This window comes from Nonomuraea sp. CA-143628 (assembly GCF_050942315.1).
GTDB lineage: Bacteria > Actinomycetota > Actinomycetes > Streptosporangiales > Streptosporangiaceae > Nonomuraea.
Genome location: NZ_CP192072.1, coordinates 3784339 through 4244256 on the forward strand (window position 1 = coordinate 3784339; position 459918 = coordinate 4244256).

402 protein-coding genes, 1 other RNA gene, 1 pseudogene and 1 riboswitch (2 of these 405 cut by a window edge) are annotated in these 459918 nt (G+C 70.0%); of the genes and pseudogenes, 205 read left to right on the plus strand and 199 right to left on the minus strand.

Features of this window, described 5'->3' with window-relative positions; genetic code table 11:
* A protein-coding gene (locus ACQP2T_RS17615; RefSeq protein WP_433517206.1) for a flavin-containing monooxygenase crosses the window boundary here: on the minus strand, positions 1 to 339 show its beginning. It extends 1119 nt beyond the left edge of the window; only the first 339 of its 1458 coding nucleotides appear in the window; its start codon is at positions 337 to 339; its stop codon lies beyond the left edge, outside the window.
* 114 nt (positions 340 to 453) lie between these two features.
* On the opposite strand from ACQP2T_RS17615, the gene ACQP2T_RS17620 reads away from it, so the two are divergent.
* The 5 genes from ACQP2T_RS17620 (at position 454) to ACQP2T_RS17640 (ending at position 4828) form a co-directional block, all read left to right on the plus strand.
* Positions 454 to 1254, plus strand: a complete 801-nt coding sequence (locus ACQP2T_RS17620; protein ID WP_433519785.1) for a Nif3-like dinuclear metal center hexameric protein — start codon at positions 454 to 456, stop codon at positions 1252 to 1254.
* Between the two features lie 2 nt (positions 1255 to 1256).
* The gene (locus ACQP2T_RS17625; RefSeq protein WP_433517207.1) at positions 1257 to 1997 is read left to right on the plus strand and encodes a zinc ribbon domain-containing protein; all 741 of its coding nucleotides are present in this window, start codon (positions 1257 to 1259) and stop codon (positions 1995 to 1997) included.
* Between the two features lie 34 nt (positions 1998 to 2031).
* Positions 2032 to 3405, plus strand: coding sequence for a bifunctional RNase H/acid phosphatase (locus ACQP2T_RS17630; RefSeq protein WP_433517208.1), 1374 nt, complete (start codon positions 2032 to 2034; stop codon positions 3403 to 3405).
* 74 nt (positions 3406 to 3479) lie between these two features.
* An RNA gene (gene rnpB, locus ACQP2T_RS17635) (RNase P RNA component class A) lies at positions 3480 to 3873 on the plus strand.
* A 172-nt stretch (positions 3874 to 4045) separates the two neighbouring features.
* Positions 4046 to 4828, plus strand: coding sequence for a hypothetical protein (locus tag ACQP2T_RS17640; protein WP_433517209.1), 783 nt, complete (start codon positions 4046 to 4048; stop codon positions 4826 to 4828).
* Positions 4829 to 5025: 197 nt separating this feature from the next.
* Here the strand turns inward: ACQP2T_RS17640 and ACQP2T_RS17645 are convergent, their stop codons facing one another.
* The 4 genes from ACQP2T_RS17645 to ACQP2T_RS17660 all read right to left on the minus strand — a co-directional run bounded on the left by ACQP2T_RS17645 (position 5026) and on the right by ACQP2T_RS17660 (position 7877).
* Positions 5026 to 5643: a hypothetical protein gene (locus ACQP2T_RS17645; RefSeq protein ID WP_433517210.1), complete on the minus strand. Its 618-nt coding sequence runs from the start codon at positions 5641 to 5643 to the stop codon at positions 5026 to 5028.
* Between the two features lie 244 nt (positions 5644 to 5887).
* Positions 5888 to 6583: a hypothetical protein gene (locus ACQP2T_RS17650; RefSeq protein WP_433517211.1), complete on the minus strand. Its 696-nt coding sequence runs from the start codon at positions 6581 to 6583 to the stop codon at positions 5888 to 5890.
* 302 nt (positions 6584 to 6885) lie between these two features.
* Positions 6886 to 7020 (minus strand): VOC family protein, encoded by a 135-nt coding sequence (locus ACQP2T_RS17655; RefSeq protein WP_433517212.1) that lies wholly within the window; start codon positions 7018 to 7020, stop codon positions 6886 to 6888.
* A complete protein-coding gene (locus tag ACQP2T_RS17660; RefSeq protein ID WP_433517213.1) occupies positions 7017 to 7877 on the minus strand; it encodes a sigma-70 family RNA polymerase sigma factor in 861 nt (286 codons plus the stop codon). The genes ACQP2T_RS17655 and ACQP2T_RS17660 overlap by 4 nt, the downstream gene beginning before the upstream one ends.
* A gap of 114 nt (positions 7878 to 7991) precedes the next feature.
* On the opposite strand from ACQP2T_RS17660, the gene ACQP2T_RS17665 reads away from it, so the two are divergent.
* Positions 7992 to 8405: a VOC family protein gene (locus tag ACQP2T_RS17665; RefSeq protein WP_433517214.1), complete on the plus strand. Its 414-nt coding sequence runs from the start codon at positions 7992 to 7994 to the stop codon at positions 8403 to 8405.
* Between the two features lie 277 nt (positions 8406 to 8682).
* Positions 8683 to 9159: a YdeI/OmpD-associated family protein gene (locus tag ACQP2T_RS17670; protein ID WP_433519786.1), complete on the plus strand. Its 477-nt coding sequence runs from the start codon at positions 8683 to 8685 to the stop codon at positions 9157 to 9159.
* Positions 9160 to 9177: 18 nt separating this feature from the next.
* Here the strand turns inward: ACQP2T_RS17670 and ACQP2T_RS17675 are convergent, their stop codons facing one another.
* Positions 9178 to 9747 (minus strand): TetR/AcrR family transcriptional regulator, encoded by a 570-nt coding sequence (locus ACQP2T_RS17675; RefSeq protein WP_433517215.1) that lies wholly within the window; start codon positions 9745 to 9747, stop codon positions 9178 to 9180.
* A gap of 69 nt (positions 9748 to 9816) precedes the next feature.
* Between ACQP2T_RS17675 and ACQP2T_RS17680 the strand changes: the two genes are divergently transcribed.
* On the plus strand, positions 9817 to 10986 hold the full coding sequence (locus tag ACQP2T_RS17680; RefSeq protein ID WP_433517216.1) for an FAD-dependent monooxygenase: 1170 nt from the start codon (positions 9817 to 9819) through the stop codon (positions 10984 to 10986).
* 109 nt (positions 10987 to 11095) lie between these two features.
* Here the strand turns inward: ACQP2T_RS17680 and ACQP2T_RS17685 are convergent, their stop codons facing one another.
* Positions 11096 to 11812, minus strand: a complete 717-nt coding sequence (locus ACQP2T_RS17685) for a FadR/GntR family transcriptional regulator (RefSeq protein ID WP_433517217.1) — start codon at positions 11810 to 11812, stop codon at positions 11096 to 11098.
* A gap of 183 nt (positions 11813 to 11995) precedes the next feature.
* Positions 11996 to 13915, minus strand: a complete 1920-nt coding sequence (locus ACQP2T_RS17690; RefSeq protein ID WP_433517218.1) for an exo-alpha-sialidase — start codon at positions 13913 to 13915, stop codon at positions 11996 to 11998.
* Positions 13916 to 14328: 413 nt separating this feature from the next.
* On the opposite strand from ACQP2T_RS17690, the gene ACQP2T_RS17695 reads away from it, so the two are divergent.
* The gene (locus tag ACQP2T_RS17695; RefSeq protein ID WP_433517219.1) at positions 14329 to 14904 is read left to right on the plus strand and encodes a dihydrofolate reductase family protein; all 576 of its coding nucleotides are present in this window, start codon (positions 14329 to 14331) and stop codon (positions 14902 to 14904) included.
* Positions 14905 to 15137: 233 nt separating this feature from the next.
* Here ACQP2T_RS17695 and ACQP2T_RS17700 read toward each other — a convergent pair whose 3' ends face one another.
* The gene (locus tag ACQP2T_RS17700) at positions 15138 to 15608 is read right to left on the minus strand and encodes a hypothetical protein (protein WP_433520030.1); all 471 of its coding nucleotides are present in this window, start codon (positions 15606 to 15608) and stop codon (positions 15138 to 15140) included.
* Positions 15609 to 16011: 403 nt separating this feature from the next.
* The gene (locus ACQP2T_RS17705) at positions 16012 to 16815 is read right to left on the minus strand and encodes a phosphotransferase family protein (protein ID WP_433517220.1); all 804 of its coding nucleotides are present in this window, start codon (positions 16813 to 16815) and stop codon (positions 16012 to 16014) included.
* Between the two features lie 238 nt (positions 16816 to 17053).
* Here ACQP2T_RS17705 and ACQP2T_RS17710 point away from each other — a divergent pair, with 238 nt between their 5' ends.
* Entirely contained in the window at positions 17054 to 17455 is a 402-nt protein-coding gene (locus tag ACQP2T_RS17710; protein ID WP_433517221.1) for an NUDIX hydrolase, read from the plus strand.
* 32 nt (positions 17456 to 17487) lie between these two features.
* Here ACQP2T_RS17710 and ACQP2T_RS17715 read toward each other — a convergent pair whose 3' ends face one another.
* A complete protein-coding gene (locus tag ACQP2T_RS17715) occupies positions 17488 to 18096 on the minus strand; it encodes a dihydrofolate reductase family protein (RefSeq protein ID WP_433517222.1) in 609 nt (202 codons plus the stop codon).
* A gap of 328 nt (positions 18097 to 18424) precedes the next feature.
* Here ACQP2T_RS17715 and ACQP2T_RS17720 point away from each other — a divergent pair, with 328 nt between their 5' ends.
* A complete protein-coding gene (locus tag ACQP2T_RS17720) occupies positions 18425 to 21100 on the plus strand; it encodes an ATP-binding protein (protein WP_433517223.1) in 2676 nt (891 codons plus the stop codon).
* 7 nt (positions 21101 to 21107) lie between these two features.
* Here ACQP2T_RS17720 and ACQP2T_RS17725 read toward each other — a convergent pair whose 3' ends face one another.
* The 3 genes from ACQP2T_RS17725 to ACQP2T_RS17735 all read right to left on the minus strand — a co-directional run bounded on the left by ACQP2T_RS17725 (position 21108) and on the right by ACQP2T_RS17735 (position 23249).
* On the minus strand, positions 21108 to 21584 hold the full coding sequence (locus tag ACQP2T_RS17725; protein WP_433517224.1) for a nitroreductase family deazaflavin-dependent oxidoreductase: 477 nt from the start codon (positions 21582 to 21584) through the stop codon (positions 21108 to 21110).
* The gene (locus tag ACQP2T_RS17730) at positions 21581 to 22624 is read right to left on the minus strand and encodes an alpha/beta hydrolase (protein ID WP_433517225.1); all 1044 of its coding nucleotides are present in this window, start codon (positions 22622 to 22624) and stop codon (positions 21581 to 21583) included. Before ACQP2T_RS17730 ends, ACQP2T_RS17725 begins: the two co-directional genes overlap by 4 nt.
* Positions 22625 to 22718: 94 nt before the next feature.
* Positions 22719 to 23249, minus strand: a complete 531-nt coding sequence (locus ACQP2T_RS17735) for a PadR family transcriptional regulator (RefSeq protein WP_433517226.1) — start codon at positions 23247 to 23249, stop codon at positions 22719 to 22721.
* 323 nt (positions 23250 to 23572) lie between these two features.
* On the opposite strand from ACQP2T_RS17735, the gene ACQP2T_RS17740 reads away from it, so the two are divergent.
* The 3 genes from ACQP2T_RS17740 (at position 23573) to ACQP2T_RS17750 (ending at position 28583) form a co-directional block, all read left to right on the plus strand.
* Positions 23573 to 24781, plus strand: coding sequence for a cytochrome P450 (locus ACQP2T_RS17740; protein WP_433517227.1), 1209 nt, complete (start codon positions 23573 to 23575; stop codon positions 24779 to 24781).
* Between the two features lie 214 nt (positions 24782 to 24995).
* Positions 24996 to 25376, plus strand: coding sequence for a hypothetical protein (locus ACQP2T_RS17745; RefSeq protein ID WP_433517228.1), 381 nt, complete (start codon positions 24996 to 24998; stop codon positions 25374 to 25376).
* 186 nt (positions 25377 to 25562) lie between these two features.
* The gene (locus ACQP2T_RS17750; RefSeq protein WP_433517229.1) at positions 25563 to 28583 is read left to right on the plus strand and encodes a BTAD domain-containing putative transcriptional regulator; all 3021 of its coding nucleotides are present in this window, start codon (positions 25563 to 25565) and stop codon (positions 28581 to 28583) included.
* Positions 28584 to 28625: 42 nt separating this feature from the next.
* Here the strand turns inward: ACQP2T_RS17750 and ACQP2T_RS17755 are convergent, their stop codons facing one another.
* A complete protein-coding gene (locus ACQP2T_RS17755) occupies positions 28626 to 29246 on the minus strand; it encodes a TetR/AcrR family transcriptional regulator (RefSeq protein WP_433517230.1) in 621 nt (206 codons plus the stop codon).
* 79 nt (positions 29247 to 29325) lie between these two features.
* Here ACQP2T_RS17755 and ACQP2T_RS17760 point away from each other — a divergent pair, with 79 nt between their 5' ends.
* The 3 genes from ACQP2T_RS17760 (at position 29326) to ACQP2T_RS17770 (ending at position 32098) form a co-directional block, all read left to right on the plus strand.
* Positions 29326 to 30732: a DHA2 family efflux MFS transporter permease subunit gene (locus ACQP2T_RS17760; protein WP_433517231.1), complete on the plus strand. Its 1407-nt coding sequence runs from the start codon at positions 29326 to 29328 to the stop codon at positions 30730 to 30732.
* Positions 30729 to 31514, plus strand: coding sequence for an SDR family NAD(P)-dependent oxidoreductase (locus tag ACQP2T_RS17765; protein ID WP_433517232.1), 786 nt, complete (start codon positions 30729 to 30731; stop codon positions 31512 to 31514). Before ACQP2T_RS17760 ends, ACQP2T_RS17765 begins: the two co-directional genes overlap by 4 nt.
* Before the next feature lie 134 nt (positions 31515 to 31648).
* Positions 31649 to 32098 carry an NUDIX domain-containing protein gene (locus ACQP2T_RS17770; protein ID WP_433517233.1) on the plus strand — a complete coding sequence of 150 codons (450 nt, stop codon included), beginning with the start codon at positions 31649 to 31651 and terminating at the stop codon, positions 32096 to 32098.
* Between the two features lie 127 nt (positions 32099 to 32225).
* Here ACQP2T_RS17770 and ACQP2T_RS17775 read toward each other — a convergent pair whose 3' ends face one another.
* Together ACQP2T_RS17775 and ACQP2T_RS17780 are read right to left on the minus strand one after the other, a co-directional pair.
* A complete protein-coding gene (locus ACQP2T_RS17775; RefSeq protein ID WP_433517234.1) occupies positions 32226 to 32876 on the minus strand; it encodes a response regulator transcription factor in 651 nt (216 codons plus the stop codon).
* The gene (locus ACQP2T_RS17780) at positions 32873 to 33943 is read right to left on the minus strand and encodes a sensor histidine kinase (protein WP_433517235.1); all 1071 of its coding nucleotides are present in this window, start codon (positions 33941 to 33943) and stop codon (positions 32873 to 32875) included. The genes ACQP2T_RS17775 and ACQP2T_RS17780 overlap by 4 nt, the downstream gene beginning before the upstream one ends.
* A 110-nt stretch (positions 33944 to 34053) precedes the next feature.
* On the opposite strand from ACQP2T_RS17780, the gene ACQP2T_RS17785 reads away from it, so the two are divergent.
* Positions 34054 to 34635 carry a hypothetical protein gene (locus ACQP2T_RS17785; protein ID WP_433517236.1) on the plus strand — a complete coding sequence of 194 codons (582 nt, stop codon included), beginning with the start codon at positions 34054 to 34056 and terminating at the stop codon, positions 34633 to 34635.
* Positions 34636 to 34680: 45 nt separating this feature from the next.
* Entirely contained in the window at positions 34681 to 35748 is a 1068-nt protein-coding gene (locus ACQP2T_RS17790; RefSeq protein ID WP_433519787.1) for a suppressor of fused domain protein, read from the plus strand.
* 140 nt (positions 35749 to 35888) lie between these two features.
* Here ACQP2T_RS17790 and ACQP2T_RS17795 read toward each other — a convergent pair whose 3' ends face one another.
* The 5 genes from ACQP2T_RS17795 to ACQP2T_RS17815 all read right to left on the minus strand — a co-directional run bounded on the left by ACQP2T_RS17795 (position 35889) and on the right by ACQP2T_RS17815 (position 40526).
* Positions 35889 to 37712 carry a protein kinase domain-containing protein gene (locus tag ACQP2T_RS17795; protein ID WP_433517237.1) on the minus strand — a complete coding sequence of 608 codons (1824 nt, stop codon included), beginning with the start codon at positions 37710 to 37712 and terminating at the stop codon, positions 35889 to 35891.
* A 193-nt stretch (positions 37713 to 37905) separates the two neighbouring features.
* Positions 37906 to 39039 carry a winged helix DNA-binding domain-containing protein gene (locus ACQP2T_RS17800; RefSeq protein ID WP_433517238.1) on the minus strand — a complete coding sequence of 378 codons (1134 nt, stop codon included), beginning with the start codon at positions 39037 to 39039 and terminating at the stop codon, positions 37906 to 37908.
* A 75-nt stretch (positions 39040 to 39114) separates the two neighbouring features.
* A complete protein-coding gene (locus ACQP2T_RS17805; RefSeq protein ID WP_433517239.1) occupies positions 39115 to 39246 on the minus strand; it encodes a DUF397 domain-containing protein in 132 nt (43 codons plus the stop codon).
* Positions 39247 to 39510: 264 nt separating this feature from the next.
* A complete protein-coding gene (locus ACQP2T_RS17810) occupies positions 39511 to 39708 on the minus strand; it encodes a DUF397 domain-containing protein (protein ID WP_433517240.1) in 198 nt (65 codons plus the stop codon).
* Positions 39699 to 40526, minus strand: coding sequence for a helix-turn-helix domain-containing protein (locus tag ACQP2T_RS17815; protein WP_433517241.1), 828 nt, complete (start codon positions 40524 to 40526; stop codon positions 39699 to 39701). The genes ACQP2T_RS17810 and ACQP2T_RS17815 overlap by 10 nt, the downstream gene beginning before the upstream one ends.
* Before the next feature lie 214 nt (positions 40527 to 40740).
* Here ACQP2T_RS17815 and ACQP2T_RS17820 point away from each other — a divergent pair, with 214 nt between their 5' ends.
* The 7 genes from ACQP2T_RS17820 (at position 40741) to ACQP2T_RS17850 (ending at position 52724) form a co-directional block, all read left to right on the plus strand.
* Complete coding sequence (locus ACQP2T_RS17820) at positions 40741 to 41028, plus strand: hypothetical protein (RefSeq protein ID WP_433517242.1); 288 nt, start codon at positions 40741 to 40743, stop codon at positions 41026 to 41028.
* Positions 41025 to 41483, plus strand: coding sequence for an ATP-binding protein (locus ACQP2T_RS17825; RefSeq protein WP_433517243.1), 459 nt, complete (start codon positions 41025 to 41027; stop codon positions 41481 to 41483). The genes ACQP2T_RS17820 and ACQP2T_RS17825 overlap by 4 nt, the downstream gene beginning before the upstream one ends.
* A 63-nt stretch (positions 41484 to 41546) precedes the next feature.
* On the plus strand, positions 41547 to 41990 hold the full coding sequence (locus tag ACQP2T_RS17830; protein WP_433517244.1) for a MarR family winged helix-turn-helix transcriptional regulator: 444 nt from the start codon (positions 41547 to 41549) through the stop codon (positions 41988 to 41990).
* 92 nt (positions 41991 to 42082) lie between these two features.
* Positions 42083 to 43396 carry an MFS transporter gene (locus tag ACQP2T_RS17835; protein ID WP_433517245.1) on the plus strand — a complete coding sequence of 438 codons (1314 nt, stop codon included), beginning with the start codon at positions 42083 to 42085 and terminating at the stop codon, positions 43394 to 43396.
* A gap of 103 nt (positions 43397 to 43499) precedes the next feature.
* Complete coding sequence (locus ACQP2T_RS17840; protein WP_433517246.1) at positions 43500 to 44342, plus strand: NAD(P)H-binding protein; 843 nt, start codon at positions 43500 to 43502, stop codon at positions 44340 to 44342.
* 78 nt (positions 44343 to 44420) lie between these two features.
* Positions 44421 to 52124, plus strand: a complete 7704-nt coding sequence (locus ACQP2T_RS17845; protein WP_433517247.1) for an RHS repeat-associated core domain-containing protein — start codon at positions 44421 to 44423, stop codon at positions 52122 to 52124.
* Between the two features lie 3 nt (positions 52125 to 52127).
* Positions 52128 to 52724, plus strand: a complete 597-nt coding sequence (locus ACQP2T_RS17850; protein ID WP_433517248.1) for a hypothetical protein — start codon at positions 52128 to 52130, stop codon at positions 52722 to 52724.
* Here the strand turns inward: ACQP2T_RS17850 and efeB are convergent.
* Complete coding sequence (gene efeB / locus ACQP2T_RS17855; protein WP_433517249.1) at positions 52721 to 53929, minus strand: iron uptake transporter deferrochelatase/peroxidase subunit; 1209 nt, start codon at positions 53927 to 53929, stop codon at positions 52721 to 52723. The genes ACQP2T_RS17850 and efeB overlap by 4 nt on opposite strands.
* Positions 53930 to 54299: 370 nt before the next feature.
* Between efeB and ACQP2T_RS17860 the strand changes: the two genes are divergently transcribed.
* Both ACQP2T_RS17860 and ACQP2T_RS17865 read left to right on the plus strand, forming a co-directional pair.
* Positions 54300 to 55379 (plus strand): TOMM precursor leader peptide-binding protein, encoded by a 1080-nt coding sequence (locus ACQP2T_RS17860; RefSeq protein ID WP_433517250.1) that lies wholly within the window; start codon positions 54300 to 54302, stop codon positions 55377 to 55379.
* Positions 55380 to 55448: 69 nt separating this feature from the next.
* On the plus strand, positions 55449 to 56747 hold the full coding sequence (locus ACQP2T_RS17865) for a M14 family zinc carboxypeptidase (protein WP_433517251.1): 1299 nt from the start codon (positions 55449 to 55451) through the stop codon (positions 56745 to 56747).
* A gap of 354 nt (positions 56748 to 57101) precedes the next feature.
* Here ACQP2T_RS17865 and lanL read toward each other — a convergent pair whose 3' ends face one another.
* Positions 57102 to 59837: a class IV lanthionine synthetase LanL gene (gene lanL, locus ACQP2T_RS17870; protein ID WP_433517252.1), complete on the minus strand. Its 2736-nt coding sequence runs from the start codon at positions 59835 to 59837 to the stop codon at positions 57102 to 57104.
* Positions 59838 to 59980: 143 nt separating this feature from the next.
* The gene (locus ACQP2T_RS17875) at positions 59981 to 60151 is read right to left on the minus strand and encodes an SflA family class IV lanthipeptide (RefSeq protein WP_433517253.1); all 171 of its coding nucleotides are present in this window, start codon (positions 60149 to 60151) and stop codon (positions 59981 to 59983) included.
* Between the two features lie 274 nt (positions 60152 to 60425).
* On the opposite strand from ACQP2T_RS17875, the gene ACQP2T_RS17880 reads away from it, so the two are divergent.
* Both ACQP2T_RS17880 and ACQP2T_RS17885 read left to right on the plus strand, forming a co-directional pair.
* Positions 60426 to 62315 carry an ABC transporter ATP-binding protein gene (locus ACQP2T_RS17880; RefSeq protein ID WP_433517254.1) on the plus strand — a complete coding sequence of 630 codons (1890 nt, stop codon included), beginning with the start codon at positions 60426 to 60428 and terminating at the stop codon, positions 62313 to 62315.
* Entirely contained in the window at positions 62312 to 63193 is an 882-nt protein-coding gene (locus ACQP2T_RS17885; RefSeq protein ID WP_433517255.1) for a TlpA family protein disulfide reductase, read from the plus strand. The genes ACQP2T_RS17880 and ACQP2T_RS17885 overlap by 4 nt, the downstream gene beginning before the upstream one ends.
* A 220-nt stretch (positions 63194 to 63413) precedes the next feature.
* Here ACQP2T_RS17885 and ACQP2T_RS17890 read toward each other — a convergent pair whose 3' ends face one another.
* The 6 genes from ACQP2T_RS17890 to ACQP2T_RS17915 all read right to left on the minus strand — a co-directional run bounded on the left by ACQP2T_RS17890 (position 63414) and on the right by ACQP2T_RS17915 (position 71873).
* On the minus strand, positions 63414 to 64427 hold the full coding sequence (locus tag ACQP2T_RS17890) for an NAD-dependent epimerase/dehydratase family protein (protein WP_433517256.1): 1014 nt from the start codon (positions 64425 to 64427) through the stop codon (positions 63414 to 63416).
* A gap of 33 nt (positions 64428 to 64460) precedes the next feature.
* Positions 64461 to 66677, minus strand: a complete 2217-nt coding sequence (locus ACQP2T_RS17895; RefSeq protein WP_433517257.1) for a SulP family inorganic anion transporter — start codon at positions 66675 to 66677, stop codon at positions 64461 to 64463.
* A gap of 106 nt (positions 66678 to 66783) precedes the next feature.
* Positions 66784 to 68511, minus strand: coding sequence for a hypothetical protein (locus tag ACQP2T_RS17900; RefSeq protein ID WP_433517258.1), 1728 nt, complete (start codon positions 68509 to 68511; stop codon positions 66784 to 66786).
* Positions 68512 to 68694: 183 nt separating this feature from the next.
* A complete protein-coding gene (locus ACQP2T_RS17905) occupies positions 68695 to 69207 on the minus strand; it encodes a YbhB/YbcL family Raf kinase inhibitor-like protein (protein ID WP_433517259.1) in 513 nt (170 codons plus the stop codon).
* 912 nt (positions 69208 to 70119) lie between these two features.
* Positions 70120 to 70917, minus strand: coding sequence for an ABC transporter permease (locus tag ACQP2T_RS17910; RefSeq protein WP_358557094.1), 798 nt, complete (start codon positions 70915 to 70917; stop codon positions 70120 to 70122).
* Positions 70914 to 71873 (minus strand): ATP-binding cassette domain-containing protein, encoded by a 960-nt coding sequence (locus ACQP2T_RS17915; RefSeq protein WP_433517260.1) that lies wholly within the window; start codon positions 71871 to 71873, stop codon positions 70914 to 70916. The genes ACQP2T_RS17910 and ACQP2T_RS17915 overlap by 4 nt, the downstream gene beginning before the upstream one ends.
* Positions 71874 to 72039: 166 nt before the next feature.
* Here ACQP2T_RS17915 and ACQP2T_RS17920 point away from each other — a divergent pair, with 166 nt between their 5' ends.
* A complete protein-coding gene (locus ACQP2T_RS17920; protein ID WP_433517261.1) occupies positions 72040 to 72561 on the plus strand; it encodes a PH domain-containing protein in 522 nt (173 codons plus the stop codon).
* Between the two features lie 308 nt (positions 72562 to 72869).
* Complete coding sequence (locus ACQP2T_RS17925) at positions 72870 to 74432, plus strand: PH domain-containing protein (RefSeq protein WP_433517262.1); 1563 nt, start codon at positions 72870 to 72872, stop codon at positions 74430 to 74432.
* A gap of 387 nt (positions 74433 to 74819) precedes the next feature.
* Here the strand turns inward: ACQP2T_RS17925 and sepH are convergent, their stop codons facing one another.
* On the minus strand, positions 74820 to 77894 hold the full coding sequence (gene sepH, locus ACQP2T_RS17930; RefSeq protein WP_433517263.1) for a septation protein SepH: 3075 nt from the start codon (positions 77892 to 77894) through the stop codon (positions 74820 to 74822).
* A 164-nt stretch (positions 77895 to 78058) separates the two neighbouring features.
* Positions 78059 to 79078: a S8 family serine peptidase gene (locus ACQP2T_RS17935; RefSeq protein WP_433517264.1), complete on the minus strand. Its 1020-nt coding sequence runs from the start codon at positions 79076 to 79078 to the stop codon at positions 78059 to 78061.
* 112 nt (positions 79079 to 79190) lie between these two features.
* On the opposite strand from ACQP2T_RS17935, the gene ACQP2T_RS17940 reads away from it, so the two are divergent.
* Positions 79191 to 80039, plus strand: a complete 849-nt coding sequence (locus ACQP2T_RS17940; RefSeq protein WP_433517265.1) for a hypothetical protein — start codon at positions 79191 to 79193, stop codon at positions 80037 to 80039.
* 4 nt (positions 80040 to 80043) lie between these two features.
* Here ACQP2T_RS17940 and ACQP2T_RS17945 read toward each other — a convergent pair whose 3' ends face one another.
* From ACQP2T_RS17945 to ACQP2T_RS17955, 3 genes are read right to left on the minus strand one after another with little or no spacing between them, the layout of a single operon-like run.
* Positions 80044 to 81321: a D-arabinono-1,4-lactone oxidase gene (locus ACQP2T_RS17945; RefSeq protein WP_433517266.1), complete on the minus strand. Its 1278-nt coding sequence runs from the start codon at positions 81319 to 81321 to the stop codon at positions 80044 to 80046.
* Between the two features lie 47 nt (positions 81322 to 81368).
* Positions 81369 to 82139 carry a polysaccharide deacetylase family protein gene (locus ACQP2T_RS17950; protein WP_433517267.1) on the minus strand — a complete coding sequence of 257 codons (771 nt, stop codon included), beginning with the start codon at positions 82137 to 82139 and terminating at the stop codon, positions 81369 to 81371.
* A gap of 53 nt (positions 82140 to 82192) precedes the next feature.
* A complete protein-coding gene (locus ACQP2T_RS17955) occupies positions 82193 to 83395 on the minus strand; it encodes an MFS transporter (RefSeq protein WP_433517268.1) in 1203 nt (400 codons plus the stop codon).
* Positions 83396 to 83488: 93 nt separating this feature from the next.
* Between ACQP2T_RS17955 and ACQP2T_RS17960 the strand changes: the two genes are divergently transcribed.
* Positions 83489 to 84685: a lytic transglycosylase domain-containing protein gene (locus ACQP2T_RS17960; RefSeq protein WP_363993220.1), complete on the plus strand. Its 1197-nt coding sequence runs from the start codon at positions 83489 to 83491 to the stop codon at positions 84683 to 84685.
* Positions 84686 to 84714: 29 nt separating this feature from the next.
* Here the strand turns inward: ACQP2T_RS17960 and ACQP2T_RS17965 are convergent, their stop codons facing one another.
* Positions 84715 to 85662 (minus strand): ferrochelatase, encoded by a 948-nt coding sequence (locus ACQP2T_RS17965; RefSeq protein WP_433517269.1) that lies wholly within the window; start codon positions 85660 to 85662, stop codon positions 84715 to 84717.
* Between the two features lie 196 nt (positions 85663 to 85858).
* On the opposite strand from ACQP2T_RS17965, the gene ACQP2T_RS17970 reads away from it, so the two are divergent.
* On the plus strand, positions 85859 to 87835 hold the full coding sequence (locus ACQP2T_RS17970; protein WP_433517270.1) for a prolyl oligopeptidase family serine peptidase: 1977 nt from the start codon (positions 85859 to 85861) through the stop codon (positions 87833 to 87835).
* Entirely contained in the window at positions 87835 to 88632 is a 798-nt protein-coding gene (locus ACQP2T_RS17975) for an inositol monophosphatase family protein (protein ID WP_433517271.1), read from the plus strand. The genes ACQP2T_RS17970 and ACQP2T_RS17975 overlap by 1 nt, the downstream gene beginning before the upstream one ends.
* Positions 88633 to 88730: 98 nt before the next feature.
* Here the strand turns inward: ACQP2T_RS17975 and ACQP2T_RS17980 are convergent, their stop codons facing one another.
* Both ACQP2T_RS17980 and ACQP2T_RS17985 read right to left on the minus strand, forming a co-directional pair.
* The gene (locus ACQP2T_RS17980) at positions 88731 to 88895 is read right to left on the minus strand and encodes a hypothetical protein (RefSeq protein ID WP_358549256.1); all 165 of its coding nucleotides are present in this window, start codon (positions 88893 to 88895) and stop codon (positions 88731 to 88733) included.
* Between the two features lie 198 nt (positions 88896 to 89093).
* Positions 89094 to 90248 carry an RNA-guided endonuclease InsQ/TnpB family protein gene (locus ACQP2T_RS17985; protein ID WP_433517272.1) on the minus strand — a complete coding sequence of 385 codons (1155 nt, stop codon included), beginning with the start codon at positions 90246 to 90248 and terminating at the stop codon, positions 89094 to 89096.
* 241 nt (positions 90249 to 90489) lie between these two features.
* Here ACQP2T_RS17985 and ACQP2T_RS17990 point away from each other — a divergent pair, with 241 nt between their 5' ends.
* The 4 genes from ACQP2T_RS17990 (at position 90490) to ACQP2T_RS18005 (ending at position 93852) form a co-directional block, all read left to right on the plus strand.
* On the plus strand, positions 90490 to 91143 hold the full coding sequence (locus ACQP2T_RS17990) for a response regulator transcription factor (RefSeq protein ID WP_225289202.1): 654 nt from the start codon (positions 90490 to 90492) through the stop codon (positions 91141 to 91143).
* A 38-nt stretch (positions 91144 to 91181) separates the two neighbouring features.
* On the plus strand, positions 91182 to 92450 hold the full coding sequence (locus tag ACQP2T_RS17995; protein ID WP_433519788.1) for a sensor histidine kinase: 1269 nt from the start codon (positions 91182 to 91184) through the stop codon (positions 92448 to 92450).
* Between the two features lie 286 nt (positions 92451 to 92736).
* Positions 92737 to 93036 (plus strand): DUF4193 domain-containing protein, encoded by a 300-nt coding sequence (locus tag ACQP2T_RS18000; RefSeq protein ID WP_020542847.1) that lies wholly within the window; start codon positions 92737 to 92739, stop codon positions 93034 to 93036.
* A gap of 18 nt (positions 93037 to 93054) precedes the next feature.
* Entirely contained in the window at positions 93055 to 93852 is a 798-nt protein-coding gene (locus ACQP2T_RS18005) for a hypothetical protein (RefSeq protein ID WP_433517273.1), read from the plus strand.
* 84 nt (positions 93853 to 93936) lie between these two features.
* On the opposite strand, the gene paaK is transcribed toward ACQP2T_RS18005, so the two are convergent.
* Both paaK and paaI read right to left on the minus strand, forming a co-directional pair.
* The gene (gene paaK, locus ACQP2T_RS18010) at positions 93937 to 95244 is read right to left on the minus strand and encodes a phenylacetate--CoA ligase PaaK (RefSeq protein WP_433517274.1); all 1308 of its coding nucleotides are present in this window, start codon (positions 95242 to 95244) and stop codon (positions 93937 to 93939) included.
* Positions 95241 to 95609 (minus strand): hydroxyphenylacetyl-CoA thioesterase PaaI, encoded by a 369-nt coding sequence (paaI, locus tag ACQP2T_RS18015; protein WP_433519789.1) that lies wholly within the window; start codon positions 95607 to 95609, stop codon positions 95241 to 95243. The genes paaK and paaI overlap by 4 nt, the downstream gene beginning before the upstream one ends.
* 499 nt (positions 95610 to 96108) lie before the next feature.
* Here paaI and ACQP2T_RS18020 point away from each other — a divergent pair, with 499 nt between their 5' ends.
* Positions 96109 to 97542 carry an alpha,alpha-trehalose-phosphate synthase (UDP-forming) gene (locus ACQP2T_RS18020; RefSeq protein WP_433517275.1) on the plus strand — a complete coding sequence of 478 codons (1434 nt, stop codon included), beginning with the start codon at positions 96109 to 96111 and terminating at the stop codon, positions 97540 to 97542.
* On the opposite strand, the gene ACQP2T_RS18025 is transcribed toward ACQP2T_RS18020, so the two are convergent.
* Positions 97475 to 97759 carry a DUF4235 domain-containing protein gene (locus ACQP2T_RS18025; RefSeq protein ID WP_357940820.1) on the minus strand — a complete coding sequence of 95 codons (285 nt, stop codon included), beginning with the start codon at positions 97757 to 97759 and terminating at the stop codon, positions 97475 to 97477. The two genes, ACQP2T_RS18020 and ACQP2T_RS18025, sit on opposite strands and share 68 nt — an antisense overlap.
* A gap of 79 nt (positions 97760 to 97838) precedes the next feature.
* Here ACQP2T_RS18025 and valS point away from each other — a divergent pair, with 79 nt between their 5' ends.
* The gene (valS, locus tag ACQP2T_RS18030) at positions 97839 to 100355 is read left to right on the plus strand and encodes a valine--tRNA ligase (protein WP_433517276.1); all 2517 of its coding nucleotides are present in this window, start codon (positions 97839 to 97841) and stop codon (positions 100353 to 100355) included.
* Between the two features lie 3 nt (positions 100356 to 100358).
* Here valS and ACQP2T_RS18035 read toward each other — a convergent pair whose 3' ends face one another.
* Positions 100359 to 102536: a DUF6351 family protein gene (locus tag ACQP2T_RS18035; RefSeq protein WP_433517277.1), complete on the minus strand. Its 2178-nt coding sequence runs from the start codon at positions 102534 to 102536 to the stop codon at positions 100359 to 100361.
* Between the two features lie 91 nt (positions 102537 to 102627).
* Between ACQP2T_RS18035 and ACQP2T_RS18040 the strand changes: the two genes are divergently transcribed.
* The 5 genes from ACQP2T_RS18040 to ACQP2T_RS18060 all read left to right on the plus strand — a co-directional run bounded on the left by ACQP2T_RS18040 (position 102628) and on the right by ACQP2T_RS18060 (position 106160).
* Positions 102628 to 103779, plus strand: coding sequence for an AI-2E family transporter (locus tag ACQP2T_RS18040; RefSeq protein WP_433517278.1), 1152 nt, complete (start codon positions 102628 to 102630; stop codon positions 103777 to 103779).
* A 189-nt stretch (positions 103780 to 103968) separates the two neighbouring features.
* Complete coding sequence (gene dut / locus ACQP2T_RS18045; protein ID WP_358438285.1) at positions 103969 to 104409, plus strand: dUTP diphosphatase; 441 nt, start codon at positions 103969 to 103971, stop codon at positions 104407 to 104409.
* Between the two features lie 9 nt (positions 104410 to 104418).
* Entirely contained in the window at positions 104419 to 105069 is a 651-nt protein-coding gene (locus ACQP2T_RS18050) for a DUF3710 domain-containing protein (RefSeq protein WP_433517279.1), read from the plus strand.
* 28 nt (positions 105070 to 105097) lie between these two features.
* A complete protein-coding gene (locus ACQP2T_RS18055) occupies positions 105098 to 105484 on the plus strand; it encodes an OB-fold nucleic acid binding domain-containing protein (protein WP_214635894.1) in 387 nt (128 codons plus the stop codon).
* A gap of 4 nt (positions 105485 to 105488) precedes the next feature.
* The gene (locus ACQP2T_RS18060; RefSeq protein WP_433517280.1) at positions 105489 to 106160 is read left to right on the plus strand and encodes a DUF3159 domain-containing protein; all 672 of its coding nucleotides are present in this window, start codon (positions 105489 to 105491) and stop codon (positions 106158 to 106160) included.
* Positions 106161 to 106166: 6 nt separating this feature from the next.
* On the opposite strand, the gene ACQP2T_RS18065 is transcribed toward ACQP2T_RS18060, so the two are convergent.
* Together ACQP2T_RS18065 and ACQP2T_RS18070 are read right to left on the minus strand one after the other, a co-directional pair.
* The gene (locus ACQP2T_RS18065) at positions 106167 to 106826 is read right to left on the minus strand and encodes a potassium channel family protein (protein ID WP_357642476.1); all 660 of its coding nucleotides are present in this window, start codon (positions 106824 to 106826) and stop codon (positions 106167 to 106169) included.
* Entirely contained in the window at positions 106826 to 107491 is a 666-nt protein-coding gene (locus ACQP2T_RS18070; RefSeq protein WP_433517281.1) for a potassium channel family protein, read from the minus strand. The genes ACQP2T_RS18065 and ACQP2T_RS18070 overlap by 1 nt, the downstream gene beginning before the upstream one ends.
* A gap of 103 nt (positions 107492 to 107594) precedes the next feature.
* Here ACQP2T_RS18070 and ACQP2T_RS18075 point away from each other — a divergent pair, with 103 nt between their 5' ends.
* The 3 genes from ACQP2T_RS18075 to ACQP2T_RS18085 are packed head-to-tail and all read left to right on the plus strand — an operon-like array spanning position 107595 to position 111989.
* Positions 107595 to 109646, plus strand: a complete 2052-nt coding sequence (locus ACQP2T_RS18075) for an APC family permease (RefSeq protein WP_433517282.1) — start codon at positions 107595 to 107597, stop codon at positions 109644 to 109646.
* A 50-nt stretch (positions 109647 to 109696) separates the two neighbouring features.
* Positions 109697 to 110947, plus strand: a complete 1251-nt coding sequence (locus tag ACQP2T_RS18080) for a class I SAM-dependent RNA methyltransferase (RefSeq protein WP_363993235.1) — start codon at positions 109697 to 109699, stop codon at positions 110945 to 110947.
* Between the two features lie 19 nt (positions 110948 to 110966).
* Positions 110967 to 111989 (plus strand): aminoglycoside phosphotransferase family protein, encoded by a 1023-nt coding sequence (locus ACQP2T_RS18085; RefSeq protein ID WP_433517283.1) that lies wholly within the window; start codon positions 110967 to 110969, stop codon positions 111987 to 111989.
* 70 nt (positions 111990 to 112059) lie between these two features.
* Here ACQP2T_RS18085 and ACQP2T_RS18090 read toward each other — a convergent pair whose 3' ends face one another.
* The 6 genes from ACQP2T_RS18090 to ACQP2T_RS18115 all read right to left on the minus strand — a co-directional run bounded on the left by ACQP2T_RS18090 (position 112060) and on the right by ACQP2T_RS18115 (position 117298).
* Positions 112060 to 112863: a hypothetical protein gene (locus ACQP2T_RS18090; protein ID WP_433517284.1), complete on the minus strand. Its 804-nt coding sequence runs from the start codon at positions 112861 to 112863 to the stop codon at positions 112060 to 112062.
* A 126-nt stretch (positions 112864 to 112989) separates the two neighbouring features.
* Positions 112990 to 114522, minus strand: a complete 1533-nt coding sequence (locus tag ACQP2T_RS18095) for an alpha/beta hydrolase (protein ID WP_433517285.1) — start codon at positions 114520 to 114522, stop codon at positions 112990 to 112992.
* Positions 114523 to 114693: 171 nt separating this feature from the next.
* Positions 114694 to 115215 (minus strand): hypothetical protein, encoded by a 522-nt coding sequence (locus tag ACQP2T_RS18100; RefSeq protein WP_433517286.1) that lies wholly within the window; start codon positions 115213 to 115215, stop codon positions 114694 to 114696.
* A gap of 33 nt (positions 115216 to 115248) precedes the next feature.
* Positions 115249 to 115989 (minus strand): hypothetical protein, encoded by a 741-nt coding sequence (locus ACQP2T_RS18105; protein WP_433517287.1) that lies wholly within the window; start codon positions 115987 to 115989, stop codon positions 115249 to 115251.
* Between the two features lie 241 nt (positions 115990 to 116230).
* Positions 116231 to 116422, minus strand: coding sequence for a DUF397 domain-containing protein (locus tag ACQP2T_RS18110; protein WP_433517288.1), 192 nt, complete (start codon positions 116420 to 116422; stop codon positions 116231 to 116233).
* Positions 116423 to 116431: 9 nt separating this feature from the next.
* The gene (locus ACQP2T_RS18115; protein ID WP_433517289.1) at positions 116432 to 117298 is read right to left on the minus strand and encodes a helix-turn-helix domain-containing protein; all 867 of its coding nucleotides are present in this window, start codon (positions 117296 to 117298) and stop codon (positions 116432 to 116434) included.
* Between the two features lie 346 nt (positions 117299 to 117644).
* On the opposite strand from ACQP2T_RS18115, the gene ACQP2T_RS18120 reads away from it, so the two are divergent.
* Positions 117645 to 117914 carry a hypothetical protein gene (locus tag ACQP2T_RS18120; RefSeq protein WP_433517290.1) on the plus strand — a complete coding sequence of 90 codons (270 nt, stop codon included), beginning with the start codon at positions 117645 to 117647 and terminating at the stop codon, positions 117912 to 117914.
* 20 nt (positions 117915 to 117934) lie between these two features.
* Here ACQP2T_RS18120 and ACQP2T_RS18125 read toward each other — a convergent pair whose 3' ends face one another.
* The 3 genes from ACQP2T_RS18125 to ACQP2T_RS18135 are packed head-to-tail and all read right to left on the minus strand — an operon-like array spanning position 117935 to position 120752.
* On the minus strand, positions 117935 to 118534 hold the full coding sequence (locus ACQP2T_RS18125) for a response regulator (RefSeq protein ID WP_433517291.1): 600 nt from the start codon (positions 118532 to 118534) through the stop codon (positions 117935 to 117937).
* Positions 118531 to 119640 (minus strand): sensor histidine kinase, encoded by a 1110-nt coding sequence (locus ACQP2T_RS18130; protein ID WP_433517292.1) that lies wholly within the window; start codon positions 119638 to 119640, stop codon positions 118531 to 118533. Before ACQP2T_RS18130 ends, ACQP2T_RS18125 begins: the two co-directional genes overlap by 4 nt.
* Positions 119637 to 120752: a sensor histidine kinase gene (locus tag ACQP2T_RS18135; RefSeq protein WP_433517293.1), complete on the minus strand. Its 1116-nt coding sequence runs from the start codon at positions 120750 to 120752 to the stop codon at positions 119637 to 119639. Before ACQP2T_RS18135 ends, ACQP2T_RS18130 begins: the two co-directional genes overlap by 4 nt.
* A 135-nt stretch (positions 120753 to 120887) precedes the next feature.
* Here ACQP2T_RS18135 and ACQP2T_RS18140 point away from each other — a divergent pair, with 135 nt between their 5' ends.
* The 12 genes from ACQP2T_RS18140 to ACQP2T_RS18195 all read left to right on the plus strand — a co-directional run bounded on the left by ACQP2T_RS18140 (position 120888) and on the right by ACQP2T_RS18195 (position 139875).
* Positions 120888 to 121802, plus strand: a complete 915-nt coding sequence (locus ACQP2T_RS18140) for an LLM class F420-dependent oxidoreductase (protein WP_433517294.1) — start codon at positions 120888 to 120890, stop codon at positions 121800 to 121802.
* 45 nt (positions 121803 to 121847) lie between these two features.
* Positions 121848 to 123299: a 3' terminal RNA ribose 2'-O-methyltransferase Hen1 gene (locus tag ACQP2T_RS18145; protein ID WP_433517295.1), complete on the plus strand. Its 1452-nt coding sequence runs from the start codon at positions 121848 to 121850 to the stop codon at positions 123297 to 123299.
* Positions 123296 to 125791, plus strand: a complete 2496-nt coding sequence (locus ACQP2T_RS18150; protein ID WP_433517296.1) for a polynucleotide kinase-phosphatase — start codon at positions 123296 to 123298, stop codon at positions 125789 to 125791. The genes ACQP2T_RS18145 and ACQP2T_RS18150 overlap by 4 nt, the downstream gene beginning before the upstream one ends.
* 68 nt (positions 125792 to 125859) lie before the next feature.
* Complete coding sequence (locus ACQP2T_RS18155; RefSeq protein WP_433517297.1) at positions 125860 to 127248, plus strand: sugar porter family MFS transporter; 1389 nt, start codon at positions 125860 to 125862, stop codon at positions 127246 to 127248.
* A 10-nt stretch (positions 127249 to 127258) separates the two neighbouring features.
* Positions 127259 to 127774 carry a G/U mismatch-specific DNA glycosylase gene (gene mug, locus ACQP2T_RS18160; protein ID WP_433517298.1) on the plus strand — a complete coding sequence of 172 codons (516 nt, stop codon included), beginning with the start codon at positions 127259 to 127261 and terminating at the stop codon, positions 127772 to 127774.
* Between the two features lie 116 nt (positions 127775 to 127890).
* Positions 127891 to 129129, plus strand: a complete 1239-nt coding sequence (locus ACQP2T_RS18165; protein WP_433517299.1) for an NAD(P)/FAD-dependent oxidoreductase — start codon at positions 127891 to 127893, stop codon at positions 129127 to 129129.
* A gap of 8 nt (positions 129130 to 129137) precedes the next feature.
* Positions 129138 to 134957: an SDR family NAD(P)-dependent oxidoreductase gene (locus ACQP2T_RS18170; protein ID WP_433517300.1), complete on the plus strand. Its 5820-nt coding sequence runs from the start codon at positions 129138 to 129140 to the stop codon at positions 134955 to 134957.
* Positions 134954 to 135397 (plus strand): acyl-CoA thioesterase, encoded by a 444-nt coding sequence (locus ACQP2T_RS18175; RefSeq protein ID WP_357940874.1) that lies wholly within the window; start codon positions 134954 to 134956, stop codon positions 135395 to 135397. Before ACQP2T_RS18170 ends, ACQP2T_RS18175 begins: the two co-directional genes overlap by 4 nt.
* 45 nt (positions 135398 to 135442) lie before the next feature.
* The gene (locus ACQP2T_RS18180) at positions 135443 to 136294 is read left to right on the plus strand and encodes a class I SAM-dependent methyltransferase (RefSeq protein ID WP_433517301.1); all 852 of its coding nucleotides are present in this window, start codon (positions 135443 to 135445) and stop codon (positions 136292 to 136294) included.
* A gap of 337 nt (positions 136295 to 136631) precedes the next feature.
* Positions 136632 to 137474, plus strand: a complete 843-nt coding sequence (locus tag ACQP2T_RS18185; RefSeq protein ID WP_433517302.1) for a S1 family peptidase — start codon at positions 136632 to 136634, stop codon at positions 137472 to 137474.
* A gap of 111 nt (positions 137475 to 137585) precedes the next feature.
* Positions 137586 to 138014: a hypothetical protein gene (locus ACQP2T_RS18190; protein ID WP_433517303.1), complete on the plus strand. Its 429-nt coding sequence runs from the start codon at positions 137586 to 137588 to the stop codon at positions 138012 to 138014.
* A 331-nt stretch (positions 138015 to 138345) separates the two neighbouring features.
* Positions 138346 to 139875, plus strand: coding sequence for an ATP-binding protein (locus ACQP2T_RS18195; RefSeq protein ID WP_433517304.1), 1530 nt, complete (start codon positions 138346 to 138348; stop codon positions 139873 to 139875).
* 44 nt (positions 139876 to 139919) lie between these two features.
* Here the strand turns inward: ACQP2T_RS18195 and ACQP2T_RS18200 are convergent, their stop codons facing one another.
* Complete coding sequence (locus ACQP2T_RS18200; protein ID WP_433517305.1) at positions 139920 to 141263, minus strand: helix-turn-helix domain-containing protein; 1344 nt, start codon at positions 141261 to 141263, stop codon at positions 139920 to 139922.
* A 222-nt stretch (positions 141264 to 141485) separates the two neighbouring features.
* Between ACQP2T_RS18200 and ACQP2T_RS18205 the strand changes: the two genes are divergently transcribed.
* Both ACQP2T_RS18205 and ACQP2T_RS18210 read left to right on the plus strand, forming a co-directional pair.
* Positions 141486 to 141920 (plus strand): ATP-binding protein, encoded by a 435-nt coding sequence (locus ACQP2T_RS18205; RefSeq protein WP_433517306.1) that lies wholly within the window; start codon positions 141486 to 141488, stop codon positions 141918 to 141920.
* Positions 141921 to 142335: 415 nt separating this feature from the next.
* Positions 142336 to 143388, plus strand: coding sequence for a LacI family DNA-binding transcriptional regulator (locus ACQP2T_RS18210; protein WP_433517307.1), 1053 nt, complete (start codon positions 142336 to 142338; stop codon positions 143386 to 143388).
* Positions 143389 to 143543: 155 nt separating this feature from the next.
* Here ACQP2T_RS18210 and ACQP2T_RS18215 read toward each other — a convergent pair whose 3' ends face one another.
* Positions 143544 to 144806, minus strand: a complete 1263-nt coding sequence (locus ACQP2T_RS18215; RefSeq protein ID WP_433517308.1) for an MFS transporter — start codon at positions 144804 to 144806, stop codon at positions 143544 to 143546.
* A 128-nt stretch (positions 144807 to 144934) separates the two neighbouring features.
* Between ACQP2T_RS18215 and ACQP2T_RS18220 the strand changes: the two genes are divergently transcribed.
* The 4 genes from ACQP2T_RS18220 to ACQP2T_RS18235 are packed head-to-tail and all read left to right on the plus strand — an operon-like array spanning position 144935 to position 148288.
* Positions 144935 to 145969, plus strand: a complete 1035-nt coding sequence (locus ACQP2T_RS18220; RefSeq protein ID WP_433517309.1) for a Gfo/Idh/MocA family protein — start codon at positions 144935 to 144937, stop codon at positions 145967 to 145969.
* A 17-nt stretch (positions 145970 to 145986) separates the two neighbouring features.
* The gene (locus tag ACQP2T_RS18225) at positions 145987 to 146457 is read left to right on the plus strand and encodes a heme-degrading domain-containing protein (protein ID WP_433517310.1); all 471 of its coding nucleotides are present in this window, start codon (positions 145987 to 145989) and stop codon (positions 146455 to 146457) included.
* On the plus strand, positions 146454 to 147380 hold the full coding sequence (locus tag ACQP2T_RS18230; RefSeq protein ID WP_433517311.1) for a TolB family protein: 927 nt from the start codon (positions 146454 to 146456) through the stop codon (positions 147378 to 147380). Before ACQP2T_RS18225 ends, ACQP2T_RS18230 begins: the two co-directional genes overlap by 4 nt.
* Entirely contained in the window at positions 147377 to 148288 is a 912-nt protein-coding gene (locus ACQP2T_RS18235) for a sugar phosphate isomerase/epimerase family protein (RefSeq protein WP_433517312.1), read from the plus strand. The genes ACQP2T_RS18230 and ACQP2T_RS18235 overlap by 4 nt, the downstream gene beginning before the upstream one ends.
* Before the next feature lie 62 nt (positions 148289 to 148350).
* Here ACQP2T_RS18235 and ACQP2T_RS18240 read toward each other — a convergent pair whose 3' ends face one another.
* Both ACQP2T_RS18240 and ACQP2T_RS18245 read right to left on the minus strand, forming a co-directional pair.
* Positions 148351 to 149481: a hypothetical protein gene (locus tag ACQP2T_RS18240; protein ID WP_433517313.1), complete on the minus strand. Its 1131-nt coding sequence runs from the start codon at positions 149479 to 149481 to the stop codon at positions 148351 to 148353.
* 109 nt (positions 149482 to 149590) lie between these two features.
* Positions 149591 to 150964 (minus strand): alpha/beta fold hydrolase, encoded by a 1374-nt coding sequence (locus ACQP2T_RS18245; RefSeq protein WP_433517314.1) that lies wholly within the window; start codon positions 150962 to 150964, stop codon positions 149591 to 149593.
* 102 nt (positions 150965 to 151066) lie between these two features.
* Here ACQP2T_RS18245 and ACQP2T_RS18250 point away from each other — a divergent pair, with 102 nt between their 5' ends.
* Together ACQP2T_RS18250 and ACQP2T_RS18255 are read left to right on the plus strand one after the other, a co-directional pair.
* Positions 151067 to 152140, plus strand: a complete 1074-nt coding sequence (locus tag ACQP2T_RS18250; protein ID WP_433517315.1) for a sensor histidine kinase — start codon at positions 151067 to 151069, stop codon at positions 152138 to 152140.
* Positions 152137 to 152775, plus strand: a complete 639-nt coding sequence (locus ACQP2T_RS18255) for a response regulator (protein ID WP_433517316.1) — start codon at positions 152137 to 152139, stop codon at positions 152773 to 152775. The genes ACQP2T_RS18250 and ACQP2T_RS18255 overlap by 4 nt, the downstream gene beginning before the upstream one ends.
* Here the strand turns inward: ACQP2T_RS18255 and ACQP2T_RS18260 are convergent.
* From ACQP2T_RS18260 to ACQP2T_RS18275, 4 genes are all read right to left on the minus strand, one after another.
* Complete coding sequence (locus ACQP2T_RS18260) at positions 152770 to 154080, minus strand: MFS transporter (RefSeq protein WP_433517317.1); 1311 nt, start codon at positions 154078 to 154080, stop codon at positions 152770 to 152772. The two genes, ACQP2T_RS18255 and ACQP2T_RS18260, sit on opposite strands and share 6 nt — an antisense overlap.
* The gene (locus tag ACQP2T_RS18265; protein WP_433517318.1) at positions 154077 to 154961 is read right to left on the minus strand and encodes an alpha/beta fold hydrolase; all 885 of its coding nucleotides are present in this window, start codon (positions 154959 to 154961) and stop codon (positions 154077 to 154079) included. Before ACQP2T_RS18265 ends, ACQP2T_RS18260 begins: the two co-directional genes overlap by 4 nt.
* A gap of 81 nt (positions 154962 to 155042) precedes the next feature.
* The gene (locus ACQP2T_RS18270; RefSeq protein ID WP_433517319.1) at positions 155043 to 155576 is read right to left on the minus strand and encodes a DUF1707 domain-containing protein; all 534 of its coding nucleotides are present in this window, start codon (positions 155574 to 155576) and stop codon (positions 155043 to 155045) included.
* A 3-nt stretch (positions 155577 to 155579) separates the two neighbouring features.
* Positions 155580 to 156305, minus strand: coding sequence for a PadR family transcriptional regulator (locus tag ACQP2T_RS18275; protein ID WP_433517320.1), 726 nt, complete (start codon positions 156303 to 156305; stop codon positions 155580 to 155582).
* 353 nt (positions 156306 to 156658) lie between these two features.
* Between ACQP2T_RS18275 and ACQP2T_RS18280 the strand changes: the two genes are divergently transcribed.
* Together ACQP2T_RS18280 and acnA are read left to right on the plus strand one after the other, a co-directional pair.
* Positions 156659 to 157387: a metal-dependent hydrolase gene (locus ACQP2T_RS18280; protein WP_433517321.1), complete on the plus strand. Its 729-nt coding sequence runs from the start codon at positions 156659 to 156661 to the stop codon at positions 157385 to 157387.
* A gap of 146 nt (positions 157388 to 157533) precedes the next feature.
* On the plus strand, positions 157534 to 160281 hold the full coding sequence (gene acnA, locus ACQP2T_RS18285) for an aconitate hydratase AcnA (RefSeq protein WP_433517322.1): 2748 nt from the start codon (positions 157534 to 157536) through the stop codon (positions 160279 to 160281).
* Between the two features lie 554 nt (positions 160282 to 160835).
* On the opposite strand, the gene ACQP2T_RS18290 is transcribed toward acnA, so the two are convergent.
* Complete coding sequence (locus ACQP2T_RS18290) at positions 160836 to 161672, minus strand: ABC transporter permease (protein ID WP_433517323.1); 837 nt, start codon at positions 161670 to 161672, stop codon at positions 160836 to 160838.
* A gap of 162 nt (positions 161673 to 161834) precedes the next feature.
* Positions 161835 to 162758: an ATP-binding cassette domain-containing protein gene (locus tag ACQP2T_RS18295; protein ID WP_433517324.1), complete on the minus strand. Its 924-nt coding sequence runs from the start codon at positions 162756 to 162758 to the stop codon at positions 161835 to 161837.
* A 70-nt stretch (positions 162759 to 162828) separates the two neighbouring features.
* Between ACQP2T_RS18295 and ACQP2T_RS18300 the strand changes: the two genes are divergently transcribed.
* Positions 162829 to 163464 (plus strand): TetR/AcrR family transcriptional regulator C-terminal domain-containing protein, encoded by a 636-nt coding sequence (locus ACQP2T_RS18300; protein WP_433517325.1) that lies wholly within the window; start codon positions 162829 to 162831, stop codon positions 163462 to 163464.
* Positions 163465 to 163550: 86 nt separating this feature from the next.
* Here ACQP2T_RS18300 and ACQP2T_RS18305 read toward each other — a convergent pair whose 3' ends face one another.
* A complete protein-coding gene (locus ACQP2T_RS18305; protein ID WP_433517326.1) occupies positions 163551 to 163880 on the minus strand; it encodes a type II toxin-antitoxin system PemK/MazF family toxin in 330 nt (109 codons plus the stop codon).
* A complete protein-coding gene (locus ACQP2T_RS18310; RefSeq protein ID WP_358549113.1) occupies positions 163846 to 164181 on the minus strand; it encodes a hypothetical protein in 336 nt (111 codons plus the stop codon). Before ACQP2T_RS18310 ends, ACQP2T_RS18305 begins: the two co-directional genes overlap by 35 nt.
* Before the next feature lie 136 nt (positions 164182 to 164317).
* Between ACQP2T_RS18310 and ACQP2T_RS18315 the strand changes: the two genes are divergently transcribed.
* The 7 genes from ACQP2T_RS18315 (at position 164318) to ACQP2T_RS18345 (ending at position 171536) form a co-directional block, all read left to right on the plus strand.
* Positions 164318 to 165007 carry a sulfite exporter TauE/SafE family protein gene (locus ACQP2T_RS18315; protein WP_433517327.1) on the plus strand — a complete coding sequence of 230 codons (690 nt, stop codon included), beginning with the start codon at positions 164318 to 164320 and terminating at the stop codon, positions 165005 to 165007.
* A 206-nt stretch (positions 165008 to 165213) separates the two neighbouring features.
* Positions 165214 to 165732 carry a SigE family RNA polymerase sigma factor gene (locus ACQP2T_RS18320; protein WP_433517328.1) on the plus strand — a complete coding sequence of 173 codons (519 nt, stop codon included), beginning with the start codon at positions 165214 to 165216 and terminating at the stop codon, positions 165730 to 165732.
* Positions 165729 to 166847, plus strand: coding sequence for a hypothetical protein (locus ACQP2T_RS18325; protein WP_433517329.1), 1119 nt, complete (start codon positions 165729 to 165731; stop codon positions 166845 to 166847). The genes ACQP2T_RS18320 and ACQP2T_RS18325 overlap by 4 nt, the downstream gene beginning before the upstream one ends.
* A gap of 247 nt (positions 166848 to 167094) precedes the next feature.
* The gene (locus ACQP2T_RS18330) at positions 167095 to 168210 is read left to right on the plus strand and encodes a sugar ABC transporter substrate-binding protein (RefSeq protein WP_357642521.1); all 1116 of its coding nucleotides are present in this window, start codon (positions 167095 to 167097) and stop codon (positions 168208 to 168210) included.
* Between the two features lie 73 nt (positions 168211 to 168283).
* Positions 168284 to 169036: an ATP-binding cassette domain-containing protein gene (locus ACQP2T_RS18335; RefSeq protein WP_357940942.1), complete on the plus strand. Its 753-nt coding sequence runs from the start codon at positions 168284 to 168286 to the stop codon at positions 169034 to 169036.
* Positions 169033 to 170295, plus strand: coding sequence for a sugar ABC transporter permease (locus ACQP2T_RS18340; RefSeq protein ID WP_433517330.1), 1263 nt, complete (start codon positions 169033 to 169035; stop codon positions 170293 to 170295). The genes ACQP2T_RS18335 and ACQP2T_RS18340 overlap by 4 nt, the downstream gene beginning before the upstream one ends.
* Positions 170296 to 170330: 35 nt before the next feature.
* The gene (locus tag ACQP2T_RS18345; protein ID WP_357940946.1) at positions 170331 to 171536 is read left to right on the plus strand and encodes an ROK family transcriptional regulator; all 1206 of its coding nucleotides are present in this window, start codon (positions 170331 to 170333) and stop codon (positions 171534 to 171536) included.
* Here the strand turns inward: ACQP2T_RS18345 and ACQP2T_RS18350 are convergent.
* Positions 171533 to 172312: a neutral zinc metallopeptidase gene (locus ACQP2T_RS18350; protein WP_433517331.1), complete on the minus strand. Its 780-nt coding sequence runs from the start codon at positions 172310 to 172312 to the stop codon at positions 171533 to 171535. The two genes, ACQP2T_RS18345 and ACQP2T_RS18350, sit on opposite strands and share 4 nt — an antisense overlap.
* Positions 172313 to 172427: 115 nt before the next feature.
* Positions 172428 to 173264 carry a neutral zinc metallopeptidase gene (locus tag ACQP2T_RS18355; RefSeq protein ID WP_433517332.1) on the minus strand — a complete coding sequence of 279 codons (837 nt, stop codon included), beginning with the start codon at positions 173262 to 173264 and terminating at the stop codon, positions 172428 to 172430.
* A gap of 157 nt (positions 173265 to 173421) precedes the next feature.
* Here ACQP2T_RS18355 and dxs point away from each other — a divergent pair, with 157 nt between their 5' ends.
* Entirely contained in the window at positions 173422 to 175302 is a 1881-nt protein-coding gene (gene dxs, locus ACQP2T_RS18360; RefSeq protein WP_433519790.1) for a 1-deoxy-D-xylulose-5-phosphate synthase, read from the plus strand.
* A gap of 58 nt (positions 175303 to 175360) precedes the next feature.
* The gene (locus ACQP2T_RS18365; RefSeq protein WP_433517333.1) at positions 175361 to 176827 is read left to right on the plus strand and encodes an amino acid permease; all 1467 of its coding nucleotides are present in this window, start codon (positions 175361 to 175363) and stop codon (positions 176825 to 176827) included.
* A 9-nt stretch (positions 176828 to 176836) separates the two neighbouring features.
* On the opposite strand, the gene ACQP2T_RS18370 is transcribed toward ACQP2T_RS18365, so the two are convergent.
* From ACQP2T_RS18370 to ACQP2T_RS18385, 4 genes are all read right to left on the minus strand, one after another.
* Positions 176837 to 177229, minus strand: a complete 393-nt coding sequence (locus ACQP2T_RS18370; protein WP_433517334.1) for an SSI family serine proteinase inhibitor — start codon at positions 177227 to 177229, stop codon at positions 176837 to 176839.
* 105 nt (positions 177230 to 177334) lie between these two features.
* Positions 177335 to 179428 (minus strand): 3-hydroxyacyl-CoA dehydrogenase NAD-binding domain-containing protein, encoded by a 2094-nt coding sequence (locus tag ACQP2T_RS18375; protein ID WP_433517335.1) that lies wholly within the window; start codon positions 179426 to 179428, stop codon positions 177335 to 177337.
* On the minus strand, positions 179425 to 180588 hold the full coding sequence (locus tag ACQP2T_RS18380; protein WP_433519791.1) for a thiolase family protein: 1164 nt from the start codon (positions 180586 to 180588) through the stop codon (positions 179425 to 179427). Before ACQP2T_RS18380 ends, ACQP2T_RS18375 begins: the two co-directional genes overlap by 4 nt.
* A gap of 60 nt (positions 180589 to 180648) precedes the next feature.
* On the minus strand, positions 180649 to 180801 hold the full coding sequence (locus ACQP2T_RS18385) for a hypothetical protein (protein WP_433517336.1): 153 nt from the start codon (positions 180799 to 180801) through the stop codon (positions 180649 to 180651).
* A gap of 832 nt (positions 180802 to 181633) precedes the next feature.
* Here ACQP2T_RS18385 and ACQP2T_RS18390 point away from each other — a divergent pair.
* The 5 genes from ACQP2T_RS18390 to ACQP2T_RS18410 all read left to right on the plus strand — a co-directional run bounded on the left by ACQP2T_RS18390 (position 181634) and on the right by ACQP2T_RS18410 (position 188608).
* Positions 181634 to 182812 (plus strand): hypothetical protein, encoded by a 1179-nt coding sequence (locus ACQP2T_RS18390; protein WP_433517337.1) that lies wholly within the window; start codon positions 181634 to 181636, stop codon positions 182810 to 182812.
* A gap of 104 nt (positions 182813 to 182916) precedes the next feature.
* The gene (locus ACQP2T_RS18395) at positions 182917 to 183909 is read left to right on the plus strand and encodes a LacI family DNA-binding transcriptional regulator (protein WP_433517338.1); all 993 of its coding nucleotides are present in this window, start codon (positions 182917 to 182919) and stop codon (positions 183907 to 183909) included.
* A gap of 81 nt (positions 183910 to 183990) precedes the next feature.
* Positions 183991 to 184767: a sugar phosphate isomerase/epimerase family protein gene (locus ACQP2T_RS18400; RefSeq protein WP_433517339.1), complete on the plus strand. Its 777-nt coding sequence runs from the start codon at positions 183991 to 183993 to the stop codon at positions 184765 to 184767.
* 2 nt (positions 184768 to 184769) lie between these two features.
* The gene (locus ACQP2T_RS18405; protein WP_433517340.1) at positions 184770 to 185855 is read left to right on the plus strand and encodes an alkaline phosphatase family protein; all 1086 of its coding nucleotides are present in this window, start codon (positions 184770 to 184772) and stop codon (positions 185853 to 185855) included.
* 86 nt (positions 185856 to 185941) lie between these two features.
* On the plus strand, positions 185942 to 188608 hold the full coding sequence (locus ACQP2T_RS18410) for a PEP/pyruvate-binding domain-containing protein (RefSeq protein ID WP_433517341.1): 2667 nt from the start codon (positions 185942 to 185944) through the stop codon (positions 188606 to 188608).
* Between the two features lie 43 nt (positions 188609 to 188651).
* On the opposite strand, the gene ACQP2T_RS18415 is transcribed toward ACQP2T_RS18410, so the two are convergent.
* The 5 genes from ACQP2T_RS18415 to ACQP2T_RS18435 form a co-directional block, all read right to left on the minus strand.
* Complete coding sequence (locus ACQP2T_RS18415; RefSeq protein WP_433517342.1) at positions 188652 to 189563, minus strand: sugar phosphate isomerase/epimerase family protein; 912 nt, start codon at positions 189561 to 189563, stop codon at positions 188652 to 188654.
* The gene (locus tag ACQP2T_RS18420) at positions 189560 to 190720 is read right to left on the minus strand and encodes a dihydrodipicolinate synthase family protein (RefSeq protein WP_433517343.1); all 1161 of its coding nucleotides are present in this window, start codon (positions 190718 to 190720) and stop codon (positions 189560 to 189562) included. Before ACQP2T_RS18420 ends, ACQP2T_RS18415 begins: the two co-directional genes overlap by 4 nt.
* Positions 190717 to 191862, minus strand: a complete 1146-nt coding sequence (locus tag ACQP2T_RS18425; protein WP_433517344.1) for a Gfo/Idh/MocA family protein — start codon at positions 191860 to 191862, stop codon at positions 190717 to 190719. The genes ACQP2T_RS18420 and ACQP2T_RS18425 overlap by 4 nt, the downstream gene beginning before the upstream one ends.
* 72 nt (positions 191863 to 191934) lie before the next feature.
* Entirely contained in the window at positions 191935 to 193161 is a 1227-nt protein-coding gene (locus ACQP2T_RS18430) for an HRDC domain-containing protein (protein WP_433517345.1), read from the minus strand.
* Positions 193162 to 193206: 45 nt separating this feature from the next.
* Entirely contained in the window at positions 193207 to 193803 is a 597-nt protein-coding gene (locus ACQP2T_RS18435; RefSeq protein WP_225289305.1) for a DUF3000 domain-containing protein, read from the minus strand.
* 580 nt (positions 193804 to 194383) lie between these two features.
* Between ACQP2T_RS18435 and hemE the strand changes: the two genes are divergently transcribed.
* Entirely contained in the window at positions 194384 to 195406 is a 1023-nt protein-coding gene (hemE, locus tag ACQP2T_RS18440) for a uroporphyrinogen decarboxylase (protein WP_433517346.1), read from the plus strand.
* Between the two features lie 30 nt (positions 195407 to 195436).
* On the opposite strand, the gene ACQP2T_RS18445 is transcribed toward hemE, so the two are convergent.
* Entirely contained in the window at positions 195437 to 196375 is a 939-nt protein-coding gene (locus tag ACQP2T_RS18445; protein ID WP_433517347.1) for a DUF4349 domain-containing protein, read from the minus strand.
* A gap of 134 nt (positions 196376 to 196509) precedes the next feature.
* On the opposite strand from ACQP2T_RS18445, the gene hemG reads away from it, so the two are divergent.
* Positions 196510 to 197925 carry a protoporphyrinogen oxidase gene (gene hemG / locus ACQP2T_RS18450; RefSeq protein ID WP_433517348.1) on the plus strand — a complete coding sequence of 472 codons (1416 nt, stop codon included), beginning with the start codon at positions 196510 to 196512 and terminating at the stop codon, positions 197923 to 197925.
* A complete protein-coding gene (gene hemQ, locus ACQP2T_RS18455) occupies positions 197918 to 198619 on the plus strand; it encodes a hydrogen peroxide-dependent heme synthase (RefSeq protein ID WP_433517349.1) in 702 nt (233 codons plus the stop codon). Before hemG ends, hemQ begins: the two co-directional genes overlap by 8 nt.
* 391 nt (positions 198620 to 199010) lie before the next feature.
* Here hemQ and ACQP2T_RS18460 read toward each other — a convergent pair whose 3' ends face one another.
* Positions 199011 to 199151: a hypothetical protein gene (locus tag ACQP2T_RS18460; RefSeq protein WP_433517350.1), complete on the minus strand. Its 141-nt coding sequence runs from the start codon at positions 199149 to 199151 to the stop codon at positions 199011 to 199013.
* Between ACQP2T_RS18460 and ACQP2T_RS18465 the strand changes: the two genes are divergently transcribed.
* Together ACQP2T_RS18465 and ACQP2T_RS18470 are read left to right on the plus strand one after the other, a co-directional pair.
* The gene (locus tag ACQP2T_RS18465) at positions 199135 to 199920 is read left to right on the plus strand and encodes a hypothetical protein (protein ID WP_433517351.1); all 786 of its coding nucleotides are present in this window, start codon (positions 199135 to 199137) and stop codon (positions 199918 to 199920) included. The genes ACQP2T_RS18460 and ACQP2T_RS18465 overlap by 17 nt on opposite strands.
* Positions 199921 to 200323: 403 nt before the next feature.
* The gene (locus ACQP2T_RS18470; RefSeq protein WP_433517352.1) at positions 200324 to 201148 is read left to right on the plus strand and encodes a patatin-like phospholipase family protein; all 825 of its coding nucleotides are present in this window, start codon (positions 200324 to 200326) and stop codon (positions 201146 to 201148) included.
* Positions 201149 to 201341: 193 nt separating this feature from the next.
* Here the strand turns inward: ACQP2T_RS18470 and msrB are convergent, their stop codons facing one another.
* Positions 201342 to 201743, minus strand: a complete 402-nt coding sequence (gene msrB / locus ACQP2T_RS18475; RefSeq protein ID WP_225289313.1) for a peptide-methionine (R)-S-oxide reductase MsrB — start codon at positions 201741 to 201743, stop codon at positions 201342 to 201344.
* A gap of 427 nt (positions 201744 to 202170) precedes the next feature.
* Positions 202171 to 203040 carry a dihydropteroate synthase gene (gene folP, locus ACQP2T_RS18480; RefSeq protein ID WP_433517353.1) on the minus strand — a complete coding sequence of 290 codons (870 nt, stop codon included), beginning with the start codon at positions 203038 to 203040 and terminating at the stop codon, positions 202171 to 202173.
* 575 nt (positions 203041 to 203615) lie between these two features.
* Here folP and ACQP2T_RS18485 point away from each other — a divergent pair.
* The 4 genes from ACQP2T_RS18485 to ligD all read left to right on the plus strand — a co-directional run bounded on the left by ACQP2T_RS18485 (position 203616) and on the right by ligD (position 215794).
* The gene (locus ACQP2T_RS18485) at positions 203616 to 207107 is read left to right on the plus strand and encodes a LamG-like jellyroll fold domain-containing protein (protein ID WP_433517354.1); all 3492 of its coding nucleotides are present in this window, start codon (positions 203616 to 203618) and stop codon (positions 207105 to 207107) included.
* 33 nt (positions 207108 to 207140) lie between these two features.
* The gene (locus ACQP2T_RS18490) at positions 207141 to 214073 is read left to right on the plus strand and encodes a polymorphic toxin-type HINT domain-containing protein (RefSeq protein WP_433517355.1); all 6933 of its coding nucleotides are present in this window, start codon (positions 207141 to 207143) and stop codon (positions 214071 to 214073) included.
* A 1-nt stretch (position 214074) separates the two neighbouring features.
* On the plus strand, positions 214075 to 214434 hold the full coding sequence (locus ACQP2T_RS18495; RefSeq protein WP_433517356.1) for a hypothetical protein: 360 nt from the start codon (positions 214075 to 214077) through the stop codon (positions 214432 to 214434).
* A 352-nt stretch (positions 214435 to 214786) separates the two neighbouring features.
* Complete coding sequence (gene ligD / locus ACQP2T_RS18500; RefSeq protein WP_433517357.1) at positions 214787 to 215794, plus strand: non-homologous end-joining DNA ligase; 1008 nt, start codon at positions 214787 to 214789, stop codon at positions 215792 to 215794.
* Between the two features lie 15 nt (positions 215795 to 215809).
* Here ligD and ACQP2T_RS18505 read toward each other — a convergent pair whose 3' ends face one another.
* On the minus strand, positions 215810 to 216646 hold the full coding sequence (locus ACQP2T_RS18505) for an alpha/beta fold hydrolase (protein ID WP_433517358.1): 837 nt from the start codon (positions 216644 to 216646) through the stop codon (positions 215810 to 215812).
* Positions 216621 to 217109 (minus strand): hypothetical protein, encoded by a 489-nt coding sequence (locus ACQP2T_RS18510; protein ID WP_433517359.1) that lies wholly within the window; start codon positions 217107 to 217109, stop codon positions 216621 to 216623. Before ACQP2T_RS18510 ends, ACQP2T_RS18505 begins: the two co-directional genes overlap by 26 nt.
* A 576-nt stretch (positions 217110 to 217685) precedes the next feature.
* Here ACQP2T_RS18510 and iscB point away from each other — a divergent pair.
* From iscB to ACQP2T_RS18525, 3 genes are all read left to right on the plus strand, one after another.
* Positions 217686 to 219053 (plus strand): RNA-guided endonuclease IscB, encoded by a 1368-nt coding sequence (gene iscB, locus ACQP2T_RS18515; RefSeq protein WP_433517360.1) that lies wholly within the window; start codon positions 217686 to 217688, stop codon positions 219051 to 219053.
* 26 nt (positions 219054 to 219079) lie between these two features.
* On the plus strand, positions 219080 to 219577 hold the full coding sequence (locus ACQP2T_RS18520; RefSeq protein ID WP_433517361.1) for a hypothetical protein: 498 nt from the start codon (positions 219080 to 219082) through the stop codon (positions 219575 to 219577).
* Positions 219578 to 219681: 104 nt separating this feature from the next.
* Positions 219682 to 220356 (plus strand): class F sortase, encoded by a 675-nt coding sequence (locus tag ACQP2T_RS18525; protein WP_433517362.1) that lies wholly within the window; start codon positions 219682 to 219684, stop codon positions 220354 to 220356.
* On the opposite strand, the gene ACQP2T_RS18530 is transcribed toward ACQP2T_RS18525, so the two are convergent.
* The 5 genes from ACQP2T_RS18530 to ACQP2T_RS18550 form a co-directional block, all read right to left on the minus strand.
* On the minus strand, positions 220353 to 222458 hold the full coding sequence (locus tag ACQP2T_RS18530) for an acyl-CoA dehydrogenase (protein WP_433517363.1): 2106 nt from the start codon (positions 222456 to 222458) through the stop codon (positions 220353 to 220355). The genes ACQP2T_RS18525 and ACQP2T_RS18530 overlap by 4 nt on opposite strands.
* Before the next feature lie 905 nt (positions 222459 to 223363).
* Entirely contained in the window at positions 223364 to 224620 is a 1257-nt protein-coding gene (locus ACQP2T_RS18535; RefSeq protein WP_433517364.1) for a helix-turn-helix domain-containing protein, read from the minus strand.
* A 110-nt stretch (positions 224621 to 224730) separates the two neighbouring features.
* On the minus strand, positions 224731 to 225891 hold the full coding sequence (locus tag ACQP2T_RS18540) for a TDT family transporter (protein WP_433517365.1): 1161 nt from the start codon (positions 225889 to 225891) through the stop codon (positions 224731 to 224733).
* 65 nt (positions 225892 to 225956) lie between these two features.
* Positions 225957 to 226397, minus strand: a complete 441-nt coding sequence (locus ACQP2T_RS18545) for a DUF6884 domain-containing protein (protein WP_433517366.1) — start codon at positions 226395 to 226397, stop codon at positions 225957 to 225959.
* A 188-nt stretch (positions 226398 to 226585) separates the two neighbouring features.
* Positions 226586 to 227629, minus strand: coding sequence for a GlxA family transcriptional regulator (locus tag ACQP2T_RS18550; RefSeq protein WP_433517367.1), 1044 nt, complete (start codon positions 227627 to 227629; stop codon positions 226586 to 226588).
* 82 nt (positions 227630 to 227711) lie between these two features.
* On the opposite strand from ACQP2T_RS18550, the gene ACQP2T_RS18555 reads away from it, so the two are divergent.
* Positions 227712 to 228173 (plus strand): winged helix-turn-helix transcriptional regulator, encoded by a 462-nt coding sequence (locus ACQP2T_RS18555; RefSeq protein WP_433517368.1) that lies wholly within the window; start codon positions 227712 to 227714, stop codon positions 228171 to 228173.
* Here the strand turns inward: ACQP2T_RS18555 and ACQP2T_RS18560 are convergent.
* Complete coding sequence (locus ACQP2T_RS18560; RefSeq protein ID WP_433517369.1) at positions 228170 to 228952, minus strand: lysostaphin resistance A-like protein; 783 nt, start codon at positions 228950 to 228952, stop codon at positions 228170 to 228172. The genes ACQP2T_RS18555 and ACQP2T_RS18560 overlap by 4 nt on opposite strands.
* A gap of 126 nt (positions 228953 to 229078) precedes the next feature.
* Between ACQP2T_RS18560 and ACQP2T_RS18565 the strand changes: the two genes are divergently transcribed.
* Both ACQP2T_RS18565 and ACQP2T_RS18570 read left to right on the plus strand, forming a co-directional pair.
* Positions 229079 to 230218, plus strand: a complete 1140-nt coding sequence (locus tag ACQP2T_RS18565; RefSeq protein WP_433519792.1) for a sensor histidine kinase — start codon at positions 229079 to 229081, stop codon at positions 230216 to 230218.
* Positions 230215 to 230847 carry a response regulator gene (locus ACQP2T_RS18570; protein ID WP_433517370.1) on the plus strand — a complete coding sequence of 211 codons (633 nt, stop codon included), beginning with the start codon at positions 230215 to 230217 and terminating at the stop codon, positions 230845 to 230847. The genes ACQP2T_RS18565 and ACQP2T_RS18570 overlap by 4 nt, the downstream gene beginning before the upstream one ends.
* An 8-nt stretch (positions 230848 to 230855) precedes the next feature.
* Here ACQP2T_RS18570 and ACQP2T_RS18575 read toward each other — a convergent pair whose 3' ends face one another.
* From ACQP2T_RS18575 to ACQP2T_RS18585, 3 genes are all read right to left on the minus strand, one after another.
* Complete coding sequence (locus ACQP2T_RS18575) at positions 230856 to 231734, minus strand: tetratricopeptide repeat protein (protein WP_433517371.1); 879 nt, start codon at positions 231732 to 231734, stop codon at positions 230856 to 230858.
* Between the two features lie 17 nt (positions 231735 to 231751).
* Complete coding sequence (locus tag ACQP2T_RS18580) at positions 231752 to 233191, minus strand: aldehyde dehydrogenase family protein (RefSeq protein WP_433517372.1); 1440 nt, start codon at positions 233189 to 233191, stop codon at positions 231752 to 231754.
* Positions 233192 to 233356: 165 nt separating this feature from the next.
* Positions 233357 to 234142 (minus strand): hypothetical protein, encoded by a 786-nt coding sequence (locus ACQP2T_RS18585; protein ID WP_433517373.1) that lies wholly within the window; start codon positions 234140 to 234142, stop codon positions 233357 to 233359.
* Between the two features lie 467 nt (positions 234143 to 234609).
* Here ACQP2T_RS18585 and ACQP2T_RS18590 point away from each other — a divergent pair, with 467 nt between their 5' ends.
* Positions 234610 to 235623 (plus strand): hypothetical protein, encoded by a 1014-nt coding sequence (locus ACQP2T_RS18590; protein ID WP_433517374.1) that lies wholly within the window; start codon positions 234610 to 234612, stop codon positions 235621 to 235623.
* Positions 235624 to 235761: 138 nt separating this feature from the next.
* Here ACQP2T_RS18590 and ACQP2T_RS18595 read toward each other — a convergent pair whose 3' ends face one another.
* From ACQP2T_RS18595 to ACQP2T_RS18610, 4 genes are read right to left on the minus strand one after another with little or no spacing between them, the layout of a single operon-like run.
* Positions 235762 to 236697 carry a hypothetical protein gene (locus ACQP2T_RS18595; protein ID WP_433517375.1) on the minus strand — a complete coding sequence of 312 codons (936 nt, stop codon included), beginning with the start codon at positions 236695 to 236697 and terminating at the stop codon, positions 235762 to 235764.
* Positions 236698 to 236700: 3 nt separating this feature from the next.
* Positions 236701 to 237081, minus strand: a complete 381-nt coding sequence (locus ACQP2T_RS18600) for a MaoC/PaaZ C-terminal domain-containing protein (RefSeq protein ID WP_433517376.1) — start codon at positions 237079 to 237081, stop codon at positions 236701 to 236703.
* 8 nt (positions 237082 to 237089) lie between these two features.
* Positions 237090 to 237497, minus strand: coding sequence for an FAS1-like dehydratase domain-containing protein (locus tag ACQP2T_RS18605; protein ID WP_433517377.1), 408 nt, complete (start codon positions 237495 to 237497; stop codon positions 237090 to 237092).
* Positions 237490 to 238224 carry a GntR family transcriptional regulator gene (locus tag ACQP2T_RS18610; protein ID WP_433517378.1) on the minus strand — a complete coding sequence of 245 codons (735 nt, stop codon included), beginning with the start codon at positions 238222 to 238224 and terminating at the stop codon, positions 237490 to 237492. Before ACQP2T_RS18610 ends, ACQP2T_RS18605 begins: the two co-directional genes overlap by 8 nt.
* Positions 238225 to 238342: 118 nt before the next feature.
* Between ACQP2T_RS18610 and ACQP2T_RS18615 the strand changes: the two genes are divergently transcribed.
* From ACQP2T_RS18615 to pgeF, 7 genes are all read left to right on the plus strand, one after another.
* The gene (locus ACQP2T_RS18615) at positions 238343 to 239557 is read left to right on the plus strand and encodes a CaiB/BaiF CoA transferase family protein (protein ID WP_433517379.1); all 1215 of its coding nucleotides are present in this window, start codon (positions 238343 to 238345) and stop codon (positions 239555 to 239557) included.
* Positions 239554 to 239940: a thioesterase family protein gene (locus tag ACQP2T_RS18620; protein ID WP_393463439.1), complete on the plus strand. Its 387-nt coding sequence runs from the start codon at positions 239554 to 239556 to the stop codon at positions 239938 to 239940. The genes ACQP2T_RS18615 and ACQP2T_RS18620 overlap by 4 nt, the downstream gene beginning before the upstream one ends.
* The gene (locus tag ACQP2T_RS18625; RefSeq protein ID WP_433517380.1) at positions 239937 to 240905 is read left to right on the plus strand and encodes a tripartite tricarboxylate transporter substrate binding protein; all 969 of its coding nucleotides are present in this window, start codon (positions 239937 to 239939) and stop codon (positions 240903 to 240905) included. The genes ACQP2T_RS18620 and ACQP2T_RS18625 overlap by 4 nt, the downstream gene beginning before the upstream one ends.
* Complete coding sequence (locus tag ACQP2T_RS18630) at positions 240902 to 241381, plus strand: tripartite tricarboxylate transporter TctB family protein (RefSeq protein ID WP_433517381.1); 480 nt, start codon at positions 240902 to 240904, stop codon at positions 241379 to 241381. Before ACQP2T_RS18625 ends, ACQP2T_RS18630 begins: the two co-directional genes overlap by 4 nt.
* A 1-nt stretch (position 241382) precedes the next feature.
* On the plus strand, positions 241383 to 242876 hold the full coding sequence (locus tag ACQP2T_RS18635; protein WP_433517382.1) for a tripartite tricarboxylate transporter permease: 1494 nt from the start codon (positions 241383 to 241385) through the stop codon (positions 242874 to 242876).
* Positions 242873 to 243643 carry an enoyl-CoA hydratase/isomerase family protein gene (locus tag ACQP2T_RS18640; protein WP_433517383.1) on the plus strand — a complete coding sequence of 257 codons (771 nt, stop codon included), beginning with the start codon at positions 242873 to 242875 and terminating at the stop codon, positions 243641 to 243643. Before ACQP2T_RS18635 ends, ACQP2T_RS18640 begins: the two co-directional genes overlap by 4 nt.
* Positions 243644 to 243722: 79 nt before the next feature.
* On the plus strand, positions 243723 to 244430 hold the full coding sequence (gene pgeF / locus ACQP2T_RS18645) for a peptidoglycan editing factor PgeF (protein ID WP_433517384.1): 708 nt from the start codon (positions 243723 to 243725) through the stop codon (positions 244428 to 244430).
* Between the two features lie 10 nt (positions 244431 to 244440).
* Here the strand turns inward: pgeF and ACQP2T_RS18650 are convergent, their stop codons facing one another.
* The 3 genes from ACQP2T_RS18650 to ACQP2T_RS18660 form a co-directional block, all read right to left on the minus strand.
* The gene (locus tag ACQP2T_RS18650; RefSeq protein WP_433517385.1) at positions 244441 to 244791 is read right to left on the minus strand and encodes a hypothetical protein; all 351 of its coding nucleotides are present in this window, start codon (positions 244789 to 244791) and stop codon (positions 244441 to 244443) included.
* A gap of 26 nt (positions 244792 to 244817) precedes the next feature.
* Positions 244818 to 245885 carry an ATP-dependent DNA ligase gene (locus ACQP2T_RS18655; protein WP_433519793.1) on the minus strand — a complete coding sequence of 356 codons (1068 nt, stop codon included), beginning with the start codon at positions 245883 to 245885 and terminating at the stop codon, positions 244818 to 244820.
* Positions 245886 to 246070: 185 nt separating this feature from the next.
* Positions 246071 to 246793, minus strand: coding sequence for a pyrimidine reductase family protein (locus tag ACQP2T_RS18660; protein WP_363993334.1), 723 nt, complete (start codon positions 246791 to 246793; stop codon positions 246071 to 246073).
* Positions 246794 to 247001: 208 nt separating this feature from the next.
* Between ACQP2T_RS18660 and ACQP2T_RS18665 the strand changes: the two are divergent.
* The 3 genes and pseudogenes from ACQP2T_RS18665 to ACQP2T_RS18675 all read left to right on the plus strand — a co-directional run.
* Positions 247002 to 247211 (plus strand): annotated as a pseudogene (locus ACQP2T_RS18665) (NAD(P)H-binding protein); the annotation flags it as partial.
* 112 nt (positions 247212 to 247323) lie between these two features.
* The gene (locus ACQP2T_RS18670; protein WP_433517386.1) at positions 247324 to 247932 is read left to right on the plus strand and encodes an NAD-dependent epimerase/dehydratase family protein; all 609 of its coding nucleotides are present in this window, start codon (positions 247324 to 247326) and stop codon (positions 247930 to 247932) included.
* A gap of 134 nt (positions 247933 to 248066) precedes the next feature.
* Positions 248067 to 249266 (plus strand): MFS transporter, encoded by a 1200-nt coding sequence (locus ACQP2T_RS18675; protein WP_433517387.1) that lies wholly within the window; start codon positions 248067 to 248069, stop codon positions 249264 to 249266.
* Positions 249267 to 249287: 21 nt separating this feature from the next.
* Here the strand turns inward: ACQP2T_RS18675 and ACQP2T_RS18680 are convergent, their stop codons facing one another.
* Positions 249288 to 250448 carry a serine hydrolase domain-containing protein gene (locus ACQP2T_RS18680; RefSeq protein ID WP_433517388.1) on the minus strand — a complete coding sequence of 387 codons (1161 nt, stop codon included), beginning with the start codon at positions 250446 to 250448 and terminating at the stop codon, positions 249288 to 249290.
* A gap of 261 nt (positions 250449 to 250709) precedes the next feature.
* Here ACQP2T_RS18680 and ACQP2T_RS18685 point away from each other — a divergent pair, with 261 nt between their 5' ends.
* Positions 250710 to 251114: a hypothetical protein gene (locus ACQP2T_RS18685; protein ID WP_433517389.1), complete on the plus strand. Its 405-nt coding sequence runs from the start codon at positions 250710 to 250712 to the stop codon at positions 251112 to 251114.
* A 151-nt stretch (positions 251115 to 251265) separates the two neighbouring features.
* Here the strand turns inward: ACQP2T_RS18685 and ACQP2T_RS18690 are convergent, their stop codons facing one another.
* The 3 genes from ACQP2T_RS18690 to ACQP2T_RS18700 form a co-directional block, all read right to left on the minus strand.
* Positions 251266 to 252603, minus strand: a complete 1338-nt coding sequence (locus ACQP2T_RS18690) for a phage tail sheath family protein (protein ID WP_433517390.1) — start codon at positions 252601 to 252603, stop codon at positions 251266 to 251268.
* A gap of 435 nt (positions 252604 to 253038) precedes the next feature.
* Positions 253039 to 255144, minus strand: a complete 2106-nt coding sequence (gene glgX / locus ACQP2T_RS18695) for a glycogen debranching protein GlgX (RefSeq protein WP_433517391.1) — start codon at positions 255142 to 255144, stop codon at positions 253039 to 253041.
* Between the two features lie 33 nt (positions 255145 to 255177).
* Positions 255178 to 255603, minus strand: a complete 426-nt coding sequence (locus ACQP2T_RS18700) for an OsmC family protein (RefSeq protein WP_433517392.1) — start codon at positions 255601 to 255603, stop codon at positions 255178 to 255180.
* A gap of 153 nt (positions 255604 to 255756) precedes the next feature.
* Between ACQP2T_RS18700 and ACQP2T_RS18705 the strand changes: the two genes are divergently transcribed.
* Both ACQP2T_RS18705 and ACQP2T_RS18710 read left to right on the plus strand, forming a co-directional pair.
* Positions 255757 to 256314, plus strand: a complete 558-nt coding sequence (locus ACQP2T_RS18705) for a sigma-70 family RNA polymerase sigma factor (RefSeq protein ID WP_358548938.1) — start codon at positions 255757 to 255759, stop codon at positions 256312 to 256314.
* Positions 256314 to 257210, plus strand: a complete 897-nt coding sequence (locus tag ACQP2T_RS18710) for a maleylpyruvate isomerase family mycothiol-dependent enzyme (protein ID WP_433517393.1) — start codon at positions 256314 to 256316, stop codon at positions 257208 to 257210. The genes ACQP2T_RS18705 and ACQP2T_RS18710 overlap by 1 nt, the downstream gene beginning before the upstream one ends.
* A gap of 84 nt (positions 257211 to 257294) precedes the next feature.
* Here the strand turns inward: ACQP2T_RS18710 and ACQP2T_RS18715 are convergent, their stop codons facing one another.
* Positions 257295 to 258641, minus strand: a complete 1347-nt coding sequence (locus ACQP2T_RS18715) for an ankyrin repeat domain-containing protein (RefSeq protein ID WP_433517394.1) — start codon at positions 258639 to 258641, stop codon at positions 257295 to 257297.
* Between the two features lie 128 nt (positions 258642 to 258769).
* Here ACQP2T_RS18715 and ACQP2T_RS18720 point away from each other — a divergent pair, with 128 nt between their 5' ends.
* A complete protein-coding gene (locus ACQP2T_RS18720) occupies positions 258770 to 259474 on the plus strand; it encodes a DUF1707 SHOCT-like domain-containing protein (RefSeq protein WP_433517395.1) in 705 nt (234 codons plus the stop codon).
* 55 nt (positions 259475 to 259529) lie between these two features.
* On the opposite strand, the gene ACQP2T_RS18725 is transcribed toward ACQP2T_RS18720, so the two are convergent.
* The 5 genes from ACQP2T_RS18725 to ACQP2T_RS18745 form a co-directional block, all read right to left on the minus strand.
* A complete protein-coding gene (locus ACQP2T_RS18725) occupies positions 259530 to 260366 on the minus strand; it encodes a sirohydrochlorin chelatase (RefSeq protein ID WP_433519794.1) in 837 nt (278 codons plus the stop codon).
* An 8-nt stretch (positions 260367 to 260374) separates the two neighbouring features.
* Positions 260375 to 261103: a phosphoadenylyl-sulfate reductase gene (locus ACQP2T_RS18730; RefSeq protein WP_357941085.1), complete on the minus strand. Its 729-nt coding sequence runs from the start codon at positions 261101 to 261103 to the stop codon at positions 260375 to 260377.
* The gene (locus ACQP2T_RS18735; protein ID WP_357941086.1) at positions 261100 to 261270 is read right to left on the minus strand and encodes an Insertion element protein; all 171 of its coding nucleotides are present in this window, start codon (positions 261268 to 261270) and stop codon (positions 261100 to 261102) included. The genes ACQP2T_RS18730 and ACQP2T_RS18735 overlap by 4 nt, the downstream gene beginning before the upstream one ends.
* The gene (locus tag ACQP2T_RS18740; RefSeq protein WP_433517396.1) at positions 261267 to 262940 is read right to left on the minus strand and encodes a nitrite/sulfite reductase; all 1674 of its coding nucleotides are present in this window, start codon (positions 262938 to 262940) and stop codon (positions 261267 to 261269) included. Before ACQP2T_RS18740 ends, ACQP2T_RS18735 begins: the two co-directional genes overlap by 4 nt.
* Positions 262941 to 263048: 108 nt before the next feature.
* On the minus strand, positions 263049 to 263132 hold the full coding sequence (locus ACQP2T_RS18745; protein WP_311132608.1) for a putative leader peptide: 84 nt from the start codon (positions 263130 to 263132) through the stop codon (positions 263049 to 263051).
* A gap of 242 nt (positions 263133 to 263374) precedes the next feature.
* Between ACQP2T_RS18745 and ACQP2T_RS18750 the strand changes: the two genes are divergently transcribed.
* The 5 genes from ACQP2T_RS18750 (at position 263375) to glyA (ending at position 268590) form a co-directional block, all read left to right on the plus strand.
* Positions 263375 to 264151, plus strand: a complete 777-nt coding sequence (locus ACQP2T_RS18750) for a TIGR03084 family metal-binding protein (RefSeq protein ID WP_433519795.1) — start codon at positions 263375 to 263377, stop codon at positions 264149 to 264151.
* Between the two features lie 33 nt (positions 264152 to 264184).
* Positions 264185 to 264559: a YccF domain-containing protein gene (locus tag ACQP2T_RS18755; protein WP_433517397.1), complete on the plus strand. Its 375-nt coding sequence runs from the start codon at positions 264185 to 264187 to the stop codon at positions 264557 to 264559.
* 60 nt (positions 264560 to 264619) lie between these two features.
* Positions 264620 to 265555, plus strand: a complete 936-nt coding sequence (locus ACQP2T_RS18760; protein WP_357642581.1) for a YihY/virulence factor BrkB family protein — start codon at positions 264620 to 264622, stop codon at positions 265553 to 265555.
* A gap of 15 nt (positions 265556 to 265570) precedes the next feature.
* Complete coding sequence (locus ACQP2T_RS18765) at positions 265571 to 267184, plus strand: protein kinase domain-containing protein (RefSeq protein ID WP_433517398.1); 1614 nt, start codon at positions 265571 to 265573, stop codon at positions 267182 to 267184.
* Between the two features lie 45 nt (positions 267185 to 267229).
* A riboswitch (ZMP/ZTP riboswitch) is annotated at positions 267230 to 267311 on the plus strand.
* Position 267312: 1 nt separating this feature from the next.
* Positions 267313 to 268590, plus strand: a complete 1278-nt coding sequence (gene glyA, locus ACQP2T_RS18770; protein ID WP_433519796.1) for a serine hydroxymethyltransferase — start codon at positions 267313 to 267315, stop codon at positions 268588 to 268590.
* Positions 268591 to 268763: 173 nt separating this feature from the next.
* On the opposite strand, the gene ACQP2T_RS18775 is transcribed toward glyA, so the two are convergent.
* From ACQP2T_RS18775 to ACQP2T_RS18785, 3 genes are all read right to left on the minus strand, one after another.
* Positions 268764 to 269978: a hypothetical protein gene (locus ACQP2T_RS18775; protein ID WP_433517399.1), complete on the minus strand. Its 1215-nt coding sequence runs from the start codon at positions 269976 to 269978 to the stop codon at positions 268764 to 268766.
* Positions 269979 to 270199: 221 nt separating this feature from the next.
* Positions 270200 to 271204 carry a serine hydrolase domain-containing protein gene (locus tag ACQP2T_RS18780; RefSeq protein ID WP_433517400.1) on the minus strand — a complete coding sequence of 335 codons (1005 nt, stop codon included), beginning with the start codon at positions 271202 to 271204 and terminating at the stop codon, positions 270200 to 270202.
* A complete protein-coding gene (locus tag ACQP2T_RS18785; RefSeq protein WP_433517401.1) occupies positions 271201 to 271482 on the minus strand; it encodes an IclR family transcriptional regulator domain-containing protein in 282 nt (93 codons plus the stop codon). Before ACQP2T_RS18785 ends, ACQP2T_RS18780 begins: the two co-directional genes overlap by 4 nt.
* 90 nt (positions 271483 to 271572) lie before the next feature.
* Here ACQP2T_RS18785 and ACQP2T_RS18790 point away from each other — a divergent pair, with 90 nt between their 5' ends.
* Positions 271573 to 271863 (plus strand): hypothetical protein, encoded by a 291-nt coding sequence (locus ACQP2T_RS18790; protein WP_433517402.1) that lies wholly within the window; start codon positions 271573 to 271575, stop codon positions 271861 to 271863.
* A gap of 286 nt (positions 271864 to 272149) precedes the next feature.
* Here ACQP2T_RS18790 and ACQP2T_RS18795 read toward each other — a convergent pair whose 3' ends face one another.
* From ACQP2T_RS18795 to ACQP2T_RS18805, 3 genes are all read right to left on the minus strand, one after another.
* Positions 272150 to 273454, minus strand: a complete 1305-nt coding sequence (locus ACQP2T_RS18795) for a CHRD domain-containing protein (RefSeq protein ID WP_433517403.1) — start codon at positions 273452 to 273454, stop codon at positions 272150 to 272152.
* A 171-nt stretch (positions 273455 to 273625) separates the two neighbouring features.
* Positions 273626 to 274348, minus strand: a complete 723-nt coding sequence (locus ACQP2T_RS18800) for an anti-sigma factor family protein (RefSeq protein ID WP_433517404.1) — start codon at positions 274346 to 274348, stop codon at positions 273626 to 273628.
* Positions 274345 to 274893 carry a sigma-70 family RNA polymerase sigma factor gene (locus ACQP2T_RS18805; protein ID WP_357941099.1) on the minus strand — a complete coding sequence of 183 codons (549 nt, stop codon included), beginning with the start codon at positions 274891 to 274893 and terminating at the stop codon, positions 274345 to 274347. The genes ACQP2T_RS18800 and ACQP2T_RS18805 overlap by 4 nt, the downstream gene beginning before the upstream one ends.
* 296 nt (positions 274894 to 275189) lie before the next feature.
* Between ACQP2T_RS18805 and rsgA the strand changes: the two genes are divergently transcribed.
* Entirely contained in the window at positions 275190 to 276287 is a 1098-nt protein-coding gene (gene rsgA / locus ACQP2T_RS18810; protein WP_433517405.1) for a ribosome small subunit-dependent GTPase A, read from the plus strand.
* A 17-nt stretch (positions 276288 to 276304) separates the two neighbouring features.
* The gene (locus ACQP2T_RS18815; protein ID WP_433517406.1) at positions 276305 to 276937 is read left to right on the plus strand and encodes a phosphoribosyltransferase; all 633 of its coding nucleotides are present in this window, start codon (positions 276305 to 276307) and stop codon (positions 276935 to 276937) included.
* 200 nt (positions 276938 to 277137) lie between these two features.
* Here the strand turns inward: ACQP2T_RS18815 and ACQP2T_RS18820 are convergent, their stop codons facing one another.
* The gene (locus ACQP2T_RS18820) at positions 277138 to 277614 is read right to left on the minus strand and encodes an ATP-binding protein (protein ID WP_433517407.1); all 477 of its coding nucleotides are present in this window, start codon (positions 277612 to 277614) and stop codon (positions 277138 to 277140) included.
* A gap of 129 nt (positions 277615 to 277743) precedes the next feature.
* Between ACQP2T_RS18820 and ACQP2T_RS18825 the strand changes: the two genes are divergently transcribed.
* Entirely contained in the window at positions 277744 to 278631 is an 888-nt protein-coding gene (locus ACQP2T_RS18825) for a helix-turn-helix domain-containing protein (RefSeq protein ID WP_433517408.1), read from the plus strand.
* 116 nt (positions 278632 to 278747) lie between these two features.
* Positions 278748 to 278981 carry a DUF397 domain-containing protein gene (locus tag ACQP2T_RS18830; protein ID WP_225289364.1) on the plus strand — a complete coding sequence of 78 codons (234 nt, stop codon included), beginning with the start codon at positions 278748 to 278750 and terminating at the stop codon, positions 278979 to 278981.
* Positions 278982 to 279241: 260 nt separating this feature from the next.
* Here the strand turns inward: ACQP2T_RS18830 and ACQP2T_RS18835 are convergent, their stop codons facing one another.
* The 4 genes from ACQP2T_RS18835 to ACQP2T_RS18850 form a co-directional block, all read right to left on the minus strand.
* Complete coding sequence (locus ACQP2T_RS18835) at positions 279242 to 279553, minus strand: WhiB family transcriptional regulator (RefSeq protein WP_080036407.1); 312 nt, start codon at positions 279551 to 279553, stop codon at positions 279242 to 279244.
* Positions 279554 to 279654: 101 nt separating this feature from the next.
* Positions 279655 to 280524 carry a sucrase ferredoxin gene (locus tag ACQP2T_RS18840; protein ID WP_433517409.1) on the minus strand — a complete coding sequence of 290 codons (870 nt, stop codon included), beginning with the start codon at positions 280522 to 280524 and terminating at the stop codon, positions 279655 to 279657.
* A 106-nt stretch (positions 280525 to 280630) separates the two neighbouring features.
* Entirely contained in the window at positions 280631 to 282169 is a 1539-nt protein-coding gene (locus tag ACQP2T_RS18845; RefSeq protein ID WP_433519797.1) for a glycerol-3-phosphate dehydrogenase/oxidase, read from the minus strand.
* A 22-nt stretch (positions 282170 to 282191) separates the two neighbouring features.
* Positions 282192 to 282701, minus strand: coding sequence for a TetR/AcrR family transcriptional regulator (locus ACQP2T_RS18850; RefSeq protein ID WP_357941113.1), 510 nt, complete (start codon positions 282699 to 282701; stop codon positions 282192 to 282194).
* 31 nt (positions 282702 to 282732) lie between these two features.
* Here ACQP2T_RS18850 and ACQP2T_RS18855 point away from each other — a divergent pair, with 31 nt between their 5' ends.
* The gene (locus tag ACQP2T_RS18855) at positions 282733 to 284361 is read left to right on the plus strand and encodes an FAD-binding oxidoreductase (protein ID WP_433519798.1); all 1629 of its coding nucleotides are present in this window, start codon (positions 282733 to 282735) and stop codon (positions 284359 to 284361) included.
* 64 nt (positions 284362 to 284425) lie between these two features.
* Here the strand turns inward: ACQP2T_RS18855 and ACQP2T_RS18860 are convergent, their stop codons facing one another.
* The gene (locus ACQP2T_RS18860; protein ID WP_433517410.1) at positions 284426 to 284836 is read right to left on the minus strand and encodes a hypothetical protein; all 411 of its coding nucleotides are present in this window, start codon (positions 284834 to 284836) and stop codon (positions 284426 to 284428) included.
* A 147-nt stretch (positions 284837 to 284983) separates the two neighbouring features.
* Between ACQP2T_RS18860 and ACQP2T_RS18865 the strand changes: the two genes are divergently transcribed.
* Positions 284984 to 286471, plus strand: coding sequence for a metallophosphoesterase family protein (locus ACQP2T_RS18865; protein WP_433517411.1), 1488 nt, complete (start codon positions 284984 to 284986; stop codon positions 286469 to 286471).
* A gap of 21 nt (positions 286472 to 286492) precedes the next feature.
* Positions 286493 to 288058 carry a bifunctional 3'-5' exonuclease/DNA polymerase gene (locus tag ACQP2T_RS18870; RefSeq protein WP_433517412.1) on the plus strand — a complete coding sequence of 522 codons (1566 nt, stop codon included), beginning with the start codon at positions 286493 to 286495 and terminating at the stop codon, positions 288056 to 288058.
* Between the two features lie 74 nt (positions 288059 to 288132).
* Here ACQP2T_RS18870 and ACQP2T_RS18875 read toward each other — a convergent pair whose 3' ends face one another.
* Together ACQP2T_RS18875 and ACQP2T_RS18880 are read right to left on the minus strand one after the other, a co-directional pair.
* Positions 288133 to 289434, minus strand: a complete 1302-nt coding sequence (locus tag ACQP2T_RS18875; RefSeq protein ID WP_433517413.1) for an MFS transporter — start codon at positions 289432 to 289434, stop codon at positions 288133 to 288135.
* Between the two features lie 203 nt (positions 289435 to 289637).
* On the minus strand, positions 289638 to 290453 hold the full coding sequence (locus ACQP2T_RS18880) for an MOSC domain-containing protein (protein WP_433517414.1): 816 nt from the start codon (positions 290451 to 290453) through the stop codon (positions 289638 to 289640).
* A 121-nt stretch (positions 290454 to 290574) separates the two neighbouring features.
* Between ACQP2T_RS18880 and ACQP2T_RS18885 the strand changes: the two genes are divergently transcribed.
* On the plus strand, positions 290575 to 291357 hold the full coding sequence (locus ACQP2T_RS18885) for an alpha/beta hydrolase family protein (protein ID WP_433517415.1): 783 nt from the start codon (positions 290575 to 290577) through the stop codon (positions 291355 to 291357).
* A 116-nt stretch (positions 291358 to 291473) separates the two neighbouring features.
* On the opposite strand, the gene ACQP2T_RS18890 is transcribed toward ACQP2T_RS18885, so the two are convergent.
* The 4 genes from ACQP2T_RS18890 to ACQP2T_RS18905 all read right to left on the minus strand — a co-directional run bounded on the left by ACQP2T_RS18890 (position 291474) and on the right by ACQP2T_RS18905 (position 297694).
* Positions 291474 to 293840, minus strand: a complete 2367-nt coding sequence (locus ACQP2T_RS18890; protein WP_433517416.1) for a protein kinase domain-containing protein — start codon at positions 293838 to 293840, stop codon at positions 291474 to 291476.
* A gap of 226 nt (positions 293841 to 294066) precedes the next feature.
* Complete coding sequence (locus ACQP2T_RS18895; protein WP_433517417.1) at positions 294067 to 295449, minus strand: DUF1116 domain-containing protein; 1383 nt, start codon at positions 295447 to 295449, stop codon at positions 294067 to 294069.
* On the minus strand, positions 295446 to 296795 hold the full coding sequence (locus tag ACQP2T_RS18900; protein ID WP_433517418.1) for an FdrA family protein: 1350 nt from the start codon (positions 296793 to 296795) through the stop codon (positions 295446 to 295448). Before ACQP2T_RS18900 ends, ACQP2T_RS18895 begins: the two co-directional genes overlap by 4 nt.
* A complete protein-coding gene (locus ACQP2T_RS18905; protein WP_433517419.1) occupies positions 296792 to 297694 on the minus strand; it encodes a DUF2877 domain-containing protein in 903 nt (300 codons plus the stop codon). The genes ACQP2T_RS18900 and ACQP2T_RS18905 overlap by 4 nt, the downstream gene beginning before the upstream one ends.
* 131 nt (positions 297695 to 297825) lie before the next feature.
* Between ACQP2T_RS18905 and ACQP2T_RS18910 the strand changes: the two genes are divergently transcribed.
* From ACQP2T_RS18910 to ACQP2T_RS18955, 10 genes are all read left to right on the plus strand, one after another.
* Positions 297826 to 299466 carry a PucR family transcriptional regulator gene (locus ACQP2T_RS18910; protein ID WP_363993365.1) on the plus strand — a complete coding sequence of 547 codons (1641 nt, stop codon included), beginning with the start codon at positions 297826 to 297828 and terminating at the stop codon, positions 299464 to 299466.
* A gap of 11 nt (positions 299467 to 299477) precedes the next feature.
* Complete coding sequence (locus ACQP2T_RS18915) at positions 299478 to 299681, plus strand: RNA-binding S4 domain-containing protein (protein WP_433517420.1); 204 nt, start codon at positions 299478 to 299480, stop codon at positions 299679 to 299681.
* Positions 299682 to 299922: 241 nt separating this feature from the next.
* Positions 299923 to 300573, plus strand: a complete 651-nt coding sequence (locus ACQP2T_RS18920; RefSeq protein ID WP_433517421.1) for an NYN domain-containing protein — start codon at positions 299923 to 299925, stop codon at positions 300571 to 300573.
* 197 nt (positions 300574 to 300770) lie between these two features.
* A complete protein-coding gene (locus tag ACQP2T_RS18925) occupies positions 300771 to 302135 on the plus strand; it encodes a uracil-xanthine permease family protein (protein ID WP_433517422.1) in 1365 nt (454 codons plus the stop codon).
* Positions 302132 to 303055 carry an FAD binding domain-containing protein gene (locus tag ACQP2T_RS18930; RefSeq protein ID WP_433517423.1) on the plus strand — a complete coding sequence of 308 codons (924 nt, stop codon included), beginning with the start codon at positions 302132 to 302134 and terminating at the stop codon, positions 303053 to 303055. The genes ACQP2T_RS18925 and ACQP2T_RS18930 overlap by 4 nt, the downstream gene beginning before the upstream one ends.
* An 11-nt stretch (positions 303056 to 303066) precedes the next feature.
* A complete protein-coding gene (locus ACQP2T_RS18935) occupies positions 303067 to 303549 on the plus strand; it encodes a (2Fe-2S)-binding protein (protein WP_433517424.1) in 483 nt (160 codons plus the stop codon).
* A 2-nt stretch (positions 303550 to 303551) separates the two neighbouring features.
* The gene (cutA, locus tag ACQP2T_RS18940; protein ID WP_433517425.1) at positions 303552 to 305918 is read left to right on the plus strand and encodes an aerobic carbon-monoxide dehydrogenase large subunit; all 2367 of its coding nucleotides are present in this window, start codon (positions 303552 to 303554) and stop codon (positions 305916 to 305918) included.
* A 36-nt stretch (positions 305919 to 305954) separates the two neighbouring features.
* Positions 305955 to 307007, plus strand: a complete 1053-nt coding sequence (locus ACQP2T_RS18945) for a leucine-rich repeat domain-containing protein (RefSeq protein WP_433517426.1) — start codon at positions 305955 to 305957, stop codon at positions 307005 to 307007.
* 73 nt (positions 307008 to 307080) lie between these two features.
* Positions 307081 to 308034: a serine hydrolase domain-containing protein gene (locus tag ACQP2T_RS18950; RefSeq protein WP_433517427.1), complete on the plus strand. Its 954-nt coding sequence runs from the start codon at positions 307081 to 307083 to the stop codon at positions 308032 to 308034.
* A gap of 85 nt (positions 308035 to 308119) precedes the next feature.
* Complete coding sequence (locus ACQP2T_RS18955; RefSeq protein ID WP_357941147.1) at positions 308120 to 308575, plus strand: hypothetical protein; 456 nt, start codon at positions 308120 to 308122, stop codon at positions 308573 to 308575.
* A gap of 44 nt (positions 308576 to 308619) precedes the next feature.
* On the opposite strand, the gene ACQP2T_RS18960 is transcribed toward ACQP2T_RS18955, so the two are convergent.
* The 6 genes from ACQP2T_RS18960 to ACQP2T_RS18985 all read right to left on the minus strand — a co-directional run bounded on the left by ACQP2T_RS18960 (position 308620) and on the right by ACQP2T_RS18985 (position 314561).
* A complete protein-coding gene (locus ACQP2T_RS18960; RefSeq protein WP_433517428.1) occupies positions 308620 to 309558 on the minus strand; it encodes a LamG-like jellyroll fold domain-containing protein in 939 nt (312 codons plus the stop codon).
* Complete coding sequence (locus tag ACQP2T_RS18965; RefSeq protein WP_433517429.1) at positions 309555 to 311009, minus strand: PQQ-dependent sugar dehydrogenase; 1455 nt, start codon at positions 311007 to 311009, stop codon at positions 309555 to 309557. Before ACQP2T_RS18965 ends, ACQP2T_RS18960 begins: the two co-directional genes overlap by 4 nt.
* 115 nt (positions 311010 to 311124) lie before the next feature.
* On the minus strand, positions 311125 to 311859 hold the full coding sequence (locus tag ACQP2T_RS18970; protein ID WP_433517430.1) for a hypothetical protein: 735 nt from the start codon (positions 311857 to 311859) through the stop codon (positions 311125 to 311127).
* A 39-nt stretch (positions 311860 to 311898) separates the two neighbouring features.
* Positions 311899 to 312687 (minus strand): ABC transporter ATP-binding protein, encoded by a 789-nt coding sequence (locus tag ACQP2T_RS18975; RefSeq protein ID WP_397304350.1) that lies wholly within the window; start codon positions 312685 to 312687, stop codon positions 311899 to 311901.
* Positions 312684 to 313706 carry an ABC transporter substrate-binding protein gene (locus ACQP2T_RS18980; RefSeq protein ID WP_393463513.1) on the minus strand — a complete coding sequence of 341 codons (1023 nt, stop codon included), beginning with the start codon at positions 313704 to 313706 and terminating at the stop codon, positions 312684 to 312686. The genes ACQP2T_RS18975 and ACQP2T_RS18980 overlap by 4 nt, the downstream gene beginning before the upstream one ends.
* Positions 313707 to 313745: 39 nt before the next feature.
* Positions 313746 to 314561, minus strand: coding sequence for an ABC transporter permease (locus ACQP2T_RS18985; RefSeq protein ID WP_357941159.1), 816 nt, complete (start codon positions 314559 to 314561; stop codon positions 313746 to 313748).
* Between the two features lie 199 nt (positions 314562 to 314760).
* Here ACQP2T_RS18985 and ACQP2T_RS18990 point away from each other — a divergent pair, with 199 nt between their 5' ends.
* From ACQP2T_RS18990 to ACQP2T_RS19010, 5 genes are all read left to right on the plus strand, one after another.
* Positions 314761 to 315747, plus strand: coding sequence for a LacI family DNA-binding transcriptional regulator (locus tag ACQP2T_RS18990; RefSeq protein ID WP_433519799.1), 987 nt, complete (start codon positions 314761 to 314763; stop codon positions 315745 to 315747).
* Between the two features lie 1076 nt (positions 315748 to 316823).
* Complete coding sequence (locus ACQP2T_RS18995) at positions 316824 to 318827, plus strand: zinc ribbon domain-containing protein (RefSeq protein ID WP_433517431.1); 2004 nt, start codon at positions 316824 to 316826, stop codon at positions 318825 to 318827.
* A gap of 197 nt (positions 318828 to 319024) precedes the next feature.
* The gene (locus ACQP2T_RS19000) at positions 319025 to 319552 is read left to right on the plus strand and encodes a hypothetical protein (protein ID WP_433517432.1); all 528 of its coding nucleotides are present in this window, start codon (positions 319025 to 319027) and stop codon (positions 319550 to 319552) included.
* A gap of 183 nt (positions 319553 to 319735) precedes the next feature.
* On the plus strand, positions 319736 to 320497 hold the full coding sequence (locus tag ACQP2T_RS19005; protein WP_433517433.1) for a class I SAM-dependent methyltransferase: 762 nt from the start codon (positions 319736 to 319738) through the stop codon (positions 320495 to 320497).
* 55 nt (positions 320498 to 320552) lie between these two features.
* Entirely contained in the window at positions 320553 to 320753 is a 201-nt protein-coding gene (locus ACQP2T_RS19010; RefSeq protein ID WP_433517434.1) for a hypothetical protein, read from the plus strand.
* Positions 320754 to 320757: 4 nt separating this feature from the next.
* On the opposite strand, the gene cydB is transcribed toward ACQP2T_RS19010, so the two are convergent.
* The 3 genes from cydB to ACQP2T_RS19025 form a co-directional block, all read right to left on the minus strand.
* Positions 320758 to 321645: a cytochrome d ubiquinol oxidase subunit II gene (cydB, locus tag ACQP2T_RS19015; RefSeq protein WP_433517435.1), complete on the minus strand. Its 888-nt coding sequence runs from the start codon at positions 321643 to 321645 to the stop codon at positions 320758 to 320760.
* A 1-nt stretch (position 321646) separates the two neighbouring features.
* Positions 321647 to 322990, minus strand: a complete 1344-nt coding sequence (locus ACQP2T_RS19020; protein ID WP_433517436.1) for a cytochrome ubiquinol oxidase subunit I — start codon at positions 322988 to 322990, stop codon at positions 321647 to 321649.
* Positions 322991 to 323280: 290 nt separating this feature from the next.
* Positions 323281 to 324318 (minus strand): polysaccharide deacetylase family protein, encoded by a 1038-nt coding sequence (locus ACQP2T_RS19025; protein WP_433517437.1) that lies wholly within the window; start codon positions 324316 to 324318, stop codon positions 323281 to 323283.
* A gap of 143 nt (positions 324319 to 324461) precedes the next feature.
* Between ACQP2T_RS19025 and ACQP2T_RS19030 the strand changes: the two genes are divergently transcribed.
* From ACQP2T_RS19030 to ACQP2T_RS19040, 3 genes are all read left to right on the plus strand, one after another.
* Entirely contained in the window at positions 324462 to 325181 is a 720-nt protein-coding gene (locus ACQP2T_RS19030) for an SRPBCC family protein (RefSeq protein ID WP_433517438.1), read from the plus strand.
* A 181-nt stretch (positions 325182 to 325362) separates the two neighbouring features.
* The gene (locus ACQP2T_RS19035) at positions 325363 to 326259 is read left to right on the plus strand and encodes a hypothetical protein (RefSeq protein ID WP_433517439.1); all 897 of its coding nucleotides are present in this window, start codon (positions 325363 to 325365) and stop codon (positions 326257 to 326259) included.
* Positions 326260 to 326351: 92 nt separating this feature from the next.
* Positions 326352 to 327023: a DsbA family oxidoreductase gene (locus ACQP2T_RS19040; protein WP_433517440.1), complete on the plus strand. Its 672-nt coding sequence runs from the start codon at positions 326352 to 326354 to the stop codon at positions 327021 to 327023.
* A 42-nt stretch (positions 327024 to 327065) separates the two neighbouring features.
* Here the strand turns inward: ACQP2T_RS19040 and ACQP2T_RS19045 are convergent, their stop codons facing one another.
* A complete protein-coding gene (locus ACQP2T_RS19045) occupies positions 327066 to 327935 on the minus strand; it encodes an LLM class flavin-dependent oxidoreductase (RefSeq protein WP_433517441.1) in 870 nt (289 codons plus the stop codon).
* Between the two features lie 59 nt (positions 327936 to 327994).
* Here ACQP2T_RS19045 and ACQP2T_RS19050 point away from each other — a divergent pair, with 59 nt between their 5' ends.
* Positions 327995 to 328399 (plus strand): MarR family winged helix-turn-helix transcriptional regulator, encoded by a 405-nt coding sequence (locus ACQP2T_RS19050; RefSeq protein ID WP_433517442.1) that lies wholly within the window; start codon positions 327995 to 327997, stop codon positions 328397 to 328399.
* A gap of 232 nt (positions 328400 to 328631) precedes the next feature.
* On the opposite strand, the gene ACQP2T_RS19055 is transcribed toward ACQP2T_RS19050, so the two are convergent.
* The gene (locus tag ACQP2T_RS19055) at positions 328632 to 329267 is read right to left on the minus strand and encodes a thymidine kinase (protein ID WP_433517443.1); all 636 of its coding nucleotides are present in this window, start codon (positions 329265 to 329267) and stop codon (positions 328632 to 328634) included.
* 76 nt (positions 329268 to 329343) lie between these two features.
* On the opposite strand from ACQP2T_RS19055, the gene ACQP2T_RS19060 reads away from it, so the two are divergent.
* The 6 genes from ACQP2T_RS19060 to ACQP2T_RS19085 all read left to right on the plus strand — a co-directional run bounded on the left by ACQP2T_RS19060 (position 329344) and on the right by ACQP2T_RS19085 (position 336750).
* A complete protein-coding gene (locus ACQP2T_RS19060) occupies positions 329344 to 329715 on the plus strand; it encodes a hypothetical protein (RefSeq protein WP_433517444.1) in 372 nt (123 codons plus the stop codon).
* Between the two features lie 6 nt (positions 329716 to 329721).
* Positions 329722 to 331728, plus strand: coding sequence for a hydantoinase/oxoprolinase family protein (locus tag ACQP2T_RS19065; protein ID WP_433517445.1), 2007 nt, complete (start codon positions 329722 to 329724; stop codon positions 331726 to 331728).
* Positions 331721 to 333529, plus strand: a complete 1809-nt coding sequence (locus ACQP2T_RS19070) for a hydantoinase B/oxoprolinase family protein (protein WP_433517446.1) — start codon at positions 331721 to 331723, stop codon at positions 333527 to 333529. The genes ACQP2T_RS19065 and ACQP2T_RS19070 overlap by 8 nt, the downstream gene beginning before the upstream one ends.
* Positions 333530 to 333581: 52 nt before the next feature.
* Positions 333582 to 334469: a Gfo/Idh/MocA family protein gene (locus ACQP2T_RS19075; RefSeq protein ID WP_433517447.1), complete on the plus strand. Its 888-nt coding sequence runs from the start codon at positions 333582 to 333584 to the stop codon at positions 334467 to 334469.
* Positions 334470 to 334577: 108 nt separating this feature from the next.
* Positions 334578 to 335582, plus strand: a complete 1005-nt coding sequence (locus tag ACQP2T_RS19080) for an NAD-dependent epimerase/dehydratase family protein (RefSeq protein WP_433517448.1) — start codon at positions 334578 to 334580, stop codon at positions 335580 to 335582.
* 112 nt (positions 335583 to 335694) lie between these two features.
* A complete protein-coding gene (locus ACQP2T_RS19085; RefSeq protein WP_433517449.1) occupies positions 335695 to 336750 on the plus strand; it encodes a dihydrodipicolinate synthase family protein in 1056 nt (351 codons plus the stop codon).
* 71 nt (positions 336751 to 336821) lie between these two features.
* Here ACQP2T_RS19085 and ACQP2T_RS19090 read toward each other — a convergent pair whose 3' ends face one another.
* Positions 336822 to 338057, minus strand: coding sequence for a hypothetical protein (locus ACQP2T_RS19090; RefSeq protein ID WP_433517450.1), 1236 nt, complete (start codon positions 338055 to 338057; stop codon positions 336822 to 336824).
* A 30-nt stretch (positions 338058 to 338087) separates the two neighbouring features.
* Here ACQP2T_RS19090 and ACQP2T_RS19095 point away from each other — a divergent pair, with 30 nt between their 5' ends.
* The 5 genes from ACQP2T_RS19095 to ACQP2T_RS19115 all read left to right on the plus strand — a co-directional run bounded on the left by ACQP2T_RS19095 (position 338088) and on the right by ACQP2T_RS19115 (position 343159).
* Positions 338088 to 339236: a DegT/DnrJ/EryC1/StrS family aminotransferase gene (locus ACQP2T_RS19095; protein ID WP_433517451.1), complete on the plus strand. Its 1149-nt coding sequence runs from the start codon at positions 338088 to 338090 to the stop codon at positions 339234 to 339236.
* A 102-nt stretch (positions 339237 to 339338) separates the two neighbouring features.
* Complete coding sequence (locus ACQP2T_RS19100; RefSeq protein ID WP_433517452.1) at positions 339339 to 340580, plus strand: ABC transporter substrate-binding protein; 1242 nt, start codon at positions 339339 to 339341, stop codon at positions 340578 to 340580.
* Between the two features lie 2 nt (positions 340581 to 340582).
* A complete protein-coding gene (locus ACQP2T_RS19105; protein WP_433517453.1) occupies positions 340583 to 341449 on the plus strand; it encodes a carbohydrate ABC transporter permease in 867 nt (288 codons plus the stop codon).
* Positions 341446 to 342255 (plus strand): carbohydrate ABC transporter permease, encoded by an 810-nt coding sequence (locus ACQP2T_RS19110; RefSeq protein ID WP_433517454.1) that lies wholly within the window; start codon positions 341446 to 341448, stop codon positions 342253 to 342255. The genes ACQP2T_RS19105 and ACQP2T_RS19110 overlap by 4 nt, the downstream gene beginning before the upstream one ends.
* 10 nt (positions 342256 to 342265) lie before the next feature.
* On the plus strand, positions 342266 to 343159 hold the full coding sequence (locus ACQP2T_RS19115; RefSeq protein WP_433517455.1) for a dihydrodipicolinate synthase family protein: 894 nt from the start codon (positions 342266 to 342268) through the stop codon (positions 343157 to 343159).
* On the opposite strand, the gene ACQP2T_RS19120 is transcribed toward ACQP2T_RS19115, so the two are convergent.
* The gene (locus ACQP2T_RS19120) at positions 343144 to 347118 is read right to left on the minus strand and encodes a S8 family peptidase (RefSeq protein ID WP_433519800.1); all 3975 of its coding nucleotides are present in this window, start codon (positions 347116 to 347118) and stop codon (positions 343144 to 343146) included. The two genes, ACQP2T_RS19115 and ACQP2T_RS19120, sit on opposite strands and share 16 nt — an antisense overlap.
* A 137-nt stretch (positions 347119 to 347255) precedes the next feature.
* Here ACQP2T_RS19120 and ACQP2T_RS19125 point away from each other — a divergent pair, with 137 nt between their 5' ends.
* Positions 347256 to 348224 (plus strand): helix-turn-helix domain-containing protein, encoded by a 969-nt coding sequence (locus ACQP2T_RS19125; RefSeq protein WP_433517456.1) that lies wholly within the window; start codon positions 347256 to 347258, stop codon positions 348222 to 348224.
* A gap of 4 nt (positions 348225 to 348228) precedes the next feature.
* Here ACQP2T_RS19125 and ACQP2T_RS19130 read toward each other — a convergent pair whose 3' ends face one another.
* From ACQP2T_RS19130 to ACQP2T_RS19140, 3 genes are all read right to left on the minus strand, one after another.
* On the minus strand, positions 348229 to 350199 hold the full coding sequence (locus ACQP2T_RS19130) for a PQQ-binding-like beta-propeller repeat protein (protein ID WP_433517457.1): 1971 nt from the start codon (positions 350197 to 350199) through the stop codon (positions 348229 to 348231).
* 104 nt (positions 350200 to 350303) lie between these two features.
* Positions 350304 to 351059, minus strand: coding sequence for an amidohydrolase family protein (locus ACQP2T_RS19135; protein ID WP_433517458.1), 756 nt, complete (start codon positions 351057 to 351059; stop codon positions 350304 to 350306).
* A complete protein-coding gene (locus ACQP2T_RS19140; RefSeq protein WP_433517459.1) occupies positions 351056 to 351889 on the minus strand; it encodes an amidohydrolase family protein in 834 nt (277 codons plus the stop codon). Before ACQP2T_RS19140 ends, ACQP2T_RS19135 begins: the two co-directional genes overlap by 4 nt.
* A gap of 83 nt (positions 351890 to 351972) precedes the next feature.
* On the opposite strand from ACQP2T_RS19140, the gene ACQP2T_RS19145 reads away from it, so the two are divergent.
* The 4 genes from ACQP2T_RS19145 to ACQP2T_RS19160 are packed head-to-tail and all read left to right on the plus strand — an operon-like array spanning position 351973 to position 356843.
* On the plus strand, positions 351973 to 353949 hold the full coding sequence (locus ACQP2T_RS19145) for a PQQ-binding-like beta-propeller repeat protein (protein ID WP_433517460.1): 1977 nt from the start codon (positions 351973 to 351975) through the stop codon (positions 353947 to 353949).
* A 10-nt stretch (positions 353950 to 353959) separates the two neighbouring features.
* The gene (locus tag ACQP2T_RS19150; RefSeq protein WP_433517461.1) at positions 353960 to 354658 is read left to right on the plus strand and encodes an amidohydrolase family protein; all 699 of its coding nucleotides are present in this window, start codon (positions 353960 to 353962) and stop codon (positions 354656 to 354658) included.
* 50 nt (positions 354659 to 354708) lie between these two features.
* On the plus strand, positions 354709 to 355488 hold the full coding sequence (locus ACQP2T_RS19155) for an amidohydrolase family protein (RefSeq protein ID WP_433517462.1): 780 nt from the start codon (positions 354709 to 354711) through the stop codon (positions 355486 to 355488).
* Complete coding sequence (locus ACQP2T_RS19160; RefSeq protein WP_433517463.1) at positions 355485 to 356843, plus strand: DegT/DnrJ/EryC1/StrS family aminotransferase; 1359 nt, start codon at positions 355485 to 355487, stop codon at positions 356841 to 356843. Before ACQP2T_RS19155 ends, ACQP2T_RS19160 begins: the two co-directional genes overlap by 4 nt.
* 51 nt (positions 356844 to 356894) lie before the next feature.
* Here the strand turns inward: ACQP2T_RS19160 and ACQP2T_RS19165 are convergent, their stop codons facing one another.
* From ACQP2T_RS19165 to ACQP2T_RS19180, 4 genes are all read right to left on the minus strand, one after another.
* Positions 356895 to 358748: an acyl-CoA dehydrogenase family protein gene (locus ACQP2T_RS19165; protein ID WP_433517464.1), complete on the minus strand. Its 1854-nt coding sequence runs from the start codon at positions 358746 to 358748 to the stop codon at positions 356895 to 356897.
* A gap of 78 nt (positions 358749 to 358826) precedes the next feature.
* Complete coding sequence (locus ACQP2T_RS19170; protein WP_433517465.1) at positions 358827 to 359372, minus strand: EF-hand domain-containing protein; 546 nt, start codon at positions 359370 to 359372, stop codon at positions 358827 to 358829.
* Positions 359373 to 359936: 564 nt separating this feature from the next.
* Positions 359937 to 361046 carry a CU044_5270 family protein gene (locus tag ACQP2T_RS19175; protein ID WP_433517466.1) on the minus strand — a complete coding sequence of 370 codons (1110 nt, stop codon included), beginning with the start codon at positions 361044 to 361046 and terminating at the stop codon, positions 359937 to 359939.
* A complete protein-coding gene (locus tag ACQP2T_RS19180; RefSeq protein ID WP_433517467.1) occupies positions 361039 to 361563 on the minus strand; it encodes an RNA polymerase sigma factor in 525 nt (174 codons plus the stop codon). The genes ACQP2T_RS19175 and ACQP2T_RS19180 overlap by 8 nt, the downstream gene beginning before the upstream one ends.
* Before the next feature lie 153 nt (positions 361564 to 361716).
* On the opposite strand from ACQP2T_RS19180, the gene ACQP2T_RS19185 reads away from it, so the two are divergent.
* Positions 361717 to 362391 carry a histidine phosphatase family protein gene (locus tag ACQP2T_RS19185; protein WP_433517468.1) on the plus strand — a complete coding sequence of 225 codons (675 nt, stop codon included), beginning with the start codon at positions 361717 to 361719 and terminating at the stop codon, positions 362389 to 362391.
* Here the strand turns inward: ACQP2T_RS19185 and ACQP2T_RS19190 are convergent.
* Positions 362360 to 362758, minus strand: coding sequence for a hypothetical protein (locus tag ACQP2T_RS19190; protein WP_433517469.1), 399 nt, complete (start codon positions 362756 to 362758; stop codon positions 362360 to 362362). The genes ACQP2T_RS19185 and ACQP2T_RS19190 overlap by 32 nt on opposite strands.
* A gap of 193 nt (positions 362759 to 362951) precedes the next feature.
* Here ACQP2T_RS19190 and ACQP2T_RS19195 point away from each other — a divergent pair, with 193 nt between their 5' ends.
* Positions 362952 to 363281: a cellulose binding domain-containing protein gene (locus ACQP2T_RS19195; RefSeq protein ID WP_433517470.1), complete on the plus strand. Its 330-nt coding sequence runs from the start codon at positions 362952 to 362954 to the stop codon at positions 363279 to 363281.
* A 14-nt stretch (positions 363282 to 363295) separates the two neighbouring features.
* On the opposite strand, the gene ACQP2T_RS19200 is transcribed toward ACQP2T_RS19195, so the two are convergent.
* Together ACQP2T_RS19200 and ACQP2T_RS19205 are read right to left on the minus strand one after the other, a co-directional pair.
* Positions 363296 to 363886 carry a hypothetical protein gene (locus ACQP2T_RS19200; RefSeq protein ID WP_433517471.1) on the minus strand — a complete coding sequence of 197 codons (591 nt, stop codon included), beginning with the start codon at positions 363884 to 363886 and terminating at the stop codon, positions 363296 to 363298.
* Positions 363887 to 364186: 300 nt separating this feature from the next.
* Entirely contained in the window at positions 364187 to 364720 is a 534-nt protein-coding gene (locus ACQP2T_RS19205; RefSeq protein WP_433517472.1) for a uridine kinase family protein, read from the minus strand.
* A 78-nt stretch (positions 364721 to 364798) separates the two neighbouring features.
* On the opposite strand from ACQP2T_RS19205, the gene ACQP2T_RS19210 reads away from it, so the two are divergent.
* Together ACQP2T_RS19210 and ACQP2T_RS19215 are read left to right on the plus strand one after the other, a co-directional pair.
* Positions 364799 to 365971, plus strand: a complete 1173-nt coding sequence (locus ACQP2T_RS19210) for a CaiB/BaiF CoA transferase family protein (RefSeq protein ID WP_433517473.1) — start codon at positions 364799 to 364801, stop codon at positions 365969 to 365971.
* Positions 365972 to 366041: 70 nt separating this feature from the next.
* A complete protein-coding gene (locus ACQP2T_RS19215) occupies positions 366042 to 367532 on the plus strand; it encodes a carboxyl transferase domain-containing protein (protein ID WP_433517474.1) in 1491 nt (496 codons plus the stop codon).
* 422 nt (positions 367533 to 367954) lie between these two features.
* On the opposite strand, the gene ACQP2T_RS19220 is transcribed toward ACQP2T_RS19215, so the two are convergent.
* Genes ACQP2T_RS19220 through ACQP2T_RS19250 form a run of 7 tightly spaced genes read right to left on the minus strand, consistent with a single transcriptional unit; the run spans position 367955 to position 374729 of the window.
* Positions 367955 to 369955: a hypothetical protein gene (locus tag ACQP2T_RS19220; protein ID WP_433517475.1), complete on the minus strand. Its 2001-nt coding sequence runs from the start codon at positions 369953 to 369955 to the stop codon at positions 367955 to 367957.
* Positions 369952 to 370449: a SigE family RNA polymerase sigma factor gene (locus ACQP2T_RS19225; protein ID WP_433517476.1), complete on the minus strand. Its 498-nt coding sequence runs from the start codon at positions 370447 to 370449 to the stop codon at positions 369952 to 369954. The genes ACQP2T_RS19220 and ACQP2T_RS19225 overlap by 4 nt, the downstream gene beginning before the upstream one ends.
* 33 nt (positions 370450 to 370482) lie before the next feature.
* Positions 370483 to 370878: a hypothetical protein gene (locus tag ACQP2T_RS19230; protein ID WP_433517477.1), complete on the minus strand. Its 396-nt coding sequence runs from the start codon at positions 370876 to 370878 to the stop codon at positions 370483 to 370485.
* Positions 370875 to 371321, minus strand: a complete 447-nt coding sequence (locus ACQP2T_RS19235; RefSeq protein ID WP_433517478.1) for a hypothetical protein — start codon at positions 371319 to 371321, stop codon at positions 370875 to 370877. The genes ACQP2T_RS19230 and ACQP2T_RS19235 overlap by 4 nt, the downstream gene beginning before the upstream one ends.
* A gap of 9 nt (positions 371322 to 371330) precedes the next feature.
* The gene (locus ACQP2T_RS19240) at positions 371331 to 372122 is read right to left on the minus strand and encodes a carbon-nitrogen hydrolase family protein (RefSeq protein ID WP_433517479.1); all 792 of its coding nucleotides are present in this window, start codon (positions 372120 to 372122) and stop codon (positions 371331 to 371333) included.
* On the minus strand, positions 372082 to 373014 hold the full coding sequence (locus ACQP2T_RS19245; RefSeq protein ID WP_433517480.1) for a DUF418 domain-containing protein: 933 nt from the start codon (positions 373012 to 373014) through the stop codon (positions 372082 to 372084). Before ACQP2T_RS19245 ends, ACQP2T_RS19240 begins: the two co-directional genes overlap by 41 nt.
* Entirely contained in the window at positions 373011 to 374729 is a 1719-nt protein-coding gene (locus ACQP2T_RS19250) for an alpha/beta fold hydrolase (protein ID WP_433517481.1), read from the minus strand. The genes ACQP2T_RS19245 and ACQP2T_RS19250 overlap by 4 nt, the downstream gene beginning before the upstream one ends.
* Before the next feature lie 25 nt (positions 374730 to 374754).
* Here ACQP2T_RS19250 and ACQP2T_RS19255 point away from each other — a divergent pair, with 25 nt between their 5' ends.
* The gene (locus ACQP2T_RS19255; protein WP_433517482.1) at positions 374755 to 375921 is read left to right on the plus strand and encodes a pyridoxal phosphate-dependent aminotransferase; all 1167 of its coding nucleotides are present in this window, start codon (positions 374755 to 374757) and stop codon (positions 375919 to 375921) included.
* Between the two features lie 119 nt (positions 375922 to 376040).
* A complete protein-coding gene (locus ACQP2T_RS19260; protein WP_433517483.1) occupies positions 376041 to 376607 on the plus strand; it encodes a peroxiredoxin in 567 nt (188 codons plus the stop codon).
* Positions 376608 to 376721: 114 nt separating this feature from the next.
* On the opposite strand, the gene ACQP2T_RS19265 is transcribed toward ACQP2T_RS19260, so the two are convergent.
* The 3 genes from ACQP2T_RS19265 to ACQP2T_RS19275 all read right to left on the minus strand — a co-directional run bounded on the left by ACQP2T_RS19265 (position 376722) and on the right by ACQP2T_RS19275 (position 379901).
* Positions 376722 to 377828 (minus strand): FUSC family protein, encoded by a 1107-nt coding sequence (locus ACQP2T_RS19265; RefSeq protein ID WP_433517484.1) that lies wholly within the window; start codon positions 377826 to 377828, stop codon positions 376722 to 376724.
* A 302-nt stretch (positions 377829 to 378130) separates the two neighbouring features.
* Positions 378131 to 379201, minus strand: a complete 1071-nt coding sequence (locus tag ACQP2T_RS19270) for an FUSC family protein (RefSeq protein WP_433517485.1) — start codon at positions 379199 to 379201, stop codon at positions 378131 to 378133.
* Between the two features lie 16 nt (positions 379202 to 379217).
* Entirely contained in the window at positions 379218 to 379901 is a 684-nt protein-coding gene (locus ACQP2T_RS19275; RefSeq protein WP_433517486.1) for an alpha/beta fold hydrolase, read from the minus strand.
* Positions 379902 to 380033: 132 nt separating this feature from the next.
* Here ACQP2T_RS19275 and ACQP2T_RS19280 point away from each other — a divergent pair, with 132 nt between their 5' ends.
* From ACQP2T_RS19280 to ACQP2T_RS19310, 7 genes are all read left to right on the plus strand, one after another.
* Positions 380034 to 381131 (plus strand): ring-opening amidohydrolase, encoded by a 1098-nt coding sequence (locus ACQP2T_RS19280; protein WP_433517487.1) that lies wholly within the window; start codon positions 380034 to 380036, stop codon positions 381129 to 381131.
* A gap of 33 nt (positions 381132 to 381164) precedes the next feature.
* Entirely contained in the window at positions 381165 to 381692 is a 528-nt protein-coding gene (locus ACQP2T_RS19285) for an SseB family protein (RefSeq protein ID WP_433517488.1), read from the plus strand.
* A 10-nt stretch (positions 381693 to 381702) separates the two neighbouring features.
* The gene (locus tag ACQP2T_RS19290; protein ID WP_433517489.1) at positions 381703 to 382338 is read left to right on the plus strand and encodes a prepilin peptidase; all 636 of its coding nucleotides are present in this window, start codon (positions 381703 to 381705) and stop codon (positions 382336 to 382338) included.
* A 43-nt stretch (positions 382339 to 382381) separates the two neighbouring features.
* On the plus strand, positions 382382 to 383563 hold the full coding sequence (gene aroC / locus ACQP2T_RS19295) for a chorismate synthase (RefSeq protein ID WP_433517490.1): 1182 nt from the start codon (positions 382382 to 382384) through the stop codon (positions 383561 to 383563).
* A complete protein-coding gene (locus tag ACQP2T_RS19300; protein WP_433517491.1) occupies positions 383560 to 384060 on the plus strand; it encodes a shikimate kinase in 501 nt (166 codons plus the stop codon). The genes aroC and ACQP2T_RS19300 overlap by 4 nt, the downstream gene beginning before the upstream one ends.
* Entirely contained in the window at positions 384057 to 385133 is a 1077-nt protein-coding gene (gene aroB / locus ACQP2T_RS19305; protein ID WP_433517492.1) for a 3-dehydroquinate synthase, read from the plus strand. The genes ACQP2T_RS19300 and aroB overlap by 4 nt, the downstream gene beginning before the upstream one ends.
* Before the next feature lie 188 nt (positions 385134 to 385321).
* A complete protein-coding gene (locus ACQP2T_RS19310) occupies positions 385322 to 386080 on the plus strand; it encodes an SGNH/GDSL hydrolase family protein (protein WP_433517493.1) in 759 nt (252 codons plus the stop codon).
* Positions 386081 to 386192: 112 nt separating this feature from the next.
* On the opposite strand, the gene ACQP2T_RS19315 is transcribed toward ACQP2T_RS19310, so the two are convergent.
* A complete protein-coding gene (locus ACQP2T_RS19315; RefSeq protein WP_433517494.1) occupies positions 386193 to 388163 on the minus strand; it encodes an ATP-dependent DNA helicase in 1971 nt (656 codons plus the stop codon).
* Between the two features lie 249 nt (positions 388164 to 388412).
* Here ACQP2T_RS19315 and ACQP2T_RS19320 point away from each other — a divergent pair, with 249 nt between their 5' ends.
* On the plus strand, positions 388413 to 389594 hold the full coding sequence (locus ACQP2T_RS19320; RefSeq protein WP_433517495.1) for a hypothetical protein: 1182 nt from the start codon (positions 388413 to 388415) through the stop codon (positions 389592 to 389594).
* A 72-nt stretch (positions 389595 to 389666) separates the two neighbouring features.
* A complete protein-coding gene (locus tag ACQP2T_RS19325; RefSeq protein WP_433517496.1) occupies positions 389667 to 391247 on the plus strand; it encodes a Na+/H+ antiporter in 1581 nt (526 codons plus the stop codon).
* An 8-nt stretch (positions 391248 to 391255) separates the two neighbouring features.
* Here the strand turns inward: ACQP2T_RS19325 and ACQP2T_RS19330 are convergent, their stop codons facing one another.
* Positions 391256 to 391513, minus strand: a complete 258-nt coding sequence (locus ACQP2T_RS19330) for a ubiquitin carboxyl-terminal hydrolase 14 (protein WP_433517497.1) — start codon at positions 391511 to 391513, stop codon at positions 391256 to 391258.
* A 154-nt stretch (positions 391514 to 391667) separates the two neighbouring features.
* On the opposite strand from ACQP2T_RS19330, the gene ACQP2T_RS19335 reads away from it, so the two are divergent.
* Genes ACQP2T_RS19335 through ACQP2T_RS19345 form a run of 3 tightly spaced genes read left to right on the plus strand, consistent with a single transcriptional unit; the run spans position 391668 to position 392766 of the window.
* Positions 391668 to 392057 carry a hypothetical protein gene (locus tag ACQP2T_RS19335; RefSeq protein WP_433517498.1) on the plus strand — a complete coding sequence of 130 codons (390 nt, stop codon included), beginning with the start codon at positions 391668 to 391670 and terminating at the stop codon, positions 392055 to 392057.
* A gap of 45 nt (positions 392058 to 392102) precedes the next feature.
* The gene (locus tag ACQP2T_RS19340; RefSeq protein WP_225289460.1) at positions 392103 to 392429 is read left to right on the plus strand and encodes a YidH family protein; all 327 of its coding nucleotides are present in this window, start codon (positions 392103 to 392105) and stop codon (positions 392427 to 392429) included.
* A 7-nt stretch (positions 392430 to 392436) separates the two neighbouring features.
* Positions 392437 to 392766: a DUF202 domain-containing protein gene (locus ACQP2T_RS19345; protein ID WP_397304365.1), complete on the plus strand. Its 330-nt coding sequence runs from the start codon at positions 392437 to 392439 to the stop codon at positions 392764 to 392766.
* A gap of 106 nt (positions 392767 to 392872) precedes the next feature.
* On the opposite strand, the gene ACQP2T_RS19350 is transcribed toward ACQP2T_RS19345, so the two are convergent.
* Together ACQP2T_RS19350 and ACQP2T_RS19355 are read right to left on the minus strand one after the other, a co-directional pair.
* Positions 392873 to 394732: a PQQ-binding-like beta-propeller repeat protein gene (locus tag ACQP2T_RS19350; protein ID WP_433517499.1), complete on the minus strand. Its 1860-nt coding sequence runs from the start codon at positions 394730 to 394732 to the stop codon at positions 392873 to 392875.
* 157 nt (positions 394733 to 394889) lie between these two features.
* Complete coding sequence (locus ACQP2T_RS19355) at positions 394890 to 396002, minus strand: CapA family protein (RefSeq protein ID WP_433517500.1); 1113 nt, start codon at positions 396000 to 396002, stop codon at positions 394890 to 394892.
* Between the two features lie 82 nt (positions 396003 to 396084).
* On the opposite strand from ACQP2T_RS19355, the gene ACQP2T_RS19360 reads away from it, so the two are divergent.
* Both ACQP2T_RS19360 and ACQP2T_RS19365 read left to right on the plus strand, forming a co-directional pair.
* Positions 396085 to 396393: a hypothetical protein gene (locus ACQP2T_RS19360; protein WP_225289464.1), complete on the plus strand. Its 309-nt coding sequence runs from the start codon at positions 396085 to 396087 to the stop codon at positions 396391 to 396393.
* A gap of 114 nt (positions 396394 to 396507) precedes the next feature.
* Complete coding sequence (locus ACQP2T_RS19365) at positions 396508 to 396942, plus strand: hypothetical protein (protein WP_433517501.1); 435 nt, start codon at positions 396508 to 396510, stop codon at positions 396940 to 396942.
* Positions 396943 to 396984: 42 nt separating this feature from the next.
* Here the strand turns inward: ACQP2T_RS19365 and ACQP2T_RS19370 are convergent, their stop codons facing one another.
* Together ACQP2T_RS19370 and ACQP2T_RS19375 are read right to left on the minus strand one after the other, a co-directional pair.
* A complete protein-coding gene (locus ACQP2T_RS19370) occupies positions 396985 to 398826 on the minus strand; it encodes an ABC transporter ATP-binding protein (protein ID WP_433517502.1) in 1842 nt (613 codons plus the stop codon).
* A complete protein-coding gene (locus ACQP2T_RS19375; RefSeq protein WP_433517503.1) occupies positions 398823 to 400544 on the minus strand; it encodes an ABC transporter ATP-binding protein in 1722 nt (573 codons plus the stop codon). Before ACQP2T_RS19375 ends, ACQP2T_RS19370 begins: the two co-directional genes overlap by 4 nt.
* A gap of 261 nt (positions 400545 to 400805) precedes the next feature.
* Here ACQP2T_RS19375 and ACQP2T_RS19380 point away from each other — a divergent pair, with 261 nt between their 5' ends.
* A complete protein-coding gene (locus ACQP2T_RS19380; RefSeq protein WP_433517504.1) occupies positions 400806 to 401666 on the plus strand; it encodes a GNAT family N-acetyltransferase in 861 nt (286 codons plus the stop codon).
* Positions 401578 to 402441, plus strand: coding sequence for a hypothetical protein (locus ACQP2T_RS19385; protein WP_433517505.1), 864 nt, complete (start codon positions 401578 to 401580; stop codon positions 402439 to 402441). Before ACQP2T_RS19380 ends, ACQP2T_RS19385 begins: the two co-directional genes overlap by 89 nt.
* Positions 402442 to 402500: 59 nt before the next feature.
* Here ACQP2T_RS19385 and ACQP2T_RS19390 read toward each other — a convergent pair whose 3' ends face one another.
* From ACQP2T_RS19390 to ACQP2T_RS19400, 3 genes are read right to left on the minus strand one after another with little or no spacing between them, the layout of a single operon-like run.
* Positions 402501 to 403226: a response regulator gene (locus ACQP2T_RS19390; protein ID WP_433517506.1), complete on the minus strand. Its 726-nt coding sequence runs from the start codon at positions 403224 to 403226 to the stop codon at positions 402501 to 402503.
* Positions 403223 to 404350, minus strand: a complete 1128-nt coding sequence (locus ACQP2T_RS19395) for a sensor histidine kinase (RefSeq protein WP_433517507.1) — start codon at positions 404348 to 404350, stop codon at positions 403223 to 403225. The genes ACQP2T_RS19390 and ACQP2T_RS19395 overlap by 4 nt, the downstream gene beginning before the upstream one ends.
* A gap of 28 nt (positions 404351 to 404378) precedes the next feature.
* On the minus strand, positions 404379 to 404552 hold the full coding sequence (locus ACQP2T_RS19400; protein WP_357941329.1) for a hypothetical protein: 174 nt from the start codon (positions 404550 to 404552) through the stop codon (positions 404379 to 404381).
* 134 nt (positions 404553 to 404686) lie between these two features.
* Here ACQP2T_RS19400 and ACQP2T_RS19405 point away from each other — a divergent pair, with 134 nt between their 5' ends.
* Entirely contained in the window at positions 404687 to 405511 is an 825-nt protein-coding gene (locus ACQP2T_RS19405; protein ID WP_433517508.1) for a DUF1206 domain-containing protein, read from the plus strand.
* 33 nt (positions 405512 to 405544) lie between these two features.
* Here the strand turns inward: ACQP2T_RS19405 and ACQP2T_RS19410 are convergent, their stop codons facing one another.
* Entirely contained in the window at positions 405545 to 407491 is a 1947-nt protein-coding gene (locus ACQP2T_RS19410) for a right-handed parallel beta-helix repeat-containing protein (RefSeq protein ID WP_433517509.1), read from the minus strand.
* 66 nt (positions 407492 to 407557) lie between these two features.
* Here ACQP2T_RS19410 and ACQP2T_RS19415 point away from each other — a divergent pair, with 66 nt between their 5' ends.
* Positions 407558 to 408475: a TetR/AcrR family transcriptional regulator gene (locus tag ACQP2T_RS19415; protein ID WP_433517510.1), complete on the plus strand. Its 918-nt coding sequence runs from the start codon at positions 407558 to 407560 to the stop codon at positions 408473 to 408475.
* A 64-nt stretch (positions 408476 to 408539) separates the two neighbouring features.
* Here the strand turns inward: ACQP2T_RS19415 and ACQP2T_RS19420 are convergent, their stop codons facing one another.
* From ACQP2T_RS19420 to ACQP2T_RS19460, 9 genes are all read right to left on the minus strand, one after another.
* Entirely contained in the window at positions 408540 to 410144 is a 1605-nt protein-coding gene (locus tag ACQP2T_RS19420) for a SpoIIE family protein phosphatase (RefSeq protein WP_433517511.1), read from the minus strand.
* Positions 410137 to 411801, minus strand: coding sequence for an ATP-binding protein (locus ACQP2T_RS19425; protein WP_433517512.1), 1665 nt, complete (start codon positions 411799 to 411801; stop codon positions 410137 to 410139). The genes ACQP2T_RS19420 and ACQP2T_RS19425 overlap by 8 nt, the downstream gene beginning before the upstream one ends.
* Positions 411788 to 412813, minus strand: a complete 1026-nt coding sequence (locus ACQP2T_RS19430; protein ID WP_433517513.1) for an ATP-binding SpoIIE family protein phosphatase — start codon at positions 412811 to 412813, stop codon at positions 411788 to 411790. The genes ACQP2T_RS19425 and ACQP2T_RS19430 overlap by 14 nt, the downstream gene beginning before the upstream one ends.
* A gap of 1 nt (position 412814) precedes the next feature.
* Positions 412815 to 413216, minus strand: a complete 402-nt coding sequence (locus ACQP2T_RS19435; RefSeq protein WP_393463626.1) for an anti-sigma regulatory factor — start codon at positions 413214 to 413216, stop codon at positions 412815 to 412817.
* Entirely contained in the window at positions 413213 to 413578 is a 366-nt protein-coding gene (locus tag ACQP2T_RS19440) for an STAS domain-containing protein (protein WP_433517514.1), read from the minus strand. The genes ACQP2T_RS19435 and ACQP2T_RS19440 overlap by 4 nt, the downstream gene beginning before the upstream one ends.
* Positions 413578 to 414417 (minus strand): STAS domain-containing protein, encoded by an 840-nt coding sequence (locus ACQP2T_RS19445; RefSeq protein WP_433517515.1) that lies wholly within the window; start codon positions 414415 to 414417, stop codon positions 413578 to 413580. The genes ACQP2T_RS19440 and ACQP2T_RS19445 overlap by 1 nt, the downstream gene beginning before the upstream one ends.
* Before the next feature lie 159 nt (positions 414418 to 414576).
* The gene (locus tag ACQP2T_RS19450) at positions 414577 to 415719 is read right to left on the minus strand and encodes a DegT/DnrJ/EryC1/StrS family aminotransferase (protein ID WP_433517516.1); all 1143 of its coding nucleotides are present in this window, start codon (positions 415717 to 415719) and stop codon (positions 414577 to 414579) included.
* A 156-nt stretch (positions 415720 to 415875) separates the two neighbouring features.
* The gene (locus ACQP2T_RS19455; protein WP_433517517.1) at positions 415876 to 417144 is read right to left on the minus strand and encodes an NAD(P)/FAD-dependent oxidoreductase; all 1269 of its coding nucleotides are present in this window, start codon (positions 417142 to 417144) and stop codon (positions 415876 to 415878) included.
* A 39-nt stretch (positions 417145 to 417183) separates the two neighbouring features.
* Entirely contained in the window at positions 417184 to 418296 is a 1113-nt protein-coding gene (locus ACQP2T_RS19460) for a ferritin-like domain-containing protein (protein ID WP_357941351.1), read from the minus strand.
* A gap of 86 nt (positions 418297 to 418382) precedes the next feature.
* Between ACQP2T_RS19460 and ACQP2T_RS19465 the strand changes: the two genes are divergently transcribed.
* Entirely contained in the window at positions 418383 to 419033 is a 651-nt protein-coding gene (locus ACQP2T_RS19465; RefSeq protein ID WP_433517518.1) for a TetR/AcrR family transcriptional regulator, read from the plus strand.
* A 22-nt stretch (positions 419034 to 419055) separates the two neighbouring features.
* Here ACQP2T_RS19465 and ACQP2T_RS19470 read toward each other — a convergent pair whose 3' ends face one another.
* Together ACQP2T_RS19470 and ACQP2T_RS19475 are read right to left on the minus strand one after the other, a co-directional pair.
* A complete protein-coding gene (locus ACQP2T_RS19470) occupies positions 419056 to 419628 on the minus strand; it encodes a lytic transglycosylase domain-containing protein (protein WP_433517519.1) in 573 nt (190 codons plus the stop codon).
* A 341-nt stretch (positions 419629 to 419969) separates the two neighbouring features.
* On the minus strand, positions 419970 to 420380 hold the full coding sequence (locus ACQP2T_RS19475; protein WP_433517520.1) for a transglycosylase SLT domain-containing protein: 411 nt from the start codon (positions 420378 to 420380) through the stop codon (positions 419970 to 419972).
* Positions 420381 to 420567: 187 nt separating this feature from the next.
* On the opposite strand from ACQP2T_RS19475, the gene ACQP2T_RS19480 reads away from it, so the two are divergent.
* On the plus strand, positions 420568 to 421053 hold the full coding sequence (locus tag ACQP2T_RS19480) for a glutathione peroxidase (RefSeq protein WP_433517521.1): 486 nt from the start codon (positions 420568 to 420570) through the stop codon (positions 421051 to 421053).
* A gap of 177 nt (positions 421054 to 421230) precedes the next feature.
* On the opposite strand, the gene ACQP2T_RS19485 is transcribed toward ACQP2T_RS19480, so the two are convergent.
* Positions 421231 to 422307, minus strand: a complete 1077-nt coding sequence (locus tag ACQP2T_RS19485) for a LacI family DNA-binding transcriptional regulator (protein ID WP_433517522.1) — start codon at positions 422305 to 422307, stop codon at positions 421231 to 421233.
* A gap of 171 nt (positions 422308 to 422478) precedes the next feature.
* Here ACQP2T_RS19485 and ACQP2T_RS19490 point away from each other — a divergent pair, with 171 nt between their 5' ends.
* A complete protein-coding gene (locus ACQP2T_RS19490; RefSeq protein WP_433517523.1) occupies positions 422479 to 423696 on the plus strand; it encodes an ABC transporter ATP-binding protein in 1218 nt (405 codons plus the stop codon).
* A gap of 157 nt (positions 423697 to 423853) precedes the next feature.
* On the opposite strand, the gene ACQP2T_RS19495 is transcribed toward ACQP2T_RS19490, so the two are convergent.
* The 6 genes from ACQP2T_RS19495 to ACQP2T_RS19520 all read right to left on the minus strand — a co-directional run bounded on the left by ACQP2T_RS19495 (position 423854) and on the right by ACQP2T_RS19520 (position 427225).
* The gene (locus tag ACQP2T_RS19495; protein ID WP_433517524.1) at positions 423854 to 424603 is read right to left on the minus strand and encodes an SDR family NAD(P)-dependent oxidoreductase; all 750 of its coding nucleotides are present in this window, start codon (positions 424601 to 424603) and stop codon (positions 423854 to 423856) included.
* 56 nt (positions 424604 to 424659) lie between these two features.
* Complete coding sequence (locus tag ACQP2T_RS19500) at positions 424660 to 424995, minus strand: MerR family transcriptional regulator (RefSeq protein WP_433517525.1); 336 nt, start codon at positions 424993 to 424995, stop codon at positions 424660 to 424662.
* A gap of 108 nt (positions 424996 to 425103) precedes the next feature.
* The gene (locus tag ACQP2T_RS19505; protein ID WP_358537836.1) at positions 425104 to 425544 is read right to left on the minus strand and encodes an Hsp20/alpha crystallin family protein; all 441 of its coding nucleotides are present in this window, start codon (positions 425542 to 425544) and stop codon (positions 425104 to 425106) included.
* 152 nt (positions 425545 to 425696) lie between these two features.
* Positions 425697 to 425837, minus strand: coding sequence for a hypothetical protein (locus ACQP2T_RS19510; protein WP_433517526.1), 141 nt, complete (start codon positions 425835 to 425837; stop codon positions 425697 to 425699).
* A 131-nt stretch (positions 425838 to 425968) separates the two neighbouring features.
* A complete protein-coding gene (locus ACQP2T_RS19515; RefSeq protein ID WP_433517527.1) occupies positions 425969 to 426754 on the minus strand; it encodes a neutral zinc metallopeptidase in 786 nt (261 codons plus the stop codon).
* Positions 426755 to 427009: 255 nt separating this feature from the next.
* Positions 427010 to 427225 (minus strand): hypothetical protein, encoded by a 216-nt coding sequence (locus tag ACQP2T_RS19520; RefSeq protein ID WP_433517528.1) that lies wholly within the window; start codon positions 427223 to 427225, stop codon positions 427010 to 427012.
* Here ACQP2T_RS19520 and ACQP2T_RS19525 point away from each other — a divergent pair.
* Positions 427218 to 428153 carry a trypsin-like serine peptidase gene (locus ACQP2T_RS19525; protein WP_433517529.1) on the plus strand — a complete coding sequence of 312 codons (936 nt, stop codon included), beginning with the start codon at positions 427218 to 427220 and terminating at the stop codon, positions 428151 to 428153. The genes ACQP2T_RS19520 and ACQP2T_RS19525 overlap by 8 nt on opposite strands.
* Positions 428154 to 428197: 44 nt before the next feature.
* Here ACQP2T_RS19525 and ACQP2T_RS19530 read toward each other — a convergent pair whose 3' ends face one another.
* Together ACQP2T_RS19530 and ACQP2T_RS19535 are read right to left on the minus strand one after the other, a co-directional pair.
* Entirely contained in the window at positions 428198 to 428383 is a 186-nt protein-coding gene (locus ACQP2T_RS19530; protein WP_433517530.1) for a hypothetical protein, read from the minus strand.
* A gap of 93 nt (positions 428384 to 428476) precedes the next feature.
* The gene (locus ACQP2T_RS19535) at positions 428477 to 428800 is read right to left on the minus strand and encodes a carboxymuconolactone decarboxylase family protein (protein WP_433517531.1); all 324 of its coding nucleotides are present in this window, start codon (positions 428798 to 428800) and stop codon (positions 428477 to 428479) included.
* 227 nt (positions 428801 to 429027) lie between these two features.
* Between ACQP2T_RS19535 and ACQP2T_RS19540 the strand changes: the two genes are divergently transcribed.
* Both ACQP2T_RS19540 and ACQP2T_RS19545 read left to right on the plus strand, forming a co-directional pair.
* Positions 429028 to 429705: an LptM family lipoprotein gene (locus ACQP2T_RS19540; protein WP_433517532.1), complete on the plus strand. Its 678-nt coding sequence runs from the start codon at positions 429028 to 429030 to the stop codon at positions 429703 to 429705.
* 10 nt (positions 429706 to 429715) lie between these two features.
* The gene (locus ACQP2T_RS19545) at positions 429716 to 432736 is read left to right on the plus strand and encodes an AAA family ATPase (RefSeq protein ID WP_433517533.1); all 3021 of its coding nucleotides are present in this window, start codon (positions 429716 to 429718) and stop codon (positions 432734 to 432736) included.
* On the opposite strand, the gene ACQP2T_RS19550 is transcribed toward ACQP2T_RS19545, so the two are convergent.
* The gene (locus ACQP2T_RS19550; protein ID WP_433517534.1) at positions 432733 to 433287 is read right to left on the minus strand and encodes a hemerythrin domain-containing protein; all 555 of its coding nucleotides are present in this window, start codon (positions 433285 to 433287) and stop codon (positions 432733 to 432735) included. The genes ACQP2T_RS19545 and ACQP2T_RS19550 overlap by 4 nt on opposite strands.
* A 193-nt stretch (positions 433288 to 433480) precedes the next feature.
* Between ACQP2T_RS19550 and glnII the strand changes: the two genes are divergently transcribed.
* Positions 433481 to 434500: a glutamine synthetase gene (gene glnII / locus ACQP2T_RS19555; RefSeq protein WP_357941387.1), complete on the plus strand. Its 1020-nt coding sequence runs from the start codon at positions 433481 to 433483 to the stop codon at positions 434498 to 434500.
* Between the two features lie 64 nt (positions 434501 to 434564).
* On the opposite strand, the gene ACQP2T_RS19560 is transcribed toward glnII, so the two are convergent.
* The 3 genes from ACQP2T_RS19560 to ACQP2T_RS19570 all read right to left on the minus strand — a co-directional run bounded on the left by ACQP2T_RS19560 (position 434565) and on the right by ACQP2T_RS19570 (position 438437).
* Positions 434565 to 436007 (minus strand): CehA/McbA family metallohydrolase, encoded by a 1443-nt coding sequence (locus ACQP2T_RS19560; protein WP_433517535.1) that lies wholly within the window; start codon positions 436005 to 436007, stop codon positions 434565 to 434567.
* A gap of 107 nt (positions 436008 to 436114) precedes the next feature.
* Positions 436115 to 437650: an aldehyde dehydrogenase family protein gene (locus ACQP2T_RS19565; protein WP_433517536.1), complete on the minus strand. Its 1536-nt coding sequence runs from the start codon at positions 437648 to 437650 to the stop codon at positions 436115 to 436117.
* Positions 437651 to 438215: 565 nt separating this feature from the next.
* The gene (locus ACQP2T_RS19570; protein WP_433517537.1) at positions 438216 to 438437 is read right to left on the minus strand and encodes a hypothetical protein; all 222 of its coding nucleotides are present in this window, start codon (positions 438435 to 438437) and stop codon (positions 438216 to 438218) included.
* Positions 438438 to 438533: 96 nt separating this feature from the next.
* On the opposite strand from ACQP2T_RS19570, the gene ACQP2T_RS19575 reads away from it, so the two are divergent.
* Positions 438534 to 438800, plus strand: coding sequence for a GntR family transcriptional regulator (locus ACQP2T_RS19575; RefSeq protein WP_433517538.1), 267 nt, complete (start codon positions 438534 to 438536; stop codon positions 438798 to 438800).
* 15 nt (positions 438801 to 438815) lie between these two features.
* Here the strand turns inward: ACQP2T_RS19575 and ACQP2T_RS19580 are convergent, their stop codons facing one another.
* The 5 genes from ACQP2T_RS19580 to ACQP2T_RS19600 all read right to left on the minus strand — a co-directional run bounded on the left by ACQP2T_RS19580 (position 438816) and on the right by ACQP2T_RS19600 (position 444186).
* The gene (locus ACQP2T_RS19580; protein WP_433517539.1) at positions 438816 to 440144 is read right to left on the minus strand and encodes an MFS transporter; all 1329 of its coding nucleotides are present in this window, start codon (positions 440142 to 440144) and stop codon (positions 438816 to 438818) included.
* 51 nt (positions 440145 to 440195) lie between these two features.
* A complete protein-coding gene (locus tag ACQP2T_RS19585; protein WP_433517540.1) occupies positions 440196 to 440675 on the minus strand; it encodes an RrF2 family transcriptional regulator in 480 nt (159 codons plus the stop codon).
* A gap of 42 nt (positions 440676 to 440717) precedes the next feature.
* Entirely contained in the window at positions 440718 to 441929 is a 1212-nt protein-coding gene (locus ACQP2T_RS19590; RefSeq protein WP_433517541.1) for an erythromycin esterase family protein, read from the minus strand.
* Between the two features lie 479 nt (positions 441930 to 442408).
* Positions 442409 to 442633, minus strand: a complete 225-nt coding sequence (locus ACQP2T_RS19595; RefSeq protein WP_433517542.1) for a type II toxin-antitoxin system VapB family antitoxin — start codon at positions 442631 to 442633, stop codon at positions 442409 to 442411.
* A gap of 44 nt (positions 442634 to 442677) precedes the next feature.
* Positions 442678 to 444186: a serine/threonine-protein kinase gene (locus ACQP2T_RS19600; RefSeq protein WP_433517543.1), complete on the minus strand. Its 1509-nt coding sequence runs from the start codon at positions 444184 to 444186 to the stop codon at positions 442678 to 442680.
* Between the two features lie 520 nt (positions 444187 to 444706).
* Between ACQP2T_RS19600 and ACQP2T_RS19605 the strand changes: the two genes are divergently transcribed.
* The 6 genes from ACQP2T_RS19605 to ACQP2T_RS19630 form a co-directional block, all read left to right on the plus strand.
* Positions 444707 to 448726, plus strand: a complete 4020-nt coding sequence (locus ACQP2T_RS19605) for a LamG-like jellyroll fold domain-containing protein (protein ID WP_433517544.1) — start codon at positions 444707 to 444709, stop codon at positions 448724 to 448726.
* A 277-nt stretch (positions 448727 to 449003) separates the two neighbouring features.
* A complete protein-coding gene (locus tag ACQP2T_RS19610) occupies positions 449004 to 450932 on the plus strand; it encodes an erythromycin esterase family protein (RefSeq protein ID WP_433517545.1) in 1929 nt (642 codons plus the stop codon).
* A 15-nt stretch (positions 450933 to 450947) separates the two neighbouring features.
* Positions 450948 to 451595 (plus strand): dienelactone hydrolase family protein, encoded by a 648-nt coding sequence (locus ACQP2T_RS19615; protein ID WP_433517546.1) that lies wholly within the window; start codon positions 450948 to 450950, stop codon positions 451593 to 451595.
* A gap of 106 nt (positions 451596 to 451701) precedes the next feature.
* The gene (locus tag ACQP2T_RS19620) at positions 451702 to 452031 is read left to right on the plus strand and encodes a hypothetical protein (RefSeq protein ID WP_433517547.1); all 330 of its coding nucleotides are present in this window, start codon (positions 451702 to 451704) and stop codon (positions 452029 to 452031) included.
* Positions 452032 to 452070: 39 nt separating this feature from the next.
* Entirely contained in the window at positions 452071 to 459633 is a 7563-nt protein-coding gene (locus ACQP2T_RS19625; RefSeq protein WP_433517548.1) for a zeta toxin family protein, read from the plus strand.
* Between the two features lie 2 nt (positions 459634 to 459635).
* On the plus strand, positions 459636 to 459918 hold the 5' portion of the coding sequence (locus tag ACQP2T_RS19630; RefSeq protein ID WP_433519801.1) for a hypothetical protein. The gene runs 269 nt beyond the window's last position; the window shows 283 of its 552 coding nt (coding positions 1–283); the start codon lies at positions 459636 to 459638; its stop codon lies off the right edge, out of view.

Here is a 459918-nt window from a genome sequence, read left to right on the forward strand (position 1 = left end):
CTGCCAGTGGGAGCCGTCGAAGACGGCGGCTTCGACCTCAGTGCCGAAGCGGATTTTTCGCCTGACGCCGTATTTATCGGCGCAGTGCTCTAGATAGGCGAGAATTTCTGGCTGTTCTGGGTAGCGGCGGGTCCAACTCGCATATTTCTCGAAAGAGTAGGAGTAAAGGTGCGACGGGATGTCGCAGCCCGCGCCCGGATAGCTGTTGTCGCGCCAGGTGCCACCCAGGCCGTCGGCCTTCTCGAAGACCGTGTAGGAGCCGATCCCGGCCCGTTCGAGCTGGATCGCCATGCACAATCCACCGAACCCCGCTCCGATGATCGCGATCCTGGGCGCCATGGCATCCTCCAGATGTCAGTGTCCACTTACGGTACGCCGAGCGTCGCGCGGACGACACCCCTCGCCGATCACGTACCGGGGCCGGGCGGCCGGTAGTCTGCGCTGGTGGCTGGAGTGACGCTGGCGGATGTGATCAAGGAGCTCGAGGCGGCCTACCCGCCCGCCCGAGCCGAGTCCTGGGACGCGGTGGGCCTGGTCTGCGGAGACCCGGCGCGGGAGGTGCGGCGGGTGCTGTTCGCGGTCGACCCGGTCGCGGCCGTCGCCGCCGAGGCCGTCGAGTGGGGCGCCGACCTGATCGTCACCCACCATCCCCTCTACTTGCGCGGCACCACGAGCGTCGCCGCGACCACGCCCAAGGGCCGCCTCCTCCACAAGCTGATAAAGAACGACATCGCCCTCTACACCGCCCACACCAACGCCGACGTGGCCAACCCCGGCGTCTCCGACGCGCTGGCCCGCGCCGTCGGCCTGACCGGCGATCTGGTCCCGTTGCGCCCCTTCCCCGACGATCCCTGGCGCGGGCTCGGCCGCATCGGCGAACTTGAGTCGGCGATGACGCTGGAGGAGTTCGCCGAGCGGGCGGTCGCGGGGCTGCCGGAGACCCCGCAGGGCCTCCGCGTCGCGGGCGAGCTGTCCCGCCGCGTCACGCGCGTGGCCGTCAGCGGGGGAGCGGGCGATTCACTCCTCAGTACGGTGCGCGCCGCGGGAGTGGACGTGTTCCTCACCGCGGACCTGAGACACCACCCCACCAGCGAATTCATCGAGGAGGGCGGCCCCGCGCTGATCGACGCCGGGCACTGGGCCACCGAGTGGCCATGGCTCGACAGCGCCGCGTCCATCCTGGGTTCGAGTGGCGTTACCGTTGAGACGCGTGTCTCCGCCACGGTCACCGATGCTTGGACAAGAGGATATTGATCATGAAAGCAGCCCCCGAGGCCCAGAAACGACTGCTCGACCTGGCTGACGTTGACTCCGTGGTCGACCGGCTGGCACACCGCCGCCGTACGATGCCGGAGCTGGCGGAGATCGACGAGCAGTCGAAGCGCTACGCCAAGCTCGCCACCGACGTGATCGGCGCGGAGACCGAGGCCGGCGACCTGGCCCGCGAGCAGACCAAGGCCGAGAACGACGTCGACGCCGTCCGCAGCCGCGCCGACCGCGACCAGAAGCGGCTCGACTCCGGCGCCGTCAGCTCGCCGAAGGACCTGGCGAGCCTCCAGTCCGAGATCGCCTCCCTGCACAAGCGCCAGGGCGACCTCGAAGAGGTCGTGCTGGAGATCATGGAACGCCGCGAGGCCGCCGACAGCAAGGTCCTCGACCTGATCGCGCAGCGTGACGAGATCGCCGCCGCGCGCACCGCCGCCGAGGACCGCCGCGACGCCCTGCTCGTCGACCTCGACAAGGAGGCGGGCGAGGCCCAGACCAGCCGCGCCGCCGTCGCCGGCGAGATCCCCGCCGACCTGCTCACGCTCTACACCAAGCTCAAGGACCAGTACGGTGTGGGCGCCGCCATGCTCAGGGGCGGCCGGTGCCAGGGCTGCAAGGTGGCCCTGTCGATCGCCGAGATGAACCGCATCAAGGCCGCGCCGCACGACGAGGTGCTGCGTTGCGAGGAGTGCCGCCGCATCCTCGTACGCACTCCAGAGTCAGGGCTATGACCTCCTACACCGTACGTACATCAGAGTCAGGGCTATGACCTCCTACATCATCGAAGCGGACGGCGGCTCGCGCGGTAACCCCGGGCCCGCCGGCTACGGCGCCGTGGTCATGGACGCCACCGACCGCCAGGTGCTGGCGGAGGCGGCGGAGGCGATCGGCGTCACGACCAACAACGTGGCCGAATACCGGGGCCTGATCGCCGGGCTGACGTCGGTGCTCGCGGTGGGGGGCGAGGGCGCCCAGGTCGCGGTACGCATGGACTCCAAACTGGTCATCGAGCAGATGGCCGGCCGCTGGAAGATCAAGAACGAGGGCCTGCGCCCACTCGCCATGGAGGCCGGCAAACTGGCCAGACGGCTGCGGGTGACGGCGTGGACCTGGATCCCGCGCGACCAGAACCGGCACGCGGACCGCCTGGCCAACGAGGCGATGGACGCCGCGGCGAAGGGCTTGGCCTGGAAGGCGGGCGGCGCGGCTCTTACTGACTCGCCACCGCCCCCGTCCACGCCGGCTGACACCGGAACGTCGGCTGACACCGGACCCTCGGCTGACTCCTCCGGAACCCGAGCCGACTCCGGCAACCTGAGCGGTTCCGGGACCCGGGGCGGCGCCTCCGGAACCTCGGCCCGATCCCGGTCGTCATCCACCTCCACCTCCACATCCGCCCAACAGACGGACCTCCTGGACGTGGCGGCGACGGCGGCGGACATTTCCGACTTGTCAGCCCCCACCGCCTCCCTGGCCACCAACCAGCAGCGCAATCGAGGCACCGGCTGGGCCCCACCGACCCGAGTGGCGACCTCCCTGCTCCTGCTCCGCCACGGCGAGACCCCACTGTCCGTCGACCGCCGCTTCTCCGGCCTGGGCGACGCCGAACTCACCCCCAAGGGCCTGGCCCAGGCATCGGCCGCCGCCGAGCGACTGTCCCGCGAGCCGTACCACCTCGACGTGATCGTCAGTTCCCCCCTCAAACGCGCCCGGCAGACCGCGGAGGCGGTCGCCCAGCGCACAGGGCTCACCGTAGAAGTGGACGAAGACCTCAGGGAGGTCGACTTCGGCGCTTGGGAGGGCCACACGTTCACGGAGATCCAGCGCGGCTGGCCGGCCGAACTGGCCGCCTGGCTCGCCGACCCGAGTGTCGCACCCCCGGACGGCGAGAGCTTCGAGGCCGTGGCGGAGCGCGTCAGGCGAGCGGAGGAGCGCCTGGTCGAGCGGTACGAGGGCCGGACGGTCCTGATCGTGTCGCACGTGACGCCCATCAAAACACTGCTGCGCTTCGCCCTGATGGCACCTCCGGCAGCGCTGTACCGCATGCACCTGGACCTGGCCTGCCTGTCGCTGATCGAGCACTACACAGACGGCCAGTCCGTGGTGAAGTCCTTCAACGACACCTCTCACTTGCGCTGACCTCCCACCGGGGGCGTGAGCGGGCCTGCCGACCGACTGAAGATCTACTGAGGTTTGATAAACTTCCAGCTAGACGAGTCGGCCGGGCGGCCGCGTCGGGCCCTTCGCGGGCCCGCCGAGGAAGGTCCGGGCTCCACAGGGCAGGGTGGTCGGTAACGCCGACCCGGGGCGATCCGCGGGACAGTGCCACAGAAAGCAAACCGCCTCCAGATTTCTGGAGGTAAGGGTGAAACGGTGGTGTAAGAGACCACCAGCGCCCACGGTGACGTGGGCGGCTAGGTAAACCCCACCCGGAGCAAGGTCAAGAAGGGACGCTCTCCGGAGCGTCCCGCGCGCGACGTTCGAGGGCTGCCCGCCCGAGCCGCGCGGGTAGACCGCTTGAGGCCGCCGGCAACGACGGCCCTAGATGGATGGTCGCCCCTTCGTTCCGACGAAGGACAGAACCCGGCCTACAGGCCGACTCGTCTCACACCCCGCTGACCAGGGGTTGAGGGCCGATGCTTCCTCCTTGTTCCGGCTCTGTTCCGCCAGGGCCTTCTCGATCTCGGCGTTGATGGCGCCGCTGCCGGTCAGGTCCGCCCACCCCTGGCAACCTGTCCTCACTTTGCGCAATCATTAATGAACGGAAAGTGAGGACACCTTGCTCATCGCCACCCTCGGCCTGCTCGTCGCCGCGACGGGCGCCGCCCTCGCCGGCCTCGCCGCGTACGTCGCCAACCGCGTCATCCCCGCACAGACCCGCCAGGACTACCGCGACAGCAGCGGCGTGATCACCGGCATCGTCGGTACCCTTTTCGCGGTCAGCATCGGCCTGGTCGTCGTCGCCGCGTGGAACCAGGTCAACACCGCCACCGAGACCAGCGCGACCGAGGCCAGCAACCTGACCGACGTCTACTGGTACTCCCGCACGCTCCCCACGCCCCAACGCACCGCCCTGCAGACCCTCGCCACCGGCTACACCACCACGGTCATCCGCGAGGAGTGGCCCCTCATGGCCGGGCAGCACCGTCTGTCGCAGAACGCCTGGAGAGCCTCCGAGCAGCTCCGCGCCTTCTTCCAGACCGTCCAGCCGGACGGCAGCGGCCCGTCCACCCGCTATGGGCAGGCATTGACCCGCATGCAGGCCGTCCTGGACGCTCGCCGCTCCCGCGCCCAGATGGCCGACACCGGCGTGCCCCCGCTGCTGTGGGTGGCACTGGGCGGCTGCGGGCTGGTCGCGCTGCTGCCCGCGATCCTCTGCGGCAGCTCCAACCGCAGGGTGCACATCACCATGGCGGCGGCCGTAGGCGGCATGGTGGGGCTGGTGCTGTTCCTGGTCTACCAGCTCGACTTCCCCTTCAGCGGCGGCATCTCGGTCTCCCCCGCCGCCTTCGAGCAAGCCCTCGACCGCTTCAACAGCATCCGGGCGCTGGGCGCCGGCTAGATCGTTCGCTCGCCGCGCGCCTCGGTCACCCAGGCGCGCGTCAAGCCCTCGCGCCGGATCAGGTTGTCTCGCGGCGCTGTACGGAACACGACGTCAGGTGGGTCGTAGGTCGCGATGTGCTTTGCCAGAGCATCAGCGAGAAACGTCGGACGGCCGTGACGTCGTCCGGTTCCCCGGCCCGTTGCCCCTCCGGGGCATCAAGCATTCCGGTTGCGTGGGACGTTCAGAGCCATCCGTGCTTCCTGCATGAATTGGTCAATCAAGTCGCGCCGTGTCTTCAGTGCGTCTCGGATTTGTACTGTTATTTCTTGCGTGTCTTCGGAGTGGCGAGTCAAGTCGTATAGCGTTAGGTTCACCAGTTCCGCGTCCTTGAGTGTGAGCCTGTTGGTTGCTACTAAGAGCGCGTCGTCCGTCAAATGGTGAAGCTCGATTTCGCGCTTCGCACGCCAGAGGCGGTCAAATGCCTGGAGCAGCTCGGCCCGTTCATCCGCAGCGAATGGCAGGATTTCTTCATCAAGACCTGCTGTTCGACTATCGGCTACTATCTGCCCAGGCGGCGGGTCAGGCGAGTCCCGGATCACACAACGGTACAGTTCATCGTCGGCGTGGACGAGCTTGAGGTACGACTCCCTTCGGTCCTGCTGCCAACGCCTCAGATCGTCGCGCAGCCAATTGCCCTGCTGAAGTAGTGATTGCCGCCAGGCGCCAACAAGCACCCCGACCACAATGCCAACAAGACCGACAACGGCTGGCACTAACTGCAGCCAAATGACAACCACCTCCGGGTCCTTGATGAGGAAGAGGTCGGGGCTCATCCAGCGCACCTGAGCCGTGAAAAGCCCTGCGAAACGTTGACGACCAGCGGAAGCAGCAGCAGGTCAAGGACGCGATCCCAGAAGCCGCCCAGGTCAGCGCCCGCCCGCCCCCTATCCAAAGATTCTCGGCACTCGGACCTCGCTTCATCCCTGACTTCGCGATGCGCACATAGATCGTTACATAGCGCTATCGGTCGACGAGCGCTTTCCTGGCCCTGGCGGAGGCTTGAGGAACGAGGTGACCCTACAGATCCACGGTGGTCGTGATCGTCTCGCTGGGATTTGAGGAGGGGTCTGCTTGGTATTTGAGCATTTCGTAGACGTGGTGGTCAACGGCCTGTACTACGGCCAGGAACTCCTCCTTCGGAATCAATCGGTGCTGAGGGTCGTAGTTGCTTGAGTAATCTACATCGACTAGGTACGTGCCAAATCTCTCGCGAAACTGCCAAAAGGGACATGACTCCTCAAGGTTTGTTCCCTTGCCTGCGCACATCAGGGCTGACGAATCGCCATGGAGCGACGCTGCTGTGAGGGGCATCGGGACGATGGGCCCGTACGGGTTCTCGTCGTCGACGATGGTCCTTCCATAAGGTGCGTCTCTCTGCTCCGCCTCGGCGGCAGACGGGCTGTCCAGCCGATGAATTCGTTGAACCAGCCCATCCCACTTCCTCAGCCGCTCTTCTTCATCTCCGAAGAACAGGGCCGAATTGTCTTGGGGCCGATCGTCAAGGTCGAGAAGATCAGTCTCCGGATTTAGGTCTTCGTGCGATGCCTTCCACGCTCCATTGGTCGATTTCGCTGGAAGTTGTTCGTCCGGAAGTAGAAGGTCGTCCATCGTGATGCGGTGTGTCTTCTTGGGCGGGTTGGCCTCGATGATTGTTCCGCAGCCAACCGTGGTGATGAGTAGTGCCGCAACCGCGATGTTAGCTAGAAGGCGCACGGTGCGATCCTGTCGTACCGATGTGAAGAAGACGGTAGTGCTGTTGTGCAGCTTTGGTGCAGGTCACTGGGTACAGGCCGACTCGTTACCCACCCCTGGTGTCACTTGGCATCAGTCTTCGGGACAATGACCCGCGCCCAAACGGTGAGCTTGTCCACAAGCTTGAGGATGAACTCACGACCGCATGCGAAGAACGGCAGCACCATGAAGGCCGGAGTCATGAGGACAATGATCACGGTCAGCGGCAGGACCAGGGGATTCGAGGACGATCCGCCTGTCCGGCCGCGATGGCGGGCCGACGCTCACCACCGCACCCCCAAAAATCCGTCGTCGTCGCGTACCTCGAAGCCGAGCACGTCACGGTAGAAGCCGAGCGCCTCGTTGAGGTCGTGGACGGCGAGGGTGCAAGCGGAGAGCTTGAGATCCGTACGGATCAACGCCGCTCCTTGTCGCCGGCGCCAAGAACGACGATGTCGAGGTCGCGGAGCCGGTCCAGGTCGGTGTCGATATCGATGCGGGTGATCTTCTCGTCGTCGATGGTGAACGTGAAGACGGCCTTCGGCCGGCCGAGGTGCGACCAGACGGCCGCCGGCACGCCGTCGACCAGAGCGAGCCGGGCGGCCTGAGCTCGTCCGGCGAAGAAGGCCGCCACCGCCTGGTCGCCGCGGACCTCGCCGACCACGGCGTCCGGATCGAGCAGGTCGAGCAGGGCGGCGAAATCCCCGCTCCGGGAGGCGGCGAGGAACGCCTCGACGATGTCCCGCTTCGCCGAGCGCGCGGCGTCGGATGCCCCGGCCGCTCCTTGTACCCGGCGCCGGGCCCGGCTGGCGAGTTGCCGGGCCGCCACGGGGGAGCGGTCGATGATGGGGCCGATCTCCCCGAACGACACGGCGAAGACGTCGTGCAAGACGAACGCGAGCCGCTCGGCGGGAGTCAGCGTGTCCAGCACCACCATCAGCGCGACCCCGACCGAATCGGCCAGCAGCGCCTCGTCCTCGGGGCCGGTCTGGATATCCGCGTGCGGCGCGTCAGGCTCGGGCGGCAGCGCCCCGGCCGAGTCTTCACGCCGGGAGCGGCGTGCCTCGAGCATGTTCAGGCAGACCCGGGCGACGACCGTGGTCAGCCACCCGGCCGGATTCTCCACCTGGCCGGTGTCGGCGCGGCTGACCCGCAGCCACGCCTCCTGCACCGCGTCCTCGGCCTCGCTGGGCGAGCCGAGCATCCGGTACGCCATCGCTTGCAAGCGGTCCTGGTGCTCGGCGAACCGCCGGCTCACCCAGTCCTGTTCAGTCATCGGTCACGTTCCTCCGTCCGGGCCTGTCATACCAATTGACCGGCGAATCCACGCCGATGTGACATCCGGGCCCGGCTCGGATGTTCGGGTAGCACGTACATAAGGGGACAAGGTATGAAAGCGCACGTCAGCTCGATCCTTCTCGGCGTCCGGGACATGGACCGGGCCAAGCAGTTCTACACCGAGGGGCTCGGCTGGAAGATCCAGAACGACTACGGCATCTCGGTGTTCTTCGAATCGGACGGCGCCTCGCCCGTCGGCTTCTACGGCCGTGACGGCTTGGCCGACCAGGTGGGCACGAGCTCGGAAGGCAGCGGCTTCAGCGGACTGGTTCTCACCTACGTCGTTCGTAGTGAGGCGCGGGTCGACGAGATCATGGCGGAGGCCGAGAAGGCCGGCGCCACGGTCCTCAAGCCTGCCGGAGCTCTGCCGTGGGGTGGGTACGGCGGCTCCTTCGCGGATCCGGACGGCTACATCTGGAGTCTTGGCTACAGCGCCCAGGGAAAGGACCAGCCCTACGCCGAGTAGCAATGCCTCTGGGGAGTGTGGGTGACGCGGCCATTGCCGGGCCCGACGGCCGGACCCCTCCGAATGGAGGGTCTTCAGCACGACCGGCGTGACCGGCACTGACGCGTAGGTTCGGCATCGACGCGGGATCGCGTCGACGCCGAACCACCGCGCGTCGCCGGACGAGGCATTCAGTGAGACCGGTTATTCGGGGCAGGGCGGCCTGAATCCACGGCGAGCCGCAAGAGAACGGGAGCAGATCATGAAGTTTCGAGCCTACGTCGAGCCTGTGGAGCCCATGAGAGGGCTGGAAGTTCCCGAAGAAGTCGTGGAGGCGCTCGGTGGGGGCAGGCGGCCGAGGGTGACCATCACGATCAACGGGCATTCGTGGAAGAGCAGGGTCGCCATCATGCGCGGCCGCAACCTGCTCGGCCTGAGCAACGCCAACCGGCAAGCCGCCGGTGTCGTGACCGGCGATGAGGTGGAGATCGAGGTCGAATTCGATGCCGAGCCTCCTGCCGTGGTCGAGCCCGTGGACTTCGCCCGCGCTCTGGACGCCGACCCGGTCGCCCGCGCTGCCTACGACCTCCTGGCCTACAGCCACAAGCGTGAGCACGTGCTCGCCATCGAAAGTGCGAAAAAACCCGAGACGCGCGTACGGCGGATCGAAAAGGCCTTGGCGATCCTGCGGGACCGAGGGCCGACAAGGGTCCCTGCGGCTGTCAACACTCGCGTTCACGGCGCTGTTGATGATTGTCCTGTCCCGCGGTCGTGAACGGTGGGGGTGAGGCTGTCAGGGGGCGGGGCGGAGTCCGTCCAGCAGGACGGTGAGGTAGGCGTCGGCGAGTTCCTGGGTCGGCGGCTGAGCACGGGCGACCGCGAGGGCGGTCTGGCCGATCAGAGTCGTGATGACGGCGGGGTCGATGTCGGTGCGGACCGCGCCGTCGCGGCGTGCCCCGGCGATCATCTCCTCGACGGCGCGGACGAGGTCGGTGCGCAGGGCCGTGGTGGCGGGTAGGTCCAGACCTCCCAACTGGTCGTTGATGGCGTAGTGGGCGGTCTGGAAGGCGATCAGTTCGCGGAGGAAGATCCGCAGGGCCTGCGTGGGCGTGGTCTCGGAGAGCAGGTCGCGGGCGTGCCGCACCACCGGTTCAAGGAGCCGGGACACAGCGGCGTCCAGGAGTGCGTCCTTGCCGCCGAAGGCGCGTACGACAGTCGCCGCCCCCAGGCCCGCCTTCTTGGCGATGGCCTCGACCGTAAGGGACGCGCCCGGCTCGGCCAGTAGCACAGTGGCCGCCTCCAGGGCGAGATGGCGGTTGCGAACGGCGTCGGCCCGGCGCCGGGGTTCAGTGGGCGTTGACAACTGGAATGCTCATTTCACATAATCAACTGGAACGTGCATTTCACTTATCGTAGCGCGAAGGAGCCCCCCATGAACGAGCGGATCCTGATCTCCGGCGCGAGCATCGCCGGCCTGACCCTGGCCCATTGGCTGGCCCGGCACGGCTTCAAGCCCACCGTGGTCGAGCGCGCCCCGGCGCTGCGTTCCGGCGGCAACGGGGTGGACGTGCGCGGCAACGCCGTCGAGGTGATCGAGCGGATGGGACTCCTGCCACGGGTCCGCGAGCTCGCCACCGACGTACATGGCATGAAGTTCGTCGACGCCGCGGACCGGGCAGTCGCCCGGATCGACACCCGGGACCCGGCCTCTGTCGAGATCATGCGCGGCGACCTGGTGGCCCTGCTGCACGAGGTGACCGACGCCGAGTACTTGTTCGGCGACTCCATCCTCGGCCTGGAGCAAGACGATGACGGCGTGACCGTCACCTTCGAGCACGCGCCCGCCCGCCGCTTCGACCTCGTCATCGGGGCCGACGGCATGCACTCCACCACCCGCCATCTCGCTTTCGGTCCGGAGGAGCGGTTCGTCCAGCACAAGGACCACTACTTCGCCTTCGCGAATGCCGACGCCTCGCTCGGCGAGGACCGCTGGGTGACGATGTTCAACACGCCGGGCAAGATGACCGGGATCTACCGGTCCGGCAACCACGCTCAGGCCAAGGCGTACTTCATCTTCCGCTCCGCGCCACTGCACTACGACCACCGCGACGTCGCCGAGCACAAGCGCCTGATCAGTGAGGTGTTCGCGGACGAGGAGCCTCGGCGGACCAGGGAGCTGCTCGACGCGGCCCTGGCCGACCCCGACTTCTACTTCGACGCCCTGGGCCAGGTGCGGATGGACTCGTGGTCCAACGGTCGTGTCGCGCTCGTCGGCGACGCCGCCTGGTGCGCGTCCCCCGCCTCGGGCGCGGGCGCGGAACTGGCTCTGGTCGGTGCCTACCGCCTCGCCGGAGAACTCGCCGCAGCGGGCGGCGACCACCGCATCGCCTTCGCCCGCTACGACCTCGCCCACCGTCCGCTGGTCGACAAGAAACAGCAGATCGGTCCTAACGTCCGACTCATGGTGCCCAAGACCGAAGGCGGCCGGTGCGTCCGCGACGTCGTCGCCCGCCTGCCGTTGATGAAGGCGATCGGCGCGGTGGAGCGCCGGGTGCAGGCCAGGAACGCCCGGCCTCTGCCGGAGTACGCCCCAGCCCGCTAGGCCGGTGAGGCGTTCGATGTCGCCCCTCTCCATCACTCGTCCGCCTTTGAAAACCGTCTTGGCATAGCCGGCGGTTCGGAGCAGGCCGGGGAAGCGCTGGGTGGCCGGGTCAGGCCGGCCGGGCCTCCGCCCGCGCGATGCGCGCCTTGACATCCCGGAAGTGCAGCCGCATCGCCTCCTGGGCGGCCTCGGCGTCCTGAGCGCGAAGCGCCGCCACGATCCGGCGGTGGTTGACGACGATCTCCGCGCTCCGCTCCTCCGGTGGGCCGAGCGTCGGCTCGACCTCGTGGTAGACGTCCCAGAACAGGCCGATCAGCTGCAGCACCAACTCGTTGCCGCACAACTCGTACAGCAGCGCGTGGAACGCCCGATCGGCTTCCGGGTCCCGGTCCATGCCATTGACCAGGGCGTCCAACGCGGCGAGCCGGGTGGCGCTGGTGCTCTGGGCCACCTGGGCGACCAGTCCGGTCTCAAGCAGTTCGCGGACCTCGACCAGATCCTGCAGCGCGCGGATCCCGCCGCCCGGCCCCGAACGCACCCGGAAGGCAAGCGACGGTGTCAGTACGTCGAGCGACGCGTGCCCGACGAACGTCCCATGTCCGTGCCGGATCTCGACGATGCCCAACGCCCGCAGGGCCCGTACGGCCTCGCGGACGCTGTTGCGGCTCGCCCCCAGCAGATCCATCAATTGCACTTCGGTCGGCATCGGTGAGCCTGGGGTCAGTCCGCGCTCGTGGATCAGGGCGACGATGCGCTCCTGAAGCGACGTGCCGTCACGCATGCGCATGCTGCCCCCAGGCTCGTCGAAGTCCTTATGTCCAAACATCCCACCTCTCTATCTCGGAAGGCCAGGCGGGGCAGGAGATTTTACGCCGAGGACACAGACAGGCAACCGGGCAGACGTTGCTCGTTCTCGCTCCTCGCCGCTTCAGCCCAGCCCGGCGCCAAGGCACGGCGATGACGCCCGCGTGACCCCGCGAGCGCCATCGCCAAGCGGTTCGTGTCCCCCTTAGCTGACGTGATCGAACGGCAGCCGCAGCCCGAGCTGACCGCCGATCGGGAGGTTGAACCGTCGGATCATGTCCAGTTCGGTGCTCGCGAGGGCGCGCCGGTAGACGCGTACCTCGTCCAGCGTGCCGCGGAAGCGGTCCACACCGTCCAGCCGCTGTCCGATGTGGATTCCCTCGAGCCCGAACTCCTTGCCGAGGGTCACCGAACCGGCCGGCGCCGCCGCCGACGAGACCGGTACGCCGTCCACCAGGAGCCGGAGCTCGCCGCGTACCCGCTGGAGCACCACGAAGTGCCACTGCCCGTCGTTGTACGCGCTCGGCGACTGTACGGTCACGTTGAACCGGTCGACGGAGAGGACCGCCCGGATGCGGTTGCTGGCCGGTTCGGCCCGCAGCCACAGCGCCGGCGGGTTGGTGCCCCTGTTCACCCGGTGGAACCAGAGGATCGTGTGCGCGCCGGTCTGCTCCGAATACCGGATCCAGGAGCTCAGCGTGAAGTCCTTCGCACCGAGGTCGATGGAGCTGTTGAACGGCACCTCCACCCGGTCGTCCACCCGGTCCAGGGCCAGCCCGTCGCCGAACCGCCCATCGGTGGTCTGCGCACCGCCGCGGACATACGCCTGGTTGCGGTACGGCGACGTGTCCGGCGTCGTCGGGCCGGGCGCCGGGGGACCAGGGATGCCGGGCGGGGTGCCGTTCGGCGTCTCCAGGTACGCCTCGTTGAACCGCGTGAACCGGATCTGCTCGTACGGCGTGATGGTGCCGGCCTCGTACATCAGGGCCGCCTCGTCGCCGTCCAGGCGCACCATGTCCGAGTACGCCGACGGCCCCCAGTAGAAGACCTTGCCCTCGTCCCACGTCTCGAAGCGGCGCCCCTCGTCGTAGGACGACCGGATCCCCATCGCCTCCCGGGCGCCCGGGTGCATCGGCGCGGAGAAGAGGATGCGCCCTTCGTCGAACCGCAGCAGCGACGCCTGGATGTCGGTCGTCGCCAGCGCCGGCATGGTGCGGAACGGCGCGTCCCACGTCTCGCCGCTGTCACTGCTGGTCGCGTACGCCCGGCTGCCCTCGTCGGTGCCGCGCTCGCGGGCCGAGGCGTAGATCCGCCCGTCCGTCAGCTCGACGACGGTGACCTCTTGGGCGATGACCGTGCCGTCATCGCGGGACGTCTCGGCGCCGATGTTCCACGTCACCCCGCTGTCGTCGCTATAGAGCAGGTGCGTGCCGTAGACGTGCTTGCCGACCCGGTCCCAGCTCTCGAAACTCGCCCCGACGACCAGCCGGCCGGCGTGCGGGCCGTTCTTGAGTTGGATGCCGTGCATCGGGCCGGTGGCGTACCAGAAGTTCCACTCCGGACGCTTGCCCTCGGTCATCTCCCTGGCAGCCGACCAGGTCGCCCCGTGGTCGTCACTGAACTGCACCCAGGGGTCGCGGTCACAGCCGTTCGGGCACGGCTCCCCACCGTTGTGGGTGCTCACCAGCACGACCCGCCCGGTACGTTCGTCAACGATCGGCACCGGGTTGCCATGCGTCGTGCCGTTGCCCTCCGAGACCACCTGCAGTGGTCCCCAGGTCCGCCCGCCGTCGGCGGAACGGCGCAACACGAGGTCGATGTCCTCGTCGTCGCCGCAGTCCTTCACCCGCCCCTCGGCGAACGCCAAGACCATGCCGTTCGTGGCCCGCACCACGGCGGGGATGCGGAAGCAGCCGTATCCGAAGTCGCCCTGCTTGTAGAGCACCTGCTCGTCCACGAACGGTGCGGTGTCGCGCGTCGTGCCGGCCTGGAAGGTCTCCGCCGGCGCGGCGGTCGCCGGCGCGCCTAACCCGCTGACGAGTAAGCCGGCGAGCACCACTACGGCGCCCGCCCGGCGGCGCCAGGAGCGCCCGGTACGGATCTTTGGGGGGTGACCATCGTGCATGTCCTTGCCCTTCCTGACAGGAGACAGTCATGGATGGGACATCCTACGTCCAACGTTGGATGTTTAACAGATGGTGAATGTGGGATGTTCACGAGTGAGCGAATGTGTCCGCGAGCTGAGCGTCCGGCCGGCCCGAGAGGACTCCACCTGGGGCATCTGCCGACGCGTCGTCGCCGCCTGCCGCAACCCGGACCGAGCCTGCGCGAAGACCATCACAAACGCCTACGCGGCTCCGGGCTGGGCTTCCGCTCCGCAAGATCACTACTCGAGGCCGGCGGGTTCAGCCTCGGATGAGCCCGGAAAGTTTTGCACCAAATCCGGGAGACGTGTCGGATCGGGGCGGTGGCGTTCGTAGCAAGGGTGAGGCCGCCACAAGGCGGGCGCGGCCAACTTCCCGCAAGGAGACAGACACCATGACTGCCACGTACACCTTCGACATCTTCTCCACCCTCGACGGCTTCGCCAACCACAGCGGCGACTGGGGCGGCTACTGGGGCAAGCAGGGCCCCGAATTCCTCGCCCATCGCGCGGCCGCCTACCGCGACCCGCTGCGCATGGTGCTCGGGGCCAAGACCTACACGTCGAACGCGCCGTTCCTTGACGCGGGCTTCGACCGCAGTCTGTTCGACGGGTGGATCACGCGCATGTTCGACTCCCCGGTCACGGTGCTCTCCAGCCGGCTGACCGAGCCGCTCGACTGGCCGGACACGACCATCGAGTCCGGCGATCCCGTCGAGGTGATCACGCGCCTCAAGGCCGAATCCGATGTGCCGCTGCGCTCCCACGGCAGCCTGACGCTCAACCGGACACTGCTGAACGCGGGCCTGATCGACACCATCGAGGTGACGGTCTTCCCTGTGATCTCCGGGAAGACCGGCGTGGACCGGATCTTCGACGGAGCGGACGACTTCGACCTCGAACTGCTCCAGGCCCGCACCTTCGACGACCACACGCAGGTGCTGACCTACCGGCCGACCCGACACGGTTGATCGGCGACGGGGCATCGTTGAGCCATGCCGGGCACGTTGCTCGCTCAGGTTCGATTGGCGCTGGTGGCCGGTCAGAGGGCGCGACCGCACTGGGGTTCCGCCTGGAACACCTCCGCGGGTCCGCCCTGGGCTTCCGCACCCTCACCCACCACGTCGCCCGGTCACTGCTCGAGACCGGCGACCATGAAGAGCCGTCGAACCGCATGCGCGAGGCGCTGCCGGGCGCGTACCTCCTACGGGGCAGCGGCGGAGACGATCTGGGAGATGCGCTGGTGAGACAGGCGCATGGCACTGCCTGCGTCCCTGGTGGTCCATCCCCGGGCGATGAGGAGGCGGGCGGCGTGGCGAACCGCGTCACGCTCAGTCTGCTCAGCGAGCACACGCGCCTGGCGGGCTTTGATGACGGCCGACAGGGCGGCCGCGGCTTCTGGATCGGCGGGGGCGACATGGACGCCAATCGTGCCGGGTTCGTCCTTGAGCAGGTCGAAGATGAGATCGGCGACGTTGCTCTTCACTTCGGCCCAGCTTGCGCCTTGGGCCTGGACGGTATGTCCGCCGGGCAGGTCGGTGGCTGTGGCGGTCCACTGCTTTCCGGCGCGGGTGGCGGTGGCGTTGTAGGTGGTGGCGAACACGACGTCGGCGTCGTCCTCGGGCGGGGGGAGGAGGTCGGGCTGGTCGAAGATCGCATCGTGGTTCAGGTCCATGGTCGTTAACTCTGAGTCTCCGCTGGCGCATCTGTCTAGCTAGCTAGCCGAACTATGGCTAATGGGATTGCCGCTGGCACGAGCGGTGCGTGCCGGACAGCCTCGACAAGCCGTTGCGGCATGGTCGCGGGCTGGCGATCGTCGCGGCCTACGCGGATCGGTGGGGTGTCGATCCCGTTCCGGAAGGCAAGACCGTCTGGTTCGTCTGCGGGGCCGACGCCGTCGAGCAGATCACCGCGCCGGTCTCCGGCGTCTGGGTCGACGTGTTGTGCAGTCCACTCTGCCCGCCAGGCAGTCACCAGCCGGACCATAGCCGACCGCAATGTCACCGGACGGTCGATCCGGCTGGTCCCGTGCAGAGACCTCATCGACCATCTGTTGCGGGCCGACCTGGCACGCCCCTCTACAGCAACGCCAGCATCCGTTCCGCCTGAGCCGCCTTGGTCTCTCCCCGGGTCCGCAACAGCCAGTACAGCGCGAGAAGGCGGCGGCACTCCGTGAGCCGGGCGGCTTCGTCAGCCGTCAACCCGAACCTCTCCAGCACCGCGGTCATGCCGGCGGCGTCGTTGCGCCACACCGATATGTGCTCGACGACCTCGGCGAGTTCGAAGGCACGATCGCTGCGGCCGGAAAACTCGAAGTCCACAACGCCGACTTTGGTGCCATCCCACAGATAGTTGGCCAGGTTCCCGTCGCCGGTGCCGAACACCGGAGTACCCGGCTGCGCCAACAGCCCCTCCAACGTGGGCTGCTCCATCCAGCTCCCAGCCTCGCGAAACGCGTTCCTGATCACAGGTTCCGCATCAGAAGCCGCCGACCACCATGATCGAACTTGGTCGAGCAGTTCGACTGGATGCCCAGCCCGAGCGGGGACCCGTTCCAACACACGCTGGGGGATCGCCTGCTGGACCCCCGTGACTGCCTCGGCCAGCGCGTCCGCCAGTTGCCCCTTGATCGGTCCCGTCACAGTGGCGCCGCCAAGTCGAGACATCACTACCGTTGGCGGGTCGGCCTCCAGATGGGCGTTAACGGGCGCTGGCGCAAGTCCAGGGGAGTACTCGTTGAGCAGCCCCAATGCTCGCCATTCCCGCTCAGGCTGGCCATGGTCCAACCGTCGGTATTGCTTGATCACGACATCGGACCGCATTTCGATCGTGTGCTTGCTCGCCTGGGTGTCCATGCACTCTCCGATCTTGTTGAAGATCATCACCCTAAACAAGCGGGATAGCACAGCGGAACCTTCGGTCACGGGCCGGGTGAGGGGTACGGCGGGCCCAGGCTCCACACCCGTACCTTGTCGTTGTAGCCGCCGGAGACCACCACGTACGTGCGCGTGGTCGCCCTGCGTACGCGCCGGAACCCCCTCCCGCCGTGGCAGACTCATCGAACGACCGGACGCACCGGGTGCTCGACCGGCCGTTCTCAACCAGCGAGGGGGACGCACGATGGCCATCATCATCGACAAGATCGCCTGGATCCACCTGCGGGACGGCAGAATCCTCAGCACTCGCTCACGCGGCAAGGACGTCTACTACCTGCCTGGCGGCAAACGCGAACCCGGCGAAACCGATCTCGACACCCTCGTCCGCGAGATCGATGAGGAACTGTCTGTCGCCATCATCCCCGCCACAGCCGCCCACGTGGGCACCTACCAGGCGCAGGCACACGGCCACGCCGACGGCGTTACCGTACAGATGACCTGCTACACCGCCGATCACCAGGGAACACCCACTCCCAGCAGCGAGATCGAAGAAGTCATCTGGCTGATGTACGCCGCCCGCGATCGTGTAGCCCCCGTGGACCAGATCATCTTCGACCACCTGCACGAAACCGGCCAGCTTCACTGACTCTGTCGCGGAGGAGGCGGGGGGAACCAAAGTTATGCGCGTAGGTCGTAACTGATATGGGTGACTCTGTCGCCGGCCACGATGCGCGGGTTCTCCATCATGGTGGTGGGGACCTTGTGTGCTCCGAAGAACCGGATCCCGTCGCCGAGCAGGACCGGAGCCACGTACATGTCGACCTGATCCACCAGCCCGGCGCAGACCGCCTGGCCGGCGAGATCGCCTGCGGCGAGGGAGACGGTGCGGTCGCCGGCCGCCCGCCGGGCGCGAGCCACGGCCTCTTCCAGGCCGCCGGTGACGAAATGGAACGGAGCCTCGGGGTAGCGGCTCGGCCAGTCACCGGGGGAACGGTGGGTCAGGACGAAGACGTGATCACCCACGGCGGGCCGGCCGCCCCAGCCGTCGGTGAGGTCGAACAGACGGCGTCCGATGATGGCCGCGCCGATGGCCGGCCAGGTGTCGCGGAGCAGATCGGCGCTGGCGGGAGCCGGCCGGTATCCGCCCTTCGGCCGGTACCGGTGGGGTGCGACGGTCAACTCCTGCGGGCCGTTGAAGTACCAATCGAACAGCGGCCCAACGCCGTCGTTCCGATCGGCGATGAAGCCGTCCGCGGATACGGTCGCGCCGACGATCACTCTGCTCATCTGCTTCTCCTGTCTGGTCGTGCCTGCTCAGTCGTGAGCCGCCAGGACACGTCACCAGCGGCCTGGGCCGGTTACGCTGCCATCGCCGGCCTGTTCCTTCGGTCAGCGAGGGGAGCTGGTTCCGGTGGTCTGCGAGGGGAGGCTGGATGCTGCCTGGTGAGCGGCCGATCGGGTCAATGTGGCCCCGGGCGAGCTTGTCAGTCGTGGATTCGGGTCATGGCTTCGTAACCGCCGCCGGTCACTCTCACCTCCCGACGCGACTCCAGCTTGCGCCCGCGGCGGCCGGCGGACATCCGTACCGGCCACGTGCTCACCACCTGGAGGCCACGTGCCCAGTCACGTGAGCGGGCCCGAGATCTCGGCGCGGGAGGCCGAGGTACTGACGGCGCTCGGCGCCGGACTGTCCAACGCCCAGATCGCCCGCCGCATGCACATCTCCGTCCGTACGGTCGAGGGCCACGTCTCCTCGCTGCTGCGCAAGTACGGCGTACCCGACCGGCAGGCGCTCGCCGCGCGCGCCGCGACCACCGATGAGACGATCACGCCGCCCGGGACCATCGCCGGCCTGCCGCGTCCGCGAACCAGTTTCGTCGGGCGGCGGGACGAGGTCGGAGCCGTGCTGGCGGCCATGGCGGACGGCCGGCTGGTGACGGTGGCTGGGCCCGGCGGGGTGGGCAAGACCCGGCTCGCCGGGGTGGTCGCGGAGGAGGCGGCGTCGCGATATCGCTTCGGCGCGGCGTTCGTCGATCTGGTGCCCGTACGAGACGGCCTGGTCGGGCAGGCGGTCGCCGCCGTGCTGGGCGTGTCCGAGCAGGCCGAGCAGCCGGTGGAGCAGGCCGTCGTGGCCCGGTTACGGCGCGGCCCGTCGCTGCTGGTGCTGGACAACTGCGAGCATGTGCCCGACGCGGTGGCCGAGTTCGCCGAGCGGATCCTGGCCACCTGTCCCACCACGATCCTGGCGACCAGCCGCGAGCGGCTCGGGCTCCCCGGCGAGCGGGTACACCCCCTCGCGCCGCTCGCGCTCGGTTCGGACGCCGAAGAGCTGTTCCGGGACCGCGCCGAGCTGGCACACCCCGGCCACCACCTCGACCCGGCGACGGTGACGGACCTTTGCGCCCGGCTGGACGGTCTGCCGCTGGCGATCGAGCTGGCCGCGGCGCGCAGCGCCTCGCTGGGCGCCGCCGGGATGCTGAGTGGACTGGGCGACTATCTGCGGCTGCTGGCGGGAGGTCGCGGGGCGGTGGAACGGCATCGGTCGCTTCGAGCGGTGATCGGCTGGAGTTACGACCTGCTCGCCGAGGACGAGCGCGCCGTGTTCCGGCGGCTGAGCGTGTTCGTCGGCGACTTCGACCTGCCGGCCGCCATCGCCGTTTCCGGCCTGTCCGCCCCTGACGCCGCCGACCTGCTCGGCAGGCTCGTCGACAAGAGCCTGATCCGGCACCGGCAGGGCAACTGGCACCTGCTGGAGACCATCCGCGCGTTCGCCGCCGAACAACTCGACGACGACCCGGAGCGCGACCTGGTGCGGCGGCGGTACCTGAGCTGGGCCATCGACACCGCGACCGGCCTCGCGGCGCGGCTCGGCGAGAACTGGCAGCCCACCTTCGACAGGGTGACGGGTGACCTGCGCGCCGCGCTGGCGACGGCTCCGGACACCCATGGGCTCATCCGGCTGCTGGCCCGGCTCACCTTCGCGCGTGGGTACCTGCGCGCGTCCACCGACTGGTACGAGCGCGCGGCCGACTGCGCGCCGACGCCGGCGGAGGCGAACGACGATCTCGGCCACGCGGCCGACTGCGCGCAGGTGATCAACGACTCGAGCCGAGCGTACGACCTGTGGCTGGCCGCCGCCGAACGGGCCCGCGCGGCAGGCGACGGCAACGCCCGCGCCGTCGCGCTCGCCCGCGCCGTCGAGATGGCCGGCCGGTTCCCGGTCACCTTCCGCAGTCCGATCCCGTACGAGCGGCGCCGCGAACTCCTGGAGGAGGCGACCGCGGCCGGCGATCACGACGATCCGGTCCTCGCCGCCCGGCTGGCCTGCGCGGCCGCCTGGACCGCCGGACCCGAAGTGCTTCAGCCCGATTTCGACCTGGCCGCGGCCGCCGTCAAGGCGGCACGCGTCACCGGCGATCCGATCCTGACCAGCGCCGCCCTGGACGCGGCGCGTACCGTCGCGACCAACGACGGCCGCGGCCGCGAGGCGCATCAGATCACCAGCGAGCGCCTGGAGTTGCTGGCCGGCCTGGATCCGCACAGCCCCGCGTACGTCGCCGAGATCGATGACGCCCAGGCGCTCGCCTGCCTGGACGCCGTGGCCGCCGGCGACCTGTCGGCCGCCCGTACCATCGCCCGGCTGATCGGCACCGACGACCTGTCCGGCGACAGCGCGTATCTGACCGCCAGCAAGACCATTCCGATGGTCGTCCTCAGCGGCGACCTCGACGAGGCCATCCGGCTCGCGGAGGCCATGTGGGAGGGCTGGCAGCGCGCCGGACGGCCGCGGATGTTCTGGATGCAGGTCACCATGCCGTACGTCATCCTCGCCCACGGCCTGCGCGAAGACCGGGACAACGTGGAACGGTGGCGGGACCGCGCCGCGCAAAGCGCCGCTCCCCACCAGAACGGCTCCTTCCAGTCTCGGCTGGCCCCGCTGACCACCTTCGTCGACGCCAGGATCGCGCTGCATCTCGGTGATCTGGACCGGGCGGCGGAACTGGCCGAGCGCGCCTGGCAGTACCGGATGCGGGCCCGATACCTGCCGTTCGCGCGCGCCGCGGCTGTCGAGCTCGCGGTGGCCGCCGAGCTTCCTCGTGCGGAAGCCGACCTGGCCGCGGCCGTCGCGGACACCGGGGACAACGACTGGGTCGCGGCCACCGTGTCGCGGGCGACCGGCCGGCAGTACGCCGACCTCGACGCGCTGTCCCGCGCGGCCGAGTTGTGGGCCCGGATGGGCGCCCGCTTCGAGCACACCTGCACGTTGAAGCTCTCCGCGCGCTACCCCTAGAGGCCATCTAAAGACCGCGCCCGCCTGGCACGGCCGCCTGCTCGATGACGACCACCGGGATCTCCCTGGGTGCCTTTCGCTGGTAGCCCGTGTAGTGCGGCCATATCGCGGTCATCGTCTCCCACAGGCGGGGCCGCTCGGCCGCGGTCGCCGGGCGGGCCACCGCGTCGAACACCTCGGCGCCCACCTGCACCCTGACCCGCGGCTGGGCGAGCAGGTTGTGGAACCACAGCGGATGGTCGGCCGCACCTCCATTGGAGGCGACCACGAGGTAGCGGTCGCCGTCGCGGCCGTAGATGAGCGCCGTGCGGCGCGCTAGTCCTGAACGGCGGCCGGTGGTGGTGATCAGCAGGGTGGGCGCGCCGTGGAAGAGGTGGCCCCGGGTGCCGCCGGACTCGACGTAGCTGTTGACGTGCCTGGCCACCCACTTGGTCGGGCTGTCGGTCGGCTCCTGGCTCATCGGGCCGCCCTGTTCGTGGCTCATTGAGCCGCTCCGTTTGTTGCTCCTTGGGCCGACACCCCGCCCACGCGGCGGTCGACCCACTCGCGGGCCTGAGCGAACCAGCGGGGCGCGGTGCGGTGCGCGTTCAGTACGTGCCCGGTGCCGGGGACCACGACGGCCTCCAGCCTCGCGCGCGGGCCGTAGAAGGGGGCCTCCTGACTTCTGAGCGCGGCGGAGGAGGAACGGGCTCCGGCCAGCAGGTTGTCGTGTTCGCCGTTGACGATCAGTACGGGCGCCTGGATCCGCTTGTTGATCGAGGGCGGGGTGTAGGAGTCGCCGGGCGGGAAGACGTCGGTGGTCTTGGCGGCCTCGTCGGCGGCGATGACTTCGGGGTCGGCGTTGGGCCGGTGGTAGAACCAGGTGTCCCGAAGGCCCGGCCGGGTGGTGAGGTAGCCGTCGTCGAGCCCGCGGCCGGCGAAGCGCGGATCGTCGGCGGCCCGGTAGATCCCCGCCCCCATCTGCTCGAACGCGGCCTCGTTGGGCACGCTCGACTCGCCGGTCAGGATGACGCCGTCCACCTCCGCCGGATGCGCGGCGGCCAGGGTACGGGCAAGGGTCGAGCCGAGTGAGTGGCCGACCAGGACGACCTTGGCGAAGCGGGGGCCGCCGAGGCGACCCTCGCGCAGTTGCCGGATGAGCTGCCGGATGACGATCTGGTGGGTGTCCTGCTGGAAGCGGGCGCTGGGCGGGTACGAGCTCGCGCCGGTGCCGAGGCGGTCGATGGCCAGGGTGGCGTACCCGGCGGCGGTCATGGTCTCGGTGAACGAGGGCCGCCGCCGGTCCCCGCGCATCTGCCAGTAGGTCTGACCATAGAAGCCGCCGGGGATGAGCAGTTGAACGCTGGTGGCACGGCCGCGCGGCAGGCACAGGGTGCCGGCCACGCGCTGGTCGGCGGCGCCACCGGCGGTCATCGCCACCTTGGCGCTGACCGTCCTGCAGGTGGTGGCGGCGCTCGCCGCCGCCGGGATCGTGGTCACGGGGATCGAGATCAGCGCCAGTAACGCTGCTGCCGCGATGCGCATGGAGCTCCTTTCGGTAGCCAAATTTGGTTAACCAAATTTGGGTATCGAACTATGGCTCATCGGCCTTCCCACCGTCAACTCGAATCCCGGTCGCTCAGGCCGGTTCGTCGCCCCGTTCCAACCTGCTGATCAGGCCACGGGTCCACGCCGCGTCATTCGCCGCCTGCGCCGCGCGCAGGCCGAACAGCTCTCTCAGGTGCGCCGGCCGCTCTTGCTCGTCCACTGCGGCCTCGATCCGCGCATGCTCGACCTCCAGCGCTCGCAACCGCTCCTTCAGCAGTGCGAGCGCCTCCTTCTCAGGCAGCGCGGGCAGCAGCGCGAGGGCTGCGCCGAGCAGCTCTGGGCGTCGGTCCGGTACGCTCAGGGCGCTTCTCAGCAGCCCGAAGAACTCCGCCTCGCCCTTGTCATTGATGGCGTAGTCGATGCGGCCCGGCCACTCGTGCACCTCAGTGGCGTCCAGCAGGCCGTCCTTGGCCAGCTGACGGAGAGCATGGTAGATCGACCCCGACCTGAGCCCTGCCCACTGTGCGACCTCCCATGAATCCAGCTCGGATCCGACCAGGTAGCCGTGTGCCTGACCGTGCAGCCGTACCACGCCGAGGACCAGCAGTCGCGTCGCCGACATCGTCTCCCTCACTCGCCGTGGGCACGTCGTACCCACCGATCGCGCGCCCGCCCCAGGCTAGCCTTCCGTGGCGCGGCCATTGGCCGGCGCGCATCGTTCCGGGTTAAATCAAGCAGTTGACTTAATAGGATGACGAGAGTTTACTGACACTGCGGGGGAGCCGGTTCGGGAGGAGTCCTGGTGAGGCGCGAAGTTCCGACGACGTGCGCGCGATCGTCGCAATATGGACGGCGCCCGTGACACGTGAGTCGAACAACGTGGACCCGACCGGAACCGAAGCCCAGCGCGGCCTCGCTCCAGCTCTGTGCGGAAGGACGTAAGTCATGACCGAGATCTTGAGTCAGCCCGAAGTCCCGGAATTCCCCGGCACGAGGGCGGCGCGCTGCCCCTTCGACCCGCCGCCGAACCTGCACGCCCTGCAGAAGGAGGGCCCGCTGGCCAAGGTCCGGCTGTGGGACGGCAGCACGCCGTGGATGGTGACCACGTACGCCGAGCAGCGGGCGCTGCTGGCCGATCCCAGGGTCAGCGCCGAGTTCTCCCGCCCCGGCTACCCGAGGCAGGGTCCCTTCACCGGCTCGTTCGCCAGTTTCATCATGATGGACGACCCCGAACACCACCGGCTGCGCCGCATGGTGCAGGCTCCGTTCACCGTCAGGCGGGTGGAGGGCATGCGCCCGGCCGTACAGAAGATCGTGGACGATCTGATCGACGACCTGCTGGCCGGGCCGAAGCCGGTGGATCTGGTGGAGGCGTTCGCGCTGCCGGTCCCGTCACTGGTGATCTGCGAGTTGCTCGGCGTTCCGTACGCCGACCATGACTTCTTCCAGGAAAACAGCAAGGTCATGATCAACCGGGGCACCGCCCCCGAGGACCGCGCCGCGGCCAGCGCCCGGCTGCTCGACTACCTCAGCGCCCTGGTGGGTGAGAAACTCGCCAACCCCTCCGGCGACCTGCTGTCCCGGCTGACCGAGCGGGTCAAGACCGGTGAGCTGTCGCAGCAGGAAGCCGCGCAGATGGGAGTGCTCCTGCTCATCGCCGGGCACGAGACCACCGCGAACATGATCGCCCTCGGCACGTGCGCCCTGCTGCAGAACCCCGACCAGCTCGCGCTGCTGCGCGCCGGCGACGACCCGGACCTGGTCGCCGGGGCCGTGGAAGAGCTGCTGCGCTACCTCAACATCACCCACAGCGGACGCCGCCGGGTCGCCCTGGAGGACATCGAGATCTCCGGCCAGACCATCCGGGCGGGCGAAGGGCTGATCCTGCCGAACGACATCGGCAACCGCGACCCCGAGATCTTCCCCAACCCCGACGAGCTGGACATCCGCCGCGACGCCCGCCGCCACGTGGCCTTCGGCTTCGGGGTCCACCAGTGCCTGGGCCAGCCGCTGGCCCGGATGGAGCTGCAGGTCGCCTACAGCACCCTCTACAAGCGCATCCCCACGTTGCGTCTGGCGGCCGACCTGGAGCAGATCCCGTTCAAGCACGATGGGGCGGTGTACGGGGTCTACGAGCTGCCGGTCACCTGGTAGATCCACCGCTCCGCGCCGGTGATCGGTCCGCGCCGTGCGTCCCCACGTCAGAACTACGCGTTCACGTGGGGTACGCCCGCGTCGGCCCCGCCTAGCGTGTCATGCGCGTACCAACGTCATTCCCCAGCGGCGCGGACGTGCGTCTTTCCTCGCGGATGCGGATGCGGATGCGGACGCGGACGCGGACGCCGGTGCCGCATGGTCGGCCAGCGCCATGACACAGATGGGACTGTCGCTCCTGACCGATTTCGCCCTGCCTGCCGGGGATCCGTTCTGGTTCCTCGGCGGACGCACCCGCGTTCTGGTGCCGGGTTCCGCCACCGGCAGCACGATGAGTGTGCTGGAGTTCGACGAGGTTCAGGGGCAGGCGCCGCCGCTGCACATCCACGAGGGCGAGGAAGAGGTGTGGATCGTGTCACCGCGCTTGCGGATGGTCGCGGTGTTCGCGCCCGCGGGAATCGAAGAGTGGTTCCGTAAGAACGGCTCGCCGGTCTCTTCGCCGGAGGAGGCGCCCGCTTCCTTCGACATCGGCGCCATCGTCGCCTCGGCCGAAGCGTTCCAGCTGCGTGTAGCAGGTCCTCCGCCGACGGCGTAGGCGTCACGGGCGACGTCGCGGCTGATGGACCCGTGACTCGGGCGGTGGTTGATTGCCGCCCTTCTGCGGTCCATGAGACCTTTGTACGTTGTGACGACCTCAGGGGTGCGGTTCGCCGTACTCGGGCCGATTCGAGCATGGCGCGAAGGCGCGGAGCTGGATCTCGGTCCGCCTCAGCAACATGCGATGCTCGCGGTGCTCTTGGCCGCCGCGGGGGCGCGGGTCCCCATTGAGGAGATCGTCGACGTCTTGTGGGGTGAGGAGCCGCCGGCCAGCGCCGTGAACATCGTTCAGCGTTATGTCGGCAGGTTGCGACGGGTGCTGGAGCCGGAGCCGGGCACGCGAGCCGGCGGTGGCGGCTTGGTGCGCGAGGCGGGTGGCTACCGGCTGGACGTGACCGCCGAGAATCTCGACCTGCTGGAGTTTCGCGAGCTGGTGGAGCGCGCCGCGGCGGCGGACTCGCCGAAGGCGCGAGCGGAGGCGCTGCTGCGGGGTTTGGCCTTGTGGCACGGTCAGGTCGGCGCGGGTATCGAGGCGGGCGTGCGCCGGCACGCGGTGTTCACGGCTCTGGAACGCGAGCATACGCGTGCCGTGCGCCTCGCGGCGGACGCCGCCTTGGAGGCGGGGCTCGCGTCCACCGCCCTCGCCGTGGTCCAAAGCGCTGCGGAAGCACACGTACTGGATGAGTCGTTGCAGGCCAGGCTCATGCTCCTGCTGGCCGAAACCGGGCAGCAGGCGGCGGCCCTGGCGGTGTTCCACACCGTCAGGCAACGGCTCGCCGACGAACTGGGCGTCGATCCCGGGCACGAGCTGCGCGGCGCCCACGCCGACATCCTGCGCCGGACGACGCCCAAGAGCGACCGGACGACGCCCAAGAGTGACCAGCGGCGTCCGCCGCCTGGCGGCAGCGTCCCGGCGGCAGCGCTCTCACCCGCTCAGCTGCCCGCTGATCTGGCCGCCTTCACCGGCCGGCGCGGGCCGATGGCCGAGCTTCTGGCCGTCACCGGCTCGGGCGAGCAGCCCACAGTGGTGATCAGCGCGATCGGCGGGATGGCCGGCGTCGGCAAGACCACGCTGGCCGTGCATCTGGCGCACCAGCTCGCGCACCGATTCACGGACGGTCAGCTGTACGTCAACCTGCGCGGCTTCGACCGCGGCGGCCGGATGGTCGCGCCGGAGGAGGCGCTGCGCGACTTCCTCACCGCCCTTGGAGTATCACCGGCGAACATGCCGAGCGGCTTGGACGCGCTGGCCGCCCGGTATCGCACCCACCTGGCGGGCCGGCGGATGCTGGTGCTGCTCGACAACGCGCGTGATGTGGAGCAGGTGATGCCGCTCCTACCGGGCGCGGGAGGCAGCCTCGTGATCGTGACGAGCCGGAGCCAGCTCGCCGGTCTGGCCGCCACGCACGGCGCCCATCTGCTGAGCCTGGACGCGATGTCGGTGGCGGAGGCCCGTGACTTTCTGGCGCGCCGCCTGGGCGCCGACCGCGTGAGCGCTGAGCCGGAGGCGGTCACAGCGATCATCGACCGGTGCGCCCGGCTGCCGCTGGCCCTGGCCGTCGTCGCCGCCCGCGCCATGCTGAACAGCACCTTCCCGCTCGCCGACACCGCCGAGCAGTTACGCGAGGCGGCAGGCAGCCTGCAGGCGTTCACCGGTCCCGGCGCGGCCATCGACGTACGCGCGGTGTTCTTCTCCTCCCTGGCCGCCCTCAGCGAAGCGGCGGCACGGACCTTCCGGCTGCTGTCGCTGCACCCCACCGGCAACGCCATCGGCGTCGCGGCCGTCGCCAGCCTCACCTCCGTCTCCCCGGCTCAGGCGAGAACCGCTCTGGCCGAGCTGAGCGCCGCGCACCTGCTCACCCAGCCGACGCCCGCCAGGTACGCCTTCCATGACCTCCTGCGCGCCTACGCCGCGGAACTCGTACGCGACGACGAGCGTGCCGACGCCACGCGCCGCCTGGTCGACCATTACCTCCACAGCTCCCTGGCCACCGTGCGGCTGATCGCGCCGCATCATGACCCCATCCCCTTGGATCCGCCGTGCGCCGGGACCGTCGTGGCCGAATTCGGGAACGCCCAGGAGGCGGTCACCTGGCTGACGGCCGAGCAGTCCGTGTTCGTCCCGGTCATCGAGGCGGCTGCCCGGGAGGGGCTGGACGGCCACGCCTGGCGGCTCGCCTGGGTGCTGAGCGAGTACTTCGAACGGTGGGGGCGCTGGGACGACTGGTTTGTTGCCCAGCACATCGCCCTGGCAGCGGCGCGGCGGCTGGGCGAGGCCGGCGCGCTGGCCCGAAGCCACCTGGGTCTAGGTACCGCGTGCGAGTGGCTGCGCCGCGACGATGAGGCGCGGGAGAACCTGACACGTGCCATCGACCTGTACCGCGACCTGAATGACCCGGGCAATCAGGCCAGGGCCTCGCGGGTGCTGGTCCGCTTTCTCTCCAATCAGGGGCACTTGCCCGAGGCCCAGAAGCTGTGCGAGGGGATAGGCGCCCTGTACGAGCTGACCGGCGACCGCAACGGCCAGGCCAACGTCCTGACCGCCCTCGGCGACATCCACACCAGACGCGGAAACCATGAGGCCGGCCTGTCCTACTGCCGGCAGGCGCTCGTCATCCTCCAGGAACTCGGCGCCACCCGGGCCGTCGCCGCCACCTGGGACACCATCGGTTACGCCCTGCACCATCTCCGCCGGTGGCAGGAGGCCATCTCCGCCTACCGCCAGGCCGCCGACCTGCGTCACGCGTGCGGTGACCTGTACCCGGAGGCCGCCACGCCCGGCGCCTGGCACTTCGGCTTCTTCGCCCTGCGCAACGGCATGCCCGAGCAGCTCATCGACGGCCGCGAAGCGGTGTGGGTGGACCGCTTCACCGACTCACTGGAGGTGAACAAGAAGGGCATCGGCCCCCGCCAGGTCCGCGAGTTCGCCCGCTACCTGCGCGACGACGCCCACCTGCGAGCCAGCCTGGAATGGTTCCGCGCCTTCCCCGCCGACATCGCCGACAACGCCGTCAGCATCACGAGGAAGCTGCCCATGCCCGTCCTGGCCATCGGCGCGAGCGGCAGCCTCGGCGACTTCGTCCCCACCCAGGTCAAGAGGTACGCCAGCGACGTCACCGGCGCCGTCATCCACGCCTCCGGCCACTGGATCTACGAAGAGCGGCCCACCGAGCTGACCCGCCTCCTGCTCGGCTTCCTCGACTGATCACCAACCGCGAGGAGTACATGGCGCCTGGGCCGACACGGCTCAGGGCGTACCCCAGGCCCGGACGAACGTCTCCACTGCGGCGCGGGCCATGGTCCGCAGCTCCGAGTCGGTGATCTGCTCCGTCCCCATCCGGGTGCGGGCCTCCAGGGGGCCGGTCAGCAGGGCCATGAACTGCTCGGCCGCCAGGTCGGGGTCGGGGGTGCGCAGGCGTCCTGAGAGCGCGAGCCTGGCCAGCCGGTCGGCCAGGGCCTGGTTGAGGCGATGCGGGCCGCTGTCCAGGACGAGGTCGAGAGCGTCGGGGAACGTGGTGATCTCCGAGTAGAGCAGCCGTTTCAGCGAGCATGATCGCTGGTCGGTGTGCAGCCGGAGCAGCTCGTACGCGACGCCCTCCAGCGTGGCGGGCAGGTCGTCGCCGGGCGCGGCGAGCGGTTCGAGGGCGGCCAGCCGCTCGCTCAGCACAGTCTGCGCGGCGGCCTCCAGAGCGTGCCGGAAAAGGGTGGCCTTGTCGGTCATGTGGTTGTACACCGTCGGCTTGGCCACGCCCGCCTCGGCGGCGATGTCCTGCACGCCCGCCTGCGCGTAGCCCAGCCGGGCGAACACCGTGAACGCGCCCTCCAGGATCGCCTGCCGCTTGTCGATCCGCCCGCGCGTGGTGCTCATGCCGTCGATTGTACTCACCGGTTCAACTTCATGGACGTACGGGTTGCACTCGAACCCATGAGATCACTACTTTGAACCCATGAGTTCAAATGACCGCCTGAACCCACGACTGCTGGGCACGATCGCCGTGATCCTGCTCGGCGGGCTGCTGGGGATCCTCAACAGCACCATGGCGGCCGTCGCCACGGACACCCTGGCCGCGGCCTTCGACACCTCGCTCAGCACGATCGGCTGGGCGTCCACCGGCTTCCTGCTGGCCGTGACGGCCACCATCCCGTTCACCACCTGGGCCGTGGACCGGTTCGGCGGCAAGCGGCTGTGGGTGGCCGGCCTGCTGATCTTCCTGGCCGGCTCGCTCGCCGCCGGGCTGTCCTGGAACGTCGGCAGCCTGATTGCGTTCCGGGTGCTCCAGGGGTTCGGGGCGGGGCTGCTCGATCCGCTCGTACTGATCCTGCTGGCCCGCGCCGCCGGGCCGCGCCGAGCCGGGCGGGTGATGGGCCTGATGGGCGTGGTGCTGTCCCTTGGGCCCGTGCTCGGGCCGATCGCGGGCGGCGCGATACTCGACGCCTTCGAGTGGCGGTGGATGTTCCTGATCGGCGTGCTCGTCGGCGTGGTCGCCCTCGTACTCGCGCTGCGGGTCATCCCCGCCGACGGGCCCGGCGAGAGCGGCGGGGCGCGACTGGACGTCCTGGGGCTGGCGCTGCTCGGACCCGGCTTCGCGGTGGTGGTGCTGGCTCTGTCGCAGGCGGCCGAGCAGGGCGCGTTCACCGCCTGGCAGGTGCTGCTCCCGCTGGGCGCGGGTGGGGCCGTCCTGATCGGGTACGCCGTGCACGCGCTTCGCACCACGGCGCCGTTGATCGACCTGAGGTTGTTCGCCAACCGGGGCTTCACGGCGAGTGTCACGATCATGGGCCTCGGCGGGATGGCGGTCTTCGCCTCCCTGTTCGCGCTGCCCCTGTACTACCAGCAGGCGCACGGGCACGGCGTGCTGGCCGCCGGGCTGCTGATGGCCCCGGTCGGGCTCGGCGGCTCGATCGCCATGCCGGTGGCCGGACGGCTGTCGGACCGGCTCGGCCCACGCGGGCTGGCCACCGGCGGCGCCCTCTTGGCGGCCCTGAGCGGGCTGGCGCTCACCCGGATCGGCGCGGACACCCGGGAGATCTTGCCGGTGCTGGCCTCACTCGGGATCGGGCTGGGCATGGGCTGCTTCAGCGCGCCGGCGATGGGCTCGCTCTACCGGGCGCTGCCGCCGGAGATGGTGGCGCAGGGCAGCTCCGTGCTCTACATGCTCAACCAGCTCGGCGCGGCACTCGGCGTCGCGCTGGTCACACTCATCTTCCAGACCTCGGGCGACCCGATCGGCGGTGTCCACGGGGTCTACTGGTTCGCCGTGGGCATGATCGTGATCGTCATGCTCCTGATCCCGCTCCTGCCGGGCCGGCCCCGGATGCCGGTCGCACACGACGAGCTCGCGAGGACCTCATGAAGACGCTGGTGATCACCGGAGGCACGGACGGGATGGGGCGGGCGCTCGCCCGTACCTACCTGGACCGGGGCGACACGGTCGTCGTCGTGGGTCGTGACCCGGCGAAGGCGCTGCCAGGAGCCGTCTTCATCCCGGCGGACCTGAGTCTGATCAGCGAGAACAGACGGGTGATCGAGGAGGTCAACGCCAAGTTTCCCACCGTGGACGTGGTCGTGCTGTGCGCGCGGTACTTCCGTACGCACCGGTTCGTGACGGAGGAAGGGCTGGAGGGCACGTTCGCGCTGGACTACCTGAGCCGATTCCTGCTCAGCCACGGGCTCACCGCGCCGGGCGTGATCGTGAACGTGTCGGGCCCCGGCCAGCCGACGGGACGCGTCCACTGGGACGACCTCATGCTGGAGCGCGCGTATGACGGCGTGACGGCCCAGTTCCAGGCCGGGAAGGCGAATGATCTGCTGGGCGTGGCGTTCGCGGCTCGGCACCATGACCGGACCAGGTACGTGCTGATCCACCCGGGCGGCGTGTCGACGAGCGTCGCCGGCGAGTACGACGAAGCGACCGCCGCACACGTCGAGGCGCTCAAGAGGCATGGGATGCCGGTAAAGGAGGGCATCAAGCCGATCATCGCCCGCATCGACGACCCGCCCGCCGAGCCGCTCAGTGCCTTCGTACGGGAACGGCCGATCGGCTTGGAGCACCCGTCCTTCGACCGGCGGGCGGCAGAACGGCTGCACGAGCTGACCCTGGAGCTGATCGGTGCTCATGGCGGGACGCGAAAGTGAGGCTGTCATCAGATCCGCCTTGCCCGAAGACGGCGATATCGGTGCGCCGGCGGCTGTCGTCTTGGCGGGTGTGACCAGCTCAGGCATGCGATGATCCGTTCGACCTCACCCACGCCGAGCCTGGAGACAACGACGTGAACGAGCTGCTGGCCAAGCTGTGGCGCATTGGCAAGCCCTTGCAGTGGCGCTTGCTGTGGCTCGTGAACGCCAAGTTCATGTGTGGGATCACCGCGGTCACCCGCACCGAGGACGGCCGGGTCCTCCTGCTGCGCCACCGGCTGTGGCCTGCCGATCGGCAATGGGGCTTTCCCACCGGCTACGCCAACAAAGGCGAGAAGCACGAGGACACCATCGTTCGAGAGGTACGCGAAGAGACCGGCCTGACCGTCAAGGTCGGTCGCCTTCTCCAGGTGAACAGCGGCTTCAAGCTCCGCATCGAGATCTTCTACGAGGCCACCCTGATCGGCGGACTCGACGACCTCGCCGTGGACGGCAGGGAGGTCATCGACGCCAGACTGTTCGCCGCAGACGCGCTGCCCGATGGGATGTCCGAGGCCCACAAGAGGCTCATCCGAGGAGCTTGACCGCAAGGCGGCCGCCGGATGTACTTCCCGGCCCCAGGCAACGAAGTCCAGGTCAACGAGTCGGGTAAGCCACGCCAGGAGAATTGGGGAGAGATCGAGGTCGACTGCCTGACGACCGGCGGCCCGCTCACATGAGGCGCCCCTCGGCGCCGGCGAAGATGAGGCCGAATTCGTAGGCTAGAACCGCCGCCTGGGTGCGGTCGCGAGCCCCGAGCTTCTCCAGGACGTGGCGGATGTGCGTCTTGACCGTCTCTACGGAGACGTACAGGGTCGCCGCGATCTCCGCGTTGTTCTGCCCGTACGCGATGTGCCGCAGTACGTCCAGCTCGCGCGGGGTCAGCTCGACCGGCACGCGCGGCTTCGACCTACCGGCATGTGGAGAGGCGATGCGGCGCAGCGCGTCGGGGAAGAGCACCGCGTCGCGGGAGTGCACGAGCCGGATGGCATCCACCAGCTCCTCCGCGGGCGCGCGCTTGAGAACGTAACCGGCCGCGCCGGCGCGCAGCGCACCCCAGACCAGCTGGTCGTTCTCGAACGTCGTGACCACGATGACCCGCGTCGCCGGGGAGCGGCGGGTGAGCTCCTGGGTGGCGGCCAGGCCGTCGAGGCGGGGCATGCGGATGTCCATCAGCACGACGTCCGCGCTACTGCCGGCCTCGACGGCCGCACGACCATCGGCCGCCTCGCCGGCGACCTCGATGTCGTCGTGGAAGGAGAGCATTGTCGCCCAACCCGAACGGATCAGCGTCTCGTCGTCGGCCAGGACGACGCGGATCACAGCGGCAGCGTCGCCTGGATGCGCCACGTGTCCTCCATCTTCTTGTGTACGAACGTGCCGCCGGCCAACCGGGCCCGCATGCGCATGCCGGCGAGACCGCGCCCTTCCCTGCTGGGCCGTGGGGAGGTGCCGGCCGTGTTGTTGTCCACGGTGAGGATCAGATTGTCGCCGGTGGCGACGTCGATCACGATCGGGCCCCGCCCGTGACGCAGGGCGTTGGTGAGCGCCTCCCTGGCGATGGCGAAGGCCACGCGCGAGGTGGCGGCCGGAACCCGGTCGAGGCGGCCGACGTTCGCGCGCACGTCGAGGCCGCGGATCAGCTCGCGGAGCGAGTCGAGTGTGGGTGTCTCGGCCGGGTCGCCGTCGTCGAGTACGCGCAGCAGCACGTCGAGGTCCTGCTGGGCGTTTCGGGCGGTGTTCGTCAGATGGCTGAGCGAGTCGCCGACCTCCGGCACGCGCGCTTTTTGCAGCGCCGCTTGAGCGGCCATCGCCTGTACGAGGACGACGCTGAGGGCATGGCCGACCGAGTCGTGCAGTTCCATGGCCAGGCTCTGGCGGCGGCCGAGTTCCTCGATGACGCGGGACGGTTCGGCACCCAGCAGCCGGCGCGCCGCCGACCGCTGGCCGAGCCCGGCCGCGACCATCACGGCCAGTGTGGCCGCCGCGAGGACACACACCCCGGCCAGCTCACCTGGAGCCGCGCGCCACCGCGACACGTCGCCCAGCCGGACCAGCCCAGGAGACAGCAGCAGCACCCCCGCACCAAGGGTGGCGCCGCCGTAAAGGTGCAGGCTTGTCAGGGCCGCCAGATAGAGCCGATCGGTCCGTTCGGGTACGTCGACGCCGAGCAGTTCCGACAGCGCGGCCCTCTCGAGGCGCCGCATCAACGGCACCGCGGCCAGCAGCATCGAGGCAGGCAGGCACGCGGCCCACAACGCGAACACCCGCACCGGGGTCTGCTCCGCCAGGATGACCAGGCCGAGCGCCACGGCCACCGGGGTCAGCAGCGCGGCCCCCAGCAGCTGGTAAATCCCGGCCCGCGCAGCTCGGGCGAAGCGACCTCTCACGGGGACCGACGTTAGTCGACGGCCCGCCGCCCGGCCTCCCTCGTGTGGGGGATGAGCAGGCTCGGGACAGGTGTGATCCTCGAAGGCACCACCCTTTGAGGAGAATCTTCATGACCGCTGACACCCTGTGGAGCAGACTGCATGGCCGGACCTCGGCGGGCGTTCCCCGCTGGGCCGTGCTGGCCGCCTACGCCATCCCGCTGGCCGTGCTGCCCTCCAGCCTGTGGCGCATCGCCGCCTTCATCTTGAATGTGCCGCTGCTGGAGCCCGGCCCCGCGCCTGCCGGGCAGGAACAGCTGAACGGGTGGTGGTACATCCTTCTGCTCAGCGTGGTGAGTGAAGGGGCGGCCCTGCTCGCCGTCGGGCTGGTCAGCGAGTGGGGTGAGGTGTGGCCGCGTTGGGTGCCGGTCCTGCGTGGCCGCCGGGTGCCGGTCATGGCCGCGGTCATCCCCGCTGGTCTTGGCGCGCTCGCGCTGCTGGTCTTCCCCTATGCGATGGTCAGCATCAGTCTCGGGGTGAAGTTCAACGGTGACCCGACCGGATTGGTCACGCACGGCTGGCAGACAGTGGTCTTTCATGCCATGTACTGGCCGCTGGCCGTCTGGAGTCCACTGCTCGCCCTGCTGACGATGCACTACTATCGCCGCCGCACTGTCGTACCCCGCCGCCGCGCCATGGCACCGTCCCAGTAAGTCTGCGTTCGCCGAACAAGACTGTGGTTGGATCCCCGCGTGGAAATGATTCGAGAGTTTTCGCCGGAGCAGTACGCGGGTGCCCTTGACGCGTGGCAGTGGGCCGATATCGGAGACAAGGTCCCGCTCTTCGCGTCCCCGTTCGGGGATGTCTTCCTCCGTTCCGACGACGGCTGCTGGTTCCTCAGCATCGTGCACGGCACGCTGACCCGGTGCTGGGACGGCGTCGAGGTGCTGCGAGCGGAGCTGGACACGCCGGAGGGTCAGGAGCGGTATCTGATGGCCGGGCTGGCCCGGGAAGCCGAACGTGCCGGGATCGTCCCCGATGCCAAACAGGTCTACGACTTCAAGCACCCGCCGGTCGCCGGTGGTCGGGTAGCGGTCGACAACATCAACGCCATCGACTTCGTGGTCACCGTCAACGTCGCCGGTCAGATCCACGGGCAGGTGAAGGACCTACCGGAAGGGACCCAGATCTCCATCTCCACAGATCTGGAGCCGGTCGGCTGGGCGGCGATCGAGACGGCGTTGCACGATCTCTACGGTGACACCGAACCGGTGGGCACCTTCGCGCCCGACGTGCCGTACTCGGCCGGCGGTCCCGATCCGTTGGACGCGATCCGGATCTACGCTCGGGACGAGCCGCGCCCGCACTGGCACCTCGTGAGCTTCGGGATGTCCGAGCTCTACGAGAAGGTGAGCGACGACCCGGAGGAGTCGGGCTGGGGGATCGAGTTCAGTATCCGGGTTGCCCGTGGCCCACAGGACGAAGCGCCGCCGAAGTGGCCGGCCGTGCTGTTGCAGCAGCTGGCCAGGTACGTCTTCGCGGAGCGGCCGTTCGCGCCCGGCCACACGATCCACGTGGCCCGGGGAACGTTCAACGACCGGCCGGACCAGGAGGCGGACAATCCAACCGAACTCGCGGCGCTCGCGTTCGCCGTCGACCCGCAGTTGGCCGTGCTGGACACCCCGCACGGCCGTGTGACGTTCCTGCAGGTCGTTGCGCTGACCGAGGCGGAGTACGCCGCGGCCAAGGGCGGCAACGCGGCCGCTGTGCTGGAGCGGGTCGAGCGGGACGTACCGTTGCACATCGTGGACCGGGACAGGCGCTAACGATCTTTGTGTGGTGTCGTCACGGACAGGGGTCGAGATCCTCACCTGCGACCGACCTGGCTCGGGAGTAAACGGACTTCGGCCCTCGGCAACTGCTTGGTCCACCAATCTTCAAACCCCGCGACCCGGCCCCCGGACCGTCACACCGCCGAGGCGCCGGTGAGCGGTCGCTCGTCGAGTTTGGCCGCCTGCATGACGGTCAGCCGATGGACATAGAGAGCCGCGACGACCACCGCCGGCACAACCAGCACGTGCACTGCCATGCTGAACCAGGTCAGCAGCTGGAAGTCGTACCAGGAGGGCTGGTCCCCGTCGGGATATCTCATCTTGCCCGTCTCCATCCATGGGGTCCAGTAGAGAGGCCAGGTCAAGAAGGTAGCCAGCCAGACGAACCACCAGGCGTGCAGCAGACCAGCGGGGCCCATGCCGCCGCCCCGGCCGGGCGGGCTGGAGGCATGCCAAACGTCGTTGGCGATCTGCTTGGGAAGGAAGAGGTTCCCCACCGGGATGAACCAGCCGACCGCCGCCATGGACTCGCGGTACCGCAGTTGCCCGGGCGCGAGCCGCTCGGCGACGGCGCGTACTCGGACGAACCAGATCAGCCAGCCCACCACCAGCCCGACGCCGAAGAGGACCTGGGCGCCCAACAGGACGTAGGAGATGTCCTCGATTGCTGACCGCGATTCCCACAAGGCGAATAGCCCGTCCTGGTGTACTCCGCCGACGGCGACCCCGAGCTGCTGGACGACTGTGAGTACGGAGACCAAGGCGAAGAGGGCAAGGAGCCAGTAGACCGCGGCTCGGTACCCATCAGCCGGGAGCGTAAGGCCGCGCGCGCGGCGGCGTTCGTCGACCAACCGGAGTTGTGGTGCCTCCGACCGAACAGCCACGGCAGCCTGCTGATGCGGTTGATCGCCGGCGACAGGGGCCTTGGAATCAGCCAAAGTCATGGTGAGCTTGGCAGTGAGCGGTTGCGGTGAGACGGCCGGGGTCACGGTCATCGCTTCGGCGGCTGGGTCCGCGCCGGGTGCGGCGCCCGCGGCGATGATCATCCGGGTGCGGGGATCCTCCTGATCCAGCAGCTGCACCGCTTCCTGGCCCAGCCGGGCCAGCACCTCCGACGGCAACCATGGCTCCAGCGAGCGGTACTGGGTCTCTTCCCGTGCCCGCAGCTCGTTCAGGGTCGGCCGGCCGGCCGGGTCCTTGGCCAGGCAGTCCTTGATCAGCCCCAGCAGCGGCTCTGGCACACCGGTGAGGTCCGGCGGCTCGTGTACCACCCGGTACATCAGAGCGTGTAACTGGCTGTCCTGCGCGTCGAACGGCAGCCGCCCGGTGGCAGCGAAGGCCAGTACCGTACCCAGCGAGAAGATGTCGCTCGCCCCGGTCAGTTTCTCGCCCCGGATCTGTTCCGGTGACATGAAGCCGGGAGAGCCGATCACCGCGCCGGTGGCGGTGAGGCCCCCGGTGGTGGAGGCGTCCAAGGCGCGGACGATGCCGAAGTCGATCACCTTCGGCCCGTTGATGGTCACCATCACGTTCGACGGCTTCAGGTCACGGTGGATGAGCCCGGCGTCGTGGATGTCGCCCAGTGCCTGGCACAACCCGGAGGCCAATCCACGCACCGAGTTTTCTGGCAGCGGCCCGCCCTGCTCCGCCACCACCTGATGCAGAGTCGGCCCGGCAACGTACGCCGTGGCCACCCAGGGCAATGCCGCATCGGGGTCGGCGGCCAGCACGGCGGCCGTCCACTTCCCGCCGACCCGTCGCGCCACGGCGATCTCCTCGGCGAACCGGCGGCGGAAATCCAGGGCCGCCGCCAGTTCAGCGCGGATGATCTTCACCGCCACCATTCGGCCACGCGGCGACCGGGCGAGGTAGACCACGCCCATGCCGCCTTCCCCCAGCCTGCCGATGAGCCGGTAGTCGGCGATCCGGTCGGGGTCCTGTTCTTGCAGAGACTGCACAGCTGGTGGTTCCCTCCCCTTGAGCATCGCGCGGCTGATCAAGCCTAGTGCAGGCCCGCTGAGGTGCTTGATGGCTTCAGTTGATCACTCCGGGTGTTCTTTCGGTTCGGGAGATAGAGGGTGCATGCGCAGTCGAGTGCCTCGATCGGGGTTCCGGTCATCGCTCCGCTGGGCAGGTCGATACTGAGGGGCTTCAGCTTGGGAGCAGGCGGACTTCGGCGCTCGGCAACTGCTTGGTCCACCAGTGACCGTAGCGGCGATAGACGGTGGTCCCGCGGTTCGCCAGGAAGGCCGCCAGCGCCTCGGCCTCTGTCGCGAGCCCCTTCCACGTCTCGTCGTCCAGGTGGTGGAATGCCGTCGCTTCGATGCCGCCCTCGACCGGGCGCCACACGCCGGCGACGAAGCCGTCGACGAGCAGGGTCGGCAGGACGTCGCCGTTGCGCCGGATGACGATCGGCCGGTATTCGGGCGGAATGACGCGGCTGCGATCGGCGTAGGCGAGCAGGACGCTGTCCCACATAGGCAGCAGGCGGGGTGGGGCGGCAGTGTCCTCAGCGGGGAGCGGCCCGCCGGGCACATCGAACAGCGTCACCCCTCCCGGTCCCTCCAACTCCTCGACCTGGCCGGCCAGAGCCTGCACAGCCAGCCGCAGCACCGACCGCTTGAGCAGGGTGAACTGCGCCAAATCCGGCACCGTGGCAGGGCCGAACGCTCGCAGGTAACGCAGAACCAGCCGCTGTACGGACTCGTCCTCAGATTCCGGACCTGATGTGGTACCTGCGGCGAGGAACGACGACCGCGTACCGAACGACCACGGCCCACCGGTCGGCGCGTGGTGCAAAGGCGCGAATGTCCGCAGCGCCCACCACGCACCCCGCTTGGGCTCCCCGTATCTGTCCTTGAGAAAGTCCTCGATCTCGGCACTGGTACGCGGGCTGGCCACGAACTCCGCGAGATGGGGGAGGAGGGCATCGGCGTCGGCGATGGTCAGTCCGCTCGAGGTGAAGCGGGAGTGGCCCAGCCGGGCTGCCCGTACTGTTCGCCACATCGCGGAGTGATAGTCCGGGTAGTCCTCGGCGTGTACCGCGTGCAACGTGATGCGCAGCAGCGTGGCCTTGACCACCTCGCGGTCGGCGAACGCGACGTCCAGCTCTTTCGCCTCGAAGTCGGTGAGCCGGTTCCACAGGGCGACATACGGCGATGGGGCCTCCTGCGCCTGCAGGGCGACGAGCCGGCGGACGGCGTCGGGCACGGTCAGCGATTCGCGCTGTAACAGCAGTTGCCGGGCGAGCGTGGCGCGGTTGAGCTGTCGGGCGGTGAGTCTCATCTCCCCGTTCCTTGTCTTCGACGGCGGGCGGCCATCAGCGCCTGTCGCCATCCAGCGACGGGGAGGGTGGTGAGGTCAGGGTATAAGACCGAAGTCGCCGGACTTGAGGTCGGCGATGAATGCCCTCCACTCGGCGGGGGTGAAGATCAGCTTGGGGCCTTCCGGGTCCTTGCTGTCCCGAACGCCGACCACTCCGGGAAGATTCATGGCTACCTCCACGCACTGGCCGCCGTTGCCTGAAGAGCGCGACGACTTCCGCCACACGGCGCCGCTCAGGTCCATTCGCGTCTCGCTTCCTAGATCATCTTGCGGAATATGCGCTCAGGATAGGCCCATGGCCGTATGGAGGTCAGAGGTGGCTTGTCTCGGTTGAGGAAGCGCTGCTGGCGCAACTGAACCTCGACTCGCTCTCTGCCTCCATGCCGAAGATGTGATGACTGCGGAAGGCCGCTGCTAGCTTGAATTCGTCTGTCAGCCGAACTCGCCGTCCTCAACCCCCCCGATGAATGCCCTCCACTCGGCGGGGGTGAAGATCAGCTTGGGGCCTTCCGGATCCTTGCTGTCGCGAACCGCGACTACGCCGGGAAGATTCGTGGCGACTTCAACGCACTGGCCGCCATTGTCTGAAGAGCGCGACGACTTCCGCCACACGGCGGTGCTCAGGTCCATGCGTGTCTCGCTTCCTCGATCATCTTGAGGGATATGCGCTCAGGATAAGCCCATAGCCGTATCGCCTCATAGCGCTGCCAAACTGAGGTGACAATGTCATGGCCCGTCGTGATGTGCGCCTGTGTCGGTGAGTCCGAGCTGACGACATCGGGCTGGTCATTCGGGAGCTTGGCGATCATAAAGGCTCCTGCCAGGCCCGCAACGCATTCCGGATCGACGACCTGGATGAAGACGGCAGGTCGCCGGGCCAGCTCCAGCAGATGGCCGAGTTGCTCACGCATCACCTCAGGACCGCCGATTCTGCGGTGCAGTACACCCGCATCGACGAGTGTCAGGAGCATGGGCGGCTTCTTCCGGTCAAGGATGTGTTGCCGCCGCATGCGGGCTTCGACGCGTTCATCTACCTCTTCGGGTGTTATCTGCGGTCCCTGGCTGAAGATGTGGCGGGCGTATGCCTCGGTTTGCAGGAGCCCTGGGATGAGCAGGGGATCCCAGGAGCGCAGGACAAGGAGGGTGGGCTCGATCTCCTCGGCCCAATTCTGGAACCAGATCGGGCTGCCGGACTGGGCGGTGATGCTCTGATGGAGCCGGGTGAAGGACACACCCTCGGCCATGCCGAAGAGCTGGTCCAGCCGCTCGGCGTCGGACCGCGATGGTGTGCGGGTCGCCTTCTCCAGCCTGCTCACCTGCGTCTGCGTACACCCGAGCCGGGAGGCCACGGCGGCCTGCGACAGCTCGGCGGCCTCTCGTAGCCGCCGCATCTCGGCGCCGAATCGCACGCGAGGGGACCCCGGGTCGAGAGACGGCACAACGTGCATCACATTTCCTCTCTAATCAGAGAAAAACGGAAACCCTCATTGGGTGGCCACACCATTTAAACCACGCCTGACCAGTGGCTGTCATTATGCGTGCTGTCTTGGCCTGGAGACCTGGTCGCCGACTCGGCGCCAAGAAGGCACGCTAAAGCACAGCCGCTCTTTTCTGCCAGCAGATAAAGAAGGTTGCCCAATACTTTCTACGGCCGGGAGAGAAATGACGGTGCGCGAACACTGCGAGAGATTCGACCGTCTGGCCCGGCTGGCCTGGGAGCTGCATGGTCTGGGAATCCGCGTCTCCCTGGTCGTTCCCGTGACCGGCCGGCCGGTTCTGGAGATGCTTTCGGCGAGCGGCGCCAAGGTCCACATCACCGCCATCCGCCGCCGCTGCGGCTGGGTGTTCACCTGGCGGCCATGGTGGGCCCGGTTGTGGCGGCGGGACAAATGGGTGGTGGCTTGCGCGGCCAATGTCGCCGACATCATCGCGGCGGAGGTGAACGCATGACAGGGCCGCTCCGTCATTACGACGACCCGCCCAAGACGCCATTCACGAACGCGCCGCACGCCACCTGGCGCAGGGAATTCCCGGCTTCGGCGATATCCGTTCCCGAGGCCCGTGATTGGGCGGGCTCCCTGCTGTCCGCCGGTATCCCGCCCTCGTTCCTTGACGATGCGCTCCTGTTGCTGAGCGAGGTCGTCACCAACGCCATCACCCACTCCGACTCCGCCCACGCCCTCGGTGGCCAGGTGGCGGTCCAGATCACCCGCATCGGAACGACCGTGCGGGTGGTGGTGGCCGACGCGGGCTCCGCCACCACCGCGCCCGCCGTACGCGCCCCGACCCTTGACGACGACGGAGGCCGGGGCATGTGGCTGGTGGATCTGCTGGCCGAGGAATGGGGATTCCACCGCGACGAGACCGGCGGGTCGGTCTGGTTCCGGCTGGCCGAGCGCGATTGACCATGTCATCAGAAAGACAGTCAAAACTGTACAGTTCAGACTGAACAACTTAAGGTGGAAGCTATGGGTGACAAGACCGAGGACGCCTCCGCCGTCCGCACCGCGCACGCCATCCGGGTGACCATCGGCCGCCTGCGCCGCCGCATCCTGAATGTGAACGACGCCGCGGACATCACCCTCTCCCAGGCGTCCGTCCTCGCCCGGCTCTCCCAGAACGGGCCCGCCACGGCGAGTGATCTCGCGGCCGTGGAAGGCGTACGCCCCCAGTCCATGGCCACCACGGTCGCGGCGCTGTCCCGCCTCGGGCTCGTCGAGCGCAACCCCGATCCCGATGACGGCCGCAAACGGCTCGTCACCCTCACCGGCCCCGGCCGCGAACGCGCCGAGGGAGACCGCGCGGCCCGCCAAGCCTGGCTGGCCCGCGTCCTGGAGGAGCGGTGCACCGCGAGTGAGCGGCAGACGGTTGTGAAAGCGATGGCCGTCCTGGAGAAGCTGATCGAATCATGAGCGATGACCAGCATCCGGCGACCGCCCACGCGAGGCCGCATGCGAGCGACAGCGCAAGGGGCGGGCGGTTCGACCGTCGCCTGATACCTCCGATGATCATCGGGTCGATCCTCAACCCGATCAACTCGACGATCATCGCCGTCGCGCTCGTCCCCATCGGCGTCGCTTTCGGTGCCCCGCCCTCGGAGACCGCCTGGCTCGTCTCGGCGCTCTATTTCGCCACCGCGCTCGGGCAGCCGGTCGTCGGGCGCCTCATCGACCTCTTCGGGCCGCGCCGGCTCTTCCTGATCGGCGCCGCCCTGGTCGGCGTCGCGGGCGTCGTCGGGATGTACGCCCCCAACCTGGGCGTCCTCATCGCGGCCCGGGTGGTGCTCGGCTTCGGTACCTGCGCCGGATATCCGGCCGCGATGTCGCTACTGCGCCGCGAGGCGGACCGTACCGGGAACGACAACCCCGGCGGGGTGCTCACCACGCTCGCCGTCGCGACCCAGACCGTCGCCGTCATCGGCCCCGCGCTCGGCGGTCTGCTGATCGGCGTCGGCGGCTGGCGGGCCACCTTCGCCCTGAACATCCCGCTCGCGGCGGGCGCGCTGATCCTTGGCGCGCTGCGGCTGCCGAAAACGCCGCCCACCAGTCGTGGCGGCATCGCCGCGCGCCTGGATCTGCCCGGCGCCGGGCTGTTCACGGTCATGCTCATGGCGTTGCTGCTGTTCCTGATGAACCTGAGCGTCGGGTCGCTGTACCTGCTCGTGATCGCCGCCGCGGCGGCCGCCGCGTTCGGGTGGCGTGAGTTGCGCGCCCCCGAGCCGTTCATCGACCTGCGGGTGCTCGGCGGCAACCGCCCCCTGCTCGCCACCTACGCGCGCGCCCTGGTCGCGTACGTCGTCGCCTACGCCTTCCTCTTCGGCTTCACCCAGTGGGTGGAGGAGGGCCGCGGCCTGTCCGCCTCCCAGGCCGGGCTCGTACAGCTGCCGATGTTCCTGCTGGCCATCGTCGTCTCTACGCTCACCGGCCGCCGCAAGGGGGTTTGGGGCAAGCTCGTCGTCGGCGCGGTCGGACAGATCGTCGCGTGCGTGCTGATGCTGTTCCTGTACGCGAGCAGCCCGGTCTGGATGCTGCTCGGCGTCGCCTTGGTGTTCGGGGTGCCGCAGGGGCTCAACAACCTCGCCCTGCAGAACTCGGTGTACCGGCAGGCCGATCCGGAGCGCATGGGCGCCTCGTCCGGGCTGCTCCGTACCTTCTCGTACATGGGGTCGATGGTCGCGTCCGCCGCTTCCGCGTTCGCCTTCGGCCGGCACGCCGACACCGCCGGTATGCACGTGCTGGCCTGGGTCATGATCGGTGCCGCGACCCTGTTCCTGCTGATCACGGTCGTCGATCGCAGCTTGGGCCGACTCGCCATCTGAAGACGATCACGTATGAATACCAGACATTTAAGCATTGGTCATCTCGCCTTCTCCTCCTACGGTTGACCATCAGTACAGCCGCTGATGGATGGGAAGGCGCACGATGCCGCAAAGGATTTTGGTTACCGGCGCGACCGGCACGGTCGGTCGTCAGGTGGTGGCGCAGCTGCTGGAAACCGGAGTCGAGGTGCGCGCGCTGACCCGGGAACCGGCCGATCTGCCACCGGCCGTCGAGGGCATGCGCGGCGACCTGTCGGTCCCTGATTCTCTGCATGCCGCTTTCGACGGGGTTGAGGCGGTGTTCCTGGTCTGGCCGTTCGCCTCGGCCGAGGGGCTGGAGGCGGTGCTCAAGGTGATGGCGAAGAGGGTGGTGTATCTGTCGTCGGCGGCTGTGCGTGACCATGAACGGCAGGCCGAGCGGCTGATCCGACGGTCTGTCCCGCAATGGACGATCCTGCGCCCGCACGCCTTCGCGGCCAACGCCCTGCGCTGGGCCGAGCAGATCCGCAGCGGGGGAGTAGTGCGTGGGCCGTACGGTCAGGCCGCCATGTCCCTCGTGCACGAGCGGGACATCGCCGCGGTCGCGGTGCGGGCGCTGACCCAGGACCGGCATGCCGGCTCCGTGTACGAGCTGACCGGGCCACACTCCCTGACCCAGGCCGAGCAGGTACGCGTCATCAGCGAGGTGATCGGCCACCCCGTGCGCTGGGAGGAGACCTCGCCGGAGGACGCCCGGCGGCAGATGCTGGCCCGCGGCTGGCCGGCGGCGGCCGTGGACGGCATCCTGCGGGCCCAGGCCGAGATGACGCTCGGCCCGGCACCGGTCACCGCCACCGTGGAGGAGGTGACCGCGACCGCGGCGCGCACGTTCCGCTCGTGGGTGGCCGAGCATGCGCACGCTTTCCCCCCGGAGCAGCCTGCTGGGCTGGGGCTTCGTACAACTTGAGCCGAGATCATTGACGGCGGTTTGTAATGATCATTATGGTTTGCCCGAGTTGATCATATTTTGAGCCGGAGTGTACGCATGCGGGTGATCGCGGGTTTAGTCGTTGCTGCCTTAATCGCCGGTCTGGCACCCCCGCCACCCGCCGCACCACCTCGCATCACCACCGTCCCGGTCGCCGCCACGACACGGCTGCAGCCCGCCGCTGAACCGGCCGCCAAGCAGCGGCAGGCGCCCGCGCAGGCCGCCGACGTCTCGTACGCCCACGACGCCAACGGCCGCGTCACCGGTGTGTTCGCCCAGCCGGGCGACGGTTCGAAGATCAGCCATGACCCCGCGGGCAACATCACCCAGGTCAGCGACCTGCCCGCCGGTACGCTGGCCGTCGCCCAGGTCTCCCCGCCCAGCGCCACCTCGGGCACCGGCGTGACGATCTACGGCACCGCGTTCGGCACGGACAAGTCGGCGGTGACGGTCTCCTTCGGGGGCGCCACCGCGACCCCCAGCGCCGTCACCGACCACACCATCGCCGTGACGGTCCCCGGCGGCGCCGCCTCGGGCGACGTCACCGTGACCGTCGGCGGCAAGTCCGCCGTCTGGAAGGGCTTCAAGGTCGCCGGAACGCGGCCCAAGCCCGCGGTCTCCCTGACGGGCATCACCGTCGGCGACGCGGGAGCCGAGGTCACCGTTCCCGGCAGCGGCTTCGACACCGACAAGATCCGCAACATCGCCTCGCTCAACGGTCCGAAGATCCAGGTGACGCAGGCCACCACGGGCGATCTGAAGGTCAAGCTGCCGCCGGGTCCCGCGTTCGGGCACGTGAAGGTCGTCAACCCCGGCGGCAGCGCGGTCTCCACCGGTGACGTGATCGTCCCGCCCGCCCCCTACCTGGCCGCCAACATCGGCACAGGTGGCGCGCTGCGGCTGGCGCAGAACACCCTCACCTCGGTCTCGGTCGGCGCGGCGCAGCAGATCGCGCTGACGCTGTTCGACGTGGCGGCCGGTCAGCGCGCCATGCTCTACATGTCCGGCGAGACGTTCTCCGGCTGCCTGCCCATCACCGTGTACGGCCCCGACGGGACCACGCTGCTCAGCCAGAGCATGTGCTCCAGCACATGGGAGTGGGAGCTGCCGGAAGGTTCGAAGCCCGGGACCTACGCCGTGCTGCTCGACCCGCAGGACGACCAGACCGGCAAGGTGGACGTCCTGGCCTCCGCCGTCGCCGACGCCACGACCGAGCTCGCCCTGGACGGTGCGCAGGGGACCCTCTCTACGACCATCCCCGGCCAGCAGGCCGCCTTCACCTTCACCGGTACGGCCGGCCAGCGGGTCTTCACCAAGCTCGGCATGCCGACCGGCACGAGGGCCTGCGACGTGGGCGCCAGTGTGCGCGCCCCCGACGGCACCGAGTTGGTGAAGGACACCTGCGTGTACCAGGTCGACTCCTTCCTCGACACGGTCACGCTGCCGGTGACCGGTACGTACCGGGTCGCCGTCGATCCCAAGGGCCTGGTCACCGGTGGTCCGTTCAAGGCGGCAGTGAACGCCGTGCCCGCCGACGTGGCCGTGCAGACCTCACCGGACGCGGCCCCCTCCGACGTGGCGATCGTCAAGCCGGGCCAGAACGGGTCGGTGACGTTCACCGGTACGACGGGGCAGCGGATCTTCACCAAGCTCACCGTTCCGGCGGGCGCGCCCGTGTGCGCCCTCGACGTGCGGCTGTTCAAGCCGGACGGCACCGAGATGTTCAGGAGCACCTGCCTCTACCAGGCGGCCGAGTACTTGGACACGGTCACCCTGTCGGCCGATGGCGCCTATCGGTTCACGGTCAATCCGAAGGACGCCTGGACGGGCACCCCGACGTTGCAGGTGCTGAACGTGCCCGCCGACGTGGTCGTGGCGACCTCGCCGGACGCGGCGGCGGCTTCGGTGGCGATCACCAAGCCCGGTCAGGGCGGCGTGGTGACGTTCAACGGCACGGCGGGACAGCGGATCTTCGCCAAGGTGAGCGTCCCGGCGGGCACGCCCACGTGCGGCCTGGACGTGCGCCTGCTCAACCCGGACGGCACCGAGCTGATCAGGGACACCTGCCTCTACCAGGCGGCCGAATACCTCGACACGGTCACCCTGCCGGCCGATGGCGCCTATCGGTTCACGATCAACCCGAAGGACGCCTGGACGGGCACCCCGACGTTGCAGGTGCTGAACGTGCCCGCCGACGTGGTCGTGGCGACCTCGCCGGACGCGGCCCCGGCTTCCGTGGCGATCAACAAGCCCGGCCAGGACGGCGCGGTGACGTTCACCGGCACGACAGGGCAGCGGATCTTCGCCAAGCTCACCATTCCGGCGGGCACCCCCGCCTGCGGGATTGAGGTGCGCCTGCTCAAGCCGGACGGCACGGAGCTGTTCAAGGACACGTGTATCTACCAGGCGGCGGAGTACATCGACACGATCACCCTGCCCGCCGACGGCGCCTACCGGTTCGTGATCAACCCGAAGGACGCCTGGACGGGCACGGTGACGTTCGCCTTGACGGGCGTCCCGGCCGACGCGGTCGTGGCGAGCGCGCCGGACGCCGCCCCGGCCGCGGTGGCGATCACCAAGCCGGGCCAGGGCGGGGCGGTGACGTTCACCGGTACGGCCGCCCGTCGTCTCTTCGTCAAGCTCGCCGTTCCGGCCGGGGCACCCGCCTGTGCCCTGGACGTGCGACTGCTCAAGCCCGACGGCACCGAGCTGACCAAGGACACCTGTATCTACCAGGCGGCCGAGTACATCGACACGCTGGAATTACCCGTCGCCGGGGCGTACAAGCTGACCTTCGACCCGAAGGACGCCTGGACCGGCACGATCACGGTCACCCTGGTCGACGTGCCCGCCGACGTGACGAAGGCGGCGACGGTCGGCGGCGCGGACGTCGTGGTCACCACGACCAAGGCCGGGCAGAACTCGGCGGTCACCTTCACCGCCACCGCCGGGCAGACCGTCAAGATCACCGTGATCGACGAGACGTACGCGACCTGCACCACCACGGAGCTGTGGCCGCCCACCGGCGCGCGCCTGTGGACCACGTGCCTGTCCAAGAACGGCAGCCACACCACCACGCTGACCGCCGCCGGCACGTACACCTTCAAGATCAACCCCAAGGACGCCGAGACGGGCGCGGCCACCATCCGGGTCGCGACCGCCGCCGCTGCCGCTGCCAAGCAGGCCACGGAATCCCAAAAGCTGCCCGACGGGGTGAAGCGTGGTGAGCCCGTGGCGTCGTACACCGCCAAGAAGCACAAGGACGCGAGCCTCACCGGTGTCGTGAAGACCACCGCGGGGCTGCCGCTGTCCGGCGTCACCCTGCGCGCCGACGGCCGCGAGGCCCGCACGGACGCCAAGGGCGCCTTCCAGCTCACCGACCTGCGCCCGGGCGTGCGCCGCCTGCGCATCGACGGCCGCAGCGCCTCGACGAGCAAGCTCAAGTACGGCGTGTTCGACGTGCAGGTGCCGCTCAAGGCGGGCGGCAACGAGCTGTTCTATACGCCGTACTTGCCCGCCCTGGACACCGACTACGAGATAGACATCCCCTCGCCGACCACCAAGGAAGTCGTGCTGTCCAACCCGGGCGTGCCCGGCCTGGAGGTGCGCATCCCGGCGGGCGTGACGATCGAGGACGCCGACGGCAAGCCCGTACGGCGCGTCGGCATCACGCCGATCCCGGTGGACCGTACGCCGATCCCCATGCCGGACGGCGTACGCGTGCCCGTCTACTACACGGTCCAGCCCGCCGGCGGCCGTCTCGTGGGCGGGACCGCCCAGATCACCTACCCGAACTACCTGAAACTGCAGGCGGGGCAGCGGGTCAACTTCTGGCACTACGACAAGAGCGGCGAGGGCTGGGAGATCTTCGGCGCGGGCAAGGTCGATCCGGCCGCCCGGCAGGTCGTCCCCGACGCGGGCACGGCGATCTCCGACTTCGACGGCGCCATGATCAACGTGCCGGGCAACGAGGAGCCGCTGTGGAAGTGGGGGCTGAAGTTCCTGAACTCGGCGGGTGACCCGGTCGACCTCGGCAGCGGACTGTTCACGCTGAGCCAGACCGACCTCATGGTCGACGACGTCCTGCCGCTGGCCGTCAACCGCGGCTACAACCCGGGCGACACCCGCAAGCGCGCGATGGGCATCGGCGGCAACGACCTGTACAACATGTACCTGTCGTCGCGTAAGCAGTACCAGGAAGCCGACCTCAACTTCCCCGACGGGTCCCAAGTGCACTACGTGCGGACCTCGCCGGGCACCGGGTTCTGCGACGCGGTCTTCGAGGCGCGCGACACCTCGCCGGAGTTCACCGGGTCCGGGTTCCACTACGTGGGCGGGTGCAACGCGGGCGGCTGGCACCTCAAGCTGCGCAACGGCATGACCTACGTCTTCGGCGACGAGGCGCCGCTGCAGGAGATCCGTGACCCGCAGGGCAACACCGTCAAGATCCTTCGCAAGTACAAGAACAGCTTCGGCAGCTACCTCGGGCCGATCACCGAGGTCCGCTCGCCGAACGGGTTCTGGCTCAGCTACACGCACGACGCCGCCGACAAGGTCACCAAGGTAGAAGACAATGCGGGCCGCTCGGTTACGTACGGCTACGAGGGCGACCGGCTCAAGACCGTGACCGGCCCCACCGGCCAGGTCACCACCTACGGCTACGACACCGCGGGCCGGATGAACACCATCACCGACGCCCGTAACAACACCTACCTGACCAACGTCTACGACGCCAACGGCCGGGTCTCCACCCAGACGATCCTCGGCCAGGGCACCTACGCCTTCGCCTACACCCTCGACGGCACGCGCGTCGTCGCCGCCCAGGTCACCGAGCCGGACGGCGCCGTACGCAAGACCACCTACGACGACCTCGGATACCTGGCCACCGACACCCAGGCGGCGGGCACCGGCCGTGAGCACACCATCCGGATCACCCGCGACCCGGACAGCGACCTGCCCAGGACGATCGACGACGGCCTCGGCCGCACCACGACGATCACCTACGACTCCGCGGGCAACCCCCTGGAGCTCAAGGGCGCCGCGGGCTCGGCCACCGTGACGGGCCACGCCACGTACCAGGGCACTCCGTACGGCAGGCCGGACACGCTGACCGACCCCACGGGAGCCGTCACCCGTTTCAAGTACGACACACGCGGCAACCCCGAAGAGATCACCGACGCCAACGGCCGTACCTGGAAGACCAGCTACGACGCCCAAGGCCACCCGCGCACCCAGACCACCCCGCAGGGACGCGTCACCACCTACGACTACGTCGACGGCGCCCTGAGCGCGGTGACCGACCCCGAGGGACGCAAGACGCGCTTCGTGCGGGACGCGGCCAACCGGGTGATCGAGACGATCGCCCCCGACGGGACCTCCACCGGGCGGGTCTACGACGCGGCCGACGTGCTCAGGTCCGTCACCGACGCGGGCGGTGACGAGACGATCTTCGGCTACGACGAGAACGGCAACATCACCTCGGTCAAGGACGCCCGCGGCAAGATCACCTCCTACCGGTACGACGACGCCGACCGACTGCTCGAACGCACCGACCCGCTCGGCGCGAAGGACACCTTCACCTACGACGGCATGAACCGCCTGGCCACGGTCACCGACCGGCGCGGCAAGGTCACCGAGTACCGCTACGACGAGCTCGGCCGCGCCACCTTCACCGGCTTCGGCAAGAACGGCCAGAACTACGAGTCGACGCAGAGCGCCCTGTACGACGACAGAGGCCGCATCCGCGAGCTGAGCGACTCCACCACCGGCGCCGGGAAGATCACCTACGGCTACGACGACCTCGACCATCTGACCTCCGAGACCAGCTCGGCGGGGACCGTCGGCTACACCTACGACGCGGCCGGGCGGCTGAAGACCATGACCGCCTCCGGCCAGCCGGCGGTCGGCTACGACTACTTCCCCAACGGCCTGCTCAAGTCGGTCACCCGGGGCGCGGTCAGCACCGTGTACGGCTATGACGACGACGCGCGGATGACCTCCAAGTCCCTGCCCGGCGGCATCACGGCCGCCTACGGCTATGACAAGTCGGGCCTGCTCACCTCGATCGGCTACAAGCGCGGCACCACCGGCGTCGGCGACGTGGCCTACGACTACGACCAGCTCGGGCGCCGGACCCGGATGCGCGGCACGCTCGTACGCGCCCAGCTCCCCGCCCCCGCGACCGGCCTCACCTACGACGACGCCAACCGGCTGACCGGCAACGGCGGCCGGACCCTGGGCTACGACCCGGCCGGCAACCTGACCTCCGACGGCGTCTTCACCTACACCTGGAACGCCCGCGGCGAGCTCGTGACGGTGTCGGACGGCAGCGTCACAACGACCCTCGGCTACGACCCGGCGGGACGCAGGGTCGGCAGCACCACGGGCACCGACACCACCCGCTTCCGCTTCGACGGCGACGCCCTCATCGGCCAGAGCGGGCCCGGCGGGGCGGAGGTCTCCTTCCTCAACGGCTTCGGCCAGGACGAGGCCCTGGCCAGGATCAGCGGCGACGGCCAGGTCCAGGGGCTGCTGCCCGACGCGCTCGGCTCCACGCTGGCCCTGACCGACGGCTCGGGCCAGATCACCACCACCTACGGCTACGACCTGTTCGGCGCCACCACCTCCTCCGCGGCCGACGACCCCAACACCGTGCGCTGGACCGGCCGCGTCTCCGGCGCGCCGATCCCCGGCGGGCTGCAGGACAACAGGTCCCGGCTGTACTCCCCGTCGCTGCGGCGCTTCATCTCCGAGGACACCATCGGCTTCGGCGGCGGATACAACCTCTACGAGTACGCGCTCGGCGACCCGGCCGACTACACCGACCCCGACGGCACCATCCCGCCGCAGGTGGCCGCGGCCGTGGGCGCGTGCCTCGGTAACGGCGTGATCAACACCGTCGCCGGGGCGCTGCTCGGCCGCAAGCACTCCTTCGGCGACTACGCCCGGGGCTTCGGCAAGGGCTGCCTGGAGGGCGCGCTCGGCTCGATCACCTTCGGCGGCACCAAGTTCGCCCGCTTCGGCAAGTACGGCGATGAAGTGGTGGAGAGCGTCGGCAAGACCTGCCGCCTGACCAGCAGCTTCGTGCCGGGCACCAAGGTACGGATGGCCGACGGCAGCGCCAAGCCCATCGAGGACGTCGCGGTCGGCGACAAGGTCCTGGCGACCGACCCCGCCACCGGCAGGACGACCGCACAACCGGTCGTCGCCACCATGACCAGCCAGGGAGCGAAGGACCTGGTCAAGGTGGGCATCGCGGGCGGAGTGCTGGTAGCCACCGACAACCACCCGTTCTGGGTGCCCGCGCTGAAGACCTGGCTGCCCGCCGCCGAGCTGCGGCCGGGCATGTGGCTGCGTACCTCGGCGGGCACCCTCGTCCAGGTGTCGGCGGTGGAGACCGAGCACCGCGACAGCCAGCGCGTGCACAACCTCAGCGTGGACGGGCCGCACACCTATCATGTGGTCCAGGGCGGCACTGACGTCCTCGTCCACAACAGCCCGCGGCCCAAGTACCCCTGCGGCTGGCTGTCACCGACGGAGTGGGCCAACTCCGTCAAGCGGGAGATCCGCGACCGGTACCGGGGCGACACCAGCTTCGAGAGCGGGCGGCACGGCGAGGGCTTCAAGGCCGCCGCCAGGGATCTCGAACGCTTCATCAGGGAGCACCCGGGTATGCTGCCGGAGATCGAGAGGGAGCTGCGCGCCACCGCCAAGCGCTGGATGGCCAACGGCAGATCCACCGGCCACTCCGGAGGATGGTGAGCGGTGCCCGCTGACACCCCGATCGCCGGTTTGATCGAGGCGGCCGAGGACGGGCCGGAGGTTCCCGAGACGTTCGGACGGCTGCTGCGCGAGAGCGAGCGGCTGCTGAAGGAGGCCCCCGGCTCGGCCGACGCCCACTACGTGCGGGGCTACACCCTGTACCTGCTGGGCGCCCATGCCGAGGCGCGGGCCGCCTTCGAGCGGGCGGAGCTGCTGCGGCGCGGGCACCAGTGGGCGCTGTTCCACCTCATCGTGCTCGCCTACCGCGACGGCGACCACGGCGCGGTGCTCGGCGCCTTCTCCCGGCTGGAGCGCGCCTATTTCGAGGGCGAGGACAAGCTCTGGCGCTATCTGGTGGCCTGGGAGTACGAGCTGTGCTCGGCGCTCCGGCTCGGCCTGGACGAGCACGTCGCCGCCCGCCTGCCGGAGCTGATCGCCGAGTACACCGCCCGCCAGGACGACCCCGAGGAGATCCTTGAACGGCCGGGCAGGCTGCTCCAGGTCTACGGCGAGCAGCCCGGCGGGCCGCTGCGCGACCTGCTGCGCGAACAGCTCGCCCTGCTGGTGCCCGGCGGCTGGATCCGCCCCGACGAGCTTTAGACGCTCTCTCCGAGGAGTGTGTCCCCCCAGTGCCCGCCGGGGGACACACCGGGCGGGCAGGCCCACAGGCCCGACCCCACGTGCCGGATGTAGGTCGAGAGCCGGTCGTCGGTGGCCAGCCTGCGCTGCACGGGCACGTACTGGCGGCGCGGGTCGCGCTGGTAGGCGAGGAAGAACAGGCCCGCGTCGATGCGGCCCTGGGTGTCGCTGCCGTCCACGAAGGAGTAGCCGCGCCGCAGCAGCCGTACGCCGCCGTTGGACAACGGATGGGCCAGCCGCACATGGGAGTCGGCGGGCAGCCTGGCCGGGTCGAACTTGTCCCGCTCGCCCTTGCCGCCGAGCGGGGCGCCCTCGGTCTTCGTACGGCCGATCGTGGCCTCCTGGTCCTGCCGGGATGCCTGGTCCCACGACTCCAGATGCATGCGGATCCGCCGCGCGACCAGGTAACTGCCGCCCGTCATCCACCCGGGCCCATCGGCGGCGCCCGCCCAGACGTGCTGGTCGAGCGCGGCGTGGTCGTCGTGCGGGATGTTGTCGGTGCCGTCCTTGAAGCCCATGAGGTTGCGCGGGGTGAGCTGGCCGGGCGTGGTCGAGGAGGTCTTGCCGTAGCCGAGCTGCGACCACCGTACGCTCACCCGGCCCAGCCCGATCCGCGCCAGCGTGCGGATGGCGTGCACCGCGACCTGCGGATCGTCGGCGCACGCCTGGACGGCGATGTCGCCGCCGCCGCGCGCCGGGTCGAGCTTCTCACCGGGGAAGGGCGGTAAGTCGGCCAGCGCGGGCGGCCGCGAGGCGGCCAGACCGAAGCGATCCTCCCCGGCCCGCTCGAACAGCGTGGGACCGAACCCGACCGTCAGCGTCAGGCGGGAGGCGGGCAGGTCGAGGGCCTCACCGGAGTCGTCGTCGGCGGTGAGTCGACCCGCGGTCATCGCCTCGGCGGCCCTGGTCCAGGAGGCCAGGAGCGCGATCAGCTCCTCGCGCGTACTCACGGCCACGTCGAAGGCCGCGAAGTGGAGGCGGTCCTGGACAGGCGTCGCGATGCCCGCCTGGTGCGGCCCATGGAAGCCCACCACCTGTGCCGGGGCCGCGCTGCTCGCCGTCGGCTCCGGCTCGCCCAGCAGGAAGGCGCCCGCCGTCGCCGCCGCGCCGGCCACCACGCCCGCGCCGGAGGCGGTCAGCAGCCCGCGCCTGCTCAGTCTCCCCACCGCACCTCCCGTCGAAGATCTTGACCTTACCCTGCTCCCCGGTGGCGTCTCGACCGGCCTGATAGGGCTTCCCCGTAAAGCCCGTTTCGGAGACGGGGCTACTGAACAAACTGGCTCAAGTGGGTCATTTATCCCCAAAGCGGTGGACACTGGCGGTTGGGGAAACTACCTTCCTCGCTCGAGGACATTTCTTCGCTATAGCCCCAAATGTCCCAGCATCATCAGGAGGGGGGACTGCATGGAGATCACGATTGCCGAGATAGAGGCAGTGGAGCTCACGTGCGGAAACAGCAACAGCTGATACTCATCGCGGGATTGGTGACCACCCGGGTCGCCGATCCCGCGCCTTTTTCTGACGTGGAGCGGATAATTGTCGCGCGTTCTGGTCAACCCGGCGTTTCCCCTGTTCATTGAGGACCGCCGCGAACTAGTCCGGCTGGGCGACCTGCCGGGCACCGGAAAGGTGCTCAAGTCCGCCTCTCCGGCCCTACGCGAGCTGGTACGGCGGTGCGCCTCCACCGCCCTGCCCCGCGAGGAACTGGTCAGCCTCACGGCGGGGATCGGCGGCGTCACGGCGGCCGAGGTGGACCAGGCCATCACCGCTCTGCTCGCGGCCCGGATCCTGGTCGAGGAGCAGGACGTCGAGCTGCTGACGCGCCACGTTCCCACGTCGCGGCAGGCACTGTTCTTCTCCATGTTCCAGCCCGCGTCACGGGCCGCCGAGATGGCCGCGGACCTCGCCGGGCGTACGGTGGCCGTCCTCGGCGTCGGCGGGATCGGCGGCTTCGTCGCCCTGCAACTGGCGACCGCCGGGGTGGGGCGGCTGCGGCTCGTCGACCAGGACGACGTCGACGAGTCCAACCTCCACCGCCAATACCTCTATTCGGCGGAGGACGTCGGAAGCCCGAAGGTGTACACGGCCGCCCGCAGGCTCGCCGAGCACAGCCCGGAGGTCAAGGTGGAGACGCACCACCGCACGCTGACCGGCGCCGGGGACGTCGCGGACCTGGTCGCGGACGCGGACCTGGTCATCGCCACGGCCGACAGCCCGCAGCCGCAGATCCGCCAATGGATGAACGCCGGTTGCGTGGCCGCCGGGGTGCCACTCCTGCCGGGCGGGTTCAGCCAGCACCTGGGCATCGCGGGGCCGCTGGTCGTGCCGGGGAGCTCGGCCTGCCTGGCCTGCCTGGACGAGGAGCTGCGGGTCCGCAACGGTGGGTGGGAGCTGCCCGCCATACTGAACCAGGGGCGGAGCATTCCGGCCTTCGGCCCGCTCTGCGCGATCGTGGCCGGGTTCGTCGCCGCCGAGGCGGTCCGCCACCTCACCGGCGTGGTGCCGCCCGCCCTGGTCGGCCGGGTGGTCCACTTCGACCTCCTGACGATGGCGACGGCGGAGCAGCCTGTCACCCGGCTCGACACCTGCCAGGTCTGCGGGGATCTCCGCCCCTGATGGGCGAGGTTGCGAAACGTCCTGTATCGGCCACGTGACGTGGCGGCGCGCGCTTGAGAGGCTTCCCCCATGCGCGTGATCCCGACCATCGACGACATGGCCGCGTTACTGCGGGAGCTGTGCGACCGGTTCCCCGCGACCTGCCGCAGACGCCTCGTCGGCGCCTCCCGGCGGGGCGAGCCCCTGGAACTGGTCTCGATCGGGGACGGGCCCCAGAACGCCCTGGTGTTCGGCGGCCCCCACGCCAACGAGCCCGCCGGCTTCCTGACCGTGCTCCGCCTGGCCTCCGTGCTGTGCGAGAACGAGGCGGAGAGACGGGGGTTCACCTGGCACTTCATCGCGTGCGTGGATCCCGACGGCGCCCGGCTGAACGAGGGCTGGTACGCGGGCCCGTACACGATCAGCCACTACCACCGCCACTTCTACCGGCCGTCCATGAGCAACCAGCCCGAATGGACCTTTCCCATCCATGCCGGGCGCAAGCAGTTCGACCGGCCGCTGCCGGAGACCCTGGCGTTGATGCGGGTCATAGACGAGCTGCGGCCCGTGTTCATGCTGTCGCTGCACAACGCCGACTTCGGCGGCGCGTACTTCCAGATCACCCGCGACATGCCCGGCCTGGCCGCCGAGCTGGCCTCGATCGCCGCGAGCCAGGGCGTCCCGCTGGACCTGGGGCCCATCGACACCGTCGGCTACCAGGTGGCGGGGCCCGGCGTCACGCTGCTGCCGCCGGCCGAGCACATCGACTTCGTGGAGACGGGCGGCGACGCGCGCACCCCTCGTACGTACGGGGCGTCGAGCTGGCACTACGCCGACCGCTACGGCACGTTCACGCTGATCGCCGAGGTGCCCCTGTGGACCACTCCGGGGTGCGACGACCCCTCGGACGCCGGGCTCTCCTTCGGCCACCTGGTCAAGGCGGCCGCGGTACGGCTGCGCGAGGAGATCGAGCCGCTGGCCCGCGCGCGAACGGACGTCCGGCCGCGGTGCGTCGCGCACACCCCGTTCCACGCGGCGGTGGACGACACGCTCGCCGTCTCCGACCTGCTGGTCTCCTCGCTCGAAGGCGCGGTGGACGGGGAGGACGCCGCCAGGACCGTCACGCGGGCCGAGGCGAGCGGCATCCACGACACGGTGCGCCGCCTGCCGCTGCGGGCTTGCGCCATGTTCCTGCGGCTACTGGCGGCCGAGGCGGCGGCGGGCAACCGCCCGGCCGACCTGACGGCCGTCCGCGCCGCGCTGGAGGAACGCATGGGGCGCCTCTGCGCGGAGGCCGAGGGCCAGCTGGTCCAGCTCGCCGACCCGCTCGGCCGGATCGTCACGATCCAGACGGAGGCCGCCCTGGCCGCCGCCCGCCGCCTGCGCTGAGCCGGTGTGGCGACCACGCCTGTCCACCAGGCGTCCCTCGACGGGGACCTCCGCCATGACGGCCCGGCTTCTTCTTCCTCACCCGTTGAGGGGGTGTTCCTTGACGGGGTCCTCCGCCACAACGGGCCGTCTTCTTCCTCGCCCGCCGAGGAGGTTCCCTTCATGGGGCCTCGCTGACGATGGACCGTTTTGTTCGTCTCCCCTCGTAGGGGATGTCCCTTGACGGGGACCTCCGCCACCTCGGACCGTTTCTTCGTCTCCCCCGAAGGGGGTATTCCTCCACAAGAACCCCAGCCACCACGGACCCGCACACAGACCAAGACGGTCGCGTGACGAACCACCCGGAGGGAGCGCCTAGGGCAGCCGCCAGTTCGCCGTCCACAGGCGGGAGCCGGTGCGGCGGTCGAGGCGGCGGAGGAACGACAGGACGCCGGACGCGCCGGTCGCCCAGGTATAGCCGGGCTTGTCGAGGTCGTTGCCGGTGAAGACCGGTGCCGAGGGCTCGCCGCCGGCGCGCATCAGCATCAGCTCGACGACCTCTTCGGCGCCGCGCCAGTAGGAGTCGTCACCGGTGGCCATCGCCAGGTCGATCAGCGCCTCGCCGATGCCCGCCAGGCCGCAGCACTGGGACACGACCCATGCCTGCGGCGCGATGGCCAGGCTCGCGCGGGCGCCCCGCTCCGCCAGGTCGAGATAGCGGTCCTCGCCGTACGAGCCGGCCGCGTGCGCCAGCGGGCCGAGGATGCCGGAGATGCCCTGGCACCAGGACGCGCCCATGGCCTTGGCGTCCGGCCCGGTGAGCTCGCCGAGCATGATCTCGGTGGCGGTGGCCAGCGACTCGAAGCGTTCCCTGGCCGCCTGCCCGGCGTCGTGGTCGCCGGTGGCCTCGTGGTAGGAGAGCAGGAACTCCGCGCATCCGGCGGCGCCGTGGGCGAAGGCCATCTCCACGTTGACGCCCGAACCGGCCTGGGCCGGTGCCACCGCGTCCTTGGAGTCCGTCACCTCGCCGGAGACCAGCAGTCTGGCGCACTCGGCGGCCACTTCCAGGTGGCGCGGATCCTGTTCCAGCGCGGCCAGCGAGAGGTGCCCCGCGCCGATACCGGCGACGCCGTGCGCCTGGTCCGCGCGTTGCTCGCCCTCCAGAACGATCGGCCCGATGTCCGGCAGTTCGGGTACGGCGGTCAGCCGCGCGGCGGCCAGGAACAGCGCCGTCCCCGTGCGGCCGAAGTACAGCGCCGGGGGGAGCGCGGTCGGCGGCATGACGCGCGCCGTCCAGCGGGCCAGGTCGGCGGCGACGGTCTTGGCCTCGGGGTGGTGCAGCAGCTCCATGCCGACCCCGGCCGACCCGCCGTAGACGTTCGTCACCGGCGGGCTTGACGTCCGGGCGTCCGCCGGGCCGTCCATCAGGCCCTCCGCGAACCGTACGCACACGCGGGTGGTGTGATCCAGGACCTGCGACAGCAGCGCACCGCTGAACCGCACCCCGTCAGACCGCGACGCCGTACGACCCGCCCGCCCGGCCCCGGCGTCGGCGTTGACGTCGGCCCCGGCGTCGGACCTGGCGTCCGCCTCAGCGTCGGCTCCGGCGTCGGACCTGAGGTTCGTCTCGGCGTCGGCCCCGATGTCAGACCTGGCGTCGGCGCTGAAGCAGGCACTCACGTCAGCCCTCATGTCGGCCGCAGCCGCCACCCGCTCCTCTGCGTCGAGGCTGAGCAGGCGTGGCAGCAGCCCGACGACGCCCGTCGTGGCGCCGGGGAACATCCGGGCCAGGCACATCAGTGTCCGCTCGACGTTCTTGGCCGGGTCGGGGTCGATCATGATGGGGTTCATCCCGGTCGCCGAGAAGAACAGGGTCGCCCCGAGCGAGAAGTAGTCATCGGCGGGCTCGGAGGGGCGGTCAGCCTGCTGGCCGGGCACGCTGTAGCCACGGCTCCACCCGGGCAGTTGCAGCCCTTCGTACCTGCTGTTGCCGAAGTCGATCAGCGTGCAGCGGCCGTCGTCGCCGAGCACCACGTTCTTGGGGGAGAAGTCCCTGACGACGACGCCGCGCGCGTGCACGGCGTCCAGCACCTCCAGGAGCCGGCCCGCCAGCGCGGTGAGGTCCCGGTCGCTGCCGTTCTCGGTGAAGCGGCCCCGCTCGCCGACGAACCGGTTGAGGTCCAGGCTGCCGGCGTCGGTCATGACGAGGAACTCGTCCTCGCCGTGCCGGAAGTGGTCGATCGGCGTGGGGATGCCCGGGACGCCGTCCAGGGCCTTGAGGATGCGAAGGTCATTGCGCAGGTACATGCGCAGGTCCCAGCCCTCGGCGTTCTCGCCCACGTAGGCGCGGGCCTCCTTGACCACGACCGGCCGGCCGTCGGCGTCCTCGGCCCGGTAGACGTTGCCGCGCGGGCCACGCGCGACGCCGGATGTGACGCGGTACCGGTTGCCGATGAGCCTGGCGGGCGCCTCACCGGCGTCCGGCCCGGTGGCGCCTTCCCGAGGCGAGTCCCGAAGTGAGTCCCGAGGCGGGTCCTGAGGCGAGTCGGGGACGCCGCTCTGCGGGCGGAACGGGTCGGTCGCCCATGGCGGGCAGGAGAATTCGGGTCCCGCCGCGCCCGGCAGGTGCTCGCCGTCGGGGCTGACGATGATCAACTCGAAGTCGCCGTTCTCGTCCACGCGGTACTGGGGGGCGAAGGGGGCGTACCGGTAATAGACCGGCGCGCCGCGGCGCACCTGGCGATCGCTGACGATGCGCGGCGCGGCCAGCCCCGCCAGCGCCTCGGCCAGCCGGTGACCGAGGGGGACGACCTCGTCCGGCCGCGGGTAGACGGTGATGGCCTTGCCGACCGCTCCCGGGTCGAGGTCTCCGGAGTTGAGCTCCGCGAGCTTCTCGGGTGAGCAGGCGACCTTGAAGTCGCAGGACACGTCGGCCAGGACGGGCAGGACCCGTTCGAGCGTGTCGCCCAGAGTGCCGGGACGGGCGGAGACATGCAGCTTCCAGCCCTGGTTGGGGGTGGTGGCACGCGGGTCGTGGACGCTGACCCAGGTGTCGCCCTCGTAGATTTCCCTAGTGTTCGACTCGGCAAAATGGGTAAGAGAAACAATCACATTTACCGTCAACGAGAAAACCCTTCTGCACCGACCGGCCGGATGCCTGAAGAAAGGCCACCGGAAGTGCACCGATGGCCTTTCCACAGCGGTACGGCGCAAGGAGCGCGCCGCCGCGGAACGCCTAACGCGTTACCGCCCGATTACACGATCGAAGGGCAGCAGGGGAACGTCGAGCAAACGGTACGCTTGCAGGTGTTCACGCAGGCCTGAGGCCCGTGGAGCAGTGCGGCGAGCTCGCCTTCGAAGTCGACGGCGAGGTCCTCGTACTCCAGAACGCCTGCGTCGCGGGGCTCCATCGTAAGAACGGACATAGGGGCTCCTTTCTTGGCCACCGGTAGGCGGCCGATGTGGGGCTTGAGCCTGGGGGCGGCGCCGGATAAGTGCCGTTACCCGTGCCCTGACCGCGAAGGGAATCGCCTGTCGCGGCCAAACGGACGCATTATGTGCATACCTCGCCAAATATGTCCAGGCATCACGGAACGTGATTCCTTGCCCCGACCGCGCCAAGGCGGAATCGTTTACAAAAGGGGTTTACGGCGACACAACGGTCACCTAGATTGGCTGGGTGATCCCCTGGCTTCCCGCATGAAAGCGTTCTGGAAGAAGCGAACCCCGGACGTCGCGGCGGACAGGTCGGGGCTGGCGCTCGCCTACTGGGAGAGCCATGGCGACGAACTCCTGACGGCGAGCATGGCGAAGATCGCGCGTCGCCTGCCGTACCTGGTGATGTCCGCGCTGCGCATGGCATGGGAGGCGCACCGCCGCGACACGATCATCGCGCTGGCCGGGAACCTGGCGGCCGGCATCTTCACCGTCTACGGCCTGGTCGCGACGTCCGACGTGCTCGCCTCGCTGTTCGCCGGCGGTCCGACGCCCGAGCGCGTCCGGGCGGCGCTGCCCGCGCTGGCGCTGGTCGCGGCCGCCGCCGCGCTGCGCGGGGCGCTGCTGACCGCCGCCACCTGGGCCCAGGCGCGGCTCAAGGTGGAGGTCGAACGGCTGGCCGAGACGCGGCTCTTCGAGCTGACCACCCAGGTGGAGCTGACCGCGTTCGACGACGACGAGTTCCACAACGCGATGCGCAGAGCCCGCGACAGCGGCGTGCCCGACGCCGCGGGCGTGGTCGAGGCGACGATCGCCGTGATCGGCGGCGCCGTCGGCGTGCTGGCCTCGGCCGTGGCGCTCGGCCTCATGCACCCGCTCCTGACACCGCTTCTGCTGGTCACGGTCGTGCCCGCGGGCTGGGCCGCGGTACGGGCGGCGCGCCTGCAGTACGAGGGGTACTACCGGCTGTCGGCCGCGCGGCGGCGCAAGTTCATGCTGTCGGACCTCATGGCCGAGCGCCTGCCCGCCGCCGAGGTGCGCGCGTTCGCGCTGCGCGACTTCCTGCTCGGCGAGTACGCGAACGTCGCCGACCTCGAACAGGACGTGCAGCTCGACGTCGCGCGCCGCCGTGCCGTCACCAAGGCCGCCGGCGACGCGCTGACCGGCGTCGCGACCGTCGCCGTCTACGCCGCGCTCGCCGGGCTGCTGGCCGTCGGCGTCATCCCGCTCTCGGTGGCGGGCGCGGCCGTGCTGGCCATCCGCGCCGGCCAGATGTCGCTGGCCGCGCTGGTACAGATGATGAACCGGTTGTACGAGGCGGGCCTCTACTTCGGCGACTACCTGTCCTTCCGCGAGCTGGCCGCCTCACGCGTGCGACAGCCATCCGGTACGGCGACTCCGGAACCGTCCGGGCGGCTGGCCGCCGACCGGGTGACGTTCGCCTACCCGGGGGCGAGTGGCCCCACGCTCAACGGGATCAGTGTCGAAGTGGGGTTCGGCGAGGTCATCGCGCTGGTCGGGGAGAACGGCTCCGGCAAGACCACGCTGGCCAAGCTGCTGGCCGGACTGTACCGGCCGGACTCGGGGACGATCCGCTGGGACGGCGCCGACCTGGCCGGCCTCGACACCCGCGGGCTCATCTCGGTGATCGCCCAGGACCACACTCGCTGGCCGCTGACCCTCCGCGAGAACATCCTCATGGGCCGCCCGCTGGACGAAGACCGATTGGCCGCCGCCGCGGCCGCCGCCGGGGCGGACGACGTGGTGGCCGGACTGTCGCAGGGGTACGACTCGCTGCTCGACCAGCGCTTCCGAGGCGGCCACGACCTGTCGGGCGGGCAGTGGCAGCGGATCGCCGTGGCCCGCGGCTTCTACCGCGACGCCGCCCTGGTGATCTTCGACGAGCCGACCTCCGCGCTGGACGCCCGCGCCGAACACGCCCTGTTCGAGCGCATCCGCAAGTACGCCGACGGCCGCTCCATCGTCCTCATCACGCACCGGCTGGCCAGCGTCCGGTACGCCGACCGCATCTACGTCCTAGACCATGGGCGGGTGGCCCAGCAGGGCACGCATGCCGAGCTGATGGAGGAGGGTGGCCTCTATGCCGACATGTACACCCTCCAGGCCCAGGCGTACCGGGACGCGGCCACATGATCGTTCTGTCGTCGGCCTATGTGGCGCTGATCGCGGTCCTGCTGTACGCGGCCGTGAGCAAGGCTCGTGACCTGGCAGGATTCGCCGCCGACATCGCGGGTTACCGGCTGATCCCGCAGCGGCTCACGGTCGTCGCCGCCGTCGCGGTGGTGGTGGCGGAGCTGGTGGCGGCGGGGTTGCTCACCGCGCCACCCACCCGGCGCTGGGGCGCGCTGCTCGCGGCGGCGCTGTTCGCCGTCTTCCTCGCCGCGATGGCGTCCGTGCTGTGGCGCGGGCTGAGCGCCGGCTGCGGCTGCTTCGGCGACCACGGCCTCGTCGGCGCCGCCACCATGACGCGTACCGGTCTGCTCGCGGTGCTGGCGGTCATGGCCGCTGTCGCGGGACCTTCCCCGTTCACCCTCGTCCACCTGCTGGTGGGAGCGGCGTACCTCGTGCTGACCTTCGTGCCGGCCCGGCTGATCGGAGCCGTGGAGCGCGGCCGCGCCGGTCCCCGCCCCGGCACCCACTGGGACGTGACCCCACCTGCGGTGGCCCTCACCTCTGAACGGCCCGGCGTCCTTTATGCGCTGATCGCGCCGACATGCGGTCTCTGCAGCGCGATGTTGCCCGCCTTCGTCGCGGCGGAGCGGGTGGAGGTCGTCCTAGTGAGCGCCGCGGAGGAGGGACGGGTCCGCGAATATCTGGAGGCCCAGGAGGTCGAGTTGCCGTTGGTCATCGATCCCGGGGTGTTCGATCGTCACGGCATCCCCTGGCCGCCGTACGCCGTGCTGACCGACCGGCAGGGCGTCGTCCTGGCGGCGGGCGGCGCGGCCGAGCCCGCCGCTCTCGACGCCCTGCTGGCCCACGTCCCCTCGGCTGCTGGCCGAACCAGGACTTGAGTACGAGCCGCCGTGCGTGGTGAGGGGCGGAGGTGACCACCCGGCTGTCCCGCTACCACTGACAGCGGATGACCTCCGCCCCTCCGGCCCCTGGGATTGAGGACCGGCCGTCGCACCGGGCCAGGGTGGGGGACCAAGGACTGCCAAGCGCGACACCGTAGACGCTAACCCGCCGCCGCCCAGCGGTCTGTGGACGATTACGCAGAACGTCTGGACTTCCCTAAGAGCGGGCGGCCCAAGCGGCCAGCACCGCCGCCTCCTTCTCGGGCGCGATGCCGTGCTGCGCCTTGGCCCCGTAGGATCGCTCAGCCTCCGGGACGCCACGCAACCACGCCCACGTGTCCCGCACGGTCTCCGCCACCGGCCGTACGCGCAGCCCGGCAGCCTCGGCCTTGGCCGTGGGCACGCTCCAGAAGTTGGCGATCTCCTCTGACGGCGGCCCGCCCCACAGCGGCAGCTCGACGAACGTCCCCACCCCCTGATCGACGAGGAACCGGTCGTCCACCCAGACGAACTCCGCGTCCGACCCGGTCGCCTCCTTGCCCAGCTCCAGCCACTCGCCGTACGTGGTGTTGCCCGCGGGCCCGGTCACCGCGAACCGGTCGGCCGTACCCAGCTCCGCCTGGTCCAGGGTGAAGACGGCGATGTCCCGCGCGTCCACGAGCTGCATCGGCGTGCCCGGATCACCCGGCGCGAGCACCTGGCCGCCCTGGGAGATCCGGTTCAGCCACCACGGCAGCCTGCCGACGTTCTCGTACGGGCCGAGGATCAGGCCCGGCCGCACGATCAGCGCGTTGCCGTCGAACCCCTGCTCCACGGCCCGCTCGCAGCCGCCCTTCAGCACCCCGTAGTCACCGTCGTCGGGACCGGCGTCCGGCGCGCAGGCCCACACCCCCGAGTCCTCGGTGGCGGCCTTGCCGGGGAAGCCGTCGATGGCGGAGACCGACGAGATGAACGCGTATGTCCCCACATGTCCCGACAGCGCCTGCGCCGACGCACCGACGACCTGCGGCACATAGCCGGACGTGTCGACCACGAAGTCCCACGTGTGCCCGTCGGCCAGCCGTTCGAGGTCCGCGGTCACCTCGCGGTCACCCCGGATGGCCTCCACTCCGGGCAGATCCGCCCCGCTCTGCCCCCTGTTGAACGTCGTGACCTGATGCCCCCGAGCCAGCGCCTCCTCGACGATGGCTCGTCCCAGAAATCTCGTCCCGCCGATGACCAGTACTCTCATGCCGACATTCTTCGCGTACGACCAACAAACCGGTCATATCTTCACGGAGAGCGTAGACGGGAGAGGCGGCAGCATGTGCACCCTGGCGGAGCTGATGTCGAAGTACAGGCCCACCAGCTCCAGCTGCCCGGCCCGCACCTGCTCGTCGACCTTGCGGTAGGTCCGCAGGTTCTCCAGCTGCTGCTGCACGTTGACCTTGCACAGCCGGTCCAGCGCCCCGCCGTCGAGCGGCTCGTCCGCGGTCTCGATGAACGTGGCCAGGCTGTGGTAGCCGTGCCGCAGCCAGCGCCGCATCCCCGGCAGGCTGCCCGCCTTCACCCCGCCGCTCAGCAGCCCGCACATCGCCCCGCAGCCCGAATGTCCGCAGACCGTGATCGTGTGCACGCCCAGGACCTGCGTCGCGTACTCGATGGCCGCCACCACCGAGTCGTCGTGCGGCTCGGCGCCCCTGCGCGGCACCAGGTTGCCGATGTTGCGCACGGTGAACAGGTCTCCGGGGCCGCTCGCGGTGATCAGGCTGGGGATGACCCGTGAGTCGGCGCAGGTGATGAACAGGTGCGTGGGCTGCTGCTTGCGGGCCAGCTCGGTGAAGATCGGCCGCACCAGCGGAGCCGTACGCCGGTGATACTCCCGCGCGCCCGCCGTCAGCTGGCACTCCACGCTGGCCGGACGGGGGGTGCCCGGCGCCGACCCGCCGTGCCGGGCGGGGCGGTGGTGGCGGTGCGACCACGGCAGCCACCACCGGTCCGGCGTCCGCGGCGGCGTCTTGGTCCGGGACAGGCGGGTCCCGCTGGCCGCCATCGCGTACCACTCGTCGTGCAGCTCGTCGATGTCGACACTGCCGCCCAGCCGCTCGTGGTTCAGCCGCCAGGAGTGGATGGCCTCGAAGGCGGCGTTGTCCATGAAGTCGATGTTCAGGTCGAGGTCCACGGCCGTGCCGGGCGGGATGGCGCGCAGGTCGTGGGTGAGCCTGGGCACGCCAAGGAAGGTGAGCGAACCGGAGATCGTCGCGTGGACGCGCCCGTCCTGCTCCGGCCGCGTCTTGACGGTGACCCAGGTCAGCCGCCGCAGCGCGAGCAGCGCGGCCAGCGCGAGACCGGCCAGCACCCCCTCGGCCAGCCCGAGGACCAGCACGGCCCCCATCGTCACCAGGTAGACCGGCACCTCGCCGTGGCCGTGCACCTTCCTGACATGGCCCAGATTGACCATCTGCACGCCGATGAAGACGAGCAGCGCCGCCAGCGCCTCCATCGGGATCAGCTTGATCGTCCACCCGAACCCGAGGGCGAACACCACCACCCACACCCCGTGCAGGACCGCCGAGAACCGGCTGCGCCCGCCCGCCTGCACGTTCGCGGTGCTGCGGACGATCACGCCCGCCACCGGCAGCCCGCCCAGCGCGCCCGAGACCATGTTGGCCACGCCTTGCCCGCTCAGCTCCTGGTCGAGGTCGGTGCGGGGGCCGTCGTGCATGCCGTCGACCGCGACCGAGCAGAGCAGCGACTCGACCCCGGCCAGCAGCGCGACGAGCATCACGGCCGCCACGATCCGGTGCCAGTCGCCGGACGGCAGCACGGGGAAGGCCCAGGAGGTGACGGCGTTGGACAGGTCGATGCGGGTGACGTCCCAGTCGAACGCCCACGCGGTCACGCCGGCCACCAGCAGCGCGGCCAGCGGCGCCGGCACCGCCTTGACCCGTTTGGGCAGGCGCGTCCACAGCGCCAGCACGGCGATCGTGAGCAGGCCCACCGCCACCGTGTGGCCGTGCATATCGGCCAGCTGCGCCGGCAGCTCCACGATGTTGGCCAGCGCCGAGCGCTGCGGTCTGCCGCCCAGCACGACATGCAGCTGGGAGAGCGCGATGACCACGCCGACGCCCGCGAGCATGCCGTGGATGACCGCCGGCGAGACCGCCAGCGCCGCCCTGGCCGCCCGGAAGACCCCGAGCACCAGCTGCACCGCCCCCGCGATCAGAGTGATCATGCAGGTGGCCCGCCAGCCGTACGTCTGCACGAGATCCGCGACGACCAGGGACAGGCCCGCCGCGGGCCCGCTCACCTGTACGGCGGAGCCACCGAGCGCGCCCGCCACGATGCCGCCCACCATGGCGGCGATCAACCCGGCGGCCAGGGGGGCACCCGAGGCCATCGAGATGCCCAGCGAGAGGGGCACCGCGATGAGGAAGACCACGAGCGAGGCAGGTACGTCGTACCTGAGCGTGCTCAGCACGCGACTCAGAGTGCCGATCATATGTCGAACCCTATTGCCCCGCGTGCCGGGGGCTTAAGGGGTCATCGGCGGCTTTACAGATTAATGAGTGGCCGCCGTCACTCGTCCGCCGTCCGGCGGTCGCCGATCAGCGGTAGTAGTCGGGGAATTCCTGCTCGGGGGTGGAGCGACGGTGCCCGCCGCTGTTGCCCTGGGCGCCGCCGTTGCGGCCGCTCTGCCGGGCACCTGCCTCGGGCGTGCCGCCGTAGTTGGGCCAGGCGGCGTTGTTCGCCGGCGGCTCGCCCCAGCCCGCCGGCATCTGGCCGGGCGGAATGCTGGTGATGTCGCCGGTCTCGTACGCGAAGGTCTGCGCGATCTGGCCGGGCGGGAGGCTGGTGATGTCACCCGTCTCGTACGCGAAGTGCTGCGGCGCCGGCTGCATGGGCGGGGCCGACAGCACGTCGTCGTAGGCCGAGACCGCCCGCGCGGGCGCCGTGGGGGTGCCGGTGGCGGGGGAGGGGCCGGTCAGCGGGTCGGAGTCATCGGCCACGGCCCAGCCGGCCCGTACCTCATAGGAGGCCGGATAGGAGGAGCGGGGGGCGGCGGCGGGCTGCTGCGGCTCGAAGGCCGGCCAGGAGTCGCTCGACGGGGCGGCGGGAGCCGGATCGTCGAGGATGTCGTGGTGCTGCAGCGCGGGCCACGAGCCCGACGCTGTCGGCACGATCGGCGGGTTGGTCCAGGTGGTTTCCAGCGGGTCGGTGTTGGCGCCGTAGACCGTGAACGGGACGCCGGCCTGCGCGCCGCCGATCGGGGAGACCGGCGCGGCGGGGGCCGGGGTGGCGGGGAAGGAGCCGCTGCCGCCGACGGCGGGGAAGGAACCGCTGGTGGCCGGGGTGGCGGGGAACGAGCCGCTGGTGGTGGCCGGGCTGTTCGTGCTCAGCGAGGTGCCGCTACCGACAGCGGGGAAGGAACCGCTGCCCGCCCCGGGCTGGGGCGGCGTCACCTGCTGCGCGCCCACGCCGAGGATGCTCATCACGTCGGGCGGCGTCGGTGCGGAGAAGGTCACCGTGCGCTGGTCGGCCAGCTCGGCGGCCGTCGGGGCCGGACGCTGCGCCGACTCCACGAGGTCGGCCAGACCGGACGAGCCGGACGAAGCCGCCGCGGCGGCGGGCCGCTGGGAACGCGAACGCTGGGATCGCCCGGGAAGCGGCGCCTGGACGGTGGCCGCGTTGGGGTCGACGGCGGTGACGGGCTCGCGCTTGGCGGGCTCCCGCTTGCCGGACCGCTCCCGCTTGGCGGCGGGGCGCTGCTGCTCGCGCTGGGCGCTGGGCTGCTTCTCGCGCTCCCGCTCCCGCTCGGCGGCGGCTCGTGCGGAGGGGGTACGCGCGGCGGGCCTCTGGGCGGGCTTGTCCCCGGGCCGGTCGGAGGGGCGCTCCGAAGGACGCTCTGGACGACGCTCCGAAGGACGCTCGACGGGGCGCGAGGCGCCCTTGCGCGCCGCGACCGTGCCGCCGGCGCCGAAGCCGCCCTCTTCCGCGTCGCTGCGGATGTTGGCCCAGAACTCCTCGTCGTCGGAGTCGGAGTTGGGGTTGCCCCACTCGTCCACGCCGCGCTTGCCACGCTGGCCGGTGCGTACCGGTTTGGCCTTGACCTCGTCGATAGGACTGAAGTCAGGGCTGAAGTTGTTCATGCGCGGTTCGCTCTTGGAGAACTCATCCGTGGAACGCGTCTGAGTCCTCTCATCCTTCTCGGCCATCTGCTTCAGCCGCTCGGGAGGCAGAGAGCTCTCCCGACGGTTCATCGAACGCATGCCCAGTGCCACGACGACGAGCACGAGGAGCACGACAGCGACCAAGCTGACTACGACCGCGATCATTGCACCACCCTCAAAGCCATGGCCTCCCTGCGGCACCGGTGAGATCGCGCGGCCATCGACGCGACCTTCCCCCTTTGATCACCAGCACCTAGCGATTGGATCTGATTGTGTCGGACCACTATGAGCGTTGTCACACCCTACGTGAAGAATTGGTAACTATTACTACGTTTAGTGAGCGGCGTCTCACTGGATGTTCACCACCGTGAGCCGGCCGCGGGCAATGGTCTTGTCCGCGATCTTTCTCAAGACCTCGGAGAGGGGGGCGCCCTCCTGGACATCGACCTTGCCGTTCAGCGAATAGACGCTGAAGCGGTAGCTGCCCTTCTCCACGCAGGGGGGCTGGTAGCCCGCCTTGCCGCTGGTCACCTTGGCCTGGCTCGCGCCTTCCGGCGGGCTCGCGGCGGCGTTCGGCCCCAGCTCGGTCGTCGTCGCGGGGATGTTGTAGAGCACCCACTGGACGGCGGATTCTGATGGTGAGAGAGAGTCGACCACGATCGCGATCGACTTGGCGTCGGACAGAGGCTCGCTGGACCAACGCAGAGGCGGACTGCCCTGAGCACCCCTGCAGGAGTATTCGCGCGGCAGCGGTTCGCCCGCGCGCAACTCCGGGCTTGAGACGTTGATCTCGGCGATCTCTTTGGCTTGGGACCTTCCCACGAGGAAGTCGCAACCGGACGACGCGAGCACGACAGCCACCGCTGTCACAGAGACAGCGATGTGTCTCACGCGTCCTGCCGTGTTACACAGCCCCATGCCGCATGATGCTACGCGGCTATCCGCCGTGCGCCGACCGTTTCGCGAGGGTCGGTGGTCGGTAAAGGACCGTAAAGCGGGCGCAATGCGGGCAAGATAGGAGTGAACTTCGCCACATCCATGACCTTCGCCGCCCTCGGTCCGCAGGTGGCTCGGCGGGGCCGGGAACCGTGGGGATCGCCGGGAAACCGGGTCCCGGCCTGCTGGTTCTCGTCGCCGTGACGATGGCCGCGCCCGACGGGCCGACGGAGCGGGCGAGGGGGACGGCCTGTCCGGCGGGTGCGGGGGACGCGATGTGCGTCCGGTCCGTTCGGCCGGACATCGCGCTCAGTAAAACCAGGTGCCCAGGTGCGCGGCCCCGGTCAGGTGGGCGGCCCCGGTCAGGTACGCGGCCTTGGCCAGGTGCGCGGCCCCGGCCCCGGCTGGCCACCGGTGGGTGGTGTCCCACTGGGTGGTGGATCCACGATCCCGCCATATGGCCTCTACCAGGGACGAACAGGACCGAGCGGTCGAGAAACCACACCGCTCCGCGGGACGCCGTCCGCAGACGACAGGGACGGACACAGGCGAACAGCCCCGGACCTTGCTGGACATGGACCTGGACGGACCCACGCCCTGGATCTGTCCGGACGGACCTCGACTCGGACCAGGACCGACCCGGAGCCGGATGGATCCAGACCCCGGACCTGTCTGGACGGACCTGGATTCAGTCCAGGACCGACTCGGACCTTGCCGGGCCTGGACTCGAATGGCCGGATGGACCTGGATTCGGACCAGGACCGACTCGGACCTTGCCGGACCTAGACCCGGATGGCCGGACGGACCTGGATGGCCGGACTTGGAGGGGAACCGGTCTCACACGTGGCTGCGGAAGACCCTGATCGCCAGCGGCGCGAACACCACCACGAACCCCGCCGACCACAGCAGCGAGACCATCGTCGGCCAGGCGATCTCGCCGCCGATCAGTAGGCCGCGGATCGCGTCGGCCAGGTAGGTCACCGGGTTGACGTCGGACCAGGCCTTCAGCCAGCCGGGGAACGTGTCGGCCGGCACCAGCGCACTGCTCGTGAACGTCAGCGGCATCATCGTCGAGAAGGAGATCATCTGCACCTTCTCCGGACTCGACGCCTTGAGCCCGATCAAGACCGACATCCACGACATCGCCAGCGCCACGACCACCAGCAGCGCCAGCGCCCCGAGCAGCCCCGCCACGCTGGTCGTCACCCGGAACCCGAGCACCATCCCGAACCCGACCAACAGCGCGAACGCCCACACTTGCTTGAACGTGTCGGCGATGATCCGGCCCGACAGGGGTGCGGTGCGCGCGATCGGCAGGCTGCGCAGCCGGTCGAACACGCCCTTGGTGATGTCGGTGTTGAGCCCGATCGCCGTGGACAGCGTGTAGAACAGGGCATTCTGGACCAGCAGGCCAGGCAGGGCGAACTGCAGGTAGTCGCCGGTCGAGCCGGAGATGGCACCGCCGAACACATAGGTGAACAGCAGCAGGAACATGATCGGCTGGATGCTGAGGTCGAGCAGCTCCCACGGGTTGTGCTTGATCTGCACCAGGCTCCGCCAGGCCAGCGTCATGGTCTGCCTGAGGGTGGCGCCGGGACCGACCCGGCCGGGCAGGGTCGTCGTGATGGCGGTCATGCGGTGGCTTCCTCCGTCTGCTCGTCCTCCGCGCGGTGCCCGGTCAGGGCCAGGAACACCTCGTCGAGGCTGGACTTGCGCAGTGCCAGCTCGGAGGCGACGATGCCGAGGTCGTCGAGGCGGCGGACGATGGCGGGCACCACGGCCGGGTCGCGCACGGCGGCCGTGACCATCGCGCCGGACAGGTCGGGTGCCACGTCGAGGACGTCGGTGACCACCTTGGCGACCAGGTCGAGCTGGTCCTCCCTGAGGGGCCGCACCTCCAGCACCTGCGCGCCGGTGGTGGCCTTGAGCTCGTCGGACGTGCCCGACGCGATGACCTTGCCGTGGTCGAACACCACGATGTCGTCGGCCAGCTGGTCGGCTTCCTCCAGGTATTGAGTGGTCAGCAGCACGGTCACGCCGTCGGCCATCAGACCGCGCACGACGCCCCAAAGCTCGGTGCGGCTACGCGGGTCGAGACCGGTCGTCGGCTCGTCCAGGAAAAGCACCTGCGGCCTGCCCACCAGGCTCGCCGCCAGGTCGAGCCGCCTGCGCATCCCACCCGAATAGGTCTTCGTGGCCCGGCCCCCGGCGTCGGCCAGGTCGAACCGGCCGAGCAACGCCTTCGCCCGCTCCCTCGCCTCACCTCGCGACAGGCCCAGCAGACGGCCGATCATCATCAGGTTTTCGACACCGGTCAGCATCTCGTCGACCGCGGCGTACTGTCCGGTCAGCCCGATCAGCGACCGCACCTGATGCGCTTGCCGGAGCACGTCGAACCCCAGCACCGTGGCCGTGCCCGCGTCGGGCGTGAGCAGCGTCGCCAGAATGCGCACGGCGGTCGTCTTGCCCGCGCCGTTGGGTCCCAGCACGCCGAGCAGCCTGCCGGTCGGCACGGCGAGGTCCACACCGTCGAGTGCCTTGGTCTCGCCATAGTGCTTCACCAGGCCGTCTGCCTGAATCGCGTACTGCATGACCCGCCCCTCCTCCTCGGTGCCTCCACTTTGGACTACGGCACCGACAGTTTCCGGTCGACGTTCCGGCCGGCGTTTCCGGCCGGCGTTTCCGGCTGGCGTTTCCGGTCGGCATCCGGCGCCTCTGGCCGATCACCGACGCGGGCGGGAGCAATAAGCTGGCCTCGTGACGTCTTCTGGCCCGTTGCGTGACCCCCGACACCGTGTGTCGCCCAAGGCCATCCGGCTCTGGCTCGCTGAGGCGTTGTTCGGGTTCGTGCTGCTCGTGGGGTGCTCGATCCTGGTCGCGCGGTGGGTCGGGGGGAGCGGGTGGTCGTGGGTGCCCGGCTGGTTCGCGGACGACCCGTGGCTGCTGCCGGTGGGGGTGGGCGTGCTGGCCACGCCGTTCCTGGTGGCCGAGCCGTTCGTACGCTATGCCGTACATCGCTGGGAGCTGTCGGGCGATGTGGTCTACACCCGGTCGGGGTTCCTGACCCGGGAGTGGGTCTTCGTGCCGGTCAGCCGGATCCAGACGGTCGACAAGGCGCAGGGATGGGTCGAACGGCTGCTCGGGCTGGCGACCCTGGAGATCCGTACGGCCTCCCACGCGGGCTCGTCGACGATCAAGGGCCTGGACTACACGGTGGCGGCGGGGCTGGCGGAGGAGCTGGCGCACCGCGCGGAGCAGCTCAGGGACGATGCCACGTGACCGATCCCCGCCCCGGCCCTCCCGCGCACCCATCGGCGCCCGAACCTCACCCCGGGCCTCCCGCGCACCCGCCATCTCCCGAACCTCGCCCTGGGCCGTCCGCGCACCCGTCGGCGCCCGAAGCCGATCCCGAGCCGTCCGTGCACCCGTCGGCGCCGGAGGCCGATCCCGAGGCGCACTCGTCCGCGTCTGAACCGCGCCCCGGCCCTCCCGTGCACCCGTCCGCGCCCGAAGCCGATCCCGGGCCTCCCATGCACCAGCCGGCGCCCGAACCAGCTGATCCTGCTCGTGAGGGCTCGTTCCCGCCGGTGACCGTTCCCGCCGGGCCTGTGGAGCTCGCTCGGGTGCCGATGCGGCTGAGCCCCAAGGTGCTGCTCATCCACCCGGTACGGATGATCCCGTCGCTGATCGTGCCCCTTGTCGGGCTGCTGTTCGTGGGTGGGTTCTCCGGCATGTCGTACACCTGGGCGGCGGTCGGGGTCGGCGTCACGCTGGCCTTCGCCGTCGTCCGGTGGGCGATATTCAGCTACGAGATCGTGGGCGACCGTCTGGAGATCAAGCGTTCACTGATCAGCCGGTCGGTCCGTACCATCCCCTTGGAGCGGATCCGCGGCGTGGACGTCTCCACCCCGCCCATGCACCGGCTGCTCGGACTGGCCGTACTCAAGATCGACACTGGGGCGAGCGGCGACGAGGAGGAGGGCAAGCTCGACGGCGTCACCCTCAAGGAGGCCGAACGCCTGAAGTCGGTCCTGCTCCGCCGCACCCGCGCCACCCGCCCCGCCCGAGCCGCGACGCCCGATGAGACCTCCGCTGCCGCCTCCGCCACGGATCCCGCCGCGGTCACGGTGTCCGCCGCGGTTCGTGGGGAGACGGTGGAGGCCGAGCGGGAGATCATCCGGGTGCCGTGGACCTGGCTGCTGTACGGCCCGCTGTCCGGCGCGTACCTGCTGACGCCGTTCGCCCTGGCGGGCGGTGCCGTGGGGCTGGCGTTCCAGTGGGGCGACGACCTCGGCTACGGCCGGGACGCCGCGCTCACCGTCGGGGAGTGGCTCTGGGAGCACCCCTACCTGCTGCTCGCCGTGGTGCTGCTGCTCGTGGTGGCGATGCCCTTCGTGGGCGGTGTGATGTACGCGGTGTTCAACTGGAACTTCCGCCTCATCAGCCGCGACGGCTACCTGGTGGCCGAACGCGGGCTGATCAACCGGCGCAGCGTGTCCCTGGAGGCGGGGCGCGTACGAGGCTACGAGATCATCGAGGGACTCCCCGAGCGCTGGGCGGGCGTCGCCCGGGTCTGGGCCATCGTGACGGGCCTCGGCGACTCACAGACCCGTGGGCAACTCCTGCCGGACGTCCCGCGCGCGGTCGCCTTCCGGGTCACCGGGGAGGCCATCGGCACCTACCAGGCCGAACTCCGCCCTCACCCGCCCATCGCCCGCAACCGCCGCCTCTTCCGCGCCGTCGCCCCGTGGCTCGCGCCGGCCCTCGCCACCGCCCTGACGGCCCTGCTGACCGTCCAGCCGGTCTGGTGGATCGGGACCGTGGTCGCTCTCCTCCTGGCGGGCTTGGGGATCCCCCTCGGCATCGACAGGTACAGGTCTCTGGGGCACGGGTACGACGGCGTACGCTTGGCGGTCCGCTCAGGCTCCCTCCGCCGCTCGCAAGCGGTGGTGGAACGCCGCGCGGTGGTGGGCTGGCACCTCAGGCAGACATGGTTCCAGCGGCGAGCCAGGGTGTACACACTCACCGCAGGGGTGGGAGCGGGCAAGGGCGGCTACTCGGCGATCGACGTCTCACAGTCCCAGGCGATCGGGTTCCCGGCCGAGGTGACACCGGAGTGGCTGGCTCCGTTCTTGTCCGAGGAGCAGTAGGGCAGGCACCTTCCGCTGCTCGCCGACGGGACGCCTCCGGACGCGCTGTTCTACGGTGTTGGTGCGGTCAGCCGGTGCCCTTCCGTCTGAGTCCTCGTCCCCGCTCGCGCTCGCGTGCTCACGACTGAGTCTCGCGCGCTCGCTTGGGTCCCGGGCGCCCTTCCATCTGGGCTCTCGCCCTCGCTCCCGTCCTCGCGCCTTCAGCCTGCGCCCCGGGGCGCTCAAGGGCCCCAGAGGCCCGGGAGGTCCTGCGGGGAGATCACCGACGAACCGCCGGGCACTGCGCGGGCGGTGTGCGCGGGTGGTGCTCAGACGGCGGTGTGCGGACGGCGCTTGCGGAGTGTGTGCGGGCGGTGCTTGAGCGGTGTGTGCGGGCGGGTGCTCGGCTCAGTCCTGTCGGCGGGCGCCGAACATGATCTCGTCCCAGGTCGGCACCGATGCGCGACGCCCCCTGGAGCCCTTGCGCGGCTGACGGGCCGCAGGGGCGGGCGGGGGAGAGGGCACCGGGACCGGGGGCTCCTCCTTGGCCGCCGGCTGCTCGGGCTTCGCGGTGTCGTCCTTGCTCGACCTCGCGGCTGGTACGGCAGGCTCAGGCGCTGTCGGCTCAGCCTTGGCCGCCGCCGGCTCAGCCTTGGGCTCGGTTTTGGGCTCGGCCGTTGCGGGCTTGGCCTTGGGCGTGGGTGCCGTGGTCGGCGTGGGTGCCGAGGACCCGGCCTTGGGCTCCGGCTTCGAGGGCTGCGGCTTGGGCTTGGGTACGGGCGCGGTCGGTACCGGCTCGGCGGCGGTCGCCGCTGTGTCGGCCTTCGCGGTCGCCTCGGCCTTCGGGGCTGCGTCAGCCGTCGGGGTGGTGTCGGCCTTCGGGGTGGTGCCCGCCTCAGGTACGCCTGCGGCGGCCTGGGGCTCGGGAGCTGTGGGGCTGGGCTTGGGGGCCGCTGTCGTGGGCTCGGGGTCGGTGGTCAGGTCGGCAGTCGGCTCGGCTGCCGACCGCGCCGCCGTCTCGGGCGTGGTCTTGGAGGCGTCCTGGTCGGTTGCCGTTGCGGGAGGAGTGGCGTCCTTTGTCGCAGGCGCGGCCTCGATGACGGGTGGTGTGACGATGGTGTCCCCAGCGGCGGGCGCGCCGACTACTGCGGCGGCCTTCTGGCCAGCACTTCCCTGGCCAGAAGCCTCCTGAGCAGAAGCCTCCTGGCCAGAAGCCTCCTGAGCAGCGGCTTCCTGGCCAGCGGCCTTATGCGCCGGGCCTTCAGCCTGGGCTTCCGTGGCGGGGGACGTCTGCGGCGCGGTGGTGCTCTCCACAGTGGCGTCCCCCACCGCGGTGGCGCTCCGCACAGTGGTGTCCCCCACAGTGGCGGTGCTCTCCACAGCGGTGCTGCCCTCTGCGGCGCTTCCCACAGCGGTGCTCTCTGCGGCGCTGCTCGCCGTTGCGGCGCCAGCGGGCTCCTCGATGACGGTGTCATTGGGCTGCGGCCCAGTGACAGTCCCAGCGGGTTGTACGGACTCCGCGGCCGGAGCGTCGGTGCCTGCCACGGCGGACGGCGACTCCGCAGCTGAAGGCGAATCCGTGATGGGCGCCGACGCCGCAGAGGTCTGCGCGGTGGACGCGGGTGCCGAGCCCGCGGCGACGATGTCTGCCGCCTCGCCGTCCGCGACGGCGCTGCCAGTGACGGCGGCGTTCGCTGGGGTCGAGTCCGTGGCGGCCGAGGCCGCTGCGGACTCGACCTCGGGCGCGGCGGCAGACGCCACAGCGGCATCGACGTCGGGCGCGGTGGCCGGGGTCACAGGAGCGGGCGGCTCGTTGCGCTCCACCGGCCCTGCGGTGCGGTCGCCCGCCGCCGGGGCGCTTGAAGCCGGGCCGTCGATGGCGGGCGCATCGGTAGCTGGGCCCTGTGGGGTGGTCGTGTTGGCGACGACCGGGCTCTGCGCAGTGGGCGCGTCGGCGGCCGAGTTTTGAACGGCGGGCGCACCGGTCGCTGGGTGGTCTGCGACCGGAACGCCGGCCACCGGACCCTGTGCGGTGGGCACGCCGACGGTCTGGCCCTCCGTCGCGGGCGCGTTGGCGGCGGGCGCGCCGATAGCCGGTCCATCCGCGGCGCGTGTGCCGGGGGTCGCGTCCGGTGCCGGGGGCAGCGTGACAGCGTCTTCGGGCGAGAACGCAGTGGTACGGGTGCCCGGAGGCGTGCTCTCGCGGCTCGCCGCGGCGTAGATGGCCTCGCCGTCCCGGCCGGTCGGGCGGTCGGTCTGGCGGTCAGGCGGGCGGGGAGTGCCGTAGTCGGGCAGCCAGGACGAAGGGTCGCCGTGACGTGCCGAAGGGTCGCTGGGGCGGGTGTAGCCGGTGTCCTGCGCCGACGACGACGAAGACGCCGTAGGTGCTGACGACGCCGACGGATGGGTACGGTGGCCGGGCTCCTGGGCGCCGTAGCCCGTCTCCGGTGCTGACGGCTCGGCCAGGTAGCCGGTCTCCTGCGCGGGAGCACGGTAGCCGGGCACGGGTGGCTCCGAGCGGTAGTCCCTCCCTGGCGGGTCCGAGCGGTAGCCGGGCTCCGCCGTGCGGCCGGAGGGGTCGGTTGCGGGGGCGCGGTCGAAAGGGGCCTCTCGCGCCGGAGTGAAGGGCGTCTCGCGGTACGGGGTCTCGCGGGACGGCGCGCCGTGAGACGGGGTCTCGCGGGACGGCATGTCACGGGACGGGACATCACGGGACGGCGGGCGGCCGTAGGGCGACTCCGTGCCTCTCGGCTGGTAGCCGACCGCCGGCTCCTGCGGCTCCGGCTCGTGGCGGATCACCGACGGGAACGGCAGTGGGTCCGACGCCAGCGGCGGCACCGGCTGCAGCTTGGCCACTCGCGGTGTGAACGGCGTGACCGTGGTGTCCTCCACCACGGGGCTGGGGTCGAAGTCGGCGGCCGAGAGCCGCATCGACTCGTCGTCGTGCGGCGTGACGTGCCGCCTGCGCGGGTCGAAGAGCCACTCGGCGTGCCTGGTGTGACCGTTCCAAACGTAGCCGAGCTTGACGCGCCAGAGGCCGTCGTCGCGCTTGGCGGAGTCCCAGTCGATCTCGTCGGTGGGCACGCCGCGCCTGGTGAGCCGCTCGGCGACGAGATCGCCGAGCGTCGGGCCGGCTGAGGACTCTCCGGGCATGCGTACGGACACGCGCTGCGCCTGCTGGGCCACGTACTCGCGCTCCTGGAGCACGGGGCCCTCGAACCAGCGGACGCGTTCGACCGGGATGCCCGCTGTGGCGGCGATCTCCTCGGCTGTCTCTCCGGCACGAATGCGGGCCTGGATCTCCTTGGGGCGCAACGGACTCTCCACTTCGATCTCGTACTGGCCGAGACGGGAGAAGTTGCCGCGGACGGCAGCACGGAGCCGGTCGTCCACGGGAAGCGTGAACCGTGTACCCCGCCCTGCTGTCGCCAGCACGAGATAGGTACCGTCCTCACTTACCGCGACGAGTCGGAGCTCCTGCATGCGAGTCCCTTCGTCAGCGTGCTGCTCATTCTTCCCCCGGACCCTTGAGTCTCTCGCGTGTGCCGGTTGCCTGCCAGCACCGTACCCGGCATGTCCGAACATCGCCTTCCTGGGATAGCCCAGGGGCGATGTGACGCCGGTCACATTTGTTGATTCCATCATCTTCAAGGCCTGCCCGTGCGCAAAGCCCTCGACGGATTCTGGCGAATAGTGTCACGCGTCGCCGCGCACTTCAGCCAAGAGGCCAGAACGGATGGGTTGGCGGCTGGATGGAGCTCCAGGTAGCGGGCGGCGGCGCCGGCCAGGCGGGGGGCTCTGGCGGAGTACGTCTCGCCGGTGGGGGAGAGCCGGCATCGGCCGGTGTCGCTGGCAGCGACGACGAAGACGCCGGACCGGGCCAGGCGGGCCATGGCGGTCCGCAGGGCCGGGGAGTCGGCGCCGTCGAGGGAGATATTGGCCACGGCGGGATCCCGGGCGTGCCTGCGTACCCAGTCGAGACCGGCCAGAGCGTCCGACAGGCTGCCGGAGCCGCCGCAGCCCAGCACCCGTACCGCGGCGACGCTCGCCTGGGGCGCCGCGCCGTGCGACCGGCCGGCCACTGCGCGCGCCACCCGGGTGCCATGGCCGTCGCAGTCTTCGCCGGTACGCCCGGTGGCGTCGAAGGCCGACCAGAGCCGATCCCCCAATCCATCCGGCTTACGGAGAGTCTCCGCGCGACCCGACATATGGGGATTCCCCGAGCGGAATGCGCCGGTTCGGCCGTGGGTGGCGCCGCTGTCCACGATGTAGACCGTGACGCCCTTCCCAGTGGCACGAGTGGCACGGCGGGTGCGGCGGGCGGTGGACCTGGTGACCGGCATGGGGCGGATCTCGCGGTCGGGCTCGATCGCCACCACCCTGGGATCCGCGCTGAGCTCGGCCAGTTCGCTCGCGTTCAGCAGCGTGGCGAAGCCGGGCAGTGCGGCGGTGTAGAAGCGGCGTACCCGCCATCGCATCTCGCCGACCAGGTCGCGGGCCCCGGCCCGGTCACGCACGGTAACGATGAACGGGCGCGTAGGCTCGGTTACCGGTGGCCGGGAGGCGAGGCCGGAGGCGGGCGCCATGGCGAGGGGGATCGCGGTGGTCACGGCCGTCGCCGCGGCCGCGGCGAGGTAGAGAGAGGGCAGGCCGATTCGTCGGGGCACGAGCGACGAGGGTGTCTGTCACACACGTCACAGGAACAACAGGACACGCCCTCGCGTCTATTCACGAGAAAGCTCTTTACCGAACGCGGGCGAGAAAGGACTGATCCGGGGGATGAGCGGCGAGCAGCGGAAGTTCGAGCTGAGCCTGCCGCAGATCGCGGGAAGCGCCCTGGCGGCGGTCACGGCGGCGGTCGGAGCCTCCTACCTCGGCGTGGGGGGAACGGTGATCGGCGCGGCGCTGATGAGCGTGGCGAGCACGGTGGCCACCGCGGTCTACACGCACTACCTCAAACGTACGGGCGAGAAGGTCAAGCAGCACACGGTGATCGCCTGGCGTGAGTCCGGCACGGCGGATCCTCCGCCCGAGCGCGACGAGGGCCAGGGCGAGCTGGCGACGGCCGCCCACGCTACGGTGCGTAACCTCGGCGAGGTGCAGGGGCCGGGCGAACCTCTGCGGCCCGGCGAGACCACGCTGGTCATGGCGCCGATCGAGGTGCCGGCGCGAAGGCGCATGCCGTGGGCGAAGACGGGCATGGCCGCCGCGCTGGTGTTCGGGGTGAGCATGGGCGGCATCCTGACGTACCAGACCATCGCTCAGACGACCGTGCACGACCAGCTCACCGGCGGCAAGCCGGTGACCGAGCGTGGCAAGGCGCCCGCCAGGGAGAAGGAAGAGCCCGCGGTCGAGCCCCGGACGACGTTCTACAGCGACCCGGCGACGCCCAGCGCGAAACCGACGCCCTCCCCGACCGCCTCGCCGACCCGCTCGTCCCAGAGCCCCACGCCGACACCCACGGGCACGGACAAGGACACCGGCAAGAACACCGTGGAGCCGTCGACCCCGTCCGCGACCACTTCGGCTCAGGACCCCGACGGCATGACCGAAGCGCCGTCCGCCCCGACCGAGCAGCCGCAGCAGTCACAACCGGCACGGCAGGACGAACCCGCCGAGGCACAGTAAATGCCTACCCCAGCACCGTCTCCAGGTAGGCGTTGCCGAACAGCCGTCCCGGATCCAGCCGATCCCGTAGCGCCACGAAGTCCGCGAACCGCGGGTAGACCGTCGCCAGATAAGCCGCGTCCCGGGTGTGCAGCTTGCCCCAGTGCGGCCGCCCGTCCAGCCGCGTCATGATCTCCTCCACCCCGGCGAAGTACGCGGGGTTGGGCGTGGGCCGATAGATGTGGCAGGCGATGTACGCCGACTGACGGCCGTACGCCGTGGACAGCCACGCCGTGCTCGCCGGTGTCACCCGCACCTCCACCGGGAACGTGATCCGCCACCCCATCCGCTCCACCAGCGCCCGCGTCTTCCGCAGCGCCTGGCCGAGGTGCTCGCGCGGCACCGCGTACTCCATCTCCAGGAAGCGCACGTCCCGCCGCGAGGTGAAGATCTTGTACGACGCGTCCACGGCCTCGGAGTCGCCGAGCGCGGCGGCGCTGACAGCGTTGATCCGCGGGATCAGCCCGGGGAATCGGGCCCCCAGGGCGCAGGCGGCGCCGAACAGGGTGTTCTCCAGGAAGACGTTGTCCAGCCAGTACTTGACCGCGCCGGGCGGCCGGGCCGGGCCGGGGTCGCGGTTGTTGGTCTTGAACAGGCACGCGTCGGTGTGCGGCAGCCAGAAGAAGTCGAGATGCTCGTTGTCGGCGGTCAGGGAGTCGAGCGAGTCGAGGATGCCGCTGAGCGTCATCCGGCGCCGCCGGTTGCGCAGCAGGAAGGCGGGTTCCACCCGGAACGTCACCGAGGTCAGCACCCCGAGCGCGCCCAGCCCCACCCGCGCGGCGTCGAACAGGTCCTCACCGGGGGTGGCCGTCACCACCGAGCCGTCCGCCAGCACCAGCTCCAGCGCCTCGACCTGGTCGGCCAGGCCGCCGCTGTCGCGCCCGGTGCCGTGCGTACCGGTCTGGATGGCTCCCGCGACCGTCTGGTCGGTGATGTCGCCCATGTTGGCCAGCGCCAGCCCGCGCGCGGCGAGCAGGGAGTTCAGCTCCCGCACCGGCGTGCCGGCGCGCACGGTGACGCGGTCGTCGGCGACGGAGGTGAGGCCGGTCAGCGCGGTGGGGCGGAGCATGACGCCGTCGGTGAGGGCCACTCCGGTGAAGGAGTGGCCCGTACCGATCATGCGCAGACGGCGGCCGGCGGCGGCGGCGTCCTTGACGGCGCGTACGACGTCCTCGGTCGAGGCCGGGGTACGCACCTCGGCGGGCGCGGCCGTCTGGTTGCGGGCCCAGTTCGTGAAGACCATGGCCGCCCTTGCGCTAGAGCATTGTTCGGATTAAACGTGAACGATACTCAGTTCTCCCAGCCTTCGGGAAGCGGGAAGGCGTCGCCGGGCTGCAGGTTCTGCGACTTGATGATGTCGGAGACCTTCACCAGCGTGTAGCCCCGGCTCTGCAGCAGCTGCACGAGCGACGGCATCACGTCGACGGTCTGCTTCACCCAGTCGTGCATGAGGATGATGCCGTCGCGCTTGGCCACGGCCAGCGTCTGCTTCTTGATCTCCGCGGAGTTCTTGGTCGCCCAGTCGCGCGAACCGGCGGTCCACAGGATCATCGGCATGCCGAACCCGGCCGCGACCTCCGAGGTCTGGAGGTCCAGCATGCCGTACGGGGGCCGCAGCAGCTTGGGCTCGACGCCCGCGGCCTTCTTGACGGCGTCCTGCGTCTTCTGGATCTCGCTCTTGATGGCGCCCGGCTCGATGGTCGTGAAGTTCTTGTGCGTGTAGCTGTGGTTGCCGAGCTCGTGGCCCTCCTTGGCCATGCGCTTGACGAAGGCGGGGCGGCTCTTCACGTACTGACCTTCGAGGAAGAACGTCGCCTTGGCGTTGTACTTCTTCAGCGTGTCGAGGAGCGTTCCCGCGTACTTGCCCGGCCCGTCGTCGAAGGTCAGGGCGATGCACTTGACCTGCTCGTCAGCGCAGTCCACTGCCTTCGCCTTGGCCTGGGCGACGGTGGCCGACTTGGCCGGGGCGGCGGGCTGGCGGGGGGTGGCGGACGCGGTCGCCGGTGTCAGAGTGACAGCAACAGCCGCGATAGCCAGAAGTGAAGTGATTTGTCGGGACATGCGAAAGCTTTCGTTTGTGAAGGGTGTTGCGAGGGTTGTTCGACCGTAGCGGATCAGTTCCCGGCCGGTGAAGGTGCCTCGGGAAGTCTCAGCAAACCCGAACCTCCGATGCCCACGACAACAGCGACCGCCGCCGCGCCGAGCGTGAAGCCGTACGCGTTGGACGCCCCGAACGCCTCCGTCAGCCGTCCCCCGGCCCACGCCCCGATCGCCACCCCGAACCCGATCGACGTGGAGATCCACGCCAGCCCTTCAGTGAGCACCGAGGGCGGCACGAGCCGCTCGGTGAGGGAGAAGCCGGTGATGAGCGTCGGCGAGATCGCGAGCCCGGCCAGGAAGAGGCCGAAGGCCATGATCCGCGCGTCGCCGATGAACATGATCGGCAGCAGTCCCACCACGAGTACCCCGAGCGCCCGTACGAACCGGTGGCGCAGCGAGACCCGCCAGTGCCGCGACCCGAACCACAGCCCCGACACCATCGACCCGCCCGCGATGGCGGCCAGCAGGAACCCGGAGGCGCCCTTGACCCCGTGCTCCTCGGCGAAGGCCACCGTGATCAGGTCGATCGACCCGAACACCGCCCCCAGCGCCAGGTAGACGCAGGACAGCAGGGCGATCCCCGGAATCAGGATGGCCATCCCGCCGCCGGACTCGCCCGGCCGTACCGGCGGCTGGGTGCGTCGCTGCGCCGCGAGCGCGAGGGATCCGCCGAGCATGCAGACCAGCGCCACCAGCAGTCCCATGTACGGGTTGACCGCCGTGGCCAGCACCGTGACCAGCGCCGGTCCGGCGACGAAGATCATCTCGTCGGCGACGGACTCGAACGCGAAGGCCGTGTGCAGCTTGGCCGAGCCGCCGTGCAGGTGCGACCAGCGCGCGCGGACCATCCCGCCCAGGGACAGGGAGGTCGCGCCGACCGCCAGTCCGGCGGCGTACAACGTCCACTCGGGCAGCCCGTATCCCGCCGACAGCATGAGCGTGGCCAGCGAGAGCGCGTTCACGATCGAGAAGGGCACGATCACCCGCGCCTGCCCGAACCTGTCGACCAGCCGCGCGGTCAAAGGGGCGGCCACCGCGAAGGAGACATTGGTGGTGGCGGCGACGGCGCCGGCGGTCGCGTACGACTCGGTGAGGCCGGAGATCAGCAGCACGATGCCGATGCCGAGCATGGACATCGGCATCCGGCCGACGAAGCCGGCCAGCACGAATCCCTTGATGCCGGGCCCGCTGAACAATCCCCGATAAGGCCCGACCACGTCCGTTCCTCTCCCTTGATGCGCCCCAACATTTACGCGCGCGCTGACCGGACAGCAAGTGATTTTTCCGGCAACTCGGCTAACGTGTGCCGGGTGTCCGGTCTTCCCTCGTTCCGCGCCGTCCTGATCGTGATCGCCTCGGTCATCGCCGTCTCGGTCGTGGCCGTGGGAGTGGCGCTGTCCACGCGGGACGACCTGTTCGCGAGTACGGCCGACCAGCAGCCGGTACGGAGATCGCAGAAACCGGTCCAGAAGACGCAGCCCCAGACCGCCGGTCTCGACAAGATCGTGCCCACGACCGAGCCGGTGAAGGACTTCGGCAAGGGCGGCCCCAGCGTCACCCCGACCCCGCCCCGCGTACTCGCCATCGCCCGCGCCGAGGTGCCCAAGACCACCCGGTTCGAGCTGGCGAAGCTCAAGCACGTGCAGAAGGTCGCCATCGTCGACGCCGGCTCGGTACGGGTGTCGGGCACCGGGCTGAACCTGCTCGCCGTCGACCCGGCCGACTTCCGCTCCTGGACGCCCAAGGCCGTCGCCGACCAGCCGGCCGTGTGGAGCGCGCTGTCCAGGGGCGAACTGGTCGCCGAGACCTCGGCCGTACGCAGGCTCGGCATGATCCTGGGCGCCGAGTACCAGGTGGACGGCGGCCCCCGCCTGCGCGTCGCGGCCTCGGCCACCCTTGGCCTGTCGGGGATCGACGGCCTGGTGGGCGCCGACATGGGCAAGGCGCTCGGCCTGGCGCCGGGCGTCGCGGTCCTGCTGCACGGCAAACCCGGCATCAGCGAGCCGGGCGTACGCAAGCTGCTCGGCAAAGGCGCCCAGGTCGTGACGCTGGGCGCCCGCCCCAAGGCCCAGCCGACGCAACCGGCCCAGCAGACGGCCAAACCGCAGCAGCAGGTCAACGTCGGGCGGCCCAGCAGCTACCTCGACCTCTACAAAGCCTCGGCCACCCACTGCCCCGGCCTGTCATGGACCGTGCTGGCGGCGATCGGGCAGGTGGAGAGCGGGCACGGCCGCAACAACGGCCCGTCGAGCGCGGGCGCGCTCGGGCCGATGCAGTTCATGCCCGCCACCTGGAAGCACTACGGCGTGGACGGCGACGGCGACGGCAAGTCCGACATCTGGAGCCCGTACGACGCGGTGCCCGCGGCGGCCAAGTACCTCTGCGCGAACGGCGCCGGCCAGGGCGGCCAGAAGCTGCGCAAGTCGATCTGGTTCTACAACCACTCGTGGGACTACGTGAACAAGGTGATGGGCATCGCCGAGGCGTACGCCCGCGCCTACACCTGATACCCCCCGCAGACGCCCGCGCGTGCCTCTTACGCCTGACGGCGCCGGGGCGGTGGGCAGCAGGTGAGCCCGCAGGGCTGCGGCTCGGGCTCCTCCATCAGCTCGCGGATCATGCGGACGAAGGCCGGATGGGTGCCCGCCGTCGCCGCCCGCTCCATGGGCAGGCCCAGCTCGGTGGCCACCTGCCTGGCCTCGGTGTCGAGGTCGTAGACGACCTCCATGTGGTCGGAGACGAACCCGATCGGCACCAGCACGACCGACCGGGCGTCGGTCTTGCGCAGATGGTCGCAGACGTCGGGCTCCAGCCACGGCACCTCGGGCGGCCCGCTGCGCGACTGCCACACCAGGTCCCACGGCTCGGTGCGGCCCAGCGCCTCGTTGACCAGCTCCGCGCTCCTGCGCAGCTGCGCCTCGTAGAGGCCGCCGTAGGGCCCGGCGGTGCGCGCCATCGAGACCGGCACGCTGTGCGCGGTGAACACCAGCCGGGCGTCGTCGCGGCCGAGCCGGTCGAGCGCCTGCCCGACGTGGTCGGCCATGGCGGCGACGAACCCCGGATGGTCCCCGAAATGCCGCATCTTGACCAGCTCCGGACCGCCCTTGACGGAGATCCTGGCGATGTCCTCGTAGTACTGGCGGCAGCTGGAATAGCCGGCGAACGCCGAGGTGGCGAACACCGCCGCCTTACGGATCCCGTCGGCCTTCATTTGCTGGACGGTGTCCTCGCCGAACGGCTTCCAGTTGCGGTTGCCCCAGTAGACGGGCACATCGACCACCGGCCGCAGCGCCTCGATGAGCGCGCGGTTCTGGCCGTTGATCGGGCTGACCCCGCCGAAACCCTGGTAGTGCTCGGCCACCTCCAGCAGCCGCTCCTGCGGCACACCCCGGCCACGCACCACGTTCTCCAGAAACGGCAATACGTCCTCAGGCCCCTCGGGCCCACCGAACGACAGCACCAGCAGAGCGTCGTAAGTCCCCACGTACTCAACCCTATTCCCGCAAGGGAGCGCCTTCGCCGCGAGGGAGTGCCGTCGTCTGGAGCCGGCGAGGGAGCGCCGTCGCCTGGAGGAGGAGCGCCGGGAGCGTAGCGACCAGAGCGACGGGGGAAGGCGGCGGCATGAGGCGACCGAGCCCGCCGCACGGAGCGCGGCCCATAAACAGAGTAGGTTCGATGGAGTGAGCGCATTCGACGATATTCGTGATTACGTTGCCATCCCCCGGGTTCTCTCGCTGAAGCTCTCGCCCGACGGCTCCCGGCTGATCTCCGCGGTCCAGTCCCTCAACCCCGACGGCAAGTCGTACGGCACCGCGCTCTGGGCCATTCCGATCGACGGCGAGCCGTACCGGCTGACCCGCTCGGCCAAGGGTGAGAGCGCGGCGGAGTTCACCGAGGCGGGCGACGTGCTGTTCACCTCGGCCCGTCCCGACCCGACCGTCAAGGACGCCACCGACGAGGTGCCCTCGCTGTGGCTGCTGCCCCGCTCGGGCGGCGAGGCCCGGCAGGTGGCCGCCCGTCCCGGCGGCGTCGGCGCCTTCCGTACGGCCGGTGACGTGGTGGTGTTCGCCGCCGACGTGCTCACCGGCGAGGAGGCGGCCGAGGAGGAGCGCCGCAAGACGCGCAAGGACGCCGGCATCAGCGCGATCCTGCACGAGAGCTACCCGGTCCGCTACTGGGACCACGACCTCGGCCCCGGCCACACCCGGCTGTTCGCCGCGAGGCTCGGCGCGGACCGGCTGGAGGACGTACGCGACCTGACGCCCGACCCGGGCGAGGGGCTGCGCGACGTCACCTTCGCGCTCACGCCCGACGGCGCCACCGTGATCTCGACCTGGCGTACCCTCCTGCCGGACGCCGAGCAGCGGGTGGACCTGGTCGCCATCGACGTGGCCACCGGTGAGCGGCGCACGCTGTTCACCCAGGAGGGCCACGACTTCTACGGCCCGATCGCGGTCTCGCCCGACGGCACCCGCGTCGCCTGCGCGCGCGAGCGCCTGGCCGAGCTCGACGTCTCCGTCCGCATCGACCTGTGGATCGGCGACCTGGCCACCGGCGCGGGCCGCACCTATGCGCCCGACCTGTTCCCGGCTGACGTCGAGTGGGCGCCCGACTCGTCGGCCGTCTACCTCGCGGCCGACCAGCGGGGCCGCCGCCCGATCTTCCGCGTGCCGCTGGACGGGGAGGTCACCCGGCTGACCCAGGACGACGCCGCCTACCTCGGGCTCAACGCCTCGGCCGACGGCCGGTTCGTCTACGCGCTGCACAGCGGCGTCGACCGCACCCACGGCCCGGCCAGGATCGACACCGCCACCGGTGAGATCACCGACCTGCCCTCGCCCGCCCCACGCCCCGAGCTGCCCGGCACGCTCACCGAGGTCTCCGCGACGACCGACGACGGCACCACGATCCGCGGCTGGCTCACGCTGCCCAAGGGGGCCTCGGCCGACGACCCGGCGCCGATCCTGCTCTGGATCCACGGCGGTCCCGTCGCGTCGTGGAACGACTGGCAGTGGCGCTGGAACCCCTGGATCATGGTCCAGCACGGCTACGCCGTCCTGCTGCCGGACCCATGCCTGTCCACCGGCTACGGTCAGGAGATGATCGATCGCGGGTGGGGCAACTGGGGTCCGCGTACGCTCGCCGATCTCGACGCGATCGTGGACGTGGTCGTGGCCAGGGACGACATCGACGGCGAGCGGATCGGCGCGATGGGCGGCTCCTACGGCGGCTACATGGCCAACTGGATCGCCGGCCACAGCGACCGCTATAAGGCCATCGTCACCCACGCCGCCCTGTGGAACCTCGACCAGTTCGCCGGCACCACCGACGCGGCCCAGTACTGGCAGCGCGAGATGGGCGAGCCCGGCTCCGAGCGCTACGCCAAGCTCTCCCCGCACCACGGGCTCGACAGCATCACCACCCCGATGCTCGTCATCCACGGCGACAAGGACTACCGGGTGCCGATCGGCGAGGCGCTGCGCCTGTGGTGGGACCTGCAGCGCCGCAACGTCGAGTCGAAGTTCCTGTACTTCCCCGACGAGAACCACTGGATACTCAAGCCCGGCAACGCCGTCGCCTGGTACGAGACCGTTCTGGCCTTCCTCGGCCAGCACGTCCTTGGCCAGGAGTGGAAGCGCCCGGACTCGGTGGCGTGATGACCGATCCGCAGACCCTGCTCGAACTGGCCGAGGAGATCGCGCGCGAGGCGGGCGACATGCTGCTCGCCAAGCGGCCCACGATGTCGGAGGTCGTCGAGACCAAGTCCAGTCCCACCGACGTCGTCACCGCCCTGGACACGGCGTCGGAGCGGCTGATCCGCGCCCGCGTCCTGGAGGCCAGGCCCGGCGACAGCGTCCTGGGGGAGGAGGGCGGCGAGGCCGCCGGCGACTCCGGCGTGCGCTGGATCGTCGACCCCATCGACGGCACGGTCAACTTCCTGTACGGACTGCCCGAGTGGGCGGTGTCGATCGCCGTCGAGGTGGGCGGCGAGATCGTCGCGGGCGTGGTGAACGTGGTGCCGCGCGGCGAGGTGTTCACCGCGGCGCGCGGCCGGGGCGCCTGGCTCGGCGGCGAGCGGCTGCGCTGCAACACCGGGGTGCCGCTGTCGCAGGCGCTGGTCGCGACCGGCTTCGGCTACCTGCGCGAGCGCCGGGCCGTGCAGGCTCAGGTGCTGGCGTCGGTGCTGCCGCGGGTACGCGACATCAGGCGTGGCGGCTCGTGCGCCGTCGACCTCTGCTCAGTGGCCTCGGGACGGGTGGACGCCTACTACGAGCGGGGCACCAACTACTGGGACTTCGCCGCGGCCGGGCTGGTCGCCACGGAGGCGGGGGCCAGGATCGGCGGGCTGAACGGCCGGCCGTACAGCAACGACTTCGTGCTCTGCGCGGCGCCGGGGCTGTTCGACGAGCTGCACGACCTGCTCGTACCGCTGGATCCCCAGCGCGACGCCTGACGGCGCGTGGATCCCCGACACGGCGATCCCGACACGGCGCGAAAACGGCCGGAGCCCTTGTCCAGGGCTCCGGCCGTTTCGTCACACCGGGGTGCCGATCAATGAGGCAACGGGACGCCGTTGTCATCCGCTATGCGGCGCAGGTCCTCGATCTCGGCGGTGAGGGTGTCGGCGAGGTAGTCGTCGCCGGTGCACCGGGCCTCCCGAAGGCCCTTGTAAGCCTGGTCGAGGCGGCTTTCGATCGTGGTCGTGAACTCGCCCATCTCACCTACTCTCTTCAGGGGTTGCGGAGCGAAGAGCGCCCACCGCGCGCGTGTGGAACCCAAATAAGACACACGGCGATGGGTGTCCAGCATCCATACCCCGGCCTACCGCATACCGAAACATCAACTACCGCCGGTTGAATCTGGTGGTTTGCTCTCACGGTCCCGTCTGGGTGAAGGGAGGCCGGTAGCGTGTGGCTAGTTGATAACAGCCCAGCCCGCGACGCCGCGTGCGGCGATGTTGCGGGCCGCGATGTGGTCGGCGTGCCCAGCGAGGCCACACCTTGTACAGACGAACCGGCCCCGCGCCGGCCGGTTCGCCCTGGACACACACCCGCACTCCGGACACGCCTGCGACGTATACGCAGGGTTGACCAGCAGGAAGGCGACCCCGGCTCGGGCGGCCTTGTAGCGGGTGAAGGTGATCTGCTGGGCGAAGGCCCAGTTGTGCAGGGTGCGCCGCTGGAACCGATGAGCCCTTACCCGGTCGCGGATGCCCTGAAGATCCTCCAGGGCGACACCACGGCCGGTGCGTTCGGCTTCACGCACCACATATTTGCTGATTTGGTGGTTTAGGTCGGTCATCATCCGATGCTCACGACCGGACAGACGACGCAGCACACGCCGCGCCGCAGACGTGCCCTTCTTCTGCAGCCGACGGCGCTGGCGATGCCGCCGCTCCCGCAGAGTGCGGACATGGCCGTTACCATCGACTCGGCTGGGCAGAGCTGGGCCGGGCAGCACCGCACCATCGGAGGTGACCGCCAGGTTCGCCACCCCTTGATCCACCCCCACAAAACCGCCGACCGGCTCACGCACCACCGGCTTCGGCAGGGTGAGGGCGACCTGCAACAGCCACACCCCGCGCCGGCAGACCAGGTCGGCCTCGCCCACCGGCAACGTGTCCACGGCTTTGAGGTCTTTTGGCCGACCGGTGTAGGGGACGGCGACGCGGCCGGTGGGGGTCCACAGCGACACGGTCCGGGCGTCACGATTGAAGCTCATCAGCCGGGCGTCGTACGGGATGGCGCCGTGCGGGCGGAAGATGTGGGCGCGTTTCTTGCTGGCGCGCCGGTTGGCGTAGGCGTCGGCGACCCGGGCGATCGCCCGCACGGCCGCTTGCGCACCCAGCCCGGTCACCTGCCCGCGCACCTCGTAGTAGGCCAGCCGGTGCAACTCCACCACGGCGAAGGTGCGGTGCTGCCAGGCCAGCCGGGAGACGACGGTGGCCGCCTGATTACACAACAGCACCGCCGCCGCCAACGCGTCGGCCTGGGCCGGGGTGGGCGTGAGTCGCAATTGCACGATCGTGGGCAGGCCGTGGCGTTTGGTGGCGGAGCGGCGGACCGCCATCGCGCACCTCCTGTCACAGGAACCTCACCCACCGCACATATTACCGAACGTTACCGAGTCTTTCCACACTGTTTTCGAAAGGAGGGGTGGCGCTGCTCCCGGCCTCGAAGGACCGGGTCTCCGTGCCACCATTCAGATGAATGGCTGTGCCTTGCGGCACACATGCTCTGACATGCCTTACCGTGCGCTTATCGCAGGTGTGGGCAGAATGAAGCAGCGGATCCGGAGAGAGGTGCCAGTCGTGCGAGTGCTGGTTGTAGAGGACGAGCGGGTGCTCGCCGATGCGATCGCGACCGGTCTGCGGCGCGAGGCCATGGCGGTGGACGTGGCCTATGACGGGGGCGGCGCCCTGGAGCGCACCTCCTACATCGACTACGACGTGATCGTCCTGGACCGCGACCTGCCGGTCGTGCACGGGGACGAGGTCTGCCGCCGCCTGGTGGAGCAGCGTACGTCCTCGCGCATCCTGATGCTGACCGCGTCCGGCGACGTCGACGACAAGGTGGAGGGGCTCGGCCTGGGGGCCGACGACTACCTGGCCAAGCCGTTCGTCTTCGTCGAGCTGGTCGCCCGGGTGCGCGCGCTCGGCCGCCGGTCGGCGCCGGCCCTGCCGCCCGTCCTGGAGCGGGGCGGGATCCGGCTGGACCCGGGCAAGCGGCTGGTCGAGCGTGAGGGCAAGGAGGTCATCCTCACCAAGAAGGAGTTCGCGGTCCTGGAAGAGCTGATGCGGGCGGAGGGCGCCGTCGTCAGCCAGGAGGACCTGCTGGACAAGGCGTGGGACGAGAACATCGACCCGTTCACCAACGTGGTGCGGGTGACGATGATGACCCTGCGCAAGAAGCTGGGGGATCCGCAGGTGATCGAGACGGTGCCCGGAGTGGGATACAAGTTGTGACTCAACGGCCGGAGCGCGAGGCGATGCCGACGCATCCGATGATCAGCCCGCACTCGGAGCGGGCCGTGGCGCGGGCGGAGCAGGCGCCGCCGCCGAGCGGCCCGCCCGTCTGGGACGGCCCGCCGCCGCCGTCCTACGCCCGGCCGCAGCGGACCACGATAGACGTGGTCAAGGCGCTGCCGGGCAAGCTGAGCATCCGATGGAGGCTCACCATCGCTTACGGCTCGCTGTTCTTCGTGGCCGCGGCGGTGCTCCTCATCTCCATGTACATCATCGTCGGTACAGCGATCAACTACGTGTGGCCGGAGCTCAACACCGACAACATCGACGCCATCGACGCCGCCATCGTCCACGCGCAGTGGTATTCCGCGAAGGACGCGACCGTCGCCAGCGCCCGCGACGCGCTGCTGCGGAGCTCCTTCATGGCGCTGGCGGGCGTCGGCATCCTCGCGGTGATCCTCGGCTACTTCGTCGCCGACCGGGCGATGCGGCCCGTGAGCCAGATGACCACCACGGCCAAGAAGCTCTCCGAGAGCACCCTGGCCCATCAGCGCATCGACCTGGAGGGCCCGGACGACGAGCTGAAGGAGCTGGCCGACACCTTCGACGCCATGCTCACCCGGCTCAACATCGCCTTCGACACCCAGCGAAGGTTCGTCGCCAACGCCTCCCACGAGTTGCGGACTCCGCTCACGATCAACCGGACGGTCCTGGAGATCGCACTGTCCGATCCCGAGGCGTCACAGGACCTCAAGGCGCTCGGCCGTACCCTGCTCGAGGTCAACGCGCGCAACGAGAAGCTCATCGAGGGGCTGCTGCTGCTCGCCAGGAGCGAACGCGAGCTGGCGGTACGCAAGCCGCTGGACGTCAAGGACGTGGCGCAGACGGCCGTCGAGCAGGTGACCCCATTCGCCGAAGATAACGGCGTGACCATCACCACCGAACTGGTCAGCGCGCCTACCATAGGCGATCCGGTGCTCTTGGAGCGGTCCGTCAGCAACCTGCTCGAGAACGCCGTCAAGTACAACATTCCGGAAAACGGAAAAGTATGGATCCGAACGGGAATGGTAGACGGTGCACTGGTTGTTCAGGTGGCCAACACAGGGCAGCATGTCCCTGCGTACGAGGTGAACAGCCTGTTCGAGCCCTTCCGGAGGCTCCACGCGGATCGTGTGGATTCGGCGAAGGGATCTGGTCTTGGGCTGTCCATCGTTCGTGCTGTTGTGCAGGCGCACGGCGGAAATGTGACCGCCGTGCCGCGGGAGGGCGGAGGACTTGTGGTGACCATTCGGCTGCCGAGCCGCTGATCCGGCGTGTTGCACCACGGCGGGCGTCTCGTTCTCGCCGCACATGTGGTTGGATGTGCCGTCGAACACGGTGGGGCATGCCGCCAAGGCTGTGGGTTTCGCCATATTTGGCTAACCATTGCCGACGGCAGCGAGCCCTGACGTGTTGGGAGGTTCATGGTTCCTTCCTGCCGGGTACCGATGCAAAAATTCCCCCGGCAGAACGGGCACAAGATGAGGCTCCTGGACGTTAGAAGACGCGCGATGAGCGCGAAGACGTATAGATGAGGGGGATGGAGCAAGCACGATGGCTACCGATTACGACAGCCCGCGCAAGACGGACGACGACCTGGGGGAAGACAGCCTCCAGGAGCTCCAGGCGCGGCGCACCGACAAGTCGTCGGGCAGTATCGACATCGATGAGACCGATCTGGCCGAGTCGCTCGAACTACCCGGTGCCGACCTGTCGAACGAAGAGCTCAGCCTGCGCGTGATTCCGCGCCAGGCGGACGAGTTCACCTGCTCGCGTTGCTTCCTCGTGCACCACCGCAGCCAGCTGGCCTCCGAGAAGAACGGCCAGCAGGTGTGCCGGGAGTGCGCCGCCTGACGAAGGAGGAGGCTCCGCGTGGCCGCACCTGAGAAGGACAGGCAACCAGGCGACGAGATCGCCGACCCCGATAAAGAGGTCGGCGAGCTCGTAGGTCAGCTCGCCGACTCCGGTGAGCTGGAGCCGGCCGAGCGGCGACGGCTGCTCGGCCGCCTAGCCCGAGCTCTGTCCTCCGGCGCGCGCAAGACGCGTGAGACCGGAGTCGGGCGTGGTCGCTGGTTGGCGGATGTGTTCATGAACATCGCGCCCCGCATCCCCATCAGAGACCTGCACACGCTCTCCGAGCACCACCATGGCCTGACCGGCGAACAGCTCGCCGACGACTTGGTGCGCACCGCCCAGAAGGCGACCATGACGGTCGGCGCCATCGGCGGAGCGCTCGCCGCGGCCGAGTTCGCGGCCCCACCCCTCCTCCTCTCCGCTCCGGCCCAGCTCGTCGCCGAGACCATCGTGGTGGCCGCCATCGAGGTCAAGCTGCTGGCCGAGCTCCACGAGGTCTATGGCGTACGCGTCTCGGGCACCGGCACGCAGCGCGCGGCCGTCTTCGCCGCGGCCTGGGCCAAGCAGCGCGGCGTCGACCCCCTCGCGCCCGCCTCCGTCACCCTCGCGCTCGGCGCGGCCACGAAGACCGCCCTGCGCAACCGCCTCATGCGTACCCTCGGGCGCCACCTGACCACGCTGGGTCCGTTCCTGACCGGCGCGGTCGCCGGCGGCACGCTCAACCGGATGGCGACCAAGAAGCTGGGCGAGGCCATCCGCGACGACCTGCGCGGCAAGCTGCCGCCCGGCAGCCGCTCGCCGGAGATCCGGCCTTAGGACGCCCGCTTTGGGATGTGCGCTTCGGGACACCCGCTTTGGGACGCGCTTTGAGACACCCGCTTCGGGACGACCTCCGCCGGGCTATTGATCCCGATTGTCGATGACTCGCCGGAGTTTGCCCACTGAGCGCTCCAGCGTCTCCGGGTCCACCACCTCGACCTCGACGTGCACGCCGATCGTGTCCTTGACGACCCTGCGCAGCGTCTGCCCTGCCTCTGTGCGGGCCTCTGTGCCGTCCTCCAGGCCCGGTCGCGCCTCGACCCTGACCGTCATCACATCGAGCCGCTCCGGCCGGGTGAGCCGTACCTGGAAGTGCGGCGACAGCCCCGGTACGCGCAGCACGATCTCCTCGATCTGGGTGGGGAAGACGTTCACCCCGCGCAGGATGATCATGTCGTCGGTACGGCCCGTCACCTTCTCCATCCGCCGGAACGCCGGCCGCGCGGTGCCGGGCAGCAGCCTGGTCAGGTCACGGGTCCGGTAGCGGATGATCGGCAGCGCCTCCTTGGTGAGGCTGGTGAAGACCAGCTCGCCCGACTCGGCGGGGGCCCCGGTGAACGGGTCGACGGTCTCGGGGTAGAAGTGGTCCTCCCAGACGTGCAGGCCGTCCTTCGACTCCACGCACTCGTTGGCCACGCCCGGCCCCATCACCTCGGACAGGCCGTAGATGTCGACGGCGTCCAGGTCGAAGCGGTCCTCGATCTCCGCGCGCATCTCCTCGGTCCACGGCTCGGCGCCGAAGACGCCGATGCGCAGCGAGCACGCGCGGGCGTCCAGGCCCTGCCGGTCGAACTCGTCGAGCAGCGCCAGCATGTACGAGGGCGTGACCATGATGACGTCCGGCCGGAAGTCGGTGATCAGCTGTACCTGGCGGGGCGTCATGCCACCGGAGACCGGTATCACCGTGCAGCCCAGCCGCTCGGCGCCGTAGTGGGCGCCCAGGCCGCCGGTGAACAGGCCGTAGCCGTACGAGATGTGCACGATGTCGCCCGGCCGCCCGCCCGAGGCGCGGATCGAGCGGGCCATGACCTCGGCCCAGACGTCGAGGTCGTTCTTGGTGTAGCCGACCACCGTCGGCTGCCCGGTGGTGCCGCTGGAGGCGTGCACCCGCGCCACCCGCTCCCGTGGCACGGCGAACATGCCGAAGGGGTAACAGTCGCGCAGGTCCTGCTTCGTGGTGAAGGGGAACTTCACCAGGTCACCCAGCTCCTTGCAGTCGGTTGGGTGCACGCCATGCTCATCAAACTTTTGCCGATATTTCGGGACATTTTGGTATGCGTGGTGGAGTGTCCGTTGGAGGCGCTCCAGCTGGAGCGCCATGAGCTCGTCGCGCGAAGCCCGCTCGATCGGGTCGAGGTCGCCGGGCTGAGGTGCGGCGCCGAGTCTCATCTCATCTCCTTGCTGCGGCCGCGGAACTCCGCGACCACCTCACCGTCGGCCTTCTTCACCGTGATGTCGTAGATGCCACTGCGGCCGTAGCGGGTACGTTCGGCGGCCTCGGCCGTCAGCACGTCGCCCATCCGGGCCGGGGCGACGAAAGTGATCTCCGCCCCCGCCGCGACCGTCACGGGGCCGTGGCTGTTGCACGCGCAGGCGAAGGCGGTGTCGGCCAGCAGGAAGACGTAGCCGCCGTGGCACAGCGCGTGCCCGTTGATCATCCGCTCGGTGACCTCCATGCGGCACACCGCCCGCCCTGACCCCAGCTCCGTCAGCTCGATCCCCAGGGCCGCGGAGGCGGTGTCGGCGTCCATCATGCGCCGTGCGCTCTCCAAGGCAGGTCTCCTCCGCTCAACTGACCGACTGTTCGGTAAATACTCCACCGCCCAGCCTGATCTCTGTCAAGAGACGCCCGAATCCCCACGGCCCACCGCCTCGGACCGTCCCTTCTCCCGCGCCGAAGGGGGTATCTCTCCAAAGGACCTCAGCCAACCACGGAGCGTCACATGGATGGAAACGGTCGTGTGACGAACCCGCTCAGTGACCGCCGCACTAGGTGATATGTGCGATTCGCGTTTGTTTGTGCAGGTCCTGGGCAAGGTCACTACGGCGCCGCTCGCCGTGCGTGAGTTCGCGGCATTGGACCGCTCCCAAGTCCTGGTAAAGACCCTGGGCGCGGAAGCGGGGCGAAGCCTGGATCGTCAGGCCGGCCGCCCATGTCGCCGCGATCCTCTCCCATGCGAAGCCCGAGCGGGTGGCCGCCGACCATGTGCCGTGTCCCGCGGCACATGGAGGATGGACTCTAGGAGGACCTGGGTGAGTGGCCGTAACTCGTTTATGATCGTCGCCAACCGGTTGCCGGTGGATCGAACGGTCGAGCCGGACGGGACGGCCTCATGGCGCAGGAGCCCGGGCGGGCTCGTCACCGCCATCGCTCCCGTCATGCAGCGTCGGCACGGCGCCTGGCTGGGCTGGCACGGCGCCGCCGACGAGCGCCTGGAGCCCTTCGACCAGGACGGCATGAGCCTGGTCCCGGTGCCGCTCTCGGCGCGCGAGGTGGAGCTCTACTACGAGGGTTTCTCCAACGCCACGCTCTGGCCGCTCTATCACGACGTGGTGGCGCCGCCGGTCTTCGATCGGGGCATGTGGGACGCCTACCGCACCGTCAACCAGCGTTTCGCCGAGGCCGCGGCCGAGGTGGCGGAGGAGGGGGCGGTCGTCTGGGTGCAGGACTACCAACTCCAGCTCGTCCCGGCCATGCTGCGCAGGCTCCGGCCGGACCTGCGCATCGGCTTCTTCCTGCACATCCCGTTCCCGCCGGTCGAGCTGTTCTGGCGGCTGCCGTGGCGCAAGGAGCTGGTCGAAGGGCTGCTCGGGGCCGACCTGGTGGGCTTCCAGCTGCCCGGCGGCGCCGCCAACTTCCGGCGGCTGTGCCGCAGGCTGCTCGGCCTGCCGTACAAGGGGAACGAGATCTTCCTCGACGACCGGATCGTGACCACGCAGGCGTTCCCCATCTCGGTGGACTTCGCCGAGCTCGACACGATGGTGCGCCAAGAGCACATCATGACCCGCGCCAAGGAGATCAGGGCGGAGCTCGGCGATCCTGAGCACGTGCTGCTCGGGGTGGACCGGCTGGACTACACCAAGGGCATCGGGCTGCGGCTGGAGGCGTTCGGCGAGCTGCTGAAGGAGGGGCGGCTGCAGCCCAATGAGGCGGTGTTCGTGCAGATCGCCACGCCGAGCCGGGAGCGGGTCGACGAATACCGGCGGCTGCGCGACGACATCGAGCTGCAGGTCGGCCGGATCAACGGCGAGCACGCGATGCTCGGCCTGCAGCCGATCCAGTATTTCCACCAGTCGTACGGCCGCGAGGAGCTGGCCGCGCTCTATCTGGCCAGCGACGTCATGGTGGTCACACCGCTGCGTGACGGGATGAACCTGGTCGCCAAGGAGTACGTCTCGTGCCACCACGACCTGCGGGGGGCGCTCGTGCTCAGTGAGTTCGCGGGGGCGGCCGACGAGCTGCGGCAGTCGTACCTGGTCAATCCGTACGACGTCGAGGACGTCAAGCGCCAGATGATGACGGCGATGCGGGCCACGCCGCACGAGCTGTCCCGGCGGATGCGTACGATGCGCCGCCGGGTAGCCACCTACGACGTGGACCGCTGGGCAGGAGAGTTCCTCAATGCCCTTGAGACACCTGCTTTACCGTCTTCCACGCCTCATACCGCTTCTTGGCGGTCCGGTTGACCACGATCTGCGCCACGGACATCCCGACGCCCATCACCACGGCGTAGCCGATGGCCTCGCCCATGCTGACCTCGGGTGAGTCGGTGTCGATCGGCGGCTCCTTGCCGGTGGTCTTCACCCAGACGAACCCGAGGATCTTGCGTGCCGCCCACGCGGTGGCCAATCCGACCAGTCCCCCGATGACCCGCCAGGCGAGGTCAGGCTTGTCGTCTGCCATCCGAACGTCTCCTTCCGCTATGTAACGAACCCTAGTCTGCAACGCCTCCTGGGCCGGTGAAGCCCTACCATAAGGAGGCATGAATCAGCAGCGACTACGCCATGCAGCCATGCCGGAGAAACCGACTCTCGACGGCTTGGAGAAGGTATGGGTAGAGCGCTGGGAAGATGACGCCATTTACCGGTTCGACAGGTCCAAGCCGTGGGAGCAGATCTACTCGATCGACACCCCGCCGCCGACCGTCTCCGGTTCCCTTCACGTGGGTCACGTCTTCTCCTACACGCACACCGACACCATCGCCCGTTTCCAGCGGATGCGCGGCCGCGAGGTCTTCTACCCCATGGGTTGGGACGACAACGGCCTGCCCACCGAGCGGCGGGTGCAGAACCACTTCGGCGTCCGCTGTGACCCTTCGGTGCCCTATGACCCGGACTTCACACCTCCGGCCAAGCCCGATCCCAAGCGGCAGGTCTCCGTCTCGCGCGGCAACTTCATCGAGCTGTGCGAGCGGCTGACCCTCGAGGACGAGAAGGCGTTCGAGGAGCTGTGGCGGCGGCTGGGGCTGTCCGTCGACTGGTCGCTGACGTACGCGACCATCGACGGCGGCGCGCGGGCCGCCTCGCAGCGGGCCTTCCTGCGCACCCTGGCGCGTGGCGAGGCCTATCTGGCCGAGGCGCCGACGCTGTGGGACGTCTCCTTCCGTACGGCCGTCGCCCAGGCGGAGCTGGAAGACCGCGAGTGGCCGGGGGCCTTCCACCGGGTCTCCTTCTACGGCGAGAAGGGGCCGGTCTGGATCGAGACGACCCGGCCCGAGCTGCTGCCCGCCTGCGTCGCCCTGGTGGCGCACCCCGACGACGAGCGCTACAAGCCGCTGTTCGGCACCTCGGTGCTGACGCCGCTGTTCGGCGCCGAGGTGCCGGTGCTGGCCCACCACCTGGCCGAGCCCGACAAGGGCTCCGGCATCGCGATGGTCTGTACGTTCGGCGACCTCACCGACGTCACCTGGTGGCGCGAGCTGGCGCTGGAGACCAGGCCGATCATCGGCAAGGACGGCCGCCTGCTGCCCGAGCCGCCCGAGGGCGTCGAGCAGGAGCCGTACAAAGAGCTGGCCGGCAAGACCGTCCACAGCGCCCGCGAGCGCGTCGTGGAGCTGCTGCGCGAGTCCGGCGACCTGGACGGCGACCCGCGCGCCACGAAGCGGATGGTGAAGTTCTACGAGAAGGGCGAGCGCCCGCTGGAGATCGTCACCACCCGCCAGTGGTACATCCGCAACGGCGGGCGCGACGCCCAGCTGCGCGAGCAGCTCCTGGCCAGGGGCGCCGAGCTGCGCTGGCACCCGCCGCACATGCGGGTCCGCTACGACAACTGGGTGCGGGGGCTGGCCGGCGACTGGCTGATCTCCCGGCAGCGCTTCTTCGGCGTGCCGATCCCCGTCTGGTACCCGCTGGACGCCTCGGGCGAGCCCGACTACTCCAGTCCGCTGGTGCCGTCGGAGGACCTGCTGCCGATCGACCCCTCCTCGCAGGTGCCTGACGGCTACACCGAGGACCAGCGGGGCGTGCCGGGCGGCTTCATGGGCGATCCGGACATCATGGACACCTGGGCGACCTCGTCCCTCACGCCGGAGATCGCCGGCGGCTGGGAGCGGGATCCCGACCTGTTCGCCCGGGTCTTCCCGATGGACCTGCGGCCGCAGGCGCACGAGATCATCCGCACCTGGCTGTTCTCCACCGTGGTCAGGGCGCACCAGGAGTTCGGCACGCTGCCGTGGCGTGACGTGGTCATCGCGGGCTGGATCCTCGACCCCGACCGCAAGAAGATGTCCAAGTCCAAGGGCAACGTCACGACGCCGCTCGGGCTGCTGGAGGAGTACGGCTCCGACGCGGTCCGCTACTGGGCGGCCAGCGGGCGGCCGGGCACCGACACGGCGTTCGACACCGGGCAGATCAAGGTCGGCCGGCGGCTGGCCATCAAGATCCTCAACGCGTCGAAGTTCGTGCTCGGTTTCCCGGAGTCCGAGGCGGCGGTCACCGAGCCGCTCGACCTGTCGATGCTCGCCCAGCTCTCAGGGGTGGTCGAGGAGGCCACCCAGGCGTTCGAGGGCTACGACTACACCCGGGCGATGGAGGCCGCCGAGCGCTTCTTCTGGGCCTTCTGCGACGACTATCTGGAGCTGGTCAAGGCCAGGGCCTACGAGAGCGGCCCGGCGGCCGCCTCGGCGCACGCGGCGCTGCGCCAGGCGCTCGACGTGCTGCTGCGGCTCTTCGCGCCGTTCCTGCCGTTCGTCACGGACGAGGTCTGGTCCTGGTGGCGGCCGGGTTCCGTCCACCGCGCGGCCTGGCCGTCGGTCCCGGCGGGCGCGGGTGATCCGGCGGTGCTCGCCGTGGCCTCCGACGTGCTCGGGCGCATCCGCAAGGCCAAGTCGGCCGCCAAGCTGTCGATGCGCGCCGAGGTCTCCCGCCTCACCGTGTCGGGCCCCGAGATCGCCCTGGTACGGCTGGCGCAGGACGACCTGTGCGGCGCGGGCAACGTCGAGGAGTTCGTCCTCGACGACGGTGCCGAATTCGCCGTCGAGGTCACGCTCGAAGAGCAGTAGCCGCTAGTAGTCGCACACCCCCGAGGGGAAGATCGCCTCAAGGCGGGCCCGCTCCTCGGGGGAGGGGCGCCACGAGCCGTACAGACCGCGCGCGATGGCCCTGGACACCGGCTGCAGGCGGCACTTGTAGACGCCGCCCTCCAGCGGACCGCCCGCCACCACGCGGGAGGTGGAGTAGAGCGGGAAGCGCGCGGTGCAGGCACCGGCGGCGCGCTGGTCCAGGATGCCGTCCCACACGTGCGGACCCGCCGCGATCTGCGCCCCGGAACTGGTGAAGCAGCGGTCCACGGCCGCCGCGGGCTTGTTGCCCGCCACCCCGCGCCACGGGCGCGAGCGAATGTTGGCCATCCACTGGTCCATCACCCGCAGCGCCTCGGGCGTCTGGTCGAAGGCCGGCCCGTCGGGGCGGGCGTCGGTGAACCAGATGACCTGGTTGCCGGCGTTGCCGTCGTAGTTCAGCATCCGCTGCCGCGAGGCGAACGACTGGTGCGAGTCGTGCATGTCGAGCTGGTCCTCGAGATAGTGCCGCCAGTCGATGATCGGGATGGCGATGTCGCCCCTGAACACCAGCCCGCTGCGCTCCACGTTCTTGATCGCGATCGGGTCGCCGGTACGCCGGGGAGCCGGGTCGCCGGTGCGCATGTTGCGCGAGCTCCACGGGTCGAACTGGGCGGGGTCCTGGCAGAGCGAGGGGGTGAACGGGCAGCCCTCGCGCACCATGTCCTTCGACTCCTTCCAGGAGCCGGCGCGCGCGTTGACGTCGAGGAACTCCGCGGGCGTGATCACGCCCTTCACCAGCGCGCCCAGGCCGTACTGGACGCCGACGTTGTCCCAGGTGGAGCGGGCGTAGCCGTCGGGGGCCACGCCGTAGATCTCGCGCAGGTCGTCCCAGTGCGTCCACTGGATCGTGTCCTTGACGCCGGGCGGGTCCATCTTGGCCCACTCCGCATCGTTGTTGGAGGTCCACAGGGGGTTCATGGTCAGCGGGGTCAGCCCGCGCCAGCCCTTGACGCACTCGTCGGAGCCCGGCTTGCCCGTGTAGGGGTTGTCGACGGTGTCGCTGGCGTTCATCCCGATCAGCGCGGTCCGCGCGTCCCAGGAGGCCCAGCGCGGATTGTGGTCCATGTAGCGTTCGAGCAGCTCGCAGTCGCCGACGTGGATGGTCTGGGTGACCATGTCGGGATAGGAATACTGCGGGATCGCCGCGTCGATCACCGCGGTGCCGTAGTTCTGGCCGTAGATGTACTGCTGGAGGGCGCCGCCCGAGGCGCCCACGCCGACGGTGTAGAGCGGCACCCCGTACTTCTCGATGAACCGCTCCTTCACCATCAGCGCGGTCTCGCCGCCGAGGATCAGGTTGTAATGGGTGGAGGTACGGGTGCCCGAGGAGTACAGGATCGCGTAACCCTTGCCCAGCCCGTACGCGTCGAGCGCGCTGCCGCCGATCGTGCCCTGGTCATGGCCGATCCCCACGCCGCCGTCGAATCGGTAGATCGCCCGGCCGTTGTAGCCGTCCTCCAGCATCGCGATGGAGTAGAGGAAACGGTTGATCACGCCGCGCTCGCGGCGCACCACGAAGTCCACCGTCCGGCCGTCGAGCGTGGTGGTGGTCGACATGTCCGCGGGGCGCTCGGCGGGCATCGTCTTGAACGCGCCGTCCGTCGCGCGGTAGAGCCGCTCCGTCAGCACCGGCGCGAAGCAGTCCCTGCTCCAGCCGCCCGTGGTGCGCATACCCTGGCCGTCCTGGTTGTCCGCGACGGGCGGGCCGAGCCCGCTCCGCTCCGTCTTGCATAAGAAGGGGTACTGGTGCGGCCCCGAGAAGATCGGTCCCGAGATCGGGTGGTTGCGTAACTTCAGCGTCTCCTTGAACGGCCCCGCCAGCGCCCTGATCGTGTTGTCGCCGTCGATCAACCCGGTCACCAGGCCGCTGAACGACTGGCCGCCGGGATCCGGTTTGAAGGACGCGGTGACGTCCTCGCCGTTGCGCAGCACCTTGAGCCGCATGCCCTGGCTCACCCGTACCCTGACCAACGCGTCCCCGCCACTCACCTGGTCGGCGCGGCTCGACAGCACGTCGAGCGCGGGTTCGCCGCGCGAGGCCAGGGCGGGCACCGGGGCCGCCACGAGACACGCGATCACCGCGGTGATCGCGCTCACCTTAACCAGCGCGACGGTCCTCATGTGCAAAACGGTGACATGTGATCATGCCGTTGCCCAGACCCGATCTTTTATCCACGCGCACATATGTCCTTGACGTGCCAGTCTTGAACACGTGCTGACCGACCGCCCAACCAAGCTCGTGCCACCCGTGCTGGCCAAGATGGCGGCATGGTGCCTGTGCCTGATCCTCGTCGGCGTGGTCGTCTACTTCTTCGTCCAGGGCATCGCGCGGCTCAGCTTCGTGGCCCTGCCGGTGGCCATCGCGCTGCTGCTGACCGCGCTGCTGTTCCCGCTCACCAGGAGCCTGCGCGAAGCGGGCATGCGCCCCATCTACGCCACCTGGATCACCATGCTGGTGGCCCTCGCGGTGCTCGTCGGCACCGGCTGGCTGGTCGGCGCGCGGGCCACCGAGGAGTTCCCCAACCTGGTCCAGCAGGTCCAGTCGACCGCCCGCGACGTACAGAACTGGCTGATCACCGGCCCGCTGCACCTCAAAGAGGCGCAGATCACCAGCTACGTCGACGAGATCGCGACGATGGTCAACGCCCAGCGCACGGCCATCACCAGTACGGTCCTGACCGCCGGCGCCGTCGCCTTCGAGGTGCTGGCCTCCCTCGTGCTGCTGCTGTTCGTCACGTTCTTCCTGCTCAAGGACGGCGACCGGATCTGGTCGTGGTTCCTGCGGGGATTCGGCTCGATGGCGCCGCGCGTCGACCGGGCGGGGCGGGCCGCCTGGTCCACGCTCTCCCACTACGTGCAGGGCACCGTCGCGGTCGCCGCCGTACACGGCGTGATCATGGGCATCGTGCTGGCCGGCATGGGAGTGCCCCTCTGGGCGCCGCTGGCGGTGCTGATCTTCTTCGCCAGCTTCATCCCGATCGTCGGCATCTTCTTCGCCGGTACGATCGCCACCCTGGTCACACTTGGTGCCAAGGGGCCGCTCTACGCGTTGATCTTCGTCGGCATCCTGATCGTCGAGCAGCAGCTGGAGAACCACGTGCTCCAGCCGCTCATCGTCGGCCGGGCGCTCAACTTCCACCCGCTGGCCATCATCCTCGTGCTGTCCGTCGGCGGCATCCTGGCCGGCATCGCGGGCGCGGCGGTGGCCGTGCCCGTGGCGGCGGTGATCTACCGGGCGCTGCCCGAACTGTTCCACAAACCGCCCGCCCTGCCACCCGGGCCCACTCCGGCACCCGCCCCGCAGCCGTCCGCGCCGGCTTCGGGTTCTCCCGCCGAGGACGATAGTCCGCCTGGCAGCGAGTAACCTCATCACCCGTGACCACCTCGCCACGGGATCTCGGAGATCGGCGGCCGTCTCCCCGCTCTCACGAGGGCTCCCGGCGGCACGACACTCCACCCGCCTGCCCGGTGCGACGGGATCGCGGGCGGAAGGGCGTACCTTGAGGCTGAGGGGGCGCATCGCCGCCGAGCACCATGACCATGAGGTGAACCCTTGACCGACGTGCAGGTCCTCATCCAGCGACTCGACGACGGGCTGCCGGTGCCGTCCTACGCCCATCCGGGCGACGCGGGCGCCGATCTCTACGCGGCCGCGGACGTCGAGCTGCTGCCCGGCGAGCGGGCCATGGTCGGGACGGGCGTCGCGATCGCGCTGCCCGACGGCTACGCCGCGTTCGTGCACCCTCGCTCGGGCCTGGCCGCCAGGCACGGCGTCACGCTGGTCAACGCGCCAGGCACGGTCGACGCCGGCTATCGCGGCGAGATCCGGGTGACGGTGATCAACACCGACGCCAAGGAGCCCTTCCGCCTGAGCCGCGGTGACCGGGTGGCCCAGCTGGTCATCAAGCGCGTCGAGCGGGCGGCGTTCACCGAGGTGGAGCAGCTGCCCGGCTCGGCCCGCGGCACCGGCGGTTTCGGATCAACAGGACGTTAACCAGGGAGAGTGAGCACAGTGTTCCGACGACGCCGTCGTGAGCAGCCGGATCAGGCGGCAGAGCAGCAGGCATCCGCCGCCCCAACGCGCGAGTCCGGCCCGTGGGACGCCGACGAGCCCCACCCCGAGGCCGACAGGATCGACCTCGGCGGGCTGCGCCTGCCGCACAACGCGGACTTCGACCTGCGGCTGGCCTCGGTGGGAGACCAGAACGTCGGGGTCGTCGCGCTTTATGAGGAGAGTTCGCTCCAGCTCCAGGCGCTGGCCGCGCCCAAGAGCATGGGGCTCTGGGACGAGGTCAGGGCCAAGATCCGGACCGGCGCCGACAATCTCGCCGAGCAGGAGGGCCCCTTCGGCCCCGAGCTGATCGGCGAGATCAGCGGCGAGGGCAACACCACCCGCAGGGCCCGCTACATCGGCATCGACGGGCCGCGCTGGTTCTTGCTGGCGATGATCAGCGGCCGTGCCGCGCTCGACGAGAACGTGGCGAACGTCTTCCTCGACTTCATCAAGGACGTCGTGGTCGTGCGGGGCACCGAGCCGATGGCCCGGGAAGAACCGATCACGCTGCGCCGGCCCAACGAGCAGAGCGCCGAAACGGTCGACACCCAGGGGCTCAACCCGTTCAAACGAGGTCCCGAGATCAGTGAGATTCGCTGACCGCCCACATCACGTAGGCTGAGTCATCATGAGTACGGCAGAACCCCCCAAACGCGGGGGATTGCGCGGGTTCTTCAGTCGGCTGGCCTCCACCCAGTCCGAAATCGAAGCCCAGGAACTACGGGAAGACGTCGACGAGGTCGGCGCGACCCCGATTGTCTCGTGTGGCGGCCGCCGCCGCTTCTGCGTGGCCGGTACGCTACGTACCGTGACACTGCGACCCAGGGGCGGCGCGCCCGCCCTTGAGGCCGAGCTCTACGACGGGTCCGACGTCATCGACCTGGTGTGGCTCGGCCGTCGCAAGATCGCGGGCATCGAGCCCGGGCGCACCGTCAAGGCCGAAGGTCTGGTCAGCATGCAGGACGGGCGCAAGGTGATGTTCAATCCTCGATACGAGCTGCGCCCAGGGAGTTGATCAGGTGAGTGCTGAGGCGGAAGAGGTCGCCCACGACACCGTGGAAGCGGCGGTGCGAGCCCAGCTCGCCAAGGCGTTCGGGGGAGTGCGCGGGATCATCGAGGCGGCGGTGCCGACCATCGCGTTCACGCTGTCCTGGATCGTCACCGAGCAGCTGAAGACCTCGCTCATCGTCAGCATCTCGCTGGCGGTCGTGCTCCTGCTGGTCAGGCTCGCGCAGCGGTCGACGCCGCAGTTCGTGATCAACAGCCTGATCGGCATCGCCATCGGCGCGTTCTTCGCCAGCCGCAGCGGCGACGCGAAGGACTATTTCCTGCCCGGCATCCTGTGGAACGCCGGCTACTCGGTGGCGATGCTGCTGTCGATCGTCACCCGGTGGCCCGTGGTCGGGTTCCTGATCGGCTCGGTCACCGGCGACCCCACGGCCTGGCACAAGGATCCGGGCATCGTGAAGCTCTGCGTCAAGCTCACCTGGCTGCTGATGCTGCCGTGCGTGGTCAGGGTGGCCGTGCAGCTGCCCGTGTGGCTGCTGGGCGGCGGCGACGAGGCCGTGGCCGCCCTCGGTGTGGCGAAGATCGCGATGGGCTGGCCGCTCCAGGTGGCCGCGCTCGGCGCGATGCTGTGGCTGCTCGGCAAGGGGCGAACGCCGATCAAGCCGCCGGTCGCCCCCGCCTGACGTTTTTCAGTGCTGTGAGAGCAGGTGCGCCAGCTCCTGCTCCACCTCCTGGTTGGCGACGAAGAGGAGTTCGTCGCCCGCCTCGAGCGGATCGTCGTTGGTCGGCACCAGCACCCGGCCCTCGCGCAGGATCGCGACCAGCGCCGAGTCGTTGGGCCACGGCACCGAGCCGGCGCGCTGGCCCACCACGGGCGCGTCCTCGGCCAGGGTGAGCTCGACCAGGTTGGCCTGCCCCTGACGGAAGGTCATCAGGCGCACCAGGTCGCCGACGCTCACCGCCTCCTCGACCAGCGCGCTCAGCAGGCGCGGCGTCGAGACCGCGACGTCCACGCCCCACGACTCGTTGAACAGCCACTCGTTGTTGGGGTGGTTGATCCTGGCCACCACGCGCGGCACGCCGTACTCGGTCTTGGCCAGCAGCGACACCACGAGGTTGACCTTGTCGTCCCCGGAGGAGGCGACGACGACGTGGCAGTTGTTGAGCCCCGCCTCGTCGAGCGAGGCGATCTCGCAGGCGTCGGCCAGCAGCCACTCCGCCCGCGGCACGCTGTCGATCTTGATGGCCCTGGGGTCGATGTCGATCAGCAGGACCTCGTGGCCGTTCTCCAGCAGCTCGGCCGCGATGGACCGGCCCACGGCCCCCGCTCCGGCGATGGCGACGCGCATCAGTGGTCCTCTTCCGGTGCCGCCGCGAGCACCTTGTTGATCCGGTCCATGTCGCTCTCCGCGGCGATGACGTGCAGCACGTCGCCGTCCTGGATCACGGTGTCGTCGGCGATGACCAGGGCCTCGCCCATGCGGTTGAGGTAGGCGACGCGGACCCTGGCCCGCTCCTCCAGCTCGACGGCGCGTGTGCCGATCCAGCCGGTGTGCGTGGCGACCTCGGCCAGGACCACGGTGCCGGTGGGGTCGCGCCAGAGCGGCTCGGCGCCCTCGGGCAGGATGCGGCGCAGGATCTGGTCGGCGGTCCACCGCACGGTCGCCACCGTCGGGATGCCGAGGCGCTGGTAGACCTCGGCCCGGCGCGGGTCGTAGATGCGGGCCACCACATTGTCGACGCCGAACGTCTCGCGCGCCGCCCGCGCCGAGATGATGTTGGAGTTGTCACCGCTGGAGACCGCCACGTACGCGGAAGCGGACTCGATGCCCGCCTCGGTGAGCACGTCGCGGTCGAATCCGACACCGGTCACCCGGCGCCCCCGGAAACCGGCCCGCAGCCGGCGAAACGCCTGCGGATCCCGGTCGATGATCGCGACCGTATGGCCGTTGTCCTCGAGGATGTGAGCCAAGGTCGAACCGACCCGGCCACATCCCATGATCACTATATGCATACTCCCCCGCACTTCGCGGTCGGCCGGTTGCTCGACACCAGTATGGCGCGATAAGGGAGCGCAACGTCGGCGCCCCTACAGCGGGGGGCTAGCATCTCGTAACGTGGCGAAGGTAACGGATCTTGTCAAACGCGTGCTGGTGGGCCGGGCGCTGCGCAGCGGCCAGCTCCACGAGCAGCTGCTGCCCAAACGCATTGCCCTGCCGGTCTTCGCCAGCGACGCCCTGTCCTCCGTGGCGTACGCGCCGCAGGAGATCCTGGTCATCCTGTCGCTGGCCGGAGTGTCGTTCTACGCCTACAGCCCATGGGTCGCGATCGCCGTCGTGGTCGTGATGCTCACGGTCGTGGCGTCGTACCGGCAGAACGTGCACGCCTACCCCAGCGGCGGCGGCGACTACGAGGTGGCCACCACCAACCTGGGCAAGAACGCCGGCCTGACCGTGGCCAGCGCGCTCATGGTCGACTACGTGCTGACCGTGGCGGTGTCGGTCGCCAACGGCGTCGACTACGTCGGCGCCACGATCCCCTTCGTCGGCGAGCACAAGCCGGCCGTCGCCATCGTCATCGTCGTCCTGCTCACCGTGGTCAATCTGCGCGGTCTGCGCGAGTCGGGGGCCGCCTTCGCCGTCCCGACGTACGCGTTCATGATCGCGGTCCTGGGGCTGATCGCCTGGGGCGGCTTCCGGCTGCTGGTGCTCGGCGACGAGCTGCGGGCACCCAGCGCCGGGTTCACCATCGACGCCGAGCAGACCAACCTGACCACCTTCGCCGCCGCCTTCCTCATCCTGCGCGCCTTCTCCTCCGGCTGCGCGGCGCTGACGGGCGTCGAGGCCATCAGCAACGGCGTGCCCGCCTTCCGCAAGCCCAAGAGCAAGAACGCCGCCACCACACTGCTCATGATGGGCCTGGTCGCCATCACCATGTTCGGCGGCATCATCGCGCTGGGCCTGGCCTCGGGCGTGAAGGTGGCCGAGCCGTCCGTGGTGGCCACGGACCTGCACGGGCCCGACGGGCAGCCGGTCGGTGCCGGCTACTACCAGCAGCCGATCATCTCGCAGGTGGCCGACGCGGTCTTCGGCGGCGGCTCGCTGCCGTTCGTGATCATCTCGGCGGTCACCGCGCTCATCCTGTTCCTGGCCGCCAACACCGCATTCAACGGCTTCCCGGTGCTCGGCTCGATCCTGGCCCAGGACCGCTACCTGCCCCGCCAGCTGCACACCCGCGGCGACCGGCTGGCCTTCTCCAACGGCATCGTCATCCTGGCGCTGGGCGCGTGCCTGCTGCTGTGGGGCTTCGACGCCGACGTCAGCCGCCTGCTGAACCTCTATATCGTCGGCGTCTTCGTCTCCTTCACCCTCAGCCAGATCGGCATGGTCATCCACTGGACCCGCCATCTCAAGACGGAGACCGACCCCAAGATCCGGCACCAGATGCACCGCTCGCGGGTGATCAACGCCTTCGGCGGCATCATGACCGGGCTGGTGCTGGTCGTCGTACTGCTGACCAAGTTCCTGGTCGGCGCCTGGATCGTGTGCTTCGCGATGCCGATCCTGTTCCTCATGATGAAGGCGATCAGGCGCCACTACGACAACGTGGCGGCCGAGCTGGAGATCACCGAGGAGTACGACGAGTCGACGCTGCCGGCGCGCAACCACGCGATCGTGCTCGTCTCCAAGATTCACAAGCCGACGATGCGTGCCCTCGCCTACGCCCGCGCCACCCGGCCGTCCACCCTGGAGGCGATCACCGTCGGCGTCGAGGGCGCCGACGCGCGGCACCTTCAGGACGAGTGGGAGCGCCTGGGCATCCCGGTGCCGCTCAAGATGCTCGACTCGCCGTATCGGGAGATCACCCAGCCGATCCTCGACTACGTCAAGACGCTGCGCCGCCGCTCGCCGCGCGACGTGGTCACCGTGTTCATCCCCGAGTACGTGGTCGGGCACTGGTGGGAGCACCTGCTGCACAACCAGAGCGCGCTGCGGCTGAAGGCGCGGCTGCTGTTCAAGCCGGGCGTCATGGTGACGAGCGTGCCGTGGCAGCTTCACTCCTCCGACCGGCTCAAGGGCCGCCCCGAGCCGGCCGCCCCGGGTGCCTCGCGCCGGGCGGGACATCAGGTGGTCAAGAAGCAGGTCAAGGCGGGAGACCACTCCGCGTAACGGGCTAAGTCCGGAAAGTGGCAGTGCCGGTCAGGGCATAGGGTGTCCGTGTGGAACAGGCATCTCTCGAGCTGACGGTAGGTCCGGTCGCCCATGGCGGTTGGTGCGTGGCGCGCCATGACGGGCGCGTGGTGTTCGTACGCCACGCGCTGCCCGGCGAGCGGGTCATCGCCGAGGTCACCGAGGAGACCACCCGCTTCCTCCGGGCCGACGCCGTGCAGGTGCTGGACCCGTCGCCCGACCGCGTGGTCCCGCCGTGCCCCTACGCGGGCCCCGGCCGCTGTGGCGGCTGCGACTGGCAGCACGCCACCCAGGAGGCCCAGCGTGGCCTCAAGGCCGCCGTGGTGGCCGAGCAGCTGAGCAGGCTGGCCGGCATCGAGCGCGAGATCGTGGTCGAGGAGGTGCCGGGCGCCAAGGACGGGCTCGGCTGGCGCACCCGCGTACAGTTCGCCGCCCGGCCGAGCGGCGAGCTCGGCTTCCGCAGGCACCGCTCGCACGACATCGAGGTGGTCGACGCCTGCCTGATCGCGCACCCGGAGGTGGAGGCCGTCGGCGCCGAGCAGCGCGAGTGGCAGGGCGCCTCCGCCGTCGAGGTGATCGCCTCCTCGACCGGCGACCGGGCCGTGGTGGTCAGGCCGCGCCCCAGGCGCAGCGTGACCGTGCCCGACCTCGACGCGCCCGCCTCGATCCTGCTCGACCAGGGCAAGGGCCACACCGTCCCGCGCAAGGGCTCGGGCGTGCTGCGCGAGCAGGTGGGCGACCGCGAGTTCAGGGTGGCGGGCAGCGGCTTCTGGCAGGTGCACCCGGGCGCCGCCGAGACCCTGCTGGACGCCGTCCTGTCCTACGCCGCGCCGGAGCCGGGGGAGTGGGCGCTGGACCTCTACTGCGGCGTCGGCCTGTTCGCCGCCGGCCTGGCGGAGGGCGTGGGGGAGCAGGGCGCGGTGTTCGGCCTGGAGTCGGAGGCGTCGGCCGTCCGCGACGCCCGCGCCAACCTGCGCGACCTGCCGCAGGCCCGGGTGGAACGCGGACGGGTGGAGGAGGCGCTGGACCGGTTCCAGATCGAGCGGGCCGACATCGTCGTCGTCGATCCGCCCCGGTCCGGGCTGGGACGCGACGTGGTCCACCGGATCACCGCGCTGGAGTCCTCGCGGATCGTCTACGTCTCGTGCGACCCGGCGACGCTGGCCCGCGACCTGGCCTGGTTCGGCGACGACGGCTACGGGCTGGTCGACCTGCGGGCCTTCGACGCCTTCCCGATGACCCACCATGTGGAGTGCGTGGCGCTGCTGGCCAGGGGATGACGCCTCTCCCAGCGGCTTCGTGATCGAAACTGACCTCAACCGCAAGTCCTCATGGGCCGACCCCTGGGAGCTGGTCTTGGCAAGCGCTACGGACACCCGCCCGCCCATCGACGCCACATTGGTCAGGCGTCTGGTCGACGCCCAGTTCCCGCAGTGGGCCGAGCTGCCCCTGAAGCTGCTCGAACCGGCCGGCTCAGACCATGTGATCTACCGGCTGGGTGCGGAGCTGTCCGTCCGGCTTCCTCGCCACACCGGGGCCATAGGGCAGGCCAAGAAGGAGTACGAGTGGCTGCCCCGGCTGGCCCCGCACCTGCCGCTGGCCATCCCGGTGCCGGTGGGGGTGGGTGAGCCCGGCTACGGCTATCCCTGGCCGTGGGCAGTGTCGCGCTGGCTGGACGGCGAGGTGGCGACCGTGGAGACCCTGGCCTCCTCGTCCGAGGCCGCCGTCGAACTGGCGGAGTTCCTTACCGCCCTTCAGCGGTTCGCGCCCGGGGACATTCCGGCCGCGAGTGCCCGAGAGGATCTCACCGGCCGGCCACTGGCAGACCGGGACCGCGCCACGCGGGCCGCCATCGCGCAGGTGGGCACCACGTCGGGCGCCGCGCCTGGGGTCGTGTCCGGAGTTGCGTCGGGTGCCACGGTCGACACTGCTTTGGGTGCCGTTTTCGACGCCGAGGCCATGACCGAGCTGTGGGACGCGGCGCTGAGCGTACCCGGATGGGACCGCCCTCCGGTCTGGTTCCACGGCGACTTCCACACCGGCAACCTGCTGACCGCCGACGGCCGCCTCAGCGCGGTCATCGACTTCGGTGAGCTCGGCCTCGGTGACCCGGCCTGCGACCTGACCATCGCCTTCACCCTGATGTCGGCCGAGAGCCGGGCCGCCTTCCGCGCGGCGCTGGGCGTGGACGACGACACCTGGACCCGCGGCCGCGGCTGGGCGCTCGCCACCGGCCTGAACGCGTACACCTCCTACGCTGCCACCAACCCCTGGGTCGCCGCGCAGACCACCCGCCAGATCACCGAGGCCCTCATCGGCTGATCAGCGGTCTCCCCGCGCGCTCCATCGGCGGATGGCCTGGTGTCGCCCGGCGTTCGCGATGGCGCGATGGTCAAAGCGCGGGCGAGAGCGGGCCCGGCTGGGGGCGCGGGTTGGCGAGGTCGTGGGCCGAGCGGGCGAGCCAAACCAGCGTCAGGACGGCAACGGCCGCCAAGGCGTCGTCGTAAACGTTTGTCTCGCTCCAGAGCAGCGCGCCCACCAGCCCCACAGCGAACGGCGATACCAGGGCGGCGATGCCGTACCAGACGGTGTCCCGCTGCCAGCGGCGGTCTCGTCGTTGCGCGCGCAGCAGCAGCACCGTCCAGATCAGAAACGCCACGCCGCAGATCAGCTCCAGCCAGCCGGGCACCGGCCACTCGAGGACGTTGAGGACCTCGACGGCGCCGAAGCCTCCGTACGCCAGCACACCGGCGCCTCGCGCGTGTTCGGCGAACTCCAGGTTGGGCCCCAGCACCGACGCGAACAGCGTCACGACCAGCCACATCACCCCGGCGTCGAGCACCACCGCCCACCAGGGCCAGTACGGCAGGACGGCGCCGAGCAGCCAGGACGTCGCCGCGGCATACAGCGCGATCCGCAGCCGCCGCGTGTCCTGGTCCAGCTCGGGCGATGGCCCCGCCAGCGGCCCGCGCAGGATCTGCCACAGCGCCCAGGCCCACGGCAGTCCGGCCAGGACCAGGACGAGCACATTCGGCCAGGTGACCACGCTTCTGTCCCTCTCCGTGAACACCGTCAACCACCACAGCACACCAAGGTTGCCGGTGGTCAGCGCGATCACGGCGGCGGCGACCAGCGCGACGACGTACACACCCATGATGAGCAGGGCGGGAGTGGCTAAGAGATGACGACGGGGCACGTGATACTTCCTGGGGGGCGAAGGGACTCGAACGCCCCACCATAACGAGGCACCGACGCGAAGTCGATCAAGCGAATGGGGGTCGCTCGTGCACGTGTCCGCGACACGTGCACGAGCGGGTGGCGATCAGAACCGGAAGCTCCAGCCGGGTGTGCCGGGCAGCGGAGCGACGGGCTCGCTGAGCGTACTCACCTCAGCGGGCGGGACCGCCGGGCAACGGGCTCCCTTCGCCGGGAGCGTCCGCGTGAGCAGGTAGGAGTCGATGGCCCCGTTGCCGCACGCTCCACGCCCCAGGACGATATGCCCCCAGCCCTCGTACGTGAGCAGCCGTCCCGAACGCCCCAGCTGGCGGGTCGTGCCGAGCGCCCACGGGTAGACGGTCGCGGGGTCGTGCAGGGAGTTGGCGACCAGCAACGGCGTGTCTGTGCGGACGTTCAGGCGATGCTGCGGGTTGGGGATCGGGCCGGGCGTCCCGAGGCAGCCGACGGTCGTCGCGATCGCGATCGTGCTGTAGCGCATTTCGGGCGCGATCTTGGCCAGGCGGCGCAGGTGCCCGGAGAACTCGCGGTAGTCGCGGATCGGCAGCCGGTAGTCCAGGCAGAAGATCTGCAGCGGATTGGGGCTGACCTCTTCCGCGCTGTTCGCCTGCGTGTCGCTCTTCCGGGCGTCGTACTTCTGGGCGCCGGCGAGTGACATCCGCAACGCGCTTCCGCCCGTCGCCTGGCCGCTGTCGAGATCGGCGAGCAACTGGGAGAGCGGTAGCCAGTTGGCGGGGTCATAGAAGGCGCCCAGCGCCGCGTCGACGATCATCAACGCGGTCACCGGGGTGCCGGGCTCCCCCGGAACGTGCAGTTCACCGCGATCGGCCCGCTCCAGCAGTCCCCGCCAGAACGCCTTGACGTCCTGACCGTGCTGCAGACAGCGGCTGTCCCGGTCGCACCAGGCCGCGAACTCGTCGAAGGCGTCCTGCGCGCCCCACGTCTCGGTGTCCATGAACGCCTGCGTGCCCAGGCTGTGGTCCATGGTGCTGTCCAGGACGAAGGCGCGGACCCGATTCGGGTAGCGCTCGGCGTACAGCTGGCCGAGGAGGGTGCCGTACGAACCGCCCCAGAACGACAGCTGCCGCTCGCCGAGCGCGGCGCGGAAGGCGTCCAGGTCGGCCGCCGTGCTGAGCGAGTCGACGTGGTCGAACAGTGGGCCGGTACGGGCCCGGCAGTCGGCACGCAGGCTCTCGTTGTAGGCCACCCTCCGGTCGAAGTCGGCCTGGCTCTTCATGAGCGGATCCGGCGCCTGCATCATGAGGTCGGTGGAGCAGACGACAGGGTGGCTCCGGTTCGTGCCACGCGGGTCGAGACCGACGATGTCGAAGCGGCGCAGCACGTCGGGGCTGAAGCGCCGCTGGCTCGTGAGGACCAGGTTCACTCCCGAGCCACCTGGGCCACCGGCTCCGAGGGCGAGCACGCCGATCCTGGCCGCCGGATCGGTGGCCTTACGGCGAGCGACCCCGACCTGGAAGGTGCCGCCTTCCGGATGTTTCCAGTCGATGGGGACGGTGATCGTCCCGCAGTCCACCGCGGCATCTTCCGGACAGGGCGTCCAGGAGATCGCGGTACGGGCCGGATCGGTCCGCTCTGCGGCGCGCGTGGCCGGCGTGATCAAGAGGAGCGGGATTGTGAGCCCCGATAACAGGGCAACGAATCTTCGCATGTCCTGATCTTCGACCGGCTCCGGACCAGAAGGGAATCGGGCGGAGGTAGGGACGTCGCATCCTCCGCAAGGATGACGGACCGACGTCTGCTCGGTCGTCTGTTCGGTGACGCAAGGATCGGCTCACTCCTTCGCCGGCAGGTCGCCGAGCCAGCGTTTCGCCGCGCGGGCCGTACGCAGGCGGATCACCGTCACCTCCGGGTAGCGGGTGACGAGATCGGCGGTCTGCGTCCTGCGGTGCCGGTGGTGCGTCCACGCCCACCGGATCGGGTGGTCGGGTTCGAGCCAGGCGCTCCACTCCTCCCGGTTGCCGTTCCACAGCTCGCGACGGGTGATCGCGCGGCCGAGTGAGCGGCGGACGACCCGCCACATCACGGTGCGGCGCGGCAGGTCCAGCCAGACGGCCGTGTCGGCGCGCTGCCACAGGAGGTCGCCCAAGGCGCGGTGATACTGGTCCTCGGTCACCCACCGCTCGCCCCGGCTGAACTCGTCCACGTCGGCTTCGAACTCCGGCCGCTTGGTCCAGCCGGGACCGTGATGCAGGGCGTCGAGCTCGTGATGGGGCAGGCCAAGGCGGGCGGCCAGCCTTTTGGCGAGCGTCGTCTTGCCCGATCCGGAGATGCCGTAGACGATGATCCTGTTCACTGTTCTAGTTTGTCGCCGGCATCGGTGCGGAGCTCAGGCGAAGCGTTCGATCGTGACAGGGATCAGGCCCTGGCCGCGGATCGCCTGCCGGTGGTGGTGGAGCAGCGCCCCGACGGCGGACTCCGGGCCGGTCCCCAGGCGTACGGTCACATCGAGGCACCAGGCGATCCCCGGCCCGATCCGCCGCAGCTCCCAGGTGAAGTCGTGACCCGCGGCGGTCGCCGTCGCGGAGCCGACGACGCGGCCCATCGGGTCGTCGACCGGCTCCAGCCTCAGGGCCGACCGCACGTTTCCCAGGCCGCGCTCGCCGAGTTCGCCGGCGAACAGGACGCGGTAGCGGCGCGCTCCGGTCGCGCCCAGGTCGAGCGGGGCGGCGGCCGGTAACGGCTGGCGTTCGCGGAACAAGGCGCGGATCTCCGCCTCTGGCGGCAACTCACCCCCGCCGCACGCCTGGTAGGCGTCGCCCGCGTCGAGACGGGTCACCGGGATGACCCGCGAACGCAGCAGGGCGTCGGTACGGAGGTCACGGCTCGTCGCGGATGAACCGCTCCAGGCGTCAGTCGCGGACGAACCGCCCCAGACGCCGGTGGCCGACGACCATTCGACACTGTCGATGCCGGCCGCCGTGTAGTCGTCGCAGAGCACGAACTCCTCGACCAGGATCCCCAGGGGCGGCGCCCCACGGCCTCTGTCGTCTGGCGTGGCGAAGATCAGGTAGTAGTCCAGCGCGGCGTCGTCCACGCCGCCGGTCCCCTGCGTACGATCCGACATCATGTGATCCTCCGAGCCAGGTGTTCCGGAACTCTGAAAGCTGTACGCGCCGGCCCAGGCGAGCCGCTACGACCCGGCACGAGCCGGAGGCCCAAGCGTCCAGCTCTGGCTCGTGCTGCCCCGATCGCAGCGTGAGTCGAAGACCTGGCCCTTGTCGTCGCTGTTCAGAGCCACCTCAGGTAAGGGCCGGGGAGGCTCCACACCTCCCCGGGCGCCATTGCGGCTGGGTCTGGCCCGAAGCTGGTTATTTGATCGAGTTGATGAATTCCTCGTAAGCGCTGTCGGAAATGATCAGGGGGTGGACGTGCGGATTCTTGCTGTCGCGTATGGCCACGCGGCCGCCCCGCAGACGGGCGATTTCGACGCAGGCGCCGTTGTTGCTGCTGCATCGGCTCGATCGCTGCCAGGCGGCCGTCAATAGATCATTTTCCATCATGTGTGCCCCTTATTTTGAATGGTTGTCCTGTTGCGCCATCGCAGGTATCCAGCGTTGTTGATCGTGGCGCGCGATCAAGTCGCGAGTGAGTTCGGGCGTCAGGGCGTGATCTGCCAGATTTTCAAAGGTTCGCTGATATTGATATATGTGGGTGTCATCCGTGCTGATCGTCCCGCTGACCACACCGTCGATGTAGACCAGGCGCTGCTCGATTTCTTCGCCGGGGGAGAGTTTGATAAGCGTAAAATTGCCTTCCATGATCTCTCGATCTGCGTCGAGCGGCAATATGCGCAGAGTCACGTTGGGAAGCTCGGATATCTCGATTAATCTGGCCAATTGCGCGTGCATCACCGCGGCGTCACCGATGCGTCGCAACAAGATTGATTCATCGATGATGACATTGAGCTGGAGCGGGTTAGCGGAGGTCACGCGATCCTGGCGACGCATGCGGAGGGCCACCCGTTCGTCGAGTTCGCGGGGCGTCAGAGTGTGCTCGACCTTTTTCCATGCGTTCAACAGGCTTCGCGCATAGCTCTCGACCTGGAATAACCCCGGAACTACTCGTAGCTCCCACTCTTCAATCAAGTCGGCGACGGCTTCGAAATCCAGATACTGACGGAAGTCGTTGGAAGGAGCCGAAGGGGGACGCCACCACGGATGTGCGGGAGAGTCGTCGAGCAGTTTCATCAGTCGTTGACGATCGGCGGCGGTGGCCTGGTACAGGTCCAGCAGAATATCGAGATCTTCGGTCGAAATTCCGATACGCGCGTTCTCGATCCGGCTCACCTTGGAGGTGGACCACCCCAGACGCGCCTTGAGATCTTCGCCGGTCAGAAAGGCGCTTTCGCGCATCCGGCGGAGCTCGGCGGCCAGCATCCGGCGTTGGATCGACGGCGATCTAGGCAAGTTCTTGCTCCGCGGAGTCGCGGAAGCCCAGCGTGTGCCCGGTCATCGTTGACCTTCTCCCAGGCGTAAGGAAAGCATCCCTGCATGCAACCTTGCATGCAGGGTTAGCGTAGCTCACCCTGGGCTTAGGAGGCAGGATGACTCGCGCGGAATCGCGATAGGCCGGGCGTCTCGCCTCCCATCCTCAGGGCGGAATGAGATCAGGCAGGGTCGAATGGCAGCAAATGGTGGCGAAACACCTGCCGTGAACGACTGCCCGGTCCCTCGCAGACCTCGTGGAAGGACGCTTTACAGCACGGTCGGCGGTGGAGCGGCGGTGACCGCTGTCTTCTTCGGCGGTGCCCTGCCGATCGCGCTGCTGGTCGTAGGCGTGGCGCTGATGGTGATTCTGGGAATAGTGGCATGCGCGCTACTCGGCAGGGGAGATGACCGGACCCCGTTCGAGCGGCTGATGTTTTTGCTCGGTCTGTTACTTGGTGATCCCTCGGGCATGCTGCTCGATATGCATAGAACCGGCCACATAACCAGAATTCGGGCGCCTCTTTCGGCGGTTGAAAGCCCGGCCAAAGACGAGGCATCCGGTTGATGGGGAAAAGGGCTCTGCTGTCAGAGCCAACCCATCCGCTGAGCCGTACGGATGGCTTCGAGCCGGTTCTGGGCGTTCAGCTTGGTCATCGCGCTGGACAGGTAGTTGCGTACAGTGCCCTCGGTCAGGTGCAGTTCGGCCGCGATCCGCGCGATCGTGGCCCCGTCGTCGGCCAGGCGCAGGGCGTCCCGTTCCCGTTCGGTGAGAGGGCTGTCGCCCGCGGCCATGGCCGCCGCCGCGAGTTCGGCGTCCAGGTAGCGGCCGCCCGACTGCACCTTGCGGATCGCCATGGCCAGTTCCTCGGCCGAGGCGTCCTTGCCGAGGAAGCCGCTCACCCCCGCCGCCATCGCCCTGCGCAGGTAGCCGGGCCGGCCCAGGCTGGTCAGGATGACGATCTTGCACATGGAGCTGATCTGCTCCGCCGCGCTCAGCCCGTCCATGCCGGGCATCTCGATGTCGAGTACGGCCACGTCGGGGCGGTGTTCGACGACGGCGGCCAGCACCTCGTCGCCCCGGCCGACCTGGGCGATCACCTCGATGCCCGCCTCCAGGTTGAGCAGGGCCGCCAGGGCGCCGCGGATCAGGTGCTCGTCGTCGGCCAGCAGTACGCGCGTCGTCATGCCGGAACCGCCGCCCTGAGCAGGTAGGCGCCGTCGTCCGTAGGCGCCGCCGACAGCGTGCCGCCCGCGGCGCTGAGCCGCTGCGACAGGCCGCCGAGCCCGTCCGGCGCGTGGTCGCTCACCGGCCCGTCGACCCCGTCGTTGGACATCTCCAGCACCCCGTCTTCGATCGTTATCGTGCAATGTCCGGCTTTGCTGTGCTTGAGGATGTTGGTGGCGCCTTCGCGGACCACGGTGGCCAGCAGCGTGCGGGTCTCGGCGGTCAGCGAGCCCGTGTCCGCCCGGACGACGCAGCGTACGTCCGCCGCCTCCAGCACCGCCCGCACGCTGGCCAGGACCTCGTCGAGGTCCACGGCCCGATAGCTCTGCACGGTGGACCGCACCTCGCGCAGCGTCTGCCTGGCCAGGTCGCGTACCTCGAACATCTCGCCCGCCGCCGCCGAGGGATCCTCGCGCAGGGTCAGGGAGGCGGCCCCGGCCCTGGCCGAGATGTCGGCGAGGCTCTGGCCGAGCAGGTCGTTCAGGTCGCGGGCGAAGCGCAGGCGTTCCTCCGACACCGCGAGCCTCGCTCTGGCCTCCTGGCCCTCGTGGGCGTCCCTGGCCACGCGCCACAGCCACAGGTTCACCCGGACGCCGCCGGTGATGAGAGCGGTGAGGATGCTCTGGACGAGGAGGACCTCGATCTGGAACCCGGCGGCGAGCGTGACGTACGCGTTGAGGACCACGACCGACCCAGCGGCCAGCACGATGATGGTGCGCCTGCGGACGAACGGGGCGAGCATTCCCAGCCACACCGGGATCGCCCAGACCAGTGCTAAGACTGCCAGGGGCAGCGTGACGATCCCGGCGACCACCAGGATCGCGGTCGGCCGCGGGCCGCCCCTGACGGCGATCCTGAACGGGCGGGTGGCCAGCCCGAGCAGGACAAGGAGCAGGACGGCCGCCGTTATCGCCAGGGCCGCGGGAACGCCCGCTCTCCACTGGACGTACAGCTGGTAGAGCGCGAGCAGGGCGAGCAGGTTGGCGACATCGGCGGTGCAGACGACCAGCCAGCGCACCTTGTCGAGCCGGCTCGCCCGCCGAAGCCGGCCGCTCACCGCCCTCATGCGGACACCGCCGCCCGCAGCAGGAACTCGCCCGAGGGTGTGGCGGCTGTCGTGAACGAGCCGCCCGCGGCCGACATGCGCTCGGCCAGGCCACGGAGACCGCTCCCGTCCGGGCCGGTGGCGGGGCCGCGCACGCCGTCGTTGCGCATCTCCAGCACGCCACCGTCGATGACGATCGCGCAGCGCGTGGCCGTACTGTGCTTGAGCACGTTGGTGCCCCCCTCGCGCACCGCCCAGGCGAGCAGCGTACGGGCGGCGGGGGACAGGTCGTCGGTCCTGGCCTCGATGACGCACCGCGCGCCCGCCGCCTCCAGCGCGGCGCGGACGCCGGCGAGTTCCTCGTCCAGGTCGAGCACCCGGTAGCCGTCCACGGCCGCCTGCACCTCGGCGAGCGATTCGGCGGCCAGGCGGCGTACGTCGGCCATCTCGGCCGCCGCCTTGCCCGCGTCGATGGTGGCCAGCTTGGCGGCCAATTCGCTCTTCAGCGTCAGGACGGACAGGCTGTGGCCGAGCAGGTCGTGCAGGTCGCGGGCGAAACGCAGCCGCTCGTTCGACACGGCCAGGGTGGCCTTGGCCTCCCGGCTGTCGTACGCCTCCCTGAGCGTCCACCACAGCCAGCGCCAGATCATCATGGTGGCGGGCAGTAGCACGGCGGACAGCGTGAGGGAGAGCAGGAGGGCCGGCCACGGCTGGTCGCTGACCGCCGACACATAGAAGGTGGTCAGCGCGACCAGCGCGGCGCCCACGCAGACCGTCGCCCACAGCGGGACGTAGAGGGCGAGGGCCGAGAGAAAGAAGCACCCGGCCATCTCCCACGACCCGGTGGCGCCGGAGGACGGCACGAGCGCCACCGTGCTCGCGGCGAACAGCCCGCACGCGACCAGCTTCGCGGTGGGACGCGGCCGGTCGTCGTAGGCGTCGCGCAGGATCAGGGGGAGGAACACCAGCGCGGCCAGCGCGCACACCTCGGCGGCCACCGCGCGCGGTACGGTGATCCGCCCCTCGCCGGCCGAGGTGAGGACCAGCATCGAGAGCATGAAGCCCATCACGGCGAACGTGGCGTCCATCCAGTAGAGGAGGATCTTCTTCGCCGTCTCCGGACGGGTCGCCATCTCACCCCTCTCTCGCCGACAAAAGCCACGCTGCTCACAAAATCCTATGGCCGTCGCGGGAGCGGCGGGATGCGGCGGGGGCATTCTCCGGGTGTCGTCCATTGTGTGGTGGTACGTAAGCGGATAATGAGGCTTATGAAGTTGCGGATCTTCACTGAGCCCCAGCAGGGTGCCACCTACGACGACCTGCTCACCGTCGCCCAGGCCACGGAACGGCTGGGTTTCGACGCGTTCTTCCGGTCTGACCATTACATGCGCATCGGGGAAGGGGAGCCGGGGCCCGGGTCGACCGACGCCTGGCTCACGCTGGCCGCGCTGGCCAGGGAGACCTCCACGATCAGGCTCGGCACGCTGGTGAGCCCGGCCACGTTCCGGCTGCCGGGGCCGCTGGCCATCAGCGTCGCGCAGGTGGACCAGATGAGCGGCGGCCGGGTCGAGCTGGGCTTCGGCACCGGCTGGTTCGAGGAGGAACACCGCTCGTACGGCATCCCGTTCCCCCCGGTGGGGGAGCGGTTCGGCCGGTTCGAGGAGCAGCTGGAGATCATCCTGGGGCTGTGGACGGCGGAGAAGACCTACTCCTTCGACGGCAGGTACTACCGGCTCGTCGACTCCCCGGCGCTGCCCAAGCCGGTCCAGCGCCCGCACCCGCCGGTCATCATCGGCGGGGTCGGCGCCAAGCGCACGCCCCGGCTGGTCGCCGCCTTCGCCGACGAGTACAACGTACCGTTCAGGACGCTGTCCGACACGAGCGAGGCTTATGACCGGGTGCGGGCGGCGAGCGCGGAGACCGGCCGTACCGTGCTCCTGTCGGCGGCGCAGACCGTCTGTGTCGGCCGCGACCAGGCCGAGATCGAACGGCGCGCGGCCGCCATCGGGGAGGACCTGGCCGGGTTGCGCGCGGGCGGACTCGCGGGGACTCCGGCCGAGGTGGTCGACAAGATCGGTCAGTTGGGCGAGCTCGGTGCCGAGCGGGTCTACCTCCAGGTCATGGACCTGTCCGACCTGGAGCACCTGGAGCTGATCGCGGCCGAGGTACTGCCACACGTCTGACATAACCGTTAGCGCCCCTTTGATGGACTGCGGCACACTTGGCCCGTGCTGCTGACCATTACGACCACCGCCACACCCGCCACCGACCTGGGCTTTCTCCTGCACAAGCATCCTGATCGGGTGCAGGAGTTCGATCGGTCGTTCGGCACGGCCACGGTCTTCTATCCGGAGTCGGGCGAGGGGCGCTGCACGGCGGCGCTGCTGCTGGAGGTCGACCCGATCGCGCTGGTCCGGTCACGCGGCAAGAACTCGCCCGACTTCAGCCTGTCCCAGTACGTCAACGACCGGCCCTACGCCGCCTCCTCGCTGCTGGCCGTGGCCCTGGGCGATGTCTTCCGCACGGCGCGGGCCGGGCGCTGCAAGGCCAGGCCGGACCTGCCGGGCCGGCCGATGCCGCTGGAGATCCGGCTGCCCGCGCTGCCCTGCCGCGGCGGGCCCGAGCTGGCGGTCCGGCTGTTCGAGCCGCTCGGCTGGACCGTCGAGGCGAAGGCCGTACCCCTGGACGAGGGTTTTCCCGAGTGGGGCGACTCGCGCTACGTCCGGCTGACGCTCAGCGGGACCGTCCGGCTGGCCGACGCGCTCAACCACCTGTACGTGCTGCTGCCCGTGCTCGACGACGGCAAGCACTACTGGATCGCGCCCGACGAGGTCGACAAACTGGTCAGGGCCGGTGAGGGCTGGCTGTACGGGCACCCGGAGCGCGGCCTGATCATGCGCCGCTACCTGGGCCGCCGCTGGGCGCTGGCCCGGACGGCGCTGGCCAGGCTGGCCGAGCTGGGCGACGAGACCGAGGAGCAGCTGGAGCCCGCGGTCGACGAGGACGCGGCGGCGGGGGAGACCGCGGCCGACGAGGCGGCGGCCGCCGAGGCCGCGGCCCAGGGCGACGCGCCGGAGGTCAAGCCGAAGGCGCTGAACGTCCGGCGGCGTGAGGCCGTACTGGAGACTCTGGAGGAGCTCGGCGCGACCAGTGTGCTCGACCTCGGCTGCGGCCAGGGCGAGCTGGTCGGCGCGCTGCTGGCCAGGCCCAGGTTCGCCAGGGTCACCGGGATGGACGTCTCGGCCATGGCGCTCACCATCGCCGCGCGCAAGCTCAAGCTGGACCGGATGCCCGACGGCAAGCGGGCCAGGCTGACGCTGTTCCAGGGCGCGCTCACCTACACCGACAAGCGGCTGGCCGGCTATGACGCCGCCGTGCTCATGGAGGTGGTCGAGCACGTCGACCCGCCGCGCCTGGCGGCGCTCGAACGCGTCGTGTTCGGCCACGCCCGGCCCCAGCACGTGCTGGTCACCACCCCGAACATCGAGTACAACCCCCGCTACGAGTTCCTGATCGGACTGCGCCACCGCGACCACCGTTTCGAGTGGACCCGCGCCGAGTTCGCCGCCTGGGCCGAGCGGGTGGCCGAGCAGTACGGATACCAGGTCACCTACAAGCCTGTCGGCGACGACGACCCCGAGGTCGGGCCGCCCACCCAGATGGGAGTGTTCACCCGATGAGCCCGATCAGCGTTCCCGAGCTGTCCCTCGTGGTGCTCGTCGGTGTGTCGGGCAGCGGGAAGTCGACGTTCGCCGCCAAGCACTTCAAGCCGACGCAGGTCATCTCGTCCGACTTCTGCCGCGGCCTGGTCGCCGACGACGAGAACGACCAGTCGGCCACTCCCGCCGCCTTCGACCTGCTGCACCACATCGTCGGCGTACGCCTGGCCAGGGGGCTGTTCACCGTGGTCGACGCCACGAACGTCCAGTACCCGGCCCGTCGCAGCCTCATCGAGCTGGCCAAGAAGCACGACGTGCTGGCCGAGGCGATCGTGCTGGACACCCCCGAGGAGGTGGCGATCGAGCGCAACGCCGGCCGCCCCGACCGCGACTTCGGGCCCGGCGTGGTGATCCGCCAGCGCAAGGACCTGCGCCGCTCGCTGGGCAAGATCTCCCGCGACGGCTTCAGGAAGGTGCACGTGCTGCGCGGCCTCGAGGCCATCGAGAACGCGGAGCTGTCGTACGAGAAGGCGTGGACCGACAAGACCGAGCTGACCGGCCCGTTCGACGTCATCGGCGACATCCACGGCTGCCGCGCGGAGCTGGAGACGCTGCTGGAAAGCCTGGGCTGGCAGATCGAGCGCGCCGAGGGCAGGGCGGTGACCGCCCAGCACCCGGCCGGTCGTACGGCGGTGTTCGTCGGCGACCTGGTCGACCGCGGCCCCGACACGCCGGGTGTGCTCCGCCTGGTCATGGGCATGGTCGCGGCCGGCACCGCGATCTGCGTCGCGGGCAACCACGAGGCGAAGCTGGTGCGCGCGCTGAACGGCCGCAAGGTCAAGGTCGCGCACGGCCTCCAGGAGTCGCTCGACCAGCTCGCCGCCGAGCCGCCGGAGTTCGTCGAGCGGGCCCGTACCTTCATGGAGGGCCTGATCAGCCACTACCGGCTCGACGGCGGCCGGCTCGTCGTCGCGCACGCCGGGCTCAAGGAGGCCTACCACGGCCGCGCGTCCGGCCGCGTCCGCTCCTTCGCCCTCTATGGCGACACGACGGGCGAGACCGACGAGTACGGCCTGCCGGTCCGCTACCCCTGGGCCGAGGAGTACCGGGGCCGGGCCATGGTCGTCTACGGCCACACGCCCACGATCAGGCCCGAGTGGGTCAACAACACCATCTGCCTGGACACCGGCTGCGTCTTCGGCGGCACGATGACCGCCCTGCGCTACCCGGAACGCGAGCTGGTCTCCGTCCCCGCCGAGAAGGTCTGGTACGAGTCGGTCAAGCCGCTCGGCAACGAGTTCGCCCGCGACCCGGGCATGCTCGACATCGGCGACGTCCAGGGCACCAGGCACATCGAGACCCGGTTCGGCACCCGCGTGAAGGTGATGGAGGAGAACGCGGCCGCCGCGCTGGAGATCATGAGCAGGTTCGCCGTGGACCCGCGCTGGCTGGTCTACCTCCCGCCGACCATGGCCCCGCCCGAGACCTCCGCGCTCGACGGCTACCTGGAGCACCCGCACGAGGCGTTCGAGGAGTTCGCCGCCGCCGGGGTGAGCGAGGTCGTGTGCGAGGAGAAGCACATGGGCTCGCGGGCCGTCGCCGTGCTCGCCAGGACTCCCGAGGTGGCCGCGGCCCGGTTCGGCGTGACCGACGGCTCCGCGGGCGCCGTCTACACGCGTACCGGGCGCCCGTTCTTCGACGACATGGCACCGCTGGTGGACCGGCTGCGCGAGGCGTGCGAGCCGCTCTGGGCCGAGCTCGGCTCCGACTGGGTGGCGCTCGACTGCGAGCTGCTGCCCTGGTCGGCCAAGGCGGGCGAGCTGATCAGGAGCCAGTACGCCTCCGTCGGCGCGGCGGCGCGCGCGGCTCTGCCCGAGGCCGTGTCGGCTCTGGAGGCGGCCGCCGGGCGCGGGCTGGATGTGGGCGGGCTGCTCGCCCGCACTCGACGCCGCACCGACAACGCTGCCCTGTTCCGCGACGCCTATGCGCGTTACTGCTGGCCGGTCGACGGTCTGGAGGGGGTACGGGTGGCGCCGTTCCAGATCCTGGCCTGCGAAGGCCGGGCCACGGCACTGGAGCCGCACGCCTGGCACCTGGAGAAACTCGCCCTGCTGGACTCGCCGCTGATCACCCGCACCAGGCACCTGTTCGTCTCCCTCGACTCGCCTCAGGCGCGGGCCGAGGCGGTCGAGTGGTGGTCGTCGCTCACGGCGGCCGGCGGCGAGGGCATGGTGGTCAAACCCGCTCAGTACGTGGCGGGCCGGGTCCAGCCGGGGGTCAAGGTACGCGGCCGCGAATACCTGCGGATCATCTACGGCCCCGACTACACCGAGTCGCTCGACGTGCTGCGCAGGCGGTTCCTCGGCAAGAAGCGGTCCATGGCGCTGCGCGAGTACGCGCTCGGCCTGGAGGCCCTGTCGCGCCTGGCCGAAGGCGACGCGGGCTGGCGGGTCCACGAGCCGGTTTTCGGGGTACTCGCCCTGGAATCCGAGCCGGTGGACCCTCGGCTCTAGTTTTTGAGTAATCATGGCCGTACGTGGAGTGACTCCGGGTAAATCCCCATTTCGGGGAGGAGGCCCGCATGGCTACCCAGTCCGGCCACCAGGAGAACCTCGGCCACGTCGTCTTCATCACGGCGGCGGCGGCCATCGGCGGGTTCCTGTTCGGCTACGACAGCGCCGTGATCAACGGCGCTGTCGTCGGCATCCAGAAGTACTTCCACGTCGGCCCGGTGGAGATCGGGATCGTGGTGGCCATCGCGCTGCTCGGCTCCGCCATCGGCGCCTGGATCGCGGGCCGGCTGGCCGACTGGTGGGGACGTACCAGGACCATGCAGGTGGCGGCCATCCTCTTCTCCGCCAGTTCGATCGGGCAGATGCTGCCCTTCGCCCTGTGGGACCTGGCCTTCTGGCGGATCCTGGCGGGCATCGCGATCGGGATGGCCTCGGTGCTCGGCCCGACCTACATCGCCGAGGTGTCGCCGCCCGCCTACCGGGGCAGGCTCGGCTCCTTCCAGCAGCTCGCGATCGTGCTGGGCATCGCGTTCTCGCAGCTGGTCAACTACGCCTTCGTCCGGCTGGCGAGGGGTGAGGTCAACAACCCGCTGTGGGGCCTGCAGGCCTGGCAGTGGATGCTGGGCGCGTGCGTCGTGCCCGCCCTGCTCTACCTGCTGTTCGCCTCGACCATCCCTGAGTCGCCCCGGTACCTGATCGCGGTCGGCCGGATCAGGCAGGCCCGCACGGTGCTGTCCGAGGTCGAGGGCGAGCACGTAGATCTGGACGCCCGGGTGGCGGAGATCCACCAGGTCCTCAAGACCGAGGAAAGGCCCACGATCAAGGAGCTGCGCGGACCCGCGTTCGGGCTGCTGCCGATCGTCTGGATCGGCATCGCCCTGTCGGTCTTCCAGCAGTTCGTCGGCATCAACGTGATCTTCTACTACTCGTCGGTGCTCTGGCAGTCGGTGGGCATCACCCAGGCCAACTCGCTGCTGATCAGCTTCTCCAGCTCGGTCATCAACATCATCGGCACGTTCATCGCGATCTCGCTGGTCGACAAGATCGGGCGCAAGCCGCTGCTGCTCATCGGCTCGGCGGGCATGGCCATCGCGCTGGCCACGGCCGCGTGGGCGTTCTCCTACGCCCGCGGACTCAGCCTGCCCTCCCCGCAGGGCCCGATCGCGCTGGTCGCGGCCAACGTGTTCGTGCTGTTCTTCGCGCTGTCGTGGGGTGTCGTGGTGTGGGTGCTCCTGGGGGAGATGTTCCCCAACCGCATCCGGGCCGCCGCCCTGGGCGTGGCCGCCGCGGCGCAGTGGATCGCGAACTGGGCGATCACGGTGACGTTCCCGGCCCTGGGGAAGTGGAACCTGCCGCTGACGTACGCCATGTACTCCTTCTTCGCCGTGCTGTCGTTCCTGTTCGTCGCCAAGTTCGTCAGGGAGACCAAGGGGCGCAAACTCGAGGAGATGGGTTAGCCTCCGGTGCGTGATTGACGACGTGCTCGGTCCCTCGGTCGAGGTGTTGTTCTGCGGGATCAATCCCGGGCTGATGTCGGAGGCCACCGGTCATCACTTCGCCCGCCCCGGCAACCGGTTCTGGCCCGCGCTGCATCTGTCCGGGTTCACGCCCCGGCTGCTCGCCCCGGCCGAGCAGCACCTCCTGCCGTCGTACGGGCTGGGCATCACGAACGTGGTCGCCCGGCCGAGTGCCAAGGCGTCGGAGCTGACCCGTGAGGAGCTGATCGAGGGCGGGGCGCGGCTGGCCGGGCTGGTGGCTTCGGTGCGACCCCGGGCGCTGGCCGTGCTGGGGATCTCGGCGTACCGGACGGCTTTCGCCCGGCCGAAGGCGCGGATCGGACTCCAGTCCGAGCCGGTGGGCGGCGTGCCGGTGTGGGCGCTGCCGAACCCGAGCGGCCTCAACGCCCACTGGAACCTGGCCGGCATCGCCGCCGAATTGCGGCTGTTGCGTGAGCACATCGGGTGGCCTCCGCGCAACTCTTGACGATCTCAGAGCTCGCTCCCTACTATCGGGTAACTCTTTAATGATCAACGCAATCCCCGTTTACGGTTCAACCACTTCCGAGTGGGCTTCGCCGTAGCCTCGTAGGGAAATCCCGCATGACAGATGACTATGACGTCGTCATAGTCGGCGCAAGCATTTCCGGGTGCGCCGGCGCAATACTGTTCGCGAATCTGGGAGCTCGCGTCGCGCTCTTGGAAAAGCATTCCGGCGTGGACGCGTACAAGGTGTTGTGCACCCATACGCTGCAACCGAGTTGCCTGCCGGTCATCAAGACGCTGGGCCTGCTGCCGCTGCTCGAACAGGCCGGGGCACACCGGCACGTCACCCACCTGTGGACCCCCTGGGGCTGGATCGAGCCGCGGCCCGCGCCCGGCGCGGAGCCGCTTCCGCACGGACTCAACATCCGGCGCCAGACCCTGGACCCCTTGCTCAGACGGCTCGCCGCCGAGACGCCGGGAGTCGACCTCCGGCTCGGCCAGAACGTCAACGGGCTCCTGGAGGAGGACGGCCGTTTCGCCGGAGTCCGCGTCACCGCGGGCGGCGTGGAGAACCGGCTGACGGCGCGGCTGGTCGTGGGCGCGGACGGGCGCAACTCGACCGTGGGCGCCCTCAGTGGGCTGCCCGTCAGGCTGAGCGCCAACAACCGGCTGGGCTTCTTCGCCCAGTACCGTGGCCTGCCGGAAGACGCGCCGAGCCGGGTGTGGTTCCTCGACCCGGACACCGCCTTCGCCTTCCCCAACGACGACGGCGTCACCGTGATCGCCTGCTCGCCCAACAAGGAACAGCACAGCTCCGCCTTCCGCGCTGACCTCGAAGGCAGCTTCGAACGGTTCGTCCGCGCCCTTCCTGACGCGCCGCGCATCGACGAGGCCGAACGCGTCTCCAAGATCGTCGGGACGCTCGACCTGCCCAACCTCTACCGCAAGCCGTACGGACCGGGACTCGCCCTGGTCGGCGACGCGGCCCTGGCCACCGACCCGCTGTGGGGAGTGGGGTGCGGCTGGGCGTTCCAGTCCGCGCAGTGGCTGGTCGACGCGGTCGGGGGCGCCGTGGCCGGCCAGGGCGACGTGCTGCCGGGTCTGGCGGAATACGGCAAAGCGCACCGCGCGGCGCTGGACAGCCATCACAAGCTGATGGAGGACTATTCGGCCGTACGGCCGTTCAACGCCTTCGAGCGGCTGCTGCTTTCCGCGGCGGCCCGCGACGCCGGAGCGGCCAGGCATTATTACGACTTCGCCTCCCGGCTCATCGACGTCAAACAGTTCGCGTCACCGGGCTCGCTGCTGCGCGCGGCCCGGGTCAACGCATTCCACCGCCTCCGCAATTCGATTTGAGGATGCCAGTGACTTCTCGTATCGCCGTAGTAGGAATGGCATGCCGTTTTCCCGACGCGGCCACCGCCGGTGAGCTGTGGGACAACGCGCTGGCGGGCCGCAGATCGTTTCGGCGGCTGCCCGCGGAACGCATCCGGCTGTCCGACTACTGGTCCGCGGACCGTACGGCGCCCGACCACTTCTACACGACCGAGGCGGCGCTGTTACGCGACTGGGAGTTCGACCGCCTGCGCTTCAAGGTGGCCGGAACGACCTTCCGCAACACCGACATGGTGCACTGGCTCGCCCTGGAGGTGGCCGCCGAGGCGCTCGCCGACGCCGGGTTCCCCGACGGCAAGGGCGCGCCGCACGAGACCACCGGCGTGGTCATCGGCAACTCCCTCACCGGCGAGGGCCAGCGCGCGGCCGGGATCAGGCTGCGCTGGCCGTACGTACGCCGCATCGTCGCCAACGCCCTGGAGGGCAAGCTGGACACTGAGCAGCTCACCGAGCTGCTCGGCCGGATGGAGCACGACTACAAGGCGCCCTTCCCGGTTCCCGACGGCGACTACCTGGCCGGCGGCCTGTCCAACACCATCGCCGGACGCATCTGCAACCACTTCGACCTCAACGGCGGCGGCTACGCCGTCGACGGAGCCTGCGCCTCGTCGCTGCTGGCGCTCACCACCTCCTGCAACGCGCTGGTCTCCGGCGACCTCGACGTCGCGGTGGCCGGCGGGGTGGACATCAGCATCGACCCGAACGAGCTGATCGGCTTCTCCAGGGCCGGCGCGCTCGCCGTCGACGAGATGCGCGTGTACGACCAGCGGTCCGCCGGTTTCTGGCCCGGTGAGGGCTCCGGCATGGTCGTGCTGATGCGCGAGGAGGACGCCGTCGCCAGGGGGCACCGCATCCACGCCCTCATCGCCGGCTGGGGCGTCTCCTCCGATGGCGCGGGCGGGATCACCCGGCCGGAGTCCGACGGCCAGCGGCTCTGCCTCGACCGCGCCTACGAGCGCGCCGGGTTCGGCATCGAGGAGGTGCCGTACTTCGAAGGACACGGCACCGGCACCGCCGTCGGCGACGCCGCGGAGCTGGAGACGATCTCCGAGGCGCGAAGGGCGGCCGCGCCGGCCGCGCGGCCCGCCGTCATCGGCTCGATCAAGGCGAACATCGGGCACACGAAGGCGGCCGCCGGGATGGCCGGCCTGATCAAGGCGGTCATGGCGGTCAACAGCGCGGTGCTCCCGCCGACCACCGGCTGCGAACGGCCCCACAAGATCCTCTCCGGCGACTCCCCGGCCCTGCGCACCCTCCGCAAGGCCGAAGCATGGCCGCAGGACGCGCCGCTCCGCGCGGGCGTCAGCGCCATGGGCTTCGGCGGCATCAACACGCACGTGGTGATCGAGTCCGCGCGCCGGCGCCGCCCCCGCCTGGACGGGCGGACCCGGACGCTCATGAACTCCCCTCAGGACGTCGAGCTGTTCTGCCTGGACGCCGACTCGCCGGCCGAGCTGCGGCAGGAGGCGGAGCGCCTCGCCGAGGTCGCGGTCGGCCTGTCCCGGTCCGAACTGCCCGACCTCGCCGCGTACCTGGCCAGGAAGATCGGCCGCCGGACCCGCCGCGCCGCGGTGGTCGCCGGTACGCCCGCCGTGCTCGCCGAACGGCTGCGGCAGGTCGCCGAGCTGGCCGGGCAGGGCACGGAACGCCACCTCGACAGCGCGGCCGGGATCTTCCTCGGCACGCTCGGCGAGCTGCCGCGCATCGTGCTGATGTTCCCCGGCCAGGGCTCCGGCACCCGCGCCGACGGGGGCGCGCTGCGCCGCCGCTTCGACTCGGTCGACGAACTGTACGAGACGGCGGCCCTGCCCACCGGCGGCGACCAGGTCGAGACCGCCGTCGCCCAGCCGCGCATCGTGACCGCCTCGGTGGCCGGCCTGCGGGTGCTGTCCGAGCTGGGCGTCGAAGCCGGGACCGCCGTCGGGCACAGCCTCGGCGAACTCGTCGCGCTCCACTGGGCCGGCTCGTTCGACGAGGCCGCGGCGCTGCGGATCGCCGCCGCCCGGGGACGGGCGATGAGCGAGCTGTCGGAGAGCGGCGGCGCGATGGCCAGCGTCACCGCCGACCACGACACCGTGGCCGCGCTGCTCGGCGACGATCCCGTGGTCGTCGCCGGCCTGAACTCCCCGCGCCAGACCGTGGTGTCGGGCCCCGCCGAGGCGGTGACCCGGGTCGTCGAGCGGGCCACCCGCCAGGGCCTGTCCGCGGTCAGGCTCCCCGTCTCGCACGCCTTCCACTCGCGGCTGGTCGCCCCGGCCGCCGACGTCTTCGCGGGCCGGCTGGCCGAAGAGCGGCCGGAGCCCGTCGGCCGGCACGTCATCTCGACCGTGACCGGAGCGCCGGTCGTGGGCGAGCCCCTCGAACTGCTGCGCGAGCAGATCACCGCGCCGGTCCGCTTCATCGAGGCGCTCACCGTGGCGGCCAAGGACGCGGACCTGCTCATCGAGGTGGGACCCGGCCTCGTATTGACCCAGCTGGCCCGCGACATCGTCGACGTTCCCGCCGTCGCCACGCGTACGGACGACGACTCTCTGGCCGGCATCCTGCAGACGCTGGGCGCGGCGTTCGCCGTCGGCGCCGGGGTGAAGGTCGGCGAGCTGTTCGAGGATCGCTTCACCCGCGCCTTCGACCCGGCCGCCACCCCGACCTTCATCACCAACCTGTGCGAGGTCGTCCCGGAGATCGACTCCGCCCTGCTGGTCACCGCCGCCGCGCCCTCCTCCGCGGCGTCTTCGGACTCGGATGAGCCCGCCGGAGGTGATCCGCTCCTCCTGTTGCGCCGGCTGGTCGCCGAGCACGCCGAGTTCCCGCTGGAGTCGGTGCAGGCGGACAGCAAGTTCCTGGACGACCTGCACCTCAGCTCGATCGTGGTGGGCGAACTCGTCGGCGAGGCCATGCGCCGGCTCGGGCTGTCCGAGCCCGCCGCGCCCACCGGGTACGCCACCGCGACCCTGGGCCAGGTCGCCGAGACACTGGAACAGCTGGTCGCGACGGGCGAGGCCCCCGCCGAGGACGCCGAGACGGCGGCGGCCCGCATCGTGCCGCCCGGCATCGCGCCCTGGATGCACAGCTTCGCCGTCGGGAGACGCGAGAGCACCCCGTCAGGCCGTACGGCGCCGCGCGCCCAGGGCACCTGGCAGGTCATCGGTGAGCATCCCGCCGCCGACGCCGTCCGGACCGCGCTCGAAGCGGCGGCCACCGGCACCGGCGTCCTGGTCATCCTCCCCTCGGGCCCGCGTGCCGAACGGCTGGCGGTGCTGCGCGCCGCCGCCGAGGCGGTGTTCGCGGGAAAGGAGGTGACCCGCTGCGCGATCGTCCAGGAGGAGCCCGGTGGGGCCGGCTTCGCCAAGAGCCTGCACCTGGAGGCGCCCTGGGTCGCCACCACCGTCGTGACCCTCCCGCTCGACGCGGCCGAGGCGCCCGCGTGGATCAGCGCGGAGGTCACCGCGACCGACCGCTTCAAGGAGGTCTTCTACGACGCCGACGGCGCCGGTACGGAGCCCGTCCTGACGCCGGTGGAGCTCCACGGCACCGAGCTCCCGCTCGGCCCCGACGACGTGCTGCTCGTCACCGGCGGCGGCAAGGGCATCACGGCCGAATGCGCGCTGAGCCTGGCCAAGGAGACGGGCACCCGGCTGGCCCTGCTCGGCCGATCCGATCCGGAAGAAGACAGCGAACTGGCCGCCAACCTGGAGCGGATGGCGGCCACCGGAGTGACCGCCCGCTACGTGCGCGCCGACGTCACCGACGGGGCGCAGGTGGCCGAAGCGGTCGCCGCCATCGAACGACACCTCGGCAAGGTCACCGGCGTCCTGCACGGAGCCGGTGGCAACGTGCCCAAGCTGCTCGGGGAGCTCACCGACGCCGACTACGCGGCCACGATCGACCCCAAGGTCGCGGGGCTCGAAGCGGTGCTGGCCGCCGTCGGCACCGGCGCGCTGAAGCTGCTGGTCACGTTCGGCAGCATCACCGGGCGGGCCGGGCTGCGGGGTGAGGCCCACTACGCCGTAGCCAACGAGTGGCAGAGCGACCTCGTCGAACGGCTCGCGGGCGACCTGCCGCACTGCCGGTGCCGGGCTGTGGAGTGGTCGCTGTGGTCGGGCGTCGGGATGGGGGAGCGGCTCGGCTCGGTGGAGAACCTCGCCCGCGTGGGCGTCACCACCATCACGCCCGACCAGGGGGTGGCCATGCTGCGGGAACTGATCGCCGACCCCGGCGCGCCCGTCGTCACCGTGGTCACCGGCCGGTTCGGCGAAATGCCGACGGTGACCTTCAGCGCCGGCCCTGACGGGAGTGACGATCTGCCGCTGCTGCGCTTCCTGGAGCAGCCGCGCGTCTACTACCCCGGCATCGAGCTCGTCGCCGACTCCGAGGTCGGCTGGGCCAGCGATCCCTACCTCGCCGAGCACGTCTTCGGCGGTGGGGAAGGGGCGGTCGTGCCGGGCACGGTGGGCATGGAGATCATGGCTCAGGCCGCGGCCGGCCTGCTCGGCACGGACACCGTGCCGGTCCTGGAGGACGTCGAATTCCTCCGGGCCATCGTCGTGACCGAGGACGCTCCGGTGACGGTGCGGGTGGCGGCGCTGCGTACCGGGCCGGGCCGGGTCGTCACGGCGGTTCGTACGAGTACCACCAAATTCCAGATCGACCACTTCCGGGCGGTCTGCGACTACTCCGGCGCCGAGGCGGAAGCGCTCGGGCACACCGGCGTCAAGCCTGAGACCCTCGGGCTTGCCCGGCCCGACGACGTGGCGCTGCCGCCGCTGGCCTTCGACCCCGCGACGGACCTCTACGGGCCGATGCTCTTCCACGGCCCGCGCTTCAAGCTGGTCGAGAGCATCCACCGCACCGGCGCCCAGCACGTCACGGGTCGGCTCCTCGCGGGCACCGGCTCCTCCTGGTTCGGGCGGTATCTCCCCGACCGGCTGCTGCTCGGCGACCCGGCCGCTCGGGACGCGTACATGCAGCCGATGCAGACCTGCGGGCCGACCGTACTGGCCATCCCCGCGGGAGTGGAGCGCATCGTGCCGGGCCCGTCGACCGGCGCGCGGCCGACCGACGTCTATATCCGGCACCGCTTCGACGACAAGTGCTGGGACATCGAGGTCACCGACCGTGACGGCGACGTCATCGAGACCTGGCAGGGCTTCCGGACGCAGCTGGTCAGCAAGTACGAGGTGCCCCGCGAGTGGGTCCCCATGTTGCTGGGTTCGTACCTGGAACACGTGCTCATCGAGCAGAACCTGGCCGGCCGCGTCCTGTTCGACACCGACGGCGATGGACTGGAACGGCGGCAGGCCAGCCGGCTGGCCATCCAGCGGCTGTTCGGTGCCGAGGCGGAGGTCGTCTGGCGCCCGGACGGCAAGCCGGAGGTGGTGAACGGCGACGCTGTGTCTATCGCGCACTCGGCGGGCGTCACCATGGCGACGACCACCCCGGGCTGCGACCTGGAGACCGTCACGCCCCGGAGCAGGCAGACCTGGTCGACGCTGCTCGGCGCCGACCGGCTCACGCTGGCCGAGGCCGTCGCGGACGAGACCGGGGAGGACTTCGACACCGCCGCCACGCGGATCTGGACGGCCGCCGAGTGCCTGGTGAAGGCGGGCCGGCCGGTCGACGCCGCGCTGACGTTCGACTCGGCGCGGGAAGGCGGCTGGGTGGGGCTGGTCGCCGGCGATGACCGGATCCTGACGATGTCCACCAGGCTGCGTGGTGTGGCGGCCCCCGTCGTCCTCGCGATCCTGGCCGCGACCGACCCGAACGCCGGCAAGGCGGGCGAGCTCCGATGACCGGCGACGCGTACGAGTACCGGCACGTCGTGGGCATCGAGGACACCGACCTACTCGGCAACGTCAACTACGTCAACTACATCCGCTGGCAGGGCCGCGCCCGGGAGATGTTCCTGCGGGACTTCGTCCCCGACGTGGTGGCCGGTTTCGCCGACGGAGTGCGCCTGCTGACCGTGAGCTGCCACTGCGACTACCTGCGGGAACTGGCGGTCTTCGACGAGGTGGTCATCAGAATGCGCCAGGGAGAGCTGGGCCAGACCCAGTCGGTGATGACCTACGAGTACTGGCGTCAGCTCCCGGACGGCGGAGAGGAACTGGTCGCCACCGGGGAGCAGCGGATCGCCTGCGTACGTCCCGACGAGAACGGCCACCTGGTCCCGGCCCGGATCCCGGAGCAGATGCGGCGCCTGCTCGAACAGGTACGCAGCCCCCGCCGCTGATCTACCTGGCTCCGCGCCGTTGATCTACCTCCCGAAGGAGTGCCGATGCACGCTGTTTCCGCCACCGCCCGCTGGACGGCCGCCGCCAGGGCGAAGGAGTCGCGACGCGAAGACGCGATCTTCACCGACCACCTGGCCGAGGAACTCGCCGGAGAGGAGGGCGCGACCCTCTTCGCCCGCTACGACAACCCGGGCGTCGGCGAGTTCATCGCCATCCGGACCCGCTATCTGGACGACGTGATCTCCGTACGCTCCGGCTGCGCGCCTGGGCCGAGCAGCCGAACCGGTGAGGCGGATCACCTCGGACAGGTCGTGCTGCTGGCGGCCGGCCTGGACACGCGCTCCGTACGGCTGCCGTGGCCTCCGGAGACCGTGCTGTACGAGATCGACCAGGCCGACCTGCTGGAGGAGAAGGACAAACGGCTCGCCGAACTCGGCGCCCAGCACCGCTGCGTTCGGCGGGTCGTCGGCGCCGACCTGATCGGCGCCTGGCCGCAGGCGCTCAGGGAGGCCGGCTGGGATCCGGCGGCGCCGACTCTGTGGGTGGTCGAAGGGCTGCTGTTCTACATGCCGGAGTCCGACGCTCGCCGGCTGGTGGAGCGGGTCGCGGAGATCACGGCTCCGGGCAGCGTGCTCGCCGGGGATCTGCTCAGCCACCAGTCGATGATCAGCGAGTTCTCGGCGGAAGGGCTGCGCAGGCTGACGGAGGACGGCTGCCCGTGGCTGTTCGGCACGGACGAGCCGGAGGAGTTCCTGTCGGGGTGCGGCTGGCGGGTCACGGAGCTGAAGACCCCTGGGGAGGAAGGCGCCTCGTACGGCCGGTGGCCGTGGGATCCGCCGCTGCCCCGGGACGTCATGGGCTTCCCTCGGAACTTCCTGTTCATCGCGGACCACTGACGTACGCGCTCATCGCGGACCACTGGGGCACGCGCTCATCACTGACGTACGTTGCTCGTCGCGGACCACTGGGGCACGCGCTCATCGCGGACCATGACGAACGTTGGTTGTCGCGGACCGCTGACCAGCAGGGTCGCGCGATGATCGTGGGGTGATCGCGCGATCACGTTCGGTGCCGACCCTTGACACCCGCAGGTAGCCTTGACCCTGTGGCGGTGCCTCTGACCAGCCACGTTGCACCCCTTCCCCCTCAGATCACGGGCCGGTGCGGCTGCCATCACGTTGAGTTCGCAGCGTTCAAAGTGTCTCCTCAGCCGCCCCAACTGATAGGAGACTTGTGTTCAAGGCAATCAGCAGGCGATCGGCGGCGCTGGCCACCCTCATGGCTCTAGGGCTCGCACTGATCACCACCACCACGGCCGCTGCGGGCGTGAACCACGCCGCCATCATCGGAGGTAGGGACGCGACGGAGACCTACTCGTTCATGGCGTCCTTCCGGCTGAGCGAAGTGCCCAACCACCACTGCGGCGGCGCCCTCATCGCCGCCGACTGGGTCGTCACCGCCGCCCACTGCAAGGGCCTCATGAAACCCGGCGAGACGCGCGTACGCATCGGCTCCCTCGACCGGGACAAGGGCGGAGTCGTCGCCCGCGTGAAGCGGATCGTCACCCATCCCGACTGGAGCGGCCGCGACTCGGACGGGGAGCGCAAGGGCGACCTGGAGCTGATCCAGCTGGACCGGCGAGTGAACCTCGCGCCCATCCGCATCGCCGACAGCCCCGGCCGAGTGGGCGACCCGAGCCGGGTCATCGGCTGGGGCATGACCTGCGAGAGCATGGCGAGATGCGAGAACGGTTCCGAGAAGCTGCAGGAACTCGACACCGTACGCGTACCCGACAAACGTTGCGTCGACCTCAACAGCGGCACCGAGCTGTGCACCAGTGACCGCGCCGGGCGCGCGGCCAGCGCCTGCCACGGCGACTCCGGCGGCCCGCAGATCCGCATGATCGCCGGCCGATGGGAGCTGATCGGAGCCACGTCACGCGACGGTGACGACGTCGACGAGCGGATGGGCGGCGGCGCCGGCTGCTCCACCAACCCCGACGGCGGGCCGGGGGTCGGCGTCTGGACGGACGTGACCCACTACCGCTCCTGGATCACTCGCACCATAGAGGCGTGACCCGCTAGGACGGTGATCCCCCCTTTATGGGGGTGATCCCCCTCTTTGGGGGGCGGTCTCCCCCGAGCGGGGGAGTCTGGACGGCTCTCGTGGCTGGCACAGTCGTGGCCCATGCGGATGATGGGTTACGCGGCCATGGGCTGGACCGGGCTTTACGTGGTGTCGAAGGTGTTCTTCGCCTTGGAGGGGCGGCTGGGGGTCACAGGTGGCCCGCACGTCGCCCCCGAGAGCTACCAGGGCTACGGGCCAGGCGAGGTGGGGTCGGCTCAGTGGGCCAACGCCGGGAGCGGGCTGCTGATCATCGTGTTCCTGCTGGCCGCCCAGGTGCGTTTCGACAGTCGCTGGCGGCGCGTCGTCCTGCTACTACTGCTGTGGCTGTGCACCGCCATGGCGGCGGTGGGGGCGGTCGGCATGCTGGGCGGCGCGCTGCTCACCGATCGCGGCGGCGCGGTGTTCGGCGGTTATTGCGCGGTCTGGGCCGTGCTTCTCTTCCTGGCCACACGTGATCTCCAGCGTCGCCCTCTCCGGGTGGCGGCATGAAGCGTGGGGCAGCCCGTCCGGGACCGGGGGTGCTGTCGGCGGCCGGTTTCGTGTTGGGCATGACCGTCCAGGCGGAGGTGACTGACGCCGGCTCATCCACCAGCGCCCCGCAGTACGCGCCGCCCCACTCTCGACGACGACACGGGCCGCGGTCTGGGGATGGTGGACGTGCCGGCCGACGCATGGGGCCCGAAGACGACGAGAACAACGCGTCGGTATGGTTCCGACTGGGCGGACGAGACTGACCGGGTGATGACAGAATGTAACCATGCGGCCACGACGAGCGAGATATTTTAATACCACTGGTCCGTGCGACCCGCGGCTCCACTACATGCTGCCCCCCACGCCGCGGCTCCCGCAGGCGCGCGAGCTCATCGAGATGGACCGCTACTTCGTGCTGCATGCGCCCCGGCAGACCGGGAAGACGACCGTGCTGCATGCCCTGGCGTCCGAGCTGACCGCCAAGGGCGATATCGCCGCGCTGACGTTCTCCTGCGAGACCGCCACTGTAACCGGTGACGACTACGCCGCTGCGGAGGCGCTTCTGCTGGATTCCCTCCGCCGGGCCGCCGAGTGCTCGGGATGGCCGGACGAGTTGCTGCCGCCCGATCCCTGGCCGCAGGCCCCGGCGGGCAGAAGGTTCGGCGCGGCGCTGAGCGAGTGGTGCCGCCGCTGCCCGCGCCCAGTGGTGTTGCTCCTCGACGAGATCGACGCTCTGCAGGGCAACAGCATGGTCAGCACCCTCTGCCAGCTCCGCGACGGCCACAACGCCCGGCATAAGGGTCGCCCCTTCCCCGCGTCCGTGGTGCTGTGCGGGTTGCGCGACGTGCGTGACTACAAGTTCGCCTCAGGCGGCGATCCCGGCCCGTGGAATCCGGCCAGCCACATCATCGCCGATTCGCTGCGCTTGGGTGACTTCACCGCCGACCAGGTCGCCGAACTGTACGACCAGCACACGCAGGCGATCGGCCAGGAGTTCACCAAGGACGCGATGGACCGGGTCTTCGAGCTGACCCAAGGACAGCCGTGGCTGGTCAACGCCCTCGCCAACGAGATCATCCTCCGGATGAAGGTGAGCGGCGCCATCACCACCGCACAGGTAGACGAGGCCCAGGAGCGACTGATCCAAGCGCGTGCCACCCATCTGGACTCCCTCATGGCGCGGCTGCACGAACCACGGGTGGAACGGGTGCTGGAGCCCGTGGTCGCCGGGACCTTCCCCAAGATCGGCCCCACCTTCTCCGACGACCTGTCCTACGTCTACGATCTGGGCCTGGTCAAGCAGAAACCCCCGCTGAAGGTGGCGAACCCGATCTACCGGGAGGTCATCCTGCGGGTCCTGGGCGCTCGCACGGAGCGGTTCGTGATGGCCGATCCACACAGCTTCGTGCTGCCCGACGGCCGATTCGACCTGCCGCGGCTGCTGGAGGAGTTCGTCGTGTTCTGGCGCGAGCACGGCGAGGTCCTCATCCAGCAGGAGGGCTATCACGAAGCCGCCTGCCAGATCATCCTCATGGCCTTCCTGCACCGCCTGGTCAACGGCGGAGGCCAACTCGACCGGGAGTACGCCGCGGGCACCAAACGCCTGGACGTACTGGTCCGCTGGTCCTACACCAGCCCCGACGGCGAACGGCTGACGCAACGGGAGGCCATGGAGCTGAAGGTCTGGCGAGTCGGCGAAAACGACCCGAAACCCGACGGCCTCGCACAACTCGACCGCTACCTGGACCGCCTCACCCTGACCACCGGCGTGCTCGTGATCTTCGACCGGCGCCCCGAAGCCCCACCGTGGAAGGAACGAGGCGGATTCGAGCAGGCGACCACACCGTCCGGCCGCCAGGTCACCCTTCTGCGTGTGTGACGGGTGTCCAGCCTTCCCGAGAGCCAGTCCCGCCGTTCGAATGGTCAAACGCTGAGCACGGTGCGGGCGCGGTCCAAGAAGTTGCGAGCTGGCGGCTCCGTCCTGTGTGGAGCCAGCTGTTCAACGAAGTCGCGGATGTGGTCGGTACTGCGCGTGGAGCTGATGTGCTCCGTCAAGCTCATGGCCTGACCGGCGGAGTCGCAGGCCCGGTCGAGGTCTTTCTGCTGCAGTTGGGCTGTGGCCATCCGGGTGAGGTAGAGAGAGTGGTCGCGTACGTAGCCTGGGCCGTATCCGGCGGCAGCTTCGGAGAATTTCTGCTGTGCTCTGGCAGGGTCGCCCAGGTCGAGCATGCACGAGCCCGTCAGCATGTCCACTTCGGCGCGATCGACCCAGTATGCCCAAGGTGGGTCGTCGTCGCTGGTGCCTTTGTTCAGGCAGTCAACGGCCTGGTTCAGCGCGTGGTAACAGCGGCGGGCATCGCCCGTCTTGGCCAGCGCTCTGGCTTGGCGGGCGTGCAGCATCGCATCGACGGTCGGGGTGCTGCGCCCGCGTACCGCGGCTTGAGCCGTGCGGACCATGCTGTCGGCCTCGTGGGGGTTGCCCACGGAGTACTGCTGGATGGCGGCGAAGGCGAGGATGTTCGCGCCCAGTAGACGGTCACCGCTGGTGTGGGCGGAGCGCAGGGCGGCGTGGAAGTAGCGTTGCGCGGTGGCGTGCTGGCCGGCGTCGAAGCGCATCCAGCCGGCCATTCGTGCCAAGTCGGCTGCTTGGGCGTTGAGGCGGATGCCTTGGGCCTGGGTGTAGGAGCTCTCGCTCAGCAGGCGCGTGACCAGCGACAGGTGGGCCTCGGCTTCGCCGATCAGGTCGCCGCCGCCCAGGGTGTCATCGGCGCGTTGCAGGTCGGCGATGCGTTCGTCAATGCGGCTGATCATCGCGGTGCTGACGCGGCGGCCGGACCCGGTAGCGGCGTGGACAATCTCGGGTTCGGTGATCAGCCAGTCGTGGAGCAGCGTGGTCAAGGTGACGCCGGACAAGATGACGAACCCGCGACGGTCCATACGTCCGCTCCTCAGCGAATCAGCCAGGACCTCCACCGTACCTCTGGGGGTCCAGGGATAGTACAGCTCGGGAACGTCAGGAGCGGGTAGCCACAGCGGCCACGGAGCCAGCAGGTGCTCCCCTTCGGGGAGATCGAACACCTTGACGAGGAGTTCCTGCGTGACGACGTCGGGGACTTGGCCGTGCTCCCAGCGCGAGACCGTCTTCTTGCTGGTCGCCACATTCACGTGCTCGCGAGCGCCTGCGACTAGCACCTGCTCGGCGAGGTCCGTTTGTGACCAGCCGTGTAGCTGCCGAGCCTGCGTCAGGCGGTGATGTGCGACGTTCACAGCGCCTCCTGAGAGACCTGGCCGGGCCCTGAGCCCATGGTAACGCTCGGTTGATCGATGGTCAGCAGATCGTCAACATGGCGGCGACCTTCAGGGAGTGGCAGGGGACCGGAGGGGGCTTGACGCGGCCGTGCGTCCACGCTCAGCGGTCTTCCGCAGCAGGCTGGTCGGGAGTTTCCTATGGGACGTGAACGCGCCCGATCGAATCGTGGAGGTTGCCCAATGGGCGGGCTGTTTCTGGCCGAGATCGTATTGCCGGGGGTGACGCGTTCGGTGTCGGTGGCTCGCCGGTGTGTGGGGGAGGTGCTGAGGGTCTCCGGGCATGAGGACGTGGACGATGTCCAACTGGTGGTGAGTGAGCTGCTGACGAACGCTGTGTCGCACACCGCATCCGGCGAGCCTGGCGGGTTCGTCACGGTGGAGGTCACCTCCCTGGATGCCGCGACGGCCTACATCGAGGTGATCGACGAAGGGGCGGCGGTGACCGTTCCTGAGGTGCGTAACGCCGACGTCGGCGAGTGTGGCGGGCGGGGGTTGTGGCTGGTAGAGGCGGTCGCGGTCGGTTGGGGCGTGCGCGATGGGGGTTACCGACGGCAGGTGGTTTGGGTGGAGATGTCCACCAAGAGCGGCACGTCCGCCGGTGCGGCGAGAACGTGAGGGCGCGAAATGAGGTGCACCGGAGTGTCCTGGACAATTGATCAAGCTTGGTTTCCGCCTCACTGCATCAGCCCGCACACGTCCCCCGCACAGTCGCATGCCGAGCGACTGACGTGGAGCGCGCCGCGTGACCACGGCCGAGACGTGCGTGTCGTCGCGTGGACCTGCGAGTGCGGCAGCCCCTTCTACGAACTGTGCCAGGCGGGCGGCCAGCGATTTATCAGACGCACCCGAAACGAGCCGAACATGCGGATCGTCGACGAAAGCCACCGATGGAATGCCCGGCAGGCGAACGCGCGGTGGAACGCCTTACTCCTCGGCCTTCTCCTCTGAGGAGACGAGTTCCTCTGAGGAGGCGAGGCGGCCGGTTCGCTTGCGACGCGCGTCCCGATTAGCACGTGCGAGACTGGTACGTATGACGACCGGCGTGGATGGTGCGCGGACGCCGCGGAAGTACAAGGGTTCCGGTCGGCTGCCGACGATGCAGGACATCGCTGACCATGTGGGTGTGTCGCGTCAGCTGGTCTCGCTGGTGATGCGGGATGTTCCCGGGCCGAGTGCGGAGTCGAGGGAGCGGATCCTCGCGGCGGCGAGCGAGCTCGGGTATCGGCCGAATGCCTCGGCGCGGCTGCTGCGCCAGAATCGTACGCGCCTGATCGGAGCGGTGTTCGAGATCCGCCATCCGTTTCAGGTGCGCTTCGTGGAGCGGTTGTTCGTGCGGGCGGCCGAGGAGGGCTTCGGGTTGGCGCTGGGCCCGAGGACGGTTGAGCGGTCGACGGATGTCGTCGTCGCTGAGCTGATGGAGCAACGGGTGGAGGCGCTAGTCGCGTTCAATCCGGATCCGGGGTCGAGCGCCCTGGCGGAGGCTTGCGATCTCGTGCCTGTGGTGTGGCTCGGGGAATGGGTGCGGAAGCCGGACGTCGACAACGTTCACGTGGACGAGGTGGAGGGTCTTCGTCTCGCGATCGGGCACCTCGTGGAGCTCGGGCATCGTGACATCGTCTATGTCGGTGGGCTCGGAGGGAATGTAGGCCGGGATCGTGCCGACGCCTACCGCGGTGCGATGGCCGCGTTCGGGCTGGAGGATCGGATCGAGGTGTTCTCCAGCGGCTTCTCCGAGGAGAACGGCGCGAGCGCGGCGCGCGAGATCCTGGGGCGCGACCGGCGGCCGACCGCTCTGGTGTGCTGTGGCGACCAGTGCGCGGTGGGTGTGCTGGCGGTGTTCGCGCAGGCGAATGTGCCGGTGCCTGGCGAGATCTCCGTGGTCGGGTTCGACGACAGCTACCTGGCGTCGCTGTCGTACCACCGGCTGACGTCGGTTCGGCAGGATGTTGAGGCCACCGTCGAGGCGACCTTGGCGTCGGTGATGGAGCGGCTCGAGTGCGGTGACAAGCCGCGCCGGGTGAGCGCGACGCGGACGGAGCTTGTAATTCGCGAGTCGACCGGGCCTGTTCGGGTTAGGTCGTGACGCCCCTCCGGATCGGGTTAGGTCGTGACGCTCGTGCGGACCGGGGCGTGATGTGCGGGTGGACCGGCGTCCGGACCAGGTCGTGACGTACGACCACGATCGGGTCGTGACGTGCGGGTAGCACGTCACGACCTGGCCGCGTTGATGGGCTGGGGTCAGCGGACGCCGCGGATGGGGATGATGAGCGCGGCGCCGATGGCGGTGATGATGCCCGCGCCCCAGAGCAACGCCGGGTAGTTGTCGCCACCCCCGATACCCAGCAGCATGAGCCCGAGCGCGGGGGCGAGGGACTGGGGCAGGGAGTTGGCGATGTTCATGACGCCGAGGTCCTTGCCCGGCTTTTCGGGATCCGGCAGGACATCGATGACCAGAGCCGTGTCGACGGCCGCGTAGATGCCGAAGGCGAGTCCCATGATGACCTCGGCCACGTAGAACACGCTCACGCTGTCGGCGAAGGCGAGGATGACCAGCCCGACGCCGAACACGAGTGAGGAGCCGGCCACGAAGATCTTCCGGCGACGGAGCTTGTCGGACAGCCAGCCGGCGATGGTGGTGCCGATGAACAAGGTGATCGTGTACAAGAGCACGCCGTTGGCGACCACCGCGACCGCGTCGGTCGCGCTGAGGTTCAGGTGGCCCTGCATGTAGAGCAGCCGATAGGTGGTGAACATGAAGGCCCCGAAGATCATGCAGAACCGCGACCACCAGGCCAGGCCGTAGTCGGGGTACTTGATGGGGTTCGTCCAGAAGGTGCCGATGATCCGGACGAGGGAGATCGGGCGGGGTGGCGTGTCCGGGAGACGATCGGGGGTGACGAGGACGTAGACGACGATGCAGGCGACGCCGATGACGCCGGGCAAGATGAACAGCATGGGCAGGTTCTTCACGAGCAGGATGGCGCCGTAGCTGCCGACGAGGCCCGACAGGTTCTGCGCGAGAGCCAGGACGCTGGACGCGCGGCCGCGCTGTGCTTCGGGGACGTTGTCGGCGAAGCTCGCGACCAGCGACGCGGACGCCGCGTTCGACGCGAGCTGGCAGACCAGCCAGGCGATGGTCAGCGTGAGTACGTTCGTGCTCACCGAGACCCAAGCGAGGCCGGCCAGCAGCGCCACGATGCCGCCGAGGAGCCAGGGCCGGCGACGCCCCCACCTCGTCTTCGTCGCATCGCTCAGTGCTCCGAAGAGCGGGTTCCCGATCAGGGCGCCGAGCGCGCCGATGGGCAGCACGGTGCCGATGATGGCCGCGGGGTTGCCCGGGTTCAGCTCCTGCGCCTTGAGCTGCATGCTGACGAATACCGGCGACAGGATCGCCACGAAGATTCCGAACTGCGCTATCCCGAGGGCAGCGAGGTACCAGTTGCGGACTGGCTGGATGGGGAGGGGGGGTGTGTGCGAGCGCGCCGGCAGTTCTGTCGACATCGACGCCTCCTTTAGTTCGAATCCGAACGCCAGAAACTCGGTCAACACAATTTGGCTCGTGCTAACCTGCGCGTAACTTTAGCTCGTGCTAAGTCAGTTTTCTAGAACGTCGATGACATGGAGTGAACATGCTGCCTTCTCATCTCCCCGACCCCGACCTCTACCTGTCAGGCACGGGGGAGCCGTCGCTCCGGTGGGGCATCGTCGGACCGGGATGGATCGCGGGTGAGTTCGCCAAGGCGTTGCGCGCCCACACCGCGCAGCGCGTCGTGGCGGTCTCGTCCCGCTCGGCCGATCGGGCGGCTTCGTTCGCCGCCGAACACGGCATCGAGCTCGCGCTCGACTCCACGGAGCAGCTGGTGACGCATCCGGAGGTGGATGTCGTCTACATCGCGACGCCGCAGAGCGAGCACCTTTCGATCGGGCTGGCGGCCATCGCCGCGGGCAAGCACGTACTGATCGAGAAGCCGATCACGGTGAGCGCGGCCGAGGCGCGGACGCTGGCCGACGCGGCACGCGCCGCGGGGGTGCTGGCGATGGAGGCGATGTGGAGCCGCTACCTGCCCCAGACGTCGGTCATCCGCAAGCTGCTCGCCGACGGCGTGCTCGGGGAGGTTCGTGTCGTACTCGCCGATCACGGGCAGGCGATCACCGCGGATCCGCAGCATCGCCTTTACCGGCCCGAGCTCGGCGGCGGCGCGCTGCTGGATCTGGGCATCTATCCGGTGCAGCTCTCCTCGATGGTGCTCGGCGACCCGACCCGGGTCGTCGCTGTGGGCGGCATGACGAAGACGGGCGTGGACGCCTACTCGACGCTCGTGCTCACCCATGAGGGCGACGCGCAGTCCACCCTGTACTCCTCGATCCTCGCGAGAACCTCGATGACCGCCGTGATCGCCGGATCGGCCGCGACGATCAGCATCGACGGCGGCTTCTACACCCCCACGTCCTTCACGCTCGCGGACACCAACCCGTTCGCCCCCGTGCTCACCTGGAGCGACCCGACGGACCTGAAGCTCTTCGCCGGGCTCTCGTGGGAGGCCACGGCGCTGGCCCGGTTCGTCGGCGAAGGCCGTACCGAATCGCCCGTGCACACGCTGGACGAGACCGTCTCGATCCTCGACACCATCGACCAGGCACGAGCCCAGCTCGCCGCCTCCTGACTCGAAGGAGAGTCGTCATGACCGATCTCGTCACCACGCTGGAACGTCAGGAGCAGGAGCTGGTCTTCGACGCGTTCGACCACGCGGACGCCTGGCGCCTGGGCACCCGGATCACCGCGATCGCGCAGGAAGCCGGCCACAAGGTGGGTATCGACATCCGTCGGCCCGGCCTGATCCTCTTCCGCGCCGCCCTGCCGGGGATCACCCCCGACCAGGACACCTGGATCGCCCGCAAGGCCGCCGTCGTCCTGCGCATGGAGGCCAGCAGCGCGCTGGTGGACGCCCGCCTGTCCGCCATGGGGGTGAATCCGGTCGCGGCCGGATGGCTGGGCGCCGAGTACGCGGTGACCGGCGGATCCTTCCCCATCCGGGTACGAGGAGCCGGGGTCGTCGCGGCGGCGACCGCCTCCGGGCTGTCCTCGCAGGAGGACCATGACCTCATTGTCGAAGGCATTCGCGCCTACCTGGCCGAAGGAGACGTTAAGTGAGTGACCAGCAAGGGAGCGGCCAGCGGAAGGTGCCGCAACGGCGGTTGCGGTCCGGGCAGTGCGCCCGGATCCGCGTCTGGGAGCGCCGCACCGGAGCCGTGCGTACGGTGTCCGAGTCGCGCGATCGGCTCTACGAGGCGCCGAACTGGACGCCCGACGGCAGGCTGCTGATCAACGGCGACGGGAAGCTCTGGCTCCTGCCCGCCGACGGTTCCGAGCCGCCCCGGGAGGTCCCCGCGGAAGGGCTGCCGGACGTCAACAACGACCACGTCCTCGCCCCCGACGGGGAGACCGTGTTCGCCTCGGCGAACGACTGGCACATCTGGCAGGTCCCCCTCGCCGGAGGCACGGCGCGTCGCGTCACCGCCGATGACGGCGGGATGCACTTCCTGCACGGCGTCAGCCCCGACGGGCAACGGCTCGGCTACGTCCGTTTGACCCCGGAAGGGGACAACTGGTGGGCGTCGGCGACCATCCACACCGTCGGCGTCGACGGGCGGGGAGATGTCGCCGTCACGACCGACCCGGGCCCGGCGGATGGATGCGAGTGGACGCCGGACGGGGAGTGGATCGTGTTCAACACCGAGCAGTTCTCCACCACGCCCGGGCACGCCCAACTCGCCCGCGTACGGCCGGACGGGACCGAGTTGGCCCAGCTGACCTTCGACGAGCGCGTGAACTGGTTCCCGCATGTCGCTCCGACCGGCGACGTCGCGGTCTACCTCAGCTACCCGCCGGGCACCACCGGGCACCCCGCCGACCTGCCGGTCGAGCTGCGGCTGGTGTCGGTCGACGCCTGGCAGGAGCCGACCACGCTGGTCGCGCTCGACGGCGGGCAGGGCACGATCAACGTGCCCAGCTGGGCGCCGGACGGATCGGCGTTCGCGTTCGTGGACTACCCCAACGACCTGGAGGACGAGTGAGCGACAAGACCCTGGAACGCCGCACCGCGATCAACCCGCTGCCGTGGATCCTCGGCGAGGGCGGCTACCGGCTCGACCGGGCCGTCCTGAAGGAGGCGATGACCGCGCTGTCGGAGGTGGGGTTCACGCATCTGACGATCGAGCTGCCGCCGGAGATGACCCCGAAGGAGTACGGCGCGCTGCTGGCGGAGCATTCGATGGCGGCCGCGCCCGGGTACTTCTCCGCGCCGTTCCATGACCGGGATCGCCACGGCGAGGCCGTCGAGGCGATCAAGCGGCACGCGCGGGCGCACCTGGAGCTCGGCGTGGACACTGCCTTCATCGCCACCGACCTGCTGATGGACCGCATCGCGCACCCGGCCGTCGGCACCGGACACGACGCGGACCGGACGCTCGTGGTGGCCGACGGGCTCGCGGCGGCTGCCGAAGCGGCCGCCGCCGAAGGAGTGCGGTACGGGCTGCACCCCCACGTCGGCTCCGCCGTGGAGGTCGAGCCGGAGGTACGCGCTGTACTGGACGCCACCGCGGGCAGCGCACTGTGGTTCGGCCCCGACACCGGCCACCTGCGCTGGGCCGGCGCCGTGCCGGAGAAGGTCATCGCCGACTACGCCGACCGGGTGCTCAACGTCCATCTGAAGGACGTCGACGCCGCGGCCGCGGACGCCGCACGGGAACGTGACGAGGACTACATGACGGCCACGGGCGGCTCGAAGGTCTGGATCGAGCCGGGACGCGGGGCGATCGACTTCGACGCCGTCCTCGCCGCTCTCCCAGAGGGGTTCGACGGCTGGTTCGTCATCGAGGTGGACGTGCCCAACCTGCCTACCGCGACGGAGAGCAGCGCCGCGTCGTTGGAGTTCCTGCGGCAGCACCCGTACTTCACCACGCCGGCCGGAGGCGACGCCTGACCGCCGCGGGTGGCGATCACCGGACGGGGATGATCGCCACCCGCACATGTCGTGGGCGACCGCTACTGGACCCGCTCGAAGGGCGCCGGTGCCTTGCCGGTCCAGCGGTGGAGCTGGGCGACGCCGGTCTGCTTGGTCACCCCGTCCTCCACGACCGTGCCCTGCTGGGCGACGTAGTAGCGGCCGTCGTCCAGCGAGGCCAGGCCGTACTGGCCGCCGAATTCCCAGCCCCAGATGCCGCTCGCCTGGTCATGGAGACCCCGCTCGACCAGAGAGAGCGTCTTGCCGCGCTCGGGCTGCGGCTGGCCTTCGATGGGCTTGACCACGGCGGGCTTGGCGCCGTCGATCATGAAGAAGGAGTAGTTCGGGAACTGCGGCTTGATGCCCTTGTAGGCCGCCATGAACCAGTTGCCGGTGTGGCCGTCGTACTCCAGGTTCTGCACGCCGTAGGTGGTGTTGCCGGTGCGGACGAAGTACTTGCCGTCCGAGCGGGATGGTCCCGAGGTGTGCGGGTCGGTCTGGGTGAGCGGGCGTTCGTACTGGCGCCACTGCTTGATGTCGTACTGCAGGATGACCTGGTAGTCGTTGTCCTGGCGGTCGGCGTTGGCATAGATGCCGTACGCGACGGTCAGCTTGTCGCCGCCGCCCCGCTTGCCGAACGCGGGGCCGAAGGCGACGCCGTCGATGCCGCTGCAGCCGTAGCGGTGGTCCGCGGTCTTGGCGGTGTCGCCGTCGAAGACGCCGTCGCCGTTCATGTCGGCGCTGTAGTCGTCCACCACGTCCTTGAGGTAGACGGCCGTGACCACGTCGGAGGTCTCGGCGTTCATGTCGAGGCTGGTGATGCGGTCCACGTCGAAGATGGCGATGTAGAAGGACTTGGCGGCCTTGTACTCCAGGGAGCCGTACACGCGGCCGTCACGGCTGTTGAAGTCGAGGTCGCCCAGGTGACCGGTGAAGCCGGTGACGGAGCCGACCGGCTTGCCGGAGAGGTCGGTCTTGACCAGGAGGTTGGTGAAGGAGAAGTACATGAACCCCTTCTTCTGGTCGATCGCGATCCCCTGGACGTGGCCCGACGGCCAGGCTCCGCCGTTCACCTCCGCCGGTAGTCGTGAGGGCCGGTCGGCCGCGTGGGCTGGGAGGGCGAACAGGACCGACGTCGTCAGCGCCGCGAACAGGATGTGAGCGACCCGCATGCGTTACCTTTCCGGAGGATTGGTGATGATCGACACCATAAAGGGACGCGGCGTGACTTTACAGACCGTTGTTTGACTTTTCGCTAACGCGCAGTTGAATAGCGGAAGGTCAGGAGCACTTCACTTCGCGCGGTGGCAGCTCTCGAGTGATGACGTACCGGCTGACATGATCGATGACGCACGGGTTGGCCATCGCCGCGAAGAGGTTGTGCCCGGGACCGTCGAAGGTGATCATCCGGCTGCCGGGAACCTGGTCCACGACGCGTTTTGTCGCCGCGAAGTCCAGCCAGGTGCCCGCGCCCAGGATCGGCGGCAGCTTCTTGGGCAGTGACTTCGGCGGGTTGGCGACGGGGGCCGGCCAGCCGGCGCAGGTGACCGGCGCGTGCCATGCGAGCGGGAACGCCGCGCCGGTGTTGGGGGCGATCTCGCGCAAGCGCTTGACCGTGCTCGCCACCTGCGCCTGCGTGGTCGGCCTCGGGAAGTCGAGGCATTCCTTGACGCCGCCGCCCTGCAATCCGGGGTACGGATAACGGCTCGAAGTGGCGAACCCGGAGGCGTCACCGCCCTCGGCGGCCTTGATGGCCGCCGCGACCTCGTCCCACTGGTCGAGACCCCTCTTGACCTTCTGGAACATGAGCGCCTGCAACTGCGTCCCGTCATAGCGGGCGTTCACCTGGGGAGCCGGGATCGGCTCTTCGTCCGCCTTGGCGACCAGGGCCTGCCAGCGGCGCTCCATGCCAGGTTCCGCCCAGTCCAGGAACCGCTTCATGAAGTGTTCCTGGTCGCGGGCGATGGCGCCGAGTTCCCGGGCCCAGTCGCGGGCGCTGTGGTTGCCGGTGCCGTCGATGTACATTGTGCGTACCCTGCTCGGGAACAGCCTGGCGTACGCCTGCGCGATCGTGCCTCCGTAGGAGGTGCCGATGAAGTTCATCCGCTTCTCACCGAGTGCCACCCGTACGGCCTCGGCGTCGCGGGCGTCGCTCGCGGAGTCCATGTGGTCGAACAATGAGGGATCGGTGTCACGGCACTTGGCGCCCCTGGCGCGGTTCTCGGCGGTGAGGCGCTCGAAACCGGCCTGGTCGGTGGGGAACGGCGGGGTACGCAGCACGCCCCAGTCGCACTGCAGCACCGGGCTGCTGAGCCCGGGATAGCCGCGCGGGTCCCACGTGACGATGTCCATCGAGGCGCGGAGCTTGGCGAAGATCTCCGGGCGGGAACGCATGAGCGCGATCTGGTCGCCCTGCGGACCGCCGAAGTTGACCAGAACCGACCCCTTCTTGGCAGCGGTGCCGGTGGCGGGCAGGCGGCCCACTTTCAGGATGATCTTCCTGTCGCTCCGCGGCGACACGGCGACGGGAAGGTCCGCGCAGACCATCTCGGAGGTTCCCGCTCCTGGACACGGCTGCCACTGGAGGGTCTGCGGCGGCGCCTGGGCCGGAAGGGACGGAGCCATGACGGCCAGCGCTAGGAGGGTTTGGATCATGTCTCCACGCTAGGGTCGCCGCCCTCGTACGGGCTGTCGGCGAAAGTTGTCGCTTGTGTAGGCGAAGGTCGTCGGAGTTGAGGGATCAGTAGAGTGACGCGCATGTCCAGGTTCGCTGTCGTCGCCCTGGTGGTGATCGCCGATACGGTGCTGTTGTGGCTGGACGGGACGGTCGGCTGGGAGCTCGCCGGGTACGCTGTGCTGACGGCGCTCGTCATGACGCTGGGCGCCCGGCTGCCGTTCGTGGCGTTCGTGGTCGCCGTGCCGATGGCGGTGGTGTCCGGCGCGTCGCTGGTCCTTCTGGCCTGTACGAGCTACCGGGCCGGACGCCGCATGCGGTCACGCGTGGAGGAGGCCCTGACGATCGGGGCGACCGTCGCCTACGTGGGTCTGCTGCTCATGATCGCGCACCGCGCCATGATGCCGCCAGAGCCGTGGCTCGTCCTGGCGCGGGCCGTGGTGCTGGTGGTCCTTCCCGTGCTGGCCGGCCGCTACCTGACCCGGCAGGAGGAGTACCAGCGCCGTGAGCGGGAGCTCGTCGCCGAACAGGAGCGCCTGCGCGAGCGGCTGCGCATCGCGCGGGACATGCACGACTCTCTGGGGCAGGCGCTCAGCCTGATGTCGGTGCAGGCGGCGGCGCTGGAAGTGGCCGCGCTGCCGGCGCACCAGCGGCAGGGGGTACGCGACCTCGCGCGCGCCGCGCGGGCGGCCATGGACGAGTTGCACATGGCGGTGGGCCGCCTGCGTGGCGACGACTCGCCCGGGCCGGAGGGAGATGATTCGCCCGGACTGGAGGGGATTGAGACGTTGGTCGCGGAGTTCAGGCGGGCCGGTGTCGCCGTGCGGCTCGAACGTTCCGGCCAGGCCGCCCCGCTCGGCGGCCTGGGCGCGGGCCACGCCGCCTACCGGGTCGTCCAGGAGGGCCTGACCAACGCCGCCAAGCACGCCCCTGGCTCGCCGGTCACCGTCTCACTCGACTGGCAGCCCGACGCCCTGCTGCTCGGCGTCGACAGCCCGGCTCGTGGCACCGCGCCGACGATCTCCACGGGTGGCACCGGGCTCACCGGGCTGGCCGAACGCGTCGGCTCGGCGGGCGGGCTGCTGCGTGTCCACGACGAGCCGCACACGTTCCGGCTGGTCGCGATGCTCCCTGTCGTGCTGGAGGCCGTCGCGTGATCAGAGTACTGATCGCCGACGACGAGCCGCTCATCACGACGGGTATCCGGACCGTCCTGGAATCGGCCGGTGACATCGAGGTGGTGGCCGGCGCGCGGAACGGGCGCGAGGCCGTGGAACTCGCTCGCCGCCACCGCGTCGACGTGGCCCTGCTCGACATCACCATGCCGGTGCTGGACGGCCTGGCCGCTGCCGCGCAACTGGACGGACCGCGCGTGGTGATGCTCACCGCCTTCGGCGACGCCGAGAACGTACGGCTGGCGCTTCAGCGGGGCGTTTCCGGATTCCTCCTGAAGAACTGCGCGCCGGATGAGCTGATCCGTGCTGTGCGCGCCGTCCACGCGGGGGAGGCGTACCTGTCTCCGGCGGTGACCAGGCAGGTGATCGACATGGTCTCGCCCGGCACGGACGAACGCAGGCGCGAAGCCGTCCGGCGGCTGGCCGTTCTTTCCGCTCGTGAGTCGGACATCCTCGCCCTGGTGGCCGAGGGGTTGTCCAATGCCGAGGTCGGCAGGCGGGTTCACATGAGTGAGGCGACGGTCAAGACCTACGTGAGCCGCATATTCGCCAAGCTGAAGTGCGCCAACCGCGTACAGGCGGCCTTGCTGGTCCGCGACGCGACGCCGCCGTCATAGCCGAGCCTCGGCCGGCGACGTCATCGCGGCGCGGATGCCGCGCTGGAGCAGGGCGGGCAGGCACAGTACGGTGCCCAGCGCGCCGATCCACACCGCGGCGGCGAGCCCGCCCAGAGCTGTCGCCGCGGCGGCGAGCAGACTGCCCAGCGCGATGGCGCCCCATAGGAGGAATCGCTGCACCGAACCGACCCGGCCCAACAGGGAGGCCGGGGTGAGGACCTGACGCATCGTGAGCGACGTGGGGCTGAAGGCGCCCTCGCCGACGCAGTGCACGATGCTCCCCGCGACCAGCCCGATCGCGCCGGGTGTCCCGCCCAGGGAGCCGAGCGCGGGCATGGCGACGATGCCCAGGACGGACACCGACGCGGCCAGTACGAGTGTGCGCGGCGAGCCCAGACGGCGGATCAGCCGGGTCGACAGGAGGTTCCCGATCGGGTAGCCCGCCGCGGCGGCGCCGATCACCACGCCGATCCAGCTTGGGGACAGGCCGAGGATGTTGCGGCAGTAGAGCACCAGGCTCGTCTCGACCATGGACAGTGCCAGGACGTAGGCCGTGCCGCATGCCAGGACGGGCCGGAGTATCGGGTGCCGGAGCGCGAACCGCAGCCCCTCGGCGATGTCGCGCCGCATCCAGCCGGGCTCCCGTCCGGAGCCTGGGGTGGTGGCCGATCCAGGTGCGGTGCCCGGCGTTGCGGCCTCCAACCCAGTCTCGCGGTGGCGGATCAGCGCCAGCGAGGTGAGTGACGCCGCGAAGCTGACCATGTTGGCGGCGATGGCCCCGACCAGGCCGAGCGCCGTGATGACCGGCCCGGCCGCCATCGGGCCCAGCGCCTTGGCCGCCGACTCCGACAGGGCCAGCCGCGTGTTGCCGCGATGCAGCGCCTCCGCCTCGCCGTACAGGCTGGGCAGGTAGGAGGTGTACGCGACCTGGAAGAACACCACGGCGCACCCGCTCACCAGGATCAGCGCGAACAGCACGGGAAACGTCAGCCCGCCCAGAACGGCCAGCACCCAGATCGCGCCGAACGCCAGCACCTGCACGCCGTCGCAGACCAGCATGACGGTACGGCGGGGCAGCCGGTCCACGATGGCCCCGGCCGGCAGACCGAGCGGGAGGAAGGGGACGAACAGCGCGAACGGCAGCAACGCGGCCTGCGCCGGGGAAGCGCCCAGGACGGTCACGGCCAGCAGCGGCAGCGCCAGCGTCATGAACTGGTCTCCGAACAGCGACAACGACTGCCCGGCCCAGAGCAGGCCGAAGTCACGGTCCGCCGTCCTTCCCAGCGGAGCCGTCCCGGCCCTCATACCGACCGCCAGAACCCGCGCAGCAGCCCCAGCACGGTCTCAGGCTCTTCGACGTGGCCGAAGGAGCCGCTGCGCTCCAGCATCTCGAAGCGCGCCCGCGGGGCGAACCGCTGGAAGTCCAGCTGCGACGCCGGATACAACGCCCGGTCGTACCGTCCGGCCAGCACCATCAGCGGGACGGCGAGCTCCTTGAGCCGCGGCCGGAAGTCCGGAATCGCCGCCACCTGACCACCGATCACGAAATCGACGTCGTCACCGCAGAAGAGTGGATAAAGCTCCTCGTTGCGCGCGCCCGGTTCGGTGGCCAGGAGAGCGGCGTTGGCGGGATCGTAGAACCTGACCAGCGGCGCCGCCGCGGCGAACTCCGCGCGCATGGGCGCGGACGTGGACCGCAGGCCGGAGCGCCGCAGCGTCTGGATGCGTTCCCAGGTCTCCGGGAGCTGGGTGGCCAGTTCGCGGTTGATGTTGGCGTGGTTGAGCTGCCACATCTCCGGGCTGTGCAGGGAATTGGCCAGCGTGAGGGTCGTGACGAGGTGCGGGTGGCCCAGGGCGACGGCCTGGGCGATCAGGCCGCCGTAGGAGAAGCCGTACAGGTGCGCGGGGCCGAGTTCGCCGAGCAGGGCCGTGACGTCGGCCACGTCGCTCGCGAAGGTGATCTCGCCCAGGTCGGCCGGGCGGTCGGAGCGGCCGCGGCCGTGGAGGTCGACGTAGATCACCCGATGGTCGGCGGCCAGCGCGTCGAAGTGCGGGTGGAAGACCACGTGCGAACCGGCCGGGCCGAGCCCGGCCAGCAGGACGACCGGGGGGCCCGCGCCGTCCTGCTCCACCCAGAGGCGGTGGCCGCGGATCTCGTGGTGGCGGCCGTTCGGATGTTGGAACATGCCGCGAATTGTGCCGACCGCCGCGCGTCGGGTGACGGCGGCGATCGGACCTATATATGCCTTTAAAAGGGGTTAAGGGGGTCAGCGGCGGTGGGAGTGCCGGTGGATCATCTTGAAGACCATGGCTCCGATGAACACGAAGAACAGCACCTTCGCGATGCCGAACCCCCCGAACACGAACCCCACCATCAGCAACACGAACAAGATCGGCAGGAACGGCCCCGGCCCATGATGCGGTCGTCCCCAGCCATGGCGCATGTCGCGCCGCTCGTGACGCATCGACTGCATCTGGTGCCGGTGCGCCTTCATCGCCGCCCGAAAGGCGTCCTTGTCGAACGCCTGGGGAGGCAGGCCATGCGGGTCGCGGTAGTCGTACTGCCGCCGCTGCCCCGGGAGGTCGGCGGTGATCTGCGCGAGGTCTCGCGCGGTGCGTGCGCCGAGCGTCCGGTCGAGGCGCTGGTCCAGCTCCTCGCGGTCGAGGCGGCCCTGCGCGAAGTGCTCGCGCAGGTCGGCCATCGTCTGTTCGCGCTCGGCGTCGCCGATGCGGAGATCGTTGGGGTCCATGGCTGGTTCCTCGCTCTCCCCGTACCGGCTGTCCAGGGTGGCGCCGGTCATGCGTTACTCCTCACCCGGGTCGCCGTCGGCCAGAATCTGGTAGAGCTTGCGCCGGGTCTCTACAAGAGTCTTACGCGCTTCGCGGATTTGTGCGTCGCTCCCGGTCTGCAAAACCTGCATCATCGCGAATGCCGACTGGCGCGCGATGTCCCACAGGTCCGCGGTGTTGTCGTCGATGTCGGGGCGCATCTCGTCCCACGGGGCGCGGATCTCGTCGGCGTGCGCCTCGATGTAGGCGAGCCCGGTCTCGGTGAGGCGGAAGGTCTTGCGGCCCTCGTTCTCCTCGGCGATGACCAGCCCCTCGTCGGTGAGCTGCTGTAGCGCCGGGTAGACGGCGCCGGGGCTGGGCTTCCAGCCGCCTTCGCTGCGCTCGGCGATCTCCTGGATGATCTGGTAGCCGTTGCGCGGCTCCTCGGACAGGAGCGCCAGGATCGCGGCGCGTACGTCGCCCCGCTTGGCCTTGCGGCCACCCCGGCCTCCCCAGCCGCCCCGGTGCCCGAACGGCCCCGGTCCGCCGGGACCCCATCCCCAGGGGCCGCGCCCGAACTCGGGCGGGAATCCGCGTCGGCCGCGTTGCCGCTCCTCGTGCGGACCGCCGCCGCGGCGGTGGTGATGGTGGTGCCCGCCCTGTTCCCACGCCTCGGCCACGGCCTTGAGCGCTTCACGGGCGGCACGCTTGAACTCGCGGGGCTCGGGCCACGGCCGTCCTGCTGCTTGTGCGGAAGTCATGTCAAACTCTCCTTCTTGGAATGCTTGTGAATGTTCTCGATGCTTCAAAGATATATCGCCAATATGTCGTTCGCAAGCGGATGGGCAGAGTGAGACAGATCACGAAAAAGTTGCGGAATCCGGGAACAGGAGGCGGGAGGGTGTCGTTGTTCAGAGCAGACGAGGTCGTTCCGCGTCGGCAGGGCTGGGGGGTGCTGTCGCCGCGGAGACGACCTCGTCTGCGTTTCCGGACATTTCCCGCGATGGGCCCCGATGGTCTGCGATCGGCAAAGTCCGTAGCGCGGAGGTGAGGGTGATGGCGCCCCAGGCGGGTCTCCGCGCGTAAAGAACGGCTTTGCCGTACAGTTTCGATCATGATGGGGCATTCGCATGCGATGACCGGGGCCATCGCTTGGCTGGGACTCGCACCCGGGCTCGCCGCGCTCCCGATGCTGACCGACTCCTCCAGGTTCATCGAGACCGGGATCATGGCGAACGCCCTCACCCCGGCCGAGTTCATCGCCGGCGCCATCATCTGCGCCGGGGCGGCCATGCTGCCCGACCTCGACCATCCGAGCGCGACGATCGCGCAGACGTTCGGGCCGGTCACCTGGGTGCTGAGCAAGGCCGTCAACTGGCTGAGCGGCGGACACCGGGGGGCGACGCATTCGCTGGTGTTCGCGGTGGTGCTCGGGTTCGCGGCGCACTGGCTGGCCAACACCTATCCGATCGGCCGCGACATCATGGTCGTGCTGCTCATCGGGCTGGCGCTGCGCGCGATCGGCATCGGCATCCCGGGCAACAAGCTCGGCTCGGCGATGATCAACGTCGGCCTGACCGCCGGGCTCTACGCCGTCTTCATGTCACAGGGGGTCGGCTACGCGTGGCTGGGCATGGCCGTGGCCATCGGCTGTCTCGTGCACGTCGTCGGCGACTGCATGACCGAGCGGGGCTGTCCGGTGCTGTGGCCGGTGTCGGTCCGCTTCGTGCTGCCGTGGAAGATCGGGATCAAGACCGGGAAGACGTTCGAGCAGAAGATCCTTGCTCCCGTGCTGTCCATCGCCATCATCGGCCTGCTGTTCTGGCGGCTGGCGCCGGTTTAACTTGATGTCGAGATACTTTTAGAGATATCTTGACGTCAAGACATCCGCCGCGCGTCCCCGCGGGTTAGGGTCACCTAACGTTCTTACTGCTCCCGGGGTGCGGCAGGATTCAACTGAGCAAATGTCTATGGAGGAGGCGAATCATCGTGTCCGCGAACAGCTTCGGCAGCCGTGACACGCTACGCGTAGGCGACGCGTCTTACGAGATTTTCCGGCTGGACGCCGTCGAAGGCGCAGCCCGCCTCCCGTTCAGCCTGAAGATCCTGCTGGAGAACCTCCTCCGCACCGAGGACGGCGCGAACATCACCGCCGACCACATCCGCGCGCTGGGCGGCTGGGATCCCAAGGCGGCGCCGAGCGTGGAGATCCAGTTCACCCCGGCCCGCGTCATCATGCAGGACTTCACCGGCGTGCCGTGCGTGGTCGACCTGGCCACCATGCGTGAGGCCGTACGCGACCTGGGCGGCGACGCGGCCCGGATCAACCCGCTGGCCCCCGCCGAGATGGTCATCGACCACTCGGTCATCGTCGACTACTTCGGGCACCCCGACGCCTTCCAGCGCAACGTCGAGCGCGAATACGAGCGCAACCACGAGCGCTACCAGTTCCTGCGCTGGGGCCAGACGGCGTTCGACGAGTTCAAGGTCGTCCCGCCCGGCACCGGCATCGTCCACCAGGTCAACATCGAGCACCTGGCCCGCGTGGTCATGATCCGCGACGGCAAGGCCTACCCCGACACCTGCGTGGGCACCGACTCGCACACCACGATGGAGAACGGCATCGGCGTTCTCGGCTGGGGCGTCGGCGGCATCGAGGCCGAGGCCGCGATGCTCGGTCAGCCGATCTCCATGCTGATCCCGCGCGTGGTCGGCTTCAAGCTCAACGGCAAGCTGCCCGCCGGTGCCACGGCCACCGACCTGGTGCTGACGGTGACCGAGATCCTGCGCAAGCACGGCGTGGTCGGCAAGTTCGTCGAGTTCTACGGCGACGGCGTCTCGTCCGTGCCGCTGGCCGACCGGGCCACGATCGGCAACATGAGCCCCGAGTTCGGCTCCACCTGCGCGATCTTCCCGATCGACGGCCAGACGGTCGACTACCTGCGCCTGACCGGCCGCTCCGAGGAGCAGATCGCGCTCGTCGAGGCCTACGCCAAGGCCCAGGGCCTCTGGCTCGACCCGTCGGCGCCCGAGCCGGTCTTCTCCGAGTACATCGAGCTCGACCTCGGCACCGTCGTCCCGTCCATTGCCGGCCCGAAGCGCCCGCAGGACCGCATCGCCCTGTCGGCCGCCAAGGACACCTGGCGCCGCGACGTACGCAACTACGTCACCGACTTCGACGGCGACGGCATCGACGAGGCCGTGGAAGAGAGCTTCCCCGCCTCCGACGCGCCCGCCTCCAACGCCCGCGCGAACGGCAGCCGCCCGCACAAGACGGTCGCGGTGACGCTCGAGGACGGCACCTCCTTCGAGATCGACCACGGCATCGTCTCCATCGCCGCGATCACCTCGTGCACCAACACCTCCAACCCGTACGTCATGCTCGGCGCGGCCCTGCTGGCCCGCAACGCCGTGGAGAAGGGCCTGACCCGCAAGCCGTGGGTCAAGACCTCCCTGGCTCCCGGCTCGCAGGTCGTCACCGGCTACTTCGAGCGTTCGGGGCTCCAGCCGTACCTCGACAAGATCGGCTTCAACCTCGTCGGTTACGGCTGCACCACCTGCATCGGCAACTCCGGGCCGCTGCTCCCGGAGATCTCCGACGCGATCCAGGCCAACGACCTCGCCGTCACCGCCGTGCTGTCCGGCAACCGTAACTTCGAGGGCCGGATCAACCCCGACGTCAAGATGAACTACCTGGCCTCGCCGCCGCTCGTGGTGGCATACGCGCTGGCCGGGACCATGGACCTCGACCTCGACACCGAGCCGCTGGGCGTCGGCGCCGACGGTTCGCCGGTCTTCCTGCGCGACATCTGGCCGTCGCCGGAGGAGATCGCGGCCGTGGTCAACTCCTCGATCGGGCGCGACATGTTCGAGCGGGACTACGCCGACGTCTTCAAGGGCGACGAGCACTGGACGTCGCTGCCGATCCCCACGGGCAACACCTTCGAGTGGGACCCTTCCTCCACGTACGTGCGCAAGGCTCCCTACTTCGAGGGCATGCCCTCGACTCCTGACCCCGTTACCGACATTTCCGGCGCCCGCGTGCTGGTGAAGGTCGGCGACTCGGTCACCACCGACCACATCTCGCCGGCCGGCTCCATCAAGGTCGGCACGCCCGCCGCCCAATACCTGGAGTCGCACGAGGTCGCGGTCAAGGACTTCAACTCCTACGGCTCGCGGCGCGGCAACCACGAGGTCATGATCCGCGGCACGTTCGCCAACATCCGCCTGCGCAACCAGATCGCGCCCGGCACCGAGGGCGGCTACACCCGCGACTTCACCCAGGCCGAGGGGCCGGTGTCGTTCATCTACGACGCCTCGGTCAACTACGCCTCGGCCGGGACGCCGCTGGTGGTGCTCGCGGGCAAGGAGTACGGCTCGGGCTCATCGCGCGACTGGGCGGCCAAGGGCACGGCGCTCCTGGGCGTCCGCGCCGTGATCGCGGAGTCGTACGAACGCATCCACCGCTCCAACCTGATCGGGATGGGCGTGCTGCCGCTGCAGTACCCAGAGGGCGTCTCGGCTGCCTCGCTGGGGCTGACCGGCGAGGAGACGTTCGACATCACCGGGGTGGAGGAGCTCAACAAGGGCGGCATCCCGGCGACCGTGCACGTCAAGGCGGGCGAGGTGGAGTTCGACGCGGTGGTCCGCATCGACACGCCCGGCGAGGCCGACTACTACCGGCACGGGGGGATCATGCAGTACGTCCTGCGCTCCCTGCTCGCCAAGTCCTCCTGAGCCGGCGTTGATGCCCGTCCTGATCTGACGCCAGTCGTGAGCTCTCGCGAGGGCTCGAGACCTTAGGGTTCGAGTCCTCCGCGAGGGTGCTGAGACCTCCGGCGCCGCCGCCTCGGCCACCAGCTGAGCGGAGGCCGCCGGGATCCCGCGCCGCACTTCCCGCGGCCGGGCGGGCGCGACCTCACGCGCCCACATCGGGGGTGAACCACCCGACCACGAAGCGCCGCCCGGCACCACACCGCCGGGCGGCGCTTTGTTGCCTTCTCGCAGACATCCGCTTTCGCGCCGGCCGCCGTCCATGGCCGGACCCCGTTCAGGGGCGCGCTCTTCCGTACCTGCTTTCAAGCCACCCGCCGTTCGTGGCAGGGCCCCGTTCAGGGGCGCCCTCCTCCGTACCTGCTTTACGGGCAGTTTCTTTTACGGCAGGCACGGTGAGCCCCAATCGCCGACCATGGCCGGGCCCCGTCCAGGGGCACGCTCCTGCGGTTCACGGGGCTGGGCGCCGTGACGTGCGCGTTCTTGGCCGCCTGCTTCGGCTTACGTCACCCGGTGGATCACCGGGATATGCGGCGGTAGGCGCGGACGGCCAACGGCATGAAGACGACGATGAGCGCCCCGGACCACAGCACGGTCGCCATGATCGGGTGCTGGAGCGGCCAGGCGGTGGAGTGCGACGTCGGGTTGCCGAAGAGCAGGCGGGCGGCGGCGACCACGGCGCTCATCGGGTTCCAGTCGGCGAACGGCTTGATCCAGGCGGGCAGCCCCTCCGTCGGGACGAACGTGTTGGCCAGGAACGTCATCGGGAACAACCAGCCGAACGTCGCCGCGTCCGCCTGAGCACCACTCTTGACGAACAGCCCGATGTACGTGCCCACCCAGATCATCGCGAAGCCGAACAGGGCCAGCAGGCCGAACGCCGCCGCCGTCTGCCCAAAGGTGCCGTGCGCCCGCCACCCCGCCAGCAGCATCGCCGCCACCACCATCGACGCCAGCGACAGCAGGTGCATGGACAGGTCGGCGACGCTGCGGCCGATGAGCACGGCACCGCGGGCGATCGGCTGGGCACGGAACCGGTCGATGATGCCGCGCTCCATGTCCTCGCCGACCGCCGTGGCCGCGGCGGCCGCGGTCATCGCCATGACCTGCATGAAGATGCCGGGCATCAGGTAACTGCGGTAGTCGCCCCCACCGGGGAGGGTGATCGCGCTGCCGAAGACATAGCCAAACAGGATGGTCATGACAACGGGGAACACCAGGTATCCCGCTATTTCCCCTGGCTGCGCCATCAGCCTGAAGTAGGTGCGGCGCGCGATGGTCAGGGAGTCGGAGATCGTCCAGCGGAGGCGCTCGCCGAGCGTCGTTGGTGGAGCGGGTACGTGGACAAGGGTCATGCGAAGTCACCTCGCGGGAATCGGCCGGAACATGCCGGAAGGGCGGGTCGAGCGGCGGTCAGAGTGGTGGCCGGGCGGCCTGGTCGGGTGGCGGTCAGGACGGTAAATGGGCGGCCTGATCGGGTGGTGGGCGGGCGGCGGTCAGTGGCTGTGGGCTGGTGGTCAGGTGGTGGTCAGATGGAGGAAGACCTCGTCCAGGGTGGGGCGGCGGAGGGACAGGTCTTCGACCGGGATCATGGCCGTGTCCAGCGCGCCGGCGATGCGGATGAGCGACTGCGCCCCCTGTTCGACCGCCACCGTCACCCGCCGCTCGTCCACCACCTCCACCTGCCGTTCGTCGGCCGCGCGCCGTACCAGGTCGAGGGCTTGGGGGACGTCGGTGGCCGTGCGCAGGACGACCTGCACCCGGTCGCCGCCGATCTGCCGCTTCAGCTCCGCAGGTGAGCCGGCGGCGGCGACCCGCCCCTGGTCGAGCAGGACGATCTGGTCGGCGAGACGGTCGGCCTCCTCTAGGTATTGAGTGGTGAGCAGCAGCGTGGTCCCTTCGGCGACCAGGTCGCGCAGCAACTCCCACAGCCCGAGCCGGCTGCGCGGGTCGAGGCCGGTCGTGGGCTCGTCCATGAACAGCACGGGCGGCGCGACGATCAGGCTGGCGGCCACGTCGAGGCGGCGGCGCATGCCCCCCGAGTACGTCTTGACCCGCCGGTTCGCGGCGTCGGTCAGGTCGAACCGCTCGAGCAGCTCGTCGGCCCGCCGCCGGGCCGCCGCCTTGGGCAGGTGGTACAGGCTGCCGAACATCTCCAGGTTGCGCCGCCCGGTGAGCAACTCGTCGACCGCCGCGTGCTGCCCGGCGAGCCCGAACATGAAGCGCAGCCGCGCCGCGTCCCGCACCACGTCCAGCCCGGCCACCTCCGCGTGACCGGAGTCGGGGCGGAGGAGCGTGGTGAGGATGCGTACGGCGGTGGTCTTGCCCGCCCCGTTGGGCCCGAGCAGCCCGCAGACCGTGCCCGCCGGCACGGACAGATCGATGCCCACCAGCGCGTCCTTGGACCGGTAACTCTTCCGGAGCCCTTCCGTGTGGATCACGACGATCCTCCTTAACGCCGTTAAATCTAACGCTGTTAAGGATGCATTGAACGTTGTTAAACTGTCAACCGTGGCACTCGAAAAAGGCACCATCGTGGCGACGGGGCTCCGCTTGCTCGACGAGGTGGGCCTCGACGGCCTCACCTTGCGGCGGCTGGCGGCGGAGCTCGGCGTGCAGGCGCCGGCGCTCTACTGGCACTTCAAGAACAAGCAGCAGTTGCTCGACGCGATGGCGGTGGCCATGGAGGCGCCGCATGTGACGCGGCCGGTGTTCACGGACCCGTCGCGGTGGCGGGAGTGGGTGGCCGACTACGCCCGCGGCAGCCGGGCGATACTCAACTCCCACCGCGACGGCGCCAGGCTGGCGGCCGGGACGCGGTCGTCGCCTGAGGTGTTCGCGATGGTGGAGCGGGCGGTGGAGGCGCTGGAGCTGGCGGGCTTCACGGTGGCGGACGCGGCGCGGGGACTGTTCGCGGTGAGCAACTACGTGGCCGGGTTCGTGCTGGAGGAGCAGGCCGACCGGACGCGGCCGGACACGGACGAACTGGGGCCCGACATGGCGGAGTTTCAGGCACGCTACCCGCGGATCATGGCGGCCCTGCTGGCGGAGGGCGACCCGCAGGGTGACAACTCGTTCGAGGCGGGGCTGGCCCTCGTCCTGGACGGCATGCGGCTGCGATTGTCCGGCGGGAGCGGCGCCGATTGAGGCGGGTTGGCGACGGTCGATCGGCGAGTCTGGCACGATGAGGGTGCCACCCGGCGAAATTCCGCTTCGCCGGATGGCACTAATCGTCAGACGATGTCCGCGATCCAGTCGGTCACTTCGCGGACGACCTCGTCGGGAGCGATCCCGACTCTCCTGGTGAATCGCTGGGGAGACACGCTCCGCACGTGCTCAACCATGGCCCAGCTGGGTTTGTCGAGCCCCGTGCCTTCGCGGCTGACCGGGATGTGGTTGTCCCATCCGCGCTCGGTCGTTGTCAGGGGGACAATGATCTTTACTGCGGCCGCGGCATTGAAGTTGTCGTTGCTCACGACGAGCACGGGGCGACGGTAGCCCTGCTCTCGGCCGGTTGGCTCGCCCAGCTCAGCGAGCCAGATTTCGCCTTGGATCACCCTCATCTCTCTCCTCGGGAAACGTGATGAGCCCCTCCCACTCGGGTGCGATGCGGAGGGAGCTTGATGGTGGGCCTTGGACCAGCTCGGACTCGGCGAGATAGTCGGCCCAGGCTCGGGGGTCCTCCTTCCTTGTGCGTTCCATCTGGTCCGCGACATGTTGCCAGCGGTGCTTCTTCTCCAACTCCCGAATGGCCTGGTCGATGATCGCGGTCATGGGTTCACCCGCCTTTCTTGCCAGTGCGGCGATTCTGTCCCGGGTCTTGACGCTGACGCGTATCGTCGTCGCTTTTTGTTTCACGGTCATACTCCGGAGGCTACGTCTGCGTCGGGAAGAAACCTACACCCTCGTTGTAACGGATGCCGCTTGAATGGCAACACAGAGTAATGATGATTGACTCTCCTCCGTGACTCAGATGGCATTAGTGCTGATTGTTGGCGGTTTGGCGGTCTTCGTTGGGGCGGTCGTCCAGGGCAGCGTGGGGTTCGGGCTGGGGTTGGTGGCCGCGCCGGTGCTCACCATGCTCGACCACTCCCTGATGCCCACCGCCATTCAGGTGGTCAACGTCACGTTGCCGCTGTTCACGCTGGCTGCGGAGTGGCGGAAGGTGGACTGGCGCGGGGTGGTTTTCGCGGTGCTGGGGCGGCTGCCGGGTGCGGCCATAGGTGGGGTCGTTCTGGTCTACATATCCGTCTACACGCGAGGCGTCTTCGTGGGGGTCATGGTGCTCATCGCGGTGGGGCTCACTGCGTGGGCGGTCAGCGTGCCGCGCAACGCCGCGACCATCGCGGGGGCCGGGTTCTTCTCGGGCATCACCGGCACCGCGACCGGCGTCGGCGGGCCGCCGATCGCGCTGGTCTACCAGAACGCCAAGGGGCCGCAGATCCGGGCGACGCTGGCGATGGTCTTCTTCCTGGGCGCCGCGCAGTCGCTGGCCATCCTGGGCTTCGTGGGGGAGTTCTCCGGCCGGGCGGCCGCCACCGGGGCCGTGCTGATCGTGCCGATGGTGCTCGGGTTCCTGGTGTCGGGGCCGCTGCGGCGCTACCTGGACGGCGGGAAGGTCCGGACCGCGGTGCTGGTGGTCGCCGCGCTCTCGGCCGCCGCCCTCATCGCCCAGAGTCTGGCTACGTGACCCAGGCCGCCTGCCTCCAAGCTTCCGACTCTCCAAGCTTCCGAGTCCTTGAGCGCCCGAGCCCCCGACCTCCCTGAGCGCCCGAGCGCGTGACCCCCGAGCGCGTGAGCGTCTGAGCCCCTGAGCGTGCTCTTGTGATTGGTGATGCGAGCGATACAACCTTTCGTCACACGAGTCGCGTTGGCAACGGGGGAGAGGAGATCACATTGGACCGTCACGACGGCTTCCGTGAGTTCGTGCTCGCCCGCCAGCAAGCCCTGATGCGGACCGCGTACCTGCTCACGGGAGACCCGCACCTGGCCGAGGACCTGCTGCAGAGCGTCCTGATCAATGTCGTGGGCCACTGGTCCAAGCTGGTCAAGGACGGCAACCCGGAGGCGTACACCCGCAAGGCCCTGGTCAACCAGTACATCTCCTGGAAGCGCAGATTACGTCCCGAGGTGCCGAGCGGTGACCCGCCCGAGCGGGGCATCTACTCCGACGGAGCCGTGCTCGACCGGATCGTGTTGCGTCAGGCGCTGACCAAGCTGGGGCGCAGGCAGCGGGCCGTGATCGTGCTGCGTTTCTGGGAGGACCTGAGCGAGGCGCAGACGGCCGAGGTGCTGGGCTGTGCGGTCGGCACCGTCAAGAGCCAGACCCATCACGCGCTGGCCCGCCTGCGCGAAGTCGCGCCCGAACTGGTGCATCTGCTGGATGACCCCGAGATCCTGGAGGTGGCACGATGACGAGACTGCGTGAGGCGTTGGGGGACATCGCCGAGGAGGCTCCGTTGGTGAGCCTCGCCGACGTGGCCATCGCGGGCCACCGGCACAGGCAGCGGACCGTGCTGACGGCATCCGCCGTGGCGGCGTTGTGCGTGACGGCGGTGGCAGTGGTGGTGGTGGCGGCCGTGCCGTGGCCGCGTACCGCCCAGACGGCCACGCAGCAGGGCCAAGCGGCCGTGCCCGACCTGCCCCCGGGCAACGTGGGGCCGATCAGCCGCGCGTACATGACTTCCTGCAAGCTGGTCGGGCGTGAGTCTGATTGCTCCGCGGTCGAGTGGCGGGTGGTCACCCGCGCCGGCAAGACCTACCGAGTGCCGCAGGCGCTCGTCGAGAGCGCCAAGGGTGAGCGGGTGCCCGTCGCGATCAGCCGGGACGGCCGCATGCTCGCCTACTACAGCCGTGACGCTCAGGCGCACGTGGTGCGCGACCTGGTGGGCGGCTCGGAGACGACATCGCCGGTCGCCATCAAGGAGGAGCGGATCGGCGTGGGTTCCATGCTCGTGCTCTCCGACGACGGCCGGTACATCGCCTTCGACCCGCGCGAGGGCAGCAAGTATCCCGGCATGCTGATCGACGTGCGTACCGGCAGGACGACGCACATCAACGGCAAGTACGAGCCGGTCAGCGTCAAGGGCGGTGTCGCCGAGCTGGTCCGGTACCGCAAGACCGACCTGTGGCTCATGCCCGTTACGGGGGGCGGCAAGCCGGTCCGCTTCAACGGCGTGTTCATCATGTTCAGCGAAGTAGCGCCCGACGGCCGTACGGTGGTCGCCGTCGAGTTCCCGAAGGTCGGCAAGGGCGAGCCTGTGACACTCGAAAAGAACATGCTGACCCTGCTCGACGCCAAGACCGGCAAGACCCTGCGCAAGGTGCCCATCAGCGGTCTGCCGAACGACCGCGGCGGGATCGACGGCGCCACGATCTGGCAGAGCGAATCCGAGGTCACGCTGCTGTACGGGGACAAGGAAGGTGAGCGCTCGTACGCGGTCGACGTCAACACCGGGCGGGCTCGGCTCCTGGACCGGCAGCCAGGCAGTGCCGGGAACGTGAGCTATCCCGGGGCCGCGGCCGGCTGACCGCCGCCCAAGAGGCGCCGCAGAGACGCCCAAGAGACGCCGCATCGGCCGGATCCCCCCGGCCGGTGCGGCGTTTCGCTTGTCCGGCGGCACGCGCACGGTGAACCTCCGATGTCAGCCGCGTTTCTAGATTGTTATCCGCAACAACAAACTCCCCCCTCCATAGGTCTTCCAAAGCAGGCCATCCCGGAATACGTTGCCGCAAACAACATTCATCCGGGCCCTCCGGAAGAAAGGACCCTGCACTATGCGCAAGGGGATCCTCAGCCTGACCGCCGCGGCCGCCGTTCTAGCCCTCGGTCTCACCGCCTGCGGGGGCAACAGCGGTCCGACCTCGTCCACGTCTTCCGCGCAGAGCACGCAGAGCTCGCAGAAGGCCGGCAAGATCGGCGTCATCCTGCCCGACAGCAAGTCCTCGGCCCGCTGGGAGACGGCGGATCGCAAGTACCTGGAAGAGGCGTTCAAGGCCGCCGGGGTGGCCTACGACATCCAGAACGCCCAGAACGACAAGACGGCCTTCCAGACCATCGCCGACCAGATGATCACCAACGGCGCCACCGTGCTGATGATCGTCAACCTCGACAGCGGCACCGGCAAGACGGTCATCGACAAGGCCAAGTCCCAGGGCGTGGCGACCATCGACTACGACCGGCTGACGCTGGGTGGCGGCGCCGCCTACTACGTGAGCTTCGACAACACCAAGGTCGGCACCCTGCAGGGCGAGGGTCTGGTCAAGTGCCTGACCGACAAGAAGGCCAGCAAGCCGATCATCGCCGAGCTCAACGGCTCGCCCACCGACAACAACGCCACCCTCTTCAAGGCGGGGTACGACGGCGTCCTCAAGCCCAAGTACGACTCGGGCGACTACGTCAAGGGCCCCGACCAGTCCGTGCCCGACTGGGACAACGCCCAGGCCGGCACCATCTTCGAGCAGATGCTGACCAGCGCGCCGAAGATCGCCGGCGTGCTGGCCGCCAACGACGGTCTCGGCAACGCCGCCATCACGGTGCTGAAGAAGAACAACCTCAACGGCAAGGTCCCGGTGACCGGCCAGGACGCCACGGTCCAGGGTCTGCAGAACATCCTGGTCGGCGACCAGTGCATGACCGTCTACAAGGCCGTCAAGAAGGAGGCCGACGCGGCGGCCAAGCTCGCGGTCGCGCTGGCCAAGGGTGAGAAGCCCACGGCGAGCGGCAGCGTCAAGGACCCGCAGAGCAACCAGGACGTGCCGTCCGAGCTGCTCGACCCGCAGCCGATCTACCTCGACAACGTCAAGGACGTCGTGGCGGACGGCTACGTGACCAAGGAAGAGCTGTGCACCGGCGACTTCGCCGCCAAGTGCACCTCGGCCGGAATTCAGTAGGAAGAGTAAGAAAGCGGAACCGGGTACGGCCGCGACCTAACAGGGCGGCCGTACCCCTCCCCAAGGGAGCCTCATGACCCCCCTGCTCGAAGTGCGCGGGATAGACAAGAGCTTCGGCCCGGTACAGGTCCTGCATGACGTCACCTTCGCCGCCAACCCCGGCGAGGTGACGGCCCTGGTCGGCGACAACGGCGCGGGCAAGTCGACGCTGGTCAAGTGCATCGGCGGCATCTACCCGATCGACGGGGGCGACATCCTCTTCGACGGCCGCCCCGTCCAGGTGCACGGCCCGCGTGACGCCGGTGAGCTGGGCATCGAGATCGTCTACCAGGATCTCGCACTCTGCGACAACCTCGACATCGTCCAGAACATGTTCCTCGGCAGGGAACGCCGCAGCGGGCTCGTGCTCGACGAGGCGTCGATGGAGGAACTGGCCACACAGACGCTCGACGGACTGTCCGTCCGTACGGTGAAGTCCATCAGGCAGCAGGTGTCCAGCCTGTCCGGCGGTCAGCGCCAGACGGTGGCCATCGCCAAGGCCGTCCTGTGGAACAGCAAGGTCGTCATCCTCGACGAGCCGACGGCCGCCCTCGGCGTCGCCCAGACCGCGCAGGTGCTGGAGCTGGTCCGGCGGCTCGCCGACACCGGCCTGGCCGTCGTCCTCATCTCGCACAACCTGAACGACGTCTTCGCCGTCTCCGACCAGATCGCGGCACTCTACCTCGGCAGGATGGCCGCGCAGGTCAGGACCGCCGACGTGACGCACGCGCAGGTCGTCGAACTGATCACATCCGGCCGGAGCGGAGACCTGGGGATAGCGCAATGAACAAGGTCAAGGAACTCCCCGGCGAGGCGATCGTCACCGCGAAGCAGTCGCCGTCGATCGGGCACAGCGTCACCGCCTACATCGAGCGGGTACGCGGCGGCGACATGGGCGCGCTGCCGGCCGTGCTCGGCCTGCTGGTGCTCTGCACCGTCTTCGCCATCGCACGTCCCGCCTTCCTGACGGCGATCAACGTCGCGAACCTGTTCACCCAGGGCGCCGCGGTCACGGTGATCGCGATGGGCCTGGTGTTCGTGCTGCTGCTCGGCGAGATCGACCTGTCGGCCGGCTTCGCCAGCGGCGTGTGCGCGGCGGTGCTCGCGGTGACGCTCACCAACATGGGCCTGCCCTGGTACGTCTGCGTGGGGGCGGCGATCCTCACCGGCATCGTCATCGGAACCGTGCTCGGCACGCTGGTGGCCAAGGTGGGCATACCGTCCTTCGTGGTGACGCTGGCCGCCTTCCTCGCCTTCCAGGGGCTGGTCCTGGTGCTGGTCGACGAGGGGACGAACATCTCGATCCGGGATCCCGTCATCGTCGCCATCGCCAACAAGAACCTGCCGGTCTGGCTCGGCTGGGCGCTCTTCGCGGCCTGCGTGGCGGGCTACGCCGCCCTCCAGCTCGTCAGGGCGGGTCGGCGGTCGAAGCGCGGTCTGGTGGCCGACCCGATCTCGCTGATCGCGGCCCGCGTGGGCGCGCTGGCGATCATCGGGGGCGTCCTCGTCTACGTGCTCAACCTCGAACGCTCCCGCAACCCGGCCATCAGCTCGCTCATGGGCGTGCCGATCGTGGTCCCCGTGATCCTCGTACTGCTGGTCGCGTGGACGTTCGTGCTCCGCCGTACCGCGTTCGGCCGGCACATCTACGCGGTCGGCGGGAACGCGGAGGCCTCCCGCAGAGCCGGCATCGGCGTCGACCGGATCAGGATCAGCGCGTTCGTGATCTGCTCCGCGATGGCCGCCGTCGGCGGCATCGTCGCCGCCTCCCGGGCCAGCTCGGTCGACCCGAACACCGGCGGCAGCTCCGTGCTGCTGTACGCGGTCGGCGCCGCGGTGATCGGCGGCACCAGTCTGTTCGGCGGGAAGGGGCGGGTCCTCGACGCGATACTCGGCGGCGCCGTGGTCGCGGTGATCGAGAACGGCATGGGCCTGATGGGGTACGGTGCGAGTGTGAAATACCTGGTCACGGGGTTCGTTCTGCTCCTGGCCGCGGGTGTCGACGCTCTGGCGCGCAAGCGGGCGGCAGCCGCTGGTCTAAGGTGATCAGCGACTCTCACCCCTTTAAGGAAGCCCAGACGATGCGTGCCGGTCCCTCCCAGGAGGACATCAGGCGTCACAACCTCGGCGCCCTGTTGCGGCACGTCCATCTGGGCGGGCCGACCTCCCGCGCCGAGCTGACGTCGAAGATGGGCCTCAACCGCAGCACGATCATGGCGCTGACCTCCGACCTCACGGCGGCCGGGCTGGTACGCGAGGAGTTGCCGCGCGAGACCGGCCGCGCGGGCCGCCCCTCGCTCGTGGTGCGTCCGGAGTCGGCGCGGGTCTACGTGTTCGCCTTCGACGTGGGCCCCGACCGGCTGGCCGTCGCGCGCGTCGGGCTGGGCGGGGTGATCCTCGACCGCAGGGAGGCCGTACGACTACGCGGCCCGTTCGAGCTGGAGGAGCTGGCCGGGATCCTGGCCGGCTTCGCCCGGCAGATGCGGCGCAAGACCAGGGCCGACACGGTCTGCGTCGGCGCGGCCGCGGCGGTCGCCGGTGGGGTGCGCAAGGGCGACGGCATGATCAGGTTCGGCCCCAACCTGGGCACCGAGGAGGTGCCGTTCGGTGAGGAGCTGGGCCGCAGGCTGGGCCTGGGCCTGCCCGTGAGCGTGGGCAACGACGCCAACCTGGCCGCGCTGGCCGAGCACAGCCGCGGTGTCGGGGCCGCCGTCAGGGACCTGATCTACCTGCACGGAGACGTCGGCATCGGCGGCGGGATCATCGCGGGCGGTCACCTGCTGGGCGGTCACGACGGCTACGGCGGCGAGGTCGGCCACATGGTCGTCAACCCCGGCGGGCGGGCCTGCGGCTGCGGTTCGCACGGCTGCCTGGAGGCCGAGGTGGGGGAGCGGGCCCTGCTGGAGACCGCCGGCCGGCTGGCCGGCGAGCAGCACGGCAGGGACGCGGTGCGCGCCGTGGTCGACGCCGCGGACCGGGGCGACATCGTGGCCCAGGAGGCGCTGAAGAAGGTCGGCGATTGGCTCGGCCTGGGCGTCGCCAACCTGGTCAACATCTTCAACCCGGAGATGGTCATCTTCGGCGGGATGCTGCGGGAGATCTATCTCGGCGCGGCCGCTCAGGTGCGCACCAGGCTGACGCTGCACGCGATGGCGCCGCAGCGGGAGAAGCTGCGGCTGCGCACCTCGGCCCTGGCCGACGACGCGACGCTCGTGGGCGCGGCCGAGCTGGCCTTCGCCCACGTGCTCGCGGACCCGCTGGAAGTGCTGGCCAGGGCCAACGCTTAGGAGACCCGGCTCCTCGGCGCGGTCCAGGTGTTGCAGTATCGGGCCGATCCGCCGCTGTAGCCGCGGTCCTGCCAGTAGGCGAGGTTGGCCGGCTTGCCGTGGACCTTGCTCTCCCCGGCCCTGCTCACGGCGTCGGTCCACTCATCCCAGGTGATGCCCGGGTCGATGGAGTCGAGCGTGGAGCTGTAGAAGACGCCGGCGAAGCACTCGGCCTGCATCTCCAGGCGGTGGCTGAGTATCGTGCGCGCGCTCCCTCCGGCTCTCCAGTAGAGCCTGTTCTGCTCGTCCAGCATGCCGCTGAGCTGCTGCACGTGGTGGCCCCACTCGTGGGCGACGGAGTGCGCGATGTTCATCCGGAACGGGTCCTGAAGGTCCCGCTTCATGATCCGGATGGCGATCGTCCGCTGCGCGGGGCAGTACTGGGCGCCGTTGCTGGTGATCTTGCCGCAGACCGACCCGCTGCCGGTCGTGATGGCGATCTTCGGAGGGCTGTAACGGAGACCGGCGGCCTTGAACCTGGTGGCCCAGAAGGTGTTGGCGCACCTGGCCATGGCCCGGTGGAAGGTCTTGAGTGAGGCGGCGCTGCCCTTGCGGATCGCGGGGATCGCGCACGACTGCGGCGACGGGGTGCCGGACCGATAGATCTTGTTCTTGGCCAGTACGGCGGGCGGCGCCATCTGCGCGACCTGCGGTGCCGTGGTCTCCGCGTTGGCCGTGCCAGATAGGGCCAAACCCACGACCATGCCGACAGATGCGGCGATAAGGGGTATACGCACGATCGCGGATACTAGACCACTAGGTGGGGCCCTGTTCGCGAGACCTGTGCTTTGTCCGGAAAGCGCAATGCGGCCGCGCCGTAGGGCGCGGCCGCATCAGAGCGGGAGGGGAGGACTAGGCGACGGTACGCGCCGACGCGGCCCAGGTGTTGCAGGAGCCAGGGGAGGCCCCGCCGTAGCCGCGGTTCATCCAGTACGCCTGCGACGGGCCGCGGCCGTGGTCGTTCTGCGGCCAGCCCTTGGCGCCGTTCTTGCGGAACCAGTTGACGGTGTAGTCCCACTCACCCGAGTCGACGGGCAGCGTGCCCTCGACCGTGCGCATGAAGGCCGAGGAGAAGCACTCCGCCTGCAGCTCCGACCGGCGCGAGAGCGCGAGCTGGCCGGACCTGCCGCTGGAGTTCCTGGCGGCCCAGTAGTAGTTCCAGATGCCCGACATGTTCTGCACGTGGTGGCCGTACTCGTGGGCCATCAGCCGGGTGATGCCCAGCGCGAACGGCTGGCGCAGCTGACTCTTGGTGATCAGCATGTACATCGTGCGGTCGGTCGAGCAGTAGATGCCGTCGGCACCCGTGCTCCACGGGCCGCAAGGGGTGCGGACCTTCCTGGTGATGATGCGCAGCCGCGGCTTGCTGAAGGAGAGGCCGGCCTTGCGGAACTGGGAGGCCCAGGAGCGGTTCAGGCAGTTCGTCACAGTCGAGAGGAAGCGCTTGTAAGCCGTCGTGCTGCCCTTGGGCAGGTTGCCGGGCGAACAGTTGGAGCTGGCGAGCCGTCCCGTCCGGTACAGCGGGCTGTTCGTCGCGGCGGCCTTGCCGCGAGGGGGCGCCGCCTGCTGAGCGGCTGGCTGGACGACCTGCTGACCTGCGGAGACGGGCTTTACATCGGCTGTCGCCGTACCCGCGCCGGCCAGCGCGATAACCGCGCCTGTGGCCACAAGGGACGACAGCTTCTTCATGGGGAGAGTGTTCATAGTGAAGGAAAGACTAGGTCAAGATCGGACATATGTGGGTGGATTTGACTCTATGGAGCGCGATGGAGTCAGCAAGGCAGGCACGAACTAGACTCGATCGGGTTAGCGCACAGGAGCAGAGGGGATCGCATCCGTGAGCGGGTTGCTGGGCTCGGTAAAGGGACCACACGACGTCAAACGCCTGGATGCAGAGGAGCTGCCGCAGCTAGCGGCGGAGATCCGTGACCTGCTCGTCGACTGCTGCGCCCGCTTCGGCGGCCACCTGGGCCCCAACCTCGGTGTGGTGGAGCTCACCATCGCCCTGCACCGCGTCTTCGACTCGCCGAGCGACCCGATCGTCTGGGACACCGGGCATCAGTCGTATGTTCATAAACTGCTCACCGGCCGGGTCGAAGGTTTCGGCGCGCTGAAGCAGGAGGGCGGCCTGTCCGGCTACCCGAGCCAGGCCGAGTCCGAGCACGACTTCGTCGAGAACTCCCACGCCTCCACCGCGCTGTCCTACGCCGACGGCCTGGCCAAGGCGTTCAAGCTGCGCGGCGAGCACGACCGCACGGCCATCGCGGTGATCGGCGACGGTGCGCTGACCGGCGGCATGGCCTGGGAGGCGCTCAACAACATCGCGGCGGGCAAGGACCTGCGGCTGGTCATCGTCGTCAACGACAACGGCCGCTCCTACTCGCCGACGATCGGCGGCCTGGCCTCCCACCTGTCCTCGCTGCGGGTCAACCGCCGCTATGAGGACATGCTCGAATACGTCAAAGACAAGATCGGGAACGTTCCCGTGCTCTACGACGCGCTCCACGGCATCAAGAAGGGCGTCAAGGACGTCCTGGCCCCGCAGGTCATGTTCGAGGACCTGGGCCTGAAATACGTCGGGCCGATCGACGGCCACGACGAGCAGGCCATGGAGGCGGCGCTGCGCAAGGCCCGCGACTTCCGCGGCCCGGTCATCGTGCACGCCCTCACCCAGAAGGGCCGCGGCTACTCACCGGCGGAAAACCACGACGAGGACCAGTTCCACTCGCCCGGCGCCTTCGACCGGGCCACCGGCGCGGAGAAGCCCAAGGGCCGCATCTGGACCAACGTGTTCAGTGAGGAGCTGGTCAGGCTCGGCAAGGACCGCGAGGACCTGGTCGCCATCACCGCCGCGATGCTCCACCCGACCGGCCTGGCCGCCTTCGCCGAGGCCTACCCCGAGCGCATCTACGACGTCGGCATCGCCGAGCAGCACGCCCTGACCAGCGCGGCCGGGCTGGCACTCGGCGGCATGCACCCGGTCGTGGCCGTCTACGCGACCTTCCTCAACCGGGCCTTCGACCAGCTGCTCATGGACGTGGCCCTGCACCGGCTGCCCGTCACCGTGGTGCTCGACCGGGCGGGGGTCACCGGCGACGACGGCGCCAGCCACAACGGCATGTGGGACCTGTCGATCCTGCAGGTCGTCCCCGGCCTGAAGATCGCCGTGCCGCGCGACGGCGAGCGGCTGACCGAGCTGCTCGGCGAGGCCGTGGAGGTCTCCGACGGCCCGACCGTGCTGCGCTTCCCCAAGGGCCCGGTCGCCGAGCCGATCGAGGCCGTCGGCAAACTGGGCACGATGGACGTGCTGCGCGCGGGCGAGCCCGACGTGCTGCTGGTGGGCGTCGGCCCGATGGCGCGGATCTGCATGGACGCCGCCCTCCTGCTCGACGCGCAGGGCATCTCGGCGACCGTGGTCGACCCGCGCTGGGTCAAGCCGCTCGACGAGGCGCTCGTGGCCGCCGCGAGCGCCCACAAGCTGGTCGCGGTCGTCGAGGACAACGGCCGCGTGGGCGGCGTCGGCGACGCGGTGTCCCGCCTGCTGCGCGACGCCGACGTGGACGTGCCCGTACGCGGCTACGGCATCCCGCAGCGCTTCCTCGACCATGCCAAGCGGGCCGCGATCCTCGGCCAGATCGGGCTGACCGGCCAGGACCTGGCGCGCGAGATCACCGAGGCGATCGCCAAGCGGAGCAGCCCCATCGAGACCCAGTCCACGCCGCGCTGATCGTCCTGGTCACCCCCCGGATAGGAATGATCACTCGGGGTAGGGGAAGACGCTGGGTGTGGACATCTTTCGCACCAAGAGCGTCGAGCAGTCGATCCTCGACACCGAAGCCCCCGAGCATCGGCTGCGAAAGCGACTGACCGCCGTCGACCTCACGGTCTTCGGCATCGGCGTCATCGTCGGCACCGGCATCTTCGTCCTCACCGGCCGCGTGGCCAAGGAGACGGCCGGTCCGGCGGTGGCGCTCTCCTTCGTCGTGGCCGCCGTCGTCTGCGGTCTGGCGGCGCTGTGCTACGCGGAGTTCGCCTCGTCGATCCCCGTGGCCGGGTCCGCCTACACCTTCTCGCTGGCCACCCTGGGCGAGTTCCCGGCCTGGGTCATCGGCTGGGACCTGATGCTGGAGATGGCGCTGGCCGGGGCGGTGGTTGCGGTCGGCTGGTCGGGCTACTTCGCGTCGCTGATGTCCTCGCTGGGCCTCGAACTGCCCGGCTGGATGGCGGGGGAGCACCCCGTGGTCAACCTGCCCGCGATGGTCATCGTGCTGATCCTCACCTGCGTCCTGACCGCCGGGATCAAGCTGTCGTCGCGGGTCAACCTGGTCATCGTCACCATCAAGGTGGCGGTCATCCTGCTCGTCATCGTGGCCGGGCTGTTCTTCATCAACTCGGCCAACTACTCGCCGTTCATCCCGCCGCCGGTGTCCACACCGAGCGTCGAGGGGCTGAAGGCGCCGCTGATCCAGGTGCTGTTCGGCATCACGCCCGTCGCCTTCGGCGTGATCGGCATCTTCTCGGCCGCCGCGATCGTGTTCTTCGCCTTCATCGGCTTCGACATCGTCGCCACCGCCGCCGAGGAGACCATCAAGCCGCAGCGCGACCTGCCGCGCGGCATCATCGGCTCCTTGGCCATCTGCACCGTCCTGTACGTCGCGGTGTCGCTGGTCGTGGTCGGCATGCAGCGCTACGACAAGCTGAGCGAGAAGGCGCCGCTCGCCGACGCCTTCACCGCGGTCGGGCAGTCCTGGGCGGCCCTGCTGATCAGCATCGGCGCGATCGCCGGCCTGACCACCGTGGTGATGATCCTCATGCTGGGGCAGAGCCGGGTGCTGTTCGCCATGTGCCGCGACGGGCTGCTGCCGGTCGCGCTGGCGAAGGTCCACCCCAGGTTCGGCACGCCAGCCCGGCTGACGATCATCATCGGGCTGGTCACCGCGGCGCTGTCCGGGTTCATCTCGCTCGGCGCGCTGGCCGAGCTGGTGAACATTGGGACGCTCTTCGCGTTCGTGGTGGTCTCGGCAGGTGTGATCGTGCTGCGCCGCACGCAGCCGGACCTGCACCGGGCCTTCCGTACGCCGATGGTGCCGCTGCTGCCGATCCTGTCGGTGCTGGCCTGCCTCTACCTGATGCTCAACCTGCCGGTCGAGACGTGGCTGCGATTCCTGGTGTGGCTGGTCATCGGTGCCGTGCTCTACTTCGCCTACGGCTACCGCCACAGCCGGGTCGAGGTGACCGGCCCGAAGGGGTAGGCGCCCGGGTCAGCCGGATGGCGGCCGAATGGTGAAGACCGCTCCGCCCGCCGCCTTCATCCGGCAGGAGTTGGAGAAGATGTAGGTCCATCGCAGCGAGGTCCCGCGCCACTTGCCCACCACCACGACGGTGTGCGGCTGGTACTCGTCGGTGCACACCGGATTGGGCACCACGTTGAGCTTGCCCGGGTCGCCCTTGACCTTCCGCAGCAGGTCGCAGGCCGCGGCGGGGGTGGGGTGGCTGCCGCCGTCGGGGTCACAGGTGAGGGTGGCCCCCCTCGGCAGGTCGTCCACCACGACAACGATCTTCAGCGTCGACTTGGGGGCCGTTTCGGCGAGTGCGGGGGTCGCCGTCGCCAGCGCGACTCCGCACAACGCGATCGTGCCGACTGCTCTCATCATGGATCTTCTCCGTTCGTAGCGCGGCGAACACACTACGTGACGGCACGCCGGACCTTGGGAGACCCGCCGAATGGGCCTCCCAAGATCCGGTCAAGCCTGCCCGTCTCAGGCGGGCACGGAAGCTGTGCCGGCCGGGAGGAAGCGCGGCCGGGCCAGACCCGACCTGTCCAGGTACGGGGTGATCCCGCCCAGATGGAACGGCCAGCCCGCGCCGAGGATCATGCACAGGTCGATGTCCTGCGCCGCCGCGACCACGCCTTCGTCCAGCATGATCTGGATCTCCTCGGCCAGTGCCCGCAGCACACGCAGCCGTACCTCGGCGGCGGTGGAGGGTGCCGAGCCGCCCGCGAACAGCGCCACCGCCTCGGGGTCGAGCGAGAAGTCGGGCAGATAGACGCCCGGCTTGCCGGCGGCGACCAGCTTGGCCATGTTCGCCGAGACGCCGAAGCGCTCCGGGAAGGCCGCGTGCAGCGTCTCGGCCACGTGCAGGCCGACGGCCGGCCCCACGAGCTGGAGCAGCGCGAACGGCGTCATCGGCAGCCCGAGGTCGTCGAGCGAGTGCTCGGCGACCTCCAATGGCGTGCCCTCGTCGACCGCCGCGATCACCTCGCCCATGAAGCGGGTGAGCAGCCGGTTGACCACGAACGCCGGAGCGTCCTTCACCAGCACCGACGACTTCTTCAGCGACCGGCCCACGGCGAAGGCGGTGGCCAGCGTCGCGTCGTCCGTCGCGGGCGCCTTGACGATCTCCAGCAGCGGCATCACCGCGACCGGGTTGAAGAAGTGGAACCCGACCAGCCGCTCCGGACGCTCCAGCGCGGCGCCCATCTCGGCCAGCGAGAGCGAGGAGGTGTTGGTCGCGAGCACGCAGTCGGCCGAGACCACCGCCTCCACCTCCGCGAACACCTGCCGCTTGACCGCCATCTCCTCGAAGACCGCCTCGATGACGAAGTCGGCGTCGGCGAAGGCATCCTTGGTCAGTGAGCCGGTCACCAGCCCCTTGAGCCGGTTGGCCTGGTCGGCCGAGACGCGGCCCTTGGCGAGCAGCTTGTCGACCTCGGCGTGCACGTGGCCCACGCCCTTGGCGAGCCGGCTCTCGTCCAGGTCGGTCAGCACGACCGGCACCTCCAGGCGGCGGGCGAACAGCAGCGCCATCTGCGAGGCCATCAGCCCCGCGCCCACCACGCCGACCTTGGTCACCTTGCGGGCCAGCGCGGCGTCGGGGGCGCCCGCCGGGCGCTTGGCCCGCCGCTGCACCAGGTCGAAGGCGTAGAGCCCGGCCCGCAGCTCGTCGCCCATCAGCAGGTCGGTCAGCGCCTCGTCCTCGGCGGCGAAGCCCTCGTCGCGCGTGGCCGTACGGGCCAGGGCGACCAGGTCGAGCGCCCGGTAGGGCGCGGGGGAGGAGCCGCGCAGCTTCATGTCGACCAGGAAACGCGCGTCGGCGACCGCCTTGTCCCAGTCGTCATCGGCGTGCGAGCCGCGGGCCACGACGGTGTCGCCGGTGAGCACCCGGGCGGCCCAGCGCAGCGACTCCTCCAGGAAGTCGGCCGGCTCGAACATCACGTCGGCGACGCCCAGCTCGAACGCCTGGGCGCCCTTGAGCATCCGGTTCTGCGACAGTGGGTTCTCGATGATCAGCTTGATCGCGCGGGCCGGGCCGATCAGGTGCGGCAGCAGCTGCGTACCGCCCCAGCCCGGCACCAGCCCGAGGAAGCACTCGGGCAGCGCGATGGCCGGGACACCCGAGGAGATCGTCCGGTAGGTGCAGTGGAGGGCCACCTCCAGGCCGCCGCCCATCGCCGCGCCGTTGACGAACGCAAACGACGGGATCGGCAGCTCGCCCAGGCGGCGGAACACGTGGTGCCCCAGCGCGCCGATGGCCCCCGCCTCCTCGCGCGAGGCCATGGTCGCCGCGCCCTTGAGGTCGGCGCCGACCGCGAAGACGAACGGCTTGCCCGTGACGCCCACGGCGGCCAGGTCGGTGCGGGCGGCGATCTCGGACAGCGCGCCGTTCAGCGCGAACAGCCCGTGCGGGCCGAAGGTGTTGGGCTTGGTGTGGTCGAAGCCGTTGTCGAGGGTGATGAGCGCCATCGTGCCGGCCCCGCCGGGCAGCTCGACGTCGCGGATCAGGGCCTTGGTGACGACTTCGCCGGTGTCGCGCTCGGTCAGCAGCGAGCGCCAGGTCTCGAGGTTGCTCATGCCAGGTTCTCCCAGATCACGGTACCGCCCATGCCCATGCCGACGCACATGGTGGTGATGCCGTAGCGAACGTCGGGGCGCTCGCCGAACTGCCGCGCGAGCTGCGTCATCAGCCGCACGCCCGAGGAGGCCAGCGGGTGGCCGAAGGCGATGGCGCCGCCGTAGGGGTTCACCCTCGGGTCGTCGTCGGCGATGCCGAAGTGCTCCAGGAAGGCCAGCACCTGTACGGCGAAAGCCTCGTTGATCTCGAACAGCCCGATATCGGAAATATCGAGATTTGCCAGGCGGAGCGCCCGCTCGGTGGACGGGATCGGGCCCACGCCCATCACCTCGGGGTCCACTCCGGCGAAGGCGTAGGAGACCAGCCGCATCTTCGGCGCCAGGCCCAGCTCGGCGGCCGTCTCGGCGGCGGCCACGACGCAGCCGGTGGCGCCGTCGTTGATGCCCGAGGAGTTGCCCGCCGTGACGTTGCCGTGGGCGCGGAACGGCGTCTTGAGCGCGCCCAGCCCCTCCAGCGTGGTGCCGGGGCGCGGCGCCTCGTCCTCGACCGCCAGGCCCCAGCCCCGCTCGGCCGTCCTGATCGCCGTGGGGACCAGGTCGGGCTGGATCCGGCCGTCGGCGTACGCCTTGGCCACCTTCTCCTGCGACAGCACCGCGTAGGCGTCGGCGCGGTCCTTGGTGATCGTGGGGAAGCGGTCGTGCAGGTTCTCGGCCGTCATGCCCATGACCAGGGCGCTCGGGTCGACGAGGCGCTCGGACAGGAACCTCGGGTTCGGGTCGACACCCTCGCCCATCGGGTGACGGCCCATGTGCTCGACACCGCCCGCGATGGCCACGTCGTACGCGCCGAACGCGATGCCGCCCGCGACCGTGGTCACCGCGGTCATCGCGCCCGCGCACATGCGGTCGATCGCGTAGCCGGGCACGGTCTTGGGCAGCCCGGCCAGCACCGCCGCCGAGCGGCCGATGGTCAGGCCCTGGTCGCCGATCTGGGTGGTCGCGGCGATCGCGACCTCGTCCACGCGCTCCGGCGGCAGCCCCGGGTTGCGCCGGATCAGCTCGCGGATGACACGGACGACCAGGTCGTCCGCGCGGGTCTCCGCGTACATGCCCTTGGGCCCCGACCGGCCGAAAGGTGTGCGTACGCCGTCGACGAACACGACGTCACGAGAGGAAGGCACGGATTCGCTCCTCGTTGCTCGGCAGTTACCGCGCCTATGCTACTGGTCAGTAACCACGACGCGGACGAGGCCCGTGCCCACCGCCGAACCCGCCGGCGTCGGCGCCTCGGTGGCCCGGCTCATCGTGTCGGTGAAGCCGTACGGACCCGACTCGCGGAACGGGCGTGGCGCCCGTACAGCCGGGCGACTCACGGAGCGGGCGTGGCGCCCGTACGGCCGGGCGGCGGCGTCACCGCCCACCCGCGGTCGCCGGAGAGCCTGCTGAGCGCCCGCTGCGGCGTCCTGGGCGGCTAGGCGTGCAACTCAGCGTTCGCGTCCGCGTACGGCCCGCACACGCGCGTCCCGGGGGCCTGGGTGCGCGCCGGTGCGGGGAGCGCGGCGAGGAAGGAGCGTGAGCGCGAGTACGGCCGGCGGCGGGCTCTGTCCGCGCGCCGGGACCCGATCGGCGAGCGATTGGGAGGAGGCGATCGGCACGAGCGGGCCGGAGGGCGTGGCGACTGGGAGGGGCCGGAGAGCGTGACAGCTGAGAGGAGGCGGTCAGTGCGAGCGAGCCGGGGAGCGTGACGATCGCGGTCCGGTGCGCGCCCGCGCCCAAACCGGTCGGCGGCAGGGCTCGCGCCCGCACCCAAACCGGTCGGCGGCGGGGCGCCGGGAAGGGGTGCGGCCTCGATTGTGCGGGTCATGATGTCGTCACCGCGCGTGACCGCGTTCTGAATTCCGGTCTTTTGGATGGAGCCCTCGATTGGACCGAAATTCCCCTCCTGGCCGAGATCAGCGCCGTCATGCGCGGCCTTTGCTGGCTTTAGGGGGGCCGTGTCCCATTACCGTGCGTATAGGACTGGAGCAGGTGCGTGGTCATGTGCAGGCAACCCTCGGGCATACCCCTCGGGGGGGTCTGCTGAAACGGAAGATCGCAGTTGTGACTCCAGCTTATTTATGTGCATCCTGTGAAATTTCCGGACAAGTGGTGGAGAAGTCTGTTAGGAAGGGTCGCGGTCCAGATTCGTATTAGAGAGGTTCCATCGTGGCGCGCGACGAGAACGACAGGCCATATGAGGATGGGCAGGGCAGGCCGGCGAACCCGGAGCTGACCGGCGACGTTCTGTCTCCGCGCTGGAGCACGGACGACACCGACGAACAGCCGGCCATTGTGGTCTCGGGCAATGAGACCTACATCCTTCCGCCGGACAAGGGCGCGCCCGAGTTGTACACCCCGCCGTCCGAGGGACAGCACCGCGCGACGGGTGCCGAGGGTGAGCTGTACACGGGTGACCCGGCCAGCGGTCCTTTCTATGGGGATTCGCTTTACACGGGTGGCGACCAGTTGTACGCCGGTGACGCGCCGAGCGGGCCGCTCTACAGCGGTGACTCGGCCAGTGGGGCGCTTTACACGGGCGATGCGGAGAGGGAGCCGCTCTACTCCGGCGACACCGGCGAGCCGCTCTACACGGGCGACGCCCAGAGTGGGCCGCTTTACACGGGCGACGCGCCGAGCGGGCCCCTTTACACCGGTGACGAGCCGAGTGACGCCTACCTCCCGCTCGACAAGAGCTACGGGTCCTCCTACGACGATGACGAGTCCGCGGAGCCCAAGCGCGGCTTCCTCGGCTCCGGCTGGACCGACGGCCCCCAGGGGGGCGGTCACCAGGCCGAGGGCGACAAGGAGGTGCGCCGCCGTACCAAGAAGCTGCTCATGGCGGCCGTCGCGGTCGTCGTGCTCGGCGCGGGGGCCGGCTGGATGCTGACCGGTACGTCCTCCGACGACCCGTGCCAGAGCGGGAAGTGCGCCAGCGCCGAGCAGGTGAGCGCGCCGGCCGCCTCTCCCACGGACTCGGAGCCGACCGACACCGAGGAGGAGGCCACCGACCCCACGGAGTCGGACTCCCCGGAGCCGACCGCGTCGGCCACCGCCGCCCCGTCGCCGACCGCCGCCCGGGTGCGCACCACCCGTACCCCCTCGCCGCGGGCCACCCGCACGCGCATCGGCGAGCCGACCGCCAAGCCGAGCACCCGGGCCACCAGGGCGACGCAGAGCACGATCAAGGACACCGACACCGGCACCACCCAGAAGCAGGCGACGCAGGAGCCGGCCAAGCCGGAGACCAGCCAGTCGACGCAGGCGGTTCAGCAGACGCAGGCTCCGGTGCCGGCTCCGACGGAGACCAAGAAGGGCCTGTTCGACATCCTGTTCCCGTGGGGATGAAGTCCTTCGGCGGTGACTTCCTGTCGCGCCGGCCCCGAGACGTGTAAGGATGCGGACCCAGGTGCCGGTCTGGCACACTGGGAAACCGCTTTCCGGGAGGTCTCGTGGTCACGCTGGAAGACGTCGCCAAGCAGGCGGGCGTCTCACTCGCCACCGCCTCGCGGGTGCTCAACGGCAGCACCCGCCAGGTGGGCGCCGACCTGCGGGCCCGCGTCGAGCGAGCCGCGTACGAGCTGGGCTATCGCGCCAACATCGCGGCGCAGACACTGGCCCGCGGGGCGAGCAACGTCATCGGCATCGTGGTCCACGACCTGACCGACCCCTACTTCGCGGCGCTGGCCGACGGCGCGATGCGGGCCGCGGCCGGCGAGGGGCTGCTGGTCATGGTGGGCACCACGCACCGCGACCCCGAGCAGGAGATCGCCTACGTGGCGACGCTCAACGCCCAGCGCGTACGCGCCGTGCTGCTGGTCGGCTCCCGCGTCGCCGAGCCTGAGGTCACCGAACGGCTCCGCGTCGAGCTGGACCGCTACCGGGCCAGCGGCGGGCGGGCCGCGTGCGTGGGCCAGGACCTGCTGGGCGTCGACACGGTCGCGCCCGCCAACCACGAGGGCGCCGCCGCCCTGGCCCGCTCGCTGGCCGGGCTGGGCCACACCCGCTTCGCCGTACTGGCCGGGCCGCCGCGCCTGATGACCGCCCGTGACCGCTGTGCCGGGTTCGTGTCGGCGCTGGCCGAGCTCGGCCTGCCGGAGCCGCGCGTCATCGAGGGCCCCTTCGACCGCGACGGCGGCTACCGGGCGGCCCAGGAGACGGGGGACGCGACGTGCGTGTTCGCCGTCAACGACGTGATGGCCGTGGGGGCGCTCGCCGCCTACCGTGAGCGGGGGATCCGGGTGCCGGACGAGGTGTCGGTGGCCGGCTTCGACGATATCGCGACGCTGCGCGACCAGGTGCCCGCGCTGACCACGGTACGGCTGCCGCTGCAGGACATGGGCGCCCGCGCCCTCGAGCTGGCCCTGGCGGCGGAGGAGGAGCCGACGGTGGAGCAGGTGCCGGGCGAGGTGGTTTTGCGCGAGAGCGTACGGGCGCTGCGCTGAGCTCGCCGTACAGGGCGTGGACAGGGGGCGCTTCCGAAGGGGAGGCGCCCTACAGGCGGGACGGTCGCTCGGGAGGGCGTAATGAAACTGGCGGTCAGCACGCTCGGGATGCCGGGCGATGGGCTCGACAGGGCGATCGAGGTGGCGACCGCGCAGGGTTGCCAGGGCCTGGAGCTGCGGTTGCACCCCGACACCGGCGTACACCGGGGTCTGTCGGCGGATGAGCGGTCGTCGGTGCGGCAGCGGGTCGAAGCCGCAGGTCTGGAAATATCGGCGCTCGCCGGATATGTCGGCGTATGCGAGCCGGGCCCTGACGAGCCCGTCGTCGAGGCGCTCGTCGCGGACCTGACGCTCGCGGCCGACCTCGGCGCCCCGGGCGTCCGGGTGTTCCCGCGTGGCGAGGACCCTGCGATCGGAGCGCGCAGGCTCAAGGCGGTCTCCGCCACGGCCGCCGGACTTGGTCTGCGGGTGCTCGTCGAGACGCACGACCAGATGGCCACCGGCGCGGCCGTCGCGCGACTGCTCGACGAGGCGGCCTGCCCAGAGACCACCGGTGCGCTCTGGGACCTGCTCCACCCGTGGCGGCACGGCGAGTCCCCGGCTGACACATTGGCGCTTCTCGGCCCGCACCTCGCCTACGTCCAGGTCAAGGACGCGGTCTCCGCCCAGGACACCACTCCGGTGCCGATGTGGACCGGCACGGTGCCGCTGGACGAGTGCGGTGAACTGCTGCGCTCGTGGGGCTACTCCGGGTGGGTGTCGCTGGAGTGGGAGCGCACCTGGTATCCCCAGGTCGCACCGGTGGAGGAGATACTGCCTGGGGCCGCCGAGTGGGTGCGGCGTTTCAGAAGGGAGTAGCAGTGACGAGCGACCCGGTGAGGGACCCAGCCAAGGGCTCAGCGAGGGCCAAGGTGCTGGTGGTCGGTATGGACGGCCTGCGCTTCGACCGGTTGGTCGCGCTGGAGCCGCCGGTGCTGAGCGGGCTGATGTCGGCGGGCGCGTACGGGACGAGCCTGCTCCCGTACGGTGAGGCCGCCGCCCCCCGCACCGAGTCCCCCGGCGAGATCGTCCCTGAGGGCACCGCCACTTCGGGCGAGGGCACCGCCGCTTCGGACCAGGTCTCCTCCAGCAGGGCCATCAGGTCGCGGACCGATTCCGGGCCGGGATGGTCGTCCATCGCCACCGGGGTGTGGCCCGACAAGCACGGCGTTGTGGACAACGCCTTCACCCGCCCCCAATTCGCGAAATATCCTGACTTCTTGACGCGCGCCAACACGGCCCGCCCCGACCTGACCACCGCGGCGTTCTTCTCCTGGGCGGCGCTGGCGGACCACGGCGCGTTCGGCCCGGACATCGGCACCCGCCTCGCCCTGGACGGCTACGCGATCACCTGGCCGACCGCCGACAAGCAGGTAACCGAGGCCGCCGAGAACCACCTCGCGAGCACCGGCGCCGACCTCACCTTCGTCTACCTGGGCGAGACGGACGAGGTGGCCCATGACCTCGGCCCGCACTGCCCCGAATACACCGAGGCGCTGCACACCCAGGACGCCTACCTCGGCCGCTTCCTCGACGCGATCCGGGACAGGCCGACGTTCGCCGGCGAGCGCTGGACCGTGCTGGTCACCACCGACCACGGCCATGTCGACGAGGGCGGCCACGGCGGCACCTCCATCGAGGAGCGAACGGTCTTCGTCATCGCCGCCCGCCTGGGCGCGAACCTCAGCGGCCCGGATTTCAGCGGCCCGGAGCTGGGCGGCGCGGAGTTGGGCCGTGCGGAGCTGGGCGGCACAGACCCCAGCGGCGCGAACCCCAGCGGCGCGAACCTGGGTCGTCCCGGCCTCGGCGGTCCGAGGCTGGTGGACGTCGGCCCGACCGCGCTGGCCCTGCTCGGCATCGACCCCGACCCCGCCTGGGGCCTCGACGGTGTGCCGCTGGAGGTGTGAGCGACGCCACTGTTCATCAAGTGTTGAATTCTTTGCCGTAAAGCGTGAAACTCGTAACGAGACGCTGAACGGTGGGAGTACACCCGATGACGACGGCACTGGACTTTTCCGACATCGACGGCGGCATGCTGGCCGAAGTCGGTGGCAAGGCGGCCAACCTCGGTGAGCTGACCCGGGCCGGGCTCCCCGTCCCGCCCGGCTGGGCGCTCACCACCGAGGCGTACCACGAGGTGGCGCAGGCGGCGGGCCTGGACGACGTCATCGCGACCGGCGGCCCGGGCCTCGCGGAGGCCGCCAGGACGCGGCTGCTGGGGGCCCCGATCCCCGAGGCCGTCGCGCGGTCCGTCCGCGAGGCGTACACCACACTGAGCCAGGCCGTGCACCAGGACGCGGCGCCGGTCGCGGTGCGGTCCTCGGCCACGGCGGAGGACCTGCCGTTCGCCAGTTTCGCCGGTCAGCAGGACACCTACCTCAACGTGGTCGGCGCCGACGACGTGCTCGACGCCGTACGCCGCTGCTGGGCCTCGCTCTGGACCGACCGCGCCGTCGCCTACCGTGACTCCAACGGCATCGACCACGCCTCCGTACGGCTGGCGGTGGTCGTCCAGGTCATGGTCGACGCGCGGACGGCCGGCGTACTGTTCACCGCGAACCCGCTCACCGGCCGCAGACACGAGGCCGTCATCGACGCGAACCCCGGGCTCGGCGAGGCCGTGGTCTCCGGCGCCGTCAACCCCGACCGGTTCGTCGTCGACGCGGCGAGCGGCCAGATCCTCGACCGGCACGCGGGCGACAAGCGGCTGACGATCCGCGCTCTGCCCGGCGGCGGCACGGAACGCGTCGAGTCCGCCCACGACGGCTTCTGCCTGACCGACGAGCAGGTACGCGACCTGGCCGCGCTCGGCACCCGCGTCGAGGACCACTACGGCGCGCCGCAGGACACCGAGTGGGCGATCGACGCCGACGGCAAGCTCTGGCTCACCCAGGCCAGGCCGATCACCACGCTCTACCCGCTGCCCGAGACCACCAGGCAGGGCCTGCGGGTGTACTTCTCCATCAACGTCGCCCAGGGCGTCATGGGGCCGCTGACCCCGATGGGGCTGTCCGCGTTCCAGTTGCTCAGCTCGGGTGCCGCTGGGGTCTTCGGCTACGGCCCGGCCAGGGCGCGTGATGGGGCGGCGTTCATGTTCGAGGCCGGCCAGCGCGTCTGGCTGGACCTCACCACGGCCGTGCGCAGCCGGATGGGCCGGGCGATCATGCCGCGCGCCCTGCTGATGGGCGAGGCCAGGGCCGGGGCGGTGCTGACGGACCTGTTCGAGGAGCCCCGGTTCTCGCTGATCCACACCTCGCGCCGCCCGTTCTTCCGCGCGGTGGCGCACTTCGCCCGCCGCGTACACGCCCCGAAGCGGCTGTTCCAGGCGCTGACCCGGCCTGATCGGGCGATCGCCTACACCAGGCGGATGGGCGACGAGCTGGACCGGCGGCTGCGGGTGCCCGGCACCGCCACGCCCGTCCAGCGGCTCGACCACGCGGAGCGGATGCTCAGCACCGCGTTCCCGGTGATCGTCTCGCTCATGCCGATCGCGGTCGCCGGCTATGGGCTGTTCGCGCTGGCCTCGAAGCTCTCCGGCCTGTCCATGAGCGACATGCAGGACGTGCTCCGCAGCGTCCCCAACAACCCGACCACCGAGATGGACCTCGAACTCTGGGCGCTGGCGACGCGCATCGAGCCGGAACCGTTCAGGAACGAGCCGGTGAGCGAGCTCGTACGCCGCTTCAAGGCCGGTGAACTGCCCCCGAAGGCTCAGCAGGGGATAACTGCTTTTCTGGATAAGTACGGGCATCGCGGCATCGCCGAGATCGACCTGGGCGTCGCGCGCTGGTCGGAGGACCCGACGCACATCCTCGGCGTCCTGGCCAACTACCTGCGCATGGAGGGCGGCGCCGACCTCGCGCCCGACGCGCTGTTCGCCAGGGGAGCGGCCGAGGCCGAGGCGGCGGTCGCGCGGATCGTGGCGACCGCTCGCCGCAAGGGCGCGCTCCGTGGGGCCGTCACCCGGTTCGGGCTGCGGCGGACCCGGATGTTCGCCGGGGTGCGCGAGATGCCGAAGTTCTACCTGGTGAAGACCCTGGCCGCGATCCGGCGGAGCCTGCTGGTCGTCGGCGAGCACCTGGTGACCACCGGCGTGCTGGACGCGGCGGACGACGTGTTCTACCTGCGGATCGAGGAGGCGCGGTCGGCGCTGGACGGGGGCGACCTGCGTACGACGGTGACCGAGCGGCGGGCGGCCTACGAGCGGGAGTCACGCCGCAGGCACGTGCCGAGGATCATGCTGTCGGACGGCACCGAGCCCGAGGCCCTGGCGGCCCCCGCCGCGGCGGGCGCGCTGATCGGCAGCGCCGCCTCCGCCGGTACGGTCACCGGCCGGGCCAGGGTGGTGCTCGACCCGGTCGGGGCGCACCTGGAGCCGGGGGAGATCCTGGTCTGCCCGTCGACCGACCCCGGCTGGACGCCGCTGTTCCTCACGGCGGGCGGGCTGGTGATGGAGATGGGCGGCGCCATGTCGCACGGCGCGGTGGTGGCTCGTGAGTACGGCATCCCGGCGGTGGCCGGCGTCCCGGACGCCACCCACCGCATCGTCACCGGCCAGGAGATCACCGTGAACGGAGCCGCGGGCACGGTGACGATCACCGAGGCCGACGAGCCGGACGAAGCCACGGCACGGGACGAACCGGCCGCCAGCCCGGCCTGACCCGGTCGGGGTCAGGAGGGGCGGCACAGGACGCCCGGCCGGGTCAGGCGGACACCACCTGGGCGTAGCGGTGCTTCATGGTGGCCACGATCTCGTTCGGGTCGGCGGCCCAGACGTCGGCGTTGAAGATCTCCACTTCGACGTCCCCGGTGTAACCGGCCGCGGCCACGGCGCGGGTGATCGGCGGGAAGTCGATCACCCCGTCGCCCATCATCCCCCGCCCCAGCAGCACGTCCGCCGGAAGCGGCTGCAGGTAGTCGCACACCTGGTACGACGCGATCCGGCCGCCGGCCCTGGCGATCTCCTCGAACAGCCGCGGGTCCCACCACACGTGGAAGGTGTCGACCACCACTCCCACCTGCTCCTCCGGATACGGCAGGCACAGGTCGACCGCCTGGGCCAGTGTCGACAGGACGGCCCGGTCGGCGCAGTACATCGGATGCAGCGGCTCCAGCGCCAGCTTGACGCCCCGCTCACCGGCGTACGGGGCCAGCACCTCCAGCGCCTCGGCCACCTGCTCGCGGGCCCCGGCCAGATCACGCGAGAACGACCGCCCCGCGCCATCCGAATCGGCGGGCAGCGGCTCACCGGGCCGCACGCCCGGCAGGCCGCCGACGACCATGACCAGGCAGGCCGCGCCCAGCTCGGCGGCCTCGTCGATGGCCCGCCGGTTGTCGTCGAGCGCCGCCCGACGAGCCGTCCCGCCTGATGCCTGGCCGCTCGTGTCGCTCGTGCCGGGCCCTGGGTCGGCGGGGGTGGTCAGGAAGCCGCCACGGCAGAGCGACGACACGCGCAGCCCGGCGTCGCGGACCAGCTTGACGCTCTCGGCCAGCCCCTGCTCCGCCACCTCCTCACGCCACAGCCCCACGGCCTCCAGACCGTGCCGTACGCAGCCCTCGACGGCCTCCGCCACCGACCACCGTTTGGTCGTCCGCTGGTTCAGGGAGAGGCTCACAGCCCGTTCACCTCCAGCAGCGCCTTCATCTTCCGTACGGCCAGCTCCTGGTCGGCCAGCAGCCCGGCCTGGTCGGCCAGGCGGAAGACCTCCGACAGGTGGACCAGCGAGCGGGCCGACTGGGCGCCGTTCACCATGGCGAACGCGTCCTGGTGGCCGTTCAGCCAGGCCAGGAAGACGATGCCGGTCTTGTAGTTGTACGTCGGCGTCTCGAAGATCTTCCGGGACAGTGGCACGGTCGGGGCCAAGATCTCATCGTAAAGTGCGAGATTTCGGGCGGCCTCCGTGCCGGTGCCCTGTTCGGCGGCGTCCAGCGCCCGCAGGGCCGCGGCCGCCGCCGGAGCGATCGCGTCGAAGATGCCCAGCAGCGCGTGCGACCCCGACTTGATCAACGACGGATAGTTGAAGTCGTCTCCGGTGTACAGCCGGACCCCGGCGGGCAGCGCGGCCCGCAGCCCCACCTCGTGCTCCTCGTCGAGCAGCGACACCTTCACGCCGTCCACCTTCGAGGCGTGCGCGTGGATCAGCTCCAGGAACGACTCCGTGGCCGCCGCCACATCGGCGGAGCCCCAGTATCCGGCCAGCTGCGGATCGAACATCTCGCCCAGCCAGTGCAGGATCACCGGCCGGTCGGCCAGCCCGAGCAGCTCCCCGTACACCTGGTGGTAGTCCTTGGGCCCGCTCGCCACTCGCGCGAGCTGCCGCGAGGCCATGATGATCACCCCGGCGCCCGCGGCCTGCACGGTCTCCAGCTGCTCGGTATAGGCGGCGGTGATCGCGCCCAGGTCGGCGGCGCCGGGGGCGTGGTCGGTGCCCGCGCCGCAGGCCACCAGCGCGGCGGGGTCGCCGAACGAGCGGGCCTCGGCGGCGCTGCGCCGGATGAGCTCCTTGGTGGCGGCCCAGTCCAGGCCCATGTTGCGCTGGGCGGTGTCCATGGCGTCGGCGACGCGCAGGCCGTACGACCAGAGGTGCCTGCGGAACCGCAGCGTGGCGTCCCAGTCGACGGCGGCGGGGGAGCCGGGCGTGTTGTCGCCGAGCGGGTCGGCCACCACGTGCGCGGCCGCGTACACGACCCGGCTCGACGCCGGGGCGTCGACGACGGGCCAGGTCACGGGCTCACGCAGCGTGTACGCGCCGCCGGGCAGGTCGATGATCACAGGTGCGGCACCTCGATCCGGCGGCCCTCGGCGTTCGAGCGCAGGCCCAGCTCGGCCAGCTGCACGCCGCGCGCGCCCGAGGCGAAGTCGTTCGGGAACGGCGCGTCCTCGCACACGTGGCGGATGAACCCCTCCCACTGGATCTTGAAGCCGTTGTCGAAGTCGGCGTTGTCCGGCACGTCCTGCCAGCCCTCGCGGAAGCGGGCCGTGGCGGGCAGGTCGGGGTTCCAGACCGGCTTGGGCGTGGCGGCGCGGTGCTGGAAGCGGCAGTTGCGCAGACCCGCGACCGCGCTGCCGTGCGTGCCGTCCACCTGGAACTCCACCAGCTCGTCGCGGTTGACGCGGACGGTCCAGGAGGAGTTGATCTGGGCGATCACGCCGCCGGCCAGCTCGAAGATGCCGTACGCGGCGTCGTCGGCGGTGGCCGCGTAGGTCTTGCCCTGCTCGTCGACCCGCTGGGGAACGTGCGTCACGGCCTTGGCGTAGACGGACTCGACGCGGCCGAACAGGTTCTCCATCACGTAGTGCCAGTGCGGGAACATGTCGAGCACGATGCCGCCGCCGTCCTCGGCCCGGTAGTTCCACGACGGCCGCTGGGCCTCCTGCCAGTCGCCCTCGAACACCCAGTAGCCGAACTCGCCCCGGACCGAGAGGATCTGGCCGAAGAAGCCGCTGTCGATGAGCCGCTTCAGCTTGAGCAGGCCCGGCAGGAACAGCTTGTCCTGCACCACGCCGTTCTTGACGCCCTTGGCCTTGGCCGCCTCCGCCAGCGCGACCGCCTCCTGGACCGACTCGGCCGTGGGCTTCTCGGCGTAGATGTGCTTGCCGGCCTCGATGGCCTTGAGCACCGCCTTCACCCTGGCGCTGGTGACCTGGGCGTCGAAGTAGATGAGGTTGTCGTCGTCGGAGAGGGCCGAGTCGAGGTCCGTGGTGTAGCGGGAGATGTGGTGCTCCGCGGCGATCCGGGAAAGCTTGTCCGCGCTCCTGCCCACCAGGACCGGCCTGAGCTTGACCCGGCTGCCGTCGGAGAGGACGACCCCGCCCTGCTCGTTGATGGCCAGGACCGATCGGACCAGATGCTGGCGGTAACCCATCCGGCCGGTGACGCCGTTCATCACGACGCCAATGGTGCGCACGCTCATGAGGATCCTTTCGCGGAAAGCGCTTTCCCGAACGGTAAGGCCGCCCCCGTGGGGGCGTCAAGTGGGCCGTACCTAGACCTCGCCCTTGCTTTCCAGCCGGGCCAGCGCCTTGGCGAGCGGATGGGCGGTGAGGGAGAGCTGCCATTCGCGGGCGCCGAGCCCGCGCAGCCGGGCTGTCACGGTCTCGTCGGTGATCTCCACCGGCGGCTCCCAGGTGAGTCTGCGGACCGCGTCGGGCTGCAGGAGATTCTCCGTCGGCATCCGATGCTCGTCGGCGAGCGCGGCCACGACGGCGCGCGCCGCGGCCAGGCGCTTGGCCGCCGCCGGATCGCGGTCGGCCCAGCGGTTGGCCGGGGGCGGCCCGTCGCCGGGCGTGCTCGGCTGCGGCAGCTGGGACTCGGGCAGCCCGCGCGCCCTGCTGACCGCGGCCAGCCAGTCGGTCATGTGCCGGCGCGCGCTGCGTCCGGTGAACGCCGAGATCTCGGTCAGCGCCTTCTTGGTGCGCGGCACCTCCAGCGCGGCCGTGACGATCGCCGAGTCGGGCAGCACCCGGCCGGGGGCCAGGTCGCTGTCCTGGGCGATGCGGTCGCGCATGGTCCACAGCTCCCGCACGATCGCCAGCGCCCGCATGTTGCGTACCTTGTGGATGCCCGATGTGCGCCGCCACGGATCGGAGCGGGGGACCGGCGGCGGGGTGTTGAGCACGGCGGAGAACTCCTCGCGCGCCCACTCCAGCTTGCCGCTCTCCACCAGCTCGCCGTGAAGCACGTCACGGAGCTCGACCAGCACCTCGACGTCGAGCGCGGCGTAGCGCAGCCAGTCTTCGGGCAGCGGCCTGGTCGACCAGTCGGCCGCCGAGTGGCCCTTCTCCAGCCGCAGGCCCAGCACGGTCTCGACCATCGTGCCGAGCCCCACGCGCTCGTAGCCGAGCAACCGGCCCGCGAGCTCGGTGTCGAACATGTCACGCGGCCTGAACCCGACCTCCAGCAGGCACGCCAGATCCTGCGACGCGGCGTGCAGCACGATCTCCGCGTCCGAGACGGCCTCGTCCAGCTCCGACAGGTCGGGGCAGGCGATCGGGTCGATCAGCGCGCTGCCCGCGCCCGCCCGGCGCAGCTGCACCAGGTACGCGCGGTTGCCGTAGCGATAGCCGGAGGCCCGCTCGGCGTCGACGGCCACGGGACCGGTGCCCGCCCGGAAGGCCGCGACGACGCGCGCCAAAGAGGCGGCGTCCTCGACGACCGCCGGGATGCCCTCGCGTGGCTCCAGCAGTGGGACGACGGTTCGTTCTTCTGTCATGAGATCACCGTTCTCATGACGCTTGTGCGGTATTGACTGGTGCCCTCACTTCGTACGGTCACTCTCCGGATCTTCACGTCGGCGTGGCATGGCGGCCACGTCGGGAGGGAGCGGCGGGATCCCGGCCGCCAGGCACATGAGGTCGCACCAGGCTGCGACATGGCCGGAAAGGTCCTCATGCGCGGGCGACCAGGACGCCCTCAGCTCTAGCTCGGTGGTGACCGGGTCTTCGGCCTTGTTGCCGAACCCCTCGGACACGGCTCTAGTCACGGTACCGCCAGCGGCGGAGTAGTCGGCCTGATGAGCCTCGAGCGCTTCGGTGAGCCAGCTCCACGCGACGGGGCCGAGCAGGGGGTCGGAGGTGATCTCCGGCTCCATGTCGGCCCTGACATAGGCGACCAGCCGGAACGGGCCCTCCCAGCCGCGCTGGCCGTCGGGGTCGAAGAGCAGGATCAGCCTGCCTACCGCGAGTTCGTCGTCCTCGCGGTAGACCGAGGCGCCGATCGCGGCCGAGAAGGGGGCCAGCCGCTGGGGCGCGGGCAGGTCTTCGAGCTCGATCTCCGGCCTGACCTCGGCCTGGCGCAGGCTGTCGACCGCACGCCTGAAGGAGGCGGGGGCCGGCGGCTGCTCACCGAGGGTCATAGCCGAAGCGTAGGTCGAAGACGGGCGGAAGGGGACCACGGGGGTGCTCATAGTTCGCGATCAAACCGATGCCATAGCTAGCTGACGGACCGGCAGGGTGATCCCGCCTAGGACGATCGCGTGGCCGCAGTCGACACAGGCCCACTCCGGACACTCGCCCGGCTCGTGCCCGTCGAGACACGGAGGCTGCTCGAACAGCCGCACGCCGGCGCAGGGAGCGCAGTGCTCACTGCGGTGTTCTGGGGAACCCCACAACGCGGTCATCGCACCGGAGCCTTTCTTCGGGTCGTCGCTCCGACGTTGGCACGGCACGCTGACAATTCGCCGCAACGCGCTCGGCGTGTCCCGAAAGTGGATGCTGAATCGATGCCGCGCGGTGGCTTGGCCAACTTTTGGTCCAGACGAGACCGGCTTTCTGGTCGCCCATGGGGTGTGTTCGACCCGTGTGGGGCGCCGATGCCGAGCCGACCGGTAAACATCCATCTGGCTATCTGATCATGATTTTGGTCGTTCAATGCATACTTTTCCGACACGTCGCGCCGGTGAACGGACCGGCACGAGGTCATGGGACCCTTGAGGAGTGAATCTCGCCGACTCAGCGTTCCTGCGCGCCTGCCGCCGTCAGCCCGCACCGCACACCCCGGTCTGGTACATGCGGCAGGCCGGGCGGTCGCTGCCCGAATACCTGAAGGTTCGCGAGGGCGTGCCCATGCTGACCGCGTGCGCGACGCCCGACCTCATCGTCGAGATCACCCTGCAACCCGTCCGCCGCTACGGCGTCGACGCGGCCATCTTCTTCAGCGACATCGTCGTGCCGCTCAAGGCCATCGGCGTCGACCTCGACATCAAGCCGGGAGTCGGCCCGGTCGTGGCCGACCCCATCCGCGACGCCGCCGGGATCGACGCGCTGCGCCCGCTGGAGCCCGGCGACGTCCCCTACGTGATCGAGGCGATCGAGGCGCTGACCGGCGAGCTGGGCGCCACGCCGCTGATCGGCTTCGCGGGCGCGCCGTTCACGCTCGGCTCCTACCTCATCGAGGGCGGGCCGTCCAAGAACCACGACCGCACCAAGGCCATGATGTACGGCGAGCCCGCGCTGTGGCACGCGTTGATGGACCGGCTCAGCGCCATCGTCCTTGCGCACCTGCGCATCCAGGTCCAGGCCGGGGCGTCGGCCGTCCAGCTGTTCGACTCGTGGGTGGGGGCGGTGGCCCCCGAGGACTACCGCGAGTTCGTCCTGCCCCACACCCGCCGCATCTTCGACGGCCTGGCCGACCTCGACGTGCCGCGCATCCACTTCGGCGTGGGCACCGGCGAGCTGCTGGGCCTGCTCGGCGAGGCCGGAGCCGACGTGGTGGGCGTCGACTGGCGGGTGCCGCTCGACGAGGCCGCCCGCCGCGTGGGCCCGGGCAAGGCGCTGCAGGGCAACCTCGACCCCGCCATCCTGCTGGCCCCGTGGGAGGTCGTCGAGCGCAAGGCGCGCGAGGTGCTGCGCCGGGGCGAGGCGGCCGAGGGTCACGTGTTCAACCTCGGCCACGGCGTACTTCCCTCGACCGACCCCGACCAGCTCATGCGGCTGACCGACCTGGTTCACGGGGCCTGAGTTCCAGCTCGGGCGGCCGGCCGCTCTTGTTCACGACGCCTGAGTCTCCACCGGGGTCGCCGCTGCCGGGCGGGCCTGGCGGCGGCGCCGTGCCAGGACGACCATCAGAACGATCACCGGCACGACCACGATCATCCAGGGCAGCAGCACCCCGACGACCGTCAGCGCGACCTTCACGGCCCCGACCAGGCCCCTCCAGCCCGACTTCAGCCCGCCGAGGAAGCCGGCGGGCTCCTCGGACGGCTCGTTCACGACCGCGACGGGGCCGACCAGCCGGAGCGTGAGGGTGGCCATGCCGACCTGGGTGGCCAGCTCCTTCTGCTGGGACTGCAGCGACTCCAGGTCCGCCTCGCGGTCGGAGATCTCCCGCTCGACCTGCAGCACCTGGCCGATCGTGTCGGCCTTCTTCAGCAGCGTACGCAGTGAGTCGAGCGCCTGCTGCGCCGACTTCAACCGGCTGTTGACGTCGGCCACCTGCAGCGTGACGTCCTGGGTGCCCTGCTGGACCGACAACTGCTTGCCCAGGTTCTTGCCGAGCGCGGCGAGCACCTCGCCGTAGCGGGCGGGCGGGATCTTGAACTCCAGCAGGGCGGTGGCCTCGCTGCCCTCGGCCGAGTTCGACTCCTCCTTCGACAGGTAGCCGCCGGCCGTGGTGACGATCTGCTTGGCCTGGAGCGCCGCCCCCGTGACCTCCTTGGCCCGTACGGTCATGCTCGCCGTGTAGATGACCTGGCGGTCCTGCTGGGTGACCTTGACCTTCGAGGCGATGTTCTCGGCTGACCGGGGGGCTCGTCGTTGCGGGGTGGAGGCGCTGTCCTGGGCGGCTTTCGACTGTGTCTGGCCGTACGCCGCCGCTTCGGGCGCCGACGCGGACTGCTTGGACATGGCCGACTCGCCGGCTCCGCAGCCGGACAGGACCAGGATCGCGCAGGCGGCTGATAACGCGACGCCGTACCGGAATCTCTCCATGCACCTAAGACGGGTGATGACTCCGGCGGGTTTGACCACGGGCGTCACGGTCAGGTCACATGCCTCCAGCATGATCCCAAAGTGGGCTCCCCCGAGGGGCTGGTCGGACCTCCAAGGCGGTAGCGTCGGGAGGCGTGGCAGGGAAACAAGCGCACGTGGTCGTCATCGGGGGCGGGATCTCCGGTCTGGCCGCGGCGTGGCACCTCAGACAGGGCGCGGGCGAGCGCGTGAAGGTGACCGTGCTGGAAGGCAGCCCGCGCATCGGCGGCAAGCTGCTCGTCTCCGAGGTCGCGGGCATCGACGTCGACGCCGGCGCGGAGTCCATGCTGGCCAGACGGCCCGAGGGCAAGGAGCTGGCCAAGGCCGTCGGGCTCGGCGACGACCTGGTGGACCCCGGCACCACCCGCGCCGCCGTCTACAGCAGGGGCGCGCTGCGGCCGATGCCCAAGGGGCAGGTCATGGGCGTGCCCGCCGACCTGATGGAGCTGGTCAGGTCCGGCATCGTGTCGCCCGGCGGGCTGGCGCGCGTGCCGCTGGACCAGATCCTGCCTCCCACGCTGGTACGTACCGACGTCTCCGTCGCCTCCTACATCAGGGCCAGGATGGGCGGCGAGGTGCTGGAGCGGCTGGTCGAACCGCTGCTCGGCGGCGTCTACGCGGGCCGGGCCGAGCGGCTGTCGCTGGAGGCCACGATGCCGGCCATCGCCGCCGCCGCGCGCTCCGAGCGTTCACTGCTCGCGGCGGCCAGGCAGATCGTGGAGGATGCTCCCCGCGACGCGGGACCCGTCTTCACCTCGCTCAGGACCGGGATCGGCAGCCTGCCGGAAGCGGTCGCCAAGGCGTCGGGCGCCGACATCAGGACCGGCGTCACCGTACGCGAGCTGCACCGGACCGAGCACGGCTGGCGGCTCGTGACCGGCCCCGTGCCGCGCCCCGAGGTCATCGAGGCCGACGCGGTGATCGTCGCCACGCCGGGACCCGCCGCCGCCAGGCTACTGCGCGCCGAGGCGCCCAAGGCGGCGACCGAGCTGGACCGCATCGACTACGCCAGCATGGCCATCGTCACCCTCGCCTACGCCGTCGACGCCTTCCCCGCACCGCCGACGGGCAGCGGCTACCTCGTCCCGCCGGTCGAGCGGCGGCCGGTCAAGGCGGTGACGTTCAGCTCGGTCAAGTGGCCGCACCTGGCCGGCGACCTGGTGGTGGTGCGCTGCTCCATCGGCCGGATCGGCGAGGAACACCTGCTCCAGCGCGACGACTCCGAACTCGTCTCCCTGGCCACGGCCGAGATGGGCGACGTCATGAGCGTACGCGGGTTGCCGGTCGACACCCGGGTCTCGCGCTGGGGCGGGGCGCTGCCGCAGTACGACGTCGGCCACCTCGACCGGGTGGCCCGCATCCGCGCGGCCGTCGCCGTACAGCCCGGCCTGGCGGTGTGCGGGGCGGCCTACGACGGGCTCGGCATCCCCGCGTGCGTCTCCACCGCCCGCACGGCGGCGGCCCGGATTCTGGACCACCTCTCGCCGGAAGGACAATGGACCCATGACTGAGGGCGCACCGCGGCCGAAGGCCCGCGATCTGAACCAGGTGATCCGCTACACGATGTGGTCGGTCTTCAAGGCCACCGACCCCTGCCCCGCCAACCGTGACAGCATGACCGGCGAGGTCACTGAGCTGCTCGAACAGGCGGCGCTGAAAGACGTTGTGACCCGCGGCCTCTATGACGTGGCGGGGTTCCGGGCCGACGCCGACTACATGTTCTGGTGGCACGCGCCGACGGCCGAGGACCTCCAGGACGTCTACTCCCGTTTCCGCCGCACCGCGCTCGGCCGCCACAGCGCGCCGGTCTGGTCGGCGATGGCGTTGCACCGGCCGGCCGAGTTCAACAAGTCCCACATCCCGGCCTTCCTGGCGGAGGAGGAACCGCGCGCGTACGTCAGCGTCTACCCGTTCGTCCGCTCGCTGGAGTGGTACCTCCTCGACGACGCCGAGCGGCGCTCGATGCTGGCCGAGCACGGTCACATGGCGCGTGACTACCCGGACGTCCGGGCCAACACGGTGTCCTGCTTCGCTCTGAACGACTACGAGTGGATGCTGGCCTTCGAGGCCGACGAGCTGCACCGGATCGTCGACCTGATGCGTCACCTGCGGGGCGCCAAGGCCCGCGAGCACACGCGCATCGAGGTCCCCTTCTACACGGGCGTGCGCAAGCCCGTTCAGGAGCTCGTCGCGGCGCTTCCATAACATCAACCTCCCTGCTCACAGGCGCCCCAACTTGGGGATCCAACTGAATTGATCTACCGCTTCTTGTAACAATCGTGGGAATCCCTTGCCTGTGCGGCGCGAGGGTGTCACGTTCCAAGGGGGCGGGCCGGGTGCGGCGGTCGGAAGGGCACACCTCTGGGCGACACGCGGCGGATCGTGATGATCTCCGGATCAAGCCGGGACGGCAGCGGTCGGACGCGCCTCCGCTGGGATGGGGGCGGCCGGACACATCCGCGCCGGGGCGAGCGCGGTTCGACGCGCCTCCGTCGGGACGGGAGCAGCCCGACACACCTCCGCCGGGTCGGGAGTGGTTCGACGCGTCTTCGCCGGGCCGCCCGGAGCGTCGCGGGGAGACCCGGCAGGCGCCCGGTCACGGGTCGCCGGAGGGCTCGTCGCGCAGGTCACGGCATGTCGGGCGGCGGCGTCGTACGAAGGCTCGGCGGCCGTGGGCCTTGGGGTTGTCGGCGGGGGCGTTGGTGCTGGCAGGAGCGGCCTTGGGGCTGCTGGGCACAGACGGCTCGTTGGGGACGGACGGCCCGTTCGCCGGTCCGCTGGCCGGTCCACTCGCCGGTGGGCTGACGGCGCGATCGGACGCGAGCGGAGGCACGGACACCCGCACGGCCACGGACCCGAGCCTGCGTGAGGGTACGAGCGCGGGCGCCCACAGAGGTGCTGGAAAGCATGGCCAGGCCCTCGCGGAGGGCGGAGCGACCCGTATCCCGATGAGCGTCACCCCCACCCCACTGGGCGGAGGTGCCCAGCGCTCAGGCGGTTCGACGCATGACACACCGGCCTCGAAGGCCCCTCCGGCCGGCGCCACGCCGGGCTCCGTGACGGGGAGCGACCCTCAGGCCGAAGCGCCCGCGGACAGCGGCACCGTGGATCCGTCGGCCGTCGATTCGTGGCTCGGAGATTCGTCGACCGGGGATGACGGGTCCGACTACAAGGCGGACGGTCCCTCGATGCACACCGACCAGAAGGCGGCCGAATACTTCCGCACCCACTGGCCCGCGGACGACAAGGCGTCCAAACACCTCAAGGACATCCGCACCATAGGCGGATATCTCCGCCTATACACCGACCTTCCGGAATCGGCCGGCAACTCCAGCCAAGCCATCACCCTGTGCGAACGCGGCCTGCAGTACCTGAGGGAGAGCGGCGAGACGAACCCGATCATCTTCGTCCAGGCCAAGTTCGGCGAGAACGGCAACCCGGTCCTGGCCAACATCCTCGGCCCCAACGACAAGACCTGCCGCGTCACCCACCCCGAACCCGACTGATGCGGCGCCCACGAACGCTCACCGGGTATCCGTTCTTCCGCTCCCCCGGAGGGGCGTGCCCTCCTCGGGGCCCCTGCCGTGACGGGCGTCTGCTCTCTGGGAGGGGTGTTCGCCCTTGGGGACCCCTGCCGTGACAGGCGGGTGCCTGCTCTCTCCCCCCGGAGGGGGCGTCCCTCCCTTGGGACCTCGGCCACGTCGGGCGTCTTCTCTCACCCCCCGGAGGGGGGATGCCCCCCCAGGGACCCCAGCCACGACGGACCGTCACAAGGGATCGAAACGGTCGCGTGACGAAACCCTGCCCAGGAGACCATCGTGGTGGCCCGGCCATCCCCACCGGGAAGGCGAGCGACTCGCGGCCGGTTGGGGATTACATCGTCTTCGGTAGCGAGCGAAGGGCCTTCATGTGAGCGAGATCAAGCGGGCACTGGTGATGGGCGGCGGCGGGGTCGCCGGGATCGCGTGGACCACCGGCGTGCTGGCCGGCCTGGCCGCCGGGGGAGTGGACGTGGCCGCCTCCGCCGACAAGGTCATCGGCACCTCGGCGGGATCCGCCGTCGCCGCGCAGGTCACCAGCGGCCTGTCGCTGCCCGACCTCCTCGAACGCCAGACCAACCCCGCTCTCCAGGCCCCCGAACTCCCGAGCGGCGTCCCCATGGACCAGGTGTGGGCGACCATGCAGGAGGTGTACGAAAGCACGGAGGACCCGGCCGAGCAGCGGCGCAGGTTCGGTGCGCTGGCCCTGGCAGCCGACACCGTCGGTGAGCCCGAACGCCGCCGGGTGATCGAGGGGCGCCTGCCCGTCCACACCTGGCCGGAACGCGACCTCGTCATCGTGGCCGTGGACGCGGTCACGGGCGAGCCCGCCCTGTTCGGGCCCGGCTCGGGCGTGGCGCTGGTCGACGCGGTCGCGGCGAGCTGCGCGATCCCGGTCGTCTGGCCGCCGGTGACGATCGACGGCGTGCGTTACATCGACGGCGGCATGCGTTCGATGACCAACGCCGACCTCGCCTCCGGGTACGACCGGATCCTCATCCTCGCCCCGATGCCCGAGCTCGACTCCGAGCCCGCGGTGACGGGCGGAAAGGTCGAGGTGATCGAGCCCGACGAGGCGTCACAGGCGGCGGTCGGCCCCGACCCTCTCGACCCCGCCGTCCGGGGCGCCAGCGCCGAGGCCGGCTACGCCCAGGGCAGCGCCCTCGTCGCCCGCGTCACCGCGCTGTGGACATGACCGAACTCGTGCTCGTCCCTGGCCGCCGGGAGAGCTAGCGCACGCGTGTGCGGGTCTTGAAGCACACTTCGCACCGCTGGGTCACGACGCGGCCGATGGCCTCGATCGTGTGCCAGCGGTGACGAAGATGAACAAGATTCACAGCGGAGTACTTACCCGCTCCACGCGCTCGATACGCGGTGTCGCCGGTCGTTCACGCGCTGGGTTCGAGCCGCAAGGACACGGAGTTGATGCAATAACGGTCATCCGTGGGCGTGGCGTACCCCTCGCCGTGGAAGACGTGCCCCAGATGAGAGTCGCACCGAGCGCAGCGCACCTCGGTACGCACCATGCCGTGGCTGGCGTCCTCGATCAGTCGCACCGCGTCCGAATCCGACGGCTGGAAGAAGCTCGGCCACCCGCAGTGCGACTCGAACTTCGTGTCCGACCGGAACAACTCGGCGCCGCACGCCCGGCAGGAGTAGACGCCTTCGGTCTTGGTGTCGACGTACTCGCCGGTAAACGGACGCTCGGTGCCCGCCTCCCTGAGGACGTGGAACTCGTCGGGAGAGAGCTGGATGCGCCACTCGGCATCGCTCTTGACCACCTTTTCCATGCTTCCAGCGTACGAGATCCGGCAAAAAGAGATCTCCGTTGGGTGAAGCATCCCTTCTGGGGCCAATCTGCGTCTTTGACGACAAGGGGGTGTCATCACCTCCTGCCCAGAGGTGAGATCACTCGCCGGATCGCCTGCGCGGCACAGCCCACGCCCGTGCTGGCGCCGCCGGCGATCCGAAGACCGGCCGGGTGGCGCGCCAGCGCCCGGAACGGTGGCGAGTGATCTTTTGGTCCGTCCCGTCGAGCGCCGGTCCCGCCACCGCGCCCGCTCCGGGCCGGACCACCTCACAAGCACGGTAAGCCCCAGTCGCCGTAAAAGGGCGGGAGCGTTCGGTACGTCCGCCAAGCCGCCGGCCCGGCTCGCTTGACGCTCGCCCTTCGGGTGCTACGCATCGGGCGGACGGCTTGGCTCCCACCGCACAGATTCACGCCAAACCGAGCAGTGATTCCGCCGCTCTCATCGCAGTGACATTTCCGGCGACATCATGGACTCGCACGACCCGCGCGCCCTGATGAACGCACATCGTGTTCGCCGCGATCGTTCCCGCCTTCAGCGCTTCGCTGTCTCGGGCTACCCCGAGGCTTTCCCGAATGAAATGCTTGTTGCTGCACGCCACGAGTACGGGATATCCGATCGCCGCGATCTCTCCCAGGCGGCGGGTTATCGTGTTCGAGTGCTCGGTGTTCTTGTTCAGGTCGTGTCCCGGATCGATGAAGATCTTCTCGGGTTTGATGCCATGTCCAACCGCGGCGTCCGCCCGTTGGCGAAGGAATTCCGTCACCTCGCTGACGACATCCCCATATTGAGGGCTCGCTACCATCTCCCCCGGCCCGGCGATGCTGTGGGTAATGACAACGCTCATTCCCGTCTCGGCGATAAGGCTCGCCATCCCCGGCGAACGGAGCCCGTTCGTGTCATTGATCACATCGGCACCCGCTTTGTAGGCCGCCTCCGCGACCTCCGGCAGGTGAGTGTCCACGCTGATCACGGCGTCGCTCTTCTCCCGAATGCCCTTGATCACCGGCACCACTCGGTCTATCTCTTCCGCCCCCGACAACGGTGGCTGATCAGAGCGGAACGCCCGGCCCCCTACGTCAAGCCATTCCGCGCCATCCCGTAGCGCCCGCTCCGCCGTAGCGATCGTCTCGCCAAGCTCCATCGACCGATTCGGATCCAGGCCCGAGTTGGGCGTGCGGTTCACAATGCCCATCACGACTATGTGTCGCGCCAGGTCGAATTCTCGCCGCCCCACTCTCCGTATCGGCGCGATGAGTTTGGGATGGTACATCTGCATTACGTTCAACTCCGTCAGAAATGGATGATCCAGCGCAGTGCCGTGAAGAGGCTGATGGATTCCCGTTCAATCAAAACCCTGTCGCCTGCTGCCGCCCTTTCTTCATTGCTCGCCTCAGTCGCTACGTCGCTCACGGCCGTAGTCCGGCGCAGCCGGGTGCCGTGCGTGGATCTCCACCACCATAACTTCAGCATCGACCTTGAGCGACGGCCGGACTCATACACCACTCCCGTGGACGCGGCCTGGGCGCCGCTACAACCCCTGCGGTACACGCGCGGCACCATACCGCAGGGGGTTTACCTCGCTGGCGTGGCCGTACGCGGTGCGTCGCCGGCAGGCCGGGACGACCGGTCTGTCCCGTGTACGGCAAAAGTGGGACATGGGCCGCGCAGCCGTACGGCGAACGTTTAGGCGATCTTCATCCGCCGGGTTGACGCCCTGATTTCCGACTTTTTCTATAAATGGTCCCGGCACTCGCGGGATGTGGCGTGCGGGCATCGGGACGGCACCCGTCCTCTGGCGCGGCGGAACCGACGAGTACTCCGCGCACTTTCGCAGATCCTCTGGAGGGCCTGATGCGCCGTTCCCCCCGCGGGGCAGTTCTCGCCGTGGTCATGTCGCTGCTGGCCGGCACGTTCGGTACCCCGGGAACCGCGAGCGCCGCGGCGGCGGCCAGGGGCGAACCGCCGGCACAGAGCGAGCCGGCACAGAGCGAGCCGGCACAGAGCGAACGGGAGGCCCTGGACCAGGCCCGGAGCCAGAAACAGCACGTCGAGGTGCTGTCGCTGCGTACCGAGAACCGCCAGGTGTTCGCCAACCCCGATGGCTCGTTCACCTCGGAGACCTCGGCGCTGCCCGAGCGGGTACGGCGGGGCGCCGGCTGGGCCGACGTCGACCCGACGCTGGTCTTCGCGGCGGACGGCACCGTGCGGACGGTGGCGACCCCACTGGAGATGACCTTCTCCGGCGGCGGGACGACCCCGCTGGCCGCGCTCGGCGCGGACGGCCGTTCGGTCGCGATGACCTGGGACAAGAGCCTGCCCAAGCCGTCGCTGGACGGGAGCACGGCCACTTACGCGGAGGTGCTGCCGGGGGTGGACCTGAAGGTGACCGCGTCGGTGCTCGGCTTCTCCGAGGTGCTGGTGGTCAAGAACCGGGAAGCCGCCGTCAACCCGGAGCTGGGGACGCTCGGCTTCGGGGTGCGCGCGGAGGGTCTGTCAGTGCGCAAGACCCCAGAGGGCGGGGTGAGCGCCGTGACCGAGACGGGGGCGGAGGTCTTCCACGCGCCCCCACCTCGCATGTGGGACTCCTCAGGCACCGCTTCCGGTCCGTCGCCGCTGGTGGCCGGGCCGAAACGGGAGGGCAGGCAGGCGGTCATGGGCGTGGATGTGACCCGGGACCGTATCGCGATCACGCCGGACAAGAGCCTGCTCACCGGGCCGAGCACGACGTATCCGGTGTACATCGACCCGCAGTGGTCGGGATCCAAGCTGGCCTGGACGTATGTCGACAAGTCCTATCCCGCCCAGGAGTACTGGAACTCCAGCCACATGGCGGAAGCGGGCGACTACGGCGACGGGGTCAAACGGTCGTTCTTCCGGATGGACTCCAACAACGTCAACGGCAAGCACATCCTCAAGGCGACGTTCCGCATCACCCAGATCAAGTCCTGGGGCTGCACCTCCGACCCGCAGGCCGTGCAGCTCTGGCTGACCGGCGGCATCTCCAAGTCGACGAACTGGAGTCACCAGCCGTCCTGGGTCGACTGGCAGGACAGTGTCTCCTCCGACGCCGGTTACAGCTCCTCCTGCCCGGACAAGGGCATCGAGTTCAACGTGACCGGCGCGATCGTCAAGGCCGCCAAGTCGGGCTGGTCCAACACGACATTCGGGCTCAAGGACTACGACGACACCGGCAGCAGTGTGTGGGGGTGGAAGGGCTTCAGCTCCTCGCCGAAGCTGGTCATCGACTACAACACCCCGCCGTCGGCGCCCTCGGGCGTGGGCACCTACCCGGCGACGCCCTGCGTGACGGGAGCCGCCCGGCCGGCGGTCAACGCCGGTGACGGGGAGAACCCCCTCCAGCTGAAGGCCCGGATCTACGACCCGGACAAGGCGAACGACGGCGTACGGGCGGAGTTCGTCATGCACCACTACAACGCGGGCACCGGCGCGTGGGACGACATCACCTCGACCCTGCCCGGCGGCGGGAAGACCGCCTACAAGTACACGACCTCGGCGACCGACCACTCCATCAAGCTGGCCAAGCTCACCACCGGGCAGAGCTATGCCTATCGGGTGAAGGCCTACGACGGCACCGACTCCAGCGGGTGGAGCAAGTGGTGTGAGTTCACGGTCGACACGGTGGACCCGGCCAAGCTGCCGAAAGTGACCTCGGCCGACTATCCGGCCGATACCCCTGACGACTGGCAGGGCGGCGTGGGCTGGGCGGGCGGCTTCACGCTGGCTCCCGGTGACGGCGAGAGCGACGTGACGGCCTTCAGGTACGCGATCGAGGACCCCGCCGAGGCCACCCCGGCGACCCAGGTGTCGATCCCGGCGGGCCAGACCTCCGTCAACGTGCGGGTCGCGCCCCGCCATGACTGGCTGAACGCCCTGTACGTCTATCCGGTCGACCGGGCGGGCAACGTCGGCAAGACCCCGGCCGTCTACAGCTTCTACGTCAAGGCCGGTTTCGACCCGGTGGGGCATTGGCGGATGGACGAGGGCGGCGGATTCACGGCCGGTGACTCCTCGGCGACGCCGCACCCGGTGACGTTCGCCGGCGGCGCGAGCTGGGCCGGTGGCCGCGTGGGCGGCGGGGTGCACTTCGACGGCGCCACCGGCCACGGCAGCACCGACGGGCAGGTGGTGCACACCAACAGGAGCATGAGCGTGGCGGCGTGGGTGCTGCTGGCGGACAAGAGCAAGAACTCCACCGTGGTCAGCCAGTCCGCCACCTACTCCTCGGGTTTCCAGCTCTACTATTCCTCCGGCTACAAGCGGTGGATCTTCAACAAGTACAACGCCGACACCGCCAGCGAGACCATCGTCCGGGCGGTGAGCGACACCGAGCCGGTGACCGGCATCTGGACGCATCTGGTGGGCGTGTGGGACGCGCCGCACCGGCAGCTTCGCCTGTATGTCAACGGGATGCTCCAGTCGGCGCCCGCCGCATTCCCGTACACCCCATGGGACGCCACCGGCGCGCTGCAGGTGGGACGCACCCAGTGGCACAACACCTTCATCGAGAACTTCGCCGGTGACATCGACGAGCTCAAGGTGTGGAACCGGGAGCTGTCCGACGACCCGCGCACGGTCAACGACCCTGCGCTCGGCAACGAGATCGCCGCCATGGCCAAGCAGCCGCCCATCCAGCGTGGCTGGTGGAAGCTGGAGGAGGGCACCGGTACCAGCGCGGCCAACTCCTCCGACGGCCGCTGGCCCGCGACGCTCGGCGGAGCCGCCACATGGTCCGACGACGGCTTCGACGGTGGCGGCGCGCTGAGCCTGGACGGCACCACCGGCTACGCGGCCACGCCGTCCGCGCCGATCCGTACCGACCACAGCTACGCCGTGACGGCGTGGGTGCGTCTGGCCGGGGACGACACCTGCGTGCTGCCCGACCATGCGATGACCGTGCTGGCCCAGGACGGCACCCGGAACAGCGGCTTCTACCTCGGCTACCGGATCTTCACCGAGAACGGCGTCAAGGTGCCCCGCTGGTCGTTCTCCACGACCCCCGCCGACAACGACAGCTCGGGCATGACGCACGCCACCTCGGCCGAACCCGTCGACTGCTCGGTGCTCAACACCTGGACGCATCTGGCCGGGGTGTACGACGAGCCCGCCCAGCAGGTCCGGCTGTACGTCAACGGACAGCTCACCGACCAGCGTCCCGTGACCGGCGCCTGGGCGGCCGGCGCGCTGCAGATCGGCCGGGCCAAGTACCGAGGCGCCGCCGTCGACTACTTCGGTGGCGACGTGGACGACGTACGCGCCTACACCGGCACCCTGACCGACCGCCAGGTCATCAACATCGCCATGAACCTGCCCATCGACGGCTGACCGTCCATGCTCGCGAACCTTCGGAGGAGAGCCGTGCTCGGTTCGAGACGAGGCTTACCCCACCTCGCCGCAATTCTGGCCGTCGTGGTGCCCGCCACGCTGATCAGCCCGATCGCCGCCCAGGCGACCGGCGACCCGGGCTGGCACCAGGCCCAGGAGCAGCATGCCGTGCCCGGCCATGCCGTCAAGGCACGCGGGCCCTTGACGGACCCGGGGGCCAGGTACGACCTGAAGGGGGCGCCGGCCGTGTCCTGGCCGGCGCCGGGCACGGCGGTGGTGAAGCTACCGGACGCCGCACGGCAGGCGACGGCGACCGTGCCGGGCGGTGCCGGGAGGGTGCGGGCCGGGGGGCTGCCGATCTGGCTGGGCCCGGCCACGCCGCTCTCCCAGGAGAACGGCAAGGTAGCGGCCGATGCCGCCCTCCCCGACGTCCATGTACGGACGCTGGACGCGCCAACGGCAGGCAGGTCGCGGATCAACGGGCTCGGCATCCGGCTCACGCCATCCGCCGAGGCTCGCCTGGCCGTCGAGGTGGACTATTCGGCCTTCCGGTACGCCTTCGGCGGCGACTGGGGCTCGCGGTTACGCCTGGTCAAGCTGCCGGCGTGCGCGGCCACCACGCCGGAGCGGCCCGAGTGTCAGACGCGTACGCCCCTCCCCACGCGTAACGACATCAAGACGGGCCGGCTGGCCGCCGACGTCGCCCTCGCGGCGGGCGCGACCACTCTGGCGGCCGAGGCGGCGCCGTCCGGTCCGGCGGGCAGCTACGAGGCGACGTCGTTGTCGCCGTCGGCGACCTGGAGCGTGAGCAACCAGAGCGGCGCGTTCTCCTGGTCCTACCCCCTGCGCCTGCCGCCGACCCCGGGCGGGCCGACGCCCAATGTCGGATTCGCGTACTCCTCGGGGAGCATCGACGGCCGGACGGTCGCCACCAACAACCAGGCGTCCTGGATCGGCGAGGGCTTCGACTACTGGCCCGGTTTCATCGAGCGCCGCTACAAGGCGTGCGCCGACGACGGCGTCACGCCCAAGCGCAACGACCAGTGCTGGGGCAACCACAACGCCACCTTGTCCCTGAACGGCCAGGCGACCGAGCTGATCCTGGACGACGCGACCAACACCTGGCAGCCGAAGGAGGACGACGGCTCCAAGGTGGAGAAGCTGTCGGGCGCCGACAACGGTGACAACGACGGTGAGTACTGGCGGGTCACCACCCCCGACGGCACCCAGTACTACTTCGGCCAGAACCACCTGCCCGGCTGGGCGAGCGGCAAGGCGGAGACGCAGTCGACGTGGACGGTCCCGGTGTTCGGCGACGACGACGGGGAGCCCTGCCACAAGGACTCCTTCTCCGACTCCTGGTGCCGGCAGGCGTGGCGATGGAACCTCGACTACGTCGTGGACCCGCACGGCACGGTCAGCACCTTCTGGTACGGCCAGGAAGGCAACTACTACCGCCGCGACGTCACCACCTTGACCGACGGCGTCCCGAACGGCACCCCCACCGCCTACGACCGGGGCGGCTACCTCAAGCGCATCGACTACGGGCAGCGCTCGGACGCCATCTTCTCCTCCTCGGCCCCGGCCCAGGTCGCCTTCGACGTCAAGGAGCGGTGCATCCCGACGTCGTCCTTCGACTGCGCGGCCGACAAGTTCACCAAGGACAACGCCAAGTACTGGCCGGATGTCCCCTATGACCAGAACTGCGACTCCGGTGAGAAGTGTATCGACAAGTACTCGCCGACCTTCTGGACGCGCAAGCGGCTGGCCGCCGTCACCACGCGGGTGCTGTCGGGCAGCTCGTACAAGGACGTCGACACCTGGACCCTTGACCAGCAGATGCGCGCGCCCGGCGACGGCACGGCGGCGGCGCTGTGGCTGGCCGGGATCCAGCACACCGGCAAGGTCGGCGGGACGGCGTCGCTGCCGGCGGTGAAGTTCGCCGGTGTGCAGCGGCCCAACCGGGTCGACGCCCTGGAGGGGCGCCCGCCGCTGACCAAGTGGCGCGTCTCCGCGATCGACAACGAGACCGGCGGCGCCCTGTCCATCACCTACTCCGACGAGGACTGCAGGGCCGGTGACACCCCCGAGCCGGACGCCAACACCCGCCGCTGCTACCCGCAGTACTGGTCCCCGGAAGGCGCCACCTCACCGAAGATCGACTGGTTCCACAAGTACGTGGTCACCCAGGTCCAGCAGATCGACCGGACCGGCGGGGCGCCCGATGTGCTGGAGACCTACGAATACCTCGGCGGCGGCGCCTGGCACCACGATGACGACGACGGGCTGACCAAGGAGAAGTACAAGACCTGGTCGCAGTGGCGCGGCTACGGCAAGGTGCGGGTGCTGCGCGGCGCCCCGGGGGAGCAGCGGTCCAAGGCCGAGTTCACCTACTTCCGCGGCATGGACGGCGACGAGTTGTCCGGCGGCGGCACCCGCGACGTCAAGGTCACCGACTCCGAGGGCAGCGCCGTCGACGACGCCGAGCCGCTGCAGGGCCAGGTCCGCGAGGAGATCCGCTACGACGGTCCTGCCGGGGCCGCCCAGACGGGCGCGATCAGCGGCTACTGGACCAAGCAGACGGCCAAGCGGGTCCGTTCCTGGGGCACCACCACGGCGACCATGGTGCGGGGAGACAAGGTACGTTCCCGCACCGCGCTGGCCTCCGGCGGGTGGCGGCACACCACGACCGACACCGACTTCAACGCCGACGGCCTGCCCACCCAGGTCAACGACAGCGGCGACGACGCCACCGCCGACGACGACAGCTGCGTCCGTACGACCTACGCGCGTGACGCCGCCCGGTGGATGCTCTCCTACGCCACCCGCGTGGAGACGGTGACCAAGGCGTGCGCCGCCACGCCCGACCGTCCCGACGACGTGGTCTCCGACGTGCGCAAGTACTACGACGGCAAGGCGTACGGCGTGGCCCCGTCCAAGGGCGACGTGACCAAGACCGAGAAGCTCGGCTCGTGGAACGGCGGCCCGCAGTATGTCACCGCCGGATCCACCACCTTCGACGTCTATGGCCGGCCGCTGGTGGTCACCGACCCCAACGGCACCACGACCAAGACCTCCTACACCCCGGCCACCGGGCTGGTCACCGCCAAGCAGGAGACCAACGCGCTCGGCCACGTCACCACGACCGAGATCGACCCGGCCCTGGGCCTGGCCACCGCGACCACCGACGCCAACGGAAGGCGCGCCGAGCTGGCGTACGACCCGCTCGGCCGCCTGACCGGCGTATGGCTGCCCGGCCACGCCAAGGCGACGTACCCCTCGGCCCCGAACATGAAGTTCGGCTACCAGATCCGCACCGACGGGCCGACCACCGTCTCGACCTCGACGCTGCGTGACGACGGCACCAGCTACACCACCGGCTACGCGCTCTACGACGGCCTGCTGCGCGCCCGTCAGACCCAGCAACCGGCCCCCGGCGGCGGCCGGATCGTGGACGACACCCTGTACGACACCCGGGGCCTGGTCTACAAGACCAACCAGGACTACTACACCGAAGGCACACCAGGCAGCACGCTGTGGGTCCCGGCCAGCGACGACGACGTCCCCGGCCAGAACGTCACCGTCTACAACGGCATGGAGTGGCCCACCGCGCAGATCTTCCGCAAGCGCGGCAGCGAGCAGTGGCGCACCACCACGATCTACGGCGGCGACCGCATCAGCGTCGACCCGCCGGTCGGCTCCACCCCCACGACCAAGATCGTCAACGCGCAGGGCGAGACCACGGAGGTCCGCCAGTACAAGGGCGACGGCCCGACCGGCGACTACGACGCCACCAAGTACACCTACACGCGTGCCGGGCAGCCCGCCACCATCACCGACACGGCGGGCAACGCCTGGACCTACCACTACGACCTGCGCGGCCGCATGACCCAGGTCGACGATCCCGACAAGGGCCCGGCGAAGCTGACCTACGACGACAAGAGCGACCTGCTCAAGACGGTCACCGACGCGCGCGGTTCCAGCCTGTTCTTCACCTACGACGCCCTCGGCCGCAAGACCGCCGAGTACGCGGGCACCTCCGCCGCCGGCACCAAGCTCGCCGAGTGGACGTTCGACACGCTGCCCGACGGCACCTCGGTCAAAGGCCAGCCGATCTCCTCCACCCGCTACGTCAAGAACGCCACCACCGGCGCGCTGGACGCCTACACCAGCACGGTGACCGGCTACGACAACGCCTACCGGCCCACCGGCACCCAGACCGTCGTCCCCGCCGCCGAGGGCGGGCTGGCCGGCACGTACAAGACCACGACCGACTACAACGCCGACGGCACCGTCCACCGCGCCGTGCTGCCCGCCGCCGGGGGCCTGCTCGGCGAGACGATGCTGTACGGCTACGACGACCTCGGCAACCCGACCACGATGCGCGGCCTGACCAACTACGTCACCTCGACGACGTACGGCAAGCTCGGCCAGGTCCTCGACATGACGATGAGCACGGGGCTGAAGCGGGTCAAGCAGACCAACTTCTACGAGGAGGGCACCAACCGGCTCACCCGCTCCCTGTACGAGCGGGAGACCGCGCCCATCTCGGTGGCCGACACCAACTACACCTACGATCCGTCGGGCAACATCACCAAGATCGCCGACACGCCGTCCGGACAGACGCCCGACGTGCAGTGCTTCCAGCAGGACTACCTGCAGCGTCTCACCGAGGCATGGACGTCGACCAACGACTGCGCCACCGCCCCCTCCCAGGGCATCGTCGGCGGACCGGCGCCGTACTGGCAGTCCTTCAAGTACGACGTCGTCAGCAACCGCACTCAGGAGGTCGACCACCAGGCGACGGGGGACCTCACCAAGAACTACACCTACGCCGGTGCCGGCAAGCCGCCGCCGCACACGCTGACCTCCGTCGCCTACCAGGGCGGCACACGTGACGGCGAGATCGACACCTATACCTATGACAAGGTCGGCAACACCACCGAACGCGGTTCCGGCCGCCTGCTGGAGTGGGACGTCGAAGGCCACCTCGCCAAGTCGACCGACCCCTCCGGCGTCAGCACGTACCTCTACGACGCCAACGGCGACCGGCTGATCCGCCGCGACCCGACCTCCACCACCCTGTACGTCGCCGGCATGGAGATCCGGCTCGACACCAAGACCGGCGCCAAGACCGCGACCCGCTACTACAGCTACGCCGGTGAGACCATCGCCACCCGGACCAACAAGGGTGTGACCTGGCTCGGCGCGGACCACCACGGCAGCGCGGACGCCTCGGTCGCCGACACCGACACCCAGACGGCGACCCGCCGCCGCTTCACCCCGTTCGGGCAGGAACGCGGCACCCCTCCGTCGTCCTGGCCGGGCCAGCAGGGCTACGTGGGCGGCGTCATCGACGAGGCCACGGCCCTCACCCACCTCGGCGCCCGCGAGTACGACGCCGAGACGGGCCGCTTCATCTCCGTCGACCCGCTGTTCAACGCGGGTGATCCACAGAGCTGGAACGGTTACACCTACTCGGACAACAACCCCGTCAACATCAGCGACCCCACCGGCCTGGACGGGCCGCTGACCGGAGACACCAACTGCTACTACTCCGGAAAGTGCGGCGGCGGGGGCGGCGGAGGAGGGGGCGGAGGCGGCGGTGGTGGCGGGGGTGGCGGTGGCGCCTACCCGCCGCCACCTCCTCCGAGCAACCCGCCCCACTGCGGCCGCTGGAGCTTCGGCTGCAAGGCGAAGAACTTCTGGAACCAGCACAAGGCCACCATCGTCAACGTCACGGTCGCGATCGTCGTCACGGCCGGATGCGAGGTGGCCACGGGAGGCGTCGGCAGCATCGGCTGCGCCGCCGCCGGGGGAGCGGCCGGCAACCTGGCGGGCTACATGGTCTCGACGCCCCGTGACGAGTGGAGCGCCGGCGGCGCGGTCAAGGCCGCCACGGTCGGAGCCGTCACGGGCGCGGTCGGCGGCGCCGTCGGCAAGGGAGTGGGCGCGGCACTCGGCAAGCTCGCCACCACGGCGACGGGCAGGACCGTCGCGGGGGCGGTGGGCAAGGCGGCAGGGAAGGCCAAGGCCGCCCTGGGGCGCGGCGGCGGCGCGGCAGCGGAGGACGCCGGAGCGGCAGGCGGCGCCGCGGGACGCACCGCGGGCAAGGCGGCAGGCCGACCCAAGGCGTCCTCCGGAGGCCGCCCGAGCTGCAACAGCTTCGTCGCCGGCACCATGGTCAAGCTCGCCGACGGCACGTCCAAGGCGATCGAGAAGATCAAGCCCGGTGACAAGGTCCTCGCCACCGACCCGATCACGGGCAAGACCGCACCGAAACCGGTTCTCGCCGCCTTCTCGGGCGTCGGCTACCTCGGCCTCGTCCAGATCACGGTCGACACCGACGGCAAGAAGGGCGACGCCACCGGCGTCATCCTCGCCACCGAACACCACCTGTTCTGGGACACCAAGGACCGCGCCTGGGTGCGCGCGGACCAGCTCACAAAGGCGGACCACCTCCGCACCCTCGAGGGCGCGACCGTACAAGTCATCGCCACCACCGCACACCAGAACAACCCCAGAGTTTATGACCTGACCGTCGCTGATTTCCATACGTTCTACGTCGCAGCAGGTGTCGCTCCCATTCTGGTGCACAACTGCGGGGTGGCTCTCGGTACCAAGAAAGAAGGAGATCTTCGCAATTTCGCTGATTCGCGCGGGTATACGCATTTCCTGGACATGACGAGAGATGACGCGCTGAGCTCGGTGCGAAATGCGGCTTTCTATGAGCCGGACATCAAACTTCATATAGTTATCGACGGCTTCGATCATGCGGACACCCCTGCCAAGGCATTTGCGAAGGCATACGAGAGAGGAGGCGGCGACAATTGGTTCACCACCGAGCGTGAGATGAGAATCGTGGGGGAGTCGGTGCGTAGGGGTTATCGGGACTGGAGTACTATCACCTTCTATCGCGGAGGTGAAGTGGTGGACGTCCCGCCTCCCAGCTTCCTAGGAGGTTGAGATGGCGAGAGTCGTGAGCTGGCAGCGCGAATTCCGGATCTGGCACTTTGCCGTCAGCTACTCACAGCTGCTGCTGAGAAGTCTCGACGTCGAGAGGTATTCCACGCGGATCGATCTACTTTTCAGTAACGTCGAGCGTATGCACGTGAGTTCGGAATACAGCGAGCTGACCGTCGACGTGATCACTTCCCTGCCGGATCCGAAGTTGCCCGACTTCCAGCCACCGCTCCCGAGATGTGGGAAGGTCTTCCTGATCAATGGCGGCCCTGACTATGTGGCTGCTGCCCACTGTCAGTGGCATGAGGATGATGGTGGTGCACATTCGCCATCCAAATTCGGTCCGCTACGTGGCACCGAATAGAGGATGCGAGGCGCGATCGCGACATGTGATATCCCGGACAGCCGCCACCACGAGTGGTCCATGCCGGGCGCTGTGGAGGGGTTTCCGGTTGCCCTGCCCTGCCCTGCCCTGCCCTGCCCTGCCCTTGCCTGTCGGTGGCCGTGTGCGTAGTCGCCCCGGCTCGGCCGTTCCACGCGGGCGGTCGTGCCGTCACGTCACGGCGCCCGGCCGTCTCCACCGGAGGAGCGTTTCCCTGGACAGGCGCCGGCTCCGTGCGGTGGGTGGGGCCCACCATGCCTGCCGTACAAGATCGTCAGGAGAATGAGGTACGGCGCGCAGGCGATCTCCACCGGAGGCGCGTTAGGTTGGGGGCATGGCGTCACCGTTTGTTGAGATTGAGGTGGGGGAGCGGACCGTTAAGGTCACAAATCCCGACAAGGTGTACTTCCCGGAGATCGGGGCGACCAAGCGCGAGCTGGTCGAGTACTACGTGAGCGTCGGCGACGGCGCCTTGCGGTCACTCAAGGATCGGCCGACCAACCTGAAACGCCACCCCGACGGCGTGAACAGCCCGGCGATCTACCAGAAGCGGATGCCGCCCAAGCATCCCGACTGGCTCGAGACCGTGACCGTCACGTTCCCCAGCGGGCGCAAGGCCGACTCCCTGCGTGTCACCGAGGTGGCCGCCATCGCCTACTGCGCCAACCTCGGCACCATCGACTTCCACCCCTGGCAGGTGCGCGCCGCCGACACCGAGCATCCCGACGAGCTGCGCATCGACCTCGATCCGCAGCCCGGCCTGGAGTTCGACGCCGCGCGGAAGGCCGCGTTCCTGACCCGCGAGGTGCTGGACGAGCTGGGGATGACCGGGTTCGTGAAGACCTCGGGCAATCGCGGTGTGCACATCGCCGTGCGGATCGAGCCGCGCTGGGACTTCGTCCAGGTACGGTACGCGGGCATCGCCCTGGCCAGAGCCATCGAGGCGCGGGACCCCGGCCTGGTCACGACCGCCTGGTGGAAGGAGGAACGCGGCGAACGGGTCTTCATCGACTTCAACCAGAACGCCCGCGACCGGACCATAGCCAGCGCCTACTCCGTCAGAGCCAGGCCGGACGCCACCGTCTCCACCCCGCTCACCTGGGACGAGCTGGCGGACGCCGACCCGCGCGACTTCGACATCCGTACGGTCCCGGCCCGCTTCGCCAAGCTGGGCGACGTCCACGCCGCCATCGACGACCAGGCGTACTCGATCGAGGCCCTGCTCGACCGCTACGAAAGCGACGAACGCGGTGACATGCCCTATCCCCCCAACTACCCGAAGATGCCCGGCGAGCCCAAGCGCGTGCAGCCCAGCAAGGCCAGGGACAGCGAGGAAGACTGACCCAGGTTCAGGAGGTCAACACGCTGACGACGCCGAGAGGAAGCCCGTAACGAGCGCGGCGACCATCTTCGGCTGCTCGGCGAGCATATTGTGGCTGGCGTCCAGCTCTTTGACCTGAATATTGGCCGGCACGTCGGCGAGGTCCCGGCGCACCCCCCTCCTGAACGCTTCCATCAATTCCCCGCCCGACATCCCCGGCGGGTCCTGGGTCGGGATCACCACCAGCGCGGCACAGGTGACCTGACGCAGCAGCGGAATCGTGTCGCGGAACTCCGGCGCGTATCGCACCGCTTCGAGGAGCTCCGCGCCGGGCCGGGCGTACGTGTTCCCGTCCTTCTCAATGAGAGCCCTCTTGGGGAACATCGCCTGGAATTCGGCGGGTAGCGGCTGACCCATGTTCGCGGCCTGCGCGTCGAACATGGCTTTGAGTTTCGCCAGCTCCTGGTCCCTCTCAGCCGGATCCATCCCCGGATAGTTGCCCGGGTCGTTCTCAGCTGACCGTAATCCGTCCAGATTGACGATGCCCGGGCATTCGGGATGGCGCCGAGCCCACAGTACGGCGAGCATTCCGCCCAGCGAGTGGCCGACGATCGCCGGGTTGCCGAGGTCGAAATGCCGCACCACGGCCTCGATGTCGTCCAGAACTCTTTCCCACTCCCACGGCCCGTCGCCGGACAGGCCATGGCCCCGCAAGTCCATGGACACGGCCCGGTGGTCTCCAAGTTCGAGCGCGTCCCAGGCTTCCAGGGTGCCACCGAGCCCGTGAAGAAGAAGCACGGGCTCGCCGTCCCCGCCCAAGTCCCGCGCGGCGAGGGGGATTTCGTGGTCAGTAATGGTCACGTCGTGCGGCATAACGCTCCTGAGGTTGGTTCAGTCGTTCGCGTATGGATTCTGTGGTCACCCCGCCGTCGGGATGGCGGTCGAGCTTCGCGCGTTTGACGAGGTCGTGAACGCCCTGCCGGGTGATGCCGAGCATCGCCCCCGCCGTGGCGAACGGCACCGCTGCCTTGCCCGGGTGGCCCACACGTCTGGCCACCGCCCTGCCGAAGGCGGTGCGCCACCACTCGTCGGGTGGATCGAACGGGCTGTCTCCGGGAAAGACCGCCGCTATCAGTCGCGCTGCCGTATGAACCGCGAGCCTGTCGTCGGGGCCCAGCAACTGCGCGGCCCACACCTCGGCTTCGATCCGCAACCGATCCCTGACCGGACCCACCTGTTCGTCCGAGCCGAACAGGATCTCCAACGGATCGACGATCCGCCGGTCGATCAGTCTGACCAGCTCACCGGCCAACGCGACGTGCTCGCTCGTACTCACTTGACAGATGATAGCAAGTACTTGCTCTCCTGCGTCAAGTAGCACTCGCGAAGTAGCAGCCACTCGCGGCGGTCACTGCCTGTAGGTCTTTCCCTCTCATTCCGCAGTTCGCGGGATGGGTGAAAGCGGAAAGTAAGCGGTTGATTTCACTTCGGTCACATTACTTGACTCTTAGTCTAATAATTCGCGAGGCTCTGTCTATCTCGGAGCGTGACAACCGATTCGGAGCCTTGTAGTCAACGACCCCCTCCTAGAGGAGGAGGCTTGAGGTGCGGTAATGCGCCTTGAAGCCCCGCGTTGACCAGCCCAAGTCGATCACCAAGGAGGTGCATTCGATTGACTACGTTTCACGTAAGCGAGCAGACCCACCGGCAGGTGCTTCCTCAGCCTGCCGCTCTGGAATCCGCAGGAGCAGACAACCCCGAGGGTGGGGACGAAACGACTTGCGGACTCCCGGCTTGGCCGGGCACTGGCGTGGAACATGGGCGAGGGGAGATCGCAGCGGACGGCACCCGTCTGCTGCGGCGTCACCCCGACTCGGCTTCGGCTGGGAAGGGGCTGGGCGGTAACGCCTACGTGTTTGTGCTCGACAGGCGGGGACGGCCTTTGCAGCCGTGCTCGCCGCGCCGGGCGAAGGAACTGCTCCGCAAGGGCCGCGCCGTGGTAGCGCGGCACACACCATTCGTTATCCGGCTCAAGAACCGGAACGCATCCGACTCCACCGTGCAGGGCGTCGAGGTGGGCATCGACCCCGGCAGCAAGCACACCGGCATCGCCGTGTTCCGCGCCGACGTTTTCCGCCGTACCGGACTGTACGGTATCCAGCTCGATCATCGAGGCGGCCACATCCGCGACAAGCTCGCCGCGCGGGCCGCTTACCGGCGGGGTCGCCGGTCGCGGAACCTGCGCTACCGAGAGGCCCGCTTCTTTAACCGCGCCAAGCCGCAGGGTTGGCTCGCGCCATCGCTGCGGCACCGCGTCGACACGACCATGTCATGGGTGTCGCGCCTGTCTCGGTGGGCTCCCGTCAGGGCCGTGCACGTGGAGCGGGTCGCGTTCGACACCCACGCCATGTCGGCCGGTAGGCCGCTCGAAGGAGCCGAGTACCAGCAGGGCACCCTGGCCGGTTATGAGGCCCGCGAATACCTTCTGGCCAAGTGGAAGCGGCGGTGCGCCTACTGCGGGGCAACCGGCGTTCCGCTCAACATTGACCACATTCACCCCCGCAGCCGTGGCGGCTCGGACCGGATCGTGAACCTGGCCCTAGCCTGTATTGGCTGTAACCAGGCCAAAAGCAACACCCCAGTCGAGGTGTTCCTGGCCGGGAAAGTGAAACCGCTGGCCCGAGTGCTGGCCCAGGCCAAGGCTCCGTTGCGGGATGCGGCAGTGGTCAACGCGACCAGGTGGTCGCTGTGGCGGGCGTTGGAAGCGACCGGCCTGCTCGTGCACACCGCCTCGGGTGGGCGAACCAAATGGAATCGGTCCCGGACTGGCGCCGCCAAATCCCACACCCTGGATGCCCTGCATGTTGGCGTCCTGGATGCCGTGTCCGGTTGGCCCAGCCGCGTGCTGGTGGTTACCGCGACCGGGCGCGGCACCTACGCACGCACCCGCGCCGACAGGTACGGGTTCCCCCGCCTGGCCCTGCCGCGCACTAAACAGGTCCACGGGTTCGCCACTGGGGATCTGGTCCGCGCCCACGTCCCGACTGGGAAGAAGGCCGGAATCCACATCGGGCGAGTCGCGGTTCGCTCCACCGGCAGTTTCAACATCCGCACCACCAACGGCCTGGTCCAAGGGATTCATCACCGGCATGTCCGGATGCTGCAACGCGGCGACGGCTACGGCTACGGCACGAGCAAGGAGAGCATCGTGGAACCGCAAAGGTCAGGGCACGCTCAGGCCCCAGAGGGCTTTCCTGCTTCCGTTTGCTCTCCGGCGTGAACGCCGAAGTATCCACGGGAGATCTGATGACAAGAGCACGACGTCTCGCAGCCGCCGGAGCCTTGGCGGCCTTCGTGGCCGGTGGCATGTGCATGGCGGCGGGCATCGGAACCGCCTCGGCCTCCACGCGTGACGAGCCGGACGCGGGCGCCACCTGCCTGCTGCCCATCCTGCCGTGCGAGGTCCAGCCGTCGCTCGCGGTGCCCGACCTGCCCATCCCCAACCTGCTCGACAGCCGGTCCAGTGAGCCCGCGGCGGACGACTCGTGGTCGCCGCCGCCCGATGAGCCGGCGCCCTCGAAGGAGCCCGACCGGCCTTGGAAGCCGGCCGACGAGGAAGAGCACCGGATGCCGCAGGGCCATCCCGAGACGGGCGGTGGCGGGCTGGTGCCTGAGCCGCCGGTGTGGCCGTTCGCGGCGGGTGGCGTCGCGCTGCTGGCCGGGGCCGGGCTGACCGGGTTCGCCGTGCGGCGCGGCAAGGGCGGCACAGGCGTGGAGGAGATCGCGCAGGCCGCCCAGCGGTGACGCCGACGTGGATGGCACGGGCGGGTCAAAGCGGGTGCGGAGGTATGGCGCACGCCGCCCAACGCTGAAGCGGCCGATGGCATGGGAAACGGGGCGGTGAGACGGTGGCTGGCTCGAAGCTGATCTGGGCCGGGGCGGGTGTGGTGTCGCTGGCCGGGGTGCTGCTGATCGGGCTCGGAATCAACGGCATGCTCAGTGACGGCGTGTCCGAGCCGGTGGCGGCCGCCGGACCCGAGGTGCCCCATTCGCTCAAGGCCACGAGGCTGCCACTCCTGGACGTGCCGCTCGACAAGGTCGCCAAACCCATGAAGGCCGCAAGGCCGACAGCCGTTTACATCCCCTCGATCGGTGTGTCGGCGCCGCTCATGGAGCTCGGCCTCGACGCCGCCGGGGCCATCCAGAACCCGCCCTTCGACCCGCCGAACCTCGCCGGCTGGTACCGCTACGGCGCCGTCCCCGGCGGGCGCGGCGCCGCCGTGATCACCGGCCATCTCGACACGAAGAGCGGCCCGGCCGTGTTCGCGAGGCTCAAGAACGTCAAGCGCGGCGAGCAGGTGCAGGTGCTGCGGGCCGACCGGTCCGTGGCGGTGTTCGTGGTGGACCGGGTCGAGCACACGCCGAAGAAGAGCTTCCCCACCAAGAAGGTGTACGGAAAGATCGCCTATCCGGGGCTGCGGCTGGTGACCTGCGGGGGGACCTTCGACCGGCAGGCCCACAGCTATCGCGACAACACCATCGTGTTCGCCCACCTGGCGGCGCCGTACCAGCTCAAGAGCTAAGGATCGCGGGGCAGGCCCAAGGCGCGTTCGGCGATGATGTTCAGCTGGACCTCGGCGGTGCCGCCGCCGATGGTGAACGCCCTGGTGGTCAGGATCGTCCGTGACCAGCGGGCGTTCGACGGGTCGAGCGACCAGCAGTACTCGGAGACGGCCTGGGCGTGGCGCATGCCGAGGAGTTTGCGCACGCTGGGGGCCGTACCCGGGTCGGTGCCCGAGAGCTGGGAGAGCGTCACGCGCAGGCCGAGCGCCGAGATGGCCTGGCCCTCCGCCCAGAGGAGGCCCGCCTGTTCGCGCTGGGACTGGCGGAGGTCGGGCAGCTTGCGGACGAGTTCGATCATGTCGGTGTGCTGGGAGCCGGGGCCCCAGGAGTCGCCGAGCGCGACCCGTTCGTGCGAGAGCGTGTCGCGGGCCACGCGCCAGCCGCCGTCGACCTCGCCGACCACCAGGTCATCGGGTACGAACACGTCGTCCAGAAACACCTGGTTGAAGATCTCCTCGCCGTTGATCTCCTTGAGCGGCCGGATGGTGATGCCCGGCGTGGCCATGTCCACCAGGAAGTAGGTGATGCCCTCATGCTTGGGCTTTGAGGGGGAAGTCCTCGCCAGACATATCCCGAAATGTGCGTACTGGGCGAGGGATGTCCAGATCTTCTGGCCCGTCAGGGACCAGCCGCCCTCCACCCGGGTCGCCTTCGTCGACAGGCCGGCCAGGTCGGAGCCCGCGCCCGGCTCGCTGAAGAGCTGGCACCACACGATCTCGCCGGCGAACGTCCCGGGCAGGAAGCGTTCGGCCTGCTCGGGGGTGCCGTACTTGACGATGGACGGCACGGCCCACGCCGCTATGCCGAGGTTCGGGCGGCCGAGGTCGCGGAACTCCTGGTGGATGATCACCTGCTCCAGCGGTGACGCCGCCCTACCCCACGGCTTCGGGAGGTAAGGCATGATCCACCCTTCCCGGGCGAACCTCCCCAGCCTGGCGTCCCGCTCCAACGCCCGCAGAGACGCCGCCTCAGCCCAGATCGTGTCGCGTACCTTCGCCGCCTCCTCGGGCAGATCGGGCTCCATACGCCGCCGCACCCCCGCGGCGGCCAACTCGGCCACCTTCTCGGCCCACACGCCCGGATCGTTGGCCAGCATCCTGTCGGACAAGGCCCGGCGATAGTAGCGATGCGCGTCGTGCTCGTAGGTGTAGCCGATACCGCCGAGGACCTGGATCGCGTCGGCGGTACACCGTACGGCCGCATCGGGCCCCAGCACCGCCGCCACCCCGACCGTCAGCCGCGCCTCATCGCCGACCATCCACGGTCCGGTACGACTCGCGGCCGATCCGCTCGTGACCCGCGTACGGCCGAGGGTCGGTGCGGCGGGAATCGCCTCGTCCAGAGCCCTGGCCGCGTCCCAGACGGCGGCGCGTGCCTGCTCCAGCGCCACCAGCGCCGCCGCCACCCGATGCTTGACCCCCTGGAACTGCCCGATCGGCCGCCCGAACTGCTCGCGCACCTTGGCATACTCGGCGGCCGTCGCCACGGCCCACGCCGCCACCCCGCACGAGTCCGCGCCCAGCAGCACGGCGGCCACCTCGCGCACCGGTACGACGCCGAGTGGCCGCTTCCGTGTCCCGGCGAACCCCATGATCGAGCACACGGCCCGGTCGAGGTCCACACTCTCGAACGGCTCGGCGGTGACGTCCTGCCACTCGAACAGCGACCACTCCCCGTCCCCGATCGGCAGCAGGAAGACGTCGGCCTTGGGGGAGCCCAGGGCGAGCAGCGCGTCGCCGCCGGCCGTACCGTGCAGGGCGACCGCCGCGCTGAGCGACCCGTCGGCGAGGCCGCCGAGCAGGTCCTTCGGCCCCCGGGACCGCGCGAGCACCGCCGAGGCGAGCACGGTCGGCAGGTAAGCACCGGGTACGCGCCGCTCACCGAGCACCTCCAGCGCCACGGCCAGCTCCAGCAGCCCATAGCCCTGACCGCCGTACTCCTCGGGCAGGTGCAGCCCGAGCACCCCCTGCTCGGCCAGCGCCCGGTGACTCGTGTCCCGCTCGGCCTGCCCGCGTACGGAGGCGGCCAGCGCCCGGTGTTCCTCGGTCAGCCCGATCCCCATGCGACCGAATCTAGAAGCCCGGTGGGTGGATCTCCAGAGGTCAGAGGCAACGGATCACGCACAGTCGGCGACGAGTTACCGAGTCGCTGGATGCCGGGGAAATGGTTGGCGGGTTCGCGGCGTCCGGCTGCCGCATCAGCATTCGGTATCGGTCGCGGCTTGGCCCCGCTGTTGTTTCCGCCAAGCGAGCGCAGTCCGGGCACGCTCTGGCCGCCGCAGCGTTGAACGACACGGACCAGTCGCAGACCGGGAGCGGAGACACGGACTCACCGCACACTGCGACGTCCACACCAGGCCGCACGGCATGGTGAACCGCCTCCCTTCCGACACCCGACAGCCCGAGCGCCAAGCGCCGGAAGCACGAGTACGCGCGGGACCGTGCAACAGATCCACGATCTTGGCTCGGCAGCCGATCGCATCCCAAGACTCTCTCATCGAGCGCCGTCGACCGCTGGGCCTCCGGTTCCGGAGGCCACGTCAGCGATCACCTCCGACAGTGGATGATTCGCGCGTAGATCGGCATACCGCAAGGCCACCCGGCGAGCAGCCCGGACGGGCTCGAGAGCGGGATGCCAGGCATAAAGTACACGCCTGCGTTGAGCGTCCCATCCCGTACGCCACCAGTAGCGCTCACCATCACACCAGACGACCAGGCCGACCCACACCGACACGAGAGCCATCCCGTAGCCCTCGTGAACGTCGGCGTGGATACCCAGCGTTTCAAGCTCATCTCTGAGCTGCTCCGCGGCAGCGGGGGCATGGCGTCCAGAGCTGGGGTTCAAGGCTTCAGGGGGAGTGGCGGACATGCCACCAAGCATCACGGAGGGTTACGTTCCACTCCAGGGACGTGATGTGGCACATGGCGGTCCTCCGAGCGGCGCCTGCCACAGGTGGTGGCAGTTCGATCAGGACTCGACGCCCAGGAATGTCGCGATCTCGGCTTGGTCGGCACGAAGTGCCCGCGATCTGTCCTCAATGAGCTGATCCACGATACGCCGGGCGAATGACTGATACTTGAGCCAGTGCGGTACCCGAGTCCGCAGGTCGTGAAGTATCGCCCAGGACTCCGCCGCATTCCGTGCAGAGGCGTTGGCGCTGGCGACGTCGAGCATGTGCCGGTGCTTCGTGCTGCTGGACAGTCGGTTCGACAGGCGTACGGTGTTGTGGATCTCCAACGCCCGTGAATGGTCGCCACGCACCACGGCGTACTCGACGGCCTTGATCTGGATCAGTTCGGGGGAGAAGCCGGCGAAGGTGGCTGCTCCTCGCGCTGCCCACAGCGGTGGAGTTTGGAGCTCTTGTTCCCTGATTCGGTGCGCACCCGCTTGCGCGAGGGTGAGCATGTCATCGGCTTCGTCGCCCTGGTTGTTCCGTACGGCTGCCGCAGAGGCCCACAGCAGTAGCCATCCCCACGTGGCGAATTCGGCCGGATTTCCCGTCGAGAAGCGAGGTTCGATCGCCTGGGCCGTCGACAGCGCAACACGCTGGGAGTCTTCCAAGCGCCCCTCACGGAGGAACAGCCAGCACTCGTTGAAGACGTGCCACGCGGCCAGCAACGCGTCCTCGGCCAGTTCCGCGTTGGCGATGCCTTCGGTGATCGCCTGATAGGCGAGGTCGTACTGCTGAAGTTGAATCAGAGCCTGCGCGGAGAACTGGAAGGTCTGGGACAGCAGCGTTCTGGCTGCCCGCTCCGATGGCGCGTCGTCCGATTCGGCCACCAAGGTCATCGCTTCCAGAATCAGCGAGGGAATGGTCTGCACCACCGCGCGGTAATCGTCCTCGCGATACAGGCCGTTGGCGGCGAGGAAAGACGCCCGAACGGTCTCGTACGTGACCGGCCCGTCGAGGTCAGGCATGTCGATGCCCGTCAGACCGCGTATCGGCTGGAGAGTGCGCCGCAGGGCGAAAAGATCGGCATGCACGCTCTCGTCCAGCGGCGACACCGGTTCCGGCGATGGCTGGAACAGGTCCGAGGTCCGCACGTCCAACGCCTGTGCCAGCTTGCGGAGGGTGGCAACCCGAGCGCTCTTGCGGTCGTTCTGTTCGAGTTTGCGGATCGTGGACACGCTGACGCCCGAACGTTCTTCGAGCTCTTCTTGAGTGAATCCCTTGCTCACCCGGATGCGCGCCAAATTGTCGCCCAGCGCTGATTCGGTCGCCATGTCCAGAACACCTCAAGGAGTTGTGGGGGCCTGCTACGAGGGTAGCCGCAGGAAGAGGGCGCCTCCAGGAAAGAGCGCCTGGAACTGGGTGCTTGGGCTCCTGGACACCGTCAACGGCGCTGACCTGGCCAGTGTGCGGCGGCGTGGCGCAGTGAGCGGCAGGCCACCACGGCCCAGGCTGCGGCGAGCAGCATGTCAAGGACAACGGCGACCCAGACGAACAGGTGCGAGCCGGTCCGGGCAGCGAGAGCGCTGGTGCCGGTGACGAAGGCGCCGAGGGGGAAGATGAAAGACCACCAGGTGGCCGCGAAGGGCAGCCCCGCCCGCAACTCCCGTACGGTCAGCGCCACGGCGAGTGCCAGCCACAGCATGGCGAAGCCCCACACCCCGACTCCGCACAGCAGCGCGACGACTGCCGCGCCGTGCGCGTACGGCGCGGGCAGCGCGCTCGGCGCCGCCGTGGCCAGTGTCCCCAGCCCTGTCACGACCTGGCCCAGCGCCCCCAGGCCGATCCACACCGTGGGCACCATCGCACCCATGGGCGCGTCATGGTGCACCAGGCGGCTGTAGAGCATGGCCAGCACCAGCAGCGCCGCCACCAGGCCGAGCCCGAACATCGCGTAGCAGCCCAGCAGCAGGGCCAGCCGCGGCTGCCCGGCAGGCGTGTGCGAGACGAGCAGCGCGCCCGTCGTGGCCGAGACCAACGGCGGTACCACCGGCATCAGCCAGCCGCCGAACGCCGCGTCCGGTGCGAAGCGGTGCCGGGTGACCATCAGGTACGGCACCGTACAGGCAGTGGCAAGACCGAGTGCGGTACCGAGCGACCACAGCGCCCAGTCCACCTCCAGCGCGGCCCGCGCCCCGATCACCGGCTGACCGAGTTGCAGCGCCCCGGCACCCACCGTGAGCAGCGCGACGGCCGGCGCGCCGAAGAACTGGACATGCATCGGATCTGCGGCGTGCAGCCGCAGCCCCCGCTGCCAGACGTAGCCGACCGTCAGTACGACGAGCAGCAGGGCAGCCCCTGACCAGACCACCGTGGCGGCGACCAGCAGCCCGGGAAAGCTTCGGGGCAGGGTGACCGCCGCGTTGGCGACGATACCGGTGCCCATGACGGCCGCGAACCAGCTGGGGGCGAGCAGCGCACGACCTTTCGCGCTCGCGCTGGGCGGCAGGGGGCGGTCCACGTCGCCCTCGACCGGGATGGCTCGGGCGCTGCTGGGGTGGGGTGTCACGGCGTAGAACGCCTCTTTCTTCGTCTGGGGAATCATCGTCGTGAACCGGCCGACCTGAACGGAGGCGTCGGGGGTTCGCCGTGGTGCGGGGGAGAGGTCTGTCAGCCCGCCGAGCGCGCCATCGCCGCGAGTCGCGCGAACTGCTCGCCCATGCCCCGCGTTCCACTCAGCGGGGTCCGAGCATGTGGCCACACGGCCTTGGCGAGAGCGGTGTGACGGGCACCGCCGAGGACCACGACGGGGTCGAGGGCGGCGATGCCGCGCGTCGCCGCCTGGTCCAGAAGCAGTTGGGCGGTCAGCGTGCCGGCGCTGTGCGGCGTGTCGTAGGGCTCGATCTCGTCGTCGAGGTCGAGCAGACCGTAGCGAGCGGAGAGGATCACGAGCCGGTCCGGTTGGAGTGCCTCGGCGGCCCTTCGGCACGCGCGGTGATAGGAGCCGATGTACATGTCCGCCGCCTGGGCGCGGTGGTCCAGCTTGCGTGCGCCACAGGGGATGACGATCAGTTCCGGGGTGACTCCGTCGGTGTGGTCGTTCGGGGTCATGCGGGTCCCTTTCCTCCGGAGTCGGCTTCATCGGCTGCGAGCCGCGGCCACCGTGTCGAACGCGGCTCGGGGCGGCGACCATGGCCGTACCGGAGGACATCAGGCCCTCACATCCGGACATGCGGCGGGGCAGGGCGGACCCTTCCCGCCCGCGGTCCCCTGCTCCGCGCCATGGGGACCGCCTGAGCTCACGCGCCCTGAGGACCGGTAACGGTGCCGGCCGTATCTGCTCCGGGTGCCTCGGCGTCCGCCACCCCGGTGGTGTGGAAACGCGCCCGGAACACGCCTGGAGTTACCTTGAGATTGCGTACGAATGCTCTGCGTAGTGACTCCGGGGAGCCGAACCCGGTGCGGCGGGCGATCACCGCCATGGGATCGTCGCCGGTCTCCAGCATCGCCTGCGCCGCTTCCAGCCGGATCTGCTCCACGTACCGGGCCGGTGTCGTGCCCATCTCGTCGTAGAAGAGCCGGGTCACGTGGCGGGAGCTGATGCCGGCTCTGCGAGCCATGGTGGACAGCGTGTGGGTGGCACCGGGGTCTTCCACGACGGCGTCGAGCACCCGGCGGAGCATCTCCTGGCGAGTGTGCGGAGCACGGGCGCGCACGCTGAACTGGGACTGCCCGCCGGGCCGTTGCATGAAGACCACCATGTCCCTGGCCACCGCGCGGGCCACTTCGGCTCCACAGTGCTGTTCCACGAGAGCCAGTGAGAGGTCGATGCCCGCGCTCACCCCGGCCGAGGTCATCACCTTCCCGTCCTGAACGAAGATCGCGTCGGACTCGACCTGGACGGCGGGGAACCGCAGGGCGAGATCCCGTGAGTGGCGCCAGTGGGTGGCGGCGCGACGGCCGTCCAGAAGGCCGGCGGCGGCCAGCAGGAAGGCGCCGGTGCAGACGGAGACAGTGCGACGAGAGTTCGCGTCGAGCCTGCGCACCATGTCCAGCAGCGCGTCGTCCTTGATCATCTGGTCCCAGCCCGGACCTCCGGGTATCACCAGGACGTCGCTGGTCTCGTGCGCGTCCTTGACGGCCATGTCGACGCTGAGACGGGTGCCTGCCGAGGTCGTCACCTCGTTGCCGTCGGCCGACACCATGTTCAGCCGGTAGTGGCCGCCGAATTCGTTCGCCGAAGCGAACACCTCGATTGGACCGGTCACGTCCAGCAGCCGGGCTCCAGGAAAGACGAAGATCGTGACGAGGAGCGAGCCGGCTCCGGCGTGTCTGAGGTTCATCGAAGTGCCTCCGGACCTGCGATGCGGTGCCGCCGATGTTAGGCCTAGTGAGTTCGTAAAACAAACCGACTAGGATCGCGGTGTGCCCGATGCCCAGCCACGTGCCTGCCCTATCGCCGGGACGCTCGACCTGGTAGGAGAGCGCTGGTCGCTCCTGGTGTTGCGTGAGGTGTTCATGGGAGTCCGGCGCTACGCCGACATCCGCGCCAACACCGGAGCGCCGCGGGACGTTCTCACCAAGCGGCTGAGGTCCCTGGAGGCCGCGGAGATCCTTGAGCGCCGCCGGTATCAGGACCGCCCTCCCCGCTCCGAGTACCACCTGACGGCTGCCGGGCAGGCCCTGGAGCCAGTGCTGATCGGGCTCCGGGAATGGGGCATCCGGCACCTGCGGAACCCGCCGCCCGCCCCGCGCTTCCTGCACACGTGCGGTGCCGATGTGAAGACGCGGATCGTCTGCGCGGAGTGCGGCGAACCCCTTGAGGGAGGCGGACTGGTGACCGTGCGGCAGGAGACGGACCGTCCCCGTGAAATCGGGCGTCTCTAGGAAAGGGCGTCCGGAACAGCGTGCGCGGGGCCGGACACCCGGTCGCGGCCGCCCGGGAATCTGAGCACCAAGACGGCGGCCAGGACGAGAGCGGCGGTCTGAAGGGTGAGCTGCACCGCGTAGTCGATCTCTTGGGTGGGGAACGCGCCGCTGCTCAGGTAGATCGAGGTATGTACCCCCACAGCCATCCACACCGCTCCCGTTCGCGCCCTGGCCGCCCCGCACAGCAGCCCGAACGCGGTGGCCTGCACGACATAGAGGATCTTCTCCGCGATCCCCGAGGCGGGGCCGTTCGACAGGATGTGGATCGCGCCGAAGGACAGCGTGGTGATCGCCAGAACGGCGCGGGGGCCGAGCCGGTCGGACAGCGTGTCGTACAGATGGCCGCGGAACAGCAGCTCCTCCGGGAACGAGGCCCTCAGCATGATCAGGACGATGGCGAGCGGGAGCATGAGGGGCGAGTCGATCTCCGGCGATTGCCAGGTCGCCGCGCCCGCCAAGACGGAGACGGCGTTGGCCGCGAGCAGAGCGGCCAGGCCCACCGCCATGCCGAGCAGCGCCTGGGGCAGGGCCCACCAGGTCAAGGTCATCCCGAGTCCGGACCACGGGCGGTGGCTCACGAAGCGCCGATAGACGTACAGGAGGAGGAGCACCAGCACCGTGATCAACGGGGCCGGCGTCTGAGAGCCGTCGAACAGGACATTGCTGATTGCGGCGACTCCGAATATGGCCGCGAACAGCATCGCGATCGTGACGAGGGCAGCACCGAGAATTCGCATGGCGGCACGCTAGAACCCGCTCGTCGGCCCGCACATCGAGCATGGGGTAGATCTGGACATGACCGAAGCACCGTGTCGCTGGGGGGATGTCCGGGGGTGGGCGGCCGCGTAGGGTCCCCAGATGTGATGTTTCGCGACCCCGGCCGGCCTGCCCTGCTGTCGGTGGTGTTCTGGTCGGTCTTCGTGACGGTCCTGGTCGGCGGCGTCGGGTCCGCCGTGGAATCCACCACCGGATCCGCCGCCGGATGGTCGCGCCTCGGGCTCTTCGCCGCTCTGATGACGCTGGTGGCGGTGCTCTGGCTGATCATGCCGTGGAGCCCCGCCGTGAGCCCCGTACGCAAGCTGGCCGCTCCGGGGCTCCTGGTGGCGATCTTGTTCATCGGTCAGTTCCTGAGCGGGTGGCACACAGCACTGGTGTTCGTCGCGATGGTGAACCTCGCCTTCGTGTACGACATGCGCCGCGCCATCGTGATCACGGCCATCTACCTCCTCTCCGTGGGCGCGTTCATCCTGCTGCTGTACGGCGCCCCCTGGCGCGAAACGCTCGACCAGGTCATGCCGATGACGCTGCTCGCCGTCTTCTCCCTGGCCATGACCTCCGCCCTGCTCGAGGCCGGGCGGCAGCGCGCGGCGGCGCAGCGGCTGATCGAGCGGATCAGGGAGCTGGCCGTGGCCGAGGAACGCGCCCGGATGGCCAGGGACATGCACGACTCGATCGGGCACCAGCTCACCGTGATCAAGATCAACCTGGAGAACGCCGAACGCTACCGGGAACGACGTCCGGAACTGATCTGGGAAGAGGTACGCCAGGCCAAGGAGATGACCGTGCGGGCGCTGGCCGAGGCGCGGCGCTGGGTACGCGCGCTGCGCCCCCTCGCCCTGGACGGCCAGCTCGGCAGCGCCGCGCTCGGCCAGCTGGCCCGGTCCTTCGAGGGCACCGGCATCGAGGTGAGCTTCACGGTCGACGGGCACGAACGCCGCATCGACCCCGACTCCGAGCTGGTCCTCTACCGCGTACTCCAGGAAGGACTCACCAACGCGCTGCGGCACGCCGAAGCCCGCCGGGTGCGTGCCCGCCTGAACTTCGGCGAGGATCGGGTGGTGCTGACGATCGACGATGACGGCAAGGGCGCGACGCGCGCGGCCGGGTTCGGCCTGTCCTCGCTGGCCGAGCGGGTGCGGGCCGTCGGCGGTGGCTTCCTGGCGGCCAACGCCCGCGACGGCGGGTTCGAGCTGCGGGCCGAGGTGCCGGTGGCCCGGCCATGATCCGCGTACTGCTCGTGGACGACCAGGAGCTCATGCGCCGCGGGCTGCGCAAGCTGCTGGAGATCGAGGACGGGATCGAGGTGGTGGGCGAGGCCGCCGACGGCCGGGAGGCACTGGCCGCCGTGCCGGCCTGCGCGCCCGACGTGGTGCTCGTCGACGCCAGGATGCCGCGGATGGACGGGGTCGAGCTGACCGCCCGGCTCGCCGCGGAGCACCCGGGCGTCGCCGCGCTGGTGCTCAGCACCTTCGAGGAGGACGCGTACATCTTCGGCGCGCTGCGCGCCGGAGCCTGTGGCTACCTGCTGAAGGACTGCTCGCCCGAGGAGCTGATCGACGGGATCCGCAAGGCCTACGAGGGCGAGACCGTGCTCGACGGACCCGTGGCCGCCCGGCTGGTGGCCGAGCTGCGCGGGCAGCCGCGCGAGCCGAGCCGCTTTCACGGCCAGGAGCTCCTGTCGAGCCGGGAACTCGAGGTGGCCGGGATGATCGCGGTGGGTGCGACCAACCGGGAGATCGCCGCCCGGCTGTTCATCACCGAGGGGACGGTGAAGAACCACGTGTCGAGCATGCTGCGTAAACTGGGACTGCGCGACCGCACCCAGCTCGCCCTGCATCTTGCCAGGCCGTAAGGGGCCGTTCAGGAGTCGCCGAACTCCAGGTCCAGCGCCCGGGTGAAGTCGGCCACCGCCTCCTCGTGCCGCTCCATCTCCTGCAGGACCTCACCCCGCACCCGGTAGGCCCAGATGTAGTCCTCGTCCAGCTCGATCGCCCGGTCCAGGTCCTTCACCGCTCCCTCGTTGTCGCCCATCTCGCTGAGCACCGCCCCGCGGCTGCCCAGCGCCCGGTCGTTGTCCGGGTCGAGGTCGATGGCCCGGTTCAGGTCGGCCAGGGCCTCGTCGTAGCGGTCGACCATGCGCAGGGCCTCGCCGCGCCTGCTGAACGCCCGTACGTACTCGGGCTCCACCTCCAGCGCCCGCGTGTAGTCGTCGATGGCCTCGCTGTACAGGTGCATGCGCTGGTAGAGCTCGCCTCTGGCCAGCCACGAGTACGCCAGTTCCTCGTTCAGGGCGATGATCTTCGCGTGCTCCTCCAGCGCCTCGTCCAGGCGGCCGAGGTCGGCGAGGGCGTCCGCCTTCGCCTCCAGGATCCACAGCGATTCGGGCGAGAGGGTGAGCGCGTGCTCGAAGTCGGCCATGGCCTCCTCGAAGCGGCCGAGCGAGGCGTACGCCTGGCCGCGCGAGCCCAGGGCGTACCCGCTGTCCGGCTCCAGCCGCAGCGCCTCGTCGAAGTCGGACAGCGCGGCCTCGTAGCGCTCGATGATCCGGTGGCTCTCGCCCCGCAGCCGCCAGGCTCGGGCATTGTCCGGCACGAGCGCGATCGACTCCGTAAGATCGGCGATGGCGGCGTCGTGTCTCGACAGCGCGATGTACGACTCGGCCCGGCTGCGCAGCACCGAGGCCCGAGACTGTGCGGCAGCCTCGGAAAGCTCCGGCTTTTCGTTGATCCCCTCGCTCATGATGGGAATCTATCTAACTAAATCTGGATGATGGCCGCCTTTTCCCGGGTGTATTCGAGGACCGAGTCGTGCCCGTAGCCGCTGTCCTTCACGCCGCCGAACGGCAGCCCCGGCGGCATCTGCCGGAAGGTGTTCACCCACACCGTCCCGCTCCGCAGATCGCGGACGAACCGGTGGGCGCGGCGCAGGTCACGCGTCCACAGACCGGCCGCCAGCCCGTACGGCGAGTCGTTGGCGATCGTCAGCGCCTCCTCGTCCGTCTCGAACGGGATCGCCACCGCCACGGGCCCGAAGATCTCCTCCTGGCAGATGCGCAGCGCGTTGTCACCGGTCGTGTACAGGGTGGGCGCCACCCAGTAGCCGCCGGGCAGATGCGGCACCACCTCGGCGCCCGCCCGGCCGCCGAACACCAGCTCCGCGCCCTCCTTCTCGGCCACCTCCAGGTAGGAGACGACGCGCTCGTACTGGCCGGCCGACACGATCGGGCCCATGGTGGTCGCCAGGTCGAGCGGGTCGTCCAGGATGAGGCTCTCCGCGATCCGCCGGGTACGCTCCAGCACCTCGTCCCAGACGGACCGGTGGACCAGGATCCGCGAACCGGCCACGCAGACCTGCCCGGCGTTACCGGTGAAGATGGAGTTCACGGTGATGCCCTGGGCGGCCGCGTCCAGATCAGCATCAGGAAAGACGATATTTGGCGACTTGCCGCCTAGCTCGAAGGTCATCGGCTTGAGCGAGTCGGCGGAGGCGCGGGTGATGGCCTGGCCGGTGGCCGTCGAACCGGTGAGGCTGATCTTGCCGACGCCCCGGTGCCGTACGAGGGCGTCGCCCACCTCCTCGCCCAGGCCGCTGACGATGTTCAGCACCCCGGGCGGGAACACCTCCGCCAGCAGTTCGCCCAGCCGCAACACCGACACGCTCGCCTGCTCGGCGGGCTTGACGATGACCGTGTTGCCGGCCGCGAGGGCGAAGGCGGCCTTCGCGGAGAACGTCGAGATGGGGGAGTTCCACGGGATGATGCAGACGGCCACGCCGTACGGCTCGCGCCGCGTCAGACCCAGGGCGTCGGGCCCCAGGATGACGGTGTCGCCCTTGACCGCGTCCAGGCACTGGCCCGCGGCGAGCTGCCACAGGTGCGCCATGCCCGGTAGGTCCTTCTTGAGCGTGTCGCGCAGGATCCTGCCGTTGTCGCGCGTCTCCAGCCTGGCCAGCTCCTCGGCGTGCCGGCCGAAGAGCTCGGAGACCTTGCGCAGGAAGTGCGCCCTGCCCAGCGCCGGCATGGCCGACCAGCGGGGGAACGCCTCCTGGGCCGCCGCCACGGCCGCCTCGGCGTCCTTGGGGCCGCTCGCCGGGATCCTGGTCCACACCTCGCCGGTGGCCGGGTTGACGGAGTCCATGGTCTTGCCGTCGGCGGCCGGGACTAGCTTGCCGCCGATGAGATTGCGATAGTCAGCCACGTTGCCAAGCATATGCTTGCTTGCCTTGTACGGGCTAGGGACTCGTGACCGCGCCGCCCGCGATCCGGCGGGCAGCCAGATCCGCATCCGGAAGCCGCGCCGAGCTGACCGGCGACCGGAGCCCCGGCCTGCGAAGGCGGCAGGCCGGGGCTCCGGCAGGAGCGGTTACGGTCCCGCGTAGGCGGCGATCCTCTGGTGATCTTCCTTGGTGAGCGGCACCATCAGACCCGCGTTCTCGTGTGCGAGTTTCGCCAAGAGCGGCTGCATGTTCTGGACGGACACGGTGATGTCGACGAAGGACACACCTGCGCTCACGTCGACACCGGCCGGAAGCGGAATCGTCATGCTCGTAACTCCGCCATTCGCCGACTCGGGGGGCTCGAGGTTGGACAACTGGCCCTGCGTGCGACCCGCTCCCCTGATGGTGAACAGGACGATACCCGCCAGGGCCAGACCGCCGACGACGGTGACCATGGCCAACCGCTCCGACCCGCTCACCCTCATGCGGATGAAGGCGCCGACCTTGAATTCCACGTTCGCGGGCTGGTTTGAAGCCGACGCCTGGATCGTGTTATTTCCCTCGCCGTTGCCGAGCCCCGCCGAGCCATTGCTCTTGAATGGGGTGACGACGAACTCGTCCACGTCCGCCAGTGAATATGTGTTGAACGCGCCTGAAATGGGGAACCTACTGTGCGCGGCAATCGTATAATTATCTCCCTCGGGGGTGCCGCCCTTGGCGCCTGGGAAGTAGATCCCCACCTGGTCGTCCGATTGATTAACCGCCCAGATATGGTTGTATTCATCCAACCAGAAAATCACCTGGCCGATCTTCGGATTGATGCCGTTGCCGATCGGGCCGATATGAGTCATTGCCCCCGGACTCCCCTGAAGGGCTCCCGCGATCTTGCCGATGGTCGTCCCGACAGAGAGAGCAGCATCCAGCCAGCCCATGGTGAACTCCTTTGGATCATACTTCCGGCCGCACCGCGGCGTGAAGACGTGGCCATGGGCTCTCGGCCATGAAGTCTGGTCTGCGGCAGGGTGGGCCCCGCTGAATCTCCGCGACCTTCGGCCGGCCCATGCGCTGAAACTATCAACGCCGTCCGGGTTGCGGGGAAACCGCCCCGGCCTCATTGTGCACATGTCAGCAAGATCTTCCTTTCACTGGATCGATGGTCGCCATGGTGATGTTTTGACCAATGCCGATACTCGTCGCCGTTAATCACATTCATGGAATTCTTGAACAATGGCCCGCCGGGCCGGGGTTTACGGGCGAGGTGAGGCGGCCGGACGTCCAGGCGGACGTCTTCTGTCTCCGGCCCCCCTGCCCGGGCCGCACGCCGCGGCCCACCCGTCCCGCATCCAGGCGCGTGATTGACTCTCTGTCATCAGTCAACTCCGTTATGTGAGGAGAGGCCATGCTCCTGGATCCCAAACTCGCCAGCATTCACGTCGCGCTCAACGCCGACGGGCGCATGGAGGCGTTCGCCCGAGGCATCGACAGCACCTTGCAGCACGCTTGGCAGGGCGGCCCCAACAGCGACTGGACCGAATGGGACAGCCTCGGCGGCGTGATCGTCGCTGCCCCGACCGTTTTCCGCGACGCCGCAGAATGCCTCAAGGTGTTCGCCCCGGGCATCGACAACGGCATTCACTGCATGCGGCAGAAGAGCCCTGGCGTATGGGGCGAGTGGACCGACCTCGGCGGCGAGTCTTTCGGCAGCGAAGTCGCGGTGTTCCAGGACGCCAACGGAGGGCTGACCGCCTTCATGCGCGCCATCGACAACACCCTTCAATGCGCCTGGCAGACCGCCCCCGACAGCGAATGGACAGGGTGGAAGGACCTCGGCGGCCAACTGCGCAGCGACCCGGCGGTCTTCCAGAATGCCGACGGACGGCTGGAGGTGTTCGTACGGTGGTCCGACAACGCCGTATGGCACCTCGGGCAGACCACCGCCAACGGCGCCTGGGGCGAATGGGCGAGCCTCGGCGGCAGCGTGGACACCGATCCGGCGGTGTTCCAGAACGCTGATGGTTGCCTGGAGGTGTTCACGCACCACCCCGACAACACCCTGTGGCACATCAGGCAGACCAGCGCCAACGGCGCCTGGGGCGAATGGGAGGACCTCGGCGGGAAGGTCGTCGGCGTTCCGGCGATGTTCCTGGACAAACACGATCGCCTCGTCGTCCTCGCCCGAGGATCCGAGGACTCCGTGATCTACGAGATCGCCCAGACCGAGGATGGCTGGGGTTCGTGGACTTCTCTCGGTGGCGAGGCCGCCGGCGATCCGGTTCTGGCCCGCAACGACGACGGCCGGCTGGAGGCCTTCTACCTCGGCTACGACTCCGCTGTGTGGCACAAGTGGCAGTTCGACGACGGCAGTTGGAGATCCGACTGGGCATCCATGGGAGGGGTCATGGCCGACTTCTGACCCAGTCGGTGCTGGAAGAAGCATGACGGCGGGCGCCGGCCTGCGCCCGCCGCGAGGTCCCTATGGGCGGACACCCTTTCCGGGGGAGCAGATGGGGACGGTCCGTCGTGGTTGAGGTCCCAGAGGGGGAGGGGCTCGCTACGGCTGTGGGATGCCGAGGTCCGAGGGGTGCTGGGCTGAGATGAGGGGCTTGGTGAGGTCGGGGTCGAGTTGTTCCAGCAGTCGCTGGACCAGTGCCGCTCGGCGTACTCGCTCCCGCCCCAGCTCGCGGGGCACCGCGCCGAGGTGGGCGCCGGACGGGTAGATGTTCGGCGCGTTCCGCAGGCCCATCTTCAGGTAGACCGGGGCGGTCGCCCGGACGATCTCCACCGCTTCGTAGAAGCGGACGAACCCGCCCTGGTCATCGGGTACCTCCAGATAAAGGTCGATCGGCAGGCCGGTGGCGGCGCGGATCTCGGCCAGGTGCGGGACGGTCAGGTCGGTGCCGACGTTGAGCGTGCTCGCGCCGAGCCGTTCCAGGATCGTGGCGGTGGGGCCGTTGGTGAGCGGCAGGAGAACGGAGGTCTTCAGTATCAGGGAGGACGGGAGCGCGCCGTCGGCCTTCATCGTCGTGAGCACCTCCAGTGTGCCGAGATCGCCGACGAGCAGGCTGCGGATGCCCAGCTCGCAGGCCCGCAGCGCATCGGCCACGCAGGCGGCGACCATCGCGTTGCCCCTGGCCGCGGCGCCGACCGCCTGGGTCACCTTGGCCTGGCCGCCGGTGTCCCAGGCGGCGCGCGGGCCGAGGAACAGGTTGATCTCGATGCCACGTTCGGCGCCGATGCGCGCCATGCGGGTGATCTCCGCGTCCGTCAGCATCATCACGCCGCTGCCCTGCGAGGTCCGGTGCACGGGTACGTTCAGGAGGTCCCCCTCCGCGACGACGGCCTCCAGGACCTCCGGCCCTTCCACGCTGGGAATCTCGAACCGGTACGGAGAGCCGTCCGCGAACCGGGACACGGAGGGCGCGGGAGCGGTCACCACCGGATGTCCCAGGCGGGCCATCAGGGCGTGCAGGTCGGCAAGGGTGGTCATCGGTCACTGCTCCTCATAAATAATCTCGGCGCGACCGAGAGTAGTGCGGCGGCCCTGGTCGTCTTCGCCCCACAGTTCGAGCTCCGCCCGCTCGCCGTCGGTCGAGACCACCCGGCCGCGGCACGTGTGCGGGCGGTCGCGGAAGTCCATGCCCCGGTAGCTGACCTCCAGCACGGTCAGGCGGCCGCGCCCGGCCAGCCATCCCGTGACCAGCCGGCCCAGGTAGGCAGCCTTGAGCAGGCCGTGGACCGCCAGGTCCGGGTGGCCGAGCGCGTGGGCGAAGTCGAGGTCGTAGTGCATGTCGTAGAAGTCGCCCGAGGCTCCGGCGTACTCCACGAGCCTGCGCAGCGTGGTGGTCTCCGTCAGGTGCGGGAGATCGGTCATGAAAGCCCTTATTTCCGGATGCGGGTGCCGACATGTCTGACCACCAGCTCGCCGTCCGGCCGGATGAACTCGGTCTCGAACGTGAGCAGCGCCATCGGCCCCGCCGAGCCGTACTTCTCGACGACGCCGGTGAAGCGCGGCCGGGACCTGATGACGTCGCCCGGCCGGAGCGGTGCGTGGTACTCGAACCGGTCCCCGCCGTTGAGCCACCCGTCGCCGTAGGAGGCGGCGGCGGGCAGCGAGGGCGGCTCGTCGAGGAAACAGGCGGTGAAGGTCGCAGGCACCTCGTCATCGGGTGCCGTGCCGAGACCGATGGCGTGCTGGTACGCCGCCAGGTGGCGATGCTCCACCACGTCCTCCCGCGACGGGCCCGTCCACCCGATCGCGGCCCTGAGCTCAGCTAGACGATCACTCATTACGCTCCTCCCTGAGGCGGTGCAGCCACGCCAGCGACTCGGGCGAGTGCCCGCCGACCCGGTCCTCGATGCCGTCCAGGAACGCCATGTCCCCATGCGCGGCCAGCTCCCGATGGACCTCCTCCGGATCCCCGGCCTCGATGACGCCCAGCAGGCGGCGGTGCCGGTGCCAGTCCTCGACCAGTGACTCGTCCGACGCCCGCGCCTGCCGGTTCATGCCCATGCACAGCAGCATCTGGAACTGGATCGACCGGTACGCCTCCTCCAGCCGCCGATGCCCGGACAGCCCGATCACCGAGCTGTGGAAGTCGACCGCCCGGTCCAGTACGCCCAGCCAGTCGCCCGCCTGCGCGGCCTCGCCGTGCTTGTGCAGCGCGGCGTGGCAGCGTTCGAGCCGGGCGGCGGAGCGGACCGGAACGCCCAGGTCCACGGCCATTCGCTCGAGTTCGCGGCGGAGCGTGACGATCTCGTAGATGTCGTGCAGCGTGAGCTGGGTGACGAAGGCGCCGCGTCGCGGCAGCTGGGTGATCAACCCCTGCTGTTCCAGCACCCGCATGGCCTCGCGCAGCGGCGGCCGGCTGACGCCGAGTTCCTGGGTGAGCTGGTTCTCCACCACCCGGTCTCCGGGGCGGAGCGTGCCGCCGAGGAGCATGCGCATCAACGCCTCGGTGGCGAGCTGGACCATGCTGGGGGGTGCCTCGATGCGCATCGTGGTCTCTCTTGTCATAGGCGATCAGTGTCTGACGCCATAGTGCCGAAGAAGTTCCGGCCGAACCCTTGTCTAGCGGAGTTGTCTTCTGTAGACAATAGTCCATCCCCGGCCGAAGTGAGGTTTTTGTAACACTATGACTGCTCCGCTGTCAGGCATCCGTGTCGTCGAGGTGGGCGCCTTCATGGCCGCCCCGTTCGCCGCCATGCAGCTCGCGGACCTGGGCGCCGACGTCGTCAAGGTCGAAAACCCAGCCGGGGGCGACCAGGTACGGGCGATCGGCCCGTTCGTGGCCGGGCACAGCTCGCCGTTCGCCCGGATCAACAGGAACAAGCGCTCCGTCGCGCTCGACCTGAAGTCGCCGGGCGGCGTGGCGGCGCTGCGTCGCCTGGTGGAGACGGCCGACGTCCTCGTGGAGAACCTCCGGCCCGGTGCCATGCGCAGGCTCGGCCTCGGGTACGACGACCTCAAGAAGGTCAACCCCAAGCTCGTCTACGTCTCCGCCTCCGGCTGGGGACAGGACGGGCCGCTGGCCGGCCTGCCGGGGCTGGACATCATGGCCCAAGCCCGTGGCGGGCTGATGAGCGTGACCGGATCGCCCGGCGGCGAGCCCGTCAAGGTCGGCGTGCCCATCGCCGATCTGGTCTGCGGCCTGTACGGGGCGCTCGGCGCGGTCTCCGCGCTGCACGCCCGCGCGCTGACCGGTGAAGGCCAGCACGTGGACGTGTCGCTGCTGGAGTCGGCCGTGTCGTTCGCGATCTGGGAGGCGGGCAAGTACTTCGCGACCGGCGAGGTCAGCGGCCCGCTCGGCTCCGCGCACCAGAGCACCGCCCCCTACCAGGCCGTCCGTACCTCCGACGGCTGGTGCACGGTCGGCGCCGTCACCCCCAAGACCTGGCACGGCTTCTGCGCCGCGCTCGGACTGACCGACCTGCTCGACGACGACAGGTACGGCGACGCCCACGACCGGCACGGATTACGGCACGAGCTGATCCCCGCCATCGAGGCCGTCACCACCCAGCGGACCACGGCCGAGGTCGTGGCCGCCCTCGACGCGCACGGCGTACCGTGCGCCCCCATTTCCGACTACTCCCAGGTGTTCAACGACGAGCACCTGGACCGGCGGCGGTTCTTCTGGGACGCGGAACATCCCGGTATGGGCCCCGTACGCCAGCTCGGCTCGGCCATGCGCTTCTCGGCCACCCCCACGGAGCGCGGGGCTGCCGGGCCGCTGCTCGGCGCGGACACCGTCGCGGTGCTGCGCGAGTGCGGCCTGCCCGAGCAGGAGATCGACCGGCTGCTCGCCGAAGGCGTCGCGGCTCAATCCCCCACCCCCTTGGAGAGTTCATGAGTGACCAGCCGGCCCCTGGCGCGAGCGCCGTCCTCACCTGGGTCGTCGAGGAACGGCACTGCACCCGCCGCGGCGACTACGACATCTTCTCCACGCCGAACCTGGTCCACCTGCTGGAGGACGCCGCGATCGAGGCGCTGGCCCCGTACCTGAGCGACGGCCAGGGCAGCGTCGGCAGCAAGGTGGACATCGCGCATGTGGCGCCCACGCTCAAGGGCGACTCGGTGACCGCGACGGCCACGGTCACCGAAGTGGACCGGCGGCGCGTCACGTTCGCCGTGACCGCCGAAGACGGCAACGGCACGATCGGCGCGGGCACTCACGAGCGCTTCGTCATCGACGTCGCCAAGTTCACCGCCAAGCTCGCGGAGCTCCGGTCATGAGGGGCGCGCCGATCGCCGCGGTGCTGGCCGTACTGCTGGCGACGACCGCGTGCAACGGCAGCGGCAACGCCGACGCCGGAGGGGCGTGGAAGCCGCGCGGCGATGTACGGATGATCGTGCCCTTCAGCGCCGGAGGCGGCAGCGACCTGGCGGGCCGGGCCATCGCGGGCGCGCTGGAGAAGGCCGAGCCGGGCCTGAAGGTCACCGTGGAGAACCGCGAGGGCGGCTCCGGCGCGGTCGGCTACTCGGCGTTGCTCGGCAAGAAGGGCAACGGCAACTACCTGCTCGCCACCGAGAACGCCATCCTCTCGCTCCCGCTCAGCGGCCAGGTGACCTTCAGCCGCAAGGACTTCACCCCCATCGCCAAGCTGGCCGAGGACGGCGGCATCCTCGTGGTCAAGAAGGACGCGCCCTACAAGACCTGCGCGGACGTGGTCGCCGCGGCCAAGAGCGGGCGCGTCAGTGTGGGCATGTCCGGCGCGTACGGCGTGGACAACGTGATCTTCACGATGATCGAGCAGAAGACCGGCGTGAAGTTCCAGCGGGTGCCGTTCGAGTCGGGCGGCGAGCTCGTACCCGCCGTGCTCGGCGGGCAGATCCAGGTCGCGCTGCTGAACCCGGGCGAGGTGATCGGCCAGCTCAAGTCCGGCGACCTCCGCGGCCTGTGCGTGACCACCGACAAGCGCTACACCTACCCCGAGTTCGCCGAGCTGGGCACCGCCAAGGAGCAGGGGATAGATGTCTCCTACGTTCAGTTCCGCGGCTTCCTGGGGCCCGGCGGGCTGGACGAGCGGGAGTCCGCCTACTGGCAGGAGGCGGCGAAGGGCATCGCCAAGACCGCCGAGTTCCAGAAGTGGCTCAAGGACAACTACCTGCAGCAGGCGGAGCTGTACGGGCCCGCGTTCGGCACCTACCTGGAGCAGCTCGACACCGCGCTCGCCCCGGTGCTGAAGAAGTCGTCATGAGACGCCTGGTCCAGGGGGAGGCGGCCGTGTGGGCGCTGCTGACCTGCCTGGCGCTGGGGATGGCGGCGGCCTCCTTCGGCTTCGGGATCACCAGGGAGGGCGGGCAGGTCGGGCCCGGGTTCCTGCCGCTGGTGAGCGGGGCGCTGCTCGCCGGGCTCTCGGCCGCCACCCTGGTCGGGACGCTGCGCCGGACCGCTGCCGAGCAGCCGGTGGAGGGGGCGGAGCGGCGGCGGGTGCGGACGTTGTGGATCGTGTTCGCGATGCTGTTCGCGGCGCTGCTGCTGGTGCCGGTGACGGGGTTCCTGGTGGCGTTCGGGCTGCTGGTGTTCGCGGTGTCGGCCTTCGTCGAGCGGCGGCGGCCGGTGCCCGCCCTCGTGGTCGCCGTCGTCGCGACGCTGGTCATCTACGCGGTGTTCGTCCTGTTCCTGAACGTGCCCCTGCCCGGCGGCCTGCTCGGGATCGGAGGCGAGGGCTGAAATGCTGGACAACCTGCTCATGGGGTTCGGCGCGGCGCTGACCCCGGCCAACCTGCTCTGGTGCTTCGTCGGCGTCCTCGCGGGCACGATCATCGGGCTGCTGCCCGGACTGGGCTCGACCACGGGCGTGGCCGTACTCCTGCCGCTGACCCTCTCGTTCGAACCGCTGACCGCGCTCATCATGCTCGCGGGCATCTACTACGGCGCGCAGTACGGCGGGACGATCACCTCCGTACTGATCTCCACGCCCGGCGAGGCGGCCAGCGTGGTGACGGCGATCGACGGCTATCAGATGGCCAGGAAGGGCAGAGCGGGCGCGGCGCTGTCGATCGCGGCCATCGGGTCGTTCGTGGCGGCCATCATCTCGCTGATCCTGCTGGTCGCGATGGCGCCGCCGTTCGCGAAGCTGGCTCTGGACTTCGGCCCGCCGGAGAACCTCGCGGTCATGGTGCTCGGCCTGGCGACCATCGTCAGCTTCTCCGGCGGCGCGCGGACGCGCGGGCTGGCCATGGCGGTGCTCGGTGTACTGCTGGCCACCGTGGGCGTCGACGCGGCGACCGGACTGCCCCGCTACACCTTCGGTGACGTGGACCTGCTGTCCGGCCTGCCGTTCGTCCAGGTCATGATCGGGCTGTTCGCCGTGGGGGAGGTGCTCTTCCAGATCAGGCAGGGCGCGGCCGAGCCCATCCGCGCCCGGTTCAGGGATCTGATGATCACCAGGGCGGAGCTGTCGCGGTCCAAGGGCGCCATCCTCCGTGGGAGCGTGATCGGCTACCTGCTCGGCTGCCTGCCCGGCGCGGGCTCCACGCTGGCCTCCTTCCTGGCGTACGGCGTGGAGAAGCGCGTCTCGCGGCACAAGGAGGAGTTCGGGCACGGCGCGATCGAGGGCGTGGCCTCGCCCGAGAGCGCCAACAATGCCGCCGCCAACGCCAACTTCGTGCCCACCCTCGCCCTCGGCATCCCGGGCGGCGCGACCACGGCGGTGCTGCTCGGGGCGTTCACGATGTACGGGATCCAGCCGGGGCCGCTGCTCTTCGAGGAGCAGCCGGAACTGGTGTGGGGGCTGCTGGCGTCGTTCTTCATCGGGAACGTGCTGTTGCTGATCCTGAACCTGCCGCTGGCGCCGCTGTTCGCGCAGATGCTGCGCATTCCGTACGCGTACCTGTATCCGCTGATCCTGGTGACCAGTTTTGTCGGGGCGTACTCGATCGACAACAACATGTTCAGCGTCTGGGTGGTGTTCGCCTTCGGTCTCGTCGGATATTTCATGAAGAAGTTTGATCTGCCGATGGCGCCGCTCGTGCTGGGCCTGGTGATCGGGTCGCTGTTCGAGAAGGCGCTGGTACAGACGTCGGCGATGGGCGACGGCGACCTGACGATCATCTTCACCCGGCCGATCGCGCTCGTGGTGCTGGCACTCGCCGTCCTGCTGGCGGCCGGACCCGCGCTGTCGAGGCTGGTCCGCCGCAAGGTTTCCACTAAGGAGAAGGTATGAGCGAGCTCCTGGTCTCGACCGACGGGCCCGTGCTGCGGGTCGTCTTCAACCGCCCCGACCAGCACAACGCGCTGACCTGGGGGATGTGGGAAGGACTGCACGACGCCTGCGAACAGGCCGACTCCGATCCGGAGATCAGGCTCCTGGTGCTCTCGGGCGCGGGCGGCCGGGCCTTCGTCGCGGGCACCGACATCTCCCAGTTCGCCACCTTCACCAGCGGCGAGGACGGGATCGCGTACGAGCGCAAGGTACAACGCGTCATCGACCGGCTGGAGCGCGTCAAGGTGCCGACCGTGGCCGTGGTGCAGGGCTACTGCGTGGGCGGCGGGCTGGTCGTGGCCGCCGCCTGCGACCTGCGCCTGGCTGTGCAGGGGGCGCGGTTCGGCGCCCCGATCGCCAAGACGCTGGGCAACTGCCTGTCGATGAACACCTACTCGCTGCTGCTCCACCACCTCGGCCCGGCGCGCACGCTCGACATGCTGCTGCGGGCGCGCATGTACACCGCCGAAGAGGCACACGCGGCCGGCTTCACCGCCGAGCTGTGCGCTCCGGAGGACCTTCCGGCACGGCAGGCCGAGGTGGAGGAGCGGCTGCTGGGGCACGCGCCGCTGTCGATGTGGGCCGCCAAGGAGGCGGTGAGGCGGCTGCGCGTGGCGAACCTGCCTGAGGGGGACGACATCGTGGCGACGGTGTTCGGCAGCGACGACTTCCACGCGGCCGTCCCCGCCTTCCTGGCCAAACAGAAACCCCACTGGCAGGGATGCTGACGGGACCACCAGGGGGTAAAGCCTCGGCGCGGGGTCACCAGTGGGTGGGTTACCGGCTGGTTGGGCCTAAGATCGGGGCATGGAGCTGGCCCCCGGAGTGCACGTCGCCATCACCGATCGCCACGGGGGCGTGAGCGCCGCGCCGTACGCGTCGCGAAATCTCGGCGGGCTGGTCGGTGACGACCCCGAGGCGGTGCGCGCCAACCGGGCGGGCGTCGCGGCCGAGCTGGGTGTGCGGGCCGTCGTGTTCATGCGGCAGGTCCACAGCGCCGACGTCGCCTACGTCAGCGAGCCGTTCGGCGACGACCCGCCGCCGCTCGACGGCGTCTTCACCACCGAGCCGCGGCTTGCGCTCGCCTCGCTGGGCGCCGACTGCCCGGCCGTGCTCGTCGCCGACCCGGTCGCGGGCATGGTGGCCGCCGCCCACTCCGGCCGTCCGGGCACCGAGGCGGGCATCGCGACCGCCCTGGTCGAGGCGATGGCGGCCAAGGGCGCGGCACCCGCGCGGATGGTGGCGTTGATCGGGCCCGGCGCCTGCGGCCGCTGCTACGAAGTGCCCGCCGACCTGCGCGAACGGGTCGCGTCCCGGGTGCCGGAAACCTGGTCGACCACCTCGTGGGACACGCCCGCGCTGGACCTACGGGCGGGCATCGAGGCTCAGCTGCGGACGGCGGGCGTCGCCGACGTACGACACGACGCCCGGTGCACGATCGAGTCGCAGGAGCTCTACTCCCACCGGCGCGAGCAGCCGGGCGGCCGCTTCGCCGGCCTCATCTGGCTCGCCTGACTGACTTGGGTCAGCCCTTGCCGTTGCCGGAGAAGATCCCGTTGACGACGATGATCGCGAACCAGATCGGCGCGATCACCCACATCTCCTTCTGGCCCATGATCACGGCCAACGTCAGGAGCGTGCCAAGAGCCATCGAGACGATCGCCAGAGCCAGCCGTTGACCGTCGGCCGGCCGCTGCTGTTGCTGCTTGGCCAGCTTCTTACCCTTGGGGTCCGCGGCGGCGAGCCGTTCGTCGACCCGCCGGTCGACCTCCTGCCCCATCTTGTCGAGGAACGACTCGACTATCGCGTCCTCGAAATCGGGACCGAGGTCCCGTCGGGCGCCCACCGCCGCCCGCAGCTCATCACCGGTACTCATATGTCGAGATATAACGGGATAAAGGGCTATCGGGCAAGGATATCGTCAAGGTTGTACAAGACCGGCCTCTCCAACTGCTCGTACGTACACGATTCCGGCGTGCGGTCCGGCCGCCACCGCCGCCACTGCGCGGTGTGCCGGAACCTGTCGCCTTCCATCTGGTCATAAGCCACCTCGATCACCAGCTCCGGCCGGAGCGGGATGAACGACAGGTCCTTCTTGGCGTTCCAGCGCGACACCGCGCCGGGCACCCGCTGCCCGCCGGTGGCGGGCCCGGCCGCCGGCTGCCCGACGGTGGCCGCCGCCTGCTCGGCCCAGTGGCCCCAGGGATGCTCGCCCAGCTCGGCGATGTACGGCTTGAGCTCCTCGACCAGCTCGGCCCGGCGCGCCATCGGGAACGACGCCGCCACGCCCACGTGATGCAGCCTGCCGTCGTCGCCGTAGAGGCCCAGCAGGATCGAGCCCACGATCGGCCCGGTCTTGTGCTCGCGGTAACCGGCCACCACCACGTCGGCGGTGCGCTCGTGCTTGACCTTGAACATCGTGCGCTTGTCGGGGATGTACGGCTGGTCGCCGGGCTTGACGATGATGCCGTCGAGCCCCGCCCCTTCGAACATCTCGAACCACTCGCCCGCCTGCTCGGTGTTGGTCGTGACCGGGGTCAGCCGGATGGATCTGCCCTTCTCCGGGAAGATCTGCTCCAGCCGCGCCCGCCGCTCACTGAACGGCGCCTCCATCAGCGACTCGTCGCCCAGCGCCAGCAGGTCGAAGGCCACGAACGACGCGGGCGTCCGCTCCGACAGCATCGTGACCCGCGACTTCGCCGGATGGATACGCTGCTGCAGCGCGTCGAAGTCGAGCTGCGACCCCTGCGGCAGCACGATCTCACCGTCGACCACGCACCTGTCCGGCAGCTCCGCCCTGACGGCCTCGACCAGCTCGGGAAAGTAGCGGGTGAACGGCCGCTCGTTGCGGCTGCCCAGATAGACCTCGTCACCGTCGCGGAACACGATGCACCGGAACCCGTCCCACTTCGGCTCGTAGAACAGCGTGCCGTCCTGCTGGGGCATCTTCTTGACCGGCTTGGCCAGCATCGGCGCCACGGGGGGCCGCACCGGCAGATTGGGCACCGGCTCCGGCTCTTCCGCGACCGGTGCCTCGACCGGGGCCTGGATCGGCGGTTGAGTCGGCGGTTGGGCCGACACCTCAACTGGCGCCTCGGCCGCCGCCCCGGCGGACGGTTGGGCCGGCGCCTCGACCGGCGGCTGGGTGGGTTCGGTCATGTCGTCGACTCCCTCGTGTACTTGCAGAAGAGGACCCCCTCCTCCTCCAGCACCTGGCTGAGCCGCAGCTCGACCTGTGCCGCCTCGCCGTTGAGAACGCGCGCCGCCCCGCCCCCGACCAGCAGCGGGCTGATCGACAGGCAGAGCTCGTCGATCAGGTCGGCCGCCGCGAGCTGCCCGTTGAGCCGGGGGCCGCCCTCGCACAGGATCCGTGTCAGGCCGCGCTCGTGCAGCTCGCGTACGGCCACCGACATGTCGACCCGGTCGCCGCCCGCCACCACGACGTCGGCCACCCGGGCGGCCTCGGCGCGGAGCTCGGCGGGCGCGGCCTCGCAGGTGATGACGATCGTCCGGCTCACGGCCTCGGTGAACAGCGGACTGCCCAGATCGAGGTCGAGCCGGCGGGTGACCACCGCGAGGGGCGGAGCCGGCGGTCGGTCCCCTCGCAACTCCTTCCAGGAGTCGCGTGGCTTGACCGCGCCGTATCCCTCGGTGCGTACGGTCGCGGCGCCCGCCATGACCACGTCGGCCAGCCCGCGCAGGATCCGGAAGATCCGCCGGTCACCCTGGCTGGACAGCCCACCTGACAGGCCCTTCAGCCAGGCGGCCCCGTCGGCGCTGGCGACCATGTTGAGGCGCAGCCACGGCCGGTCCGCCGGGTAGGCGTAGGCCTGCTGAATATCTGGATCGTCCTGAATGTCGGGATGGATGCGACGCACTCCTCTACCTTGGCACACGCCTCCGACAACGAGCCGACACAGGCACCTAGGCTGCTCGCCGCGCGTGAGAGCGATAGATGGCCGCTGGGAGGGATAGATAGCCGGCGTGTTGCCGTTCCGGCAACGGAAGTTGAGGCTCCGCCCAGCACCGACGACGATGACTGCCGCTGAACGACCAGCTTGAATCGCACACGAAGGCAGGACTCTGATGCACGTCTTCATCACCGGCGCCGGTGGCTACATCGGCGGCGCCGTCGCCGTCCGCCTCCTTCGCGCAGGTCACACCGTCACCGGCCTGACCCGGAATGCGGCCGGCGCGGGCGGACTCGCCCGGTTGGGCATCCAGCCGGTGGTGGGCAGCCTGGACGATACGGGCACGCTCACCGAGCACGCCGGCCGAGCCGACGCGGTCGTCAACGCGGCCGACAGCGACCATCGCCGAGCAGTGGAAACACTGATCGCCGCACTGGCCGGGTCGGGCAAGCCGCTCATCCATACGAGCGGCTCCAGCATCGTGGGCGTCGGCACCGATGGTGAAGCCCGCCGAGACGATCTTCCAAGAAGACCTCCTCGACCCGGATTCCGCCTGGGAGCCCGACCACCCCATCCGCCGGGCACGCGTCGCCGTCGACCGTCTGGTGCTGGCCGCCGCGGAACAAGGAGTGCGTACCACGGTTCTGTGCCACAGTCTGATCTATGGAAACGCGCGCGGTCTGCCCCGCGACAGCGTCTTGATCGCCGCGCTGGTACGACAGGCGCGGGCCGCCGGGGTGGTCCAGCACGTCGGCGCCGGAGGCAACATCTGGTCCAACGTGCACCTCGACGACGTCGCCGATCTGTATCTCCTCGCCCTGGAGAAGTCGCTTCCCGGCACCTTCTGCTTCGTCGAGAACGGCGAGGAGTCCTTCGCCGCGATCACCAAGGCCATCGCTCGCCGCCTCGGCCTGCCCGGCCCGCGGCCCTGGAATCCCGACTCTGCCGACAGCGTTTGGCACCCGGAGTTCGCCATGCACGCTCTAGGTGCCAACAGCCGTGTCCGCGCCGTTCGCGCCCGCGACCAGCTCGGTTGGCGCCCCCGGCACCACTCGATCATCGACTGGATCGCCGGCGCCACCCTCGACGAGGCGACACGCCGATAACGCCGACGGCGCCGCGAAGGCCAACAACTAATGCCATGAAAAGCCGTCACAGAGCCGGGTTTCGGTACATGATCGAGACCATGGACCTTCCCGTACCTCCTCTCGCCGGTCGGCGTGCCGGCTAGCGCACCGGCATGAGCGCTGCCCACGACCGCACCGTGGGCGTGCTGCTGACGTCGCAGGCGTTTCGGGGTCTCGGGTACGGCGTGGCCGCCGTCCAACTCGGCGCTCTCATGGGCCGCGATGGGCTGTCGGCCACCGAGGTCGGTCTGGTGCTGGCGGCGATTCTGGTCGGCAGCTTTCTGACCAGTCTGGTCCTGGCTCGGTGGGGCGACCGCCTCGGCCGCCGCCGTGCCTACGCGGGCCTGTACGCCGCCCTGCTTCTGTGCGGCTTGGTCATCGCCGCCGGCCTGCCCTGGTGGTTGCTGGCCGTGGCCGCCTTCAGCGGAGCGATGTCGGTCGAGGTCATCGAGACCGGGCCGTTCACCACGCTGGAACAGGTCATGCTGGCCGGCTCCGGCCGCCCCCAGAAGCAGATCGTGCGGGGATTCGGCCTCTACAACGCGATCGCCGCCGTCGCCGGGACACTCGGCGCGCTCCTGGGGAGCCTGCCCGCCGACCGGGGACTGCTCGGCGGCATCCTGGCCGGCACCGCCGCCGCCGGAATGCTCCTCACCCTCCGGCTGCCTACCACCGTCGAAGCTCCAGCTCCGGCACCCGGACTACCGCGATCGCGCATGCTGGCCCGCTCCCGCGGCCCGGTGGCCCGCCTGGCGGGTCTGTTCGCCACCGACAGCCTCGCCGGCGGGTTCGTCATTCAGGCATATGTCGGCTACTGGCTCGCGGTCCGCTTCGGGGCCACCACCCACACGATCGGGATCACCTTCGCGGTGGCGGGGATCCTCCAGACCGCCTCACTGCTGGCCGCGCCGCGGGTGGCCAACCGGATCGGGCTGCTGCCCACGATGGTCTTCACCCACCTGCCCGCCAACGTCATGCTGGCCGCAGTGCCGTTTGCTCCCTCCCTTCCGCTGGTGATCGCCCTCCTGCTCGGGCGTGCCTGCCTGTCGTCGATGGACGTGCCCACCCGGCAGGCGTACGTGATGGCGATGGTCCCGCCCGAGGAACGCACCGCCGCCGCCGCGATCACCAACACCGCCCGCTACCTCACCAGGCCCCTGGGACCGGCGCTGGCGGGCGTACTGCAATCGATCAGCCTGGCCGCGCCGTTCCTGTTCGCCGGGGTCGCGAAGATCGGCTACGACCTCGCCCTGTGGCGGCTCTTCCGCCACACCCGCCTGCCCACCGACCCCCCGCCCCGCCGGGCACACTGAACACCTCTGCGGGAGGGCGTGCTATGAGGTGGTAGCCGGCGTCCCGCTGGGGGAAGACGCAGGGCAGAACACCGACGTGAGGGCTTGGTCGATGCGCTGCGCCACAACGCCGCGCTCGGCGTCATCCATGGCCACCGTCACGGAAACCGCGAACTGCAGCCGCCCGTCCGGAGAGGTGTAGGTCGCGGCGACGAAGCCGGGGGCGCTGCCGCCGCGTGGTTGGAAGGCGGGCTTGCCCGCGCACAGACCGCCCTGCGGCGGCGACGGCTGGCCGGGCACCGGATCGGTGATCACTTTGCGCAGGGAGTCCGGGAGCAGCTTGCCCTGGACGAACGCGCGTTGGAAGGCGCTGACGTCGCGCGCGGTGGAGATCACGCCGCCGGCGCCCAGCATGGTGGTGGCGTTGAGCTTGTCGACGTCGAGTAGCTTGCCCGTCTCATCCTTCATGTAGCCGTGTCCATGCGGGCCCTTGATCCCGGCGTCGGCCTTGACCGGCAGGTAGGTGTCCCGCATGCCCAGCGGGGTGAAGATCCTCTGCTTGAGCTCGCTCGCCAGTGAACGCCCGGTCAGCTTCTCGATGATCATGCCGAGCAGGATGTAGTTGGTGTTGGAGTAGTTGAAGGTCCCGATCTGCGACGGTCGTTGCCGCTTGCGGGAGGCGGCCACCAGATCGACGGGGCGGTACGTGAGCGTGGGGTCGAGCGCGCGGATGTCGGGACCGAGGAAGTCGGGGATGCCCGAGGTGAGCTGGATCAGGTTGCGTACCGTGATCTCGTCGGCCCGTTCCACCAAATCCTTCTCCGTCATCTCGGGGAGCACCTCGCTGAGCGTGTCGTCCAGCTTCAGCTTGCCGCTCCGCACGAGTTGCAGGGCCACGGTGGCGGTCATGTTCTTGGTCTGTGAGCCGATCCGGTAGCGGGCGGTGGAGGGGATGGCGCCGCCCCTGCCGTTGAGCAGCCTGGATCCGGCCGATCCCGTCCCGGCCCGCTTGCCGTTCACGTACACCTCGCCGATGGCGCCCACCACGTGGTCTGTCTCCACCAAGGCCGCCATCGCCTTCTGCACGTCCCCTACCTTGACGGCGTTGCCCGCCGTGGCGATGGCCGGCGCGGACACGCTCAGAGCCAACGCCGCGCATGCCGCCGAGACGACGTGGGCGACTGCCGATTGACGCGAAACCATGAAGCGCTCCTCCTGGAAGATCGAAGTTCCGATGTGGAGCTCTAGTTCTAGGCAGGGAAGCGTTTCCTCAGCGTTTCCTCGTAAGCCGGTATGAGCCAGGCCTGCCGCGCAGGCGTCGCACGAGGTCGTCGGCGGCCTCCGGCCACTGCGGATGGCTGTCGTTCACCGCCGCAGATAGCACTTTGGCGTATCTAGGGACGTACGCAGCGTGACGCGCATAACGTGGCAGCAGGGGAATCCGGGCACTTGAGGGAGGGCCCAGTGGGGTTGGTCACCGCTGTGACATGGCTGTTCACCGCGCTCGTGGGGATCTACCTGCTCTACCTGTGGCTGTCGGGAGGTGGGCTGCGGCAACAGGCGGCGAAGGTCACGCGTTTCCCAGTGACGCTGATCTTCTCCCATCCGCTGCTGGGGGTGTCGGCGCTGGCCTGCTGGGTGGCCTTTCTGCTCACGGGCAACCGCGCGCTGGCATGGACGGCGTTCGGGGTCCTGGCGGCGGCGGCCCTGCTGGGCTTCGTGATGTTCACCCGCTGGCTGGGCGCCGGCCGTCACGCACGGGGTGCGGAACGGCGCTTCCCGCTCCTCGCGGTGCTCCTGCACGGTTTGGCGGGCGTGGCCACGTTCGTCCTGGTCATCCTCACGGCGAGCGTCGCGGGCCTGCTCTGAGGACCGCCATGGCGCGGTCGCCAGGTTCGGTGGAAGGAGACCGACATGGCCTATATCCAGACGGCCGCACGCCTATGAAACACCGAGCGTGGTTCTCAACCGCCGCCATATTCCGGGGTGTACGCGGGATATGGCGGCGGACGCGGCGGCCTCAGCTACTCCCAGCGGACTGGCCGGCGAGCTGGGTGATGGTGAACTGGACGAATTCGGCGGGTCGCACGGGTGCGATGCCGATGTCGCACACCACCTGACCGGTGTCGATCGTCGACGGTGTGTTGTTCGTGCTGTCGCAGATCACGTAGAACGCTTCCTCGGGTGTGCGCCCCACGAGCGCTCCCAGCCGCCACTGGTCGGTCAGGAAGCTGGTGACCGCGTGTCGGAGTGTTGCCCACAGCTGGTCGTCGTTCGGCTCGAACATCGCCCATATGGTGGACTGCTGGATGGAGTCGGAGAGGAACGAGACCAGGCGCCGTACGTTGAGGTAGCGCCAGTCGCGGCTGCTGGAGCGTGTCCGAGCACCCCATACCAGCAGGCCCCGGTCGGGGAAGGCGCGCAGGCAGTTGACGCCTTTGGCGTTGAGGTCCCCGTGCTGCTCATCGGTGAGAGCGGTGGGGAATTCGAGGACGCCGCGCAGGCTCTGGTTGGCCGGTGCCTTGAACACGCCTCTCTCGGCGTCCGTGCGGGCCCAGACCCCGGCCAGGTGGCCCGACGGCGGTACCGTCCGTGACACGCCGTCGACTCCCGCGACCTTGACCCACGGGTAGTAGAGGGCCGTGAAGGCCGCCTCGTCGGTGTCGGGTGAGGCGAGCGTGTCGACGAATTGCTCGAGCGTGTCGACGGACTGGTCGGGCGGCGCGTCGACCAGCGCGACCCTGTTGCGCTGCTTGGTGCAGTGGGCGAGCACCTTGTCGATGAGTTCCTTGCCGGTCGGCAGGTCCGGTTGTGGCGGCGTCGCGCTCTCGGTGGCGTCCACGGTCATGTCCCAGAGGCTAGGCACCGCGACCATGGTCACGTTGGGGATCGTTTCCAGCCCACCCAGCCCCGTACGCTGGTCGGTGTCGCCGGCGAGTGCCTCGTCGGTCACGGCTCGGTCCGGGGTGAGGAACCCGACCACGTAGCAGGACGTGCCGCCATTGGCGAAGAACCCGTAGATCGCCTCAGCCAGCGTGAAGCACCGCTGGAGCACCTGGATCCGCTTGAGTTCCGCGGCAGTCAGGTTTTGGTCGTTGCTCTGCTTCTCCAACAGGGCGGCCAGTTCGTTGCCCGACTCGGTGATGCTGTAGCGGTCGGCGAACTCCTGCCAGCCGTGAATCAGTTGCGGAACGACGCGTTCACTCGCGTCGAACGGGGAGGTCGACCGTTCCTCGGCATCGTTGCGCGGCGCCTCGGTGTATCCGAGGAACGCAGGGGTCGACGTGCCCGCCCCCACGATCATGCGTACGCCGCTGGACCGCTCGGTGACGAAGACACCCGGAGGCCTCGTGTCCATCGGTGCTGCTCCTTCGGTGGGCCAGCGTGTAGGCGATCGTCAGGTGTTTCGTCGCGGCTACTGATCAGTGCTGGCGGCGCGTGGCTGGATGATCGACATTACGTTACCCAATGCAATGACATATTAACACTCTGCTACGAAAGCCATCTTTAGTACCTTGGGGTTGGGCACACCTGGTCTCGCAAATGGTCATTCCGAGAGAAGATCGCCAACTCGGATCAATCGGCTGCCCTTGCTCGCGGTGCCGCCTTTCATCCGCGCGCTGCGGGCGTGCAGGCCACTTCGCGCATCCGTGCAGACGACTTCGGAAACCGACACCCCGGTCTCACCGTCTCGTCACGGCGCCCGGCCATCTCCACCGGAGGAGCGTCCCCCTGGACAGACGCCGGCCCCGTACGGCGGGTGGGGCCCACCGTGCCTGCCGTAAAGGAAATCCTATGAAAGCGGACGCTGGAGCACCTGCATGCTGCGGGCGGTCACCGTCACCTGGGAGGAGGGGGCGTATTCACCGTCACAAACCCCCTTGTCGTCGGTGTCGAGGATCGGCAGCCAGTGGTCGCCGAATTCCCCGCCCGGCAGTGTGAACGTCATGTCCTCATGGTGGGCGTTGATCAGCAACAGGAACGAGTCGTCCACGATCCGCTCACCCCGTGTCCCGGGCTCCGTGATCGCCTCGCCGTTGAGGTAGACCATCAGCGACTTGGCGTAGCCGATGTGCCAGTCTCCGGCCGTCATCTCCGTGCCGCCCGGCGTGAGCCACACCAGGTCGCGGCGGCCGTCGTCCGGGTGGCGGCCGTGGAAGAAGCGGCGGCGCTGGAAGACCGGGTGCTCGCGCCGAAGCCGCGACAGCTTGCGGACGAAGTCCAGCAGGTCGGACTCGGTGTGGATCTGCGACCAGTCGATCCAGGCGAGCTCGTTGTCCTGGCAGTAGGCGTTGTTGTTGCCCCGCTGCGTGCGACCGAGCTCGTCGCCGTGGGAGAGCATCGGCACCCCTTGCGACAGGAACAGCGTCGTCAGGAAGTTGCGGCGCTGGCGGTGGCGGAGGCGGACGATCTCGGGGTCCTCGACAGGCCCCTCGGCGCCGCTGTTCCAGGAGCGGTTGTCGTCGGTGCCGTCGCGGTTGTCCTCGCTGTTGGCCTCGTTGTGCTTGCGGTCGTACGACACCAGGTCCGTGAGGGTGAAGCCGTCGTGGCAGGTCACGAAGTTGATGGAGGCGACAGGTCGGCGGCCCGAGGAGGCGTAGAGGTCGGCGGAGCCGGTCAGGCGGGAGGCGAACTCGGGGAGCGCCGAGTGGGTGCCGCGCCAGAAATCTCGCACTATGTCGCGGTATTTCCCGTTCCACTCCGTCCACAAGGGCGGGAAATTTCCGACCTGGTAGCCGCCGGGGCCGACGTCCCACGGCTCCGCGATCAGCTTGACCTGCGAGATGACCGGATCCTGCTGGATCAGATCGAAGAAGGCGCTCAGCCGGTCGACGTCGTGCAGCTCCCGCGCCAGCGCCGCCGCCAGGTCGAACCGGAACCCGTCGACGTGCATCTCCAGCACCCAGTAACGCAGGGAGTCCATGATGAGCTGGAGCGCGTGCGGCGACCGGACGTTCAGCGAGTTGCCGCAGCCGGTGTAGTCGAGGTAGTAGCGCCGGTCACCGTCGTGCAGCCGGTAGTAGGCCGAGTTGTCGATCCCCCTGAACCCCAGCGTGGGCCCCATGTGGTCGCCCTCGGCCGTGTGGTTGTAGACCACGTCGAGGATGACCTCGATGCCCGCCTCGTGCAGCGCCCGCACCATGGCCTTGAACTCCAGCACCTGCTCGCCCCGCGTGCCCGTGCTGCTGTAGCGGCCGTGGGGGGCCAGGTAGGCCATCGTGTTGTAGCCCCAGTAGTTGGTCAGCCCCCGCGCCACCAGGAAGTGCTCGGGCATGTACTGGTGCACCGGCATCAACTCGATCGCCGTCACCCCGAGCGAGAGCAGATGGTCGATGATCGCCGGGTGCCCCACGCCCGCGTACGTGCCGCGCTGCTCCTCGGGCACCGCCGGGTGGCGCATGGTGAGCCCCCGCACGTGCGCCTCGTAGATCACGGTCTCGTGGTACGGGGTGCGCGGCGGCCGGTCGTTGCCCCATTCGAAGAACGGGTTGATGACCACATTTTTCGGCATGAAGGGCGCGCTGTCGGCCGTGTTGAGCCGCGTCGGATCGGTGAAGTGGTACGGGAACAGCGCTTCGTTCCACGTCAGATCACCGTCGATCGCCTTGGCGTAGGGATCGAGGACGAGCTTCGCCGGGTTGCACCGGTGCCCGTGCGACGGCTCGTACGGGCCGTGCACCCGATAGCCGTAGCGCTGCCCCGGCGCGATGCCCGGCAGGTAACCGTGCCAGACGAATCCATCGACTTCCGGCAGATCTACGCGTTCTTCTGAGCCGTCATCGTGAAAGAGGCATAGCTCGACTCGCTCGGCCACCTCGGAGAACAGTGAGAAGCTGGTGCCCACGCCGTCCCAGGTGCCGCCAAGTGGATAGGGCTCGCCCGGCCAGACCTCGCGCATGTGACCCAATTGTCGCACGCGATCGCGGTCCCGCTAGAGGAGTTCGGCGTTGAGGCTGATCGTCGTGCCCGTCAACGCCTTGCTCACCGGGCAATTCGCCTTCGCGGTTTCCGCCGCCTCCTGGAACTGCTCGGCCGTGATGCCGGGCACCTGCCCCTTCACGGTCAGGACGATCCCGGTGATGCCCTCACCAGGCTGGAACGTCACGTCAGCGCTGGTCTGGAGCGACTCCGGCGGCGTGCCGGCGCCGGCGAGGCCGTGCGAGAGCGCCATCGAGAAGCAGGAGGAGTGAGCGGCCGCGATGAGCTCCTCAGGCGAGGTCTTGCCGCCGGCGTCCTGGGACCTGGACGCCCAGGTGACCTCGAACGTGCCGACACCCGAGGTGTCCAGCGACACCGTGCCCGACCCGTCGAGCAGCGCGCCCTTCCACTCAGTGGTGGCGGTGCGAGTGGTGGCCATAGTGGTAGCTCCCTCTGGTCGTAGGAATTCAGACCCTATCGCGCGCCCGACAAAGTTCTGCGGCTCGGTCATCCGTGTGCGCTTTTCCGGCGAATTAATGACATGCTCGGGTCGCGGCGCACCCGCCGCCTTGGTCCGGATCACGGGAGTGTGGTGCCAGTGGAGGCACCGTACGACGACCGCCTGCTGCATCAGCGGGTGGTCGGCGGCGACGAGGCCGCGCTCGGGGAGGTCTACGATCGGCTCTCCTCGCTGATCTTCGGTCTCGCCCTGCGTGTCACCAGGGACCGGGTGATCGCCGAGGACATCACGCAGGAGGTGTTCCTGGTCTTCTGGGAACGGCCGCTGGCCTACGACCCAGATCGTGGCACCCTGCGCGCGTGGCTCGCCACGATCGCCCATCGCCGCGCGGTCGACCACGTACGGGCCGAGGAGCGCAGGCGCGTCTCCGCGCTGGGCCCCCGCCTGTACGAGCCCGAGCCCGCCAGGCTGGAGGACAACGTGCTCGCGGCCGACGAGGCCAAGCGGGTACGGCAGGCGGTGACGGCGTTACCCGACGGCCTGCGGGAAGCGGTCGAACTGGCCTACTACGGTGGGCGGACATACCGCCAGGTGGGCGAGGAGCTGGGCGTGCCCGAGGGCACGGCCAAGTCGCGGATCCGGCTGGCGCTGCGCCGCCTGGCAGACGCGCTGGCAGAGGAAGAGGTGTGATGGAGCCCGTCGAGCGTCTCTACCTGGACGCGCTGATGGAGGACCCGGCCGTACCGGAACGCTCCCTGCGGCCCCAGCTCCTGGCCGGGGCCAGGGCCCGGCGCCGGCCCGCCGCGCCCACCGCCCCCTGGGCGCAGCCGTACGCCGGGCGTGTCGCCGCCATGGACGCGCTGCTCGCCTCCGCAGTGGAGGACGACTGGTCACGAGTCATCATTGAGGGCTGGACGCTCCAGGAACTCGTCGCCCACCTCGCCGCCAAGGACGGCCTGCTGGCGGCCTCGGTCGGCGCTCCCGTGCTGGGCCCGGCCATCGGCGCGAACGACTCGCTCAGCCGTACCGCCGACGTCCAGAACTACGAGCGGGCCCGCAGCCCCGAACAGACCAGGCGCGACTGGCGCGCCCAGGCCGACGCCCTCTGCCGCCACCTGGCCGACCTCGACCCCGGCACCGCCGCGCACCTCGACGGCCTCGACGCGCCGGTGTCCGACCACATCCTGGCCCGGTGCCTGGAGACGTGGGTGCACGCCGACGACGCCGCCCGCACCGGCGGCCTCCGGCTGCCCGACCCGATCCCCGAGCACATCCACCCGACGGCCGACCTGTGCGCGCGGCTGCTGCCGTGGACGATGCTCCTGTCCGGCCTGGACGGCAGCGGGCGCACGCTCCAGCTCACGCTGACCGGGCCGGGAGGCGGGGAGTGGCACGTTCCGCTGGGCGTTACGGACGCCGCCGGCGGTGGCGGCGTCCCGGACGCGCACATCACGGCGGACGTGGTGGGGTTCTGCTTCCTGCTGGGCGGGCGGGGCGACCCGGGGTCCTTCCCCGCCGACCTCGAAGGCGACCTCGCCCTGGCTCACGACGTCCTCAACACCGCCCCGGCCCTTTCGGGCCCCTGAACGCCCGCTTCTCCGCAGGCGGTCAGGGCCGGGTCGGTGTCACCACGTCTCTAGGATCCGCGGTGTCAAATCCGTGACACGTGCCTACTGTGGCTGGGTCTGTGTGACCAGGTCCCTGGCGTACTCGTCGTCGCTCTCCGCCAGCACGCGCTTGGCGCCCTGCTCGGCCCGCGGGTCGCCCCGCTCGGCGAGCCCGCGCGTGGCCTCCGCCACCGTACGGAAGTCGGCGTCGTCGAGGCGGTCGGCGAGTGCCTCGCGGATCCGCGGCGTGTCGGCCTTGAGCGAGGCCAGCCCGGCGGTGGCCCAGTCGCGGACCTCCGCCTCGTCGTCCCGTGTCATGCCGATCAGCAGCTCCAGCCCCTCCTCGTGGTCCGGCGGCAGCACGTCGGCCAGCGCGATCGCGTCGGTCATGGTGCGCCGGTGATCAGGACGGCCGATGATGTCGAGCACCTGCGGCAGCGCCCGGGGGTCGGCCTGGTGACCGAGCGCGGCCAGCACCGAGCGGAGGACCTGCGCGTTGCCCTCGGTGGTGGCCATCTTCTGCAGCAGCGGCAGCGTCTGCTCAAGGTAGGGCTTGTCGTCGTCGGCGAACCCGAACTGGGCGATCGCGTCGACGCCGAACTCCCGCTCCCTGGCGTCCTCGCTCACGCACAGCCCGGCCAGCACCTCGTACGTCTCGTCGTCGGCCCGCTTGCCCAGCGAATCGGCGACGATCCACCACGTCTCGGCGTCCTCGTCGGTGTCGCGGTGCGCCAGGGCCCGCGCCACGAGCTGGTCGGCCGGGGCGTGGACGCCGGTGACGTCCTCCAGCAGCGTCGCGATGGCGGCGTGGCCGCGCTGCGCCTGCACCTGCTCGGTCTGCTCGCCGTCGGGGGAGCGCCCGGCCACGGTGACGAGCTCGGTGCCGTCCTTGGCGAACTGGCGCGCCACGACGTACTCCCAGTCGTCCTGGCCGATCTGGTCGAGCAGCGCGCTCTCCAGATGCACGCCCACCCAGTCGACGGCGATCTCGTGCGGGGTGTCGCCGTCTCCGTCGTACTTGCCGGCGTCGGCTCCGCTGTCCAGCAGCAGGCGTACGACGCCCAGGGCGCCGCGCCTGGCCGCCAGCGTGAGCGGCGTGTCGCCGACGTCGTTGGCGGCGTCGATCTCGGCCCCCGCCTCGATGAGCAATTCGGCCGTCTCGGCGTGCCCCTTGGCCGCGGCCCAGAGCAGCGCGGTCCAGCCGCCGCTCTCCCGGCCGTTGACGTCGGCCCCGGCGGCCAGCAGCAGGCCCGCGACCTCGGCCCGGTCCCAGGCGGCCGCCGCGCAGAGCGGCAGCCCGTCTTCGTCGCCCGCGCTGGCCTGGTTGGGGTCGGTGCCACCGGCGAGCAGCTCGCTCACCTTCTCCGACTCGCCGTTCAACGCGGCCCGGTAGAGCTGTTCCTCATGCATGACTGGACCCTAGCTTGGATCGGGCTCCGGCCGTGTCAGCCTCTCGGAAGCGTGGTGAGCACTTCGGAGTATGACTGTTCCTTCTCCGGGAGGATCCCGATCGCCGCGAAACGCGATATGTTGCGAGTATGACTGACCCTGGCGAGGTTAGGGCCTCGGACGCCGAACGTGAAGCCGTCGTGGAGCAGCTCCGCGTCGCCTCGGTCGACGGGCGGCTGACGCTCGTCGAGCTGACCGACCGCACGGAGGCCGCCTACACCGCCTCCACGCACGCCGAGCTGGCCATGCTCGTCCAGGACCTGCCCGCCTCGGGCGCCGTGCCCGTGTCACCGGTCCATCAGGAGGGGCCCACGCGCAAGCGGCGCTGGTTCGTCGGCGTCATGGGCGACTCCAAGCGGCGCGGCACCTGGCGGATCGACCAGGAGCTGGGGGCGGTCGCCGTCATGGGCGATGTGGTGCTCGACCTGCGTGAGGCCGAGGTCCGTACGAACATGGTCGACATCATGGCCGTCTCGGTGATGGGCGATGTGAAGATCATCGTCCCCGACGGCGTCAACGTGGACCTCGACGGCATGGCCATCATGGGCGACAAGCGGGTCGACGTCCTGGAGGCGGCGCCCGGCACCAACGCACCGGTCATCCGGGTGCACGCGTACGCGATCATGGGCGACGTCAAGGTGATCGGCGACTCCAAAGCACAGCCGCTGCGGCGCGGCCTGGCGGCATGGCGCGAGCAGTGGCGCCAACTGCACGGCGACGAGTGGCACAGCATGCGCAGACAGCTTCGCGACGCCGACCGCAGCATGCGCCGCGCTCTGCGCCGGGGCTACTGACGCGCTCGATCGACTGCCACCGTAGAACGCCCCTATCGGGGTTGGGCCCGGACGCCTACGAGGCCGCCGCACCGGCCGGGGCGCGGGCCGCGGTGGCGTAGCGCTCCAGGAGGACCTCGGCCAGTTCGGGAGCCGGGCCGAGCACGTCGGCGACCACGTCGGCGCCCGCCTCAAGGGTGCTGCGCCGCACCTTGTCGGCGAAATAGCCGGGCGCCAGCAGGTACGGCGCGACGGCCACCCGGGGCGCGCCCGCCTCGCGGAGGAGTGTCACCGCCTGCGCGGGCGTCGGCTCGGCCGCCGACGCGTACGCCGCCGTCACCGCCCACCACCCTCGCCCTTCCACACCTGAGCCACCGCTGAAGCCCGAGCCGAGGCTGAGGCCCGAGGCCGCCCCTGCGAACGCCGGACGCCCCCAGTCGCGGGCCATCCGCGCGACCACGCCGTTGGCCCGCCGATCGCTGGACCCGGCCGACACCAGCACGACCGCCGTATCCGGATCTCCGATCACCACTCCCGCCTCAGCCAGCCGCCGTTCCAGCGTCATCAGCAGCAGCGGGTGCGGTCCCAGCGTCGCGCCATAGCGCACGCGCAGCCGAGGGTCACGCGCCCTGGCCTCGTTGAGCGCCGAGGGAAGGTCCACCCGGCTGTGGTAGGCCTCGGTGAGCAGCAGCGGCAGCACAACAGCCGCGTCCAGCCCGCTCAGCGCCTGCCCCAGGGACGGGGTCGCGTGGTCGAGGTACGCCGTGCGCACCGGAAGTCCGGGCCGCGCCAGCCGTACCTCGTCGAGCAGGGCTTCCACGGTCGCGGCGGCGCGCGGATCGCGAGACCCGTGCGCCACCGCGACCAGTGGGATGTCCTGGCCCGTCCCGTCTGCCAACGGGACGGGCCACATGCTGGGGGTTACAGGTGAATGCCGCATTCGACCTTCCCCAGCCCCGCCCAGCGGCCGCTGCGCGGGTCCTCGCCCTCCGCGACCTGCCGGGTGCAGGGGGCGCAGCCGATCGAGGGGTAGTTGTCGTAGTGCAACGGGTTGATCAGCACCCCGTTGTCGGCCATGTAGTTGTCGACCTCGTCCTGGGTCCACTTGGCGATCGGGTTGACCTTGACCATCTGCCGCTTGGCGTCCCACTCCACGACCTTGGTCTCGGCGCGGGTGCTCGCCTCGTCGCGGCGGATGCCCGAGATCCACGCCAGGTACGGTTCGAGCGCCCGGTTGAGCGGCTCCACCTTGCGCAGGTAGCAGCACAGGTCGGGATTGCGGCCGAACAGGCGCGGCCCGAGCTCGCGTTCCTGCTCCTCCACCGTGCGCGACGGCTGCACATTGATCACATTGACGTCATAGACCTGCTGGACCGCGTCACGGGTGCCGATCGTCTCGGCGAAATGGAACCCGGTGTCGATGAACAACACGTCCACCCCGGGCTTGACCCGGCTGACCAGGTCGATGAGCAGCGCGTCGCTCATCGAGGAGGTCAGGCACAGCCGGTCGCCGAACGTCGCCGCCGCCCACCGGATGATCTCGCGGGCGGAGGCGTCCTCCAGGAAGACCGCGGCGGACTCGACGATGTCCTGCAGGTCGAGCGCGCCGCGTTGCTCTCTTAAACCGACCTCGATGTCGACGAGTGTCATATCTTCACTCCGATTCCAAGAAACTTCAGCTTGAAGGCGCGGGCGCAGGACCGGCAGTACCAGCCGCCGTGCGCCGCGGAGTCGGGGGCTTCGGGATCGCCCTCGTAGGGCTCGAGGTCCTCGTCGCCGCAGTAGGGGCAGTGGAAGGGGACGGCTCGCGTGGTCATCGCAGGTCCGCCTCGTCCGCTCGCTGCACCCAGTCGGCGAAGGCCTCGCCTTCCTTCTTCTGGGCGTCGTAGTGCGTCACGACCCGCTCGACATAGTCGGGCAGGGCCTCGGCGGTGGTCTTGAGGCCGCGTACCTTCCTGCCGAAGCCGGGGTTGACGCCCATCGAGCCGCCCAGGTGGATCTGGTAGCCCTCGACCTGCTCCCCGTGCTCGTCCACGACGAGCTGGCCCTTGAGACCGATGTCGGCGACCTGGATGCGCGCGCAGGAGTTGGGGCAGCCGTTGACGTTGATGGTGAGCGGCTCGGCGAAGTCGGGCAGGCGCCGCTCCAGCTCGTCGATGAGGTTGGCGGCGGTGGCCTTGGTCTCGACGATGGCCAGCTTGCAGTACTCGATGCCGGTGCAGGCCATCGTCTGGCGGCGGAACGTCGACGGGTTGACCTGGAGGTCGTTCGCCTCCAGCTCGGCGACCAGGGAGTCGACCTGGTCCGGCGCGACGTCGAGGATGACCATCTTCTGCTCGACCGTGGTGCGGACGCGGCCGGAGCCGTGGCGCTCGGCGAGGTCGGCGATCACGTGCAGCTTGTCGCCGTCGAGGCGGCCGACCTTGGGCGCGAAGCCCACGTAGAAGTTGCCGTCCTTCTGCGGGTAGACCCCGACGTGGTCGCGGCGGGAGCCACGGGGCGCCTGGGGCGCGGGCCCGTCGGGCAGCGCCTCCTTGAGGTATTCGGTCTCCAGGACTTCCCGGAACTTCTCCACGCCCCAGTCGTTGACCAGGAACTTGATCCGCGCGCGGTGCCGCAGCCGCCGATATCCGTAATCACGAAATATCCCGATCACTCCGGCCCAGACGTCGGCCACCCGCTCGGGCCGGACGAACACCCCGAGCCGCTTGGCGAACATCGGATTGGTGGACAGTCCGCCGCCGACCCACAGGTCGTAGCCCTTCTCCCCACTGGGCAGCTCGACACCCACGAATGCCACGTCGTTGATCTCGTGCACCGTGCAGTGCGACGGGCACCCGCTCAGCGCCGACTTGAACTTGCGCGGCAGGTTGGAGTAGGCCGGGTCGCCGATGAACCGCTCGTTCAGCACGTGGATCTCGTCGGTCGCGTCCAGCACCTCGTCGGTGTCGATCCCGGCCAGCGGGCAGCCCAGGATGACGCGCGGCGTGTCGCCGCACGCCTCGGTGGTCGACAGCCCGACGGCTTCGAGCCGCGCCCAGATGTCGGGCACCGACTCGATCTCGATCCAGTGCAGCTGGACGTTCTGCCGGTCCGTCAGGTCGGCGGTGCCCCGGCCGTACTCGTTGGAGATCTCGGCGATGACCCGCAACTGCGGGATGCTCAGCTGACCGCCGTCGATGCGCACCCGCAGCATGAAGTAGCGGTCGTCCAGCTCCTCGGGCTCCAGGATCGCGGTCTTGCCGCCGTCGATCCCGGGCTTGCGCTGGGTGTAGAGGCCGTACCAGCGCATCCGGCCGCGCAGGTCGGCCGGGTCGATCGAGTCGAAACCACGCTTGGAGTAGATGTCGATGATGCGCTGGCGGACGTTGAGGCCGTCGTCGTTCTTCTTGTTCTCTTCATTCTTGTTCAGCGGCTCCCGGTAACCGAGAGCCCACTGGCCTTCGCCGCGCGGGCGTTTGTGATGCCGGCTGGCAGGGGTGCTCATTGCGCGTCCTTCGGTTCATGGGCGCGCGCAGGCTTCCTCCCGCCTCATCATTGAGGGCAGGGGTGAAGGAGGAGATTTGCGACGCGCGCAACGGAGAAAACGGGTGGGTTAACGGGCGTCGCAACAGATGGCACTGCGGACACGCTGAAGATCGACGTGTCGTCGACCGACAAGCATGGGGTCCGCTGGCATAGTTCGAAGATACGCTAGGTATCCGGTATGTCCAAGACTGGGTCCAAACTGTGGACGCTCTTCACCCCTGACGGGGCCAGTCCAGGTCCGACTCGGCCGGCTTCTCCGCCTGCTGGTGCTGGCAATCGCACCAGGATCCGCCGCGACACTCCTCGTGGCGCTTCTCCTTGCACTTCTCGCAGATCACCCTTGCATTATTCCTCGTAGAACGTTGTTCGGTTAGGCTGGCGCCCGTGGACCTCATGGGCGAGTTGCTGAGCGACCTGCGTGCGGAGACCGCGTCACTCGACGAGCTGTTACGGCCCCTGGGAGCCGGAGACTGGGAGCTCGGCACACCCGCCGAGGGATGGGCGGTGCGTGACCAGGTGAGCCATCTGGCCTGGTTCGACGAGGCCGCGCGCACCGCCGTGACCGATCCCGACGTCTTCCGTACGGCGGCGGCGCACTTCACCTCCACCGACGACCTGGCCGCGGAGTTCCGCGGGCTCGCCCCCGACGAACTACTCGACTGGTTCCGTACGGCGCGCGCCCGCAGCATCAAGGCGTTCACCGGGCTGTCGGCCCGTGACCGGCTGCCCTGGTACGGCCCCGACATGTCGGCCGCCTCCTTCGTCACCGCCCGGCTGATGGAGACGTGGGCGCACGGCCAGGACGTGGCGGACGCGCTCGGCGTCACCAGGGAGCCCACTCCAAGGCTGCGGCACGTGGCGATGATCGGGTTCAGGGCCATGCCCTACGGTTTCGCCGTACGGAATCTGCCCCTTCCGGCGCGGCCGGTGCGCGTGGAGCTGACCATGCCCGACGGGACGCCATGGGCGGCGGGGCCGGAGGAGACCGCCGACGCGGTCCGCGGGCCGATGCTGGACTTCTGCCTGCTCGTCACCCAGCGCGTCCACCGCGACGACACCGACCTGGAGATCACCGGCGAGACGGCCCGTGCCTGGATGGAGATAGCGCAGGCGTTCGCCGGACCTCCCGGTAAGGGTCGATCAGGGAAAGGCCAGGGGCATTCCCGATGATTTGAGAGGCGGCCCCGGTGACATGCTGTAAGCATGCGGACAATCCTGAACGTCATCTGGCTGATCTTCGCCGGTGTCTGGCTGGCCATCGGCTACGCGATCGCCGGCGTCATCTGCTGCGTCCTGATCGTCACGATCCCGTTCGGCATCGCCTCGTTCAGGATCGCGGCCTACGCGCTCTGGCCGTTCGGCCGGACCGTCGTGCGCGACCCCGACGCGGGGGCGCTCTCCACGATCGGCAACATCATCTGGCTCGTCTTCGCGGGCATCTGGCTGGCGATCGGGCACGTGCTCACCTCGATCCCGTTGTTCATCTCGGTCATCGGCATCCCTCTGGGCATCGCGAACCTCAAGCTCATCCCGGTTTCGCTGCTCCCGCTGGGTGCGCGCATCGTCGACGTCGACTAGGGCAGTGCCCGGGGGACGTAAGCTGTCCCGAAGAGTCACTGCTAATAACCGTTGGGTGCCATGACGTCCACCGATGCGCCTAGCCGGTCGATGAGGAGGCGGCTCGCCTCCAACGCCCGTGCCAGGCTGAACTGGGTGCTCGACACGAATTCGTGGGCGACCGTCCGCGCGACCACCAACGCGGGAGTCACTTACCGCGTCACGGGCCTCGCGGGCGAGGCGGCCTTCTTCGCGCTGCTGTCCCTCCCGCCGTTCGTGCTGGGACTGATCGGGGTACTGGCCAAGCTCGGCACCTGGCTGGGGCCCCAGGTCGTCGTGCAGGTGAAGACCTGGGTGATCGACCAGGCCGGGCTGCTGTTCACCGACGACGCGGTGCACAAGGTGGTCAACCCGCTCATCACCGACGTCCTCAGCGACGACGCCAGCAAGGTGTCGATCATCTCGGTGGGCTTCCTGTTGTCGCTGTGGTCGGGCTCGCGGGCGCTGTACGTCTACGTGGACCTCATCTCCGTCTCCTACGGGCTCGGCGAGGAACGCGGCATCATCAGGACCCGGCTGATGTCGTTCGGGCTCTACGTGATCGGGCTGGTCATCGGGATCATCGTGATGCCGGTGCTGGTCATCGGGCCGACGCTGCTCAAGGACGCGCTGCCGGGGGAGTACGGCGTCCTCGTCGACCTGCTGTACTGGCCGGTGGTGGTCATCGGCTCGGTGCTCTTCCTGACCGTGCTCTACCACGTGAGCGTGCCGGTCCGGACGAAGTGGTACCGGGAGCTGCCGGGGGCGATCCTCGCGCTGTTCCTGTGGATCGTCTGTGCCGCCGTGCTGCGGGCCGTGCTCGCGGCGTGGTTCTCGCCCGTGTCCGTCTACGGCTCGCTGGCCGCGCCCATCGCGCTGCTGCTCTGGCTCTACATCACCGCTCTCGCCGTGCTGATCGGGGCCATCCTGAACGCCGAGGTCGATCGGCTCTGGCCCGGCGCCAGTCGTACCAAATAGGGAATAATCCCCCCGGTGGACGCACAGCGGAGAGTCGGTCCCTACACGCTCGTCAGGAAGCTGGGCGAGGGTGGCATGGGGTTCGTCTACCTCGCGGAGGACCCCACCGGCAGGCGCGTCGCGCTGAAGATGATGCGGCCCGAGCTGGCCGCCCGTGAGGAGTTCAGGCGCAGGTTCGGCAAGGAAGCCGAGGCCGCGAGAAGGGTCGCCAGGTTCTGCACCGCCCCCGTGCTCGACGCGGGGTTCGAGGGCGGGACCGCCTATCTGGTCACCGAATACGTCGAGGGCCCCGACCTGTCCGGCGTGGTCGTCCGGCAGGGGCCGCTGACCGGGTCGAACCTGGAGGCGCTGGCCGTCGGCGTGGCCACCGCGCTGGCCGCCATCCACCAGGCCGGGGTCGTGCACCGCGATCTGAAGCCGTCCAACGTGCTGCTCAGCGCGGTCGGGCCGCGGGTCATCGACTTCGGCATCGCCCAGCTCGCCGACGCCGGGGGAGCGCCCGTCACGATCGCCCAGAGCATGGGGACGCCCGCGTACATGTCGCCCGAGCAGGCCAAGGGCGAGCAGGTGACCTCGGCGAGCGACATCTTCTCGTGGGCTGCTTTGGTGGCGTACGCGGGCATCGGCCGGCCGCCGTTCGGGTCCGGCGGGGTCGCCGAGGTCGTCTACCGGGTGATCAACCACGCGCCGGTGCTCGACGGGCTGGACGAGCGGATCAGGCCGCTGGTCGAGCGGGCGCTGGACAAGGACCCGGTGCGGCGGCCGACCGCGCAGCAGCTCCTGGACCGGCTGCTCGGCCGCACCGAGGTGCCGGTCGCCGCCGCCACCAGACTGGTCTCAGACACCTGGACCCCACTCGCCCCCACCCCACCTATCGCCACTCCGTCGTCAGCCACCCCGTCGTCGGCCACCACGCCCGGCCCCACGCGGCCCGACAGTCGGTTCGAAGGCCCGTCCGCTGGGATGGTGGCGGGTTCGTCCGCCGGGGCGGTCAAAGGGCCGTCCGCTGGAGTCTTTGAAGGCCCGCCCGCTGGAGCGCTGGAAGGCTCGTCCGCTGGGGCTGGTGAAGGGCCGCCCGCCGCGGCGGGCGAAGGACCGCTCGCCGGGAGGCGGGCTTCCGGGCGGAGCCGTTGGCTGGGCCCGGTCGCCGCCGCCGCGCTCGCGGCCGTCTTCGGCGTGGGCGCCACACTCGCCGTTCTGCGCCCGTGGCAGGAGCGCCCCGCCGAGCCGGGCACCCCCGCCGTCACCCGCACGCTCGACGCCCTGGACACCACCTTCCAGGTGCGCATCGACTCCCTCGTGCGCCAGGGCACCACGGCCCGCCTGCAGTGGACGGTCAAGAACGTCGGCAAGAACAACGCGCCCCTGTACGACAGATTCGGCGCGAACACCTTCGACAACACCGTGTCGAGGATCAGCATCGTCCCTCCCGGCGTGGGCAAGCCGTTGTACCCGGCCAGGAAGGACAACGCCTGTCAGTGCGCCGAGGTCCCCACGGCCTCGTTCGGGGGCGGTATGCAGCTTCAGCTCTGGGCGGTCTTCGAGGGTGTGCCCCAGGACGCGGAGCACGTGGACGTCAACCTCGGGCCGCTCGGAACGATCAAGAACGTGGCCCTCTCATCTGCCTGATCACCTGATCCGTGCCCGGTCCCCCCTGCCCGATCCGCTATCGTCTAGAACGTCGCGACTGGCGCGTTAGGTGGGGCGAACCACCAGGGAGCGGAAGGGCAGAAGGCCGTGCGCCTGGGTCTTCGCACATTGTCAACGATGACAGGAGAGTCATGAGTTCTCTCACAAGCGTAGACCCGCAGATCGCCGAGCTCATCAAGGCGGAGGAGCGCCGTCAGGCCGACACGGTCAAGCTCATCGCGTCGGAGAACTACGTGTCCAAGGCCGTTCTGGAGGCCACGGGCACCGTCCTGACCAACAAATACTCCGAGGGCTACCCCGGCAAGCGCTACTACGAGGGCCAGCAGGTCATCGACCAGGTCGAGACCCTGGCCAACGAGCGGGCCAAGGCGCTGTTCGGCGTCAACCACGCCAACGTCCAGCCCTACTCTGGCTCGCCCGCCAACCTGGCCATCTACATGGCCTTCCTGCAGCCGGGCGACACCGTGATGGGCATGGGCCTGCCGTTCGGCGGTCACCTCACGCACGGCTGGTCGGTCTCGGCCACCGGCAAGTGGTTCAACCCGGTCCGCTACGGCGTGCGCCAGGACACCGGCCGCATCGACCTCGACGAGGTCAGGGCGCTGGCGCTGGAGCACCGGCCGAAGCTGATCTTCTGCGGCGGCACGGCCATCCCGCGCACGATCGACTTCGAGGGCTTCGCGTCCATCGCCCGCGAGGTGGGCGCCGTACTCGCCGCCGACATCGCGCACATCGCCGGCCTCGTCGCGGGCGGCGCGCACCCCTCTCCGGTGGGCCACGCCGACGTGATCTCCACGACCACGCACAAGACGCTGCGCGGCCCGCGCGGCGCCATGCTCATGGCCACCACCGACGAGCACGCGACCGCGCTCAACAAGGCCGTCTTCCCCGGCCTGCAGGGCGGCCCGCACAACCACACCACCGCCGCCATCGCCGTGGCCCTGCACGAGGCGTCCACCGACGACTTCAAGGCCTACGCGCACCAGGTGGTGACCAACGCGAAGGCGCTGGCCGAGGAGCTGTCGAGCCGCGGCTTCGACCTGGTCTCGGGCGGCACCGACAACCACCTCATCCTGCTCGACCTCACGCCCAAGGGCATCGGCGGCAAGCCCGCCGCCCAGGCGCTCGACCGCGCGGGCCTGGAGACCAACTACAACACGGTCCCGTTCGACACCCGCAAGCCGTTCGACCCGAGCGGCATCCGCATCGGCACCCCCTCTGTCACCTCCCGGGGGATGGGGCCGGGCGAGATGCGGCAGATCGGCGCGTGGATGGACGAGGTCGTCACCGCCCTGGCCAAGGGCGACGCCGAGCACGTCATCAGCCGGGTGCATCACGAGGTCAGCGAGCTGACCGCGCAGTTCCCGGCGCCGGGTCTCTCCTGAGATTTCTCGTTACGGCACCGGCATACGTGGCTGAGGGCTCGGCTTGTCTTTTCGGGTGAACCGCTTTCATCCGTTACGGCAAGCCGCACCCACCGCTACCCGCCGCACATGGCTGAGGGCCTCCAGGAAAACGGCCGCTGAGCCCGCACAGGGCCGGGCGCCGTTACGTGCGTTCAGTCGGCCGGTGGCGTGGATGCGGTCGGCCGGAGGCGTCCCTCCCGGATGGTGGCCACCGGGAGAACATGCTGAGTGGGCTTGCGGTGGGTTCCGCGAGAATCCACGTAGACCCGCTCCATCTCCCCGGCTGGCCGGAACTCCGTGGCCTCTCCGGTTGACCGGGACGCCGTGGCCTCCTCGGCTGGTCGGGACTTTGTGGTCTCTGCGACCGGCCGGATCGCCCCGGCCTCTCCGTCTGGACGGGACCCCGTGGCCGTCTCGGCCAGCCGGAACACCGTGGCGTGCCGTATCGCGCCGTCGTCCGCCAGCCATTCCGTGTCCGGCGAGTCCATGCGGAGGACGCGGCGTGGTGCGTCCGTCACCGCCGTGATCGCGTTCTCCAGTGGCAGGCCGCAGGCCACGAGCTTGGTGATCGTGGTGGCCAGGTCGTGGACGGGGCCGCCGATGTTGCGTACGTGGATGTCGGTGCTGATCGAGTGCGGTGGGAAACCGGCGGCGATCGCGCGTTCGGCGACCTCGAAGCTAAAGCTGGCCACGCCGTGACCCACGTCCAGCAGTACGCCCCGGTCGAGCGCGCGGGCCAGCGCGGGGGTAGGGGTGCCGTCGGGCCGCCACGGATGGCCGGTCTTGCCGTGGTAGCAGTGGGTGATCACGTCGCCCTCGTCGAGCAGGTCGAGCACGTCCTCGATCAGCGGCGGCACCTCGCCGATGTGCACCAGCAGAGGCAGGCCCGCCTGCCGGGCGACGAGCCGGCCGAGCTGGAGCGGCTGCAGCCCCATCGCGCCCACGACCATGCCGCTGGAGCGGACCTTCACGCCGCACACCAGGCCCCGGTGCCGTTCGATGGCGGCCAGCGTGGCGTCCACGTCGATGAAACTCGGGTCGGCGGTTTCGCGCAGGTGGACGAGGCCGTATGAGCCGATGTTCACCCAGGCGCGTATCTCGGTCTCGGCGGCCGGGACGACATAGCGGGCCAGACCGTCGATCGTGGCCTGGCCCGCGCTGCCCGCGTCGGCGACCACGTGCACGCCCTGGTCCAGGCCGACGCGGTCCGGGGGCACGCTGATCACCGTCATCCCGTCGTAGACGTGGGCGTGCAGGTCCACCCAGCCAGGCCCGATCCAGAGATCCCCGGGCCGTTCCCGGGTCGGCTCCAGCACCAGCCCGCCGTCTCCCGGAACCAGCCGCACAGCCGCCGACGAACCGACCACCCGAAGGGCACCACCGACCCCGGATACGCCTACCCCGGATACGCCTACCCCGGATACGCCTACCCCGGAACCGCCGACCCGGGATACGCCGATCCCGGAACCGCCGATCCCAGAACCGACCGCCCCCGCGATGCCGATCGCTAAACCGTCGTTCCCGGAGTCGCCCACGCCCGCACCGCCGATTCCGAAACCGCTGGTCTCGAAACCGTCCGCGCCGCCGGTCATCCCAGCGCCTCCGCGACGGCCATGTTGTGGAAGGCGCGGCGGATCCGGTTGATCGCGTCCGACCCCCGGCTGGGGTGCACCCGGTTGGTCAGCAGCACCACGAACATGTCCAGTTCCGGATCCACCCACAGGCTCGTTCCCGTGAACCCGGTGTGCCCATACGCCGCCGGGCTCAGCAGATCACCCCCGCTGCAGCCGGGCCGCTGCCACCCCTCCCAGGCCAGCGCCCTGCCTCCGGTCCGCGTCCGGGTCATCACCTCGAGCGTCCGGGCAGCCACAAAGCCGCCGCCCCGGCACAGCGCCCGGCCCAGCCGCGTAAGGTCGTCCAGCGTGCCGAACAGCCCAGCGTGCCCGGCCACCCCGCCCAGCACCTCGGCGTTCTCGTCGTGCACGGTCCCCTGGACGATCCGGCCGCGCCACGGGCAGTCCTCGGTGGCGGCCGCACGCCGAAGGTCGGCCTCGGGCAGCAGGAAGCGGGTCTCGTCCATGCCGACGGGCCCGGTCACCCGCTCCCGTACCAGCTGGTCGAGCGGTGTCCGGGCGGCCCGTTCGGCGATCATGCCGAGGATCATGAACCCCTGGGAGCTGTACTCGACACCCGGCGACGGGCGCAACGGCAGCCGGGCCACCGCGGCGAGCAGTTCGTCGCGGGTCGGGTGGTCGCGGTAGAGCGGCTGCTGCCCGGGGATGCGCGAGGTGTGCGTCAGCAGCTCGAAAACGGTGATGCCGGACTTGTCGGTCGAGGCGTACTCCGGCAGGTGCAGCGCGATGGGATCGTCCAGGGTCAGTTCGCCCGACTCGACCAGCGCCATGACGGCCAGCCCGACGATCGGCTTGGTGAGCGAGGCCAGGTCCCACAGGGTGTCGTCACTGACCGGGTCGCCGTTCCACGCCAGCGTGCCGAGGCGGCCACGCGAAACCGGGCCGCTCGACCTGCCGTAGGCCCAGGCCGCGCCCGAGAATTCCCCGAGGGCGCGGGCCCGCGCGAGCACGTCCGTCATACGTTCCTCCCGATCGCCGCCGGCACACGGGCGGCGGCGGCCACCACCAGCGGTCCCAGCAGCGGTATGTCGTCCTGACTCAGGCTGAGCGTGAGGCCCGCGACGCTCACCGCGCCCACCGCCGTCCCACTCGCGTCGCGGACCACCGCCCCGACGCAGCGCACGTTGGCCTCGTTCTCCTCCTCGTCGATCGCGTAGCCACGCGAGCGTACCGCCTCCAGATCTTCCAGCAGCTCCGGGTCCACGATCGTGGCGGCCGCGCCGCCTCCGGAGGGCACGGTCCGGGCCGACCCGGCCGAAACTAGTGAGGGTCTTCCGGGGAGGGCCGGTATGAGCGTGCTCCTGAGGGTCTTCCAGGGAGAGCCCGTATGAGCGTGCTGGAGATCAATGATCTGCACGCCGAGTTCCGCTTGGACGCGGGCACGATCAAGCCGGTCAACGGGGTGTCGCTGTCGGTCGAGGAGGGGCAGACGCCGGTCGTCGTCGGCGAGTCGGGCAGCGCGCGCCCTCTCCGGCGGATCCGCCGTCGGGGTGCACCCGCTGCCCGGTCGCCCGCGAGGAGCGCGCGGACGACCGGCCGCCGCTGGCCGCCCAGGGCTCCGCTGGACAGGTCGTCGGACCAGCTCCTTCACGGCGAAGCCGCCGCCGACCGGGGCTGAGGTCCGGGGGTGAGGTCCAGGGCTGAAGTCCGGAGGTGAGGTCCAGGGCTGAGGTCCAGGGCTGAGGTCCGGGGCTGAGGTCCGGGCATGAGGTCCGGGCATGAGGACGCCCCGCCGTACGGAGGGTTACGGCGGGGCGTCGGGTGCCTTCGGGGACGGGCCGGAGGTCCCCGGAGGCGGTGGCCGGTGGCGGGTGGCGCCGCTACCGGCCGGGGGCGGTCCTCGCCGGCGGGACCGAATCGCCCGCGCGGACCTGCTCTTCAGTTGGTCTTATTCCCAGGAGTGATCAGCCCAGGAAGAGGTAGTCGGCCTTGTAGTCGACCTGGGTCTGGGCGCCGACCGTGCAGGTGCCCGCGGGGGCCACGCCGCCCTCGGTGTTGAGGCGCAGGATCGTGGTGGCGTGAGCCAGCAGGCCGGTGTTCTTGCCGGACTGGGTGGCGTCCAGGACCAGCTCGGGGATGTTGCCGTCACCGTTGGGGGTCTTGGTGACGACCGCTCCGCGCACCGCGCTGCCGTCTGGGGCGACCCACTGCGGCGGTCCCGCGGCGGGGGTCACGAAGGAGTGGTCGATGCCGCGCCGCAGCTTGGCCGCCACGCCGTACTGGGTGAAGGCCGGAGCTGCGGCGCCGGGCTGCTGGGTGCAGGCGTAGATCTGGGCGCCCTTCAGCACCTCGGCGGTGACCGCGCGGGGGTGGTCGAACGGGTCGCCGGACAGCTGGCCGCGCACCGCGCCGCCGTTGAACTCCGTGGTGTGCAGGTTGGTGTAGTACCGGCCGGGGTTGGCGGCGATGCGCTTGACGACCGGCGCGGCGACCTTGGCCTCACCCGCGACACCCGTCAGGTTCGACGGCAGGCCCGCGGCGTCGGCGAACAGGTCGGCGACCACGTCGCCGTTCTTGCCGCTCGCGCCCTTGTGGATGTGCCCGTTGGTCACCGGGGCGAGCCCGGTCCAGAAGGCGGTGTAGCCGATGACCGAGCCGGTCGGGCGCAGCCACCAGGTGGCCTGGCCGTCCTGGTCACCGCGCTTCTTGCCGTCGTTCGCGGGCACTTCCTTGGTGCCGTCGGCGCGGGCGGAGAGCGTGGCCTGGTTGCTGCCCTGCAGGACGCCGTTGAGGTCGATCGGCTTGTTCAGCCGGTGGAACTGGCCGCGGACCGCGCCCTTGGGGTGAGCGGCGTCGTGCAGGTTGGCGTAGAAGCCGCCCGGGTCGTCGATCAGCGCCTTGACCAGCGCCGGGTCGGCGGTGACCGTGCCGGTCACGCCGAGCACGGACTTGGGCAGCGGCTTGGTGAAGAACTCGAGCTTGACGTCGCCGTTGGCGCCCTTGGCGGCCTGGTGGATGTGCCCGGCGGTAGGTGAGTCGATCTTGTTCCAGCGAGCCGCGAAGGTGACCTCGTTACCGCTGATCTTGATGACGACGGTCGACCGGCCATCGGCGTCACCCTTGACGCCTACCTCGTTGGCGCCGCGCAGGCCGGCGGCGAGATACACGTCGTCACCGGAGGCCGAGACAGTCGCCTGAGCAGCGGTGACCGGAGCGAGAAGGCCGGTGGCGAGCAGCGCCCCGGACAGGGCGAGGGTGCGAATCGACATGATGAAACCTCTTCAAGGATTGTCATTGGGGTTGGTACGGCAAGCAGTACGCGACCCCGGCCCGAAGTGGTTCAACCGTGGAATCCGTAAATTTACACATAGGGAAGTGGGCGCAAAAAAGCCCTCCCACCTGCGGTGGAAGGGCTTCTGGGAGGTGAGTCCGAGGGGGATTCAGGCTCTTACGGTAAGTAAAGTCTTACCGGTCGTGGTGACCACCTCGAAATGATCGATGTCCTGGAGCTTCCACGGGCTGCCGCCGTGCATGTAGAGCGGATCGGGCGACCCGGGCACGCCGTATCCGGCGGGCGGCACCGACCAGCCCGTCATGATCCGCTTCTGGCCCGTCTTGGACACCGAGATCAGCTCGCATTCGAGCGGGCCCTTCACCCCCGAGAGCTTGAGCGCGGCGTGCGTGCCCCAGCCCTTGGACTCCAGCACCAGCCCGCCGGTCACGCCGTCGGCGCCGACGCCCTCAATGGGCGTGCCGTCGGCGTAGAACTGCTCGGCCGGACCCAGATGCTGCGTGGGATGGCCCGCCGCCACGGGCGTCGCCGCGTCGCCGCCCCCGAGCTGGGTGCCGACCGCGAGGCCGCCGGCCACCAGCGTGACCGAGGCCGCCAGCCCGATCACGAATGTGCCCCGCCTCGACCGCCGGTCCTGCGCCTTCTTGCGCCGGAGCAGGTCGATGACATCGGCCTGCCCGTAATCGGGAGGAGGGGGCTCTTCTCGCACCGGCCCGATCCCCGTCAGGACACTGGCCACTCCGGCCAGCTCTGACAGCTCCGCCCGACATGACGGGCAGAGGGAGAGGTGCGCTTCGAAGGCTAATCTGTCGTCCTCGTCCAGCAGGCCGAGGGAGTAGGCGCCCACGTCCGTATGTTCGACTCTGTTCACGCCGTCACCCCTCTCTCCTGCAGTGCGACGCGCAACGCGCGGACCGCGTAGTAAACCCGGGACTTAACTGTGCCAACGGGGATGCCGAGCGCTATCGCGGCATCGTTGACCGACCGGTCTCGCAAGATCGTCTCGTTGAGGATCTCGCGGTGGGCCGGGGATAACGCCATCAGCGCCTCGGATACGACCACCTGGTGCAGCAGGCCCTCCATCTCGTCCGGCACGGGCATGCTCTCCAGCGGGCCGTCGCCTGATTCCGGCGGGCGGGCTTCCTTGCGCCGCCGGTCATCGATCACGATACGGCGTGCGACGGTGGCTAGCCAGGGCATGAGCGAAGCCGAGTCCGGATCGAGCTGCTCGGAACTACGCCAGGCGCGGATCATGGTCTCCTGCACGACGTCCTCGGCCCATTGCCGATCGCCCGCCGTCAGCCGGATCACGAAGGCCAGCAGCGGCCGGTGGTACTCCCGGTAGAGAGTGGAGACGACCACTTCGTCATCCGGACGTACTCGCCTCATCCGGTGGCGTGAGCGTGGTTTGCCCATGGGGGCGGCTCCCTCGGCCGAGGGCGGGGGACACGTGCTGACTCGCATCATTCCCCTTTCAAAGTGCAGTCGGCAGGAAGTACGGACAGATTCCCTGGCGCGGTTCAATAGATCGGGAAGAAAGTCGTTGCGAAGTCCCAGGAGGGATGCGTAGAGTCACTTCCCAGCTGCACCGAGAACTCGAGTGAGGAGGTGGCGAGCATGCGGGTTGTTCTGTTCGGCATGCCGTTTGTCATCCTCCGGGGGCCCGCTTAGAGGTCACCCGGGTCCTTCTCGACCACAAAGGTGTCACTCCGTTGTTCTCCACGCTCTTCCCGCTCGGCTGGACCGAATCCCGCGCCGCCGAGCTACCACTACACACCGTGCCCGCCCGGGTGTCCCGGGTCGATCGCGGCGCGGCCGAAGTGATCGCCGCCGATGGGCAGCATCACGTCAAGTACGGCGCGCGCGTCCGCAGGGCGTCCGCTGACGACCCGGTGGCGCTGCCCTGCGTCGGAGACTGGGTCGGGCTCAAGGAGCTCCCAGAGGGCCGCTACGAGCTCGACGCGGTCCTGCCGAGAAGCAGCGCCTTCGTCAGGGGCGGCGTCAGCCGCGACTCGCGCGGCGGCCTGTCGGGCGACGGCCAGGGCCAGGTGCTCGCGGCCAACATCGACATCGTCTTCGTCGCGGAGCCGTCCATGCACGCCACGGACTTCGCCGACCTGGGCCGCATCGAACGGCTCGTCGCGCTGGCCTGGGAGTCGGGCGGCACGCCGGTCGTGCTCGTCACCAAGTCCGACCTGTTCGAACGCGGCCTCGACGACCTGCTCGCCGACGTGCGCGTCGCCGCGCCGGGCGTCGACGTGCACGCCGTCTCCTCGCTGCTCGGCGCCGGCGTCGAGCTCGTACGCGGCTATCTCGATGGCTCGCGTACGGCCGTCGTGCTCGGCCCGTCGGGCGCCGGCAAGTCCACGCTCGTCAACGCCATGGCGGACGGCGAGGCGATGGAGACCCAGCAGGTGCGCGCCGCCGACGGCCGGGGCCGCCACACCACCGTGCACCGGGAGCTGATCCCGCTGCCCGGCGGCGGCCTCGTCATCGACACGCCGGGCATCCGCCGCGTCGGCCTCTACGAGATGAGCGAGGGCGTCGACCTCGTCTTCTCCGACATCGAGGAGCTGGCGGCCGGCTGCCGGTTCGACGACTGCGGCCACGAGAGCGAGCCCGGCTGCGCGGTGCTCGCCGCTCTGGAGAGCGGCGAGCTGCCCGAGCGGCGGCTGATCAGCTGGCGCAAGCTCCAGCGCGAGGCCGCCTGGATGGCCTCGCGCACCGACGCGCGGCTCCGCAAGGAGCAGACGAACAAGTGGAAGATCATCCACAAGGAAATGCGGCGGACGGGCAGAAACCGGCCCTGACCGGGTAACACCACTGCATGGAGCTGCTGTTCGCTGACCGCGCGGAAGCGGGGGCCATGCTGGCGGGGCGCCTGCTCGACGCGCAGGACCCCGTGGTGCTGGCGCTCCCGCGCGGCGGCGTGGCGGTGGCCGTGCCGATCCACCGCAGCGTCGGTGGCCGGCTCGACGTGCTGGTGACCCGGAAGATCGGCTATCCGCCGACGCCCGAACTGGGCGTCGGCGCGATAGCCGAGGGCGGCGAGCCGGTGTTCGACCTGCTACTGCTGCGCCGGCTCGGGATGACGCCCGAGTCGGTGGCGGACGTGGTCGCGGAGGAGCGGCGCGAGCTGGCCCGCCGGGTCAAGGTCTATCGGGGCGACCGCCCGCTGCCCGATCTCGCCGGACGCGAGGTGATCGTGGTTGACGACGGCCTGGCCACCGGCGCCACCGCGCGGGCGGCGCTCCGGGCGGTCGGCGCGGCCAAGCCGGGCCGGGTGACGCTGGCCGTGCCGGTGGGCGCCCGCGACACGGTCGAGGCCATGCGCGAGGAGGCCGACGAGGTGGTGGTGCTGCGGGTGCCGACGGATTTCCGGGCGGTGGGGCAGTGGTACGAGCACTTCGACCAGCTCAGCGACGCCGACGTGCTGGATCTGCTGGCGGGTGTGCGGTGAGGGGTGTTTCGTCACGCGACCGCGTCGGACTCCGTGACGGTCCGTCGGGGCTGGTGTCCGTTGGGAGGGGTACCCCCTGCGGGGGTGGGGGAGAGGCCGGTCCGTCGGGGCTGAGGTCCTTCGGGAGGGATACCCCCTGCGGGGGTGAGGAAGAGGCCGGCCCGTCGGGGCTGAGGTCCTTCGGGGGCTCGCTGTGGGAGTCAGTTGGAGAGTACGGCCCAGACGAGCTTGCCCTGGGTGCCGGGGGTGAGCCAGCCCCAGGCGGTGGTGAGGGCCTCTACCAGGCGCAGGCCGCGGCCGTATTCGGCGAAGACGTCAGTGGTGGGCGGGGCGGTGGGCGCGTGCCGGCTGTAGTCGCTCACCACGCACGCCACCTCGGGCCGCCGGCTCAGCAGCCGGAGCTGGATGGCGCCGCCGCCGTGCCGCATCGCGTTGGTGACGAGCTCGGAGACCACCAGCTGGGCGTCGAAGACGATGTCGCCGGAGCCCCACGAGGTGAGCGTCCGGTCGACGAACCGCCTGGCGGAGGCCACGCAGACGGGCTCGAACGTGCTCAGCTCATGAAAGCGGAAGACCTCGTCACACGGACCGCGCCGCCCTTCGAGCAGAATGGGCAGCAGCCAGTCGGGTGCCTGGGCACACGTGGCGGCTTGCGGCCGAGCGTCGAAAGTCGTCATCCTGGCCCCCGAAGCGCGGTCTAGGTGATCCAATGCCCATCTTTACGGCGTGTGCTTACCGATGCAAGACTTTTCGTGTTTTACAGATGCAAATAGCATCTGCACGTGCAGATGATCTGGGAGTGACAGGTGAGCGCACTGAGTGCGGAAGGGAATGTGGTCGGCTACTCGCCGGGAAGCCCGACGGTGCTGCGGATCCTGCTGGGTACGCAACTGCGCAGGCTCCGCACGGAGAAGCGTATCTCGCGGGAGGACGCGGGGTACGCGATTCGCGCTTCTCACGCCAAGATCAGCCGCCTGGAGCTCGGGCAGGTCAGCTTCAAGGAACGCGACGTCGCCGATCTGCTCACCCTCTACGGCGTCACCGACGAGGCCGAGCGGGCGCCGTTGCTGGAGCTGGCCCGGCAGGCCAACGCCCCGGGCTGGTGGCACAAGTACAGCGACCTGCTGCCCGGCTGGTTCGAGGTCTACATCGGGCTGGAGGGTGCGGCCTCGGTCATCCGTACGTACGAGAACCAGTTCATCCCCGGCCTGCTCCAGACGCCCGAGTACGCCAGGGCGGTGATCAAGCTGGCGCACGAGACGACCCCCGACGCCGAGGTCGACCGGCGCGTGGCGCTGCGCACCAGGCGGCAGGAGCGCCTGGCCGGTGGCCGGGCGCTCAAGCTGTGGGCGGTCATCGACGAGGCCGTGGTGCGGCGCGCGCTCGGCGGCCGTGAGGTGATGCGCCGGCAGATCGAGCACCTGCTGGAGATGACGAAACGGTCCAACGTCACCGTTCAGGTCATCCCGTTCGAGCGCGGCGGGCACGCGGCCGCCGGCGGGCCGTTCAGTATCCTGCGTTTCCCCGAGCGTGAGCTGCCCGACGTCGTCTACCTGGAGCAGCTCACGAGCGCCCTCTATCTGGACAAGCCGGCTGAGTCCGAGCATTACATGCAGGTCATGGACCGATTGAGCGTCCAGGCCGACTCTCCTGAGCAGACCAAACGCTTCCTGGAGCGCCTGCTGTCAGTGTGATCCACCCCATATCGGGGTTTTGGTCGTCCCCTATATGGTGATCTTGGCGATGCCGTAACGTGATCTCGCAACCACGGCTGCACGTGCATCCGTAAGCGCGCGAGGGAGCTTCCCCAATGCATGAGTTCCGCAACGGAACGCCCGCCGGTCGCCTTCCCGCCGTCTGGCGCAAGAGCAGGCGGAGCAACCCCAACGGCAACTGCGTCGAGGTGGCCGATCTGCCCACGGGGGAGGTGGCGATGCGTAACTCACGCTTCCCTGAGGGGCCCGCCCTGGTCTACACACGGGATGAGATCACCGCGTTCGTGCTCGGCGCGAAGGACGGCGAGTTCGACGATCTGATCGTCTGAGCCAAGAGCCAAGAGCCAAGAGCCAGGCGCGGCGCCGAGTCAGAGCGGTCCAGCCCCGAAGCTCGGCGAGCAGCGATCCGGAAATCACTTCAGCCCGGCGTCACGGATGACGCCGGGCTGAAGCGCGTGCTGGGGGCTGAGGTCTTTCGCCTGATCAAGCAGTTGCCCCGACCGGGTTCGCCGGAGCCTGGACTTGGCTGGCCAGGCCCCGGTTCATCGGGGCAACTGCATGATCACGCGGTGATCGCTGCCGGGTGGAGTCAGGCGGCGGAGATGCCGGCGCTGGCGGCGCGGCGCATGCGACGGCGACGCTCGGAAGCGCGCTCGTCCTCGTTCAGGCCACCCCACGTGCCGTACTTCTCCGGACGGGACAGCGCGTAGTCCAGGCACTCGTTGCGGACAGGGCACTGGGCGCAGATCGCCTTGGCCTTCCGCTCGCGCACGTCACGCTCGGGCTGCCGCTCCCCATCGGGGCCGAAGAAGAGCACGAGGTCCTCACCCCGGCACGCGGCATCATCCTGCCAACCCCAGCTGGGGCGCGGGCGGGCGAGCTGCCGACGTACCTGAGACATGAGAAAACCACCTTCGTGAGAGGTATTTCAGTAATTGAGCCGCATTGGACGTTTTCGGCGTCACTGTTCCAACGCAAAGGTGGGCCGTAGTGTTCCCGTGATCAGGTAAGGGCGGGCGTGGCGTACCGCACAGGCGTGAGCCTGTCCAGCGAAACCAGCCGGTAGGTGGTGATCTTCTCGGCGCAAGCCGTACCACACGGCGCTTGGAACACCGATGGCTCAACCACAACCTCGAACCGGACGTCGCCGCAGCGCACGATGGCTTCGGTGACGTCGCCGTCCGACCTGGAGGATTCCACGGCCACTGCGCCGACAGAACACTCTCCCGTATGGGTTCGGGCGAAGTGCTCGACGGCTTGCAATGGCTCAGGGATGCCTGCGCGTCCCCGGTAACGGTCGAGAATGATCTCGCCCGACCGGTACGCGTTAGCCGCTGCGATCGCAGCAGCCTGAGACATGCTGCCGTAGAAAATTCCGTGTGGCAAGCACACGAGGTTGGCGGCGTAGCGATCGCCGCCAACGTGTGACGTTTCCCATACTCTGTCCGGCCAGCTTTCGGCCAGGCTTCGAGCGATGGGTAGTCCAATGCGGGCGCAACACGCATTGCGCTTGGCGTGCGTGCAGACCAGAAATACCGGCTCGTCTTCAAGTATGCAGGACTCCGGGACCACTCCGGCCACCAGCGCGTCCAGGTCAAGATCCTCGGTACCTGCGATGACTCCGCTGGCCAGCCAGGGGTTGGGGCCCGTGGCGTAGCCCACTAGCACACGCAAGTCCTGCTCCTGTGGGCGGACCCGTCTGCCGGGGCGGCGGATGAGCTGGGGTCTGATGCCACGTTCTTGGGCCCGGCGCACGAGGTTCGAGATTTTTTCAGGAAGCTCGAAGGTTTCCAGATGTGACGGCCACGGCCCGTCGTACTCGACGAGTAGCCACAGCCGGGCCCCCACGGTGGCGCTGGCCAGATTCGGCACCCCGCCCGTGTGGCAGCCATCCGGATGCTCGCAGCCCCTGGTCAACGCCTTGCTCCCCTCTTGCGAATTAGGTAAGACTAACCTAACGGTAAGAGGGATGTACGGGTTATCGAGTGAAAGCCGCCCTGGCGGCCGGCAGCGCCGCCGCCCGGTCCTCGGGGACGAGGCCGATCCTGGTCCTGCGGTCGAGGAGATCGTCCGCGTCGAGCGCGCCCTCGTGGGCGACGGACCACATCAGCTCGCCCATCGTGATGCCGAGGCCGACCTCCTCGGGATGCGCCCGGACGAGTTCGTGCACGGCCGCCGCCTCGACACCGTGACGGGCGACCAGCCGCTCGGGCGGGCGGCCCCGGCCCGCGGCCGCCCCGGTTCGCGGGGTCACGGCGCCGTGATCCCGGACGGCCCCGACGAGCGGGATCAAGGCGGTACGGCTCCGGCCCGCCGGGAGGTTCCCCACCGAGATCGCTCGATCCACCGCGTCGGCCGCCATCCGCCGGTATGTCGTGAGCTTGCCGCCCACGACCGTGACGACCCCTCCGTCCGCCTTCCCGGCATCCGCGTACACGGCGTGCCTGCGTGAGACGTCGGCCGTCCGCCCGTCCGCCGCCAGGAGCGGCCTGAGTCCCGCGTAGGCGCCCGCGACGGCCTCGCGGGCCACCGGTGCCGCCAGAACCGTGTTGAGCACGCTCAGGAGCGTCCTGATGTCCTCCTCGGGGGCCTCGGGCACGTCGGGGACGGGGCCGTCGAGGGGCTCGTCGGTCAGGCCCACGTGCACGCGGCCATCGGCTTGGGGGAGGACGAGCGCGAATCGGTTGCTCTCTCCGGGAATCGGAATGTGCAGTCCGGACAGGAGACCCGGCAGGGTCCCGGGGCGGAGGACGAGGTGTGTGCCGCGTGACGGGCGCAGGCTCACCCGCGGGTCCAGCAGGCCCGCCCACACGCCCGCCGCGTTGATCACCGTCCTGGCCCGGATGCCGAACTCCGCGCCGGTCAGCTCGTCACGCACCTTGGCGCCCGCGCCGGTCAGCTCCAGCGCGCGGCACCGGGTCAGGATCCGGGCCCCGTACGCCGCCGCCGTCCTGGCTATGGCCACCACCAGCCGGGCGTCGTCGTACACGCGGCCGTCCCACGACAGCAGGCCGCCCCGCAGGCCGTCCTCGCTCAGCATGGGCGCGAGCGTGTGCGCCCGGGCGGCCGTCAGCCGGGACGGGCCGGGCAGCAGGCGGCGCGGCGTGCCGGCGGCGGCGCGCAGCCCGTCGCCGAGCCGGTAGCCGGTCATCAACAGCTCCGCCCGGGACCTGGAGACCTCCGGCGTCAGCGGCAGCACGTACGGGTGCGCCTTGACCAGGTGCGGAGCCGTCCGCCGCAGCAGGACGCCGCGCTCGACCGCGCTCTCGCGGGCGATGCCCACCTGCCCCTTGGCGAGGTAGCGGAGGCCGCCGTGGATGAGCTTGGAACTGAACCTCGACGTGCCGAAGGCCAGGTCGTGCGCGTCGATCGCCGCCACGCTGAGACCGCGCGAGACGGCGTCGAGCGCCGCGCCCGCCCCTGTCGCGCCCAGGCCCACGACCAGCACGTCGACCGTTTCCTCCGCGACCACGGCCAGCTCGCGGGTCCGTCGCGCGGCGTTCAGCGAGCTGTCCATGGGGCGCGTGGCGTTCGGCGGGCTATCCAAGGTAGGCCTCCAGCAGAGTGGCGAGTTCGGCGTCGAGTTCGTCTAGCGTCACGGGGTCGAGCATGGTGGGCGCCGACAGCAGGAACGACTGCGCCACGAGCAGCACCGCCCTGGCCTTGCGGCGGTCGCCGACGGCGGCTTCGAGCACGCCGAGCACCGCCTCGTGGGTGGCGCCGCGCCGATCCAGCAGGTACGGCAGCAGCAGCTCCGGGTCCGCTTCCACGATCTTGCGCCAGAGCGGATGGCCCCGCAGCCGCCGTACCCCTTCGACGACGGCGGCTACCGGATCCGACAGGTCGAGCTCGGTGACGGCCAGCACCCACTCCCGCGTCATCAGGTCGGCGACCAGGCTGCGCACGTCGGGCCAGCGGCGATAGAGCGTCATCCGGGACACCCCCGCCCGCCGCGCCACGTCGGTGAGCGTGGTGCGCCGCACTCCGTAGGCGAGCACGCAGTCGCGGGCCGCGTCCAGCACGCCGTCATTGTGACGAATCGACGTCATATGTCACAGTGTAGACGTGCTGAACGAACCGATGCTGTGGTCGGGCTGGGGAGACCCCGCCAAGGCCCGCGAACTGCCCCCGCAGATCCGCGAGCTGCTCCACGACCTGCTGGGCGTACGCGAGCCGGCCGCTCCCGCCGCCTCGTTCGAGTCCGTACGGCTGGCCCCCGTCGCGCTCTCGCCCGCCCACCTGGCCGCTCTGGCCGACGTCGTGGGCCACGAACAGGTGCAGACCTCGCGCGCGGCCCGGATCCGGCACACGCGCGGCAAGTCGACCCCCGACCTGCTGCGGATGCGCGCGGGAGACGGCTCGGCCGCGCCCGACGCCGTGCTGCTGCCCGGCTCGCACGACGAGGTCGCCGCGCTGCTGCGGCTGTGCGCGGCCGAACGGATCGCGGTGGTGCCCTTCGGCGGCGGCACCTCCGTGGTGGGCGGGCTGGCGGCGTCCCGGTCCGGCTTCGCCGGGGTGGTGGCGCTGGACCTGGCCCGGCTCGACCGGCTCGTCTCGGTCGACACCGAGTCGATGGTCGTCACCGCCGAGCCGGGACTGCGGGCGCCCGAGGCCGAACGGCTGCTCGAACGGCACGGGCTGACGCTGGGGCATTTCCCGCAGTCGTACGAGTACGCCACGCTGGGCGGATTCGCGGCGGCCCGGTCCAGCGGGCAGGCTTCGGCCGGTTACGGGCGCTTCGACGACATGGTGGTGGGTCTGACCGTCGCCACTCCCTCCGGCGACCTGGACCTGGGACGCGCGCCCAAGTCGGCGGCGGGGCCCGATCTGCGGCAGCTCCTGCTGGGGTCCGAGGGGGTGTTCGGGGTGATCACGGCGCTGCGGCTGCGGGTGCGGCGGGTGCCCGGGCGGCGGGTGTACGAAGGGTGGCGGTTCGGGTCGTTCAGGGAGGGGACGGTCGCGCTGCGGACGCTGGCGCAGGAGGGGCCGCTGCCTACGGTGCTGCGGCTTTCGGACGAGACGGAGACCATGATCGGGCTGGCCCGGCCGGACGACATCGGGGGCGGCTCCAGCGGCTGCCTGGTGATCGCGGGTTACGAAGGCCCGGCTGACGGTCCGGCCGACGGGCCGACTGACCGGCAGGAGGCGGGTTCCCCGGCGATGTCTTCCCCGGCGACGTCCGTCGAAGGGCGCAGGGCCGGAGCCGGGGCGGTGCTGGCGCGGATGGGCGGAATGCCGCTCGGGACCGAGCCCGGAAAGGCGTGGGAGCACGGCCGGTTCTCGGCGCCGTACCTGCGCGACTCCCTGCTCGCCGCCGGCGCGACGGTGGAGACCATCGAGACGGCCGGGTTCTGGTCCGCGCTGCCTCGCCTGTACGACGCGGTACGGCTGGCCCTGCTCGGGGCGCTGGAGTCGCCGCTGGTCATGTGCCACATCTCGCACGTGTACGAGACCGGGGCCTCGCTGTACTTCACCGTCGTCACCGCGCAGAAGGGCGACCCGGTGGCGCAGTGGGAGCGGGCCAAGGAGGCGGTCAACGCGGCCATCGTGGCGGCGGGCGGCACGATCTCGCACCACCACGGCGTGGGCCGCGACCACCGCGAGGCGTACGCGGCCGAGCTGGGACCCGTGGGCGTGGACATCCTGCGCGCCGTCAAGGCCCGGCTCGACCCCTCGGGCATCCTGAACCCGGGCATCCTGGTCCCCTGAGATCGGCCTGAAGCCGACCGGGGGCTGCGGGCCGGGGTCTGAGGTCCGGGTCTGGGACAGGCGGTCAGCCCGGTGGGTCGACCGACGCGGCCTCCGTCATGGCCGCCACCGCTTCCCCAAAGCGTTGCTGGGCCTCGTACACGTCCGACAGGCAGACCAGCGCGACGACCAGCGGCGCGCCACCCGCCGGACGGCAGAGCCCGACGGCCTCCTCGGCGTGCGGCAGCGCCTCCGCGGCCCGGCCGCGCTTGAGCAGCAGCTTGGCGGCGGCCAGCAGGCAGCGGGCGAGCAGCACCGCGTGCTCGTCGGGGGCCGCGGCGGCCAGTTCCCGGCTGAGCCCGATCGCCTGGTGGACCCTGTCGAGCGCCCCACCACCCCAGCGCGACCGTCTGCCGGCATACGCCAGCAGCCCCTCTACGGCGGCCACCCCCGCGGTGCCCCTCCGGGTGGCGTCGTCCGAACCGTTCCGGGCCATGGCAGCCCCCCATCGCGGCGACGAACCGCTTGCTTGGGGCGTGAGGCTACACCATCGCGAACTGATTGTGTTCCCTACGGCACGCTGCGTTCGGACGCGCTTCGGGAAGTAGGTGCGGCTTCGGAAAGATCGCGTAAAGATGGAGTCATGGTGGAAGTCGCGGCCGAGCGTGGAAAGCAGCTCTCCTCCCGGGTGTCGGAGGAAGGCGCGGGGTGGGCCTGTCAGCGGATCGGCACGTTCAACGACCTGAGACCCGACAACAAGGGCTTCACCTGGTTCAGCCCGCGCACGCTGTGGCACTCGCGCAACCAGATCGTCGCCGGGCTCTTCGGCGACCCGTCCGGGAAGGTGCGCCGCAGGTGGATCGCCGAGCAGGAGGCCCGTGGCGCCGACCCGGACTTCCGCGTCAAGCCGGAGGTGGGGGAGAGCTTCAGCTTCCTGCTGCTCGGCGACACCGGCGAGGGCGACGCCTCCCAGTACGCGGTCGTGCCCGGCCTGCTCAAAGTGGGTGAGGGCACCTCCTTCGCGGTCATCGCCAGCGACGTGCTCTATCCGGCCGGGTCCGGCAACGAGTACGAGAACAAGTTCTTCCGCCCGTACAAGGACTATGACGCGCCGATCTACGCGATCCCCGGCAACCACGACTGGTACGACGGGCTCGGCGGTTTCATGCGCGTGTTCTGCGACGCCCCGGCGCTCCCGCCCAAGCGGGATACCGGGTTACGCGGCCTGCTCTGGCGCCGGTCGGAGACGATCGACGAGCGGCTGCTGGCCGAGGCCCGCGCGTTCAGGGACCGTCCGGCGCAGCGGGCCGCGCAGCCGGGACCGTACTGGGCGATCGAGACCCCGAGCCTGCTCATCGTGGGCGTCGACACCGGCATCCAGGGGGAGATCGACGCCCAGCAGACCGAATGGCTGCGGCGCACCTCCCTGGACCCGCGCCCGAAGATCCTCGTCACCGGCAAGCCGATCTACACGCGCAACGACTACAAGCCGTCCCCGCTGGAGGGCGGCGGCACGATCGATGACATCATCCGCGCCCCTGAACACCGCTACGTGGCCGCCATCGGCGGCGACGTGCACAACTACCAGCGCTATCCCGTCAGGGTGGGCGACCGGGTGATCCAGTACATCGTCTCCGGGGGCGGCGGCGCGTTCATGCACGCCACCCACACCACCCGCCGGGTGGACGTGGCGGGCGTGCACGAGGACGACTTCAAGTGCTACCCCCTGCGCGGCGACTCGCTGTCCTTCTACAGCCAGCTGTACGCCAAGCGGCTCCGGATGAAGTGGATCTACCTCACCCCGGCCGAGGCCGTCTGCATCATGGCGGAGCAGATCAACAACACCCCGGTCCGGCCCGTCGCCGGACCCATCAAGATCACTCGCAGGATGAGGTGGGCGGCCCGGCTGCTCGGGGCCTGGCCGATGCCGTTCCGGCTGCCCGTGGGCACGGTCTTCCACCGCTACCTCTCCGAGCTGTCCGACTGGGACACGCCACCGTTCTTCAAGCAGTTCCTGCATCTGTCGGTCACGCCCGAACTGCTCTCGGTGCGCTGCTTCGCCGCCACCGGCTGCCTGCCGCAGGAGGTGGATCCGCCGATGGAGGACGAGGTGCACATCAGTTTGTCGTAGTCACCTGGCACTCTGGACGGCGTGCACGTAGTGGTGACAGACGGGACGATCCTGCCGGTCGGTGGTCCGGCTCGCCGGGTCGACGACCTGGCGCGGGCCGTGCGCGAGCTCGAAGCCGAGCGGCCGCGCTGGGTCTGGGCGGACGCCCGCGAGATCTATCCGTCCCTGCTGTCCAAGGGCGTGCGGGTGTCGCGCTGCCACGACCTGACGCTCACCGAGGGGCTGCTGCTCGCGTACGAGGGGCGATACGGCCAGCCGCGCTCGGCCAAGGCCGCCCACGCCAGGCTGCACGGCCTGCCGGTGCCCGACGATCAGCCCAGCGTGCCCGACACGCTGTTCGCGCCCGAGCCGCTCGGCGCGGAGGCGGTGGCGGAGGTGCTGGCCGACCAGCTGCGCCGGATCGAGGCGCTGCCCGAGCCGGGCCGGTTCCGGCTGCTGGTGGCGGCCGAGTCGGCGGGCGCGCTGATCGCCGCCGAGATGGGCCACGACGGCATGCCGTGGCGCCGCGACGTGCATGACGCGCTGCTCACCGAGCTGCTCGGCCCGCGCCCGGTGCACGGCATGCGGCCGGCCAAGCTCCAGGCGCTGGCCGACGAGGTGTCGGCGGCGTTCGGGCATCCGGTCAATCCCGACTCGGTGCAGCAGCTGGTCAAGGCGTTCAAGGGGGCGGGCGTCGCGCTCAAGACCACCCGGTCGTGGGAGCTCAAGCAGCTCGACCACCCGGCGGTCGCGCCGCTGCTCGCCTACAAGGAGCTGGCCAGGCTGTACAGCTTCCACGGGTGGGTCTGGGCCGACCAGTGGGTGCGTGACGGGCGCTTCCGTGCCGAATACGTGGTGGCCGGGGTGGTGTCGGGGCGGTGGGCCACCGACGGGGGTGGCGCGCTGCAGATCCCCAAGGTGATGCGCCGCGTGGTGGTCGCCGACGACGGCTGGACGCTGATCGTGGCCGACGCCGCCCAGCTGGAGCCGCGGGTGCTGGCCGCGATGGCCGCCGACGGGGGGCTGGCGCGGGCGGCGGGGGAGATCGACCTGTACTCGGCGCTGGCCAAGTCGTTCGGGGGCGAGCGCGCCAACGCCAAGATCGCGATGCTGTCCGCCATGTACGGCGGCACCAGCGGTGACGCCTCCAAGCTGCTGGCGGTGATGCGGCAGCGCTTCCCCAAGGCCTACCAGTTCGTCGAGGACGCGGCCAAGGCGGGAGAGGAGGGGCGGATAGTGCGCTCCTGGCTCGGCCGCACCAGCCCGCCGCCGTCCGAGGGGTGGAAGTCCCTCGTCTCGGGGCCCGAGGGAAGCCGGGCGATCCGGGATCGGGGACGGTTCACCCGCAACTTCGTCGTGCAGGCCACCGCCGCCGAGTGGGCGCTGGTGCTGATGGCGGTGCTGCGGGGGCGGTTGTCCGGCCCGGCCAGGCTGGTGTTCTTCCAGCACGACGAGATCATGGTGCACTGCCCGCTCGACCAGGCCGAAGAGGTGATGGCCGCGGTGTCCGCGTCGGCCGCCGAGGCCAGCCGCCTGCTGTTCGGGGCGACGCCGGTGCGCTTCCCGATGGAGGCGGTCGCGGTCTCCTGCTACGCCGACGCCAAGTGACCTCGCACACGTCAGGCGGCTGACTGCCCGGACGTCAGCGGCGGCGGATTCCGCGGGCGTCCGGTTGCGGGCCGTCAGGTGGTGGCGGATTCCGCGGGCGTGAGCGGGCCACTGTTCACGTGGCGCCAGGTGATCGCCAGCCAGACTCCGGCCAGGGTCACCATCACCCCCACCACCAGCCCGAGCACCCCGTACGACAGCCCGCCCACGATCGCGCCCGCGACGATCGTGCCGGTGGCGCCGCACACGTTCATCAGCAGGTCGGACAGGCCCTGCACGGCGGGCCGGCTCCCCACCGGGACCGACTCGCTGACCAGCGCCGACCCCGCCACCAGGCCGCACGACCAGCCGAGGCCGAGCAGCACCAGTGCGGTGGTCACCTGCCAGACGCGGTGCCCGGCCGTACCCGCCAGAACGGCGGCACTGAGCAGCAGCGCCATGCCGAGCAGCAGCACCGGCACCTTGCCCGCCTTGTCGGCCAGCCAGCCCACCACCGGCGACATGACGTACATCCCGGCGATGTGCAGGCTGATCACCAGGCCGATGATGTCGAGGTTCGAGCCGTCGTGGTGAAGTTTGACCGGGGTCATCGACATGACCGACACCATCGCGGTGTGGCTGACCGCGATCATGACCAGGGCCTTGCGGGCCATGGGGGTGGTGCGCAGGGTCGTCCAGGCGTTCCTGATCGTCCGGTTCTGGCCGGCGGCGGGGGGTTGCGTGTCGTTCAGCCGGCGGGCCAGTTTGAGCGGGTCCGGGCGCAGGCCGACCAGGATGATGAGCATCGCCAGCGCGAACGCCAGCGCCGCGAACGCGAACGGCCCGGCCTTCTCCACGAGGCCCGCGCTCATGCCGATCTGGTCGGCGGGCTTGGCCAGGTTCGGGCCGGCGACGGAGCCGATGGTGGCCGCCCAGACGACCAGGGACAGGTGCCTGGCGGCGTGCCCAGGCGGTGACAGGTCGGTCGCCGAGTAGCGGGCCGCCAGGTTGCCGGCGCTGCCGCCGCCCACCAGGACCAGGCCGACCAGGAGCAGCGGCCAGTTGCCGAGGCTGATGGCGCCGACGGACAACGCGCAGCCCGCCAGCGCGGCCACGTACGCCAGTGTCAGGCCCGTCCGCCGGCCGCCCCTGCCGGACGCCTTGGCGGTCGGCAGGGCGAGCAGGGCCGCGCCGAGTACGGTCGCGGTGCCCGCGAAGCCGCTGATCACGGTGGATCCGGAGAGCTCGTCGACGACGACTGAGCTCAGTGCCAGGCCGACTGCGACGCCTACGCCGCCTACTATTTGCGCGGCGGACAGGATCACGAGAGTGCGCCGCTGGACGGCCCGGATCCGGTCAGGGGATGAAATATCGGGCTTTATAGGGGCGCTGGTCACTTGTGAAGTCTCGCATAGCCCATGAGATCCCCCCAAAGGCCCAAATCACCCCACGCAGCGTTATTCAACTACTTATGGCTGCTTTCGGGTGTTTGGCAGGGTGGGGCGGGGTTCTTCGCCGCCCGACTCGGAGGTTCGCCGCTCGACTCCAGAGGACCGTCAGCGGCTCGGAGGTTCGCCCGCCTGGCTCCGAGGAACCCGGCTCAGAGGATCGTCACCGGATCCCCCTGCGCGATCCGGCCAGGGGCGTCCGGGATGAGGTTCACACCGAACCAGACCTTGCCGTCCCACCTGCGATGCCTGGCCAGGGTGCGGATGGGCTCCTTGCCCTTGGTGTAGGTGGCGGCGTCCACGGTGGTCAGCACGCATCGGTCACAGCCCTTGACCACCCGGAACTCCGTGCCGCCGACGCGGACGCGCCTCCATCCGTCCTCGGCGAAGGCGTCCGGTACGCCGTCCACGACCACGTTCGGCCGGAACCTGCTCATGGGCAGCGGCGCCGGTAGCTCCTCGCCGCTCTCGACCGCCGTCTCCGCGATCCAGTCGTTGAGCCGGGCCAGCGAAGCCGTGGAGGTGAGCAGCAGCGGATACGCGTCGGCCAGGCTGACCCGGTCGTCCGGCCGGCCGTACTCGGGATCGACGGGACGGCAGGTGGGGTCGTCCTGCCAGGCCAGGCGGACGGGGCGGTCGATCAGCGCGCTCAGCCACGCGGCCGCGTCGTCGCCGCAGTCGGTCAGCTCTATCGACGTCTTCCGCATCTTGATCACCGAACGGCCGGCGGTGGGCGTGACCCGCAGCGGCGCGGCGTGCGGGCCGGTGAGCTTGAGCGTCTCGCCGTCCGACTCCGGCACGCACATCAGCAGCCCGGGGAGCTCGCGGGCGGTCAGCATCTCGCCGTGCTCGTCGACGATGAGGTAGCGCCGGTCACCGGCCAGGCCCCAGGGCTGCACCTCGGCCTCATGTACCTCATGCCCGGTCGTCGATTTGACGGGATAGATGTGGATGCTCGCCAGCTTCATGCGCCGACGGTACATGACGCCCACCTGCGGGGGATTCGGCGACCGGCCGAGGGCTGAGGCGCTGGGGAGCGGTCGTCGGGCGGCTGTTAGCGTACCGATCATTCCGAGCCAGGAGAGCCTTGTGAGAGCTGCCACACCCGCGGTGACCTTCGACAGTGACGGGATCCCGTTGCTGGGAGTGCTGCACCTGCCGGCGGGCGAGGGGCCGCATCCGACGGTGGTGGTGCTGCACGGTTTTCCCGGCAACGAGCGCAACTTCGATCTGGCCCAGGCGCTGCGCCAGGCCGGGTACGCCAGCCTGGTCTTCCACTACCGGGGCTCCTGGGGCGTCGGTGGGAATTGGTCGTGGGGGAATGGCCTGGCGGACGCGGCGCGGGTGGTGGCGGCCGTCCGGGAGAAGCCGTTCGCGGCCGAGCACCGGCTCGACCCGGAGCGGGTCGCCGTGGTCGGACACAGCTTCGGGGGGTTCGTCGCGCTGATGACGGCCGCCGCGGATCCGGGCGTCGCGGCCACGGTGTCGGTGTCCGGCTTCGACTTCGGTACGGTCTCCCGCGGGCTCGACGCCGAAGGGCGGCGGGAGTACGTCGAGGCGTTCGACGGTGAACTGCTCCCGCTCACCGGCACCAGCGGTGAAGCGCTGGTGGCCGAGATGGAGGCCGCGGGGGAGGGGTGGAGCCTGGCCTCGCTGGCACCCGCGTTCGCCGGACGGCCGGTGATGCTGGTCGGGACCGGACGCGACCCCGTGACGCCCGCCGTGGTGCACCACCGGCCGCTGCTGCCCGCGTACGCGGGGGCGGCGCTCGAACACCACGAATGGGCCACCGACCATGCCCTGTCCGACCACCGCGCCGAACTGGCCACGACGGTCCGCGACTTCCTCGACCGCGCTCTCGGCGTGCGGTAACCGTTCAGATCCCGGCCGCGCGATCCACCCGTCCGCGCTCATGGCGCGGTGGTTGAGTGGTCACGTCTGGCTCCACTCAGCCGCGCTCATCGCGCGGTGGGTGGGGTCTCAGGTGGTCACGTCTGGCGGAAGGTGTCGAAGAAGACCTTGCGGGTTTCGGCCTGGTCGTCCCACTTGAGTTCCGGCATGTTGAAGGTGATCTTGTACGCGTTGGTGTCGTCGATCGTGACGAAACGGGTCAGGGCGTGCATGGGGACGCCGTTGGCCAGAGTGTAGGTGTACTCCCAGTCGGCGGCCTTCCAGTCGCGATACCGCGTCGCCTGGAGCTGGACCTGGATGTAGCCGTCGACGCGACCGGCCGCCTCCTCGCGGGTCAGCTCCGACAGGCCCCCGTCCTGCTGCGGGGTCGTCTGCTCGATGCGGATCGTCATGCCGGAGTCCTTGGGCCCGGTGAAGGTGGCGTCGCCGCCTGAGGCGGCCAGCTTCCAGCCGTCGGGGACGGCGGCGGAGAAGCCGGGCGGGGTCTGCTCGCTGAAGCCCTTGGGCACGGTCGCCGTCAGCGGATCGGCGGCGGGTGGCGATGACACCTCAGTAGTGATCGCCACGCTCGGCGCCGGCGCGGGTGCGCTGCCCGTGCGGACGTACAGGACGACGGCCACGATCACGCCGACGGCCGCGATGCCCGTGACGATCAGGCGCGGGGTGGGGCGGCCGTCGCGGAGCCAGCCGCCCTCATCGTCGTCCTCGAGCCTGCGCCTGCTCTTGGTCAGGCGCTCCGAGGTGGCGCTGGGCAGCTTGGTGAGACGGTCGTGGGTCAGGTCGCGCGACAGGTCGATGGCCTGGTCGCGCAGGTGGTCCGGCGAGGCCAGCGGCCAGGGGGCGGCGGCGCGGCTGTCACTGGTCAGGGGCAGGATCGGCTGCGGGCCCGACGGGCTCGGGGCGTCCGCACGCGAGTCCGGGATCCGGCGTGGCCCCGAAGGGCTCCCGAACGCCCCGCTGTCAGAGGCCCGATGGGATCCCGATGGCCCGCCGAACGACGGCGGCGCGCCGAGCGGCCCGCTGGGCGGGAAACCCGGCGACGACGCAGGCCCGCTGGGGAAGCCTGGCGAGGACGGTGGTCCACCTGCTGGGAAGCCCGGAGATGACGGCGGTCCACTAGCTGGAAAGCCCGGCGACGACGGCGGCCCGTCCAACGGGGAGCCCGGCGAGGACGCGGGTCCGGACGGGAAGCTGCCTGACGGGAAGTTGTCTGACGGGAAGTTGTCTGACGGGAAGCTGCCAGACGGGTAGCTGCCCGGCAGAGGGCGCACCAAGGACGGTCCGGCCGGATCGCTCAGCGACGGGTGCGGTCCCGTCGGCGGGCGCTCCCCGGCCTCCGGTATCCGGTGCGACCCCGACTGGCTGGTGAACGCGTCGAACCCGTCCGCCCGAGGCAGCGACGGCAGCGCGTCCGTGCGGTGGCTGCCCGACGGGCTCGACATCCCCTCGTAGGGCATGGAGTAGCCGCCCGACGGGCTGGTCAGCGGGTCGTACGGGACGCGTACCGGCCCCGAGGGCGTCTCTACGATCCGCGACGGCATCGGCCCGGACAGCGAGTCGAACGGCGGCAGCAGCCCGGCGGGCGTCGAGTCCGCCTGCGTGGGCAGGGACCGCGAGGTCTCGGCGGGTCGCGGGCGGGTCGAGCCGTGGGCGTGCAGGATCCGCTCCAGCAGATCGCCGACCTGCTCGGCGGTCAGACGTTCGGCCGGGTTCTTGCGCAGCAGGCCCTCGATCACCGGCGCCAGCGCGCCCGCCCGCTGCGGCGTGACGGGGTCCTGCGTGAGGACCGCGCCCAGCACCGCGATCGGGTCCGGCCCCTCGTACGGCGGGCGTCCCTCCACGGCCGCGTACATCGTCGCCCCGAACGACCACAGGTCGGCCGCCTGGGTGATCGACTGCCCGGACAGCCGCTCCGGCGGGATGTAGGCGGGCGAGCCCATGAGCAGCCCGGTCTGCGTGATCGTGACGTCGCCCTCGATCGCGGCGATGCCGAAGTCGGTCAGCACCACGCGGTCGGAGGTGAGCAGGACGTTGCCCGGTTTGATGTCACGGTGCAGGATGCCGGCCGCGTGCGCGTGCCGGACCGCGTCGAGCACCCGGATGCCGATCTCGGCGGCCTGGATCACCGGGAGGGGTCCGCTCTGCCGGACCGCCTGCTCCAGGGACCACGCCCGGACCAGTTCCATGACGATCCACGGCCGGCCGTCCTCCTCGACGACGTCGTGCACGGTCACGATGCCCGGGTGCGTCAGCCGCGCGGCGGACCTGGCCTCGCGCAGCATGCGCCGGTGGGCCACCTGCTTGCCCGCCTGGTCGAGCCCGTACGGCAGGATCAGCTCCTTGACCGCGACGTCTCGGGCGAGCAGCACGTCATGCGCGTGCCACACCATCCCCATGCCGCCCCGGCCGACCGGTGACATCAACCGGTAGCGCCTGCCGATCAAACGACCCTGGCTCTGTGAAGCGTTTCCCTCCGCACCGGGTCCGCTGAGCAAGCGGTCGGCTGCCATGTTCCCGCCCCAATCTCCAGCCTCATCGGTCACAAGCGTCGCGCCGCCATACGTCAAGATTATGAGCGTTGGCCACGATATAGGCAGGTCATTCCCAAGGGAACCACAACTCGGCTCTTACAAACGCCTTGACGTGTCGCAATATCACCCATCAAATGGATCAATTACGGTCGGCGGCCAGGGCGAGCAATGCGGCGGTAAATGCCTCCACCGGGGGCTTCACCAGGCCCGCGCCGACCTGGCCGGTGCCCGCCACGCGGCCCGCGATACCGGTGTTGACGACGGGCAACACGCCCGTCCTGGCCACCAGTGTGATGTCGATGCCGACCGGCGTGCCGCGGAAGCCGAGCCCCGGAATCTGGTAGGCGGGATGCTCGGCGAGCGTGATCTCGTACATGGACCGGGTCGCCGCCACCGCGTCCGCCACCTCGCCGCCGACGAACCGCACGATGGCCGGGGACGCCGCCATCGCGAACCCGCCCAGGCCCGACGTCTCGGTGATCGTGGAGTCGCCGATGTCCGGGTTGGCGTCCGCCGGGCCGTACGCGCCGAGGTAGAGCCCGTCCGGCACGCCCGCCGGCCCGGTGAACCACCGATCGCCCAGCCCCGAGACCTGTACCCCGAAATCGGTGCCGTTGCGGGCCATGGCGACGACCATCGAGGAGCCGGGTACGTTCCTGGCCGCGTCGGTGCTCACCTTGCCCGCGGCCATGGCGGCGTTCAGGAAGAAGTGGTCGTTGCCGTTGACGAAGCGCAGCACCTCGGCGGCGCTGCCGGCCGCCGCCTCGACCACCCAGGGGGCCAGCTCGCGCAGGAACAGCGAGGTGGCGGCCCGGTTGCGATTGTGCAGCTCGTCGCCCATCTGCAGCGCCTGCGCGATCATCGCGCGCAGGTCGATCGGGCCGCCCAGCTCGATCGCGGCCGACAGGACGGGCCCGAGCACGCGGTCCATCCACTGCAGCCGCTCCAGCACTTCGGGCCCGTACGCGCCGTAACGCAGCACCTTGCCCAGGCCCTCGTTGAGCGAGCAGTACGCCGTGCCGCCGTGCTCGGCGTCGCGTACCTCCAGCATCCACATCGACGGGCTCACCACGCCCGCCATCGGGCCGACCGTGGCGTGCCGGTGGCAGGGCTCCAGGCGCACCCGGCCGGAGGCCAGCAGTTCCTCGGCCGCCGGCACGTCGTGGGCGTACTCCTCGAGCAGCATCGCGCCGATCAGCGCCCCGCGCATCGGGCCCGACGCGCGCTCCCAGTCGATGGGCGGCCCGGCGTGCAGGAACATCCGTTCGGGCAGGTCGAGCACCTCCGAGGCCCGCCGTACCCCGACGAGCTGAGGGCGGGCCGAGGTCAGGCGGCCGACGGCCCGTTCGTTGGCCGCGGGCAGACGTGGGTCGGCGAGCACCTTCGCCAGCGCGTCCGCGGTGCCGGGCAGGGGCGGCCGCCACGCGACGGCGGTCGTGGGCACGGCCTGCGCGTCGAGCGACTCCTGGAGGAGTGCGGCGCCGACGGTGATCACGTGGGGCGGACCGGAGAGCAGAGTCAAAGGAGGTTCCTGGCGTGCCGGGCGGCTTGGGCGTTGGAGGTGAAGACGGTGGCGCCCGCCTCGCGGAACGCCGCGGCCTGCCGGTGCAGGCCCTGAGGGTCGCCCTCGGTGCCGATGAGCGCGACGACGACGGTGGCTCCGTGGTGGGTGGCGTGGGCGACGGCCGAGGCGAGGGAGGCGGCGGGATCGGGGTCGGCGCCGTGGCCGAGCACGACGTCCATGAGGATCACGTCGCCCGGCTCCACCTGCGCGAGGGCCTCCAGGCGGAGCGTCGGGTCGATCATCGGATGGGCGCGGCCCCTGGTGTAGGCGTCGTCGCCGTAGTCGGTGAACTCGCCCGCCCCGGCGATCAGGCTCGCCTCGGCGCACAGCGTGCCGCCGGAGTAGACGCCCTTGAGCTTCGTGTACGCCGACGCGGGCGACCAGCCGGGCCACGACTCCCAGGCGGGAACGGGCCGGCCGAGGGCACGCAGCGCCTCCTCCGTGGCCGCCGTCAGATCGCGCTCCCCGAGCAGCGCCGAGACGACCGGCGTGCCCAGCCTCTCCACCACCTCCTGTACGGCCCGCGCCACCGCCGGGTCGGGCCGCTTGGAGACCAGCACGATCAGCTCGGTGGCCGGGTCGTCGTCCAGCATGCGCAGCGCCCGCATCGCCGACAGCCCGCCCACCTCGGCCGACAGATCCCTGCCGCCCACGCCGAGCACGTGGCTGACCCCGGCGCCCGCCTGGTCGAGCAGGGACGTCACCTGCTGGGCGCCGGTGCCGGAGGCCGCGACGACGCCGACCGGGCCCGGCCTGAGCACGTTGGCGAAGCCCAGCCCTGCCCCGGCGATCACGGCGGTGCCGCAGTCGGGGCCCATGACCAGCACGTCACGCTCCTCGGCCAGCAGCTTGAGGCGCCGCTCCTGGGCGACCGGCACGCCGTCGCTGAAGATCATCACGGGCAGTCCCGCGTGGACCGCGTCGAGCGCCTCGGCGAACGCGTGCTCTCCCGGAACCGACACGAGCACCAGGTCGGCCGGGTTTCTGGCGGCCGAGAGAGTGGTGAGCGGGGGTTGGTCGGCGGCCGCCCGGGTCTGGGAGGCGGACAACCTGGCCAGGGCGTGGTCGAGCTCGCCGGTGGCGGTGTCCACGCTGTCGCCGCGCAGGGCGACGAGCAGGTCGCCCGGGTCGGCGGGGGGCAGGTCGAAGCCCAGGTCGCGGGCCAGGGCCAGGTTCAGCTCCGTGGCCATGGCGACGATGGCCACCCGCATGCCGGGCAGGTCCGACAGCGAGCGGCTGACGCGCATGAGGGTGACGGAGTCGTGGTAGACGCCCTTGCGCAGCAGCACCGCGTCGCGGGTCATCCGGTCACGCTCAGGGCGTGGCCCGGACTCGGGGCCTTGAGGGCATGGCCCGGGGCCTCCGTCATGGCCAGGACGGCGTCGAGGCCGATGGAGATGCCCTGGAGCAGGTCGGACCCGGAGGTGTGGCCGAGCCGCCGCAGCTGCCGCCGCGCCGGTTCGAGCTCCTGCCGCCCGGCGATGCCGCGCAGCACGGCGATCACCTCGGGGCTGGCCTCGCCTCTGGCCGCGCAGTGCAGGAGGGTCGCCGAGATCGGCGTCGTACGGGTGCGGGCGTCGTACGTCACGGTCGCGGCCAGCCAGTCCGCCAGCCACACCGCCCGCTCCGCCCCGGCCGCCGCGCCGAGGTGCCTGAGCGTCACCAGCAGCCCGGCCAGCACGTCGTCCCCGCTCGGCGTCAGACCCGGACCGAGGCCGACCAGGCGCTCGGCCGCCGTCACCGCGCCCAGCAACCGGCCGCTCGCGCAGCTGGCCGCCAGGAGCTCGATGGCGTCGTTGCCCGCCAGTCCCGGCTCGCCGGGGGTCAGACGAGGGGCGGCTTGTCTGAGCCGTACGGGATCGACCCGGCCGAGCGGCGGCGCGGGATCCCACCAGCGGCGCGCCCGTACGCTCAGCCGCCCCAGCTCGATGGCGCCGTCGCCCACGGCGGCCTCGTCACCCACGGTGACGCGCGGCAGGTCGGCGGCCAGCAGCACGGAGTTGGGCAGCCGCGTCGCCGCGCCCGTGATGACGGCCAGCACGGACGGCTCCAGCTCGGTCCTGACCTCCAGGTACACCCCGGCGGGGAAGACGGCCAGCACCCGCGCGGGGCTGCGCGGCGCCTCCAGCACAGGGCGTACCGCCGCGCTGGCCGCTCCTGTCACAGGGGTACGCGGGCGCCTCGCATGAATACCGACGGTCACCGAACCTCCCTACCGGCTCTGGACCTGACCGTAGAACGTGCCGCACAACCGTCCGTACGGAGAAATTTGCCAAGAGTCAGCGTGAAGGTTGGCTCTTCCTGACAGACCGCTTCTGGGGTCACAATCTCCACATGGAGCCCCCAGTCCGTCTCGCGAGCACGGGCACGATCACCCACGGCGTCTCGGTGGGGGAGGTGCTCGGCGTATCGACCCTCGCGGACGCCCGCCTCATCGCGGGAGAGAGCGGGCTGGGCCGCATCGTGCAGCGCCTCAACGTCATGGAGGTGCCCGACATCCTGGCCTGGGTCAAGCCGCACGAGTTGCTGCTGACCACCGGCTACCCGCTGCGCAACACCCCCCAGTCGCTCGGCCGTCTGGTGGCCGACCTCGACGAGCGCAAGCTGGCGGCCCTGGCGATCAAGCTCGGCAGGTACGTGGACAAGCTCCCCGACGAGATGGTCGAGCAGGCCGACCGGCTCGGGTTCCCGCTCATCCTGCTGCCGAACGACGTCGGCTTCGACGACATCCTGAACCAGGTGCTGACCGACATCCTCAACCGCCAGGCCGCCGTGCTCGCCCGCGCCGAGGAGGCACACCGGGCGCTGGTCCAGGTGGTGCTGGCCGGCGGCGGGCTGGACGAGGTGACCGCCGAGGTGGCCGCGCTGCTCGACGTGGCGGTGGCGGCGGTGGACGGCGGCGGGCGGGTGCTCGCCACCGCCGGGCCGCCCGACCACGTGACCCTCCTGTGGGAGTCGATCGCGCACGAGGGGCCGCCGCTCGTCCCCGCCTCGGGCCGCACTCCTTCCGGCAGGCCCGCTTCCGGTACGGCGGGCCGCACCCGCGCGTTCGCCTCCGTCCCCGTCCTCGCGGGCGGCCACCACCACGGCCGCATCGTCGCCTACAGCCCGGCCGGGACGCTCCGCGACAGCGACGTCGGCATATTGGAGCGCGCCGCGACCGTCGCCGCGCTCGTCGTCACCAGGCAGGAGGCGGTCAACGCCGTCGAGAGCAAGTACCGCGCCGACTTCCTGCGCGACGTGCTCACCGGCCGGGCGGGCACGGCCGAGCGCGTCACGGCGCGGGCCAGGGCGTTCGGCTGGGATCTGGAACGGCCCGTCACCGTGCTGGTCGCCGAACTCGACCCGGACGGCGACGAACGCGCCACCCAGGACCGCCTGGTCTCGTGCTGGGTCGCGGCGATGCGCCGCCACGACCCCCAGGGCGCGGTCGCGGGCTTCTCGCACGAGGTGGTGGCCGTACTGGACGCCACGGTGGACGCCGCCAGGGTGGCCAAGGACGCCGCCTCCGCCTTCGCCGACGTGCCGCCCGCCACGTTCTCGACCGGCACCTCCCGCCCGTCGCCCGGCGCCGACCTGCTGCCCGAGGCGTACTCGCAGGCTTTGAAGGCGGCCCGCGTCGGCCGCCAGCTCCACGGCCCCGGCGCGGTGGCCCACTTCGACCAGCTGGGCGTGTACCGGCTGCTGTCGCTGGTGAACGACACGGAGGAACTGCACGCGTTCGTCCGCGAGACGCTGGGCCCGCTGGCCCTCGACGACGACGCGGAGAACTCCGACCTGCGCAGGACCCTGCAGGTGCTCCTGGAGACCAACCTCAACGTGGCGGAGACGGCCAGGCGGCTGCACTTCCACTACAACACGCTGCGCTACCGCATCGGCAAGCTGGAGCGCCTGCTCGGCAACTTCACCGACGACCCCCACCTGCGCCTCAACCTGACCCTGGCCCTGCACGTGCTGCGCATGCGGGGCATCTAGGCTGAGTGGTCGTGGACTTCGAACTGCGCTCCGACTTCATCCCGCTGTGTGACCTGCTGAAGTACTGCGGGGTCACGGAGACGGGCGGCATGGCCAAACACCTGATCGCCGAGGGGATGGTGTCGGTGGACGGGGAGGTGGAGCTCCGGAAGACGTGCAAGATCCGGACGGGGCAGGTGGTGACGGGGGAGGGGTTCTCGATCCAGGTGCACTGAGGCCACCTGAACGAAAAGAAACGGCCCCCTTAGCTGGGGGCCGTAGAGCCCGGGAACGTAGCCCCGGGCGTTGCATGACTCCATTGTACATTCGGATGCCCCGAGGTCGCTCAAAGTCATCACAGCGTTACTCGCTGTTTACTATCCTCGAACATGAGAGTGAAAAATAAACGGCCCCCAAGCGGGGGCCGTAGAGCCCGGGAACGTACCCCCGGGGGTGGTGACTCCATGTTAGGGCGTGATGGCGATGGGCGACAAGTCGAATCCGGAATTCGAGCGTGTCGGTGTGTATGTCGACGGCTTCAACCTCTACTACGGCTTGCGCGAACTCGGGGGGCGGAGACTGTTGTGGCTGGACCTCTGGTCGATGTCGGTTGGTCTCCTTCAACCAGGGCAGAGCCTCGTCTCGGTCCGCTACTTCACCGCCGCCATCCGCGACGACCCGCCCGCGATGGCGCGTCAGGAGGCATATATGGCGGCAGTGGCGAGCCGGGGCGTGGAGGTGATCCTGGGTCGATACCAGGAGCAGGTGGTGCGGTGTCGTAGCTGCGGAGCGAGTCGGCGAACGTATGCCGAGAAGCAGTCCGATGTCGCGCTTGCCACGGCGATGGTGAGCGATGTGGCGACCGGTCAGGTCGATGTGGTGCTGCTGGTGTCAGCCGACTCCGATCTCTGTGCCGCTATCCACGGCATCAAGCAACTCGATGAGAGACGCGGTACCAAGACCAAGGTCGTTGCGGTGTTTCCTCCTGGAAGGCGGTCCAATCACCTGCGGAAGGTGAGCGACGCGTGGTTCCCCCTCGGTGCGGCCGTCGTGCGGCGTTCCCAATTTCCTGATCTGGTGCGCGGCCGCGACGGCGCCGTCTACCACCGTCCGCCGCACTGGAACTGACCGATCTCACCGAACCCCCCGAAGGTAGTGCGCGACCACTCCTCTGGTCAGGAAAGCGAATTTGGCAGATCATGCCCGTGTACGAGCACGCCTGCGGGCCTAATGTGCCCGCAACGGCAGCACGAATCTGGAGCGGGATGCGGAAGGAGCCTGCGGGGCGGCACTGGAAGCGGCAGCCCGGGTGAAGAGGGGCTCACATGGTTTTCGGTTGGACCAAACACGGCGACGGCAAGCATCTGGCTCCCGGAGAGGTCGTCAAGCCCGACGAGCGGCTGACCTGGCCGCGCATGATCGGGTTCGGCGCGCAGCACGTGATCGCGATGTTCGGCGCGACGTTCGTGTTCCCGCTGGTGATGGGGCTGAGCCCCAATGTCGCGATCATGATGTCCGGCGTGGCCACGATCATGTTCCTGCTGATCGTGAAGGGCAAGATCCCCAGCTACCTGGGCACCAGCGCGTCGTTCGTGGGCGGTGTGCTGGCCATCAGGGCGGTGTTCGGCGGTGACACCCCCGGCGCTGATGCCATCGTGACCGGCGCGATCCTCATCGTCGGGTTCGTGCTCGCGCTGGCCGGGCTCGCCGTGCACTTCCTCGGGGTGCAGATCATCCACCGGATCTTCCCGCCGATCGTCACCGGCGCGGTGGTCATGCTGATCGGGTTCGGGCTGGCCTACGTGGTGGCGGACGTCTACTGGCCGCAGGACCAGTGGATGGCGCTGATCACGATGCTGGTGACGTTCGTGATCGTGGTGGCGTTCAAGGGTTTCATCGGGCGCATCGGCATCCTGCTCGGCCTGATCGTCGGCTACGCGCTGTCCTGGGTGGCCGACCAGCTCTTCGGCCAGGTCCCCGCCTATACCGACGGCGCGCTCAAGATCGCCCCGCATCTGCGCGTCGACTTCTCCAAGCTGGAGGCGGCGCCATGGTTCGGCCTGCCGCCGTTTCATCTGCCAGACTTCAAGTTCTCGGCCGTGCTGCTCGTGCTGCCCGCGGTGATCGCGCTGATCGCGGAGAACATCGGTCATGTCAAGGCCGTGGGAGAGATGACGCGCACCGACGTCGATCCGTACATCGGCCGCGCCATCGCCGCCGACGGCCTGGCCACCGTGGTGACCAGCGCCGTCGGCGGCTCGCCCACCACCACCTACGCCGAGAACATCGGCGTCATGGCCGCCACCAAGGTCTACTCCACCGCCGCCTACTACATCGCCGCCCTCATCGCCATCCTGTTCGGGCTCAGCCCGAAGTTCGGCGCGCTGGTCTCCGCGACTCCGGCAGGCGTTCTGGGCGGCGTGACGGTCATCCTGTACGGCATGATCGGCCTGCTCGGCGCCAAGATCTGGATCGAGAACCGGGTGAACTTCGCCGACCCGGTCAACATGGTCCCCATCGGCGCGGGCATCATCCTGGCGATCGGACCGGTGAAGCAATTGATCAGCGGCGACTTCCGGCTGGAGGGCATCGCGTTCGGCACGATCGTCGTGGTGGGCGGCTACCACCTGCTGCGCTTCATCGCCGGGCGGCCCGCCGGCACAGCCACCGCGGGGAGAGAGACCGGGTGAAGCCGCCGCCCTTCGAACACCACGCGCCGCGCGAGCTCGGCGAGGCCCTGAACGTCCTCGCCCAGGTGGGCCCGCGCGGCAAGGTGCTCGCGGGCGGCCAGAGCCTGATCCCCATGCTCAACATGCGGCTGGCGGCGCCCGAGCATCTGGTCGACATCAACCGCGTCGAGTCGCTGGCCACCCTCGACCTCGCCCCCGAAGGCGTCACCGTGGGCGCGCTGGCCAGACACGCCCAGGTGGAACGGCTGGCCGGACATCCGCTGCTGCGGCAGGCGCTCCGGCTGGTCGCCCACCCGGTGATCCGCAACAGGGGCACCGTGGTGGGCAGCCTGGTGCACGCCGACCCGGCCGCCGAGCTGCCCGCCGTGCTGGCCCTGCTCGGCGGGTCGGTACGGCTGTCCCGGCTGGACGCCGCCGAGGGCGTGGTGAGCCGGGAGGTGCCGGCCGCCGACTTCTTCGTCGGGCCGATGGAGTCGGCCGTCCAGCCAGGCGAACTCGCCGTCTCCGCCTATTTCCCGGCACCGCCGGAACGGTCGGGCACGGCGTTCCGCGAGGTGGCCAGGAGACACGGCGACTACGCCCTGGCCGGGGTGTGCGCGATGGTCACGCTGGACGACGACCTGCGCGTCACCGCCGCCCGGGTGGCCTGCGTCAGCGTCGGCCCCGTGCCGGTGGTCGTGGACGTGGGCGGGCTGTGCGAGCTCCGCCCCGCCTCCAGCGTCGACTGGGCGGGCGTGGCGCGGGCCGTACGGGAAGCGACCGAGCCGGACGACGACATCCACGCGAGCGCCGCGTACCGGCTGCATCTGGTCGGCGTCCTCGCCGAGCAGGCGCTGAAGGACGCCGCCCGGGAGGCGGCGCTCAAGGACACGGCTCGTGAGGCGGCGGGACCGTGGGGTAGCAGCCCAGCAGGTACGTGAGGGAGGCCGGATTGGAGCGCGAGCGCGAGATCACACTGGTGGTGAACGGAGCCGCGCGGCGCGTGCGGGTGCCCGGCCGGCGGCTGCTGTCCGACTGCCTGCGCCACGACCTCGGGCTGACCGGCACGCACGTGGGGTGCGAGCACGGCGTGTGCGGCTGCTGCACGGTGCTGCTGGACGGCGAGCCGGTGCGCTCGTGCCTGACGTTCGCGGTGACCGTCGACGGGAGCGAGATCACCACGGTGGAGGGGCTGGCCGGGGCGGACGGGATGTCGGCGGTGCAGCGGGCGTTCGCGGAGTGCCACGGGCTGCAGTGCGGCTTCTGCACACCGGGTTTCCTCTGTACGGTGACCGCGCTGCTGCGCGACAACCCGGCGCCCACCGACGAGGAGGTGGTCGACGGCATTTCCGGCAACCTGTGCCGCTGCACCGGCTACCAGAACATCGTGAAGGCCGTCCACCGGGCGGCGGAGCTGATCGCCGAGGAGACCTAGGGATGACCACCAGGCTGTTCGGGGAGCCGGTCCAGCGCCGGGAGGACCCCAGGCTGCTCACCGGCGGCGGCCGCTACCTCGACGACCTGGGCTCCGGCGCGCTGGCCGCGGCGTTCGTGCGCTCGCCGCACGCCCACGCCCGCGTCCGCGACGTCGACGTGAGCGCCGCGCTCGACGTGGACGGCCTGGTCGCCATCTACACCTGGGAGGACCTGCCCGAGCGCGTGGGCCGCCCCCTGCCCCTGCTGATCCCGCATCCCGCGCTCACCCACGGCCGCACCGCCTACCCCCTGGCCAGGGACGTCGTCCGGCACGTGGGCGAGCCCGTGGTGATGGTCGTGGCCAGGGACCGCTACCTCGCCGAGGACGCCTGCGCGCTGATCGAGGTCGACTACGAGCCGCTCAAGCCGGTCGTGGGCATCGAGGAGGCGGTCCAGGGCGTGCGGCTGGTCCACGAGGACGTGCCGGGCAACGTGGGCGCCCATCTGGTGCAGGAGGTGCCGGACCAGGCGGGCCGGAGCGCCCGCGAGGCCATCGAGGCGTCGCCGCACACGCTGAGCTTCCGGCTCGACATCGAGCGCAGCGCCAGCATGCCGTTGGAGGGGCGCGGCGTGTACGCCCGCTGGGACGGCTCCGACCTGCGCGTCTACACCAGCACCCAGACCTCGACCAGCGTCCGCATGGCCGTCGCCGCGGCCCTGGGCCTGCCCCTGCCGCACGTCGAGGTGATCGCGCCCGACGTGGGCGGCGGCTTCGGAGTGAAGATCGTGCACCCATGGCCGGAGGAGATCCTGGTGCCGTGGGCGGCGATGCGGCTCGGCCAGGAGGTCAAGTGGACCGAGGACCGGCGTGAGCACTTCATCTCCTCCGCCCACGAGCGGGGTCAGGTGCAGCACGTCAGGGTCGGCTTCGACGACGACGGGGTGGTTCAAGGGCTGGACGTGACGATCCTGCACGATCACGGGGCCTACACGCCGTACGGGATCATCGTCCCGATCATCACCTCGACGCAGTTGCTCGGGCCGTACCGGATCGGGGCCTACCGGGTCGAGTTCTCCGCCGTCTACACCAACACTGTGCAGGTGACCCCGTACCGGGGCGCGGGGCGGCCGCAGGCCGTGTTCTGCATGGAGCGGACGATGGACAAGATCGCCCGCCACCTGGGCAAGGACCGCACCGAGGTACGCGCGGCGAACTTCATCCGCCCCGACGAGTTCCCCTACGACCAGGGCCTGATCTTCCAGGACGGACGCCCGCTGATCTACGACAGCGGCGACTACCCCGAGATGCTCCGCATGCTCAAGGAGCTCATCGGCTGGGACGACTTCCAGCCCGGCCGGCACCGGGGCATCGGCATCGGCTGCTACGTCGAGGGCACCGGCGTCGGCCCCTACGAGGGCGGCCACGTCCAGATCACCTCCGACGGCCGCGTACACGTCTCCACCGGCCTCACCTCGCAGGGGCAGGGCCACGAGACCGCGTTCGCCCAGATCGCCGCCAGCGAGCTGGGCGTGCCCATCGAGCGGATCTCGGTCGTCACCGGCGACACGCGCAGGTTCGGGTACGCGGTCGGCACGTTCGCCTCCCGCGCGGCGGTGATGAGCGGCAACGCCATCGCGCTGGCCTGCCGCAAGGTGCGGGAGAAGGCGCTGCGCATCGCCGCCGACGCGCTGGAGGCCGACCCGGCCGACCTGGAGATCGCCGACGGCCTGGTGCACGTCGTGGGCGCCCCGACCGCCTCCATCCCGCTGTCCACGATCGCGGTCCTGGCCAACCCGCTGCGCTACGCCTTCGACGAGGAGGCGGCCAAGGCCACCCAGTTCTCCGGCGTCTCCTCGCCCGACAAACCGCCGGTGGCCGAGGGCGAGGAGCCGGGGCTGGAGGGGCGTGACTACTACTCGCCGATCAGGTCCACGTTCGCGGCCGGGATGCACGCCGCCATCGTCGAGACCGACCCGCTGACCGCCGAGATCAAGGTCCTGCGGTACGCGGTCGTGCACGACTGCGGGCGGCTGATCAACCCGATGATCGTGGAGGGGCAGATCCACGGGGGAGTGGCCCAGGGCATCGGCGGCGCCCTTTACGAGCGGATGGTGTACGACGGGCACGGGCAGCTGCTCAACGCCTCGTTCATGGACTTCCTCATGCCGTACGTCACGGAGATCCCGCACATCGAGACCGCCCACCTGGAGACGCCGTCACCGCTCAACCCGCTCGGCATCAAGGGGGCGGGGGAGGCCGGGGTGATCCCGGTCTCGGCGGTGATCGCGGGGGCGATCGAGGACGCGGAGGGCATCGAGATCGACCGCATGCCGATCTCGCCGTCGGAGCTGTTCGACCTCAGGAACCTCGCCGAGCCGGAAGCCTGAGCGGGCTTGCGGCGGCGGCGTGCGAGGATCGGCGCCGTGACGATCCATGACGAACTGCGCGCACCCGCCGCGGGCCTGACCACGTTCCCCGGCTCGGACCCCGCCGAGCTCAGCCAGGTCCGGCTGATCGACCTGGCCTGGAACGAGCTCACCGAGCTCCCCGCGTGGCTGGGCGGCCTGACGTCGCTGGCCGAGCTCCGGCTCGACGGCAACCGCCTGCGCTCGCTGCCGGACCTGACGGGACTCACCGGGCTGCGGGCGCTGCACCTCGACGGCAACCTGCTGACCGAGGTGCCCGGCTGCCCGCCGTACCTGGAGACGCTGTACCTGTACGGCAACGCCATTGAGACGCTGCCCGAGCGGCTCGGCGGCGGGCTGCGGCACCTGGCGGCGGGCGGCAACCGGCTGACCGGCGTGCCCGACGCGCTGTGGAAGCTGACCCGGCTCGAATCGCTCAACCTGGCCGAGAACGCACTCACCGAGGTACCCGCGGCGATCGGCGGGCTGACCGGGCTGCGCATGCTCGACCTCGGGCACAACGACCTCGCCACGATCCCGCCCGAGATCGGCGACCTGGGCCTGACCGACTACCTCTACCTGAGCGACAACCGGTTCACCGAGGTGCCCGCCGCGATCGGCCGGCTCGACCGGCTCGCCTACCTCAACGTGACCGACAACCGGCTGACCGGCCTGCCCGAGGCGCTCGGCCGCATGGCGTCGCTGGTCGAGCTGCGGCTCTACAACAACCGGCTGGAGAGGCTGCCCGGCTCCATCGGCGGGCTGGGCCGGCTGCGCGAGCTGCATCTGCAGGGCAACCGGCTGACCGCGCTGCCGGACTCGATCGGCGAGCTCGGCGAGCTGCGCGTGCTCGACCTGCGCAACAATCAACTGCGCGCGCTGCCCGGCGCGGTCGCGGGGCTGGCCCGGCTCACACACCTGGATCTGCGCAACAACCGGCTCAGGACGCTGCCGGAGAGCCTTGGCGAGCTGCCCGCCCTGGAGAAGCTCGACCTGCGCTGGAACAAGCTCGACGGCGAGCCTGACGCGCTGCGCCGCCTGGTGGAGCGCGGCTGTGTCGTGCTGCGCTGAACTCCTCCCCGCTGAACTCCTCGCTCTTGGGCGCGAACACGGGCCCGAGCGGAGGGCCCTATAGGTTGGCGGGATGGATCTTGAAGGACTGCTGGGCCCCCAGCACCCTGTGGCGGCCGCCGCGCTGATCTCCCCGGCCGGCGTGACGGTGGCCAGTCGTGGCGCCGACCTGGACGCGGACTTCGAGATCGGGTCGATCTCGAAGGCGGTCACCGGGCTGTTGTACGCCGATGCGCTGGAACGCGGGGAGATCCGGCGCGAGTCGACCCTGGGCGAGCTGCTGCCGCTCGGCGATGTCCCGGCCGCGCGCGTGACGTTGGCCTCGCTCACTCAGCATCGGTCGGGGCTGCCCGGACTGCCCAGGTCGGCGCGCCCGCTGCGGCGCGCCATCGCCCTCTGGCGGCACGGCACCAACCCTTACGGCGACAACCTCGAGCAGCTTCTCACCCAAGCCCGGAAGGTACGGGTGGGCAGGCCGCGAACGCGCTATTCCAACTTCGGGTTCGAGCTGCTCGGTCATGCGCTCGCCGGCGCGGCCGGAAGGTCTTACGGGCGACTTCTTCACGAGCGCGTCATCGATCCGCTGGGGCTCGACCACTTCTACCTGCCCAAGGCGGTTGATCAGCTCGGGCCGAACGCGCTCATCGGCAGGAACCGGCGGGGTGAGCCACGGCAACCGTGGACCGGGGAAGCGATAGGGCCCGCAGGCGGCATCCGATCCTCCGTCCGGGGTGTGGCCCGCCTGGTGGCCGCGCTGCTCGACGGCTCCGCCGCCGGAATCGCCGCCCTCGATCCGGTCGCCCCCTTCGGTAAGGGAGCACGCATCGGCGCGGGCTGGATCACCATCGAGGCCGAAGGGCGTCAGATCACCTGGCACAACGGCGGCACCGGCGGCTTCCGGTCCTGGGCCGGGCTCGACCGCGACGCCGGGACCGGCGCCGTCATCCTGTCCGCCACCTCGGTATCAGTCGATCCTTTCGGACTCTCGCTGCTGACCGAACACACCCGCACAGTACTCAACAGCTGACCTTCCAGAAGGAGCTCCGGCGCTGGATCTCGGTTTAATCTCAAACGAACTGAACCCGGCCCACCAGGGTTGCGTATCTCGGCACATGACGACATTTCCACGTCTGGCCGCTACTGCGCTGCTGGTCGGGCTCGTGGCCGGTTGTACGAACGCCAGCGGTTCCGTAGGAGCCGGCCAGAGCGCCGCGATGGCCGGGGGCGAGCCCATCGTGCAGAAGCCCGCCACGGTCGACAACAACGTCTACACCGTCGAGCAACTGGCCGAGAAGGTCGGGTGCAAGCCGAAGATCCAGGTCAACGCCAAGGACATTCGTACGGGCTTCTGCCAGACGGACGAGGGTCAGTTCTTCGTGTCGACGTTCGCCACCCAGGCCGGCAAGGACGCCTGGATGGACACCGCGCCCGAATACAACCCGCACCTGGTCGGCAACCGCTGGACCGTGCTGTCCAGCCGCAAGGTGCTTGACGCTTTGAAGGAGCGTCTCCACGGTGAGCTCCATCTCAAGGACCACAGGACCAAACAGATGCAGACTAACGGCTGACGGAGGGCTGGGAAGGCGGTGGGAGTCCTCCCAGCCCAAGCCGTTCAGCCTCGGGTCGCCAGCTTGTACTGGGCCCAGATCTCCAGGGGGGCCGCGACCCTGTCGAGGAACATCAGATCGTCCATCCGGCAGTTACAGGGGTTGTTCTCTCTGGTGTTCTGCGGATAGCTACCTCCGATCTTGATGCCTCTGGGGTCGGTGGCCGAGGTGAGATCGGGTTCCGGCGCCCCCTCCACGCCCCACGGGTCGCCCGTGAGCGTGTAGAAGCCGTCGAGCGGGCGGCCGTTCTTGTAGAGCTGCATCGTGGCGTTGTCGTAGTCGAACGTGGCCGCCAGGAAGACCCATTCGCCCTGGGGAAGCACGCTCTGCCACGGCTCGCTCGCGGCGAAGGTCTGGGAACTGCTGCCGTCGACGCGCCTGCCCAGCGCGACCACGCGCAGCTCACCGTTGACCGTGATGAGTTCGAGCAGCGCTCTGACGTCATGGCCCTGGGAGTTGCCGCTGAGCACCCCGGCCAGCCCGATCGCTCCGTAGCGGTCGGCCGGGTCCGCGGTGTTGGAGTTGAGGCTGGGGTTCTCGCCGGTCATCTTGAACCAGCCCATGACGGTGGCGCCCTTGACGGCGTTGAAGGCGTGGAGGGTGGGCACTCCGGTCTCGGAGTAGATCCCGGCCTTCCAGTCGTCGTTGCCCGTCGTGGCGGGGTTCACCTGCTGGAGCTGGATCGAGTGGCGGCTGCCCCGATGCGCGCCGTCGTCGTTGCGCATGGCGGCGCCGCCGTTGATCAGCGTGATGTCCGTGCCCGACTTCCCCTGGTCGCGCTCCTGCGCGGGGTTTCCGGGGACCGGGTGTTCGAAGTCGTAGGCGGCGATGAGGTTGTGGCGCAGCGTGGGCAGTACGCCGGGCCGGTCGTGGGCGGCGGCCGGGGTGGCGAGCGTCGCCGTCAGGACGAGAGCCACCACCGGGGCCAGATAGCGGTGCCTCATGGCGTCGCCGTCATGCAGGCGCCGGTGACCTTCCAGATCTTGCCGTTGGCCTTGGACAGCAGGTAGAGCTCGCCCGCGCCGTCGCGGCTCAGGCGCAGGTCCACCCGGGCGTCCCCGGCCAGATCCTTCATGGTGACCGTGGCGCCGCTGGCGTTCACGAGCTTGGGCTGGTAGATCGTGGCCCGCGGGCCGCCCTGCCGCATCTGGCTCGCGATGGTGAAGAAGACGCGGCCGTCGACGATGTCGCCGAACAGGTACTTGCCGTACAGCAGGGGCAGCCGCGTGCCGCGATAGACGAACCCACCGGCCACCGCGTGACCGCTGTCGGCCGTGCAGGAGTGGCCGGGCGGCGGGTCGTGGTCGTAGGCCGCGACCGGGTAGTTGTAGCCGAACGACGCGTCGTTGTCGGGCAGCGTGTACAGGTGGCAGCGGTCGGCCTTGTTGAACACGAAGGAGCCCTCGCGCTCGCTCCAGCCCAGGTTGTCACCGGCCTTGACCTCGTAGATGGCCTCGATGGCGTGCTCGCCGATGTGGCCGAGGAACAGCCGGTTCCCCTGCGGGTCCCAGCTGAAGCGGTGCGGGTCGCGCATGCCGTAGGCGTAGATCTCGCCGATCGCGCCGGCCTTGGTGACGAACGGGTTCTTGGCCGGGATGCCGTACTTGCCGTTGGCGGCGTTCGTGCCCAGGGGGTCGATGCGCAGCACCTTGCCCTGCGGGATGGCCAGGTTCTGCGGGTCGTCGCTCGACACGCCCCGGCCGCCGTCGCCCGAGGCGACGTAGAGCAGGCCGTAGTCGGCGTCCCGGCGACGCGCGTACGGGTTGAAGTCGATCTGCTGGATGCCGTGGACCTGGCCGTTGAAGCCGAGCCTGAGCACCTCTCGGTGGGTGCCGCTGAAGGTGTCGGCCTTCGGGTTCGTGGCCGTCCACTCGGTGATCACGCCGTGGAACTTGGTCTCGGGCTGAGGCGTCAGGTCCGGCGTCTTGGTGGTGAGGGCCGCGCCCCACTCGGTGTGTACGGTGTAGAACTTGCCGTTACGGGCGAAGTCCGGATGGAAGGCGACGTACCCGAACCCGGATCCCAGACCGCGGCCGGAGAGGAAGTCCGGCGCGAACGTGGCACCGACGTCGAGATACTCCTGCGGCTGGCCGTTCTTCAGCAGGTACAGCTTGCCGTTGAGGTCGTTGACGAACTGGCGCCGCGACCCGTCGGGGATCTCGCCGATGTTGTTGATCCTGGCCCAGCGCATCAGCCGTTGGTCGGTGGGCGTGGGGACCGGCTCGGTCTTGGGGAAGGTGGCGTACTCGGTCAGCGTCAGTGTGAGACCGGACGCGGTGGGGTTCTCCGGAATGGGATCGTCGATCGGGGTCGAGTCCATCGCGGCGGCCGGCGGCGCCCAGAGCGCGGTCGCCAGCAGTGCGGCTAAGAGGTACCGGAGGGGGGATTTCGGCATTCCTGTGCACCACCTGAGGGGTTGTTGGAAAGCGCTTACCGGGGACGGTAAAGGGAGAAGGGGGAGGAGTCAAGAAGGGTGACGTGAGAGGTTGTGCGTTGCTCGACGCAGGTGGTCAGGGCTGGGAGCGGTCGGCGCAGGCCGGTGTGCCGGTGACGGTCAGGTTGCGCACCCGCCCGATGTTGTCGAACGAGCCGAAGCCGACGCGGCCCGAGGGGAACGTCCGGTCCGTGGCCGTGATCAGCGGTGTCGTGGAGCCGTCCATGAAGACCGAGACGCGGCCGGTGTCCGCGCAGTAGCGGACGCGGACCTTGTGCCACGCCTCATCGGTGACCGCGGGCGGCGCGCCGACCTGGCCGTTCCACTGGTCGTCGATGCGCAGGCGATCGGCGTTGTTCACCACGAAGATCCCGTTGTGGGGATAGATGGTGTTGTCCTGCGACAGGTGGGCGTAGTTGAACTCCAGGTCGGAGCGGTACCCGAACACGATGATCACGTCGCGGTTGCTGACGCTGGTCGGCGTGTCGAGCCGTACCTCGGCGTCGATCTGCACCGAGCCGAAGACCGGGCCCTTGGTCAGCACGGCGTACTCGAAGGGGCGGCGCGGGCCGGGGCGCGCTTCCCCGGCTTCGGCGAGGATCACCTGGTCGCCGGGGAACTGCCACTTGGCGGGGGTGACCGGGGCCCAGCTGGTGGCGGCGTTGGTCTTGCGGACGACCGTGCGGCCCAACGTGCAGTCGGGAGCTTTCGCGGCGGCTTCCACCTGGTCGGCGGCGTGGGCGGTGGGCGCGATGAACTGGGCCAGGACCAGCACCAGTGCGAGCGCGCACAAGCGGACGAAAGTGGGCATCGGAATCCTCTCAGTGGGGGAGGGGGTGGATCCGAGCGGTCAATCGTGGTGCGTGGCGGCCCCCAGCAGGTCGCGGATGTGGCTGGTCGCGGCGGCGAAGGCGGGCTGGGACATGGTCGCCGCGTAGTCGCGTACCCGTGGCAGCGCCACGTCGATGACCTCGGCGATCGTGCCGGGCCGCGGCGTCATGACGATCACCCGGTTGCCCAGGTAGACCGCCTCGGCGATGGAGTGCGTGACGAGCAGCACCGTGGTCTCGGTCTCGTGCCAGATGCGGTGCAGCTCGACGTTCATCTGCTCGCGGGTCAGGGCGTCCAGCGCGCCGAACGGCTCGTCCATGAGCAGCACCGGCGGCCGGTGCAGCAGCGCGCGGCACAGCGCCACCCGCTGCTGCATCCCGCCGGACAGCTCATGCGGCAACGCGTCCTCGAAGCCCGTCAGCCCGGTCATCTCGATCAGCTCGTCGGCCCTGGCGGCGGCCTCCTTCTGCGGCATGTCGCGCATCTCGGCCTGCAGCAGGATGTTCTTGCGCGCCGAACGCCACTCCAGCAGGGCGGCGCGCTGGAAGACGTACCCGACGTCGTGGCGCGGGCCGCCGACCGTGCCGCCGAGCAGCCGCACCGCGCCCGCCGACGGCTTGAGCAGCCCGGAGACCAGCTTGAGCAGCGTCGACTTGCCGCATCCCGACGGGCCCACGATGGACACGAACTCGCCGGGTCGGACGTCCATCGACACGTTCTCCAGCGCGACCACGTCGCGCTTCTTCGATCGGAACCGCACCGCCACCTTGTCGATCTCGACGGCGGGTGCCTGTTGCGTCACGGTCATCCCTTCGGCGCCACGCTGGCGTCCCAGTAGGCGCTGGGCGCCTGCGGGTTGGAGACCATCCCGGCCTTGGCGAAGGTGTCGATCGTCTTCTGCCAGTCGGCCTCGGTGTTGACGCCCGGCGCCTGTCCCTGGGTGGCGTCGGTGTGCAGCAGCGTGGTCGTGGTCTTGAACTGGTCGAGCAGCACCTGAGCCGGCGGCAGCTGCTCCGAGGCGCCCTTCATGGCGTCCACCGCGGCCTGCTGGTCCTTCTCCGCCGCCGCCCACGCCTCGCTGGTGGCCGCGACCATCCGCTTGACCAGGTCGGCCTTGCTCTGCAGGAAGGAGGAGGAGGTGAGCAGGCCGTTGCTGTAGTAGTTCAGGCCGAACTCGGAGAAGCGCAGGTACGCGACCGGCTTGCCGGCCTTGTTCTGCATGGTCGGGCCCTGGTCGGAGGCGTAGCCGAGCAGCGCGTCCGTCTGCCCCGACATGACCGCCGCGATCTTGCCGGCCGGGTCGGTGTTCTGCAGCTTGACGTCGGCGTCGCTCATCCCGTTGGCCTTGAGGAACACCGGGAAGGTCTTGGTGAGCGCGTCACCGGCCGTCGAGGCGATCGTCTTGCCCTTCAGGTCCGCCGGCTTGGTGATGTTCTTCTCCTGGAAGAACTGCACCGAGGCCGGGGTCGTCTGCAGGAAGACGCCCAGGCTCTTCACCGGCACGCCCGAGCTCACTCCGCCGAGCAGCGCGGGGGTGTCGGCCCAGCCGAAGTCCGTCTGGCCGGCGCCGGTGGCCTGGACGGTCTTCTGCGAGCCCTGCCCGGCCTGGATCGTCAGGTCGATGCCGTGTTTTTCGAAGATGCCCTTCGTCTTGCCGTAGTAGAAGGGCGCGTGCTCGCCGTACGGATACCAGTTGAGGGTGAGCGTGGCCTTGTCGAGCTGCTTGCCCGACGAGCTGGTGGTCTTCTCGCCGCCGCCGGAGCCGCACGCGGTGGCGAACAGGAGCAGAGCCGGGGCTATGGCGGCGATCAGCGTGCGTGTCTTCATGGCGTCCTCAGGGGGTGAGGTCTTCGGCGGGATCGTTGCTCAGTACGTGACGGTTACGGCGTCGCCGCGGCGGCTGGCGTGCCAGGGCAGCAGCAGCCGCTCGGCGAACTCGACGGCGACGAAGAGCACGACGCCGAGCAGGGACATGACGAGGAGTCCCGCGAAGAGCATGGGCGTGTCGATGTTGCCGTTGGCCTGCAGGATGACCGACCCGAGCCCGTCGTTGCCGCCGACGAACTCGCCCACGACCGCCCCGGTGACGGCGAGCGTCACGGCGACCTTCAACCCGGAGAACAGGAACGGCAGGGAGGCGGGAAACCTGATCTTGGCGAAGGTCTTCGCCGGGCTCGCACCCATGGTCGAAGCCAGCTGGAGCATCTCCGGATCCACCGACTTCAGGCCGGTGACCATGGAGATGACGACGGGGAAGAACGCGATCAGCACGGCGACCACGATCCTGGGCGTCAGCCCGAACCCGAGCCAGACCACGAACAGCGGGGCGATCGCGATCTTCGGTACGACCTGCGCGAACAGCAGCAGCGGGTAAAGGGTCTTCTCGACCTCGGCCGAGGCCACCATGAGCACTGCCGCGGCGACGCCGACGACGACGGCGATCGCGAAGCCGAGCACCGTCTCGTAGCCGGTCACCAAGGTGTGGTGGGCGAGGTAGCCGGCCTTGTCGGCCATCACCTGGAGGGTGACTCCGGGCGAGGGTACGAGGAACCTGGGCACGATCTCGAACTCGGTGATCGCCCACCAGATCGCGTAGCAGGCGGCGAGCAGGGCGAACGGCCGCCAGGACCGGTCCGCCAGTTCCACGACGCGGTCGCGCGAGCTCGGACTCTCGCGCCGCACGATTCCATCAGCGGTCTGTACCACGATCGAAGGTATCCCTCCATCGCGTGCCATCAGGCCAAATGCGAGAAAGCGCTATCTGAAAGCGCTTTCCTGCGGTACGCTAACCCGGCATGGTCCAGGGGTCAATGGTCGTTAACTTCCTGTTACAGGAGGGCGAGTGGCCGATCGCGTTCACGTCACTCTCCGGGATGTGGCCATGGCCGCCGGAGTCTCCCTAGCCACCGCCTCACGCGTCCTCAACGGCACCGCCAGGGTCCGCGAAGACCTGCGCGACCGGGTCGAGGCCGCCGCCTCCGAGCTCGCGTACACACCGAACGCCCACGCCCAGGCCCTCGTCCGGGCCTCCAACGAGACCGTCGGCGTCATCTGCCACGACGTCAGCGACCCCTACTTCTCCGGCATCGCCAGGGGCGTCATGCGCGCCGCCGCGCAGCGCGACCTGCTGGTGATGCTGGCCAGCACGTTCCGCGACAGCACGCGCGAGGTGGCCTACGTCTCCATGCTGCGCGCCCAGCGGGCCCGCGCGATCCTGCTGATCGGCTCCGGCTTCGAGGACCGCGGCTGGGAACGGGCCATGGACGTCGAACTCCGCCCCTACCTGAACGCCGGCGGCCGCGTCGCCGTGGTCAGCCGGCACCGCAGCCTGCGCGTCGACACCGTACTCCCGGAGAACCGCGAGGGCGCCGCCGCCCTGGCCCGCGCCCTGCTCGCCCTCGGACACCGCCGCTTCGCCATCCTGTCGGGCCCGCCCGGCCTCAGCACCGTCGTGGACCGGGTCGGCGGCTTCCGCGACGCCCTGGCGGCGGCCGGGGTCTCGGTCGACCAGATCGTGGAGGGCCCGTTCAGCCGCGAGGGCGGCTACGCCGGAGCCTCCGCCCTCCTGGACCGAGGGCTCGACGCCACCTGCCTGTTCGCCGCCACGGACGTGATGGCGGTGGGAGCGCTGGCCGCCTTGCGGGAACGCGGGCTGCGGGTGCCGGGGGACGTGTCGCTGGCGGGCTTCGACGACATCCCGGTGGTACGGGACCTGACACCACCGCTGACGACGGTGTCGCTGCCGTTGGAGGAGATGGGGGAGCGGGTGATCGCTCTGGCCCTGCGAGACGGGAGCCGGGGACGACGGCGAATCGAACGGGTGCCGGGGACGGTCATCTTGCGCGCCAGCACCATCGGGCCGCCGTAAAGGACCTCCGCTCCGGGCATTCTTTCCTGGCGGCCCGCCCAAAAAGGGCCTTCGCTTCGCTCCGGGCGTTCTTCTCTCCCACCCCTTACCCGATTCGGTGGTTGGCCGTCTGCTGCCCACCCACCCACAAAGGACCTCCGCTTCGCTCCGGACGTCCCCCCAGGCGGGCTCACGCCCGCCCCCCTGGCGGGCCTCGCTTCGCTCCGGACGTCCCCCCAGGCGGGCTCACGCCCGCTCCCCTGGCGGGCCTCGCTTCGCTCGGACTGCCTTTCCAGCGCTTCGCCAGGAGAGTAAAGCGGCATACCAGGGGTCATTCGCAGTCCAGCAAGGCACGATGCCGAGTTCTGCGAGAAGCTTCCATTCCTCTGTGGAGGGAATCCGATCGACCACCTTGCACTCTTGTGCGTGGCCCTTCTTCGCTGTGCATTCCAAACTCGGGCAGTTGGTGATCAGCGCCTTCGCCCGACCGGCCGCAATGGCCTCCTGGCCGTCCAGCGCTCGTCGATGTGCGGTTTCAAGGGTATGAACCGTTCCTCATATTCGCTATGAGAACCCCAGCTTCTGCTATGGGCTCGTAGTCCTGTTGCGCCGGTGGAACGTGGTCAGGGGCACGAAACGGTCTCGTCTTCGGGTGCGGCGGCGCGTGTGGGCATTCCGGGCAAGCCTTGGGTGTGGAAGCGGGGCGGCGTTTGCTTGGACGCCCAGGGGGTGGGCCGTGACCGTCGACTTCCGGTTCGCCGCGCTGTCGGGCTCGGCGGTGCGTGCACGGACTGTACGAGGTTGGCCAGCGGGGTGCGGCGGATCTCGGTGCAGATGGTGGCGCGGTGCCCGTAGGTGGTTCTTTGGCGCGTGGCCTGATCGCGTGTGCCGACATTGTCGCGGTGAGGCGAGGGGTCGGCGTCGGCATCCGGCGGATGGATATCGCTCACACGTTCTATCCAAAGATGCCAACTCTTGGTAGCGTTACGGTCACACGTCGTGCAGATGGGGGGTGGGCGGGATGCGGGGTGGACTGCGAGTTGGGCAGTGCACGCGTCGATGCCGCCTGGGAACCCATGACCTGACGGGGGCGGTGTATGAGTGAGCTCACCGCGACCGCTCCGTGCACCGCCCTCGCCGCCCTGGCGGAGAAAACCGGCGAGGCGGTCCCTCACGCGGTCCTGGCACAGCGGGTGGCCTGGCTGACCGGCCTGACTCGCGATCTGGCCGCCTGCTTGGTGGCGGCCCGGTGGAATGCTGCTGATCTGGACGCCTTGGCGTCGGGGGTGGGGCCGGACGGGCGGGAGTTGCCGTCCAAGGGCTGGATGGCCCTGCGCCGGCTCGGCTGGGGCGTGGGTCCGCCCTCGGGTGTGCATGTGTGTGATCGGGTGCTGCGGTGCGCCCAAGAGCAGGCCGCTCGCCTGTTGCGGCTGGCGTTGCACCGGCGCTGCCTGGTGGCGGCGATCGTGGCGACCTGGCCGCAGGATACGGGTGCGCGCACCGACGCCGAATGGCAGGCGCTACGCACGCTGCTGCCGGACGGGGTGACGGCGGCGGACATCCGGAACCGGACCCGGCAGGTTCGCGCCCACCTCGATGAGCATGACGCGTTCCCGGCCGATCTGACCGAACTGGAGGAGCCGCCGAAGGTGGCGGCGCAGGTGGTTTTGGCGGCGGCCGACCGGCAACTGCTCACCCTGCAACGCACCAGCGACCACAGCGCCCGCCTGCGGGTGCGGCTCCCGCTGGTCGAATCCCCGGCCAGCGGAAGGGACTGGGCGTGGCATGTGCTGCCGATCGCTTTGCCGCCGACGGTGCCGCCAGAAGCGACGTTGTGCGCCCCCACCGTGCGGGTGACCAAGGGACGGGTGCGCATCGATCTACCGTTCAAGATCCCGATCGGTTTCGCGCCCGCTACCGGTCATACGGTCGGGTGCGGCTTCGACTGGGGCCTCAACACGGTGCTGACCGGCACGGTGGGGTGCCTGGCCGATGGGCGGGTGATCAGTGATGGGCGGCCGTTCGCCTACGACGCGAGCGGCGTGTCGGCCAAGCTGCACCGGTTGCGGGCCGAGCGTGAACACCTGGCCGCCAAACACCAGCACCTGGAAAGGCTGCTGGCCGACATCACACCCGCTGATTCCCGCTACGCCGCGTTGCGTACGGCCCGGCAGGCGCTCGGGGTCGAACATGAGCGGCTGTGCGCCCGCATCCGCAACCTGAACAAGGCGCTGGCCTGGTCGGCGGCACGCTGGGCGGTCGACCAGACGATGGCTGCCGGGGCGACGGTCATCTATGTGGAGGATCTGGCGACCCTGGAGGCGCGCGGGCGCCGAGGGAGCGTGAACGCGCGCCTGTCGGGGCAGGTGCGCGGGCGGATTGTCGAGGCGATCCGGCACCTGGCCGCCAAGCACGCCATCGCGGTGGTGACCGTCCCGGCGCGTGGCACCTCCCGATACTGCCCGCGCTGCGGTCAGGGCGCGTCGGTGCTCACGCATGGCCCGGCTCCGGATCGGCTCGGCGAGCGGGGCTGGAGGTGGGCGTACTGCCCGGCCTGTGGCCTGTCGTGTGACCGGGACTGGGCAGCGGCCGAGCGGATCCTCGCACGCGGCCTGCTCGGGCAGAAGGCTACTCGCACCCACCGTTCCACCGGCGTGCGCACCATCCATGCCGTCGTGGAGGGGAACGTGGCCCGCGCCCGGCCGCGACGCAAATTCACCCGGGCGGCCCGGCGCGCCCGCCGCACCCGGACCGACCTGCACCCCCGCCCGGCAGCACGCGACAGAGCCAAGAGGCGCCCCACCCCGAAACGACCCACCCGGACCACCTCGGCCAACTCGCGAAACAATTCACGAGACAACCTGATGACTTTCAGCCGTGTGCCTGACCGGCGCACGGTGCCCGCCCCACCGCCTGCCAGCGGTGGACAGCGTCCGGCGGGCCATGCACCCAAGCCGGGACGGCACCAGCCGTACCGGACAGGGCATGTCAGGAATTCCCACCATCGGACCGGCTTCCACCACGCCAAAGCCACCCCCGTGCTCATGCTCAACGAGCACGGGGGTGGCCCAGGCCAGGCCACGCCTGTCCGAGTTGCCTGAATCCTTCAGGGAACCACAGGGAATTCAAGACGCTTACGGCGAGCAGCACTCCATCCCCGCCCCCAACAATCCGCGCTGGACCGCGATGATCCCGTTCGTGCACGACACGATCCAGGAGGTCGCACTCGGGTCCAAGACCCGCAGCAGGGAGCTGCCGCGATCATGACAGAAGCCAAGAAGAATCTCGGCCCGGCCTGATGAGCACAGCCGAGACGATAAGCCGGACCGGCCGGCTGAACATGAGCGCGACCCGTCGTGGGATCGGGCTCATGCTCCCGGCCGCGGGGCTGATGGCGGTCCTGACCGTCGTCCCGGTCATCGCCGTCCTGGAGCGCGCCCTGACCAGCACGGAGGCGTTCGGCCAGCTGTTCGACGCGCCCAATTTCGGGCGCACGATGCTCAACACCCTCGTGTGGACGCTAGTCTCCGTCGCCGGGGCGCTGCTGATCGGGTACGCGGCGGCGCTGCTGCTGCGCTCACCGTTCCTGCTGCTGCGCGGGGCGTGGCGGGGCCTGTTCATGATCCCATGGATCATCCCGGGCGTCGTCGGCGCGACCGTCTGGAGCTGGAGCGTCTTCGGTTCCCTGTGTTTACCTAAGCTTGACTCTGTCGGGGATCTTGTTCGCTGTCGGGTCAGCTGGCGGCTCGCCAGGAACGCAAGCGCGGGATGCCTTGCGAGGCGATGGCCGAGGCGTTGCAGGTCCTGCCAGGGGCTCCTTTGCTGATCCTGCGCAGCGTGGCGTTCGACGACGCGGGCAATCCGCTGGAGAGGTTCACCGGGTTCCACCGCGGCGACCTCAGCCGATTCCTCGTCAACGTCTACCGCCATCCCCCCGCCGAATGATCGCTACCGCCTGGAGTACGGCTTCCGCTTGGATGCCCAGCGGGTGCGGCGTAGGTTCGGCAGTGTGCTGAGACGAATCAACTACGACGACCGCCAGCACCTGGTCTACGCCCGCGGCCGAGCGCTGCCTCCCGACGTGGTCGCCGCCTGGATGGCGGAATTCGCCCGGCACGCGCCGTCCCGGCGGCCACTGACGGTCCTGGACCTGGGCAGCGGTACCGGCCGGTTCTCCCCGGCCCTCGCCGACACCTTCGGCGGCCCGGTGTACGGCGTCGAGCCCTCCGTCCGGATGCGTCAGGTAGCGGCGAACATCTCCACTCACCCGTCGGTCAGCTATCTCGCGGGCGCCGCCGACGAGATCCCACTGCCCGGCGACGCCTGCGACCTGACCCTGCTCTACCTGGTGATCCATCACATCCAGGACCTACTGGCGGCGGCCGCGGAGATCGCTCGCGTGCTGGCCCCAGACGGCCGGGTGCTCATCCGCAACGCCTTCGCCGATCGGTTGCCCAACCCGCTGTGGCACCGCTGGTTTCCACGCGCCCGGACCATCGAGGAAGAGGTCTTTCCCACCGTCGCCGAAGTGGCGGCGGCCTTCGCCACGGTCAACCTGCGCCTGGTCGCCCTCACCTCGGTTCGGCACCGTCTCGCGGCCAGCCGTACCGACTACGCCGCGCGGCTGCGGCTGCGTGCCAGTTCGATCTTCGACCACATGACGGAGCGGGAAATAACCGAGGGCTTCGCCGCGCTGGACGCCGACCTCGCCACACATCCCGACACCGGCCCCGTCGAGGAAGACTGCGACCTGCTCGTCCTGGCCGGCTGAGAAGGTGGGTCGCGTCGCTTGAGGTTCCAGTGGGTGGAAGGTGCAGAGTCGAGCCATGAGCGATGCGACCGATCTGTACACGATTGGGCAGCTGGTGCTGAGCGGCCGGCAGGACAATCGCCTCGAGTTCGGCCTCAACCTCCGGCCCCTGGTCCTTGAGCACGCGGCCGCCGCCCTGGAGAAGGGGATCCCGCCGGATCCGCCGGCGGTCCCGGCCTTCCAATGGCTGCTCACCGCGCTGCGCACCCACCGCTGATCCTTCAGTGCGTCAGGGCGACCCGCTTGCGGAACACCCAGTAGGTCCAGCCCTGGTAGACCAGGACGAACGGCAGCGTGATCAGCCCGATCCAGCTGAGCATCGTCAGCGTGTACGGGCCTGAGGCCGCGTCCGTCAGTGTGATGCCCGGGAGCGGGGCCCATCGGAGCTCGGCGAAGACCGCCACCGAGGCCAGGGCGATGGCGCCGGCGGTGGCGGTGAAGGCCCAGCCTTCCCTGCGGCGGTACGTCAGCGCCGCCCCGGCGGCCAGCGCCGCCATGGCGATCAGGGCGGGGATCGAGCCCAGGCTGGACAGGGCCGCCACGGCCAGCGGCAGGACCACGGCGCTCGCGGCCAGGGCGACCGCGCGGGCGCGGCGTCGTACGGGGCCGTCGGTCTTGAGGGACAGGAAGACGGCGCCGTGGAGTACGCAGGTCGCCAGGGTGAACAGGCCGCCCACGAGCGCCGCGAGAGCGCTGTCGAAGAGCACGTCGGCGAAGATCGCGCCCCACAGGAACGCCGGGAGGGCGCTGCCCGCCACGATGCCGAGGTCGCACCAGAACGGATTGGTCACCTTGCCGCGCCACTCCAGGCCGACGCCGCGCACGATCAGGCCCACCAGGATGAGCACGACCGGGAGGTAGAAGGAGCTGAACATCCCGGCGTACCAGGCGGGGAAGGCGGCGAACATGGCGCCGACCGCGGTGATCAGCCACACCTCGTTGCCGTCCCAGACTGGGCCGATCGTCTCCAGGCTCTGCCGGTGCTGCTCCGGGCCCCTGCTCACGAACGGTGCCAGCAGGCCCACACCGAAGTCGAAGCCCTCCAGCACGAAGTAGCCGGTCCAGAGGAAGGCGATGATGACGAACCACAGGTTGACCACTGTCTCCACCTCAGTACATCAGCGACGGCTGGAGTCGCTCGGTCGCGGGGACGGGCTCCGTCTGCTCGGGGCCCTTGCGTACGTGCCTGGTCAGGAGTACGGCCTCGGCCACCGCGAGCCCGCCGTACAGGAGCGTGAAGATCGTGAGTGAGGTGGCCACTTCGGCGAGGCTCACGCCGGGGGACACACTCGCGGCCGTGAGCAGCTCACCCGTCACCGTCCACGGCTGGCGGCCTATCTCGCTCAGCAGCCAGCCGGAGATCATCGCGAGGAACGGCAGCGGCAGGGCCAGCACCATGGTCCGGGCCAGCCAGGGGGGCAACTCGCGCCTGCGGCGGGTGAGCCAGAGGCCGAGCACCGACAGCGCCACCGTGGTCAGTCCGAAGACGATCATCACTCGGAACGACCAGAACACCACGGTCTGGTCGGGCCGGTAGTCGCCGGGGCCGAACTGCTGCTCCAGCCTGGCCTGCAGGTCCTCGGTGCCTTGGACGGTGGCGGTGGGGTCGTGGCTGGCGAGGAGGCTGAGGAGGCCGGGGATCTCGACGCCGGGGACGATGGAGAACGGGGCTCCGGCGGTGTCGTGCTGGAGGCCCTCGGCGGCGGCGAGCTTCATCGGCTGCTGCTCGTACAGCAGCCGGGCCGAGGTGTCGCCGGTGCCCGCGACGACGGCGCCGGCCAGTGCGGTCATGACCAGCGCGGCCCGGGCGGCACTGCGCCACATGGGGGCCTTCGTCCTCAGCAGCCAGTAGCCGCAGACCGCCAGCACGAACCCGCCCGCCACGATGAAGGCGGCGCCGACGACGTGCGGCACCTGGGCGATCGCGGTGGGGTTGGTGAGCACCGCCCACAGATCGGTCATCCTGGCCCGGCCGTCGACCACCTCGTAGCCGACGGGGTGCTTCATCCAGGCGTTGGCCGCGAGGATGAAATACGCGGACAAGTTAGAGCCGATGGCGGCGGCCCAGATGCACGCCAGGTGAACCTTCTTCGGCAGCCGCTCCCAGCCGAAGATCCACAGCCCCAGGAACGTGGACTCCATGAAGAAGGCCAGCAGCGCCTCCATGGCCAGGGGCGCCCCGAACACGTCGCCGACGAAGGTCGAGTATTCGCTCCAGTTCATGCCGAACTGGAACTCTTGCACGATGCCGGTGACCACGCCCATGGCGAAGTTGATCAGGAACAGCTTGCCGAAGAACTTCGTCAGCCGGAGGTAGTGCTCCTTCCCCGTCCGGTGCCAGGCGGTCTGGAGCCCGGCCACGAAGATGCCCAGGCCGATCGTCAACGGCACGAACAGAAAGTGGTAGACGGTGGTCACCCCGAACTGCCACCGCGCGAGATCGAGCGCGTCCATCTTCCCCCCACGGGTGCTTAGCTCTACAAGCTGTAGTGCATCTACTTAAAGTAGTACTACAGCATGTAGAGCACGGCTATGCGATCTTCGTCACAAGCCTGCGGATCGGTGGTCCCACGATGGCGTACGGGGGTCGGCGGGCGCGTCAACCGAGGGGCTGATCCCCGCGTACGTCCAAGGGCTGACCCGCGCCTATGCCCAGGGTGACCGGCGTACGTCCGAGGATGGCCCTCGCGTACGTCCGGGGATGGTCCGCGCGTACGCCGAGGGTGACCCGCTGTCGGCAGGGCTCAGCGGGCGGTGGTCGTGGCGTCCAGGTACGCCTGGAGGTTGCCCAGCTCGAAGCCCCGGCGCTTGATCTTGTCGACCAGGACGCGGAAGTCCCTGGCCAGGTTCGGGCGGAAGTGCAGCAGCAGGATGTCGCCGGGGCGCAGGCGCTTGTCGGGCACCTGGTAGGCGATCTTGCCGCCCGGTTGGACCGTGGCCGTCCAGAGCAGTACCGACTTCAGGCCGCAGTCCTTGGCGGCCCTGAGCGTGTCGGTGTTGTAGTTGCCGAACGGTGGCCTGAACAGCGTCGGCCTGGTCCCCAGCTGCCTTCTGATGATGGTGGAGGAGCCGCAGATCTCCCGTCGCTGGGCGTCGTAGCCGAGGAGGCGGAGGTTCGGGTGGGTGAGGGTGTGGTTCTCGATGGGTACGTGGGCGTCACGTAACGACCGGAAATATCCCCATTTCCCGGCTCCGACGAACTGGCCGGGGCCGCCGGCGGGATCGGGCGGACCCTTGGCCTCCACCGCGTCCCGCATGGCGAACGCCGTGATCGGGATCCGCCGGTCGCGTACCTGCTGGACGAAGCCGGGGTCCTGCTCCCACCCGTCGTCGATGGTCAGGAAGACCACCTTGCGCTTGGTGGGGATGGAGCTGATCACCGGAGGTAAGGAGCCCGTGGCCTGGATCTCCTTCACCTCGCCGCGCCGGGGCACCGCGCCGGGCGGGCCGTCGGGCGGCCGCGTGGTCGCGTCGGACCTGGGTGCGGCGGTGGTGGCCGTGCCGCCTGGTGTGGCGCCGGTGGTGTCGCCTCCTGGGCCGTCCGCCGTACCGCCTGACCCGCCGTTGGCTGCGCAGCTGGCCAGCAGGACCGCGGCCGCTGCCACGGTGGCAACACGGACGAGCCGGGCCACGGTGGCAACACGGACGAGCCGGGCCACGGTGGCAACACGGACGAACCGGGCCGCCGTGGCAACGCGGACAGGTCTGGCTATAGGGGCCATATCGCCCGCTCGGGCCGCTCGCGTCAGGGCCGCTCGGGCCACGCCGGCCACGGCCGTCACGTTTTGTCCCCCGACTCGCCCTTTGCACACCGGTCCCATTTTGCCAGCCTTGATCGCCAGGCGAGCGCATCCGATAAGGAGTGATAGTCCGTCTGGCTAGTGTTGCCTTATCGCGAACGTCCCTTCCTCCCTAGAGTGGCGGTGTGAAGGTCGCAGGAAGCGCCATGATCGGCGTCGAGAGGCATCGCGTGTGGGACGCGCTTCAGGATCCGGCGGTGCTGGTACGCACCATCCCCGGCTGTGAGCGCCTGGAGGAGACGGGACCGGACACGTACCGGATGACGGTGACGGCGGGGGTCGCCTCCATCAAGGGCGTCTACCAGGGCGAGGTGTCGCTGTCCGAACCGTCGGCGCCGGAGAGTTTCGTGCTGCGGGCGCGCGGTCAGGGCGCGCCGGGGACGGTGGAGGCCACGGTGCTCGTACGGCTCAGTGAGGTCGACGAGGGGACCCGCGTCGACTACGACGCCGACGCGGTCGTCGGCGGGATGATCGGCGGGGTGGGGCAGCGCATGCTCGGCTCGGTGGCCAAGAGGACGGCGGGGGAGTTCTTCGCGGCCGTCGAGGACCATTTGCGCGTCCCGGAGGGTCCGCCGCTTCCCCCGGACGGTGCGGGGATGGACGAGTTGGCCGCCCGGCGAGCCGCGCTGGGGCGTACGGCCGACGAGGTCGCGGGCGCGGAGGCGCGTCGGGCGCCCGCCGTGTACGAACGGCCGTCCGGCGTGTACGAGCGCCCGCTCAAGAGCCACACCGAGACGCGCCCTTGGGTGATGCTGGCATCGTTCGGCATGGGGGCGGGCATCGCGCTGACCGGCGTCGCCGTGGGCTGGCTGTTCGGCCGGGCAGGCCGCCGTCCACGCCACTGAGCCCGGCCTCCACGGCCGTGCCATCAGGTCGGCTGGTGCCCGGGAGTGGGCTCGGCGATCGACGGCGGTCGTGCCGTCGGACCGCCCGCTGTCCGATGGCGGTCGATGCCGTCAAACGGGCTGCTCGTGAGCGCGGATCTGGGCTCTCGCGGAAAAGGATCTCCAGGCGTAGCGTGGCTGTATGCGGCAGGCACACGCTGAAGACGCACGAACCGAGGCCCGGCGAATCATCCGCAACCTACTGGGAGAGGAGCGCCCGACCGCCGAGGCGCTGATCGGCGACGCGCGCTCCGTGCTCGGTGACGAGCGGCTCGGCCGCTGCCTGAGCCTGGCGCTCGGCGCGTCTCTCACCAGGCGGTCCGCCGAGCTGGCCGCCATCGCCGCGTTGCTGGTCGGGGCGCGGGAGCTGGGTGAGGAGTGGTGGGCGCAGCCCAGGGGCGGCAAGCTGCCCGCGCCCGACGAGGTGCTGCGTACGGCCGTCGCGATCGAGCCGTGGACCGATTTGACCGCCCTGGAGATGCTCGCCGCCTGGATCTCCGACGACGCGGCCGACCAGATGTGGGGCCAGCCTGTCGCCCAGGTGGACCTCAACTCGTGGCAGGCCGAGGACCGCTTCGACCTGCCGGAAGGGGCGAAGCCGGGGCAGCGGCTCGTCGTACACTTCGACGCTGGAGGGCGGCTCGACGCGGTGGTGACCCGGCGGCCCGACGAGGACCTGGGGTCGAACCTCGACTTCCACTCGCTGCGCTACTCCCGTCCCGCCGAGGCCCAGTGGAGCTGGGGAGTGGCGGCCGGGCTCGGACCGCACCGGCTGCCGGACGAGGACCCCGACCCGTACGCCCGTGAGGTGCCCGGCACCGCCGTCGGCATCCTGCGCGCCTGGGCGCTACGGCACGGCGCCACCCGCGAGCAACTGGGCGAGCGGTGGCAGACGGTCGGCGACGTGGTGGCGGCCATCGAGCGGGTCGACTGGATGTGGCGCAGCGGGGAGTGGTTCGGCTGGTGGCGCGGCGCCTCGGCCCTGGTGGACGACTCGGCCTACCTCCCCTACCGGCTGGAGGAACTGGCGGCCGGGTGACCGGTCCAGAGGGCGAGCGGCCCGCAGGGGGAGGACGCACATACGGCCAGGCCAGTGGAATGGAGTCGAGGTCGTAGAGGTTGTGGTCGAGCGTGAAAGTCGAGATATTTTCGGACATCGTCTGCCCCTGGTGCTACATCGGCCACGCCCGCTTCGGCCGGGCGGCCGACCGCTTCCGCGCCAAGGGCGGCACCGTGGACATCACCATGCGCCCGTTCCAGCTGAACCCGGACGCCCCCGCCGAAGGCGAGCCGCTGCTTCCGTCCCTGGAGCGGAAGTTCGGCGGGAACGCCACGCAGATGACCTCCCATGTCACCACCGTCGCCGCGGAAGAGGGGCTGGACCTGCGCTTCTCGCAGGCGATCAGCGCGAACACGTTCGAGGCGCACCGGCTGGTCGAACTCGCCACCCGGCAGGGGCGCGGCCTGGAGGCGGTCGATCGGCTCTTCCACGCGCATTTCACCGACGGGCTCAACGTCGGTGACCAGGACGTGCTCACCAAACTGGCCGCCGAGCTCGGCGTGGATCACCCGCCGGGCGAGGGCGCGCAGGAGGTACGCGAGCAGCTCGACCGGGCGCGGGCGCTGGGGATAACGGGTGTGCCGCTGTTCCTGTTCGAGGGGCAGTTCGCGGTGTCGGGAGCGCAGCCGGCGGAGACGTTCGACGCCGCCCTCGACGAGGTGGCGGCCCGCACCGGCCAGACCCCGGTGACCATCCTCGCGCCCCCGGCCGACGGCTGCGACGATGGCTATTGCGCCGTTTGAGAGGCGATGGCGGCTGCTGCGGCGCCTTGGCGGGGATGGTGGCTACTGCGCCGTGTGAGCGATGATCTCCTCGGCCAGCCATTCGGCCACGTTGGCGGGGCCGGGCAGGCGGACGCCGAGGACGAAGTGCGTCAGACCGGCGTCCGCGAGCTCCCGGATCGCTGACCGGGCGGCGGCGGGGTCTTCGGTGGAGACGACGAGTTGCGTCGAGCGGGTGATCTCCGCCGGATCGCGGCCGATGGCGGCGCACTTCTCGTCGAGCACCTTGTTCCGTTCCCGGATGAACTCGATCGTGTTGTGCGGCGGCCCCGGCACGTTCCAGATGTCGGCATGCGCGGCCACCACCTCGAGCGTCCTGTCGCCCCACCCGCCGATCAGCAGTGGTGGCGGGACGGCCGGTTTCGGCGCGCACACGACGTCGCGCAGCTGGTAGTAGCGGCCGTCGAAGTCGAACCGGTCCTCGGTCCACATCCGCTTGATGATCGCGCACGATTCGGCCAGCCGGGCCACGCCCTCGCCGGGCGAGGCGATACGCAGGCCGTACGCGTTGTACTCCCTGGGCACGAGCGTGTCGCCCGGCTGGTGCGTGCCGCCGACGCCGAGGCCGAGGACCAGCCGGCCGGGCGCGATGGCGTCCACGGTCGCGGCGATCTTGGCGAGTACGGCCGGCGGCCGGGTGAGGTTGCTCGTCACCATGAGCCCCAGCCGGAGCCGGGAGGTGCGCGCGGCCAGAGCGGCGAGCATCGTCCAGCCCTCGTGGATCGGCGCGTCCACCGGCCCGAACAGCGGCAGCATGTGGTCCCAGAGCCACGCGTGCTCGATGGCGGGGACCGCGTCGGCCTGCTGCCAGGTCCGCAGCAGCGTGTCGTACGTGACGCCGACGGGGACGGTCTTCATTCCGAAGCTCAGCATATAACAGCTCCACTGATTGTCAGCTCTACTGACGATTAGGCTAGTGCGAGAATCGGAGGGTGTCGAGACGCCGCCTTGGATACCTGCTGAAGCACGCCAACCTGCGCCTGGCCCAGCACACCGGCCCGGCCCTGGAGCCGTACGGCGTCGACGGCCGTGAGCTCGCGGTGCTCAACGTGCTCGACTCGGCCGACCCGCTGTCCCAGCAGGAGGCCGCGGCGCGGCTGCGGATCGACAGGACGACGATGGTCGCGATGATCGACACGCTGGAGGGCAAGAAGCTGGTCAGTCGCCGGCCGCATCCTGGCGACCGGCGTAAGAACATGGTCGAGCTGACCCCGCGCGGGCGCGACACGCTGCGGGACGGGGGGCAGGCTGTGGACGAGGCGGAGCGCGCGTTCCTGGCGAAGCTGTCGCCTGAGGACGCGGCCCGACTCAGAGAGCTGCTCGACAAGCTGATCTAGGCTCGGGCCGGGGAGTGGTTCCTGGGGGAAGGCTCGTTATACGACCGCATCGATCCCTGTGACGGCCTGTGGTGGCTGGGGTCCTTAGGGTGGGATCCCCCTCCGGGGGAGCGGAAGAGGACGGTCCGTGGTGGCTGGGGCCTCTAGGGTGGGATACCTCCTCCGGGGTACCCCCTCTGAGGGAGCGAGGGTAGACGGTCTGTCGTGGCTGAGGTCCCCTAAACGGTCAGGCTCAGACGGTGCCCTCGCCCAGGAGGCCCGCGCGGTGGTGGCGGCGGCACAGCACCTGGTAGCGGACCGGTGACGCGTCCGTGTCGCCGATCACCACCTGCTCGCCCGTACGCACCAGCTCCCCGCCCACGATCCGCCCGTTGAGCCGGCCGGGGCGCCCGCACCAGCACAGCACCTCCACCTGCAACCGGCACACCTCGTCCGCCAGCTCGAACAGCCGCTGCGCCGCCGGGAACATCACGGATCTGAAGTCCGAGGCCAGCCCGAAGGCGTAGACATCGATGCCGTGCTCGTCCACCAGGTCGGCGAGCTGCTCGATCTGGTCGACGGTGTAGAAGCAGACCTCGTCGCAGATCAGATAGTCGATCCTGTCGTGGCCGGTCACGAGCGTCACCAGGTCGAGGGAGTCCACGACCTCGATGGCGTCCAGGCCGAGCCCTATCCTGCTGGTGACCTGGGGCCCGCCCGAGCGGTCGTGCTTGGTCAGGACCAGCCCGCGCCGGCCCTGGCGGCCGTGGTTGTAGTTCATCTGCAGCGCGAGCGTGGACTTCCCGCAGTCCATGGGACCGAAGTAGAACTTCAGTACGGCATCACGGGCGCCGGACGGTACGGCGGACAGGGCAAACGTGTCGGTCACAGGGGGCCACCTTAGCGGCTTGGCTTGTTACCTGACCTCGTGGGAGATTTCTCCCCTGGAGTTATCAGGAGGAACCGTGGTCACAGAGAAGCCCCCTTCGCTCGACGCGATGATGACGACCGACGACCTCACGGCGGCGCAGGCCGACGCCACGAGGTGGCGGTACGGCTTCCTTGTGGTCGTGGCGGGGATCATCGCGGTGCTGGTGGCCTTCGGGGCCGCCGTGTTCGCCACGAAGGAGTTCGCGGCGTTGTTCGCGGGCGTGGCCGGGGTGGTGGGCACGATCATCGGCGCCTACTTCGGCGTGCAGGCGGGGCAGTCGGGTAAGGCCAGGGTTGAGGCCGAACTTGCCAGGTCACAGGAGCTGGTAGTGCGCTTGGCCGCCTATGTTGGCACTGAGAACGCGCCCCGGGTCATCGATGAAGTGCTCGGCCGGCGCCGAAGCTGAGGAGCCATGCGTAGCGTCCGTATTGGAGTCGACACCGGGGGCACGTTCACCGACGTAGTGGCGGTGGACGACCAGACCGGTGAGATCGTCACCACCAAAACCCCCTCGACCCCCGCGAACCCGGCCGACGGGTTCGTCAGGGGCATCGAGAAGCTGGGGCCGCTCGACGCGAGTTCCGTCGTGCACGGCACCACTGTGGCCACCAATCAACTGCTCGAGGACCGGATCGCGAACCTGGGGTTCATCACGACCGAGGGCTTCGAGTACATCCTGGAGATAGCCCGGCAGAGCGTGCCCGACGGCTATGGCAACTCCTACTTCTGGGTCAAACCGCCGCGGATCGTCCCGATCCACCTGGTCAAGACCGTCGGGGGGCGGCTGGACCACACCGGAGCCGAGGTACGCCCGTTCGCCGAGGAACAGGCCGCCGAGGTGGCCCGCTGGCTCAAGGCCAAGGGCGTCACCGCGATCGGCGTGTGCTTCCTGCACTCGTACGCCAATCCGGACCACGAGCGGCGCATGCGGGACGTGCTGGCCCGTGAGCACCCCGAGGCGGTCGTCTCGCTGTCGAGCGACGTGCTGCGCGAATACCGCGAGTACGAGCGGTCGGTCACCACGCTCGTGGACGCGGCGGTCAAGCCGACGATGCGCCGCTACCTGGCCAACCTGTCGGCCCGGCTCGGCATGCCGTTCTCGGTGATGAAGTCCAACGGCGGCGTGCTGTCGGCCCGCGAGGTCGTCAACCAGCCGATCACCACGGTGCTGTCGGGGCCCGCGGCCGGGGCCCTGGGCGCGGCGCTCATCGCCGCCACGGCGGGGCACCCGTCGGTGATCACCCTGGACGGCGGCGGCACGTCCACCGACGTCTCCGTGGTGATCGACGGCGAGCCGTCCATCACCACCGAGGGCGTCATCGGCCGCTACCCGTGCAAGATCCCGATGATCGACATCGTCACCGTCGGCGCGGGCGGCGGTTCGATCGCCTGGATCTCGCCCGAGGGCACGCTGAAGGTCGGCCCCAAGTCGGCCGGGGCCGATCCCGGACCGCTCTGCTACGGCAGGGGCGGCACCGAGGTGACGGTCACCGACGCGCACGTCTTCCTCGGCCGCATCCCGCCGCACCTGCTGGGCGGGGAGATCCCGCTCGACGTGGCGGCCGCGCGCACCGGCATCCAGGCGCTGGCCGACAAGCTCGGGCTCAGCGCCGAGCGGACCGCGACGGGCATCCTGGAGATCAGCGCGTTCAACCAGAGCAACGCCATCCGTCAGCTCACCGTCAAGCGCGGGCTCGACGTGCGGGACTTCCCGCTGGTGACGTTCGGCGGTTCGGGGCCGCTGCTGGCCTGCCGGCTGATCGACATCCTGGGATTGCCCGCGGTGGTCGTCCCGCCCGATCCGGGCAACGTCTCGGCGTTCGGCCTGCTCACGGTGGACGTCAAGAACGACTACGTCCGTACGCACGTCACCCGCGACCTGTCACCGGCGACGGCCGGGGAGATCTTCCGCGAGCTGGAGGGCGAGGCGGCGCAGGCGCTCGACCGGGAGGGCTTCGACGAGCCGGTCTACGCCCGCAGCGCCGACCTGCGTTACTACGGCCAGGCGTACGAGGTGCGCGTGGCCGCCCCGGCGGGCGAGGTGGACGAGGAGTGGCGCCGGGAGGTGCTGGACCGCTTCCACCAGGCGCACGAGAAGCTGTACGGCTACGGCTACCGCGACGACGAGCGGCACGGCGTCGAATGGGTCAACCTGCGCGTGTCCGGCATCGGTCCCATCACCCGCCCGGCCATCCGCCGCAGGGAGCCCGGCACCGGCGAGCGGCCCGGGGCGGCGACCAGGAGCGTGCACTTCGACTCGGCCGCCGACACGCCGATCCACCAGCGCTCCGACCTGGACCCTGGCACGGTGGTCGAGGGGCCGGCGGTCATCGAGGAGTACGGCTCGACGATCCCCATCCATCCCGGCTTCACCGCCCAGGTGGACGACTACGGCAACGTGGAGGTACGGCGTGGCTGACCCGATCCTCGTCGAGATCGTCGAGGGCACCCTGGCCTCCGTGGAGAAGGAGGTCGAGACCGCGATCGCGCGTACGGCCCGCTCGCCGATGATCCGCGACGCGCACGACTTCCGCGCGGGCATCCACGACGCGCGGCTGCGCAAGCTGACCGGCCGCTCCTACAGCGCGCTGGTCCAGCCGATCGTCCGCGACTTCCCGATCGAGGAGATGAACCCCGGCGACGTCTTCTTCCACAACGACGTCTACCTGTCGGAAGGCGGGATCGGCCACCTGCCCGATCTGTGCGTCACCGTCCCGGTCTTCCACGAGGGCTCTGTGGTGGCCTTCGTGCAGGCGTTCGGCCACCACGACGACATCGGCGGCTCCGTGCCCGGCTCGATGCCCTCGCACGCGCGCAGCGTGTACGAGGAGGGGCTGATGGTCCCGCCGATCAAGCTGTGGGACGCGGGCGTGCCCAACGAGGCCGCGCTGCGCATCATGACCCGCAACTCGCGCATGCCCGACTCCCTCGCGGGCGACCTCGACGCCGAGTGCTCGGCCTGCCTCATGGGGGCGCGCCGCCTGGGCGAGCTGTTCGACAGGTACGGCCGGGCCGAGGTCGAGGAGTGCTTCGACGCGATCATCGGCAAGACGACGGAGACGTTCCGGCGCGAGCTGCTGGCCAAGATCCCCGAGGGCACCTACACCTGGGAGGACTACGCCGAGCACGACGGCGTGGACGAGCCGCGGCTGCACGCCCAGCGGATCACGCTCACCGTCGACCACGCGGCGGACGCCCCGCTGAAGATCGACTTCACCGGCACTTCGCCGCAGGCCAAGGGGCCGATCAACCACGCGGGCGACTACGCCGACGGCGTGTTCCTGAAGAAGTGGCTGGCTCCCATCCTGCGCAACCTCGCCGACACCCCGGAGCGCATGGCCGAGCTGGACGTCAACGAGGGCGTCGTCCCCCTGATCGAGATGGTCTTCCCGGAGAAGGGGACGCTGCTCACCCCGATCTTCCCCGCCCCCACCAACGCGCGGACGTTCGTGATCCTGCGCCTGCTCGGCGTGCTGGCGGGCGTGCTGGCCAAGGCCACCGGCGGCCGCATGCCGGCCGACCAGGAGACGATCCGCTACACCGGCGTCCACGGCGCCGACGCCGACGGCGTCCCGTATCTGATGAGGGAGGTCCTCGGCGGCGGCTCCGGCGGGCGCTGGTACGCCGACGGCGAGGACACCATCCACGTGGTGCCCGACTCGCGCAACATCCCGGTGGAGTTCGCCGAGGCGCGCTGGCCGTTCCGGGTCGAGCGGCTGGCGCTGGCCTGCGACTCGGGCGGGCCGGGCATGTTCAGGGGCGGGCTCGGCTACGACAAGCACATCAGGATGCTCAGGGACGCCTCGTACATGTCGATCGCCGACCGGTCGATCCTGTCGTGCTGGGGCGTCAACGGCGGGCTGGCCGGGCGGCCGTTCCGGGTCGAGATCGCGGGCAAGGAGATGGAGGGCCTGGTGGACGACCACCAGGTGCAGGCGGGCGAGACCATCCGCATCCGCACCACCGGGGGCGGCGGCTGGGGCTCACCGTACGACCGGGACCCGCGCGCCGTGGCGGCGGACGTCCGCGACGGCAAGGTGTCGATCGCCGGCGCCCTGGGCGACTACGGCGTGGTGCTGGACGGCGACCGCATCGACGAGCAGGGCACCGCCGAGCTCCGTGCCAACCTGCGCCCGCCGGCGGGCCGCTTCTTCGACCGCGGCCCCGGCTACCCGAGGCTGTCGGGCGGCCGCTCCCACGCGGAGGTGGACGAGCTCTAGCTGGTGCCATGATGGGCTCCATTTCCTGATATGTCGTGAAATGGAGCCAGCCATGCGTGTCGCCCTAGCCGGTCTCGCCACCAGCCATCCCTTCACCGACGCCCGTACCCTGGCCCGCCACGCGGACCTGCTGGTGTGGGAGGAGGACCCGGAGCGGCTGAGCCGCTTCACCGAAGAGCACCCAGGCGCCAAGGCGCTGCCGAGCCTGGCCGCGCTCCTGGCCGCCGAGCCCGACGGTGTGGTGCTGACCGTGCCGAGCCCGCGCGTGCCCAGGGCGCTGGCGGCCGTGCTCGACACCGGCGCGGCCTGCTTCGTGAACAAGCCCGCCGTCGCCACCCGCGCCCAGCTGCGCGAGCTGGACCGGCTGCCGATCCACGACCGCGTGCTGTCCAGCTCGGTGCTCCGCTTCGCCCCGGCCTTCGCGGGGCTGCGGGTGGACCCCGCCGACGTGCTCGCGGTCCGGGCCACCGTACGGCATGACGTCGGCCTCTGGGCCGATGGCTACAACGCCTGGCAGGACACCCCCGGCGAGGGCGGCGGGACGCTGGTGACCATGGGGATCCACGGCGTGGAGCTGCTGGTCGCGCTGTTCGGCCCGGACGTACGTCTGGCCGGCGCGGCCTCGGCCACCAGGCACTATGCGGGCCTGCGCTCGGAGGACACCGGCGTCATGGCCCTGCGCTGGGACAGCGGCGTCACGGGCACGGTCGAGATCCTCGGCGTCTCGGATGAGGAGTCCTACTCCGTCACCATCCATCGGCGCGGCGGCACCGACACCGTCGTGATCGAGGGCGGCGGCGACCACGTCAAGGGTCTGGGCTACGAGGGGACGATCGAGGCGTTCCTGGCGATGATCGGGGGCGCGCCGAGCCCCGTCCCGTGGGCGCAGACCCGGGCCATCCTGGAGGTACTGGTCGCGGCCCGCGAAACCACCCAATGAGCAGTGCGTGAGGGCGCCCGCCGACCGGTGTCCGTGGGCGCCCATTGACAGCCGAACTCCGCCGCAGTTACGGTCTGGACCGTAAATGACGTAACGGAGGTAGACCGCGTGCGGACGACAGCGGAACTCGAGGAACGGCTGGCGCGGCCGAGCGCCGCCCTCGTCGAGGATCTGAGCAGGCTCGACGGCGACATCCTGATCCTCGGCGCGGGCGGCAAGCTCGGCCCGAGCCTGGTCCGGCTGGCGCTCAACGCCACGCGTGGCGACCGGCGGATCATCGCGGTATCCCGGTTCTCCGAACCCGGGCTGGCCCGGTCGCTCCAGGACGACGGCGCGACCGTGGTGGCCGCCGACGTGGCCGATGAGGGAGCGCTGCGCGAGCTGCCCGACGCGCCGAACGTGGTGTTCCTGGTCGGCGCCAAGTTCGGCACCGAGGGCCGGGAGCACGCCACCTGGTTCACCAACGCGTACCTGCCGGGCAGGGTCGCCGACAGGTTCAGGGACGCCAGGATCGCCGCCCTGTCCACCGGCAACGTCTATCCGCTGGTCCCCGTGGGCGGCGGCAGCACGGAGAGCTCGCCGACCGGGCCCGTCGGCGACTACGCGATGAGCTGCCTCGGCCGGGAGCGGGTGCTGTCGCACTTCGCGGAGACGTACGGCACCCGCATGTCGCTGCTGCGGCTCAACTACGCGGTCGAGTTGCGCTACGGCGTGCTCGTCGACCTGGCCGGGAAGATCCTGGCCGGGGAGCCGATCGATCTGGCCACCGGTCAGGTCAACGTGGTCTGGCAGGGCTACGCCAACGAGGTCGTGCTCCGCTCGCTGCTGCTCGCCGAGTCGCCGCCGTACGTGCTCAACGTGACCGGGCCCGAGCTGCTCTCGGTCCGGCAGGCGGCGCTGGACCTCGGCGCGGCGCTGGGCAAGGAGCCGGTGTTCTGCGGCGAGGAGGCGCCCACGGCGCTGCTGTCGAACGCCGGCAGGTGCCACCGCCTGTTCGGCTACCCCGAACTCACGCCCGCCGAGCTGATCGAGCACACGGCGCGCTGGGTGGCCGACGGCGGCCCGCTGCTCGGCAAGCCCACCAAGTTCGAACGCCGTGACGGCCGCTTCTAACCGCGCGCCCGACGACCGCGCGCCCGACGACCGCGCGCCCGGTGACCGCGCGTCTGATGACCGCGTGCCCGATAGCCACGTGCCCGGCCCATTGACCCAAGGGGGATCCGACGTGCTCAGCACGATTCCAGAGGCGCAGACGTCCGTGCGCGAGCTGTTCAGGCGCGGCCTGGTGATTCCGGCGCACCCGCTGGCGTTGACCGAGGACCGCAAGCTGGACGAGCGCCGGCAGCGTGCGCTGACCCGCTACTACGTCGAGGCGGGCGCGGGCGGGCTGGCGGTGGGCGTGCACACCACGCAGTTCGCCATCCACGGCACCGACCTGCTGCCGCCGGTGCTGGAGCTGGCCGCGCGGACCGCGGGGGAGTACGAGCGCGAGGTGGTCCTGGTCGCGGGCGCGACCGGGAGCACACGGCAGGCCGTGGCGGAGGCCGAGCTGGCCAGGTCGCTCGGCTACCACATGGTGCTGCTGAGCCCGTGCCGGGAGCTGGACGAGGACGGTTTGATCGAGCGGGCGCGGGCGGTGGGCGAGGTGCTGCCGGTCATCGGCTTCTACCTGCAGACCGCGGTCGGTGGACGCCCCTTGTCACGAAATTTCTGGACCAGGTTGGCGGCGATCGAGTCCGTGGTGGGCATCAAGGTCGCCCCCTTCGACCGTTACCGCACGCTCGACGTGCTCCACGGCGTGGTCCGGGCCGGTCGCGCGGCCGAGGTCGCCCTCTACACCGGCAACGACGACCACATCCTGGCCGACCTCGTCACCACCCACCGGGTGGTCGTGGACGGGCACGAGGTGGAGATCGAGTTCGTCGGCGGGCTGCTCGGTCAGTGGGCGGTCTGGGTACGGCGGGCCGTCGAACTGCTGGAGGAGGCCAAGCTGGCCCGCTCGGGCGACGACGCGGCCATGCGGCGGCTGCTCACCCTCGACGGTCACCTCACCGACGCCAACGCCGCCATCTTCGACTCGGCCAACGGCTTCCACGGCTGCATCCCCGGCATCCATGAGGTGCTGCGCCGCCAGGGGCTGCTGGCGGGCCGCTGGTGCCTGGACCCGGCCGAGGAGCTCTCACCGGGGCAGCTCGCCGAGCTCGACCGGATCTGGGCCGCCTACCCGTGGCTACGGGACGACGACTTCGTCAGCGCGGGCCTGTCGCGCTGGCTCGCCTGACCCTCATGCGAGCCAGCGCCACCGCCCCCGAGTCGGCCGCCCTCAAACAGGCCGTCCCCCAGCCCGCCGCCTCAGAGAGTGAGGCGGTACAGGGTCAGGGGGCGGCCGCTGGAGCCGCTGGTGAGGTTGCCCGTGCGCTCGGCCAGCCCGGCCAGCTCCAGCCGGTGCAGCATGCGCCGGGCCGTGCGCTGCTGGACGTCGAGGCGGTCGGCGATCTCCCTGGTGGTGAGCGGCTCGTCGCCCGCCGCCGCCCGCGCCTGCAGCAGCCGCTCGATCGTCGCCACCGACAGCCCCACGCGGCGGGCGATCACCGAGAGGTTGCGCTCCGACTCCGGGACGCCGGAGACCGACTCCAGGACGATGTCCGTGTCGGCGCGCAGCGACAGCACCGCCGCGACCTCGCCGATGCGCCGTGCGCGGGCCAGGGCCCGGCGGGCCAGGCTTTCCGCCTCCGCCGCGCTTCGGCCCAGCCCGAAACCCACGCGTACCACTTGATTCTGCGCCGCCAGGCGACTCAGCATGGGCAGGCCGGTGAAGCCGCCCGTGGCGTCGTGCAGCGGGCCCCGGGTGGTGACCAGGAGATGGGTGCCGCCCCGGAAGGCGGCCAGCGTGCCGCCCAGCGCGGTGGCCTCGCGCAGCAGCCCCTCCTCGTTCTCGACCTCGATCAGCCCGAGCGCGATCTGCGCGTCCTCCTGCGCCTGCCCTTCGGCGGTCAGCAGCAGCTGGCGCAGCGCCACCCGGACCGAGTGGACGGACGGCGCCAGGCGCAGCACGTGCATCTCGCCGCGCAGCGCCTCGTGCACCGAGCTCAGGCAGGTGATCACCGGATGGGCGGGGCCGCGCCGGTGGAAGGCGATCGCCTTCTTGGAGGTCATCTCCGGCCGGTAGGGCAGCGTCCTGAGCGCGTCGGCGGGCAGCCCGGCCTCGGCGAACGTGGCCGCCACGTCGGCCGCGGGCAGCGTGTCGATGGACAGCCCGGTGACGTCCTGGCCCTCGTGCTGCAGGCGTACCAGGGCGCTGAGCAGCGTCGCGCCCGAGTAGTCGACGAACGCGGCGGCCCGGCTCAGCACCTCGGCGTCGCGGGAGAGCATGTACGGGACGATGCCGGTGAAAAGCCAGCCTTCCACTGCGGCGGCGTGCGCCTCGACGATCGCGGGAGCCTGCGACTCGTGGTCGTAGTCGAGGCGCAGCGCGGTGACCCCGGGCTGCTCCTCGCAGGTGGCCGCGACGTCGTCGACCAGATCATGCGGGCCGACGACCCCGATGACGATTCCCACCCACGCCTCCCTCTCGCTGTTTTCGGTCAAGACCGCAATTATATCTTGTGAGGTGCCCCTGTGAAGTTCCCGTCCATGGCCGAGGCCGCCGGCCGTACGCTCGGCGACGAAGAGGTGGCCGCCGCGACGCGGGCGATCCGCTCGGGCATGCTCAGCTCCGTCTGGGGGACCGAGACCAGAGCGCTCGAACGCGAGGTCGCCGCCATGTACGGCGTGCGCCACGCGGTCGCGTGCGGCTCCGGCACCGCGGCCCTCCATCTGTCGGTCGTGGCGGCTGCGCCGGACCCCGGAGACGAGATCATCACGACGCCGATCACCGACTTCGGGACCGTGGCCCCCATCCTGGCGCAGAACGCGGTCCCTGTCTTCGCGGATGTAGATCCCTCGGACGGCAATCTCGACCCCGGCGCGGTGGCCAAGCTGATCGGCCCGCGGACTCGGGCGATCATGGCCGTGCACCTGTTCGGCGCGCCCGCCCGCGTGGCCGAGCTGCGGGCGCTGGCCGACGAGCACGGCCTGGCGCTGATCGAGGACTGCGCCCAGGCGTGGCTCGCCGAGCTGCCGGACGGCCGCCTGGCGGGCACGGTGGGCGACGTCGCGACCCTCAGCCTGCAGCAGTGGAAGCACATCACCTGCGGCGACGGCGGCCTGGCGCTCACCGAGGACGACGGGCTGGCGCGCCGGATGCGGCTGTTCGCCGACAAGGGCTGGGACCGGGCGGCCGGGCGCTCGCACGCCGGTTTCGGCCTGAACTATCGCATGAGCGAGCTGCAGGCCGCCGTGGCGCGGGCCCAGCTCGCCAAGCTGCCCGGCGTCGTCGCGGCCCGCCGCCGCACGGCCGTACGGCTGCTCGACGCCCTTCAGGACCTGCCAGGGGTACGGCTGCCGCGCCCGGAGGGGCACGCCTGGTGGCTGTTCCCCATCGTGCGGCCCGAGGGTGACGCCCGGGAGCTGGCCGCGCACCTGGCCGCGGCCGGGATACCCGCGAGGGCCGGTTACCTGGAGGAGCCGCTGAACCGCGCCCCGCTGTGGGAGCGGCCCATCTACGGCGCCTCGCGCTACCCGCTCGACGGCTATGTCCCGAACCCGTGCCCCGAGGCCGAGCGTCTGGTCGCCGAGACGCTGCTGATCATCGACTGGAACGAGAACTACACGGCCGAGCACGCCGACGCCGTCGCCCGCGAGATCACCCGATTCACCGCGCGTTAACGGTGGAGGCCGTAGTTACGTTCAGGTATCGCCCATTGACCGCACGAGGTCCTCGTTATTAGGTTTCGGTCAGGACCGGTATTACTCGAAAGGAATCCGCCGATGAGGAAGACAGCGGCACTCGGCCTGACGGCCGCCCTGGCCCTCGCCGCCGCCGGGTGCGGATCCAGCGGCTCGGACAAGAGCACCGTGACCCTCTGGATGTACCCCGTCATCGGGGACCAGGCCAAGAGCCAGGCGTTCTGGGCCAAGGTCGAGAAGGACTTCGAGGCCAAGAACGCGACGATCGACATCAAGATCGACCAGCAGCCGTGGGAGGGCCGTCAGGAGAAGGTCACGACGGCGCTGGTCTCGAAGAAGGGCTTCGACCTCGTCGTCCTGGGTCCCGACCAGATCCCGCAGTACGCCCAGCAGGGCACCGTCGAAGCCGTCGACGACGTGGTGGCCAAGGACAAGGCGTCTTACCTGCCCAGCGCGCTCACCGCGCTGACGGTGAACGGCAAGCTGTACGGCGTGCCGATCTACCAGACGATCACCGCGCCCATCTACAACAAGAAGCTGTTCGCCGAGGCGGGCGTCGACAAGGTGCCCGAGACGCTGGCCGAGCTCAAGGCGGCGGCGCCCAAGCTGGCCGCCAAGAAGGTCGCCGTGCTCGACTACCCCGGCAAGCCCGAGGTCAGCCTCAACCAGAGCTTCTACCCCATCCTGTGGGCCAACGGCGGCAGCGTCTTCGCCCCCGACGGCAAGAAGGTGGCCTTCAACGGCCAGCAGGGCGTCGACAGCCTGCAACTGCTGCTCGACCTGAAGGCGGCGGGCGGTCTGCCCGAGGACACCGCCAGCAAGGGCAACGAGATCGAGGGCGGCGCCCTGGCCAAGGGCAAGAGCGCGATGTACCACGCGGCCACCGCCCTGCAGGCCACCCAGCTCGGTGCCGCGATCGGCGCCGAGAACGTCGGCATCGGCCTGCCGCTGGAGGGCGTCAAGCGGGTCGCGTTCGGCATCCCGGGTGCCCTGGTGCTGGCCAAGCACGCCGAGAACAAGGACGCGGCGAAGAAGTTCGCCACCTACCTGTCCTCGCCCGAGGTCGCGGCGAGCCTGGCCGCGGAGTCGGGCTTCTTCCCCGCCCGTACCGATGTGACCGTGCCGGGACAGTCGGCCGCGGCCACGGAGTTCGCCAAGTCGCTGCAGTACGCCTTCCCCGGTGACACCCACCCGAAGGCCCGCCAGGTGATGGGCGTCATCGCCCCGCACATCCAGGCGGCCCTGCTCGGCAAGGAGGACGCGAAGACGGCGCTCGACGCGGCGGCCAAGGAGGCCGACGCGCTGCTGGGCAACGGCGGATAGGGATGCGCCAACGCCTGCGTGACCCGGTCACGGGCCTGCTGTTCGTGCTGCCCGTGCTGGTGCTCTTCCTCATCTTCCGGATCTTCCCCGCCCTCGGCGCGGCGGGGATGAGCCTGACCAACTGGAACATCGGCGGCGAGTGGAGCTTCGTCGGCGCGGACAACTACGCGCGGCTGCTCGACGACACGATCTTCTGGACGAGCCTGCGCGTGACGCTCGTGTACGTGGCCGTCTACGTGCCGCTCACCCTGCTCGTCTCGCTCGGCACGGCGTTGCTGCTGAACCAGGTCGTGTTCCTGCGCGGCCTGTTCCGCGGCATGCTGTTCCTGCCGTACGTGACCAGCTTCGTGCTGGCCGGCGTCATCTGGCGGTGGATCTACGAGTTCGACGGCCTGATCAACGGCATCCTGGGCAAGGCCGGGCTCGGCCCGGTGGCCTTCCTGGAGCAGTCGTCGCTGGTGCTGCCGGCCCTGGCCGTGGTGTCGGCGTGGAAGGGCTTCGGCTACTCGATGCTGATCCTGCTGGCCGGGCTGAAGGCGATCCCCGGCTCCTACCTGGAGGCGGCCCGGGTCGACGGGGCCTCGGCGTGGCAGCGCTTCCGCCGGATCACGCTGCCGCTGCTGAAGCCCGCGCTCTTCTTCGTCCTGGTGATCGAGACGATCAGCGCCTTCCAGACCTTCGACACCGTCTACGTGATGACCGGCGGCGGTCCCGCCAGGGCCACCTACACCCTCATCTACGGCATCTACGACCACGGCTTCAGATCCTTCGACTTCGGCTACGCCGCCACGTGGGGGATGGTCCTGTTCGCCCTGGTGCTCGTCGTGTCGCTGATCCAGCGCCGCTTCCTGGACCGGGGGAACACATGACGCGCACGTGGCGGAGATGGCCGCTCGTCGCGCTGCTCGGCGTGCTGTCGGTGCTGACGGTCAGCCCGTTCGCCGCCATGCTGATCGTCGCGCTGTCGCCCGCGGGCGCCCCGACCCTGCCCGCGCGGTGGCCGGACTCGCTCACGCTCGACAACCTCACACGGGTGCTGTCCGCCTCCGGCTTCGTGGGGTGGACGGTCAACTCGCTGGTGTACGCCGTGGTCTCGGTGGTGATCATCCTGCTCACCGCCTCGATGGCCGGGTACGCCTTCGCCAAGAAGCGCTTCCCCGGCCGCCAGGCGATGTTCTGGACGTTCCTCGCGACCATGATGGTGCCCTTCCAGGCCACCCTGATCCCGACGTTCGTGCTGGTCAACAGCCTGGACGGGGTGGACACGTTCTGGGGGCTGATCGTGCCGACGCTGGCCAACTCGCAGGCGGTGTTCCTGATGCGGCAGTTCATCATGGGGCTGCCCGACGAGCTGTTCGACGCGGCCAAGGTGGACGGCGCCTCCGAGCTGCGGGTCTACTGGACGATCGTGGTGCCGCTGACCCGGCCTGTTCTGGCCACGCTGGGCGTGTTCGTGTTCCTGTGGCACTGGAACGACTTCCTGTGGCCGCTGGTCGTGGGGCAGAGCGACGCCACGCGTACGCTCACCGTCGGCCTGACCACGCTGCGGACCGAGGAGATGCAGCTGTCGGTGCTGATGGCGTCGGCGGCGATCTCCGTGGTGCCGTGCCTGCTGGTCTTCTTCCTGTTGCAGCGGTACCTGGTCAACAGCATCGCGATGACTGGGCTGAAATAAGCTCTCTCGGGTGGATATTTCGGCACAAGTCCTCCGTGATCGTCTTCGCGGCACGCTGCTCGCCGCCGCGGCCACCCCCATGACGGAGTCGGGCGAGGTGGATCTCGGCGTGGTGTCGCGCTACCTCGCCGGGCTGGTCGAGGACGGTGCCGACGGGCTGGCTGTGCTCGCGCACACCGGGCGCGGGCCGTACCTGAGCCCGGACGTACGCGCCGCCGTGATCGAGCGCGCGGTCGCGCTCGGCGTCCCGGTCATCGTCGGCGTCGGCGGCTCGCCTGAGCCGTCCGGCGCGGCGGATGAGGCCCGGATGGCCGCGAGCCTCGGCGCGGATGGCGTTCTGGTCTTCCCGGCCGAGGGTGACCGGCTGGGCGGCCACGAGGCGATCTGGCGGGCGGCCGGGATCCCCATGATCGCCTTCGACCTCTACACCCGGCCCTGCCCGGCCGACACGATGCGGGACCTCCTCCGGCATCCCGGCGTGGCCGGGATCAAGACCGCGCTGCTGTCCGACGCCATGGGCTGCCAGCGCGCCATCACCCTGGCCAGGGAGGCCGGCCGGCTGGCCATCACCGGCGAGGACCGCATGTTCGGCCCTTCGCTTCTGTGGGGCGCCGAGGCCGCCCTGGTGGGCCTCGCGGCCGCGTCGGTCTCCGTCACGGCCGAGGTCATGGCCGCCTACCGAGGTTCGGACCTGCGGGCCTTCGACGCGGCGTCGGGCCGCCTGGACCGCCTGGCCACCGCCACCTTCACCGAGCCCATGGAGGGCTACGTCCAGCGCATGCTGTGGCTCGCGGCGGCCGAGGGCCGGATCCCGGAGTCACACGCCCATGACCCGTACGGCCCGCCCCTGCCGGAGCAGGAACGGGCCGCGGTGGCGAGGGCGGGCGGTTACCTCGCCATGTAGGCGTCGGCGATGGTCTGCGTGACGGCGCTGCCGTCCTTGCCCTTCGCCTCGGCCTTGATCGTGATGCTGCCCGCGGGGTTGAGCGTGAGCACCTTGTACGAGCCGCCCAGCCCCGGAAGGACCGTGGCCGGCGACCAGTGGGCGCCCTTGTCGGCCGAGGTCCAGAGCCGCAGTGTGGACGCGCCCTCCGCCTTGACGGTGAAGGTGAACAGGTGGCCCGCCGCCACGGTGTCGTTCCCCGGCAGGTTGAGCTGGTACCGGAGCTGGATCAGCGGCAGCTTGGCGCAGGGCTGCTTGTCATCGAAGAGCACGGTGTCGATGCAGGTGTAAGGGGTGTTGTCCTTCGTCGGCCGGGCCGAACGGAACGTCCAGGTGGACTCGACGCTGGTGCCGGAGTGCTTGCCGGGGAAGGCGTCCTTCCACACATCGGTCAGCCGGTACGTCCCCGACCCGGCGGGCACGCTGTAGTAGGGCACACCGATCTCGTCGACCTGGGGCTGCACCTCCGTGTCGCCGTTGAACAGATGGGTCTGCTCGTCGCCCAGCGCGCCCACGTAGGTGTGGCTGGGGTCGGAGGCGTCGGAGTACTGGCCGAGGCCGAACGGGGTGAGCGCGCGCAACCGCATCCGGTCGCCCTGGCGGCAGGTGTCGCAGAAGATCGCTGGAGCGGCCCAGTCCGGCCGGTCAGGCCCGTTGGTGATCTGGGTGGGTATCAGGGCCTCGTTCCAGTCCTCCCGCTCCTGGGTGGCGCGGGTGAACGCCCGCTCGGACGTGGCCAGCCGGGCGATGTCCGTGGCGGGGTCGAGGAACTGATAGCCGCGCTGCCACAGTACCTCGCTGCCGGTGGTGTTGTAGTACTCGGTCCGGGTCAGGGGCGCGCCGAACAGGTGCGAGCCGCGCACGCTGAGCGGCTGCACGGGGATGAAGGTGTGGTCGACCTCGTTGAAGTTCGGGTACGGCCCCCACGCCCCCTGCTTCGGGGGGATCTCGGAGTGGTAGGTGGTGTCGATCTCGGTCAGGTCGCGGGCCTTCGGGGCGAAGGTCAGGCGGCCGGCGGTGGTGCCCTTCAGGTAGTAGGCCAGCTTGTACTCGAACGGGCTGGTCGGCTGGACGGTCAGCTTGCCGGCCGGGTACGGCTTGCGGGCCATGGCCTTGCCCAGGGCGTCGGCTTCGGCGCTGTCGATCCACAGGATGGGCAGCCGGTTCTGGGCCTTGTACGCGTCGGCGCTGATGACCCACGCGAAACGGTCGCTGGTGATCACACCCGCGGCGCCGCCCTTGAGCGCCAGTTCCAGGTCGGTCAGGAGGAGTTGCAGCGAGTTCCTGGCCGGGAGGTAGACCAGTTTGCCGCGGACGTCCGCGCCGCTGACGGTCAGGCTCAGGCGCCGGTCGGCGGCGAACTTGGGTACCAGGGCGTCGTGCTCACTGATGTAGTGCGGGTTCAGCCGCAGGCCCGGCACGCTCAGCGAGACCTCCGGGGCCCGGCGGATCTCGTCGAACAGGAACGTGAAGGTGCCCACGGCCGGCTTGGACGTGAGGGGCGTGACCCAGTAGCCGCCCGTGGTGACCGGCTCGTAGCTCAGCAGCGAGGCGCCGGCGTACATCCGCCCGGCGGCGGTGGTCCGCGCGTTCATCGTGTTGAGGAACACCGGCTCCGACTCGCGCGGCGTGCTGATCTTGAGCTGCTCGGCCTTGGTGGCGTCCAGGACGATCGTGGTGTCGCCGTTGAGCTTGGTCTCCGGGGCGACCAGCAGGCTGGACTGGATCTGGCGGGCCGGCATGGTGTACCACCATGACGCGGCGCTCGTGGAGTAGACGCCGCCGTGGGCCAGCTTGATCACGGCCTCCATCGTGCCGGGCACATCGGTGGCCTTCCAGTTCTCGGTGACCAGGGTGAGCGGCTCGCCGTCGAGGAGCGGATCGGTGTCGCTGACCCTGATGAAGGACAGCGGTCCGGGGTTCAGCCTCGTCCACTCGGGCTTGCCGACGAGCTTGACGCGCACCGTGTCCATCTGGGCCTGCTTGCGGAAGGCGATGGGGGTCGTCAGCCGGTCGGTCCCGCCCGTCGCCGTCAGCCGGCCCTCGTACCAGCCGGGGTCGCCGAGCTTGGGCTCGATGGTGAGGTCCGCGGCGGCGGTGCCGCCGGCGGGGACGGTCACCGACGACGGCGTGATCGTGGCCATCCCGGCGGGCGCCTGCGTGCCGTCGCGCGTCAGGGCCAGCGACAGGGCCAGCGTGACGGGGTCCTTGCCGGTGTTGCGGTAGGTCACCTTCTTGGTGAGCGTCTGGCCGGTGTACGGGTCGGTGAACCCGGCCGCGACCGTGGACAGGTCGTCGAAGACCTGCTGGGTGACGGCCCGGCCGATGTCCAGCCGACCGGCGCCCTGGTCGTACGGCGAGGTGGCGTCCAGGGGCTGTGCGGTGCCCACCAGGGCGGTCTTGAGCTGTTCGGCCGTCCAGTCGGGGTGCTGGGCGGCCAGGATGCCCGCCGAGGCGGCCACGTGCGGGGTGGCCATCGAGGTGCCGGACGCCGCCGTGTAGTTGGCGTCGATCGGGCCGCCGCCCGGGACGCTGCTGCCCTGGCCGAGCGAGGTCCCGGCCGCGCGGGCCGCGATGATGTTCACGCCGGGCGCGGTGATCTCCGGCTTGATCGCGAAGTCGTCGCTCAGGCGCGGGCCGCGGCTGGAGAACGACGCGATCTTGTCAGCGGAGTCGACCGCCCCGACCGTCAGGGCCGAGGTCGCCGCGCCGGGCGCGGCCACGGTGAACCGGCCGGGCCCCGAGTTGCCCGCCGCGACCACGAACAGCGTGCCGTACTCGGCGGTCAGGTCGTTGGCCGCCTGGCTCAGCGGGTCGGTGCCGTCGGTCGCGCCGTTGCTGCCCAGGCTCATGTTGACCACCCGGGCGTGCTCAGTGGCCGCCTGCCATTCCATCGCCGCGATGATCTCGGAGTTGTTGCCGCTGCCGGTGTCGTCCAGCGCCTTGGCGATGGTCAGCCGGGCACCGGGCGCGACGCCCTTGTAGCGGCCGTTGGACGCGGCGCCGCTGCCCGCGATGATGCCCGCCACGTGGGTGCCGTGGCCGAACCTGTCGGTGGCGTCGGCCGGGTCGCCACCGCCGGGGCTGCCCGCCGGGACGAAGCTGCGCGCTTCGGCGATCCTGCCCTGAAGGTCGGGATGCCGGGAGTCGATGCCGGTGTCGATGATGCCGACCGTGGCGCCGGTGCCGTCGAACCCGGCGGCCCACGCCTTCGGCGCGCCGATCTGCGGGTTGCTGACGTCGTCGAGCGCCTTGGCCTTCCCGTCGAGCCACACCTTGCGCAGGCCGCTCTCGAGGGCGGGGGCCGCCTTCGCCCTGGCCTCCGACGGGGTCGTCTCCCCGGTGACGGACTGCCAGAACGCTCGGGCCTGCTTCTTGTCGACCTTCAGCGCGGCGCCGTCGATGCTCTTCAGGACCAGCGGCTCCGCGCCGCCCTTCAGCGACCGGGCCTTGCCCGCGACGTCGCCGGACTTCACCTGCGGCTGGTACTGGACGATGAGGGGCAGCCGATCGGCCTTGGCGTCGCCGTACCCGTTGACGGCCAGGTAGTCGACGTTGAACAGCTCCTTGTCCAGCAGGCCGCTGCTGACGTAAGGCCCGGCGTCAGCGGGGATCACGTAGTAGCCGTGCTCGTCCTGCTGGGCCTGGTAGTTCGTCGCCTCCTGGCCGTCGCGGGGGTCCACGACGACCGATGCGCGGCCCTTGGCGTCCTTGGAGTAGGTGACGGTGTCCCCGGTGACCAGGGTGATCTTGACGGGCGCCGTACCCGGTGCCTTGACGGCGGCGGGCGCGTTGGCGGGTGCCTCAGCGGGTGCGGCGGCGGGCGCGGCGGTGGCCGGTTCGGCTACGGCGGCCAGCGGCACCGCCAGCGCGAACGCGAGTAAGGCCCCGAGACCGCGGCGCCGGGGGGTGGACAGCATGCGCACGGCACTCTCCTGTGCGGTGGAGATCGTTTCCTCGCTGACCTAATCTGGGAATCAGTCAGGGCACAAGTACGCCGGAGGGGCCAAAACCCGCCAGGTGGCGGTATCCCGCCATCGGTCAGAAGGGTGCCGCCATGCTCGAAGCGATCGGCCTGTCACCGGCCGAGAGCCGCCTGTACACGATGCTCGTCGAGAATCCGCGGTCATCGGCCGCCGAACTCGCCACGCACTGCGGGGTCTCGACGCCGCTGGCCGCGCGCACGCTCGCCGGATTCGCCAGGCGCGGGCTGGCCAGCCGCCTGCCCGGCCGCCGCGCCCGGTACGTGGCGGTCGCGCCGGACATCGCCATCCGGCCGATGCTCAGCCGCCAGGAGGAGGAGCTGCACCAGGTGCGGACGGCCATCCACGAGCTCACCACGTCGTTCCAGCGGGCCTCGCGCTACGCGGCGCATCCGGCCGAGCAGGTGGAGGTGGTCATGGGCACCGACAACATCATCAGCCGGGCGTACGCGCTCCAGGAGAGCGCCCAGAGCATGTTCCGCAACATCGACAAGCCCCCATACGTCATGCCGGACTTGTCGGGTAATACGGAGCGCGAGCTGCGGATGCTCCAGGCGGGGGTCGACTACCGCAGCGTCTACGACCTGGAGGCGCTGGCGATGCCGGGCCGGCTGGAGCTGATCCAGGCCGCGGCGGCGCGCGGTGAGAAGATACGCGTGGTGGCGGACGCGGCGGTGAAGATCTGGATCGCCGATGACGCGCTCGCGCTGATCCCCATCCGCAGCGGGGCGTACTCGATCGACGCGGCGTTCATCCTGCACCACTCGGCGCTGCTGGACGCGCTGATCGCGCTGTTCGAGCGGGAGTGGCTGCGCGGCTTCCCGTTACGCGCGGTGCCCCGGCCGCCCGCCGACGGTCCGGACGAGCTGGCCAGGGACCTGCTGGCGCTGATGGCCGGGGGACTGACCGACGAGGGCATCGCGCGGGCGCTCGGGCTCGGGCTGCGTACCGTGCAGCGCCGCATCCACGACCTCATGCGGGACCTCAACGCCATCACCCGCTTCCAGGCGGGGATGGCGGCGAGGGAGCGCGGGTGGATCTGAGGGCTCAGCGGCGGCCTGAGATCGCGATGCGGACCAGGTCGCGGCCGCGCACGCCGTACAGGGCCGTGCCGGAGGGGTCCAGGGCCAGCTTGGGCTCGCCGCCGAACCACTGACCGGCCAAGCCCTCGACGATCGTCTTCGCCGTGAACGTGACCAGGTCCAGCTTGTACACCTTGTCGCCGTCGGTGCAGTAGGCGACGCGGCCGGTGACGAACAGCTCGCCGCCCTTGGCGCCCACCTTCAGCGTCCTGGTGACCTTCTTGCGGATCAGGTCGAACTCGAACACCTCACCCGTGCTCGCCATGCCGTACAGGGTGATCGGGCCCAGGGCGAGGGAAGCGATGTACCGCGCGCCCGCGATCGGCTCGACCTGCCACAGCAGCTTCCGCTTGACCAGGTCGAACGCGGCCAGCCGGGCGCTCGTGGTGACAGGCGGCAGCCCGAGGCCCTCCTGGGTGGTGGTGCCGAGGTAGGCGGTGCCGAGGCGGGTGGCGACGGAGTAGACGGTCTGCCGCTCGACGGCGGGACGATAGGTCTCGTACGTGCTGGTGCGCGGTGAGTAGAGCGACAGCGCGCCGTTCATGTGGCCGGGCTCCGGCTGCGTGGGCATCACGACCAGGCCCGTCCGCGCGTCGTAGGCCAGGTCGCGCGGCCGGTCCTGCTGGTTGCCGGTGCGGGCCAGCAGCTTCGGATCCGCGTCGCCCGGCCGGTAGGAGTAGAGCGCGGCCTGCGTGTAGACGCCGAGGTAGGTGGTGCCGCCGACGGTCAGCAGCGTCTTCGGCTCGCCCGAGATGCCCAGCCTGCTCACCTTGCCCGTGGCCAGGTCGTGGACGTCGGCGCCGCCCTTGCCGCCCACGTAGACGCGGCGGCCGTCGGAGTGGACCGACATCGGCTCCTCCGGCGCCGCCTTGAGCCCGCGCTGCACCAGGTTGAGGTAGTCGAGGGTGCCGGTCGCCGGGTCGTACACGAAGACCGCGCTGTCCTGGATGCCGTAGACGCGTCCCTCGTGGGCCAGCAGCCGGTGTGTGAGCGCCTCGAAGTACGGCACGCCGAGCACTTCCAGCTTGCCCGTGGCCAGTTCGTAGCGGTAGAAGGTGCCCGAGGGGCGGCCGGAGAAGTAGACATAGCCGTCGTGGATCAGCACCGCGACGACGTACTTCTCGCCCGGAGCCGTGGCCTTGACCAGCTTGTAGTCGCCCGGCGCGGCCTTGTCGAGGACGACCAGCTCGGCCAGGGAGTTCATGCCGCCGGCGATGTGCGTGTCCGAGATGTTCATGCTCGACACCCAGTCGCGGTCGGCCAGGGCGGCCGGGAGCAGCTCCCGCTTCTCGCCGGTCGCCCGGTCGATCGCGACGAGGTGGGCGTGGGAGCCGACGCCCGCGTAGACGTACTTGTCGTCGGCCTGGATGCTGCGCACATACGCCTCGCCGGGGGCGGGCTGGCCCAGGTCACGGCTGGTGCCCGTGGCCGGGTCGTACTCCCAGACGCGGCCCGGCTCCGACGTGCCCATGTAGACCTTGCCGTCGGGGGAGGAGGCCATGGTCCAGATGTAGTGGTCGGGATATTCGGCGACCTTCGTCACCTGTCCCGCGACGGTGTCGACGCGGTAGAGGTCGGAACGGGCGTGCGTGCCCACGTAGACGTCGGTGCCCACCCGGCACATCGCCCAGATGCCCACGCCGGTGGGGATGTCGAAATGGGTGGTGACCGAATCCTTGGCCAGGTCATAGGCGCCCACCACGTTGGGAGACAGGCCGCGGGAACCCACGTACAGGACGCCGCCGACGAACTCGCCGTTGCCCAGCGGGCTGGCGACGCTCGCGGGCCCGAGGCCGGTGACGGTGCCCTCGGGCTCGCGGCCGCTCCTGGTCTCCGCGCCGGACCGGGCTTCGGCGGTCCGGGCCTGGGTGATCGGTACGGCGGTGAGGGAGGCGGCCGCGGCGGCCGCTCGCAGGAAACGACGACGGGGGATCATGTGCGGCTCCCTTGGTGAAGTTGCGCCGCACGCTATAACGGACCGGGCCGTAATGTCCAGATTGCTTAGAGGTGCTGGGCCGCCGCCGTCGGATCGGATCGCCGCTAGAGGGCCGCCTCCAGGCCGAACAGTTCCGCCGCGTTGCGCCACGCGATCCGCTCGGCCGTCTCGCCCGTGAGGTTCGCCGCGGCGACCGAGCCGAAGGCCGACGACGGGTCGATGAGCGTCGCGTCGGTGCCGAACAGCAATTGCCGCGCGTCCACGTTCGCCGCCACCTCGGCGATGCGGCCCGCCGGGGCGTGGGACCAGCAGGGCTCCAGGTAGAGGCGGTCGCAGGCGCGGGCCGCCTCGATCGCGTACCTGAACCCGTCGGCGCCCATGTGGCCGGCGATCACCCGGAGCCCCGGCGTGTCGAGGCAGACCTGGGCCAGGTCGAGCACCGAGGGGCCCCAGGTGTGGACCAGCGCCGGGCAGCCCGCCGAGGCGACCAGTTCGAGGGCGTCGCGCAACTGGGGCGAGGTGGCGGGCGAGCCCGTGTAGTCGGTGTGGATCTTGACACCGACGAACCGGCCGGTAGGCAGGTACTCGGCCAGGTCCCGGACCGCCTCCTGAAGCCTGCGCGGGTTGACGGTGACATAGCCGTACAACCGACCCCGGCCGCCTCCGCGCCCGCCGTTTTCTTGGTCGTTCAGGGCTGTGGCCAGGGCGCGGTTGCCCGCCGGGGCGTCGTAGATGACCGCCTCGGTCGACGACACGATGGCCCGGTCGATGCCGTAGCGGTCCATGGTGGCGAGGGTCGCCCCGGCCACGTCCATGGTGAAGAACCAGGGGCCCCAATGGGCGTGGACATCGATGATCATCCGAGCAGCCTCCTGGCGTTGCCGCCCGCCACGGCGGCCACCTCGTCGGGTTTCAGGCCGCTGGTCGCCAGCCTGAGCAGCGGGACAATGGGTTCGTAGTGGGGGGTCCGCGAGCCGTACACCAGCCGCTCGGCGCCGAGCTCCGCCACGACCGTCTCCAGCGCGTCGGGGGAGTTGAGCAGGCGGGTGGAGGTGTGGAAGCCGGGCTCGTCGGCGGCGGCCACCAGGAAGTCGCCCAGATGGTAGAAGTGCGTGTCGAGGAAGACCACCCTGGCCTCCAGCCCGGCGAACGGCTGCCAGAACCTGCGTACGTCGCCACCGGTCAGGACCGTCATGTCCAGCCGCGCCGCCTGCCGGGCGACATGCCGGACCGACGGAAAACCGGCCTCCACGCCCTGCTCGTCCGGAAACAGGCGCACCGCCCGGACACCCGCGGCCGAGAGGCGATCCATCTCACGCCCCGCACCTAACGGGTCCCGCAGGTCCACCACACCGACCGGCGCGAACGCCACCGAGGCACCTCCGTCGGACACCGCCAGCGCGCTGGATGCCGCTGGTGCGGCGGGCGCGCCCAGTGCGTCGGGCGCCCTCAGGGCGAGGGTCGCGTCGTTGCCCGAGCGTACGTCGAAGAGCGCCGCCCGTAGGCTCGCCACCGCCCCCGCCCGGATCCGGTGCGCCGCCAGCATCGCCCGTACGGTGGCCGGCGTCCCGGGCGGTCCGTCGCGGTCCGGATAGGCGCCCACGAGCACGTCGACGTCCAGGGCCACCTCCAGTCCACCGATCAGCCCCCAAGCGTCGAACGTGATACCGGCCTTGTCCCTAATTGCCATGCGCCCAATCATGCCATTGACGAAAAGCGCGCATAAGATTACGGTCGGGGCCAAAATTGCTCAGAAATGAACGTGAGGCCCACATGCTCCGCTCGCTCATGGTCGTCGTGGCCGGCCTGTTACCCGCCCTCCTCACGGCCCCCACCGCCGAAGCCGCTGCCGTCGCCGATTGTGAGAGCCCGGCGGTGGAGACGTTCGGGCCGGCGTCGGTCACCGGCGCGATCGTCGGCGCCGTCGTCCACGAAGGACACGCCTACGTCGTCGAACGCGGTCCCAAGCCGCCGGTACTGGCGGAGATCGACCTGGCCACCCGCAAGGTCGTCAGAAGCGTCACGCTGCCGGACGGCCCGGCGGCGGGCGAGGCGGAGGGAGGCTGGGCCACCGCCGTGTCCGGCGGCAAGATCTATGTCGGCACGTACCCGGTCCCCGACCTCTACAGCTTCGACCCGGCGACGGGTGAGGTGAAGCGCCTGTACTCGTTCGGGAAGAACGGCGGTTTCGTCTGGAGCCTGACCGCGGCGCCCGACGGCACCCTCTACGCGGGGACGTACCCGGACGGCAAGGTCTGGGAGTACGTTCCCAGCACCGGCGCGGTCCGGAACTTCGGCGTACTGGCGCCCGGCGAGCGTTACGTCAGGGCCATCGCCGCGGACGCCGACCACGTCTACGCGGGCCTGCTCGACAAGGCCCAGCTCATGTCGATCGACCGGGCCACCGGCACGGTCACGCGGCTCGCCACCGGCCCCACGGGGTTCGGCGCCGTCGCGGAGCACGGCGACCGCGTGCTCGCGGCCAGCGGCGCGACCCTCATCGACGTGCGCAAGGACGGCACCGACCTCCGGCAGCCCGCCCTGGCGGAGGGCAGCCTCGACATGCTCACGGTGGCCGCCGACGGCACGGTCTACGCCACCACCCGACCGGACGGCGCCGTCTACCGCTACCGGACCGGCGACGCCGCGCTCACGAAGATCGCCGATCCGCCGTCCCTCGGCGACGAGACCAGACGGCTGCAACTGCTCGACGACAACACCCTGTTCGGCGTCTCGGGCAGCGGTGGCATGTGGTGGCTCGACCTGCGTACGGGCAAGTCGGAGTTCGTGGACCTGATCGAGGCCGGCATACCCGCCGGTGCCGAGCGGCCGCAGAGCATGCTGCTCGTGCCCAACCGCGCCCTCTACATCGGCAGCCACTTCTCGATGGAGGTCCGCGACCTGCGTACGGGCGCCAAGCGCAGGTTCCGCCTGCCCGGCGAGCCCAAGGACCTGGTGCGGCGCGGCAACAAGATCTACGCGGCCATGTACCCCAGCGGGCAGATCCTCTCCATCGACATCCGCACCGACCAGGTGCGCGGGCTCGGCTACCTGGGCCACGACCAGCAGCGGCCATGGGACATCGAGTACGACCCGCTGACCGACAAGCTCCTGGTGGCCTCCGCGCCGCTCGGCGCCAAGCTGTCGGGCGCCCTGTCCGTGGTCGACCCGGACACCGGCAAGATGGACGTGTACGTGGACGTCATCCCCGGCCAGAGCCTGATGAGCCTGTCGCTGGGCGCCGGTGTCGTCTACCTGGGCGGCGACGTGCTCGGTGGTGGTGGCACTCCGCCGGTCAAGACCTCGGCGTCCGTGGCGGCCTTCGACCTGAGGAAGCGCAAGGTGCTCTGGCAGGTCGATCCCGTCGCCAATTTCCGTACGTTCCAGGACATCAAGGTGCACCGCGGGCTGCTGTACGGGGTGTACAAGCGCGACTCGGGAGCCTGGATCGCGCTGGACCTGGCCACCAGGAAGGTGGTCAGCCAGGGCAAGCTCGCCGGCTACGGGGAACTGACCGTGCATCGGGGCAAGGTGTTCGTGTCCACCTTCTTCGGCGGCGGCAACGCCTACGAACTGGGCACCGACGCCAAGCTGCTGGCCACCGGCCTGGGCGACGAGTGGTACACCAACCCTCAGCTCCACTTCGAGCCCGGCAGTTGGCGGGCCTGGGCCCTGGTGGGCCGGAACCTGGCCCGGATCAGGCTCGACCCCGGCTGCCCGCCCTTGACCATCCCGGCGACCGCTGGCTAGATTTCGGTCTGTGCCGAAATCAGTGATCGATGCCCACCGGCTGATCGGTCCCGTACCGTTCGACGACCTGCCGTCGGACCCCGGGCCCGAGCTGGACCGGCTGGGCATCGACCGGGCCTGTGTGACCCACACGCTCAGCCTCTACTCGGACGCGCAGGCGGGCAACGAGGCCCTCCTGCGGCTGAACGACCCCCGGCTCATCCCGGTGCCCGTCGTGGTGCCGGGCGTGACGGGGGCGTCCGCGCCGGCCGCGGTTCACGAGGTGCTGGGGTGGAACGTCCGCATGGTCAGACTCTGTCCCGAACGTCACCGCTTCGACCTCACCGGGCCGGTCGCCCTGCGCTGGCTGGCCGCCATCGCCCTGCCCATCGCGATCGACCTGGATGAGACGTCGTCCGCCCAGTTGCGCACACTGCTGGAGCGGCTGCCCGAGCAGCGCGTCCTCCTGCTCAACCCCGGCTACCGCCGTCTGCGCGCGGTGGCCGAACTGATGGCGGAGACCCACCGCCTCTGGCTGGAGATCGGCACCGTCAACACCCAGGGCGGCGTCGAATGGCTCGCCCACCGGTTCGGGGCGGATCGGCTGGTCTTCGGTACGGGCGCGCCGATCGCCGACGACTGCGGCCCCCGCTTCCTCCTCGACCACCTCGACCTGGAGCCGTCCGCCGTCGACCTGATCGCCTCCGGCTCCCTGAGCGGGCTGCTGTGAGCCTCCTTCCTGACCGGCCCGACGTGAGAGTCCCTCCTGAGCGGGCTGATGTGACCCTCTTTCCTGACCGGGCCGATGTGGTCCTCGACGCGCACGGCCACGTCGGCGACTGGCCCGACTTCCTCATCCCCGATCCGTCCGCGGAGGGCCTGGTGGCCACGATGGACCGGATCGGCGTCACCGCGATGGGCATCAGCCACCTGCTCGCCGTCGGCCCGGACGCCGTACGCGGCAACCGGCTGGCCGCCGAGATCGCCGAGCGCTTCCCCGGCCGGTTCGGCGTCTGGCAGGTCTACAACCCGCACCACCGCACACCCCTGACCCTGGAGGGCGTGTGGGGCGTGAAGCTGCATCCCGACGTACACCAGTGCCGTCTGGACGACCCGCTCTACGACCCGGTGTGGGAGCTCGGCCTGCCCGTTCTCGCCCACGGCCAGACCGATTCCCCGTGGAGCGACCCCGCCCAGTTCGCCGCGGTCGCCGCCCGCCATCCGTCGGTGCCGCTGCTCATGGGGCACACCGGGCTCTGGGCGTACGGCTTCGCCCGCGCCGCCCGTCTGGCGGCCGACCACCCGAACCTCTACCTGGAGACCTGCGGCTCCAAGATGACCGGCCGCTGGATCGCCCGGCTCGTCGACATGATCGGGGCGCACCGGGTGCTGTTCGGGTCGGACGCCTGCTTCCTCGACCTGCGCACCGGTTTCGGCCGGATCGCCCTCGCCCCGCTCACTGACGCGGACCGCACCCTGGTCCAGGGCGCCAACCTCGCCCGACTTCTCGATCTTCCCCAGCCTTCGCCGACGTCGCATCGAAAGGGACGCTCTCTGTGACACTCGCCCTCCACGGTGGTACGCCGGTCCGCTCGGCGCCCTGGCCCGCGTGGCCGCCGCCGCTCGACCCGGCCCAGCGCGCTCTCGTCACCGAGGTCCTGGAGAGTGGCCAGTGGGGCGCCACCCAGGGCGGTTCCACGGTCGCGGACCTGACCGCCGCGTTCGCCCACAGGTCCGGCGTGCCGTACGGCGTTGCGGTCGGGAACGCGACACTGGGCCTGTTCGCCGCGCTGAGAGGTCTGGGGGTGGGGCGGGGCGACGAGGTGATCGTGCCCGCCTACACCTTCGTCGCCTCGGCCACGGCGGTGCTCCTGGCCGGTGCCACGCCCGTGATCGCCGACGTGAACCCGGTGGACCTGCACCTGTCCCCGGAGGCCGTCGAAGCGGCGCTGACGGACAGAACGGCCGCCATCATGCCCGTCCACCTGGCCGGCAGTCCCGCCGACATGGACCCGCTCAACGCGGTGGCGGCCCGCCACGGCCTGGTCGTGGTCGAGGACACCGCCCAGGCGCACGGCGCGACCTACAAGGACCGCCCGGTCGGCGGCCTGGGCGACGCCGGGGTGTACAGCTTCCAGGCGAGCAAGGCCATGACGGCGGGCGAGGGCGGTCTGATCGTCTGCCGCGACGAGGCCGCGTACGAGGCGATCTGGTCGGTCTGCAACCTCGGCCGCAGACTCGGCGGCCAGTGGTACGGCCACCCATCGGTCGGCTGGAACCTGCGGCTCACCGAGATCCAGGCCGCCCTCCTGCTGCCCTGGCTCGACCGCCTCGACGCCGAGATAGACCGCCGCGAGGCTTTCTGCGCCGCCGCCGAACGCGAACTGGGCGCGGAGTGGTGCGCGGCGCATGGCGACCAGCCGGCTGGTGCGGGTTCGGTGAGTGGCCGTGAATCGGCGGGTATGGGTTCAGCGGGTGGTGGGGGCCCATCTGGGGCACAGCCAGCGGGTGGTGGTGAATCGGCGGGTGCGCAGCCGGCGTGCGTTGGGGGCCCGTCTGGGGCGCGTACGGCGTACGGCCGCGGGTTGCCGGTGAGTGTGGTGCCGCGGCCGCCTGGCACGACCCGGGATTCCCGTCACCTGCTCATGCTCCGCTTTCACGAGCCGGTGGACCGGGAGTTCCTGCTGGCCGCGATGGCCGCCGAAGGGGTGCCGCTCGAAGGCGGGTACCCGCCGCTCGGGACGATGGCGGCGCTCGTCCGGGAGGGTGCGCGGGTGGAGCCGTGCCCGGCGGCCGAGGCGGCGGCTCGGGAGGTGGTCTGGGTCCGGCAGTCGATGCTCATGGACGATCCCGGCCACGCCGCCCACCTGGCTGAGGCCTTGGCCAAGGTGCTGGCCGCCATGCCGCCCATCTGACGACGGCACGGATCTACTTTGTAAAGGCCGTCGGTCGTCCTCCAGGGGCCGTCATCCGTGCCCGCTCAGTTCGATCAGCAGCGCGCCGGGATCGCTCTGGTCGGATTTCTCGGGAAGTCTGGCGATGGGGTAGCGGCGGAGGATCTCCTCCGGGATGGCGAAGGCGTCCACCAGGAGCAGCGCGTACGGCGCGAGCCGCGCGATGGCCTCGTCGAGGACGATAGGGAACTGCTCGACATGCTCGGCCGACAGGTGGCCCGCCGCCATCAGGCTGCCGCTGTGTGGGGAGATCCGCCGCAGGGCGAAGATCCGGTGGAGGAGATGCAGCAGGTCCTGCCCCGTGGCGTCCGGAACGCCGGGCTGCGGCAGGTCCTGTCCCGTGGCGTCCGGAACGTCGGCGGCGGCGTTCAGCAAGGCATCCCCTGCCAGCCGCTGGGCATGGGCGGCGACGAGCTCCAGCGCGGGGTTCGTGGCGGCGTTCCAGCGGTTCAGCGGGTGGGGGTCGGCGCATCGCTCGAACGCGGCGCGGGCCCGCCGGTCCCAGATGTGTTCGAGGCAGACCATCAGGTGGTGCAGGAAGCGCGGGCTGGTCAGGGCGGGGGCCGGCGCGGGCGGAGGCGGTGGCAGCGGGTCCCTCAGCAGCATCTTTCCCGCGGCCTTGAGCCAGATGGGCAGGTTGTCGCCTTCGGCGGTGATGGGCAACTCGCTGCCGGTCAGGAAGTCGGCCAGCCCGTTGACCAGGAACAGCCCCTGGGCGCCACAGCGCTCGCGGCACTCGATCAGCACGTCCCTGCACTGCCAGGTGATCCAACCCTTGGCGATCGCCACCAGGTTCTCCGCCTGGCCGCGGTCGTGCGCGGTATGGGCCGCCCACTGTCGTACCGTGGTCCGGTGCAGGAGCGTGGCGGCGTACACGGTGGCCAGCGCGTCGAGCAGCCGGGCGTGGTGGCTGCGGTAGGCGAACAGGGGCACGCTGCCACCCGCGACCTGGGTGAGCCCGGAGGTGCGCCTGGTGTGCGCGTAGCGGATGGCGATGGCGAGCGCGGCGCGGGTGCCGCCCAGGCTGGTCGCGCTCATACAGAGCTTGCCTTCGGTGACGCGGCCGATCGAGTACAGGAACCGTCGCCGCCGCTCGACCCCGCCGGCGAAGGAGCCGTCCGGAAGGATCCGGCCGCGCTCTGACTCCAGCAGGGCGTGACGGGGCAGTCGTACGTGGTCGAACCCCGTCAGGCAGTGGTCGATCGGACTGCCCATCCGTTCGGGCAGCCATCGGATCTCCACCCCGGGAAGCGGTCCCGATTCGTCGCTCAATGGGGTGAGGAAGAGGAACACGCCCTCGTCCTCGCCGTCGACGATCAGGCGGGCGGCGACCACCGCGGTCTTCGGGCCGCCGATCGCGCTGGTGTTGGGCATGAACTTCCGGGCGCCCGGGTGCGGGGTGTGCAGGTCGAAGCACGCGGTGAGCGGGTCGTAGACGGCGGTCGTCTCCAGGTCGGCGGCGCTGTTGCCGTGGGCGAGCTCGGTGCACAGGAACGTCCCGGTCCGCTGGAGCGGGGCGTAGTCGCGCAGGCTGCGCAGCTCGTGCGGGGTGTGGTCGTGGAGGCTGCCCAGGAACAGGTTGTAGTGGATCCCGGCGAGCATGGTGGTGCCGCAGTCCACGGGGCACGCCCATTCATGCAGGGCGGTGAGCGACTCGACGTCGGACACGAGGTCCTCGACCGACCGGACGCTCTTGTCGACGTACCTGAGCCGTTCGTACGACCGGCGCATGCGGTCGTCCGGAGACAGGTCGGCGTTGTCGCGGAAGGGCTCGGAGGCGAACAGGCGGCGCCACGGTTCGTGGACCTCGCCGAAGCGCGGTCCGAACAGCGCCGCTGTGAGTGCTGATACGTCCGTGACGCCCAAGGTCAGCCCTTTCAGAGTGAAGACGGCGCACCCCCTGCGGGTAGGAGGTGCGCCGTGTCGATCAGAAACCTCAGCCCGTCAGAACCTGCCGAACAGGGCGTTGGCGGCCGCGTCGGGATCGGTGCCGAGGAAGTACTCCGCGGACGCGCGTTGCAGCTCCTCGCGCGTCAGGTGCCCCTTCGCCTCCTCGTCGAGCAGGGCGAACGCCTCGGCGCTCTCGTCCGCCGGGACGCCGAACCCGTGCGTGAGGCTGCGGGCGAACTCCTCGCCGGTGATCCGGCCGTCGCCGTCCGCGTCGGCGATGTCGATCAGCGCGTCGAGCAACGGCCGGACGCGCTCGTAGCCGTCGGACTCGTCGAGGACGCCCTCGGTGAAGCCGTCGACGTATTCGGCGAAGCTGACGTGCCCGTCGCCGTCGGCGTCCATGGGCTTGATGACGTCCTCCCAGAACCGGCGGAACGTCGCGCGGACGGCCTCGTGCTCGGGCGATCCGGGCGCCAGGCCGCATGACGCGCTGACGCCGTCGGCGGCGGCGAGATAGTCGTCCAGCTCCAGGGTGTCGCTGCCGTCCCGGTCCATCAGCCCGAAGAAGTGCCGCAGTTTCCGCTCGAGGAGATCAGTCATGGGGTGCCCCTTGCCTTGACGGTTCCTTTACTGATTGTGATCGGATAATCACTTTAAGTAAAGGCGCGCTCCCCCTGCGGGTGCCTGCTCGTGCGCCATTGACACCCTCGGAGCCGTCGTCACCAACCGCGGCATCAGCCCGCCCACCCGGCAGGTCACGATGGACCTCCCCGCGAACGAGGCCGCCCGGGGCGTATCACCCCAACGTGGCGATCGGCGAGACATGCACGTTCGGCTTCACAACCAACCGGGCGCCTCAGAACGGCCGGTCGGGGGCTTCGGGCGCGGTTCTCTCAGAAAAGAGGGAAAGGCGGGCCTTGTGCGCAGCCGGGTGGGGTGTTGTTGCCGCTGATGTCGAACTCCGCGCAATTAAGGAACAGGGGAGTGCCATCCGCCGATGCCGCCGCGGTGGCCCGGAGAGTGGGGTTGATCTCGGGGAGGCCGCGCTTCCGACTCGAGCTGGGATCGCCGGACGCTCCATCCGAGAAATGACCACGTTTCCGTGAGCCGATGTGATTACCGTGGCCGCCGTGCGTGCGCACCGCGGCCAGGATCACAACTCCGTTATTTCTCCTTCTTGCACCCCTTTGGGGGAGAAGCCGGCGGGCTGGACCAGCCCGACCCCGGGCCGCGAGCGCTGTAGCTCACGACCTCGCCCTTGGTCGCCCCAAGAGCCGTGCGGGCCGCGTAGGAGACGCGGGAGAGTGGCTCCCCCGTCCCTGGGTCGAGGATCAGCCTGTAGTAGACCGGTAGCTCCGGGCGTGATTTGCCGGCGTACAGGAGGGAGCCGCCCGCCTCGCCCAAGTCCACGGATATGCCCTTTCTGCCCAGTGGGTCCGTCACCGGGCCCACGACCTTTGTGGTCGGCAGGCCGGCCAGGACGCGGATGATCGCGGCGCGCTGGGCGGGGTTGAGCGGCATGCTCAGGAGATTCGCGGTGGTGGGCAGGAACTTCTCGAAAGGCTGCGTGAAGCCGCGGCCGTTCCAGATCTCGTGGTAGGAGCGAAGCCGCTTCATGAGTTTGGCCGGATCCGTGGGGATCGCCGCCAGCTTGGCCAGGGTGAACTCGCCGACCGAGCTGTCGGGATACCTTCCCGTGGAGTCCACATTTGAGCTGTAGCTGCAGTCCTGCGGCTCGTCGGCGATCGGAATCGAAGGGCACGACTCGCCGGTTTCGCACGGCCCCTTGACCCGGTCGGGAGATCCCGATATCCGCCAGGCGCCCTCGTCCACAGCCGTGGCCAGGCGGGCGCTCTGCCGCCATGTCCACCTGAGCACCGGATCGGCGGGGTCGCGCGGCTGCCAGTCCTCCCGGCGCCCGCCCAGCATGAGGGTGTACTCGCCGGTGAACAGCAGGCTTCCGTCGATCGTCACCTCACGCCAGTAGGCGCCGCTCCGCGCCGGAAGCTTCTCGATCCTGTCGGCCAGGTCGAACAGTTCCTGGTTGTCCCTCGGCGGCTTGAGCACGGCAGGGGCGGAGGTCAGGTTCGTCACCAGCGCGAAGACCAGGGCCACGATCGCGGCCGTGGCCAGTGGCGCCCACAGGATCCATAGAGGGGCCCGAACTCGAGGGGCCCGGGCGGCGGCGAGGCGGGCGCGGGCGCGCGCCACGACTTCGGGCGACGGCGGCCGCGTGTCGGGCAGGGAGCGAGCGAGCAGGTCCAGCTCATCCATCGGAGTCCTCCTTCAGCGGGTTGACCTCGCCGAGCGCCCGGCGCAGCTGCTTGCGCGCCCGGCTCAGCCGGGACGCGACGGTTCCGAAAGGGATCCCCAGGGCGGTGGCCACCTCGGCGTGGCTCAGCCCGCCCAGCGCGACCAGCAGCACCACGTCCCGGTCGCGCTGCTTCAGCCCGGCCAGCGCCCCCGCCAGCGGCCCGGTGAAGCGGGCGGCGGTCACCCGGTCGAGCACCTCGTCCTCGTGGCTCGCGCCGTCGCGCTCCGCCGCCCTGGCGATCGCCTTCCACCGCCTGATCTCGGTACGGCGGTGCCGGGCGACGAGATTGGTCGCGATGCCGTACAGCCAGGGTCTGGCGGGGCCGAGCGACGGGTCGTATCCCCCATGCAGGGCGATCACGAAGACCTCCGCGGCCAGGTCATCGGCCACGTCCTCGGACAGGCGGCGGGCGATGTACCGGTGGATATCGGCGAAGTGCTCGTCGAAGAGGTTGGGAGGAACCGGTAAGCGTTCCACCCCGTTGCCGGGATTTCGAACTATCACGCCCGTTGTTGCCCTTTCGTGGGGAATGGTTTCACGGGCTCGGGCCGGGCGTCGCCGGCGCGGCAGCGACGCCCATAGGTCTACTTTGTAAAGGCGATCCCGCGCGTCTATGGCAGCATGCACTACATGGGACCGTCGCGAATCCTCGCCGTACGACACGGCGAAAGCGAGGCGAATGCCGCCTACCGGCGAGCGGGCGACACGCCACTCGTCTACGAGCGTGGCGATGACGAGGTGACTCTGACGGCCCTGGGCCGGCGGCAGGCCGGGGCGCTCGGGCAGTTGCTGGGGGCGCTGCCGGCGGAGGAGGCGCCCGAGGTCGTGTGGTGCTCGCCCTATCAGCGTGCGCTCGACACCTGGGCGAGCGCCTCAGAGGTGTGGCGGGCGTTGCCGGTGACGACGGACGAGCGGCTCAGGGACCGGGAGCGGGGGGTGCTCGCTCCGTACAACGATGCGGAGATCGAGCGGCGCCATCCCGAGGAGCTGGCGCGGTGGCGGGCGGCGGGGGACTACGACTATCGGCCGCCGGGCGGTGAGTCGGTGGGTGACGTGGCGGTCCGGGTGCGCGCGGCGGTCGGTGACCTGGGCGCGCGGGCCGACGGGCGGCGGGTGCTGATCGTCGCGCACGACGCGGTGGTGCTGACCCTGCGGCATGTGATCGCCGAGACGCCGGACGCCGAGCTGGCCGCCATGGACGCGTTCGCGCCCGTGCTCAACGCGTCCGTCTCTACGTGGGAGGCGCTGGACGGCCGTCTTGAGCTGCTGTCCTTCAACGACATCGACCACCTGCGGTCCTTATAGCGACCTCAACCACTTTTGATGAGATCGGCCCGGGCCCGCGTGTCGTCGGCGTCGAACCATTCCTGCTCGGCGGCGAACCACACGCGCCACCGAGGTTCGAGCTCCGGCCCGTCGCGCTCGATGACCCGGCGCAGTCGCACGTCTTCGGGGCGTCGTCGTCGGTGTCCATGGGCTGGACCACGTCCTCCCAGAACCGGCGGAACGTCTCGCGTACAGCCTCGTACTCGGGCGATCCGGGCGTCAGCCCGAACGACGCGCTGACGCCGTCGGCGGCAGTGAGATAGTCGGCGAGTTCCAGGGTGGCGCTGCCGTCGCGGTCCATCAGCTCGAAGAAGTGCCGCAGCTTTCGCTCGATGAGATCAGCCATGGGGTGCCCTGTGCCTTGACGATGCCTTTACCCATTGTGATCGTTCGATAACTTTAAGCAAAGGCGCGGCTGCCGGGGCCGGCGCTCTTGACACCCTCGGAGCTCCGCCTCACGATCGCGATTAGCGAGCTCCGCGATCACCGCCCTGCTGCTCCTCACCGCCCCGGCTCGAGCGGCCGCGTCGACACGGCTCATGGCCCCGTGCCTGGTCACCTACACGGTCGACCCGATCTGGGTGAACGGCTTCACGGCGTCGGTCGCCGTCACCAGTCGCGGCATCATCCCGCCCGCCGGGCAGGTCACGATGATCCTCCCCGCGAACCAGGCCGCCCAGATCGCGTGGGACGCGATCCTGACCGTGGGCAACATGCAGCACCCCGTGTTCACCCTCCCGGCGTATCACCCCAACGTGGTGATCGGCGAGACGTACACGTTCGGCTTCAACGGCACCTACACCGGCGTGTACGGCCACGCGTACGCCTTCAGGCTCGCCGGCACGCTCTGCGACGTGGTCTACAACTGACCGGCGCGATCCTCTCAGAGGAGGTGGAAGGGCAGGCCCTGCACGCAGCCGGGCGGAGTGTTGTTGCCGCTGACGTCGAAATCGGCACAGGTGAGGAACAGGTAATTGAATTTGCCGAGCAGGAAGGCCAGGACGCCGACGACGATGATGACAGCGATGGCCCGCAGCCGGTGCAGCGCGGGGAGTCCGGCGTATTCGGGCAGCAGGATTCTCGTCATGAGCCAGGCCAGGGCCGGCGCGCCCGCCAGGGTGAGCACCACCTCGAAATAGTGGAGATAGCGAAACCCGTGCGTTCTCGGCGTCAGGACGGCCAGCGCGATCCAGGTCGAGGGGAGTGCCAGCGCGACCCAGCCTGCCCAAGGTAGGGCGCGTCTGCTGCGTAGCAGCAGGCCCGAGAGCAGCATGGCCGCGGCCACGGCCCAGATCCCCATCACGGCGTCGAAGAAGATGGCGCCGTACGCGCCGAGCGTGAACGCGGGCCACCAGATGGCGAGCGTGCCGCCTGCCGCCGCCGCCGCGGTGGCCCGGAGAGTGGGGTCGATTTCGGGGAGGCCGCGCTTTCTTCCCGGGTTGGAATCGCCGGACGCTCCACCATCCATGTCCACTGTCCGAGAATATAGAGACGCACAGCGCATTCCCGGCTCGGCGCCTCATCGTGCGTGCCGGGAAATGGCCATGTTTCTGCATGGATCTACTTTGTAAAGGCGACCGCGCGAATCAACGCGCCCGGGAGTCCGCGCTGGAGCGAGCGGATCACCTGCGTATCGAGGGCCAGGAGCGGCGGTCCGCTGACCGAACCTCCAGAATTGTCGCCTTCGCGCCCGCGATTGCCGCACCGATCCTGGAGGCGGATTTCGCCGGAAAGGTCTTGCCGATCTTGCGGCGGCCGTGACAGGCAGCGGAGATTAACCGTTGACGTTGACCAGATCCGCCCGGGCCCGGGTGTCGTCGGCGTCGAACCATTCCTGCTCGGTGGCGAACCAGACCCGCCACCGAGGTTCGAGCTCAGGCCCGTCGCGCTCGATGACCCGGCGCAGCCGCACCTCTTCGGGGGCCTCCACCCAGATGGTGAACGCCAGCAGATGGGCCGCCGATCGGCGGGCCGTGCCCACGCCTTCGATGATCAGGGTCGGTGCGGCAGGGACCGTGATCAGGTCCGTGTATTCGCCGCGTACCCAGTCATAACGGCGGAACGCGCCCGGGAGTCCGCGCTGGAGCGGGCGGAGCACCTGCGTGTCGAGGGCGTCGAACCAGCCGCCGGGGCCCTCGTCCCACGGGACCGGGAAGTCGTCGCTGTGCACCACCTGGCAGCCGAGTTCGGCGGCCAGTTCGCCGGCGAACGTGGTCTTGCCCGACCCGGCGGGGCCGTCGACGGCGACCAGCCGGACCGGCCCGCACGACGGATCGAGCGCCTGGATGCGGCGGACGGGCGATTCCACGGCTCCCAGGGTAGGTGAAGGAGACACGAAGCCTGAAAGACTACTCTTTCGCCACGAACGCAATTCTGGAGGCTGACCTTGCCCGGACCCCTTGGTGACATCGTGGTGCTGGATCTGTCCAGGGCCTTGGCCGGCCCGCACGCCGCTCAGATGCTCGGCGATCTCGGCGCCCGGGTGATCAAGGTGGAGCATCCGGACGGAGGAGACGAGTCCCGGGGCTGGGGGCCGCCCTTCGTCGGGCCGGATCACGATATTTCCACGTATTTTCTGGCGGCGAACCGCAACAAGCAGTCCATCGCCATCGACCTGAAGTCCGCCGCCGGCAAACAGCTCGTCGAGCGCCTGGTACGCCAGAGCGACGTGCTCATCGAGAACTTCCGTACCGGAGTGCTCGACCGCCTCGGCTTCTCCGTCGAGCGGCTGCACAAGCTCAACCCGCGCCTGGTCATCCTGTCGATCACCGGCTTCGGCCACGACGGGCCCGAGGGCGGCCGGCCGGGCTACGACCAGATCGCCCAGGGTGAGGCCGGCCTGATGTCGCTGACGGGCCCCTCGCGCGACGAGCCGTACCGCGTGGGCGCGTCCATCGCCGACCTGCTCGCGGGCATCCACGGCGCGTACGGCGTGACCGGAGCCCTGTACGAGCGCGAGCGGACCGGCAGGGGCCGGGTGGTGCGTACGTCCCTGCTGGCCGCCGTCACCGGTGTGCACTCCTACCACGGCACGGCGTGGACCGTGGGCGGCCAGGTGCCCGGCGCGAACGGCAACCACCACGCCTCGATCGCCCCCTACGGCGCCTTCCATTGCGCCGACGGGATGCTGCAGATCGCGGCGGCCAACGACGGTCAGTGGAAGAAGGTGGCCGCCCTACTGGGCATAGACCCAGATGTGGCTAAATATGCGACGAACAGGGAGCGATTCGCGCACCGGGATGAGCTGATCGCCGACATGGAGAAGGCTCTGGCCGCGCACGACCGCGGCCACTGGCTGGCCAGGCTCGGCGAGGCGGGAGTGCCCGCGGGCGCGATCCGCTCGATCGACGAGGTCTACACCTGGGACCAGACCCGCTCGCAGGGCCTGGTGATCGAGGTGGACCATCCCGTACTCGGCCGCATCGAACTGCCGGGCCCCCCGCTGCGCTTCGAAGACGGCCCCGAAGAGGGTGCCGGCGAGGTGACGCACACGGCGCCGCCCGCCCTGGGCCAGGACGGCGACGCTGTGCTCAGCTGGCTGGAAGAGCGCGAGGGGTGATGCGAATCCGATGGCACCGGCGGGCGCTCTGGTGCGTCAACATTCCGACATCGCCGGTTAGTAGGGAGCCATGGTGAGCCGTCCGGACGCGCGCACACTGATCGAAACGGTCCTTGACGCGGGATCGTGGAAGTCGTGGGACGCGCCGCCCGCCGATCCGGTGGCGCCGGGCTCCTCCTACGCCGACGAGCTGGCCGCGGCCCGCGCCAAGTCCGGCTACGACGAGTCCGTCGTCACCGGTGAGGGCCTGCTCGACGGGCGGCGGGTGGCCGTGGTGGTCTCCGAGTTCTCGTTCATGGCCGGGTCGATCGGGGTGGCGGCGGCCGAGCGGGTCGTCGCCGCGGCCGAGCGGGCCACCCGTGAGCGGCTGCCGCTGCTGGCCGCGCCCGCCTCGGGCGGCACCAGGATGCAGGAGGGCGCGCTCGCGTTCGTGCAGATGGTGAAGATCACCGCCGCGGTGCAGGCGCATCGCGGGGCGGGCCTGCCGTTCGTGGTGTATTTGCGGCATCCGACGACCGGTGGGGTGTTCGCGTCGTGGGGTTCGCTCGGGCATGTCACGGCCGCGGAGCCGGGGGCTTTGATCGGGTTCCTGGGGCCGCGGGTGTTCGAGTCGTTGCACGGTTATCCGTTCCCCGAAGGCGTACAGGTGGCGGAGAACCTGCACGAGCACGGGCTGGTCGACGCGGTGGTGTCGGCCGACGACGCGCGGGAGGTGGCGATCAGGGCGCTGTCGGTGCTGTGCGCCGAACGTACCGGGCTGGTCGCCGGCGAGCCGCCCGAGGAGGACCTGCGGCCGGTGGAGGCGTGGGAGGCGATCACCCGCTCGCGCCGCGACGACCGTCCGGGGGCGCGCACGCTGCTCAAACTGGCCGCCACCGATGTGACCCCGCTCACCGGCAACGGCGCGGGGGAGAACGAGCCGGGCCTGCTGCTGGCGCTGGCGCGGTTCGGCGGCGCGCCGGCCGTCGTGCTCGGCCAGGACCGGCGCCGGGCGCGGCCCAGCTCGCCGCTCGGCCCCGGCGGGCTGCGGATGGCCAGGCGCGGCATGCGGCTGGCCGCCGAGCTGGGGCTGCCCCTGGTCACCGTGATCGACACGGCGGGCGCGGCGCTGTCGAAGGCGGCCGAGGAGGGCGGGCTGGCCGCGGAGATCGCCCGCTGCCTGGCCGACCTGGTCATGCTCGACGCGCCGACGGTGTGCCTGCTGCTCGGCGAGGGCGCGGGCGGCGCGGCGCTGGCCCTGCTGCCCGCCGACCGGGTGCTGTGCGCGCAGCACGCGTGGTTGTCGCCGTTGCCGCCGGAGGGCGCCTCGGCGATCCTCTACCGCAGTGTGGACTTCGCGCCGGAGATCGCCCAGCAGCAGCGGGTGCGGGCCACCGACCTGCGGCGTGACGGGATCGTCGACCGGGTGATCCCGGAGGTGCCCGACGCCGCGTACGAGCCGCGCGCGTTCTGCGAGCGGGTGGGACGGGCGCTGGAGTACGAGATCGCCGGGCTGCTGGCCCGGAGCCCGGCGGACCGTCGAGCGGCCCGCCAGGCCCGCTACCGCAACCTGGGCGGCTAGCGTCTTCGGTTCCCTGTGTTTACCTAGGTAAAGCGGACATCGGCGTAGTCTCGTCGCGCCCGACCGAGGTCGGGTCGTGATCTGGTGGAAGCCGAAGCCGCGTCCGTTCGGCAAGCCGGGCGGACCGTGGTTTGAGAACCGCGTTGTCGGGGCCTGACTGCGCACTGCTGGAGGGAGTGTGCCTCTTGGGCCACCGCCCCGCCGGACGCTTTCCCGTTGATGCGGACACCAACGGGGGCGGGGACCGGGCGCTCAGTCAGGCACCCGGCTGTGACAGAAAATTACCGCACGATTACCAACCGTCGCAACCGATCAAGCCAGAGAAATCCAACAACAGTTCTAACGGTAACCACCGGCTCGCATAGCGAATGCCCACGACAGTTCATACCCTGGCGGACCGTCGCCACGGCCCGCCAGGGCCGTTACTCCGGCTCCTTCCCCTGGTACGTCCAGAGCACCCCGCCGTCGGCGTCGTAGCCGGTGAACCGCATGCCCGGCCAGGACAGTCCCTGCTTGGCGACCGCTTCGGGCACCGGTCCGGCGAACAGCAGCACGCCCTGGTCCCAGGGGTCGGGAACGGTGTTCGCGGTGGCGTGCCCGCCGCCCTTGAGCGTGACCTCGACCTTGGCAGTGCCGGGCACGGTGAAGCCGTACCATTCCCGTTTGTCCTGCGCCCACTGCAGGGGGAGCTCAGGGGCGGCGATCATGCCGCTCAGCTTCCCGCCTGGGACGGCCTGGAAGGAGCCCGCCTGCTCCTTGCCGTCCTTCGTCCACTTGACGCACGTGTCGGCGTACATGTGGGCGGTGAGCCCGCTGGGGAAGGCGTAACCGGCGTCGAGGGGTTTCTTGTCCTCCCAGCACCAGCCGCGCTTCGTCAGGTCGACCTGTTCGAGTTGTTTTCCGCGCACCTTGTACGCGAAGGCTCTCACTTTCGCGTCCCTCGGGTATCTGACCCACCACACGGGCGCGGGCAGGTCCTTGCCGCGGGTCAGGGTGGCGGGCAGGCGGCGTCCGTCCTCCAGCACCGCGTCGACGGACAGCCAGTCGTCCTCGGCCGCGCCGAAGGCGACGACGCTGCCCGGCAGCGGCAGGTAGGTCTCCACCCGGCCGCTGGAGAAGCTGACGGACGGCGGTTCGGGCCGCACCCGGGCGCAACCGCCCTGGTCCCCGCCGTTGGCACCGGTTCCACCGGTGGCGCACAGCTCCAGGCCCTCCGAGTAGGGGTACTTGCCGAACGAGAGCCGTACCGGTCCCTTGCTGAAGTCGTCGGTTCCGGGGACGGTGATGGGCTCGCCGGTCTGCTTGAAGTTCGACTTCGGCGACGAGGTGCGGCGTGGCTGGTCTTCGCGCCAGAGCTGCTTGCCCGCGGCGTCGTAGCCCGCCCACCAGCCGCCGAGGGACCAGTCGAGCGGGGGCAGTTCTGCGGCGGTGAACAGGTTGAGGCCGAGGTTCCACGGATCGGGGATGCCCTGCATGGTGATCGGGGCGTCGGAGCCGACCGCCATCTGGATCTTGACGGTGTTCCGCTTCGTAGCGGTGTACATGAGTCCGTCCTGGAAATGGATCATGGGCGCTTTGGCCGTCATCGGATCCTTCAGGTCGAGGTTGACCCAGCCGAGCTCCTTGGTCCCGCGGAACCAGAACACACTGCGGCCCTGGACCTTGTCGTCGTAGGGGCGCACGGTGACCTCGCCGGGCAGCTGCATCGGCTGGCCGATCGGTGTGTGCCTGACGCTCTCGCCGGCCAGGCGCTTGGGTGAGGCGTCGGAGCCTCGCCTGCCGCGCGCGTCGGTGAATTCCACCGTGGACACCTTGTCCCCGGCCGACAGGGCCAGCGTCCAGATGATCATCGGGGCGCCCTCGGAGCGGTGCACGGTCGCCTCGACACGCCGGCCGTCCGCCAGCACGGCGGTGACCTTGGCCACGTCGTTGTCGGCCACGCCGTAGTCCACGTAGGCGGATGGGGTGTCGGCGCGGGTGGAGCCCTCGTACATGCCGCTGCGTTCGAAGATCTCGGCCGTGCGCAGGTCGTGGCATGAGCCGTACGGATCGCCGTCCGCCGGGACGGCGACGAAGCACACTTCGGGGACGCCGAGCGGGTCCCTGGCGAACCACAGGCGCAGCGGCTTGCCCCGCGCCGTGTCGTCCACCACCACCTGCTCGCCGGCCGTCGTCTTGCCCTCCATGAGCTGCTTGTAGACAGTGTCGGGGTCGCTCGCGCTGTTCCGGCCCAGGCCCCCGTTGAGCAGGATGGGGACGAAGATGGCGAGCAGGGCGAGGGGCAGGGCGGCGAGCAGCCACCGTCCGCGCGGCACCGGTGGGGGAGTGCGGCGCTGGACGTTGCGCCAGGCGTTCGGATCGGCCTCGTAGGTCTGGGCGCGGGCTTCGAGTGCCGCCCGCAGGCGTGCTTCCAGGTCGCTCACTGGTCCTCCTCCTTCAGCGCCTTGCCCAGCGCGGCCAGGGCCCTGCTGGCGTGGGTCTTGACCGAACCCGTCGAGACGCCCATGACGTCGGCGATCTCGCGTTCGGACAGGTCGAGCCAGTAACGCAGGACGAGGGCCTCGCGCTGCCTGCGCGGGAGGCGGTCGAGCGCCGCGAGCAGTTCGCGGTGCTCCTCGGCGACGATCACCGCGTGCTCGCTGCTGCGTTCGTGCTCGGGAGGATCGGGGCGGCGCAGCCGGACCAGCCTGAGGTGGCGCAGGCGGTTGCGGGTGAGGTTGCAGACGATCGCGCGCAGGTACGACACCGCCGCACCGTCGTCGCGCAGCCGTCTGATGTGCAGCCGGGAGAACGCCTCCTGGGCGATGTCCTCCGGGTCGTCGGCGCCGAGCAGGCCCGCCAGCCGTACCAGGGGGTGGTAGTGGGCGGCGAACAGCTCGGCGAATGACGGCTGCGCCATGGTGGAGGAGTCGATCACAGTACAGAGACACCCAAGGCGGGCGTCGGTTGACTAGGGGACGGGAATCCGTTCGACGCGGATCGAGAAGACCTCCTCACGGGGCACCACGACCTCGTAGGCGCCGTGGTCGACCATCCAGTAGCCGAGCGCCTCCGCCTTCATGCCGCTGTGGCCGGTGTAGGCGATGTGCAGGCCGTCGTCGTCCTCGTCGAGCACGATGCACGGCTCGCCGCCGAACGCCCCGACCGTGCGGATCAGCACCAGCCAGTCGAGCTCGGCGCGGCCGACCGTGCGCCGCCAGTAGCCGGAGCCCGGCTCGAACCCGTCGAGCTTCTCCTCGCTGAACAGCACCACCTGGTCGCTGTCGGGGCCGAGCGCGGCGGGCAGCGTGCGCTCGGCGAACCGCGCGACGAAGCCGGCGGCCACGGGGGTGATCTCGTCACTCATGCGGCGGGCCGCCAGGTGAGCCCGTCGTAGGTGGCGAACGGCCGCTCCTGTTCGGGGGTGATGTGCACGATCTCCGCGCCCGCGGGGATGGGGATCGGCGTGGTGTGGAACTGCGGGACCACGTGCTCGCGCGAGGTGGTGAACCCGTTTCCGGCGAACGGCGGCGCGTCGCTCCAGTCACCGCCCATATGCGGTCCGTACGGAACGGCGTAGGTGTCGGCGTCGCGGGTGTACCAGCGCATGACATAGAGCTCGGGCACGTCGGCCGTCAGCTCCGATCCCTCGAACGAAAGGTCGAGTCCGTAGTAGAGCTGTCTGGGGGTCGTCAGCCGGACGCAGTCCTGAAGCCGGTAGACGTAGCCGGAGATGACCGTGCGTTTACCCGATAGGTATGGCACGAGCAGACGCGGCGGGACGACCTTCTGCATCTGCGTTCTGCTCACTGTTCTACTTTACGATCGCTTGATACCTAGTACGCGATGTTCGAGGCACGGCAGGGCGGTCCTGGCCGCGGCGGTCACCTCCGGGTCCACCTCCACGACCTGAATGCCCGGATTGGTGCCCAGATCGGCGCGGACTACACCGAGCGGGTCGACCAACATGCTGCGACCCACCCCGAAACCGTCGCTCGACTCGGCCGGATTGGGTGCCTGGCCGACGGCGGCGGTCCATGTCGTGTTCTCCAGGGCCCGCGCCCGGACCAGCGTGGTCCAGTGCTCCTCCTTGAGCGGGCCCGAGCCCCACGCGGCGATGACCGCGAACAGCTCGGCGCCCTGGTCGACCAGCGCTCTGGCCAGCTCGGGGAAGCGGACGTCGTAGCAGGTGATCAGCCCGACGCGGAGCCCCGCCAGCTCCACCACGGTGGGCTCGGCGCCGGGGGCGACCAGCTCGGACTCCTTCGCGCCGAAGGAGTCGAACAGGTGGATCTTCCGGTAGGCGGCCTTGACGGAGCCGTGCGCGTCGATGGCCACGGCGGTGTTGTGCACCCGGCCGGAGCCCGGCTCGAACACGCCGGCGATCACCGCGATGCCGTGCTCGCGGGCCGCCTGCGCCACGCCGGACACGAACGGCCCGTCGAGCGGCTCGGCCAGGTCGGTGATCCGGCTGCCGTAGCGGGTCAGCGTCGCCTCGGGGAAGATCGCCAGATCGGCGCCTTCGGCTTTGGCGAGCGCTTCGCGGACCCTCTTGAGGTTGGCAGACGGGTCAGGAGACACCGGGATCTGGCAGAGGGCGATTGTGGTCACGGCCCGACTCTAACCGGTTGGGCACCCGTCGAAACCAGGTCAGGCACCGCCAGACCCACTCGAGCGGGCCGTACCTGAATCTCGACAGCCACCACGCGCTGAACGGAACCTGTACGGCCAGCGTCGCCACGGTGATCACGATCACCCACCAGCGCGTCGGGTCGGTCTTGAGCAGGTGGCTCGCCAGGGCGATCACCAGCGTGCCGGAGATGTAGTTGGTCAGCGCCATCCGCCCGAGCGGCTCCAGCACCGCCGACAGCGGCGCCGACCACCGGGTCCGCAGGGCCAGCAGCAGGCCGGTGGAGTAGGCGGCGGCCCCGGCGAGCGCGGCCGTGCTGTAGACGGTCCAGTTGTGGTTGGTGGTCCAGGCGGCGGTGAGCAGGGCGGAGGCCAGCGCGCTGACCGCGAAGACCGGCAGCAGCAGCCGCCCGGACGGGCGCGACTCCATCAGCGCCATGCCGAGCAGGAACAGCGCCGGGATGAGATACGGCCCGGCCCCGACCGACACCGTCCACACGACCGCGGCCACCCCGAGGATCACCATGGGCAGGCCGCTAGCCAGGAACGAGGCGGGCAGCAGCACCAGCGCCCCGAACGCCGCGTAGGCCGTCAGCACCTCGCCGCTGTAGAACGTGCGCTGGAGCAGCCCGAAGCACAGCAGCCAGAACAGCCGGCGCACCAGCACCCACCGCCCGGCCCGCTCCAGGACCAGGACGAAGCTGATGCCGAACAGCAGCGAGAAGATCGGGTAGAACCGGCTCTGGAACAGCGCGTCGATGGTCCAGTCGATGCCGTTCTTGGGCTCGTGGACGGCGTGCTGCCAGGTGTTGACCAGCATGATGCCGCCCACCGCGAAGCCGCGGAGCGCGTCGAGCTCTCGGATGCGCCTCACAGGATCCAGGCGAACCACCATACGAGGAACCCGGCCGCTGTGACGGCGGCCACCGCCTGCGGCCATCCCCGCCGCAGCGCGAGCGCACCGAGCGTCAGTACGGCCGAGCCGACCGCCACCCAGGTGTACGGCCAGGCCGAGGCGGGCAGGCCGACGGCCAGCGCGGTCTCGTTCTCCTTGAGCATGCTCCACACCGCCGAGCCGACCAGCCCCGTGAACGCCGTCCCCGCCAGTCCGGCGAAGGCGGCCAGCGCCCGGCCCTTCAGCGCGCCCGCGACCAGCTGGATCAGCGACACCAGCGCGAACAGCGCGAACGGGGTGGCCAGCCAGGGCGACAGCGAGATCTGGTACGGGGCGCCGGTCGCGAGTACGTCGCCCGGGTTCAGCCGGGGGAAGACGGTCGCCTTCTCGGGCGAGCAGGGTGCGGCCGTCCCGCCTGACGGGGTGTCCACGAAGGCCAGGATGTGGCGGCGGGCGCAGGCGTTGGCCAGGAACACCGCGTGGCCGGTGCCCGCGAACTCCACGAAGCGGGCGTTGGGCAGGCTCTTGGCGGCGGGCTCGCTGGTCCTGGTCGGCGTCGTGGGGTCGTACTGGCCGCCCACCACGAGCACCGGGGCCTTCGCGGTGGCGTTGACGGGTGCCGACTTGGGAAGCTTCCAAGCATCACACACCGCTTTGTCACTGTTTACGGTGAAAAGTCGGGATTTTGTGGCGTATGTGTTGAACGGAACCTCGTCCTGGCACTGCACCGCGTGATACAGCCCGAACTCGTGTGAGACCAGTGCGTCGCCCACCGCGTCGGCGAGCGGGCGCAGCAACTCGTCGTGGCCCGTGGCCAGCGCGTCGATCATCGCCGGCGCCACGGCGAGCACGTCGGCCTCGTGCAACGCCTCCGCCATGACCGTGGAGACGTCGTCGCCGGTAAGCCGGGCGGTGAAAGCGGTGCCCAGCAGCGGGTCCGTGGTCGGCACCCGGGCCGGGCGGGCGTTCAGCCGCTTCACCATCGCCTCGAACGGCTCGCGCAGCCCCAGCTTGGCCACGGTGTCGGTTAAGTTGCGGTCGGCGTCGTCGTACCAGCCGACCTTCTCCGGCAGGTACGAGTCGAGCACCACCGAGCGCACCCCCGCCGGGTCGGCGGCGGCCACGTCCATCATGACCCGGGTCGAGTAGCTGACCCCGAACAGGTTCCAGGTGGGGTAGCCGAGCGCCTTGCGCAGCTCGACGACGTCGGCGGCGATCTCCTTGGTGTTGTAGCCGCGCAGGTCCACGCCCTGCTGCGTGAGCCGCTCCCGGCACTTCAGCGCGGCGGCGCCGACGTCGGCCGACGGCTCGCGAAGCCGGTCCAGCATCGCCTCGGCCGTCTCCGGGCAGCCCAGCGTCGGCTGGGAGTATTTGCTGCCGCGCTGCTCGACGGCCACCACGTCACGGTCGGGGAACATCTGGCTCAAGAACCCCGTGAGCTGCATAGACGCCGAGGCCGGGCCGCCGCTCATGTAGACGACCGGATCGGGCTTGCGGTCCTTGGCTTTCGAGGCGTGCACGGCGTAGCCGACCTTTATCGTCTTGCCCGGCGTGTCCCTGCGTTCGGGGACGACTAGGAAACCGCAGGTCGTATCGTCGGGCATGGCGACAGGGCACGCGCTCTTCTCGACACCGCCCGGACCCATGACGGGCGGCGCGGAGAGGGCGAGCGCGAGGAGGACCCGAATGATCACGCAACGAGACTAATAGTCTGGGGCCGTGACGGAACCACTTGTATCCCGGATGCGCGCCTTCGGTACGACGATTTTCGCGGAGATGAGCGCGCTGGCCGTACAGACCAGCTCGATCAACCTCGGGCAGGGATTCCCCGACACCGACGGGCCCGCGGCGATGCTCGACCGGGCGGTGCAGGCCATCGTGTCCGGCGCCAACCAGTACCCACCCGGCCCCGGCGTCCCTGAGCTGCGGCAGGCCGTCTCCGAGCACCGGGCCGACCACTACGGCCTCGACTACGCCGCCGACGGCGAGATCCTGGTGACGGTGGGCGCCACCGAGGCGATCGCGGCCAGCGTGCTGGCGCTGTGCGAGGCGGGCGACGAGGTGATCGCCTTCGAGCCCTACTACGACTCCTACGCCGCCTCCATCGCGCTGGCCGGGGCCCGGCTGGTCGCGGTGACCATGCGGCCCGTCGAGGGACGATTCACCTTCGACCCGGACGAACTACGCGCCGCCGTCACGCCGCGTACCCGGGCGATCCTCGTCAACTCCCCGCACAACCCGACCGGGACCGTGTTCACCCGCGCCGAGCTGACCGTCATCGCCGAGCTCTGCCAGGAGGCCGGGCTGACCGCGATCACCGACGAGGTGTACGAGCACCTGACGTTCGACGGCGTCGAGCACATCCCGCTGGCGACGCTGCCCGGCATGCGCGAACGCACGGTGATGATCTCCTCGGCGGGCAAGACGTTCTCCGTCACCGGTTGGAAGACGGGCTGGATCTGCGCCCCCGCCTCGCTGATCACGGCGGTGCAGACGGTCAAGCAGTTCCTCACCTTCACCGCGAGCGCGCCGTGGCAGCTCGCGGTCGCCTACGGCCTGCGCAACGAGCTGGAGTGGGTCTCGGCGCTGTGCGACGGGCTGGGACACAAGCGGGACCGGCTGATGGACGGGCTGGCGGCGGCCGGGTTCGAGGTGCTCAGGCCGTCGGGGACGTACTTCGTGCAGACCGACATCCGGCCGCTGGGCTTCGCGGACGGGCTGGAGCTGACCCGGCGGCTGCCGGAGCTGGTGGGCGTGGTGGCCATCCCGACGCAGGTCTTCTACGACCACCCGGGCCGGGGCAGGCACTTCGTCCGGTTCGCCTTCTGCAAGAAGGACGAGGTGATCGACGAGGCGGTCACCCGGCTCAAGCGCCTGTCGGCTTAGCGCCTCTCGAAACTGTAGTTGTTCGGCTACAGCGTGGAATGAGCACAGCTGAGCTAGGGTAGGAGCCCTTCCCCGCCAGGGATCACCTCTGGGCCCCGACCCCCGAAGGAGGCGAAATCGTGCTCACCGTCGGTGACCGCTTTCCCGAGTACACGCTCACGGCCTGCGTCGGCCTCGACCCCGAGAGGGCGTTCGCGGAGATCGACCACAAGACCTACGAGGGCAAGTGGCGCGTCGTGTTCTTCTGGCCGAAGGACTTCACCTTCGTCTGCCCGACCGAGATCGCCGAGTTCGGCCGGCTCAACGGCGAGTTCGCCGACCGCGACACGCAGGTTCTCGGCGTCTCCGTCGACTCCGAGTACGCCCACCACGCCTGGCGCAAGCACCACGACGACCTGCGCGACCTGCCGTTCCCGATGCTGAGCGACGTCAAGCGCGAGCTGGGTGGCGCGTGCGGGGTGCTCGGCGACGACGGCACGGCCCAGCGGGCCACGTTCATCGTCGACCCGCACAACGAGATCCAGTTCACGATGGTGACCGCCGGATCCGTGGGCCGCAACGTCAAGGAAGTCCTGCGGGTCCTCGATGCCGTGCAGTCCACCGAGCTCTGCGCCTGCAACTGGAACAAGGGCGAGGCGGGTCTCGACGCGCAGACGTTGCTGGCCCGGGGAGCATCGACGACCTGAAGCGGCGCTGCCCGGCTACGCCAAGGCCGTCAGGATATTGGCGATGAACACAGCCGCCATGATCACCTCCGGGGCGGAGGTGGGTTCTCCGGGTGCCCATCTCCGCCCCGGCTGTCAGCCGCCGGCGTTCTTCGCGTCCGCGCCGTGGGGCGCGTCCAGTGGGGTCAGCGCCGCCGTCGCCTCCTCGTGCTCCATCCCGGTGGCCTGGAGCAGGTCCACGGCGATGGAGCGCAGTTGCGCGATGATGACGTGCGCCGAGAAGCCCAGCCGTTCGGGACGCTCCCGCGCCGCGACGGCGAGCAGCGCCTGCCGGGCCAGCATGGGCTCGCGTCCGGCCGCCAGTTCGAGCTGGAGCAGCAGCGCCGCCTCCGACACCTCGCGCATCGCCTCGGCCAGCGAGGTCGGCGGCGGGCTCGTCTCGCCCAGTGCCGCCAGCGTCCGGCGGGCCAGCACCCTGGCGTTGCGCAGGGCCAGGTCCACCGGCACGGCCACGGTCTCGTACCTGGCCAGCCGGCCACGCCGGTGCCAGTGCAGCGGCGAGATCAGCGTGATCTCCTTGCTGGTCTCCACCGCCCGCTCGAACTCCGCGACCGCCGCCTGGGTGTTGCGCGCCTCCTCCAGGGACTCGGCGGCCAGGTCCACGTCGCGCTTCTCGATCGCCTCCGCGGCCCGTTCGAGCACCGTGGACAGCGCGTCGAGCACGCCCGACAGGTGCTTGGCGGCGATCGTGAAGGGGCTGGCCGGAAGCAGCGCCGCCGCGGCGATGCCGATGACGCCGCCGGTGAGCGCGTCGGCCATCCGGTCCCAGCCCCCGGCGCCGTCCGCGGGCACCAGGGCGGCGACGAGCACCGCTGACGACCCGGCCTGCGCCACGAAGAGCGCCCCGCTGTTCAGCAGCACCGCGGTGGTCATCGCCAGCGCGACGACCAGCATGATCTGCCAGGCGCCGGAGCCGATCCAGGACACCAGCAGGTCGCCGACGCCGACGCCGAGGCTGACCCCGACCACGAGCTCGGCCACCCGGCGCAACCGCTGCCCGAGGCCCACGCCGACGCAGATCAGCACGGAGATCGGCGCGAAGAACGGGCGAGGGTGGTCGAGCAACTGGATGGCGACGGTCCAGGCGAGCGCCGCGCCGACCGCGCACTGCGCGATGGAGGGCGCCATCAGGCCGAACCCGCTCAGCCGTTCCCGTACATGATCGCTGAGCCTCGTTCGCACCCCTCTACCTTGGCGGATCTTTGTGACATTAAGGTCACAATGCCCGTATTCGGGCGTGTCGGCAGGTTCCGCCAACCGGCCGTTCTTCCGCTCCCCCGCAGGGGGATCCCTCGGTTGGGACCCAGCCACGGCGGGCCTCTTCTTCCTCTTCCCCCGAAGGGGTCCTCCAGAAGGACCCCAGCCAGCACGGGTCCTTTTCTTCCCCGCCCCCGGAGGGGGTATCTCTCCAAGGGACACCAGCCGCCACGGACCGTCACAGAGACCGAGACGGTCGTGGGACGAACCCCCAGGGGGTCACCGCACTAGGGGACATCCTCTTCGCCCGTGTCCAGGGGCGGGAGGGCGGCCATCGCCTGCTCGCGGTCGCCGCCACTCGCCTGGAGCAGGTCCACCACGATCGACCGGTACTGCGCGACCATCACCCCGGCCGAGAACCCCCACCGCTCATCCGCCACCTGCCGCGACGCCACCGCCAGGATCGCCTCGCGGGCCCGATCCGGCTCGTGCCCCAGGGCCAGCTCCTCCCGGAGCAGCTGGGTCGCGTCGGCCAGGTCGCGCAGCGCGACCGGCAGCCAGGCAGGCGGCGGGTTCTGCCCCCCGAGGGCCACGACGGCCCGCCTGGCCAGCACCCTGACGTTCCTGACCGCGTGATCGAGTGGTACGGCGGCTGTCTCGTACCCCTCCAGCCGGTGGCGGCTCTGCCAGTGCAGCGGTGAGATGGTGGCGATCTCCCAGCTGGTCCCCAGCGCCTGCCGGAAGGTGTCCACGCTCGTCTGCGTCCCCCGCGCGACCTCCAGCGCCTCGGTCGCCAGAGCGGGGTCGGACTTCTCGATCGCCTCCGCGATCTTCCGGAGCGCGTCGCCCAGCGCCTCGAACATCCCCGACGCCTGCCTGGCCACGAGGGCGAACGGGCTGGCCGGCAGCAGGGCCATCGCGATGATTCCCATGACGCCGCCGACCAGCGCGTCGAGCATCCTGTTCACCCCGCCGACGCCCGACGGGGGCAGCAGGGTGGCGACGAGTACGGCCGAGGATCCGGCCTGAAGCACGATCAGGGAACCGCTGTCCAGGAGCACGCCCATGGCCATCGCCAGTGCCACCACGAGTGCGATCTGCCAGGCGCCCGAGCCGATCCACGACACCAGCACGTCGCCGACGCCCACGCCGAGGCTGACCCCGACGACCATCTCGACCATCCGGCGCCGCCGCTGCCCGAGGCCCACGCCGATGCAGATGATCACCGCGATCGGCGCGAAGAACGGGCGAGGGTGGCCAAGGACGTCCTTGGCCACCAACCAGGCCAGCGCCGCCGCCACGGCACACTGCCCGACCGTCGGCGCCATCAGGACGAGCCTGCTCAGCCGCCGTTTCACCTGCACGAACCCTCGCCTACCCAGCTTGCGGCGCTCCATCGGCCAGGAACTCGTCCACGGCCCGCAGGAACGCCGCCCGCGCGGAGACGTGGATGAGATGCCCGACCTCGATCGTGACCAGCTCGGCCCCCGGAATCCGCTCGGCCACCGCCTCGACGTCGAGATGGCTGGCGCCCGACAGGACCAGGGTCGGCGCGGTGATCGAGGCGAGCCCCTCGGCCCACGCCGGATCGGGCGCGAGGAACTGCCGCTCGGTCTCGTGCACCATCCGCCAGTCGAAGCCGGGGGACTCGCCCTCCTCCACGATCGGCGGGCGGTTCTTCATCGCGAACGGCGGCGCCGGATCCTCCAGAACCAGCCGCTCGACGCGATCAGGCCACGTCATGGCCACGAGATAGCCCACCGCCCCGCCCAGGGAGTGCCCCACCAGCGTCGCCCGCTCGAAGCCCAGCTCGTCCAGCAGCGCGACGACGTCGCGCGCCATGTCGGCCAGCGCGTACGCGCCCGGGTAATCGCTGGCGCCGTGCCCCCGCAGGTCGATGGCGAAGACGTGATAGCGGGCGGCGAAGTGCTGGGTGATGCCGTTCCAGTCGTTGTGGTCGGCGGTCCGCCCGTGGATGAGCACCAGCGGGGGAGCGGCCGGATCGCCCTCCTCCCGATAGACGAGCTTTATCCCGTTTACCTGCGCTTCGCGAATCACACCGGTGACCCTATCCCCCGAGGCAGGCCACGACGTTAGGCAGACATTGCCGGTGAGACCCGTGTGCCGCCGGGGTAGGTCTGGGAGTCGCGCGTGTTAACCGCCGAACCCATCGTCCGAATAGGGGTTGTGATGCCGGATCCGATAGAAGTGCGCAAGATGCCGATCGAGAGCGTGACGGACGCCTCCGGCCTGGCCCGGCTGATCGACGACGGGGTGATCGAGGCGCACCGGGTGCTCGCGGTGATCGGCAAGACCGAGGGCAACGGGGGAGTGAACGACTACACCCGGATCCTGGCCGACCGGGCCTTCCGTGAGGTGCTGGCGGCCAAGGGGCATCCGGCGCCGGAGACCGTACCCCTGGTGTGGTCCGGAGGGACGGACGGCGTGCTCAGCCCGCACGCCACCGTGTTCGCCACCACCGACCCGGCCGGCGCGCCCCGATCGGATGAGCCGCGCGTGTCGGTCGGCGTCGCGATGAGCGACGTGATCCTCCCGGAGGACATCGGCCGGCCGGCGATGGTGGAGAAGGTCGCGGCCGGGGTGCGCGAGGCGATGAAGATCGCGGGCATCGACGACCCGCGCGACGTCCACTACGTGCAGACCAAGACGCCCCTGCTCACGCTGGCCACCATCACCGACGCCAAGAGCCGCGGCCAGGACACCGCCATCGAGGAGACCGGCCCCTCCATGGACCTGTCCAACTCCACGACGGCCCTCGGTATCGCCGTCGCCCTCGGCGAGATCGAACCGCCGCGGGCCGACCAGATCCACAAGGACCTGTCCCTGTACTCCTCGGTGGCCTCGTGCTCGTCCGGGGTCGAGCTGGACCGGGCGCAGATCGTGCTGGTGGGCAACGTACGGGGGATCGGCGGGCGTTACCGGATCGGCCACGGCGTGATGCGGGACGCCCTGGACGCCGACGGCATCTGGGACGCGATCCGCGACTCCGGCCTTCCGCTCCCCGAGCGGCCGCACCACACCGACCTCGGCGACCGCCTGGTGAACGTCTTCATGAAGTGCGAGGCCGACCCGTCCGGCCGGGTCCGGGGGCGGCGCAACATCATGCTCGACGACTCCGACGTGCACTGGCACCGCCAGATCAAGGCCACGGTGGGGGGAGTGGCAGCGGCGGTCACGGGCGATCCGGCGGTGTTCGTCTCGGTCGCCGCCGTCCACCAGGGCCCGTCGGGAGGCGGCCCGGTCGCCGCCATCGCCGACCTGGGATAGCGAACCGCCGGGTCGCGGGTAGTCTCGGGCGTTGTGCCCAGCATTCCCCAGCCACTCGACCCCGGCGACGACGGCACGGCCGCGCCCGCCGTGGCCGCCGCCCTGACCTCCTACGAGCGAGGCGAGGCGGACGCCACCGAGGTGCTCAACGCCCTGACCGCCGCCCGGCTCCTCGTTCCCGTGGTCGCCCTGCTGACCGAGTCGGAGGTGGGCGAGCACGGGCTGCGCCAGGAGAAGGAGAGCGAGATGGCGCTCCCCAAGCTCGTCGGCAAGGACGGCAGGGAGGCGGTGCCAGCGTTCACGGGCGCCGAGTCCCTGGCCAGATGGCGTCCCGACGCCCGGCCGATCCAGGCCACCCTGCTCCAGGTCTGCCGGGCCGCCGCCGGTGAGCGGGTCGCGGCGGTCGTGGTGGACGTGGCGGGGCCGGTGCCGTTCGTGATCGAGGGCGGCGTGCTGGAAGCGCTGGCCGCCGTCGAGTCGGGCACGCTCGACGAGGTCTCCGGCGTGACCGTGGCCCACGTCGAGCCGGTACGCAAGCGCCGATGGTTCTCCAGGAAGTAGGGTTCGGCGAGTGGTGGCACTCGTCGCGCTCCTCGGACTGATCGTCGGCCGCTACGTCAGGACGCTCGCCGGTTGCTTCGTACCGAACCCCCCGGACACCCGCGAGGAGGCCCGCGCAGCCCTGGACGCGGTGCTGCGCACGGTCCCCGTTCCGCGCTGGCCGCCCACCGTCGAGGTGGCCACCGCCGCCGTGGCCGCCCTCGTCGCCTGGCGGGCGGGCCTGCCGTACGTCTACTTCGCCCTGGCAGGTACGGCCCTGGCGCTCATCGACTGGCGGACCACAAGGCTGCCCGACGTGATCACGCTGCCGTCGTACCCGATCCTGGCGCTGTCCCTGCTGCCCACGGGGGAGCTGTCCAGGGCGCTGCTGGGCGCGCTGGCGCTGGCCGCCGCGTACGCCGTGCTCTGGTTCGCCCGCCCGGAGGCGATGGGTCTGGGCGACGTCAAGCTCGCCGGGCTGATCGGCATGGCGGCCGCGGCGATGAGCTGGCAGGCGTGGGTCGTCGCGGCCGTCGCCGGCCAGCTGTCAGGCGCCCTCTACGCCATCGTCCTGCTCCTCACCAGACGCGCCACTCGCGACACACAGTTCCCTTTCGGCCCGTTCATGCTGCTCGGCGCCTTCACGGCACTCTGTCTCGGCCAGTGAACACCGGACATCCCACTAGGCGGCACGTGGAAGACTTGTACGCATGTTGCGCTGGTTGACCGCCGGAGAGTCCCACGGCCCCGAGCTCGTAGCCGTCATGGAAGGCCTGCCGGCCGGGGTCGAGGTGACCACGGCCGCCATAGACGAGGCCCTGCGCCGCCGCCGGCTCGGCTATGGCCGCGGCGCCCGGATGAAGTTCGAGCAGGACCAGGTGACGATCGCCGGCGGCGTCCGGCACGGCCGCACGATGGGCAGCCCGATCGCCGTCCGCATCGGCAACACCGAGTGGCCCAAGTGGGAGAAGGTCATGTCGGCCGACCCGGTCGACCCGGCCGAGCTCGACGGGCTGGCCAGGAACGCCCCCAGGTCGCGCCCCAGGCCGGGCCACGCCGACCTGGCCGGGATGCAGAAATACGGCTTCGACGACGCCCGCCAGGTCCTCGACCGGGCCAGCGCTCGCGAGACCGCGGCCCGAGTCGCGCTCGGCGAGGTCGCCAGGCGCTTCCTCAAGCAGGCGCTCGGCGTTGACATCGTCAGCCACGTCACCTCCATCGGCGGCGCCCAGACGCCCACCGAAAACCTGCCGGGCCCCAACGACCTGGCGCGCATCGACGCCGACCCCGTCAGGTGCGCCGACCCCGAGGGCAGCGCCGCGATGGTCGCCGTCATCGACCAGGCGCACAAGGACGGCGACACGCTCGGCGGCGTCGTCGAGGTGCTCGCCTACGGCCTGCCGCCCGGCCTGGGCAGCTACACCCACTGGGACCGCCGCCTCGACTCCCGGCTGGCCGGAGCGCTCATGGGCATCCAGGCCATCAAGGGCGTGGCGGTCGGAGACGGCTTCGAGACCGCGCGCCGGCCCGGCTCGCGCGCCCACGACGAGATCGAATACACCGCGGCCGACGGCGTCAAGCGCATCACCAACCGCGCGGGCGGCGTCGAGGGCGGCATGACCAACGGCGAGATCCTGCGGGTCAGCGCCGCGATGAAGCCCATCTCCACCGTCCCGCGGGCGCTGGCCACGATCGACGTCAAGACCGGCGAGGCGGCCAAGGCGCACCACGAGCGGTCCGACGTCTGCGCGGTCCCGGCGGCGGGCATCGTCGCCGAGGCCATGGTCGCGCTGGTGCTGGCCGACGCGGCGCTCGAGAAGTTCGGAGGCGACTCCGTCGAGGAGGTCGCCCGCAACCTGTCCGGCTACCTGTCATCGATGGTGATCAAATGATCAAGGCCGTGCTGATCGGCCCCCCGGGGTCCGGCAAGACCACCCTCGGCCGCCTGCTCGCCGGCCTGCTCGGCGTCTCCTTCCGCGACACCGACGCCGACGTCGAGGCCACCGCGGGCAAGCCCGTCTCCGACATCTTCATCGAGGAGGGCGAGGCCCGCTTCCGCGAGCTCGAACTGCAGGCCGTGCGTAAGGCGCTGGCCGAGCACGACGGCGTGCTGGCCCTGGGCGGCGGCGCGGTGCTCAACGAGGAGGCGCAGCGGCTTCTCGCCGGCCAGCCGGTCGTCTACCTCCAGGTCGGCCTGTCCGACGCGGTCCAGCGGGTGGGCCTGGCCTCCGCCCGGCCGCTGCTCGTGCTCAGCCCGCGCAGCCAGCTGAAGAAGCTCATGGAGGAGCGCCGCCCGATCTACGAGCGGCTCGCCGTCCTGACGGTCGTCACCGACAAGCGCGAGCCCGCCGAGCTGGCCGAAGAGATCATGAAGGGGCTCCCGGCATGAGCGCGACCAGGATCGCCGTGCGCGGCGACAGCCCCTACGAGGTGGTGATCGGCACCGGCGTGCTGCCGGAGCTGGCCGGGCTGTTCAAGCCGGGCGTACGCACGGTCGCGGTCATCCACCCGGCGGGCCTGCCCGAGATCTCCCGCCCGGTCTGCGAGGCGCTGTCCGGCGCCGGATACGACGTGGTGGAGCTGCCTGTGCCCGACGGCGAGGCGGCCAAGTCGATCGAAGTGGCCGCCGAGCTCTGGTCGGCCCTGGGCCGCTACGGCGTGACCCGCTCCGACGCCGTCGTGGGCGTCGGCGGGGGAGCCACCACCGACCTGGCCGGGTTCATCGCCGCGACCTGGCTGCGCGGCGTCCAGGTGGTGCTGATGCCGACGACGCTGCTGGCCATGGTCGACGCGGCGGTCGGCGGCAAGAACGGCATCGACACCCCCGAGGGCAAGAACCTCGTCGGCACCTTCCTGCCTCCGGCGGGCGTGCTGTGCGAGCTGAGCACGCTGTCGAGCATGCCGCGCGCCGACTACGCGGCCGGGCTCGCCGAGATCATCAAGGGCGGCTTCATCGCCGACCCCACCATCCTCATGCTGATCGAGGACGACCCCGACGCCGCCGCCACGCCCGAAGGGCCGCACACCCGCGAGCTGATCGAGCGGAAGATCCAGATCAAGGCCGACGTCGTCGGCGCCGACCTGCGCGAGGCCGGGCTGCGCGAGATCCTCAACTACGGTCACACGCTCGGCCACGCGATCGAGCGGGCCGAGCACTACACCATGCGCCACGGCGAGGCCATCTCCATCGGCATGGTGTTCGCCGCCGAGCTGTCCAGGCTCGACGGGCGCATCGGGATCGACCTGGTCGAACGCACCCGGTCCATCCTCACCTCCGTCGGCCTGCCCACGACCTACCGGGCCGATGCGTGGCCGCAACTGCGCGACCACATGCGGCTGGACAAGAAGAACCGGGGCGCCAAGCAGCGCTTCGTCGTGCTCGACGGGCTGGCGAAGCCGGGACGGCTGGAAGGGCCGTCCGAGGAGCTCTTGGAGGCCGCCTACCGGGCGGTCGGCCGATGACAATGCGGCAGCCGGCCGCGTCCCGGGCGGTCGGCCGGTGACGCCTTTCCCCTGATCACCTTTCCTTAAACACCTTCCGCTCTATTGCTTTACCCGCGTGTGGGGGTGGCGGCGGGCGTGGCGGCGGGGTTCGCACTACAGTCAGATGTCCTGACGCACCACGGCACGGCGGAGATGAACAGCAGGTCATGAGGCAATATCGCTCTTTCGTCGCTCTTGGTGACAGCTTTACCGAAGGTCTCAACGACCCCGGCACCAACGGCCACTACCGTGGCTGGGCCGACCGGGTGGCCGAGCGGCTGGCGGCCGACGACCCGTCCTTCCGCTACGCGAACCTGGCCGTACGCGGCAGGCTGCTCGAGCAGATCGTCACCGAGCAGGTGCCGATCGCCGTCGAGATGGCGCCCGACCTCGTCAGCCTGTGCGCGGGCGGCAACGACCTGCTGCGGCCGGGCAGCGACCCCGACGTGATGGCCAAGCGGCTCGCCCGCGCGGTGCGCGATCTGCGGGCCACCGGCGCCGACGTGCTGCTGTTCACCGGCGTCGACCCGCGCGACACACCGGTGATGCGGCGGCTGCGCGGCCGCTTCGCGATCTTCTATCTACACGTACGCTCCATCGCCGACCTCTACGGGTGCCGGCTCGTCGACCAGTGGTCCATGCAGGGGCTGCGCGACTGGCGGGCGTGGAGCGAGGACCGGCTGCACATGAACCAGGACGGGCACCGGCTGGTGGCCGCCCGGGTTCTCGATGTGCTGGGTGTGCCGTTCGACGACTGGCGCAAAGTGTGGCCCGAGCGCACCGTCGACCCGCGCGCCCGGCGCCGCGAGGACGCGCAGTGGATCCGCGAGCACCTGGTGCCGTGGGTGACCCGCCGCCTGCGCGGCGCCTCCTCGGGCGACGGCCTCGACCCGAAGCGCCCCGACCTCGCTCCTTGGGCCCACTGACAAGCCCAGCCTTCTGACCAGCCCAGCCCCCTGACCAGCCCAGCCCCCTGAGCGGCACGGCTCTCTGGCCTGTGTGGCTCTCAAAAACCCCTGCCGGGCAGGCAGGGGCGGGTCAGTCTTCCGTGGACAGGCGCTTGAGGGCGGCCCGTGGGATCGCCGGGTCCGTGGTGCGCCAGAACGGCGGCAGGGAGCCCAGCAGGAAGCCGCTGTAGCGCGCGGTGGCCAGGCGCGGGTCGAGGACGGCGATGACGCCCTTGTCGTGCTGGGCGCGCAGCAGCCGCCCGGTGCCCTGGGCGAGCAGCAGGGCGGCGTGCGTGGCGGCGACCGTCATGAAGCCGTTGCCGCCCTTGGCCGCCACGTGTCGTTGCCGGGCCGAGGTGAGCGGGTCGTCGGGGCGCGGGAACGGAACCCGGTCGATGATGACCAGCCGCAGCGACGGGCCGGGGACGTCGACGCCCTGCCACAGCGACAGCGTGCCGAACAGGCAGGTCGCCTCGTCCTCGGCGAACTGCTTGACCAGCAGCATCGTGGAGTCGTCGCCCTGGCACAGCAGCGGCACGTCGAGCCGGTCGCGCAGCGCCTCGGTGGCGGCCTTGGCGGCCCGCATCGAGGAGAACAGGCCGAGCGTGCGCCCGCCCGCCGCCTCGATCAGCTCGGCGATCTCGTCGAGGTAGGCCTGTGGCAGGCCGTCACGACCCGGCTGTGGCAGGTGCTTGGCCACGTACAGGATGCCCGCCCGTGGATGGTCGAACGGCGAGCCGACGTCGATGCCCTGCCAGCCCTTGTCGCCCAGCCCCCACTGGCGGGCCAGGCCGTCGAAGGTGCCGCCGAGCGCCAGCGTGGCCGAGGTGAGGACCACCGTGCGGTCGCCGAAGAGCCGGTCGCGCAGCATGCCGCCCACGTTGAGCGGGGCCACCCGCAGCACGGGCGGGCGCCGGTCGGTGGCGCCCTCCAGCCACACCACCTCGGCCCGGTCTTCCTCCGAGGCGTGGCCGTAGGCCTCGAGCATGCGCACCGCCGTGTCGTGCACCTCGTCGAGCGCGGTGAAGGCGGCCTTGCGCTGGCCGGCTCGGTCTGGATCGTCCTTGTCGCCGCCGCGCGGGCCGAGCGCCGAGACGCATCGCGCCGAGGCGTCGCGTACCAGCGCCAGCGTGAGCCCGAGCACCTCGGGCAGCTCGTCGACGCGTCCGGGGGGAGCGGCGGCCAGCAGCGCCTTGAGGTCTTCTGCCGCCTCCATGAGCTGGTCGGCGATCGGCTGCTCGATGAGCCGGCCGACCCGGCGCACGGCGAGCGCGACCGAGCTCTCCGACAGCTCGGAGGTCACCACCGAGGTCACTCGGTCGACGAGCTCGTGAGCCTCGTCGACGACCACCATGGCGTGCTCGGGCAGCACCGGGATGTCGCCCATCGCGTCGATCGCCAGCAGCGCGTGGTTGGTGACGACCACGTCGACCTCGCCCGCCCGGCTCCTGGCCAGCTCGGCGAAGCACTCGGCGCCGCTGGGGCAGCGCGTGGCGCCCAGGCACTCCTGGGCGCTGACCGAGAACTGCCGCCACGCCTGCTCGTTGACCCCGGGCACCAGCTCGTCGCGGTCGCCCGTCTCGGTCTCCTCGGCCCACTCCTGGATGCGCTGGACCATCCGGCCCGTCGCGCCGACCTCGCGGGGGTCGAAGAGCTGGTCCTGCTCGTCGTCCTCGGGCCAGCCCGCTGTCGCCTTGTAGCGGCACAGGTAGTTGCGCCGGCCCTTGAGGATCGCGAACGTCGGCTCGTGCGGCAGCTCCTTGCCGAGCGCCTCGGCCAGCCGTGGCAGATCGCGGTCCACGAGCTGCCGCTGGAGCGCGATCGTGGCCGTCGAGATGACCACCGGCTTGTCGGCCTCCATGGCGTGCCTGATCGAGGGCACCAGGTAGGCGAGCGACTTTCCGGTGCCGGTGCCGGCCTGGACCGCCAGATGCTCCTCATCGTCGATGGCCTGTTGCACGGCCTGCACCATCGTGATCTGGCCCCGCCGTTCGCTCCCTCCGAGAGCGCTGACCGCGATGCTGAGCAGTTCTTCGGCTGAGGGAAGATGGGAGTCCGGCACGGCAGTAAACGGTACCTGCAATCGAGGGTCGACGCGCCGAACGCCGTGTGATCGTGTGGACGCATCCCGGCGTTCTGGGACGTCCACAGCGGCTCGCGTGGCACACTGAACGATCGGAACTCCAACTGGCCCAAAAGACCTACCTGGAAGTGGCCAGTGGGGTATGAGGTCAGATGGGGAGAGCCGGTTCAGTAGGGTTTACCGGGGTTGAGTGGACGGATAAAGGCTGGTTAAAGCAGTATGTCTGCCATGTCGGAAGTTGTCCCGTTGCCGTCGTTCGGCGAAGTGTTCTTCGATGCTCGAGGTCAGGAGCGGTGTCTCCGGGTCACGTGGCATGAGGGCACCCTGGTGCTCAGCCTGTGGCGAGGTGAGATGTGCACCGCCAGCTTCCGCATGCCGATGGACGATGTCGGCCGGTTGCTCGACACCCTCGATGACGGGTTCGCCGAGGCCACGGGCGAGCAGCCCGCCGTGCCCGCGCACGACCCGGGCACCGAGGTGATCCCCGGCACCGGCCAATACCAACGGCCGCACCAGAGCTCCCCACCGCCGCCGCCGCACGAAGACCGGCCTACCGCCGCTCTGTCCCCCAACGACGTCCTGGTGGCCAGGGGCGCTCCGCCGCCTCAGGACAAGCTGGTCGCCTCCTACAGCGAGACGACCGCGCCGACGCCGCGCGAGCCCCTCGGCCAGCAGTACGGCCAGCAGGGGTCCTACGGCGCGCAGCAGTACGGCCAGCCGAATCCCCGCGAGCCGTTCACCGGCCCCCAGTACACCGAGCCCGAGGCGCCCGAGCCCTTCACCGGCCCGCAATACGCGGTCCCCGCCGCCCCGGACCCCTACAGCGGCTCCCCCCAGTACGCCGGCGACCCCTTCAGCGGCCCCCAGCAGCCCCAGCAGTACGCGCAGCCGGCGCCGGTCCAGGACCCCGGCGAGCCCGTCTACCAGATGCCCGGCAACCGCCGCAGGCAGGCGCCCAACACCGACCCGCTCGGCTTCCCCTCCCAGTCGGCCCCGCCGAGCCGGCCGCAGCCCGAGCCCTTCGCCCAGCAGCAGCAGCCGCACGACCCCTATGGCCAGCGCGGATACCAGCAGCAACCGCCGCAGCAGCCGGACCCGGCCGGTCTCGGCACCCCGATGCACGGCATTCCGGGCGCGGGTCGGCCCCGGGAGCCCATCACCTACGCCAAGCGCGAGGCGTACCCGCCGACGCAGGTGCCCTACCCCTCCACGGACGGCTTCCCCGCCTACCAGACGCCGCCCAACCCGGTCGACCCGCTGTTCTCGATGGGGAGCAACCAGCAGCAGGGCACGCCGTACCAGGCGGACCTGTCCCGGCCCTACGTGGGCGACCCGATGTTCTCCACCGGTGAGCGGCTCCGTCCCGACCAGGAGTACGACGACGACAGGGACCGCCGCAGGGAGTGGTGAGCCCGAGGCGGGCGGACCATCTCGTGAGCGGTACGCTGCCTTCGCGTGCCCGTGCCGAGGTGGAGGAGCGCCGTGAACCCCACGATGGGCCTGCAACTGCTGCTGGTGGCGGCAGGGGCGGTCGCGGTCGCCGCCGTCGCCCGGCGCAAGGGCTGGCCGGCGCCGCTGCTGCTGGTGGCCGCCGGGCTGCTGGTCTCGCCGCTGGTGCCCGCCGTGCCGCTCGACCCGCAGCTGGTGCTGTTCGTGTTCCTGCCGCCGCTGCTCTACTCGGCCGCGCTCGACAGCTCCTACCTGCGCCTGCGTGACGTCAAGCGGGCCGTGGCGCTGCTGTCGGTCGGGCTGGTGCTGTTCACGACGGCCGTCGTCGGGCTGGTCGTCCACCTGCTGCTGCCCGATCTGCCGCTGGCGGCGGCGTTCGCGCTGGGCGCCATCATCGCGCCGCCCGACGCCGTGGCCGCCGTCGCGGTCGGCCGCCGGCTCGGGCTGCCGCGCCGGGCACTCACGATCCTCATCGGCGAGAGCCTGTTCAACGACGCGACCGCGCTGACCCTCTATCGCGTGGCGATCGGAGCCGCCGTGGGCGGCACGGTGGACCTGCTCGAAGGGGTCGGCGAGTTCCTCTACTCGGCGGCGGCCGGGGTGGCGATCGGGCTGGCGCTGGCGTTCCTGTTCTCCTGGGTCTTCCGGCACACCCGCGACTCACTGGTCGAGAACACGCTGATGCTGCTGATCCCGTTCGCCGCGTATCTCGCGGCCGAGTCGGTGCACGCCTCGGGCGTCATCGCGGTGGTGATCGTCGGGCTCTATCTCGGCAACCAGATGCACCAGCGGGGGTTCGGCACCCGGCTGGTGTCCGACGCGGTGTGGAAGGTGACCGACTTCTTCCTGGAAGCGATCGTCTTCGCGCTGATCGGCCTGCAACTGGTCACGGTGATCAAGGGGATCGGCGGCTATGGCGCCTGGGAGGTGGCGCTGTACGCGGTCGTGGTGTTCCTGGTGACCGTGCTGTCGAGGTTCGTGTGGATGTTCCCCGTCACGTACCTGCTCTGGCTGTTGACCGGGAGACGCAAGGGCGATCCGGCGCCCGCGCCCGCGCCGACCGTGATCATCAGCTGGGCGGGCATGCGCGGGGTCGTCTCGCTGGCCGCCGCCTTCGCCATTCCGGTCGGCATGCCCGACCGCGACATCCTGCTCTTCCTCACCTTCACCACCGTGATAGGCACGCTGCTCGTGCAGGGCACGACGTTCCCCGCGCTGATCAGGCGGCTGCGTGTGTCGAGCGAGCAGGAGCAGTATGAGGACAGGCTGGCCGAGGCGGCGGCGCAGCAGGCCGCGCTCGCCGCGGGCACCGAGGTGCTCGACGGGCTGATCGAGGTCGAAGGCGAGCCCGACGAGATCCAGAAGCAGGTCATCGACCAGCTCAGGGAGAAGTCGTGGCGGCGCTCGCTGACCGCGTGGGAGCGTCTGGGCGGCGGCACCGCTCAAGGAGGCGCCGAGACGCCCAGCACGCTCTATCGCCGGTTGCGCCGGGCGATGCTGCAGGCCGAGCGCGAGACGTTCGTCCGGCTACGCGACGAACGCCGCCTCGACGACGAGGTGTTGCGCGAGGTGATGGCCGAGCTCGACTTCGAGGAGGCCATCCTGGAGCGCTAGGCCCCGCGTCAGGCCATCGCGTTGTCGACGAAGCACCACTTCCAGCTTTCGCCCGGCTCGTACGACTGCATCACCGGGTGCGAGGTGGCGTGGAAGTGCTTGGTGGCGTGCTTGTTGGGTGAGGAGTCGCAGCACCCGATATGACCGCACTCCAGGCAGCGGCGCAGGTGCACCCACCGGCCACCTGCCGCCAGGCACTCCTCGCAGCCGTCGGGCGTGCGCGGGGCCGGGTCCTCCGCTTGGGAAATATGCTCACACGTTGCCATAGGTGAAATCCTAGAGCTTCTGTGGCACGGCAGTTCGCCCGCACCCCTTGCTGGTCGGGTGGTGACCGTGGGCATGGTGACCGTAGGTGGTTTGGGGCTATTTGGGGTGATCCAGTCCCGCCGGGGGCGTGAACACGTTGGGTAGGGTCGCAGTATGCGTCGCCTCAAAAGCCGGTTCGTGCCCCTTGCCGCCTTCACCATGTTCGTCTTCGCCGCGGGCTGCGGTGAGGTCAACAACACCATCGACAAGGCCCAGTCCTGCCTGGAGGCCCCCAAGATCGTCACCGAGCTGGGCGCCAAGCTCACCGAACTGAAGGATGACCCGAAGGCCATGGAGAAGGCCCTCGACGACAGCGCCGCCAAGCTCAACGAGGTGGCCGACAAGGCCGCCAACACCACACTCAAGCAGGCCTCCGACGACCTGGCCAAGACACTGAGCGGCATCAACGTCCAGAACGTCAACGACGCCGTCGACGCGGCCCAGAAGGTCGGCTCCGAGACCGCCGCCTATCTGGAGAAGGTCGCCAAGGCCTGCGGCGGCTAACCCCGGCTTCTCTAGGGGGAATATGTGCCAATTAGCGTCGTTCGTATGGAGCCTGACCCGCGTTTCACGCTCGCGAACGAGCGTACTTTCCTCACATGGCTGAGCACCGCGCTGGCACTCAGCGCCGGGGGCGTCGCCATGGCGGCGCTCCCCGACCACTTGTTCGTCCCCTGGGTGCGCACCGCCCTGGCCGTGGTCCTGGTCTCGCTCTCCGCGCTGGCGGCGGGCATGGCCTATCCGCGCTGGCGCAACATCCAGCGCGCGCTGCGCGAGCGCGCGCCGCTGCCGCCGCCCGCCCTCGCCGCCGTCTTCGGCTACGGCGTGGCGGCGGTGGCGGTGATCGCCCTGGTGGTCATCGTGATGGGCGCCTGATCCGCCGATGTCCGAGGAGATCTGGGATCCCGGGCTGCAGAGCGAACGGACCCGCCTGGCCTGGGTACGCACCGCCGTGGCCCTGTCGTCGGGCGGGCTCGGCGCGATGGGCCTGTCCGCGCGGCACGGGCTGCCCCTCGCCGTCGTCGTCACGTTCGTACCGGCCGCGCTCTGCGGTGCCGCGCTGCTGCTCAGGACCAGGACACGGTTCCGCCGCGTACAGGAGGCCCTGCACGGCGGCCGGCCCGTCGACGCCGGGCTGGACGCGCTGTTCGCCTGGCTCGGCACGCTCAGCGTGGTGGCCGGAGCGCTCGCGTTCGTGCTGGCTCTCGCCTAGCTGGTACGGCAGCGGGCGGTCACATCCTGAGCTGGTACGGCAGCGGGCGGTCGCGTCCTGACCTGGTCATCCGATGCCCGCGCGGCCGGATCCGATCATGGCCGCGTCATCCGATGCCGCGCAGCCGGGTCCCGTCCTTCTCCAGTGAGCCCACGACGAGCAGGCCCGGTCCCGTCATGAGCCGGGCCGTGGTGTTGCGGCCGCAGCTCTCTCCGCATCCTGAGGGGTCATAGGGTTGCCGGGCGCGTATTCGGCCGGTGGCGACGTCGAGCGTGAGCAGCTGCAGAGCGGGTCGGGCCGGGTCGTCCGCCGCGTCCTCCGCCGGGCCCAGCAGCAGGTACGCGATGCCGTCGCGGCTCACCGCGTCGATCGGCGCCCAGCTCGCGAGCTCGGTCATCCGCTGCTTCCAGCGCACCCGGCCCGTGGCCAGGTCCACACCGATGGCCGGCTCGCCCGGATAGACGATCGTGCCGTCCGCGACCAGCGGGAACCGGTAGTGCTCCAGCTGCTCCGAAGGCAGGGGGTGCTCCGCCGTCATCGCGCCGGTGTCCGCGCTGAGCAGCGCCGCGGACCGCGTCGCCGTCTTCTCGTCGGCGGCTGTCCGGGAGTACGCGACCCAGAATCGGTCTCCGGCCGAATGGATCGGCAGTTCCAGTCCCAGAGGCCGCGCGGCCGCGTCTGCCGGGGGCCGCCATGTCCAGCGTTGCCGCCCGTCGGTGGTGGACAGCGCGATCACCATGTCCGCCTCGGGCCTGGCGCGGCAGCTGGCCAGCAGCGCGGCGACAGGACCGGCCACCGCCACAGCCGTGGCGATCTCAGGGCAGTCGTTCTCGAGCTTCGCCGTGCTCCACCGCCACAGGGGCAGCCCGTCACGGCGATTCAGCGCGACGAGCTCGCCGCCCAGGGCGGTGTTGTCGAGCAGCAGCACATCGCCGCCGTCGACCAGGCGGGGCAGCCCAGCGACCGGGCTCATCCGCAGCTCGCGCCGCCAGCGCTCCTGGCCGGTGGCGGTGTCCAGGGCCACCACCAGCGCGCCGGTCAAGAAGTGGTACGACAGGACGGTCATGAGCCCGTCGGTGGTGACCACGACACCCGCGAGGTCCTCGTCCCTGGTGACGTCGTCACGCTCATAGGACCACAGCGGGCGGCCGGTGACGGCGTCCAGCGCACGTACGCCCCCGCCCTCCGGGACGATCACGTGGCGACCCGCGGCGACGGGCTCGACGATCAGCCGGAACGGTTCCGTGGGCGCTTGCCAGCGAAAGCGGCCGAGCTGGGACGGTGGGGCACTGGGTAAGGCAGGCAGCGCCGTGCTGGTGATGTGCCGGACGAAGCGGCCCTCGGTGTACCAGCCGACGGCGGGGACGGCGCCGACCACCACGAGCAGCAGGACCGCCGAAGCCGCGGCGATCGGGATCAGTGCCTGGCGCGGCGGCGTACGGCGCATCGGGAGGAGCGGCGGCGTGCGGCCGGCCGGGAGGAGCGGCGATGTGCGGCGGATCGGGAGGGGCAGCAGCCAGCCGGCGGCAGCGGCAGCGCAGGCGAGCACGGTCAGCGGCCCGCCCGCTCGGATGCCTTCGTCCGGGGTGATGTCCAGCAGGACCACCGTGGCGATGCCACCGGCCAGGAGGGCGGCGCCCGCGGCCGTCAGCTGCGCGCCGACGGATCTGGCCGCCGCCGGGTGGTTGTCGGCTGCCGGGCGGGCCGGTAAGGCCCCGCCGGCGCGCGCGACTTCGAGCCCCGCACGCGACGTCGCCGTCTCGTCATTCCGGCGCATGGCCGACAGCGCCACTCCGGCGCTGGTCACCGGCCCGAGGGCCAGGATCACGACCCACGTCGTCGTGTCCGGGGGATCCTTGGCCAGGCCGGCCCAGGACCACGGAACGAACAACGCCGCCGCGACACCGATCCCGCCGAGCGCGACCAGGCCCGCGCCGGTCAGCCGTACCATCGCCCGCCAGTCCACTGATCCTCCCCTGGGGGCGCCGATCACAAGGCCGATCACAAGGCCCCGCGAGGGTATTCGTCACGTCGGTCCCAATGGATCACCGCCGAGGCGCCAAACCACCGGGCGCCGGCCACGCTCAGGCGGCCATACTCGGGCCGTCACCAACCGGCCATGCTCAGTCCGCCACCAAGGTGAGCATGCCGCCGGGCTCGCTGCGGATCCGTCCCCCGAAACCGCGCCCGGCCCTGTCGAGGGTCACGCGCAGCCACTCGGCGTCGTCGGGCGCGGCGTGGCGGAGCCGTATGTGCCGGACCCGCAGCGGTGCCATGCGCAGGGCGGCAAGCCGTCCGGAGTCCGGATCGAGCGAGACGAGGTAGAGCAATCGCAGGTCGCCGCGGTACTCCTCGTAGCCGCCGATCCCCTCGTAGTCGTCGATCATGTCGCCGCAGCCGTACAGGACCAGGTGGCCGCGGTAGATCTCGATCGGGCGCGGATGGTGCGAGGAGTGCCCGTGCACCACGTCGACGCCGCCTTCGATGAGCGCGTGCGCGAACTCGACCTGCTCCCGGGAGACCCAATACCCCCAGTTGGAGCCCCAGTGGATGGAGGCCACCGCGATATCCCCCGGCCGCTTGGCCCGCCGTACCCGTTCGGTGATGTCGGCCGCGGCGGCCGGCGACGGCTCCGGCACGTAGTCGACACCGGAGCGGTCCGCGGTCGCCGCCCAGTCCGGTGGCACACCGCTGGACGGCATGCCGAACGAGAACACCAGCACGCGCCGCCCTCCTGGCAAAGGCACGGCCACCGGACGGCGCGCCTCGTCCAGGTCCCTGCCCGCCCCGGCGGTCGCGAGCCCGGCGGCGGCCAGCGCGTCGAGCGTCTCGGCGAGCCCGTCGCGTCCGAAGTCCAGCAGGTGGTTGTTCGCCAGCGCGCAGACGTCCGGCCGCGCCACGGCCAGGCAGGGAAGGTTGGCGGGGTTCATCCGGTAGTGGATGGCCTTGCCCGGAGCGTACGCGCCGCTCGTGGTCACCGTCGTCTCCAGGTTGACCACCCGGACGGCCCGCGCGTGCGCGTCGAGGATCGACAGCGCGTCGCCCCAGGGCCAGGAGAAGCCGACGGGGCGCGGAATCGGTCCGTTGGCCGCCTCGGCGAGCTCGACGTAGACGCGCGCGTCGTCGATGTGCGGCTCGCGCAGGGCGGGATCACCGGGATGCGGCAGGACCTGGTCCACCCCTCGGCCGAGCATCACGTCGCCGCAGAGGCACAGGGTCACCAGGTCAGCGCCCATGCCTCCATGGTATGGCGACTGTCATTGGGGGCGGTTGCCAGTTCGCGACAAATAGGACGACACTCGAAGAAGGGGGTGACTCATGGAAGAAGAGCTCAAGATCCTGCCATTCGAGTGCCGCGGGTGCTGGCATGTGTGGGAAGAGGAATACCTCGTCAGGCGCTTCGACGATCGTCACGGCAACGAGCGCGAGATCTGGTTGCGCTCCGGTGTGCCGGTCCCACCGCCTTCGTCGGGCGCCATCTGTCCCAACTGCGGCTGCCAGCAGGCGACCATGTTCCCGGAGGGCTATCTCAGCCGGCATCCAGAGCTGAGGCCGCCGGCCGAGCCGGTTACGCCCGACGCGACACCGCTCCTCAGTCCGGTCCAGAGACGGGTTTACCCTCTCTAACCTGACAGTAGGTGAGCATTTCATAGCCCTGAGTGTCATAGTGCCGCCTTGTCGGGTGACGGGGCGGGGTGGACACTCTAATCGGATGGCGGTACGTGACCGGGGGTGGTCCTGGTGCGGGATGGGTTCAACACCCAGGAGACATGGCCTTTCGAGTGCATGCGCTGTTTACATGTCTGGGAAGAGGAGTACGTCGTCAGGCATCTCATGGACGACTACGGCAACGAGGTGACGATCTGGCTGCGGGCCGGCGTGACCGTGCAACCGCCCTGGTCAGGCATGTCCTGTCCGGGCTGCGGGGCGTACCACGTCACGTCGTTCCCGACGGGATATCTGTCACGTCACCCCGAGCTGGTGCCGGTGCCGGTGCCGGAGCCCATGGTGGAGGCGCCCGCCGTGGCCGCCGGGTCCGCTGCGGCGGCGAGGCGGGTGCCCATGGTACGGGCACCCCTCCCCGGACGGCTCCTGCTGGCGGTCGGGCTGCCCGTGGCGTTGTTCGTCGGCTACGAGCTGTACGAGAACATGACGCGCGTGGTGCACCCGCACTGACGACAAGGACAGCGGGGTGCACGGCACCCCGCTGTCCTGCCGTCAGCTGCTGAGGCTGTCCAGCCAGGCCTGGTGCAGGCCGGCGAAGCGGCCGGATGCGGCGATGAGGCGGTCCGGCGGGCCGTCCTCGACGATCTCGCCACCCTCCATGACCAGCACCCGGTCGGCGATCTCCACGGTCGACAGTCGGTGGGCGATGATCAGCGCCGTGCGGTCGGCGAGGATCGTGCGCAGCGCCCGCTGCACCAGCCGCTCGCTCGGCACGTCGAGGCTGGAGGTCGCCTCGTCGAGGATGAGCACCGCCGGATCGGCCAGGAACGCCCTGGCGAAGGCCACCAGCTGACGCTGACCGGCCGACATGCGCCCGCCCCGCTTGCCCACCTCGGTGTCGTAGCCGCTGGGCAGGGCCGAGATGAACTCGTGCGCGCCGATCGCCTTGGCGGCCTCGCGTATCTCACGGTCGGACGCGCCGGGGCGGCCGAACCTGATGTTGTCGGCGACCGTACCGCTGAACAGGAAGTTCTCCTGCGTGACCATGACCACGGCCTTGCGCAGCGTGGGCTCGTCGAGCGTACGCAGATCGACGCCGTCGAGCAGGACACGGCCCGCGGTCGGGTCGTAGAAGCGGGAGATCAGCTTGGCCAGCGTCGTCTTGCCCGCGCCCGTCGAGCCGACCAGCGCGACGCTCTGCCCCGCCGGAATCGTCAGGTCCAGCCCCGGCAGGATGGGCCGGTCCTCGACGTAGGCGAACCTGACGCCCTCGAACCTGACCTTGCCGCGCGCCTTGGGCAGCGCCGCCGGCTCGCGCGGCTCCGGTACGGCCGGCTCCTCCTCCAGTACGCCCGACAGCTTCTCCAGGGCGGCGCCCGCCGACTGGAGCGTGTTGTAGAACTGGCTGATCTCCTGCATCGGCTCGTAGAACTGGCGCAGGTAGAGCAGGAAGGCCGCCAGCACACCGACCGTGACCTCGCCGTGGAGCGCCAGCCAGCCGCCGTAGACCAGCACGACCGCGACGGTCACGTTGCCGATCAGTTTGATGCCCGGCATGAACACCGCGATGAGGTGCATGCTGCTGGCGTTGGCGCCGCGGTAGTCGTCGTTGAGCTGCTTGAAGATCTCCTGGTTGCGCGGCTCCCGGCGGAAGGCCTGCACGGCGCGGATGCCGGTCATCGACTCCACGAAGTGCACGATGACCAGCGCCACCGTCTCCCTGGTACGCCGGTAGACGATCGCCGACTGGCGCCGGAACCACCGGGTGAACAGCAGCAGCAACGGCAGCGGGATCAGCGCCACCAGGCCCAGGTGGACGTCGAGCACCAGCAGCAGCGCGGCCGTGCCGAACATGGTGAGCACCGCGGTGACCAGGCCGTCGAAGCCGGACTGCAGCAGCTCGGCGATGGCGTCGATGTCGGAGGTGAGACGGGAGATGACGCGGCCGGAGGTGTACTTCTCGTGGAAGCTCAGCGACAGCCGCTGGAAGTGGTCGAAGACCCGCCTGCGCAGCTCCAGCAGGATGTTCTGGCCGATGCGGCCCGCCATCTGCAGGAACACCTGCCGGGTGAGGGCCTGCGTCACCGCCGCCGCCAGGATGACGCCGACGACGGTCAGCAGCGTGCCGGGGCCGGTGCCCTTGAGCATCGGCGGGATGCCCGCGTCGATGCCCACCTTCACCAGGTAGGGGATCGCCAGGCCCGCCAGGTTGGACACGATGATGATCCCGGTGAGCAGCGCGATCGCCTTGCGGTGCGGCGTGAGCAGGTCGCCGAGCAGCCTTCGGGAGCGCTCCCGAAGTAAGACCGTCACCGTCTCGGACAGGTCGTCCTGGTTCTCGGAGGCGACGCCCCGCCAGTCGGCCGCGCTCGACGTCGTCGTGGTGGTCGTCATCGGAGGGCTCCTTCCGAGGGGTCGAAGTCGGCGTCCTGGGCGAGCAGCTCGCGGTATTCGGGCACCTCGTCCAGCAGGTCGTGATGCCGTCCGACGTGCGTGATCGTGCCGTCTCTGAGCAGCGCCACCTTGTCGGCCAGCAGGACCGTGGAGGCTCGGTGGGCGACCACGATGCCGGTCGCCTCGCGCAGCACGTGGCGCAGCGCCTCCTCCACCAGCGCCTCCGTCTCGACGTCGAGCGCGGACAGCGTGTCGTCGAGGACCAGGATCCGTGGCCTGCTCAGCACGGCCCGCGCCAGGGCGAGGCGCTGCCGCTGGCCACCGGACAGGGACATGCCCTGCTCGCCGATCCGGGTGTCGAGGCCCCACGGCAGGTCGTACACGAACATGGCCTGGGCGGTGCGGATGGCCTCGTCGAGCTCCTCCTCGGTGGCGTCCTGGCGGCCGAGCGTGAGGTTCTCGCGCACGCTCATCGAGAACAGTGTCGGCTCCTCGAACGCCGTGGCCACCACCTCGCGCAACGCGGGCAGCGACAGGTCGCGTACGTCGTGGCCGTCGATCGTCACCCGGCCGGCGGTGGGGTCGATGAGCCGGGGTACGAGCGAGGTCATCGTCGTCTTGCCCGAGCCGGTGGCGCCGACGATGGCCACCGTCTCGCCTGGGCGTACCTCTAGCCACACATCACGCAGCACCGGCTGGTCGGAGTCGGGGAAGCGGAACTCCACCCCCTCGAAGCGCAGGTGGCCGCGCGGCCGCTCGATCGACCCGGAACCGCCCTCGATGGCCGGGACCGTGTCCATGACCTCCATGACCCGGTCGGCGGAGGTCATCGCCTCCTGGGCCATCGCCAGGATGTAGCCGAGGCTGGCGACCGGCCAGACCAGCTGCAGCATCAGCGTGGTGAAGGCGACCAGCGTGCCCAGTGTCAGCGAGCCGCCGCCTACGGCCAGCGCGCCGAGCAGCAGGACCAGGGCGAGGGTGAAGTTGGGGATCACCTCGAGGAAGGTGAAGAAGCGGGCCGACAGCCGCACCTTGTCCATCGAGGTGCCGTAGACCTTGCGCGCCGAGTCGTCGAACTGGTCGAACACGTGGTGACGGCGGCCGAACGCCTTGATCGTCCGGATGCCGATCGCCGACTCCTCGACGACCGTGGCGAGGTCGCCCTGCTCGTCCTGCACCTGGCGGGAGATCCTGATGTACTTCTTCTCGAAGCTCAGCGACACCAGGATGATCGGCACCGCCGAGGCGGCCACCAGCAGCCCGAGCGGCCAGTACATGTTCAGCAGCAGCACCGTCACGGTGGTCAGCTGCAGGATGTTCATGACCAGGAAGAGCATGCCGAAGCCGAGGAAGCGGCGGATCGTCGACAGGTCGGTGGTGGCCCGCGACAGCAGCTGGCCCGACTGCCAGTCGCCGTGGAAGCCCATCGGCAGGCGCTGCAGGTGCGCGTAGAGGTCGTCACGGATCTGGGTCTCCAGCCCGAGGACCGGGCCGGTCTGCGTCCAGCGCCTGAAGAAGATCAGGAACGCTTCGAGCACGCCCACGCCCAGGGCGACGAGGCCCAGGGGGAGCAGGGCGCCGGAGTCGCCGCGGAGCACGGGCCCGTCGACGACCTCCTTACCGACGAGAGGCAGGGCGATGCTCGCCCCGATGCCGATGATCGCGGCCAGCCAGATGAAGACCAACCTGGCGACATAGGGGCGGAGATAGGGCTTCATCCGCCACAGGGCATTGGAGGAGAGTGAGGTGAAGATGGGCAGGGGGCGGCGAGGAGAACGCGTATCGGGAGGCATCCCATCCAGGCTAATACGTTGGATCAACCGATTTTCTGGCGCCCACCGCCTGCTCACTGCGGCCAAAGTGGAACAGTTTTGCATCCGCCCAGCCCATTGAGCGCCCTGGCCTGAGACCCGTGGGGTGATATATCCGGATGCGGCGCGAGGCGCCGATGGAGTTGACTGCCCCGCGTGAAAACTTCGGTGAGCGATTATGCGGGCGAGACGGATCTGCGGGCGATGCAGGAGCTGAGCAGCCGCCTGTGGTCGCCGGCCGCCCGCTGGCACGTCGGCGATCTGGCCTGGGGCCGCTTCCAGCACACCGGCAGGGAGCCGGAGTGGCCGACGCGGCTGTGGCGGGCGGGGGAGCGGGTCGTGGCCTGGGGCTGGATCGAGCTGCCCGACCATCTCAACCTGGCGGTCGATCCCGCGTACGACGGGAGCGGTCTCGTTGACGAGGTGCTGGACTGGTTCGCCGCGACGACATCCGGCGTACGGCGGACGGTAACGGTGCTCGAATCCGAGGCCCACCTTTTGCCCGCGCTGGCCAGGCACGGTTACCGGGACTCCGGTGACGGGCCCTTCTTCGTCAACATGACCCACGACCTGCGCGACCTCGCCGATCCCGAGCCGTCGCCCGGCTACCGGCTCAGGACGGTGGGCGAGGCCGACGTGCCCGGCCGCGTCGCCGCGCATCGGGCCGCCTTCCACCCCTCGCGGGTGACGGAGGAGAGCTACCGGGTCGTACGGGGCGCCTGGCCGTACCGGGCGGACCTGGACTGGATCGCCGAGGCACCCGATGGGGAGGTGGCCGCGTACTGCCTGATCTGGCTGGACCCGGCCCGGCAGGCGGCGGAGATAGAACCGGTCGGCACCGTCCCGGACCACCGGCGCCGCGGCCTCGCCCGCGCGGTCTGCCTGGCGGCCCTGCACGCGGCCCGGAGCGCGGGCGCGACGCAGGCCGTGGTGGGGCCTCGTGGAGACGACGCCTACCCGGTCCCGGCGCGGCTGTATCGCGGCCTCGGCTTCCACGAAACCACCAGAAGCCGCCTCCTGCACTCCTGACTATGAAGCGGGTGCGCCCGACGATCCGCGCGCTTCGCGAGGATCTCACGATCCCTCTGCCCCCATCAATGACCCGCTCGACGAGATCGACCATCCTCCCCTCGCCAAGGCGAACGAGCAGTTCGCTGATGAAGGCACCCGGCATGAGCGGATTCGGGCGATCGATGATGAGATCCTCCTCAAGGTCAAAATACAGCGGTGGCGCGGTGCGGTCTGGACCGAGCAGACCCTGCCCTGGTTGATCGCCGCAGGGTTGCGGGAAGAGGGGGCCGGCGACGATTTCTACGTCGCGCTGGAGAAGGACGCCGTGGCTGCTCGCGCCCGCTACAACGCCGCGCACACCAAACCCCTCTCCTCTTCCTCCTACGTCCGGTGGCTGCTGCCAAATAGAGATGACTATGAGCGATACCAGTTGGAGGCGGCCACCCGGCTGCGCCGTCGCCTGAACACGATCGTCTGTGACTTGGTGCGCGATTCACTGCGTGACGGGCATGAGCATGTCGCCGACATGCAGACCTTCGTCTTGGGTATCCAGGTCCGCGCGGAGGACGGATACGCCACCTATGTCGCAGTACGGATCGTCGGGAGCGCCGCCGACGACATCGTCGCGGTGATCCTGGCCCGCGTACCCGGCTGCGACCGCGACTCCTGGGGGTTCGAAGACAGGCTTCCGAATCGTCCCCTTTACGGAGCTGAGCAGGTCTGGTCCACGCTCATGGATCCGTCCGCCGCCGCCAAGATCCTAGAGGAGGGCGACGTCGATCGCCCGACGTGAGGCACCTGCTCGTCTGGCTCGCGGAAGGAGCACGCGGGCGGCTACGGGTGTGTGCCTGCTCAGCCGGTTAACCCGTGGCGGGTCGCGTAGTGGGTGGCCTCGACGCGGTTGCGGACGCCGATCTTGGTGAACGTGTTGTTGATGTGCGTCTTGACCGTGGCCTCGCCGATGAACAACGCCTCGGCGATCTCCGGGTTGCTCAGGCCGTTCGCGATCAGGCCGAGCACCTCTGCCTCGCGGGCGGTCAGGCCGTCGGGCAGTTGCCGGGCTCTGGGGCGCGGCGCGCGGTGCATCGCCTCCACCAGCCGGTCCGACACCTGGGCGGCGAAAGTCGACTGGCCCGCGACGGCCGAGCGCAGCGCCGCCGCGATCTCGGCGCGGCCCGCGTCCTTGGTCAGGTAGCCGCGCGCGCCCGCCCGGAGCGCGCCGGCGATCGACTCGTCGTCGGTGTAGGTGGTGAGCACGATGACGGCTATGCCGGGATGCTCGCCGACGATCCGGCCGGTCGCCTCCACGCCGTCCATCACGGGCATCCTCAGGTCCATCAGTACGACGTCCGCGGGGTGGGCGCCGTCCGTGCCGTTCGCGACGGCCGCGGCGTTGGCGGCCAGCAGGTCGAGGGCCTGGCGGCCGTCGCCGGCCGTACCCAGGACCTCGATGTCCTCGACCAGGCCGAGCAGGGCGGCCAGACCCTCGCGCATGACCTGCTGGTCGTCCACCACGACCACCCTGATCACTTCCGCACCTCCACGATCGGCCGTCCCCGCGTTCACCGCTCTGCTCACTCCGGCACCTCCGCGGTCACCTGCCAGGTCCCTTCTTCGTAGCCGGAGTCGAGTGTGCCGCCGGCCAGTGCGAGTCGTTCGCGCATGCCCGTCAGTCCGAACCCGCCCTCCGACCGGATCTCGGCGGGCAGCGGGTTGCGTACCCGCAATCGCACCACATCGGCGGTGAAGTCGAGCCTCATCGACACGGGCGCGTCCGGCGCGTGCTTGGCCGCGTTCGTCAGCGCCTCCCTCGCGGTCCCGACCAGTGAGACGGTGGCCGCCGACGACAGGCCACGCGGGATCCCGTCCGCGCGGAAGTCCACCGGCGACCGGTGGTCGCGCCGGTGCACCTCGGCCAGCGTGGCGAGCGCGTCGGCCAGCGAGGGGATGTCCTGGCGCAGCGCGGCCACCGCGGCGCGGGCCTCCGCCAGACCGTCCGCGGCCAGGCCGCGCGAGCGCCGCACCGTCGCCAGCGCGGCGGCCACGTCGTTCTTCTCCGCGAGCAGGGCCTCGGCCAGCTCCAGCTGCACGCCCAGCGCGCCCAGCGAGTGCGCGAGCACGTCGTGGATCTCTCGGGCGATCCTGGTGCGCTCGTCCAGCGCGGCGGCTCGCGCCTGCTCCGCCTGCGCGAGCCGGGTCTGCTCCAGGAGCCGTTCGGCCTGCTCCCGCCGTACGGCGTGCTGTCGGTGATTGACGCCGACCAGCGTGATCGCCAGCAGCAGCAGCGCCTGCCCGAACGCGCCGACGGGTGTTTCCCCGGAGATCGGCCAAGTCAGTACGGCCAGCGCCATCGTGCCCGCGCCGACGCCCACGATGGCGGCCACGGACGGGGTGGCGAGCGCGGCGAACCGGCCGAGGATGATCGCCGTGAGGAGCAGCGCCGTACTGTCCTCGGCGGCCCCGAGCGCCACGGCGGGCAGCAGCGTCGCCGCGCCCAGCAGCCCGGCCGTGAGCCGGGGCCGCGACCGGTCGAGCGCCACGAACAGCAGCCAGCACGCGGCGCTGACCCCGTACAGCGCCCAGATCCACAGCGCGCTCTCCCGCGCGGTGACCAGGGTGATGATGACGAACAGCGTGCCGAACACCTGCACCACCAGCCAGCCCGGCGCGATGGTGTCCGGCAGCGACCGCTTCTGTTCCATGCGCTTGATTCCACCAGGTACGGGCTGGTCAGCGCAGGCGGGTGATGAGCTCGATGAGAAGCAGCCGGTAGGCGATGAACCCCACCAGCACCACACCGGCGACCACCGCGATCCCGACCCACGTCTTGCCGTGCATCTTGCCTCCCTTGAGCGATTCCTGCGCTTTGTCGGCCGCGAACCTGAGCAGTTCGTTTCTGTCCATGACCGCGAAACTACGGATCGGGGCGGGTGGAGCGGCACCGTCAGATGGTGGAGATACGGGTGGAGAAGTGGGGTGGAGCGCCTAGACGGCCGCCGTCAGGGCACTTGGCAGGCTCCTGCGTTAAGGAGGAGACGGTGACCGCGACGGAGAAGGCGGGGCGGCAGGCTCGGGCCGCCGCCAGGAAAGCGGCCGCGCATCCGGCGCTGAACCGGCTCGCCAGGATCGGGCTGGCCTGCCGGGGAGTGCTGTACGCGCTGATCGGGGTGCTGGCCGTGCGGATCGCGCTCGGCGGAGGAGGGGGTCGGGAGGCGGACAAGGCGGGTGCGATCTCGACCGTGGCGCGGTTGCCGTTCGGGGAGGTGGTGTTGTGGGTGATGGTGGCGGGGTTCGTCGCGCTGACGCTCTGGCAGTTGTCGGAGGCGCTGTTCGGCGGGCTCGGCGTGGCGGACCGGCTGGAAACGGTCGGCCGGACCGCCGTGTACGCGCTGATCTGCGGCACCTTGCTGAGCGTGCTGCGAGCCGGGAAGGCCACCTCTGACGACGAGAAGTCGCGGGACGCGACGGAGGCGCTGCTCGGCCTGCCGGGCGGGCCGTTCATCGTGGGCGCGATCGGGCTGGGCCTCGTCGCGCTCGGCGTCCGCTGGGGGCACCAGGGCGTCACCAAGAGGTTCCGGGACGAGCTGAACCTCGGCCAGATGTCCCCGCGGGCCCGCTCGGCGATGGACAAGCTCGGGTTCGCCGGGTACGTCGCCCGCGGGGTCATCGCCGGCCTGGCCGGGGTCTTCGTCGTCGAGGCGGCGATCACGTACGACCCGGACAAGGTGGGCGGGCTGGACGCGACGCTCAGAGCCTTCGCCGCGACGCCCGTGGGACCCTGGCTGCTCGTGGTGGTCGCCATGGGGCTGGTGCTGTTCGCGGGCTACTGCTTCGGCGAGTCACGCTGGCGCCGCGTCCGCTGACGCCCGCGTCCAGCGTTCACATGCCTATGGTCATCAGAGGCGGGGGTGGAGCAGGCCGGCCTCCCGTTGGATGGCGGCTGTGGCGGCGGCCAGCTTCTCCTCATCGGGGAGCGTGGTGTTGTCCTCGTACGTGACGCCCGCCGGCACGTCGTCCACCCCGACCGGGTCGGCGTCCCAGAAGTTGCCCCGGTAGACGACATTCTCCAGCGGCGGCGACACCTGCAGGACCGAGGTGTTGTCGGCGCGCGCGACCACGTTCTCCGCCACTGTCACCCAGGCGGCGCCGTAGTCGGTGTAGAGAGCGAAGTTGTACGGCGTGCGCGTGTCCTTGATGACGTTGCCGCGGATCACCGCGCCGTTGTCGTGCGAGTCGCCCTGCGGCCCCGACAGGTAGACGCCGCCGCCGTCGGCCAGTACCCCCATGGTGCCGACGGTGAGGTTACGCAGGATGCGGGTGCCCTCGGCGGGCCCGGCCACGATGCCGCAGTGGGGCACCTCCTCGACCTGGTTGTGGGCGACCGTGCAGCCCTTGGTGCCCAGCACCGCGATGCCAGGGGAGCCGGTGAACTCCAGGCCGGTGTGATGGATCCAGTTGTCCTCGACCAGGGGGTTCACGGCGCCGGTGACGGAGACGGCGCCGGCCGAGAGCGTGTCGAAGTCGCACCCGCGCACGCTGACGTCCGCGCCGCCGGTCAGCTCCAGGCCGGCGGCGCCCATGCGGGTGAAACGGCAGTTCTCGACCGCCACGCGTACACCGTCCTCGATCACCACGCACGCGGGGATCCTGGCCGACTCGCGCGGCACCGTCACCCAGGCCTGCCCCTCGACGAGCTCCACCTTGTCGACGGGGCCGCCCTCGTAGTAGCCGCTGCCGTGGTAGTGCAGGAAGCCCTCCGCACGGCCGGGCCGCAGCCAGGTGGCGTCGGCGAAGACCAGGCCGCGGAAGGACACCCCGCTCGTGCCGGTGGCCCGCAGCAGCGTCTCGAGAACCGGGGCGACCACGCGCGTACGGTCCGGCGCCTCTTCCGGAAGGGGAAGGTAGCGGAGGACGTGGTGACCGGGCCGCGAGCGGTCCAGGACGAAGGTGCCGGGCTCGGTGAGGAAGGTGACGTCGTTCTCGACCCGGGTGGGCAGGCCGGGGCCGCGGTTGATGTGGCCTTCCCACGCGGAGTTGTAGAGGTCGAGGGCCCACCCGAAGCCGGGCTGAGCCATGGTGATCACGCTCGCCCCGCCACCGTCCGTCCCAGTGGTGGCGTCGCTCGTCTCGGTGGTGGCTCCGGCGGTCGCGTCACTGTCCGTCCCAGCAGTGACATCACCGTCTGGCCCGGTGGTGATCGCGGCGACGCCGCAGCGGGCCTCGGTCCATGGGTAGACGCCGCGGTAGACGAACTCGACGTCGGCGGGGTTGTGCCAGGTTCGCGGTGCCGCGCTGTCGCTCTCGTAGCCGGTCTCCGTCATGGTCACGGTGCCCGGCAGACCGTCTATGGCGGCGCGTTCGACCCGGCGGCCGTCCACGTACAGCTGGCGCGTGTCCAGGTCACCCACGTCGGCCAGCCACACGCCGTCCTCGATCCGCCAGCCGGTGATCTCGCGACCGCCGCTGACGACGACCTCCTCCTGGTCGGCGCTTCCGTAGCCGTGGGCCTGGTAGACGATCCGGTGACCGTCACGGCCGGAGTCGGCCTCGGTGAGCTCGAACGGCGCGGTGAGCACGTGGGTGCCGGCCCGCAACTGGACGACGATGTCCCCGGTTACAGCCCCGGCGGGGTCTCGCGCGACGTCTCCGGTCGCGGTCCCGGCGGGGTCACGCGTGACGTCTCCGGTCGTGGTTCGTGCGGGGTCCCCGGTCGCGGTCCCGGCGGGATCCTCCCGTACGAGGTCTCGTACGGCGTCGCGGGCGCGGTGCAGGCTGGCGAACGGGCGCTCCGCGGTGCCGGGCCAGGAGTCGTCGCCCGAGGGATCGACGTGGAACTCGGTCATGATGTACCACCTCTTTGCAGTTTATGGTGTACACGAGGTATTACACCATAAACAAGGGAGGTGTCCATGACGAGAGGTGGCGCGGGAGATCCCGACGACGGGGTCGAACTGCTGTGGCGAGAGGGCGACATCGAGCCGCGACCAGGGCTGAGCCTGGGCCGGATCGTCCGGACGGCGATCGAGCTGGCGGACGCCGAGGGGCTCGAAGGGCTGTCGATGCGCAAGGTCGCGGACCGGCTCGGGTTCACCACGATGTCGCTCTATCGTCACGTGCCTGGCCGCGATCACCTGCTCGATCTCATGCGCGACGCCGTCATGGGCTCACCGGGCGCGGTGTCCACCGAGAGGGGCGGCCGGGAACAGGACGCGGGCGCCGAAGAGGCGGGCGGCCAGGAACGCGGCGAGGGCGCCGAGGAGGCCGGTGGGTGGCGGGCGCGGTTGGAGGCGTGTGCGCGTGAAGGGTGGCGGGTGCGAGAACGGCATCCCTGGCTGGCCGAGGTGCGGGGCACCCGCCGCGTGCCGGGACCCAACGCCGTCGCCCACTACGAGTACATGCTGAGCGCCGTCTCGGGCACCGGTCTCACGCCGGCCGAGATGATCGCCGTCGTCGGGCTCGTCGCCCGGTTCGTCGACTCCGAGGCACTGCGGCTGGCGGAGGTGGCGCGGACCGAGCGGCTCAGCGGGGTGAGCGAGGAGGAGTGGTGGGGCTCCCGCGACACGCTCTACGCGCGTCTTGAGCGCTACCCGACTCTCACGCGCCTGTGGGAGGAGGGCGGCTACGACGAGCCGGAGGACCCGTTCGAGTTCGGCCTGCGCCGGGTGCTGGACGGCATCGAGATGTTGGTCCAAAGGCGTGATGAAACGCGTGATGAAACCTGCCAGATTTGTGGTGCGCCGGTTGAGCGAGCCGCGTCGGGACGTCCGCGCGCGTACTGCTCCCGGGCCTGCCAGCAGCGCGCCTACCGCAAGCGCAAATCCGGCTGACCATCGCTTGTGCCAGCCAAAGGACCAGCCGGGGCATTGGGCAAATAACCAGGCCCTCGCGCCGTCAGGCCCCGCGGCGGATCGCCACGATGGCCACGTCGTCCTCCCGCGCCCCGAACGCGCCCAGCAGCCGGTCGCAGAACTCCTCCAGATCGTCCTCGACCGTCTCGGCCACCTGCCTGGCCTGCTCCAGGCTGTCGTCGAGCAGGATGCCGCGGTCCTCCACCAGCCCGTCGGTGAACAGCAGCATCGTGGCGCCCGCGGGCAGCTCCAGCCGGTTCACCTTGTAGTCCTCGTGTGCCACGCCCAGCAGCAGGTTGCCCAGCCCCAGGTAGTGGGCGCTGGGTCCGGCCAGCATCGGCGGGATGTGCCCGGCGTTGGCCAGCTCGACCTCGCCGGTCTCCGGGTCGATGAGCAGCAGGCAGACGGTGGCCGTCATGCCGGAGTGATAGCGGCGCAGGACCTTGTTGAGCAGGTCCATCGAGGCGCTCAGGTCGACCGAGTCGATCAGCGAGGCACGCAGCGCGTGTCGCAGCTCGGCCATGATGGTCGCCGCGTGCAGCGAGTGGCCGGCCACGTCGCCGATCGCCACCAGCACCCGGTCGCCGACCCGCAGCACCTCGTAGAAGTCGCCGCCGACCTCGATGTTGTCCACGGCCGGCTGGTAGCGGAAGGTCACCTTCAGCCCCGGCACCTCAGGGATGCGCGTCGGCAGGAGGCTGCGCTGCAGGGTCAGGGAGATCGTGTGTTCCTCGGTGTAGACGCGCAGCGCGTCGACGGCCAGCGCCAGCCCTTGGCCGAGCTGCCTCAGCACGTTCAGCTCGTCGGCGTCCAGCGGAGGGTCGGCCTCCAGCCCCAGGTAGACGGGCGGCTGGCCCCTCTTCGTACGGCACAGCACGCCCGTCACCGGCGCGTTGAGCTGTACGTCGCTCACCAACGTGAGCCACTCGGCCGCCTCCACCGTGAAGATCTTGGCGCCCGCCGGCTCGCCCAGCGACATCGCGCTGAGCCGATCCAGCAGCTGGGGAGCGGCGGACCTGCTGCTGGCCGTCTCGCCGGGCCGGGCGCGGAAGCGGCGCATCCGGCCGTCGGGCGGCAGCGCCAGCGCGCCCGCGTAGCGGCCCAGCACGTCGACCGTGCCCTCCACGGCCACGGTCAGCAGCCGGTCGAAGGAGTCGGCCCCGTTCATCCGCAGCGTGACGTCGGCCAGCTTGGCCAGGCGCTCGGCCATCAGCTCCGCCCGCCGCCGGGCGCGGTAGTAGCGCAGCGTCGCCTCGACCGTCGCGGCGAACTCGGCCGGCTCGATCGGCTCCGACAGGTAGGCGTCGGCGCCGCGTTCGAGCCCTTCCGTACGGTCGGCCGAGGTGATGGCGTTACCCGACACCTGGATGACGGGGATCGAGGTCGTCGCCGGGTTCGCCTTGATCCGCTCGCACACCTCGAAGCCGCCGATGTCGGGCAGCCGTACGTCGAGCACGACCAGGTCGGGGCGGTTCACGGCGAGCATGGCCAGCGCCTCCTCGCCGCCGGCCGCCTCGACCACGATGTGGCCCGCCCTGCGCAGCCAGCTCGACAGGATGTAGCGCTTGGTCGGCGTGTCGTCGACCACCAGCACCGTCGCGGCGCCGCCGGCGGGCTCGAGCACCGTTCCGGCCGCGTGCTCAGTCATGATCCGTCCCCGCCGCGCCCCGGATGGCCTGGAGCAGCTGGTCGCGGCGCAGCCCCTGCTTGGACAGCACCGGGTGGCCGGACGGCGCGGCGTCGGGCCTGATCGTCACCACCACCACACCGACCCGCGCCAGGGCCTGGTCCTCGGCCATGCGCTGCAGCAGCGCGGTGCCGTCCAGCCGCGGCATCAGCATGTCCAGCAGGATCACATCCGGCGGGCGCGCGGTCATCATCTCCAGCGCGGCGACTCCGTCCGCCGCCTCCTCCACCTCGACGGCGAAGCCGTACAGCATCCTGCGGGCGGCGGCGCGGAACGCCTCGTCGTCGTCGGCGACCAGCACCCGCGCGATCTCGGGCGTGCCGTCGTGGTACGGCAGCCGCATCGTCACCGTGGTGCCCCGCCCGACGTCGCTCGCCAGCTCCAGCGTGCCGCCCAGCGCCTCGGTGAGCCGGCGGGCGTACGGCAGGCCGAGCCCGGTGCCCTTGACCCTGACCTGGAGCGCGCCCGGCACCTGGAAGAACTCCTCGAACACGGTCGCCAGATACTCCCGGGGGATGCCGATGCCCGTGTCGGTGACCGTGATGACCACCTCGCCGGTGGCCGCGTCGGCGTGCGCGCTCAGCCGTACCTCGCCCTCCTGGGTGAACTTCAGGGCGTTGGACAGCAGGTTGCGCAGGACGCGGACCAGCATCCCCTCGTCGGTGTAGACGTCGCTGACCTCGGGCGCGACGTCGACGCGCAGCGTGACGTCGCCGGGCCCGCTGGTGGGCTGCATCGTCAGGCGCAGGTGCTCGGCCAGCGTGGGCAGGTGGACGACCGACGACTGGGGGTCGAGCCGCCCGGACTCGGCCTTGGCCATGTCGAGCAGCTCGCCGACCTGCTCCAGCAGCGTCTCCGCCGAGCCGCCGATGAAGCGCACCTGACGTGACTGCTCCTCGCTGAGCGGCTCGCTGCCGGGCCCGATCATCAGCCTGACCAGGCCGATGATGGAGTTGAGCGGGGTACGCAGCTCGTGGCTGACCGTCGCCCAGAATCGGTTCCTGGCCTCGGCCGCCTCGCGGAGCTGGGAGGACTTCTCGTCCAGCTCCCCGTACAGGGCGACCACGCCGCGGTTGGTCTCCTCCAGCTCGGCCGACAGCTGGTTGTACAGGGCCATGACCCCGGTGTTGGTCTCCTGCAGCTCGGCGTTGAGCCGCAGGACGTCCTCCAGGGTCGCGGCAAGCTCCTTGTTCTGCTGGCGCAGCTCGTCCAGGGCGCTGACCGGTGCCATCCCGGCCAGGCGCTCGCGGATCTCGTCGATCGGGAGCCGCGGGGAGTGGGGAGGCAGCCGCTTGGCTATGGTGACGCGACCGTGTTCGGCGTCGAGGGTGACCACGTCGACCAGGCGGCCGGCCAGCGCCAGCCCCTCGGATCGGGCGAAATTCGCGCCCATTGCGTGATCCATGGTGATGAGCAGTTTCCCTTCATCGAGCGAGAAGACGACGGCCGCCCCGGTGCCGAGGAGTTCCCGGCAGACCTCGCTCAGCGCGGTCGCCACCCTGACCTGGTCCTGCGCCTCCAGACCGGCCAGCTCGGCGACGGCCTTGCCCAGGCGGCGCACCACGAAGACGTCATGGTCGTGTTCGAGCGCGGCCCTGGCCAGCTCAGTCGCGGTCATCGCCGGGCCTCACGGTCACCACGCAGGCGTCGTCCCGGCGGCTGCCCGCCTCGCGCAGCAGCCCGGCGGCGATGACCGCGGGGGAGCGGGCGAACAGGCCCGGCATGGCGGCGGGGTCCCACCGCTCGGTCAGACCGTCGGAGTGCAGCACCACGGTGGCGTGCTCGGGCAGCTCGAACTCGTACTGGCGCAGCTGCCGCGCCTGGTGTCCGGCGATGCCGGGCACCGAGATCATCCCCCGGCGGCCGTCGGCGCCGGCGATCCAGCCGGAGATGTTGCCCAGCCCGGCGTAGGAGACGGTGGTGGCCCTGACGCGGGCCACCGCGACCGCGCCTCCCCGGGTGTGGGCGAGGCCCCGATGCAGGCGTTCGAGTGTCGCCAGCGGCTCCTCGCCCGCCGTCCGCAGGAACAGCTCCACCGCCGTCCTGGACGCCTGGGCGGCCAGCTCGCCGTGGCCCAGGCCGTCGCACAGCAGGATCGTCGTCTCGGCCGTGGCGCCGTCGCCTGTGGCGGCGATCGCGAAGGAGTCGCCGCAGACCGTCTCCTCGCCGATGGGGCGCGTCAGGCCGCTGGCGTACGGCGCCGAGGTGGGCGCGGCGGTGGCGGCGAAGCGCATGACCAGTACGGTGCCCTTGCCGGGCAGGGAATGGACGTCGTACCAGGAGGAGATGCGGGCCATCGCCCCCATCCCGATGCCGAGGGTGCCGGAGGTGGAGTAGCCGTCGCGCAGGGCGCGGGCGATGTCGGGCATGCCCGGCCCCTTGTCGATGGCGATCAGCTCCACGACGGCGGGGTCCCCGGGCTGGGAACGGACCATGACGACGCCCTCCACCGCGTGCTTGACCAGGTTGGAGACGGCCTCGGTGACCGCGACCGCCGTCTGCCCCGTACGCTCGCCGTCGAACCCGGCGGACTCGGCGAGTTCGACGGCCATCCGGCGTACGGTGCCCACCGCGCTGGAGTTGTCCGCTCGCACCCAGGTGTCGTCACGCGTGTAGCTCACCGGCACCATGTCATCGAGCCCATTTCGTCACCGTCGCCGTCGTGCCCTTTCCGGGAGCCGAGACCAGGTCGAACTCGTCGACCAGCCGTCGGGATCCGCTCAGGCCCAGCCCCAGCCCGGTGCCGGTGGTCCAGCCGTCGGTGAGTGCCTGCTCGATGTCGGGAATCCCCGGCCCCTCGTCGCTGAAGGTGAGTTTAAGGCCGCGGCGCGTCCCGTTCTCGACGATCTCGATGCGAGCCAGGCCGCCGCCGCCGTACACCAGTGCGTTGCGGGCCAGCTCGCTGGCCGCGGTCACCACCTTGGTCTGGTCGATGAGGGACAGTCCCACCTCGACCGCGACGCTCCGGACCCGCTGGCGGACCATGACGACGTCGGAGTTGCTGGCGATGGGCAGTTCCCAGCCGCCGGTCACGACGTCGCGCCTCTCACATGGTCGAGCAGCGCGATTCCCTTCTCCAGGTTGAGTGCGGTACGTACGCCGCCCAGCGACAGGCCGAGCTCGACCAGGGTGATCGCGACGGCCGGCCGCATGCCGACGACCACGGTCTGGGCGTCGAGCAACCGCGACGTGGCGGCGATGGTGGCCAGCATCCTGCCGATGAAGGAGTCGACGATCTCCACCGCGGTGATGTCGATGATGACCCCGCGTGCTCCGTGGGCCACCACGGCGTCGGCCAGGTCCTCCTGAAGGGCGAGCACGCTCTGGTCGTCCAGATCGATCTGGATGGAGATGATCAGGATGTCGCCGAGCTTGAGAATGGGCACCCGGTCCATCAGACGTTCTCCGTCCGCACCGCGAGGCGGGTCGCCTTCGGCGCGATCACCTCGATGCCGCTGCGCCTGAGCGCGTGGGCCAGCGCGTCGGCCAGCGAGGCCTTGGTCACGATGTCGCCGAACTCGATGCCGAGCGTGACGATGGTGTGCGCGATCTGCGGGCGGATGCCGGAGATGACGCACTCGGCGCCCATCAGGCGGGCGGCGACGACGGCCTTCAGCAGGTGCTGGGCGACCTGGGTGTCGACGGCCGGGACGCCGGTGATGTCGATCACCGCGTGCTCGGCGCCCGTGTCGACCAGCGTCTGCAGCAGCTTCTCCATCACGACCTGGGTCCTGGCGGAGTCGAGCGTGCCGACCAGGGGCACCGCCACGATGCCCTCCCACAGCTTGACGACCGGCGTGGACAGCTCCAGCAGCTGCTCGGCCTGGTCGAGGATGATCCGCTCGCGGGCCGTCGAGTACGTCTCGAAGGTGAACAGGCCGAGGTCGTCGATGAGCCTGGAGAACCAGATGAAGCCGCGCAGCGCCTCGGCGCCGCCGTCGCTCTCGACGGCCTCGTACATCGCCTCCTTCAGGCCGAAGACGGCCCTGGCGGTGTCCGCGGGGGTGTAGCCCTGGCGGGCGCGGGAACGTGACAACTCGGCGAGCAGGCCGCGCATGTCGGCGAGGTCGCCACCGTTTTCGAGGGAGGCGAGCAGCGCCCGGTAGATGTCGTTCAGCTCCTCGCTCGACGCCTTGGAGATCAGCGTCCACCGGTGCAGGATCTGTGTCTCGTTCTCGCGGAGCAGCTCTTCGATACGTCGCCTGGCGACATCGGCATCGACGGTCAAGGTCACTCCTGGGAGGGAAGTTTCACCGGCATTGCCGGGGATGCTAACGACACTGTTCCGCTTCGGCGGGCGGTTAGCGAGATAGCCCGCTTCATGCGTTGAACGACCTTATCTGACGATATAGAGGGATAAGTCCTGCTTTGCGAGATAGTGATCCACGGCCGATCAGGCGAATCCGGCGCCCTCCGCCGGGCGGGCACCCAGCCTGGTCAGCAGCCGTACCATGCGCGGGGCGTCGAGCGGATCCACCGGCAGCACGTGGCCGGTCCACCAGCGGGCGATCTCGGGTGTGGGCCCCTGCTGGATCATCGGCAGATAGTCGTCCAGCGGCGGATCATAGACGAAACCGGGCACCACGCCGAGCCGCTCCAGCCCGGCGACGATCTCGTCGCGGCTCTCGACCAGCAGCGGCACCCGCAGGAGCGGACGTACGGGGGATTCGCGGACGCCCGCCGCCACCCACGGGGTCCGGCGCAGCACCTCGACCCCGGCCAGGCGGTGCTCCCGCTCGCGGTCGATCGCCCGCAGGCGGGCGCGCTGGTAGCGGCAGAGCGCGGGGCCCGGGCGCATCCGCCAGCCGTCGTGGTCGATCCCCAGCCACGGGTCCATGGCCGTCAGGTTTCCCTTGACGGCCATGAGGGCGTCCTCATGGGGCGCGGGGCGGTGCCCGCTCCACTTGACGATCCCGAGCCGCCGCGACAGGTGCCACATCAGCCGGACCGTGCCGGTGCGGTGGAGGGTCTCGCGGAGCATCGGCTGCACCACGGCCTCCAGTTGGTCGCGCGGCTCGCCGGACAGCAGCAGCGCGTCTCTGGCCTCGGCCAGCGCCGCCAGCGCGCCGGGGTTGGGCGTGGTCAGGAAGCCGCCGGACGCCCGGCCGTGCTTGGCCAGGCTGTACACGCCGGCCTGGCCGAACGTGCCGGCCAGGCGCCCGCCGACCATCGTCTGGAGGGCGTGGGCGGCGTCGTCGATGAGGACCAGGCCGCGCCGCTCGCACTGCGTGATCAGATCCCTGATCTGGTCCGGCTGGCCGTACAGGTGAGTAGTGATGACGCCGGCCAGGCCGCTCCAGTTGACGCGCGGCGCGTCGATGTTGCCGTCGCGCCACGACACCGGCGCCATCACCGGCTCCAGGTCGGCGGCCAGCACCATGAACAGCACGGCCTCGGAGGTGGTGGGCGCGATCAGCACCCGGTCACCGGGGTCGAACCAGTGGCGTAACGCCAGCAGCAGGCCGAACCGGGCCGACGGCACATGCAGGCAGTCCTGGCCGACCCGGTGCCGCATGAGGTCTTCCAGCGGGCTCATCGGAGACCTCGCCGGACGGGGCGTTTCAGCATCCGTTCGGCCAGACCGTACAGGAAGGACCGGTCCAAGTAATCCCCTCCCTGATCTTGATCACTTTGCAGATTTATAGCAGCAGAGCCTCGATAGGGCTTAACGGGCGTAACGAAGTGATATCCGCTATTCGACGACGGTGGCCGCGCTGCGGCGCGGCCCCGCGTACCGCGCCAAGAAGCTGACCAGGACGCTCACCCGGTTGCGCCCGCCCAGCAGGTAGGTCAGGTGCAGCCCGATCCAGGCCAGCCAGGCGAGCGGGCCGTGCATGGTCATGCCGTTGGACAACTGCAGCACGGCCGAGCCCCGGCCGACCGTGGCCATGATGCCGGGATCGCTGTAGGAGAAGGGCGCCGCGGGACGGCCATGGGCCATTGCCAGGATCTGCCTGCCCGCGTGCTCGCCCATCTGGATGGCGGGCTGGGCCAGCTGCGGCAGCGGGTTGGGCGGCCCGGCCAGGTCGCCGGCGACGAAGATCTCCGGGTACGCCGCGACGTTGAGCGCCTGGGTGACCTCGATCCGGCCGCCCTTGCCCTGCTTCAGGCCCAGGTTCGAGACCTCGGCGGGCGCGGCGACGCCCAGCGCCCACACGGTGACGTCGCTCGGCAGCCGGGTGCCGTCGCTCAGCACGACCGCGTCGGGCTCGACCGAGGCCACCGTGCTGCCGAGCCGCAGGTGCACGCCGCGCTTGCGCAGCGCGTTCGCGGCCGCGTCACGCAGGCGCGGCTTGTACGGCGAGAGCACGTAATCGAAGCGCTCGACCAGGGTGACACTCGTCTGATCGGGTTTGATCTCCGGATAGGTCACCGGGAGCGTCCGCTGGCGCAGCTCGGCCATCGTGCCCGCGATCTCCACCCCGGTCGCGCCCGCGCCGACCACCACGGCGTGCGCGCTCTCGCGCTTACCCTCCGCGACCTGCTGCAAGAGGCTTTGCAGCCGTTTGCGCAGCACGATCGAGTCCTGGACCGAATAGATCGGGTAGCCGTTCTCCCGCGCGCCCTCGATGCCGTACCAGTTGGTGGTCACGCCGGTGGTGAGCACGAGGTAGTCGTAGTCGAGTGAGGTGCCGTCGTCGAACTCCACCCGCCGCTCGGCCGGGTGCAGCTTCGTCAGCGCGCCCCGCCGGGCCCGCGCCCGCCGATATTTCGCGGCGAACGCCCGCGTCGGGTAGGTGATGTCCCCGGCGGCGAGCCCGGCCGTCGCCACCTGGTAGAGCAGCGGCTGGAAGGTGGAGTAGGGGTGGCGGTCGACGAGCGTGACGCGCGCGCCGCCGCGGGCCAGCACCCTGGTGGCGTTCAGCCCGGCGAAGCCCGCGCCCACGACGACGACATGCGGCCTGGCGGACCGTGCTGGTTCCTGGACCATGGCGAGATGCCCCCTCCGGCGGATGCTCATAGGGTGCATATGGCACAGGAGGCAACTCTTAAACCATTCTCAGTTGGCGCCCATCTCGATGGTCTCGGCGACCTCGGCGTGCCGCTCGGCCTCCTCCTCGGCGAAGCGGGCCTCGTCGAGTTTGTCGGCGATGTCCTCGTCCTGCCGCATCAGCGCGTCGAGCGACTGGCCCGCCATTTCCAGCACGCCCATGTCCGCGTACGCCTGCTGCAACCGCGGGCTCCACAGCCCGATGTCCTTCACGCACGGCACGATCCGGCTGAACAGCAGCGACCGGAACAGCCGCAGATACTCCGAGTGCTCCGTGGCCACCTCGGCCTCTTCGACCTCCGCCTTCGACAGGCCCAGGTTCTCCCAGGTCTCCCGGCCCCTGAGCCGGTCGCGCATCAGGTAGCAGCCCTCGATGACGAAGTCCTCGCGCTCGCGCCGCTCGGCCTCGGTTAAGTTCCCGTAGAAGTCGCGCAACGCCATCCGGCCGAACGCCACGTGCCTGGCCTCGTCCTGCATGACGTACGCGAGGATCTGCTTGGGCAGCGGCTTGGTGGTGATGTCGCGCATGACGCCGAACGCCGCCAGCGCCAGGCCCTCGATCAGCACCTGCATCCCCAGATAGGGCATGTCCCACCGCGAGTCGCTGAGCGTCGAGTCGAGCAGCGACTTCAGGTGCTCGTTGATGGGGTACGCCAGGCCCACCTTCTCCTGGAGGAAGCGGGCGTACGTCTCGGCGTGCCGGGCCTCGTCCATGGTCTGGGTGGCGGCGTAGAACTTGGAGTCGAGGTCCGGGACCGACTCCACGATCTTGGCCGAGCAGATCATCGCGCCCTGCTCACCGTGCAGGAACTGCGAGAACTGCCAGGCCGCCCCGTGCAGGCGGACGTCCTGGCGCTGCTTCTCGTCCATCCGGTGCCAGAGCGGCGTGTCGTAGATGGCGATCGTCTGGTCCGGAATGCCGAGCACGTTGTACGGGTCGACCTCGAGATCCCAGTCGATGCGCTTGGTGGAGTCCCACTGTTTGTCCTTGCCCTTTTGGTACAGGGCCAGCATCCGATCCCTGCCGTCGTCGTACTCCCACGTAAACCTGCTGGCACCGGACATCTCCACGTCCCACGTGGAGAGCTCGGCCGGGATGGTGTAGAGATCGTGCGTCGACATGGGGTCCTCCGCAGGGGGGCTACGTACACCGTACGTCCACTGTCGAGGCTTGCACGTACGGCGTACGTACGTCAATAGAATGAGCTATGCCCACCGAGCCTCTCTCGCGGACCCGCATCATCGCCGCGGCGATCGACCTCATCGAGCGTGAGGGGGCCGACGCGGTGTCCATGCGGCGCATCGCCGCGGACCTCGGCGTCGGCGTGATGTCGCTCTACAACCACGTGCCGAACAAGGACGCTCTGCTCAACGGCGTCGCCGAGGCGGTGCTCAGCCAGATCGAGTTCACCGACGATCCCGACGCCCACTGGACCGACCGGGTACGGATGCAGGCCCGCGCCTTCCGCCAGATCGCGCACGGCCACCCGCGCTGCACGATGCTCGTCGTCAGCCGCCAGCTCCACTCCGACGCCGGGCTGCTGCCGGTCGAGCGGGCCCTGGCCACGCTGCGCAGCGCCGGGTTCGACGGGCTGGACGCGGTGCGGGTGCTGCGGATGTTCATCGCCTACATCGTGGGCTCGCTGCTGCGCGAGGTCGGGGTCACGCCCACCTTCGCCCCGACGCACGGGCAGATGGTCAACCCCGACGATGTCGATCCCACCCTGTTCCCCGAGGTGAACGGGCTGGCTTCGCTGCTGTCCAGCTGCGACCACGACGCCGACTTCGACTTCGGTGTCGAGCTGCTGATCCAGGCGATCGCGGTGCTGCCGAAGCGCAAGAGGGAGGGCACCCGGTGATCTCGGATGCCCTCCTGCTCTTCTAGTACCAGTTGTGCGCTCTGAAGTGGCCCCAGGCGCCGCACGGTTTGCCGTATCTGCCCTTGATGTAACCCAGGCCCCAGCGGATCTGCGTCTCAGGGTTGGACTTCCAGTCCTCGCCCGCTCCCCGCATCTTTCCTCCGGGGAGCGCCTGCGGGATGCCATAGGCACCTGAGGAGCTGTTGTACGCGTGGTGGTTCCAGTTGCTCTCTCTGGTCCAGAGATTGTCCAGGCACTGGAACTCCTGGTAGGACCAGGCTCGCTGGACGACCTGGTTCAGCGCGATGCCCTTGTTCCGGCTCTTCGGCGCCTTGGCCTTGATCTTGATCTTCGGCCGTGCGGAGGTGGTCCAGGAACGGGTCTTGATCACGGGGGCGTGCCATGAGCCCTCGATGATCCGGGGCTCGGGTATCCGCGGTGCGGTCACTCGCGGTTGAGCTGCTCTTGGTTGGGCTGTTCGTGGCTGTGCGGTTCGCGGTCCGGCTTCGGCCCAGACGAGGGTCGAACTGCCGGTGACGGCCGTGAGCGTGGTCAGAGTGATGAACGTGTAGCGCAGAGCGCGGTTGCTGTCCATGTCGATCCTTGCTGCCAGGTCGCGTGCGGACAGACGCTCTTGCTTCCCCGGCGCCCTTGCCGGTCCGCGTCCGTGGCTCGGACGAGGAGGGTCCGCGCGGCCCTCCGGGCTTCCGTTGACGCCCACATGGTGCTGGGCGGCCCGGAGGGCTCCACGACGTTTCTCTAGCCCGGTTTCTATTACGCACAGTCACTGTCAATCACTCTCGGTGATTGGCTTTGGGAAGACGATGGCGTGATCGCTAGAGATATTTAGGGTGCTCGCAGGACCGCCATGGCGCGGCCCGTTCGCGCGTTGACCTGGCCTTTCGTGAAAACAGGGACAGGCTGGAGGTGCGCGGATCAGTACCAGTGGCGGGACTGGAAGTGCGCCCACGCGCGGCACGGGGAGCCGTACCTCTGCTTGATGTAGCCGAGGCCCCACGCGATCTGCGTGCGCGGGTTGGTGCGCCAGTCGCGGCCCTTGGTGGCCATCTTGTGGCCGGGCAGCGCCTGCGGGATGCCGTAGGCGCCCGAGCCGCTGCCGGCCCGGTGGTTCCAGCCGCTCTCCCGTGACCAGAGGCGCACCAGGCAGCGGTACTGGGCCTTGGTCCAGCCGCGCTTGGCGACCATGTGCTTGGCGATGGCCTTGTTGTTGCTGATGGCGCGTTGCGTGCTTGCCTGGGAGCTCTGCGCCTGTGCGGCCGTCGCGCCGCCTGCCACCACGAACGTGGCGGACAGGATCAAGGCGCTCGTACGGCGGAGCATGGGCATGCGGGTTCCCTTTCGATGGGTTCGGGGGGCCGCGCCACCCTGCCCTATTCACCCGATTTACCGCGAATTGACCATGAAAAGGTAGATCGTCGGTAAAGATCACTCTTTAGGGCTGTTCAGGGGAAATGTCGGGAAAATGTGGAGTGCATCACAAACCGGGAGAGGGGGCTTTCTGTAGGGTCAGATCATGAGTCTTCGTGACATTCCCGTCCGCACCCTCGCGGACGCCCCCACCACGCTCGCCGAGCTCGTCGGCGACAAGGCCGTGCTCATCGTGAACGTGGCCTCCAAGTGCGGCCTCACCCCGCAGTACACCGGCCTCGTCGAGCTGCAGCGGCAGTACGGCGAGCGCGGGTTCAGCGTGATCGGCATGCCGTGCAACCAGTTCATGGGGCAGGAGCCCGGCTCGGCCGAGGAGATCCAGGAGTTCTGCGCCACCACGTACGGCGTGGACTTCCCGCTGCTGGAGAAGGCCGAGGTGAACGGGCCCGGCCGGCACCCGCTCTACGAGGCGCTCGTGGAGACGCCCGACGCTGAGGGCGCGGGCGGCGACATCCAGTGGAACTTCGAGAAGTTCCTCGTCGACCGCGAGGGGGCTGTGGTCGCCCGCTTCCGGCCGCGCACCTCTCCGGATGACCCGGCGGTCATCGCGGCGATCGAGAAGGTGGTCTAGGGGTTCCCCGGACGGTCCATCACGCGACCGCCTCGCTCCCTGCGACGGTCCGTTGTGGCTGGGGTTCCTTGAGAAAGATGCCCTCTTCGGGGGAGGGGGCGGATGCCCGGCGAAGTGCGTCGACACCGTCCCAGGGGGTGGCCCGTTGCGTGGGGCCGCCGCGGACGTTGGGGGTGGTCAGTGGCGGGGGCCGCAGCTGCCTCGGACGATGAGTTCCGTCGGGAGCAGTACGCTCCGGGGGCGCCGGGTCCCCGCTCGCAGGACCAGCTCCGCCGCTCGGTAGCCGATATCGCGGCCCGGTTGGGCGATCACGGTCAGCGGTGGGGAGCACAGTTCGGCCCACGGCACGTCGTCGTACATCACCAGCGACACGTCCCGTGGCACCCGCAGGTCCAGCTCCCTGGCCGCCAGGACGGCCGCCTCGCCCAGGACGTTGCCGCCGGTCACCACGGCCGTCAGGTCGGGGCGGCTCTGGAACAGCCCGGACGCGGCCGCGTAGGCCGAGTCGCGGCTGCCCGTGGCGAACACGACCAGGTCCTCGTCCACGGGCGCGCCGACCGCCTCGCGGAAGGCCGCCACCCGCCTGCCGTGCCCCGGGCCGCCGAGGAAGGCGATGCGCCGGTGGCCGAGCCCTCTCAGGTAGCGCACCGCCGTACGGATGCCGGCCCGGTCGTCCGCCAGTACGGCGGGAACGTCCAGCGGCCGGGCGCGCGAGGCGGGCGGCAGGCCGTCCAGCAGCATGAGGTCGGAGACGCCACGCGACACCAAGTCCCTGTCGGACGGCGCGTCAGACGCCACGTCGGACGGCAGTCGGTCGGCGAAGACCACCGTCATGCCCGCCTTGATCGCCGGGGCCCACGTCTCAGCGCCGCCCGACGGGACCGCGATCACCCGGTCCACGCTCTGCTCCAGCAGCATGCCGACCAGTTCGGCCTCCTGCTCGGGATCGTCGCCCGTCGAGCCGAGCACGACCGGCTCGCCCGCCGAGCGCGCGCAGGCCAGCACGCCCTCGGCCAGCTGACCGTAGAAGGTGTCGGTGAGGTCGGGCACGAACAACCCCATGCCGCCGGTGCGCCGCTGGCGGAGGTTGCGGCCGAGCGCGCTCGGGCGGTAGTCGAGGTGGGCGGCGACGGCCAGCACTCGTTCCCTTGTCTCAGGGCTGGCCGAGCCGCCGGACAGGACCCGGGACACGGTCGCGACGCCGACGCCCGCCGCCTCGGCCACGTCCTTGATGGTTGCCCGCCTCGATTCCATGGAAACGATTCCATCATGGTTTCCGCCGCGCTGGAAGGCCAGGACGCTGATATGCGCTGATCTCTTGACACGCATGTCCGTTTCGGGTGAGATGCTTGAAAACGTATCCATGCAAATGGATAACCCCCGCACATCATCCGGGTCACCCGCCCGGGAGCGCGAAGGACTGTCATGGCATCCATCGTTCTGACCAATGTCGACAAGATCTACGCCGGTGGCGTTAAGGCTGTGAACGGGCTCAACCTTGAGATCAAGGATGGCGAGTTCATGGTGCTGGTCGGCCCATCCGGTTGCGGTAAGTCGACCGCGCTCCGGATGATCGCCGGTTTGGAGGACATCAGCGGTGGCGAGATCGCGATCGGCGAGAAGGTGGTCAACCACCTGCCGCCGAAGGACCGCGACATCGCCATGGTCTTCCAGAACTACGCGCTGTACCCCCACATGACGGTCGAGGAGAACCTCGCCTTCGGCCTCAAGCTTCGCAAGATGCCCAAGCCGGAGATCCAGAAGCGGGTCAACGAGGCCGCCAAGATGCTCGGCCTGGAGACCTACCTCAAGCGCAAGCCGGCCGCCCTGTCCGGTGGTCAGCGCCAGCGTGTCGCGATGGGCCGCGCCATCGTCCGCGAGCCCCAGGCGTTCCTCATGGACGAGCCGCTGTCGAACCTCGACGCCAAGCTCCGTGTCTCCATGCGCGCCTCCCTCAACCAGATGCACGAGCGCCTCGGCGTCACCACCGTCTACGTCACCCACGACCAGGTCGAGGCCATGACGCTGGGCGACCGCGTCTGCGTCCTGCGCGACGGTCTCCTGCAGCAGGTCGACACGCCGCAGAACCTGTTCGACAAGCCGGTCAACCTGTTCGTCGCCGGGTTCATGGGCTCGCCTTCCATGAACTTCGTCACCGCCGAGCTGGTCCGCGACGGCGGCGCCGCCGTCACGTTCGCCGACATCAAGCTGGAGATCCCGGACTCCACCTTCACCGACAAGCCCGGCCTCGACCAGTACATCGGCAAGCAGGTCATCCTCGGCATCCGCCCGTCCGACTTCGAGGACGCCGCCTCCGCCGGCCAGAACGCCAACGGCTGGGCCACGCTGGCCGTCAAGGCGGAGGTCACCGAGGAGCTCGGCTCCGAGATCAACGTCCTGTTCCTGATCGACGCCCCGCCGGTCGAGCACAAGGACACCGTCGCCGCCGCCGACACGGGCGACGACGAGGAGGCGGCGCTGCCGCTGTCGGGCGACAAGTCGCTGTGGACCGCCCGCGTGAACGCCCGCAGCCACGCCCGTCCGGGCTCGAGCCTCGACCTCGTGCTGGACACGCACAACCTGCACTTCTTCGACCCGACCTCCGGCCTGGCCATCGGTCACGACGCGAACGTCGGCAAGTGATCTCCACCGAATCTCGGCCGTGAGCCCGCTCACGACCGGACCGGGCGTGAGTCCCCCTCACACCCCTCTGGGTGCGCTCACCTCGCACCCGGACAGGGCCCCCACCGCGACCCCCTCCCGCGGCGGGGGCCCACCCTTTTTCAGCCAGTCGTCCCCGTCAGCGGCCGAACTTCGCCGCCGCGCCGCTGACGATCGTGCGAGGGACGAGCTTGCCGATCGCCACGACCGCCTTGTAACGCACGTCCGGAATCGACACCCGCTTGCCCAGGGCCAGGTCGCGCATGGCCGCGTTGACCACGTTGTCGGCCTCGAGCCACAGGAAGCGGGGGATGTGGGAGGTGTCCATGTACGCCCGGTCGTGGAACTCCGTCCGCACGAAGCCGGGACACAAGGCCATCACCTTGATACGCGGACTGCCCACCTCGGCCGCGGTCGCCTCGCTGAAGTTCACCACCCACGCCTTGGACGCGCTGTAGGTGCCGCGGACGAAGAACGCCAGGACGGAGGCCACGTTGATCACCGCGCCCCGGTCACGCTCCCTCATCCCGGGTAGCGCGGCGAGCGTCAGCCTGAGCACGGCCTCACAGTGGACCTTGAGCATGCGTAGCTCGTCCTCGACCGGCACCTCCAGGAACTTTTGCGGGTGGCCGAAGCCGGCGTTGTTCACCAGGAGATCGACTCCGTCGCGCAGCCGCGCCTCGACCCGGGCGAGGCCGTCGTCGGTGGCGAGATCGGCGGGCAGCGACTCGACGCTGACGCCGTACCTGAGCTTCAGCTGGCCCGCGATCTCGCCCAGCCGGGCCTCGTCGCGAGCCACCAGGACCAGGCTGAACCCGTCGGCGGCCAGCCGGCGGGCGAAGGCGGCGCCGATGCCGGCGGTCGCGCCCGTGATCAATGCGGTAGGCATGGCAGCACCTTAACGCCTCTCCCGGCACCGTCTGGTGGGAGCATGCTCACTGGCGCTCAGGGGCGTTCGATGTGCTCCGGGCGGGATTGGGCGTCCGCCAGGCGCCGGGCGAGTTCGTCGCGTTCGCGGGTGACCTGGGCGAGTTCGTGCTGTAGCTCGATGATGCGGCGGATGGCCGGCAGCGTCATGCCCTGGTCCATCATCGTCACCACTTCTTGGACGCGGCCGATCTCGTGACGGCTGTAGCGGCGCTGTCCGCCCGCCGAGCGCTGGGGGGAGACGACCTCGTTGTCGTCGATGCGCCGCAGGAATGCCTGCTGTACGTCCAGCATGCTCGCCACCTGACCGACAGTGAAGAGGGCTGCGTGTTCGTCGTCCATGGGGAGTTTCATGACCGTTCCTCCTGCCGGAATGCGGGCGGCCCCGCCCGGTGGCGCTCGAAGGGGCCGTACCGGGCGGGGCCGTAGCCTGTCCAGGTGCAAGGGGTGCTGCGTGGGCGGTCAGCTCTTGATCGCCTTGTGTGACTCGGTGGTGCGCTGGATGGCCACCTTGCGCGGCTTGGCCTGCTCCAGCACCGGGATCCGCACCGCCAGCACGCCGTTGTTGTAGGCGGCCTCGATCGCGTTGGCGTCCAGGTGCTCGGACAGGTAGACCCGGCGAGTGAAGGAGCCCATCACTCGCTCCCGGACGAACAGGCGCTCGTCCTGCTCATACTCCTCCTCGCGCCGGGCGGTCACCGACAGGACGCCGCGGTCGACGGTGACCTCGATGGAGTCGGGGTCGACGCCGGGCAGATCGAACCGCAGCACCACATCGTCGGCGCGGCGGAGTCCGTCCATCGGCATCGTGGCCCCGTTGCCCTGAGCGTTCGCTTGGCGGGCGAGACGGTCGAACTGCCGCTCGAACTCCTGGATGAACGGGTCGATCGACGTGAGCAGCATCGCGCTTCACCTCCGAAGACACCCGGGGGCTCCTCAGTCCCCCGGAATACCTATCCTCCGTCCGAGAGGAAACCTACAGCTGGAATTATAAGTTCTCTCGAGGTGAAGTTGTCAACTGGTTGCCGCCGTGTCGCTCCGTGGCGAGCCCCCGGTCACTTCTCGCCGCGGCCACCGCGATCGCTGCTGTGCTTGCCGCGTCCGCCCGCCTGCTTGTCCGGCCCCGGCTTTTCGGTCTCGAAGGACTTGTCCTTCTGCTCGTCCTTTTCGTCGCGCTCACGCTCGTGCTTGCCCATGCCGGCCTCCTCGCCAGTACGTCGCTTAGTGTGATCTTAAGACTACCTAGAGTCTCCGATGACCGTAATTCTCGGCGACGGCTGGCCTGCATGGCGATCCGGCGACCGCGGTAGGGCGGCCGCCGGACGGGCTAGGCCACCTTTGAGGAGGGTGCCGCCCAGGTGTTGCACGAGCCCGGGTCGCCGGTGGCGAAGCCGCGCTTGCTCCAGGCGACGATGGTGGCCGTCTTGCCGTACCAGCGTGCCTCACCGGGTGCGTCACCGTTCTGCATGCTCTGCAGGTAGGTCCAGTCCTTGGTGGTCCTGCCCTTCAGCGGCCAGACGCTCTTGATGAACGCGCCGGAGAGGCACTCGTTCTGGAGCTTGCTGCGCCGGCTCAGCTCGCGGTCCTCGGCTTTGCTGTGGACCGACAGCGCGTCATAGGCGTCGGCGATCCCGACGAGCTTCTTGACGTGCCAGCCGTACATGTAGGAGACCGTGCTGAGCAGCCACATGTCGGACGGGTCCTTGAGCCACGTCTTACCGACCTGGAAGATCAGCGTGTTGGTGCGGTCGCAGTAGTAGGTCGTGGAGTCCTCGTTGTCGGTCTTGATGCCGCAGTACGTCTTAGGGATCTTGTCCACGTGCCGCACCTTGGGCTTGCTGAAGGGCAGGCCGGCGGCGGTGAGGTGCTGTTCCCAGGTGGTGTCGAGGCAGGCGACGATCGCGTCGATGTAGGCGCGGGCCTGCTTGCGGTTGTTGCGCTTGACCGGCGGCTCGTCACAGGTGGTGGCGGGCAGCGCGCCGGCCTCGTAGAGGGGGTTGGCGATCAGCTTGGGGTGTTTGACGGGGTCGGCGGCCGTCGTCGCGGCGGTGGCCGTACCGGTTAAGGAGAGCATCGACGCGACGGTCAGCGCCATGATCGGAAATTTTCTCACGAGGGGTGACAATAGGGCCGCTGGCGGGTTTTCGCATCATCAATTCCTTTGTATCCGTTCCTTCACTGTGCGTCGTCTCGATGCGGGGGTCCCGGCCTGCCGGGGCGGGGGCCGGGAATGGCTGGGTCAGAGGGTTTCCGGTGTAATAAACACCGCTATTGACTCGCCACCACCAGTACCGTCACAAATACCCTTTATTGTCATGTGAAATGTTAGATATCAAAATCAGCGCCGTCATTCGGGCGTCGGCGAAAATTAATTCCCTTGCCCCTTCACATTGAAGCGACGACCTCTCAAGATGAAAAAGTTCGCCAGAATCGCTTCATGGAAGGGAAGATTCATGAGTGCACGCTCAAGGCGCGCCGCAATTGTCGCTTTTGCGACAATGCTGGCGGTCTCGGGGTTGAGCGCGACCGCGACCGCGACGGCAGCACCTTCCCCTGCCGCATCCGCCACGGGGGCGGTGAACAAGTCCGACAGCAAGAGCATCCAGGCCCACTGGACCGCCGAACGCATGCGCGCGGCCACGCCGGAGCCGGTCGTGGCGGTCCCGGACGCGAAAGCGGCGCCGGAGCAGATCAAGAACGTCCTGCCCAGCCGCTCGGCCGAGGGATCGCTGCCGACCAGGAAGATCAGCCGGTCCGCCAGTCCGTCGGCCGGTCTGCTCGCCGGTCAGCGGGCCGAGCGCTGGGGGCGTCAGGGGAGCATGCCCGCCCTCACGATCGGCAAGATCTACTACACGCGCAATGACAACAGCTCTGGCTACTGCACCGGCAGCGTGATCAACGCCGCCAACAAGAACACGGTCTGGACGTCCGGCCACTGCGTGCACGCGGGTAGCGGCGGCGCGTCCGGTTGGTTCCGCGACTTCATCTTCGTCCCCGACGCCGACAACGGTCTAGAGCCTCAGGGCCGCTGGACCTGGCGATACGCCAACACGACCAACGGCTGGTTCAACAACCACAACTGGAGTTACGACATCGCGGCCATCGCCTTCAACCCGCAGCCGGCCCGCGGCAACCTCCAGGACTGGACCGGCTCGCAAGGCTACAAGTTCAACCAGGGCCAGGCGTGGACCGGCATCAACGCCTTCGGTTTCCCGCAGGACGGCTACCAGCGCACCGACTTCACCGGCAACGACCTGTGGTACTGCTTCGGCAACGTCACCCGCGCCAGCTCGTCCGACGACCGTATGCACATGAACAACGACATGTTCCACGGCTCCAGCGGCGGCCCCTGGCTGCAGGACCTCCAGCTGAGCCGAGGCTGGGGCTACATCATCGGCGCCAACAGTCACCGGGACGTCGACGCCAACCAGAACCCCACCAATATCGTCTACAAGTCGCCCTACCACGGTGACGGGGCTGTCAACGTTTATAACGATGTAACAGCCCACTAATCACGATAAAAGAGGCGAGGGGCGTAACGGCCCCTCGCTTTTCGTCATCCCGGGCTGGCCTCATTCATGCGCTCCCTGGCCCAGTGGGACGCGATGTCCTGCGGAGCGCGCGTATTTTGGACGCCCGTCGCCGCCTCGTCGGGGGCGGGCGAACGGAAAATCACGACCACCGTCGCCGCCGCCACGAGGGCGGCGGCGGCTGTCACAAGCGCGATGGCTTTACGCCTCATACCGCCATCGTACGACCAAGCGCCCCGATCAATGGCGCAGAGGCTTATGCGTGGCGATATGTCCGGTTAGGGACGGGCGGGAGCTCTACGCGCTCAGCGTCTATCGGATCGACCGTGCCTGACGGCTTCGATCAGATCCTCGACCTGATTGTTCAGCCGCGAGCCACGGGTCCAGCCCGCGTAATGGGTGAGGAAGACCACGACCTCCCGCAACTCGCTCTCACTCAGGTCGCCCGCGCGCAACGCGGCGTCGAGTCGCACCTCCAGTTGCTCGTCGATGCCCTGCCCGACGAGCAGGCCGAGCAGGAGCAGGTGGCGCTCCTTGGTCGAGAGGACGCCGCGCGACCAGATGTCGGCGAACATCCGCTCCGCCATCATGCCGAAGCTGTCCACTGTCTCCATGGCCGGTTCTGTCATTGTCCGCTCCGGGTAGCAGGGGATCCCTCTATCTTTCGCTACTTTGCCGGTTGAACCAATGGGGGCACGCCAACGTAGTACGGACGTCCGCTTCGAGCGGATCTGTAACAACTGAAGCCAAGGTACGGCCAAGATTTGGTCAAGATTTATCACCGTACACTCGGCCTCATTCCGCATGAAAGCGGGCACAACAACTCCGTTGGTCCGTAAAGCGGAGGTAAGCCCTGGTGAACAAGACACGGGCTTGGATCGCGCTCATGACCGCGATCGTCATGCTGTCAGCGTGCGGGCAGCCGGATTTCACCTACGTACGTGACAGGGAAGGCACCACCTACTTCAAGGTGCCCTCCTCCTTCAGCCAGCTCAACGCCTATCCGATCGAGCTCGCCCTGTCGGGCGACCGGCCGAACTCGGAGGCGGCCCGGCTGCGGCGCGAGCGGGTCTGGTCCACGGCCTTCGACCAGTCGGCGCGGCCGTCCGTCGGACACCTGCTCAGCTCGACGGATCCGTTCATCTACGCCACTGTGCACAAGCTCACCGCCGAGGAGCGGGACACGATGTCGCTGGATCGGCTGCGCGACTTCATCCTGCCGGTGACCACGCAGGACCGCACGCTCTACGAGTACAAGGCGGTCGTGGCGGGGCGGCAGCCGTTGTTCAGCGGGTTCGAGGCGATCAGAGATGAGATCCTCCAGCTGGATCGTGGTGCCAGGGGAGTGCGGGTTCGCTTCAACTACCAGATCGGCGGTGACGTCCAGACCTTCGACCACACCGCCATCCTCGACGAGCGGGGAGCCACGGTCTCCGTGATGCTCATCGGCTGCCAGGCGATCTGCTTCAGAGCGCGCGCGGCCGAGTTCGACAAGATCGAGCAAACCTTCAAGCTGCTCCGGCTGCCCGGATGAGGGAGCGTCATTGACCACGACCACGTATCGCGGCGGGCTGCGCGCGCCCGGTAGCGGCCCCTCCGATCCCGAAGCCGTGACCAGGAAGAAGCTGCGGTTCTGGGATCGCGGCAAGTTCCTCATCGGGCTGCTCTTCGTCTACCTCATCCTCACCTGGAAGATGATGGCCGACTTTGAGGGCATCGTGTCCTTCGGCGAGGCCGTTCGGGTCGTCGCGTACACCAACCAGTGGATCTTCTGGCTGCTGGGCGTCGAGGACCTGCGGCAGTTCCACATCTTCCTCAGCGAGCGGTGGTGGGCTTACCACCGCTTCTGGAACCACCGTGTCTTCGGCGGGTTCGAGCGGTGGTCCCATCGGCGGTTCGACGACTGGACCAGGTACCGCTGCTCCCTGGCCGCGAAGATCATCTTTTGGGTGGTGCTGATCGCGCTGGCACTCGGCGCGGTGCTCGACACCAGCCCGTTCCTCGCGATGTTCAGCGCGCCCGCGCTGATCTGGAAGTCGATGCCGTTCCTGGTCCAGATCGTGTTCCTGCTCCTTCTGGCCATCATCGCGGTCGTCGCCCTGCTCTGGTTGCTGTCCAGAGGCGGCGTCGAGACGTACTTCCCCGACGACATCAAGACCCGCTTCTCCGACGTCTGGGGACAGGACCACGTGGTCGAACGGGTCCAGGAGAACATCGTCTTCCTGGAACGACCCGACGAGATCGAGAAGCGCGGCGGGTACGTGCCCAGCGGCCTGCTGCTGTGGGGGCCGCCGGGCACCGGCAAGACGCTGATGGCCGAGGCGGTGGCCGGCGAGACCGGCAAGCCGTACGTGTTCGTCGATCCCGGCGCGTTCACGAACCTGTTCATCGGCGTCGGCGTCCTCAAGGTCAAGGCGCTCTTCAGGAAGCTGCGCAAGCTCGCGCTCAGGTACGGCGGGGTGATCGTCTTCTTCGACGAGGCCGACTCGCTCGGCCGGCGCGGCCGGCTCGCCCAGCAGGGCCCGCAGGGGCAGGTTGGCGGCTACTCCGGCTGCCACGGTGCCAACTATCTGTCCGAGGAGACCCGCTCGGTGCTCGCCTTCCGCGCCCGGCGGGAGGAGGAGCCGGAGACCCGCACCCGCTTCTTCGTGGGCGGCGGCATGAACAGCGGCGCCCCGAGCACGCTGCGGACCCTGCTCACCGAGCTGTCCGGGCTCAAGAAGCCGCGCGGTTTCTTCAACCGCCTGGTCAGGCGGCTGCTCGGGATGCGGCCCAAGCCGCCACCCAAGTTCCGCATCCTTGTCATGCTGGCCACCAGCCGGCCCGACGCGCTCGACGAGGCGCTGCTGCGTCCCGGCAGCATCGACCGCATCTACAAGGTCGGCTACCCCTCCAAGGCCGGACGAGTTAGCACGTACCGGGGCTATTTCGGCAAGGTCCGCCACGAGCTGACCTGGGAGCAGATCGACAAGCTCGCCACCATCACCCCGTACGCGACGGGTGCCACGATCAAGGACCTGGTGAACGAGTCGCTCATCACCGCGATCCGCGACGGCCGGGAGATCATCTCCTGGTCCGACGTACTGCGGGCCAAGCGGCTCAAGCAGCTCGGCCCGCCCGAGGACGTCGAGTACATCGAGCGGGAGCGGCACGCCGTGGCCGTGCACGAGGCGTGCCACGCCGTGGTGGCCTACGTGACCCGCTTCCACCTGGAGATCGACATCGCCACGATCGAGAAGGGCGCCGACTACCTGGGCATGGTCGCCTCGATCAAGCCCGAGGACCAGTTCACCCGGTGGAAGTCCGAGTACGAGGCCGACATCATGGTCTCGCTCGCCTCTCTGGCGGGGGAGCGGATGTTCTTCGGCGAGGACAACTCCTCCGGGGTCTCCAGCGACCTGCACTCGGCGACGTTCCTGACGGCGCTCATGGAGTCGTACTGGGGGATGGGTTCGGGCGTCACCTCCCTTCCCGCGCTGCAGGAGCTGGAGATCCACGGCGGCAAGGCGATGCCACGGCGCGGCGGCGGTGGCGGCCCGATCGGCATCACCGAGCGGGAGCCGAGCCGGGGCCAGGCCGAGCTGACGCCTGACGTGCTGGGCGAGCGGATCGAGTTCAACCTGGTCCGGCTGCTGGAGAAGACCGAGCGGCTGCTGGAGGAGCATCGCCGGGACGTGCTCTGCCTCGCGCACGCACTGGAGACGCACAAGACGCTCAACGGCGACGACGTCGTGGCGATCATCGAGCGGGCGACCGGGCCGCTCATCGACGGCACGATCTACGCCTCCGACGAGCTGTACCAGGAACTGGAGGAGTACCACCGGGACGCCGCCAGAGCGCACAAGGAGCACAGCCGGATCGAGCGCGACCTGCCTGGGCAGGCGGAGGATCCTGCCGCCCAGCCCAACGGTCAGACCGCCGGGTGGCCGGTCGGCTCGTCAGTGGGTCAGCCCGCGGCTTGGCCGGGCGGGCCGGTCCTTCAGCCTGGGCCGGTTCTTCGGCCCGAGCCGGTTCTTCGGCCTGAGCCGGTCGCGACCGTCCTGCCCGCGAGCCCGGCCGCCGAGCCCGTCGTGGTGACCGCCGAGTTCGTCGCCGAGCCGGGGCGGCCGGTTTCCGCCGCCGAACCTGGGAGGCTGGAGTTCGTCGCCGAGCCCGGCCGACCCGAGTTCGTGTCGTGGGCGCCTGACCCCGCGCCCGTCTACGCGGCGCCGTCTTCCCAGCCGGTCGAGCCACCGCCGCCCAGGCGCCGGGCGTGGGTCGTCGTCGCCAGCCTGCTGGCGCTTGTCGTGCTCGCGCTCCTCACCGGCCTGGTCCTGACGGGCGTGACCCCGGTCGCCGGGATGGCCTCGCCCGGACTGCTGCTCGTCCTGTTCGTGGTCGTGGTGGCGGTGATCGTGGGCGCCGGCCTGGCGCTCATCGCCATCAAGGCCGTACGAACGGCGCAGGCCAAGGCGGAACACGAACGCGACCAGGCCCACGCCAGGGCGCAACTGCTGGCCGCCGCGATGGACCCCGACACGGCCATGCGGCTGCTCGGCTACGACGGCAAGGACAGGAGGCCCTAGACCCGTATGTCCAGCCGGCCGATCGGCTCGACCAGCTCTTCCTCTTCATAGGTGAAGTGTGAGGACAGGACGGCGGCCAGCTGCTCGGCCTCGGCCCGTACCCGGTCGAGGCCGGTGTCGCCGGCCACCAGGTCCACACACGCCTGGTCGAGCCGGGTCAGCAACCCGGCGATGACCTCGTGCTCCTCCTTGAGCTTCTCGATCACCGGCCCGAGCGAGCCGTCGCGCTCGAGGATCGCCGGGTACATGGCCTCGTCCTCGATCGTGTGATGCACGGTCACCAGCCGGCAGAACGTCGCGCAGAACGCGCCCAGCGTCCAGTAGTTCTGGCGCATGGTCAGCTGGTTGATCACCGAGCGCAGGGCGGCCGCGTCGAGGGCGCCCACGGCGACCTGGTCGAGCGCGTCCAGGACCTGTCGCATCTCCTGGCGATAGCCGTTGTGCACGTCGATCAGGTGCCGGCCGAGCTGCCGCTGTCCCGGCGTGAGCGCCTCGGGATCGTGCTTGTGGCCGCGTGGCCTGCGCGCCTCGTCGAGGTCGGTCACTGTCACTGGCACTCCAGCCCGGCGGCCTCCGGCGCGGACCACAGGTCGTACATGAAGATCCCCCCATTTTGTAATAAATGATCTTATAGCCCGGTGGACTCTCCGTACTGATTAACACGACGTTCACATTCGGGCAAAAACCGGGAAACGGTTGACCGCAAGACTCGGCGTGGCTGTGAGACATCCTGAAAGGACCGACGTGAGCTACAAGGCTGAGTACATCTGGATCGACGGCACCGAGCCCACCGCCCTGCTGCGCTCGAAGACCAGGATCCTCGCTGACGGAGCCGAGCCGCCGGTCTGGGGTTTCGACGGTTCCAGCACCAACCAGGCCGAGGGCCACTCCTCGGACCGCGTGCTCCGTCCGGTCTTCACCTGTCCCGACCCGATTCGCGGCGGCTCCAGCGTGCTGGTCCTTTGCGAGGTCGAGGAGATCGACGGCGCCCCGCACAAGAGCAACACCCGCGCCCTGCTCCGCCCGATCGCCGAGCAGTTCGCCGACCAGGACTCCTGGTTCGGCATCGAGCAGGAATACACCTTCTTCAAGGGCAGCCGCCCGCTGGGCTTCCCCGAGGGCGGCTTCCCCGCCCCGCAGGGCCCCTACTACTGCGGCGTGGGCGCCGACGCGATCTTCGGCCGCGAGATCGTCGAGCTTCACCTCGACCGCTGCCTCGCCGCCGGCCTCGCGATCTCCGGCATCAACGCCGAGGTCATGCCGGGTCAGTGGGAGTTCCAGGTGGGCCCGGCCGGCCCGCTGGAGGTCTCCGACCACATGTGGATCGCCCGCTGGCTGCTCTACCGTACGGCTGAGGAGTTCGGCGTGGAGGCCACCCTCGATGCCAAGCCCGCCCGCGGCGACTGGAACGGCGCCGGCGCGCACACCAACTTCTCCACCAAGGCGATGCGCGAGGGCTACGAGCCCATCATCACCGCGTGCGAGGCCCTGGGTGAGGGTGACAAGCCGATGGAGCACATCACCCAGTACGGCGTGGGCATCGAGAGCCGCCTGACCGGCGCCCACGAGACCGCCCCGTGGAACAAGTACAGCTACGGTGTCTCCAACCGCGGCGCCTCCGTACGCATCCCGTGGCAGGTCGAGGTGGACAAGAAGGGCTACATCGAGGACCGCCGCCCCAACGCCAACGTCGACCCCTACGTGGTCACCCGCCTGCTGGTCAACACCTGCTGCTCGGCCCTGGAGAAGGCCGGCCAGGTCTGATCTCGGTAAGCACGTAGAGAGGAACGCGGGCACCCCCGATATGGGGCCCGCGTTCCTCCGTTTTTCACGCCAGGCGGGACTGGTAGACCCTGCGGGCCTCCTCCACGACCGCCAGATAGTCGGCGCTCACCCGGTCCCTGACGAGCTCTTCGAGCAGTTCCAGCCAGCGCAGGCAGAACGTCACATCCTCTTCCCTGGCCACCCGCCGGCCCTCGACGTCGAGGTAGACCGGGCTGGTGTGCGCCCGTACCTGCCCGCCGCCCTCGGCGACCGCCACCACATAGGTCGGCCAGATCACGGTCAGCTCCGCCGCCACCTCACCGGTCGGGCCCGCGGCCAGTTCGCCGTCGGCGGTCAGCAGCCGTACGTTCTCCACCAGCGGCCCGATCACCCGCCCGACGACGCGCACCCGGCTGCCGGGGGTCAGGTCGAGGGTGGCGCCGGGGCCGTGGCCCTCGATGGACAACTCGAGAAACGGGCCGGTCGTGGCGAACGTGCGGCCGCGCCGTACCGCGTCGGCGTAGGACTCGGCGGTCAGCGGCCCGGTCACGTGCGCGTAGGTGCGCTCGCGTCCGATCGGCCCGGGCCGCTGACCCGTACCGGCGACGGCGGCGACGCGGTTGCCCGCGCCGATCAGCCTGCGGTAGGCGCGGTCCGAGCCGATCGCCGAGCAGAAGCTGTCGACCAGGCCGAGCGCCGCGTCGACCACCGACAGCCGCGCGTCGTAGCCCGGATCGCCTTCGCCGACGAGTTGCTCGGGTGTCTCGACCGGACCGCGGAAGGCGTTGGCGTAGCCGATGAGCGCGCCTCGTTCGCGCAGCTTGCGTACGTTGTCGTAGCACTCTTCGGGGCCGAGCGAGTGGTGGGCGAGATCCACCCTGGCCACGTGCGTCTCGTCCGACCACGGCAGATCGCGCCCCGACCAGCGCTCGACGGCGTCCTGGTCGCCCGGCAGCAGGTTGACCACGTGCAGGTCCTCGCCGTGCTGCGAGTCGGCCACCCACTGGGGCGGCCGGGTGAGGGGGCCGTGCCGGGACGGCTGGTTGAGGGGGACATGGAGGTCGGCGCCGTACCAGCCGCGGGCCGCCGCGTCGTAGATGCGCCGCGGCGCCAGCTCGATCAGCGTCTCGCCGTCGCCCGGCACGAGGGTCGTCTCGGCCCAGTCGTACTCCATGCCTCTGGCCGCCCTGACCGTCAGCGGTTCGCGTGGGACGTCGAGCACCAGGTCGTCGCCGTGGAAGTACGGCAGGCCGTCGGGGTCGCGGGCCGGCGGGGTGTCGCGCGGGAACCAGCCTTTGCCGTCGGCGCTCCATACGCTCCAGCGGCAAGGGAAACCTGCCCGCAGCCGGATCGTCCGCTGCGCCGTCTGCTGGGCGGTTTGCTCGGTCGGCCGTTGAGCCGTCTGTTGAGCAGTCCATTGGGTAGCCCGTCGGGTGGTCCGCGCCCTGGTCGACGGCGCCGGGGTGGTGGTCGGCGCCTCGGTTAACGGTGTCGGATCGTCACGCATCGGCTTCTCCCTGTAATCGAAGGCGCCGTTATCGTGACACGACCATCACCCGCCGGAAAGCCCGTGCTTCCCGGCGGGGTGGTTTTCTTCCCTCAAAGTAGAAGGACCTAGAGCCGGAAGTTCATATCCGGTGCGATGTCCGCGACGTCCATCTGGGCTTTCTGCAGGTGGCCGGAGTGGTCCCAGTTCATCGCCTGCCAGCGGGTGAACTGGTCGAGCACCCACATGCCCGACTGGCGGCTGCCGTTGCCGGACTTGCCGTTGCCGCCGAAGGGCAGGTGCGCCTCGGCGCCGGACGTCGAGTTGTTGACGCTGACCATGCCGGCGGAGATGCCCTCGCGGAACTTCCACGCGTGCCGGGCGTCGGTGGTGTAGATCGAGCTGGACAGGCCGTAGCCGGGCAGGTTGGCCAGCTCGATGGCCTCGTCGATCGTCTCGAAGGTCGTCACGCCCACGATGGGCCCGAACGTCTCCTCCAGGAACAGCTGGTCGGTCGCCTTGACGCCATCGACCACGACGGGGTGGTAGAAGAGGCCGCCGTCGCCGGTGAAGTCGCGGCGCGGGGCCTGGTCAGTAATTTTCCCGATATTTCCGGACACGACGCGGTGGTGGGGCTGGATCCAGGTCAGGTACTCCTCGTACCGATCCGCGAACTTCTGGTCCAGCAGCGGGCCCGCCAGCACGTCCTGCTCGGGGTCGCCGATCTTGGCGTTCTGTACGGCCTGGGCGAACCGCTCGACGAACTCATCGTGCACGCTCTCATGCACGATGACCGTGCCCAGGCTGGTGCAGCGCTGACCGGCCGTACCGAAGCCGGAGAACAGCGCCCCCTCGACGGCCAGATCGAGATCGGCGTCCGGCATGATCACCATCGGGTTCTTCCCGCCCAGCTCCAGGCAGGCCGCCTGCAGATGCCGTCCGGTGAGCTCCCCGATCTTCCTGCCGACCTCGCTGGACCCGGTGAACCCGACCTTGTGCACCGTGCCCTCCTCAAGGGCCAGCTCCAGCCCCTGGAAGGTCTGGACGCCGTCGGCGAACACGATGTTCAGCACCCCGTCGGGCAGCCCGGCGGCGGCGAACAGCTGGTACATCGCATGCGCGGAGGCCGCCGCGTATTCAGCCGGCTTCCACACCACGGCATTGCCGCAGAGCAGCGCCGGAACCAGGTACCAGGACGGCACCGCGACCGGGAAGTTACCGGCGGTGATCACCGCCGCCACGCCTACCGGGTTACGGAAGGTGAAAAGCTTCTTGTCCGGCATCTCCGACGGCACGGTCTGCCCGTACAGCCTGCGACCCTCGCCGAGGAAGAAGTCACACGTGTCAACGATCTCCCGCACCTCACCCAGGGCCTCGGCGTACGGCTTGCCGATCTCCTGGGTGACCAGGTGGGCCAGCGCCTCGGCATTGGCCTCGACCAGCCGCCCGATCGACGCGATCACCCGCCCCCGCACCGGAGCCGGCACCTTGGCCCACTCCCGCTGCGCCTCCTTGGCGGTGCGGCAGGCGTCGGCGAAGGTCTGGGCATCGACCAGGCCGACGCGGGCGACGACCTCGGCGGTGCGTGCGGGGTTGGTCGATTCGTACGTTTCGGTGCCGGCGGCATCCTTGCCACCCACAACGGAGACGATCTGACGAGTCACCGGAGCCTCCTCATTTGGTCCTCAGCCACAGCCCATCATCCCCCAATCGCGGTCTTCGCTGCGCTCAGGCTGTTTTCCGAGTTCACAGGCACGGGCTTCGCGTACGCTCAGACTGTTTTCCCTGCTCACAGGCATGGTCTTCGCTGCGCTCAGACTGTGCTCATTGGGGCTCCGCCCCGGCGAGGGGCCCCGGCCCCTCGCGCTCCCCGGGCGTTGGCCGTCTGGTCGAAAAGCGAGGCTGGCGTCTTCTTCGGATAACCAGTGGTGCTGCTGACTCACCACGCCCGACCAGCCAAGATCTGCCACCACAGTTCCCGAGCAGCACGGGCGGGCAGCCACATACTTTCAAGAATGGCGGCGGCGTCCCCAGGGATGCGCCGAACGAAGCACAACCCACCGGCTGCGCAGAGCTCGAACATCGGGTATTCACACACGCACGTGTGCTCGCGAACCCGCAGTCGATAACAGCGGGGCACACTCTGCCACCACTCCACGCGTACGGCCTCCGGGTTCGGGGTGGTCGCCACGTGCAGGCCGTGATAGTCCAAATATGTGGGCGGACCGTTCACGACCGCACCGCCATTTGGCTTTGGTCGCGGAGCAGCGCGACGAACGTGTCCATGTCATCCGCGCTCACCGTCTGCCGCAGCCCTTTGTCGATGTCGGCATTCCTGAGTTGGACACCGCGCCGGGTCGCATAGAACACGCCCGCATCACTGCGGAAGAACGACCAGGTGGGGAATGTGGCGCGCAGCGCATCGAGATCGTAGCCCGGAGGTTGTTGCATGACTGAAGGCTACGTCAACCTTCCTAGTCCTGCCTAGGGGTTCCCCTGGGTACCCCAAGGAATGAATGGGAACCTTTGGGTTCCTATCGTTGCCTCATGGACTTCAAGCCCGATGAGCTCCGCTGGCAGGCCGTGGCGGACGAGATCCGGCGCAGGATCGCAGCAGGCGTATACCAACCGGGCATGCCTGTCCCCGGCGAGCCGCGACTGGCCGTCGAGCTGGGCGTCTCCAAGGGGACAGCCCGCCGAGCGCTCAATGCGCTGCTTGCCGACGGCACGCTCTACTCGGTTCTGGGCAAGGGAACCTTCGTCAGCGCGCCCCACGACAGCGAACGCGCCGAGAACCAAGCGTCCAAAGACTGAGCATCGGGCCGCTGGTCAGGCACTTGCTTCGACTTCTTTCCCCCGAGATCTGTTGCCCGGAGCTCTGTCGGCGGTGATCAGGAGATAGGCCAGGGCAAGGACGGCCAAAGCGGTGGCGGTGGCGTACATGGTCGTGGTGCCCGAAGGGACGGTCAGTCCGCCGAGGAGAGTTCCGGCGCCGATGCCGACATAGATGGCAGAGGAGTTCAGGGCCACGACCAGCGGAGCCTCCTGTGGGGCGACGGCGATCAGCCGGTGCTGCTGCGGAGGCGTCTGGCACCAGCTGCCCGCGCCCCAGGCCATGGCGAGCGGGCCGACCAAGGCCGGGGAAGTGATGTGGGTGGCGGCCATCGCGCCGAGAACCCCCAGGCCGGCGGCCATCGTCAGGTAGCCGGCGGTCAGGACGCGGATGCTGCCCCAGCGGTCGGTGGCGTAGCCGGCGGCGAGGTTGCCCGCGACGGCGCCCACTCCGTAAAGGGCCAGGACCCAGACGGTGGCCGAAGGGCTGATTCCGACGGCCGACAGGGCTGGAACGCTGTAGGCGTACACCGTGTAGGCGGCCGCCATGCCGAGCACGGTCAGCGGCAGGATGGCGCGGACGGCGGGGTTGCCCAGGACGGCCAGGCGGGCGCGGAGCGGGACCGTCGGGTTTGCGGGCAGGGTGGGTAGCAGGAGTGCCACGCCGATCGTGGTCATCAGGCAGAGGCCCGCGACCAGCGCGAGGGCGGAGCGCCAGCCCAGCCAGTGGCCCGCCAGGTCGCCGAGTGGCACGCCGAGTGCGGTGGCGATGGTCAGCCCGCCGATGACCACGGCCAGTGCACGGGCTCGTCGTTCCGGGTGTACGAGGGTGGCGGCTACGGCGCCCGCGTTCGGGGTGAAGGCGGCGGCTCCTGCGGCGGCGGCGATCCGGGAGGCCATCAGCAGGGCGAAGTCGGGGGCCAGGGCGGAGCCGAGGTTCGCCAAGCCCAGGACGAGCAGGGCGGTGACCAAGAGCGCGCGGCGTGGGGCGCGGGCGGTCGCGGTGGCCAGGAGCGGAGACAGTAAGGCGTAGCTCGCGGCGAAGACCGTGACGGCCTGTCCGGCTGTGGCGGTGGATATGTCGAGGTCGGCGGCGGTGCTGGGCAGGAAGCCCGCCATGACGAAGGCGTCGGTGCCCACGGAGAAGGTGCCCAGGGCCAGGACCAGGACGGGGCCCAGTCCGCCCGGCCGGGATGGGCGCTGGTGAATCGCCGTGCCCTGGCCGCTTGGCCGTTCCCCGGCGGCTCCCCGGCGACGCCGTTCCCCGGCGGCTCCCTGGCGACCGCCACCGCGCAGGAGCGGGCCGATTATCGAGACATTCGGCATCCCGATTCTCCTTCGTAAGAGGGCCCGGCCGATCGGCCGGGCCATGTGTCGTCAGTTGCCGAGTCTCTGGTGGAAGCGTTGTACTCGGCGGGGGGCGCCGGCAGGGCTGGCGGCGATGAGGTCCGCGAGCGTCTGAGCGGCCAGTTCGCGCCGCCAGGCCATCTCGGCTCGGCGCATCGCGGTGGCGATGCCGCATGGACGCTCGAACTCCCGGGCCGGGGTCTCCGCGCCGGCTCCGCGCTGCCGGATCTCGGTGCAGCGAAACGCCTCGGCCGACCCTTCGATCGCGCTCACGACGTCCATGAGCGTGATGCGCTCGGGCGTACGGGCCAGGCGGTAGCCGCCGCGCGCGCCTGGGGTGGACGCCAGGATGCCCGCCCGGACCAGCGGCTGTAGCCGCTTCTTGAGGTAGGCGGGCGGGAGTTCGAAGATCTCCGCCAGTTGGCCGGTGGCCACTGGAGCCTGTTCTTCCAGCCATGCCAGTGCCAGGCAGCAGTGCAGGCCCCACTCGACGCCCTCGCCCATGAACATATCAGGGATACTACATGTCCCGATTCACCGGTCGTCCGGCCGCTACAGGGGACGTGAGCAGGTGCCCCTGGCCACGTACGCGAGACCGTCGAAGTCGTCGGCGAGCACGGTCGGCATGAAGGAGAACTTGTACGTAAGCCACCCCACCGCCGCGCCGAATGCGCGCATGTTGTTGCGGCCGCTCAGCCAGCCCGCCACCTCTTCGGGGCGCTCACCGTGGCGCAGGTCCACCACGAAGTTGTCCGGCTCGACGGCCGCCAGCCAGGATTCGACCACAGTTGGGTTGCCCTCGACCGGCGGCACCCGGCGGGTCCCCGGCCCTCCACCCGAGGCCGGCCGCCCGAAGCGCATTCGCCGGGCGCGGAATGTTCCGCCACCGAACAGCAGACCGAGCGCGTAGTAGGCGTCGCCCAGACGATGAGCCAGGTGGCGGCCCATCGTCGGGATGTCGGTCCCCGTCATGGGACTCTTCTTGACGTGGCCGTTGTGCGCCCAGACGGCGACCCGGGCCGTCGGGTCGCGCAGGAGCAGGCCGACGTTGTCGGCGAGGAACTCGTCACGCAGGGCGGAGACCGTCTGCCGGGGGTCGGTGTGGCGGAACGGCCGGGCGATCAGGCTCGCGCACTGCCACACGGTCCTGGCGTGGGCTGCCGCATCGCCGGGCGCCTGCGCCAAGGCGTCCATCAGGTGCCGGGCGTCGTCCGCCAGGTTCGGGTCCAGCGGCCGGCCGACGCCCAGGCGGGCGGCCGCGACCGGGGAGAGGCGGTCCAGCAGCGCCGCGTGCCCGGAGGTGTTGGCGCTCAGCCACTGCAGGGACGCCTGCGCGAACTGCGGGTCAATGCCGACGAAGCGCACTTGCGCCGAGGCGGGCACCGTACGGTTGTGCTCGCGCAGCCATTCGAGCACGGCCAGCACCTCTCGGGTGCGCCAGGTCCAGAAGCCGAGCTCACGCAGCGCCTCGACGGGATCGGTGCTGCCGCCTGTCACGTAGTCGTCGACCGCGGCCGCCGCCGACACGCTCGCCTCCATGGCCAGCACGGTGAAGCCCAGGTCTTCGACGAGGTGGCGCAGCAGGACATGCTTCAGCAGGAAGAACTCGCGGGTGCCGTGCGTGGCCTCGCCCAGCCCCACGACCCGTACCCCATCGAGGGCGGCACCCAGCGGGGCCGAGCCGGAGGGAACGGCCCGTTCCAGGTCGCCCAGGTCAATCGCGCGCTCGCCGAGCCAACCGGCGATCTCGTGCGTCGTTTTCATGCCGGTAAAGTCCGCACGTGATGCCCACCGCCGTCAGGGTCCTGCTTGCGAATCACCGTCTACCCTGCCAGCCATACCGCCGCCCGCTCATCGAACTAAAGTATCGGCTTTCGACCCCGCTGCTCGCCGAATAGCTCCGGCGCATTGCCGCACCCAGGTCCCCTCGCAACGGGCGAACCCGCTCTCGCTCGCGCCACCAGCCCGGCAGTCGCTGACGTCACGCCCGCGCGAGTCAGCTGATCCAGCGCGCCGGCTGTCCGGTCAGGCGGGAGATGGCGTCGAGGTCGCGGCCCGCGTGCAGCACGGTGAGCTTGTGGTGCCGGGCCGTCACCGCCATGAACAGATCGACCGGTGAGGCGCATTGGTGCCACGTCTTGTCGGCGAGTTCGCGCTGCTACTCGCCGGTCTCGGTCCAGGCCGATTCGGGAATGACGTTGTGAAGCGGACCAAGGCGCTGGTGTCGATGAGGTAAAGCTCCGTCACACCGCGCCCTGTTGCGCGCTGTCACCCTTGTCGATGATGGAGAAGTCGATCTCTCCTGCGGCAACCATCTCACGCATGCGAGCTACGGCCGCCGCCCGTCGGCGTCGATCAACGATCTCTCGCAGGGCGGTGTTGACCGTGTCCTTCTTGGACAAGGTGCCCAGCAGCTTCGCGGCCTCGGCCAAGGCTTCGTCGTCGAGGTCGATCAAGGTCTTGGTCATGATGCCACCTCGCCTGTATTGATGAGGTCGTGGCCGACGGTGGGTTACCGATACCTGTTGACGGACGCCGCGACGAGCTTGGCCGCCCGATCGGCAGTGGCGTGACCGGGCCGCCGGGCAGAGACGTCGATGACCACCGAGACGTTCAACAGACGGAAGGCGGTGTGGGTTTGGTAGGGCGCGAAGCCCCAGGTGCGCCGCTGGGTATAGCTGTACGCCTCGTCGCCGACCTTCGGCCCTTTGCGGAGCTTTGTCCCCGGGTTGCGCTTCGGCTCGTCCTTCATGTACTTGACAAGGCTCTGGTGGTAGAGACCGGCTGCCGAGGCATTGGGCAAACGGAACGCCATGACGCGCAGGCCGGTGCCGTCCGTCGCGGACCAGCCGCAGGAGGTGTCGAGCACGTACTGGCGCTTCATCGGAGTGCCGAACAGCGAGCGCGTCTGGGCGTTGGTCAGCAGGTCGCATGCCTCGAAGTCGCGGGTGATCAGCGGTGTGGCCGCCGCCGACGACGGCGGGCTGAACCTCGGTGCCGCGGAGTAGGTGCTCCGGGGCGTGAGCGCGTAGCCGAGCAGGCGGACGATGTTCGGAAACAGGATCGGCACGACCACGACCCCCGCCGTCACCGTCAGCACCACCGCCAGCGCGGCCCCCACGAGGACCTGGGGTCGGACGCGTCGAGGTGGACGCTGAGGCGAGTGGCCCGGCATGGTCCGCTCTTGTCTCGGAGCCGGGCCCGTCGCGGGATCTCCCCGCGAGATGGCCTCCAACCACGTGGCCACCTCGTCCGGGGGACAGCGGCGTTCCGGGTCCTTGTCCAGGATCGCGGCCAGCACGGGGGCGAGCGGGCTGGCCAGGCGGAAGGGGGCAGGCTCCTGCATCAGCACCGCGGCCAGCACCGCGGCCTCGTTCGGGCGGGCGAACGGCGGGCCGCCCTCCACCGCCGTGAACAGGGTGGCGCCGAGCGACCACAGGTCGGCGAGCGGGCCGTCGGCCTCACCCCGCAGACGCTCCGGGGCGATGTAGCCCGGCGAGCCGGTCAGCATCCCCGTCTGCGTGATCCCGGTGTCTCCGGCGACGGTCGCGATGCCGAAGTCGGTCAGCAGCACCCGTCCGTCGTCGGTGAGCATGACGTTGGCGGGTTTGACGTCCCGGTGCAGGATGCCCGACGCGTGCGCCGCCGCGAGGGCGTCGAGCATCCGCAGGCCGATTTCGGCGACCCGGTGCGGCGGCAGCGGGCCGTCGTCGCGTACGGCCCGGTCGAGGGAGCGGCCGCGGACCAGCTCCATGACGATCCACGGCCGGTCGTCGTCGAGGACCACATCGTGCACGGTGACGATGGACGGGTGGGAGCGCAGCGTCGCCGCGGCGCGCGCCTCACGGAGTGTGCGTTCGGTCAGCTCGGCCCGTGATGCCTCGTCGAGGTCCGACGGGAGCCGCACCTCCTTGACGGCCACTTCCTGACGAAGGAGTTCGTCCGTCGCCCGCCAGACCGTGCCCATGCCGCCCTGGCCGAGCTGCGACAGCAGCCGATAGCGACCCGCGAGTAACCTCACAGTGTCATTGCCGACGTTCCGGACTTTCCGACCATTCGTCGTCTCCTGTCGATATCCGGCTCAGCGCGGGCACATTAGATAGTAAAGGGATCGGGTCGCGAGCGTCAGCGAATGGTGATCAGAGCCGGACTGGACGTAACCACGGCCGCCAACCGAGCCGGCAAGCGGCTACCGGATCCGAGGGCCGGGACGCGGCGATGTCCCGCACGTCCTGAGATCACCGCGAGTGATGTCACCGCCCTCGGCCGGACCTGGTGCATAGGGCAGGACAAAGTCCGCCAAATGTCCGGTGTGTGCCCTGGCTCAAGGATCTTCGGCGGCTGACACTGAGCCTGGCCGAAATGTGCGGCCTCTTCTGTCGAACCGGCAGCTCAACAGGGCCGTTGCCCGCTGCCCCCGATTACCTTTTGGAGACACAGTGTGGCGATGTCTGCGTGCTCCGCTCGTGGGATTGACGGCCGTATGCGCCGGCTTATTACCCGTGGCGGCGGCATCGGCTGACGCGAGCGCGTCGGCGGTTATGGCGAGTTCGACAAGCGTCGGCGATCCAGTGGGCTCCGCGTCCTGGGCGGTCGGTGAGGCGAAGCGGTCCGGCAAGCGGGTCGCGGTGACCGCGGAGCAGGCCGAGAGCCGGGACGTCTACGCCAACCCGAACGGATCGTTCACGGCCGAGCTGCGGACCATCCCGGTTCGCGTCAAGCGTGACTCCGGCTGGGTGCCGGTCGACACCGCGCTACGGCAGCGGGCCGACGGCGGGGTGGAGCCGGGCGCGACCACGGTTCCCGTCGTCTTCTCCGGCGGCGGCGACCAGCCTCTCGTACGGCTCGGGCAGGGCAAGGCGCAGGTCGAGCTGCGCTGGCCGGCGCCGCTGCCGAAGCCGGTGCTGAGCCGCGATTCCGCGACGTACCCCGACGTCATCGCGGGGGTGGATCTGCGTATGACCGCCACCGCACAGGGCTTCACCGAGGTGCTGGTGGTGAAGGACAAGGCCGCGGCGGCGAATCCGAAGCTGGCCGAGCTGACGTTCGGCCTGGCGGCGAAGGGCGTGTCGGTCCGCGACGACGGGCACGGGAACATCGGCGCCTACGACGACAAGGGCAAGCAGGTCTTCGGGTCCGGCGCGCCGATGACGTGGGACTCGACGCCGTCGGCCACCAGGCGGGCCGTGGGAGAGCTCGAACTGGGCAAGGACACGCTGGTCCTGCGGCCGGACAAGAAGCTGCTGGCCGATCCGGCGGCGACGTTCCCGATGTACATCGACCCGGACTTCGCCGCGGGCCAGACGGGCTTCGCCATGGTGCTGTCCGGCCATCCGGCGCAGGCTTACTGGGGCGGTGACGGGGAGAACCTGGCCAAGGCCGGCTACTGCAACTGGGCGGGCTGCAACGGCATCGGGGTGGCCCGTTCGTACTTCCAGTACGACGCGTCGTTCATGGTCGGCAAGCACGTACAGGTGGCCGAGTTCAACGCCTTCGAGAACTACGCCCCCTCGTGCGCGGCCCGGCCGGTCGAGGCGTGGGGGACGAACCCCGTCAGCGCGGGGACGACCTGGAACAACCAGCCCTTCCCCGGCGGCGGCCCGATCGGCCTGGGGACGGTCAACGTCGCCTACGGCTACAGCTCCGCCTGCCCCGGCAACTGGGTCGGGTTCGACGCGACCGCCGCGGTCAACGCGGCCGTGACGTACAACAACGGCCTCACGGCGATCATGCTGAAGGCGGCGAACGAGGGCGACGCGTACGGCTGGAAGAAGTTCAACACCAACCCCAGCCTGGTCATCACGTACAACAGCTACCCCAACACGCCGACCGGCCAGACGGTGGAGAACGCCGCGTGCGCCGTGCAGCCGAACGAGCCGTACATCAATCCCTACATCGACAACGACCCCAACAAGGGACCGCGCGGGCCGAAGATGTCGGCGGTCGTCTCCGATCCTGACGGCGGCCTGGTGCAGGCCCAGTTCGAGTGGTACACGAGGTTCGGCGCGCGGCTCGGGGTGGCCGCCACGGAGTTCAAGGCGTCCGGCTCCACCTTCACCATGGACGTGCCGACGGCGAACGCCGCGGACGGCGCCAATCTGGCCTATCGCGTCCGGGGCGCCGACGGCGTCGACTTCGGGCCGTGGGGGCAGTGGTGTGACGTCACCATCGACAGAACGGGCCCGGACAAGGCGCCGAAGGTCACTTCGGTGACCTACCCCGAATGCCCGCCACCGGACTACGACCCCTGTCCCAGGGGCGGCGGCATCGGGCGCACGGGCGGATTCACCCTGAGCGCCGACGGCGTCAGTGACGTGAAGGGGTTCGAGTACTACCTGTACGGCCAGGAGAACACCTTCTCCTCCGTCACCGCCAGTTCGGGCAGCGCGAACATACTGGTCACACCGCCGGAGGACGGCTCGCTGGACCTGTACGCCCGCAGCGTCGACCGCGCGGACAACCTGGGGCCGCTGTACCGCTACCACTTCATCGTCGGGCCGGGCACGCCGCCGAGGGGCCACTGGAAGCTCGACGGGTACGTCGAGACCAAGGCCGTCGACGAGTCGCCCGCCCAGCACGACGCGACGCTCTCCGCGGCGGCGCGCTGGCGGACCGGCCGCCATGGTGACGCGCTCTGGCTGGACGGCGGCACCGCGTACGCGGAGACCACGGGCGGCGCCACCGTGGACACGACGAAGACGTTCAGCGTCTCGGCCTGGGTGAAGCTGGACCGGCTCGACACCACCTACCGGACGGCGGTCAGCCAGGACGGCACCCGGATCAGCGGGTTCTTCCTGCAGTACAACCCGAACACCAAGAAGTGGAACTTCATGATGCCGGCCTCCGACGCCGACGCCGCCGCGCGTCACGTCGCGGAATCGACGGGCCCGGCGGTCGCGGGCCGGTGGACCCATCTGGTCGGCGAGTACGACGCCGCCGCCAAGGAGATCAAGCTCTATGTGGACGGCGTCGCCGGCGCGCCCGCCGCTCACACCACGCCGTGGAGCGCGAGCGGGACGGTGCAGCTGGGCCGGGCCCGGTACGCCGCCGGGCCGGTCGACTACTGGCCTGGCTCGCTGGACGAGGTGCGCGTCTACGACCGGACCCTGGCCACCGAGGAGATCCACGACCTGGCCGGCAGCCCGGCGGCCGAGGAGCTGTTCCTGCCGCTCGACGACGGGACGGGCACGACGGCGCAGGAGGTGTCCGGCAGTTACCGGGTCGGCGCCCTGGGCAGCGCCGCCTCCTGGACCACCGGCAAGGTGGGGAGTGGTGCGGTGCGGTTCGGCGGTGGCACCGAGACGCTGGCGACCGGCGTGCCGGTGTTGCGTACCGATGCCGGCTTCACCGTCACCACGTGGGCCAGGCTGGACGCGGCCGACGATCAGTGGCGGACGGTCCTCAGCCAGGACGCCGGCCAGGGGAGCGGCTTCCAGCTGCGCTATCGCGGTGACACCCACAAGTGGTCCTTCGCGCTGCCGCAGTCGGCGACCGACACCCAGCTGACCGCCCTCAGCGCCGATTCGGGCGACAGCGCGCAGGCCGGGGCGTGGACGCATCTGGCCGGGGTCTACGATCCGGCGGCTCAGGAGATCCAGCTCTATGTCGACGGCGCGAAGGTGGCCTCGAAGAAGGCCACGGCCACGGTGAACGCCACCGGCGCCTTCCAGATCGGCCGGGGCCGGCAGAACAGCGCGGCGGCGACACCGTTCGCCGGAGACGTCGACGACGTGCACGCGTGGACCGGCGTACGTACCGCCGACCAGATCAAGGCGGACAAGGCGCAGCCCGTCACCAAGCGGCGCAGCCTCTACGGGAGCCAGATCGCCCGATACGTCAACCTCGCCGGGCCGCACATCGTGACGGACGGGCCGGTGCCGGCGGGTTCGCACTACGAGTTCTCCCTTGGCCTGCCGGCCGGGGCGGACGAGCCCAACACCCGCGTGATCTATTCGTGCCGTAGCGGGACGGCCGACTACTTCCTCAACCCGGACAACTGCGGCACCTACCTCAACCTCGGCAGCGTCGGACGCTTCTACATCACGCCGCCCGCCGGCGTGCCCACGCGCCTGGTCTACCGGTGCCAGTTCCCCGGTGTGGGACATTTCGCCTCCACGGACCCCGGGTGTGAGGGCCAGACGAAGGAGTTCGAGCTCGGCTACACGCGCGCCTACACCCACCTGATCAGGCACAACACGACGGGCTACCCGTACGACCACGCCAGCGAGACCGCCCGGCTGGCGGCGAACTACCGTCCGGAGGGCAACATGGGGACCCTGTCGATGACCCAGCTGCCCGGCACCACGGCGTTGATGAGCTGCCAGGACGGCACCGACACCTTCACCTCCGCCGACGCCGCCTGTGAGGGCAAGACGGTCGTGCGCAGGCTCGGCTTCATCTGGACCAGCGCGCCGCAGTCCGTGCCCGGGGCGCCGAACGCCGTCGGCGTCGAGCTGTTCCGCTGCCGGGCGAGCTGGGGCGACCTGTTCGACTCGCGTGATCCCAAGTGCGAGGGACAGACGCAGGACCGCTCCCTCGGTTTCGCCGTCACTGGACTCTGACCCGGAAAGGGATCTCGACAGGAGCACCGCCGAGAAGGCCGGCGTGTCCGGGCTGCTCGTGTCCATCAAGCGATCGGACGGCAAGGCCGGGCGTGGGCCGGTCGCGTGACACGACTGATTGTCCAAGGGAGGGAAGGGGGAGGGAGCAGGAGCAGGTCACACATGCTCTGTCACGAGATGGGATGGGACGGTTATGGCAGATCACACCTTCCGTGATCGCCGGGATGCCGGACGGGCACTGAGCGGTCTACTGACTCAATACCGTGATCGTGACGACGTGATCGTGCTCGGGCTGCCGCGCGGCGGCGTACCTGTGGCCTACGAGGTGGCCGCCGCGCTGGAGGCCCCGCTGGAGGTGTTCCTCGTACGCAAGCTCGGTGTGCCGGGGCACGAGGAGCTCGCGATGGGGGCGATCTCCAGCGGCGGGGTGATCGTGCTCAATGAGGAGGTCGTCCGCGGGTTCGGCATCGAGCCGTCGGTCGTGCGGCGGGCGGCCGAGCGGGAGGGCCGCGAGCTGGTACGGCGGGAGCTCGCCTATCGCGAGGGACGGCCGATGCCGGAGCTGGGCGGCCGAACCGTCATGCTGGTCGACGACGGCCTGGCCACCGGGTCGAGCATGCGGGCGGCCGTGCTCGCGGTGCGGCGGCTGCGGTCGGAGCGCATCGTGGTGGCGGTGCCGGCCGCGCCCAGCTCGACCTGCGAGGAGCTGCGGCTGGAGGTGGACGAGGTCGTGTGCGCCACGACGCCGTCCCCGTTCTTCGCCGTCGGGCAGGCGTACTGGGACTTCGACCAGGTCACCGACGAAGAGGTACGGGAGCTGCTGCGGGCGGCGGCACGACCCGGGAACGCCAACAGTACGCGCGCGGGCGGCGGGCGGTCCGAGGCGGCGATCATCCGCATGGCCGCCGCGGTCGTCGAGAACGGCGTCCCCCCGGACGAGACCCTGTTCGGGCTGGTCGGGGATGCCCGCCTGGTGCTGATCGGGGAGGCTACGCACGGCACCGCCGAGTTCTACGCGGCACGGGCGGAGATGACCAGGAAGCTCATCGAACAACGCGGCTTCCACGGGGTGGCGGTCGAGGCCGACTGGCCGGACGCCTACCGGGTGAACCGCTACGTACGCGATCGGGGCGAGGACGAGACGGTGGAGGAGGCGCTGCGCGGTTTCGAGCGCTTCCCGACATGGATGTGGCGGAACACCGCCGTCGTGGACTTCGTCGGCTGGCTGCGCGATCACAACGACCGGATCGGCGACGAGGCGCGTAAGGCCGGTTTCTACGGGCTGGACCTGTACAGCCTTTACCGGTCCATGCAGGACGTCATCGACTACCTCGATCGGGTCTCCCCGGAGGCCGCAGCGCGGGCCCGCGAGCGGTACGCCTGCTTCGACCACGCCGACGGAGACGCCCAGTCGTACGGGCTGGCGGCGGCCTTCGGCGCGGGGGAGTCGTGCGAGGACGAGGTGGTCGCCCAGCTCGCCGACCTGCGGCGGCACGCTTACGAATACACCAGGAAAGACGGCCTGCCGGCCGAGGAGGAGCTGTTCCACGCCCAGCGCAACGCCGTGAGCGTGCGGTCGGCCGAGCGCTACTACCGCTCGATGGTCACCGGCCGCATCTCCTCCTGGAACCTGCGCGACGAGCACATGGCCGATGCCCTGGACGCCCTGGCCGACCATCTCGGCCGGGTCAGTGGTGAGCCCGCCAAACTGGTGGTGTGGGCGCACAACTCCCATCTCGGCGACGCGCGGGCGACCGAGATGGGCGCCCGGGGCGAGCTCAACGTCGGCCGGCTGGTCCGCGAGCGCCACCCCGGCGAGTGCCGCCTGATCGGCTTCACCACCTATTCGGGTACGGTCACCGCCGCCGACGACTGGGGTGGCCCGGCCGAGCGCAAGATGGTCCGGCCGGCGCTGCCCGGCAGCGTGGAGGAGCTACTGCACCAGGCGAGCAGCGGGGAGTTCCTGCTCTGGTTCGACGTGGCCAAGCCCGCCGCCGACGTGCTGCGGACGGCGCGCCTGCAGCGGGCCATCGGGGTGATCTACCGGCCTCAGACCGAGCGGCAGAGCCACTACTTCCAGGCCCGGGTGGCCGACGAGTTCGACGCGTTGATCCATATCGACGACACCCGCGCGCTGGAACCACTTGAGCGGACCGCCGTCTGGGAGCGGGGCGAGGCGCCCGAGACGTACCCATTCGCGGTCTAGCTTCGGGGAGGGATCATGAACATCGCGGAAGCCGGCGTGCGGATCCCGATCGGTGACTTGGCCCTGGACGCCGACGTCGCCGTGCCCGCCGAGCCGCGCGGAGCGGTGCTGTTCGCGCACGGCAGCGGCAGCGGGCGCCACAGCCCGCGCAACCGCTACGTCGCGGGGCAGCTCCAGGCCGCCCGCCTGGTCACCGTCCTGGCGGATCTGCTGACCACGGCGGAGGAACGGCGCGACGCGCTGACCGGCGAGCTCAGGTTCGACATCGGCCTGCTCGCCGACCGCGTGGCCGCGCTGACCGACTGGGCCAGGGCCGACACCAGGACCGCGGACCTCGGCATCGGCCTGTTCGGCGCCAGCACCGGCGCCGCGGCGGCCCTGGTCGCCGCGGCGGAGCGGCCCGCCGCGGTGCGGACCGTCGTCTCCCGAGGCGGGCGTCCCGATCTGGCGGACGACGTCCTCACCCGGGTACGCCAATCCACCCTGCTCATCGTCGGCGGCGAGGACCCGGCGGTCATCGACCTCAACCTCCGGGCGATGCGGCGGATGCCCGGCGAGGTCCGGCTGGAGATCGTGCCGGGCGCTTCCCACCTGTTCGCGGAGCCCGGCACGCTTGAGCAGGTGGCCCGCCTGGCCACGGACTGGTTCGTCACCCGCCTCTGAAGTGTCGGCGGATCGTTTCGACGATCGGTGAAGCGTGGTTCCGGCGGGTCTGTCGCGCACTAGCGTCTATTCGCGGTACAGGCGTACGCGCGTAAAGGACAGGCCCATGGGGGAGCGGCTGGAAATCCATCGGCACGTGGTCGATGGCGGGGTGGCGCGCTGGACGGATGCGGCCGTCCAGCTGCGGGACAAGCTGGCCGAGGCCAGGGGCAGGATCGAGAGCCTGCACGCCGCCGCGCCGTGGGGGCACGACTCGGCCGGCCGGGAGTTCGAGCAGGCCTACCTGGCCGATGACGGCCCCAACGCCATGCTCCGGGCGGGCGCCGAGTCGGCGGACTTCGCGGTGGCGGCCGGGCCCGCGGTGACGGAGAACGTGGCCAACTCGGCCGGGGCCGACGCCGACCTGGTGACGCCCAGACGCGTGATGCCGTCCTGATCATGTTTGGGGCCTGAACATGCGTGGGGAAGGGAAGGCGTGACCCGAAACGTCAGCACCCCGGTCACCAGCCCCCTGGCCGGGCAGGACGACACGATCGGCAGTGGCGGTTATGCCACGGACATCACGCCCGCGTGGGGGACGAGTCTGCCCGCGTGGTGCGACGCGCTGATCGCGCTGCTGTCCTCGGGACAGATGTGGCCGGAGGCCAGCGAGTCCGGGGAGGCGGCGCTGGCCGTCGCCTTCGAGGACTGGAGCCAGGCGGCGCTGGAGTTCGCGGCGGCCGGGGGCACGGCGCGTGACCTGATCATGCAGGGCTACTTCGGCTCGGCGGCCGAGGAGTTCAAGAGGCAGGCCGACCAGCTGCTCGCGGAGGGGAAGGGCATCCCGGCCCTCGCCGCTCTGGCGCACGCGTACGCCCTTCAGCACGACAGTTACGCGCGCGAGACGCAGTACGCCAAGTTACTGATCAACGCCGGATTCTGGATCACGGTCTCGTCCATCGCCATCTCCGCGTTCGCGACGGCGGCCAGCGCGGGCGTGTTGACACCGCTGATCGGCAAGTTCGCCGGGCGGCTGCGGACGTTCATGGACAAGGTGTTCACCTGGCTGGAACGGGTGGCGAAGGGCAGGTACGCCGGGTCGGCCGCCATCAAGCAGGCGCCGAAGCTCGCCGCGCTGGGCGGACGGCAGGCCGGCAAGGGGCTGCTGGCCAGGGCGGCGGCCAGCCACATGCTCAGGGAGATTCCCGAGGAGATCGGTGAAGGCTTCCTGATGGACTACGCCGCCCAGAAGGAGCAAATGGATCGGGGCACCCGTACACAGTGGGACGGGCAGAAGACCGCCTCCACGATCCTGGGCGACGCCTCGGGCGCGGTGCTCGCGTCGAAGGTGGCCGGGCCGGTGGCGGGGCTCGTCGGGCGGCTGCCCGGGATCAGGTCGCTCAACGCCGCCGCCGGCGACGCTCCCGGAGCGCTCAACGCCGTCATGCGCTTTCCCGGCAGGGCGTTGCAGACCGGCCTCACCAACGCGGTGATCTCGACGCCGGCCGGCCTGGTCTCCAACGGCATCGTGTACGGCAAGTGGGACATGCCGACCGCGGAATCGCTGCTCGGCGGCGTCGTGGCGGGCGTGGGGCGGACGAACACGATCAGCCCGTTCAGCGTCGACGTCATGAGCGCGATCATCCACCCGCGCCAGGCCCTCGACACGGCCACCACCGCCGCGCTGGCCGCCGACACGGCCCGCGCCGCCGCGACCGCCGCGCCGCCCGCTTCGGCGTCGCCCGTCTCGGCGCCGCCGGACACACCGGCTGGTCCTGGCGGGCCGGTCGAGGCCAGAGGCTTCCCTGGACAGGACGTGGCCGCCCCTCGGGAACGTGCGGAGGTCCCCCGGGGCGTACCGGACACCAAGGTGCCGGCGTCCCGGCCGGAACCGGCCGGTAGCACGAGGCCGCCACACCGCCCGGAACCAGCACAACAGGAACCAGAGCACCGGGAACCGGGACAGCAGCCCCGACAGTCGCCACGACAGCAGGCGGACCCGACGGACCCGACGGACCCGACGGACCCGACGGACCCGACGGACCCGACGGACCCGACGGGCCGGGCGGACGTGACAGGCCGGGCGGACGCGGCCGAGCACGCGGACACGCGCGAGCGCGCTGAGCCGCCACCTCCCGCCGACCCGCCAGCTCCCGCCGATGTGGCGGACCACAGGGAGACGGGAGACCGCACCGAGGCGGCGGACCCAGGGGAGGCGGGGGATCGCGGGGACGTGGCGGGATCCGCCGACCGCGCCGAGGCAGCGGATCCTACGGTCAGCCCGCAGGCCGGACCGGCCGAGGCGCCTCCTGGCCAGCCGGACCACACCCCCGCCCATGACGATCCCTCGTTCGACCACGTCCGGGACAACCTCAGCTCCACCCAGACCGACGCCGTTCATCGGGCCGAGCCGACAGCCACGGCGCAGGCGGACATCCCGGGCGGCACCCCGAGTGACGGCCCGCGCACCGCCGAGGACACCCCCACCCGGCGCCCGCAGGCGAGCACCGCCGACCCGGTGACCGGTGGCCGGAGCTTCTTCGACCTCCTGAGCGGCACGGACGCCGCCCCACCGCAGATGTACGGCCCGGCCCCGGACCGGAGCCAAGGGCGGCCGTACCAGTACGAGACCAGCGGCCCCGACGGGTGGAAGCTGACCGAGGAGGACCACGATCTCATCTTCCGGCGGGACATCGTCCCCGACCTGATGGCGGGCGTGAGACGGCCGGAGCACCCGCGCGTCGTGTTCATCGGCGGCCAGGCCGCGTCGGGCAAGACCACCGCGCAGCAGTCGGCCATGGACGGCATGGGCCCCGACCGCGCCCTCATCGCCGACTTCGACGGCCTGTTGAAGTACCACCCGATGTACGCCCAGCTGATGGCCGAGAACGACCGCATCGCCGCCAAACAGGCCGGCGGGGACGCGTACTTCTGGATGAAGAAGGTCATCGCCCTGGCCGCCGAGCTGCGGGTCAACCTCATCCGCGAAGGCGCGATGAACAGCAGCGAGGCCGTCGAGACCGAGGCTGCCCAGTTCCACGCCCTCGGCTACCGCGCCGAGGCCCACGTCATGGCCGTCCCGGCGCCGATCAGCCGCCTGTCGGTGCTCAACCGCTACCAGCAGATGCGCGACCGGGACGGACACGGACGCCTCGTCGCCCAGGAAATCCACGACCAGGGGTACGGCGGCATCCCCGACACCATGCGGGCCATCGACCGGTCCAGGTATCTGGAGGCGATCACCCTCCACCAATGGGGCGGCGAGGTCGTGTACCGCAACTCCCTCGACGACACGGGACACTGGCGGAGCCCGGCCAGAGCCGAGGAGGTCCTGCGGGAGGCGCGCGAGCGCCCGTTCACCCAGGAGGAGGCCGACTGGTTCCGCAGGACGTACGCGGACCTCGACGGCAGGCTGCCGGAAGAGCTGCGGGCCCAGCTGCCCGAGATCGCCGACATGGCCGCCGCGCACGGCGTGGACCTCGACCCGGAGGGCAGGGCGGAGCGGCTCCGGGAGCGCTACACGGCCCAGGCGGACGGCGTACTGCGAGAGGAGCAGGTCGAGCAGCGCGAGCGGCTCTGGCAGGAGCACCAGCGCCGGCTGGCCGAGGCGGCGCCCGCCGAGCGGGAACGGCTGAGCCGGGAGCTCGCCGAGGAGTGGGACCGCCTGGCCGAGCAGCACGAGCTCGACCGGGCCGGGCTGCGCGTGCTCGCGTACTGCACCGAATGGGACCCCCACAAAGGCGGCATCATCGCCGTCAACCGCAAGCTGGTCGAGGGGCTCGCGGAGGCGGGGCACGAGGTGTACGTCCGCGTCGGGCACGAGGTGCCGAGCGGTACGGGCGGCGAACGGCTGCACGTGATCGGCCCCCGGCAGTATGACCCGGGCCGCAGCGAGATGGACCAACTGGAGTTCGACGGCGAAGAGCTGCCGCCGGACGTGGACGTCGTCATCGGGCACAGCCGCTACTCCGGCCCGGCGGCCCTGCGGGCACGTGATCAGCTTTATCCGGACGCGCCACTCGTGCACGTCCTGCACATGGTGACCGGCGCGCTCGGCCGGATCGCGGACATGGAGGCGCTGGGCCGCGACTTCGAGGGCATCGAGCGGGCGCTGGTCGCCGAGGCCGACATGCTGGCCGGCGTCGGCCCGGTGCTCGCCACGGAGGCGCGGCGGCTGGCGGACTCCAACCCCGGAGATCGCCTGCCTCCCGTCCACGAGCTCCTGCCCGGCGTGCCGTTCGAGCTGCCACGGCAGCACCCCTTCTTCGGGGAGCGGACCCGTACCGTCCTGCTCATCGGCCGCGCCGACGCCGCCCAGAAGGGCGGGCACGAGGCGGCGCTGATGATCCGGGAACTGCAGAAGGACCTCGACGTCCGGCTGGTCATCCGGGGCGCGGCCCCGGAGACCGTGCCCGAGGTGAAGGAACGGCTGTCGAACGTGGCGGGCCGAGAGGTCGAGATCAAGCCCTTCACGCTGGACCGCGAGGAGATCCTGGCGGACATGCGGAAGGCCGACGTGGTGATCATGCCGTCGCGGGGCGAGGGGTTCGGGCTGGTCGGGCTGGAGGCGGCGGGCGCGGCGGTGCCCATCCTGGTGCCCCGGTCGAGCGGCGTCGGCGCCCTGCTCGGCGACCCCGGCCGCTTCCCGCCGGAGCTCACCCGGGCCAGCCTGGTCGAGCAGGGGTTCGAGGACAGGGTGCCGGTCGAACGCTGGGCCACGCACCTGAAGGAGATCCTGGGGGACCTGCCCAGAGCCCAGGAGAAGGCCCGCCAGCTGCAGCAACTCCTGCGCGAGGCGAACGCCACCTGGAAGGGCGCGGGCGAGTCCCTGGTGGCCGCGGTGCAGGACCTGGCGACCCGTGCGGCGGTACAGGACGCGGCGGTGTCCGGCCTGCCGCCGATGCCGGGCGAGGGGTGGGTGAACTGCGCGCAGGGCCACGCCCACTGGGGACTCTTCGGCGGGGCCGGGCTGCTGGTCCACCACCGTGCCCCCGGCGGCGAGACGCACGTACTCATGCAGCAGCGCGATCCGTCCGTCGACCAAGGGGGGACCTGGTCCCTGCCCGGCGGCGCGCGGGACAGCCACGAGTCGGCGGCTGAGGCGGCCCTGCGGGAGACCGTCGAGGAGAGTGACCTGCCGCCCGGCGAGGTCCACGTCGAGGAGGTCGTCAGAGACGACCACGGCGGCTGGTCGTACGACACGGTGATCGCCTCCGTCGCCGAGCGGACACCCGTCGCCGTGAAGGGGAGCGAGTCCGGGGCGATGGCCTGGATCCCGATCTCCAGGGTCACGGAGCTCGACCTGCACCCCGGCTTCGCCGCCAGCTGGCCGCGCGTCCGAGCGGTGCTGGAGGGCGAGTCTCCCGCCCCGGCGGAGAGCGAGCCCGTCTATCCGGCGGCGGCCAGGTATGGTTTCGGCGAAGCCCCGGCCCTGACCCTGCCCGCCCATCCCGTCACCGGTGCCCGGGTGACCAGGAGAGAGCCGCTCACCCATGGCGACGGCCTGCTGAACCGGGAGCTCGTCACATTCGACGACGGCACCCAGGTGACCTACGAGCGGTACGCGCGGGCGGACGACGCGACGGTCAAGGTGCTCGACTCGCATGTCGGCCGCGCGGTCGGCGCGCGGGTCCCGCTGTCGTACTCGCTCGGCCGCCGGGACGTCTACAGCGACCACATGCCCGGCGAGCAGGCGACCGACCGGATCTGGCAGCAGGCGGCCACCCGTGACGGGGTGTTCCTCGGCCTGTATCACGCGGTGACCGCCAAGCACGGCGTCACCCTCCAGGATCTCGCGCTCGGCCGGGGCGGCGCCCTGCTCGGAGTCGGCGACGGGGCCGCGTCCCACCTGCTGCTCCCCGACGCGACCAACCCGTTCGTCCGCACGTTCTTCCGCGAGACCGAGCCGCGCGTGTTCAGATGGGTCGACAACCCGATCCCGCCGAACGACATCGCGATCATCAGGCGGCAGCTGGACGGTCTGCGCCCGCTCTTCGAGCGCATGAACCGGCTCCCCCTGCACGAGGCGGTCCTCCAGCGCCTCTGGCACGTCGCCGAGCACGCGTCGGGCACCGGGCGACTGCTGCCCAGAGCGGCGGACCACGCCGTCACCCTGCCCGTGACGGAGCCGGTCGGGCACTACGCGCCGCCTCCGCCGCCCGACTCCCCGGAGCGCGCGCACCACCGCCAGGTCGCGGAAGGGCTCCTGACCGGGGACGGCGCGTTCACCAGCACCAGCGTCGCCAAGACGCACACCATCGACGCGCTCGCGGGCAGCATGCGGTCCTCGACGCCGGAGCTGGTCCTGGCCGCCGTCGGCCTGCACGTCGGCTCCGACATGGTCAACCGCCTGGGCGACGGCGACTACGTCCTCGCGCCGTTCAACGAGCGCTTCCCCTCCATGGGCGCGCGGGTCCTGCGCGTCGACGCGCTCGACCCCGCCGACCCGGCACACGCGCCGGACAAGGTGGTACGGATGGACGATCCGTCCGCCGAGACCCTGGTGCGGCGGATCGCGGTGAGCGAGCTGCTCGGGGCCTGGGCGCATCGCAACGCCAACAGCAACGTACGGGTGCTGGCGCTGCAGGAGGTCGTCCAGGAGGAGTTCGGTCTGACGGAGGCGATGTCCTGGCCGATGGACGGCAAGACGCGCAGCGCGGTCGACATGGAGCTCCTTTACAACCGCGAGACGCTGCGCGAGTTCATCCGCCGCCAGTACGAGTTCACCCAGGCGGAGCTGGCCCGGCGCGGCATCGAGGAAGTGATCGCCTACCGGGGAATGGCGTGGCCGGAGGGCGAGCACTCGGCGTGGGCCGGGCTGCGTCCCGGGGACATGTTCGAGATGCGGCACCGGCCGCTGGCGAGCTGGTCCGCCGACCGCCAGGTGGTCATGGACTGGCTGGACTCCCTCCCCGGCCGCGGCGTACTCCTGATCGACAGGAAGCCCGCGCGGGACATCGTCTCCGTCCCGCTCACGGGGATGGGCTTCTTCCGGCAGCGAGAGTTCGTCTCGCTGCCGGGCGATCGGCTGGCGACCCTGGACCACATCTCCGCGGGGATCGGCGGGTCCTTCGGAGAGGCCGAAGCGCCGGCGACCGTCGGCGACCACGGCGGCTGGACCCTGCGGCCGACCCCCGTGACCACGACCGAACTCGACCTCACCGACCCGCTGAGCCACCGGATCGACCGGGTGCTCAAGGGGCAGGAGCCCTACCCGTCGTGGTGGCCGCACGACGACTCCGGCTACCACGTCACCAAGCGCGATCTCGACTTCCTCGGCATGTCCCCCACGCAGCTCAAGTGGCTCGTCACCCGGCAGGCCCCCATGGGCATGACACCGGAGCGGTATCACCGCTACGCCAGTGAGCTGCTCGACGCGATCGGGCGAGACGGCATCAGACCGGCCGAAGTGGACATCCGGCTCAAGGGGACCGGCGCCGAGTTCTTCGCCGGGCTGCACAAGACGTTCCCGGCCGGGGAGGAGCTGGCCGGCAACCCGGAGGCGCTGCGCAGGATCCAGGAATGGTTCGGTGATGACCCGAACCGCCCGCTGCGCCGCCCGTTCGACTCGATGTACCGGCTCGGCCTGGAGCACCCGCCCAGCGACTATGACATGGACATCTCCAGCAGCGCGATGGTGCAGGTGGCCCGGTCCCACTGGCCGCCCGGCCGCTATCCGGGCGACTTCATGGGCGGCCACGGCTACATCGACAAGGACAGCCTGATGAGAGCCTTCCCCGAGCTGGCGGCGTGGAAGAATGACTGGGAGACGGCGCTGGGGCGGCCCATATCGCTGGGCCTGTTCGAGTCCAGCGGGCCGTTCGACGGGACGAGCATGGGCTCCGAGCTCTCCTCGCACTTCCGCGACACCGACTGGATCATCCACCGCCCGGCCAACCCGAGAGCCTGGCTGACCACCTGGCCGTCACCCGACGCGGGCGGGCCGTCCACTGACGGGCCGTCTGGTTACGGGCCGTCAACCGACCGGCAGTCTGGTGACGGACCGTTCGCCGATGGACCGTTCACCGACGGGCCGTCGACCCGACGAGAGGAAGAGTGACGATGCTCTGGCCGGCACTCCGCGTCCTGGCCCACGGGGATCTGGCCGCCGATCAGGTGCGGCAGCTGATCGGCGCCCTGAACCTGGACGAGGTCCCGCGCACCGAAGGGCCGGGGGAGGAGGCGAGCCTGGCGCACCGCACCTTCACCGACGAGGCCGGGGCGCGGCTCGTCCTGGACCTCTCGCGGGTCGGCGAGTCGGGCTGGCTGCTGGCCCTGTTCTCCGACGGGGCGCCGCAGCCGGACACCGTCGAGAGCCACCGTCGGCTCCTCCGCGACGCCGCCG

Bases quoted from the DNA above. Each gene is read 5' to 3' on its own strand.
- ACQP2T_RS17625 (WP_433517207.1), top strand. From the start codon at position 1,257: ATGAAAGCAGCCCCCGAGGCCCAGAAACGACTGCTCGACCTGGCTGAC.
- ACQP2T_RS17630 (WP_433517208.1), top strand. From the start codon at position 2,032: ATGACCTCCTACATCATCGAAGCGGACGGCGGCTCGCGCGGTAACCCC.
- ACQP2T_RS17645 (WP_433517210.1), bottom strand. From the start codon at position 5,643: ATGAGCCCCGACCTCTTCCTCATCAAGGACCCGGAGGTGGTTGTCATT.
- ACQP2T_RS17660 (WP_433517213.1), bottom strand. From the start codon at position 7,877: ATGACTGAACAGGACTGGGTGAGCCGGCGGTTCGCCGAGCACCAGGAC.
- ACQP2T_RS17665 (WP_433517214.1), top strand. From the start codon at position 7,992: ATGAAAGCGCACGTCAGCTCGATCCTTCTCGGCGTCCGGGACATGGAC.
- ACQP2T_RS17670 (WP_433519786.1), top strand. From the start codon at position 8,683: ATGAGAGGGCTGGAAGTTCCCGAAGAAGTCGTGGAGGCGCTCGGTGGG.
- ACQP2T_RS17680 (WP_433517216.1), top strand. From the start codon at position 9,817: ATGAACGAGCGGATCCTGATCTCCGGCGCGAGCATCGCCGGCCTGACC.
- ACQP2T_RS17685 (WP_433517217.1), bottom strand. From the start codon at position 11,812: ATGTTTGGACATAAGGACTTCGACGAGCCTGGGGGCAGCATGCGCATG.
- ACQP2T_RS17690 (WP_433517218.1), bottom strand. From the start codon at position 13,915: ATGCACGATGGTCACCCCCCAAAGATCCGTACCGGGCGCTCCTGGCGC.
- ACQP2T_RS17695 (WP_433517219.1), top strand. From the start codon at position 14,329: ATGACTGCCACGTACACCTTCGACATCTTCTCCACCCTCGACGGCTTC.
- ACQP2T_RS17700 (WP_433520030.1), bottom strand. From the start codon at position 15,608: ATGGACCTGAACCACGATGCGATCTTCGACCAGCCCGACCTCCTCCCC.
- ACQP2T_RS17705 (WP_433517220.1), bottom strand. From the start codon at position 16,815: ATGATCTTCAACAAGATCGGAGAGTGCATGGACACCCAGGCGAGCAAG.
- ACQP2T_RS17710 (WP_433517221.1), top strand. From the start codon at position 17,054: ATGGCCATCATCATCGACAAGATCGCCTGGATCCACCTGCGGGACGGC.
- ACQP2T_RS17715 (WP_433517222.1), bottom strand. From the start codon at position 18,096: ATGAGCAGAGTGATCGTCGGCGCGACCGTATCCGCGGACGGCTTCATC.
- ACQP2T_RS17725 (WP_433517224.1), bottom strand. From the start codon at position 21,584: ATGAGCCACGAACAGGGCGGCCCGATGAGCCAGGAGCCGACCGACAGC.
- ACQP2T_RS17730 (WP_433517225.1), bottom strand. From the start codon at position 22,624: ATGCGCATCGCGGCAGCAGCGTTACTGGCGCTGATCTCGATCCCCGTG.
- ACQP2T_RS17735 (WP_433517226.1), bottom strand. From the start codon at position 23,249: ATGTCGGCGACGCGACTGCTGGTCCTCGGCGTGGTACGGCTGCACGGT.
- ACQP2T_RS17740 (WP_433517227.1), top strand. From the start codon at position 23,573: ATGACCGAGATCTTGAGTCAGCCCGAAGTCCCGGAATTCCCCGGCACG.
- ACQP2T_RS17745 (WP_433517228.1), top strand. From the start codon at position 24,996: ATGACACAGATGGGACTGTCGCTCCTGACCGATTTCGCCCTGCCTGCC.
- ACQP2T_RS17750 (WP_433517229.1), top strand. From the start codon at position 25,563: ATGCTCGCGGTGCTCTTGGCCGCCGCGGGGGCGCGGGTCCCCATTGAG.
- ACQP2T_RS17755 (WP_433517230.1), bottom strand. From the start codon at position 29,246: ATGAGCACCACGCGCGGGCGGATCGACAAGCGGCAGGCGATCCTGGAG.
- ACQP2T_RS17760 (WP_433517231.1), top strand. From the start codon at position 29,326: ATGAGTTCAAATGACCGCCTGAACCCACGACTGCTGGGCACGATCGCC.
- ACQP2T_RS17765 (WP_433517232.1), top strand. From the start codon at position 30,729: ATGAAGACGCTGGTGATCACCGGAGGCACGGACGGGATGGGGCGGGCG.
- ACQP2T_RS17785 (WP_433517236.1), top strand. From the start codon at position 34,054: ATGACCGCTGACACCCTGTGGAGCAGACTGCATGGCCGGACCTCGGCG.
- ACQP2T_RS17790 (WP_433519787.1), top strand. From the start codon at position 34,681: ATGATTCGAGAGTTTTCGCCGGAGCAGTACGCGGGTGCCCTTGACGCG.
- ACQP2T_RS17800 (WP_433517238.1), bottom strand. From the start codon at position 39,039: ATGAGACTCACCGCCCGACAGCTCAACCGCGCCACGCTCGCCCGGCAA.
- ACQP2T_RS17805 (WP_433517239.1), bottom strand. From the start codon at position 39,246: ATGAATCTTCCCGGAGTGGTCGGCGTTCGGGACAGCAAGGACCCGGAA.
- ACQP2T_RS17810 (WP_433517240.1), bottom strand. From the start codon at position 39,708: ATGGACCTGAGCACCGCCGTGTGGCGGAAGTCGTCGCGCTCTTCAGAC.
- ACQP2T_RS17815 (WP_433517241.1), bottom strand. From the start codon at position 40,526: ATGCACGTTGTGCCGTCTCTCGACCCGGGGTCCCCTCGCGTGCGATTC.
- ACQP2T_RS17820 (WP_433517242.1), top strand. From the start codon at position 40,741: ATGACGGTGCGCGAACACTGCGAGAGATTCGACCGTCTGGCCCGGCTG.
- ACQP2T_RS17825 (WP_433517243.1), top strand. From the start codon at position 41,025: ATGACAGGGCCGCTCCGTCATTACGACGACCCGCCCAAGACGCCATTC.
- ACQP2T_RS17830 (WP_433517244.1), top strand. From the start codon at position 41,547: ATGGGTGACAAGACCGAGGACGCCTCCGCCGTCCGCACCGCGCACGCC.
- ACQP2T_RS17835 (WP_433517245.1), top strand. From the start codon at position 42,083: ATGATCATCGGGTCGATCCTCAACCCGATCAACTCGACGATCATCGCC.
- ACQP2T_RS17840 (WP_433517246.1), top strand. From the start codon at position 43,500: ATGCCGCAAAGGATTTTGGTTACCGGCGCGACCGGCACGGTCGGTCGT.
- ACQP2T_RS17845 (WP_433517247.1), top strand. From the start codon at position 44,421: ATGCGGGTGATCGCGGGTTTAGTCGTTGCTGCCTTAATCGCCGGTCTG.
- ACQP2T_RS17865 (WP_433517251.1), top strand. From the start codon at position 55,449: ATGCGCGTGATCCCGACCATCGACGACATGGCCGCGTTACTGCGGGAG.
- ACQP2T_RS17875 (WP_433517253.1), bottom strand. From the start codon at position 60,151: ATGTCCGTTCTTACGATGGAGCCCCGCGACGCAGGCGTTCTGGAGTAC.
- ACQP2T_RS17880 (WP_433517254.1), top strand. From the start codon at position 60,426: ATGAAAGCGTTCTGGAAGAAGCGAACCCCGGACGTCGCGGCGGACAGG.
- ACQP2T_RS17885 (WP_433517255.1), top strand. From the start codon at position 62,312: ATGATCGTTCTGTCGTCGGCCTATGTGGCGCTGATCGCGGTCCTGCTG.
- ACQP2T_RS17890 (WP_433517256.1), bottom strand. From the start codon at position 64,427: ATGAGAGTACTGGTCATCGGCGGGACGAGATTTCTGGGACGAGCCATC.
- ACQP2T_RS17895 (WP_433517257.1), bottom strand. From the start codon at position 66,677: ATGATCGGCACTCTGAGTCGCGTGCTGAGCACGCTCAGGTACGACGTA.
- ACQP2T_RS17900 (WP_433517258.1), bottom strand. From the start codon at position 68,511: ATGATCGCGGTCGTAGTCAGCTTGGTCGCTGTCGTGCTCCTCGTGCTC.
- ACQP2T_RS17910 (WP_358557094.1), bottom strand. From the start codon at position 70,917: ATGACCGCCATCACGACGACCCTGCCCGGCCGGGTCGGTCCCGGCGCC.
- ACQP2T_RS17915 (WP_433517260.1), bottom strand. From the start codon at position 71,873: ATGCAGTACGCGATTCAGGCAGACGGCCTGGTGAAGCACTATGGCGAG.
- sepH (WP_433517263.1), bottom strand. From the start codon at position 77,894: ATGCAGGAGCTCCGACTCGTCGCGGTAAGTGAGGACGGTACCTATCTC.
- ACQP2T_RS17940 (WP_433517265.1), top strand. From the start codon at position 79,191: ATGAGCGGCGAGCAGCGGAAGTTCGAGCTGAGCCTGCCGCAGATCGCG.
- ACQP2T_RS17945 (WP_433517266.1), bottom strand. From the start codon at position 81,321: ATGGTCTTCACGAACTGGGCCCGCAACCAGACGGCCGCGCCCGCCGAG.
- ACQP2T_RS17950 (WP_433517267.1), bottom strand. From the start codon at position 82,139: ATGTCCCGACAAATCACTTCACTTCTGGCTATCGCGGCTGTTGCTGTC.
- ACQP2T_RS17975 (WP_433517271.1), top strand. From the start codon at position 87,835: ATGACCGATCCGCAGACCCTGCTCGAACTGGCCGAGGAGATCGCGCGC.
- ACQP2T_RS17980 (WP_358549256.1), bottom strand. From the start codon at position 88,895: ATGGGCGAGTTCACGACCACGATCGAAAGCCGCCTCGACCAGGCTTAC.
- ACQP2T_RS17985 (WP_433517272.1), bottom strand. From the start codon at position 90,248: ATGGCGGTCCGCCGCTCCGCCACCAAACGCCACGGCCTGCCCACGATC.
- ACQP2T_RS17995 (WP_433519788.1), top strand. From the start codon at position 91,182: ATGATCAGCCCGCACTCGGAGCGGGCCGTGGCGCGGGCGGAGCAGGCG.
- ACQP2T_RS18000 (WP_020542847.1), top strand. From the start codon at position 92,737: ATGGCTACCGATTACGACAGCCCGCGCAAGACGGACGACGACCTGGGG.
- paaK (WP_433517274.1), bottom strand. From the start codon at position 95,244: ATGAGACTCGGCGCCGCACCTCAGCCCGGCGACCTCGACCCGATCGAG.
- paaI (WP_433519789.1), bottom strand. From the start codon at position 95,609: ATGATGGACGCCGACACCGCCTCCGCGGCCCTGGGGATCGAGCTGACG.
- ACQP2T_RS18025 (WP_357940820.1), bottom strand. From the start codon at position 97,759: ATGGCAGACGACAAGCCTGACCTCGCCTGGCGGGTCATCGGGGGACTG.
- valS (WP_433517276.1), top strand. From the start codon at position 97,839: ATGAATCAGCAGCGACTACGCCATGCAGCCATGCCGGAGAAACCGACT.
- ACQP2T_RS18035 (WP_433517277.1), bottom strand. From the start codon at position 102,536: ATGAGGACCGTCGCGCTGGTTAAGGTGAGCGCGATCACCGCGGTGATC.
- ACQP2T_RS18055 (WP_214635894.1), top strand. From the start codon at position 105,098: ATGAGTACGGCAGAACCCCCCAAACGCGGGGGATTGCGCGGGTTCTTC.
- ACQP2T_RS18065 (WP_357642476.1), bottom strand. From the start codon at position 106,826: ATGCGCGTCGCCATCGCCGGAGCGGGGGCCGTGGGCCGGTCCATCGCG.
- ACQP2T_RS18070 (WP_433517281.1), bottom strand. From the start codon at position 107,491: ATGCATATAGTGATCATGGGATGTGGCCGGGTCGGTTCGACCTTGGCT.
- ACQP2T_RS18105 (WP_433517287.1), bottom strand. From the start codon at position 115,989: ATGATGTCGGATCGTACGCAGGGGACCGGCGGCGTGGACGACGCCGCG.
- ACQP2T_RS18110 (WP_433517288.1), bottom strand. From the start codon at position 116,422: ATGATGGAAAATGATCTATTGACGGCCGCCTGGCAGCGATCGAGCCGA.
- ACQP2T_RS18115 (WP_433517289.1), bottom strand. From the start codon at position 117,298: ATGCTGGCCGCCGAGCTCCGCCGGATGCGCGAAAGCGCCTTTCTGACC.
- ACQP2T_RS18125 (WP_433517291.1), bottom strand. From the start codon at position 118,534: ATGACGACGCGCGTACTGCTGGCCGACGACGAGCACCTGATCCGCGGC.
- ACQP2T_RS18130 (WP_433517292.1), bottom strand. From the start codon at position 119,640: ATGAGGGCGGTGAGCGGCCGGCTTCGGCGGGCGAGCCGGCTCGACAAG.
- ACQP2T_RS18135 (WP_433517293.1), bottom strand. From the start codon at position 120,752: ATGGCGACCCGTCCGGAGACGGCGAAGAAGATCCTCCTCTACTGGATG.
- ACQP2T_RS18140 (WP_433517294.1), top strand. From the start codon at position 120,888: ATGAAGTTGCGGATCTTCACTGAGCCCCAGCAGGGTGCCACCTACGAC.
- ACQP2T_RS18150 (WP_433517296.1), top strand. From the start codon at position 123,296: ATGAGCCCGATCAGCGTTCCCGAGCTGTCCCTCGTGGTGCTCGTCGGT.
- ACQP2T_RS18155 (WP_433517297.1), top strand. From the start codon at position 125,860: ATGGCTACCCAGTCCGGCCACCAGGAGAACCTCGGCCACGTCGTCTTC.
- ACQP2T_RS18165 (WP_433517299.1), top strand. From the start codon at position 127,891: ATGACAGATGACTATGACGTCGTCATAGTCGGCGCAAGCATTTCCGGG.
- ACQP2T_RS18175 (WP_357940874.1), top strand. From the start codon at position 134,954: ATGACCGGCGACGCGTACGAGTACCGGCACGTCGTGGGCATCGAGGAC.
- ACQP2T_RS18180 (WP_433517301.1), top strand. From the start codon at position 135,443: ATGCACGCTGTTTCCGCCACCGCCCGCTGGACGGCCGCCGCCAGGGCG.
- ACQP2T_RS18190 (WP_433517303.1), top strand. From the start codon at position 137,586: ATGCGGATGATGGGTTACGCGGCCATGGGCTGGACCGGGCTTTACGTG.
- ACQP2T_RS18195 (WP_433517304.1), top strand. From the start codon at position 138,346: ATGCTGCCCCCCACGCCGCGGCTCCCGCAGGCGCGCGAGCTCATCGAG.
- ACQP2T_RS18205 (WP_433517306.1), top strand. From the start codon at position 141,486: ATGGGCGGGCTGTTTCTGGCCGAGATCGTATTGCCGGGGGTGACGCGT.
- ACQP2T_RS18210 (WP_433517307.1), top strand. From the start codon at position 142,336: ATGACGACCGGCGTGGATGGTGCGCGGACGCCGCGGAAGTACAAGGGT.
- ACQP2T_RS18215 (WP_433517308.1), bottom strand. From the start codon at position 144,806: ATGTCGACAGAACTGCCGGCGCGCTCGCACACACCCCCCCTCCCCATC.
- ACQP2T_RS18220 (WP_433517309.1), top strand. From the start codon at position 144,935: ATGCTGCCTTCTCATCTCCCCGACCCCGACCTCTACCTGTCAGGCACG.
- ACQP2T_RS18225 (WP_433517310.1), top strand. From the start codon at position 145,987: ATGACCGATCTCGTCACCACGCTGGAACGTCAGGAGCAGGAGCTGGTC.
- ACQP2T_RS18240 (WP_433517313.1), bottom strand. From the start codon at position 149,481: ATGCGGGTCGCTCACATCCTGTTCGCGGCGCTGACGACGTCGGTCCTG.
- ACQP2T_RS18245 (WP_433517314.1), bottom strand. From the start codon at position 150,964: ATGATCCAAACCCTCCTAGCGCTGGCCGTCATGGCTCCGTCCCTTCCG.
- ACQP2T_RS18250 (WP_433517315.1), top strand. From the start codon at position 151,067: ATGTCCAGGTTCGCTGTCGTCGCCCTGGTGGTGATCGCCGATACGGTG.
- ACQP2T_RS18260 (WP_433517317.1), bottom strand. From the start codon at position 154,080: ATGAGGGCCGGGACGGCTCCGCTGGGAAGGACGGCGGACCGTGACTTC.
- ACQP2T_RS18265 (WP_433517318.1), bottom strand. From the start codon at position 154,961: ATGTTCCAACATCCGAACGGCCGCCACCACGAGATCCGCGGCCACCGC.
- ACQP2T_RS18270 (WP_433517319.1), bottom strand. From the start codon at position 155,576: ATGACCGGCGCCACCCTGGACAGCCGGTACGGGGAGAGCGAGGAACCA.
- ACQP2T_RS18275 (WP_433517320.1), bottom strand. From the start codon at position 156,305: ATGACTTCCGCACAAGCAGCAGGACGGCCGTGGCCCGAGCCCCGCGAG.
- ACQP2T_RS18280 (WP_433517321.1), top strand. From the start codon at position 156,659: ATGATGGGGCATTCGCATGCGATGACCGGGGCCATCGCTTGGCTGGGA.
- ACQP2T_RS18290 (WP_433517323.1), bottom strand. From the start codon at position 161,672: ATGACCCTTGTCCACGTACCCGCTCCACCAACGACGCTCGGCGAGCGC.
- ACQP2T_RS18305 (WP_433517326.1), bottom strand. From the start codon at position 163,880: ATGAGGGTGATCCAAGGCGAAATCTGGCTCGCTGAGCTGGGCGAGCCA.
- ACQP2T_RS18310 (WP_358549113.1), bottom strand. From the start codon at position 164,181: ATGACCGTGAAACAAAAAGCGACGACGATACGCGTCAGCGTCAAGACC.
- ACQP2T_RS18325 (WP_433517329.1), top strand. From the start codon at position 165,729: ATGACGAGACTGCGTGAGGCGTTGGGGGACATCGCCGAGGAGGCTCCG.
- ACQP2T_RS18330 (WP_357642521.1), top strand. From the start codon at position 167,095: ATGCGCAAGGGGATCCTCAGCCTGACCGCCGCGGCCGCCGTTCTAGCC.
- ACQP2T_RS18335 (WP_357940942.1), top strand. From the start codon at position 168,284: ATGACCCCCCTGCTCGAAGTGCGCGGGATAGACAAGAGCTTCGGCCCG.
- ACQP2T_RS18340 (WP_433517330.1), top strand. From the start codon at position 169,033: ATGAACAAGGTCAAGGAACTCCCCGGCGAGGCGATCGTCACCGCGAAG.
- ACQP2T_RS18345 (WP_357940946.1), top strand. From the start codon at position 170,331: ATGCGTGCCGGTCCCTCCCAGGAGGACATCAGGCGTCACAACCTCGGC.
- ACQP2T_RS18355 (WP_433517332.1), bottom strand. From the start codon at position 173,264: ATGAAGAAGCTGTCGTCCCTTGTGGCCACAGGCGCGGTTATCGCGCTG.
- ACQP2T_RS18370 (WP_433517334.1), bottom strand. From the start codon at position 177,229: ATGATGAGAGCAGTCGGCACGATCGCGTTGTGCGGAGTCGCGCTGGCG.
- ACQP2T_RS18375 (WP_433517335.1), bottom strand. From the start codon at position 179,428: ATGAGCAACCTCGAGACCTGGCGCTCGCTGCTGACCGAGCGCGACACC.
- ACQP2T_RS18400 (WP_433517339.1), top strand. From the start codon at position 183,991: ATGAAACTGGCGGTCAGCACGCTCGGGATGCCGGGCGATGGGCTCGAC.
- ACQP2T_RS18410 (WP_433517341.1), top strand. From the start codon at position 185,942: ATGACGACGGCACTGGACTTTTCCGACATCGACGGCGGCATGCTGGCC.
- ACQP2T_RS18425 (WP_433517344.1), bottom strand. From the start codon at position 191,862: ATGAGCGTGCGCACCATTGGCGTCGTGATGAACGGCGTCACCGGCCGG.
- ACQP2T_RS18430 (WP_433517345.1), bottom strand. From the start codon at position 193,161: ATGACAGAAGAACGAACCGTCGTCCCACTGCTGGAGCCACGCGAGGGC.
- ACQP2T_RS18435 (WP_225289305.1), bottom strand. From the start codon at position 193,803: ATGACCCTCGGTGAGCAGCCGCCGGCCCCCGCCTCCTTCAGGCGTGCG.
- ACQP2T_RS18445 (WP_433517347.1), bottom strand. From the start codon at position 196,375: ATGGAGAGATTCCGGTACGGCGTCGCGTTATCAGCCGCCTGCGCGATC.
- hemQ (WP_433517349.1), top strand. From the start codon at position 197,918: ATGACTGAGGGCGCACCGCGGCCGAAGGCCCGCGATCTGAACCAGGTG.
- msrB (WP_225289313.1), bottom strand. From the start codon at position 201,743: ATGGAAAAGGTGGTCAAGAGCGATGCCGAGTGGCGCATCCAGCTCTCT.
- folP (WP_433517353.1), bottom strand. From the start codon at position 203,040: ATGCAGATGTACCATCCCAAACTCATCGCGCCGATACGGAGAGTGGGG.
- ACQP2T_RS18485 (WP_433517354.1), top strand. From the start codon at position 203,616: ATGCGCCGTTCCCCCCGCGGGGCAGTTCTCGCCGTGGTCATGTCGCTG.
- ACQP2T_RS18495 (WP_433517356.1), top strand. From the start codon at position 214,075: ATGGCGAGAGTCGTGAGCTGGCAGCGCGAATTCCGGATCTGGCACTTT.
- ligD (WP_433517357.1), top strand. From the start codon at position 214,787: ATGGCGTCACCGTTTGTTGAGATTGAGGTGGGGGAGCGGACCGTTAAG.
- ACQP2T_RS18505 (WP_433517358.1), bottom strand. From the start codon at position 216,646: ATGCCGCACGACGTGACCATTACTGACCACGAAATCCCCCTCGCCGCG.
- ACQP2T_RS18520 (WP_433517361.1), top strand. From the start codon at position 219,080: ATGACAAGAGCACGACGTCTCGCAGCCGCCGGAGCCTTGGCGGCCTTC.
- ACQP2T_RS18530 (WP_433517363.1), bottom strand. From the start codon at position 222,458: ATGGGGATCGGGCTGACCGAGGAACACCGGGCGCTGGCCGCCTCCGTA.
- ACQP2T_RS18535 (WP_433517364.1), bottom strand. From the start codon at position 224,620: ATGGCGACCGAATCAGCGCTGGGCGACAATTTGGCGCGCATCCGGGTG.
- ACQP2T_RS18540 (WP_433517365.1), bottom strand. From the start codon at position 225,891: ATGATTCCCCAGACGAAGAAAGAGGCGTTCTACGCCGTGACACCCCAC.
- ACQP2T_RS18545 (WP_433517366.1), bottom strand. From the start codon at position 226,397: ATGACCCCGAACGACCACACCGACGGAGTCACCCCGGAACTGATCGTC.
- ACQP2T_RS18550 (WP_433517367.1), bottom strand. From the start codon at position 227,629: ATGAACCTCAGACACGCCGGAGCCGGCTCGCTCCTCGTCACGATCTTC.
- ACQP2T_RS18560 (WP_433517369.1), bottom strand. From the start codon at position 228,952: ATGCGAATTCTCGGTGCTGCCCTCGTCACGATCGCGATGCTGTTCGCG.
- ACQP2T_RS18565 (WP_433519792.1), top strand. From the start codon at position 229,079: ATGTTTCGCGACCCCGGCCGGCCTGCCCTGCTGTCGGTGGTGTTCTGG.
- ACQP2T_RS18570 (WP_433517370.1), top strand. From the start codon at position 230,215: ATGATCCGCGTACTGCTCGTGGACGACCAGGAGCTCATGCGCCGCGGG.
- ACQP2T_RS18575 (WP_433517371.1), bottom strand. From the start codon at position 231,734: ATGAGCGAGGGGATCAACGAAAAGCCGGAGCTTTCCGAGGCTGCCGCA.
- ACQP2T_RS18585 (WP_433517373.1), bottom strand. From the start codon at position 234,142: ATGGGCTGGCTGGATGCTGCTCTCTCTGTCGGGACGACCATCGGCAAG.
- ACQP2T_RS18590 (WP_433517374.1), top strand. From the start codon at position 234,610: ATGCTCCTGGATCCCAAACTCGCCAGCATTCACGTCGCGCTCAACGCC.
- ACQP2T_RS18595 (WP_433517375.1), bottom strand. From the start codon at position 236,697: ATGACCACCCTTGCCGACCTGCACGCCCTGATGGCCCGCCTGGGACAT.
- ACQP2T_RS18600 (WP_433517376.1), bottom strand. From the start codon at position 237,081: ATGACCGATCTCCCGCACCTGACGGAGACCACCACGCTGCGCAGGCTC.
- ACQP2T_RS18605 (WP_433517377.1), bottom strand. From the start codon at position 237,497: ATGAGTGATCGTCTAGCTGAGCTCAGGGCCGCGATCGGGTGGACGGGC.
- ACQP2T_RS18610 (WP_433517378.1), bottom strand. From the start codon at position 238,224: ATGACAAGAGAGACCACGATGCGCATCGAGGCACCCCCCAGCATGGTC.
- ACQP2T_RS18615 (WP_433517379.1), top strand. From the start codon at position 238,343: ATGACTGCTCCGCTGTCAGGCATCCGTGTCGTCGAGGTGGGCGCCTTC.
- ACQP2T_RS18620 (WP_393463439.1), top strand. From the start codon at position 239,554: ATGAGTGACCAGCCGGCCCCTGGCGCGAGCGCCGTCCTCACCTGGGTC.
- ACQP2T_RS18625 (WP_433517380.1), top strand. From the start codon at position 239,937: ATGAGGGGCGCGCCGATCGCCGCGGTGCTGGCCGTACTGCTGGCGACG.
- ACQP2T_RS18630 (WP_433517381.1), top strand. From the start codon at position 240,902: ATGAGACGCCTGGTCCAGGGGGAGGCGGCCGTGTGGGCGCTGCTGACC.
- ACQP2T_RS18635 (WP_433517382.1), top strand. From the start codon at position 241,383: ATGCTGGACAACCTGCTCATGGGGTTCGGCGCGGCGCTGACCCCGGCC.
- ACQP2T_RS18640 (WP_433517383.1), top strand. From the start codon at position 242,873: ATGAGCGAGCTCCTGGTCTCGACCGACGGGCCCGTGCTGCGGGTCGTC.
- pgeF (WP_433517384.1), top strand. From the start codon at position 243,723: ATGGAGCTGGCCCCCGGAGTGCACGTCGCCATCACCGATCGCCACGGG.
- ACQP2T_RS18650 (WP_433517385.1), bottom strand. From the start codon at position 244,791: ATGAGTACCGGTGATGAGCTGCGGGCGGCGGTGGGCGCCCGACGGGAC.
- ACQP2T_RS18655 (WP_433519793.1), bottom strand. From the start codon at position 245,885: ATGCTGGCCAAGCCGGTCAAGAAGATGCCCCAGCAGGACGGCACGCTG.
- ACQP2T_RS18670 (WP_433517386.1), top strand. From the start codon at position 247,324: ATGGTGAAGCCCGCCGAGACGATCTTCCAAGAAGACCTCCTCGACCCG.
- ACQP2T_RS18675 (WP_433517387.1), top strand. From the start codon at position 248,067: ATGAGCGCTGCCCACGACCGCACCGTGGGCGTGCTGCTGACGTCGCAG.
- ACQP2T_RS18680 (WP_433517388.1), bottom strand. From the start codon at position 250,448: ATGGTTTCGCGTCAATCGGCAGTCGCCCACGTCGTCTCGGCGGCATGC.
- ACQP2T_RS18690 (WP_433517390.1), bottom strand. From the start codon at position 252,603: ATGGACACGAGGCCTCCGGGTGTCTTCGTCACCGAGCGGTCCAGCGGC.
- glgX (WP_433517391.1), bottom strand. From the start codon at position 255,144: ATGCGCGAGGTCTGGCCGGGCGAGCCCTATCCACTTGGCGGCACCTGG.
- ACQP2T_RS18700 (WP_433517392.1), bottom strand. From the start codon at position 255,603: ATGGCCACCACTCGCACCGCCACCACTGAGTGGAAGGGCGCGCTGCTC.
- ACQP2T_RS18710 (WP_433517393.1), top strand. From the start codon at position 256,314: ATGGAGCCCGTCGAGCGTCTCTACCTGGACGCGCTGATGGAGGACCCG.
- ACQP2T_RS18715 (WP_433517394.1), bottom strand. From the start codon at position 258,641: ATGCATGAGGAACAGCTCTACCGGGCCGCGTTGAACGGCGAGTCGGAG.
- ACQP2T_RS18720 (WP_433517395.1), top strand. From the start codon at position 258,770: ATGACTGACCCTGGCGAGGTTAGGGCCTCGGACGCCGAACGTGAAGCC.
- ACQP2T_RS18725 (WP_433519794.1), bottom strand. From the start codon at position 260,366: ATGTGGCCCGTCCCGTTGGCAGACGGGACGGGCCAGGACATCCCACTG.
- ACQP2T_RS18730 (WP_357941085.1), bottom strand. From the start codon at position 261,103: ATGACACTCGTCGACATCGAGGTCGGTTTAAGAGAGCAACGCGGCGCG.
- ACQP2T_RS18735 (WP_357941086.1), bottom strand. From the start codon at position 261,270: ATGACCACGCGAGCCGTCCCCTTCCACTGCCCCTACTGCGGCGACGAG.
- ACQP2T_RS18740 (WP_433517396.1), bottom strand. From the start codon at position 262,940: ATGAGCACCCCTGCCAGCCGGCATCACAAACGCCCGCGCGGCGAAGGC.
- ACQP2T_RS18745 (WP_311132608.1), bottom strand. From the start codon at position 263,132: ATGCCAGCGGACCCCATGCTTGTCGGTCGACGACACGTCGATCTTCAG.
- ACQP2T_RS18750 (WP_433519795.1), top strand. From the start codon at position 263,375: ATGGGCGAGTTGCTGAGCGACCTGCGTGCGGAGACCGCGTCACTCGAC.
- ACQP2T_RS18755 (WP_433517397.1), top strand. From the start codon at position 264,185: ATGCGGACAATCCTGAACGTCATCTGGCTGATCTTCGCCGGTGTCTGG.
- ACQP2T_RS18760 (WP_357642581.1), top strand. From the start codon at position 264,620: ATGACGTCCACCGATGCGCCTAGCCGGTCGATGAGGAGGCGGCTCGCC.
- ACQP2T_RS18780 (WP_433517400.1), bottom strand. From the start codon at position 271,204: ATGACGGACGTGCTCGCGCGGGCCCGCGCCCTCGGGGAATTCTCGGGC.
- ACQP2T_RS18790 (WP_433517402.1), top strand. From the start codon at position 271,573: ATGAGCGTGCTGGAGATCAATGATCTGCACGCCGAGTTCCGCTTGGAC.
- ACQP2T_RS18795 (WP_433517403.1), bottom strand. From the start codon at position 273,454: ATGTCGATTCGCACCCTCGCCCTGTCCGGGGCGCTGCTCGCCACCGGC.
- ACQP2T_RS18805 (WP_357941099.1), bottom strand. From the start codon at position 274,893: ATGGGCAAACCACGCTCACGCCACCGGATGAGGCGAGTACGTCCGGAT.
- ACQP2T_RS18815 (WP_433517406.1), top strand. From the start codon at position 276,305: ATGGAGCTGCTGTTCGCTGACCGCGCGGAAGCGGGGGCCATGCTGGCG.
- ACQP2T_RS18820 (WP_433517407.1), bottom strand. From the start codon at position 277,614: ATGACGACTTTCGACGCTCGGCCGCAAGCCGCCACGTGTGCCCAGGCA.
- ACQP2T_RS18830 (WP_225289364.1), top strand. From the start codon at position 278,748: ATGCATGAGTTCCGCAACGGAACGCCCGCCGGTCGCCTTCCCGCCGTC.
- ACQP2T_RS18835 (WP_080036407.1), bottom strand. From the start codon at position 279,553: ATGTCTCAGGTACGTCGGCAGCTCGCCCGCCCGCGCCCCAGCTGGGGT.
- ACQP2T_RS18845 (WP_433519797.1), bottom strand. From the start codon at position 282,169: ATGGACAGCTCGCTGAACGCCGCGCGACGGACCCGCGAGCTGGCCGTG.
- ACQP2T_RS18850 (WP_357941113.1), bottom strand. From the start codon at position 282,701: ATGACGTCGATTCGTCACAATGACGGCGTGCTGGACGCGGCCCGCGAC.
- ACQP2T_RS18855 (WP_433519798.1), top strand. From the start codon at position 282,733: ATGCTGTGGTCGGGCTGGGGAGACCCCGCCAAGGCCCGCGAACTGCCC.
- ACQP2T_RS18860 (WP_433517410.1), bottom strand. From the start codon at position 284,836: ATGGCCCGGAACGGTTCGGACGACGCCACCCGGAGGGGCACCGCGGGG.
- ACQP2T_RS18865 (WP_433517411.1), top strand. From the start codon at position 284,984: ATGGTGGAAGTCGCGGCCGAGCGTGGAAAGCAGCTCTCCTCCCGGGTG.
- ACQP2T_RS18880 (WP_433517414.1), bottom strand. From the start codon at position 290,453: ATGAAGCTGGCGAGCATCCACATCTATCCCGTCAAATCGACGACCGGG.
- ACQP2T_RS18900 (WP_433517418.1), bottom strand. From the start codon at position 296,795: ATGACCCGCGACGCGGTGCTGCTGCGCAAGGGCGTCTACCACGACTCC.
- ACQP2T_RS18910 (WP_363993365.1), top strand. From the start codon at position 297,826: ATGGAGCCCCCAGTCCGTCTCGCGAGCACGGGCACGATCACCCACGGC.
- ACQP2T_RS18920 (WP_433517421.1), top strand. From the start codon at position 299,923: ATGGCGATGGGCGACAAGTCGAATCCGGAATTCGAGCGTGTCGGTGTG.
- ACQP2T_RS18925 (WP_433517422.1), top strand. From the start codon at position 300,771: ATGGTTTTCGGTTGGACCAAACACGGCGACGGCAAGCATCTGGCTCCC.
- cutA (WP_433517425.1), top strand. From the start codon at position 303,552: ATGACCACCAGGCTGTTCGGGGAGCCGGTCCAGCGCCGGGAGGACCCC.
- ACQP2T_RS18950 (WP_433517427.1), top strand. From the start codon at position 307,081: ATGGATCTTGAAGGACTGCTGGGCCCCCAGCACCCTGTGGCGGCCGCC.
- ACQP2T_RS18955 (WP_357941147.1), top strand. From the start codon at position 308,120: ATGACGACATTTCCACGTCTGGCCGCTACTGCGCTGCTGGTCGGGCTC.
- ACQP2T_RS18960 (WP_433517428.1), bottom strand. From the start codon at position 309,558: ATGAGGCACCGCTATCTGGCCCCGGTGGTGGCTCTCGTCCTGACGGCG.
- ACQP2T_RS18965 (WP_433517429.1), bottom strand. From the start codon at position 311,009: ATGCCGAAATCCCCCCTCCGGTACCTCTTAGCCGCACTGCTGGCGACC.
- ACQP2T_RS18970 (WP_433517430.1), bottom strand. From the start codon at position 311,859: ATGCCCACTTTCGTCCGCTTGTGCGCGCTCGCACTGGTGCTGGTCCTG.
- ACQP2T_RS18975 (WP_397304350.1), bottom strand. From the start codon at position 312,687: ATGACCGTGACGCAACAGGCACCCGCCGTCGAGATCGACAAGGTGGCG.
- ACQP2T_RS18980 (WP_393463513.1), bottom strand. From the start codon at position 313,706: ATGAAGACACGCACGCTGATCGCCGCCATAGCCCCGGCTCTGCTCCTG.
- ACQP2T_RS18990 (WP_433519799.1), top strand. From the start codon at position 314,761: ATGGCCGCCGGAGTCTCCCTAGCCACCGCCTCACGCGTCCTCAACGGC.
- ACQP2T_RS18995 (WP_433517431.1), top strand. From the start codon at position 316,824: ATGAGTGAGCTCACCGCGACCGCTCCGTGCACCGCCCTCGCCGCCCTG.
- ACQP2T_RS19000 (WP_433517432.1), top strand. From the start codon at position 319,025: ATGAGCACAGCCGAGACGATAAGCCGGACCGGCCGGCTGAACATGAGC.
- ACQP2T_RS19010 (WP_433517434.1), top strand. From the start codon at position 320,553: ATGAGCGATGCGACCGATCTGTACACGATTGGGCAGCTGGTGCTGAGC.
- ACQP2T_RS19020 (WP_433517436.1), bottom strand. From the start codon at position 322,990: ATGGACGCGCTCGATCTCGCGCGGTGGCAGTTCGGGGTGACCACCGTC.
- ACQP2T_RS19035 (WP_433517439.1), top strand. From the start codon at position 325,363: ATGCGGCAGGCACACGCTGAAGACGCACGAACCGAGGCCCGGCGAATC.
- ACQP2T_RS19045 (WP_433517441.1), bottom strand. From the start codon at position 327,935: ATGCTGAGCTTCGGAATGAAGACCGTCCCCGTCGGCGTCACGTACGAC.
- ACQP2T_RS19065 (WP_433517445.1), top strand. From the start codon at position 329,722: ATGCGTAGCGTCCGTATTGGAGTCGACACCGGGGGCACGTTCACCGAC.
- ACQP2T_RS19075 (WP_433517447.1), top strand. From the start codon at position 333,582: ATGCGTGTCGCCCTAGCCGGTCTCGCCACCAGCCATCCCTTCACCGAC.
- ACQP2T_RS19100 (WP_433517452.1), top strand. From the start codon at position 339,339: ATGAGGAAGACAGCGGCACTCGGCCTGACGGCCGCCCTGGCCCTCGCC.
- ACQP2T_RS19105 (WP_433517453.1), top strand. From the start codon at position 340,583: ATGCGCCAACGCCTGCGTGACCCGGTCACGGGCCTGCTGTTCGTGCTG.
- ACQP2T_RS19110 (WP_433517454.1), top strand. From the start codon at position 341,446: ATGACGCGCACGTGGCGGAGATGGCCGCTCGTCGCGCTGCTCGGCGTG.
- ACQP2T_RS19120 (WP_433519800.1), bottom strand. From the start codon at position 347,118: ATGCTGTCCACCCCCCGGCGCCGCGGTCTCGGGGCCTTACTCGCGTTC.
- ACQP2T_RS19125 (WP_433517456.1), top strand. From the start codon at position 347,256: ATGCTCGAAGCGATCGGCCTGTCACCGGCCGAGAGCCGCCTGTACACG.
- ACQP2T_RS19130 (WP_433517457.1), bottom strand. From the start codon at position 350,199: ATGATCCCCCGTCGTCGTTTCCTGCGAGCGGCCGCCGCGGCCGCCTCC.
- ACQP2T_RS19135 (WP_433517458.1), bottom strand. From the start codon at position 351,059: ATGATCATCGATGTCCACGCCCATTGGGGCCCCTGGTTCTTCACCATG.
- ACQP2T_RS19140 (WP_433517459.1), bottom strand. From the start codon at position 351,889: ATGGCAATTAGGGACAAGGCCGGTATCACGTTCGACGCTTGGGGGCTG.
- ACQP2T_RS19145 (WP_433517460.1), top strand. From the start codon at position 351,973: ATGCTCCGCTCGCTCATGGTCGTCGTGGCCGGCCTGTTACCCGCCCTC.
- ACQP2T_RS19170 (WP_433517465.1), bottom strand. From the start codon at position 359,372: ATGACTGATCTCCTCGAGCGGAAACTGCGGCACTTCTTCGGGCTGATG.
- ACQP2T_RS19175 (WP_433517466.1), bottom strand. From the start codon at position 361,046: ATGGATGAGCTGGACCTGCTCGCTCGCTCCCTGCCCGACACGCGGCCG.
- ACQP2T_RS19185 (WP_433517468.1), top strand. From the start codon at position 361,717: ATGGGACCGTCGCGAATCCTCGCCGTACGACACGGCGAAAGCGAGGCG.
- ACQP2T_RS19190 (WP_433517469.1), bottom strand. From the start codon at position 362,758: ATGGCTGATCTCATCGAGCGAAAGCTGCGGCACTTCTTCGAGCTGATG.
- ACQP2T_RS19195 (WP_433517470.1), top strand. From the start codon at position 362,952: ATGGCCCCGTGCCTGGTCACCTACACGGTCGACCCGATCTGGGTGAAC.
- ACQP2T_RS19215 (WP_433517474.1), top strand. From the start codon at position 366,042: ATGGTGAGCCGTCCGGACGCGCGCACACTGATCGAAACGGTCCTTGAC.
- ACQP2T_RS19230 (WP_433517477.1), bottom strand. From the start codon at position 370,878: ATGAGTGACGAGATCACCCCCGTGGCCGCCGGCTTCGTCGCGCGGTTC.
- ACQP2T_RS19280 (WP_433517487.1), top strand. From the start codon at position 380,034: ATGCCGGATCCGATAGAAGTGCGCAAGATGCCGATCGAGAGCGTGACG.
- aroC (WP_433517490.1), top strand. From the start codon at position 382,382: ATGTTGCGCTGGTTGACCGCCGGAGAGTCCCACGGCCCCGAGCTCGTA.
- ACQP2T_RS19300 (WP_433517491.1), top strand. From the start codon at position 383,560: ATGATCAAGGCCGTGCTGATCGGCCCCCCGGGGTCCGGCAAGACCACC.
- aroB (WP_433517492.1), top strand. From the start codon at position 384,057: ATGAGCGCGACCAGGATCGCCGTGCGCGGCGACAGCCCCTACGAGGTG.
- ACQP2T_RS19310 (WP_433517493.1), top strand. From the start codon at position 385,322: ATGAGGCAATATCGCTCTTTCGTCGCTCTTGGTGACAGCTTTACCGAA.
- ACQP2T_RS19320 (WP_433517495.1), top strand. From the start codon at position 388,413: ATGTCGGAAGTTGTCCCGTTGCCGTCGTTCGGCGAAGTGTTCTTCGAT.
- ACQP2T_RS19330 (WP_433517497.1), bottom strand. From the start codon at position 391,513: ATGGCAACGTGTGAGCATATTTCCCAAGCGGAGGACCCGGCCCCGCGC.
- ACQP2T_RS19335 (WP_433517498.1), top strand. From the start codon at position 391,668: ATGCGTCGCCTCAAAAGCCGGTTCGTGCCCCTTGCCGCCTTCACCATG.
- ACQP2T_RS19340 (WP_225289460.1), top strand. From the start codon at position 392,103: ATGGAGCCTGACCCGCGTTTCACGCTCGCGAACGAGCGTACTTTCCTC.
- ACQP2T_RS19345 (WP_397304365.1), top strand. From the start codon at position 392,437: ATGTCCGAGGAGATCTGGGATCCCGGGCTGCAGAGCGAACGGACCCGC.
- ACQP2T_RS19355 (WP_433517500.1), bottom strand. From the start codon at position 396,002: ATGGGCGCTGACCTGGTGACCCTGTGCCTCTGCGGCGACGTGATGCTC.
- ACQP2T_RS19360 (WP_225289464.1), top strand. From the start codon at position 396,085: ATGGAAGAAGAGCTCAAGATCCTGCCATTCGAGTGCCGCGGGTGCTGG.
- ACQP2T_RS19370 (WP_433517502.1), bottom strand. From the start codon at position 398,826: ATGACGACCACCACGACGACGTCGAGCGCGGCCGACTGGCGGGGCGTC.
- ACQP2T_RS19375 (WP_433517503.1), bottom strand. From the start codon at position 400,544: ATGAAGCCCTATCTCCGCCCCTATGTCGCCAGGTTGGTCTTCATCTGG.
- ACQP2T_RS19395 (WP_433517507.1), bottom strand. From the start codon at position 404,350: ATGGAACAGAAGCGGTCGCTGCCGGACACCATCGCGCCGGGCTGGCTG.
- ACQP2T_RS19400 (WP_357941329.1), bottom strand. From the start codon at position 404,552: ATGGACAGAAACGAACTGCTCAGGTTCGCGGCCGACAAAGCGCAGGAA.
- ACQP2T_RS19410 (WP_433517509.1), bottom strand. From the start codon at position 407,491: ATGACCGAGTTCCACGTCGATCCCTCGGGCGACGACTCCTGGCCCGGC.
- ACQP2T_RS19415 (WP_433517510.1), top strand. From the start codon at position 407,558: ATGACGAGAGGTGGCGCGGGAGATCCCGACGACGGGGTCGAACTGCTG.
- ACQP2T_RS19420 (WP_433517511.1), bottom strand. From the start codon at position 410,144: ATGACTGAGCACGCGGCCGGAACGGTGCTCGAGCCCGCCGGCGGCGCC.
- ACQP2T_RS19425 (WP_433517512.1), bottom strand. From the start codon at position 411,801: ATGACCGCGACTGAGCTGGCCAGGGCCGCGCTCGAACACGACCATGAC.
- ACQP2T_RS19430 (WP_433517513.1), bottom strand. From the start codon at position 412,813: ATGGTGCCGGTGAGCTACACGCGTGACGACACCTGGGTGCGAGCGGAC.
- ACQP2T_RS19440 (WP_433517514.1), bottom strand. From the start codon at position 413,578: ATGGACCGGGTGCCCATTCTCAAGCTCGGCGACATCCTGATCATCTCC.
- ACQP2T_RS19450 (WP_433517516.1), bottom strand. From the start codon at position 415,719: ATGAGCCCGCTGGAAGACCTCATGCGGCACCGGGTCGGCCAGGACTGC.
- ACQP2T_RS19455 (WP_433517517.1), bottom strand. From the start codon at position 417,144: ATGAGCATCCGCCGGAGGGGGCATCTCGCCATGGTCCAGGAACCAGCA.
- ACQP2T_RS19460 (WP_357941351.1), bottom strand. From the start codon at position 418,296: ATGTCGACGCACGATCTCTACACCATCCCGGCCGAGCTCTCCACGTGG.
- ACQP2T_RS19465 (WP_433517518.1), top strand. From the start codon at position 418,383: ATGCCCACCGAGCCTCTCTCGCGGACCCGCATCATCGCCGCGGCGATC.
- ACQP2T_RS19470 (WP_433517519.1), bottom strand. From the start codon at position 419,628: ATGGACAGCAACCGCGCTCTGCGCTACACGTTCATCACTCTGACCACG.
- ACQP2T_RS19475 (WP_433517520.1), bottom strand. From the start codon at position 420,380: ATGCCCATGCTCCGCCGTACGAGCGCCTTGATCCTGTCCGCCACGTTC.
- ACQP2T_RS19480 (WP_433517521.1), top strand. From the start codon at position 420,568: ATGAGTCTTCGTGACATTCCCGTCCGCACCCTCGCGGACGCCCCCACC.
- ACQP2T_RS19485 (WP_433517522.1), bottom strand. From the start codon at position 422,307: ATGGAATCGAGGCGGGCAACCATCAAGGACGTGGCCGAGGCGGCGGGC.
- ACQP2T_RS19490 (WP_433517523.1), top strand. From the start codon at position 422,479: ATGGCATCCATCGTTCTGACCAATGTCGACAAGATCTACGCCGGTGGC.
- ACQP2T_RS19495 (WP_433517524.1), bottom strand. From the start codon at position 424,603: ATGCCTACCGCATTGATCACGGGCGCGACCGCCGGCATCGGCGCCGCC.
- ACQP2T_RS19500 (WP_433517525.1), bottom strand. From the start codon at position 424,995: ATGAAACTCCCCATGGACGACGAACACGCAGCCCTCTTCACTGTCGGT.
- ACQP2T_RS19505 (WP_358537836.1), bottom strand. From the start codon at position 425,544: ATGCTGCTCACGTCGATCGACCCGTTCATCCAGGAGTTCGAGCGGCAG.
- ACQP2T_RS19510 (WP_433517526.1), bottom strand. From the start codon at position 425,837: ATGGGCAAGCACGAGCGTGAGCGCGACGAAAAGGACGAGCAGAAGGAC.
- ACQP2T_RS19530 (WP_433517530.1), bottom strand. From the start codon at position 428,383: ATGAGGCGTAAAGCCATCGCGCTTGTGACAGCCGCCGCCGCCCTCGTG.
- ACQP2T_RS19535 (WP_433517531.1), bottom strand. From the start codon at position 428,800: ATGACAGAACCGGCCATGGAGACAGTGGACAGCTTCGGCATGATGGCG.
- ACQP2T_RS19560 (WP_433517535.1), bottom strand. From the start codon at position 436,007: ATGCGTGACGATCCGACACCGTTAACCGAGGCGCCGACCACCACCCCG.
- ACQP2T_RS19570 (WP_433517537.1), bottom strand. From the start codon at position 438,437: ATGCAACAACCTCCGGGCTACGATCTCGATGCGCTGCGCGCCACATTC.
- ACQP2T_RS19575 (WP_433517538.1), top strand. From the start codon at position 438,534: ATGGACTTCAAGCCCGATGAGCTCCGCTGGCAGGCCGTGGCGGACGAG.
- ACQP2T_RS19580 (WP_433517539.1), bottom strand. From the start codon at position 440,144: ATGCCGAATGTCTCGATAATCGGCCCGCTCCTGCGCGGTGGCGGTCGC.
- ACQP2T_RS19585 (WP_433517540.1), bottom strand. From the start codon at position 440,675: ATGTTCATGGGCGAGGGCGTCGAGTGGGGCCTGCACTGCTGCCTGGCA.
- ACQP2T_RS19590 (WP_433517541.1), bottom strand. From the start codon at position 441,929: ATGAAAACGACGCACGAGATCGCCGGTTGGCTCGGCGAGCGCGCGATT.
- ACQP2T_RS19595 (WP_433517542.1), bottom strand. From the start codon at position 442,633: ATGACCAAGACCTTGATCGACCTCGACGACGAAGCCTTGGCCGAGGCC.
- ACQP2T_RS19605 (WP_433517544.1), top strand. From the start codon at position 444,707: ATGGCGAGTTCGACAAGCGTCGGCGATCCAGTGGGCTCCGCGTCCTGG.
- ACQP2T_RS19615 (WP_433517546.1), top strand. From the start codon at position 450,948: ATGAACATCGCGGAAGCCGGCGTGCGGATCCCGATCGGTGACTTGGCC.
- ACQP2T_RS19620 (WP_433517547.1), top strand. From the start codon at position 451,702: ATGGGGGAGCGGCTGGAAATCCATCGGCACGTGGTCGATGGCGGGGTG.